The sequence below is a fragment of the Clostridioides sp. LIBA-7602 genome, from assembly GCF_056688945.1.
The window spans coordinates 1095755-1557127 of the sequence record NZ_CP196991.1 but is presented as its reverse complement, the minus strand read 5'-3'; the positions used below and the strand labels follow the sequence as shown (position 1 = coordinate 1557127).

Sequence of the window (461373 nt, the reverse complement as noted above, 5' to 3'; positions counted from 1 at the left end):
AACTCCAGTTGTTAAACAAACTGTAAGTACACTTCCCATCAAAAAGTAGTAATCCAATCCTATATGTACTCCCATAACTGAATTTATTAATACTAATGCAAAAGTCATTGCAAAACATATCATCATGGAGATAACTAAAATTCTTAGAATTTTTTTCAATTCAATCACCTCGTATAATCGCTAATATTGACACTACCCCTTATCCATTACTATACCAAATTAGTAAAAAAATAGCAATTACTATTGTCATTTATGTTAGGAAAATATTAAATATTTTTAATAAATAGCTTTTTTTGACATTAGGATTCCTTAATTTTTAATAAAGTAGTAACACTAATCTCTATTAATTAATAGAATAAAATAAATGATAATTTATTGAGGGGTGATTTACATGCCAAATTTGCCAAGTTTAGGATCAAAGGCTCCTGATTTTAAAGCCAATACAACAAACGGCCCTATTAGACTCTCTGATTATAAAGGTAATTGGATTGTTTTATTTTCACATCCTGGTGATTTTACACCAGTTTGTACTACAGAATTTTTGTGTTTTGCTAAATATTATGACGAATTTAAAAAAAGAAATACGGAATTAATTGGTCTAAGCGTTGATAGCAATAGTTCACATCTTGCTTGGATGTACAATATCTCTTTACTTACAGGTGTAGAAATACCATTTCCTATTATAGAAGATAGAGATATGAGAATTGCAAAATTATATGGTATGATATCAAAACCAATGAGTGATACATCAACTGTTCGTTCTGTATTTATTATAGATAATAATCAAATTTTAAGAACGATTCTTTATTATCCACTGACTACAGGAAGAAATATCCCAGAAATACTTAGAATAGTAGATGCTCTTCAAACTAGTGATAGAGACAACATCGTTACGCCTGCAAACTGGTTTCCTGGTATGCCAGTGATTCTACCATATCCTAAAAACTATAAAGAATTAAAAAATAGGGTTAACAGCTGTAATAAGAAATATTCCTGTATGGACTGGTACTTATGTTTTGTACCAGATAATTATAATGACGAAGAATTAAATAAGAAGATTGATAATAATTGTAGCTGGAATACAGAACATACTAAAAATATTGAAAATAAATCTGATTGCGAGAATAAAAATACTGACTATATGAATAAAACTCATGATTGTAAAGAAAATCACAACAATGATATTAAAAAAGATTGTAACTGTGAACAGAAGCACACTAAAAATACCAATAAAACTTCTAACTCTAAACAAAGCAAACTTAAAGATAAATCTTGTGATGCAATAAATTATAACTACGATAAAGAAGATAGTAGTTATGAAGATTTCTATAAACAAAATTATAAAAACTATGATTATACTAGTGAAAAAAATACTAAAAAAATAGCTATGAAGACTTTGAAAGATTCAAAAAAATTAGCTAGACCACAAATAACAGACCCATACAATCCAATAGTTGAAAATGCAAATTGTCCAGATATAAGTCCAATTGTGGCAGAATATGTTCTTGGTAATCCGACTAATGTAGATGCTCAACTATTGGATGCAGTTATCTTTGCCTTTGCAGAGATAGACCAGTCTGGCAATTTATTTATTCCTTATCCTAGATTTTTAAATCAATTACTTGCTCTTAAAGGTGAAAAACCTAGCTTAAAAGTAATTGTAGCTATCGGAGGTTGGGGAGCTGAGGGCTTCTCTGATGCAGCATTAACTCCTACATCTAGATATAATTTTGCAAGACAGGTTAATCAGATGATAAATGAATATGCTTTAGACGGAGTTGATATAGACTGGGAATATCCTGGAAGTAGTGCATCTGGAATAGTATCAAGACCTCAGGATAGAGAAAACTTTACACTTTTATTGACAGCCATAAGAGATGTTATAGGAGATGAAAAATGGCTTAGTGTGGCTGGAACAGGAGATAGAGGATATATAAATTCAAGTGCTGAAATAGATAAAATAGCACCAATAATAGATTATTTTAATCTTATGAGTTATGATTTTACAGCAGGTGAAACAGGTCCAAATGGTAGAAAACATCAAGCAAATCTTTTTGAATCTGATTTATCTTTACCAGGATATAGCGTTGATATAATGGTAAGAAATCTTGAAAATGCTGGAATGCCTTCTGAAAAAATACTTCTTGGCATACCATTTTACGGAAGATTAGGTGCTACTATAACAAGAACTTATGATGAACTTAGAAGAGATTATATAAATAAAAACGGGTATGAATATAGATTTGATAATGTTGCTCAAGTTCCATATTTAGTTAGGGATGGAGAGTTTGCAATGTCCTATGATGATTCCTTATCCATCTTCTTAAAAACTCAATATGTTCTCAGAAATTGTCTAGGTGGTGTATTTTCATGGACATCAACTTATGACCAAGCAAATATATTGGCTAGAACTATGTCAATTGGTATAAATGACCCTGAGGTATTAAAGGAAGAACTTGAAGGTATATATGGTCAATTCTAATAGAGCGTAAGAAATTTTATAGTTTTATTGTATGAAAGAAGCAGATTGTATTATATTAAATAAACTATATCTAATTAATAATACTATTGATTATTTATAAATTAGATGCTTATTTTACTATAATACAATTCTGCTCTTTTAATTATAACTTAAGAATTTAAATCTATACTTATGACAACTTACTATATATCAACAATTTTTTGTTATACACCAATAGCTTTTTTGGCTAATTTATCAGCTTCCTCATTATATTTATTTCCAGAGTGAGCTTTAACCTTTGTAAATTTCACATTTAATTTATTTTTAATACTGTCATAAAAATTTTTATATGCTATAGTTCCTTCTTTATTTGTTTTCCAAACTCCAGTACACCACTTTTCAATACCTTCATAGTCAAAATATAAAATCAGGTTTTGAATATTATTCTCAATACAGTATTGCATTGCAATTTTAGAAGCCTCTATTTCTCCAGCTACGTTTCTCATTCCTACAAGAGTTTCCTCTTTTCCTTTTTCACTATATGTTTTTATAACTTCATTATTTTTTAAAATCACAACACCAGAACCATACATCTTTATTGAATGTTCATAGCTTCCATCTACATATGCTTCTATAACTTCTTCATCTTCTTTAAAGCTCGATTTTTCTGACCCATAAATATACTCTTTTGCTTCTTGTAAAGTAGGAAAACTCTTGTATTCAGCTCCTGAAAATCCATTCACCTGTTTTTTGCACTCATCCCATGTATTATATACGCCTATACTTTTACCCTTTTTTACAGCATAAAACTTCTGTTTTGCCAAATATATCACTCCCACCCTTAGTTTTTATGTTCTTCTCTCATAAATATGTCTAAATTTATCAGATAGTTCTTATCAAAATACTTTACTTTCATATCTTTGTTTATAATATCTATATAATACACTTCTCCTTTTACAGCTCTTTGTCTTATATTTTCATTCATGTCTTTTCTTATGATATCCTTATCAACATCATTATTATCTATTCTATCATCGACATTTAACGCTTTTACAGTATCAAATATAACAGATTTTAGTATCAAGCTTCTAGATTTATTTAAATGTTGCTTTACATAAGTGTAAAATTCATTACTATTCATCTTTGAAATTTTACAACCATGCAAATCTTTCTCCAATCTCTTCAGTACACTTATATTAGTTCCTACATCAAAAATCACAAAACATCCATAGTCATATTTACTTCTTAAGATTCTTCCCATAGCTTGTTTTACTTTTATAGTCATTTGAGGGTAATTTATGGTGTAGTAATCTATATTATACTTCTTCATTATAGTAAAATACAAAGGGTCTTTGGGATTTAGATTTGGAAGCTTGTCTAAAGTTACACAAACCAAACCATCTCCTGGAATATCTACACCCTCAAAACATCCTTTTGAACCAAGTACTACACACTTTCGATTCAAATCATTAAGATGTCTAATACCCTTTTTATCAGCATAAATTTCTAAATTAAAACCATGTAAATATTTTTTCAATATTTCATAAGTCTTTTCTTGTCTGTCTTTACTATTAAAAAGAGCTAGTGTATGACCTTCTGTAATTTGTGATATATTAGATATAATTTTACTCATTTCATTTGGAAATTCAGTATTTCTATACTCACATATATCAGAGAAAGCAACCACAGATACCATATTTTTATAATCAAAAATTGGCTCTATAATCTTTTCTACATTCTTAACTCTATCTATTCCTAATGTATTTTTAAAATAAGACATATTTTCAGATAAACTCAAGGTTGCAGATAAAAATATTCCTTTTTCTAATTGAGATAAAATATTTTCTTCAAATAAATCTGCTATTTTTAATGGAACTACTCTAAATTCAAAATCATTATAACTTTTATCAATTTCAACTATCCTTGCATAATCATCCTTTTCATCATATTCTAAAAATATTTCAAATATAATTTTTATATCCTCTAAGTCTCTAGCCTTTGCTTTTCCAAATTTATATATGTCGGTTTCTTTATCTATATTATCATCATCAATATTTCTATAAATTGTTATTATTATTACAACTAAATTTTTTATTATTTTTTCACAACTTGATTTTATCTTTTCACTATACAATCTATAACTTATTTCAGTATCTATGCCATCTTTTTTTAGTTTTCCCACAATTTCATCTATTTGCAGATTTAATTCCCATCTTAAATTATAATTGCTTACACTATTATATTCATTACAGCTACCAAAGTCTAATATTGAATCTATCTCTTCAAGAATAAGATTTATACTTCTAGCAATTTTTTGTTTATCTTTTCTTTCAATTTTTAATATATGATAAAATTTATCAAAAGCCTTTATTTTTCTCATATTTTTACTATATTTTTTATATATGAAGCTACTATCTTGAATGAATTCATATGGATAAATTTCTTGCAATAAATATCTTAAAGACTTTGAATTTATAATGCTTGAAAAGAAATCATATCCCTTTTCAGTCAAATTATGTGCTTCATCTACTATTATATGTTCTAGAGGTTTTTCATCTTTATATGGCCATTTAGCTAATAAAGAATGGTTTACTACTGTTATATGTTCTTCTTTCAATTCTTCTGTCCTTTTCTTATATAGGCAATCTTTTTTACACTTTTTAGGTCTACACATGTTTGGGTCACAACTTATATTTCTTAAGTGTACATTTATTTCCTTAAAATTATCCAACACCCAATAATTTATTTCTTCTATATCTCCATGTTTACCACCTTCAACTAATCTCTCTAAAAATATTAAAGATAATATTTCTCCCTTAGTAGGTTCTTGAGACTCATAGTCTGCTATATATGCTTCCAGTCTATCTATGCAAATATAGTTATTTTTTCCTTTTATATATCCATAACTTACTTTTCCATTTAGACCTAAAGAATCTAACACATTTGGAATATCTTTATTTATTAATTGTATCTGTAATTCCTTTGTATCAGTAGAAATTAACAACCTTTTTTTATTAATTCTAGCTTCTAATATCGCAGGCAATAAATATCCTACACTTTTACCTATACCAGTTGGCGCTTCTATACATGCAATTTTTTCTTCATCTTCATTATTTCTAAACAACTCTCTTATTGTTTTGGTAAGCTCATACTGACCTGATCTATACTCATATGTAAATCCTTCTTTATTCTCCCATATGGTTTTGTATTTTAATAATTCTTCATAATTTTTTTCTTCCTCATTTAAAATTTTTAAGGTTTCTCTTTCTTTTTTCTTCTCTTCCTTTGAGTTAAATTCTTTATATTCTTTTTTAATATTTATATTATCTGATAAATCATAGTTTGCCTCTTCTAAAAATTTGCTCCATTCCCATGTTAAAAGATTAAACTTCTTAAGATAAGAATTTATTTTAAAACTCAATGGTTCTAGAGTAGTTTTTTCACAATTATTAAATCTTACCAGAAGACAATTTACAATATTTACGATATCAATTGCATCTGACAACGCTCTATTTTTTACTTTATAATCATAGTTGGTCAAATTATTTTTTAAATACTCCAAGCTATACTCTTTATGATATGGTTCTAAAATAACTGCTAATTCAATTAAATCAATAAATTTATTTTTTAACTTTGGCATATGATACTCAAAACACTTTCTTTTCAAGCTTAAATCATGACATATAATCACGCTATCTTCTACAAAATTTATAAGTCTATCTTCGACTTTTTCTATCTCATAAGCTGTTTCTAAATCACTTTTATTTAAATTACTACATAGTGAAAATACTTCTATAGGTACATCATACTTATTTTTTATTAATGATTGATATGTATCTATCTTCCAATCTTTAACCTTAACAGCTCCAACTTCTAAAATTTCTGAATTTAGATAATCTAATCCACTAATTTCTATATCTAAAAAAACAACATTATTCAATACACTTATTATATTATCCATTTTTATATCCCTTCAAGTTAAACAAGTCTAACTTATATACAATGATTGCTCTTTATATTTTATCATTTATATGTACTTTATTTAATATAATTAATATTAATTTTATATATCTTACAACAAATTTCTTTAATTTATTATCTGTATATATGAATATTTTTAACTATAAATATTCAAACTATATTGTAAGAAAGATACTTGAAATTTTAAATAAGAGGTGAAATTGTGAAAAAAGATAGCCTAAAAAAATACATTTTAATTGGAACATTTGCTCTAATACTTTTGGGAATTGCTAGTATAAACTTTAAATCATTAGACAAAACAAAAACTCAAATCTCTAGCCCAACACTTGATACCCATGAATACGATTGGTATTTTAATCCTAGAGAGGATGGTAAACAGCCATCTCCTATAAAAGAAGCAAATTTTTTTAAAAAATATGATTCTTATTATGTAGGAAATCCTAATGAAAAAGTTATATATCTATCATTTGATGCTGGATATGAAAGTGGAAATACTCCAAAATTATTAGATACACTGAAAAAACACAATGCTAAAGCACAGTTTTTCGTAGTTGAAAGTTATATAAAAAGCAATCCAGATTTGATAAAACGTATGGAAAAAGAAGGTCATTTAGTTTGTAATCACTCAAAAAGTCATCCATCAATGGCAGGTATTACAGATTTTGAAAAATTCAAAGAAGAAATTACAAGTGTAGAAAAGGCATACAAAGATGTTACTGGAAAAGAAATGCCTAAGTACTTTAGACCACCTATGGGAAAATTTAGTGAACAGTCTTTGAAATACACAAAAGATTTAGGATATAAATCTATATTTTGGAGTTTTGCTTATGTAGATTGGTATGAAAAGAAACAGCCTACTCATGAATTTGCTAAAAACAAAATTTATTCAAGAACACATCCTGGTGCAATAGTTCTATTACATCCAAATTCATCAACAAACACTGAAATATTGGATGAAGTACTTACACATTGGGAAAAAGAAGGTTATAAACTTAAAACGCTTGATTATCTAAGTAATAAAAAATAATATTTTAATTTCAAAAAAACTCCATCATGAATTATAGTAAAAATAAAACTATTTATAAATACTTTAATTCTTAATGGAGTTTTTTATTTTTTATTACATAAAATAAGGCTCTTGAATATCCTCTAAAATGGTGTTATTTCTCCTTATATCGCATTTGAAAGTCGTTTTACACCCTTTGTGCATAACCTATTAAATTCTATATGTATAACAATATTGTGTAATAATTTACAGTGTCAAAAAATACAATTACTAGCCTTTCTTGTTAAAAACTGTATAATATGCTAACCTATAAACGAGGAGTTGACCGCTATGACTACGATTTGTGTAATGATTGACCATATATTTTTAGATACAGAATATAAGCAACCAACTATTCATCAACACTTTGCAAAACATATTATTATATCACAATCTGGAAACTTGTCTGTGATGTTTGATAATGGCGAGGAATTACAATGTAAGGGGATTATTATAGATTCCAATGTCGCACATACAGTGTCAAGTAAAGATAACAAAATGTTGGTTTTCTTGATAGATGACACAAGCATGCTATCTCAAAATCTTAATCAACATCAATTACTAGGCTATCCTTTTTTCGTTATAGACAATCTCATAGTTGAACAAATACAAAAAATTTATATCACTTGTCAGGCAAAGGGATTTCCCCAAAGCTATATTGACTTTTCAAATCAAGTTTTCCATCTATTGAATTTAAATTATCATAGTTCATCTCTTACAGACAGTAGAATACAATGGGCATTGAATCATATTCTAAAGTCCACACACATTGATAATCAAAGCTTTTTTGAGATATGTGCTGAAATAAAATTGTCCAAAAGCCGGTTTTCTCATCTTTTCAAAGAACAAATGGGAATATCACTAAACAGTTATTTGGCTTTATCAAAGCTTCGCAAGGCTTATGAGTTATTATTAAAAAGTGGTGATATTACCTCTAATAAAGGCTTATATTCCCTTAATACAAACGCCAATTTTAATTTTCAGTTAAACAGGGTTATTATGTGGGGCGGAGGTCGCTTGGAAGATATACAAAAAGTCGCTTCTAAAATTGTCGATAGTGAAAGTTGGAAAATAGAACTTATATGTCTGGCTCAAGAAGCCGAACAAGATGAACGCATAGAAAATGCCATTGCTTACTATCGTATGAGTGAATTTTTTATGTACGATGGCGACCCTGATAAAATAGAATCCTACAAAAAAGCGACTACTCTATTTTACGAATACTACTCTGAATATTTCTCAAATGGAACTATACAGATTTTTCATGTGCCATATGAAAATATCACCCTACCTGTGATGTATGCAAAAGCACAGGGAGAGAAAAAGGACATTATATTGCTTCATGGTGGAAATGATTCTTACTTTGAAGAATTCTTTTTTCCGATGCTTTATCTTGCATCACAGGGATTTGATGTTTATCTTTTTGAGGGACCTGGTCAAGGTGGCGTGATGCGTTTACAGGAAAAACACTTTACTTATCAATGGGAACGTCCTGTAAAAGCAATTTTAGACTATTTTCATTTAGATAATGTAACCATCGTAGGTGCTTCCTTGGGAGGTTTTCTTGCTCCACGAGTAGCAGCCTTTGAAAAACGAATTGAGCGAGTGGTAGCTTGGTCTGTATTCCCCAATTTCTTAGACGTAATAATTGGATCGCAACCAATAAAAATGCAAAAACTACTTCGCTTACTGCTAAAATTTAAAACAAAATGGCTAATCAATTTCATAATAAAACAAAAAATGAATCGTGGTGATAGTCTGGTAGTATGGGGGTTAAATCATGGAATGTATGCATATGAAGCATCTACACCTTATGAGTATTTTCAAAGAATCAACGATTATCAAATAGAGCCTATTGCGAAAAAGATAACACAAGACATTTTGATTTTGGGTGCAACGCAAGATCATTTCATTGATTATAGAACTGTTAGTAAAGAGATTGATTTACTTACCAATGTTCGCTCACTTACATTCCGTCTTATGACAGAAACAGAACAAGCTAGTAACCACTGTAACTGTGGAAATAGCAAACTGGTTTTAGATACAATTTCAAATTGGATTATGATGATGAAAAAATCTGATAGAGTTTAAAAATTTATTTTCGAGCCATACAAAATTCCATCTTATACCATGTCTGTACATAACCATACATATGATAATTAGGCCCAGTTACTCAATGTAGCTGGACCTTTCCTATGTCACAAATTTTATAGGGACTTGTGGAATAGGAACATCATTTAATCAATTTTCAAAGAAAAATCCGCTTAAATGAATAGTCCATAAATACCAACAACCCCATCAATCAAGCGTCTTTCAAATGTTTAAGCTGTTGTATAAGATACATTATGAATGACACGAAAATTCACTATTTTTTATAGTTATTTAAAAAGGATTGTCCATTCATTTATCTCTTTGTATCCTATATTTTTATATATTTTACCTGCTATGTCATCATTGTAAAAAAGACATGGTACCTTTCCTTCCAACAATAAGTCTTTACTTAAATTGTAAACTATATAACTTGCAAATCCTTTTCCCCTATATTTTTTATCGGTGCTTACAGATACTACCATTGCCAAAAAACTAGTTTCCATACCAGTTGATGCAGTGCTAATCATAATGTCATTATTTTTAATAAAATATGCTCTTACATTTCCTTCTTTTAAATGCTCTTTTCTTTCTTCTATGTAATTTTTACTTACTTTATAATCTGAGTTATTTAAAAGTTTACCTATTTCATCAACATCTTTTTCCTGAGCCTTTTCTATTTTATACTCACTCATATTGGAGAAATCAATTTCTTTTACTTCCTTTAATATGCAAAATTTATTATCTAGTTTTTCATAGAAATCTTTATATCCACTTATTAATCTATCCATTACACACTTTTTTCCACTTATACTTTCTACATCCAAATCTTTTATATGATACTTCATCTCTTCTATATCAAAATCATTTTTTAGACTATAAATTATAAGTGTTGACTTACTCTTTAATATTATAGAAGTTATATTTCCTCCTTTCATTTGAGACCATATATCTTGAGAGTAGGAGCTAAATCCATAGTTTTCAACATATCCAATTATGAATAAGTTTAAACTTTCTTCATGTGATACATATTGCCAAAATTCTTTTTCTAAAGTGTTATCTATTTTTACAATCAAGTATATATCCTCCTTTTGCATTAATAATGATATACCTTATAATTTATAGTATCATTTAAATTCATTATATTCCACCAAATATTCTTAATTTTTCAAAAATAATTTAGAATTGTAAGCTAATTTATTTCTTGTAAAAATATACAATTAAAGATTATATGTCATTTTATATTTTAAATAAGCTACATTTTTTCAATATCTATGCAATATGTTCATATTTATTTTTATATTCTGTTAGTGCTTCATTCCAAGCTTCTTCTACTGACATACCTTTCTTGATTGCTATTCTTTGTGCCAATTCTATTATTTTCATAGCTTTTCTTGATATATTCATATATTTTCCTCCTCTAAATTATCATAAATTATTTTAAAGTTAAATTTCTATAGTTATTTTATATGTTTATTTACTTATATCTTACTAATTATTTGTGTATTAAATGTGAACTACGCTAGAAGAATTTTAGAACTTAATAAACCATAAACTTTACATACAATTCATATATATTTGTCATATCACAATACAAGTGATATAATTTATTATCATTTTATGGGGGTGATATATTATGAAAATAAGAGATGAATACACATGTCCTCTTGAAATTGTACATGACATAATCAAAGGAAAATGGAAAACTATCCTTGTATTTGAATTAAGACAGTCTAATAAGACATTTTCTGACTTAGAACATAGCATTTTGGGAATAAATCAAAAAATGTTAATTCAACAATTAAAAGAACTACATGAATTTGGTATTATTGATAAGATAAGTTCACCTGGTTATCCATTACATGTTGAATATTTTCTTACTGACCGTGGTAAAAAAATGTTAAAAGCTGTGGAAATAATGCAAGAAATAGGTATAGAATATATGCTTGAAAATGGTCAACAAGGGGTTCTAGACAGCAAAGGAATTTGTTATAATAAATAGTTTTATACATACCAAAAAGTAAGTAATTTACATTTTTTATATGAATATTATAATAAGGATAGATAGGAGGTATAAACATGTCTATAGCTTTAATACTAATTGATATTCAGAATGATTATTTTAAAAACGGAAAATGTGAATTATTTGAACCAGAAAAAGCTGCTGAAAATGCAAAGAAAATATTGCTGTTCTTTAGAAAAAATGACTTACCAGTTATTCATGTACAACATATATCAACAGATAAAACAGCTTCTTTTTTTCTTCCTCACACTTATGGTTCAGAAATAAATGAAGCTGTTTTTCCACTGACAAATGAAGAAATTATAATTAAACATTCACCAGACAGTTTTTTTCAAACCAGCCTACAAACTGTACTTGAGAAAAAAAATATAACTAAGTTGGTGATTTGTGGAATGATGAGTCATATGTGCATTGATACAAGTGTAAGAACAGCAAAAAAACTGGGATACGACATAACTCTTATAGATGATGCCTGTACAACAAAAAATTTATCTTGGGGTGATGTAGAAATTCATGCAAACACTGTTCATCAAGTATTCATGGCATCATTGCAGAAGAGTTTTGCAGATATAAAAAATACAGATATTTTTTTATCTAGTTGTTATAAATAAAAATATTTACCATATTAAAAAGAGCAAACTTAACTTATTTAAGTATGCTCTTTAATCATTTAAAATTAGATACGTTCTATCATTTTTATATATATAAAATACTCTTATCTATTTTATATTCATATATAACTATCATATAAATTTTAAACTTTACTATATCCACATAAAAAATGTAGTATTATAGTATATATATTATTATATAGAAAGGGGTGCTAGACAAATGAATAATCATATACTAATTCAATTTGAGTATATAGCAAGAATCATCCTTGCTGGTTTCTGTGGAGCTTTAATTGGATATGAAAGGAAAAATAGACTAAAAGAAGCTGGAATACGAACTCATTTTATAGTGGCATTAGGTTCAGCGCTTATAATCATTGTTTCTAAGTATGGGTTTAATGATATAGTAGGTACTCCAGGTATTGGTCTAGACCCAGCCCGTGTTGCAGCTCAAGTTGTCAGTGGAATAGGTTTCTTAGGAGCTGGATTAATATTTATTAGAAATCAATCAGTAAGTGGACTTACTACAGCTGCTGGTATATGGGCAACAGCAGGTACAGGGCTTGCTATTGGCTCTGGGCTATATTTATTAGGTATTGTTTCAAGTATTATCATTGTTATTGTGCAGATATTACTCCATAGAGATAGGAAATGGATGAAACTCCCTACAGCAGAACAAGTTTCGCTCAAGATTTCTAATAGAAGCGATTCGATAGAATATATTGAGGAGAAATTTAAGAAATCTAATATTGAAATTATAAACATGAATATTAAACGCCTTGATGGAGATTGGTTAGAAATAGTTATATATACTAAGTTACCTAAAGGATACAAAAAAACAAATTTATTAAAATTATTTAGTGATAATCCTCTTATAGAAACTTTAGAAATATGAAAAACAAATATAAAGATACAAATTACCACCGATTTTAAAATATGGTGGCGAATGGGTGGCAAAACAATTGCCACTCCATTTTTCTTTATTCAACAATACTATATGTTATTTATTAATCATTTTCTTCTGAATGCTTAAAATTTTCTTCTAACTTCTTTAATTTCATTTTTACTCATTAAGGAATCTTTTTTCCATAAATAAGCTGTCAATATTAATTAATATCACACTTTATTACTCTCTATTTTTAACTACAGCTATAGGTTGTTGTTGAGTTACACAATGAATCATTCCACCATCTTTATATAACTCTCTTATATCTATTCCTATTACTTTTCTATCAGGATATAAATCTTGTATAATCTTATTCGCAACTTTATCATTTGGGTCATTATAATTTGGAACTAATACAACTTTATTACCTATATAAAAATTCATATATGAACCTTGATATGCTAATTTTTTTCCATTTTTTAATTTAACATTGTTTTGCGTAAGTGGTAGATATACATAATTATATTTTTTCCCTTTTACATTTGTTGAATTCAACAATATATTAATATCTTTTTGCTTTAATCCCCAGTCTATCAATCCTTTTTTATTTAATGTAATTATTGTTGATTCATCATAAAATTTTGCAAATCCATCAATATGAAAATCTGTTATATCTATTCCAACTACACCATCTAACCATATAAATTTTTCTACTCCATAATATTTTCTTATATATTTTTCTATATCACCTTGGCTTAAGTTTTTATTTCTATTTTTATTTATTATAGAACTTTTAGTCGCTAAAAATGTTCCACTACCATCAAGCTCTATTGCTCCGCCCTCTAAGACTACTTCACTTAAATTTATACTTTTAATTCCTAAGTCTTCACTTATCTTTTTAGGAATCTGATTTGATTTACTATATGGTTCTTTTCTTCCCCAACCATTAAATCCCCAATCTAATATTACAATTTCATCACTCTCATCATATACAAATATAGGACCATTATCTCTTATCCAAACATCATCAGTTTTATGAATATAAAAATCTACATAACTCATGTCAATGTTTTCTTTTTTCAATAAATTCTCTATTCTATCTTTTTCACTATTATTATAAGCTACTATATGAACATTCTCACCTTCCACTAAAGACTTTGTCATCTTTACCCATACATCTTCTATTCTCTTTTGATATTCTTTTCCATAAGTATAACTATGAGGCCATTGCAACCAAGTGCCTTCATGTTCTTCATCTTCTAGTGTCATATAATACTTTTTTTGATTATTTTGATTTATATTTTCACTTTCATAACCTTTTGTAAATCCTCTCATCATCAATAATAATGGTAATACCAGCATTGAAATTATTTTATTCATAATAACCTCCTCTATTTTTATAATTCAAGTATAAAGGTTATCATAGTGTCAAGGTCAACTAATCTTTTGAAACTTTTATAGATACTTCTGTTATAAATTCATAGCTAAAGGGAGTTAATAATGAATCTACAAGATATTTTTCAATAAAATTTCCTTTAACTTTAAAATCGTTATTTTTAACCCACTTATACAAAGCATTATAAGCATCAATTAAATTTTCATAATCTCCATAACATATTGTACTAATATATGTACCACTTTCAATTACCTTATTATTGAATCCATTTATTTCTTTATTATCTATAATAGGTTGATAATATTCTATTTCATATGTATTTTCATCTATATTTTCATTATCGTAGAACATTACATAATAGCATCCAACTTTATTAGATTTGCTTTTTGAAATCGTATTATAGCAAGATTCTATAAATTCTCCTATCTCTTTATAAGTAATAATGGCTTTTTTGCACAAGGTATTAACTGATTGTCTTTCACAAATATTAACATCATAATTATTTATAATTGTATCTTTAAATTTTACCTTTTCTTCTATTTCTGAAATTAAATATCCATATTTATTTATTTTTTTTGTTAGTTCTTCAATCTTATTGATATATATATCTATATTTTCATATTTATTATTATCAAATATATCTTTTATTTCTTCATAAGAAAACTCATATCTTCTTAAGTTTTTTATTTTTGATATTATACTAATGTCTCCTTCTGTATAGTACCTATATCCATTATTTTCTATGTGACTAGGTTTCAATATATTTTCTTTATCATAATATCTAAGCATTCTAGATGATATTTTAGTTATTTTTGAAGCTTCACCTATTTTATACATACAAACACCTTCTTCATTTTTTTGATTTCGAAGTTTATTACTTTATTATTATTTATATATACTATAGATTAAACTTAAACAAAATGTAAGTGAATTTGTGATATTATCTGATTGTTTGAAGATTTGTTTGATATATCATTGAAATCTAGCTATTTAGTTACAAGTACTTGAATTTCGGTTATAAATTGTAGTATTTTCTTTGTCTTTATTTATATTTATTTTGAAACCATTAAAATATCAGACATTAAATCAATGTTTTTATTTTATCTTATATTTTTATTTATAGTTAATTTTATATAATAAGTTGGGCGGCAAATAGGTGGCAAAAAATTGCTACTCCATTTTTTTATTAAATAATACTATATTTTTTATTAATCATCTTTTTCCAAACTCTTAAAATATTCTTCTAACTCATTTAATTTTTTTCATCTACTTTCTCATCATTTTTATGTAATGCTGAAATCAAACTTCTAATTGAATTTTTATGTATATTTTTTATGAATTCTCTTGTTTCAAATCTCTGATATTGTTTTTCTTTTACTAGTACATTATAGTGAGTACGTTTATCTATTTTCCCTGTTTCTAAAAACTCTCTTCTTTGCAATCTTTTTAATACTGTAAATGTAGTCGTGTCTTTCCATTTATATTTTTGTTCCATGGCTTCAACAATTTCTCTTGATGTCAATATTCTATATGATTCCCAAATATATCTCATAACTTTTAATTCCGCTTCTGGTAATTTACTAATTTTCACGTTATATATACCCTCTTGTCGATTCATATATAAATAAAATTCTATCTTAATAAAGTTTTCCAAACAAGAGAATTAAGGTAAATAATACCACCCAATTTTCACCATATCATTCTTTTAAGTTACTGTAATACTCTTCTAGTGAATCTAACTTATCTTTGCTTATAGATTTATGTGTGGTAGTAAGAAAACGCATTATTTTTCTACTTTTACTAGATTTTAGTACCTTTTTCTTAAAAGCGTAATATTCTTCGTTATCTATTGTTATTTTATAATGAGATTGAAATTTTATAATATCTCTAGCCAAATAACCTTTATCAACCAATCTTTTTAATAGTGTTTTTATTGTACTTTTATGCCATCCATACCTCTGTTTTATATATTTTACAATTTCTTTTTTAGATATTATAGAATCTTTTTTCCATAAATACTCCATTAATATTAGTTCTGCTCTTAATAATTTTTCTATTAACATTTCTTCTTCCATCTTGTGTCGCTCCCTCATTCAGTCTAACTTAAACTAATGATAGGAGCTTTTTAACACAAAAACTACAGGTAAAATTTTCCATATATTCTACTTATTTAGTTTGTTTTTATATATAAAAAATATTATTCATATCTATAAACTTATTCAATTTTCAAACACATATATTGAATAATAACTAATTGCATTGTATTATTAAATTGTAGAATAAAACTAAATCGGCAAAACTATAGAAATTTAGTGACGCAAAGCTATAGGGACTAAGACTTATAAAATTCTTATAAATTATGTCATCCAGTTACCAAAAATATATAGTTCTTTTTGTTTTTATGAAAGTTTTTTAGCGAGATAATAATTTATATGTTTAGAGATAAAATGGATAAGTGTACACATATGTTGACTGCTTATATCAGTAGTTCATACGATTATTATAATTTTGTAAATACAAAGTTATATAGATTTTGTTTTCTAGAGAATCTCTTTTAACTTTATCTCCATTCGCACCAATCTATAGTAATACAAAGCTCTTAAATATATTTTTAATATTAAAAACAAGCAGAAATGTTAACTTAAAAATATAATTAAGTAGACATTTCTATTAATCTATGATACAATAGTATTTGTGGTAATACACAATTAAATCAAGTATATCTTGATATAGGTTAATAGGAGTATTTTTAATGAATAATGGAATAGTGAAATGGTTTAATAATGAAAAAGGATTTGGTTTTATATCAATAGAAGGTGGAGATGATGTATTTGCTCATTTCTCAGCTATACAAACTTCAGGATTTAAATCATTAGAAGAAGGTCAACAAGTAAGCTTTGATATAGTTAAAGGCGCTAGAGGTCCTCAAGCAGAAAATATAACTATATTATAATATATAGATTTTTCGGGAAAGACTCTTTTAGGGTCTTTTTTTATTGCTAGTATATATAAGATAATTATTAATGAAGTAAATAATGTTATCTCAATGTCCCTATCTTCTTCTCTTCCTGCTGTTTGAGTATTACTAAAACTAGATATTGTAACTAACCCATTGTAACCAAAACCAGTTACTATTAAGCGTAATGGTTCGGCTTGGTCTACCATTTTTCAAGCATTGCAACTATTTCAGTAGAGTTTTTTAACTCACTATATCTACAATAAGAAGCATCATATAAGTTGGGTAAGAAGGTCTTGAATGATATTTTTCTTATCTTCTCGCCTTCTTTTTTAATGTCAAATTCAACTAAATTCACTATATGAACAGTTTCAAATCTTTTTTCTTTTTTAATAGATAAAAAATCTTGTGGATTAACTGGGAAATGGAAATCTATTTTTTCTTTTTCATTTTTTATGTATATATCTATTACCAAGTTATCATTTCCTTTCTAATGTGTTTTTGAATATTACACAGCAGTTTTCTTACCATATATTCACTTCCTTATTTAATATTAAAATAAAAAATGCCTATTAAATTTAATAAGCATTGTTTCTTTATTTACATATTTTTTCTAATTTATGCTATAGTGAAAGCAAAGAGATAAAATTTACTTTGTAAAAGGTGAATTTCTCTAATTGATTAGAATTTAAAAGTTATTTTTTTAATCACCCTTAGCTTTTCAATTTTATTTTCCTTGCTCAAAATATTATAACATATAATTCTTACATATTTTACCTATTCTATATTTATTTTATATTATAATCACATCCTTTCAATTAAAAAAACACTTACCATAAGCAAGTGTTTTTGGATTATTTTTAATTTTGAATCCACATAGTTAACATAAAACATTATGATGCAGTTTCTATAACCTATACTGTTGCAAACTTTACATACCACTTAGTTAATATAAAACGATAAATCTTTCATAGATACTCCTAATGCTCCACCCACTTTACATACCACTTAGTTAATATAAAACTATAGAACTAGACTCATCTTGTCCTCGTATGATTATCTTTACATACCACTTAGTTAATATAAAACCTTATGATAGTCAATTAAAAAGTTTTGACTATTATAACTTTACATACCACTTAGTTAATATAAAACTAGCTCAAATAGTCTTAGAATCGGGAGGTTCTAACCCCTTTACATACCACTTAGTTAATATAAAACTAAGATTTTTAGAGTGCAACATGAAAAAAGGTTTATACTTTACATACCACTTAGTTAATATAAAACGACTTACAAATTGAGTAATCGAGGTGGTGATTAAATTCTTTACATACCACTTAGTTAATATAAAACTGAAACTCCTGCTCCTGTTCTACCTAGCATAGATTAGCTTTACATACCACTTAGTTAATATAAAACTATGACATACATTTTAAAAATAATAATTGTATATTCTTTACATACCACTTAGTTAATATAAAACCCTGCTTTAGATGCAGAAACTAATCCAGCTCCTATTCCTTTACATACCACTTAGTTAATATAAAACAAATATTTAAGTTTTTTGAATATATATCTTTTGTATTCTTTACATACCACTTAGTTAATATAAAACAATGCTACTAAAATTAAAGATGATAAGTATAAGACTACTTTACATACCACTTAGTTAATATAAAACTTTCAATGTTTTTTTGCAAAAAAAAAGTTCTCAGACTTTACATACCACTTAGTTAATATAAAACACATTGAACTTCTTAGCAAAGTCATTTACTAAATGTTTCTTTACATACCACTTAGTTAATATAAAACTTTAGCATTTAATTCCTCTATATTGCGTCTTATACTTCTTTACATACCACTTAGTTAATATAAAACTTAAAAGTTTAAAAGACTTATAAAAATAAAAAATAAAACTTTACATACCACTTAGTTAATATAAAACATGACTGTCCTTATTCTGAAAGTTTTAGCATTAAGATCTTTACATACCACTTAGTTAATATAAAACGAAACAGTAGTTTCCCGCTTACATCCCTAAAAGGTAGCTTTACATACCACTTAGTTAATATAAAACAAAAAGAGCAACAATGACAGAAATTGAAATTGATATAACTTTACATACCACTTAGTTAATATAAAACCTGTATTAGTTGGTAATACTAATAGTACACAGTCTAGCTTTACATACCACTTAGTTAATATAAAACTTTCTATTTGACTTTGTATTTCAAACATGTAAACCTAACTTTACATACCACTTAGTTAATATAAAACCTATAATAACAGAATTGCATTATATAGATATTGAATACTTTACATACCACTTAGTTAATATAAAACGTTTTTATCTAGGTTCAACTTTTATGGGGGTTTAATACTTTACATACCACTTAGTTAATATAAAACGGATAATACCAAGACCTACAATGTTAGTTGATAGTGGTCTTTACATACCACTTAGTTAATATAAAACAATGTTAGACCAAGTATATGTTTTAAAGAAAAAACCTTTACATACCACTTAGTTAATATAAAACCCCAAAATAAACTTAGCATTTCCAATGCTTACACACATACAACTCTCTCAAATTTGCAGTGAACCATGAGTAGTGCAGTTGATAACACTTATCACACAGCCTCAAAGCCTTACATTGCAACTGTTAAATCATACTTTATCACGAATATCGCTCACTGCAAAATTTCTATATTTTTATTATATCATAAAATTCAAACTATAAAATTAAAATGAAATAAGTTATCAATTTAAGAACACCTATATATTTGTAAGTACTTACTATATCATCTATTCTAATAATTCCTTTTTCTTTTTATTATATTCTTCCTGTGTAATTGCTCCTGAATCTAACAACTCTTTTAGTTTCTTTATTTGTTCTAATGGGTCTACATAACTCTGATAATTTTTCTTTTTAACTTCATCTATACCATTTTGAATCTCTTCATCAGTCATAATATTATCTTCACTAATATGTAAATCTAATACAGATTTTTCACCAGTTTGTACTTCTCTATAGTATTTAATATAAATACTATTATACTTACCCCCATCATCCTTAGTATAAAATTCAAAAGTGCAACAATCTATCTTAAAATCCTTTAATTCTTCTGTAATATATTTTATAAATAGTTGACATTCTTTAGTATTTTCAAATTTTTCATTTTGTACTGTTAAATAAAATTGAGTAAGTCCAGACTCAACTACATCAACTTTATAGTGACTACCTTTATATTTTTGAGGTACTAATTCTTCTAATTTTGCTTTTAGCTCCTCTGCTGAGATTTTTTTTCCATATTTTTTCTCCCTTTTTTCCTTATCTATTTCTTCTTGTTTTCTGATTCTTTCTGATTCTTCTTTCTTTTGTTGTTCCTCTAAAATAGCCATCTTTTCTTCTGTATATGGGCTTATATCTTCCCAAACTGCATATAAATATATTGTAAAAATAAGAAACATATAAGATATAATACACATAACTCTTTGTTTTTTTCTAACAAAATAAATAATTATTAATGATGCCAAAAGTACCAAACTTCCTGGCATAAATCCTATAAAAATAACTATTCCTAATAACATTAATATTATTGCTACTATTATCATTGGCATATCAAAATTCCCCCACAAATTACTCATCTCAAACAACATTATAGCATAATTTGGTAAAATAAAAGCACCTACAATAAAGTAAGTGTTTTTTAGTATTTTTAATTTAAATCCACATCGTTAATATAAAACTTTGACAACATTTTTACCTATCTCTAGAACTTTTTTCTTCGCATACCACATAGTTAATATAAAACTTTAGTAAGATTTAAAAACATACTATGTTACTCTTAAACCTTAATTATCTTTTAAACTTATGCTGATAGTTTTCAATTTCGATCGATTTAGTTAGCTTCTTATCTGATGCTATTTAGAATAATATATTTATAAATTTTATTAATTTTAATTACTTTACCTTAGTATATTTTTGAAATTTATGAGGTATCAAATCATACAGCATTATAAAAAAAATATGTATAAGAAAAAGTATTAATATTCTAGTTGAATAACTTAAATAAATCCCTTTATATCTTATAAAAACTGGTGAAAGAAGTATAATTGAAAAATATATAATTAAATAGTAGATATAACGATAAATACTACTTTTGAGTTTATATATGGCATTACATTTTTTACACTTAAGTTTTCCAGTAAACATACTTTTAAGCCTATTTGTAATAGAAAAAGTGTAATTGCACTCTAAACAATTTTTCATAATAACCACCTTCTTATTCATAATTATAGTTTGCAAATCGTTCCTTAACTATTGTAAATACACTTTATACTAAATTAATCCATCTAATAAAACTTTCTTGTCCGTTTCATCAATAGTATTTAATAGCTTATTTATTCTAGCTTCAACTAAATGCTCTAAACTTAAATCACTATCCATTAATCCTAATTCTTTTTTGATTTCCTCTATATCTATATGTTTCTTAATAATATAAATAGTTAATTGCTTTTTGTGTTTACACACTACATAGTCATTATAAAACTATGTATAGTTAATCTAATCCTAGAACTAGCTTCTAGCTTCAAATTCTATACTATCAATTAAATTTACATCATTTTTTATATTGTTCCAATCTTCTAACCATACTACATAAGTAAGAGTACCATCATCAACAAAGTTTATTCTTACTGAATAGATATCATTCATATCTTTTATGTTGTTGACTAATTCTTTAGTAAAGTTTCTGCATTCACTTTCATTATTAAATTTAGAATCTTCTATTTGAATGCTAACTATATACCCATCTCCTTTAGTTGGAGTAAGCATATCAACATAATAACTTGTATTATTTTTAAAATTATCAGGTATAATAGATTCTACTTTTTCTTTTACTTCTTCCTTAGATAAACTTTTTTCTACTTCATTTTTCTGTTCTTCTTCTTGTGCTTTTTTATCTGCTTCTTGTTTTTTCTTTTCTTCTAACTCTTTTTTCTTTTGTGCTTCTAATTTATCTTTTAATTCTTTTTCTTGTTTTTCTTTAGCTTCCTTAACTTTTATCTCTTGTTCTTCTTTTTCTTTTCTTTCAATTTCTTGCTGATTCTTTAAATTATGCTCTGTTGTTACTTTGAATGTAGCACTCCACCATGCCCAATTAAACATCAAAAGTATAAATATTAAAAACAAACTTATAACAACTCTTAATATTTTCACCAACTTATTACCCTTTTGCATTATACTTTTTACTAAAAATAGAATAGAAAAAAATAGCAACGTTAATGGTAATAATAAAATTCCTATTATAACAATTAATACCTTTTGCCAACTTTTTAATGCCTTAAATTTTTCAAACATAATATGATTTTGTAACATAATTATACTATATAAATAAAATTTTTACATTATCATCACATCCTTTCAATAAAAAAAACACCTACCTGAGTAAGTGTTTTTAGTATTTTTAATTTTAAGTCCACATAGTTAATATAAAAACCAATACGTGTTTATATTACAATCAATTGCATTTGCATTTACATACCACATAGTTAATATAAAACATGTTAGAAAAAGAGGTAAAAAATGGTATTACTATTTTGATGCAGGTATAGTAGATGGTAAGAGAAAAAAAGTAGAAAAAGTTGGTGGAGAAACTAAAAAAGAAGCTGAAAAAGCTTTAAGAGATGCAATAGATGAATTTGAAAACTCTGGCACTGTATTTGATGAAACCAGTATTAGTTTATCTGATTATTTAAACTTCTGGTACAAGGAATACGTACTTCTAAATTGCAAGTTTTACACCCAAGGTAATTATAAAAGGTCTATAGAAAATCATATTAAACCAAGTCTTGGGAAATATAAATTGAAATCTATAAATCCTACTGTTATTCAAGAATTTTTAAATATAAAACCAAAAGAAAAATATACAGAAGATGGCAAAGAAAAAATTACTCAAAAGGAACTTTAAAATTGATTTATGGTGTTTTAAACACTTCTTTAAAATTAGCTGTATACCCATATAAACTTATTAGAGAGAACCCTGTTCAATATGTTAGTATTCCTAAAAACTTAGTAAAAACTAATACTAGTAATAAAGTTAAAACTATTACCTTAAATGATTTTGATACAATATTACATAAGTTTCCAGTTGGGACAAATGCCTATATTCCTTTGATGATTGGGTTTTATACAGGTATGAGAAAAGGTGAAGTATTAGGCTTATTTTGGGAAGATATAGATTTAGAAAATAATATAATTAAACTTAGAAGAAACTTAGTAAGGAAAAAAGATTCCAATTTTGAATTAGCTCCCCCTAAAACAAATTCTTCAATAAGAGATATTAAAATTGGTGATACTCTATCTAAAATATTAAAAGATGAAAAACTAAATCAAAAAAAGTAGAAAGTTAAAATAGGAAAATGGTATAAAAAAACAGAATATAATTTGGTATGCAGAAAAAAAGATAGTTCATTTGTAACTCATGGTGGTATTGACATGGCAATAGCAATAATAAATAAAAATTTAAATATTGATTTCAATTTTCATTGTTTAAGACATACACATGCTACTTTACTTTTAGAAAATGGTGCTAATATTAAAGATATACAAAAGCGTCTAGGTCACAGTAAAATAACTACAACAATGGATACTTACTCTCATGTCACACATAAAATGGAAAGTGAAACAGTAAATATTTTAGAAGGTCTCAGAATATAATTTGCCACCGATTTTATAATACGGTGGCAAATCGGTGGCAAATTAGCATTTTTTCACTCTATTTATCATCTAATTCGTTGAAATCTAGCGATTTAGTTACAAGTACTTGAATTTCGGTTACAAACTCATCTACAATTCCAGTCTCATGTATATCTATCTTGTATATTTCTATAGGTTCAGCAATTATTTTATAATTATTTTCTTTTATAAATTTAAATACCTTTTCCATATATATTTTATTATTAGAATTACTTCCAGTGTAGTTTAAAGTTACATAATATCCCTCATCAAAAACTATATTGTATATTTCCTCGCTATTCTCTAAAAAACAGAATACAGATTTAAACTCATTGAATATACCTTTGTTGATTGCTTCAGTAGAAAAAGCAGAACCAATATTATTATTTCCAAGTATATTAAATCTATTTTCATACTCTTTTTGAAGTTTTTGAATTAAAAAATCAAAATCCTCATCTCTTCTTATATCAGCATTTAATTCTAAAGCTTTTCTCTTTTCTATATATACAACCTCTATCTCATCTATTTTTGTATTTTGAATTACACTTTCAATTGAACTTAATCTTTTTATAATATTTTCCTTATGACTTATAAATTCAAATATTTTTTTATCAATTAATTCAAGCTCTTCATTTAAAATATTTTTTGTAGACTCTATACTTCTATCATCTAAGTACTCTTTTATTTTTTTCATTGGAAAATTCAAACTTCTAAATTCTTTTATTAAATTGAGTTTCCATATATCTGATATGTTGTACATTCTATATCCATTTATGTCTCTAACTGGCTTTAGAATACCTATTTCTTCATAATACATTAATGAGTCTCTTCCTATTCCATATATTTTAGATATCTCTCCTATTTTATAGTAATCTTTCATTTATATGACAAAATCCTTCCTAATCCTATTTTTATTTTATAATCAAAATTATTTCTCTCTATAATCATATTTTTAGAATATACTAAAAACACCTCTAAAACAAGGACATGAAAATAAAGCTTCTACAATCAGTTATTAAAATCTAGTTGTTTTTCTATTATAATATTTCTAATTTTAACTTTTTTAAGTAATATCTTAGATTTCTATCCTTCATGTTTATAACTATTATATACATATTTATATAATATCTTTTTGAAATAGATTTCTATGAATTATCCTTTAATACATTTAGTAAATTAACATTTATTCTAGTATATATCAGAAAATATAAAATTAAACTTAATTCAAATAACTGAAATTAAGTATATAAAATTATTAATGTAATATTAAATTATAAGTAAAAATTAATTATAAATAAATTAATTATTTATTTATAAAAACATTAAATTTGAAATTACTTATAATGTATTCTATCTTACTAACTACATGGCTTACAGTCTATCTATTTATAAAGAAATATGATATAATTGCATTCAAAAAAGAAATATTTCAATACACTCAAACTTAGACATTAACTAATTTTATATAAGATTATTACTAATTTAAAAATTTTTATTTTTAATCTTATAATAAGTAAGTTAATGAATATAAAGTTGAAATACTTATTTAAAATTAATTGTTCAAATTATTTATAAATTAACATTTAAATATTTTAAGCATAAATACAGTTGTCATCAAAATTTAAAGTATCTTATGGAGGAATACCATGCAAAATTATGATTATATAAAAATGTTAAATAAAAAGATAGAGCTATTAGCTAATGAATTAGACAATAGAAAATATAAATTTAAAATTTCAAATGAAATAGACTTTTTTTCTAAAATACCAAACAGAGAGTTTGTATACCAATATATTAATGACTGTATTTTGAAAGACATACATATCGGAATAATGTTATTAAATATTGATAACTTTAAATTATTTAATGATATCTATGGATACTTAGTTGGAGAAAATCTATTAATCAATATCACTCAAAAACTACTGTCCTTTGTTCCAGAATCTAATGGAATAGTTGCTTATTTAAAAGGAGAAGGATTTTTAATTGTAATTCCAAATGTATCAAATGATGAACTAAACAATATAGGTACAGCTATTATAAAGAGTGCTAGAGAATTAAAAATACAACTTCCTAACGAAAAAGAAATATACTCCAATGTTACATTTAGTATTGGTAGTACTATTTGGAATGGCGAGCCAAATAGTACTACTTTAGTGCTTTTCAATCAAGTGTATAGTGCTTTAAAAAAGGCTAAAGTAGAAGGTAAAAATAGATACATTTCATTTGACTTTAAGGATAATAATTTTTATAATCAATTGGAAAATGATAAGGAATTTTTATATGAAATATCACAGGCCTTACAAACTAAACAAATTGAAGCATTTTATCAACCACTCTATAATATAAAAAACAATACTATAGTTGGATGTGAGGCTCTTGCAAGATGGAGACATCCTCTTAAAGGAATTCTTACTCCAGATAAATTTATACCTTTATTCGAACAGTTTGGTTTGATAACCGAGCTAGATTTATACTTATTTGAAGAGAACTGCAAAAACATAAGAAGATGGATTGATAACAATGATGTTTTTGTTCCAATTTGTTGTAACTTTTCTCGTCTTCATTTTTTTAATTCTAATTTTCCAAGTATGCTAAAAAGTATTACTGAAAAGTACAGTGTTTCTACATCAAATTTCAGTATTGAAATCACAGAAAATATATTATTAGAAAATACAAATAATATTATTCAACAATTAACTGAACTTCGTTCTTATGGTTTTTCTGTATCAATGGACGATTTTGGTTCTGGATATTCATCTTTTGGTATGTTACAAAATCTGCCTTTTGATATAATCAAAATTGATAGAATATTTTTGTCTCATAATTTAAATGATTTTAAAAATACAACAATTTTATATTCTATAGTAAATATTGCAAGAGCTCTTGGAATGCTTACAGTATGTGAAGGTGTTGAAACAGAACAACATGTAGAATTTATTAAAAGTATAAATTGCGATATTGCTCAAGGTTATTATTATGCAAAACCTATGGAGTGCACACAATTTGAAAAATTACTATCTGAAAAAAATAACCCAGGAGAAATGTTTATAAAATATTCTGATATAGGGAAATCTTTGGTAGAAAAGATATTTGACGAATTTTTTATTATGCAAGACATGCAAAAACTAAAATCAAATGTCACTGAAGACATTCAATGGTTTGATTTTTACAGTAAAACAGAAATTACATCTTTTTCTAAAATAATAGAACATTTTGAAAAACATATTAAAGGTAAAAAATTTTCTATTCTTTATAAAAGTATAACTCCACATAATACTGACTCAGATTTATTATTAATTAGTGGAGAAGCTGTTTTATCAGATGAATCTGCTGAATGTCAAAAATATAGTAATTTCTATTTTAGTGCAAATTGTATAATTTCAGAAAACAGATTACTTTTAGCAAAACTACATATAGATTTAATAAAAACTGCTGGTTATATAAATGAATTTGAATCGTATTCCATACCTAAAATGACAAATACTCATCTTGATGAAAGTAATGTTTTATCACAATTTTATTCAATGTTACCTGTTGGTATAATTCGCTATGATTTATTTGGTGATATGATTATTACTTATATGAATGAAGAAATGTTTGATATTATAGGTTATACAAGAGAACAATTTTTTGGTGAGATGGGTGGTAACTTAAGAGCAATTGTTCATCCAGATGATTTAGACTTTATTTATAAAAAGAGTTTAGAGATGATTGATACAAATAAAATTGAGCCTTTTTTATATAGACTTATAAAGCGTGATGGTCAAATCGTTACAGTTATGTATACACAATGTAATCTATCTGCAATTGATGGTAGGTCTATTGCACAAGGCATGTATATAGATATAAATAAAATAGAAAATTTAATAAAAATCTAGTCTATAATACATTAGCTTGAAGAAATTAAGATGTTTAAAGAAATTTTTTAAATATAAATATAATTCATTCAACTATGATATTGATACAGTAAAATAAACTTTAAATCTATAACGATAGAATTAGATAAAAAATATGTAATTATTTTTCTTTTTCTGAACTTATATTTTATATTATTATGTATTTATATAGTACGTTAGTCCTAAGCGCTGAAACAGATTTTGTTGCAGTGCTTTTTAACTAAAATCAACTTATTTAATAAAAATATCACAGTTTAACAACATTTTTAATTTAAGTATATTAATGTATAATATAATTAGGATATATAATAACAAAGGAGAGGGGGAATATCATGAGCATACTCCTAAAAAAATCACCTAAATTTGCAAAACATATTATAACAAACTTTTATGTAAATCGAGATATTGATGAAATATTAAAACACCTTTCTAAAGATGTCACATGGATTGGACCAGGAGAACAGGAATTTCTCACTTCTTTTAATGAAATAAAAGATTATTTTTATGCAGGTCAAAACGAAGTGCCTTCTTGTGACATAAGTAATGACACATTTGAAATTGTAAGTGAAGATAAAAATAGCTGTATGGTATTAGGAAAATATACTGTCAGTACTAAAGAGAATGCACAAATGGTATTAGAAGTAAATCAGCGTTGTACATTTGAGATAATTGAAGATAGAGAGAAATTATTAGTAAAACATATGCATATATCAAATCCTTATGGTGAAATGCAGATTGATGAATACTTCCCTACCAAAATTGGAACACAAAGTTATGATTATTTACAAAGAATGCTAAAAGAAAAAACAGAAGTTATTGAGATGATTACAAATAACATTAATGGTGGATTAAAAGGTAGCAATGATGATGATACATACTCTTTTTTCTATGTTAACGAAGGATTGCCTAAGATATTAGGATATACATATGATGAGTTTATTGAAATGAGTGGTGGTTCAGCAGTAGGAGCTGTATATCCGCCAGATTTACCTAAAGCACTAGAAGATTGCAAACGATGTTTTGCAAAGGGAGCTACATATTCATCTGAATATAGAATACGCAAAAAAAATGGAACACTAATGTGGGTATTAGATACTGGAATGAAATCATTAAATAGTGATGGTGTAGTAAAAATTAATAGCATTATTACTGACATTACTCCATTAAAAAATATAGAATCTGAATTAAAATTAGAAAGAGAGCGATATCGCATCGCTTTGCAAAATATTACAGACATTATGTTTGAATATGACATTGGAAATGATAATTTTATAAAATATCAACGTGTAGAAATAGATAAAAAAATTGAATTAGAAAACTTTGAAACAAAAAATTATTCTAAGTTGTTAGAGTCTGGAGCAATTGTTCATCTTGATGATATTGGCAAATTACTAGAAGTTCTTCGTGGAAATCTTAGAGAAATAATTGAAATAAGACAATTAAACTCATTGACTAAAGATGAATGGAGATGGATTCGTGTCCAATGTTCAGTTATCTATGATAGTGACCATAAACCTATCAAGACAATTGGTGTTTTAAAAGACATAACTGAGGATAAATCTAAATTAGAAATTTTAATTAATCAAGCTCAACGTGACCCATTAACACAACTATACAATCAAAGGGTATCAGAAGACTTTATTCAAGATTACTTTTGTAATTCTGAGACAAAACCTAGTGATGCTTTATTAGTTATTGATATTGATGATTTTAAAACTGTAAATGATACTTTTGGACATTTAGAGGGAAATGAAGTTTTAGTTGCTGTATCAAAAATATTACTACAAAACACATGTAATAAAAATATAGTTGCTCGAATCGGTGGAGATGAATTTATGATATTTATGAAATCATTAACAAAGGATTTAGTAATAGAAAGTACTAGTAATATTTTAAATGATACAAGTAAAATAAAGGTGAAAAATAATCATAAAATAACATTAAGCATTGGAATTGCTTTTGTTGATGATTCAATTAAATCCTATAAAGATTTATTTTCCAAAGCTGATAAAGCTCTGTATATATCAAAAGCAGATGGAAAAAATCGTTATAGTATATGCGAATAATAAAATTGTCATATTATACCTTTGCCTAAAAATAAATTATAATTCAGCTATTGTTATTTATAATGATATTAATCATAAAGTATATTATTATTTAAAGACAATCATATACTTTATGATTATTATATAAATATTTAATATTTTTTAGTAAGCTTCTCCTCTAATTTTCATAATTTGTTCTTAAACCCCTCTACTACTTCTATATAAATTCTTAAAATAAATTTAGATAAAATACTTCTTAATATTGGTTACTTTACTAAAGAACAAATTTATGGAAAAATTAAACTTTAAATATCTAGAAATATAAGATTATAAATATTTTATTACAAATACCTAATATTAATATAGTCTATCTTAAAATAACAATTTATTCGTATAAAAAAGTGAACGCTTAAAAGAGTTCACTTTTTATTTTAAATACAAAGTTATCTATAAGCACAAATTCTTTCTTATAAACTTTGACATTCATAATTTTTAAATATTAAACTCAAATTCATAGCTGCTGCACATATACTATACTTCATTTCTACTGGTATACAATCTACTCCATTTATAAAATCTATTATGTATTTTTCCTCAACATTTGAAGCCTTAGCTATAAATTCAGTATTAAGATTATACATATTAGTCAAAAGACTTAAAATACCTCTAAGCCTAGAATCTAAGTCAACATCCATGATATATTCAAGTTGTAAAATTACATTTATCCTTTTTGACCATACATCTAAATCTTCTATAAATTCATTTTCATATTTCTTATACTCTCTTATTTTTTCTATGTCTACTCCAAACAAATTTGATAAGATATTTTCACCTATATGGTATTCATCAATCAATTTATTAAGCAAATGCTCTATGCAATCATTATCAATTTTTTTTACTTCCATTCAAATTAATCCTCTCTAAACTTAAATAAGGCTTTTTATACTGTACACATTTATAACAAAATAATTCATTTTTCCTTAAAATACATCTAGTCCCTATTATTCTGCCATAGCTGGAAATTCATAAACTATCTTCAACAACATTTCAGTGAAAATTAATGTCTTCTTAGCATCTTCCTCACTTACAATACAAATTTCATGAGTAGCTTCATTCCCTATTTTTCTTATTTGATTTACCCATTTTTTAGAATTAGGCAATATATAATTCTTTTTATCAAGCCATTCAACATAAAATATAAATGTCTTATTCTCTTCAGCACCTAAATGTACTGCTACATTCATTAGTAACTTTCTGCAACATAAAGCTACTGATGTAAATGCATTTACACTAAATGAATTTCGAGCTTCTTCATATAAATTTTCAACATCTTTATTATTAATATGTAATACATCATTCCCAGCTTTAGACATTGGATACTGCCTATTGTCCTCATCAAAATACGTTGGATTCCCACAACTAGGACATAAATATATGCTTATTTCAACCTCTTTTTCTGGACTAGTACGACAAATACCTTCATAACCTTTTTCGCTTCCTACGTAGCAACCACAATATCCACAAGTGTAGTTTTTACCTGACAACTCATTGTCTATTCCTTCCCAAAAATTCACTGTCTTTACCCCCAAAACCTTAAATTTTTCTTATCTCAGTGTCAGAATACATATCACCTTCACTGCCTTTAATTTCTACTATTTTTAAATTTGACATCTCCATTATCCTCCAAAGTATAAACCAATCTTTTGCATGCATTTCATCTTCAAACATAGAATCTGCAACAGCTTCAATTAAAGGTCTCCATTTATCACTAATATTTCTTAATATATATTTATCAAAATAAGTTTCTTCAACACTTTTAATTTCTTCCTCTACCAATGCTCTAAAAATAGCATTTTCTTTAACTAATACATTCCATTTATTTTTAATTTCTAGCTTTTCATTAAAGCCAATTTCTGATGCTTTATTTAAAAAGAAATGAGAATCTTCTGGAGCCATTTCACTGGTAAACGAATATTTAATTAGACAATCTTCTTCCTTTTTTTCATCTATTAATACAATTTTTATATTTTTATCTTGAAACTTACTAACTACATAGTATACACCACATAAATCTTTTTGGTTATTTGCACACCATATTATTATATCTCTATGTTTTACTAATTTTCTATCTTCTAGTAAATTTGGCTTGAATAGTAACTTAGGATTATTTTCAAGGTCAGTTCTAATTCTAAAAATATTTTCTCTTAATTCATAATTATTTACATCTGAAATATCACCTATTGATAAATCATCTTCAAATACTACGATTTTATTATGTGGTATTAACTTTAACTTCATTGCTTCTTTCAATATGTAACAACAAACATCATCAAAACATATGTGTGCCATATAATTCACCTATTTGTAAAACTAATAATTTATTTTATTATAATATATAAACTGCACTTGTTAAACAATTCTAAAGTATTATAGTATTGTTTTTAGAGTTAATTTACATATTTCTATTCATGTTTTTCATAATATAGGTACAAAATAAACTCTATAATAATATATATCATGCTTAGAATTGCTGTTGTAATAAAAATAAATATATACACTATATTTTCTGTTAAATAATAAGATAAAAAGCCACATATGCTAATAATTGTTGTAATCCAAAATATAATATTTCCACACTTAGCTTCACTTTTTAACTTTATAAGACGATTTCTTTCATCCATAGATTCAATCCTATCTTCTTGTGTAGCTTTTTTAGAAAATGCACGAATAAGAGCTATAATCCCAAACAATAAAATTATTATAGAAAATACAACATGCTTAATTTGCAGTGTTAGCCAATCCTCAGGATATATAATATCTTTTGTCAAACTACATATTCCTAATATTGTAGCCAAAACACCAAAAGTAAAACCTTTTTTATTATAAATTTTCATATTGTTTATCCTCCAGCACCTTATTTTCTTTCAGATAGCATAAATCTTCTACTGTTGTATCAAATATCTCTGAAATACGATAAGCAAGCATGAGCGAAGGAGTATACAGTTCTTTTTCTATAGAAATGATTGTCCTCTCAGTTACATAAACTAAATCAGCAAGTTGTTGCTGTGTCATTCCAATGGAAGTTCTTAATATTTTAATTTTAGTCTTCATTGAATACTCCTTTTTATACAATATAAAATTTATTTTATTTAAACAGATACTAGCATAAAAGCTATTTCAGAAAGATTGGGCTATTAAGATATAAAAATAACTATGAATAGATATTCTCACTTATTAGATAAAATGGACAAAGAAGTATCTGAAAATATAAGCAAAATACTATTCAAATAATGGTCAGTTTTATGTCAGTTAAAGTACTTTTTTCCCTATTTGTCAGTTTTATGTCAGTAATATATATAATAGGATATACTTATAAAACGCTTAAAATCACTATGATTTAATAAAATCTATAATTATTTACTATTTGCTGTTGACATTGGTACTATACCATAGTTTATCATTTATACTAGAAATAAAATTATTAATTAATAGTTTAATATTTTTATAATAGATTTACAAGGAGTGGTAATAAATGGATACTAAAATATCTATAAACGAAAACATGAGTCTAGGTAAGAGGTTTTTTAAATACCTAGCACCATCTGTAGTTGCAATGTGGGTTTTCTCATTATATACAATGGTTGATGGAATATTTGTAAGTAAAGGAGTTGGTGAATTAGCTTTAGCTGCTGTTAATATATCAATGCCTTTTATTAATTTTATATTTGCAGTTTCTCTGTTATTTTCAACTGGTGCATCTACTATAATTGCAATTTATCTTGGCAAGAAAGATATTAAATCTGCAAATGAAGTCTTTTCATTCAACTTAGTATCAATAATTATATTATCTATAATTATTTTAGCTATAACTTTTTTTAACTTAGACAGACTAGCATTATTTTTAGGAGCTACAGAGTCCACAATTGGTATGGTTAAAGATTATCTAGGAATAATAATATTTTTTAATGGCTTCTTTATAGTATCTTACTCTCTAGAAGTTATAATAAAAACTGATGGATTCCCAATATTAGCTACTGTTGGCGTAATAATATCTGCTCTTACAAACATCGTACTTGATTACTTATTTGTCATTGAATTTGGATGGGGTGTAAAAGGTGCTGGTATCGCCACAGGTTTATCTCAAGTCTTTTCTACTATTTTTTTCTTGATACATTTTTTAAGAAAAAACTCAACCTTGAATTTTTCAAAATTTAAAGTTGATTTCAAAACACTTAGAAAAATTGTATTTATAGGCTTCCCAGATTCGACTACTGAATTAAGTTGTGGTATAGTTGTCTTACTTTTTAACTTGAGTCTTACTAAATATATTGGTGAAAGTGCTCTTATCTATTACAGTGTTATAAATTATATAAATACATTGGTACTTATGACTATGATGGGTATAACTCAAGGTATGCAACCACTTACTAGTTTTTATTATGGTGCAGGGAATATGGATAATGTAAAAAAATTATTAAAGATGGGAATAAAAGCCACAATAATAGCATCAATTTCTGTATTTGCAATTTGTATGGCTTTTTCAGGACCAATAGTTTCTTTATTTATACACCCAGAAGAAACAATACTATTCAATGAAGGAATTCGTGTATTTAAAATATTCTCTATATCTTTCCTACTTGTAGGAATTAATGTAATAATTTCTGGATTCTTTGTTTCAGTAGAAAAACCATCAATTTCTACTGTTATATCTCTTGGTAGAGGACTTGTAGTAGTTGTTCTAAGCCTAATTTCAATGATACTAATATTTGGCGGTCAAGGAATATGGATGACTACTATTGTTTCAGAATTTATATGCCTTATTTTATCAATAGTTTTCCTAAAAAAGAATTATTCTACATTAGACTCTAATCTAAATAAGGTTGCTTAAAGAATATTATGTAAAATATATAAAATAAAAAATACCTATTATACAATCTTGCAAATATTAGACCTTTGCAAAAACTAGGATTATATAATAGGTATTTTATTTATGTAATTATTTTATTTCTAAATATCCATAACCATCTTTTGTTGAAGTTCCTTTTACTTCATATGCTACAGGTTTTTCAAATATTGGACCATCTACTACAAAAGTATGATATTCTCCATGTTCTCCACATGGGTCAGCACCTGCATCTTTTATCTTTTTAACAAGTTCTCTAGTCAATTTTTCTCCTAAGAATTCCTCTCCTAGATACTTTAAATTTACTTTTGTTACAATACTACAAAACCCACTGTCTATAAATTCATATACTAAATTTTCTCGACTCTCTTGCCACAATGGTAAACTTACTTTCATACCAACTGCATCACATCTATCAGAATCCCATTTTCTATGACTTTCTATGTCTATATCTCCATATGCACATATTGTTGCTCCCATATTTTTAGCTTTTATTAAAGCTCTCTTAAAACTCTCTTCGTATCCTTCTACGCCACACTCAGCAACTAATAAAGGTAATCCTATATTGCTACTTACTTGTTTAAGCATATTATATTCTAAATTATGCGTCCATGATTTTCCATGTTCCTCACTTATAGTTGTCAAGAGTGCCACAGGCTTATATCCTTTTTTCAACATTCGATTTAATGCTAATATACTATCCTTACCACCACTAAATGACATTACAAATTTTTCATCAGCCAATTCTAACACCTCTTTCATCTAACTTTGTTTTGTTACCATAATTATACCAAATATCTAAGTTGTATAGCAAATTATATAATACTTTAAATTACTAATTTACTATAAAAAATGTCCCTAATATTAAAAGTATAACACCTATGTACTTGTATAAATGCATTGTTTCTTGTCCTAAAATCACGCTATCAATAAAAAATCCAACTAGAACTTGAGATACAAGTGTTAATATAATTGTATTTGATACACCTAAATTTGGAATTGCTTTTACTGTGAAATATATTATTAGTCCACCAAATATCCCACCTAGTAATAACTTATAGTTAAAACCATTTATAGACACTAGACACTTTAAATCTCCTGTAACTATTATACTTACCAAAAAAAATATCGACCCTACAGTTAAGCTTATAAATGTTGCAACTAATGCTGTTGTACTTTTCCCTAGTTCTCCATTTATAAAGGCTTCAAGTGCAGTAGACCCACCTGCTAATAATGCAAATATTATTGCCCATAATTTTGTCATGGACAAACCTCCTCCTATATAATTCTATTAATAAAAGTTTATGATACAACCTATCAATTAATTACTAAGTATAGTTTAATTTTTATACTTGATGACTTTATTTGAATATAAATTTCTGTTATAATTGTTCTATTGATTTTGGAGGTGATTTTATGTACACAAATTTTAATATTGATTTTAATAACTTTAATAAAAAAGAAAATGCTACTAAGTTTATGTTAATGGGAGTATTACTCATCGTTTTAGGATTATTATGCCTTACATTTAAGACATTAGGGATAAAATTAATTTCTTGGACTTTTGGTATTGCTCTTTTATTCTTTGCATATTTAAATCTAAAAAATATCAATGAATTAAAAAGATACGCTACTAAAGAAGAACTTAAGTCATCTACTAATGTTCAATGGATTTTAGTAATTGCATGTATACTACTTTTTATATTTCCTCAAAAAATACAAAGTATATTTTCATTATTTTTAGGATTTTATTTAATATTTAATCAACTAGTAGCACTTGTAAATAGCAAGAATAATCCATATTCTAAATTTACAACTTGGAATATAATTAAGACTCTATTTGGTGTATGCCTTATATTGTCTCCTCTTTTTTTATCTAGATTTATAGTATCGATAATGTCCTTTTTCATAATATTATTTGGACTAGTTCTACTTTTCTCTGGAAATAATGCAAGAAAATATTAATTATTTTCTTGCATTATTTTTTATATTACTTAAAATAGAATTTGTTTAAGTCATATATTTATGGTAATATGTTTTTTGTACAAATTGAGTGTACAATTTTATTAGAAATAGGTGATTACTTTGGATAAATTTAAATATGCTTTTGATAATAAGAGGTATCATACTTGGAATTATTATCTTAGAAATACTTTTGGAGAAAAAGTTTTTAAGGTATCAATAAATGCAGGGTTTACTTGCCCAAATATTGATGGAAGTATTGGCTATGGCGGATGTACCTATTGTAGCAAGGAAGGTTCTGGTGACTTCGCTGGCAACCCTAAAGATAATCTTATTAGTCAATTTTATAATATAAGAGAAATGATGTTAAAAAAATGGCCTCATGCAAAATATATTGGTTACTTTCAAGCATATACAAATACGTATGCTTCCCTTGAGGTTTTAAAAGAAAAGTATGAGACTATATTAGAACTTGATGATGTCATAGGTCTTTCAATATCAACAAGACCTGACTGTTTGCCAGATGATGTTGTAGAATACTTATCTGAACTAAATAAAAGAACTAACTTATGGGTTGAACTTGGACTTCAAACAATTCATGATTCTACATCTAAAATTATAAATAGAGGACATGATTATAAATCATTTGTTGAAGGTGTTGAAAAATTAAAAGCTAAAAACATAAAGGTTGTTGTACACATTATAAATGGTCTTCCTGGCGAAGATTATAATATGATGATGGAAACTGCAAAGGCTGTTGGTAAAATGGGTGTAGATGGCATAAAAATTCATCTATTACATGTTATAAAAGACACTCCTATGGAAAAGATGCTACAAAATGGCATGCTAACTCTTATGGAACAAGATGAATATATAAATCTAGTATGTGACCAATTAGAAATACTTCCTGAAACTATGATAATCCATAGACTTACTGGTGATGGCAAAAGAGATGAACTAGTTGGTCCTTTATGGAGTCTAAAGAAATGGGAAATTTTAAATCAAATTGATGATACCTTGAAGGCTCGAAATTCTTATCAAGGTTGCAAGTTTTTTTAATTATGTATACTTATTACACATAAAACAATATCAAAAAAATAATAACTATAGAAAGTGTTATGTAAATATAATTCTCTCTATAGTTATTTAGTATTTATAAAACAATATATTAATTTATATAGTATATAGTAAAAAATTTAATTTATATTTCTAAATTAACTACAATTACCTATAATTTTATGTAACATTATTAATTTCAGTATTTTTAAATCTCAATATTTTTAAATCTCTAATTCTAAATACTTTCTGTTTTTTCAATCTGCTTTAACTTGTTGGATTTACAAAACAGTCTTATTCCATCATAAGAAAGATTAAGTGCTACTACTGCTGATATTAGCATCAGCATTACCCCAAATAGCTTCCATAAAGAAAAATTTTCTCCTAATATAGTACAACCAATTATTACAGAACCAACTAGCTCTACTGATGCCACAACACCTGCAACAGATAACTCTACTCCCTTAGATATACCTGCTGCATAAAAAATATATGCAAGTGCTGCTGGTACAATACCTAACATTAGCATACAAGATAGAATATTTAAATCTTTGGCATAATACAATATCTCCCAAGGTCTAGCAGATGGAATCATAAAGATAGCTCCAAATAAGAAACTGTACACTAATATTGTAGAACTTGAAAATTCTTTCAAAGCATTTTTACTAATAGTTGGCATAAGTGCATATGCTATTGCTGATAATATCCCAAGTAAAAGTCCAAAAGCACTTAAATTTTGAAAATCTAAACTTCCACCAGTCACCGCCATAACTGCACCCATAAAACAAAAAATAAGTGAAATTACTTTACTTCTAGTAATACTCTCTTTATAACAGATTTTTGAAAATACTGCTAAGAATAATGGTGAAGTATATAATAAAACTGCTGCTACTGACACACCCACAGTTTCAATTGCTTTAAAATAACATAAGTTAAACATAGCTTGACATATAATACCTATTATTATTGAATATATGATTCCCTTCTTACTTATTTTTAAAATATGTGGTGTCCTTATAGAAGAATATACTCCTAAAACTATAAATCCAAAAAACAATCTTGTAAATGCTACCTGTTCTGATGTTAATCCATTTCCCATTAAAAACTTTCCAAATAATCCAAGTGTAGCCCATAATATTCCTGCTGTTGCTATAAATACATACCCTTTACTTTTTTCTCCCATTTCAAAGTCCCCTCTAATTTTATTTAAGTCAATGCACATAGTTTTTGTTAAGCAAAAATTATGCCACTTTAATCCAATATATATCGACACCAAAAACCTAGTATTTTCAACAACACTGATAAAATTTCAATTTTTTAATATTTGTTTCATATACATTTTAAGTTGATTTAGACTTGTTTTAATTGTAAAATGAGTTATATATAACTTATTTAAAGTTAAAATAGACTGAAACTTATATATTATATAAATATTAAATTTTAATTATATTTAGTAAATTAAACCTATTTTAATATATCATTAAGAATTTAGGAGGATAACAAAAAAATGGATTTGAATTTAGAATTAGATTTGGAGTTTTACCAAAAGATATTAGAAGCCTCTCATGACGAAATATGTGTATCTGATAATAAAGGAATAATCATATATTGCAATAAAGCATTTGAAGAAAATTATGGTCTAAAAAAAGAAGATATTTTAGGAAAAAATGTTTCTTTTTTAGAGGAATCTGGATATTCAACAAAAAGCCCCATACCAGTTGTATTAAAGACAAAGTCTAAATTTTCACTAGAACAAGATACTCAAACAGGAAAAAAGCTCATTATAACTGCTACCCCTATATTTGATGAAAATGGAGACTTAGAATTTACTGTTGAGAATTGTAGAGATATAACTGAACTTAATAATATAAAGAATAAACTTGAAGATACAAAAAAACAAGTAAAAAAATATAAATCTGAAGTGGAAACATTATATAGAACTGCTCTTAGAATTGAAGATACTGTAATTATGGATGGACTGGTTATGAAACCAATCATAAATACAGTAAATCACGTTTCTAAAACAGATGTAAGTGTTCTTCTTTTAGGAGAATCTGGGACAGGGAAAAGTTCACTTGCTAGATATATACATCACAACAGTAATAGAACTAATGGACCATTTATAACTATAAATTGTGCGACTATATCTCCACAACTCCTTGAATCTGAACTTTTTGGATATACTTCAGGTGCTTTTACAGGTGCAAGTACCAAAGGTAAAGTTGGACTTGTAGAATTGGCTGATGGAGGAACTCTTTTCTTAGATGAAATAGGAGATATACCACAAAATTTACAGGCAAAATTTTTGCAATTAATACAAGATAAAACTTTTACTCCAGTTGGAAGTTTAAAAAATAAAAAAGTCGATATAAGAATTATATCTGCTACAAATGCTGATTTAATTTCAAAAGTAAAAGAAAAGAAATTTAGAGAAGATTTGTATTATAGATTAAATGTTATAGAAATAAAATTGCCTCCTCTTAGAGAAAGAAGAGATAATCTAGTAGAGATTATAAAATATTATTTTAATAGGTATTCAAGTGACTTTAATCTAAATAAAACTATTTCCAAAGATGCCATAGATATTATTGCAAATTATAGATTCCCAGGTAATATAAGAGAATTACAAAATATAATTCAAAAAATCTTACTTACCTGCACAGATAATCATATAACAATAGATGATTTACCACATATCCTTACAAGAAATGTAAATATTGACATTAATGAAAATAAAATGAATATATCTGACATTAATAAAATTATAAAGTCTAATTCAATATCCATTGATTATAAGAATAAAAATTTTGATACCTTAATTATGGAGTATGAAAAAAATATAATTTTGGATAGTTATGAAAAATTTGGAAGTTCTTATAAAGTAGCTAAACACCTTGAAATTTCACAGTCTAAAGCTAGTAGGTTAATTAGAAAGTATACTAATACTTAATTTTAAATTTGATAAATAAAAACTTAACACTATTTACATATTGTAAATTTGGCCATTTACTGGTATTATGAATATGGTTGAAATTATTTAAATAAATATGATTGACTTAGTTTCATATATTTACCATTAAACTTTTATCATAAATATCATATCATAATAATATATTTAATAAGTCTAACAAACTATACGAGGTGTAAATATGTTAATGAATACTCATTTTATTATGGCAAAATCAATACTTGATAATATAGATGAAAATAAAACATTCTTTATAAGTGAAAAAAACTTTATATACGGTAATATAAAACCAGATGCTTTTTCTAAATATAAATTAAAAAAACATTATTTAGATGAATCATTTAATATGATTCTTTCTAAGATAAACTATTTGTGCAGTCTTAATATAGATAGTCTTTCTAAATATTTTTCAGTAAGCAGACTTAGCCAAGAGTTAGGAGTTATATGTCACTTTCTGTGCGATTTTTTCTGTGTAGCTCATAGTGAACGCTGGGAATTTAAGCATAGTTTAAATAAACATGTCACTTATGAAAGAGAACTTGGATCATTCGCAAAAGATGTTGATTTGTCTAAAATTAAAGGTACTACTATAAATAACGGTTTTGAGAAATTTTTTACTAAACTTTATAATGAATATAAAAAGAAAACTGATTATATGAATGATTTAAAGTTTTCAGCTTATACATGTAATAGCGTTATAAATTATATATTAGATGCTATTTTATCTAATACAATAAAATCATATCACATAGCAAATTGTGGTTAATTTAAGAACTTTTAAACTTATAATTAAGTATAATCAAAATGACTGTTCTATAGAATATAAAAGATAATTTTATAATTCTTTAGAACAGTCATTTTTTATATTAAATAAACAAATCTCTAAAATTGATTACTTAATAGATTTGTAGAAAAATATAACTCATTAATTTTTTATTAACTATATAAATCTTGTATTTAACTATTTATCTCCATTATAACATCAATAGCACTTTTCACACTATCCACTATATAATTTGCACTTTGTTTTACTTCTTCCCTCGCTTTGGACATTGCAAAACTGTATTTAAATCCTTCCAACATGCAAATATCATTTGGAGAATCTCCAATAGTAGCAACCTCATCTGGGCTTACATTTAAAGTTTTTATTACATGTTCTATACTTCCTCTTTTTGATACACTTTTAGGCACTATATTTAAAGTATATGTTCCAGAAAAATATATTTCTAATACTTCACTGAACTCACTTTTTAGATACAATTCTATTCTAGATAACTCTTCTAAATTTTCAGAGCATACCCCTATATTTCCTATAAGATTATCAAAACTACTTCTTTTCTCAAAATCAGGGTCAACTATAAAATCACTAGAATAGTGTCTAAAGGCAGTCGTATCACTACCTACGATTACATCACCCTTATACTTAAAGTACAATTGTGCATCACTTGACTCAAATCTATCAATAACTTTTCTCACTAGATTATCGTCTATAGTTCTTTTAAAAATTACATTATAATCTTTATCATGTATAAATGAACCATTTTCACATATATAGTATCCATTCATATCTAAATTGCCTTTGATAATATTACGAGCCTGTTTAAATATTCTACCTGTAGCAACATTAAACTGCACTCCCTTTTTTTCTACTTCTTCAATTGCTGATATATCTTCTTTTGTTATAGTTCCATTTTCGTATAGAGTTCCATCTAAATCACAAAATATATGTTTTATCATAAATTAAAAGCCTCCAAAAATGATTTTATATTATACTAATGCTTTAAATATATCCAGTATCATAATAATTTAAAGCTTTTCCAATTGTATTCTCAATTCATTAAGTAAATCTCTAGTAGCTCTTAATCTTATCTTTCTTCTATCCCCATTAAATATATTTTTTTTCACTACTGTTTTCCCATTTATATATATTGCAGTATAAACCAATCCCACAGGCTTTTCCTCAGTTCCTCCGCCAGGTCCAGCTACTCCAGTTGTAGATATACCTATATTAGCTTCAAGCCCTTTAGCAACGCCCTCAGCCATTTCTATTGCTGTTTGCTCACTTACTGCTCCAAATTCTTCTAAAGTTTCTCTTTTTACTCCTAATCTTTTCATTTTAGCCTCATTAGAATATGTTACACAACCTTCAAGAAACACAGAAGATATTCCTGAATAGTTTATAAGAGATGAAGAAACTAAACCTCCAGTACAAGATTCAGCTACTGCTATTGTTAAGTTTTTTTCTACAAGAAGTTTAGCAACAGCATCTTCTAACACAGTTTCTCCTTCAGACACTGAAATATCACCTTCAGTATATACATATTTACCAACTCTATTTTTTATTTCTTCTTCCACTGGTTTTATTAATTCAAAAGCATCTTTTTCATTTTTAGCTTTTGCAGTTATTCTTATTGTAACTTCTAACTCCTTTGCATATAAAGCAACTGTTGGATTGGTTTGTTCATTGATTATATCGAGAATTTCTAATTCCAGATTTGACTCCCCTATTCCATATAGTCTTAAAGTCTTAGATACTAACATTTCATTTGTAAATTGTTGTAAGTAAGGTTTGACACTCTCATTAAACATAGCTTTCATTTCTCTTGGTGGTCCAGGTAACACTATTATACTTTTATCATTTTTCTTTAAAATTGCTCCTGGAGCTGTACCATTATTATTTTTCAGTACTATAGCATCTTTTGGAAAGTATACTTGTTTCATATTGTTTTCAGCCATTTTTTTTCCTGTTTTAACGAAAAAAGATTCCAAAACTTCTAATGATGGTTTATGTAATTCTAGTTCCTGACCAAAGTATTCTGCTGCAGTTTCTTTTGTCATATCATCACCAGTTGGTCCAAGACCACCTGTAGTAATTACTAAATCACTTCTCTTTAAACTTTCATCAAAACATTCTAAGAGTCTTTGTTTGTTGTCCCCAACCGTACTCTGATGGTATACTTCTATTCCCAATGATGCAAGTTCCTTAGCCAAAAATTGAGAATTTGTATTTACTATATCACCTAATAATATTTCTGTCCCTACACTTATTATTTCAGCTTTCAAAATTTATCACTCCTTGATTTATAGCCATTAAGACTAGTCTTAAGTTCATAACAATAATTTTAGCAAAAATAATAACATAAATAAAGTTAAAAAATCATTTAAATTTATCTTTAAATTAGATTATTACTCCAAAACCACACATGATACAAACTTCATATATAGTGGTACTTTCATCATCAACTCTTAATTCATATAATTAAGTAAGTAAATAAAAAATTTAATTTAAAATAATAAAAATCAAAATAGGAGTGTATAATATGAAAATAGCAGTTATAATGGGTGGAATATCATCAGAGAGAGAAGTTTCTTTAAACTCAGGAAAAGAGATATATAATAATCTTGATAAAAATAAATACGATGTTGTAAAAGTAATAATAGATGATAAAAAAGATATATTTACAAAGATACCAGAAGATGTAGATTTTGCAATACTTGCCCTGCATGGGAAGTTTGGTGAAGATGGATGTATTCAATCAATACTTGAAACTATGGATATACCATATTCTGGATGTGGACCTCTTTGCAGTGGAATGTGTATGGATAAAAATATAACTAAAAAAATGCTTAGAGATTCAAACCTTCCTACTGCTCCATGGGCTTTAGTAAAATCAGTTGATGCGATAGATTATGATGAAATAGATAAGATAGGTTATCCAGTATTTATAAAACCAAATTCAGGAGGTTCAAGTGTAGCAACATTCTTTATTCATTCTAAAGATGAAGTTGAAGAAGCAGTTCGCAAAGGACTAGAAGTGGATGAATTTGTAATGATTGAAAAATATATACCAGGTGTAGAATATACTTCATTTATACTAAATGGAGAAGTATTCCCTACAATATCTATAAAATCTGATTCAGGCTTCTTTGATTATGAAGCTAAATACTCAGTTGAAAAAGGAGCAAAAGAAGAAGTTGTTTATTTAGAAGAAGAACTTCAAAAAAGAGTAAATGAAATTTCTGAGACTTGTTGGGAAATTTTTAATTGCAAAGCATATGTAAGAGTTGATATGATTATAAGTGAAGGTATTCCATATGTTCTTGAACTAAATACTCTTCCTGGCATGACTCAAACTAGTTTAATTCCTAGAAGTGCAGCTGCTAGAGGTATTAAGTATAGCGAGCTATTAGATAAACTTATAGAATACTCTTTAAATTAGATAAAATAATTTGAGGTGGTAATTTGATATTTTCAAATCTAAAATTAAATGATAACGAACCAATTTATATACAAATTAAAAATTATATAAGTGATATGATATCAAAAGGATTAATTCCAGACAATAGTAAGCTCCCTTCTACAAGGGAGCTTAGTCAGCTTTTACAAGTTAGTAGAAATTCTGTAGTCTTAACCTACGAAGAATTAAAATCAGAAGGTCTAATCTACTCTATTTCAGGGAAAGGTACATTTGTTAAATCAAAGAATAAATCGTCAAATACTACATGGTCTTTGAACTGGGACTGTTTAGAGAATACATACTCCAAAAAAGCTAATGAATTGGATATTATAAAAAGTGAGATTCCTTGGAGCTCTGATTTAATCTCATTTAAAAGTATCTCTCCAGATGGAGATTTATTTGATATGGAAGAATTCAAAAAATCTTTTCTAAATAGAATATCTTTAGAAGGTCACAAATTGCTCAATTATGGATATGCACAAGGTTACAAACCCCTTATTGATTATTTGCTAAAATATATGACAAACAAGGGAGTTGATATTAATAATAAAGATATACTAGTCACAAATGGGTTTACAGAAGCCTTTGACATCATTATGTCATCTTTTACTCAAGAAAAAGATTACATAATATGTGAAAACCCAACCCATAATACTGCTATAAAAATTATGAAATCACATAACCTCAACATCTTAGGTGTAGACATACATGAAGATGGTTTAGATTTTAATATGTTAGAAAATCGTCTAATCGAGTATAAAAATAAAATAAAGTTTGCATATATTACACCTTCTTATCACAATCCTACAGGGATTGTAATGACTCCTGAAAATAGGTACAAATTCTATAATCTTATGAAAAAATATAACATAGCAATTGTAGAAGATGGCTTTAACGAGGAATTGCTCTACAATAGTTCTCATATATTTCCTATATGTTCTCTTGATAATATGAATAATGGTGTTGTATATATTGGTAGTTTTTCAAAAATTTTATTTCCTGGAATGAGAATTGGATGGATATTTGCAGATAAAAAAGTAATAGATAAATTAGAAAGTGTGAAAAGATGCAGAAATATACATGTATCCTTTTTGGATCAAGGAATTTTATTTGATTATTTGAGCAATGGAGGTTTTGAGAAATACATTAAGAAAATACGTAAGTTCTATGGAGATAAATTTAACTTTGCATATGAATGTATAAAAAAATATATAAACACAGAATACATCTTAGGTGATGGTGGTTTGCATATATTTATAAAACTAAAAAACATAGATACTAGAAAACTCTTGGAAAAATGTTATGAAAAAAATGTTATATTCATGCCTGGAGATTTATTCTTTACAGACAATTCTGGTTCTGACACTTTAAGGCTTGGATTTTCTAGGTTATCTTTTAAAGATATTGAAATTGGAATAAAAATAATTGGAGAAACTGTAAATGAAATGTCCTAGGTTAACTAAATATTGTTAGCCTAGTTTATTTTTATGATGTATAATATATATAGTTTATATGAATCTAACACTGGGGGATAATATGAGTAAAAAGTCAAAACGAAAAAAGATTAATAAATTAAAACTAACAATTGTAATAACTGTATTATTTCTTGCCTTATTATCTATATATGAGATACTTTTCTCTAGCCCCAATAAAAAAGATAATGTAAATAGTCAAGAAACTATGCAGAATAAAAACAATACAACAGATGGTTCTAAAAATAATCAAAGCTCTAATAAAAAGCAGGAAGATAACAATATTAAACCTACTTTTTCATATTCTTCAATACCAGATAATATAAAAAGTAAAATGATTGGTAAATCTATGCCTTCTGATGAACCTATAAGCTTTGATAGCATATCTTATTTAAAACTTACATACTATGGATTCGATGAAAAAACTCATCAAGGAGAAATGATAGTAAGTAGTGAACTAGCTCCAGAAGTTGTGGATATTTTTAAGGAATTATATGAAAAAAAATATCCAATTGAAAAAATTAAACTAATAGATGATTATGACGCTATAGATGAAAAATCTATGTCTGATAATAATACCTCGTCATTTTGTTATAGAACTGTAGCTGGTACAGATGTCGTTTCAAACCATGGTAAAGGACGTGCTATAGATATAAATCCATTGCAGAACCCTCAAGTTTCTGGAGATAATGTTAGTCCTAAAGTAAGCACAGTCTATGCTGATAGGTCTACTTCGAAACTTGGAATGATAAAAAAAGGTGATGATTGTTATAATGCTTTTGTAAGCAGAGGTTGGAGTTGGGGTGGATATTGGAAAAACCCAGACTATCAACATTTTGAAAAATAATAGATTAGAAATAAAGGTGAATTATATGAATTTAATGACATTGGAAAACATAAGTAAAAGTTATTCCGAAAAAAAATTACTTGAAAATATATCTCTTGGAATCAATGATGGTGAAAAAATAGGACTTATTGGTGTAAACGGAACTGGTAAATCTACTTTGCTTAAGATTATTGCAGGAGTTGAAGAAAGTGAAACTGGTAATATAACAAAAACTAATGGTATTAGAATAGAATATCTACCTCAAAACCCAACTTATAATGAAAGTTCAACTGTACTTGAACAAGTATTTAATGGGACTTCAGAGGAATTAAAACTACTTGGTGAATATCAAGAAATCTTAGAAAGACTTAATTCAAACTTTACAGATGAATTGAATAAAAAATTATTATCAATACACGAAAAAATAGATGCTTTAAATCTTTGGGATTTGGAAAGTGAAGCCAAGTCAGTACTTACGAAACTTGGTATAAATGACTTTAATCAAAAAATAGAAGAACTTTCTGGAGGCCAAAGAAAGAGAGTTTCTTTAGCATCAGCCCTTATTACTCCTTGTGAGCTTTTAATACTAGATGAGCCTACTAACCATCTAGATAATGATACGATAGATTGGCTTGAAGAATATCTCAATTCAAGAAAAGGTTCACTACTTATGATAACTCATGATAGATACTTTTTGGACCGTGTTACAAATAGAATAATTGAGCTAGATAAGGGTAGATTATTTAGTTATGATGGTAATTATTCAATATTTCTAGAAAAGAAAATGGAAAGACTTGCACTAGAAGCAAGTATTGAAGATAAAAGACAAAATTTAATTAGAACAGAACTTGCTTGGGTTAGACGAGGAGCTCAAGCTCGTAGTACCAAACAAAAAGCTCGTTTACAAAGATTCGATGAACTCACAAACAGAGAAGCTTTCAAACCTGATGAAAATCTCGATATATCTGTTGCATCAAGTAGACTTGGGAATAAAATAATAGAAATACACAATATATCCAAAGCTTTTGAAGGTAATACAGTTATAGATAACTTAGAATATACTTTAGCTCGTACTGATAGAATTGGTATAATAGGAAAAAATGGTATGGGTAAATCGACCCTTATAAACATAATCAATGGAGATATAGAACCTGATAATGGATATATTTCAATTGGAGAAACGGTTAAAATAGGTTGTTTTTCTCAAGATGACTCTCATATGAATATTGATATGAGAGCTATAGACTATGTAAAAGAAGCTAGTGACTATATAGAGACTTCAGATGGTACTAGAATTACAGCTTCTCAGATGTGTGAAAGATTCCTTTTTAATGGTACTATGCAGTATACTTTGATAGGTAAATTATCTGGTGGTGAAAGAAGAAGACTGCACCTTCTTAGAATCCTTATGACAGCTCCTAATGTACTTCTGTTAGATGAGCCTACAAATGATTTAGATATTGAGACACTTAAAATCTTAGAAGAATATCTTGATGAATTTAGAGGTGTAGTAGTTACAGTATCACATGATAGATACTTCTTAGATAGAATTTGTAATAAAATATTTGCATATGAAGGAAATGGAAAAATCCATGTATATACAGGTAATTATAGCGACTATCTTATTTATAGAGAGATTCAAGGAATTGAGTTTGAAGAATCTAAAAAAGAATCAATTAAAAAAGATGACTCTACTACTTCAAAAAAAGAAAAACCTAAAAATGATAAAAAACTTAAATTCTCATATAATGAGCAAAGGGAATTTGAAAATATTGAATCAGACATAGAAAAACTTGAATCTAAAATTGCAACACTTGATGAAAGTACTTCAAAATTTTCAACTGATTTTACCAAACTTCAAGAAATTTTAGATGAAAAATCAAGACTAGAAAAGGAACTTGAACATAAATATGAAAGATGGGAATATCTAAATAATCTAGCTGATGAAATAGCTAATAATAAATAATACTATTCTAATATTAAGTTTAATAAGTTCTAATTTAAATTTGTAGGTTTTAATATATATTTTCATCATTTCAACAGTAAAAAAGAGGCTTATCTCTATTTTGAGATAGCCTCTTTTATAATTATCTTCTAACTTTTACATTCCGATATATCCTATAATAATTTTACTTATATTTATATATCCAGTCTTTCAACATAATGACAATTAACTTCAATATGATTTAAAAAAACTAACAATCTTTCGTAAAGTGGATGAGATTCTTCTCCATATTTAGCTTCTAGGTTTTCACCTATTGCTCTAACAGTTCTCTGACCATCAATTTGTAAAAACACGAAACTAGAATATTCATCCAGTTCTATTTTTTTATATTTAGGTATTCTAGCTTTTAACTTTCTAAAAAACCTTTGGATTTTATGGTCTTGTTTTTCAAGTATCGTTACAATACTATTTTCATCTACTTCATATTCAAGTCCATTAGTAATTTTAAATACAATATCTAAAACATCATTACTCTTGCTCATTGTTTTTTACTTTAGATAAAACAATAGGTAACGCTGTAAGTACAACTAAAACTACCAATAAAGCAATTGCCATTGAATTTGTTGCAGCAAATCCACTTGGTACTTTTGGAGTTATAACTCCAGTTACTTGTAATATTATACCTATTAAACCAATGATAGAACCACCAGCAACAAGACCAGAAGATAAACTTATACCATTAGAAACTTTAACTTCTTTTTCTTTGTCAGTTTTAGATACTAACTCAACAAATAAACGGATTAATGCTCCAACTAATATTATAGAAGTAGTTGCTATTGGTAAATAGAATCCTATAGCTATAGTCATTATTGGTAAGTTTAATGCATATAAAACAATTGCCATAAATACTCCAACAATAATCATAACCCAAGGTAAACTACCTGACATAATACCAGAAGTTAATGTTGACATTAAGTTAGCTTGTGGTAATGCAAATTGTACATTATCACCAGTTGCTCTAAGTTGGTCAGAAAGTAATAAAATTACTCCAACAACAACTATAACACCAACTATACTTGCAATTGTAAAGTAACGTTGCATTTCATTTTTGCTACCACCAATGATATAAGTTACTTTTTGAGATTGAGTATAACCTCCAGCTATAGCAATAGCAACAACTATAAATGAACCAAATAAAAGTAATGATTTATTAGCTTCTAAATCAGTCCAGCCCATTATAACAAATACTAATGTTACAATAACTAGAGAAGCAATAGTCATACCAGAAACTGGAAGATTTGATGTTCCTATTGTTCCTGTTAAACGTCCTGCTACTATAACAAATAATAAAGATAATAAAAGAGATATGATAGCTCCAATAATTGCCATAGCAATATTACCAGAAATTAAGAACGCTGCTAAGAATCCAACAACTACTCCACCTAATAAAAGTATCATTTGTATAGATGAACCTTCTTCTCCTTCTCCAGTACTTGATTTAGCTTTAAGTGTTTCTTTTATAGAAGCGATTATAGTTGGTATAAGTTTTATTGCACCAATAATACCACCACAAAGCATCATACCAGCACCTATATATTTTACATAACTACTAGATATAGCTCCTACATCCATTTGGTTAAGAGGCATCGCAGGATTATTCCATACCATAGCTCCATCTCTAGCCATATCTGTAAAATATCCTATTAAAGGTGCGATACCAAAGTTTGATAATATACTTCCTGCAAACATTGTTAAAGAAACTTCAAGACCTACTATAAATCCAATTCCTAAAAGTAGAGGATTTACTTCGATATCAAATTTCCATTTGTAGAACTTACTTCCTACAAGACTCATTACATTGTTTGCTACATTTAAGAATGAACCAGTTAATACAGTAATAAATCCACTTATTACAAATCCTATTCCCATGTACTTAATTGAATCTCCACCAGCTTCTGAAGCAACAAGTGTCTCAGATATAGCCATTGATTCTGGGTACATAAGTTTACCATGCTCTTCAACTATTAGATAGTTGTGAACTATAGCAGCAACTCCTATACCAAATAAAACTCCACCAACTCCAACAGCTAAGCCTTCGAAAAATGTAATTTGGCTTCCAATTAAGATAACTGCTGGTAATACGAAAATGAATCCACTTGCAACAGATTCTCCACCACTTGACATACCTTGGATTAAATTCTTACCAAGAATACCCTTCTGACGAGCAAATGCTCCGACAAAAGCAGAACCTATTATAGCTCCTGGAATACCCGCTGCAACAGTAAGACCAGCTTTCATTCCAGAATAAGTTGTAGATGCGGCAAAAATGGCAGCTAAAATGATACCGATAATCAGTACAGCTACATTTCCACCGGTTCTGGACTTATCTGTGATGTATGGAACGTAATCTTTTCCACTAACTTCACCATAAGCACCCTTAGGTAATTTTTTGTTCATAAAATTTTCACCCCTTTTCAGTTTGTATATATTATAACATATATACATATAAAACTTAACTTTTTATTATTTTACAAATAGCGAGTTAAAATTACTAAAATTTAACCCCATATTATTATTTTCTACTTTTAGATATTTTTATGCTAATATTCTTTTTATTTTTCAATTATACTAAAAAGTATTAAGATAAAAAGTAAAAAAATTTTTTAATGTAAAATTAAATTTGTTAGAAAAACACTTTAAAACACGTAAAAGTATAAAAAATACAATAATCATTCTTATAAACAAATTTTCATCACAGTAAAAATGTACAGAAAATTCTTTCTTTTGTGTCAATTGATTATTTCTAAAAAACAGGTGTCATAAAGAAATTTCTGAAATCACTTTACAACACCTGACATAATAAAAAATCACTCTGGTAGTGCTTTTTTATTTACTTTTCCGATTGGTGTAACTGGTATTTTATCTATCCTCATTATTATTGTTGGAATCATATATGGTGGTAGATGCTCATTTAAATATTCTCTAACTGCTCTTTCATTTACCTTATCACTATCTTTATCATCAATCACATAATAAGCACATATATACATATCTCCATCATCATTTGTTCTTGATATACAAACAACACTTTTAATTTCTGCAATATTGTTTATTATATTTTCAATCTCATATAGCTCTATCCTAAACTCATCAATTTTTACTTGATTATCCATCCTTCCAATATAATCTAGATTTCCATCATCTAACCATCTTACTAAGTCTCCAGTCCTATACATTAATTTATTATATTCACAAGTTTTATAAGGATTTTCCACAAATACTTGCTCTGTAAGCCCTTTTTTATTTAAATAACCTCTTGATATTTGAATTCCTGATAGACATAGCTCTCCTGGAACTCCAATTGGACATAGTTTATTCTTTTTATCTAATACATATGCATAAGTGTTAAATATAGGTTTACCTATTGGTATTTTTCCATATTCCTTATCCACATGAAAAGAAGTCGATACGACAGTAAATTCTGTTGGTCCATACTCATTATATAATTCATAGTTACGTTTTCTATATCCCTTTAATCTTTCTCCTCCAGTCTGTACAACTCTAAGTGAGCTATTGGTACAATTTTGTATAAATAATTTTGCAAACGCTGTTGGTAATGCTAAGATAGTTATATCATTTTCCTCACAATATTCATTTACTGTATATTCATCAAATTTAGCTTCCTCAGGCATAATGTTTATTGATGCACCTATAAGCAAATATGGAAATAGCTGTTTCATTACAGCATCAAAGCTAAAACTTAAGTATATACCACATATATCATCTTCTACAGCCTTTATTACTTTTACACTATAATAGCACATGTTTACTAGACTCTTGTGCTCTATAGCTATAGTTTTTGGTCTACCAGTTGAACCTGATGTAGATATTGTATATGCACAGTTTGATGGTGTTATTTTTTCAGTCAATTCATATCCAACTTTGAATATATCTTCATTATTTATATCAAGTACGATTGTATTTTCATTTACAACCTTGCAGCTAAGTTCATCTGTAGTTATTACTACTTTTGCATTACTATCTTCAAGAAGATAATTTAATCTTTCTTCTGGATTATTTGTATCTATTGGGAAAAAAGCTCCACCTGATTTCATAATCCCTATAGCTGTAATAATTATATTAATATCTCTTGGTAACATTACAGCTACTATATCTTCACTTTTTACTCCTATATGATTTAAATAACCTGCAAGTTTATCAGTTAACTCATCTAGTTCTCTATATGTTAAATTTCTATTTTCATCTCTAGCTGCTATATTATCAGGTGTTGTTTTAGCTTGTTCTCTAAATAAATCAATATAACTTTTATCATATGGCACTTTATATTGATTATCATTAAAGTCTTCCAATAATACTTTTTCTTCTTTTTTACATACAAATTCTAAATCTTCTATTAAAATATCGTTATCTTTTATTATTTGTTCTATTATATAGTCAAATTGATTTAGTATTCTTCTAATAGTTTCTCTTTTGTATATAGATGGTTTATACTTTATTTTTATTTTAAGTGCTCTCTTTGTATATACTATTACAGATAAATCATATCCTTTTTTTTCTATGTCATAGTCATATGATAAATCAAAACTTTTGGCTACAAATATGGTATTTATAAGTTTAGTATTTAGATGATTTTTATTCTCTATATCCGATAACAAATAATACCCATATTCTAAAGACCTACTCCATTGTCTTTTTAACTTTCTTACAACATCTATAAATTTCTCACTTTGTCTAACCTTTACTCTTATTGGAATTATATTTATTGTTTTTCCAAAAACTACATCATCTTCATATATATACTTTTGAAGTATAAGACCATATATAGTTTCTATAATAGAACTTATGCTAATATTATTATGTTTAGAATACTGAATTAATCTTTCATGTTTTTCGATATTCATCTTAAAAACTTCGTCTAATACTTCATCAGAGCAGTCTTTATAAAAAAAATCATTTGGAATTTTTGCTATATTTGTATAATCATCTAACAAATCCATCCAATAATTCATAGCTCGTTCTAAATTAACTTCATACATATCAAAATTCCCCCTTACTACTAAATCTATAGAAAAAATTCTTTTGGAATTTTATTTTTGCAATATAGAAATATATTAATAATACATATGCAAGCTCTAAACACATGAGCTTGCATAAAATTATATCTATTCTTATAACTACTAAATTCTTAATATTTACAATGTTTAAAATATATTATAACACAGATATGATTTTATTTTTCTACATTTATATAATATATAAATTATAAATAGTTATTTAATTAATATATAACAATACCTTTTGGAATATGATATATTATATTAATTAAAATTTTACAAGATTTATTGGAGGGAGCTATATAAATGAATATTTATGCTCATAGGGGTTTTAGTGGAAAATATCCAGAAAACACTATTCTAGCTTTTAAAAAATGTTTAGATATGAATATATATGGAATAGAACTTGATGTTCACAGGACTAAAGATGGAAAAATTGTAGTTATTCATGATGAAAAAGTTGATAGAACTTTTAATGGGCATGGATTTGTAAAAGACTTAACCTTAAGAAAACTAAAGACTCTAAATTCATCATTTGATGGATATCAAAACAGCAAAGAATGTAAAATTCCAACTTTAGAAGAGGTATTAATTTTAATTTCACCTACAAACCTCGTTTTAAATATAGAACTAAAAACTGATAAGGTAAATTATCCTAATATAGAAAAAGATGTTTTAGAACTTATTTTAAAGTACAATATGGAAAACCAAGTTCTTATATCTAGTTTTAATAGCAATAGCTTAAAAAATTTTCATAAATTAGACCCTAGTATAAAAACAGCACTATTGTGTTATTTACCTATAAATAATGTTGTCAATTTTGCTAAATTTCTAGGTAATAGTTATCTCCATGCACCTTTAATTTTAGTAACTGAATCTCTAGTTGAACTTTGCCACACAAATTTACTTGGTATCAATGTATACACTGTAAATGAAGAAGATGATATGCTACATTGTCTAAAACTCAATGTAGATGGTATTTTTACTAACTATCCAGATATAGCTTCAAACCTTTTAAATTCAAAATAACATAGCTAACCATACAATGTTTGTACTCCTTGACTTTTATATAATTAATATGTACAATTTTATTAAATTTATCTCGGAGGTATAACTATGGATAACTTATTAAATGAACTTGAAGCTTTAAAAAGTAATTTAGATAATCTACCAATAGAAAAAATAGAAAATTATGATTTGAGTAAAACTGCTTTATTTATAATTGATGTTAATAATGGTTTTGCAAAACAAGGTGCCTTATACTCTCCTAGAGTAGAGTCTTTAATAAAACCAATTGAAGTATTTACAAAAAAAATATCGAATAAATTAAATAGAATAGTAGCATTTACTGATTCTCATACTCCTAAGTCTATAGAACTTTTGAGTTACCCTGTTCACTGTTTAGAAAATGATGTAGAAAGTGAATTGGTTGATGAGCTTAAATCAATAGAGAATCTACAAATTCTTCCTAAGAATTCTACTAATGGATTTTTTGCATTAGAAAGTTTAGATTTTGAATATATAGATAATATAATTATAGTTGGTGATTGTACAGATATATGTATATATCAATTTGCAATAACTCTAAAAGCCTATTTTAATCAGTATAATATTGAAAAAAATATAGTTGTACCTATGAATTTGGTAGATACTTATGATATCCCAAATGTTCATCCTGCAGAACTTTTAAACTTAGTATTCTTTAATAGTATGATTCAAAATGGCGTTAAAGTATTAAAAGAACTATATTAATAATTCAATATTTCGTACAGTATATTATATAATTACTAAACAACTCATTTTTAATAAAACTTTAATAGAATAATACAATTTTAAAAGGATATTATTACTTATAAATGTTATTTACTATGACCAATCTCTATAATATAAAAAATCGCAATTTACATATTCCTTACTCGTTTTTTGTAAGAAAAATAAATTGCGATTTTTGTTTTTAAGTTATATAACTAAGTGATATTGATTTAATAGTTAAATTTACTTTTTAATAGTCATACTTGTTTGTAGTCTCACACATAACTACTTTTATCTTTTTGTTGAACATATTCTTATATTCTAATAAAAACTCATTTAATTCTGAGTCCATAAGATTTATTTTTTTATCACTACAAAGCATTATTTTTTCTTGGTCTATTATTACATTAATATCATTCAAATCATTTTTTATGAATGTTGTTATGCAACTTTTAGGTTGAATTTTTTCACCATATTTCTCATAAAATCCTGCACTCTTCTTAAATGATTCTAAATCTTCTGTAGATACTTTGCTGGAAGTATTATTACTCATAAAACCTGCTGTAGAAGGGTCGATTCCAAAGTTTCTAAGTTGTTTTTCTACTTCTTCAGTGTCCATACCATATCTCTCCATAAATTGTTTTTGTATTTTCATAAACTTTTCTTGAGATATGTTGTTATCTCTCATATAATCAAATATTTTTCTTGAAAACTCAGCCATCGACATCTTTCCATCCATAACAGAAAAATATAAGTTATATATATATTGCTCAAATTTATCTACATCAGAATCTTTAACTTTGTTCTTTAGTTCGTTAAAGTCTATTATTCTATCATCAGACATTCTTCATCCTCCTAGCTAAATTTTTACTTGTATAAGATTATACCATATTTCCATTATATTTATATACACACTATTTTTTTAATTTAATCATTTTTTCTGTAGCATTTAATTCACACATTCTACCTAAAGGAATAGTTACCATTGGGACACAATGTCCAGACTGAAGATTATATATAGCTGGCTTATTAACCTTCCTTGCAAATTCTTTTAATAATTCTATCAAATCTTTTTCCTCAATACAATCTTTGAAATCTCCAAAAATTATACCATTACACTCATCAAGTTTGCCTGAAGAATATAGTTGGGTTAACATTCTATCTAGTTTATATTGAGATTCCCCAATTTCCTCAATAAATAAAATTTTATCCTTTGCATCTATTTCATATTTAGTTCCCATTGTAGCAATTATTAAGGATAAGTTTCCTCCCATTATTATTCCCTCTGCACTACCTTCACATACAGTATAAATCTCTTCTTCTTTTGGGTTTTCTAAGTAGAGTTCATCTTTAAATTCTAAAGCATTTATTAGAGATTTATAGGTAAATTCATCCCATTTGGCTACATTTGCTGCCATTATCCCATGATATGGTAAAAGACCACAATTTTTATAGAAAGCTAAGTTTAAACCTGTTATATCAGAAAAACCTATAAATGGTTTTGGATTTTGCTTTATTATATCATAATTTATCTTGTCTAATATCCTTGTTGTCCCATAACCTCCTCTTAAACACATAATCATATCTACATCTTTATCTAAAAACATATCTTCTATATCTTTTGCTCTAATATCATCATTACCAGCTAAATACCCTTTATAATTTAAGCTACAGCTCTTAGAAAATTTGACTTCATAACCATAAATTTCTAAATTAGACTTTATTTCTTCCAAACTTGTATTTCTTAATGGCCCAGATGGCGCAATTACTCCTAACATTTAAACACCTCTTATTCTAAAATGATATACTTTTCTTCATGTTAAATATCTCTACTATAATTATAAGATATTTTATTTATACTTGATACAGAATAATGATTTATATTGAATAATATAATTAATGAAGAAAAATAAATTTTTAATATAGTTAGGATGTGTTTTATGCTTAATATAAAAGCTCTTTGTAATGAAATAAATGATTGGGTTATAAGTATCCGGAGAGATTTACATAAAACTCCAGAACTTGGATTAGAAGAATTTCAAACTAAGAAAAAAATAATTAAGTATTTAAATGAAATAGGTATAAGCTATATTGAATATAAAAATCACACTGGAGTAACTGCTTATATAAATGTAAATCCAAACTTTGAAACAGTTGCAATAAGAGCTGATATAGATGCCTTACCTATAACAGAAGAACTCAATTCTTCTTATAAGTCAATTAATCTTGGTAAAATGCATGCATGTGGTCATGATGCACACACTGCTATTTTACTTGGCACTTGTAATATACTATTTAAATTAAAGGATTATCTAAATGTAAATGTAAAACTCTTTTTTCAACCTGCAGAAGAAACCATTGGTGGTGCTCAACTCATGATAGAGGATGGATGTCTGAAAAATCCAGATGTAAAATACATATTTGGTCTTCATGTAAATCCTAACATTGATAAAAACCTAATTGAATTAAAATACAACACTTTAAATGCTTCCACTGATACACTTCGATTAACTGTACATGGTGCAAAATGTCATGGAGCTTATCCACATCAAGGTATTGATGCTATAGTTATATCTGCTCATATCATAACAGCTCTACAAACAATAGTCAGCCGAAATACAAACCCTACCGATTCTGTGGTTATTTCTCTAGGAAAAATTGAAGGTGGAATTAAAGAAAATATAGTTTGTGATAAAGTTGTTCTAAAAGGAACTTTGAGAACTTTAACTCCAGAAACTAGAAACTTTTCAAAAAAACGAATCAAAGAAATTTGCGATTTTACTTGTAAAACATTTGGAGGAAGTATTTCTGTTGAAATTGAGGAAGGTTATCCAGCCCTTATAAATTCAAATATTCTTGTAGATTATGTTAAACAAAATGCTATAGATTTGTTTGGAAAAGAAAATATTATCATTAAAGATGCCCCCACTCTTGGGGCTGAAGACTTTTCATATTTTTTAAGGAACTGTGAAGGAGCTTTTTACCATATTGGTTGTGCAAATAGGGAAAAGGATATAACTTCTCCTCTGCATACATCTACCTTTGACATCGATGAAGATTGCCTTATTACTGGTGTCATGCTTCATGTAAAAAATGTATTAGCTTTTTAATTATTAATATTTAATAATTTTTTATATTGACCCTAACATGGTGTTAGGTACTATTCTAAAATTACAAATGACAAACCAAATAATTGGAGGTAATATTATGAAACAAATATTAGTAAATCCTATCGGAAAAATATGTGTTCAAGGTGAAGAAATCTTTATTGAATTGGATAAAAAATACATACCCGCGCTAAAAGGGCTTGATGACTTTGCTCACCTAAATGTACTTTGGTGGGCTGATGGATTCGATAATACTGAATTAAGAAATATTTTGGAAACTCCAAAACCATATAAAAATGCACCAGATATTCTGGGAATATTTGCGACAAGGTCACCTATTAGACCTAATCCAATAGCATTAACTACTGTACAAATCATTAATATAGACCATGAAAATGGCATAATAAAAATCCCATATATTGATGCTAATGACAATAGCCCTGTTATTGACTTAAAACCATATACTCCAAGTGTTGATAGAATCGAAAATCCATCAGTTCCTAAATGGTGTAATCATTGGCCTAAAAGCGTAGAAAAGTCAGGAGAATTTGATTGGGAAAATGAATTTGAATTTTAATTTATTTACAGTAGACCTTTAGTTAGAATACTCTAATTAAGGGTCTTATCTTTTATTCTTCAACTGTATCTTAAACATATGCTAATCACCTATATTTAAATTTTGAAATTATATAATTCCTTTTATCCACTTTAATATTAATAAATTATCTTGTATACTTAAATATAAATAAATATAAAGGAGAAAATACATGACAATATTTAGTCTACAAGCAGCAAATTTATTTGGATGGATAGCTATGGTTCTTGGTGTTATCATGTCAATTAATGATAGTAAAAAACAACTTCCAAAATTCAAGAATTTAAACTACTTTTTCTTTGCTTTCATAGGCTTATTTTACGCATTTACTTTATTTGCACTTGCTCAAAATTTTATATCACATATATTTAGAATATTAAATTGTATCATTTATATAATAATCCTAATAGCATGTAATAAAATTTCTACAAAGAAAAATCTTAATAGTAGTTTTTGGACATTATTTGGATTTTCAATAAATCCTATTTTATCAATAATTATTGTATTCTTTATTAAGAATAAAAAATACAATTAAAATAATACATTTCTTTTTGAGAGTTATTTATCAACTATTAAGTACACTTTCGTACATTAATTATCAGTTTATTTCTTATAGCTCTCTACTTTTTTCTTTTCTATTAGTTAATATAAATCCTTATAATAATTTCTGTAAACAATTTAATTTAAAAATGATACATAACTATGTTAAACTAGTAAATGTAACTACTTATATGTTACAATCTTATATAAATATTACATAAAAAAAATTATACAAATAGATGATACCTAGTGTTATATTTTTAATGCTAGTTTAGTAATTTTTCAGTTACAGATTTAATAATAATTAATAGTAAGACATAATATTTTTATGCCCCTTATTGATTATATTTTTCTGTTATCTGTTATTATCATTAATTATAAATATAAGGGGGGCTATATTATGAAATTATATTTAAGTGCTGATATAGAAGGTACTTGTGGTATTGTAAATTGGGATGAGACAAAACTTGAATGTGAATTTTCACAGCACTACAGAACACAAATGAGTAAAGAAATAGCAGCTGCATGTGATGGAGCTACTCAATCTGGTATACATGAAATACTTGTCAAAGATGCACATGACAGTGGTAGAAATATTAATCCAGATATTTTACCTGAAAATGTCAAAATACTTAGAGGATGGACTAAAGACCCACTAGTTATGATGGCTGGAATTGATGAAAGCTTTGACGCATGTATATTTACTGGTTATCATTCTGGAGCTACTTGTAATGGTAATCCACTTTCTCATACCATGGATATTGATTATGACTATTTTAAAATAAATGATGAAATAGCATCTGAGTTTACTATAAATGCTTATATTGCTGCATACTATAATGTTCCTGTAGCATTTTTAAGTGGAGATGAAATGCTTTGTGAGAGTGCAAAAAAACTAAACCCAAATATAATTACTGTACCTGTGTCAAGAGGAATTGGAAATGGTTCAATTTCAATACATCCAAATTTGGCACTAAAAAAAATAGAAAAAGGTGTTAAAGAAGCTTTATCTGGAGATTTATCTAGACACTTAATAAAATTGCCTGATAAATTCAAAATAGAAATAAAATTTAGAGAGCATTACAAAGCTTTTAAAGCTTCTTTTTATCCAAATATGAAAAAAATAGATTCTCAAACAATACTATTTGAAACAGAAGACTATTATGAATTTTTAAGAATGTTATTATTTATATAGATTAAGGAGTTGATTAAGATAAGTAATAAAAGAAGAATTCCTTTAGGCGAATTTATTTCTGTATTTTTATTTTTTGCTGTTTTTTTTGGTATAACTTTTTGTATTTTCACGGTTATAGGAATTGGCTTCTTATCATTCTTAGGTTTTGAATATAAATCTCTTGGGTCCGTACTAATTTTCTTTTTAATATATTTTTGTATAACTACTCCAATTGATTTTTTATGCACTACTATTTTAGATATATTCAGATATGTAAACAAATTACCTTACTCAATATATAAGCTTTGCGAATTTATAATTGATTTTATACTAACTTTTCTAGCTATGAACATAATTGATACATTTATGGATTCAATAACGATTCCTTTAAGTACAGAAATCTTATTCGCTTTACTTTCTTATCTTTTATCCGAATGTATGGATTTTTTTGATAGAGATAAGAAAAAATCTTAATAAAAAAAGATAGATTTTTTAATAGAACACATCCATTAGTATATCTATTATCTAATCTATCTTTACTTTATTTAACAAATTTTCTTAATTAAAATATAGTTTCTTCTATCTCTCTAGTCATTTGTTTAGCATTATCAAAAAAATCTTCTATATACACTACTTCATCACTCACTCTTGAATATTCAGCTGCAAATGCCATTACATGACTTTGTATAGCCTCTTTTGCTGCTACGCTACTCTTTTCTAATTCTTTATTTGAAACTAACTTAACAAACTCAGAAATAAGATTTCTGTCATATTCCTCTACCATATTCTGTTTATTTGATGGCTTTATAACTATTTCTTCATTTTTTCCAAATTCTTTAATTCTTATCTCATTTTTATTTAGGTCGCCACCAACTTCACCATGACTAAACATTAGCTTTATAGTTCTTCCGCTTTCTTTAGTAAATGCACATAAATTAAAAGTAGCTGTAACTCCATTTTCAAACTGTAATATATTTACCATATTATCTACAACATTATTATCACATCTATAGACACATCTTCCATATGGACTAGTCTCAAGTATCTTTAAAATATTTTCTTCTGTTGGATTTATATGAACCGCTCTATTTATACTTCTATCTTTTTCTAGATAAATTTTCTTTGCTGAATATGGACATTTTTTTTCAACTAAACATTGAAGACAGTTCTGTGCCATTTCTCCACTAGCATTTTGGTTATTAAGATGCTTCAAACTTCCAAATGCAGATATTTTTTTACATTTACTTCCTACTAAATATAATAAAATATCCATATCGTGACAACTCTTAGCTAAAATTAAAGGACTTGTTTCATTACTATTTCTCCAATTTCCTCTAGTAAAACTGTGTGCAAAATGCCAGTATCCTATATTTTCATTATACTGTATACTAACTAGCTCTCCTAGTTTTTTACTTTCTGCAATTTCTTTTAGTTTATTATAAAACGGAGAATATCTAAGTACATGACAAATCATAAAAATCTTATCTTTATACTTATTACACAAGTCATCTATATGAACCAAACCATCTAAACTGTTAGACATTGGTTTTTCTAATAATACATGATATCCTTTTTCAAGAGCTAGTTTTGCTACATCATAATGTCTATCATCATTTGTAGCTATTATAACTGCATCTGCCATTTTATCTTGTTTAAAAAAATCTTCTAAAGTTTCAAATACATTTTTACTATCTAAATTATATTTTTGTGTAAATAATTCTCGTCTTCCTTTTTTAGGTTCCGCTACGGCAACTATTTCACACACATCAGAATTCTCATAAATATATGGAGCATATGCATATGTTCCTCTATTACCTGCTCCAATCACAGCAATTTTTACTTTTTCCATACTTTAATTTATCCCCTTTATATTATTTATACTACTCTATTATAGTCTATTTTTACATACATTTGGATATTTTTAATAAAAGAAACAGCAGTTATAATTTTTCAATCTTAACTGCTGTTTTAGACCCATATTTTAAGTATTTTCAATCTATATATTATTTAATTTTAATATAAAACTTTAAGTATTAAATACAAACTCTAAACACAATTTTTTATCTATCTTATTACTCTATTGCTTTCTATTTTCTTTATCTAATTTATCTAACTTCTTATTATATAAAAACATATAAAATGCAGCTGAAAATACTATTAAATATCCAACAACACTTAACATATCAGGATAGACATTGAATAAGAATATACTTAAAATTGCTGAAAAAATTATATTACTGTAGTCAAAGATAGAAATTTCCTTAGCAGGTGCATACTTATATGCTAGAGTTATTCCAAATTGCCCTAAACTTGCAAATACGCCACCTAGTAATAAATATATAAGTTGCATAGGAGTCATTGGTTCATATACTGCAAAGGCAATTGGTCCTACAGTAACCAATGAAAAAACTGAAAAGAAAAATACAATTGTATAATAATCTTCTCTATCTCCAAGAACTCTCAAACAAGTATATGCCATTGCTGCAAATATAGCTCCTGCAATTCCTCCTAAATATGGAATCACTTCTACACTAAATGTTGGTTTTATTATGAATAAAGCCCCTACAAATGCAATTATAATAGCTCCTATCTGTTTTACATTTATTTTCTCTTTTAGAGCAATTGCACAAAATATAACTACAAGGAAGGGACTCATTTTATTTAACATGTTAGCATCTGAAAGCATCAATCTATCAATTGCATAGTAGTTGAATATAACTCCTAAAGTTCCAAATATTGACCTATATAAAAGCACTTTTAAATTTTCCTTTTTACCAGTTATACTACCTCTATGTTTTATAATAAGCCAAAATGCTATTATAGCTGATACCAGGTTTCTAAAGAACACTTTTTGAAAACTTGGTAAATCTCCTGCTAGTTTTACAAACGCAGACATCATTGCAAAACCAAGAGCTGATGATATTATGAACATTATGCCCTTTATTCGATTTGATTTGATTGTACTACTCATACTTACCTCTTTTCTATATAAATATATAAAGTCATATTAATTAAAAACTTCTACTTATAGATTAAATAATAATTATCTAAATATTCCAATTTATACTATAATTAAAAGTATAAATTATGTCAAGTAACTAATAAATCTTTTCAATTAATAACAATAATAATTATAATTAAAAAGTTGTATGTTTTTATAGATTATTATCACAATATATAATATAATTTTATATAGTATAGACTTTTTTTAATTTATTATTTAGATTTTTAATGGATTTTTTAATTATGGAGGTATTTAAAATATGGAAATAAAAAGATATGAAGGAACTGGAAGAATGAGTAGAGCTGTAGTTCATAACAACACAGTTTATTTATGTGGACAAACTCATGCTGAAGGTGGAATAATTGAACAGACTACTGAAGTTTTAGCTAAAATAGAAGATTTATTAAACAAATACGACTCAGATAAACAACATTTATTATCTGTTACTATTTATTTAAGAGATATGAAAGACTTTGAAGCTATGAACTCTGTTTGGGATGCTTGGGTTGAAAAAGGATTTGAACCTGCTAGAGCTTGTGTTGAAGCTAGACTTGCTAGAGAGCATTTATTAGTTGAAATGAGTGTTGTAGCAGCTACAAAATAATTAACTTAACTAACAAGAGGCTGTCTCAAAATAGAGATAAGCCTCTTTTTCATTGTTGAAATAATAAAAATGTATTTGATTTAATACAAAAAAGAATGCCTCATGAACTAAAAAGTTCATTTTGAGACACTCCCTTGTTAGTTTTTATCTATATCAATTCAATTATTTTCTACAGGCAATATCAATCTGGATGGATATTTACCTCCATGATAAATAATATTCTTTGCCTCTATATACTCAATACTATTATAACCTTCTATTGTGTTGCTATTTTGGAAAATAAAATTTTTAGCACTAGATGTTATATCTAGTCTAATTTTATGACCAATTTTAAATGTGTTTGATATTTTTGAAGTTATAATTGAGAACTTGTAAATTTCTCCTTCTTCCATAAACTCTGACTTATAAAAACCATTTCTAAATCTAGCACTAAGTATACCATCAGCTAATTTAATTGAATTTCCATCTAAATCTACATCCATAATTTTTATGACCCAGTCAGTATCTTTGGCAGAACTTGATGCAAAGAATTCTAATTTTATATCACCTGTTATAGTAATTTCTTCACTAAAAGCATCTGATGTATAACATAACATGTCTCTTCTTTTTTCTAAATCCTTGTAGTTGTTCGGAACACCAACTTCATTTTCTGACATATCAATTAGCTGTATTGATGGGTCTTTAGGATTATATATATAACTGTCATACTTTTCTTCTAGCACCCTATCAAACACTAATCTCCCATCTCCCAAAGATGTGTTAGCATTTCCATCACTTATTAGATATAGACTTTTATCTATTTTGTTTTTTATTGGCCAATTTTCTTCTGCCTTCCACTTATTAGAACCTACAGAATAATACTCTACTGAAGCAGTCTTATCTATATTGTTTTCTATACCTTTTAAGTATTTGTCAAACCATAGCAAATAATTATAATCCAAATCATATCTCAATGAATTATTTCCTAACGAAATACCATTTATATCTCTTAAAGTATTTGAGTTATGCATCCATGGACCTAAGATAGCCTTTCTCTTTCCTTTTTCATAACCCTTTATTACATCTAAAGCTTCTGTAGTCCCCATACCATTATCATCATACCATCCAGATACAACCAATGCAGGTACATTTATTTTATCTTTTTGTAAATGCCAATCCATCATATCCCAATACTCGTCTTTTTCTACTCTTTTTAGCCATTCCTCTAGGAATTCAATTCTATATCCAAGAGCTTCAACAGGTATATTCTGTATTGGTCGTATGTTTAAAACATCATCCCAGTCATCTCTTACCATTTGACTTCTATCAACTTTATTTCTTGATACCATAAATGCCCATGCAAGCATGCCAGATACAAAAGCTCCTCCTTTTCTTGGTATATCAATAAAAGGACTTCCTGATGTTACTATGCTAACTAAAGCTTTCAGATGTTTATTACTTGAAGAAGCAGCTGCCCATTGAACATAACCAAGATAAGATGCCCCTAACATACCAACCATGCCGTTTGACCACTTCTGTGATACTATCCAGTTTATAGTACTATCTCCATCTTCTCTTTCATGAATCATAGGCTCCCAATCACCTTCTGATTCATTTCTTCCTCTAACATCCTGTATGACAACAGCATATCCTCTTTGTACATATTTATAATATATTTCTTTATCATTTTCTTTTCCATATGGAGTTCTCATAAGAATTGTTGGTGCTTTTTTAGTAGAATCTGTAAAGTTAGGAAGATACACATCTGTAGAAAGTTTTATTCCATCTTTCATATCAACCATATAATTTCCACCAAATTTTATAGAATATATGTCCTCATCTTTATGAGTTTTATTCCATTCTTTTAATACAGTATAATCTTCATATCCATCCATAACTAATATAGTACAAGTTTCTCTAGATAAACATATAAAACCAACTATTTTATTATCCACAATAATTATATCTAATGGAAATTTTTTATTTCTTTGAACCCATATGTATTCATTAAGCCTAGAATATGTCTCTCCTAGCTTATTTACAATGACGCTTTTATCTGCATTTACCAAACTAGTAGTGTATACATCAAAGTTGTAAAATAAGGAGTTTAAATCTATTTTTGTGAGATTTAAATAGTATGCATTTTCTTCTTTACTTATTGCTTTTAAACTTTCGATTTTATTTGTAAAAGGATTCAATTTTTCAATCAATAACTCATTATCAAAAACTACATTTCCACTATATAATCCAGATATATATAGCCTAAATTCTAGCAATTAAATCACCTCCTATAATCCCAAAGACATCTTTATAGCATATGCCACTGATATACCTGCATAATTTCCTAATACTCCACCAATTACTCCCATGACGACTGCCACACTTACAAGTGAATTCCATTTTGCAGATGCAGCTACTAAAGCTGAAGTTGGTCCATCAGCAATTGCTCCCACTATAGAGAGTATTACATATTGATATTTTATTTTTAAAAGTCTAGTTATACATAAATGGAAAACAAATGATGCAAAAATTATGCTAAAACAGTAAAGTGTTATGGTAAAAGTTGAACCTAAAAACTCTTTTATATCTACTGAAAAACCTATAGTGCATAAAAAGAATAATGCAACAAATAATCCTAAATCTAAATTACCTTTTAGTTTCTTTACTGGCTTTAACTGAGCAATTATAATTGAAATGGTTGTAACTAAAAGAATTCTTGCTGCACTACTAAAGCTTGAATTGAAATATCCAGAAAGTATTGTTGCAATCTCTGTAACAACAAAACCTATAGCTAGCATCCAAGCAATGTCTTTAATACTCCACTCTTTTGACTCCATAAATTCTTCATTCTGACCATCCTCTAATTCTGATTCTTCTACATGATATGGCCAAAGTTTTTTAAACTTCTTTGAGTTTTTTAGTATAGCTGGTAGAGCAAACATAAATATTAATGTTGGTACTCCAATTACATAATCTGCTGCATTTGCCGCTGCAAGAGTCTGTCTACTTACATTAAGACCTGTCCCAATAGCTGTAAGATTAGCACTTCCTCCAGTATATGTACCCACAAACATTCCTGCAACCTTCCAACCTTCTGATATTTTTTCTGCAAATACAAGTCCAAATAAAAATGCCATGATACTTACAGTTAATACTGCTACAAAAATTGCAATTAAAGGCTCTCTTGATAACTTTGTCATTTCTTTTAAATCAACACTCATCAACATTATAGTCATAGAGACTGGAATGGCATATGTAGAAATAGTTCCATATAACTCAGTACTTACTGGAACTACTTTTAAGTTTGAGAGTATTATTCCCATTATAATTATTGTAAGTGCTGGTCCTAAACTCTTAATAGCTTTATATCTTTGTAAGTAAAAACCCAATGCAATCATTGATGTCATTATAGCAAGTATACTGCCTGTACTTGAAAAAAGTGTATTCATATTTAACCTCCAATTTTATCATAAGTTTACTTCTATTCCTAATCCTGGTTTATTGACAAGATTCATAATATCTCCATCCATCACAAATCCTCCAGATATACCATTTAATTCTTCACAAAACATAAAACTATCAAGGTCAGCTTCTGTTATATTTTTTTTAGATGCAATTAAACTTGCTGCTGCTGTTATACCAATTCTCGTTTCAAGCATACATCCTAACATACAATTTACCCCGCTTGACTCAGCTATGTTATTAATTTTTATAGCGGGATATATTCCTCCTGATTTCATCAGCTTAATATTAAATGCATCAACTGCATTCTTTTTTATCGCTTTAATAGCATCTATTGGCGAATGTAGTGACTCATCTATCATAATCTTTGTACTACTCTTATCTCTTATGTAAGCAGTTCCATCTAAATCCCAATGTGGAAGTGCTTGTTCAATTGTATCAACACCAAATCTTTCTAATTTTTTGATAGTATTTATACTACTATTTACATTCCATCCTTGATTTGCATCAATTCTAATTCTTATACCTTCTCCAACAGCTTCTCTAATTAATTTTACAGCTTCAATATCATCTTCAGGGTTTATACCTGCTTTAAGCTTCAATATTCTAAATCCTTCATTAACTCTTTCTAAAGCCTCTCTTGCCATTTTTTCTGGCTTATCTATGCTTATAGTAATATCGGTTTGAACTTTATTATCAAAACCTCCAAGAACTTTATAAAGAGGTACATTCATAATTTTCCCTTTAATGTCGTATAAAGCTATATCAATAGCTGCTTTTGCGGAAGTGTTACCTATAATAATTCCATCCATGATTGTATGTATCAATTCAATATCCAATGGGTCTTTCCCTATTAGCTCTTTTTTAAACATCAGTAATATTGAAAGTACATTATCCAAAACTTCACCTGTAACTGCTGCAAGAGGAGCTGCTTCACCAAACCCACAATAACCTTCATCAGTTTCAATTTTTAAGATTATACTTTCACCATATTCAATTACTCCAAATGAAACTACCACAGGTTTTTTTAATTTAATTCTTAGTTTTTCAAATTTTATATCTGTTATCTTCATATTGCCCTCCTTTTTTGAAGCTATAATTTAATTTTTTAATTTTTATACTTAAAATTATATTATTACTTCAATACATATGTCAAGATAATTTACTGAAAATTTATTATTTTCTAAAATATTTTTCAATAATCTTCTTTTAACTAATACTCCTATGATAAATTTTTACCTAGTATATTTTCTATTGTATTAATTCGGCAATAATTGATTTTCATATACTTTTATTTGCATTTAATTGATTTTTAATTGTCATAATCTTCTATTTATTCTTGTTGCCACTAATTCTATGTTATGCTATAATTACTTTGTTTTAATCTAATATTTATATTAATTTTATTATTTGGAGGTTCTTATGCTAGGTGAAAAGATGAGAAATATAAGAAAAAGCAAGAAAAAAACATTAAGTGATGTTTCCAAATTGACAGATTTATCTATAAGTTATATCTCTCAAATAGAAAGAGATGCTATTGAACCGTCCTTGTCTTCATTGAGAAAAATTGCTGAAGTTTTAGATACTCCTTTATATATGTTTATGGATGATAATAATACTGATGATTTAGTCATTAGAAAAGAAGATAGAGTTATGATGAAATTTCCAAGGAGTGAAATGTTTTATGAGATAGTATCCCCAATGCCAACATCTGAATTTACTCCTTCAAGTTTACTTGTAGAGTTTGAACTTAAACCAGAAAGTGAAGATGCTAAGGATTGTATATATCATGCATCAGAGGAAATCATGGTAGTAACGAGTGGTATGGTTGATATTTGTATAGGCGAAAAAGTAGTAAGATTAAATACAGGTGATTCAACATTTATAAAGGCCAACATACCTCATAAAATCATCAATCCAAGTAAAGATACAACAGCTCGTGGATATGGTGTTATTTCTCCTCCAATTTGGCCTGTAAAATCTAAATAAACACTGTATAGTATACATACTTTTTCTAGACACTTCAAAATATTTAAATATAATTTTTGTTCTCAAATTGAAGTATTTATTTAAATTTATACTATCTACTTAAACTAAAAAATAGCTATTTGACTAACTAAACCATCTTAATTATGGTAAATAGTAAATAGCTATTTGTGAATTACGTTTTAAAATTTGATAAGAATTATGTTCATCAAGATTAAATTAAACTGCTATATCATTTAATACTTTTGCTTTGACAACTCTTATATTTTTCATACTCTTATAAATATCTTGAATCTTATCTTCTTGTTCTCTAAGCAATCTATGTGCTTCATATATATCTACAAATTCAAATTTTACTACATCATTTGGTTTTGCTTGTGCCAACTTATATAAATCTACACTTATTACATTCCCTATCTTAGTATAACCACCACTAGTTTGTCTATCTGATAGCATTATAATAGGTTTTCCATGTCCAGGTACTTGTATAGCTCCATAAGAAATACCATCAGATATAATATCTGCCCCATTAAGGTGCTTTATACTCTCTCCATCTAGTCTACAGCCCATTCTATCAATTTCATTTGTAACTTTGTATTCATTTGATAAGAACTTTTCTACTTCATCTTTAGAAAAAGCATCAAATTGAGGACCTTTTACAATTCTTAATACTATTTCTGAGTTATAATTTGGAATATATTTTGAATTCAATTTTTTATTTATTGTAAAATCTTTTTCCTGAATAAAAGTATTTATATAATCACCTTTTTTAAGTGCTCTACCTTCAAAACCACCAATCTTAGCTCTTGTATAGGTTGATTTACTACCCATTGCAAGTGGGACATCTATTCCACCAGCTATTGATACATATGCTCTAGCTCCTGATTTCACACCTCTAAATGATAATATGTCACCAGGATTTATTTGATATGACCTCCAGTTTTGAATCTCTTTTCCATTTATTCTGGCACCCAAATCTCCCCCAGTTACTGCTATTTGCGTATATTCATCAAATGTAATTGTAGGGCCCAACATTAAAACTTCTAAAGAAGCTTCATCTTCAGAATTTCCAACTAATATATTTCCCACTCTATGTGCATACTCATCCATTGCCCCACATCCAGATACACCATATTGTCCATATCCAACTCTACCTCTGTCTTGTATTAATGTTTGGAAACCTCCTAATTCAACTTTTAATCCCATATATACCACTCCCTGTACTATAACGATATTTAAATACTTAAATTACTTTTTTCAATTTCTATAAATTCATCTAATGTTATTGGAACAAATTTTATAAAATCTCCAGCTCTAAGTAAAATTTGTTCTTCTCTATTTTCATCATATAATTTTAAAGGTGTTCTACCAATTATTTGCCATCCACCAGGACTATCTATAGGATATACTCCTGTCTGAGAGCCTGCTATACCAACACTCCCACCATAAATTTTAGTTCTTGGAACCTCTAGTCTAGGTGTAGCTATTCTTTCATCCATCCCCCCTAGATATGGAAACCCAGGAGTAAATCCTAACATGTATATCAAATACTCTCTACTTGTGTGTATTTTTATAACCTCATCTACAGTAAGATTATTATGACTTGCAACATTTTCAATATCTATTCCAAAAACCTTATCATAACATACTGGAATCTCATGTATTTTAGGTTTTGGCAACTCTATACTTTCTAAATTATTTTCTATTTTTTTCAAATTCTCAATTAAGCTATCAAAGTCTATTTTTAGTGGATTATAACTTATCATAAGTGACCTATATGTTGGCACCATTTCTGTGACAATCCCTTTAAGATTCGATAGTTCTATTGCTCTCATAAATGAAATTACTTTTTTATTTATATCTTCTGATATCTCATTTCCAAATTCAGCAACTACTGCTTTATCTCCTGATAGCAAGTATCTAGTTTTCATAAATGTCACCTCTTCTAAATTAAGCAAATAAAGTACCTAGACTACTAAGAGAAGTTATTCCTGTATAGGCAGATATTAAAACTACTATTATTCCAAATATTAAAAGCCATGTAGGATGTTTGTAATCTCCAACAATATCTTTTCTTTTAGATGCTATAAGCATTATTCCTAATGTGATTGGAAGTATTAATCCATTTAAAGAACCTGCTAAAATTAATAAAGTTGCTGGTTTTCCTATAAATGCCATTATAAGTGTTGATATTGCTATAAATCCTATTATGAAATATTTTTCATACTTATCTATAAAAGGATTCAGTGTTTTTAAGAAAGAAACTGATGTATAAGCAGCTCCTATAACTGATGTAATCGCAGCAGACCATAATACAAGCCCAAAGAATTTATATCCTATTGCCCCTGCACTAAATTTAAAAGCTGAAGCAGCTGGATTTTCTGGGTCAAGTTGAAGACCTTTTGAAACTACTGCTAATATTGCTAAAAATAGAAGAACTCTCATCATTGTTGCAACTAATATTCCTAAAAGAGAAGATTTAGTTATTTCTTTTATATTTTCTTCTCCTGTTATTCCACCATCTATCAATCTATGTCCTCCAGCAAAAGTTATATAACCTCCAACACTTCCTCCAAGTAAAGTTATTATTGGGAATATAAGCCCTTTTGGATTCTCTGGTTTTACCATTTTAAAAACTGCTTCTCCAACAGGAGGATGATTTGATATTGCTACATATCCAACTATAATTATCATACCTAATGCTAAAAATTTAGTTATCTTATCTACTAGAGAATTTGAATTTTTTGACATAAATACAAATATTGCTATCAATCCACTTAATACAGTTCCAAGTGTCATATTCATATTAAACATTACATTCATACCAAGTGCAGCTCCACCAACATTTCCTATGTTAAAAGCTAATCCTCCAAGAGCTACTAAAAAAGCTACTAGATAACCTAGTCCAGGCACTATCTTATTTGCTATATCTTGCCCTCTAAGACCTGATACACCAATTACTCTCCATACATTTACTTGAGCTCCTATAAAAAGAATTGTTGTAATTAAGATTACAAATGAAAAACTTGGCCCAAAATCTTGAGTAAATTGCGCTGTCTGAGTTAAAAACCCAGGTCCAATTGCTGATGTTGCCATTATAAACGCAGCCCCTATAAGTGCGCCAACATCTTTTTTATTTTTTGTTTTATCAGTAATATTTTTTGTACTCATATTTTATCTCCCCCTCATATTATCAGTCTTATACTATGTTCTCTGATGAACAAGCTTCCATATCTTCTAATGGACAAACTTCTATATTTTCTAATTCAAAGCGTTTTCTTATCTCTTTAACAAACTCTATAGCCTTTGGATTATCCCCATGTACACATATAGAATCTGCTTTGATATGTATAACTTCACCTGTTAAAGTCTCTACAGTTCCTTCTTTTACCATCTTAACAACTCTATCTATTGCACATTTTGTATCATGTATAACTGCTCCTTCTACACTTCTTGGAACTAAAAATCCATTATTATCATAAGCTCTATCTGCAAATATTTCATTTGCATACTTAAGTCCAATCTCTTTAGCAGAATTTATCATTTCACTATTATATAACCCTAAAAGTATGATATCTTTGTTTACTTCATATATAGCCTCACAAATACCCATAGCTAAATCTTTATCTTTAGCTGCCATATTGTATAAAGCTCCATGTGGTTTTACGTGTTGTATGTTACATCCATTTGAGCTTGCAAAAGCCATTAAAGCTCCTAATTGGTATTTTGTATAATCTTTAGCTTCTTGCTTTGTTATTTTCATCTCACGTCTTCCAAATCCCATTAAATCTAGAAAACCTGGGTGTGCTCCTATTTTTACTCCATTTTCTTTAGCTAACTTTACTGTTTTATTCATATGATTAGGGTCACCTGCATGAAACCCACAAGCTATATTAGCTGATGAAATATATTTTAAAACTTCTTCATCTAAACCAACCTTATATGCTCCAAAACTTTCCCCTAAATCACTATTTAAATCTACTTTATACAATTTATGACCCCCCTCACTAACATTTTGATAGAATAAGTAGTTTTAATTTTTAAATTTTGTTTATTTTATATATTGCATGAAATATTTTATTACTTTTATTCAATTTTATTTTTGCAACTATTTCGTTGAATTTCATAATATAATTTTACCATTTGAGGGATATTTTTGCAATTATTTTAATATCACATTCATTTGTATTTCTTTTTCAAAAAATGTTTTTACCATTTTTTAGTTAATAATTAATCATTTTTACTTAAAACAAGGACTTTAGCTTTCATTTTTAAAGTATTTCTCAATTTTAATCACTTTATATGCAAGACAGAAGTATTTTTCTTCATTCATTTGTTTATTTCATTTATATAATTATCATTTTTTGTAAATAAAATATCTTTATATTTTTATAAGTAAGTCTTTACATAGTTTTAAGTATAATAAAATCATGTATACTAAATGCATGTTAAAATATTATTTTAAAACATGGACAATATTTGTACATATTGTAGACATACAAACCTATAAATTATACAATAGTATTGTTAAGATTATATATTTTTTAACATAAATTTTGTATTGGGGGAAAAACAATGGATAAAAATTATACGATGCCAATATACCAAAAAATAGCGTTGGATATTGCAAATAAAATATATACAGGTGAAATACAAGAGGATTCAGTATTATTTGGACGTTCTGTTTTGGCTGGTAAATACAATGTATCTCCAGAAACTATAAGAAGAGCTGTTAAAATTTTAGAGGACATTGGTGTTGTTAAAAGTATAAAAGGTAAGGGTGTTATTGTACTATCTCCAGACAAAGCTTCTTCTTTTATAAAAAAATACAGGGATATTACAAACATATCATCATATAAATCAACACTTTATAATTTAATAGATACTAAATCTAATTTAGAGAATGAAATTTTAGATACTATAAATAAAATTTTAGATTATTCTAATAGACTTGAAATAATAAATCCTTTAGTGCCCGTTCAGTTCACAATAAATTCTAAATGTAAATATGTTGGACAAACAGCTGCACAAACTAAATTTTGGCAAAATACAGGTGCTACAATAGTTGCAATTAAAAGAGGTGAGGAACTTATAATATCTCCTGGCCCGTATATCGAGTTTTTAGATGGAGATATTCTCTTAGTCGTTGGAGACAAACATATTTACAACTCTATACCAATGTTCTTATATGAAAGTGAAAAATAAATTATATAATTTAGTATAATTGTATAAAACTGCAAGTAAACAATAAAAAAAGAGCTTCATATTTTTACATAAAGCTCTTTTTAAGTTCAAATAAATTTAGTTTCTGGCTAATTTTTAAATATCTACTTCATCTTCTTTTTCCCAGCTTAAAGCTCTTGATACAGCCTTTTTCCAACCTTTATATAATCTATTTCTCTTATCTTCATTCATATTTGGATTAAACTCTTTTTCTACTGACCATTTTGATGGGATTTCATTACTTCCAATATAGAATCCAACAGATAATCCTGCCAAATATGCTGCTCCTAAAGCTGTTGTTTCTACTATTTTTGGTCTATCTATATCTACATTTAATATGTCTGACTGAAATTGCATTAAAAAATTATTATTACTTGCTCCACCATCAACTTTTAATGACTTTAATTTCAATTTTGAATCATTTTGCATTGCTTCTAAGACATCTTTTGTTTGATAAGCAATTGATTCCAATGTCGCTCTTATTATATGTTCTTTTTTTGCACCTCTTGTGAGACCCAAGATTGACCCTCTAGCATACATATCCCAATATGGAGCTCCAAGACCTGTAAATGCTGGCACTACATATACACCATTAGTATCATCTACCCTATTTGCATACATTTCACTATCTTTCGCAGATTCAATTATCTTCAATTCATCTCTAAGCCATTGAATAGATGCTCCTCCAATAAATATACTTCCTTCTAGTGCATATGTCACTTTTCCATCAACGCCCCAAGCAATTGTTGTAAGCAGTCCATGTTTAGATTTAACTATGTTGCTACCTGTATTCATAAGTAGGAAGCAACCTGTTCCATAAGTATTTTTTGCAGTACCTTCTTCAACACAATTTTGACCAAATAATGCTGCTTGTTGGTCTCCTGCACATCCAGCAATAGGTATTTTAGCTCCTGATAGCATACGTTCATCTGTATGACCATAGACATAACTAGACGGTTTTACTGATGGTAACATGCTTATTGGTATATCCAGTTCTCGTAATATATCTTTATCCCATTCCAAACTATTTATATTGTACATCATCGTTCTAGATGCATTTGAGTAATCTGTTACATGCACTTTTCCACGTGTTAAATTCCATATTAACCATGTGTCTATAGTCCCAAATAACAATTCTCCTTGTTCTGCTTTTTCTCTAGCACCTTCTACATTATCTAATATCCATTTTACTTTTGTTGCTGAAAAGTATGCATCTATTAAAAGACCAGTTTTTTCTTTTATTAGTTCTTCTAATCCTTTATGTTTAAGTTCATCACATATTTCTGATGTTCTCCTACACTGCCATACTATTGCATTATAAATCGGTTTCCCAGTATACCTACTCCAAACAACTGTAGTCTCTCTTTGATTAGTTATTCCTATTGAAGCAATTTCTTCTGGCCTTATGCCTGCTGTTTCTATAACCTCTCTCATTACTCCACTTTGTGAACCCCATATTTCCATAGGGTCATGCTCTACCCATCCAGCTTTTGGATAAATTTGTTTGAATTCTTTTTGTGCGATTTTTACTATTTCACCTTTTTTATTAAATAGTATAGCTCTTGAACTAGTTGTTCCTTGGTCTAATGCCATTACATACTTCTTTTCCATCACAGTATTCTCCTTATCACATAATAATATTTAATTTATTAAAAAGAAAAATCTAATATTACATATTTAAGTAAATAACCATACTTAAGTACAAATTTAATAGATTAGATACTTCTAATAAGACACTTATTTTATATCATATCTATATAATAATATTATACATTATAGCTTGCATATTGATTAATAAATTTTAAAGGTTTATAATAAACAGTGTTCATAATAATTTTAATAAACGAGGTGGTAATATGCCAAAGATTTTAGAAAATGTAAAAGAAGATATACTAAAAGTAGCTCGAGACATGATTCTAGAAGAAGACTACTCAAATATTAGCATAAGGAAAATAGCTCAAAGATGTGGTATAAGTGCAGGCACAGTATATAATTACTTTGATTCAAAACAAGAAATAATAGAATACATAACAAAATCGGAATGGGATTTACTACTAAGGCGAATTGAATACTCTAATAAAAATACTGAAGATTACATTAAAAAGCTAGACATTATTTTTACAGAAATAAGAAATTTTATAAACAAGGTTCATAATATTCAATACAATGATTTTCTAAACACTTTTGAGACTAAAAGGTTTTTTGAAATGAAAAAGCATAAAGATGATTTTCATGAGCAGCTTTCAAATAAAGTATATGAGGCTTTAGAAAAAGAAAAGTTTTTTAATAATGATAAGTTAGTATGCAATATCATTATTAAAATGTTTTTTTCATACTCAACATACACTCATATAGAATTTAAAGATTTAAAACCCTATATTGAAAAATTAATACATTAAGGTGGTGTTTGCCTTGAATTCTAATACTAGTATTCAGAACAAGGATAGTAATCCAAAAATATTTTTAGTACTTACACTTTATCTTTTAGGTATATTTATGGGAGCTATTGATACAGGAATAGTGTCCCCTGCAAGAACTATTATACAGAATAGTCTTGGAGTAAATGAAAAGACAGGAATTTGGATGATTACCATATATACATTAACATATGCATCTGTAATTCCTATTTCTGGAAAGTTAGCAGATAAAATAGGAAGAAAATATGTGTATTTGGTTAGCATATTTCTATTTGGTAGTGGTTCATTAATATGTGGATTATCATCACTATTTTCCAATTTCAATATTTTACTAATTGGTCGTGTTATTCAGGCAATTGGTGGTGGTGGAATTATGCCTATTGCTACAGCAGAGTTTGGAACTACCTTCCCAGAGAATAAAAGAGGTATGGCTTTAGGTTTAGTTGGAGCAACGTATGGTATTGCCAATATTTTAGGTTCAAGTATTGGTAGCACAATTCTAAGTATATTTGGAACTCAAAATTGGAAGTGGCTATTTTTTGTAAACCTTCCGATTTGTTTAATCATACTTATTGGTGGAATTATGTGCATTAAAAATAATAAGTCTGCATCTACAGAAAAAATAGATAAACTAGGTACATTAATGTTGATATGTATAATTGTATCGTTATTGTATGGTCTTATGAATATAGACTTTTTTAACTTTACAAACTCTATACAAGATATATCAGTTTACCCTTACTTATTGGCATTTATTATACTTATACCTATTTTTATATTTATTGAAAATAAAGCTAAAGACCCTATTTTAAACTTTGAATATTTTTTAAACCCACGAATACTAATAGTTCTTATATTATCTTTGACTGTTGGTATTGGAATGATGGGTATGGTATTTGTTCCACAATATGCTGAAAATGCATTAAAAATAAATGCTGGTTCTGGTGGATATTTTGTCGCTATATTAGGATTATTTGCAGGTGTTGCTGCTCCTTTAAGTGGGAGACTTATTGATAAGTTTGGTGCAAAGAAAATACTGTTATTAGGATTTTCTGTATCTATGATAGGGTCTCTTTATCTAGTATTGATTGCACTAAAAACAAATACAGTCTTTAGTGTATGTATAAGCCTAATGTTTATGGGATTAGGAATGGGATTTACTATGGGAACTCCTCTAAACTATATGATGTTATCAAATACAAGATTAGAAGAATCTAATTCAGCACTTGCAACATTATCTTTGATACGCTCAATTGGAACTTCAATTTCTCCAGCTATAATGATTGGATTTATAGCACATGCAGGACTATCTGTACAAGATAATATTATGGACTTAGTTGGGAAGCCATCAACACCTAAAATAGTTCAACTTGAAGAACTTGAGAATATGATAGATGATTTAAAGTCAGACCCTGAAATGGCAAAGAATTTAAAAGATGTCTCTATCCCAAATATGAATGATACATCAAATATCAACATGGATATGACAGGTGGCAAACTCCCAAAATACTTATTGGATAAGGTTCAGACAGCAGATACAACTAACATTACCAATATCACAAAGGAAATATCAACAACAATGTTTGATGAAAAAGTTCCATCTGTAATTACTAAAATACAGTCAAATGTTCAAAAAGGAATAGATGGAACACAAAGTGGAATAAGTGGTATTGAGGAAGGTGAAAATAAGCTAAATAGTGGTATTAAAGGAATTCAAACTGGTATTGACAATATGACAAAGGCTAGAGCTGGTATTAATCAAGGAATAGATGGTATAAAAAAAGGTATTGATGGTGTCAACAAAGGTATAAAAGGAATGGAACAAGGTCTTGTAAAGCAAGATAAAGCTATAAATGAATTGACAATCGCGTATAATAAAATACCTACTATACCACAAGGAAACACTCCTACTAATAATGAAAATAACTCAAATGACCAAGAACAAGATAATACTAGTGATTCTAATTCTGACAATAATAAAAATGATTCTACAGAAAATAAAAATAATGATTCTGGTGAGAATAAACCAAATTTAAATGAAAAAAAGGAAAGTTTAAATGCACAAATACAGAAATTAAAAAAAGCAAGAACTGAATTAAATACAAAGCTACAAAAAAGTAAAACTCAAAAGAAACAATTGAATAAAAAACTTAAAACAATGGAAACTCAAAAAAAGGAACTTCAAAGTAAACTAAATGATTCTATAAATAAAAAGAAAGACATGCAAAAAGGCCTTGATACGATGGAGCAGCAAAAAAAATCACTTCAGTCAGTTTTAGAAAAGACACAGGAAGTAAAAACTGAAATACCAAAGGCTTTTGATAAATCAAAATTAGATTATATAAATTCTATAGAAAGTAATAGAACAAAAATAGAGAATACACTACAGTCTACTCTAAATTCAGGATTTAAACAGATGTATATAACAGTATTCTGTATAAATTTACTTGCATTTATAATATTGTTGTTCTATAAGGAAAATAAAACTAAATAAAAAAGTGTTATAGTATTATATTGTAAATTTATCTTATATCTTAAATGTTTTGTCTTAAACGTTAAATTCCTAATTTTTTTATAATTGATTAATATAAACTACAATATAATACTATTTCTATTTTAATATTTTTCATTTTTATAATCAGTTAAAAAACGAACTTAGTTTATCAAAATATATTTATAAATTCTATTCACAACTCTTTCATCTTTCATACCTAACTACACCTATAGAAATATATATACAAATCAAAATAAAGCATATATTTTCAACTATAATATGTTAAAATCATAGTATGAGCACATTAATTTAAGTAAAATGTCAATTAGACTTTATTTTGTTAATTTTTCATATATAAACTTTAATATCTTTATTTTAAATGTCATTTTGACCTTAATTGTAAAAAGAAAGGAGTGTATTTTGTGGATACTTTAGGAAAAAGAATTGCTTATTTAAGAAATTCAAAAAAACTTACCCAGCGCAAACTTATGAATATTTTAAAGTTTGAAAATTTAGGTAAGTATGAAACTGGAGATAGAAAACCTAATTGCGACATATTAATGTCAATAGCTGATTATTTTGATGTTACAACTGACTGGCTTCTATATGGTAAAGAAAAAGTAAACTCCAATAATAGCGTAAAAGAAAATAAGGAAGATTACCTACATGTTACTGATGATGAGATGAAGATATTAAATCTATACAGACAACTAAATGAGCGTGATAAAATAAAAATAGAAGGAATACTTGAACTTAAGATATCTGAATATAAAGACTTAAAAAAGCATTCCTCTAATACTAATAAAGATAAAACGGTTTAAACATACATAATTTGATACGATTTTACACCATCTATTAACCTTCTTTTTTTGTAGCAAACTACTAAAATATGGATTTAAGCTATTTGAAAACAAGTATATTCTAAATTCAAACACATCTATAGTATTTATATTGCCTTATCCATATTTTAGTTTATGTATTTTGAAAAATATTGTACATTCCTATGTATTATTTATGTTACCAAGAAATGTACTATTCATGTTTTTAATTCTTCCAACATCTTTTTATATACAATTGTACATCCTCTGTAATTACCCTCTTTAAGAAGACTTGAACATGTACTAGAGTATTTAATTAATATATTCAATCTTTCCATATTTAAACTTTGTACACTATTGAGAGCTGTAATAAATTCATCAATTGCTCTACAGCACTCCATCACTACATCTGAATCTAATTTACACATAAGAATATTCACCTACTTCATATACCATTTATTAATCATCTTCTGAATATTCTATATTAAGCAATTGATAAATTGATGATTTGTATTTTTTACCCGTTCTTCTTCCGTTTAAAATAGCTGACAAATAGTTTTCATTGACACCTATTTTCTTCGCTAATTCCCTTTGAGTCATATTTAATTCAATAAGCCTTTGTTTGACTTGTACTCCCAAAAAAGGTATCCATTTTTTTTGAGCCTCCATTTATCAACTTTCCTTTCTAAGTTATTTATACTTCCTTTTATTTTTAGTTTACACACCTCCCTCTTTTTAGTATATTTTTTTAATATGTACAAATATTAAGTACATAAATTTATTTGATACTAAATAAGATTTTTTGATTACTTTATGCTAAAATTAGGATGTAATTTCGTATCATTAAATTAATTATAAGGTCATTTTGACCTTAAGTCAATATTTTTTATGTCATTTTGACCTTTAATTTGCAACTATTTACATTTTAGAAAGTCTTTTTGACATTAATTGAATGGAGAGTGTTTATGGATACTTTAGGAGAAAGAATTGTTTATTTAAGGAAAACAAAAAACCTTAAGCAATATGAATTAGAAGAAATGTTAAGCTGTGATAACTTGAGTAAATTTGAGAGAAATATTAGAAAACCAAATTATGAAATATTAAAATCTATAGCTGAGATATTTAATGTTTCAGTAGACTGGCTATTAAATGGAGATAATCCATCACAAGAGCCAGATTTAATTTGCGATTCATCCTCAAACTATCCACTTAATAGCATAAACTCTAATGAAATAAATCTTTTAAATAACTTTAGAAAGTTAAGTGACTATGATAAAGCCAAAATAGAAGGCATGATTGAATTAAAACTTCATGAATATGAAAAAGAGAAAGATTTGAGAGAAACTGAATATAATAAAAATAAGGATGAGAAAATAGATAAATAATTTTTATGTTGCTTTTGATACGATTTTACATCATTTCTTAGTTCTAATATTTTTATTTCATTTATTTTCTTTTTTATAGTTTTATGATAAAATAATTAGTATATTTTGCTTTACTTGAATGTAATTATTTATACAAAAGTCAAACATAATATAAATGTGGTAAATTTTTAGTTTCAAGTAATATCTCGTTATTATAACTAAATATTTATTAAAATTAGGAGGATAAAATGGGCTTAAGAGACAAATTCGCGCAATCATTTGCTAGATCAAAAACTATGAGTGGCCCTGAGAAAAAGGCTAATGAAATAATGGGTAAATTGCTTCTTAAGAAAGCTATATTACCTATCGTTTTAATGTTCGTGATAATAATCGCTGGAGCTATGCTTAAAATTAATTCTTGGGTTACACTTGGCATAAATTTAGTTATTGCTGTTGGTGCTTTCTTCTACATAAGAAATTCTAGTAAAAAGTATCAGAACTTCAAACCTTATGTTGGCAATTTGATTAGTTTAGAGAAAAAAGGTAAAAAAGAGTATGTTGCTATTATAAAACAAGGTAAGTTACCAGTTAAGTTACAAATAGCTTATGGTGGTGAAGACCTTGAACATATTAAGAAAAATCAAATGGTTCAAATAAGTTATAATCCAGATGCTAAAATAGCTATTTTAGTTAATAGACAATAATTTAATAAAAAAAGAGGTAGCGTAATGCTACCTCTTTATGTTTTGTTTATTTTTTTACTTTTATTATTATATTATTTCAAATACTTTATTTAATTTTGATTTGTTTAATTCTAATTTGTACAGTTTCATTTAGTTTTTTATTGATTTGATTGATTATATATTAGTTGCTATTTTATTTTTATAGTCTTTTATATCAATTAATGTACTATTATTTATATTGGTAACATATCTTTTATATCATTAATCAAACTGACTCTAGCCGTATTTACACTAGTACATAACTCATCTATAGCTCCTTGAACATTTGTGGCAGCAAGTTTACTTATTGTATTATCATAACTTGTCTTCTCTGCTGTTGTTTCTATGCTGTCAAGACCTTCCTTTACCTCGTTGACTGCATTTACAAGACTTGTTTTATTTGTTGTATTAAGTAGAGTTGTATCTCCTATTTTACTAGTAAGTTCTGTCTTAGTATCATCAATTTTAGTATTTAACTCTGTTTTAGCTGTTTCTATATCACTTGCTAAACTTACTTTAGCCGTTTCTATTTTTTTATCTAATTCTTGTATATCTTTTAAAGTTGCTAAAATAACAGTTGGATCAACTTTCAAATTTACACTTGAAGTATTAGAAACTACCAAGATAATTCTTATAATTAAATCTTTTACACTTCCAGAATCAGCAGTTGGTTTATACGTTTCTGGATACTTAGATATAGCTATAAGCTTATCTTCTGAATCAAATATACCAACTTCTCTTATCATAAACCCACCAATACTACCTGGTATTACAGTTTCTATAACTATCCAGTTAGAGTTTTCATCATCTATTTTTACATTGCTTATATTTCCTTCCCAAACAACTTTTTTAAGAGATGTTTGTTCCTCTGTTGGATTATACTCACTTCCTCCGCCATCTCCAAGCTGTAATTTCACTAAATCTACCTTTTTACCGAGAGCAGTTGCATTTGCAATAGATGCTTTACCTGCTTTGGTCAAAAGTGTATAGTATTTTTGTTCTGCCAATTTATATCGCCTCCTGTTTAGGATATAAGATTACTTTTTCCATACTTCTATCATTGCCTGTAGTTATAGTTATCTCTCCAAATATTTCTATATTTGATGGTGTCCATGGATATACAGTAACAGTTTCTCCTGTATTTATAGCAGTGCCACAAAATAATTCATTCTTATTCAACAAAATCATTTTAAACTTATGTTCTAGATGGCATGGCTTTACATTTTCCAATACTTTATCCAACTCTACAATGGAATTATAGCTACAATTATTAACTATAAATTCTAGTATGAATATAAATTCATTGCTGAGTACTTTTACTTCAACATTAGTCTTTGTATAAGCTTCACAAATATTTTTTATAACCTTTAATTTAGTGGTTCCTAAACTTCTCATTTTAGCTTTTATATTACTTCTTCTAGTCTCATAATTTAAATCTTCATTATTTTGAATACATAGTATATTCTCCCACATATCAAGACCCCATGTGGATGTATCAACAAACATTTGATTTATAGTATCATCTATATTTTCTTTTAATGAAGATAATTCATTATCATAAGAATCTTGTATTGCTTCAACTGTATAATTTTTATAAAACGATGGCAGTTTATCAATTAATTTCATTAAACCTCCACCTCACTAAAATTTAAAGTAGTAACACTAGGTATTTTGTCGTCTTCAATAACTATATTATCTGTTGAATTATTTACAAGTAAATTACTTAAATCATGCACTCCAGAAGTACTTATTAGAATACCCATAATCTTTGTATATACAATTTCTCTTGTTATGTTTCTAAAATATTGATTTATGCTTTCTATAAAACTATTTTTTACCATATCCAAAGTGTATCCACTTTCTAACTCCATAGATGCACTTATACTTATATCTAGTGGTACTGGAGTAGTTACTGTTAGTGTAGCTCCTATTGGCATTTCTTCCTCAATATGTTCTCTACATTTAGTTATTATTTCGTCTTCAACAGCTTGATTATTTTGACCAAATAATAAAACCTTAACTGTACCTGCACCATCCCACCTTGGATATACTTTTGCATTATATACACCATCAACTTCTAAAGCCCATTCTTCATAGTGTGCTTTATTCCCACTCGTAGCTTGATTCTTTTGTACTCTAAAAAATCTTGCTCTCAGCTCTTCATCAGTTTCAATTTCTGTACCACCTGAAAATTTATTTATATTTGTTATCTTTTCAATTCCAAATATGGTCTCATTCAACTTAAATTCACAATCAGATGGTAAATTATATCTAGTTCCAATTTCTAGCGCTTGAACTGGACTTATATTTCCCTCTTCGCCACCAATTACAACATCCTTTATTACAACAAATAATAAATCTTTATAGGATATAATTGTTCCATTTGATATTTCTACACCATTCTCACCTGTAAACTCTACTTCTCCAATAGCTTCAGTTCCTAATTTTCTATATACACCAAATTCATTAACTCTTTTATCTAATAATTGGTCATAAGTATCTTCAATAAAAGCCATTTTGTGTATATTAGAAAGTTCAACATACATTTTGGAAAGTTCAAATGTATTTCCAGAAATCATATCATTTAGAAAAGAGCCTTCTCCTTTATACACATCTAAATTTATATTTTTAAGGGTCCTATCTTTTATTGCATTGTAAGTTTGGTCACTATACATTTATTTCCACCTCCCCATAGATAGTGGATATTTTTATATATGCACTCAATATATCTTTTTTAAAATTAGTATTTACTACGTCTACCTGTAAAATATATGGATTCATCAATAAAGCCTCTTTTATATACCTAGATGCTTCACTTTCTGTAAGGCCTTTACTATACTTTTGGCCTATTAAATCAGTCAATTCTGTTCCATAATCACTTGAGTAAATTTCATGTTCATTTTTATTTGTTTTTATACACTTATATACCCAAACTTTTATAGCTTCATTTTCTTCAATAATCTTAAAATCTCCATTTTCTACTATTGGTTCATCTTTTTCAAAATCCCATGCTACTTCACGAAATAATCCTAATTCCTCTTTTTTAGGAATTTCATAGTCTTCTGGAACACCTATAAAAGGAAATATTGTGCTAGACATTATAAACTCACCAACTTACTTAGTATTGCAAATTTTTCTCCTACTTTAAACATGATAACTGTATCGCCCTTATCTAGTTTATTAGTAATAGGTTCCTTCAATTCATGAGTATGGTTATCATATTGTGTTGTTGTAAAACTTTTTGTAGCTCTATCAAACAACCAATTATCTATAAGTAAATTATCTTTATCTAGAGTTATATTGTTCATCGATACCTTTAAATCAGGTAATTTATTTATTATTATACCAATAAAAAAAGAAGGTTCATTGTGAAATTTCCCTTCTTCTCTCATTATTCCAATAAATTCATTGATTGGATTTGCCACTATATCACTCCTTCCTACAAAACACGTTTTGCATTATGAAAATCTTTTCTCTTACTTAGTTTACTTATCTTTACTACATCTCCAGTATTTGGTGCATGTATAAATTCTCCATTTCCAATATACATACCAACATGATGCACTTCTTCACCAAAAAATACCAAATCTGATGGTTGTAAACTATTTTTACTTACATCTTTTCCATATCTAGATTGTTCTCTAGAAGTTCTTGGTAATTTAACTCCTACTTTATTAAAACAATATACCATAAGTCCAGAACAATCAAATCTATTTGGTCCTGTAGCTCCCCATTTATAAGCTTTTCCTTTATGCTTCATGGCCTCATCTATAACTGCTTTAGCTTTTCCTGACGAATTAATGGAATAAGTTCCATCTCCTATAACCGCTTTCCCATTTTTTTTACCCCAAGTATTACATTCTTTACTACTAGCCATCAATATATCAAAATGATACACTCCATCTTTTATATTTATAGCTCCCCCTCTATCTGTAACAGTATATACTTTTCCATCCCTGGATGTACCTGTTCCTTTTACTTGTATCTTTGTTCCAAATTTTATGTTCTTTGGTGCTGCACAAGTATTTTTTTTAGGATCGAGTCTATTTCCTTGTGCATCATAAAGTCCACCTTCCATAGAATTATTTGCAGGATAATATGCAGTAAATAAAGCTTTAACCTCATTACCATTCATAAGACCATCTCCACTGTCATCAATAGTCTCTTTTTGTTCATCTTGTCCTACAGATTTTTCGTCCATTATATTTTGAAAATTAAGCTCTAGTTCAATCTGATAATCTCCATTTTGCCATGTATGTTTATCTGTATCTATATAAAATAATCCTACTAATTTTGTGTAAGAATCTTTTACCTTTACACCTCTACCAGTTATACAACTTGTATCTCCATATCCCTTTAGAGAACAAGTTCTTTCAATCTCTTTAAACTCACTTTCTATATCTGTTGTAATATTTTCTTGTTGTTGTATGACTTTTTGCATTATCACATTTACTTCTTTAAATAGCGAATCATTAACTTTCTCACTAACTTTATTACCATATTGATCAACTACCAATACTTTATTCTTTACGTTTTCCATACTTTCAGAAAAAGTTGTATTGATGAGATTGAATCCTTCTTCAAAAGTAACATTTAATGTAACAGCACCTTTCTCAATAACATTAAATTTATCAAGATTAGCCTCTATCATATACTTTTTCTTTGTAGTCTTACTTGCCTCTGTGTAAGCACTCATTATAGTATCATATCCATTTACTGATATAAACATTTTAGTATATTTTACATTAGTCTTTGGTATATTTCCAATTGCAAGTTTATTGTCTGTAAATACTTGCTTTGCAATATGTTCTACTAACTTATCTTTAAAATTGTATGACACTTCACTTTGTAAGAGTAAAAAACCCATATCTTTAGCAGTAAAATTAATATTGACACTACTTGAATCTTTGGACCTATTAATTATCATACCTCTAAAAAGTTCTTTTTCATCCACATAAAAGCAAACTGTACTAGCTATCGGAATATCAATTTGTTGAAAGTTAATATCAGAGGCTGATTGGACTATAGAAAATTCTAATGTTCTTGATGGAGATTTATAATCTCCAGACCAAGAGACAGCATCTACTATATTACTTATATCATATATATTACCATTTTTTATGTGTACCCAAATTTTTATAATAAAAAATCACCTACCTCTTTATTTGATTATTTAGTAATTTTTTATAACAATCATATTATTTTTTTGGATTTGCTCTAGGTATTTGTAACCTTTTATACTCTTTTAAATCTAATGAAAAGTATACATCTCTTGTTCCATCTTTTTCTTCATAACTAAAGCCCTCTATTATTACTTCCATATTTATATTTGTCTCTGTAACTGTAAACCTCAATATTAAACCTTCATTCATCCATCTTTGAATTTTGTTTACACAATCATAAGGAGAAGGAAATCCTTTGTAATTACAAAAAGAATATTCTTTATTTGGAAAAAAGCTAGCTATATTGATACTTCTAAGAGCTACGCCTCCAAAAGTTGCTATTTCTCCAACTTTAAGTATATTTGATGAATTTATAGTTGCTTTTCCATTTATGCTTATTGATGATGGTATAACTGGAAATCTAAATCTATCTTCAGCTTGTCTAAGCCACATTTCCATTATAAAACACCCCCTAGTTGTGCCATTTGTATACTTGCAACTAATTTTGATGTTACTTTTTCAATATCAGCTTCTTCTCTAATTACTATTGTATCAGCTAATTTAGCTATATTTATATTTCCACCATTTTGTCCACTTCTGTATTGATTTGCTTCTTGTTTAGTTAGAACCATTTCCCCTTCATGTAACCTTGCTGAGTATTCATTATATGGCACATAATTTAATCCAAATGCAACTCCTGCTGCATCTCCTGCTTTTGTACCTTGTGTTGGATTCTTTTTATATCTTTCTCTACCCTCATCAAGTATTGTTGATATTTTTTCTGCTATTGGATTATTTTTTATCGCTTCAACTAATTTTTTCCACCAATCACATACTCCTTTTACCTTATTACAAATATTATCTAAAAAGTTTAAAAATGAGCCTAAAAGAGGTTCCATAAATTTCCACGCTGTTTCTAGTAAAGGTCCTAATGTCTCCCATACTGTTTGCCATATAACTCCTAGAGTCTCTATAAAATTATTTATTTGAGGAGCATAGTCTCCTAAAAAAGTGAAAATTCTTGTAATAATAGGACTGACGGCTTCAACTACAGGTCCAATCAACTGAAATGCAGTTGTTACCACAGTTCCAAATATACTTATTATACCTTGTGCAACTGGAGATTTATTGTTTATACTATCTAGCAATCCATTAACTAGATTTACTATAGGAAGTAATGAATTTGTTAAAGCTGTAAAATCAATGTTTTGAGTAAGCATTTGACCTACATTGCCTATTGCCCCTGGCACATGCCCCAGTGCTGTAGCAGTCTGAGTTTCAAGCGGATTTTGTTTATTTTCAACAATTCTTTTTCCATTCATTACATCTGCAACTTTTTGAGAAAAACCACCTAAACTCTGTGGTACTTTTTTTAAAAATGAATTTACTTTTTTTAATCCGCCCTCTAATATGCTATCAAATGGCTCTATCATATTATTTAATCCCATATCAATATAAGTAGATGCACTAGATAATAATCCTGGAATTGTATTGGACATTTCATTAGCTAATCCATTTTGTTTCTTCTTTATACCATTAAGTGCTTCATCGAATGTTTTATAATTTTCTCCGACCAAAGCATTAAGAGCATCCATATTGCCTTTTGATGCACTTACAAAAGCTGCTGATACATCTTGGTCACTACTAGTTTCCATATTTAGTGCTCTGACATCTACCATAGCTTGAGTTATTTTCTTTGATTTCTCACTATCTCCTTTACCAATCATCATTGCTTTAGTACTCATTGAAATAACCTCACTTGGGTCAAATGGGGTATTCAGTGCAATTTTTTCTACTACATCATTATAATAATCATTAGAATCTGATTTAGCTTTAGCCTTATCTTTAATTCCTGTAGTTCTTTGAACGACGTTGGTTAAAACAGCTTTTTGATTTTGGGCTTTCCCTACTAAATCTACACCCTTTTTTATACCTTCACCTATTGTAAACCCATTAGTAATGTCAGATATTTTATCTTTTATTCCGCTTAATATACTACTTGCTTTATCTTTTATCGAAATAGCTCCACTCCACATTCTTCCAGCAAATTGCTTTAACTTTGATAAAGTACCCATTAAAACATTCTTAGCTAAATCTTTAACTGAAATAGCACTAATCCATTTGCTATTTTTAATCTTATTTAGCATATTTAGTGAATTTTGAACAAGAGTGCTTCCTTTAACATCCATTACAAGACTACTATTGAATACTTTATTTTTTAATCCAGCCAAGTTATCTTTTGCTATATCTTTAGAAGCATTTTTTGTGTCCATTTTAACTTTTCTGACTACCTCTTGCACTGTTTCTAGTTTTTTAAATTTATTATCTTCAGTTCCATTATTTCCAGAGTTCCTAGACAAAGCATTTCTATGTATGTCTCTTCCTTTTTTATTATTTGCACTCTGTGATATTCTAGCTATTTTACTACTAGTTTTTTCTGCTATTCTTCCAATAGATTCTAAATCTTCACTAAAACTTTTACTTGATGAACTTGAAGCACTCATATTTCCATTCATTTTTTCTATACAAGTATTTACGCTTGTCATACTATCAGTCATTTTCCTTGCAGAAGAACTTACAGCACTTATACTATTGCTTGCGCTTGTCATAGAACTTTTGATACTGTTAGCCATTACATTTATTGAAGGAGAAACAGATACAGTAATTCTTTTAAAAGTCTCAGTAAATGCTATAATTTGTTTCATTTTTGGTGTGTAATTGTCTGTAAGATACATATTTATACCTTCTTCTCTTACATTCCCCACTATATATCACCTCCTGTCAAAGGACAAACTCCATATCCATGTTTCATTTTTTCAACTTCTTCCTCAATTTCCAAGGCGAAAAAAGCTTCAATAAGCTTTAATTCGCCTTTATCCATTGTATAAAAAAGGGACGGTCTAATACCTCTCTTCTTCCAATAATAATACATTATTGTAGTTTTGGTATCCGTCCCTATTAGTTTTTTACCTCTTCTATTACTGCGTTTTTACCATAACCCATAACATCTTGAAGTATTCTGTATAAGTTAGTAATTTCACCTGGTAGCAGTAATTTTCTTGCCAATTCTTTTGGAGTTGGAGCCTTAAACTTCTCCATTAACTCCTTATTTTTAAATAGAAGTTTTCCATCCAAATCACAAATGCCTTCTATTACTGTAAGCATTTGCATCTCTGGTAAATCTATGTCTGTTTTCATATTTTCATCAATTTTAAGACAAGTGTTTTGTATTTCCTCATCCTTACTTATTGTTAAAGCCCTACACATTACCTTAAACTCTTGACCAAAAACATTAGATAATCTCTTAAGTTCAACTATTGTACTTGGTCTTTCTAAATTTTCTGTATCTGCATTTAAAAGTAAGTCTACTATATTTACATTCTTTGGTAATCCATTTTCACCCATTATTATTTACTCCTTTATCAATCAATTTTTATTAACTAATTACATGTACTCATTAATTATATATTTACTATCTATCTTTATTTATCAATTATCTATTTAAAACTAAATCACATCAAGAAAATCATATTCAGTAAATGTAAAAGGAGCTTCTATCTCTCCTTTTACTCCAACTTCCCAATCAGCTAAAGTTAAATCATCAAAGGCTATATTCTTTACCGCTATTCTTTCTGCCCCATAAGAATCTGGGTCATTTAATTTAGATATAGCAACAAATCTAGGTTCAAAACCTCTCTTTATATTTTCTCCAATTAATTTGTGCATTCTTGAGCTGACATGGTATAAAGTTATTGAACCTTTTCCTTTGTATCCCATATACTTTGTATCAGTACCCATTTGACCTGCTATTATAATGTCTTCCTTTGTAAATTCCATCTTTGCTTGAAACTTCTTTACTTCTGCTACTTTATCTCCATCAAGCCAAAGTTCTCCCCAAGTACCACTCATTACATTTCTAGCTTCCATATTTGCCATATTAATAATCCTCCTATATCTCTATTGATAAATCTATATCTTCCATAGCATCTAACATCTTTATTTTTGCTGTTAAGAATACTTTTGAACCTGTATTTGCTTCTCTTATTTCTTGTTCTTTCATATTAGATATATCTATATTTTTAGATTTCAAATACTGTTTTTGTGATTCTATGTCTATATCTACAAGTGAACCAACTTCTATTAATTCTTCCTTTTCCAATTCTTCTAGGTATTCTTTTATTGCCACTATTAGTATGCATTTATTATCATAACTATTAGGAATTCTGCCTATATAATCATCTATTATTACTTTCTTAATATCATTATTTATAATATCTAAAGTATCAACTATTTTTATCTTCTGGAACATTTCTCCTTTTTCTTCTGTTAACTCAGTTAAAGAATTTACTCCTCTAGCAATTCTTACAGCCCCTGCTTCCTTAATAAGTATAAGCTCTCCTTTATTAACCTTTGATTCCGCATCAACTTTAGTCATCTTAGGTATATCAACTACATCACTAAGCTTAGTATAAGTTATTGATTGACTTAAAGGTGTTCCTGCTATAAGACCTGCCACTCTACTTGTAAACTCATCAACACTGTATTTCTTTTCTCCAACTAGTACGTCTTCTGTAGTAAAATTAATTATACCTTCATGGTTTCCTACAACTTTTCCTAATACAGCCTTAACTTTCACTTTATCTGTGTCTCTAAGTTTAATTATCCAATTTTTTATAGCAGTCTTATCAGCTTCTACTGCTTTCGGCATACATAGATAATTAAATTCCTTAGTCTCTAGGAAGTCTAATGCAGTTTGAATATCTGCCTCTCCCTCTATTACATAAGCTAATAACTTATTTGGAGTATTAACATTTCCCATCAAAGCCAAATTTATATATTCTTTATTTTCATCAGATAAATCAGCTGGTATATCCTCTTTTTCATGTATCTCATTAAGACCTAGTGCCTTAGTATCTTTAAGCACCATTGCGATTATTCCTCTAGCTGAACGTTCTTTAACAGTTGTAGCTAACTCCTTAAATGATATATTGATACTTGGTAATCCTATAGCCATACTATCACTCTCCTAAATTCAAATTGATTTCTTCCATATTTTCATATACTACTTCTTCTTCATATACACTATCAAGATAGTTTAATGTGATTGAAAAGTTCAATGTATAAATTGACTCCTCTTTTTTGATACTCTGTTCTAGTTTTGTTATATTTAATTTTCTATCTGTTACCTTTATATTTCTGTTGAATAGCTTATTTAATTCGTCTGAGACTTCATACATTCTAATACTGTTTGATTGTGACTTTGGTAAATATTTTATAGAGATAATAATATCTTTGTTATTTGTATTTAACATTATAGGTGTACAAATAACTGACGATATACTTACAAAAAAACAAGACCCTTCAGAGCCTTGCACACTTTCATCATCAGTAAAAACATTTTCAGTAAAGTTTTTTTTGAGAGTCTCAATAATTGTTTCTATTATTTCTTTGTATTTAAGCAAACAATCACCACTCTATCACTAAATATTTTTGCTTAATCTGATAATCTTACTATAAATGATATAAGTCATTTTTAAATATACATCTCATTTATTCCTATCAAGTATCTTCTATATTTTTAGGTAATATTATTCTTTTCAATTCATCACCTCCTTCAATATGGATTTCTTTCACAATAACATTATCTCACATATTTTATAGCCTATTGTTGTAATAGTGTATATAAAGTGTTTAAAATTTGTCCTGTTTTTTATAATATCTCATTTAATTTAAATATCATCTTTTTCTTTAAATTGTAACAAGAGGTTCTATCTAAATGTAACTTCATAGAAATATAAGTCATATTGTTTTTTGTCTTACTATTGTAGAAAAGATTAAAAAACTCCGTTTCCATATCATTTAGGCATGTTAGAGCATTTTCTATCTTTTCTTTTTCTATTTCTATATCTTCTTTTTCCATCTTTAATTTTCTTAATCGCTCTTCTTTTTTTATAACTTCATTCTCAACAGAAGAACTTATATTATATGTAGCACTAGTCTTTTCTGTATACACCATTGCTCCACACCCAGCGTATTCATTTTCACATCTTTTTATATCCAAATTAATGTTCTTTATCTTTATATCCAAATACTTATAATTATGTAATCTTTCATCTGTTTCTTTAAATAATATATCTTTTTTGTTTTCCATCGTATTTCTCCTTTTTTATATGCTTATATTAGCTTTAAATTCATAATAATCTCTTTAATGTACAGTTTTTACTAATCTCATAACTTTCAAGAACATATTGTTCTATAATTACATAAAAAAAACTTCATCTATATTTTGTTCTAAAATATTAGAAATTTTTTTAGCCATAAGAAGTCCAGGATTTTTTATACCTCTTTCTATTTGAGATATATAGTCATTTGTAATACCTGCTTTTCTAGCAAGTTGAATTTGTGTCATACCTTTACATTTTCTATAATATTTCAAATTATTTTTAAACATAATTTTCATACCTCCACCACTTTTAAGAATATTTTGTTCTTCTATATCCACATTATATAGAATTATTTGTTCTTTATCAATAGATTTTAGAAAAAAATATTCTTTTTATACTTTCATAGTTTTATTCTTTAGAACAATTTGTTATAATCTATACATAAGGTGGTGTTATAATGTTTGCCAAAAGATTAAGAGAACTTAGAAAGGAATTTGGATTGACTCAAAGAGAACTTGGTGAAAAAGTAGGAGTTTCCCAAAGAGTCTTAGGATACTATGAAACAGAAAACAGATTTCCTGATGAACACATTTTAAATAAGTTGGCTGATGTGTTTAATGTATCAGTTGATTACCTTCTTGGAAGAACCTTAGTTAAAGAAAATATTGATACAGTAGCTGCACATAGAAAAAATCCACATGAAGAATTGCCTGAAGAGGCACAAGAACAACTTAATGATTATATAGAATTTTTACTAAATAAATATAAAAAAAAATAAACCATATGATGAGCAGTCTATTTTCTGCTCCTTTAATATAATTTTAAAGCAAACATACATTCTATTTTAGGGGGATTTTTATGAATAATTTGGATAAACTCTTTGAATTAGCATCTCAGGAAGAGATAATAATTCATTATACTACTTATATTGCAGGTGATTTAGAAGGACTCTATATAAATAAACATGGTATGAAAATCATATCATTACTCAGTAATTTAAAACAAAATACAAAAAAACTTACATCTATCTTGGCCGAGGAGCTTGGGCATCATTTCACCAGTCTTGGATACTATGTGTCTTCTTATAACGATTATTATACAAAAATCATTATAGACAAATGTGAAAATAAGGCTTTAAAATGGGCTTGTGAATTCTTAATTACTGAAGAAGATATAATAAATATAATTAATTCTGGTATCATTTGCGTTTACGAAATGGCAGATATACTTAATGTTGATATTAATTTTTTTCAAAAAAGACTAGAATTCTTATCATTAAAAAAACAATCTTTATCACTTGGAAGTAATAAATATCTAATATTAACCAACTTGCCATATTTCTACATATTTGATCCAATTTCATAATAAAAATGGTAGTATTTTCAATTGACCTAACAGTAAAATCTATATATTTATTTTAACAAATTTTGGTTTCTATAAATTCAATATTAATATATAATAATGGTATCACATTATTTAAAATTCTAAAAATAAATACATGCTTTTGTTAAGAAAGGTTGTTTGATGAATGTATAAAGAAAAGTTGTTTGATAATTATTTTAAGTTCTTAGCATTATTTTTTTGGCCAATTATGTGGTATAAGTGGATAGTAATTTCAAATGGAACTATTGAAAATATATTATTTACTGTATACGCGATTGTAGCAATTATTTTCATCATTTTATATTCAGTGTTTATGATAAAATATAAGGACGTTACACAAATAGATTTCTTTTACAGAATAAGTACTCTACTTGCTTTTATATTTACTCTTTTCAGCTTTTTAATATATCCTAAAAGTTTATCTTTCCTATATCTAAAGATAATTTTTACTGGGGTATATTTTTATTATTCGATGGTAAAAACACTTAAATTTAAACATGAAGAAGGTGTAGTAGGTATTATGAGCTCACTTTTATTGATTGTAATAACTTTGTTCTACTAAATTTAATTCTATTTGACTTAATATGGGTTTAAATGTTAGACATCTACATTGTTTTCTGATATTATTTAAGATGGTAGTTTTTATATTAATAATGAAATACACTATAAAGGAGTTAACTATTATGGAAAAAAAAGTTTTAGCAACAGTTGGAGAAAAAGAGATAACTAATATTGATATTGAAAATGCATTAAAGTCATTAGACCCTTATCAAGCTATGCAATTTAAAACTGAAGAAGGTAAAAAACATTTATTAAATGATTTAGTAAACCAAGAATTATTCTTATTAGATGCTAAAGAAGAAAAATTAAATGAAGAAGAAATATTCAAGTCAGAAATGAAAAAGATAGAAGAAAATGTATTAAAGCAATTTGCTATAAATAAGGTTTTATCTAGTGTTGATGTAACAGAAGATGAAAAAGTAGAATTCTTTGAAGCTAATAAGAGCTCTTTCTCTAAACCAGAAAGTGCAACTGCTAAACATATATTAGTAGATAGTGATGAAAAAGCTAAAGAAATACTTGCTCAAATAAAATCAGAAGAAATATCTTTTGAAGATGCTGCTGTTAAACATTCTTCTTGCCCATCTAAAGACATGGGTGGTGATTTAGGAACATTCGGTAGAGGACAAATGGTTCCTGAATTTGAAGAAGCTGTATTCTCTATGGCTAAAGGTGAAGTAAGTGAGCCAGTTAAGACTCAATTTGGATATCACATAATAAAATTAGAAGACCTTCAAGAAAGCACAGAATCTTCATTTGATGAAGCTAAAGCTGAAGTTGAAAAAAGTTTATTATATCAAAAACAAAATGAGGTTTATGGAAATAAAATAAATGCTCTTAATGCTAAATACGGAAACCTTGTAAAGTACAACGATTAATCATAAAATGATGTATAAAAAAAGCTGTCTTTTCGCAATTTTTATTGTAAAAGACAGCTTCTTATATTAAAGTTTAAATTTTTAATTTCAGATTTTTATTCTTTTATTATAAAGAACACAGCTTAAAAAGTTTCAATAAAATTTTTAATTATCATTAGCTAGATTTTTGTATCCTCGTATTATCTCATAACAATAACCTATAACATCTCTTCTTTTTATTATCCCAATAAATGTGTCTTGGTCATCTATAACAGGAATAAAATTTTGATTTAAAGATTTTATAACTAAATCTTCTATATCTGCATTGATGGAAACAGGAGAATTATCCATTTTTCTATTAATATCTGTCACAGGAACATCTTCCAATCCTTTTAAGTCCAGATTTAAGTCGTTTTTTAATGTCCATAAAAAATCACCTTCTGTTATAGTTCCAATATATTTACCATCCTTACTTATTATTGGAATTGCAGAGTATTTGTGATATTCCATTTTTTCTAGGGCTTGCCTTATAGTGTAGTCTTCATATATATATGCTACTTCACTTTTTGGTGTTAGAAAGAATAATATGTTCATTACACTACCACCGTTACCGAAAAATTATAAATATTATTGAATATTTATAATGTTACTTTTTGCAGTAACTTTCTCCTTTCTTATTTTCTAAGTATTATTACATACTATACGCTGTAACAAGCGTTTTTCTTTTGGTCATTTTAATCTTGTTTATGCTTTATTAATATTTTTATATGGTCTATCAGTATCACTTATTCTCTTTTTAGCAAAATTAACTAAAAATTAATTGACTTAAACTTAGCCATAATAAATTTACTCTACAATATTAATTTTAACATATTTATCTTATTATTAATGCTTTTATTTTAATTTATTTATTAATTTATTTTGTTTACAAAAAATGAAAAAACCGCTAAACGATTAGCGGCTTATCTCTCATATTACTAGAACACTAATATATATGAATTTTTAATTATAATCTAACTACGTTAGCAGCTTGAGGACCTTTAGCTCCATCTACTACTTCAAATTCTACACTTTGTCCTTCTTCTAATGTTTTGTATCCGTCTCCAGTTATAGCTGAGAAATGTACGAAAACATCTCCTTCACCTTCTACAGATATAAATCCAAATCCTTTTTCGTTGTTAAACCATTTAACTACACCAGTTTTCATTAATAAATCCTCCTAAAAAAACACAATTATTTAGCTACTCTTTTCTGTAACCTTAGTACTACTCTATCATATATAGCTATGTTTGTCAATTATTATTATTTTTATACATTAATAATCATTTTTTTTACTTTATAATATTAAGCCATTATTCTCTTTTACACTTTATTTTTCTTTATAAATTTTTAATAATTTATCTTTATTATATGGAACCTTATAGATTTATCACTCCAGCCTAAATCCCATGGAACCAACATTCTATCAGTATTGTGACAAGTTACCAGAGGGTATCCTCTTGAATCTAGTCCTGTTACTGTTGAAACATGTGTTATTCTGCCTTTTTTCTCATATCCGACAAAATCCCCTGGACGTAGATTATAAGCTTCTTTGTATACTTCTTCATAGGAACCTTTCGCTATTAATGAACCTCTTCCACTATACAATGAATAATTTTTAAAAGCTTGTGCATTTACCCATGCTTTTGTACCTGCTCTTTCACTATAATTCCAAATTGAGTTCTTCTTGAATCTCCCACTTTCAAACATTATCTGTGATGCAAAATTCGCACAATCTCCACCTTCTGGATTATAATCTCTATAGTTTGGATTAAATTTCATACCATGTTCCTCATTAGCTGCTGCTCCACAGTATTTATGTGCATAATCTATAGCCTTCTTTTGTTCATCTGTAAGCTGTAACTCTACACCATTTTGTTGACCAATATAGTTTCTTATATCATCAGATTTTATGTTTTCTAAATTTAAAGAATCTGCAAAAGGGTCTGTATACCACTCTTTAGTTATGACATATTGATTATCCATAATTTTTACATTTAGATAATGATATGTACCTATTCTAAAGACATTTTCTTTGTCCTTTTGATTTTCATATGAATATTTATACTCAGTCGATACAGAACAGATTATACCATATAGGTCTTTTTCTTTTTCTTTTATTTTTTTAATTTTAACTCTTGTTTTTATGTCCTTAAATTTTACTCCTTGTTTACTAGACCAATTCTCTAAATATTTCATCTTTTTTACTTCATTTTCATAAGCCCAAAGACCAAATTTTTTATCTGTCTCATAAAGACCTTTTAAAATATTTTCATTTTTCTCTAATATTGCCTTATTTCTGTAGTCAAATAAGTTTTCAAGCAATAGCTTATATTGGTCTTTTACATCATCACCTTCAACATTTGCAGATTCTATGACTTTTTCCTCCATATTTTTCATGCTTAAATCATTGACTAAAAATACACCTGCTGTAGTAGCTAAAGACAAAAATACAAATGCCATTATACCTTTGATGTACTTATTCTTGTTTTTCAGCATTTTCAAAGCTACACCTCCCAAATAGTACACCTTACAAATGAAATTACAAAGAATATTCTGTCACATATAATAATTTTCATATTTGATAATTCTTTATTTTATTATGTCCAATATTAAAAATTAATTGTATTGATACACTGTTTTTTTTACAATTTTTTATTTTATAATCTACTTTTTTCTTTTTTTTATAGTAATATATATGTATATAAATATTTTGGCATCATTATAATTAATACATACTAATGGAGGGTTTTTTATGCAAAAAAAAGTCGCAGCAATTAATGACTTATCTGGAATAGGAAAATGTTCATTATCAGTTGCTATACCTATACTTTCAGCATTAAAGGTTCAATGTTGTCCATTTCCAACAGCTATACTTTCAAGTCAAACTGGTTATCCTGAATTTACTTTTTTAGATTGTACTGATGAAATGGTAAAATATTCAAATGTTTGGAAAAATTTAAAAGTCAACTTTGATAGTATATATAGTGGTTTTTTAGGTTCAAAACATCAAATTGAAATAGTGGCTAATTTTATAAATGATTATCCCAATGCTTTTATCGTAGTTGACCCTGTTATGGGTGATAATGGAGTCATGTATCCAATCTTTACAGAAGAAATGAGACAAGAAATCAAAGAACTAGTTAGACATTCAGATTTAACTACTCCTAATTTAACAGAAGCTTGTTTTTTGACTGGGAAGGATTATACCAAAAGTGATTACAATAGAGATGAACTTATATCTATTGCAAAAGCTGTATCTGATTTAGGACCTAGCAAGGTTGTTATTACTGGTATATTAGAAGAGGACAATATATTAAATTTGGCTTATGATAGAGATACTGACCATGTATTTTTTACATCAGTTAAATACAATAATTGCTCTTATAGTGGAACAGGAGATATATTCACATCTATCCTTTGTGGTATGTTAGTGAATAAACATGATTTAGGAGTGGCAGTTAATACAGCAACAGATTTTATATATAAAACTATAAATTACACATCTCAATTTGATACTGATAGAAATGATGGAGTTATGTTTGAAAACTTTTTATCAGATTTGACTAGTATATAAAATTTCAAAAAATTATCCATTTTATAAATACCTATAAACTACAAAATTTAGGTATTTACAAAATGGATATTATTTATTAAACCATTGGTATTTCAATTGTTACCATAGCACCACCAGTTTTTATAGAGTTTTCAATATGTAAAATTCCATTATGTTTTTGTACAATATTATTTACAATATATAGACCCATTCCATAATGAGATTTAGAATTTCTACTCAAATCACCTGTATAAAATTGTTCTGTAGCTTTTGACAAATCTGCTTTAGAAAAGCCACTTCCACAATCTGTAATTACAAATTTTAAATATCTATTGCTTGTTGATACACTTATGTATAGTTTACTCTGGCTTGGTGAGTAGTCTATAGCATTTGAAATTACATTCATAATAGCTCTAAATAATAATTCTTTATCTACAGTTATATTCTTAGGCAAATCATCTTGTTTAGAAAACTCAACATTTAAGTTTTGTGTACTAGCTAATGCTTCTATTTGAATCAAGATATCTTCTATAAATTCACTTACATTAATTACTTCTTTATTTAATATATAACCAGCCTCTTTTTTTGATATGTCTATTAGTGTATTAATATATTTTTCTATTTGGGTAACACCTTTTGCTATATATTCCATGTACTCTGATAACTCTGGATTTTCATTTATTTCAATTAATAAATCAGTATTTCCATGTATAATAGTCAATGGTGTTTTTATATCATGTGCTAATGCAGATATCTGTTCCTTACGATTCTCTTCTAACATCCACTGTTTTTCTAAAGAATCTTTTAAAGCTGACTTCATTTTATCCATAGAAAAAAGAACATTATTGATTTCACAAATTTTACTAGATTCTACAACAAAATCTAAATCCTGCTGTTCTATTTTTTCTGTAGTATTTTTTAAAAGTTCCATTTCAGCATTTAATTTTTTGCCAAATAATTTTGATAGTATAATAATTTCAATAAGAAATATTATACTAAAAATAATCATTCCTAATAGTTCTGGCTTTGGTAAATATGTCCTTAAAGTTGGAGAAACAAATTCTACTACTATACTATAACGTATTATACAAACTTCATTATCTCTGGACAATTTGATATAGTTTTTTGATGACTTGATAGTCCTTCTTTCAAAACCTCGCATTAAATCCCATACTTCTTTTGACTCATCTTTATTAAAAGTTCCTGAAATTACTTTGCCATTTAAAGTATACACTCCATACTCACATGAATCTGGAATTAAATCTTTAGTTACTTGTTTACTTGAAATAATCTTATCTTTATTTTCATAGATTTGTTTTTCCGTATAATTAGCAGGTAATATTATATTTAATGATAATAATATAGGAAATGATAATATCAATATAGATACTAAGACAACGGTTATAGCAAAGAATAAAGATAAATATCTTACAAAAACGGTTCTAAGTGTTACAACCTTTTTATTATTAGACTTTTTACCTACAAGTATCCTCACCACCTCCTCCAAACTTTAATTAGTTTATAGTTAATTACAAACTAGCTTTTGATTTGATTATTTTTATCACTAGACTATATTCTAACATAATAATATGAGTAAATAGTAACTTTTTTATTTTTATTCTTCAGACTTTTTACCCTCCCATTTAGAAAACCATATACATAAAATTATAAATGCTAAAATGGTTACAAATCCACATACTAATCCTATTGATTGATATTCTTTAAATGATTCAACTCTAATATATTCAATTGTCTTAGAACTTGAAAAAGATGACCAAATACTTATAAATCTAACACCCCATACACAAGGAATATAAGGCCAAATTCTAGCACCTAATCCAGTTAACAACACTGCTGAAAGTAAAGTTTCTACTATACCCACTCCAATTGAGGCTCCTTTTCCGAATCTTAAACTTAAGAATAAATGTAATATATATACAAATAAATTACTCCCAACTAAAATTAAAATTGAAATCACATAAAAATCTAATGTAAAATAAACCTCATTAGAAATACTAGATACACCAAATTTAAAACCTAATACAGATACTAGTGTTGCTCCAAAACCAAGGCATATCAATATTATATACTTACTTATAAGTGTAAGATATTTTGGATTAGATGATGTTAACATATGTTTATAACTTCCTGAATAATATTCTTGTTCAATACATAATGAACACATAATACTTGATAATAAAGGAAACGCTATTGCTATAACTTGTAAATATGCAGCTATCTTTGATATATCATCAGCACTTGAATACTTATAATATCCTAAACACAATCCCATACCTATCAAAGCAATGCAAAAGTGCATTAGTATTATAAAAGTTCGCTTTAATTTTATTAAATCAGAAAAAAAAATTCTTACTAGTTGTTCCATATTACTTCACCTCTCTATTATTAAACCAAGTATTTGTAGCTAAAGAAAGCACTATAAATAAAACAATAGATATTAACACTCCTGGCAAAATTACATTACTATTTAAAAACTCACTTCCTTCTGGTACAGGAAGTCCATTTGGTAGAATATGTAATACAGGAGCCATCAATCTTGGAGTAATTGAATAGGGGAATATATACCATATTTCTGTAGTCGAAAAAACTGCAACTCCAATCATAGTAAAAAACATGTTTATTATAATTGTAACAAACAAACCAAATTTTGAAGCTAAAAACATACAAAGAGGAATCTGCCACATAAATAATAAAACTAATAATATGGTTCCAATAATATTTTGACTTATTGAAATAACTTCCTTATATACTATCCCAACAAGAACTATACCTATCATAAAAATAATTGATGTTATAAAACAGCATATAATGCAATAAAGTATTTTTCCAGTCCAAACATCTTTTTTTTCAATTGGTAATGATAAAATACCACGATACTTCTTTTTTTCATCTTTTTGTACTATTAGGGAAGAAATCAATGTTAATGCCCCTGGAAGAAACATAGTATACCACCAATTGTAAACACCATTTTGTCCTCCACCAAATAAAAATACAATAATTATAGAAAATACTGGGGCTATCCATATCAATCTAATTCCAAAAGTTCTTTTCATTTTTTGAAATTCTGCTCTAACGAATTTTTCCATATTAATTTCCTCTCTTTCTATTTTCAGCTACTACTTTCATAAAGAGCTCTTCTAAGTTTTGCTCTTTTGATATCTTTCCTTGATAACCTATTACTCCATTAGAAATTATTCCTATTTCATCTACAACCTGTTCAACTTCAGATAAAATATGGCTTGATAAAATAACTGTAATTCCTTCCTTTGGAAAAGAACGAATCAATTCTCTAAGCTCTTCAATACCAATAGGGTCAAGACCATTTGTAGGCTCATCTAAGATTAAAAGTTTTGGGTGATTTAATAATGCAATAGCAATGCCAAGACGTTGCTTCATACCTAGAGAAAATTGACCTGAACGCTTTTTAAAAGTATCTCTTAAATCAACAATTTTTAATACTTCTTCAATACGAGAATCTGGTAGACCTAATAAAGTAGTATGAACTTTTAAATTTTCTCTTGCTGTTAAATTTTCATATATAGCAGGAGACTCAATAAGAGAACCAATATATGCTAAATCTTTTCTAGTCCATCTATGTCCCTCTAACATTATTTTTCCTGAAGTTGGATTTAAAATTCCAGTTATCATTTTTAATAAAGTAGACTTGCCAGCTCCATTTGGTCCTAATAACCCATAAATAGAATTAGGTCTAATTTTTATTGAAATATTATCAACTGCAACCTCATTCTTAAACTTTTTAGTAACTCCCCTTAACTCTAAAATATAATTACTCATGATTTTCATCCTTTCTTTTATTGAACTTGTTTACAAGAATCATTCTAAAACATAAATATAAGGATTTTATAAGGATTAAAAATTAATAAAAAAAATGATGTGTTTTTAAACACATCATTTTTTATATTAACTCTATTAATTTTCCATTATAGTATATTTCTACTTCTTCAATCCAGATACTATCATCTTCCTCTTGGATGACATTTTTTATAATATTGTTTATAGTGTATTTTATATTTTGTTCATTTAAATAATCGTCTTTCCAAGATACCCTACTTTTTTCATCTGGTTCTACTAAACTTATTTTAACGAGATTGTCTTTTTCCTTGACTTCCACTTCCATATCTAAGCCATTAAAATACTCATTTGATAATGTATCTAAGATTAATTGTAGTTTATCTTTAAGTGTACTTTCTTCATCAATCTGTAAGTATTTTACTATTTTCTCATCTTTTGAAATTATCTCTATAGGTATTTTAGTAGTAGTCTTAGGATTAATCATTTTACTAGTTGCTTCTTCTTTTACAACCTCATCCTTCTTCACAACTGCTGACTCTTTAGAGTCAACCAATTCAACTGTGCTGATGTTATAATCCATACATGCTGTACTCGATAAAGTAGTAGCAATTATTAAAAAACTTACTGCTATTTTATTCATAAGTATCCCTCTCCTAATTCTCTTTCGATACTTATTATACCATAGTATAGATTATATTTTTATACTTTTAAATCAATTTATCAATTATTATAGTAAATTATTTACAGTTCTAATCGATTTGAATTTATTTTTATAGTATATTCTTGTTCTAAATTCGACATATTTTTATTCAAAAGCCCTTTTATTTCTCTAATGTCTTTGTATTTGTTACTATGTCCTTCACCATGTTCATAATCAGACGAATCGTTACTATATTCTTCATCACTACTATACTCTTCATCATTATTGAATTCTTCGATTACTTCTTTTGACTTTATATCACAATTAAATTTATACTTATCCACTGGTAAATTAAGACTTACCTTAGAATTTGGAACTTGTATATTTAAATGCTTAGCAATTGGCAAATTAGAATATAAATTAAATTCATTATTATAATGTGAATTTCTACTTATTTTTTCATTTATATTTACATTTTCAGGTATATACTCTTCTATATTATTGATAAATACATCTTCATCTTCTGAAGATATGTCTAATGATTCTGATTCTATATTTACATTTTTGACACCTAAAATTGACTTTGTTGATAAGTCAATATTACTATTAGATATTAAATTCAAAGTTTCCAGTTTATTTACATTATTTTCTGTTATAGCTCTGCTAAAACCTCCATAAGAAGTTTTATATGTTATATTATTTGAAGCTACATTATCATATACGAATAAATATGAACTTATACTTGATGCATTTATATCTACATTATTTGGTACATATATTACAAGCTCTCTATAATCATGTGAAAACATATTATTTATAGATGTATTTAGTAATTGGTCGAAATTTTTAATCCTTTTAAGTTGATTTTCATATTTTCTTTCACCTTTTACAACTAAAGTTTTGTCTTTTAAAGTAACATTATACTTGTAAAATTCATTATTTCCTTTTGTTGTAACACGCACATCTTCACTCGCATGTTTCTTTATCGTAACATTTATATTGTCAACAGCTATATCCAACTTGTCAATATTTACTTTTTCTTGATAAAGTTTATTTTCTTTTTTAAATTCAGCTTCCTTTTCTAGCCCAAAGTTTATTAAGCTTGGCATAACTAAAATCCCTGACCAGGTTGTTCCAATTATACCTATTACCAATAAAACTGCAGCAAATATGGCAAGTTTCTTATTCATGTTTATCTTCTCCTTTCTTATCATCTATATCTTCAAGGTCCTTATACATCGCCTCAAAGTTTATATTATCATCATAGTCGTCAGTTTTTTTGATACTTTCTTCTTTTATATTATAATAGTCATCACTATATGAATCTTCATCAATATCTTTATCCAAGTCTTCTTCTCTTAAAATTTCTTTATTTCTTTTTTCCATCTTTTCATTTGCATTTATATAAATATTTTTTCTCTTTATCCAATTTATATAGCTACCTAGCAATTGTTTACCTAATTTTATAACAAACAGTAAAATTTGCCATGCAAGTATTTCAAGTCCTACAAATCCTATAGTCGCAAATATACAAAACATCGTAACATCTGGAACCATTGTTATAAACTTAATCACAAATGGAATTGATATAACAAAAGCAATCAATGTACATACCAATCCAATGGCAACAGATATAACTGCACATATAAATGCAAAAGCTGGAATAATCAAGAATAAAGATAATACTACTAATAACGCCTTTATAACTTGTCTAGATAAGCCTCCAACACTTTCCTCTATACTTGGTGTGAGTTTATCATTTATATTTTCCTTTGATTTATTGTACTTTTCTTTGGCTTCATCTTTTAAGATAGAATAACCTTTTTTCATATCTGATTTAAATTTACTAAATTTATCATTTAAAACATCAGTATTTATTATTTTTTCTTCCTCAGTATCTTTTTCTTTAGTCTGTAATATAAGTTCTCTTGCTATAGATTTTGGTGAACCAAGTGATGCTATTATCTCCATGTCACTCTTTCCCTCTATAATACCATCTACAAAATACTCTTCATAATCTCTCAATATATCATTAACTTCGCTCTCAGAAAAATCTTTTTTTAGATAATCCTTTAAAATTTCAAGAAACTCAGTTTTATTCAAGTTCATTACCTCCCTCATCTTCACTTATTAAAATCTCAACAGCCTTTACAAATTCTCTCCACTCTTCCATAAGATTGGATAAGTTTTCTTTTCCTAGTGAAGTTATTCTATAGTATTTTCTAGCAGGACCTTCATTAGATTCTAGTATATATGTTTCGAAATACAAATCTTTTGTAAGTCTTCTTAGAATAGGATATATTGTTCCTTCATTTACATCTATCACTTTAGAGATATTATGTACTATTTCATATCCGTACATATCTTTTTTAGATATTAGTGCAAGTACACAAATTTCTAAAACACCCTTTCTAAATTGTGTGTTCATATACTCCATCCTTTCTTTAAATACACAGTATTGTGTTTTACAAGGTACTATGTTAAAACTTCTTATATTTTCATAATAACACAGTACTATGTTTTACACAATAGTTATTTTTAAATATTCTTGTTGATTAAATTCTTCTATAAATGTATAATACTCTAATCAGATATATTTTATGAAAGTGGTGATAAATTGGCTAAAACAAAAGAAGATAAAACGATATTAATCTTAACTGCTCAATTTGGTGCTGGCCATATAAGTGCCGCAAAAGCAGTCAAAGAATGTATTATTGAAAAATATAGTAACTACAATGTTGTTATACAAAATTTTATAAATGCAAGTATCCCTATGATGAATAAGCCTATGGTAAAACTTTATGAAAACAATACAAAATATACTCCAGGATTATATAATTACTATTATTATTTTAAGAAATCGTTTGATTCAAGACATGATTTCTCTCATAAATTATATACACCTAAACTTTCTGAGTATATTTCTGATATAAATCCAGATTTAATTATCTCTACATTTCCACTAGCAGCAGCTTGTGTAAATAATTTTAAGATAAAAAATCCTGATATAAATATACCAACACTTACAGTTATAACAGATGTTGTAGATAGTATGGAGTGGGTTTTTGAAAACACAGATTTATATTTTGTTCCATCTCCTGAAATAAAAAACCGATTTTTTCAGAAGGGAATAAATCCAGACTCAATAAAGGTTACAGGTGTTCCTGTAGATAAGAGATTTCAAATTGAAAGTAAAGAGCTCTGTCATGATAAATATAGATTACTACTTCTTGGTGGAGGAAGAGGTCTATTCGATATAGATGAGGATTTTATGCATTGGATAGACGAATTTATTGAAGAACATATTGATTCTATAGAAATTACAATAGTTACAGGTAAAAACAAAAAATTATATGACACATTAACTTATAAAAAACCTTTAAAAAATATAAAAGTACTTGGATTTGTAAATGACATGTATAATCTGATAAAAGAATGTGACCTAATGTTAACTAAACCTGGAGGAGCAACCATATTTGAAGCTATTCAATCACAAACTCCAGTCCTTGTAAAAATGCCAAAGGTTGGACAAGAGATTGAAAATGCTAAATTTATAATAGATAAAGGTCTTGGAATGATTTATAGTGATGACTTAGACCTCAAGAATATATTTTATAAATTAGTCTCAAATGAATTTGATTCTATAATAAACTTTATGCAGAAAAATTTAGAAGAATTTAAAACAGTCATTCATCCAGATGAAATTGCTGATTATATCTCGGAATTGATAGATACTCATTACAATTAGTGTTCTATTACAAAACTTAAAATTATAAAACCAAAGGCAATCAAGTATGCTTTCGTATTTGAGATTTTACTCCAAATGACCTAATCATACTCGATTGCCTTTATAATATTAAAATCAAATTATTAATTTATCTTAGTAGATATTTTTCTTGTATTGCATATATAATTGTTGTATTTCTTCCATACTTCTCTTTAACTCTATTTGTAAATCAGAAGCAGTCTGATAATCTTTATTTTCTACAGCTTCTCTTACTCTAGTAAATAGAGACTCTCTAGTTAAAGTATCCTTCATAATGTTGAACTTCAAATCTGAAATTGAATTCCAAACCACTTCATCAAGTGCATCCATATTTTCTTTTGTGTGTATTTTTACAATGCTTCTTATCTTTTGTATTCCTGCTTCTATTATTCTAGTTTTTAATTTTTTTTGCCACTTATCTATTGCCCCAACCTTAAATGATTCTATTATACTATCAGTAAATACATCACCTTGTTTTAAAGATTTTAATTTTGAAGCATATATTTCTAAATTTTTCATATTCTCATAAACTGTAGCTGGTGGAATTCCAAATCTTGCATTTCTTTCTTCTAAGCTATAATGCTCAAATACATCATTTTCATCTCTATATGCTCTATCCTTTTCTAAATAGAAGCCTTCTTCACCTACATTTTTAGACAATTCTTTTTCAAGTTCTTTTGTGCTAAGACCACTCTTAGCTGCTGCTTTTATACCATCTAACATTGTTTGATAACATCCTGCTATTACTAAATACGTGTTAGATAGAGGACTTGGTGATCTTAATTCAAATCTTACAGTCTTTGGATTTTTCATATCTCTTATTAATCCAACAAGTACTGACCTATTTCTTGATGGAATCTCATAACTATGACCTAAAGATGTAACTATACATACAGGTGCCTCAAATCCAGGAACTAATCTATTAAATCCATCATTAGAAGCTGTTACAATTGGATTTAACACTTCATAATTATAAAGAAGTCCCATAAGAGCTCCATATCCTAATTCACTTAGATAGTCTTCTCTTAAATCTTTTGGAGCAAATAGGTTTTTGATACTTCCATCTTTTAGCCTTGCACTTACTCCTACATGTGTATGCCCACCACTTCCTGCAACTCCATGAATTGGTTTTGCTTTAAATGTAACTTCTAGTCCATGTGATGTAAATACATCTTCTATAACGTCTCTTACTAATAACTCATTATCTGCTGCTTGTAATGGTGTAGAAAACTTCCAAGAAACTTCTAGTTGCTCCATAGCATGGTTTGTTCTTCCATCTATACTAATAGAACTTTGTATCCCTCCAACCTCTTTATGAGCCATTTCAGGGCTTACACCTAGTTTTTGAAGTATTATTAAACTTTGCTCTAGGCAAGTTCTTATAATACCATGAGTTCTTTTCCAGTATTGCTCTTTTAGGCTTTGTGATACATATAATTTCTCTAGGTCTGCTTTATCCTCAGGAGTATTAACCCAAAACTCAAGCTCTGTAGCTGCTGTCAACATTATTTCTTCTATATCATCTATTGAATCTATTCCTATGTTATTTAGCACATGTGGGTATTCTTTAAATATCTCAAACATAGATTTTTTGAAATACTTATCTGCTTTTTGAAGTACTCCTCTTGAACATACTTTTTTATTATCATGTATTAAAAATGCAGGTATCTTTAATGTTCCAACAGGTAAACCAACTTCTTCGTCTATATATTCCATATTGTAATCTACATACCAATGACAACTTTTATCTGGCATTAAATCAACTTTTGCATTATTTAATGTCGCTATATTATAAAGTTCAACACTCGAACCATCAGTCTGTATAGCTGATTCTAAAAATTTATCTATATCTTCTAAAAATATTTCTACAGGAATCTTTTCGTCTGTTGCATTTCCTCCTAAGTCAACCCCCATTAATGAAACAAATCTTATATTTTTATTGTTTTTTAGGATTTCTCTTATTTCTTCATTAGTATGTTTATCTTTCTCTATTACATATAATAGACTATCCATTTTTTCACTCTCCCATAATTTTTATGTAAATTTTATTTTGTTAAATACAAGATAAAATTCATTTTTGCTTACATTTATGAATTTTTCTTGCAAAATATTCGTGTTTTATTCGTGTTTTTATTTATATTATTATATATCAAGTACAAAAAGTTCGCAATATTTTTTATTGGAAAAAATATTTTCCATACAATAGTTTAACATTTTTATAAATATGGGGTATACTAAAATAAAAGTATTTTTGTTTAAAAATTTAATTTGTCTTATAATATAATCTATAATAGCAATAATAATAAAATTTAGGAGATAAACTTTATGGAATACATAATTTTCGATTTGGAATTTAATCAAGGATTTGATAGAAAGCTTAACAAGACTATATCCAATGAAAAGTGTCCTTTTGAAATCATACAAATAGGAGCAATTAAATTGGATTCTAAATTTAATATAATAGATACATTTAATAGTTATGTGAAACCTACAATATACAAAGAAATACATCCTTTTATTAGTCGTATGACTAATATTAAAGATTCTGACTTTAATTGTTCACCTACTTTTCCTGAAGTTTACAACAATTTCACAGAATTTATATCATCGCAAGACCCTATATTATGCGTATGGGGCTCTGGAGATTTAAAGGAATTGTACAGGAATATTAATTACCATAAGTTAGCATCAAATACCTTACCTAAGTCTTATATTAATATTCAACAACATGCATCTAAATATTTCGATAATCCAGCAGGAAAAAGTATTGGATTACAAAATGCTATTTCCTTATTACAACTCGATGAAAAAATGTCTTATCACAATGCTTTAAATGATGCATATTATACTGCTAAGGTCTTTATTAAGATATACAATTCAAGTATAGTACCAGATATATATATGTATACAAACATCAGACCTAAAACTATAAAATATTCCAGTAAAAAGAAAATTGATTATGATAAGTTATTTGATGAATTTAAGAAAATTTTAAATCGTGAATTGACTAAGGACGAGAAAAAAATCATTAACTTAGCTTATAACATGGGAAAAACAAATCAATTTGCATTAGAAAATGCCACTCAAAGAAAAAACAAATAAAGCTTACTTAGGTTAAAAATAGGCATGTAGATTAAAATATAATTATTTTTAAATGTATATCTACAGCCCAATTTTTATCCTGATTAATCTTTATTTTATCTTTAATTCAACTGGACAATGGTCTGAACCTAATACTTCGGTGTGAATATCTGCACTTATCAATTTATCTTCTAATTTCTTAGATGCACAAAAATAATCGATTCTCCATCCTGCATTATTTTTTCTTGCATTAAATCTATATGACCACCAACTGTAGACACCTTCTTTATCAGGATTAAAGTATCTATATGTGTCTATAAATCCACTATCCAATAGTTTAGAGAATTTTTCTCTTTCTTCTTTCGTAAAACCTGCATTTTTCGTATTATTTTTAGGATTTTTTAAATCTATTTCAGTATGCGCAACATTCATATCTCCACATACAATTACAGGCTTATGATTGTCTAATTTAACTAAATAGTCTATGAAGTCATCTTCCCATCTAGTTCTATATTCTAATCTTTTCAACTCAGATTGAGAATTTGGTGTATATACAGTGATAAAATAAAAATCTTCAAACTCCAGAGTTATGACTCTACCTTCTTTGTCATGTTCTTCTATATTTATTCCATACATTACTTTTAAAGGCTCTTTTTTTGTAAATATAGCAGTACCTGAATACCCTTTTCTCTCAGCATAATTCCAGTATTGAAAATACCCTGGTAAATCTAACTCTATTTGTCCTTCTTGTAATTTAGTTTCTTGTAAGCAAAATATATCTGCATCAACTTCTTTGAAAAAGTCTAAAAATCCTTTCCCAACACAAGCTCTTATTCCATTGACATTCCATGATATAAATTTCATATTATACTCCTCATCTAAACAGTAAATTTCTTTTAATTTTTCATTTGTTTTTGTTTTAACAATTTAACACTATAACTTTATCTAAAAATTACTATTTACTTAATACCTTAAAAATATATATTTTAATCAATTTTTAATTTTTTTGCTAACTCTTCAGGGATTATTGAAGAAACATACATGTTTGTTCCAAGTTCAAATCCTCCAAAATTATATTTTCTTGGGATTATATGCATATGAACATTAAAATATGATTTTGTTTCAATATTTGTTGGATGAGTATGAACACATAAGTTAAATGGCATATATCCATTGATATTATATAGTTTTTTAAATAACTTTTCAAATATCATAGAGAGTTCTTTTACATTATTATCATTTAACTCATCAAATTTTATTTTATCTTTAAATATTACTCTTACTTCTCCGCTATATTTAGTTGCATATGGAATAAGTACTATAAAAGCTTCTCCATTATAAACAACTCTTGTATTTAAATTTATTTCATTTTCGATTAAATCATCATACAAAGAGCTATTATTACTATCATAATACTCTTTTGAAACTAGTAACTCATTTGTAATCTCAGGAGGAATAAAAGACATAGACAATATCTGAGCATGTGGATGCATTAAAGATGCACCAGCTTTTCTCAAGAAATTTTTAAAGATACTAACATACTCTACTCTGTCATCTTTCGACATTTCTCTAAACCTATCTCTATACATAAAAAAAACATCTTCAAATTCTTTTTGATTCATGTTATAAAAATTACTATTATGTTTATCACTCTCTATCATTACTTCATGAACACCATATACATCTCTTGCCACATCATCAATTATAGGAAATTTATTATAAATAGACTTCACAAGCCATCCTTCTTCACCCTCTATTTCAAATAATGTATCAGTTGCATAAGACTCATTTCCCTTACAAAATGGGCATCCTTCTTCATATCCATAGCTTTCTTCATCGTCATTTGGTATATCTGCTGTATCCAAAGGTCTTTTTAATCTATCAGTAGCAAATATAACAACATCATTAGTAATTGGATCTATTCTTAATTCTTTCATAATTAACACCTCTTAGTTAATAGCCTTTAATATAATTATATGATATTTATCGTATCTGTTAAATAAATTTATAATATTTTTTATAAATTTACATATTTATCATTATATATTTTTGTCTATAAGTAAAAGATTATAACAAAAATATTACTGCCAATATATCAAAGCATTATCTTACAATAAATCAATTTACTAATACATAATTTATTGGCATGGACATAGGTATTTCACTGTAATTTGTTAAAAGTTTATTTTAGAGCTATATTAATTTTTTTTGATGATTTTTACCTATAAGTATGTTATTATTATCTTGTAAAGATGTCTTGTATTCAAACATACAATTTACATAATACAATATACGTATTTAAATTAAATAGGGGGTATTAAAATGAATTATTCAAACAGAGTTAGTGCAATGCAGGCCTCTCCAATCAGAAAACTTGTTCCATTTGCACAAGCAGCAAAAGATAGAGGAATCAAAGTATATCACTTAAACATAGGACAACCAGACATAAAAACTCCTAAAGGGTTTTTTGATGCTGTTAAAAACTTTGATAGTGAAGTCTTAGAATATGCTACATCAGAAGGTATTCCAGAATTATTAGAAGCACTTCAAAATTACTATAAAACTTATGATATGAATTATGAAAAAGATGAATTGCTAGTAACTAATGGTGGTAGTGAGGCTTTACTTTTCACTATGATGGCAGTTTGTGACCCAGGGGATAATCTATTAGTTCCAGAGCCATTCTATACTAACTACAATGGATTTGGTCAATGTGTAAATGTAGAAGTTAATGCTGTTACAACAAAAGCAGAAAACGGTTTCCACCTTCCATCTAAAGAAGAAATAATGTCTAAAGTAGATGATAAAACTAAAGCTATAATTCTTTCTAATCCAGGAAATCCAACTGGTGCAATCTATACAAAAGAAGAACTTAATATCCTAGCTGAAATAGCTAAAGAAAAAGATTTATGGATAATAGCAGATGAAGTTTACAGAGAATTTGTTTATGATGGACTTGAGTACACTAGTTGTGGTAATTTAGAAGGTGTACAAGATAGAGTTATAATAATAGACAGTGTTTCTAAGAGATACAGTGCTTGTGGTGCTAGAATAGGTTCTATAGCTTGTAAAAATAAAGGTCTTATAGCTCAAATACTTAAATTATGTCAAGGAAGACTTTGTGTTCCTACATTAGAGCAAATAGGAGCTGTTGAATTATACAAAACTCCAGTTTCTTATTTCAAAGAAGTTAATGAAGAATACAAAAAAAGAAGAGATGTATTATACAATGAATTAATGAAAGTTGATGGTGTTATATGTAAAAAACCAACTGGTGCTTTCTATATAGTTGCTAAATTACCAGTTGAAAATGCAGAAGATTTCACAATCTGGATGTTAAAAGAATTCAACAAAAACAATGAAACAGTTATGGTTTGCCCTGCTGAAGGATTCTATGCTACTCCAGGTTTAGGACGTGACGAAATAAGATTGGCTTACATCCTAAATGAAACTGACCTTCATAGAGCTGCTACATTATTAAAAGAAGGTTTAGAGCAATATGTAGCTTTACACAAATAAATTCTTAAAATATTAATTTATATAAATTTAATGATATAAAATATCCCCTTTTCATATATTATTTGAAAAGGGGATATTTTTTCTATTTAAATTCTTCTTTATTTAATATATATTGAAGAGTATTTATTGCCTCTAAATACTTTTTTCTATCTTCTTCAGTCAATTTAGAAAGCTTTTCTCCTAGACCATCACTCAATTTATCCATAAAATCAGAAGCTATCTTGCCTCCTTCTTCAGTAATATCAATTAGATACTTTCTTCTATCAACTAAGTCTCTTTCTCTTGTTACATATTTCTTATCAGTTAAATCATCAACCATACTAGTTAAACTGCCTTTTTCTATATTTAACTTAGAGCATAAATCAGTCATGCTTATTACTCCATAGTTTTTTATAAATACTAATGCTCTTAATTGTGTTTTATTTACATTATAGTCTGGTGCAAATTTTTTTAGGTCTTCTAAGTATAGGCTCGAATAAATCTTAGGAAATGTTTTTACTAGAAAGCTTATGGTATCTTTTACTACGTAGTTCATACAATCACCTCGGTTGTTTTAAAATTTATTAAATTATCTAAATAACTTTATTTCAGTTTACATTAAAAATATTGCAAGTACAATAGTTTTTGCTGAATGTTTAAATTTAATTAGTAATCTTATTATTTTGTTTATTTTTATTTATATTATTCTTATTAAACACTATTTATATAGCTATTTTCTTTAATTCATGGTATAGTAAATAAGGAAGAACTCTTCATAGCGATGGAGAGCAGACGCTAGCCCATTAAAATGGCTATCTTATTTATAAATAAGATAGCCATTTTTAATTATATTTTATCTGTATACTTCTATACTCTCAAATCTACATCTATTTTTCCTAAATCTTCTTTATAATCTTTTATAGCTGGTTCTATAACTTCGTTTGCAAACTCTACAACCTGCTCTGGTGCTCTACCTATAAAGTTTTTTGGGTCCATTATAGACAATATTTCTTCTTTGCTCATTTTAAATGAATCATCATTAATTATAAGCTCAATTAGATTATTATCCTTACCTTCATGTTTAACCCTATATGCAGCTTTCATAGAATATTCTCTTATTATCTCATGTAATTCCTGTCTATCTCCACCTCTTTTTACAGCTTCCATAAGTATTGTTTCTGTAGCCATAAAGGGAAGTTCCTCATTTACGCGTTTATTTATCATATTCTCGTATACTACTAAACCATCAGTTACATTTATACCTATCTCAAGTATTGCATCTGCTGCCATAAAGGCTTGAGGTATAGCTAATCTCTTATTAGCTGAATCATCTAATGTTCTCTCTAGCCATTGAGTAGCTTGTACCATTGCAGGGCTTAAAGACTCAGAAATTATATATTTAGATAAAGATGCTATTCTCTCACTTCTCATTGGATTTCTCTTATAAGCCATTGCTGATGAACCTATTTGATTTTTTTCAAATGGCTCTTCTAATTCTTTTAAACTTTGTAAAAGTCTTATATCATTAGTCATCTTATGCATACTTTGAGCTATTCCTGACAATATACTTATCACTTGATAGTCTAATTTTCTAGTATATGTTTGCCCACTTACTGCATAAGAAGAATTATATCCCATCTTTTTACAGATTTTCTTATCTAACTCTTTTACTTTTTCATGGTCTCCTTCAAATAAGCTTAAAAAACTTGCTTGAGTACCAGTAGTTCCTTTAACTCCTCTTAATTTCATATTATCAATTCTATAGTTCAAATCTTCCAAATCAAGTATTAAGTCTTGAGCCCATAAACAAGCTCTTTTACCTACTGTTGTAAGCTGTGCTGCTTGAAAATGTGTAAATCCAAGAGCTGGCATGTCCTTATACTTAAGTGCAAATTCTTTTAAATTGTTTATTAAGTTGACAAGTTTTACTCTTAGAAGTTTTAACGCTTCATTCATTTGTATAACATCTGTATTGTCTCCAACATATGCAGATGTCGCTCCTAAATGTATTATTCCTTTTGCCTTTTCACATTGTAAACCATACGCTTTTACATGAGACATTACATCATGTCTTACTTCTTTTTCTATTTTTCTAGCTTCATCAAAATTTATATTATCTATATTAGCTCTTAGCTCATCTAATTGTTCTTCAGTTATATTTATTCCTAACTCATGCTCACCTTCTGCAAGAGCAACCCATAATCTTCTCCATGTAGAAAATTTAAACTGTGGAGAAAATATATAACTCATATCCTTGCTACAATATCTGTCTGTAAGTGGATTTGAATACGTAGTGTATTTATTATCTATCATTATATTAGCACCTTCCTTAAATCTTTTGTCATGTAATTAGTGTGTACATATTAGTACATAAATAATTATATATAATTTTACGAACTATAACAAGACTTTTTTATTTTTCGTTCATATTTACATATAATATTTTTTATTTATTACTATTTTTTATTTATGTCTAAATTATCTTTTTCAATTAAGTAATCCACTATCTCACTATCAACAAAGTTTAATACATATTTATATCTAATTGCATAGTATTTGTCACTCCAACCAAGTTGATTTTTTACATCACTCTCATCCGCCCCAAGTCTTAAACTTATTGCTGCAAATGAATGTCTAAAGTCTCTTGCTGAATATTGAGAAAGCCCTGCTAAATCTAAAGCTTTTTTGACTATAAGTCTGACATTTCTATCCGTTATAGAATTACTCTTTTGAGTTGTAAAAATAAAGTCATCACTAGGTATTATTACCTCTGGAAGTCCAGAATAATTCCTATAGTCTTCTAAAAGTTTAAAGAAGTATGGATGTAACTTAACTACTCTCTCTTTTCTTCCTTTACCTAGTCTCACGTACGAGTTATCGTTTTCATCTACCATAAGGTCTTTCCACTTCAAGCTAACTAATTCATTTAATAAACACCCAGTAGTAACTAGACAGACTATTATTACCCTATCTCTTATATTTAATTTTGGTAAAATACCTATAAGCTTATTTATTTCTTGTATGCTTAGGACATCATCTTTTGTTTTTATTCTTGTTACTGTTGGTTTCTCTACATATCTAAATTGATTTATATCTATGTATCCCTCTTTCTTTAAGAAGTTATAAAAACTATGTAAATAACTATATATCTTTTCACAAGTTGATTTTGCATATTTTGTCTGTATATAGTCTACAAAATTTTTACAATCTTCTTTTGTAACATAAATCAATTCTTTCCCTTTTAAGAACTCTTTAAACAGTATAACCTTTGATAAATAATCGTGTTTTGTGTTTGGGTTTAATTTTGTAGAAAAAACATTAAAGGTTTCGTACTCATAATCATCTAGTATTTTTGTGCTATACATAATAACTCCTTTCCTTCTCATAAAATAAAATGGTTATACTTTTACTATACCATATATTTCCCCTTCAAATATACCCCTTATTCAATAGATAGGTTTTAACTTCACTTTGTTAAATTATGAAGGTTTTATGAAAATATCAATCTTCCATTGTGCACTACACAGTACTATGGTATTATAAGTTAGTAAAAGGTGGCATTTTTTTGTTAAAATCTGAATAAAATATGCTACTATAAATTTGTATTGGAGGTATTTTGGTTTGGAAACATTTAGTTTGCTTGAAGTTTTTAAGGCAGTCATTTTAGGAATAGTTCAAGGAATCACAGAATGGCTACCAGTAAGTAGTACAGGGCATATGATATTAGTTGATGAGTTTATAAAATTGAATTTTTCAGATACATTTATAAGTACATTTTTGGTTGTAATTCAATTTGGTTCAATATTAGCGGTACTTGTTATATTTTTTAAAAAGTTAAACCCTTTTGATAGCTCAAAGAATATTAAACAGAAAAAAGAAACAGTTCGCTTATGGCTTAAGGTTATAATTGCAGTTATACCATCTGGAGTTATTGGAATACTGTTTGAAGACGATATAGATAGATTATTCTTCAATTCAACAGTAGTTGCTATTGCTCTTATTGTGTATGGTATAATAATGATAGGGCTTGAAAAGAGAAATAAAAGACCTAAGTATAAAGATTTTTCGCAAGTTACATATAAGTTAGCTCTTTGTATAGGATTATTCCAATGTCTAGCTCTTATACCAGGTACATCTAGATCTGGTTCAACTATAATAGGTGCAGTGTTGCTTGGTGCTTCTAGATATGTAGCAGCAGAATTTTCATTCTTCTTAGCTATCCCTACAATGCTTGGAGCTAGTGCATTGAAGCTTCTAAAAGCTGGATTTGGATTTAGTGGATTTGAATGGCTTATTTTAGGTGTTGGTTCTGTAGTAGCATTTATTGTTTCAATTGTAGTTATTAAATTTTTTATGGACTATATCAAAAAACATGACTTCAAAGTATTTGGTTATTATAGAATAGTCTTGGGTATAATTGTTCTTGCTTATTTCTTTCTATTCTAATTTATTTTAATTTAAAGACAAATGATAAGGAGAAAAGTTATGAGTGTTAAAAAAGAAATATTTGATTGGGCTAAGTCAATAGCTATGGCTATTGTACTTGCATTTGTAATTCTACAATTTATAAGACCTTCTATCGTCAGTGGAGAATCAATGTATCCCACTTTAGACGATAAAGACTATCTAATCTTAAATAGAATATCTTACAAGGTTGGTAAACCTGAGAAAGGTGATATTGTTGTTTTTAAAACCAATTTAGTTGATGGAGATACAGGAAAGAAAAAAGACTTAATAAAAAGAGTTATAGCTACTGAAGGTGACAGTATAAAAATATCAAACTCCAAGGTATATGTAAATGGAAAATTATTAAATGAACCATATATACACAATAATTATACTTCTGGAGATATAGATACAGTTGTTCCAAAAGGTAAGCTATTTGCAATGGGAGATAATAGAGAAAACAGTAATGACAGTAGATTTCCTGATGTAGGTATGGTTGATGAGGATGAAATTCTTGGTAAGGTTATGGTAAGACTATTACCTTTTGATAATATTGGAAAAGTAGATTAGAAAAATAAGAGACTGGATTGGTAAAATTCATTTTACACATCTCAGTCTCTTTTAATTTACTTATATAAAAAATACATTCTTTTACTAGCTCTCTTTTGATTCTGTGATAATTCTTATTATATCACTTGCATCTTCATTAAAAGTCGTTACTATGCTTAAATAATCAGTTGCTCTACTCATAGCTAAATAAACCTTATTCAAATCTCCTACAAAGTCATTTACTTGGTAATCTTGCTCTGTATCATTTATAGTTTGATTATATAACATTTCTAACTCACATATTATCACTGCTTTATATTCTAAATTCTTTATAGAATATATATTTGCTATTGTAGTTCCTACCTTCTTACTTATATTTGTTAGGTTATCTTCTGCACATATATAAGGAATTTTTGCTTCTTCCAATGCTTTTTTTAGCATGTATTGGAAGTAAATAGTTTTTCCACTTTTTAATTTTTTCTTATTGTAAGGATATACAATAGCAACTTCAGAATAATCAAGACCTTTTTTACTTATTAAGTACTCAATTTCCCATATTACAGAACTTATTTGGTCATCAAGGTCACTTACCTTTATTATATCAACAGACTTATTACCACTTCTAAGTGCTTCAGTATTAAAAAAAGTATTAAACTTTGTACTTGGCCTTAATTCATTAATATATGAGTTAGAATTATTTGAAAATTTATTCGTAAAATCGACAATCTCTTTGGCTTGTCTATAATTTTTACTTAGAATAATCTTATCATCAAACTCTATACTGCTATATAAGGTTTTAAATATATTTAATCTATTAGAGATATTCAAAGAATTACAAGAACATACATTAAATATAAATTTTGTTTTATATAAAAACTCTCTTATAAAATCTATCTCATAATCTAAAAAGCTTTCTGCTTCATCAACAAAAATAGCTTTGAACATATTTTTATTTTTTATAATGTTCTGTGCTTGTTTTACTAGATTATTAAAAGTTTTTTCATAATCATTTTTTAACATGTTATAGTCTACAATTAGGTTGTATTTTTTAGCGAGTTTAAATATAAAAGAACTAAATGTATGGACTTCTAAATTATTATTATCTTTATACAATAGCTCTATTCTTTCTCGAAGCTCATTGCATAATTGCTTTGTATGTGTAAATATGATTAATTTATGATGTGGATATACTTTCGCTAGTTTTATAGCTCTTGAAAGCATAATTGCTGTCTTTCCTATACCGGAACCACCTTCAATAAGTGTATTCCCGTATTTAATAGAAATAGCATCTTTAATTTGAACCTCTTCCATCATAGTTGCTGTATACTTATAGTCATCATTATAGAAAGAAATCTTTTTAAATTTTTCATTTAGATGTAGTTTATCATTTATTATATAGTACTCTGAACATATATCTAATAAAAATAAATTTAAATTTATTTCATCATTTTTTTCACTAAGATATTCCTCTAGTGAACCTTTATTCATTATATCCTGAAGCTTATTTTTATCTATTATATTATTATTAACAAATTCTCCAAACTCATATGCTTCTTCTACTTCAACATATGGCATAATGTAAACGTAATTATAGCTTATATTTCTATTCTTTTGTCCCATTTTTAGTTTCAAAAGCTCATATTCCTCATTCATAACTTCAAGTAACTCTTCTTCCAAAATAAAAAATATATCTTCTGTTGTATCCATAAATTTTATAAATAAAATTTTTCCATCTTTAACATACAACAAATCAGTATTTATTCCTTTAAAAGGAGTAACTTTTGGCACTACTTTAACGTCCTCATTGATATCTTCGTAAAATAGTTTCTCGAATTCCTTCAATTTTAGGGCGTCTAACTGAGAGTTTATATTTATGTATTGGCTCACTTACATTACCTCCTTCTGTTATACTTAATTATACCATTTTGAACTATATTTTTATATATACTTTTTATAGGCAAATTTAGTAAATAAATTCAAAATAAATACAAATAAATACAAAACTATTAAAGAAAATCTACAATAAATATAAATATTTATTGTTATAAAATATTTTTTGTAAATAACAAATTGATAAATTTCATAATTAATTTTTAAAATAATAGGTAAAATCTTTAAAATAGCTAATTTTATCGTCTATGAACACAGAAGTTTAGCATAAAAAATTTAAGAACCTGCTAAAAAACAATCTATTTTATTAGCAGGTTTTATTTATAGTAGTTACATATGGCTACTATTATATTAAATTTTATATTTTACTGTGATATTCAATTTTTATCTTCTGATATAAGATTAAGACTTGATATATCTGTATAAATCGCATAAAAAACAGGATAACGATTTTGATATAACTCGTTCACAAACTTACCTTGCATTCTTACAGGAAAAATATGACCATCTGTATGGCAAAAACGGAAAACTACTTCAAAAGTTTCTCTTTTAGAAATTGCTTCTTCCAATGTATCGATTACTATTTGCAAATCATCTTGTAATACTGGTGAAAGAACATTAAAGTCTTTAGATGAAACAGATTGTGCAGAATATCCAGTGAATTCAAGCATCTTTTGATTAAAATAAAGTAATTTTAAATTTTCCATGCATGCAAATTTGACAACACCATCAGTAGCCATTTCTAATAATACCTTTACATCTCTAGGGTCTATGTGAAATGACATACTATCAATAGAATCATCTGAGAATACATGATAAGAATTTTTCCCATGACTTTTTGCATAATAAAGTGCTTGGTCTGCTTTTTCATATAACTCAGAATATACATAACCATGTTCAGGATACATTGCTACACCAATACTACATGTAATAGAAAAATCCATGTGCCCAGCAAATCTTTTTTGATTAATTTTAGAGCAAAAACGCTCTAATTTCTCTATAAGTACATAGTTATTAGTGCTAAAGTTTTTTATCAATACTACAAACTCATCTCCACCAATACGACCTACAATATCATCCTCACGAAATTGAGATTTCAATTCCAATGCAAACTCACTTATAACAAAATCTCCAAATGCATGGCCATACTTATCATTTACATTTTTAAAATCATCAATATCAAATATTAGAAAAACATGTTCTGAATCTTGATTATTTTTGTTTTCTAAAAATGAGCTAATAAATTCTTCTATTACACCCTTATTGTAAAGTCCAGTAAGAGAATCGCGTTGTGAACGTTCAAGGAGCAACAATTCTCTATTTTTCTCTTCGTCTATATTTTTACGATAAGATATCATACGAACAGATTCATCTGATGTCCAAAAGAAAATTCGTGCATTAATTCTAATCCAGTGATAATTTTTCTCATCGGTCTTAATTAAAAAATCATAGCTCATATTATTAATTCCGCTATTATAACACTTAATAACATTTTCTGGTAAGAATGTATCTAAGTAATCCTGTGCATACTCTTCTTTGATTTGTTCTTTAGCAATTGTATGTAGTGCTTCATCATATGGTGTATCAAGCCCTAAACCAAACTCATGAAAATATCTATTTGAATCTTCACAGCCAGCTCTATTATTAGTAACATCAATCTCAAAAATATTTTCATAAAGTTCGTCAGTAGATTGACTTAGCATCTTTTGATATTCTAATTTCTGTGAAACACTAAGCTTCATAATTTGACTTTTATACTTCTTAAGGACACGTGTAATTGTAAAAAGCACAAATATTATAATCAAAATTATAACTGCAATTCCTTTTAGAAATTGTGTTTGAAGTTGCTTACTCATTATAGTCAAATCATTTTCTAAAACAAGGTGCCATTTTAAACTGGGTATATATTGATATACAATGTAAGTTTTTGATTTTGCAGATGAATGCCAAAAACTCCTTTGCTCTTTTTTATTGTTTAATATTAAGTTTTTTGAATCAGATAAATCACTACTAGAATTTTCAAAGAAATTTATATGCTCATAACCAGTTTTGTCTGATGTTAATTGTACAACGCCTTTATCATCAATTAAACATGCTACAACATCAAATTTGTCATCATATTCTTTAAGCAAGCTTTGTAATGAATTAACCTTTAATCCAACGCCTATAATTCCCATAGTTGACCCATCATCATCTTTTATCTTACAGTTTACAAATACTGTAATACTGTTATTACTTGCTTCATCATTATCAACATTTAATGAATATTCATCATTATTCTTTAAGAAATTATAATACCATTGATTTTCTGAATTCTTAACACTAAGATTTCTATCAAGCCCATTAAAATGATAATAATTATTCGTTTTGGTTGATACTAGAAAAACAGAATCATATGAGTATTTATTTCTGTATGCATTTAAGTAATCTTGTAACTTATAAATAAATTCCTCATCATTTATATGTTCTTTCTCTCCATCTAAAAAGTTTTTCAGTAAGCTATCATTTGCCATGGTAAGAGATACATTTATAGGTTCTGAAAGGAGTTTATCTATCTGATAATAAATACCTTCAGCGGCCAATGTAGATACATGCTCAATATCATTTTTAAAAATATTGGTATTAGATTGGTAGCCAATTACAGAAGTAGCTACAAAACCAAGAGTAATAATAATACAAACAATAGCATTTGTATGTAAAAGTGTATTTTTTTTCATAATATCTTCCCTCTTTAACCCTCATTTTGGCTTCATTGTATTTTCACCTTCTTTAAATATAATTATTTCAAGTAGTAAACTCTTTAAAACTTTAAATTTTTTATATTAATCTATTACTTTTTCTAAAACAACAGTAATATACAGATACATCATCTAAAAATATATGTTAAAACACTCAAATCATTCTACTAATATAAATGAATTATATGAGTTTTATTATCAATATATATTAATATAATAGATAAAGCACATCTAAAGCACATCATTAAAATTAAAATTCTAAAAAGATTTATATTTTTTCACAATAAATTATTTATCTTTCACAATAACACTGATTAAAAGTTTTTTGATATAACATTCCTGTAGTCAGTTCTGCCCAACTATAATTTGTCATATACTCTCCAGCATATGTATTAACTGCCATCATATCCCATCTCAACATATTGTAATAATCGCATTCAAATTCTGTAATATCTACTGCTATACTATTCCATTTTTTAATTATTATATGTTCAATCTTTGCATCTTTCATAGTTTTCATCATATTTGATATTACTGTTTGTGTTTGATTTTGTAACGAGCGGTTATATTCCTTATCTTCCCAAAGTACTGCTGCTATTTCAGCTATAGTTGCACTTGCTCCTTTTCTATCTACTAAATAAGCAAGTAATTCTTTTGATTTTGCTCTAGTAAATATTAAGGGTTTTTTATCTACAAATACCTCAAAATTGCCAAATGTATGAATAAAAACACTATTTTTTGATTTCAAAGTAATGGGTGTACGTAAATTTTCTATTTCTTTCTTTATTCTTTCTACTGTTACAGGCTTAAGAAGATAGCCACTAGCATGTATTGAAAAAGCATCTACTGCATATTCTGAGTAACCAGTTACAAATATAATATTTATATTTGGCAAAATATCTTTAGCTAGTAGTGCAAACTCTAACCCATTCATGCCATACATCTCAATATCAAGAAATGCAATATCTACATGATGTTCTTTTAAGTAATCTAATGCAGATTGAGGTTCATCAAAAAGAGTAATTCCTTCAATCCCAGAAATATTTTCCAACTTTTCATTCATATTCTTAAGAGCAATTGGCTCATCATCTACAACAATTATATTCATAAATTGACTCCTTTCCAATAGGTATGATTATTGTCACTATTGTCCCTTTTCCTATACAACTTTCTATAGTTAAACTTCCATTACACTGTGTCTTTAATCGCCTTTTTACATTTTTAATCCCAACATGACTTTTTCCATCATTCATTTTTTCGAGTGCTTTAAATCCTACCCCATCATCTTTTATAATAATATAAATATTTTCTTTGTCTTTTAAAGTTGATACTACGATTGTTCCTCCTTCTTTCTTCTTTGTAATGCCATGTCGTATTGCATTTTCAACAATTGGTTGTATGGTGAGAACAGGAATAGAAAAATCTGTAGCAAGGAGTTCATACTTAATTTTTATACGCTCTCCAAAACGTAATAACTCTATACATAAATAATTTTTTAAATGAGATAATTCCTTATCAAATGGAATTAATTTTTTTTGTGTAAGAGAATCCATATTTCCACGGAGATAAGAAGAAAATTTCTCTATTGCTTCACATGCCCTATTAGAATCATGTTTACACAAATACTGAATAGTATTAAGTGCATTATACAAAAAATGTGGTTGTATTTGACTAAGCATTATAGAAATCCGATTTTCCATCAATTCATTCTCCAATTTCTTTTGAAGTTTCTCTTTTCTTTTTATAGAAAACATAATATGTCCAATTTGAAATACAATAGTAGTTAAAAAACCTACACAAAAAAAAGGTAAATCTTGAATATATATAGTATAATAGTTTACTATTTCCATAATACCACCAATAACTACTGGTAAGTATTCAAACAGTGCTATTTTGGCATCAATATCTCTATGTAATACAATTTCTATAACTAGACATCCTATACCAAGTAGTACAATTAAAATACAAATCATATTTTGCACTATAAGGAATTCATGTAAATCATATATTCGTAATACTTGGAGAATAACACAAAGTAATATGCTAGTCATTAGCCCATATGCACCTATATTTATAACTTTCAATCTCCATCCAGTTAAGTAAGTAGCTAGATAGAGAATGTAGAAAGTAGGAAGAAAAAATTGTGTCAGTAACTCCAAAATACTAACCAGAGTTGGAGATTGAATGATAAAGGTTAGCACATTAAAATCTGCTAGACACCAAATTCCTCCAGCTATAGCAAACCATGATAATAAAAAAATCTGACGTGTTAGGTCACTTTTCAAAAAAAATAAAATAATACTTGCAATTAAACCAAATAGTCCAAAAGATATTGTTAACATAGTGAACATAAGACCAAGCTTGTTTTCATGAAGCACGCTAACAATTAAGTCTCCTTTAGAACCAATCTGCATTTCCTGAACCTCCCATGACTAAAGTCACAGGGTTCCTGCTTCATAGAATTTTGCATACTAAAATATGTCTTACTAATTCTCCACAGGCTATCCCCGTAGTTCCTACGGTTCTTACATACGTTATCTATTTTAAACTGTTATTAGTCTTAATCCTTCTTTTAATATATTTATACTTGCATTTATATCTCTATCATGAGTTTCATTACAACAAGGACAAATCCATTCTCTTATACTTAAATTCTTCATTTCCTCGTTTTTATACCCACATTTATTGCATATTTGTGAACTTGCAAAGAATTTACCTACCTTTACAATTTGTCTACCATACCAATTAGCCTTATATTCTAATTGACGAATAAATTCTGACCATGACACATCAGAAATTAAGCGAGATAATTTACGATTTCTAGTCATATTCTTTACTTGTAAATCTTCTATGCAAATAATATCATTCTCTCGTATTAATTTAGTAGATAGTTTTTGTAGAAAATCCTTCCTTTGATTAGCTATATGTTCTTGAAGTCTTGCAACTTTTAACCTTGCTTTATTTCTATTTAAACTACCAATTGTTTTTCTCGATAGTTCTCTTTGTAATTTTGCAAGTTTGTTTAATGACTTCTTAAGATACTTAGGATTTTCTATAAATTGTCCACAACTTGAGATACAAAATTCTTTAATTCCTAAATCTAAACCTATCTGATTATTAGTATTTTCAAATGCTTCAATGTCTATATCAGTACAACATAATGATACATAATATTTACCACTTGGTTCTTTGGATATAGTAGCATTAAGTATTCTCCCTTGAGGTACTTGTTTATCCCTTACTTTAACCATACCAAGTTTAGGTAATTTTATATATTGACCAAGGTGCATAATATTTCCATTTGTAAAGTTAGTTCTATATGAAAATCTATTAGTTTTCTTTGATTTAAATTTAGGAAATCCTGTATTTTCTTTAAAGAATTTTTTATATGCGTTTTCTAAATCTTTTAAGGTGTTTTGTAGTGAAAATTTGTCAGGTTCTTTAAGCCACTTTAATTCTTTTTTTAAGTTGGTCAAATCAGAACTACACTGTTTATAAGTAAAAGTTTCTTTATTGTTTTCATAAACTTCTATTTTTTTAGCAAGATACTTATTATATACAAATCTACAACATCCAAAAGTTTTGTTAATTAACTCTTGCTGTTTTTTATTTGGATACATTCTAAACTTATAAGCTTTTTCCACTACTATCACCTCACTTTAATTGTTTTTTATGATTATTAATATACATATCCGAGTAACTTCTATTTTTCATCACCCATTATAATATTAACAAACGTAATTATTTAAAACAATTATTTGGAAGGTTTTTATATTTATTTTTAAATAACATATTTAAGAACCGTAAGTCCTAACTTTTATCATTTTTGAGGTTGTCGTTCACATAAGTTCGCTACTACCTATGCAGTTCTCTTATGAACTTCTTACACTTTCATGCAAGCACAGACTATATCTTATCCTTCGGCATTATCCGTTAAGGTCTACCCACTTCCACTACCGATAGCTTGTAGTGTACTTCCCTCAAGAGGAATAGTCGTTGAAGTTTCTCCTATTCGGAGTTTACCTGCTGATTGCCCATTTTAAAGTACTTAGGGTTTAACCTTATACCATCTAACCAATTTTTTCTACTTTCGTAACTTTCACACTTAGGTTTATTTCATCCTTATGTTTTAGTTTGGTTAGCTTTAGGGGTTTCCAGCAATTCAAGTAGTATTGGATAGGTTCTCTCCTATCTCTACATATAAGTTTCCCTATACGCTGACTACTTTAGCTACTAACTCATGACTAAAGTCACAAGTGTGTGTAGCTATTTTTTAATCAAAAAAACATACTAATTGTAATGCTCTACCACTAGAGTACACTCGTTGTATGGTTATTTCTACTAACTCATTGGTTGATATGCCACTTGATTTGAATCCTGTCCACAGATGCCCTGTAGACCTAGTCAGTGTATTACTTGAATTTATTCTATCAGTAGAAAATACTTCCTTATCGGATACACGAATATTAACGTTCAAGTGACTGATATGTAATAAAAGAGTTTGCCCTACTGGAATATCTCTACTAAAATGACCACGTAAATAAATAGACTCTTTTCTTATATTCTTAAGTGAGTCTACATCAATAAAAGGTTTAAATTCCATTGATTTAGGTATTTGATACTCTCCAATAAATGAAACAGGAGTAAGATTACTTTTAAAATTTGAATTATTATCTGCTCTTGAAGCACAAATAAGTAGTAATATCACTGACAAAGTTAATATTATTGGTAAATAAAATGTATTACACCTAAATGTTTTCTTTCCCACAATAGCTTCCTCCATAAAATACATACTAATTTTATTATATATTTAAATATATGATAAAATTATATAATTTAAAAACATTTATTTAAATATAATATATTATTTTATCCCTTCATTATATCAAACAAACTCAAATAATTATATAAACAATACATATATAAAAATTTATTTTATCAATGCTTTATAATCAATATTTTTTTTCATTATATTAATTCCATATAATGGTAAATTAGTTTTTTCAATTAAAAAGCCACAAGATATATTATCATATCTTGTGGCAAATCTAAATTTTTAAAAATATTTTTATTATTATTTAGATATTATTTCTTTTACTTTGCATACTCTATAGCTCTTGTTTCTCTTATTATACTTACTTTTATTTGTCCAGGATACTCAAGTTCATCCTCTATTTTCTTAGTCATATCTCTAGCTAATAAGTGTATTTCTTCATCATTTATAGCCTCTGGTTTTACCATTATTCTGATTTCTCTACCAGCTTGTATAGCAAATGATTTTTCTACACCTTCATATGAATTAGCTATTTCCTCTAGCTTTTCAAGTCTCTTGATATAAGCTTCTAAAGTTTCTCTTCTAGCACCAGGTCTAGCAGCTGATATTGCATCTGCTGCTGTAACTAATACAGCTTCTACAGTCTGAGGCTCGTAATCTCCATGATGAGTACTCATTGCATGTATAACTTCTTTAGACTCTTTATAACGTCTAAGTAAATCCATACCTATTTCAACATGCGTACCTTCCATTTCATGGTCTACAGCCTTACCTATATCATGTAATAAGCCTGCTCTTTTTGCTAATCTAATATCTGCTCCTATTTCAGCAGCCATTATGCCAGCTATATGAGCAACTTCTATAGAGTGTTTAAGAACATTTTGTCCATAACTAGTTCTATAGTTAAGTCTACCTAATAATCTTATTAGTTCTGGATGAATTCCATGTACACTAGTTTCAAATGCAGCTTGTTCACCATATTCTTTTATAATATTGTCAACTTCTTTTCTTGCCTTTTCAACCATTTCTTCAATTCTAGCTGGATGTATTCTTCCATCTGCTATTAGTTTTTCTAGAGCAATCCTTGCAATCTCTCTTCTTATTGGATCAAAGCCTGATAAAATTACAGCTTCTGGAGTGTCATCTATTATAAGGTCTATACCTGTTAAAGTTTCTAAAGTCCTTATATTTCTACCTTCTCTACCAATTATTCTACCTTTCATTTCATCATTAGGTAAGTTTACTACTGTTACAGTAGTTTCAGCTACGTGATCTGCTGCACATTTTTGAATTGCATATCCTATAATTTCTCTTGATTTCTTATCAGCTTCTTCTTTAGCTTGACTTTCTATCTCTTTTATCATTATAGACATTTCACGTCTTACATCTCTCTCTGCATTTGTTAAAATTATTTCTTTAGCCTTATCAGAAGTAATTCCTGATATACTTTCTAATTTTTCCAATTGCTGAGATTTTATTACTTCAACTTCTTCTTCTTTCTTTTCAACTACCTTTAATTTTTCACTTAGGTTTAATTCTTTAGATTCTAAATTTTGTAATTTTCTATCTAAGACTTCTTCTTTTTGTACTACTCTTTTTTCATACTTTTGTACTTCTGTTCTTCTTTCTCTGTTTTCTCTTTCAGCTTCTGTTCTCCACTTATGGATCTCTTCTTTAGCTTCTAATAATTTTTCTTTTTGTACTGTTTCTGAGTCGTGGTGTGCTTTATCTATTATTTCTTTGGCCAAGTTTTCAGCTTGTCCAAGTTTTGCTTCAGATATATTCTTTCTAACAAAATATCCAGCTATAATACCAACAGCTGCACCTATTACAATAATTACTACACTATCTATGACATCCACCTCCTTCGTTAATAATCCCAAAATGTCATCACTATGATTAAAAAATATTCCTAATAATTAAAATTAAATTTAGATATTTTATCCTCACTTAATTTTATAATTTTTTCAACATTGTGTCAAGCTAATAGGGAGCGTGGCATGTCTTTAATTACTAGTTATTTTTTTGTATTTTTACTTCTTCTTCTACAATTTCTTTTGATACTGAGTTACTTGATTCTTCACTTTCTCCAGTTAAGTTGTAAAATGTTCTAACTTTCTCGTCTATTTCATTAGTTAAATCTAAATTATCTTCCAAGAATTTTTTAACATTTTCTCTTCCTTGTCCAAGTTTAGTATCATTGTAACTATACCATGAACCTGATTTTTTAACTATATCTACATCAGCAGCTATATCCAGAAGGTCTCCAATTTTTGAAATACCCTCTCCATACATTATATCAAATTCAGCTTGTTTAAATGGTGGTGCTACTTTGTTTTTAACAACTTTGACTCTCGTTCTACTTCCTATGACTTTGTCACCTTGTTTTATTGTATCTATTTTTCTAACATCCAGTCTAACTGATGAGTAAAACTTTAGTGCACGTCCTCCAGTAGTAGTTTCTGGATTTCCAAACATTATTCCTACTTTCTCTCTTAACTGGTTTATAAATATAGCAACACAATTTGATTTTTTGATTGAACCAGTTAACTTTCTAAGTGCTTGAGACATAAGTCTAGCTTGTAAACCTACATGAGAATCACCCATATCTCCATCTATTTCAGCTTTTGGAACTAATGCTGCTACTGAGTCTATTACTATTATATCTATCGCTCCACTTCTTATTAATGCCTCTGCTATTTCTAAAGCTTGTTCACCTGTATCTGGTTGAGATATTATTAGGTTATCAACATCCACACCCAATGCTTTTGCATATACTGGGTCAAGTGCATGTTCTGCATCTATAAATGCGGCTATTCCGCCCTCTTTTTGAGCTGATGCTACACAACTAAGTGCGACAGTAGTTTTACCAGAAGATTCTGGTCCATATACTTCAACTATTCTCCCTCTAGGTAGACCTCCTATACCAATAGCTATATCTAAACCAATTGCTCCTGTTGATATAACATCTATAGACATAGACGTTGCTTCTCCCAATTTCATTACTGAACCTTTACCAAAATCTTTTTCAATTTTACCTAAAGCTTCATTCAACGCTTTTAATTTTTCTTGATCTACACTCATCTCTATACCATCCCTTCATTTATCTACAAACATTTGTTCTCTTGTTATATATTAATTATATAACATAAATCAAACCTAGTCAATTTAAAAACGCTACTAATGATTATATTTTTATTCATTACATTTTATTTATAAACCATTATTAATAATTATATACACAAAAGAAAATATTCTTAAAATGAAAAGAGGTATACTATAATAGTATACCCTTTTTTACATTTTTAAAATTTTAAGTTTTTATTTTTTATTAATTAAATAATTAATTTTTATTTATATTATTTTTATTTAGAGGACATAAAAAGCTCTTTATTTTTATATAGGTATTCCCATCCAGAATATAAGGTAAGTAGAGTTGCTATAAGTATGAGAATTCCACCTATATTTAATATTAATCCACTCTCAAACTGAGCCCCTAATAATAAAAATACTATTGACACCATCTGAGTTATCGTTTTAAGTTTTCCACTGTTGCCAGCTGCTATTACTTTTCCATCAGCTGCTGCTATAGCCCTTAATATGCTGACGGTAAGCTCCCTAGCTACTATTATAATTACCATCCAACTACTTACAAGATGGTCTTCTATCATACATGTAAGTGCTGAAATAACTAATAGCTTATCTGCTAATGGGTCCATAAACTTTCCAAAGTCAGTAACTAAGTTGTATTTTCTAGCTATTTTTCCATCTAACGCATCAGTAATTGAAGCTATTATAAAAATAATACAAGCTATTAAAAACTTATTTGGTACATTGAGTAACATAATTAAAACAAATACTGGTATTAAAAAGATTCTAAACAAAGTTAATTTGTTAGGCAAGTTCATATAAAACATCTCCCATTAAATCGTATTCCATTGCATCATTTATTTGAACACTTACGAATTCTCCTATTTCAAGATTATCTACACTTTTTACATACACTATGCTGTCAATTTCTTCCGCATCACCTTGTGTTCTTCCTGTATATACATTATCTTCTATCTGTTCTTCTATCAATACATCATATGTCTTTCCTATTTTTTGCTCATTGAGTTCTTCAGATATTTTTTGTTGAATCATCATTAAAGTATCTCTTCTTTGTATCTTTACTTCTTCATCTATATGATTAGGTAATCTATCTGCTGGTGTATCTTCTTCCCTTGAATATGCAAATGCGCCAAGTCTATCAAACTTAACTTCTTTTACGAAGTCCACAAGTTGTTTAAAATCGTCTTCTGTTTCACCAGGGAATCCTACTATTATCGTTGTTCTAAGTATTGCATCTGGTATATTGCTTCTTATAAGATTAATTTTATTTAATATATCTTCTTTACTAGTTTTTCTATTCATTAATTTTAAAATATTATTACTTGCATGTTGAATTGGCATGTCAAAGTAACTACATATATTATCATGCTTTTTTATAACTTGTACTAATTCTTCTGTTATAGATTCTGGATATGAATACATAACTCTTATCCACTTAAATCCATCTATTTTTGCAAGTTCTTCTAAAAGTTCTGGCAATTTTTCTTTTCCATATAAATCAAAACCATATTTTGTTGTATCTTGCGCTATAACTACAAGTTCTTTTACTCCAGATTCAGCTAGTTTATTAGCTTCTTTAATTATATCTTCAAATTTTCTACTTCTATATTTACCTCTTAATTTTGGTATTATACAATAAGTACAATTATTAGAACATCCTTCTCCAATTTTTAAATATGCCATATAACTAGGTGTAGATAGGTATCTTGGTAAATCTTCATTAAACACAAACTCTATATCATCAAGACTTACAATTTGATGTTTTTCACTTAATTCTTTAAGTATCTCATCTATGTTCTGATAGCTTCCTGTACCTACTATAGCATCTATTTCTGGAATTTCAGCTTTTAATTCTTCAGAATATCTTTGTGCCAAACACCCTGTTACTATCAGTAACTTTAAGTTTCCAGTTTGTTTTAATTCAGCAAATTCTATTATTGTATCTATTGATTCTTGTTTAGCTGATTCTATAAACCCACATGTGTTTACTATGATTACATCAGCTTCTTCAAAATCTCCAATTAATTTATAGCCTTTTTTATTTAAAATTCCCATCATTATTTCTGCATCCACTAAATTTTTTGAGCATCCTAATGATTCTAATGCTATTTTTAACATTCCTTATCTCCTTCCAATATGCTCTCATATAAGTCTATAACATCTTCTAAAGCTTTTTGTGTATCATTAAAACTTATAACTTTATTGTACTTATATTTCTCTACTGAATGCATATAAAGTGGGTCGTAGTATTCTAAAAGGTATCTTTTTACAAGCTCTTTATATTTACCTGATTCTAATAATTCAATATAATCATCTACTACTTTATGACCCAATCTTTTTCTAAATTTATTTATACATTCTTTTAAGACCTCTATATTATCCTTATCATAAATATAGTCTCTACAAAGTCTATTAACTCTATTTTCAATATTACATTCTAATAGTATATGATGCCCTTCTCGTATCATTGCATCAAAAATCTCATTTGGAACTGTGACACTTCCAACTCGTTTACTTTCACTTTCAACAAATATATAATTCTTCTTTGAGAAAAATATACTTTCAAACAACTTAGTTTCAAAATTCTTTTGAGATGGTGGCTTTTTATCAAATGTTATAAAACCAAAAGTAGAACCACTATTTTTAGCTATACCTTCCAAATCCAGTACATCTATTCCTTTTTCCTCTAATAGATGTAATAAATCAGTCTTTCCTACCCCAGTCAATCCATGAACAGATACAAAGTTTTTTGTATCCATTACATTCCTTAAATATTCTAAAACAAAGTTTCTATATGCCTTATATCCACCTTCAAGTTGATATACATTTACACCTAATGAGGATAATACATTTACTATACTTCCACTTCTCATACCACCTCTTGCACAATATATAACGATATTATCATAATTTGTTGCAAGATTTGCTGCTTGTAGATACATATCTTTTAACTTATACGAGACATAGTCAAAACCCTTTTGTATTGCTTCATGTTTTCCTTGCATTTTGTAGATTGTTCCAACTTCATTATGCTCATTATTTTTAAAAATAGGCATATTAATCGCATTTAATATATGGTCTTCTTCATATTCACCTTCTGTTCTTACATCTACAAATATTACTTTATCTAGCTTAAGTGCTTCTTCTATTTTTATAACTGACAATTCTATTCACCTTCTAAATTCTGCAAATCTTGTTTGCTTATTAATACCTTTCTTGGTTTACTTCCCTCGCTTGCTCCAATTATTCCTCTTTCTTCCATAGAATCTATAAGTCTAGCTGCTCTATTAAATCCTATTTTAAACCTTCTTTGTAACATAGAAGCAGATGCTTGACCACTCTCCACGACAAATTCTATGGCTTCACTCAAGAATTCATCCTCATCGCTACTCTTTGAAGTATTAACCTTAGATATAGTTTCAATTATATCTTCTTCGTATTTTATTCCATCTTTAACCTGACTTTTTACGAAATCAATTACTTTTTCTGACTCACTCTCTGATATGAATGCACCTTGAAGTCTAACTGGCTTTGCTGCTCCAAGTGGGTAAAACAACATATCTCCTTTACCTAGAAGTTTCTCTGCACCACCCATATCAAGTATTGTTCTTGAATCAGTTTGAGATGATACTGCAAATGCTATTCTAGATGGTATATTAGCTTTTATAACTCCTGTTATAACGTCAACAGATGGTCTTTGAGTTGCTACAATCAAGTGCATTCCAGCAGCTCTTGCCATTTGAGCTAGTCTACAAATATAGTCTTCTACATCATTTGCACTTGCCATCATTAAGTCTGCCAACTCGTCTATTATTATTACTATTTTAGGTAATTTTTCTTCTGATTTTTCATTATAGCTTGTTACATCCTTTACTTGAGCATCTGCAAATAGTTTATATCTTCTATTCATCTCAGTAACTGCCCAGTTTAAAGCATTAGCTGCCTTTTTAGGGTCAGTAACTACTGGTATTAGTAGATGTGGTATTCCATTATAATTTGCAAGTTCAACTACTTTTGGGTCTATTAATAGTAATTTTACTTCATCAGGATTTGCTTTATATAATATACTACTTATTAATGTGTTTACGCATACACTCTTCCCTGAACCTGTAGAACCAGCTATTAGTAAGTGTGGCATCTTACCTATATCTCCAATTATAATTTTACCTGCTACATCTTTTCCAAGTCCCATTGCAAGAGGAGAATTAAAACTATTGAATTCTTCACTTTCTAGAACTTCTCTTACTCCAACCATTTGAGCCTCTTCATTTGGAACTTCTATTCCAATTGCACTTTTCCCAGGAATCGGTGCTTCAATTCTTATGCTTTTAGCTGCTAGGCTTAAAGCTATATCATCAGTTAAATTTACAATTTTACTTACTTTAACACCAGGGCTTGGCTGTATCTCATATCTCGTTATAGTAGGTCCAACTGTAACTTGATTAATTTTCGCTTCTACTCCAAAATCCGATAGTGTCTTTTCTAAAAGAGAAGCATTTTTTAATACTTTCTTTTTACCATTTTCATCAGATTTCTTGTTTACTTTATTTAAAAGCTCAATACTAGGCTTTTTGTAGTTTGAATAATCCTCATTAACTGACTCTGCTATAATGCTCATAGGTTGAGTTTTTTCTATATTCAAGTTCGGTTTGTTTATATCAACTTTTTTTTCTGGTTTAGTATCTACAACTGGACTTTCATTTGTAGCTTTTTGTAATTCTTTTAAAACATCTAACTCTGGCATACTTTGAGTACCTTCTAATATTTCTAAATACTCGTCTTCTGCTTTATTAAATCCAACTATTTTGATAGTCTTATCATCTACACCATCAGTATTCTCTTCTTCAAAATATTCCTCTTCTTCATCCTCATTATTGCGACCTTTTGACATTAACCCTTTAAAGAATCCTGGCTTCTTATTTATAGTAGTATCATCTACTTCGTCAGTCATCATATCTATTGCAGATTTCTTCATATTTGCAATTTTATCTTTAAATGTTAAATTGCTATCTTTTGATGCTTTAGATTTTGATTTTGCATTGGATACCAAGTCTTTTATAGAAATATTAAATATAAACATGATAGAAAGTATAAGGGCAAATATGCTTATTAACCATCCACCTGCTATACCAAATATTTTACTCATATAATAAGCAATCGTAGTTGCTATCAAGCCACTACCTTGTCCACTTACACCCATTTTCATAATATCATCAAACATGTTACCTTTTAGTGGGCTATCCACAGGAAGAGTTCCTGCATTTAATAATCCATAAAATACAAATATAAATAAAATAATTATGTAGTATAATTTAGTCTTTCTTAGCCTATATATATATTCATTTCCATCAAAAAATCCTAAAAGTCCTGTTATGATTACTATAAATGGTATTGCTATAGAAAGCCCTCCAAATAGTCCTTTAAAAAGATTCTGCATTAACACAGGTATCCATCCCATAGAGTTAGAATTTAAACTATATAATAAAAATACACCTACAAATATTGTTATTAAATTATGATATTCTGCGTTAAAACTTAAGGTATTTACCTTCTTTTTTTTCTTCTTTTTCGTGGCCATTAATATCACTCCTTATTTTTAGCAAGTTTTACCCCTTCACAGCAAAAAGTGCTAATGCCTTAACACTAACACTCCTACTTTATTACATCATTATATCATAAATTTTATTATTTAAACAAACTTTAATCATTATTTTTTTCTTCATCAGATTCTTTTATAAGCTCTTTTAATTTTTTAAGAGCTTCCTTCAATCCTCCAACTTCATCTATAAGCCCATAATCTACTGCTTCTTTTCCTATTAATACACTACCGACATCACTTATAAGCTCATCTTTTTCATGCATAAGTTTCTCAAGTACATCTTTTTTAATATTTGAGGTTCTTATTATAAATTGAATTATTCTATCTTGCATCTTTTTAAAATACTCAAAAGTTTCATTTATACCAATCACAAGACCAGTAGTTCTCACAGGATGTATAATCATGGTTGCTGTTGGTGCTATAAATGAGTAATCTCCTGCTGTAGCAAGAGGAACACCTATACTATGGCTTCCACCTAAAACAAGAGTAACTACTTTTTTAGATGTACTGTTTAAAAGTTCTGCAATAGCTAGACCTGCCTCAATATCTCCTCCAACAGTGTTTAAAACTACTAGTACTCCTTTAATATCATTACTTTCCTCAATTGAGTATAACATTGGAATTATATGTTCATATTTTGTAGCTTTTTTTTGAGGATTTCCTATAAAATGTCCTTCAATTTCTCCAATTATGGTTATACACTGAGTATCCTTAGAGGGTTGAAGTGGCATTTCATTAGTCCCAAATTGCTTTATACATTCTCTTTCTTCACAACTAGATTCTCTTCTACAACTATCTTTATCAAATGTTTCATTATCTTCTCTATAATCTTTCATAAAAAAACTCCTATCAAAATCATATTTAACTTAGTTTTACCAAATAAATCAAATATATTAAGATATACATAAAATTATTAAAATTTGAGTAAAAATAATTGTATTATAGTATTTATTTTACATAAAATTGTTGATGTATTGCATGTACTGCTGTGTGCATATCTTCTTCACTAACTAAACAAGATATAGTCATATTTGAGTCTGATGTTTGTAAAAGAGATACTCCTGCCTTTGATAAGCCTCTAACTACCTTTGACATGATACCAGACATTTCATCTGCGATCCTTGAACATATCAATGTAACTTTAGCACAATCTCTATTTACTTCATAATCTAATTCAAATTTATCTAGTATCTCTTTTAATGCTTTTATATCAGCATCTTCAATAACAAATGCTTTTTCTGATATAAAGAAGTTTATCATATCTATATTTATAAGTTTATTTTCTATCTCATTTAATACTTCTGTAAACACTTCTTCTGCTGATTTAATCTTAACTTGCGCTACACTATCTTTATTTGCAACAGCAACGTTAAAGTCTTTTTCTTGTTCATATTCTATATTTTCTTCTAAGTGTCTACATAAAGAACCTATTTTTGTCCCTTCAAAAGTTGGGTTCATTGTATTTTTTATAGCTAAAGTTATATTTCCACTTTTAGCTAATTGTACTGCTCTTGGGTGTATTACCTTTGCACCTTTGTCAGCCATTTGGAATACTTCTTCATAATCTATAAAACTTAATACTTTAGCATTTGGTTCTACTCTAGGGTCTGCTGTCATTATACCATCTACATCAGTATAAATTTCAACTGTTTCACATTCCAAAGCTTTACCAATAGCAACTGCTGACGTATCACTTCCTCCTCTTCCAAGAGTAGTTATTTCTCCATCATCTGTTACACCTTGGAATCCAGCTATAACTACAACTTTCCCATTATCTAAAGCTCTTTTTACTTTCTTAGGATTTATATATTTTATTTTTGCATTAGAATATTCATCACTTGTAATTATACCTGCTTGTTGACCAGTAAAGAAAACAGATTCTATACCTTGTGCATTCAATAAATTAGCAAGAATTGTTCCTGATATTATTTCACCACAAGACATTATTAAATCAAGCTCCCTTTTATTTGGTTCATCGTTTACTGCACTACACAAGTTTATAAGTGTGTCTGTTGCATATGGAGCTCCTTTTCTACCCATTGCTGAAACTACTAGTACTAATTGTAATTCTTCATCATTCTCTTTGTATGCTTTTACTATTTTACATACTTCATTCATTTTTTCATATGATTCTACTGATGTCCCACCAAACTTTTGCACTAAAATACTCATTTTTTCCTCCTAAATATATCCCTCATATTCTATAATTATCATGTCATTACCTATTTTTTTTACATTTCTCCATGGTACTTCTAAAAATGACTTATCTTTTCTTCTGGCAAAAAAACCTTTTTCTTTTGGAATTAAAAGCGCTAATATACCGCCTGTAGTTTCATCTAGTATAAGGTCACATTCTCCAATGACCCCCAATCTTTCTCCTGTGACCAAGTTAACTATTTCCTTACCTGCTATTTCAGATAAATTCATATTTTATTACCTCCAGAGATTTACTTTTTAAGATATCAATCCAAATGTAGAATATTTTCTACATCTCTTCCAACTATACATGTACCAATATTTTCAATATTGAATACCTTATCAACAACTTTCTTTACTAAATTGATATCAACATTATTTATACACTCAAGTATTTCATCTGTAGTTTTTACTTTTTTACTAAGTAACATAGATTTACCAGTAGACATCATTCTACTGCTAGTACTTTCTAAATCCAATATATAATTGCCTTTTAATTGTTCCTTACTTTCATATATTTCTTTTTCTGTAAGATAGTTTTTCCTTATGTTTTCAATTTCCTCTTTTATTAAATTATAAACATCTTGCAGATTTTCTGTACTCATACTTGCAAATATGCCTAATTCTCCACATTTTCTGTATAATGTCTGTGATGAGTATATGGAATATACTAAACCTTTTTCCTCCCTTATTTTCTGAAAAAGTCTTGAGCTTATACTTCCACCAAAAATATTATTTACTACTGCCATTGAATATACTTCGTCATCATTTTCAAATGGAATACCTTTTAAGCACATAGCTAAGTTTACCTGTTCAGTATCTTTATTTTTTGATATAAAACAAGGATTGAATTTAGTCTCGTTTATTTCTATATTCAATTTTTTCTTTTCCCAGTGTCCAAATTTCGATTTGATTTTATCTACTATATCATCAAAATTAAAGTTTCCAGCTATAGAAATAACAGCGTTATTTGGAATATAATACTTGTTTAAGTATTCTAACATTGATTCCCTAGTTATATTGTATAGAGAATCTTTTGTCCCAATTATATTCATTCCTAAACCATCATTAGCATATATATTTTCTACTAATAAATCATAAGATAAGTCATCTGGAGAATCTTCGTACATCTTAAGTTCTTCCAATATTATAAGTCTTTCCTTATCTATATCATTTTTATCAAATTTAGAATTTAGTATCATATCACTTAATACATCAATTCCTGTATCTATATGCTCATCTATTAATTTTACATAATAACATGTACATTCTTTACTTGTAAATGCATTTATTTGCCCACCCAAATTGTCTATTGAACTAGCAATCTCCTTTGATGTTCTGTTTTTGGTTCCTTTAAACATCATATGCTCTATAAAATGAGAAGTTCCACTCACCTGTGCTTCTTCTATCCTAGAGCCTGCATTTATCCAAATACCTAATGTTATTGACTTTAGATATGGTATTTCTTCACCAATTATTGTAAGCCCATTTTCCAGTATTTTTGTCTTATACATTACATTCTCCTAAAAATTTATTCTTTGTTTTATATTGGATTATTGAAAACACTATATTTTAATTATATTTATTTTTATATGTATTACATTATAAGTCAGTCTTTTAATTAATTCAACTACAACTTATACAATCTTAATCAAATATTTACACTTTGTCTATTTAAAAACATCACTGAGTTTACCTGGTTTTAATCCTTTCTCCCTTACAATTGCTATAATATCATCTATACATTTTGTCGTTGCATCGGTTGGGTGCATTAAGATTATACTATTATCTTTAATATCTTTTTTCTTCATTCTATCAATTATTACTTCTGGTTGGTCTTTATACTTCCAGTCTATAGTGTCAGCATCCCATTTTATTGAGGTATATCCTAATGCTTTAGCTGCTTTTACTGTCTCTGGACCGAAAGAACCTGCTGGTGCTTGAAAAAATTTAGTTTTTTCACCTATGATTTCTTCAATTATTTTTTTAGATGTCTCTATTTGTTCATAATTATCTTCATATGATAATGTCGAATAATCTAAATGTTTGTATCCATGATTGCCTATTTCATGTCCCTGTTTTTTTATCTTTAATAATTCATCCTTATTCTTTTCTGCCCACTTACCTGTTACATTAAAAGTAATTTTTACATCTTCCTTTTTAAGAGTCTCTAAAATAGATTCCACATACTCTGTTTCCCATCCAAGGTCTATATTACAAGTTAATGCAACATATCCACTTTTATCTTTTGTGCCTCTTTCATATGGTAAATCTACCCCATTAAAGAAGTTGAATACTGGTTTATTATTAAACATTTTTAATACCATTACTCCTCCTGATAGCCCTAATAATAAAACTAAAATTAGTATTATTATTTTCTTGAGTTTACTCTTGTTAAGTACCATCATTATCATTAAAACTCCCCCTAATTATGTACAAATTGTTTCTTATTTAATACTATTAAAAGAAAGCTTTATTTATGCACTAAATATGATGTAAATACTTTTTTACATGTCAATATAATATATATCATTTAAGAAGATATATATTTACATTAAAAAAAGCAAAATCATAAGATTTTGCCTTTAATTATTTATTATATTATTTATTTTTATGTTCTGGTTTTGGTAAAAGAACTTTTCTTGATAAATTAACTCTTCCTTTTTCATCTATTTCTGTAACTTTAACTTCAACTTCATCTCCTATATTTAATACATCTTCAACTTTAGCAACTCTTTCATGAGCTATATGAGATATATGAAGTAATCCTTCTTTTCCTGGAAGTATTTCAATAAATGCACCAAAGTTCATTATTCTGCTTACTTTACCTTTATAAGTTTTTCCTACTTCTGGTTCGATTACTATATTATTTATAAGTTCTTGAGCTTTCTTAATCATATCAATCTCAATACCTGATATAAATACTTCTCCAGTTTGTTCGATATCTATCTTAACTCCAGTTTCATCTATTATCTTAGTTATTATCTTTCCACCAGGTCCTATTACATCCTTTATTTTATCAGGATTTATTTGCATTTTAACAATCTTAGGTGCATATGGTGAAAGTTCTGGTTTTGGTTGAGATATAGTTTTTCTCATTTCTCCTAGTATATGGATTCTACCTTCTTTAGCTTGTTTTAAAGCTCTTTGTAGAATTTCCTTATCTATACCATCTATTTTTATGTCCATTTGTATTGCTGTTATACCATATTCTGTACCAGCTACTTTAAAGTCCATATCTCCTAAATGGTCTTCCATACCTTGTATATCTGAAAGTACTGCAACCTTACCATCATGTTTTATAAGTCCCATAGCTATACCTGCAACCATATCTTTTATGGGTACACCTGCATCAAGTAAAGATAATGTTGAACCACATACACTTGCTTGAGATGTAGAACCATTTGAGCTTAATACTTCAGAAACTAATCTAATAGCATAAGGGAAGTCTTCTTGAGATGGTATCACTGGTAATAAAGCTCTTTCTGCTAAAGCACCATGTCCTATTTCTCTTCTTCCTGGTCCTCTTGATGGTCTAGCTTCCCCAACACTATATGCAGGGAAATTATAATGATGCATATATCTCTTATTTTCTTCTTCATCTAATCCATCTAACTTTTGAACATCTCCTAAAGCACCTAAAGTAGCTACATTAAGTACTTGAGTTTGACCTCTAGTAAATATAGCCGAACCATGAGCTCTAGGTATCATACCAGTTTCACACCATATAGGTCTTATTTCTTCTAATTTTCTATTATCTGGTCTTACATTTTCATGTACTATAAGCTTTCTTACTTCTTCTTTTATTATATCTTGTAATACTTCTTCTATATCTCCAATATAATCTTCAAAATCTTCAAGAGTTTCTTCAAAGTGAGCTAAAGTTTCTTCTTTAACTCTATCCATATTTTCCATTCTCTCTAATTTTTCAAAAGTTTGAACTGCTTCTTTCATCTTATCAGTTGCAAATTCACGAACTAATTGAGTTATTTCTTCTCCTGCATGGTACAATTCAACTTCTAATTTTTCTTTTCCAACTTCTGCAACTATACCATCTATAAACTCAACTACTTTTTTGATTTCTTGATGTGCAAATAAAATAGCCTCTAACATCACATCATCAGGAACTTCATCTGCTCCTGCTTCAACCATCATTATTGCTTCTTTTGTACCTGAAACAACTAAGTGCATTGAACTTTTTTCTCTTTGTTCTGCATTTGGATTTACAACAAAGGCACCATCTACAAGACCAACACATACTGAACCAGTTGGTCCATTAAATGGTATGTCTGATATAGAAAGGGCTATAGAAGAACCTATCATTGCGACTATATCTGGTGTGCAATCTTGGTCTACTGATAAAACAGTTGCAACTACCTGAACATCATTTCTAAATCCTTTTGGGAATAATGGTCTTATTGGTCTATCTATCAATCTTGATGTAAGTATCGCTTTTTCTGAAGGCTTACCTTCTCTTTTTAAAAAGCCTCCTGGTATCTTACCTACAGAGTATAATTTTTCTTCATAATCTACACTTAAAGGAAAGAAGTCTATTCCGTCTCTAGGTTTAGCCGATTTAGTTGTATTCACCATTACCATACTATCACTGTATCTAACTATACAGCTACCACTAGTCATTTCACAAATTTTTCCTATTTCTACAGAAAGTTCTCTTCCTGCAAAATCCATTTTAAATATTTTATGTTCAAACATTAATGCTTGTCCTCCTCTTATTAAAAACACGTATATCACTCTATTTACTATATTATCAAAAATACTATAAATTAACAATATAAAATTATCTTTACACATATATGCAAAAAGCTTATATTACTACTAATTAGAGCAACTTATAGCTAATATATCTGGCCCTGTATGAGAGCAAATAGAAACGCCTCCTCGAGTAAATAACACTCTTCTTGCTTTTATTCTTTTGTTTACTTCTTCTTTTAATATTTCACAATCATGAAAATTATCTCCACAACCTATCGTAACAATTTTTCCTTCTAAAGACCCTTCATTCATCTCTAATATTATATCAACCAATTTACTTGCTATATTCTTTACTCCTCTAACCTTATTTACTAACTTAGCTTCCCCATTATCAAAGAAAAATATAGGCTTTATATTCAACATATTTCCTATCAAAGCAGTTGCCACTGGAACCCTTCCGCTTTGTTTTAAAAAATCAAGTGTATATGGTGCGAAAAGTAATCTCACACTACTACGAGTATTTTCTAATTCTTCTATAATTTCTTCAAATGCCAATCCTTCTTCAAGAAGTTCACATGCTTTTATAACATATTGTCCACTACCAAGAGATAAGTTTCGAGTATCAAATATATGTATTTTTTCATTTTCATCTACATCATTTTTAGCTATCATAGCACTTTGAAAAGTCCCTGATGCATTTGCTGCTCCTGTCATGCAGATTATATGGTATCCATCTTCTACAAACCTATCAAATACTTCCTTAAACTCCATATATGTAGCCTGTGATGTTTTAGGTATTTGCTTAATTTCTTTTACTTTTTTATAAAACTCTTCTTTATTTATATCTACTCCTTCTATATATTCTCTATCATTAAAAATAACTGTAAGTGGAACTATTTCTATATAATCTTTTTCTGATATTTCATCTGGAATATCACATAAACTATCACATACTAACTTTATTTTCAAAATAATATCCTCCTTATTCCAACTAATTATACTGTTATAAAGTTTCTATATTTATATTGTCTTTCCTTTTAAATTAATTATGTATTTATATATTTCTCTAATATTCTTACCCAATATTATTCATTTTATAATTTTTTATAATATATAAACTACTTTTATTATTAACTATTTTACTTTATAATGAATTAACTATAAAAAAGCAGGTATACACTATACCTGCTTTTTTATAAAGAATGAAATTACTTTCTTAATCCTAACTTAGCTATTAATGCTCTATATCCTTCAAGATCTTTTTCTTTTAAGTAAGCTAATAAGTTTCTTCTTCTACCAACCATTTTTAATAGTCCTCTTCTTGAATGGTGGTCTTTCTTATGAGTTTTTAAATGTCCATTTAACTCGTTTATTCTAGCTGTTAATAAAGCTATTTGTACTTCTGGAGAACCAGTATCTCCTTCAACTCTTCCAAATTCTTTGATTATTTCTGACTTGTTTATCATTTAGATTACCTCCGTATTTTTTTAGAAACGCCTATTACTAAGCATTGATTGGAGTATTCAAATGCCGAGTAATGGTTATTTTCCTTAATCATTTTATCATACATTACTTGTTTTTGCAAACATAGTTTTCGTATACATAATTTGTGTCATTAAACAATTGATTTTTTAAGTCATCTATTGAATTAAATTTTCTCTCATCCCTTATTCTTTCCAAAAACTCAACAATTATATTTTTACCATAAATATCTCTGTCAAACTCTAAAATATTGGTTTCAATAGATAAAGATTTTCCATTGACTGTTGGGTTATAGCCTACATTTGTAGCACCAAAATAAGCCTCATCTCCAATATGTACAATAGAAGCATAAATACCTCTCTTTGGAACGAGCATATTGTTCTTAAGGTCAATATTTGCTGTTGGAAATCCCATAGTTCTTCCAAGGTGTTTAGAATGTATAACACACCCTTCTAACTTGTAATTACGACCTAAATACTCTTTAACATTAGCCATGTCGCCTTGGGATACTAAACTTCTAATATAAGTACTACTCACTCTTACATCATTTATTTTGATTGGTTTTATTACTTCTACCTCAAAACCAAATTCATGTTCTAAGCTTTTTAATAGATTAACATTACCTTCTTTTGCTCTTGCAAATGTAAAGTCATGGCCAATTACTATTTTTTTAGCTTTTAATTTTTTTACTAGTATCTCGTCTACGAAATCCTTTGCAGGTATTTTAGTCATATACTCATCAAATGGTATGATTACAACTATATCTATTCCCAAGTCTTCTAATAATTTTATCTTGTCATTCTTGCTTATAATATTTTTTGTTGAGTTTGGTCTAAAGTAATTTACAGGATGATTTGCAAAGGTAAATACAATACTTTGTATATTTTGTTTTTTTGCATATTCAACTGTTTTTTTTATAAGAACTTGATGTCCTTTGTGTACACCATCAAAGTTTCCTATGGTAATGACGCTTTCTTTTATGTTTGCTATTTCTGCTATAGATTTTATAATCACCATAATAAATGTTCCCCGCTAAAATTATAATTTACTCTTAACTTATTCACAAACTATTATAGCATAAGTAAAAGAGATAGACTATAGAAGTTATTATAGTACTATCTCTTTTGGAATTCTTTTAAATACATTAATTATATGAACATCTTATCACTTTTAACACTTATTGTATTATTATGTTTTGATAATTTTCCTAATCCTAAGAAGTTATCTGTGCTATACACCCTTACAAATTCATCATTCTTATTGAGATTATCTTTCAAAAATCTTTTATCATCTATTGAACCACCATTGCTATAATATTTTATAGCATTAGGATTTAATACAATATAATTAAATGAATCAAGTACATAATCTATATCATATAAGTGTTTGTCTAAAGTTTTATTTTCATAAAATGATTCTAGTTCTTCTAATGTTATTGAATTATCTAAATCAAATTTACCAGAAGATGTTCTATTCAAAAATGACATATGTGCTCCACAACCTAGGTATTCTCCTATATCATGACAAATACTTCTTACATAAGTCCCTTTAGAACACTCAACATAAAACATTACTTTGTTACCTTTTATACTGAGTATTTTTATGTCTTTTATATTCACTCTTCTAGTTTTTAAAGTAATTTCAGATTGTCTACCACTTCTTACTAAATCACACATTCTCTTTCCATTTACTTTTAAAGCTGAATAGATTGGAGGAAGCTGACTTATTTCTCCTCTTTGTGTATCAAAAGCTTTTTCTATATCTTCATTACTCAACTTAAAATCATCAACTTTTTTTAAAATTTCACCTGAGGCATCATAAGTATCTGTACTTATACCTAAAGTAAGCTCACATATATATGATTTATCTTTGTTTAAAATAACTTCACATACTTTTGTAGCTTTTCCTATACAGATTGGTAAAACACCTGAAGCATCTGGGTCAAGAGTACCTGTATGACCGACTTTTTTTATATTTAAAATCTTTCTCACTCTACTTACAACATCATGAGATGTCATACCTGTAGGTTTCAATATACTTATAATCTTATTCATTTTACTGTCACCTTAAATTGATTTTAACACTGCCTCTAATACCATTTTTTTTGCATTCTCAACATTATCTCTAATAGTACATCCAGCAGCTCTTACATGACCACCACCGCCAAATAACTTGGCTATTTCACTTACATCAACATAATTTTTTGACCTAAAACTTACTTTAATTTCATCTTGTTTTTTCTCTTTAAATAGAATTCCAACTTCAATTCCTTTTATATCTCTTGTATATGTTGTTATTCCATCAACATCGTTGAAACTTGTATTATTTCTATTCATCATGTCTTGAGTTAAAACTATACTAGATACTTTTGAATCAAATATTTCCAAAGATTTTAAAGCTTCTCCTAATAATTTATAGTAATCAGAAGAATTACTTTGATATATATTTTGTATTATAGTATTTTTTTCTGCACCTAAAACAAGTAAATTTTTTGCCATTTCAAAACTACTTGCATGCACATTTGAATATGAAAAGTTTCCAGTATCAGTTACAAGACCTGTATATAAACATGTTGCTATATCTTTATTTATAATCTCAATATCTTTTATTTGCTGGAATCTAATCAATAAATTATAAACTAGCTCACATGTAGAGGATGCATCCATATCTACATAATTTAAATCCCCATATGAATCATTACTAGCATGATGGTCAATACAGATTACTTTTGATGCATTACTTTTGATTTCATCACTTACGCATATTCTCATTTCATCTCCACAATCAAGTGCTATTAGAGAATACTGATTCATATCAAGTTCATTAGACTTATAAATTTTTACGTCTTCAACCAAAAACTTTAAATTTAATGGTGCTTCATCATCAAGTACATAATATACTTTTTTCCCTAAGTTTTTTAATGTATAATACATCGAAAGTGTAGAACCAATATTATCTCCATCTGGGCTAATATGAGAGGTAACTATAAAATAGTCACCCTCATAAATATAGTTTATAATACTATCAATATTATTCATCATAATTTTCATCCTCATTTTTTTGAGTATTTTTTTCATTAACTCTTTTTATAAGGCTATCCATATACATTCCTTTTTCTATTGAATCATCAAGCTTAAACATTATTTCAGGAATATATCTAAGTTTTATATTTTTTCCTACTTCTCTTCTTATATACCCTCCAGCACTTTTAAGTCCTGTTAGTGTAGATTCTTCATCTCCACCTAAAATACTTACATATACATAAGCGTATCTTAGGTCATTTGTAACTTCTACATCAGTTACACTTACCATAGATGTTATTCTAGGGTCTTTTACTCCATTTATAAGCATAGTACTTACTACTTTTCTTATTTCTTCTGCTATTCTTCTTGTTCTATTATATGATGCCATACCATCGACCTTCTTTACTAACTGATTTTCTTTGATACGAATTTATAATTTTCTTTCTACTTCTTTAGTTATATAAGCCTCTACTACATCGCCTTCTTTTATATCGTTATAATTTACAAAACTCATACCACATTCGTATCCAGAATTAACTTCTTTTACATCATCTTTAAATCTCTTAAGTGCTGCAAGTTCACCTTCATGTATTATTATACTATCTCTAACTAATCTAACTTTACAGTTTCTAAATATCTTACCATTAGTTACATAACATCCAGCTACTGTTCCAACACCAGATATTTTATATATTTCTCTTATTTCAGCTTTTCCTGTTTCTTCATCAACATATTCAGGGTCTAACATACCAGTCATAGCAGCTTGTATATCTTCTATGGCTTTGTATATTATAGTATATGTTCTTATATCAACATTTTCTTTTTCTCCTAGAGATTCTGCACCTGGAACTGGTCTTACATTGAATCCTATTATTATTGCATTAGAAGCTGCTGCAAGTAATATATCTGATTCTGTTACAGCTCCAACACCTCCATGTATTACTTTAACTTGAACTTCTTCATTTGATAGTTTTTCTAAAGATTGTTTAACTGCCTGTACTGAACCTTGTACGTCTGCTTTTATAACTATATTAAGGTCTTTTATAGAACCTTCACTCATTTGACTAAATAAAACATCTAGTGATAATCTTTGAGTTGATTTTAACATTTCATCTCTGACTATTTGCTGTCTTCTTGCTGCTACACTTCTAGCAATTTTGTCAGTTGGAACCTCAACAAATTGGTCTCCACCTTGTGGAACTTCTGATAAACCTAATATCTCAACTGCTGTAGATGGTCCTGCTGTTTTTACTCTTTTCCCTTTTGCATTTATCATTGCTCTAACTTTACCACATGCAGCACCTGCAACGATTGGGTCACCTACTGTTAAAGTACCACCTTGAACAAGTACTGTTGCAACTGGACCTCTTCCTTTATCAAGCTCAGCTTCTATAACAGTTCCTACTGCTCTTTTATTTGGATTTGCTCTTAATTCTTCCATTTCAGCAACCAATAATACCATTTCTAAAAGTGTATCTATTCCTTCTTTTTTCTTAGCTGATACTGGAACTGCTATTACTTCTCCACCCCAGTCTTCAACTAATAATCCTTGGTCTGCTAATTCTTGTTTTACTTTATCTGGATTTGCACCTGGTTTATCTATTTTATTGATAGCAACTATTAAAGGTACTCCTGCTGCTTTAGCATGGTTTATAGCTTCTACTGTTTGAGGCATTATACCATCATCTGCTGCAACCACTAATATTGCTATATCTGTAACTTGTGCTCCTCTTGCTCTCATTGATGTGAAAGCCTCATGTCCTGGAGTATCTAAAAATACTATTTTTTGTCCATTAATTTTAACTTCTGAAGCACCTATATGCTGAGTTATTCCTCCTGCTTCACCTGAAATTACATCAGTTTTTCTTATTGCATCTAGTAGAGATGTTTTACCATGGTCAACATGTCCCATAACTGTAACAACTGGTGGTCTAGATTTTAAATCCTCTTCTTTATCTTCTTCAATTTCCATTAAAGCTTCTATTTCTAAAGCTTCTGTATCATCACTTTCAGCTACTGTTAGTTCAAATCCATAGTCTTTGGCAACTAAAGCACCAATTTCAAAACTTATCTCTTGATTTATTGTTGCCATAGTTCCCATTTTCATGAGCTTCATAATTACTTCTGATGGAGATTTATCTAACTCTGTTGCTAATGCTTGAACTGTTAGCTTTCCATCTATCTCTATAACATTTTCATTTTCTTTAGATGAAGCTTCATTTAAGAATTCTAATACTAATTCTAATTCTTCTCCTTCTAATACTGAATCTTTATCAGCTACATTTATATCTAATTCAGTTAACTTATTCATAAGCTCTTCATTTGATATATTTAATTCTTCTGCTATTTGGTATACTCTTGTTTTTGACACAAGATCACCCCCTATTTTATTTTAAACTTCTATTAGTTCAATTATCTTTTTAGAAAAATTTTCATCTTTTACTCCTACAACTGCTCTTGGAGATTTTCCTATTGCAAATCCTATTTCCTCTTTTGTTGAAAAAAATAGATATGGAATATTTCTAAAAGTTGATTTATCCTTAAAAAGTTTTTTAGTATTATTTGATGCATCTTCTGCTATTAAAACCAACTTTACTTTTCCTTTTTTCAAGTCAAGCAAAGTTGAGTCATCACCAGACACTATTTTCCCTGCACGAGTTGCGAGCCCTAAGAATGAATGTATTTTTTCTTTATTATTTTTCATATTCTTCTAACTCCATAAGTAGATTATCATAGACTTCATCAGGAACATCTATCTTAAAAGCTTTATTTAATGCTTTGCTTTTGATAGCCTTTTTGAGACATTCAGAGCTTTTACATACATATGCTCCTCTTCCATTAGCTCTTCCTGTTTGGTCTAAAAATATTTTTCCTTCTTTATTTTTAACTATTCTTATAAGCTCTTTTTTAGAGTCTCTATCTTGACATGCTATGCATTTTCTTTGAGGCACTTTTTTTACTTTTTTCAAAATCATCCCTCCTTACTCTTCTTCACTAAAAGTATCATCTGAAGTATCTAACTCTTCTTGGTTGATAGATTCAGCTTTAACATCCTCATCTTCTATTTCTCTGGAATTTTCAAGATTTAACATTTCTTGTTCTGCTTGAGATTCGCTCTTAATATCTATCTTCCAGTTAGTCAATTTTGCTGCAAGTCTTGCATTTTGACCTTCTTTACCTATAGCAAGCGATAACTGATAATCTGGAACAATTACTAAGGCAGATTTTTCATCTTCATTTATATCTACTCTAACAACTTTTGATGGGCTAAGTGCTGCTGATATAAACTCTGCTGGGTCTTCACTATATTTTATTATATCTATTTTTTCATCACCAAGTTCATCCACTATATTTTTTACTCTAAGTCCTTTTGGTCCAACACAAGCTCCAATTGGGTCTATTTTTTCATCTATAGACCTTACTGCCATTTTAGTTCTTGACCCTGCTTCTCTTGCTACAGATTTTATTTGAACTATTCCTTCATATATTTCAGGAACTTCTTCTTCAAACAATCTCTTTACTAGACCTGGATGACTTCTTGATACAACTATTTGAGGTCCTTTATTAGTCTTTTTAACTTCAAGTATATAGAATTTTATTTTTTGACCTGCTTTATAATTCTCAAATGGTATTTGCTCACTTTGAGTCATTATACCTTCTATTCTTCCAAGGTTTACATAAACAATGTTTTTATTTGCTCTAGCAACCTCTCCTGTAACTATTTCATTTTCTTTTTCTATAAATTCATTATACACTATTTCTCTCTCAGCTTCTCTTATTCTTTGAACAACTACTTGTTTTGCTGTCTGAGCTGCAATTCTTCCAAAGTTTTTAGGAGTAACTTCATGCTCTATAATATCGCCTAATTCATAATTAGGGTTTATCTCTCTAGCATCTGCTAACTCTATTTCTAAGAAAGTATCATATAAATCTGATTCATCAACAACAACTCTTTGAGAAAATACTTTTATATCTCCCTTGTCTCTATCAAATTCAACTCTAACGTTTTGTGCTGAACCAAAGTTTTTCTTATATGCAGTTAAAAGAGCTTGTTCTATAGTATCTATAAGTATCTCTTTATCTATACCTCTATCAACCACTAATTCGTTTAGTGCTTCCATAAATTCATGATTCATTTTTTTATTTCCTCCCTATTTAATATACCACTAAAACTTTATTGCTAATCTGACAATAGCAACATCTTTTCTATTAAATTCCATTTCTTCACTATTTACAATGATTTTTATATTATTATCTTCTGTTAGTCCTACAAGTTCACCTTCAAATTGTTTACATCCATTTAATGCTTTATATAGTTTTAAATCTACATCTCTACCTTGGTATCTTACAAAATCTCTATCTTTTTTTAATGCTCTATCAAGTCCTGGAGAAGATACTTCTAAAAAATAATTCTCCTTTATAGGGTCTTTTTCATCTAATATTGGGCTTAATTCTCTACTAACTAATTCACATTCATTTAAAGATATTCCTTCTTCTTTATCTATGTATACTCTTAAGTAGTATTCTCCCGCTTCTTTTACATATTCAACATCAACCATTTCAAATCCATGTTCATCTGTTATTTTAGTTACAATCTCTTCAATTGTAGCTTCTAAATTTTTTTTCATTAAATTTCCTCCTATTCAATTGTAAATGACCAGTCACTATAATTTTAAATAAAACATATTTAATAAAATTAAACTGGTTTTAATAATATATTTAAAATAAAAGAGTGAGAACAGCTGTCTCACTCTTAGTTTCTGCAAAGTATACTATTTTCTATACTATGATATCATAAAATTCTTTTATTTGCAACTTTTTGAACTAACTTAAAACAGTGACAATTGATTTCTCTCACTCATATTCTCAAGTGAACCATGATTAGTAAGAGTTTCTATTACCGTTTTTGATATTTTCGTTCTCTTTCTCAAATCTTCTTTTGATATAAATTCACCATTTTTTCTTTCATTTTGAATATTTATAGCAGCATTGCCTCCAAGGCCTTGTATTGCTGCCATTGGTGGAAGTAATGTCTTTTCTCCCACTACTATAAAATCAGTCGCATCTGATTTGTATATATCAACTGGCAATAGCTTTATTCCTCTAGCATACATTTCAAGAGCAACTTCTAATACTGTTAACATACCTTTTTCTTTCGTAGTTGCATCGTTCCCTAATGCTTCAATTTCATTTATTTTTGATTTTATAGAATCTAGACCTTTAACAATTAAATCTGCATCAAAATCTTCAACTTTTGTAGTAAAATAAGTTGCATAAAATGCTTCTGGATAGTGAACTTTACAATATGCAATTCTGAATGATGTCATAACATAAGCAACAGCATGTGCTTTTGGGAACATGTATTTAATCTTTTTACATGAACCTATATACCACTCTGGAACATCATTTTTCTTCATTTCTTCAATATGTTCTGGCTTTAGACCTTTACCTTTTCTTACACTCTCCATTATTGTAAAACTCATTTTTGGAGGTAATCCTTTAAATATTAAATAGTTCATTATATCGTCTCGTGTTGATATAACATCTTTTAACCCAACTATGTCTTCTCTAACTAAATCTTGTGCATTGTTTACCCAAACATCTGTACCATGGGAAAGACCAGATATACGTACAAGCTCAGCAAATGTAGTAGGCTTTGTGTCAAGTAGCATCTGACGTACAAATTTAGTTCCAAACTCAGGTACAGCAAGACAACCTATTGGACAATTTATCTCTTCTGGAGTAACTCCCAATGCCTCTGTAGATGTAAATAAAGACATAGTCTCTTCATCATCTAATGGTATTTCTGTTATATTTATTCCAGTAATATCTTCAAGCATTCTTATTATGGTAGGACCGTCGTGTCCAAGTATATCCAATTTCAGTATTCTACCACTTATTGAATGATAATCAAAGTGAGTAGTTATTACACCACAAGAAGTATCATTTGCTGGATATTGAATAGGTGTAAAATCATACACATCTTTATAATCTGGTATAACCATAACTCCTCCTGGATGCTGTCCTGAAGTTCTTTTTACTCCTGTACAACCATTTGAAAGTCTGAGTACTTCTGCATTTGGTACGCTTATATTATTTTCCTCTACATATTTTCTTGCATATCCAAACGCTGTTTTCTCTGCTACAGTACCTATGGTACCTGCTCTATATACATACCCCTCCCCAAATAATTCTTCTGTGTATTTATGAATTATCGGCTGATAATTTCCAGAGAAATTTAGGTCTATATCTGGCTCTTTATCACCTTCAAAACCTAAAAATACTTCAAATGGTATATCATGACCATTCTTTGCAAGCTTTCTTCCACATTTTGGGCAATCTTTATCTGGTAAATCAACTCCTGAACCCCATTCACCTATTTCATAAAAGAATGAATATTTACAATCTTCATTTTCACAAATATAGTGTGCTGGAAGAGGATTAACTTCTGTTATATCACTCATTGTCGCTGCAAAAGACGACCCAACTGAACCTCTTGAACCAACTAGATAACCATCTGAAAGAGATTTTGCAACTAGTTTCTGAGCTATAATATACATGACTGCATATCCATTACTTATTATCGAATTTAATTCCCTATCTAGTCTTTTTTGAACTATTTCTGGTATTGGTTCCCCATAGATTCGTCTAGCCTTTTCATAACACATTTCTCTTAATTCTACATCTGAACCTTCTATAATTGGTGGATAGGTATCGTCTGGTATAGGTTTTATATCTTCAACCATATCAGCAATTAAATTACTGTTTTCTACTACAACTTCATATGCCAATTCTTCACCAAGATAACCAAATTCTTCTAACATTTCATCTGTTGTTCTAAAATGTAAATAAGTTTCTTCTTCATCTACCTTAAAACCTTGAGAATACTTAAGAACTTTTCTTAACACTGCTTCATGTTTATCTAAAAAATGAACATCTCCAGTGGCTACTGGAATTTTATTAAATTTTTTAGCTGTATCAATTAGCTTTCTATTAAGTTCTCTTAACTCTTCTTCGTCTTTGACTTCTCCTTTATCAATCATAAATCTATTATTATCTATAGGCATTACTTCAATATAGTCATATAAATCTATTATTTTTTTCATTTCGTCATCAGGTACATTTTTCTTTACAGCTTGAAAAACTACTCCTGCTTCACATGCTGAACCAATTATCAAGCCCTCTTTATATTCATTCAATACACTTCTAAGTATTCTTGGAGCTCTGAAAAAATGATTTACATGTGCATCTGAAATTATTTTATATAAGTTTTTTATACCTACAGAATTTTTTGCTATTAAGGTTATATGATTTGTGCTAAGCTTTGTATAATCAATTTTCCCAAGTACATTGTTTACATCACTTAAAGTTTTTGCACCTTTTTCTGTAAGTATCTGTAAAAATTTATTAAATATAAGTGCTGTAGCCTCAGCATCATCGACTGCTCTATGGTGATTCAAAAGAGGTATACCAAGCTCTTTAGCAACAAGATTCAATCTATGTCTTTTTAATTTTGGCAACATGACTCTTGCCAGCATAAGGGTATCCACTTTTTTGTTGTTGTATAATAAACCTTGTTCTCTACACTTTTGTGATATAAATCCTGTATCAAACTCTGCATTATGTGCTACTAATACACTATCTCCAACAAATTCCATAAACTTAGGGAGAACCTCTTCAATGGTTGGCTTATCTTTTATTAGCTCATTAGTTATTCCTGTTAATTCTTGTATTTTATAAGAAATATCTTTTTCTGGATTTATTAATTCACTAAATCTATCTACAATCTTAAAATTTTCTATTTTTACAGCACCAATTTCAGTTATTTTATCATTTGTATTGGAAAATCCAGTTGTCTCTATATCAAATACAACAAATGTTTGTGAAAGTTCTTTGTCATTTGCATCCTCTATAATAAGAGAATCATCTTCAACCAAGTATCCCTCTACTCCATAAAGTATTTTTATGTTATTTGCCTTACCTGCATTCATAGCATCAGGAAATCCTTGTACGACACCATGGTCTGTTATAGCAATAGCAGGATGTCCCCATTTAGCTGCACGTTCTACAAGCTTTTTGACAGAACAAATAGCATCCATAGAAGACATTTGTGTATGTGCATGTAATTCTACTCTTTTTTCTTCTGATTTGTCTTCTCTCTCTGGCCTAGATTCTTTTCTTATCCCACTAATCATCATACTAATTTCTCTTTGATATGTATCATAAACTATGTCACCTTTGATTTTTAAATATGCTCCTTTTTTAACATTTTCAAGTACTCCATCTTTATTTGTGTCTGTTAAAAATAGTTTACAACTTATTGAACTCGTATAGTCTGTAATTGATGCTATCATAAGTATTTTTCCGTTTTTAAGTTCCTTAGTTTCAACATCAAATATATCCCCAACAACTGCAACTGTTCCAGAAGATGAGTTTAATTCAGCTATATTCTCAATCATGGCATTTGCATTATCTCCATAGACTAAGTTTTCATCTACTTCAGACTTAATGATATAACTTTCTTCTTCATGTTCTTCACAATTATTAATCTTTCCAATTTCTAAAGCTCTAATTTTTTCTTCCATCTCTCTATCATTAATTCTTATAAGTCTCTCTTTATTTATCTTTTCATCAACAGCTTTTTCAATTGTTATATTTAAATCTAATCCTAGCTCTTCACTAAGCACAGTTCTAAGCACATAAATTACATTTTTTTTCATTAATCGCTCATAAAATATACCTTTGGGAAGTTTTATTTTTAGTTCTTCATCTAAACAAAGAAATTCTACTTGTTTATACCATCCTGCTATAGATGGACAAAGATACTTCAATATATACAATATATTATTCCAATATTTTTTTATGACATCTTTATTAGATTTTCTTTCAAAACCAGTGAACCTTATCTTCATTCTCATATCTTTAAAGTAATCGAGTTTATACATCAATTCCTCTTTAAATTTATCTAAAAGCTCATGAGAAACAATATCTTTAGAAGTTAGGTAAAAGTAAACTATCTTGTCTTCTTTAAAATAAACTACTCTATTTATGTAAACTTCTTTAAGTTGCTTTCCAAGACCACTATTGTTAATTTCCAACTTATCTAAATATTCCTTAATACTTTCCATGTATATCCTCCTTTCTCAAAATTATCTTTTATATATTATTACCACTTTTTATCTATTTCTATCTATTATTCACTTATCTTTACTTAGAATTAATATTATAACATAAAAATTTTGCTAATATTAACTTTATACCTTGTAAATTATATACAAAAAGACTATAGATAATTTAAATAAAATGAAAACTACCCATAGTCTGTATTTTTTACTTATGTATTACTTGTATTGAGGAACCTCAAAAACTAAACTGCTTCCTCCTCCATAAAGACCAATTAGATTTTCCATAATCCCAGAAATTCCATTCGCCCAATTTACATCAGTTGCATATTGATGCCATGTATAATCATAATTCCACTTCATCTTGTAAATAGTATTTTGATTATATTTAGAACTGTTTATATAATTTTGAGATATCCACTTTGCAGAACCATCTATAGTAGCTTCTACACTAGTCCATCCATTAGAGTATGCTGCTTCTGCCCCTGAAACATTAGCACTTTTATCTATTGCTCCTATTCCAAAAAAATTGTATACTTTAACTGGTTTACTAAGAGGCTGTCCCTTATAAGATGTTAGCGTCTGACCTTGTGCAAGTGTAGATTTGCCATAGGCAGTTTCCCACATAGCATGTGATACCAGATATACAACATCTATATTGTACTTCTTAGCAGCATTTATAAATGCTGCTCCTTGATTTTTAAAGATACTAGAAGATAGACCATTAAGATATGAGTTTAAACTCGATTCTGAAATACCTCCTCTATAACTATTAATCTTCAAAAACTGCATCATACCTTTAGTAGTATTTGTAAAGTTTTTAGGATTTAAATAATACTCTATATCACTTGAACTTGCATTTACAAATGAACTTGTTCTCTGGGCTGAAAAAGTACTATATTCAGGACTTGGAGTGCTTTTTCTATTTCCTGGTGCTACTACATTTCCTCCTGCTGCTGCTTTCTCAACTTGTTTACTTATGTGAGATGCTAAAGTATAACTCAAAGATTTATAATCAATTTTAGCTCCACTTATACCAGACATTCCATTTACTTGACCTGATGATGATGAATTATTTCCACTATTATTAGAATTACTATTTGAGTTATCATTATTCGAGTTATCATTATTCGAATTGTCATTATTCGAATTGTCATTGCCTGTTGAATTGGATAAATAATTACCTACTACAAAGGCTTCTTTATTATTAAAATTAATTTTAGCCCATCCACTACTTTCTGATAGTACTTCTACTTTACTTCCTTTATAAACCTTTCCTAACTTACTATATGTAGAACCAGGTCCACTCCTTACATTTAAAGAAGCTGTATTTACAACTTTATCAGTATTTTTTTTATCATTATTTTGATTAGAATTATCTGAATTACTTTGGCTTACATCTGATAAGTACATACTAGATACATATGCATCTTTTCCATTATACTTTATTTTAGACCATCCATTACTCTCTGAAAGTACTTCCACTTTACTTCCTTTTGGTAACTTACCTAATAAACCATAACTTGTATTCGGCCCACTTCTTACATTTAGTGAAGTTGTATTTACTTGTTTAGTTTTTGAGTTATTAGTTGAGTTTGAAACATCTCCTAAATAAGAACTAGATACATATCCTAATCTTCCATCATATTTGATTTTAGACCATCCATTACTCTCTGATATTACTTCTACCTTTTGTCCTTTTTTTAATACAGTTATTATTCTATAACTTGTACCTGCTCCATTTCTCATATTTAAACTATTTGAAGTAACTTGTTTTTCTTTATTTGTAGATGTTCTTAAAGAATCACCATTTGATTTTGCTATATATTTTGACGAAGCCCAACCTTCTTGTCCAGATTCAGCTTTTATTTTATACCATCCATCAGAAGAGTCTTTAATCAAAACCTTGTCATCTTTCTTAGCAACAAAGGCTATACTACTTTCGGCAGTTGGCTCATTTCTTACATTTAAATAATTTATAGTCACTATACCTACATCACCATCAGCATGTGCATTTATCATACTTAAGGGTAATACAGCTAATGTTGCTAACGCTGCTTTTTTCTTCACGTACTTCCCCGCCCTTCTTATACACTAAAACAATTTTAATATAATTATACGACAACTTGTGATTTTAGTAAATATTGTCTATTTACATTTTGTATACATTCTTTTTATAAATTCTTTATTCTTCTTATTAAGCTATAGGTTTTTTAAATATGAAAATAGATTTTTTTTATAATCCTTATGATGTTACATGTGATTACCACATAAATTTATTTTGAGAATACCAAACTTATTTTAAAAACACTGAGTTCTAATAAAATAACATAAACATCCTAATATGTAGTACAATTTATATATAATAATTTGGAGGTGTAACTATGGATGCAAATAACTTAAAAGAATTGATAGCTAATCATAACAATATAGTATTTTTTGGTGGAGCAGGTGTGTCAACTGAGTCTAATATCCCAGACTTTAGAAGTTCTACTGGACTGTTTAGTCAGAAACTCAATAAACAATTTACTGCTGAACAATTAGTTTCACATACTTTTTTTGTTAGATACCCAGAAGATTTTTTTGAATTTTATAAAGATAAATTAATATATCCCAATGCAAAGCCAAACAATGCTCACATAGCTTTAGCAAAACTAGAAGAGATGGGTAAGCTTAAAGCTGTCATAACTCAAAATATTGATGGTCTTCATCAAATGGCTGGAAGTAAAAATGTTTTAGAATTACATGGCTCTGTACACAGAAATTATTGCACTAAATGTGGTAAGTTTTTTAATTTAGAATCTATGTTAAACTTAGGTGGTAATATTCCTTACTGTGACAACTGTGGTTCTATAGTAAAACCTGATGTAGTGCTTTATGAAGAAGCTCTCGACAATGATGTTATTACTAAAACAATCTCTGCTATAAGTAATGCTGATTTACTAATCATAGGGGGTACATCATTAGCTGTATATCCAGCTGCAAGTTTTATAGATTATTATAAAGGTAACTATATAGCTCTTATTAATAAAGCAAATACAGTTTATGATAAATCAGCTTCTCTTGTAATAAATAAGCCTATTGGAGAAGTTTTATATGATGCTGTATTAAGACAAATGTAGATTTATTTCACTATTTTTATTATATATATGAGTTTTTATGTTGAATTTAAAGTTTATTTTTAGTATTATCTTTGTTATGATGTTTTAGTAAAAATATGAATAACTTGAAAGGAGCTTTTTATGAAACTAAAAACTATATCCTTACCAGAACTTAATAATTTAGACCCAACACTAGAATCTACATTTATCAAAATGGGTGAAGAGCAAGGTGAATTAGCTGAATGTATAGGTAAATTCAGAAATCTAAGTGGAGAAAATAATGACTTAGATGAAGTTGATATTATAAAGAAAACTGCTAAGGAGCTAATGGATGTAGCTCAGACATGTGTTACTATGATGTTTAAGCTAGAAGAGCAATATGGTATTAATCTTGATGAAATACGCAAAGAACATATAAGTAAGTTAGAAAAAAGAGGCTACATAAAAAATATAGATAAGTAAGATTTATTGTTTGTACATTTTTATTGCTTGTACATTATTGAAGTAAATATTTAAAGATGGTATCACAAAATGATTTTTTACTTACATTTGAAATACCATCTTTTTTATTTATATCATTTTTAATATTTTTATAAAAATTTAAAATTCTTTAAGTAAATTTACTTTTACCATCAAGTTTTTATTACCCTATTCCTTTCGCCTTTCTTCATAAAGTTTACTGTATTCTTCCACAGCTTCATCCCATGCTTCTATATCATCTATCCCCTTTTCAACAGCTAATAAATGAACCATCTCAGCCAATTTTGATGCTGACTCTATTATTCCCATTTGTTACACCCTCTCTATTGTCAAATACTTACAAAAACTGTTAATTAGTTCTAATATTTGTTATTATTATTTCCAAAAACTCTAGTAAATAAAAATTTTTTTATTTTTTGACATGATTAGAATATATCTACAAAACAATAGAATGTTTTTAATTATCAAAATTTCTATAAAAAATCTAACTATTATTAAATTTTTTATATATTAAATTGAGAGATAATGAATATATTTATATAGATACATATTAAATTTATTATAGGAGAGAATATTATATGTTTAAAATTTTTCTTTTTTCTAGTGAACAATTTGTAAGCCTCTTTATATTTGGATTGTTTTTATACTATTGTCCAAAACTAACAAAAAATATTTTACCTTATAGCTACACCGTTGAGAAGATAATTTGTACATTAATGGTAATAGTTATGGCTTTAGAGCAATTTTTAATTATTTCTTCTGGTAATTATAGTACTCTAAACTCTTTACCAATTGGAATTAATTATATCTGCATATACCTGTGTATAGCTATACTTGTTTTTAAACAGTATCATCTTTTTAACATCTTTTTTTCTTGGAGTTTAGTTTGTTCAGTTGGAGAACTCATTTTTTCTAAAAACTTGGGTTATGAATTTCCTAGCTTAATATATTTTATATTTGTCTTTTCTAAGTGTCTGATAATTTATGCAAACATCTATATGGTCGATGTTAGAAAATTTAAAGTTAACAGATACGCACTTAGAGATAATTTAGCTATTTGTTTAATTTATTTTTCATTCATATTTTTACTAAACACATTTACAAATTCACAATACTACTATGGATTTTTAAGCCATAGCACAACTGCTATTTTTACATTTATTTTTGTTACTAGTATTATGTACATACCCGCTCTTTTATCTAATAGAGATACTTTTATACTTGAAAAAAAGAAAAAGAGTAAATAGTTTATTTAAACTCAAAAATAAAGCCACATAGATAATCTTATATATAAAAATTATCTATGTGGCTTTATAAGTTATATTTTATGATTGTTCCTTTACATTTCTGCTAAATAGTACAAAGTTCTAACAGGTTCTCCTGTTGCTCCCTTTGATTTGTATCCAATTGATTTTGATGATGTACTTGTTCCGGCAATATCCATATGTATCCATGGAGTATCACCAACAAATTCACCAATAAAAGCTCCGGCTGTTATACACCCAGCATTTTTACCTCCTATGTTTTTAAGGTCTGCTTCTTCTCCTTTTATCATATCTATAAATTCATCATAAATTGGCATCTTCCATACTCTTTCTCCAGACAAAGTAGATGCTTTTTCTAATTCACAATAGAATTCATCATTATTTGTAACTACAGGAGTTGCAACATTACCCAATAATGTTAAAGCAGCACCAGTTAATGTAGCTACATCAACTACCTTTGTTGCTTTTTCATTATTTATAATGTAATATATTGCATCAGCTAATGTAAGTCTACCTTCTGCATCTGTATTTAAAACTTCAATAGTTTTCTTTGCCATAGAATTAATTATATCCCCAGGTTTATATGAGCCTCCCGATAAAGAATTCTCACATGCAGCTATTACTGATATAACATTTTTCTTTAGTTTATTTTGAGATATAGCACACATAGCGCCTATGACACTTGCAGCACCAGCCATGTCTGTTTTCATGTCTAACATAGAAGCATTTGATTTTAAAGAATATCCACCTGTATCATAAGTCAATCCTTTACCTACTAATCCTAGTATATCTTTACTTTCTTTATTCCCAAAATATCGCATTACTATAAATCTTGGTTTATTAACAGAACCTCTTGAAACAGCAAAAAAAGCTTCCATTCCCAATGCTTTTATTTTTTCTTCTTCATAAACTTCAACATTAAATCCGAACTCTGCACCAAGTCTAATTGCTTCTATTGCTAATGTTTTTGGATAAATTATATTTGATGGTTCATTGACTAGGTTTCTAGCTATTATATTTGAATTAGCTAACACCATTGATTTTTCAATTTGACATTCAGCTTCCTTATCAGTAAATATAATTATATTATCAATTTCTCTTTTTTTAGAATCCTTGTCTTTTGTCTTATATTTATCGAACTTATAATTTCCAAGTAATACACCTTCTGTAAAAGCACCAATTTCATCGCTATTTAAATCAAGATTCAATATATTAATGTCATTACTCTTGTATTCTTTATTTTTCAATATATTTTTTAACTTCTTACATAAGTTTCCACCTATGATTCTAATTTTTTCTCTATTTAATAGCTCCCTCTTACCAAAACCAACAAAACAAATACTTACTAAATTACCATTTTCAAGTAATGTTACAGTATCTATATTATTTTCTTTAGCTTTAAAGTTTTTACTTACAGTATTTAATTCTTCAAATGTTGTAGAAACATCTTCACCATCAAACATTGCTACTACTGTTATAGCATTCTCTAGATTTTTTAATATTTCTTTAGAGCATTTTATCTTCATACTAAATTCTCCTTTTTAAAATAATTGTTCTATTATGTTTTTGGATTCTTCTAAAGAAGAAAATAATTTATCTTTATTATCTATATCTAAGCAATCCATTTTATCACTTATTATAGAAACAAACTTTAATATTTCATCATCTAATATCTTTTCTCCATTTTTAGTTATGCCATAAAATGTATTTCGTCTATCTCTACTATCTTCTTCCCTATACACATAATCTTGCTCAACCAATTTATTAAGTAGTATACATAAACTAGAAGTAGATACATGCAAATCTCTACTTAAATTTTTAAGTTCTATTTTATCATGTTTTCTTATTTTTACTAAAGCAAAAAATTGTCTTTCTGTAAGCATCTTGCTTTTTTTATATCTTTCATTATTAATAATTTTTATTAAATTATGAAAGTTATTCATACTTTCTAACAACAAAATAGATAACTCTTTATCGTTCATAACACTCACCTCAAAACTAATGATTTATAACTCCCTCTTATATCCTCAAATACGTTTATATATCTATAACATAATACTTTCTTTTCTTTTTATAATTATACTATATATCAACTTTATTATCTATTTAAATTGTTTTAAACTAAAATCTTACTAAAGATAAACGTTTAAATTACACAGCAAAATAGTGGGATTTATACTAATCCCACTACTTTATTTGTAAGCACATCTATATTTGTAAATATTTTATCTTATTTTTGCATATTGTTTTTATCTTGATTTTTATTGCTTTGAGATATATTTTGAATTTTCTCCAATACTCTAGGAGTTATAGATAATATATTATCTACAAGATTAATGTTACTATCTAAACTCATTATTCTAGTCTCTCCACTTTCAACAACTACAAATGCTACTGGTTGCACAGATATAGCACCTGCGCTACCTCCAGCAAAATTTGTATCTGCTTTTTCATTTTTTGATTCAATTTCTTTATCTTTCTCATCATATCCTTTTGAGTATTCTCCTCCTCCTATACCAAATCCAATCGTAACCTTTGATATAGGTACAACTACTGTAGTATCTGTTTTTATAGGGTCTCCTATAATAGTATTTGCATCTATAGAACCTTTAATTGTTTCAAGAGTTGTTTCCATAAGACTTTGTATCGAACCTGTTGCTCTCATTACTATCACCTTCCTTATAATTTCCTTTATTCTTATTCATAATTTTATTAATCATTATTATAGTGCGAAATAAATCTTTTATTCTTGACCTTATATGTATCCTTATATTTCCCAAAACATAATCTTTTGTAAAATCCGGATTTACATTTAAATACATTTTTTCTGCATCAATTATATTAAATAAATTTCCATATAGCGTATTTATTAATACATACACAGAAGATGTTAAGCCGATATTTTCAGTTCCAAAATTAATATTTGAATAAAGTTCATGTATTTTTATTTTTTTTAATAGTCTATAAACGCTTAAAAGGTCATCAGCTAATAATATACTTGAATCTATATTATTCTTCATCCCTTCTTTTTTATCATTATTTTTACTATTTTCAGCTGGATAAAGTTGTCTATTTATATTTATTAAATTAAACATGTATTTTATATTAATTGTTAGAAGAATATCGTTGTTATTTATATCAGCTATTAATAAGATGTTTATATGTGACATTAAAATCAATATAAGTATACTTATTATAAAAATTATAGCTATTATTAAATACTTAAAATTAAATAATTCATTAAACTCCATGTTTATATTATCATCAAAAAATTACTATTTATACTTAATTATCCATATTTATTTCGATATAATTCTAATTTTGTATTTACATAAAAAAACACAATAACTTAGAGCCTTTTAAATCCTTAAAAATTTAAAATTGCAAACTAAATCATTGTGTTTTTTAATTTTAATACTATCACTATACATATATAACATTTTATTCATTTGTCGCTACTTCTTGATAATTTTCTATAGGAGGTAACTCTTCAAGAGTTTCTATATTCAATAATTTTAAAAATTCATCCGTTGTTTTATAAATTATCGGTTTGCCTATCTTGTTAAGCCTCCCAGCCTCTCTTATAAGCTCATTTTCAAATAAAGTTTGTAGTACCTTATCACATTTTACTCCTCTTATATCTTCTATCTCCACTTTTGTTATTGGTTGTTTATAAGCAATTATAGTAAGAGTTTCTAATGTAGCTTGACTCAAACTTTTCTTTTTCTTTGGTTCAATAATCTTCTTTATATATTCTGCATAATCTTTATTTGTACACATTTGGTATTTGTTTTCTAACTTAATTATCTGGATACCTCTATTTTTTTCTCTATATTCCTCAATAAGTGAATTTAACATAATCTCTATCTCTTTTGATGAAAGTTCTTCATTTATTATATAGTTTAATTCTTTTATACTTATTGGTTCTCCATATGCAAACATAACAGATTCTATAATATACTTTATATCTTCTCTTTTCATTTTAACACTCCGAACTTTTTCTTATTAGAATATCGTCAAAAAATATATCCTGCACTACTACTATTTCTTTTTCTTTTATTAGCTCTAATATAGATAAAAATGTAGCAATTATTTCATCATTTTCATATGATTTTATGATATTTGTAAAAGTAACTTCAATCTTCTCTTTTATAATATCTCTTATATATAATATTTTTTCTTCTACAGATATTATCTTCTTCCTTACTATTTTATCTAGTTTCTCATCATTAGAATTTTCAATTTGTGATGTTTTAACTTTAAATATGTATGGAAGTATATTTTTTATTGCTTCTATTGATATATCTTCTAAATCTACATTATCATCAATAATTATTTCTTCTTTATTTCTATAAAATCTCTCATTGACACAAGCTACATTTTCTTTTATATCTTGTGATGCTATCTTGAACTTTCTATATTCTTCTAATTTTTCCATAAGTTCTATCCTTGGGTCTTCTTCTTCATCCTTTTGTTTATAAAGTAGATATTTGGATTTTATCTCTAGGAGTTTTGATGCCATAGTTATAAATTCACTAGTTATTTCTAAGTCCATTTTATCTAATAATTTCAGATAATTTAAATACTGCTTAGTTATATCTATTATAGATATATCCTTTATGTCTATCTTATGTTTTGTTATTAAATCATACAGTAAATCTAATGGCCCCTCATAGACTTGCAATTGTATATTATACTTCATATCAATCCCTCTTTAATCTATTTATTTGTATTAAACAAATAAATATACTATTTTTAGTAACACAGCATATATTGGTGTTAATATTATTCTATATATACCAGTAAATAAAGCAATTAATAAAATTATATAACTCATACTTTCAAATTTATACACATATTCATTCCATTTATATGGTACAAATGTAGATATTACTCCCCATCCATCAAGTGGTGGTATTGGAAGTAAATTAAAAGCGGCAAATCCAATACTATATAAAAACACGTATTCAGCTATTGTGTTTATCGCATACATATGCACATACTTATTTATAATTACACAAAGTATGGCGGTCAAAAGATTACAAAAAACACCTGCAAGTGAAACTATCAGATTTCCTATCTTGTAGTTTTTAAAGTTATTTGGGTTTACTGGTACTGGTTTTGCCCATCCTATTCTAAGAATAAACATAGCCAAAAGACCAATTGGGTCAACATGTCTTACAGGATTTAATGTCATTCTACCATAAGATTTAGCTGTATCATCTCCCAATAAGTGAGCTGAATAAGCATGGCCAAACTCATGTATTGATATTGCCATAGCTATACCAACTAAACTTGCTACTATTTCTCCTATATTCATACTTAACATTAATGTACATCTCCTAAATTAAATTTTTAATATTATTATAACAATTAAATAACTTATAAGCAAAATTATTTTATATTATAATGATTTTAGCATATAGACATAAAATTAAAATTCACTTTTTATTTTATAACTTTTATTATTATATCATATTCACTGTAAAAATATAATAATTACACCTATTGTAAATACAATATTATGTTGACATGAATTGACATTATTGTTATTTTATTTATGTATAACTAATGAAAGGAGCACTAAAATGAACAATCTTGTGGAAAAAAATGAACTTAAATTTAGATATGCAGTTGAATCAGATACACATCTTATTCTAAATTTCATAAAGGAACTTGCTTCTTATGAGAATCTGCTAGATGAAGTTGTTGCTACAGAAGAAATACTCAATGAATGGCTATTTGTAAAGAAAAAAGCTGAGGTTCTGATTGGTGAATATGATAATAAAGCTATAGGCTTCGCTCTATTTTTTCATAATTTTTCGACGTTTCTTGGTCGTGCAGGAATTTATTTAGAAGACTTATATGTTAAGCCAGAGTTTCGTGGCAAAGGACATGGTAAAGCATTTTTAAAAAAATTAGCAAGCATCGCCATAGAACGTGGATGTGGTCGTTTGGAGTGGTGGTGCCTAGATTGGAACAAACCAAGTATAGATTTTTACATATCAATGGGTGCAGAGCCAATGAAAGATTGGACAGTATATAGAATTGCTGGAGATACACTTAATAATTTAGCAAAATAAATTACATATAAATAAAAATAGCAACTAAAATAGATAAAGTTGCTATTTTTTTATTCATATTTAGATTTTAGTCAATATCATACAAGAACTACAAAAAAATATGTGTTACACTTTGTATAATGTGAAGGGAGGTTACTTAAGTGAAACAAGAAGAACGCACAGTATGTTTTGATAAAGAATTGAAAGTCGAAGCATATAGATTTAAAGGTATAATGCAAAAATTCCCAAACCATTTTCATGAACATTATGTAATTGGTTTTATAGAAAAAGGTCAAAGATATTTATCTTGTAAAAATAAAGAGTATACTACCAGTACTGGGGATTTACTACTTTTTAACCCTTTTGATAGTCATACTTGTGAACAAATAGATAACAAAGTACTCGATTACAGATGTATAAATATTAAGCCAGAAATAATGAAAAAAACTGTATTTGAAATTACGGGTGAAAATTATTTACCTAAGTTTAATCAATCTGTAATATTTCGTAGTGAGCTAGTACCTCTACTACAAGAATTACATCATATAATCATGGAAGAAGAACTAGATTTTAAAAAAGAGGAACTTTTTTTCTTTCTAATTGAACAATTAATTGAAGAATATACAGAACCAAATCTGCAATTTAACTTAGAGAAAACAAGTATAGAAATCCAAGCAGTCTGTGACTATTTAGAAAACAATTATGCTGAACATATATTGCTTGATGAATTAAGTACTATAGCAGGAATGAATAAATACTCATTACTTCGCAACTTTACAAAATTAAAAGGTATTACACCATATAGATACTTAGAAAATATACGAGTAAATAAGGCTAAGAGACTTTTGGAAAAAGGGGTAGAACCTATAGATGCTGCCATACAGACAGGATTTGTAGACCAAAGTCACTTTACAAATTTCTTTAAGAACTTTATTGGTCTTACACCAAAGCAGTATCAAAACATATTTATAAACAATGACAAAAACAACTTTAAATAAAACGAAAAGGGGAATTAAAAATGGAAACTAAAAATTCAAAATGTGTTATGGTAATAGATGAAAATTTACCAATGGGAATTATATCAAATACAGCAGCTATAATGGGAATCACACTAGGAAAATATGCACCAGAAACTGTTGGTTCAGATGTGATTGATAAAACAGGAAATAGTCACTTAGGAATAGTCGAACTTCCTGTACCTATTTTAAAAGGAAACAAAGAACTTATAAAAGATTTACGTAAAAAACTATATAGTACTGACTTTGAAGAACTAACTGTTGTAGATTTTTCAGATATTGCACAAAGCTGTAATGTTTATGATGAGTTTATTCAAAGAATTGCTAATGTACCAGAAGATGAACTACAGTATTTTGGTATAGCAATCTATGGAAACAAAAAGAAAGTAAATAAACTTACTGGTAGCATGCCTTTACTTAGATAAATATTAAATAATATTTTAAGTTTTATATATTTTTCTAACTCTCTATAAAAAACATAAAATTATAAAATCCTTCTATAAACAATAAATAAAAATACCCCTATAGTAAATAATTCTATACGGGTATTTTTTATGTGGATTATGGTTGTATATCATTTGGTAATTATTTATATCATATTATCAATTATTCTTTGAAGCATTTGTAGATAGCTTGCCTTATTTATATCTTTAGTATTTATTAATTCCACTTCGCCTATTACTTTTTTATCCTTACATATCTTTATCTTTCCTAAAACAGTTCCTTTTTTAATTGGCATTTTAGGATTTTTTACTATTTCAATTTTCTTCTCAAATTCTTTAGAACTTCCTTTTTTGATAAGAGCATTTAAATCTTCCTTAGCAACTAATTTAACTTTGTTTTCATCAGCCTTATCCAATGTAAGTGTTGCTATATTATCTCCTTTACTGCATAGCTTAACGCTTTCATAATTAGCAAACCCATAGTTCAAAAGACTAGACGCATCGTTAAATCTTTCTGGAGAAGTCTCTGCTCCCAAAGTTGCTGCAACCAGATGAGTATTACCTCTCTTTGCAGCTGCTGATAAACAGTATTTTGCTTCTTGAGTAAATCCAGTTTTAACACCAGTTGCTCCTTGATAATGCTTTATAAGTTTATTAGTATTTGCAAGACCTACTGTAACTTGTTTTTTTCCTACTACAACTTTATCCATCCATGTAGTTAAGTATTTACTTATCATTTCATGCTTTAACAGTTCTCTAGACATTAAAGCTATATCATGAGCAGATGTATAGTGATTTGCAACTGGAAGTCCATTTGTATTTGCAAAATGAGTATCATTCATATTTAACTCTTTTGCTTTAGCATTCATTCTATCAACAAATCCTTCAACACTTCCAGCTAAATGTTCAGCCATAGCAACACAGGCATCATTTGCTGAAGCAACAGCTATACCTTTTAATAATGTATCAACCTTTTGAGTTTCTCCTGGCTCTAAGAATATTTGACTACCACCCATACTAGATGCAGTTTCACTTACTTGAACTTCATCATCAAGCTTAACCTTACCTGAATCCAAAGCTTCTACGATAAGTAGCATTGTCATTACCTTTGTTACACTTGCAGGAGGAAGCTTTTTATGAGCATCCTTTTCATATAAAATTTGTCCACTGCCAACATCCATCAAAATTGCTGATTTTGAAGATATATTTAGTTGGTTGGCATCAGCATTTTCCTTATTATTTGCAAAAGAAAAGCTTAAAGGAGTAAACGCAAGTAATATAGCCAAAGCAGTACTAGCTAATTTTTTCATCGATGTCACCTCTTAAAGTTTATTTAAACTTATTTTCTCACATTTAACTTTTTTTATTCTAAATGCCTAGATATACCTTGACCTAAATTTTTTTTCTTCTCAAGCTTTTTAAAATAACCTTCTAAAACACCTTTATTAGATGCATTTTCTATTATTTCAAAAGCATCTTCATAATTCATTCCATATTCTCCTGCTATTTCCATTTTAGTTTGTTTCAAAGCTTTTATAGCATTTTGTCTTGAAATATTATCCATAAGAATCCTCCTATTAGTAAAATTTATATATAATTAGTTTTTACTAATAAAAGATTGTTATAATTGGTATTTTATGTAATATGTATATATTTTCAACATGATAAATTAAAAAGACCCCTTATAATTCTTAAGATAGTATCAATTGGATTTTTGATATTATTTTAAAAATTATAAGAGGTCTAATTTTCAATTTTATAGTTTTTTATATATTACACTTCCATTATTATAGGAAGTATCATTGGATTTCGTTTAGTTTTTTGATATAAATATTCTTTTAAGTTTTCTTTGATATTATTCTTTAAATAAGCCCACTCTTTAATATTTTTCTCTTCACATTCATTTAGGACATTCTTGATTATATCTTTTGCTCCATCCATTAAATCTTCTGACTCTCTTACATATACAAAGCCTCTAGAAATTATGTCTGGACCTGCCAAAACTTTACCTTCATCCTTAGAAATAGTCACTACAACTATCATAAGACCATCTTCTGATAAATGCTTTCTATCTCTTAAGACTATATTACCTACATCGCCCACACCTAATCCATCGACTAGTATGTTTCCTGTTTGTATACGATTTGCTACTTTAGCAGAATTCTTATCTAATTCCAAAACATCTCCTGTTTGCATGACAAAAATATTTTCTTTGTCCATACCAAGTTGTTCAGCTATTTCAGCATGTCTTTTTAACATTCTATATTCACCATGAGCTGGCATAAAAAACTTAGGTCTAACTAATGCATGTATCAATTTTAATTCTTCCTGACAGGCATGTCCAGAAACGTGTATATCAGCTATATCGCTATAAACTACTTCTGCTCCCTTTTCAAATAAGAAATTGATTACTCTTGATATTAATTTTTCATTTCCTGGTATTGGATGAGCAGATATTATAACTAAATCGCCACTCTTTATCTCTACTTTTTTGTGCTCTGAAAAAGCCATTCTAGCAAGAGCTGACATAGGTTCACCTTGTGAACCAGTTGTTATTATCACTAATTCACTATCTTCATATTTGCATATATCATTTAAATCTATAAGCATATCATCAGAAATATCTAGATATCCTAATTCTTTTGCAACTCCAACTACATTGACCATTGAGCGACCTGATATAGCAACTTTTCTATTAAACTTTTCAGCTGTATTTATTATTTGTTGTAATCTGTGTATGTTGGATGCAAACGTAGCAACTATAATCCTTCTGCCATTTCCTTTTGCAAATAATTCATCAAGACCTACTCCAACAGTCTTTTCAGACATAGTAAATCCTGGTTTTTCTGCATTAGTACTATCAGCTAGCATTAAAAGAACTCCTTTTTTGCTTAACTCACAGAGTCTATGCATATCCATAACATCACCATCAATAGGAGTCAAATCAATCTTAAAGTCTCCTGTATGGTATATTATACCTTGGTCTGTGTGTACTGCAATAGAGTAAGCATCTGGTATACTATGATTATTTTTCAAAAACTCTACTTCCATGTTATCAAGTTTTATAACTTGTCTTGGAGTTATGACATTTAACTTAACATTATTCATCTTATGTTCTTTAAGTTTCACTTGTATAAGACCTATACTAAGTCTTGCTCCATACACAGGCACATTTATTTTCTTTAATATATATGGAAGAGCCCCTATATGGTCTTCATGTCCATGTGTAATAAATATACCCTTTATTTTATCCCTATTTTTGACTAAATAAGTTATATCTGGTATAACTATATCTACCCCTAACATTTCATCTTCTGGAAAACTAAGTCCAGCATCTATAACAATTATTTCATCTTTATACTCAACAACAGTCATATTTTTTCCAACTTCGTTAAGTCCACCTAAGGCCATTACCTTTATCTTGTTGGTGTTCTTTTTGAACAATTGCATCATCTCCTTCTGTCTATTTAATTTTTTAACACGTTCTACAATCCTAAATAATATCAAATCACGCACTCGCTACCAGTTATTCTTATTGTACCATAATTCGTATCATATTTTAAGCTATATTTAAAATACATTTAACGTATTATTTTGACAAACCTATTTTATTTTGATATCCTCTAAATATTATATAATTTAATATCGGATATTTTAGGAGGATTTATGCGTGGTAAAACTCATTGTGCAATAGGAATCTTAACAGCTATCCAAACGTCTTTGATATTTAAAATTCCTATATCTTTAGTTGACATTTTAGTTTCAGCTACTTTCGCTGTACTGCCCGATTTGGATAAATCTAATTCTATGCTCTCAAATTTTATTCTAAAAAACAATATATCCAAATACATATATAGAATTTTTATATATGCTGTTAATATTATTATTTTCTTTATTTCAATAAATATAAATGATAATTTTTATTTAAGTGCAATAATTACATTTATTGCAATTATAATTATTGAAGCAAAACTAACCCACACGTTTCTTAGAAAAGTTTTTCTATCATTAATATTTATACTATTAGCTATATGCTTATACATCATAGAAGTTGAAATATATTTTACAATTTTTTGTCTAATGTTGTCAATTTTCCCCTGGTTGAAGCACAGAAGTTTTTCTCATAGCATATTTGCAACTATAATAATATATTTTTTACTAAAACAGATAGAATTAATCACTAGTATTAATAATTTATCTTTTTATGGGACACTTGGTTATGCAAGTCATATGTTTTTAGGAGATTTATTTACAAAACAAGGAATACCAATTTTTTATCCGTTAAGCGAGAAAAAAATTTCTTTAGGTTTTTTAACAGTTGGAGGTCCCTTTAGTAATTTTATAGAAAAATCATTCATTTTCATACTTATAGGATTAATTATATTTTCGATATTAAAACTATAAACACTTTGAAAATTATATATTTATATCTTATAACTGATTTATAATAAAAAATGGAAGAATAGCATAGAATATAAAAGTTCTATACTATTCTTCCATTGACATTAAGCAATAGAAGGTTATTCTTCTGAGTCGCTTATTCCATTACACTCATCACATAGTCCATAAAATTTAACATCATGATCAAGTATTTTAAATTTGTACAATGATTGTATCTCTTTTTCTATATTGTCTAAAAGGTCTTCTTTAGCTTCCATTATCTTTCCACAATTTTTACAAATAAGATGATGATGATTATGACAGTCTTCTTTATGTAGACTAATCTCATATCTTATACATCCATCGTCTAAGTTTAGTTTTGATATTAATCCTATTTCATCTAACAACTGCATTGTTCTATATACAGTAGCTAAACCTATCTCAGGACAGTCAACCCTAACTAAATCATAGATTTCTTCACTACTTAGATGTGAATGGTCATGTTTAAGCAATATTTCAACTATTGCTCTTCTTTGTGGCGTAATCTTAAAACCAGTTTCTTTTAACTTGTCTTTTAATAAATCCATTGTGTTTGCCATAACATCACCCTTACTATTTTCAATTGATAATCTTTATTAAATAATATTGTAATTGATAATTCATTTTTTGTCAAGACATTTGAAAAAATTTAATTTATTCTCACAATATAAATATATACCCATAAAAGATATATTATTCACCAAAATCTATAATTTTTTTAATATTTTTAATAAAAAATAAAAAAACAGATACATACTACAAATGCTTTTTATAATTAATAAATCTTAATTATAGCAAATATAATAAATATCTGAATTTTTATATCAAACTTAATTCTTTATCTAGTTAAGTCCATTTGAGTCATCTTCATCGTAATTTAAACCTTCTTCTTCCATTATAGCAGTATATACAGCTACAACAGTTTCGTACTCTTCATCACTTTCTAAAGGTATTAATATTTCACCTTCTTCGTCTTCATCAATTCTGAAGATTAAAGCTTCTTCAGCCTCTTCATCATCTAAAGGCATTAATATTGCATATTCTTTTCCTTCTGCTTCTAATGTTAATATTATTTCAAATTGGCTTTCAACGCCATTTTCGTCTATTAAATTTATTATATTTTCTTCCATAATGTCATTCACCTCAAATTTATTTTTATTTTTATTATTTATATTATATATCATAAGTATTCAATTTTATAGCTCTTTTATGAATTTATTTTAAAATCTAAATATCCTTGCAAAATTATTACTGCAGCTAACATATCTATAACCTTTTTTCTTTTTTGTCTACTTACATCTGCCTCTAATAGAGATCTTTCTGCTGCTACTGTAGAAAGTCTCTCATCCCAAAAATCTACATCAAGACCAGTTTCTTCTTTTACTAACTCACAAAACTTGATTACTTTTTCTCCTTGTGGACCTAGAGTTCCATTCATATTTTTTGGCAATCCTGATACAATTTTATTTACTTGCTTTTCTTTTATTATTGCTTTTATTTCTTCAATATCTTTTTTCTTACCAACTCTTCTTATTGTTTTTACACCTTGTGCAGTTAATCCCATTAAATCACTCACAGCAACTCCAATAGTTTTATCACCAACATCAAGCCCCATTATTCTTCCGTCTAACATATTGCCTCCTCTGTTTATTTATATTCTACAAGTTAAATACATATTATCAATCATAAAAATTGCAATATGATTTTTCGATGTAAACTGTTCAGTTTACATTAGTAATCATATTGCATTTTTTATTTAAATAGTATATAAACAGTAAAAAATTCTTTAGTTATTTTTTTCAAATATTATCATATTTATACTTATTATTATAAGTGGTATAAGTATATATATAGATGCTGTAGATGCCGCAACTATACCAGAATCGTTAACTAAAAGAGTAATTATACAACCAACCATAGATGCAATAAAACCTTTAAATAAGATTGGGAAGTTGTTCATTATCTTCCTAAAGTGTCTAGATGGCTTGAATATAAGTACTGCAATTACTCCAATTCCTACAAGTAAAATATTTACCCATACACTTGTCTGTGCTAATTGCATATTCATTTGAATTTTTCTTCCAAATGTCTGTAATATCTCTCCTGGCCCATTTAGGAAAATTCGCTGTACAAACATACCTAAATGAGATTCACTACCTGAAACTATATCTAAAGCTGCAAATGCACAAACGACAACCACAGCTGAAATAGCCAGTAATAGGACTTTCTTAAAGTCTAATTTAATATCATATATAAGCATTATAAACAACAAATATGCTACACATTCTGATATAGCTCCACCAACATTTGCCCCCATTGAAGGATATGCACTAGTTATAAGTATTATTAATGAAAAAATTACAACAAGTGCTTTAGAGACCTTCTTATAATGTAATAGTACTGCTAAACCAAATACTGCACTTGCTATAGTTACACCTTCATATTCATTTCCTACTCCATAGTATCTAGCTCCAATAACAGCATCATAACTCATTATGTTATTTTGCATTAAATATGTTCCAAATACAGAATCTATAACTATGACCAAAATAGTAAGTGTCGCAAAAAATCCCATGTGTTTTATATCATTGTCTTTAAATAATTTTCTACCCAGTAAGTATAATATTAATGTAGTAGCAAATATCCCTAGAGATATTGAAAGTGGAGTTTTAAAATTCATCAAAGGAGCTAACATAAATGATAGTGGCATTATTATACCCAATTTTATAAACTCTTTAAGTACTTTGAATACACGCTCTTTATGTGGCATGTGATTTCTAAAGAAAACTGCAAACATTGCAATTACCCAAGAGGCAGATATCACTCCTACAAATCCATTTATAATACTTGACCTTATTGAAGATATAGATACTATCCTTTCATAAAGTGATTTCAGATAACTGGCATTGTCTTCTTTGTTTACCAAAGTGTAACTTCTGCCTACCATCTCTTTATTTTTAAGACCAAATTCATTTAATATATCTACTCCAACATCTAGATTTGCAACAATCCCAGCCTTTCTTGTTGTGGCCGATTCCAATAGACCTTTCCCTTCTCCACTAAATTTTATTATTGGAGAAAGTCTTCTTTTATTTTTATAATCTAAATCGCTTGGGAATGCACTTGATATATAAACAGTGTCATTTTCTCCAACCATAGAAAATACTTGTTCAAGATATTTATTTATATTTTTTACAATGTTTTTCTTCATTGTAGCATAAGTATTATCATTTAGGTTCAATCTATACATATCTAATCTATATGTATCTCCAAGTTCCACAAATATAGCATCGCTATTATTATAAGATTTTTTAGTCTCATCTAGTAACTTATTATAGTCTGTAGACATTCCAAATGGCATTTTAGAATCTTTCTTGTTAATATCATCAATATTACCTGAATCAATTCTTCCATATTGGTCCATAGCAACTAAACATAGATTTCTATTTTTAATTACTTGATTATTTTCAATAATGTCAGAATTTCCAATCACAGATGTCTTTAAACCATTTTCAGATAAAGTTTTCCCTAATGAACCTAAGTTTGCTCCATACTCTCCATACTCAAGATTTTCGTTTATAGATTTATTAATACTTAAATCATTTATTTCTTTAGCCTTTTGACCTGTTGCAACTTCAAAAACTTTAGAAGTATCTTGGTCTACTTTTTGAAAATTGATATAGTCTTCAGTAGTTACACTAGCTCTTGTTCCTGCACCCATACTTGCATAAGACCTTCTATCGTCAGTACCTTGATCCCCTCTTATATTCATGAGAGCTATATAACCTCTCTTTTCTAACTCATTTTTTAAGATTGGAATATTCATCATACTTCCAAGATTAGTCCTATTCATATCAATAAATATAACCTTGCCTTTTTCTTCAGCAAAACTATAGCTGACAGTTGATACAAAAATCATAATGACTACCGCAAACAATGACATAATCTTTTTTCTCATTTATTTGACCTACTTTCTATTCAGATAGTGCGTGATTACTTCTTCAAGTATCTCATCTCTTTCAAATTTTTTAATTATAGCTCTTGCATTTTTATGACTAGTTATATAGCTAGAATCACCAGAAAGGAGATACCCTATAATTTGATTTATAGGGTTATATCCTTTTTCAACTAGTGCTTTATATACAAAATCAATAGTGTCTCCTACACTCATTCTATCCTCTGGTATCCCTTCAAATTTCATAGTGTAGTCTAAATCTTTTTCCAAATTAAAAACCTCCTTAAGTGAATGTTATTTAACTTGTGTCTTAATAACCTCACTTGCATAGCTTAAAGCTTGGTCAACCTTAGATACATCACTAGCTCCTGCTTGTGCCATATTAGGTCTTCCACCACCTTTTCCTCCAGCTATTTTTGCAACTTCTCTAACAATATTACCTGAATGTATTCCCTTGTCTAATACATCTTTAGTGGCAGTAACTACAAAGTTAACTTTATCATCTACTACATTTGCTAGTACCACTACACCAGAACCAAGCTTATCTCTTAGATTATCTGCTGTTTCTCTTAGTGTATCCATGTCCATACCTTCAAATTTATTAGTTATTAAATTAACTCCATTTACTTCAACTTTAGAATCAAAAATAGAATCAGCTGATTGTAAACTCATCTTAGCTTTCATATCATGTAATTCTTTAGATAAATTTTTATTCTCTTCTAATAAAGAGCTTATTCTTTGAATTAAATTATCTTCCTTAGATTTTAAGCTTACACAAACTTCAGAGATAATACCGTCTCTTTCTTTTAGATATTCATAAACAGCTTTTCCTGTTATTGCTTCTATTCTTCTTACACCTGCTGCTACTCCACCTTCAGATAATATCTTGAACATTCCTACTTGAGAAGTATTTGTCAAATGAGTTCCTCCACAAAGTTCTGTAGAATAATCTCCCATAGAAACTACTCTTACCTCATCACCATATTTTTCACCAAATAGTGCTGTAGCTCCTTTTTCTTTAGCTTCCTTTATATTCATAATATCACATTTTATGTCTAAAGACGCTAAAATAACATTATTTACTTTTTCTTCTATTACTTTTAATTCTTCATTTGATATAGCTTCAAAGTGAGTAATATCAAATCTAAGTCTTTCTGGAGTAACTAAAGAACCAGCTTGATTAACATGGTCTCCTAATACTTCTTTTAATGCCTTATGAAGTAAATGCGTAGCACTGTGATTTCTTGCAGCTGCCATTCTAATTTCTCCATCTACCAGTGTCTTCACTTTATCTCCATTGCTTATTTTTCCTGATTTTATTACACCTATATGTTTTATACTATTATTAGCTCCTTTTTTAGTATTTAGTACTTCTACAACTAGGTTTTCATTAGTTATTAATCCACAATCTCCAACTTGTCCTCCACCTTCAGGATAGAAAGTAGTATTGTCTAGTACTATAGATACCTTATCGCCTTCTTTTGCACTTTGAACTAACTCATCGTCTTTAACTATAGCTTCAATAATTCCTTCTCCATATATTTCAGTATATCCATTAAACATACTATCAACTGTAGATTCTAATTTTGATAGAGGGTCTTCCTTCCAACTTTCTCCATCCATATTTCCTCTCGCATTTCTAGCTCTTTCTTTTTGTTTTTCCATTTCTTCATTAAAAGCTTCTTCATCTACAGATAAATGTTCTTCTTCTAAGATTTCTTTAGTCAAGTCTATTGGGAAACCATAAGTATCATATAATTTAAAGGCTTCTTGACCACTTAAAACAGTTTTTCCTTCACTTTTTAATACTTCTATATAAGAATTTAATATTTCTGTTCCTTGGTCTATAGTTTCATTGAATTTTTCTTCTTCTATACCAACTACTTTTTTAATATAGCTTTCTTTTTCAACTAAAACTGGATATGCTTTATCATTTACTTTTATAACTTCATCTATTAGTTTCTGTAAAAATAATTCTTTTACACCTAATAATTTACCATGACGAGCAGCACGTCTAAGAAGTCTTCTAAGAACATATCCTCTTCCTTCATTTGATGGAAGTACTCCATCGCTAACTAAGAACGTTACAGCCCTTATATGGTCAGTTATTATTCTTAGTGATATATCATTTTTTGGATTCTCTCCATATTTTACTCCTGTTAATTTCTCAACTGCTTCTAATATAGACTTAATTGTATCTACTTCAAAGATAGTATCAACTCCTTGCATGATACATCCCATTCTTTCAAGACCCATACCTGTATCTATATTTTTACTTTCTAATAAGCTATAGTTTCCTTCTTCATCTCTATCAAATTGAGTAAATACATGGTTCCAAAATTCCAAATATCTATCACAATCACAGCCTGGTTTACAATCTGGATTATCACATCCATACTCTTCTCCTCTATCGAAATAAATTTCTGAACAAGGACCACAAGGACCTGTACCTATTTCCCAGAAATTATCATCTTTCCCAAGTCTAACCATTCTTTCTTCTGGGAAATTCATTTCTTTTGCCCATATATCATAAGAATCATCATCTTCTTCATATACAGTTACCCAAATCTTATCTTCTGGTATATTTAACCATTCTGTAACAAATTCCCATCCCCATTTAATTGATTCTCTTTTAAAGTAATCTCCAAATGAAAAGTTACCCATCATTTCAAAGAATGTAGCGTGTCTTGCAGTTATACCTACATTTTCTATATCTCCTGTTCTTATACATTTCTGAGATGTACACATTCTTACATTTGGAGGTACTTCTACACCTGAAAAATAGTTTTTCAAAGGTGCCATACCTGAATTTATAAGTAATAAACTCTTGTCATTGTTTGGTACTAAAGAATAACTATTTGCTACATAATGACCTTTTGACTCAAAAAACTCTAAAAACTTACTTCTTATTTCGTTTAATCCCATCTTTTCCATATTATGTTCCTCCTAATAAATTTTATTTTTTCGTTTAAATAAAAAACCTCGTCCCTATAAATAAATTTATAGGGGCGAGGACAATCGCGGTACCACCCTAATTATCATAAAAACTATGATATCTTCGGAAAACCTTAGCTATAACGTAACTACCGTCAATCTCTACTTATATATTCTTTACATAATATAAATTGTTCAAGATTGCTACTAAAAGGCTGCTTCAAATATTGTATTCTAAGGGCTTCCAGCATTTTCCCTCTCTCTGTAAGACATCAAATATTTTACTATTCCTTATCACTGTATTTGCTTTTTAATTAATATACTAATTATATTACTAAATTTTACAAAATTAATCAATACTATATTTCCATATACAATAAATTTATTTTATAAACTTTATTCCACTTTAATATACTTTATTGTTTATTTTTTTAATTTTTTAGATGTTTTTATAAACTTTTCTCGATTATTCCTCCACCTACTACAAGGTCTCCATCATACATTACTACAGATTGACCTTTAGTAATAGCCCTTTGAGCTTCATCAAAAACTATTTTAATAGTATCTTCTCCTATTTTGTGAATAGTCGCTGGTGATGGTTTTGCTGAATATCTTATTTTTGCTTGAACTCTTAGTGGTTCTTCTAATTTATTTATTGATATAAAGTTAACATCTTTTGCAATAAGTTCTTTTTTAAACAATTCTTCATTATCTCCAAGAATTATAGTATTATTTATTGGATTTATATCTATTACAAACATTGGTTTCCCAAAGGTAATTCCAAGACCTTTTCTTTGACCTATTGTATAGTATAGTATACCCTTGTGTTTTCCAAGTATATTTCCTTTAGTATCTACAAAAAAACCTTCTTCAATACGCTTTTTAGAATGTTTTTTTACATAATTTGCATAGTCATTATCTTTAACAAAACAAATTTCCTGACTATCAGGCTTATTGTGGACTGCCATTCCCATTTCTTTAGCAATTTCTCTTACTCTATCTTTTTCATAATCACCTATTGGCAATAAAGTATGTTCTAGTTGTTCTTGTGTAAGATTATAAAGTGCATAAGTTTGGTCTTTTTTATCCGTAACAGATTTTTTTAGCAAATATCTTCCTGTACTTTCATCCTTTTCTATCTTTGCATAGTGACCTGTAGCCACATAATCACAACCTATTTGTCTAGCTTTCTTATAAAAATCATTAAATTTTATATGCTTATTACAAGCTATACAAGGATTAGGAGTTTTTCCTTCTAAATATTCATCTATAAAATAATCTATTACTTTTTCTTTAAATACTTCTCTAAAATTTAGAACATAAAATGGTATACCTATTTTATTTGCTACTCTTCTAGCATCTTCAACTGCTGATAAAGAGCAACAACCACCTTCATTTTCAACATCGTCATCATCTTGCCACAATTTCATAGTAACACCAATGACATCATAACCTTGTTGTTTTAAAAGATATGCAGCTACAGAGCTATCCACTCCTCCACTCATACCTATCATTACTTTTTTATTCATAAACAAATTTCACCTCATCTTTTGCATTACTTATTATTATACCATATAGAGCAAGCATTGTATTTATTTAAAATATAGCTTGCTCTATTTTCTAAAAAAAATAATATTATTAAGTAATTTTAAAAGATTTAAGGTTAATTTTTTATTTACTAATTCTTAACTACATCTACTGATGCTGTTGTTTCTGTTATTATTTTATTAGAATTACTAACATCAACTAGCTGTATTTTTACTTTATAAGTACCTTCTGTATTTCCAACTAGATAAACTGGTGTTGTTGCATCTTGTAATGAAAATCCTTCCATTGGACCCCATCCTGTGTTTACTATGTTAAACCAATTTCCATTGCTATCTTTGGCAATTAATTGTATTCCACCTAGACCTGCTGAACCATCTTCCTCTTTTATTTTTACTCTTACATTCTGATAATCATTTTTACCTTTGTTTAACGTAATCTCTACTGGTGTTCTATTTTCAGTATTTTCAAATTTAGGTATACTACCATCTTGATTTTCATCTATTTTATTTTCTTGTGTTATATTAACAAGTTCATTCATAGTGATAGAAGCTTTGCCCCAAGTAGCAGTTTTTGAATCTTGTGATAGTTTACACTCTCCAAATCCATTAACAACAACTTTATCGTTATCATAATCATCTGTTTGTATTGGAGTATATTCACTTATATTACAATTATCTGTCAAAGTTAAGTTTGCATTAGTTTCACTTACAACTCCATCAGCTTTTACATATTCTACATTTACTCCATACCATCCATTTCCACTTGTTCTAAGATTTGAAGCTGTTACTGATGAGCCATTTACTATTAGACCTGCACCCTTATTGTTATTCAAAGTTACATTATTTAATTTAATATTTTTTGATAAATAAACATGCATTCCTGATTTATTTATCCTATCAGAATCTAAACCAGTTACTTTTAGATTGTTTATTTCTACATTATCTATTCTGTCTAACGTCACTATATTTTCATATCCTGGTATAGTATCAGTAAATTCTGCAGATTTTATTAACTCAGCATCATTAATGCCATTTATAATTATTTTTTTATTTATAACAATTGGCTTTTCGACATTTATTTGTCCATCTATTTCCCATATTTGACCATCTTCTTGTAAATCAAGTGCTTTTTCTAATGTAGCAGTATTATTAATTTTTATTGTCTCAACTTTAACAGGTTCAGCTACTTTTACTGTAATACTTGGTAGTGATAATCCTTCTGATAGTTTATATCCATTTGCTAAATTGGCCTTGAATACATATGTTCCTGATGTTGTAGGACTATACTCTGGTGTACTTTTCCAGGTTACCCCTACTTTAGTATTAGCTACTCCAGATACTGTTGCTGATAGCTCTTTTGGTAAGTTTAGTCTGCTTAACTCTGTTCCATTTTCTACATTTTGAATTTTTATTGAATCTTCAAGTGCTGTTATTGATGTTATCAATTTGTCTTTTACAGACGAACCACCACTTGAACTACCTCCACTTGATGAAGAACCCCCAGATGAACTTCCACCTGGTTTAGTACCATCTATACTTGGACTCTGAGAACCTTCTACTTTATCAGTTATTGTTCCTTCATTTTTTATATTTGTTCCTGTTGCATCATTTTTTATATTTGTTATTTTACCATTATTCTTAACTACAACATTACTAGAATTATTTTGTATCTCTACTTTTTCTATTTTTGCTCCACTTTCATTTATTATTGTTCCACCTTTACTGTCTTTAACTAATACTTTACTTATTGTCCCTTTATTAACTATATCTGCATTTGGAGCAGTTACTACTATAGTCCCTGTATATGTACCGTTTAAATTTACAGAAATTGAATTATTAGTACTTAATGATAAATCATTTGATATAGTTCCTGATGGCTTAACATTTATAACATCATTTGCATCAGCCTTAACTAAGGCTGTTTTTAATTCTTCTAAGTTTTTAACTTCATATACTGTTGTAGATTGTGATTTTTTTATTTCAGAAAAAGCATTTTCATTACCTGAGCCTCCAACCTGTGTGATTGTTTTTAAGCTTTTAGTATTCAATACTTTTTCTTGTTCTTTATTTAACTTGTTTCCAACTAAAACTACTGGAGAACTATTTTTTGCTGCTAGTGAACCTACTGCTAGTGAGTCTATAAGGTCACCTTGTTTATTCATACCATCTTTTGTTATATATGCATTTTTCAACTCTTTTGTCTCGTATAGACCTCTTATAACAGCAGCATTAGTTTCATTTCTATCATTTCCTGACAATCTTTTAGGACTAGGTAAAGTATTTTTTGTTGCTTCTGAGATTGACTTTACACCACCAATTACATAAGATGTTTTTATACCTTTATCTTTTATAAATTGACTCGATAATTTTATACCCTCATTTGGACTAGAAAGTATTATTGGCATTTTATTTTGAGCTGCTGCTGCTCCTACACTTACTGCGTCAGCTAGACCTTTTTCACCATTAACTACAACTATTTTTGAAATATTACTAGTAGTTTTTCTTCCAAGAGATTCATCTAATTTTTTAGCTAATTCTAAAGATGTTTGATACCTATCATTTCCAGATATTCTTTCTGTATCAATTTTTAGAGATTTTAATTGAGCTTCTACTTCTGAACCTAGAGTTTTTACTCCACCTATTAAGTATACTTTTTCGGCTTTTAATCTTATTATTTCAGCCTTCGTTCTATCATCTAATTTATTATTTTGTGTTAAAAGAATTGGTGCATTTTTAGAACTTGCAAAAGGAGTTGCAGTCAATGCATCCACTATAGTATTATCATTTACTAATATTACATTTTTAGATGTATCCCATCCTTTTTTACTTATTTGTATAGCAGTCTCCCATCTACCAGAACCTTTAAGTGTGTCACTGTTCGTTTGAGCATTTGATATGCCTACTGTTACACTGCTAACTACTAATGATATAGTAAGAATTGCTGCTATTTTCTTTGGTACTTTCATAATTTTTCCCCCTAATAGTGTTTTTAATTTGAAATGTGCCTTTTTCACGAAAATAGCATTTTTAGATAATTTCTTTGAAAATATATTTATATATGAAAACCTTCTAAACGATTGATTTGCTGGGATTTATTATATTCTTATTGTTTAGAGATTATAGAAGTGTATCTTTTTTATTATTAGATTAATTTATAAAACGGGTTAAAACAAGGAATCTGGGCAATAAAAAATAGCCATTTTCGTGAAAACGGCTATTTTTCTTTACTACATCATTATACACTTTTTTAAAATTGTTTTAAACCAATTTTTGGAAAATTATTCCTTATTTTTATTCTTCTTCCTCAACATCATGGTCATGAGCATCATCTATAACATATCCATCTAATTCTGGTATATGAATATTATTCTTTTGAGCATAATCTATAAGAGCTGCTTTTACAGCTTGTTCTGCTAAAACTGAACAATGCATCTTTACTGGTGGTAAACCATCTAAAGCTTCAGCAACAGCTTTATTTGTAAGTTCTAATGCATCTGCTATAGTTTTACCTTTTATCATTTCAGTTGCCATAGAAGAACTTGCTATAGCTGAACCACAGCCAAATGTCTTAAACTTAACATCCTTGATTATGTCTCCTTCTATGTCTAAAAATATCTTCATTATATCTCCACATGTAGGGTTTCCAACTTCACCTACACCACTTGCATTATCAATTTCTCCCATATTTCTTGGATTCATAAAATGTTCCATAACTTTATCACTATATTGCATTATTTTTTCCTCCTACTCAATTTATGTCTATTTTTTATGTTTTATCTCTCTGTCTACTTTACTAAGCCTTGTTTCTTCGCATCATCATAAAGTGGTGACATACTTCTAAGTCTTTCTATAACATTTGGTAAATTCTCTAATATATAATCTATATCATCATCTGTTGTAAAATCTCCAACTGTAAGTCTTAATGAACCATGTGCTATTTCATGTGGTAAACCTATTGCAAGAAGTACATGTGAAGGGTCTAATGAACCAGAAGTACAAGCAGAACCGCTTGAACCAGCAATTCCTAGCATATCTAATAATAAAAGTATTCCTTCACCTTCTATAAATTGAAATGCAAAGTTTGCATTTCCTGGAAGTCTATTTTCTAAACTACCATTTATTCTTGTATAAGGTATTCTTTCTAACACACCATCTATTAGCTTATTTCTAAGACGAGTTAAAGTCTCTACATGATTTTGCATATTTGCTTTAGCTAATTCTGCTGCTTTTCCATATCCAACTATTGCAGGTATATTCTCTGTACCAGCTCTTTTACTTTTTTCTTGTGCTCCACCATGAACAAAGTTATGAAGTCTTACACCTTTTCTTATGTATAAAGCTCCTACACCCTTTGGTCCATATATTTTATGTGAAGACATACTCATCAAGTCTATTCCTAGTTCTTTAACATCTACTGGAATATTACCTGTAGCTTGTACTGCATCAGTGTGGAATAATATCTTGTGTTTTTTAGCTATCTCAGATATTTCTTTAATAGGTTGTATAGTTCCTATTTCATTATTTGCAAACATTATACTTATAAGTATAGTAGTATCTTTTATGGAATCTTCTAATTCCTTTAAATCTACTTTTCCTTCACTATCAACATCCAAATAAGTTATTTCAAATCCGTGATGTTTTGCTAAGTATTCACATGTATGAAGTATCGCATGGTGCTCTATCTTTGAAGTTATTATATGATTGCCTTTATTTTTATTAGCATAAGCTACACCTTCTAATGTCCAGTTGTCACTTTCTGAACCACCAGCTGTAAAATACACTTCACTAGGTTCAGCGTTTATAAGGTCTGCTACTTGTTCTCTTGCTTTATCTAATGCATCTTTTGCTTCTCTTCCGAATGTGTGAAAACTAGATGCATTACCAAAATAATCTGTTAAGTATGGCATCATTGCATCTAATACTTCTTTTTTAACAGGTGTTGTTGCAGAATAATCCATATACAATCTTCTTTTTTCCATTACATTCATCTCCAAATCTATTTTTTAATATTTGTTATATCATTTTCTAATTTATTTTTGTTATAGTCATTTATCATATCTTTTAGAGTAATTGAATCTATAACATCTTCTATACCCTTTTTCATCTTTTCCCAAACTATTTTCGTTACACACATGTTTGAGTTTTCACATACATCTTCATCTAGTACACAGTCAGACAATGCAACTGGTCCTTCTAATACTACAAGTATATCACCTACTGTTATGTCTTCAGCATTCTTTGAAAGCAAATATCCTCCTTGAGCACCTCTTACACTTTTTACTAGACCTGATTTTTTTAAAGATGAAAATATTTGTTCTAAGTACTGATCTGATATTTTCTGTTTCTTAGCAATAAATTTTAATGATACTGGTCCATTATCTTGATTTAATGCTAATTCAAACATTGCTTTTAATCCATATCTACCTTTCGTAGACAACTTCATATATTATCACCTCTATATAGAAATCTAATTCATACTGATTTAGTAGGAATTACTTTCAACATAATTTTATTATACCCTACTAATTTTGTCAAGATTAATTTGAAATTTTTTATTTTGAATAAATACCCCATTTTCCAATGTTCTCAAATCCTAGCTTTTTATATATCTTTCCAGCTTCTTCATTATCATAAAACAAACAAGGTATTTTATTTTCTCTTAGGAGTTCTGAACATAGTTTAATAAGGCACTTTGTAGCAAGTCCTCTAGCTCTATACTTTGGATGTGTACCTACTCCAATTATCATTGCATGAGTTTTATTTTCTGAAGTACTCTTTGCCATGGATACTACTTGTTTGTTAATCTCTATACAATACCCTCTACCTGTCCTCAATCCATTTTTTAAATTATCTAAAGTCGTACTGTGAAATTCATCTATCAAATCATAAAGTCTTACTGTCTTTTTAAGATTTCCCAGCCTAATCTTTTTTATCTTTTCACTACAGTTATTATCCACCAAAAACTTTCTAGTTTGAAGTTTACAAAAATCAACTGTCTTTAAATTATTAAGTCCCAATCTATTAGCTAAAGCTCCTACAGCACATATTTTACCAGAAATTTCTTCATAATTAGTATTACAAAGTAGATTATAAAAACCTTCAACATCATATTCTCCATCAGAATAAAACATCATAAACTCAAAATATTTAAGTAATATTGCCCTTATCTCACCCTTTTCATCTATATCTCCCCAGATATTTAAAAAATTATGCCCATATCCATATCTTTCGATATCTCCTATTATAAACAAATTGTACTCAGGTTCTCTTTTTAAGTATTTCATAACTCTACTATGGTAAGTTGAATTAAGTCTTATAATCATAATATCTACCCCCGATACATAACGTTCAGTTTAAAAATCACTATCTAGATATTCTAAATATTTCTTTATATTTGTCTCAGTTTTATTTTCTTGTGGTATGTAGTAGATACTATCTTTTATACTATCTGGTAAATACTGTTGCTTTACATAATGATTTTTAAAGTTATGAGGATATTTGTACCCACAACCTCTACCTATATCTTTAGAACCAGAATAATGTGCATCTTTTATACTGTTTGGTATGTCCTTAACAAACTCTTTATCCAATTCATCCATAGCTTTCATTATTGCTATACATGCAGAATTAGATTTTGGAGATGTAGCTAAAAGAATAGTAGCTTCTGCCAGTGGTATTTTTGCTTCTGGAAATCCAAGTTGCATAGCTGAATCTACACATGCCTTTACAATCATAATAGCATTTGGGTAAGCTAAACCTATATCTTCACTTGCTATTACCAAAAGTCTTCTACATATACTTATCAAATCTCCACCTTTTATAAGTCTTGCTAGATAATGTATAGACGCTTGAGGGTCACTTCCTCTTATAGATTTTTGAAATGCACTTAAAATGTCATAATGACTATCACCATTTTTATCATAGTTTATAATCTTATTAAAGGTAGATGACTGTATTACATCTGAATCTATATGAGTTATATTATCTTTATTTGGTTTAGTTGAATAAACTACCATTTCCAAAATATTCAAAGCTCTTCTCATATCTCCATCAGAAAGAATAGCTATATCTTCAATTGCATCCTTATTACATTCAATATCCATATAACTTTCTTCATTTAATACTTCAATAGCTCTTTCCAAACCTTTTTCTATATCAAACTTCTCTAAAGGTTTAAATTCAAACACAGTAGACCTGCTTAAAAGAGCTTTATACACATAATGGTATGGATTTTCTGTGGTACTAGCAATTAAGGTTATACTTCCATTTTCCATAAATTCTAATATTGATTGTTGTTGTTTTTTATTAAAGCTTTGTATTTCATCTATATATAACAAAACTCCATTTATATTATTTATACTTCCAAGTTCTGATATTACCTTTTTTATATCTTCTAGAGATGAATTCGTAGCATTTATTTTATAGAAATTTTTATTGCTTTTTTCTGCTATTATTTCTGCTACTGTGGTTTTACCAACACCTGGAGGACCAAAAAATATCATATTTGGTAAAAAATTAGATTGTAATATCTTAGACAATATTTTGCCATTACCTATTATATGACTTTGACCTATTACATCATTCATTGTTTTTGGTCTTATTTTATCTGCTAAAGGCATCTCCTCACTCCTTTTTTGATTAAAATACTTACTCTATAATTATTTCAATAATTCGTCTAAAAAAGGTATCTATTCGAAATAGATACCTTTCCTAATCTCAATCTATAAAAAATATAGATTATTGATTGTTTTTTAATTTTTTCAATTCATCTGTAAGTTTATCATTAAGTATTCTTATATGAGTACCTTTCATACCTAATGATCTTGATTCTATCACACCTGCACTCTCAAATTTTCTAAGTGCATTTACTATTACTGATCTAGTTATACCAACTCTATCAGCTATCTTACTTGCAACAAGTAAACCTTCTTTACCATCTAATTCAGCAAAAATATGTTCAACTGCTTCAAGTTCGGAGTAGGACAGAGTGCCTATTGCCATTTGAACTACAGCTTTCTTTCTCATTTCTTCTTCCAACTCTTCACCTATTGCTCTTAATATCTCAAGACCAACAACAGTCGCACTGTATTCAGCTATTACTAAATCATCATCATTAAATGAAGCTGAATATCTTGAAAGTACTAATGTTCCAAGTCTTTGACCGCTACCTAAGATTGGTACTACTGTAGTATATTTTTGTAATCTTCCATGTTCTTCTGGAAAAATTTCCAATATCTTTTCACCATTTAAATTTTCTAATGTCTCATCAATCTTTAATACATTTTGAGTATATTCATCTGAAAATTTCTTTTGTTTAGTATACTCATCTTCTATAACTGAACTGTCTTGAGCATCATTTAAATGAAGACCTAATACTTTACCTTTTGCACTTACTACATAAACATTAGAATTTAAAACATCTCCTAATGCTCCGGCCAGTAAATCAAAAGAGACACTACTTCCACCACTTGTTTGTAATGTTTTATTTATTTTCCTTGTTTTTTGTAACACTTCACTTGCCATTTAATCATCTCCTCATGAAATTTAGGCCTTTTAATAACCTTTTATATTTTCTAATATTATTTTCATCTCTAATGAAAATTTATTTTTTATATTAGTTGTTTACACTTGAAAGATTATCATAGATTGGAACCTTTTTCAAGAGAATTATGTGATTTTTTTCAATTTTCACTCTTTTCCGTCATTATGCTCTTTTGACTCTTTATTACATTCTTTATTAGAACACACTGTTTTTGTTTCAGATTTAGTCACTTTTTCAACCATATATGAACCACACTTCTCACAAAACTCTCCTGTCGGCTTATTCCAAGCTACAAAGTCACAGTTTGGATAATTAGAACATCCATAAAAAGCTTTACCTTTTTTAGATTTTCTAAGTATAATATCTCCTTCTTCACATTTTGGACATTTAACACCAATTTTATTCATAATTGGTCTAGTTGTTTTACAATCTGGATAGTTTTTACAAGCCATAAATTTTCCAAATCTACCATATTTTATAACCATATTAGAGCCACAATTTTCACATATTTCATCAGTTTCTTCATCCATATTTACTTTTTCTATATTTTCAAGTGCTTCTTCAATAGCTTCTTTAAGTGGAGCATATGATTCAGATACAATCTCTTTCCAGTCTGTATTTCCGTCTTCTATAACATCAAGTTTACTTTCCATATCAGCGGTAAAATCTACATCTATAAATTTATTAAAATTATTTTCTAAAATGTCAGTAACTATTATACCAAGTTCTGTTGGACATAGACTCGTTCCTTGTTTTTCAACATATTCTCTATTTAATATAGTAGCTATAGTTGGAGCATACGTACTTGGTCTACCTATCCCTAATTCCTCTAATGTTTTTACCAAACTAGCTTCTGTATATCTTGCTGGTGGTTGTGTAAAGTGTTGGTCTGGTAATACATTTTCTATATTCAATATATCGCCTTTGTCTATACTTGGTAAAATTTTATCTTCTCTCTCTGAAAAATTGTATACCTTAGTGTAACCATCAAATTTCATTTTTGAACCAGTAGCTTTAAATACAAGGTCTCCTATTTTGCATTCTACATTTAATATATCGAATACTGAATCCTCCATTTGGCTAGCTACAAATCTTCTCCAAATTAAATTATATAACTTGTACTGGTCTTTGCTCAGTGAAGCTTTTATACTATCTGGAGTTCTGTCAACAGAAGTTGGTCTTATTGCCTCATGGGCATCTTGAACTTTTTTAGTATCTTTTTTTTCTTTTTTATCACTACTATTTTTATAGTAGTTTTCGCCTAGATTACTTACTATATAACCTTTGGCTTTTTCTCTTGCTTCATCAGAAATTCTCTTAGAGTCAGTTCTTATATATGATATAAGACCAACAGTACCTTCACCTTCTATATCTATACCTTCATATAATTCTTGGGCTATCATCATTGTCTTTTTAGTAGTGAAGAATAGCTTATTTGCTCCTTCTTGTTGAAGCATACTTGTCGTAAATGGTTTTGGAGCTGATTTACGTCTTGATTTAGATTCTATCTTCTCAACTTTTAAATCTTTGCCTTCCATTTCTTTTAGTATTTCGTTTACAGCTTCTTCATTTTCTAATTCGATTTTTTCATCATTCTTACCATAAAATTTTAAAGTTATATCCTTATCTTTTGCTGTCTTTGCTTCCACATCTATTGTCCAATATTCTTTTGGAATAAATGCTTTTATTTCTTTTTCTCTATCACAAATTAATTTTGTTGTAACAGATTGTACTCTACCTGCACTAAGACCTTTTCTAACCTTTTGCCACAATATAGGGCTTATCTGATAACCTAAAAGTCTGTCTAATACTCTTCTTGCTTGTTGTGCATCAACCAAATTTATATCAATATTTCTAGGATGCTTAATTGCTTTTTTAATTGCATCCTTAGTTATTTCATTAAACTCTATTCTACAATCTTCAGATTCATCTAAATTTAGTATATGAGCTAAATGCCATGATATAGCTTCACCCTCTCTATCAGGGTCGGTTGCTAGATACACTTGTTTAGACTTTTTAGCTTCTTTTTTTAATTCTTTTATTACATCGCCTTTACCTCTTATGTTTATATATTGAGGTTCAAAATTATTTTCTATATCTACACCTAATTTACTTTTAGGTAAATCTCTGACATGACCAACTGATGCTTTCACTGTGTAATGACTTTTTCCTAAAAATTTTTCTATGGTCTTAGCTTTTGCAGGCGATTCTACGATGACTAATGTTTTGGCCATAAAACCACACACCCCCACTACCTAATCTTAATTTATACATTTAAACTGTACGTTTTATTATTCATTTCTACTACTAACTCATTTAGTACTAATTCATTGATTATTGAATTTACATACTTTATTTCTATACCAGTATAATCACAAATACTATCTATATGCAAGTTTCCTTCTCTTTTTATAGCTTCTATTATTTGCTTAGACTTGGCATTTAGACTTATATTATCATATTTTTGATTTATTTTTTTATCAATAATATTAAATATGTTATATTCATTCAAAATATCATCTATATTTTCAATTAATTTTGCACCTTCTTTTATAATTTTATGACAACCTCTACTCATTTGGGAATTTATATTACCAGGTATTGCAAAGACATTTTTTCCATGTTCAAGAGCAAAATCCACTGTGATTAATGCACCACTTCTAATTGCTGCCTCTACAACCACTACTCCATCACTTAATCCGCTAATAATCCTATTTCTATTAGAAAAATGATATGGTGCTACTGTCGAGTTAATATTATACTCTGATAATAATAATCCCCCATTTTCTAATATTTTATTTGATAAATATAAATTTTGTTTTGGAAGAGGATTGTCTACTCCTGAGCCAAGCACTGCTATAGTTTTAGATTTTCCATTCATACAACCTATGTGTGAATATGCATCTATTCCTATAGCTAATCCACTTACTATATTAACCCCATACTGGGATAGTTGACAACTTATTGTTTTTGCACAATTAATTCCATAGGCTGTAGGTTTTCTTGAACCTACTATAGCTATATTAAAATTATTATTAACTAAACTTATATCACCTTTATAGAATAATAACTTTGGAGCATTGTATATATTTTTTAATTTCTCAGGATATTCTTTATCATATTGACAAATATATTTAATTGTTTTTTTATAAAGAAGTTCTTTTATATTTTCTAAATAAGCGTGACCTCTATATTTTACTATATTTTTTCTAATATTCAAGCTTATATTTTTTAAATTATATATTTCTTTTTCAGAAAAATCAAATATATCCTCAATATTTACTATTTCACTTTCTATTATTTCAATTGTTTTTGTTGTTATTCCACTAATTGATTTTAACCACAAATAGATATCTCTTTTTTCCATAAAATCCACCTCAAAAACTTATTTAAAATAACTATAATAAGCCTTTCTAAATGAAAAAGCTTCTATAATACACTGCGAATTTATTGTTTCTATTTCTTCCAAATCCGCTATTGTTCTTGCCATTTTTAAAAGTTTTGTATAACTTCTACTACTGAGATTATATTTATTAATTATTGTCTCAGCCGTTTTTGAAGCTTCTTTTTCCAATTTACAATATTTTAATAAATTAGAAGATTTAATTTCACTATTATTTTTTATATTATCTTTTCTAAATCTATTTATTTGTATTTTTCTAGCATTTTCTACTCTTCTCTTTATTTTTTGAGAACTTTCTTCTTGTTTTGAAGAATTAAAATCAACATATTTTATAGAATTAACTTCTACAAAAATATCAAACCTATCTAATAATGGACCTGATATTTTATTTATGTATTTATCAATTTCATTACTCCTACATCTACATTCTGTATCTGACATATAGTAACCACATGGACATGGATTCATAGCTGCAATTAACAATACTCTACAAGGATATTTTGTATTATATTTCACTCTGGATATATTTACATATCCATCTTCTATAGGTTGTCTTAAAGTCTCAAGTATTTTTCTATCAAATTCAGCTATTTCATCTAAGAATAATATACCTCTATGCGCTAAAGCAACTTCTCCAGGTCTTGCATCTACTCCGCCACCAATCAAAGATTGCTTTGTAGTTGTGTGATGAGGTGCCCTAAAAGGTCTATTGTCAATTATTCCTTTGGTTTCATCTATCATACCTAGTATGCTATAAACTTTACTTACTTCTATCATTTCTTCTATACTTATGTCTGGTAAAATTGTCCTTATCCTTTTTGCAATCATAGTTTTTCCTGAGCCTGGAGGTCCAATCATAAAGATATTATGATTACCAGCTGCTGCAATTTCTGCACTCCTCTTTACAAAATAATTGCCCCTTACATCTTTAAAATCTTCATCATATTTATTTTCTTTTATACTGTGAATCTTTATATGCTCACAGTCTTTATAAGTATCATACTTTTCTAATCTTCCATTATATATTTCTAGCTCCTCATTCAAAAAAGACATTATCCTTTCTTTATCGACTTTTATTTCTTCATTTAAAAAATCAATACATTCATTTAAACTTTTAACAGGGATTATATCAATTTCATCTATAAATAAACTTTCTCTTGTATTCTCAATTGGTATAAAAATACGTTTTATATTTTGGTTTTTTGCACCTATAATGATAGGCAATATACCTCTTACTTTTCTTATCTTTCCATCTAATGATAACTCTCCTATAAACATACTTTCTTTTATGTAATTTTCGTCTTTTTTTATTAATCCTCTTAAAAGACCTATACTTATAGATAAATCTAAAAAAGCGCCTTCTTTTTTTATATCTGCTGGTGATAAATTCACAACTATTCTCGTGCTTGGGAATTTATACCCACTATTAAGAATTGCTGATTTTACTCTCTCTCTTGCCTCTTTAATTTCTTTACTTGGAAGACCAACAATATTAAAACTAGGTATACCATTACTTATATCCACTTCAACCTTTACCAAAAAACTATCTATTCCTACTAAATTACTTGAATTAATAATACTTAACATTTTTAATCCTTTCAAAAAACTTTATATTTTTTAAAAAGCATTTATTATATGATTTACTCTCTTTTCCAATAAATAGACCTCTATAATATCAAATCTTATTGGAGTATTATATAAATTATTTTTTATAATATAGTATTTTGCTACATCAACTATCTTTTTTCTTTTTTTAAAACCTACAGATTCGCAAGGGTAACCATACTTTATATTGGACCTTGATTTCACCTCCACAAATACAATTTCATTACCTATATTTGCTATTATGTCTATCTCTCCTAACTTCAGTCTGTAGTTTTTTTCTAGTATCTTCGCACCTTTTGCTAGCAGATAATTAACTGCTATTTCTTCTCCAAAATCACCTTTTTCTTTATTATTCATTATCTACTCCAATACATTAAATTTGTACGTTTAAATTATCGTCAGTATACAATTTAACTATTCAATTTTTTGAGATTGATTTTATTTCCATTAATATTAATAAATACTTCTATTGACTTTATTCTTTTATGATATTATGCTAGTTTTCATAAGGAAAGTTTATTTTTATGGAGGAATGTCTTTAATGAACAGAAAAAAATTATTTATTTTTATACGATATTTATCTCTATTTATATTACTTGTAAGCTATTTGAATAATGCTGAAAATACATTGTATCCAGTTATAACAATAATTATATTATTTCTAATAATAAATAACCAAGTCAGATTTTTTTCTTTATCAAATGAGAATAAATTTATACTTATTTCTTATTTTTTAGAGCTTATTTTAATTTTTATATTGTACAATTATACAAAAACTTTTAATTCACTATACTTTGTTCCTTTAGTTTTGGATGCCTCATTTTTAATAAAGGAAAAGTATAAATACATATTATTCTTTTTAGTTATAATATCTTCTTTTATTATTGGTTTAGATAAAAGTGTATATTTAGCACTAGAATCAAGTTCTATATTACTAATTATTACTATACTTTCTATGTATCTAGAAAGTGAGAATTTATCTAAATTATACAATCAAAGTCTTTACGATAAACTCCGTGTTTCTAAAGATGAATTAAAAAAAGCTAATGCTGATTTAGAGATTTATGCAAGTTCTATAGAAGAATTAGCAATTTTGAAAGAAAGAAACCGTATATCGAGAGAAATACATGATAGTGTTGGACATTCTCTTTCTACAACAATAATTCAATTAAGTGCTATAGAAAAGCTCTTAAAAGACAAACCTCTCATTTCTGATTTAGTTCATGAACTTAGAGAATTTGTGACTGAAAGTTTCCAAGATGTAAGAAGAGCTATATCTGAACTAAAACCTGTTGAATATGAAAATTATCAAAATTTACTTAAAATCAAAGAACTGGTTAAAAGCTTTATTAAGCTTACAAATATCAACGTTAGATTAACTATATCAAAAAATACTTGGAACCTATCTAGAAATCAATCTATCGCTTTATATAGACTCGTTCAGGAATCGCTTTCCAACGCATCAAGACATGGAAAAGCAACTGAAATTAGAATTTTTATAACATTTAATCCTTCAAATCTTATAATTACTATCAGTGATAATGGTATAGGATGTAACAATATAAAAAAAGGAAATGGACTTAGCAGTATTAGCGAAAGAATATATGAATTAAATGGCAAAGTTGAATTTGATAATTCTAATACTGGATTCACAATTAGAGCGTCTTTTCCTAAATTTTCAGGAGGTGATTTTTTTGAATAAAATCAAAGTTCTTATAGTAGATGATGAAAAATTGATTAGAAAAGGTCTTAAGATTATTTTATCATCTTATGACGATTTAGAAATTGTAGGAGATGCTTCCAACGGATATGAAGCATTAGAATTCTGTAAAAAAAATGATGTAGACATAGTCCTTATGGACATTAGAATGAAAGTTTGTGATGGAGTTCTAGGTACAAGACTTATAAAAGAATACGATAGTTCCATAGCGTTATTAATTTTGACAACCTTTAATGATGATGAATACATAAAAGACGCTATGAAGTTTGGAGCTTCAGGATATCTTTTAAAAGATAGTTCGGACGAAGTATTACACGAGGGGATTCGTTCCTCGTTTTTTGGCAATATTGTACTTGATAAAAGTGTTGCTGAAAAAATCATGTCCCCTGAAAAAACTATAGGACAAGAACATATTTCTGATATGTATAATTTAACAGAAAAAGAAATATCCATAATTAAATTAATTGCAAATGGACTTAATAATAAAGAAATTAGCCAAGAATTATTCTTATCTGAAGGTACAATAAAGAATAATATCACTAATATCTTGGGAAAACTAGGACTTCGTGATAGAACTCAACTAGTTATATTTGCCTTCAAAAATAAAATTGTAATATAGATATATATGTAAGAAACCTATACTCTTAAAAAATTTCTTACTTACAAACTTATTTATAATAAATAAAAATATAAAGTGACTTAAGTCACTTTTTTTAGTGACTTATAGTAATAGAATTATGATTCATAATTCTTTATTATAGTATTATAGATTTTTAGCTTATACAAAATTACTTTTGGAGGGATTATTATGGATATAGTCAGAGTAAATAACATAACAAAAAGATTTAACGATAAATTGGCACTTGATAATATCAGTTTTTCTGTTAAAGAAGGGGAGATATTTGGACTTATTGGACCAAATGGGGCTGGTAAGTCTACACTTATAAATATAATTACAAATCTTATGTTACCAAATAGTGGTGACATTCAAATCAATGGTTTAGATTTGTCAAAAGATTATATAAAAGCAAAGTCTATAATAGGATTAGTTCCACAAGAATTAGCACTTATGGAAACCCTTACTCCTTTTGATAACTTAGAGTACTTCGGAGCTTACTATGGTTTAAAGGGAAAATTGCTTCAAGAGAGAATCACCGAAGCCTTAGAAGTCACAGGACTTACTGATGTTAAAAAGAAAAAAATAAAAAAATTATCTGGTGGTATGCAAAGGAGATTAAACATTGGAATAGCACTCTTAAATCATCCTAAAATATTAATATTAGATGAACCAACGGTAGGTGTTGACCCCCAATCAAGAAATCATATTTTCAATTTTATTAAAGATATATCTGAAAAACAAAAAACCACGGTAATATATACTTCTCATTATATGGAAGAAGTTGAACATCTTTGTTCTAAGATTTTTATTATGGATGAAGGCAAGGAGATTGCTTTTGGAGATAATAATTATCTAAAATCATTAGTATCTACACATACAAAATTAATCATGGAAATTAAAAATATAAATGCTCAACTTATATTCGATTTAAAAAATATCAAAGGTGTGATATCTGTTTTAGAAAATAATTCATTAGTAGAATTGGATATAGATAAAAAATTGCAACTTACAGATGTGCTATCTGTTGTTGAGAAAAATAATTCAAAAATAGTACGAATTTCTTATGAAGAACCTAGTCTAGAAGATGTGTTTTTAAATCTAACAGGTAAAAATCTAAGAGATTAATGGAGGTGATTTTATGAGATTATACATTAGTGTAAAAACTATGCTAAAAGGTTTAAAAAGCTCTTTTATACTTAATTTAATATATTTCTTAGCCTTACCTCTAGTCTTAGCTGGGTTTCTTGGAATGGTGACAGAAAGCATGTTTCAAAACCCTATAAAAACAGATTTGACATCAATTGTTATATATGACAAAGATGATACAAAGCTATCAAATAATCTGACAAGATACTTAAAGAATGACTTATCTTCTATATTAACAGTTCAAAAAGATAGTTCTAATGCAGATTTAAAACTCACTATACCTAAAGGATATGAGAGTAATTTATTAAATGAAGAATCAAATACTTTAAGTGTGGAAAAACTTGGAACTCGCGATGATATTGCAATATTACTTCAAGACATATTAGATACTTATCATGAAAAATTATATTTAAATAATTCGCAAAAACTAAGTTCAGAAGATTTCTCTAAATTATTTAACAAGAATTCTATTGATACTTCTATAATAAAAAATAATGTCAAACAAAACTCTTATGAGTACTTTGCTTTAGTTTCTCTGGGATTTCTTGTAATAATTTTTATAATGAATAATATTTTAGCAAATTACGTAAGTGAATCAAAAGGACTTTCAAAAAGACTTTACTCTATGCCTATTACTAGAGTACAATTCTTAATTTATGATTTTGTAGGATTGTGGATTTATTCATTTATCTTCTTGTTATTATATGTTTTATTCTTTAGAATACTTGGGATAACATTTAAAGGTAACTTTGCCATATTAATTTTACTTTGTGCTTTATCTTCTTATTTTATGACTTCAATATCTACTTTTGTAACCGCCTTTTTTAGTAAGAAATATGGTACAGTTATTGTTTACACATTACTCTTCTTACAGACAGTTTTTGGAGGTATTCTCAGCATGGTAAATGATATATTTACTAAGTTTACAAGTTTATCTCCTACTTATTTAATAGGAACATTATTCAGTAATTATGAGACATTTAAAACTATCGATTCAATAGGAAACTTAATTTTTATATGTCTAATTGCATCTACAATATTGATTGCACTTTCTATTGTAAAAGAAAAATATAAATGGAGGGAGATTTAATAATGATTAGATTAATTATTGCAAACATAAAAAGATATATAAAAAATCATGCTCTTTTAGTTAACATGGTTCTGTTTCCTGTTATATTATTAATGTTTTCTCTTAACTTTTTTACTGGTAACTCAGAAAATCAATCAATGTACTTTTCTCCAGTAGCAATTGTATCTAATTCTTCTGGAAAATATGAACATAAGTTAATAGATGGTTCTAAATTAAAAGAAAACTCATTTGGATTAGACGAACAAGATAAGGCTATGAATTTATTAAAAAATAATAAAGTTTCTGCTGTCTTCATTTTAGATGAAAATTTTTCAAACAATATAGATAACTTAAAACGACCTGTAGTTAAATGCTTTAAAACTGAAAGTGGCGGAGGTAGTCTTTGGGCAGAATCACAAATAGAATCTTTTATTACTAATTCATTAAAATTAAAAATAGATAGAAACATAGATGATAAATTTACAAGGACAAATATAATTGATAACAGTCCAAATAAGAATAAAAATTCATTTTTAATAGTCTTCTTAATATGTTATTTTATGTATATTAATGCAGCACATCTTGCTTCTGATTTATTCGCATTAAAAAAATCTAATACCTTAAAAAGACTTGTTTCTACAAGACATAAAGATATAAAAATCATTTTCAGCATATTTTTAGGGTTATTTTTTATTCAAGCAATTATATACACCTTAACTTTAGTATGCTTCTCATTTATAAGTGATTTTAAATTGACTTTAAACACATTAATGATTGTACTAGCAAATAGTTTTGTTGCTACTGGATTTGTATTTTGGATAGCTAGAGTAACTAAAAGTGAAAGTTCTATAAGTCTTATGTCTACATTTTATTCTTTAATAGGTTTAGCTATATCTATATCTAGTCTAATACCATCACTTGATAAATTATCCTTTATGGTTAATCTTTCAAAGCTTACACCATTTTATTGGACTATAGACGCTATTAATAATGATAACATATTAATAAATATAATTGTTTTAATTTTTATTGGAATGGTCTTTGTAACAGCTGGAAGTCTTAAGTTAAGAGATTTTGCTAAAAATTAATAATTACTAAGCATAGTTAATGTACAGTTTTATAAAATACTAACATAATATTTCAATACGTTAAATCGTTTTATCTTATATTTTTATAGTTATTTTATATTTATTTATCACAAACTTAATATTATATATTAATATTTTTGACTTGTCAAGTATTTTGTGATATAATATTGAGTATTAGATAATTAAAGCATTGTACCCAAATTGCAATATCTAAAATTCAGTTTGGAGGTATAACTATATGTATAATATTGGCGAAAGTGTGATGTATCCAAAAGAAGGTGCTTGCTATGTAAGTGATATTGTAACAAAAGAAATAAATCATAATATACAGAAATACTATGAATTAACTGTTATTTTCAATAGCAATCTTAAAATTTTGATTCCAGTTATAAGTGCTGGCAAGATTGGCATACGTCCAGTTATGAATGAAAATGAAGTTGATGATTTTATGCAATCTATTGATAAAACAGATGGTGTATGGATTTTTGATAGAAAGAAGCGACTTAAATTATACCAAGATAAATTTCATTCAGGAGATGTTTTTGAGATTGTAAAATTGATTAAGATGCTTATGATACAAGATTGTTCAAAGCAATTATGTAGTACAGATAAGGACTTTCTAAATAAGGCTCAAAGGTTTGCTTTATCAGAATTAGCTGCAGCTCAATCCAAGTCCTATACAATTGTATTAGATGAAATGAAAAAACATATACTAAATTTGAATAAAAATTAAGCACGTAAAGCACTCTCTTTTACTTTAAACTGCTCAATCTATTATTGATAAAATTATCTTAATTAGATTGAAATTTATACTCAAATAAAAAAACTAAGAGCAAATCATATTTTTGATTTACTCTTAGTTAATAAAATTTAATCTTCTGCAAGTTCTTTTTTTTCTTGTAATAACACACCTAGCTCATTTGCTTCTAAAACTTGTGCCTCTGCAATATCAAGTAACTCTTGTTGCCATTCCACACATTTATCTTTGTAATCAAAAGGTAGCGTTCTGTCAACTATGTACTTATCAATACAACCCTCCGCACTTTTAATTATTTCTTTTCTTTCATTAATAAATTTCTCCAATTCTACTAAGGCTTCTTCATAAGCTTTTTTACTCATATAAATTCCCCCTTTGTACAATTATTCTACATTAAAATTATTTTTCCTCTTTTTTGTATAAAATTTTATTTGTATATAACTTTTCCATCAATATCTTTTATAGTTTGACATCCAGTTAATATCATAGAACCACTTAGTTCTGATTGAAGCTTATTTACATAAGTTTCTACACCATCAGTTGCTCCACCAAATGAAGCAGTCACAAAAGGTCTTCCTATTAATACTGCATCTGCTCCTAGACCTATCATCTTTAATACATCTAATCCTGTTCTAACTCCACCATCTGCAAGTATTGTAACTTTGCCTTTAACAGCATCAGCAATCTTTGGTAAAACTTCACATGCTCCTGGTGTACAATCTAATACTCTTCCTCCATGATTTGATACAACTATGGCATCTACACCTGCTTCAACTGCCATTAATGCATCTTCAACAGTCATTATTCCTTTTAATATAAATGGTAGTTTAGTAGAGTTCACCAATTCTTTTATTTGTTCAACATTTTTAGGAAGTACTGGCTTTCCATGTAGCGATAAAGTCACTAGACCACAAGCATCTATATCAACTCCAACTGCAAATGCACCAGCTTCTTCAGCTAGTCTTATCTTTTTTATAATATTTTCATTATCCCAAGGCTTAATAAATACAATCCCATCACCATTATACTTTTTAACTACATCTAAATTTTCCATTAAAAAAGCATCTACTGCTGTATCTCCAACCATCGCATAAATCCCACTTTTAGCACATCCTGCAACTACTGGTTCTATGTAATCTCTTTCACTAATTTTTCCACCCATATTCAAGGTAGTTCCTGTTACTGGAGCTGCGAATATAGGTGCACTCATTTTTTTCCCAAATATCTCTATAGATGTATCAGGATTTGAGACATCATGTATTACTCTCATATTTACTTTTACTTTTTCTAAACTCTTACTATTTTCTATAAAAGAAGAACCACTTCCTTTACCTCCCATACCAGGAACTTCCCCTGCACAAACAACTCCATTACAAACCTTACAAACTTTACAACTTCCATTTAAATTTTCTCTAGCATTTTTTAATAATTCATTATACTCCATCTTTAATCCCCCCATTTATTATAGTAATTTATATCATATACATTATATCATATTGTATTTACAGTATATTTTTCAAAAAACTTTTCCTATGTATAGGAGTTATTCCATGTTTTTCAATGGCTTCATAATGTTCCTTAGTCCCATACCCTTTATGAGATTTAAAACCATATTCTGGATAGACCCTATCATATTGATACATTATACTATCTCTAGTAACCTTAGCCAATATACTTGCTGCTGCTATTGATATAGATTTTGAATCTCCTTTTACGATTGGATTTTGAGCTATGTCAATTCCTGGTATTGTCGCTGCATCAACCAATAGATAATCTGGTGCTTGTTTTAAACAATTTATAGCTTTTTTCATTGCCATATAGGTAGCATTCAATATATTAAATTCGTCTATTTCTTCATTATTTACTATACCTATTCCATAGTCTAATGCTTCTCTTTTTATTACTTCAAAAAGTTCATCTCTTTTTGCTTCACTTAGTTTTTTAGAATCATTTACGCCTTCTATTTTTGTGTCTTTTTTAAATACTACTACAGAAGCTACAACAGGTCCAGCAAGAGGTCCTCTTCCCGCTTCATCAATTCCTCCAATATATAAATAACCTTTATTGTAACCTTCATTTTCAAATATATTTATAGTTTCTAATCTTTCTTCTTCTCTTCTAATATTGTCTAATTTTTTAGCTAGTTTTACAGCTAAGCTTTGAACAGATTTTCTGTCATCGACTCTCAATAGTTCTATATATTGCATATATTTTTCTACTTCTAAAGTCTCAATTATTTCCTTAATCTCCCTCACGCTTTTATTCTGCATACAATTCCCTCATCTTTCATTTGTAAAAATATAAGTTTTTAAATCTATTAAAATTTTGCTAACACAAAGTTTAATTACATCCACTATATCCACATTTTAAGCATATACTACAACCACCTGTATGTGCAATTCCTTCACTTCCACACTCAGGACACACAAATTTCTCATCTTCTTCAAAATTTTTATTTATTATTTTTTTGGATTCTTCATCTTTATTATCTTTTTCTTTTTTATTATTTTTATAACATTCTTTTTTATTATCTTCTTTTTTATTATTTTCTTTATTGTTTTCTTCCTTTTTTTCATTTATTAAAATTCCACTCCTTTTGCATCCATCTCTAAATATTGTCACCCCTTTAAGACCAGCCTGCCATGCCTTAATATATATATTGAAAACATCTTCAACTGTAGTTTCAAAGGGAATATTTATTGTAGATGATATAGAAGCATCAATATATTTTTGCCATACTTTTTGCATGTTTATCCTTTCTTCGTATCCTATATTCATTGCAGTTACAAAGAACTCTGGTAAACATTCTTCATCTGTAATACCTTTTTTATCCATATATTCTTTAACGATTGGAGTATATACTTTGTAATATACATCTTCGTCATGTAAACTCTCAGTTTTTCTTATATATGAAAGATTAAATATAGGTTCTATTCCACCACTAATTCCTATCATTGTAGATATAGAACCTGTAGGAGGTATAGTTAATAGTTGTGAATTTCTAAGCCCATATTTTTTAACCATTTCCTTAGTATCATCATTTAAATTTTCTATAAAAAACTTAGACTTGGATATATTTTCATATTTATACTCACTAAAAGTTCCATATTCTTTGGCAATTAAGGCTGATTGCTTTACAGCTTCATTCAACATAGTTTTACCAATTAAATCACATAATTCCAAAGATTTATCAGAACCATATCTTATTCCCATCTTTATAAGCATATCAGCTATACCCATTACTCCTAAACCTATCTGTCTATATTTATGTACACTATCTCTTTGCTCTTGTAATGGATGTAAGTTTAATCCCTCATCTAACACATCATTTAAAGCTACCACAGCTTCTCTAACGCAAGATTTTAATTTATTAATATCAAAGGTAGCATGTTCACCAAATGGTTGTATTACAAACTCTGACAAGTTTATTGAACCAAGCAGACAACTTCCTCCACTTGGAAGTGGCTCTTCTGCACAAGGATTTACTCCTGAAAAGCAAAAATTCTTATCTTCGCTCATAAAATTATAAGTTCTTATTTTGTCCCAAAATAATATACCTGGTTCTGCATAATCCCAGTTATTTTTCACAAATTTATTAAACAAATCATATGCATTTACTATCTTGACTATTTTTTCTCCAGTAGTTTCAACTTCAAAAGTACAATTATACAGTTTCTTTTCCTTTACAGCTTGCATAAATTCATCTGTTACTCTTACAGAAATATTTGCTTTAGTAACTTTTTCTAAATCTGTTTTTATATCTATAAACTCTTCTATCTCTGGGTGGTTTACGTCCATAGAAATCATAAGAGCTCCTCTTCTTCCTCTTTGACCAATCAAACCAGTTGTCATGCTGTAAAGTTCCATAAAAGAAACTGCTCCAGTCGTGTGTTTTGCAGCATTATTAACTTTTGCTCCTTTTGGTCTTAACTTTGAAATATCAATTCCAACGCCTCCACCATAGCTAAATGTTCTAGCAAGTTTTTTTGCAGTATCGAAAATATCTTCTATACTATCTTTTGGTGGCTCTATTACATAACAATTAGAATATGTTACTTTTTTACCTTCTTTCTGCAATCCTCTATTTGCTAAAATCCTTCCAGCAAATAGAAATCTTTTCTGTCTTATTAATTTTGAGATTCTAGGACTATTATTTGAGATTCTCTTTATCCACTCATCAAAACTCTCACCATTATTTCTATACTTATTCTTCCATATTGATTTTTGCAGTTCATCAAACTCCCAAGCTTTAGTTCTTATTTCAGAACGTCTTTCTCTATATAATATGTAGTGTTTTGCTATATCTTTTCTATTTGATTCCATAAGTAATACTTCAACTATATCTTGGATTTCCTCTACGGATAAGCATTTTTCCATAGAATTATAATCTTTAGCTATTTTTCTTGATATATCATATGCTAAATCTCTATCCACTCCACCTTCACTATTTATACTAGCCTTATAGACAGCATCTTCAATCTTACTTTTACTAAAAAGTTCTTTTGTACCATCTCTTTTTATTATGTACTTCATTTTTAGACCTCCAATAAATTAGTATTAAATTAATACACCTATTAACTATAACTCTAAACAAACTTTTTTATATGTTTGTATTTTTTCAGATTAATTATCTAGCATAATATATATTATACTATTTTATATTCAATATAACACTCCTTATAGTTCTCTCAACTTTTAAAACAATTTCTTAAAAAAATCAAAAATAATATAAAAAAGTATATAAAAGTCCAATTCTACTTTTATATACTTTATATTTTTTATGTTTTTATTGTTTTAACTTTTATTAATTAATAAGTATCTAAATAATAAATTCTTTATTTTTTCTTTATATATATATAGCAATAATTTACATTTACATTAAATATTTTTAGTAAATATAATTTTATTTTACTTATAGTTTTAAATCATCCTTTTTATTTTACATGCTATTATAAATCATATTACTGCTAATGTTATAAAATTAAACAAATAACATATTTTCAATCTTAAGCAATTTAATAATACTTGCAAATATTACAAATATAAAAAGGAATTGCCTCTATAATTTAAAGGCAATTCCATAATTATCAATTATTCTTTATTATTATGCAGTTTTACTGCTTTTAGATGGAATAAAGTTTCCTATTATTCCTGCTATTACAACTGGAACTATCCAGTTAAATCCTAATGAAGCGAATGGTAAGCTATTAACTAGAGGAATATTTACACCAAAGCTTGTTGCAACTGTTAACACACTTACTAATAATGCCATATATGCAGCACATTTGTATACATTGTCATTTTTAATTTGGTTACTAAATAATGCTAGTATAACTAGAGTTATAGTTGCTGGATATACCATACTTAATATAGGAGAAGAGAATTTTATTATTGTACTTACTCCAAAGTTTGATATGATTGCACTAAACACACAAACTACTATAACTATATGCTCATACTTTAATTTCCCATCTGTAAGTGTTGAGAAATATTGACCTGCTGCTGAAGAAAGTCCTATAGCTGTTGTTAAACATGCTAATGCAACTATAATAGCTAATAAGATTTTACCTGTAGTTCCAAGTAAAGATGCTGTTATTGCAACTATTAAAGCTGTTTGTTGAACATCTTGTCCATATGCTTGAGATACAGTTGCTCCAAGATAACATAATCCACCATAAACTAGTGCCATACCTATTACTGCAATAACACCTGCGCTTACTGTAGCTTTCATCTTTTCTTTTTCACCTGTATACCCTTTAGCTATTACTGACATGATTATAATTGATGCAAATACACTAGCTGCTAATGCATCCATTGTTTGATAACCTTGAGTTATACCTTCTGCAAATACATTTTGTATTAAAGAACTGTCTCTTATTTCTCCTAATGGAGATATGATACCTTTAACGATTAATACTGCTAAAGCTATAAGTAAAGCTGGAGTTAATATTGACCCAACTATATCTACAACTTTTGATGGTCTTATTGTTAGAAGTAATACTATAGCAAAGAATACTATAGAAAATATTACTGGGCTTATTCCTGAACCTATTGTAGGTAATATACCCATCTCATAAGTTGTTGCTGCTGTTCTAGGTATTGCCAAAAGTGGACCTATACAGATTACCATTGCACATCCTAATGCAATACTTAATCCTTTACCTGCTCTTGAGAACATCTTTGATGTGTCTCCATTGAACTTAGTTGCTGCTATAACTGCTAATAATGCCAAACCACCATCTGCGAAAAGGAATCCTATGAAAGCTACTAGCCAACTACTTCCGGATAAAACTCCTAGATATGGAGGGAATATTAAGTTCCCAGCACCAAAAAACATTGCAAATAGTGCAAATCCAATTACAATTACATCTTTAAACTTGATTTGTTTCTCACCCATTTAAAGCACCCCCATTTGAATTTTACTACTTTTTTTACCTTCTACTACATTTTACTAAAAAATAAGTCCAATCTCTTCTTAAATGAAAACCTTTTGACGAGATTTTATTTAATTATACATTTTTGACTTAAACTTGTCAATTATGTTTCATAATTTATAAAATCTTCGCAATATTTAATACAACTTTCTTAATTAAATAAAATCAACCTGTATACTTTAAACATGACTGGTTTTTCATTTTTTTACTAAGTTTTCTTGACAAAATTAAAAATTCTAACTTTTTTGAATTTTCTAAATTTTACCATTTTTTGAATTATTCCTAATTTAAGTTGCTTTATGTAATACTGTATATCACCCTCCTTACTATTTTTATATAATCTTTTTAATTCAGTTTAAATTTTAAATATTTTGTGTTTATTATATAATTCTAAAAAAAAGCCGTCAATATGATTTTTAATTTTTTAAATTTTCAAAATTATGATATCTAAAAAATCGTTTTCCTTTTGTCACAACTCTTATTTACGTTAATTCTTGTAGGATTTTGTATTTATTTTGCTAAATTAACTCCTAATTTTATTGAATAACCGTTCTACACCTATAGATTTTTCACTTCTTTTTTATGCTTGAAATCGTTTTTTCTGAAAATTCCTTATTATGATTTACAATCTTACTTTTCTTCATCGTAATTATTTTCTAACTTCCAACTTACTTAAACTTTGCAGTTGCTAGTATCCACGTAAACATACTTATATTTCAAAATTAACTAAAAATTCTTAATATATACCTCTATAAAAACAATTTAGTGCTTTGCTCAATTCATTTATATATGTAAATGACTTAAATTTTATTTTATTATTTTATTATTGTTATAATTTTATTTATATAATATTTTTGTAAAAATCAGCTACTACATATAACTAAACTTATAAAATTCATCCAAAATTCTTTTTTTAATCTTTATTATTGTTAAAAAATAAACTATATATTTTTTCTAATATTTTCTTATATTTTTACATCCAAAAGCAAACAATTAGTATAGAAACTAAAAATAAAAGGAGTTATCTATATAAATAATTTAATTTATTATAGATAACTCTTTTATTTATAGGTAATTATATTTTAATTAAATAAAGTTTAATTTGTTCCAAGTGTATTAGATTGACTCTTTGATGGTATAAAATTACCAATTATTCCAGCTATTATAACTGGAACCACCCAGTTAAATCCTAATGAAGAAAGTGGTAAAGAATTTACTACAGGAACATTTACTCCGTAAGTAGATATAACTGTCAATATACTTACAAGTAGTGACATGTATACTGCTCCTTTGTAAACATTATCATTCTTAATTTTTTCATTGAAGAATGCTAAAATTATTAAAACAATTGATGGTGGATAAACTATACTCAATATAGGAGATGCTATCTTTATTATAGTTCCAACACCAAAAGATGCTACTACTGCACTGAATACAGATACAGCTAATACTATTTTTTCATAACTTAATTTACCTTTTGTAAGTCTAGAGAAATATTGTCCTGTAGCAGATGTAAGACCTATAGATGTAGTTAAACATGCTAATGATACTACTATTGCTAAAATCGCTTTCCCAACATTACCAAGTAATCCTTGTGTTATATTTACTATTACTTGTGATTGTACTGCATCTGTTCCATACATTGTTGATACAGTTGCTCCAAGGAAACATAATCCACCATAAACTATAGCTAGACCTCCACAAGCAAGTACACCAGCTTTACCAATCATTTTTAATTTCTCACTAATAGAAGTATATCCTTTTTCATTTAAAGACACTATCAACACTGATGCAAGTGCTATCGCTGCAAAGGCATCCATCGTCTGATATCCTTGACCTATACCTTCTGCAAATACATTAGGTATCATAGGCTTATCTATTATCTCTCCAAGAGGAGATACAACACCTTTTATAATTATAAATGCTAAAGCTATTAGAAGAGCTGGAGTTAAAAATTGTCCAACTATATCTACGACCTTAGAAGGTCTTATCGTTAATACATATGATATCGCAAAATAAACTATACAGAATAATAACACTGGAATCGAAGTTCCAAATAAAGGCATCATACCCATTTCATAAGTTGTTGCACCTGTTCTTGGTATAGCTAGGAATGGTCCTATGCATAAAATATCTGCACAACCTATAAGAATACCTAATTTCATACCACATCTTTTAAACATTTCAATTACGTTTCCATCGAATTTAGCTGTAGCCATTACTGCTAGAAGTGCTAAGCCAGCATCGGCAAATGTAAATCCTAAGAAGGCAATTAACCACTCTGGACCTGTAATTATTCCCAAGTATGGTGGAAATATTAAGTTACCTGCTCCAAAGAACATTGCGAATAATGCAAATCCAAATACTATAATATCCTTGGTCTTACCCATTATAAAATCCCCCTTTTTAACCTTATTAAATTAATAAAATTCCTCAATTGTTTACGCTTGCATAACTTACATATATAACTTAATTGAAACAATAAGAGCTTATTATTAAATTAATAAAACTAAATAAATTAAATTTTTAATATATTGTATTGATTTGTGCTTATTATATATTATACGAAACAAGCAAGTCAATATACCAAAATTTGAAATAATCATACTCATTTTAATTTTCAAAAAATTAGGCATATTTGTCTTAAATTAATGTTTTTAAAGGTTTTCTAATCTAATTTACACTTTCGCATGACAATATTTGTCTATATTTCAAAAAAGTAAAAAAAACCTTTAGGAAAAGGCTTTTTTTAGCTTATAATATTAATTTTTTTAACTAGCTTTAAAATCTATCTTTTAACATTCTCTGGTACTTCTAGAGTTATATTGCCTATTTTTCCATCTCTAAATTCATTTAAAACAGTTGTAGCTATGCGTGTATAATCAAGCTCTTTTTTACCTGTTATAAATCCTCTTTTATGACCAATCATATCCATAGTTTCAATTGGAGTTTCTCCTAGAGTATCCAATTTATATCTCGCTTTCAGATTCTCAGGAGCTATTTTCATAAGTTTTTCTATGAGTCTTAATGCTAAAGTTTCAGTATCTAAAATCTCATCCTTTATAGCTCTACTAAAGGCTAAGTTTAAAGCAACTTCTTGGTCTTCAAACTTAGGCCAAAGTATCCCAGGTGTATCTAGAAGTTCAAGGTTTCCCTTTAATCTAACCCATTGTTTACCTTTAGTTACTCCTGGCTTATCTCCTGTTTGTGTACTTTTTCTTCCTGTTAATTTGTTTATAAGAGATGATTTACCAACATTTGGAACCCCAACTATCATTATTCGTATAGCTCTTTCTTTTCTCCCTTTATCCTTTAAATTATTCATTTTTTCTCTAGTTACATTCTTACATTCTTCTATTATCTTATTTATGCCAACTCCTTTTATTGTGTCTACAGGTATAGCTTTTATATTGATTTTTTTATAGTACTCTACCCATTGATTTAATTTATCTCTGTCTGCCATATCACTTTTATTAAGTACAACTACTCTTGGTTTATCACCTACAAGCTTATCTATATCTGGATTTTTACTACTAAATGGTATTCTGGCATCTAACAGTTCAATAACTACATCAATCAATTTTAAGTTGTTTTTTACCAACTCCTTAGTTTTTTTCATATGACCTGGATACCAGTTTATATGTAGATTGTCATCCATAAGATACTCTTCATATTCATTTGACATGTATATCACTCCTTTAAAAGATTATATTATTATATCTTAATTATAATTAAAAAATAAATTTATTTAAATCATTGTATTGTCATGCTTTTAACATCCTACTTTACATAATATTCTCTTCTTATTTTAATATTATTTCGAAATATAATTCAATATTTATTGATTTTATTTTTCATTTTAAAAGGTATAAATTCATAAATAAATAATATATATTTTCAACAAATAGTTCTATTTATTTCTAATATAATTATTTGCTGTAATTTTCATTAAAATAGAAAGAGGACTGATAAATCAGCCCCCCATTTATAAGTAAAGTTTTTAATTATCTATTTCTAGCTTCTTTTATCTTAGCAGCTTTACCTACTCTACCTCTTAAGTAGTTTAGTTTAGCTCTTCTTACTTTACCTTTTCTAGTAACTTCTATTTTTTCTATTTTTGGAGAGTGAACTGGGAAAGTTCTTTCTACACCAACATTGAAAGACATTTTTCTAACTGTGAAAGTTTCTCTTGCTCCTCCACCTTGTCTCTTTAATACTACACCTTCAAATACTTGTATTCTTTCTCTTTTTCCTTCTATAATTCTAACGTGTACTTTAACTGTGTCCCCAGGTCCAAAATTAGGAACTTCATTTTTTAATTGTTCTTGCTCAATTGCTCTTAGCATTTCATTCATCTTTCTTCCTCCTAAATATCATAGACGTTCTTAACTACCCGACCAGTGTAAACAGAGGAACGCCCGTATTTTCAACATTTTATATTATACTATACTTCAATATTTATTACAAGCACTTTTATGTTTTTAATTCCATTTATAGGTACTTTACTGTATACATGTATATTAATTATTTATTCTCTTTTTATTTTTTTTGAGATTTTTTATATAAGTCTAATCGTCTTTCTTTAGTTATTCTTATAGATTCTTCTCTTCTCCACTCATCTATCTTTTTATGATTACCTGATAAAAGGACTTCTGGTACTTTTAATCCTTCAAAGTCTCTAGGTCTAGTATAATGAGGATATTCTAACAAGTTATCTTTAAATGATTCTTCTTCAAAAGATTCATCTTGATTTAATACACCTGGTATTAGTCTTGATATAGAATCTATCATTATAAGTGCTGGAAGTTCTCCTCCAGTTAGTACATAATCTCCAATTGAAATTTCATCAGTTACGATTAAATCAATGATTCTTTCATCTATTCCTTCATAATGACCACATAGCAGTATTATGTCCTCTTTGACAGACATCTGTTTTACTATGGATTGATTGTATACCTTCCCTTTTGGAGTTAAATAAATTACTCTTGGATTATTTATATTATAGGTTGTTATTATATGCTTATACGTGTCATATATTGGTTGAGGAGTCATTACCATCCCAGCTCCTCCTCCAAATGGATAATCGTCTACTTTTTTATGTTTATTATCAGAAAAATCTCTTATATTATATATATTAACTTCAATTATACCTTTTTCAACAGCTCTTTTCATTATACTTTCATTCATATATGAATGAAATATTTCTGGAAAAAGCGTCATTATATGAAATCTCATATTACCACCTAATCAATCATTCCCTTAATAGGGTCTATAATCATTTTTCTGTCATCAATGTCTATTGTAGGTACAAATTTTTTAATAGCTGGTATCATAAATTCTTTATCTTCATCACCTTTTATTACATAAACATCATTTGCAGAATATTGAAGAACATCTTCTAACACTCCCACATATTTTCCGTCTACAGTTAAAACTTCCATACCAATCATATCTGCTATAAAAAATTCGCCTTCTTCAAGCTCTCTACTATCTTCTCTAGACACGTACATAAATTTATTTTTTAGCTTTTCTGCTTTTTCTATACTATCTATATCTTTTATCTTCATTATAACCATAGAACCTTTGTATCTTACCTTCTCAACAATCCACTTATTATTTAAATCTTTTCCTAGATAGAAATCTTTTAACTCATCAAATCTATCTATATCATCAGTAAGTGGATAAACTCTTACCTCACCTTTTAGACCTTGTGTATTTACTATTTGACCTATCTTAAAATGAGTTACTTTTTCTTTCATGCTATCACCTTCTTAAAAAATTTAATCTTATATACTCATATCATCATAAATTCTTAAAACTACATATAATTATATAAAAAGGACTAGGTATTATACCTAATCCTCCTATTTACACTATCTCAAGAGAAACTTTTACATTTTCTCTATTTGCAACAGATCTTACGACAGTTCTTATAGCTTTAGCTATTCTTCCCTGCTTCCCAATAACCTTACCCATATCATCTTGAGCAACTGTAAGTTTTAAGACTATACCATCATTATCTTCAAATTCCTCAACGACAACTGAATCAGGATTATCAACTAGAGCCTTAGCTATATCTACAACTAGCTCTTTCATATATTTCATCTCCTAAAGTAACCTCAGCAATGAGTACTTACTTAAACTAATCGCCAAGAAAAAATTATTTTGCTTGTTTAGAAGCTTCGAATTTTTCTATTACTCCATTTTTTACAAGTAATTTTTTAACTACTTCTGTTGGTTGAGCACCAGTAGCTAACCATTTTATAGCTTTTTCATCATTTATTCTTACTTGTTTAGGTTCAGAAACTGGATTATAGTATCCTATTTCTTCTATAAATTTTCCATCTCTTGGAGCTCTTGAATCAGCTACTACTATTCTGTAGAAAGGTTTTTTATTAGCTCCCATTCTTTTTAATCTTATTTTAACTGCCATTACAGTCACCTCCGAATAATTTTTACTTTTTTATATTTTATTTAAAAAAAGGTAAACCGCCTAAGCCGCCCCTTTTCTTCATACTCTTTTGTGAACCAGCAAACATCTTCATCATTTTTTTCATTTCATTAAGTTGTTTTATAAGTCTATTTACATCTTGTACACTAGTTCCACTACCTCTAGCTATTCTTTTCTTTCTAGAAGCATTTAATACTCCTGGGTTTCTTCTCTCATATGTAGTCATTGATTGAATTATGGCTTTAGTTCTATTCATTTCTTTGCCATTCAAATCTACATCTCCAAGTTGGTCTTTTACATTTCCCATACCAGGTATCATGCCAATTATCTTGTCAAGAGGTCCCATATTTTGTATTTGTTCCATTTGTTGTAAGAAATCCTCAAAATCAAGTTCTTGCTTTTTGATTTTTTGTTCTAATTCCTTAGCTTTTTCCAAGTCTATGTTTTCTTGTGCTTTTTCTATTAAGCTTAAGACATCTCCCATACCTAGGATTCTTGATGCCATTCTGTCTGGGTGGAAAGGCTCTATATCATCTAGTTTTTCTCCCATACCCATAAACTTTATAGGTTTTTGTGTAACTGCTCTTATTGAAAGTGCAGCACCACCTCTAGTATCTCCATCTAATTTAGTTAATACTACTCCATCAACACCAAGTGCTTCATTGAAACTTTCTGCAACATTTACAGCATCTTGTCCTGTCATAGAGTCTACAACCAAAAGTATTTCATGTGGTTTAACTTCTGACTTAATAGATTTTAACTCATCCATAAGCACTTCATCTATATGAAGTCTACCAGCTGTATCTATAATAACTAAATCATTTGCATTTTTAATTGCATGGCTTAAACCTGCTTTTGCAATATTTACTGGATTTTCTTTATCACCCATATTAAATACAGGTATATCCAATTTTTCTCCAACAACTTGAAGTTGCTTTATAGCTGCTGGTCTATAAATATCACAAGCTACTAATAAAGGTTTCTTGCCTTGCTTTTTAAAATATCCTCCAAGTTTTCCTGCTGTAGTAGTTTTACCTGCTCCTTGCAATCCAACCATCATTAAAATTGTAGGAGGTTTTGAGGAAATCATTACTTTACTTTGTACATCCCCCATTAAGCTTGTAAGCTCTTCATTTACAATCTTGATTACATGCTGAGCTGGAGTTAAGCTTTGCATAACTTCTTGTCCAACACATCTTTCTTGAACTTTTTTTATAAAATCTTTAACTACTTTAAAGTTAACATCTGCTTCAAGAAGAGCAAGTTTAACTTCTCTCATAGCATTTTTTACATCTACTTCTGTAAGTTTTCCTTTTGATTTTAACTTACTAAATGCCCCTTGTAGTTTATCAGACAATCCTTCAAATATCATTTTATCATCTCCCTACATACATCTTCTATATTTTCTAGCTTAGGGATTAAATTAGCACAATCTCTATTGTGCAATAAATCTTCTTTAATGTCAATAATTTTATCTTTTATACTTTTAATATTTTTTTCCTGCTCTTGAATCTTAGATACTAAGTGTAACTTTTCTTCATAATCTCTTAGTATTTTCTCTGAACGTTTCAAAGTGTCATACACACCTTGTCTTGATACATTCAGATTTTCACTAATTTCACCTAAAGAATAATCTTCTTCATAGTATAGAGCTACTATTTCTTTCTGCTTGTCAGTTAATAATTCTTTATATTGTTCAAATAACAATCCAATTTCGACCATTTTTTCTATATTCATATCTTACACTTCCTAGCAGTATACTGTAAAGGTTATCTACTTTACACTATTGTATTTTATATCATATAAACACTCTTGTCAACCATTATTTTTAAAAGAATACTAGTTACCAAATAATGCATCTGAAAATGATTTTGCATTAAAATCTTGTAGGTCTTCTACTCTTTCTCCAACTCCAATAAGTTTTACAGGTACATCTACTTCTGATTTTACTGCAAGTACTACTCCACCTTTTGCAGTCCCATCAAGTTTTGTAAGCACTATACCTGTTATGTCTGCAACTTCTTTAAATGTCTTTGCTTGAACAACTGCATTTTGACCTGTTGTGGCATCTACTACAAGAAGTACTTCACGCTTTGCCTCTGGGAATTCTCTATCTACTATTTTAAATACTTTGCCAAGCTCATTCATAAGATTAGCTTTATTGTGTAATCTTCCTGCTGTATCACATATTAATACATCTGTTTTTCTAGCTTTTGCTGCCTTTATAGCATCAAATACTACTGCTCCTGGGTCTGCTCCTTCTTGGTGTTTTATTATATCTACATTAGTTCTATTTGCCCAAATTTCTAATTGCTCTGTAGCTGCTGCTCTAAATGTATCTGCTGCTGCCAATAAAACTTTTTTACCATCTTTTTTGTATCTATTTGCTAGTTTTCCTATTGTAGTAGTCTTACCAACTCCATTTACACCAACCATTAAGATTATACATGGTGCTGGTTCTATATCTAATGTAGAGTTTTCATTCGTAAGAATGTCTTCAACTATAGATTTAAGTTCTTCTCTTACCTCGATAGGCTCAGTAATACCTTTTTGCTTTATTTTATCTCTTAATTTTTCAATTATATCCATAGTTGTATTTACACCAACATCTGCTGTTATTAAAATTTCCTCTAAATCCTCAAGTAAATCTTCATCTACTTTTGTATATGATTTTAAAACCTCATCTATTCTATCTGTTATTCCTTGCTTTGCTTTTGTTAATCCTTGTTTTAGCCTTTCAAACAAGTTAACCTTTTTTTCTTCTTTATCTTCCATCTCTTCAGATTCAGTTTTATCATCATATATTTCTAATTCTTCTATTATATCTTCCTGAGAATCACTATTTAAGATACTTTTCACTTCTTGTTCATCACTATTTATCCGACTTTCTACTTCTTCAGTTTCTTCAGTACTGTCATTAGTAACATCTTCTTCAGCTTTTTCTTCGATATCTTCCACTTTATCTATCACTTCTTCTTCAAGCCCTGAAAAAATAGTTTCTTCTATATTTTCTAGATTATCAACACTACTTTCTATTTCTTCTTCTACCTCGTCATCTTTTTTTTCCAGTTCTTTTTCTTTGTCTTTTCCAAAACCAAATAATTTTTTTAACACTATTCTTCCTCCTATGTCAATCTAAGTTATATAATATCTGTTATTTCCTGAGCTTCCTTTAATTTTAAACTAATAACTTTTGAAATGGCTTTTTCTTGCATAGTAACTCCATAAATATAGTCAGCAGCTTCCATAGTTCCTCTCCTATGTGTTACTGATATAAATTGTGTTTCTTTAGATAAATCCTTCAAAAACTCTCCAAATCTAAATATATTTGCATCATCAAGTGGCGCTTCAATCTCATCTAATATACAAAATGGTGTTGGTTTTGTAATTAATATAGCAAATAATATACTTATTGCAGTTAAAGCTTTTTCTCCACCAGACAATAGGTTTAGGTTTTTCATTTTTTTACCTGGTGGTTGAGCTGTTATTAGTATATCACTTTCTAATAAATTTTCTTTATCTAAAATAGTTAATTCTCCACAACCTCCACCAAATAATCTCTTATACACATACTTAAAGTTTTTGCTTATTTCTTCAAATTTAATCTCAAATTCAGATTTCATATTTTCTTCTAATGTATGTATAAGTTTTTCTATCTCTTCCATAGATTCTTCTAAGTCTTGTTTTTGTTCACTATAAAAATCATATCTTTCTTTTATTTCTTCATATTCCTTTATAGAATCTATATTTATATTTCCAAGACTTCTTATTTCTCTCTTTAGACTTTCTAAGAATTTTCTATCTATATCTAAATTTTCATTTTTAATTTCCAATGCTTGTACTAGAGTCATCTCATATTGCTCAAATAACTTATTTATATATGTGTCTTGACTAGTTTTTAATCTTTCTAATCTTCCACCAACTTTAAATAAACTTTCTTTAAGTTCTATATGTTGTCTATCTATAGTTTTTAATTCTTTATTGATTTCATCAAAACTATTTTTTAAATCATCTTTAGCTATTTTTCTAGTTTCAAGATTTCTGTTACTATCTCCCAATTGTTTTGTTAGATTTTCTTTTTCTTTTTCTTCAATAGATATAGAGTCTTGTAATTTAACTATTTCTTGTTCTTCATAGTTTAATGATTCTTCTAGTTGTTTGTTTTTTTCTTCTAGCTCACAATTTTCACCAACTATTCTTTCTATATCTCTAACTATACTATTATAAACCTCTCTTTTCTTTACTAAGGTTAAGTTTAATTCATCAAATTGGGATTTTTCTTTATCATATAAATCATTATATTTTTTTATTTCATCATTTAATCTATCAATTTTTTCTTTATTTTGACTGTATATGTTATCTAATTCTTCCATATCTTTTTCAACAATATCACTTTTTTCAAGTGTGTAATTTAAATTGGAGTTCAAATCATTCTTCTCACTCTCTAATTTAGTAATACTACCTTTTAAAGATTCAATTTCAGATTCAATGTTCTTTATACTTGTACTTTTTATTATTATACTTTTTTCTAAATCCTTTATTTTACTTTCATGTAAATCAATTTCATTTTTTATATTTTTTATATCCTTATCTAGAGATTCTCTTTTTAATTCTAAGTCTGAAATCTCAACCTTGATACTATTTATCTTTTCTGTATATTCATTAATGTATCTTTTTCTTGATAATATATTCCCATTAGTTTTTAAGCTTCCTCCAGTCAAAGAACCTCCTGGGTTCAATATCTCACCATCTAAAGTTACTATTTTAAACCTGTGACCAGTTTCTTTTGCAAATTTTATACCTTCATCTATATTATTTATAAGTATTGTTCTTCCAAGTATATTTTCAATTATATTTCTATACTTTTCATCAAATGTAATTAAATCACTTGCTATTCCTATAAACTTAGTATTTGCTTTTAAGTTTCCCAAACTTATTTTATTTGATTTAATTATATTTAATGGAAGAAATGTTACTCTCCCTAAATTATTTTGCTTCAAATAATTTATTGCAGATTTAGCACTAAACTCATCATCAGTTATTATATTCTGCATATAGGCACCCAAAGCTGCTTCTATAGATTTCTCATATTTTTCAGGCACATTTATAATTTGCCCTAGTGCTCCATGAACACCTTTTAAACTTTTATTTTTTAAGACTTCCTTTACTCCTCTATTAAACCCCTCATAATGATTTTCCATGTCTATATAGACATTTAATTTTGAGTTATATCCATTTAGGTTATATTTACTTTTCTGTATTTCATCTTCTAGCTTATTGTGTTCATTAATTGAATCTTTTAAATCTGTTGCTAATTCATTATTTCTATTATTTATATTCTTTAAATTTTCATTTTGCATATTGAATTCTTTATTTATACTATCTAATTCAAAAGACTTTATTTCAATACTCTTATTTAATTCTGCTATTTCTGAGCTTATGTTTTCATCTCTTATATTCATATTTTCCTTATTTGCATTTAAGGTAGATAACTTATTACTAAATTCTTGCTTCTTATTTAATATATCTATTATACTTTCTTTCAATAATTCTATATCATTATTTAAAGATTCTAATTTCACTTTTTGTTTATCTTTATTAGATTCCAATATTTTTATATTTTCTTGCAAAATAGATAGTTCTTCACTACCTGATGACTTATTGCTTTCTAACTCTTTTATGTATTGCTTATTTTCATTTAGTTTTTCTTTTATATCATTTATTTCTGAATTTTTTCTATGAATTTCATTTGTAAAATTTCTTATTCTTTCTTTAATTAAATTTATCTGAGATTCTTTTTTTGATATAACCCCTTTAATTGAGTTTATATAGTCTACAGACTTTTCAATTACATCTTGTAATACATCTATCTCTTTATTGATATCCTCTTGCTTTTTCTCTACAATACTTTTTTGTTCTTCTTTTTCATTAAGTTCTTTTTCAATAACGTTTCTATGCTCATTAACCTCACTTAATTCTTTTTCCGTTCCTTCAATTTCTCTTATAAAGCTATTTACTTCTAGTATCTTCAACTTCTCACTTATTTCCAAATACTTTTTTGCTTTTGTCTGTTGATTAAAAAGAGGTTTTAATTGATTTTCAATTTCTATATATACATCATCTATTCTTTCTAAGTTCTCCTTTGTATTACTTAAATTTCTTTCTGCTTCCTGCTTTTTATATCTATACTTTGATATACCACAGGCTTCATCAAAAACTTTCCTTCTACTTAAAGGATTGTTACTTAATATTTCGTCTACTTTTCCTTGTTCTATGATTGAATAACCATCTTTTCCAATACCAGTATCTAAAAAGACTTCTTTTATATCTTTTAATCTACAACTCTTATTATTTAGAAAAAACTCACTTTCACCATTTCTGTAAGCTCTTCTTCTTATAGTTACTTCTGTAAAATCTAATTCCAATTGATTCTCAGAATTATCAATAGTAAGAGCCACTTCACAGTAATTCATAGGTTTTTTTGTATCTGTACCCGCAAATATTACATCTTCGAGTTTATCTCCTCTAAGACTCTTAATACTCTGTTCTCCTAATACCCATCTTACAGCATCAGATATATTACTTTTCCCACTTCCATTTGGCCCTACTATAGCTGTTATTCCTTCTTTAAAAATAATATCTGTTTTCACTGGAAAGGATTTAAATCCCTTTAACTCTAGTCTCTTTAAATACAAATCGTTTCTCTCCCTTCATCGTTAAAACTAAAGGTCATAAATGTCATACAATTTTCTATGAATGTCTATCATATTAGCAATAATTAAACTTTTTCCATCTAACACAATTTCTAATTGATTTATATCTAAATCTGATTCTTGTGTTTTTAAAATCACACCAAATTTTTCTTTCATATACTTCACATTTGTTTTTTTATTTCCTATTATTTTAGAAATATTCTTTTTATTAGATTTCACCAACATTTGTTTTACATCTTTATTTTGTAAAATAATAAATTTTAAATAATCTTTTATCATATCAGCTTCTACTAATTCCCTAAATGCAGGATGATATGGTCCTGATAAAACAGCTTTTCCAATTTGTATATCATCAGTAGCTTGAAGTCCAACTCTTATTACATTTATATTATTAACATAAAACAGTACAAGAACTTTTTTTACTATACTTATACTTTCATCAAGAGTAAATGGACTATACTCATTTTGCTCCATCAATTTTTCAAGCCCTGTATCTTTTACTACTAAAGTTGGATAAACTCTAACACAATCTGGTTTTAGCTCTACAAATTTTTTTGCCGTAAATATACATTTTTCTTCTGTATCAGCTGGGAGACCAATCATCATCTGCAATCCAAGTTTAATTCCACTATTTTTTATCATTTTTGAACTCTTGTATACAACTTCTGCTTGATGACCTCTTACACTCTCTAATAATACTTTTTCATCTAAAGATTGTACTCCAAGTTCAATTATGCTTGTCTTATAGTCTTTCAACATACTTAGTATCTCTTCATTAATGCAGTCTGGTCTTGTAGACATTCTAATATCTTTTACAATACCTTTTTCTACATATTCTTTGGCAACCGATAACAAACTTTTTTGTATATCAATATCTATAGCAGTAAAGCTACCACCAAAAAATGCTATTTCTACATCAGCATCTTTATCTATGGTCTCTAAACATTCTTCAATTATTTTTCTTGCATCTTCACTTGTAACATCGGTACTCACACCTGTTATTTTTTTTTGATTACAAAAAATACAATCATGAGGACACCCTTTGTGAGGAACAAATATAGGTATAATTCTCTTTTTCATCTACAACATCCTTCTAATATAAATATTTCTTTTTATATTTTTACATATTACATTTATTTTTCCCATAATTTTTTCTTTAAAGCCACTTTAGCGGCTAATTGTTCAGCTTCCTTTTTACTCTTACCTTCTCCTATACCCAATACATCTTCATTAATTCCAACTTCCATCACAAATCTTTTATTATGGTCTGGCCCTTTTTCTTCTATAAGTCTGTACCAGATATTATTTTCACCATTTCCTTGTAATACTTCTTGAAGATGTGTTTTATAGTCTCTAAATATATTTCCTTTTCTTGAGTCATAAATTATATTTTCCATATAATTTAGTATAAATTGTCTTGCACTTTCAAAACCTCCATCAAGATATATAGCAGCTATTACAGCTTCAAATGCATCTGCTAATATTGAAGTTCTGTGTCTGCCTCCAGTTGCTTCTTCTCCTCTACCTAATAACATGTGAACACCTAAATTTATATCATTAGCTACTTCACTTAATGAATCTTCACAAACTATATTTGCTCTAAGTTTAGTCAGTTCCCCTTCGGGCAGATTAGTTTCTTCATTGAATAAATAATCACTTATCACTATACCTAAAACCGAATCCCCTAAAAACTCTAATCTTTCGTTAAAATTATATTTTTTATTTTCATTAGAATATGAACTATGAGTAAGAGCTTCTAATATATATTCTTTATTTTTAAACTTATAATTTATAACATTTTCAAATCTTTGTATATTATCTAGTAATTTTTTACTTATTTTCATAACTACATCCCTCCAAAATCCTATTCTATAAATTCTAGTGTACTATTTTTGTCCAAGTATTGCAAAACCAAAATACATAATACCCTTCCTCATAAAAATAAAACTACCTATGAAACAAAATTATCTCATAGGCATCATAGGCAGTTTTATTTCTTATGAATTTTTACTCTCTATCATCACAACTTGAACAACCACCACATGTACAATCATCATCACAATCATCTTCTGATGATAATATTACAGCCTTACAATCAGGACAAACAACATCTACTTCATCATCATATAACAAATCTTCGTCTATTTCTACTAACTCTCCACAATTTGGGCATTCCATTTCTATATAGCTGAAGTCCTCATCGTCATCATCTTCATCTTCTTCATAAAGATCATCTTCCATGTCAGCGATTTCTTCTTCTAAATCTGCTAAATCTTCATCAATAGATTCAACAAAATCTTGAAGTTCTTCTTGCTCTTCATCCAATGTTACAATAGCATCTGCAAACACTTCTAATGCATCAACTATTTTATGTATCATTTTCCCTTCTTTGCTTTCAGCACTAATTTCTAGTCCTTCTGCTAGGCCTTTTAAGTATGCAACTTCTTCATATAAATGTTTCATGTAACACCCCTCGCTTTCTTTTTTATATATAAACTAAAAGCTCATATATCTTATATTATTAAGACATATAAGCTTTTATATACATAAATTTTTATACTCTTGATAAATATTCACCTGTTCTAGTATCTATCTTTACTTTATCTCCAGTATTTATAAATAATGGCACTTGAACAACTGCTCCAGTTTCAACTGTAGCTGCTTTAGTTACATTACTAGCTGTATCACCTTTTATACCTGGCTCTGTATCTGTAACTTCTAGCTCTGCAAAGTTTGGAGCTTCCACTTGGAATGGTTGCCCTTGATAAAATCTTATTGTAGCAACTTCATTTTCTTTTAAGAACTTAATTGCTTCTTCAACTTGCTCATAGTTTAATGGTATTTGTTCAAAATTTTCTTGGTCCATAAAATAATATAACTCACCATCATTGTATAGATATTGCATTTGTCTTGTATCTATAACAGCTTTAGGGAATTTTTCACTTGGATTGAAACTTTCTTCTCTTATAGCTCCTGTTTTTAAGTTTCTGTATTTAGTTCTAACGAAAGCAGCTCCTTTACCTGGCTTAACGTGTTGAAAATCAACTACTAAACATGGTTGTCCATCTTTTTCAAATGTAACACCTTTTCTAAAATCACCTGCTGATACCATTTCTTGTTCCTCCATATTAAAATAAATTTCTTATTTTTTAGTAAATTTTACATTACTATGCCTTTAAAATTATATCTCTTACTTGAATTCTGTCAAGTCAGGATTACAAATTTTTACTAATATCATAATATCATAAGTTATACAATATAAACAAGTATTTGGCAAATTACTTATTCTATATTTTTATTATTCTCCTCTACAATCTTAGTCTATACATTTTATATATTAATATTATTCAGTTATATAGTTCTCAATAATTATGTTTTATATGATTTGTTAATGTTGTTTATTTTTCTTAAGCCTATGTGTTTTATATGTTTTGACTAAAATTCCATACTTTTATTTTGAATTTAGTTTCATAGTTTTGGCTACGTTTTGATAACTTCAATTTTATATTAACATATTGTCCATTATTAGACATTGACACATACATTTCGTCTACATAATCTCCAATCTCATAACCACCAGCTTGACTACTTTCACCATTTAAAGAATTTACAAACAACTTATTTCGTCTTTCATTTAATATAATTTCTTTGTTACTTATATATTCTTCATTATTAGTTATACTTTCGTCTACATACCTACATTTTATAGATGTTGTCCTTTTAAAACCTTCTTCGTCATTAGATAGATTTATTATTCCCATAGAATTACTAATAATTCCTTCCATAGATTTTACAATTTCAAGGCTTTGTTGTTGCAACTCTATCTTATCTTCTATTTTAAGTTTCAAGTTTATTGTAAGTACAAATATAGAATGTAGAACCATTATCAATATTACAATTGAAGTTAATGATACTACACTTTCTAAAAGTAAGTATCCATCTTTATGTTTCATATTTTCCCTCTTTCAGAAGTACTCTTCCACTTACAGGTGTTATTGTTATAGTTTTTCTTAGTCTATTATTATATATCTCTATTGTAGATGCTTTTTGAGGCGAGCCATCAGATTTAAACTTTATTATATCAATACTTCTTGCTATTTTTACACTTTTAGGTAGTACTATAGATTTAATATTTTTACCATCTTTTCTCAATACATATCCTTCATGTTTATCTTGATTTACAATATATATATATGTATTGTAATTGCTAAACATATTAGTTCTCCTAACATATCTTATATCTGAACAAAGTTGACGTGCAAATAAATTTATTTTTTGATTTTCAAGATTATCTTTTGGAAAAGATAATGTAGCTATCAATAGTATTATACTAATAGATACTACTAATTCTATTACAGTCACATTCCTTCTTTTTTCAAAGTTATACACCTCTATACTTATATACATATACTAAATTTTTTTCATCAAAGCTCTTTTTTATATTTTCAATTATATTCTGTTTAATCTCTTCTTCTATAGATTCATCAAGTTCTTGATTACTTGTGCTTTCACTCTCAGCTTCAAATTCATTTAAAATTTCATTTTCTTCAAATGACTCATATTCATTAAATACCTCAATATTGGATTCATCCATATAATCTTCAATGTCAATCCCTACCCATGGATTTTTAATTTTCACCCTCACTTTTATAACTTTTAAAAAATCTTTTTCTCTAACTGAACTTGTTATATCCAATTCAAAAAAATCGCCTTTATCATATATAGTATTATTCTCTACTTTTAAAGAAACGTCTTCTAGGTTGCTATGGGAGGTGTCTTTTATTTTTTTTATACAATTAATCATATTATTTCCTAAGAAATATGTTCTAAATTCATCTTCACTATTTGATATATTAATGGCTTCCCCCACACAAGAAAATACATTACTTATTGATATTTCTATCCCACTTAAAGAAGTTTCTTTTAGCTGAATGTCCTTGTATTCTAACTCAAATATGTTATTATGTGTGTAAATTAGACCTATAGTCATAATACATACAGTACTTATAATAGAAAATATTATCAATGTCATTATTAATATAGAGCCTTTATTGTTTAGTAACATAACTATTAAACCTCAATTTTTTAAAATTACTTTTTATTTCTATATTTATTTCATAACATTGATAGTAATCTAAAATTTGTTTTGCTGTACTGACAACTTCATATCCATTTATGTAGTTTCTATTTGTTTCATTCTCAATCAAATCATATTTACTACTTTTTATTTTATACTTCTCCTCTTCCATATATTTTTTTGCAATGATTAACATTTCTCTATCAGATGAATTTCTACAGACAAAACTATAACAACTATATAAAGATGTTGACACTAAATAAACCGTCACATATAATATAGCAATGCTTATTATACATTCAATTGATATAAAACCCTTATTTCTTGTTTTCAATAATAAAAACCTCTCAGTAATATTTTATATAGAAATTTAACTGTAAATTTTCTTCATAAATATCTTTTATAAAGTTTTTCCATTTCCCTCTAAAGCTATCTAAGTCCATATACAAAAGCACTTATCCCTTGATTTATTAACATATCAATGTTTCTTTAATTGAACATAAACTGTCTGCCATAACTCTACAAGCACCTCCACAACCTAATATCATCACTTTCTTATTTGTTAAATCAAAACCATTTTCAATTACAGATTAACTCTATTCCATCATTACTATATCCCTTTAGTACACCACCTTAATTTTTAATAGTATTAACTACTCCTGCTAACCTCACTTTGTAATCTCATCTTCCTTTATATTTATTGACATCCAAATTTCAATTTATACTAAATAAATTAATAATTCCTTCGCCTTGTTTCATATATATATAACAAAATTTTAAATTTATGTTATCATTTTTCATGTTATATTACGGTCAAAAGTTTGTAAATATATGTTTTAAATTCTAAAAGTATGCACATTATTTTATTAGATAACAGTCAACTTGGATAAGTCTCCTTCATATAATTTAAAGTGACCGTTGAAAAGGGGGGTGACCTATTGGCAGCTCTTAAATCTTTTGAAAAACCCTTAACCCCTGAAGAAGAGATTGAGTATTTAACTAAATTTAAAATAGAAAACGATAAAAGTGCAAAAGATACATTGATTGAAAGAAACATGAGATTAGTAGCTTATATAGCAAAAAAATATAATAATTCGACGGAAGACCAAGATGATTTAATATCCATAGGTACAATAGGATTAATAAAAGCTATAGAAACTTATAATATAGATAAAGGAACTCGATTAGCAACATATGCATCTAGATGTATTGAAAATGAGATTTTAATGAATATTAGATCTAACAAAAAAAATAAAACTCAAGTATCTCTACAAGACCCTATCGGAACAGATAAAGAAGGTAATGAAATAAATACTACTTTTTATCTATATTTCTCTACTGTGTAAAATAACATCCTCCTATAAGAATACTTTTCTCAAGCCTCTCAAACTAAAGTACATATCAATAGCATCATTAGCCATAATTACATATTTTTAAATATATCTAAATATCTAGCTTTTTTAATCATGACTTTATTACTATACAATGCCAAAGCTATACTCTCAAATAAATTGTTATACATATAGCAAACAAATATTTTATATTAAACCTCAAATATTCTACTTTAATAGTTTTATTATTTTTGTCATTTTATAGATATTAATGTATATTTACTTATTGTAAAAAATAATAAAATTTTATAATTTATTCCATAATATACTTTTTTCTATAAACATTTTATATATAACCTTTATTTTTTTATTAAAATGCATTATAATAAAAAGTAAAGCTAAAATTGATATAGTTTTAACAAATATTATTTTCAGAAAAGTGACACTATTAAATATATTGAAAATAATCATAGATGGAGGTCAAAATATGAGTGTAATTGTATTATGTAGTTACTGTGGAAAAGAAATAGATGAATATAGAAATAAATATATAACTTACTATGAAAAAAATACTAACGAAGAGATTAAGGTTTGTATTAATTGTGCTTTGGATTTATTAGAAAAAACAAAAGAAAATCAAGAATTAGATATTCAAAAATCTCAAGATACAATACTTCTTTAATAATTTAGAAAAGCACCTATATAGGTGCTTTTTATGTGTAAGTAAATCCATATATCTTTAAGGCAAATATAAGTGTTGAATGTAATACTAGAAACAATAAAAAAGTAGATAGTATTGTTGCTAAAGTACAACTATTATTCAAGATTAATTATATCCTCATTAATGATATACACTTTACTTCCATCTATAAGTTTGTAATAATAATCAGTCCCAAAAATAATATCACAATAATTGTCACAATCAAAGCTAATACATTGATAATTTTTATTGTCTTGTTCTTAAATATTTTTGATAATAAAACAAAAATTGCTATTCCTATTATTCCCCCTAATGTATTTCCTAACAAATCAGTTATATCACTTGCACCTATTGCAAATATATATTGAAGTGTTTCAAAAATTAAACTTGCTAAAAAAATAGGTACAACCTTTTTCAGAAAGCTCCACTCTTCTTTTAGCATACACAAATATATTCCAAATGGCACAAATACAACTACGTTTAATATAATCTCTGATATATCAACTTTATTATTAACTACAAGTGAGCCAGCAAAAGGTACTAAGTTTATATTTCTAAGATTCATGGCTTCAAGTGATGCAATATCAAATTGCATCTTAAATAGTATTATCCATGTCAAAATGATTATATATACTATAAACAATACTTTTGTAATATTAGATTCCCTCGTTTTCATTCATTGCCTCCTTACTATACTATTGTATTACACTCTTAATACAATAGTATAGTAATACAATTTATCTGTCAACTATTTCTTATAAAATTACATAAATCTTTATTCACTATTTAATATATAAAATTTATTCTTTACTTTGTCAACATGCACTTTATTTATTATTTAAAATTCTATTTTTATAGTATAGACCTTAGTAGAGATTTCATAGTTAGCTACTCAAACTCCTCAAATCTATATTCTTGTGCTGTATTAAGATACTTTTCTTTATCTACTTTAGAGAGAAATATATCTATGGGTCTTGCAAATGCTCCTGTCCCATTGTATAAAGATTTGTAAATTACTAGCTTTTCACAGTCTATTTCTTTTTGATGATAGAAGTTTCCATCCGAGTCTTTATATATAACCACAATATCATTAGTTTCAGTATGAACTGCATTAAAACCATTTTCTACTACCAAATAATAACTATCAAATTCAAACAATGATTTATTAAGTTCAAAATAAGCAACAGGTTTACTAATTCCTATAGTTACATAAAATCCACCTTTGAAATGCTTATATATATATGGATATTTTAATTTTCTTTCCTTAGATTCTTTTATATCTAAATCTTTAACCATTATATCTATAGTATCATATATGTTAAAAGTCTTAATATCTTTATACAAACAACTATTATTATTTAAATTATAGTTGTTTGTATAAAATTCACAATCACCACAGTTTAGATTCTTTTCTTCTCTTGATTTTTTCGTAAAATTATTGCAATGTTTTTCCATCTTAGATAAAACTCTATGTAATTCTAATAATAACTCATTTTTAACCACTACTTAAATCCTCCTAATTTACACATTTCATATTTATATTATTTTTTAAATTAGTATCTTTATAATTTTAATTATTCCATCGACTCTTATATAAAACTCTTTTCCTATTTAAATAATATATTTACTTATTGACTATAATTTTATTTGTTACTATAAATGTAATAAATGCTATCAGTAAAATTTTTCTCACAGCTAGAGCATATATATCCAATATTTATGGTAAACAATATACAACCTCAATTCTTTGCATATTACAACTGTCATGATTCAACTTCTATAATACATCTTACATAAGCTTTTTACACTTCAAGTTTTCTTCAAGTTTTATTACGATTATTAAATCTTCTACATATTTCATAATTTGATATTAACTATAGCTCATAAATTCTTTTATAATTAGAAATTTAATGTTCTTTTTGTTTTTCTAAAATAAAAATTATTTTATGCCTCTTTATTTTTCACATTATATTAATGACGTAAAATAACTACCTAGTTGTTTAAAAACACTTGTCCAACTTTGTGGTAAAGAAGTGCTAAATATTAGCAACTTCTATACTTTTTTAACATTCTGCTGTTTCAGCTTTTTTCATTGATATATTAATAGCTACTTCTTTGGCTACAGCATCAAAGTCTTCCCATCTTCTTTTATTCTCTTCATTAGAAATGCGTGGATATATTATATAGACTTCTGTACTTTGATTAGCTATAATTTTTTCATCATACTCTATATCCTTTTCTGTATCATATTTAAATGGTTTAAATTGTTGTAGTACTTTCACAATATCACCCCTTGTTATAAAATATGAGTCCATATACTTGTCTTATACTCAATATAAACCTTGTTTTTAGAATTTTAATTTGTCATGTATTTACTATCTTAATTTAGATTTTAAAATTAGAAATATAGTACTATGAACAATCACTACAATCATAGATACATTGTATTTAATTTATGTTGTAACCTTATTTTGCAGGAGTTGGTGGATATGGAGAAAGAAAAATTGTTAAATTAAAACAGATAAATGTATTAAACAGAGCTTAATAATAACAAAATAATACATGAGTGATAAATATTATGGAAAAAATGAAAGTATACTTAATATTTATAGATATAGTCACTTTAATAGGTGAAGGAAAAGAACAAATTTCTAGGAAAACTAATGGTATAAAAACTATATTATATACTTTTACTATGGAATAAAATTATTATTTTTGAATATTTATATCAATTTGTGATATAATAAAAGCAAGAAGAACTGCAATCTATGTGGTGTAGAGTGAAGTTCGTGATTAAAAAACTAGAAATTATTTAAACTTATGGCATTTGATTTTAAAGTCAAATTCCCAACCACTCTTAGTTCCAGCTTTGAGTGGTTTTTTACGTTTTCTAAATAACTTACTTATCAAGTAAACTATATAGCTAGCCAGAATACTGGCTGCTAATATACTTAGTAAAAAATTATCCATACATAATCACCTCCCTTCTTAAAATGGGGAGGATAATCCTTTGTTTGTATGAACTCCACTCTTAGATTATAGGTTACAACTTCTTGCTAGAATTATTATAACATATTCTGGTAATTTATATAATTATAATACATTTATAATTTATCTAATAAAAAAGTACTCTCTGAAATCAGAAAGTACTTTCTTTATTATCCTTAAATCTCTATCATCTATTCAAGTATACTATAGTTATTTGCAGAATAATGAGGTGTCCACTCTATTTTTTCAAAGTCCTTATCTGTATCAAACTCAAGCCTAACTTTTTGTCCTTTTTCCCAAGTTCCATTTATCGATGTTGATGTTTGTGTATCAATTATTACACCATCTTTATCTATTAAATTTATATCTAGATAAAAGTCTTGAAGGTCTAAATCACTTGTATTTTCTACAGTAGCTTGATAAGTCTTCCAATCATACTCATCCTTTACCTTTTCAAATTTTATACCTTTAACCATAGCATCAATTTTTTCTTTTGATGCATTTTCTTCATTTACAATTTGTGCATTATCCTTTAATACCTTAAATTCTTTTTCATCTACTTTTAAACCAAACTTATCAACTAAAGTCAACAAAATCGTACTTCTTTCATTATAAGGCTTTTCCCAAAGTTCTAAAAACTTTAATTCATCTTTTGAATAATATTTTATAGATTCTTTTGAATCTTCAAGAGCTTTTATATAATCTTTTGCTAATTTTCCAAGTTCTGGACTATCAAACTCAGCATCTTTATACTTTGATACAGCATCCATTTCTACTTTAACAAACTTCTCATAAGCTTCATTCTCCTTTAGATTTAATGTCCCAGCTTCATCTTTAGATGCCAAAGCCCATCTTTCTTTTAGACCTTTTCCTAAATCCTCAATAAATTGCTTATCCTTACCTTTACTTTCATCTTTTGTTTCTCCCCCACTAGAACATGCCACCATAAAAACTGATAGTAACATTACCATAAGTAGACTTAATATTTTTTTAAAATTACACATATAATTCCCCCCTAGAAATTGTTTTCAATTGCATTATACTATATATTCCAATTGGATGCTGTCGATTCATGCGATATTTTAATACTATTTTTACAATCTTAACTAATTTTGCTTAACATGAAATATCTCCTTATATAACTAATATAATATATTCAAGGAGTGTGATTACTTATATGAATGTTGCTATCTACTTAAGAAAATCTCGTGCTGATGAAGAAGCAGAAAAACAAGGAGAATTCGAAACTCTAAGCAGACATAAATCAACTCTATTAAAAATAGCAAAAGACCAAAATCTAAATGTAATTGAAATAAAGGAAGAACTAGTATCTGGAGAAAGTATAATACATAGACCCAAAATGATTGAACTTCTAAAGGAAGTTGAAGAAAATAAATACGATTCAGTATTAGTAATGGATTTGGACAGACTCGGTCGTGGAGATATGAAAGACCAAGGTATAATTTTAGAAACTTTCAAGGAAAGTAAGACTAAAATTATAACACCTAGAAAAACATATGACTTAACAGATGAATTTGATGAAGAATATTCAGAATTTGAAGCATTTATGGCAAGAAAAGAATTAAAACTTATCTCAAGAAGAATGCAAAGAGGAAGAATAAAATCAGTTGAGGAAGGAAATTTCATAGGTACTTCTGCTCCATTTGGATATGATGCTGTAACTACAGGTAGAAAAGAAAGAATTCTTGTACCAAATAAGGATGCTGATGTGGTTAGAATTATTTTTGATTTATATATTAATGAGGATATGGGTTGCAGTAAAATATCTAAACATCTAAATAACCTAGGGATTAAAACCTCTACAGGTGCTAATTGGTATAACTCTGCAATAACAAATATAATAAAAAATAAAGTTTATTGTGGTTATATTCAGTGGCAAAAGAAAGACTATAAAAAATCTAAAAATCCAAATAAAATAAAAACTGTTAAATTAAGACCTAAAGATGAATGGATTGAAGCAAAGGGTAAGCATGAACCTCTAGTAAGTGAATCAGTTTGGAAAAAAGCTCAGAATATCCTTAACAAAAATGGCCATGTAAGTTATGGTAATCAAATAAAAAATCCACTTGCAGGAATAGTAATATGTAAAAACTGTGGTAGACCTCTAGTATATAGACCATATACGGACCACGATTATATAATTTGTTATCACCCTGGTTGTAATAAGAGCTCTCGCTTTGAATTTGTTGAATCTGCTATTTTAAAGTCATTAGAAGATGCAGTGAAAAAATACCAACTAAGAATGTCTGATATAGATTTAAAGGAAAATAATGCAGATAATAATATAGAATTTCAAAAACGAGTATTAAAAGGCTTAGAAACTGAATTAAAAGAATTAGGGAAGCAAAAAAATAAGTTGTATGATTTGTTGGAGCGTGGTATATATGATGAAGATACATTTATTAAAAGGTCTAATAATATAGACTCAAGAACTGAAGAAATTATAATCTCAATAGACACGCTAAAAAATAAATTAAATACAGTTAAAAAAGATACTGCAAAAATAATAAACGATATTAAAACAGTACTATCTCTTTATCATGACTCAGATTCTCTTGGAAAAAATAAACTTTTGAAATCTGTTATTGATAGAGCTATTTATTACAAATCTAAAGAGCAAAAACTAGATTCCTTTGAGTTAACAGTCCACTTGAAATTATATAAAAGTTAGTAATATCAATAACATATAAAGCGTAGTGTGTAATGAAATAAGTCTTTTAGATATACTTGGTACAGAAGCTAACCATGTTCTTGATGAAGTTGAGCTAAAAGTTCAAGTCGGAAAACTTTATGAGCAACTAAACAAAATTCTTACTCCTAGAGAAAGAGAAATTGTCCAGTTAAGATATGGGTTAACTCCTTATGGGTATAAAACTCAAAGAGAAATTGCACAAAAACTCGATATATCGAGGTCATATGTATCTAGAATCGAAAAAAAAGCTCTTAAAAAACTAGAAAAAGAGCTTGTTCAGGAAAGTTAATATTATAATTTTTAAAAGGATATATCGCAATAGTATTAGATATAGCCATTCATCTAAAATTTAAAATTACGATATATCCTTAAATTTTATAATATATAATTTTATTGTATGCTTTCACATATTTCTTTAAATATAGGTATTGCAGATTTACTTTCTTTTTGAGTTCCTTCTACTAGCACTGTTATTACATACTTAGGTCTTTCTTCAGGATAAAATCCAGTTATCCATCCATGGTCTATTGCTTTTTTATTCAAACTACTTTGAGCTGTACCAGTTTTAACTCCACATCCACCTTCTAAATCTTTTAAATCTTTAGCTGTACCAACCTTAGATACAGACTTCATAATTTCTTTAACTTGTGTACACACATAAGGAGAAATAAGTTCTTCTTTTTTTGAAGACTTGTAAGTTTTGATTGTATTCATATTATTGTCCACAAGACTTTTATATAAATATAATGGTTTGAATGTTCCATTATTAGCCATTATCTGAGTCATTTGATTTATTTGAAGTGGTGTAAATTCTATATTGTCTTGACCTATAGCTAAATTTCGTATTGATATATTTTTTGGAGCTTCTCTAATTTTTTCTTCATCAAGACCAATATCAACCTTTTCAAATAAATGCAACTTTTCAGCAGATTTAAGTATCTTTTCTTTGCCAAGTTTCATAGCTATATCTAAAAATGCAGGATTACATGAATTAGAAAAAGTTTGTCTTAAATTTTGGAAACCATGACCATTTCTTTTATTACATCGTAGTATTTCATTAGTATTTCCAACTTTAGTCTTTCCTGTGCAATTATAAGTATAGTTCTCATCTACAACACCATTTTCAAGTGCAGAAAATAAAACTACCATCTTAAATACAGACCCTGGTGGATATGTTGCCTTTATAACTCTATTTTCAAATTCTCCATTTTTTCCTTTCAAACTTTTTGATATATCATTCTGGTCAAAATTAGGTCTAGAACACATTGCAAGAATTTCACCTGTAGAAGCTTCCGAGATTACTACTGCTGTAGGGTTTTCTTCTTTGTTTAGTATCTGCTCTAATTTTTTTTGAATATTATAATCAATTGTAGTTTTTAGATGTCTATCCTTAGACTTATCATCAATAGTTTTTACACTTCCCTTTAGTATGTTTAGAGATTTTTCATTTCCTGCATCTCCAGCTTTAAAAGCACTTATATACTTTTCATTTGAATTTCTAAGCACACTATCCATACTTTTTTCAATTCCTGTTTGCCCTGACTTATCATCTTCTTTTATATATCCTATTGTATGTGATAATAAACCATCTTTTGAATATCGCATAGTTTTTTCTTCTACCATTATTCCGTTTTTCTCAAGCTCTTTTTTCATACTATTATCAATATTTTTAGTCTGAATCTGTATTATAGGATGTGTTAATTGTTCTTGTATAGCCTTATATATATCCAAATCTTTCAGATTAGTAGCTTTCTTAACGAGTTCTAAAATTTTATAGTTATTATTTAATTTTTCTTTTTCAACTACCAGTACTTGAGTCTTGCTTGTATCTGTAAGTTTCTTGTCGTTTCTATCATATATTATTCCTCTTCCACTATTTAACTCTACTTTCTCAACACTTTGTGATTCTACACTTTGTTTGTATTTATCACCTTTTAATACCTGTATATCAACTAGCCTATAAATTAAAGCACTATAAATTATTAAAATTATAGTAAATATATACCAGGTTCTCTTTCCCACTTTTTTCAAAAATGGAGTCTTCTTTTTTGACATGAAATCACCCCTTAGATAATTTCATTATTGACAATTTCTAAGGGGCTAATACTATCTTTATCAAATTTTTATTATTCTTCAACCTTTTCTTCTATAACTTTTCTAAGCATATAATCTTTACCAACTTTTACTGACAACTTTAATTTCACTATTTGTCTAGGATGAGGAGCTGACTCTATGGCTTCTCCTTCTTCATTATACATTTCTTCAATTCTAGTAAACATAGTTTCTTTATATGGTCCCATGACCTCTATTTCATCACCAACGCACATTTTATTTCTTTGCTCAACCACAATAAGACCATCTTCATCTTCTGTTTCTCTAACTATACCTATAAAATCATAGTTTCTAACATATGATGCTGACTGATAATTTTGGTCTTCTGTTGTTGGTTTATTCAAATAAAAACCTGATGTAAAATGTCTATGACTACCTTTCTTTAACTCTTCCATCCACATTGGATTGAACTTCCAGTTTTCTGGGTCTTTGTAAAATTCATCTATTGCCATTCTATATGCTCTTACAACAGTAGCTACATAGTATGAAGTTTTCATCCTACCTTCTATTTTTAAACTTGTTATACCAGATTTGATTAATTCTGGTATATACTCTATCATACATAAATCTTTTGAATTAAAGAAGAATGTACCTCTTTCATCTTCATATATTGGGAAATATTCACCAGGTCTTTTTTCTTCTACTAAATGATATTGCCATCTACAAGATTGAGCACAAGAACCTTTGTTTGCATCTCTTCCAGTCATATAATTACTTATTAGGCATCTACCAGAATAAGAGATACACATAGCTCCATGCATAAATGCTTCTATATCCATATCTAAAGGTGTTTTTGCTCTTATCTCAGATATTTCATCGAAAGACAATTCTCTTGCCACTACAACTCTTTTTACTCCATGCTCGTACCAAAATTTTGCACTTAGATAATTAGTTGTATTTGCTTGCGTACTTAAATGTATTTCCATATTTGGAATTACTTTTTTAATAACACTTAGAACTCCTGGGTCAGCTATTATAACTGCATCTATTCCTATTTCTTCTAATTCCAACAAATAATCCTCTAGTTGTAGAAAATCTTCATTGTGAGGTATTATATTTACTGTTACAAATACTTTTTTACCTCTTTCATGTGCAAAAGCTACTCCTTCTGCCATATCTTCCTTACTAAAATTCTTTGCAGCAGACCTCATTCCAAAAATCTCTCCACCTATATAAACAGCATCTGCTCCATATGTTATAGCTATTTTCAATCTCTCCAAATCACCTGCTGGAGCTAAAAGTTCAACTTTATTTAATTCCATCTACGTCACCTCTTTTACTTTCTTTATAACTTAGTGCTACACCATCACCTATTGGTATCAATGATGTACTTAAATAATCGCAATTACATATATAATCTAAATAATTTCTCATTCTTTTTACTATGGTTTTCTTTCTTCTTATGACAAAATCATCATGTGCAACCATACCTTTGTATAAAATATTATCAGATACTAAAAGTCCACCATCTTTTAATTTATCTATAACTAAATCAAAGAATAACTTATATTGACCTTTGGCTGCATCTATAAATATAAGGTCAAATTCACCTTGGACTTGACTAAGCTTTTCTTCTGCATCTCCTTCTAGTATAGTTATGTTATTGTCAAATCCAGCTAATTTTATATTTTCTTTTGCTTTTTCTATCATTTTTTCATTTCTCTCAACAGTTGTTATATCTGCATCGTTTCCTATAATAGTAGCAAAAAAAATAGAAGAATAACCAATTGCGCAACCTACTTCTAAAACTCTCTTTGGCTTTTGAATCTTTAATAAGACTTTTAACAAATCTGAAACTTCTTTATGTATTATAGGAACGCTATTTTCCTCTGCATAAATTTCTAACTCTTTTAAAAGTCCTTCTTTTTCTTTTAATGTCACTCTTATATAATCTTCAACCAAGTCATTAACTATATTACTCATAAAAACACTCCCTAAAATAATAAACATTCAAACATTGTCTTAATTTATTATTTTTTAAATTCATATTGTTATATATATTTACACTTTCTTTATTATAAATCTAAGAATAACAATTTTCAATAAAAAAGCCCAACATTATTCTTACCCTGTTAGACTTTTTATAATCATCGTTTATTTTTTTGTATTTTCTTTATTTGTTGTTTTTGTATCTTTGCCTTGCTTATCTCTTGCTTCTTTATATTCTTTGACATATTTTAAATGGTCTTGATAGTTTGTACTATAGTTATTTCCACCATCAATCTTAGCTACAAAATAGAGATAATCAGTTTTATCTGGATATAGTGCTGCTTCAATAGATTTTATGCCAGGATTTGATATTGGTGTAGGAGGCAATCCTTTATTTTTATAACTATTATATGGTGAATCAATTTTTAAATCATCATATGTTACAATTTTCTTTCTCTCTTCAAATATATATTGTATTGTTGCATCAGATTGAAGAGGCATACCTACCTTAAGTCTATTATAAAACACACTTGCTATTATTGGTCTGTCTTTATCAAGAACAGCTTCTTTCTCAATTATTGAAGCCATTTCCATTACTTCTTGAAGAGTCATCTTTGATTCTTTTTGCTTATTTTTAAGCTTGTCCGTATATTTACTATCAAATACCTTTAACATTTCGCTTAAAATATCTTTTTCTGATTGTTTCTTTGAATTAAAATAATAAGTTTCTGGATATAAGAATCCTTCCAAAGAAGTTATTCCCTCTTCCTTCAAGTATGGAAATTCATCATAAAATTCTTGAGGTTTTTTTATTAAATTTTCAAAAGTAGTTTTATCTCCTAGATTTTTGTTTACTAACATTGCTATAATTTCTTTTGATGTAGCACCTTCTGGAATAGTTACTTTTACACCATCATGATATATTTTACCTGAAGCCAGAAGACTTATTATATCATTATTTGAATACGATTGGTTAAGTAAATATGTTCCTGATTTTATAGATGGGGCTTTATTACTAACCTTTACCAAAAGTTTAAATAATAGTTCATTTTTTATTAATTTATTTTCATATAATATGTCAGATATTTTTCCAACAGATGCACCACTTGGGATATCAATAATTACATCATTCTTGTTATTTTTATTATAAGGACCTATTTGCATAGATACAAATATACCTGCTAAGATAATTAAAATAACAATTATTAATGCTGCTATTTTTAATCTATTTTCTTTAAATTTCATAATATAATCTACTCCTTATGTATATTTATCCATTTTCTATTATAAAGCTAGATACTCTAATTTTCAATCACCTTGTCGAATAAACTTATTTATATTTCAAAAAATATTTTAAAATATATTTTTTGATATTCGTTTATCACTTATCAAAAAAATAAAAAACCTAACACTATTTTTGACATGTTAGGCCTTTTATAATCACTTTTCTAAAATTTTCTAAAACTTTTTGATTTCATCTTTAGTTACAATACCATATATTAATTTATTTTTTTCTATTTTTTTATCTACAATGGAATATGAATTAATAAATCTGTCTTTTGCCAATAAAAACTTTTGTTCATCATCGTAATACAAGTATGCTAAAACTTCACCTTCATTTACATAATCTCCAACTTTCTTTTCTAAGATTATCCCTGCCGATAAATCTAAAATATCATCCTTAGTCTCTCTACCTGCTCCAAGAATCATAGCTGATAAACCAACTTCTTCAGCCTTAATTTTACTTATATAACCTGATTTAGTTGATTTAACTGGATGTTTATATTTTGGTTTTTTAAATAAAGAATAATCATCTACTACATTTTTATTTCCACCTTGGTTTTCTATGAATTCTTTAAGTTTCTGTACTGCACTACCAGATTTTATAGATTCTCTTATCTTTTCAATACCATCGTCAAAATCATGTGCAACCTTTGATAAAACTAACATATATGCTCCTAATACTTCACATAGTTCAACAAGGTCTTTAGGTCCATTTCCTTTTAAAGTTTCAATTGCTTCTATAACTTCTAAAGAATTTCCTATTGCAAAACCTAAAGGTTCATCCATATCTGTTACAATTCCTATTGTATCTTTGTTCATACCAGTACCTATATCAACCATAGATTTCGCTAATTCAAAAGATTCTTCTAAAGTCTTCATAAATGCTCCATCTCCAGTTTTTACATCTAGCACAATTGCATCCGCTCCTGAAGACAATTTTTTGGACATTACACTAGATGCTATTAATGATATATTATCAACAGTTGCTGTAACATCTCTAAGTGCATATATTTTCTTATCTGCAATTGCTACCTTGGCACTTTGACCACATACTGCTATTTTAGACTTATTTACAGAATCAATAAACTTATTTATATCCATTTCTGTTGAAAAACCTGGTATAGACTCCAACTTATCAATAGTGCCACCAGTATGACCAAGACCTCTACCAGACATTTTTGCAACTGGTGCTCCACATGAAGCAACCAAAGGTATAAGGGCTATAGTTGTCTTGTCTCCTACACCGCCAGTACTATGCTTATCTACCTTTATACCATCTATATCTGATAGCTTTATAATATCACCAGAGTTCATCATCGCTTCTGTAAGATAAACAGTTTCTTGTTTATTCATCTTATTTAGGTAAATAGACATTAATAGCGCAGAAGCTTGATAATCAGGTATATCTCCTTTTGAATAGTTTTCTATAAAATAATGTATTTCTTCTTTACTAAGTTCTAGTTTGTCTCTCTTCTTTTTTATAATATCATACATTCTCATACTTGAAATCTCCATTCTAACTTGTAATAATTTAAATAAATATTAAACTTTAAAACAATTTCAAATCTTATAGTATTATAAAAAAACTGTCTCTTATTAGAAATAATTTTCTATATTAAGACAGCTCTTTATTAATTCTTTTCAAATAATACATCAGCTATTTCATTATAAATCTACTCAAAATATTTATAAATTTTTAACTGTACTCTTAACTAAATTCATAAATTCTACTTTTACTTTTTGAGTAGTTTGTATTACTTCCTCATGGCTTAGTGGTTGATTTAAGATACCAGCAGCCATATTAGTTATACAAGATATCCCAATAACGCTAATATTAGAATGTGCTGCTACTATAACTTCTGGAACAGTAGACATTCCTACAGCATCAGCTCCTAATATTTGAGCCATTCTTACTTCTGCTGGTGTTTCATAGTTTGGACCACTAAAAAACATATACACGCCTTCTTTTACATCTATCTTGTATTCTTTTGCACAGTCTTTAACTATATCTACATATTTAGAAGAATATGCATCTGACATATCTGGAAATCTAGCTCCAATCCTATCATCGTTTTTGCCTACTAATGGATTGCTTCCACTAAAGTTTATATGGTCTCTTATAATCATCAAGTCCCCTGCTTCAAACTTTTTATTTACTCCTCCAGCAGCATTGGTTACTATAAGAATTTCAACTCCTAAAGCTTTCATAACTCTTACTGGAAAAGTAGCCTCTTTCTGAGAATATCCTTCATAGTAATGAAATCTCCCCTGCATAGCAATTACTTCTTTCCCTTCAAGCTTTCCAATAACAAGTTGTCCAGCATGTCCTTCTACTGTTGATACAGGGAAATTTGGAATTTCACTATATTTAATTATGACAGAATCTTCTATATCATTTGCCAAATCTCCAAGTCCAGAACCTAATATTAAACCAATTTTAGGTTTTATACTAATTTTAGAATTTATAAATTTGCTACTTTGTTCTATCTTTTCAAACATTCCAATCCCTCCATTCTATTAAGCTAAATTTTTTGACTTTTTATTTATATTTTAATTTAGAATAATTCTTTTTTAAAACTTGACCCATGTTTAGGCAATTTTACATCTAGTATATCTGCAACAGTTGCTCCAATATCAGCAAAAGTATCTCTTATTCCTAAATTAAATCCTTTTTTAACCTTATTACCATAAATCATAACTGGTATATATTCTCTTGTATGGTCTGTACCTTTATATGTTGGGTCATTCCCATGGTCTGCATTGATTATAAGCACATCATCTTCTCTCATATTCTCCATTATTTCAGGAAGTCTACTATCAAACTCCTCAAGAGCCTTCTTATATCCTTCTGGGTCTCTTCTATGTCCATATTTAGAATCAAAATCCACAAGATTTGAATATATTAGACCTTTGTTTTTTTGTTTCATATAATTTAAAGTTTCATCTACTCCATCCATATTACTTTTAGTATGGATAGCATCTGTAATTCCTTTTCCATTAAAAATATCTTCTATTTTTCCGACTGCTAAAACATCAAGCCCTGACTCTTTTATATTATCCAGAACAGTGGGTTCAAATGGGTCTAATGAATAGTCTCTTCTATTTGAAGTTCTAACAAATTCACCAGTTTTCTTCCCTATGAATGGTCTAGCAATTACTCTAGCAACTGCATTATCTCCCATCATTATTTCCCTAGCTATTTTACACATATTGTAAAGTTCTTCTAGTGGGATTACTTCTTCATTTGCAGCTATTTGAAATACACTATCAGCTGAAGTGTATACTATCACATCACCAGTTTTTATTTGGTGCTCTCCATATTCATCAATTATCACAGTCCCTGAAGCTGGTTTATTTCCTATTACTTTTCTTCCAGTTTTTTGCTCGAATTCTTCTATTATTTCTTTTGAGAATCCATGTTCAAATGTTTTAAAAGGCTTGTCAACTATTATACCAGTCATTTCCCAATGACCAGTAGTAGTATCTTTCCCTTGAGACATTTCCTTGCATTTTCCAAAACAACCTATTGGTTCTTTTATACTTTCAAAAAAATCTACACCCTCTATATTACCTATCCCTAATTTTCTCATATTAGGAATTTGTATATCTGGATATTTCTTAAATATATTTCCAAGAGTACTTACATCCTTACTGTCTCCAAAATTTTCAGCATCAGGCAATGCTCCTATCCCAACACTGTCAATTACAATCCAAATCACTCTGCTCATATAAATACGCTCCTTTTAAATTATAAAATTTGCTATACAGTCTATTTAGCCTCTGCTTTTTGTAATTCTATATCAATATCATTTCTTGGATGTTTTTCCTTTATTTCTCTTCTCACGTTTTTATCTATATGATTTAAATATACTTGAAGGCTAGATAGATTAACATTTCCTAAAATTTTACTTACAACAGCAATGTTAGCACCTTCATTTAATAAATGAATTGCAAATGAATGTCTAAGCATTGTAGGATTTATATTTTTATCTATATTAGCTAAATTAGAATATTTTTTTATGACTTTCCAAAGACCTTGTCGTGTAAACCTTTGACCCAATGAACTTACAAATAATGATTTTTCACCTTCCACAGCTATTTTAGGTCTTGCTTCTTTTAAATACTTATCTAAATAAAGTTTTGTAATATCACAAAGTGGTATTACTCTTTGATTTTTACAACATGAATTACAATATATATAGTCAATATCCAGGTCAACATCTTCTACGTTCATATCTACTAATTCAGATACTTTTATGCCAGTACCATATAATACCTCAAAAATAGCCTTGTCCCTAATCAACTTAGGTGTTGTTAACTTTGGAAACTTTAATAATCTTTCAATTTCTTCTTCTGTAAGTATATTTATATTTTCTTTTTTTATTTTAGGTTTTTTTATGTCCTTTGCAGGATTATTTGTGCATACATGATTTAAAAATAAATAATCATGAAAAGATTTTATAGAGGATATCATCCTCGCTATTGTAGCTATTGATACATTATCTTTTTCCAACTTTATTAAATAACTTATAATATCATTTTCAACTATATCTACTAGTTTAATACTTTTTTGATTTATATATTCCATATATTTTTTTATATCCATAAAGTATGATGCCACTGTATTTTCTGATAATTTTTTTTTATCTTTTATGTAATCTATATATCCCTCTATAATATCCATTATAAACTCCTTTATTTAACTAGGAACTTAATAATACCAATACTTGCAGTATTTAATATTAATTGCAACCCCAATGATAGTGCTATTATAATTATAATATTTAGTATATACCTCTTAATTAAAAATTGCATATTTTTTCTGTTATTCTTTTTAAATTCATAAACCATCTCTTTGAAATAGCTTAAACTAATTAATGTTAATATGATTGCACATGGAATAATAATCAAATTTTTAAATAATATTATTAAAATCATTTTTACGCTTTTAAACTTTAATGCCAATATAAAACTATTTATTGTATATCCTATTGACATACCTTTTAATACAAAAACTACTAACACTGCTGGAATTGTCACTACAAACAAACTTAATAGAGCTATTGAGCCCATAAAAATTCCATCTGACTTTAAATTTTGTATAACTGTCTCTTTTATGTTTAGATTTAGATTATAATACTCTACAGCAGGATTTATATTGTTTAATATATTGTCACTAGAACCTGGCAAGATTTTATTTATATAAGACCCAATAACAATAGACATCATAAACAACAATCCTATAATAATTATTTGTCTATTCAATTCTCTAAAATCATTTTTTCTATATGTTCTTCTCAATTTTATTCCCCCTTGTCCTTTATAAAATAATATGCTTTAGGACAAGGGGTTATTCATTTTTATAAATATTAATTTTTAAACATATCTTTTACTAATAATAATCCAATAGAAGTTTTTGCATCTTCAATATCATTCTTTAATACCATATTATATGCCTCTTCAAGCTCAACTTCATATACATCTAAAAACTCATCTGCATCTAAGTTATTCTCTCCTGGAGTAAGCCCAGTTGCTAAATATACGAACATTATCTCATTAGAAAAACCTGCTGAAGTGAAAAATTTATGTATTAATTTAATATTTTTTGCACTATACCCAGTTTCTTCTTTTAGTTCTCTTTCAGCACATTCTTTTGGACTTTCATTTTTTTCTAGTTTACCAGCTGGAATTTCGAAAATTGGCTTTTCTATAGGCTTTCTAAATTGCTTAACTAGTACAATTTTGTTATCATCTGTAATTGCAACTATTCCTACTGCTCCACCAACTTCTACTAACTCCCTTTTTTGATATCCTTGCCCTGGAATTTCAACAGTATCAACCTTTAAAGTAATTACTTTACCTGTATAAACCCTATCACTACTAATAGTTTTTTCTTCTAATACCATCTTAAACCTCCATTAAGTAATATGCTACTGTACTTGCAGCTTTAAAAAATGCCTCATCTTGTTCATAATTTCTTCCCATACTTTTTACTTTTAGATTAAAATAGTCTAAATCCTCTTTCGTTTTATTATTATCTATATAAATTATATTATGCTTTTTATCTAAACCATTTAAACTTACTTGTTCTTTTATAAAACTTAATTTTTCATCATCATATATGGTTATTGGTATATCTACATTTACATTTACAATTTCTTTAAATACAGTCATACTATGATGTGAAATACCTTGATGCCTTTCTCTTTTATCAGCAAAACTAATTCTTGGAATTGCTATTGCTCTTCCTCCAAGTTTTTTTACCGCATCAAGAATTGGACCTTGTTCAATTCCTGTAAATCCATATTTTGTTCCTGTACCAGCAATTCCTGGTCCCATACTTACAAATACTACATCTGCTTTTAATATTTCTTTTGCTGTAATTAGCGCAGTGTATATATTTATACATTCATAATCTCCACCAAATGCATTGCCTATTGTTATGGTACTGTCTATTAATTTTTTTGCTTTCAAAGTATCCACATTTTTACTTAAATAAATTGGAAGAGATGCTCCATCAGTCATTATATATACTAACTTTTTATTGGGATTACTTCTTTTAAATGAAGCTGCAAATGGCGTTAACATACTGTGAAGAGTTCCTACCACAACAGAAAGACCTTCTAATCCTTTAAAGTTTTCAAATGCATCATGATAAATACTTTCTTGTTCTTCAATAGAATCAACTTTTATTTGAAAAGGTGTATACCTAAGTTTCATTATATGTCCACCTTCAGTTAAAGTAGATTCTAAGTTATTTAAATTAGTTATTACAAAATGGTATCCACCTGTACCTAAACTCAATTCTACTGCCGTTGTATTTAAAACTACTTCATCTCCTATACTTACGCTTCCAGATAGTTTTGGATAATTATATGCCCTTTGCACTTCCCCATTTATATTCACTCTTATATCATCAAGAGTTTCAGTTTGGCTTACTATTGACTCAACAATCCCCACTCTTTTGCTTATCATAATGCTACCTTCCCAATTTATCTATAAAATTTAATAATTTATTTTTTTCTATTATCTTAGTTAATGAGTATTTCTCAGTGAATATATGCATAATAACTACGAATATTAACCACCCTAATCTAACATTAAATGAATATCCAAAAGCAATCATGATTCCAATAGATATTCCAAGAACATTTGAACCAGTATCTCCCATCATTGCTCTTGCTTTTAAATCATAATTAAAATATGCAAGTACATTTGGTACTATAAGTAATGGAAGCACTTGAACAAAACCTGTCAATGTTAAAAATATAATCACCATTATAAATAAGTATACTTTTATTGCCCTCCCTGGTCTTAAATCCAAGAGATTCATTAAATTAGTCGATAGAGCTATTATTAGTGTGTTTATTATTATGTCAATTATGTCTTTTGATATAGCAACAGAAACTATAAGTCCTACAAATCCACCAAATAATGCTTTAAAACCACCAGTTGTAAGACTTCCTTTAAATAGACTTTTAAAATGTCCCTTTAAACCACTTACATCTCTATTTCCAATAATATCGTCTAGTATCCCTGCAAAAAACATGGATATCATACCAAACATAAACATAAATATATATGCTAAATCCCTAAATTCTGTAGTAAAGAGAGCAAGTATTATTCCGTTAATTACAACCATCGGCAAAAACACAATACCCATACTTACTGGTATCATATCTTTTTTATAGTTTGGCCTAAGTACATTTCCATTTATCAATAGATTTTTAAATAGTGGTATTACAGCATAGGTTCCAAATAATCCTGTTAATAGTAAAATGGTATAAAGTATATAATCTTTCACTAAGATATTACCTCCATTCTTTCTTTTTTTGTCCTAAAACCTTTTTTATGTGATAATACTGTTTTCCTCTATGAATAAATCCTTTTAAATTTCTTCCTGTTTCATTGTGAGTCATATTCACTAATACTTCTTTAATTTTAAATCCATACTTTAATATATCAATAGTCATACCAACTTCTACTCCATATCCAAAAGGTATTTCATCAAATTTTTCTAAAACTTCTCTTTTAAATATTCTTTGGCCTGATAAAGTTGCGTCTAACTCAACACCTGTCATCTCAAAAACAGAATTTTTAGCTAAACCTTTTACAAATCCCAATCCTCCTTTTTTCTTTGCAGGAGGAAACTTAGCTATAGTAACATCAGCATCACCATTTAATATAGGCACTATTAATTTCTCAACTTCTTTAGCAGAACTTCCTAAATCTCCATCTAAAAATCCTATAATGTCTGCATTTTTCATCGCTAACTTAATACCATAATTTAAAGCATATCCTTTACCTCTATTTTTATCTAACTTAAAAAATTTAATCTTTTCATTTTCTAGTTCAGATACAACTTTAGCAGTATTATCAATTGAACCATCATCAACGACTATTATTTCGTTTATTTGTTTAATATCCACTATACTATCTAACGTATATTTTATTCTACTTTCCTCATTATAAGCTGGTATTATTATACTTATATAAGAATTCATTTCTTCTCTCCTTAAAATTATTTCTATTTAATAGATGGCAACAATGAAGTTGCAGTATCTAATCTACCAAAATTGCCAACTATATTTCCTTGTTGTAAAAGAATAGCTAGAGATATACTTCCTATTCCTTCATCAATATTATCTATAGTTGCAACCTTGTTTTTAGAATATAGTTCTACATAAGAAGTTTTAACTCCTGTATTTTGAACTTCTACTAAATATTTATTTTCTGATTTAAGTTTTGAAACTACAAACTTTTCTATCTTTTCAAACTGTTTTGTACTATCTTTTGCATCATTTCCACCAGCTATTACAACAGAATCATATTTTAGATATGTATTACCAAGAGAGTTAAATTTTATTACATCTAGTTCTTGAAGATATGTCAGAATATCACTTGCATCTTCCTTTTTAAGAGTATCCATTATATAATTAACAGCATCACTTGAATTTTTTATATCTGCACCCAATTTAGTTGATATTTCTTTTAACTTTTCTGGACTTGTTATATTTTCTTTTAATACTATATTGAATGCAATATTTCCATTAGATTTATTTATTATGTCTTCTATATTCTTTGTATAATCGTCATTTTCATTAGCTGATATTATTCCTATATTTTTACCATTTAATGAACCGGCTAAAATCTTATCTACATTTTTATTTATAAAATTAACCGCCTCTTCATAATCTTTATTTACATTTGCTAGGTCACCATCAAGTTTATCGTTTTTTTCTTTTAAAATATTAAACTTATCATCTAAATCATTTATTATATTTGCTTGTTGTTCACTTAATTGTTGATTATTATTTAAGTTAAATCCTACTAACATGCCTATACCCAAAGCTATAAATATAGCACCTATAGTGACTATATAATATTTCATATTAATATGCATATTTATCCTCCTAAAATTTACATCTGTAATAATACTCTAAACTTTAATTGCATTAGTTGTATAAATTGTTGAACTCCTGGTGACAACGATGCTACTACCAACACAGGAAATAAAGCTGTTGCTATTAATGCCCATATGTACTTTATTTTTAACTTACTTCTATATAACAGATTAACTCCTTTAGCATCTATAAGCTTTGAGCCTATTTTAAGCCTAACTAAAAAGGTACTTGCCATACCTTTTCTTCCCTTTTCAAGGAAATCAATCATATTTGAATGTGTACCAACTGCTACTATTAACTCTGCTTTATACTCATAAGCAATAAGCATAGCTATATCTTCACTAGTTCCTGGTGCAGGAAATACAATTGCATCTAAACCTAACTCCTGAACTCTCTTAAGACCTGGTGCCCTTCCATCTGTATAAGCATGTACTACTATTTCGCTAGCCTTCTTTAAAGCATCGTCACTTACACTATCCATATCTCCTACGATTACATCTGGAGTATATCCAAACTCAATTAAAGCATCTGCTCCTCCGTCAACACCAACCAAGACTGGCTTTACCTCTTCTATATAAGAAAGCATAGTACTTAAATCTTCTTTATAGTCCTGACCTCTTACAACTATCAATACATGTTTATTAGCATAATTAGTTTTCACTTTTGGGATTTCTACTTCTCCAAGTATAAATCCTTTTTCTTTTTTAGCATAATCTATAGTATTATCTATAAATCTGTCCAATTCTACAGCTAAATTTTCATAAGCAGCCTTTATTTGGTGTGAAACTTCATACTTGTCTAAAACTTCGCCTGCACCTAAAAATTTTCCTTCTCTATATATCTTTCCATCTACAACTTCTATAGTTTCCCCTTCTTTTAATTCTTCAAATAATTCTTCTCCAATATTATCAATTATTAGTATATTATTTTCAGTTAATATTCCTGGACCTTTATTGGGATACCTACCACTTATAGAAGGAGCCGCATTTATGACAAGTTTTATTTTAGCTTCTACTAAAGAGTTTGCAGCAACTTCATCTATATCGATATGATTTATAACTGCTATTTCCCCACTTTCAACTCTTTTAGCAAGTTTTTTGGTTTTTCGATCTACTTTTATAGGGGCCTCGACTCTCATTTTTAAACCTCCACTATCATTATTAAAATCACATTATATTATAGCATTACTTAACAATAAAATAAATGTTTTAAGTTTGTTTTGCATCTTTGGCATTTATAATACTATATTCTATTATTTTTTTATTTAACACATTCAACAATATTCTTTAAAATATAAAGTTTATTATATTTTATTCAACATTCATTTTTAAAAAATAAACTCCTTCCATTTTGCAACTTATAAAGACATATACTATAAGCATAGTATAAATAAATTTATTATATTAATATATTGAATGAATAATAAAGAAAAAATAAAGAAAAAATTTTATACTTATTAAAATAGCGAAACAGCATAACCCTACTGGTTATACCATTTCGCTACTTGTAATACATATTTATCGCCAATGCCTTAATTAAAAAGCCTTACTTTTTGTGTCTATTTATTTAACCATACTATGCTCTAGTCTTAATTTGTCAGCAATCATTGCTATAAATTCTGAGTTAGTTGGTTTTCCTTTAGTATTGTGTACTGTATATCCAAATAGTTGATTTATTGTGTCAACTTTTCCTCTACTCCATGCAACCTCTATCGCATGTCTGATTGCTCTTTCAACTCTACTTGGTGTTGTATTGAATTTTTTAGCTATACTTGGATATAACTCCTTTGTTACTGCACCTAAAAGCTCAACATTATCAATAACCATTTTAATCGCTTCTCTTAAATATAAATACCCTTTTATATGAGCTGGTACTCCTATTTCATGTATTATATTTGTGATTTCTGTTTCTATATTTCCTACATTCTTAACGAAATCACTTCTAGTCATTTGAGTTTCTTGAACTGGTCTAGGCTTTGGCTCAACTTGAGCAACTCTATTAGAAACCAATTCTCTAATTCTGTTTATAAACACAACAAAATCAAACGGCTTTACTATGTAGTAATCTGCTCCTAGATTTATTGCGCTTTGAGTTATCTTATCCTGACCTACTGCTGATAGTACTATTATTTTTGGCATTTTAGGTATATCCATAGTATTCAATTTTTCAATTACACCTAATCCATCTAGATGTGGCATTATTACGTCTAATATTAATAAGTCCGGTTGTGTCTTTTTTACTAAGTCTAATGCTTCAATTCCATCCTTAGCTATGCCTAATATATCGATATCATCCTCATTAGACAAATACTCTTTTAATACCTGACAAAAATCCTTATTGTCATCTGCTAAAACTATTTTGATTTTTTCCACTAAAAATCCCCCCATTAAAAAACATCTTCTTATTACAGAAAACTAAACTTTTTACACAATTGCTCTTAATTATCTACTCTAATGCATATTCGACACTTCAAAATTATATTCCTTCTAGATAATTGATAAAATAATAAAATTTTTTAATGCCTCACCTACAATTTTATCATTTCATCTATAAAAATACCATATCCTTTTTTCGGATTATCTCTAAAAACATGAGTTATTGCACCAATAATTTTATTATTTTGTATTATTGGGGCTCCACTCATCCCCTGTACAATACCTCCTGTGTATTCCAATAACTTATCATCTACTACTTTTATTACCATATCTCTATAATTTCCTTTATCATATACTATACTTTCTATTTTTATATCATAGCTTGTTATATTCTTATTTTTATCTTCAAAAAGAATTACTGCATCTCCTATTTTTACATCTTGTGGTCTTCCAACTTCTATCAATTGCATTTCTTTATTTGCCAAATCAAATTCTTTGTTCTGTTTATTTGTAATATTACCACTTATACCTAACTCTGAATTATTCGAGAAATTACCCATTAAATTGCTATCATTAAAGTCGCCTTTTATTTTACCGATTTTTTCATTACTAGCCTTTACTATTTTTAGCTTTTCTGGCTTATATATATATCCTTGTTTTATTTTTAATAGTTCATTAGTATCCGAATCTTTTATGGCATGACCAATTGCTTTGAACTTTTCCATACTAGGGTCATAGAAAGTCATAGTTCCAATTCCAGATATTTTATCTCTTACCCAAAGACCAAGCTTATATTTACCATTTTCTCTTTTAGTTTCTATTATTTCTGTCTTATACTTATTCTTTCTCTCAAAAGTCACTTCAACTTTACTTTTTTTAGCCTTGTTCAAAATTTCTGATACATCTTGACTGTTTTTTATCCTTTTATTATCTATTTTTACTATATTATCACCAATTTGTATGCCTCCAATATAATCTACATCTTCTTCCTCAAATCCTAAGACCAATACACCATCCGTATTGGCTTTTACTCCAATTATATTTCCAAGTGGATATACGAATTTTTTATCATGATTCTTAATTGTAAAAGCTTCTATTGGAGTTTCTTTATTTATATTATAATTCTTATTTTGAAAAATTATAACCATCATAAAAATCGATACAGCTCCTAATATTATCCAAATATTTTTGAAATTTTTATTTGCTTTGTTCATATATTCATCTACTCCTATGCTGTATTATTATGTATTTATAATTCCTTTTTCCAGAAAATTTATTCATTTAAAAACCTTGCTGAGTATCTTACTAAGTGATTTTTAATATATAATATGATAGTATTATATTGTAACAAAAAGTTTGAAGGGCGGTAATATCTTGAAATTAAATGTAAGAATTGCAGACATAAATAATTGGCATGATTTAGTTAATTTGTCTGTAGATAAAAGTCAATTAGATTATATAGAAAGCAATGCACTTTCTATTGCTGAATCTAAATTTATAACAGCTTGGATACCTGTGGGAATATATGATGAAAATTCATTGATAGGATTCGCTATGTATGGTCGCTTAGAAGATGATAGAGTTTGGCTTGATAGATTCATGATTGATTCAAAGTATCAAGGCAGAGGATACGGAAAAGCGTCCTTAGATTATCTTATAAATCTTCTTAAAAAAAAATATAACTGTGATGAATTATATCTTAGTATATTTGATAACAATAAAACGGCTATCAAGCTTTATAAAGATTTTGGATTTGAGTTTAATGGAGAACTTGACTATGGTGGTGAAAAAGTAATGGTATTAAAATCTAATTGATATTAACAAAAATATACATATATCAAGGAGGTGAAGTCGTTATATAAACATATTTATATAATGATGGATAAAATGGCTCAAAATATAACTTTAGAATTTGTTGAAGAAAAAGACTTGGAAAACCTTGAAAATGTAAAAATTTTATTTACTGAATATTCGAATTCTCTAAATATAGACTTATGTTTTCAAGACTTTAACAATGAATTAAAAACACTTCCAGGAAAATACAAAAAACCTTCTGGTTCATTGATATTAGCATTTGTTGATGGAAATTTATCAGGTTGTGTTGCTCTAAAAAAACTTGAAGGCAAAATATGTGAGTTAAAAAGATTATATGTAAGAAATCAATTTAGAGGACTAAAAATAGGAAAACTACTATTAGAAGAAATTATTAAAGAGGCAAAAGAAATTGGATATGCATATATGAGACTAGACACTCTTCCAAGTATGAAAAGTGCTCAAGGACTATATGAAAAACTTGGTTTCTATGATATAGAACCGTATACTTATAATCCGATTGAAGGTGCTAGATATATGGAATTAAAATTATAATTTTTATTTAATAGAGTATAAATAAAAATACTAAGATTTTATTTATACTCTATTTTATTGACTAACTTTATTTGTATATGTATTTATTTTTCTAAATCTTGTAGTCCCATAGTTACCTCTTCAGTTATATCCTTTATGTATTCTACTCCATTACTGTATGTAAGCTTGGCTTTAATATAAACTATATCATCAATATCCCTTTTAGGAAAAGCAGCTTCATAATTTACTTGACTTTCATTTGAATTATTGTTTTTATCATCATCTGAGATTTTAACAGATTTTGCTTTGCATACAGTATCTTTTTTCCCTTCATTTACAATGATATCTACTTTCTTCAATCTGATATTATTATAAACTTTATTTTTTGACTTTTCACTTTCATGATTTAAGAGATTACTATTTTCTATTATTTCAATAAAATATTCTTTATTATCCCTTATTCCAGAATTAAATACAGGTTGTTCAGGCATATAATCAGATGTAGTTAGCTTTTGTACATCTGAGCTTTCAGATATTGTCCCATTTGTAACTACTTTATAGTCATATTCATTGCCTGTCTTTATTTTCATCTCACAAGCATACGATAATTCTCCATGTTTTGTCATTTTAATTTCATTCCATTTATTATTATCTTCTTTATACATGAAAAATACCTTGCCATCTTTACCCAGCTTACTCAATTGAATATCTACCTCAATAATACATTCTTCTTTTTTAAGCTTTTTAACTTTTAAATCAATACTTTTAGTTATATAGCTTTTCGACATTTCTTCATTTATCGTATTACTAATATCTGACTTGGTGTTCATAATTTCTTGTGACAAGTACTCTAATTTATTATTATAGTTTTCTATGTTTTTGTTAATTTCATTCATTGTCAATATCATATACCATAATAAAATAAAAATTACAATTGTAAAAATTAAGTGCATAGTATTTTTTTTATTCAATTTATGCCCCCCTCACTAATACCTTATACATAATATTATACTTAAGCATCTAAAAATTTCAAAGTTACAAATTTATAAACCTTTAAATTTTGTGTTTTTAATGTCTACATTAAATAATATAAAATTATTTTGTCATAAAAAATAGATGTAAAGTATTCAGATAGAAAATTCTTTACATCTATATTAGAGCAATCTTTCTTAACTAGCATTTTTTAGCCATTTCAATGATTTCACTTGCATGTTCAATAGTTTTCTCTGTTATATTATTACCTGCTATAAGTCTAGCAATTTCATTTTTTCTTTGAGATTGATTTAGTTTACTAACATTAGTAAATGTCCTATTATTTGAAGTGTCTTTCTCTATACAATAATGAGTATCTGCATTTGCCGCAATTTGAGGTAAGTGAGTTATACATATTATTTGTTTTTTCTTTGCTATATCACTTAATTTCTCACCAACAATTTGTGCTGCTATGCCACTTATCCCTGTATCTATTTCATCAAACACTAATGTATCAATATCATCTATATCAGCTAATATTGTCTTAAATGCCAACATAAATCTTGACATCTCACCACCTGATGCAACTTTATATATTGGTTTAATATCTTCTCCTAAGTTAAAAGATATCATAAATTCAATATCATCTACTCCATTTAAAGTAAATTGACCTTCTTCAAAATTAACTTTGAACATTACATTTTTCATGTTTAGACTTTTTAATTCATCAAGAAGTATTTTCTCTAAAGTAGTTGCTACTTCTTTTCTTGCTTTGGTCAATTTATTAGCTTTTATTTTTAAATCTTCTTCTATATTCATAAGTTGACTTTTTAATTGTTCAACTCTTTCATCTCTATTTAGTATCTCATCTAATCTATCTTTTATCTTTTCATAATACTCAAATATATCGTCTATACTATCTCCATATTTTCTTCTTAAATTGTTAATCTCATCAATTCTAAGTTCAATCTGCTCTAGCTCATAAGGCTCAAAGTCTATATTATCTTTGTAATTTCTTATATCACCAGATATATCTTGTAATTCATACATAATTCTTTCTACAGTATCACTATATTCACTCAAAACACTGTCATATTTTGATATGTCATTAAGCTCTTTAGATGCAAGACCTATTAGGTCAATAACATTATACTCACCATTATGTAACTTGCTATAACTTAAATTTAAATTATTATATATCTTTTCACTATTCCTATAAACTTCTCTTTGTTTTAATAAATCTTCATATTCATTTTTGTTTAAATTTGCAACTTCTATTTCATTTATTTGAAATTTTAATAAATCTATTTCTCTTTGAATTTGCATCTCATCTTTATTTTCTGTCAAACAATTTAAAGCTTTTTTTACCTCACTATACTTGTTATACACTTTTTTATAGGCAACTTTAAATTTTTCTAATTCATTTTCTCCAAAAAGGTCTAGAAATTTCAAATGAGTATCTTTATTAAATAAAGCTTGATTTTGATGTTGACCATGTATATCTATAAGTGTTGATGCAATTTCTCTAAGAAGAGATACTTTAACAGTTCTTCCATTTACTCTAGCAGTACTCTTTCCATCTGAATATATCAATCTAGTTATGACTAACAAATTGTCATCTTCTATACTTATATCATTTTCGTCTAGTATTTTTTTTAAATATATATTATCTGACAAAAATACGGCCTCAATAAGTCCCTTGTCTGTTCCTTTTCTTAGAAAAGACCTATCGTATTTATCACCTAGACAAAGTCCAAGTGCATCTATTATTATAGATTTTCCTGAACCAGTTTCACCTGTAAGTATATTTAAATTTTTATCAATACTCAACCTTAGCTCTTCAACTAAAGCACAATTTTTCATATATAATTCGAGGATCAAGTCTAAGCCCCCTTTTAGTCTATTTATCTAAATTATGAGAAGCCTCAACGACTTCTATTATTTTGTTATTGTGTATGTCACTATTAAACTCATAACCTTCATTACCATTTCTCAAATGAATTAAATATTCTATATTTCCTTCAGGACCCTTAATTGGAGAAAAGTCTAATCCTAAAATTTCAAATCCATTTTTAACCGAAAAGTCTGAAATCATTTTTATGACTTCTATATGTGTAGATTTTTCTCTAACTACACCTTTTTTACCTACTTTTTCTCTTCCTGCCTCAAATTGAGGTTTAATTAAGGCAACAATTTCTCCATCATGGCGTACTAACTCCTTAGCTTTTGGAAGTACTAGTTTTAATGATATGAAAGACACATCAATTGATGCAAAATCAGCAAACTGCTTTGTATCTTCTATTGTTACATTTCTTATATTGGTTCTTTCCATACACACAACTCTATCGTCTTGTCTCAATTTCCAAGCAAGTTGACCATAACCAACATCTATAGAAAATACTTTTATTGCTCCGTTTTTGAGCATACAATCTGTAAAACCACCTGTAGATGCACCTATATCCATACATACCTTTCCATCAATAGTTAAATCAAAGTTTTTCATTGCTTTTTCAAGCTTTAAACCACCTCTACTGACATATGGTATTGGATTTCCTTTTACTTCTATATTACAGTCCTCTTTTACTTCTGTGCCAGCCTTATCACACCTTTGATTATCAACAAAAATTAGACCAGCCATTATTGCTTTTTTAGCTCTTTCTCTACTTTCAAAATGACCTTGTTCTACTAACAATAAATCTATTCTCTTTTTCATAAAATTACCTTTCTGTTAAAAGCTACTTTAATAATAACTAAAGTAGCTTTAAGTAACACACTTGATATTTATTCTAATTGATAAATTTTATATTTCATCTCAGTCTTAATTTATAATATTTTCATTAACTTTTTATTCAATAACTAACTTTCTTATTTTATCAGCAATACTCTCTGAGGATAATCCTACAAAATCATATAACTCATCTGCATTACCATGTTTTATAAATTCTTCTGGTATTGCTATATTAAGTATATTTATCTTATACTCATTATCTATAATAAACTTGTTTATTCTACTTCCAAACCCTCCAGTTACAACGTTGTCTTCTATTGTAACTACATTTTTGTGAGTCTTTAATAAAACATTCAACATATCTTCATCCATTGGCTTTAAGAATCTAGCATTAACTATTGTTGGATTTATTCCTTCTTTCAATAATATTTCTTTAGCACCCAAAGCATGTTTTACCATACTTCCAATAGAAAGTATAACTGTATCTTGTCCATCATCTAATACTTCATACTTTCCTAATACAAGTTCTTTATATTCTCCCTTGTCCAAGTAATAGCTATTTCCTCTTGGATATCTAATTGCTAATGGATAGTCTAATTTTAATGATAAATCCATCATAAGTTCCATCTCTCTTGTATCTTTTGGTGCCATTACTACAATATTTGGAATAGAATTCAAGTAACTTAAATCAAACATACCATGATGAGTTTCTCCATCATTTCCAACTAACCCAGCTCTATCTATAAGAAAAGTAACTGGCTTTTTAGTTATACATACATCATGAATAATTTGGTCATATGCTCTTTGCAAAAACGATGAATATACAGCAAAGTAAGGTTTCATGCCATTTTTTGCAAGTCCTGCTGCAAACCCTGTTGCATGTTGTTCAGCTATACCAACATCATAATATCTTTTTGGATATGCACTTTCAAATAAATTTAACCCAGTACCAGATGGCATCGCAGCTGTTATTGCTACTATATCTTCATTATCGCTAGCCATATCAACCAGTTTTTCTCCAACACTAGCTGACATAGACTTAACTTTTGAAGATGTAACACCTGTCTTTATATCAAATTTTGATACTCCATGATATTTATCAGGTTGCTCCTCCGCAAATCTGTACCCTTTTCCTTTTCTCGTAATTACGTGTAAAAGTACAGGCCCTTTTTTGTGTTTAGCCTTCCTCAATATATCTATTAATTCTTTAGTATTATGACCATCTATAGGACCATAATATTTTATACCTAATGAATCAAAAAATGAACAATCTTGAGGAGAAAAACTATACATCAACTTGTCTTTAAATCTATGTGCAGTTTTAGATAAAATTTCGCCTGTTGATGTAACGTTTAAAATTTTATCAACTTCATCTGTCATTTTTTCAACTGTTGAATTTCTTATAATACTTGACAGATATTTAGACATTCCACCAACATTTTTATCTATGGACATCTCATTATCATTAAGGATTACTATCATATTAGTATTGATATATCCCAATTGATTTAAAGCTTCAAGTGCCATACCTCCAGTTATAGAACCATCTCCAATCACAGATATAACACTGTAATTTTCTTTTTTTATATCTCTAGCACAGGCAATACCTGTAGCTACAGAAATAGATGTACTGCTATGTCCTGTGTCAAAAATATCATGAGGACTTTCACTCTCCTTTGGAAAACCACTTAGTCCATTAAATTGTCTCAAAGATATAAAACAATCTTTTCTTCCAGTAACTATTTTATGAACATAAGATTGATGTCCTACATCCCATACGATTTTATCTTTAGGACTGTCAAACACTTTATGAAGAGCTAATGTTAACTCAACTACTCCTAAATTAGAAGCTAAGTGTCCACCTGTCTTAGAAACAGATTTTACTAAAAATTTTCTTATATCTTTTGCAAGTAAATCCATTTCTTCTATGCTCATATTTTTTATATCCTTTGGAGAATTTACTTTATCTAAATATTTATACATATTATCCTCACCTTTGTTTTGTAAATTTTAAATTTACATCAATATTAAAGCTGTTACTATTCCGAGTAAAGCTCCAAACCAAACTTCTAGTGGTGTGTGACCTATTAATTCTTTTAATTTCTTCTGCTCTATATGCTTTCCATGCTGTATATCTGCTACTATTTGATTTAATATAATAGCTTGTTTACCTACAGCCCGTCTAACACCTGCTGCATCATACATTATAATCAAGGCAAGCACAGTAATTATAGCAAAATCAGTAGAATTAAACCCTTTTTCAATACCTACCACTGTAGCTAAACTTGTAACAAAAGAACTATGGGAACTAGGCATACCTCCTGAAATAAGTATTCTTGATAACTCAATTCTTTTTTCCTTACCAGTAAATATTTTTATAAATTGTGCCAAGAAACAAGCAATCAGACTTATTCCCAAAGCCCCATTGTTAAAAATCTCCGAAAAAAAGTCCATTTTTCCCTCCTCGATTTTAGCTGTATATTTTAGTATTCCCTATCTATTATATATTCAGCCAATCCCTTTAAAAAATCTACATCGTCAGATAATTTTTCTATACTTTTCTTTGCTTCATCAATCAAATTATATGCAATTTCTTTAGATTTATCTAAACCTAAAAGTGATGGGTACGTTGACTTGTGATTTTCTATATCACTTCCAACTTTTTTTCCTAACTTCGCTTCATCTCCCACTATATCTAGTATATCATCTACTATCTGGAATGATAATCCGATATTTTTTGCATATTTAGTTATTTCTTCCATCTGTTCTGAATTTGCTCCACCTATAATAGCTCCTGCTCTCATACAGCCCACCATCATTGCAGCAGTTTTATTCATATGTATATAATCTAATTTTTCTTTTTCAATTTGTTTATTTTCACTTTCTACATCTACTACCTGACCGCCTATCATTCCATATATACCAGCACCTTTAGCAATTTCATTTATAGCTTTTAAGTATTTTTCTGGATTTTCTTTATTGATTGAACCTGAAAGCATAACTTCAAAAGCATAATTTAGTAGAGCATCCCCTGCTAAAATACCCATAGCTTCTCCGTATACTTTATGATTTGTTGGTCTTCCTCTTCTTAAATCATCATTGTCAAGAGCTGGTAAATCATCATGTATTAGTGAATATGTATGTATCATTTCAATTGCCACAGCAAAAGGAATAGCTTCTTCTTCATTACCTCCAACTATTTTACAAGCTTCTAATGTAAGTATTGGTCTTAATCTCTTACCTCCAGCACTTAAACTGTAGTTCATAGCTTCAATAACAGTTTTTTGATATCCTTCTTCTTTAGGCATATATTCTTTAAGTACATTTTCTATAAAACTTGCTTTTTCTTTCAGACATTGTTTAAATTCCAATTTTACTCCTCCTCGATTTTAAAATCTTCTTCTATTCCTAATTGATTAAATTTACTTATTTTCAATTTAGCATCATCTAAAAGCTTATTACAATGTTTATAAAGGCTTATACCTTCTTCATACAAGCTCAAAGATTCATCTAAGCTAGCATTTTTAGATTCTAACTCGTTTAAAATACTCTCCAATCTTTTATAAGCTTCTTCATAGGTTAAATTCATACTATACCTCTTTATTTTCAATTTTATCTATCATACATTCTAAATTTCCATCTTTTAATACTATATCTATCATATCTTTTGTTTTTAATCCATTTATACTGTTTATTACTTTTCCATCTTTCTGGGCTATACTATAACCTCTATCCATAGTAGCTAGTGGACTTAAATTATGAAGTAAAGCTCCAATCTTTATTAGTTTCTCTTCTTCCAATTTCAAATTATTTTCTATTCCAAAAATTATTTTATCATATATTTTATCTAATTGTATAACTTTATCTTTTATTGTATAAGAATCTAAATAGTTATTTATCTTGTTAAACGCTGACTCTAGCTTGTATTGGTCTAGTTCAATTTGATTTGTAAGAGACTTACTCATTCTACTTTTTATATTTCCAAGCTTGTAATTTATATCATCTAATGATGGAGTAGCAATCTCTGCTGCTGCTGATGGTGTTGGTGCTCTCATATCAGCTACAAAATCACAAATAGTAAAATCAGTTTCATGCCCAACTGCTGATATTATTGGAATCTGAGAATTAAAAACCTCTCTTGCTACCATTTCATCATTAAAAGACCAAAGCTCTTCTATTGACCCACCACCTCTACCAATTATAAGTGTATCAACATTCTTCATATGATTAAAAAATCTAATTGCTTCACATATTTCTTCTGCTGATTTATCTCCTTGAACTGTTACTGGATAAAGCTTTATATTAATTTTAGGGTATCTTCTTTTTATAACATTTATTATATCTCTTATAACAGCACCTGTTGGAGATGTTATAACTCCAATTGATTTTGGCATTTTAGGTATAGGTATCTTGTATTTTGAGTCAAATAGCCCTTCTTTATTAAGTTTTTCTTTTAATCTATTGAATTCTATGTGTAAATTTCCTATTCCCTCTATTTCAATTTGGTTAATGTATAATTGATACGCACCATCTCTCTCATAGACTGATATATATCCACTAGCTATAACTTTCACACCATTGTCCAATTTTAGATTACGATTAAAATTGCTTTTAAAAATTACACAGTTTAACTTTGATGATTCATCTTTAAGTGATAAATACACATTCCCACTACTATGAACCTTAAAATTAGAAATTTCTCCCTTAACCTTAAGATTAGAAAGTATTGGGTCGTTTATTAAAATTCTTTTAATATATGAATTTGCTTCACTTATATCTAAAGCTCTTAGTTTCATACTCTTTCTCCTAAAAAGTTATTCAATCCTATTATAGCACACCCAACAGCATTATCAGTTGAATATTGTGGCTCTGTAAAATGAGCTTCTATATGTTTTTTTCTTAATTTTAGACTTAATTCTTTGAGAATATACTTACTTGCAGAAACTCCACCTGCAAAAACTACTTCATTTATATTATAAGTTTCACATAAATACACTAAAGATTTAAACATATTTCTAACTACTGAATCTAATACTAATTTAGATACATATTCTTTTTGATTGGTATTATCTCTATTATCCTCTATAATCTTATTTACCTGATTTTCTAATCCAGATAAATTCATATATCCATCTCTCACAGAAGTTTTTAGACCACTTTCTATTTTAAGATTATAATTTAAAGCATTTTCATCTAAATATTTTCCTGAAGGAAATTTATATCCTAACTTAACTCCTACTCTATCTATAAGTTGACCAAAACTAATATCTTTACTTCCTCCAATTATATCTATATTATATCCAAAATTATTGCATAACTTACTTTTATCATCTTTTTTATTACTTATTTTGGTAATTGCATCTAAGTTATTATCCCATATATTATAATTACTATCCAATTTGCTTATTAAAAGTATCTCTGTAGTGCCACCAGACATGTGAACAGAAATAAATCTATTATTATTTTTTAATTTACTATTTAATAAACTTGCTTCAATGTGATTTTCTTGATGAGTAGTCTCATAAAATCTACAACCATACATGCTTGATAATAACTTTCCAAAATTATATCCTACATTAAATACAGGCATATATGAGTTTTCAACTGGTCTAGGTCTTATAGATGAACAGACACCTTCTACATTAAACTTACCTTTAAATGATTTTATTCTATCACTGAGAAGTCCTAAATTATTTACATGCTGGAATACAGCTTCACTCTGTCTTAGACCTTTGGTATTTTCTTTTACTTCCAACATTATTTTTTCATTAAAGATAACTTTCTTATCTAAAGAGATAGCTGCTATAGAAGTAGTATAGCAGCTAGTATCAATTCCAATTATTATATTATTTCCCGATTTCATCAACAACACTTCCCAATATACCATTTATAAACTTAGGAGACTTATCATCACAATATATCTTTGCAAGTTCTACAGCTTCATTTATTGATACTTTATTAGGAGTATCCAAATAAGCTATTTCACATACAGATAATCTAAGTATAGACACATCTACCTTTGGCATTCTATCTACTGTCCAGTTTTTAGCATGCTTATTTATTAACTCATCTATCTTATCATGATTTTCTTTTAGTTCTTTGCATACTCTGTTTATATACTTTCTGTCTATAACATCTTCAAGCTTAATATCTTCTAATTTTAAATTTGCATTATTTGAATACTGAAGTGCAAGTTCTTCATATCTATTTATAATATGCTCCGAATTATCTTTTAAAAAAGTATCTACTTTATCTTCTAAAGCCTCAAAATCTTCTTTATTAATATTTATCTGGTATATAAGTTTCATTATATATTCTCTTGTTGTACTCTTTTGTGCCCTATCTTTTTTCATCAATCAAAATTCTCCTTTAAGTTTAATTATCTATATAAAAATCAAATGCCAACAAAAAACCCTCTGACTTTTCAGAGGGCTAATATTAATTTTTCTTAGTTGCTTTTGCTTCTTCTTTATCAACTTTATCTTTCTTAAAGCTGATTCCTTGAATGTGTATATTTACTTGAGAAACCTTCAGTCCTGTCATTGTCTCAACAGTATTTTTTACATTTTCTTGAACTTTAAAAGCCGTATCTGGTATTGACATTCCATATTTTATCATAACCATTACATCTAAATTAACATCCTCTTCTTCTATTTGTATTTTTACTCCATTATTTTTTAACAACTTATCTGTTAATGTTGCTGTAGTTTCTATGCCTTCAACTTCTAATGCTGCTAAACCAGCTATTGTAGCTATTACATCATTAGATATTTTTACTTGTCCAAACTTATTATCTTCCATATTAAAACTTACCTCCTGATTTTAAGGAACTATTTTTATAAGTATAATAATACCAAATACAAGTCTACTTTGCAAGAAAATAACCTCAGTTAATTCTGAGGTTTATTTTTTACTTTTTATTATTATTTGTAAGTTTAATATTTTCATACTTTACATTCGCTTGTTCTGCAACTAAGTCAAATATTTTTGCTGCATCTTTCTTATCTAATTTAGCTTCATTTACTACTACATTAACTTTGCTATCACTTATATAAACTAATGCTTCTTCATATCCTTTTGTACTCAAGAGATTTTCTATTTGAAGTTCTTTTTCTTGAATTTTAACTATATTTAATTTCATATTAGAAGCTTCTTTTCTAGATTCTTCTGTTGTAGATGGATTATTTATCATTTCATTTAAATCTTGAACTAATTCATTTCTTTGCTTTTCTCTATTCATTTTCATATCCAAAATATAAGATGCTTTTTTCATATTTTTCTCAGATGATAGTTGAGCTTTTATTTCTTTGCTTGTTTCAGTTGCCTTTTCTTTTATTTTACTAGTTTTACTATCGACTATGTCAATATCAGCACTTTCCTTTCCATCTTGTTTATTTACATTACTAGAATCCTCTGTTTTACTACTATCGCTATCATCAGTATTTTTCTGTAATTGCGCTTCTTCATATGCCTTAAACTCTTTTGATGTTTCTAATAAAGACTTCTTACTCAATTGATAATTCACTGTTCCTACTACAACTAACATTGCAGTTAAAGTTATTATTACAAATCCTCTTCCCTTATAATTAAACTTCATTCATTTATCCCCCCGGTTATATGTATTTATTTAGAATATATTTCTACTTGATGTCCAGCTACTTGTAATGATGTTTGTACTGCACTATAAAGTGTTTCTTTCACACTTGGGTCATTAGCTCCACTTGCTACTACTATCACTCCCTTTATCTTTGGCTCTGTAGTTTTTATAACTACAGGGTCACTTGAATTTGAAGTTATCATTGTTTTATTTTCACTAGAAGTCGTAACTGTTCTTTCTCCTCCTTGTGCATCTTTTTCCTCTGTTGTTTCTGTTGTATTATTTGAATTAAAAGCAGGTTGTATTTCTTCACTTGATTCAAATGTAACCATTACATCAACATCCCCTGCTCCATCAATTTTAGATAGTATTGTTGTTAGTTTTGATTCTAAATCATCTTTTTCCTGTTCTTTAGTAACTTGTTTTTCAGTACTTTTGTTAGCTTCTGTTTTTTCAGCTTCTTTATTGTTTTTGCTACTCGGAAAACAAGATAATAATACTAATGACACCACACATATTCCAGCTATAGTTATTAGTGAATATACCTTTCTCTTATCTTTGTCATTCAAGTTTTTCAACATTCTCCCAACTCCTATTTATCAATTTGTATATCTTCTATAGAAACATCAAGCACCTTTATTAAGTCATTTTTTAATTTTTTTTCATTTAGGTTCAGTCCATATTCTGTACCTTTTTTAAAGACTTGTTTAGAATTTTCTTTGTCATTAGAGTTTATGTTTTCTCCATTATTTTTAGTACTATTATTTTTATTTTCTTCATCAATACTGCCATCACTTTTTGTACTATCATTTTTTTCTTTTATTCTTATATTATTTATATTTGCTCCATTAAGCTCTATATCTTCTAAATCATAACCATATTCGTCAAGTTTTAATTTAAGCACTTCTTTTAAACCGTCCTCATATCCCTTAGATAAGCTATTGTTCCCAGTTTCTTTTGCTAAAGCATTTGTACTATCTACATATTGTTTGTTGTAGTTGCCCATAGACTTCAAGATTCTATCTTCTAAGCTCATATCTTTTGAAAAAAATCCTACTAATGGAGTTATTACAATAAATACAAACATAAAGTTTAAAACTAAGTTGACATAAGGTTTTATCTTAGAACTCGGTAAAATCATATCTACTATATTTACTATAAATGCTCCTATTAAAACACTAACAATCCATGCCTTTATGCCCTCTAACATAACACCCTCCTCTCTACAAACTTTCGATTCAATGTAATCATTTTTTATTGATATATTATCCTTGACTTACGACACTTATCGAGGTCAAGATAGCTACAGTTACAAAGAACATTACTGTTATGGCAATTACTGATGCTAGCATTATTATCATTAAATTTGCAACTTCATTTAAAAAATTAGATATTCCATCTTCTCCTACTGGTTCTACAATTATTGAGGCTAATTTGTATACTACTATAACGGATAAAATTTTTATAACTGGAAGTAAACAAATTCCAACAAGTAATATAAGCCCTATTCCTCCAAATATATTTTTTATAAGTTGAGATGAAGATAATAAAATATCCACAGAATCAGATACAAATCCACCAACAACAGGAATAAAATTACCTATAGCAAATTTAGCAGTCTTTACACTGAATTTATCAAAACTAGTTACATACAATCCTTGTATGGATACAAGCCCTAAATAAATAGTAAACATAGCTCCAATAGAAACATAATTTATTTGTTTTACAAAGGAGAAAAATCTCTTTAACCTTATATTTTTTGATAAATTGTTTATTATTAAAATTCCAAACGCAACAGTAATTGATACAAATAAAAAATTTTTAAAAAATACATTTATAAATGTTACTCCTCCTATAAAGATAGGATTCAAAGTAGTAGATGTTATTGGGAATCCAATTAAAAGTAAAAATGTTATCAATATTGGCATTATAACCTGCATGAGACCTACAGTATGGTCTATTGCATCATAGCAAATTTGTAATACATCTTTAAATCCAACAAGTGTGAGTGATACCATTGTGATAAATATTATATATGTTGCTATTTGACTTACAGCACCTGATGAAAAAGAGTTCTCTAGACTTTTTAAAATAGATGATAATAAAGCCAGTACCAAAATTATTGCTACTACCTTTAAACTCGCTTTAAATTCGTCAAACATCAATATCTTCAATCCATCTTTATTGAATAAATCTAAGATATTTTTTTTGCCACTAATTAAATCTTTTACAAACGATTTTAAATTAACATCATTAATAACTATTTCTTTATTTATATAATCTTGAATTTCATTTATATCTAGCTTGTCTAACTGACCATCTATATATTTATCTATACTATTTTTTGTTTCACCATATTCTTTATCTTCACTACTTGGTACTTCGTTAGCAAATATCATAATAGCAAAAATATTTATAAAAAAGAAAGTAAATACAAAACCTATAATCATTGGTAAAAATCTTTTTTTCATAAGCAACCATGCCTCTCTTCACTCTATAAACCTCAATACAACGAATCTCTCTAATATACCTATAGTTATCTTAAGATACATAACTATGGAATTATGTTAACTACCATTTCTACAATGGATAGAAGTATAGGGAAAGACATTGACATAACTATTATTTTTCCTCCAAATTCTAGCTTTGAAGCAATGTTTCCTTCCCCACAATCTTTACAAAGTTGTATTGCAAATTCCATTAAATATGCTATCCCAATTAATTTTATTATTAATGATATATACATGGTTGGGATATTAGCTTTATTAGCTAAATCTTGTATACTATCTACTATAAAGTTCAACTTAAACATAACTGATAATAGTATTATTACTCCAGTTATTATCGCTATGAAGTTTGCTATCTCTGGTCTATCTTTTTTAATTACTAAACAGAGTGTAGTTGAAATGATTGCAATTCCTATTAATTGCATTATTTCCAAATTACTCCCTCCTCTTTAGTAAAGTTGAAACATTGTTCTTACAGTATTAAATAAGTCACTTATTTCTGTTATTACCATACCCAATACGATTATTACACCTGCTAATGTAGTAAGACCTGCCCAGTCTTTTCTATCTGTTTTTTCCAATATCATATTCAATACTGATATTAGAATTCCAACACCTGCAACCTTTAATATCAATGATATCTCCATAATAAACCTCCCCATATTTAAATCAATATAATACATATACCTATGCCTATAAATGTGACTAATTTTTTATACAATACACCTTTTTTGTTTATATCTTCTTTTGTCTCATAGGTCTGTTTTTTCAAATTTTCTATAGATAAATCTATCATTCTTTGTTGTGACTCTATGTCACTTTTACCTAAAGTAAGTATTAAATTTTTTAACTCCTCGATTTCTTTATTACCTAGATAAGTTTCTTTGTTTAAAATATCAAGATTTTCTGATATTATCATTTCCAAAGTTTTGCCTTGTTCATTGTGAAGTTCTTCTGATATTTGAAGAAAAAACTTCCAAAAACAAAACTCTTTATTTTCACCTATCCTCTTAAAAATCTCTTCCAATGTATAAAGTCCAAAAGACAAGTCCATCCTTAATATTTCTAAAACTCTTATTAAATCATTCAATTGTTTATGTCTACGAGTATAAGTCTTGTAGATGTGTTCACCTATCAAATAACTACTTCCTATTAAAAGAGCTATAATAATTATCTTAATTTGCAAAATACCATCTCTTTTCTTCTAAATCATAAATTTTTTCAATTGTCCCTGCACCTCTTTTGGCAGAAAGAATTATAACTTTTTTAAATAATTCTTTATCTAGAAGCCTATTTAATTCTTTTCTATTTTGTATATCTTCTATTGAATCTCCATGTACAGTAGTTATTAATCCTATACCTCCATTTAATGCTGTATATAATGCCTTTATTTCTTTTTCGCTTCCAATCTCATCTGTCACAATAACATTTGGTGACATAGACCTTAAAAGCATTGTAATCCCCAAGTCTTTTGGGCAAGTTTCTATTATATCAGTCCTTATTCCAACATCCATTTGTGGAACACCTAGATAAGCACCTGCTATCTCATTACGCTCATCCACTAGAGCCACTTTTAAACCTTTAAATCCATAATCCTCATTTCCATTGCTTAAATTTCTTACTATATCTCTTATTAAAGTTGTTTTTCCACATTGAGGTGGCGATATTATCAAAGTATTATTAATCTGATTTTTTCCATTTATGATATGACTTAAAATCTTGTTTGAACATCCAACGATTTCTCTCGATACTCTTATATTTAAAGATGATATATGCTTTATATTTTTGACTTGTCCATCTTCTACTATTGCTTTCCCAACTAACCCTACTCTATGCCCTCCTCTCAAAGTTATAAATCCTTTTTTTATATCATCCATAAATGAATGTATCGAATATTTACATATTATTTGAAAAGTTTGCTCTACATCTTCTCTTGTCACTACATATGAGTTTTGTTGATTTAAATCGAGTGTCATAGTTTTTTGATTATAAAAATAATCTTTAGAGTTTGCATTTAGTATCAATGGTTTTTGTGAACGTAACCTAATTTCTTCTATATTTAGATTATTATTTGAGATTTTTTCTACCTTTTCTCTTATAGTTGTAGAAAGAGAGTTTATAATTTCATCAGAAAGTTTATTCATTTCTTGTCCTCCTCCTTTGTTTATATAATTCTATTTATAAAGGACAAGGAATATTACCAAAACATATATATTTTTTAAAATAATATTTATCAATAAAAAAAAGTAAACCCATTTATTTAGGATTCACTTATTAAGTAAGCTCTATTAAATTACTATTATTAACCTTTATGGTATATTACTCAATAAAAAAGACACTTCAATTATGAAGTGTCTCTATAATATCTACATTTCTTTTATTAGGCCTTTTTTATAAGCCATTAAAAGTAGTTTTAAATCTTCTATTTCTTCCTGTATTTTTACTCCTTCATCAGTATCTCTTACCATTTTTCTCTTTGCCTTATGCTCTACTACAACAGTTGTCGATAAAATATCGCTTTCATTTGCAATAGCTTCTTCAGCAGAATTAAATGGTTCATGTGATACTAATTGTAGAGTTCTAGAATTATATATCAAAGTATATCCAGCTATACCAGTAGTTTTTTGATACGCTCTAGAAAAACCACCATCTATAACAAGAATTTTACCATTAGCTTTTATTGGACTCTCTCCGTTTTTACTTTCCACAGGAACATGACCATTTATTATATGTGATTCATCAAGTTCTAAATCAAATTCTTCAAATATTCTTTTACAAGCCATCTCATTTTCTCTAAGCTTAAAATATGGGTTCTTATTTTCTTTATGAGTCTCTTTTTCTGCTATAAAGTATCTTTCAAATGTAGTCATATCATCTTTACCAAATAATGAGGAACATTTTCCAGTCCATAAATACCACATAATATCCATACCATATAACTTTTCTTCTGCCTTATCTTTAAAGAAAAAACCTTCTCTTGCTAGAGATTCCATTTTGTCCATAAGAGCCTTACCTTTATACTCTTTTCCCATTATATTCATAGACATAAAACTTCCATCCTCATTTAATGGTACACATCCATGAATCAGTAAGTTCAAATTCGCCTTTAAATATATACTTCCTTTAGAAAATAAAAATGAAACATGTTTTTGTAGTTTTTCACTACCTCTAAATGAGGATACTAATTTATCAATAACATTTTTTTCTTCTATTGTTAATTTATATGGGTCCTTTTTGTCTATTGTAGGCAAATAAGTATCTTTTAATTTATATGTCTTTCCATTTAAAGTAATTGTACCTTCATCATAGTTTATCATATTAAGCAAAAGTCTATGTTCCATCTCAAATTCAGGTCTTCTCCTTATAACTTCACCTTCAAGTTTAAACTGGATTATACTTATTGCCTTGTGCATCTTAGCCATCAAAGACTTTTCTGTTATTGTTACACTTTGGTCATTAATCTTTGGAATAAATTCTTTACAAGGGTCATCCTTATACATCTCTATAGCAAAAGTAGCTAAAGGTAATAGATTTATTCCATATATGTCTTCTACAATATCTAAATTAGCATATCTAGCTGATATCCTAAGAGCATTTGCTATACAAGTTTTTTCACCTGACGCTGCACCCATCCATAATATATCATGATTTCCCCATTGAATATCTACACAATGATGTTCAATAAGTTTATCGACAATTATATCTGGTCTTGGACCTCTATCATAAATATCTCCTATTACATGCAATCTATCGACAACTAATTTTTGTATAACTGTAGAAATAGCAATTATAAACTCTTTAGCTATACCTATGTTTACTATTGTTTCAACTATACTTTTATAGTACTCTTCTTTATGTTCACTTTTGACATGCTCATGTAAAACTTCTTCTATTATGTATTTAAAATTTTCTGGCAAAAGTTTTCTAACTTTGGACCTAGTATATTTGCTAGAAGCATACTTACAAAGTTCTATAAGTCTATAAATATTTATTCTATAAAAATCATCTATATTTTCCTCTTGCTTAATTATTAGGTCTAACTTTTGTTCAGGATAATATACAAGAGTTGCTAACATCTTTTTTTCGCTGTCCCTTATTGTGTTTGAAAATAATTCTTCTATTTTTCTCTTTATTACACCAGAACCATTTTTTAATACGTGTACGAATGGCTCATATTCCCCATGTACATCTGTTATAAAATGTTCTGTTCCCTTTGGAAGATTTAATATAGCCTCTAAATTTATTATTTCTGTACTTGCTTTTGATATACTTGGATATTGTTTTGATAATAACTTTAAATACTTCAGTTTGCTGTTTAAATAATCATCTGATATTTTACACAGATTTTTCATAATTCGTCCTCCAAAATTATATTAAGTTATATTCTTTTTTAATTATACCATACTTAATATACTTTTTTCGAGATAAAATGTACACTAATTATATTCCTAATAAAAGTGACATTCCTACTAAATCTGTATAAACACCATTATAGTAACATTCTTTCTTTAATATACTCTCTACTTCAAATCCAACCTTTTTGTATAGTCCTATAGCATTATGATTTTCTTCATTAGTTACAAGAGTTATTTTCTTAGTTATTCCATTTGATTTACACCATTCTATAAGGTCTAACATAAGTCTTTTTCCTAATCCAATTCCCCAATATTTTTCTTTTACAACAATCCCTAATACTCCAACATGCTTTCCTTTTGCTTTTTGATTAGAATCAATTGTCGCAATACCAACTATCTCATTATCTATAAATGCAATCAATTTCACTGAATTATCAGACGCTTTTGCTGCCTCTATAGCGTTTTCTTGTTCCTCTAAAGATACTTTATATTCGTCTTTTCCAAATGAGAGAAAATGAGTTTCTCCACCCACTTCATTATAGAAATCTATAATGTTTTGAGCATCTTCTTTTACTCCCTCTCTAATAAGTATGTCCACACCATTTTTTAAAGTTATTGTTGGCATAAATTTACCTCCTAACAAGTTTTTTATCTATAAACATAATACTATTGTTTTTAACCTATTACAATATTTTTCATGTATTAATAACAATATAAGGTTACACTAAAATAAAAAATCAATAATATTTTAATATAACCTTATATATACTTATTTATATTTAATTTTCTGCCAATATCCAACCTTATTTCAATTTGTTTTTATAATGCAATTAAACTATTTTCTTTAATTCTTCACCATAAACTTTTCTATTATAAGACTTCATTATAAAGTATAGTGGTACTCCAATTGCCAATGCTCCTAATCCCATAATTAACTGATGCATAGATGCTTGGAATAATAACCATGTCCCAACACATACCGCAATTAAAGGAATCACTGCTCCAAATGGAGTTTTAAAAGTACCTACTAATTCTGGTCTTTTCTTTCTAAATACTAATACTGATAAAGATGTTGGTATATACTGTATAAATCTAGCAACTGCACTTATTGCCGCTAATTCAGCAAAGCTTCCAGATAAGGCTATTGGTATAGTAATTATCATAGTAGCTATTATTGCTACATATGGTGTCCCTTTTTTGTCTTTTCTTGCAAATATTCTAGGTAACATTTTATCATCAGCCAAAGCTACACAACTTCTTGGATTTACGAAAGCACCACACATACAAATTCCACCCACAGAAACTAATGTCCCAAAAGTTACCAATCCTGCACCCATATTTCCAAAACATATTCTTGCAGCGTCTGCAACCGGTGTAGATGTACTAGATAATGAATCTCCTAGTATACCAACACATACAACTTGATTTAATATGTATATTATTGATGCAATTACTATTACACTTATAATTGCTATTGGTATATTCTTTTTAGGATTCTCCATATCTTCTGCTGCAACTGCTATAGATTCAAATCCTGTAAATGAATAAAACATTAAAAGTGCTGCTGCTCCAAACTCTGTTACTCCAGCTCCTGGAGGTACCATTGTTGAAGTAGTAAAATTAACTCCTTTTATAAAAAATATACCTATTCCTATAAATAATATTAATGGAATCAGTTTACCTACAGTTATAACATTTTGTACAATTTTTGATAAGGATACACCTAATAAGTTTATAATTGTAAGACCAACTATCATAGTTACAATTATAATTTTTTGTATATAAGGGTCACCTGCTGGAGCCCATACTGCTGACAATGATGTAGGGAAACCTACTATTAATGCCCCCCAAGAGATACATCCTATTACCCATTTCATAAGACCTACTTCAAAACCACAAAAATCTCCAAAAGCTTCTTTAGTATATACATAGGCAGCACCATTTTTGTTAAATTTACCTGCTACCTCAGCAAAACAAAATGCCATGGATAAAACCAACAACATATCAAACATATATACAAATATACTTGCTACACCAAATGATTTCATTGCATCTCCTGGTAATAGGAAAACTCCAGCTCCTACAACTGCGTTAATACCTAAAAGTATAATACTTATTAATCCCATTTTATTCTTTTCGTTCATGTTCAATCCCCCCCAAGGTATATTATAAATTTGAACAAATATTTATAAAATATTTAAATAGTTTTTCCATTTTATTACAGTGGTCTACCATCATTTCTGGATGCCACTGTACACCTACTACAAAATTTTCATCCTCTTTCTGAATAGCTTCTATTATACCATCTTTTGAATATGCTATAGCTTTTAATCTTTTTCCAAGCTGATTAACACTTTGATGGTGATAACTATTTGTAAGTAATTGTTTTCCTAAGATTCCTTCTAAAATACTACCTTCTTTAACATCTACTTTATGAGTAGCTACATGTCTTTTTGAAGATTGTGTATGTTTTATATAACTTCCTTCTACAAGATTATTATCTTGATATAAAGTTCCTCCTAAGCTTACATTTAAGATTTGTAAGCCCCTGCATATACCCAATATAGGTTTTTTAAGTTCTAATGCTATACTTATAGCAATTAAATCAAACTCATCAACTTCTGGGTATATAAATGTCGTTTCTTCTCTTGTTTCTTCACCATACAATTGAGGATTGACATCCCATCCCCCAGATATTAAAACTCCATCAACCATCTCAATCTGTTTTTTTATAACTTCTTTATCTGTATTTACTGGAATAATAACTGGACTACCTCCACCTTTTAGTACTGCATTTATATAGTCATTATTTACATATGACCTTTCAAGACCTGGAAACATTCCATTTTCCATTATTATTAAATTTCCTAAAATCCCTATTATTGGTTTCATAATCAAGCTCCTAACTAATCGATTGTTGTATGTATTTATTTTATATTTATATAATTTTCCAATGCTAGAGAAAGTTGGTCTGGACAAGATGTTGGCTTTGTCTTACATTCAATTCCTTTTAATTTTTTAATTACATCTTCTATATTCATACCTTCAACTAATACTTTTAATCCTTTTAAATTTCCATCACATCCACCAATAAAATTTACATTTGTAACTTTATTCTCTTTTACCTCGAATTCAATTTCTGTAGCACAAGTCCCTGTTGTTTTGTATTTCATAATTAAACCTCCTAATTATTTTGTCGTCTTATCCCTATAATTAGCAATATACATGCCAAGATTTATAATTATTTATATTTATTTTTTATCTAGCATTTTCAGTGCTTTTGTAGACTTCAGTTTTTATTGTTTATCTTATATACAATCTTTTTGAAAATAAAAATAGGTAATGGGTTATTTTATAATAACCCATTACCTATCTAAACCTATTTTTTTAACCTATTAATATTTAATTTAAAACATTTGAAATATATGCTATTCTCTCCACTATAATATAATCTGAATTTTATAAGTATAAAAGTTTACACTTATTTAAATATTTATGTTCAAAATATCTTATTTTAATATCAGTACACTTAAGTCATTTTATTGTAAAGATTTATACCTTCTGAAGTTATTTGACTTCCAAATCTACCAGATTTAGATGATATGTATCCACACTCACTTAAATAAGATAATACCTTTCTAACTTTGCTTTCAGAAATCTCAATCCCTTCATCTGTAAGTCTTTCAATTATAAATCCTCTTCCAACTCCAGAAGCTGATTCTCTTCTTTCATATAGAACTCTTAATATATCCTCAAATTCTTTTTTTGTATAACCAAATCCATCTTCATAATTAGCAACATATTCTGTCTTTATATATGGTGGTAAGTCCTCTTTAAAAACCATATTATCACACATTAGACTTACATAAGAAGCAACATTTTGTAACTCCCTTATATTTCCTGGCCAATTATATTTTTCTAAGATAGTTACAACTTCAGGTGAAAGCCTTATATTATGTTTTAAGAAGAAATTCATAAGTGTTATTATATCTTCTTTTCTATTTTTTAATGATGGTACATCTATTGGCAATACATTCAGTCTATAATATAAATCCTCTCTGAATTTTCCTTCTCTAATCATCTTTGGCAAATTTTTATTTGTTGCTGCTATAACTCTAACATCTATATTTACAACATTATGAGAACCTATAGGCATAACCTGCTTCTCTTGAAGTACTCTGAGTAACTTTGTTTGCAGCAATGGAGGCATATCTCCTATTTCATCTAGAAATATGGTTCCATTGTTTGCAAGTTCAAATAACCCTTTTTTTCCTTCTCTTAAAGCTCCTGTAAAAGAGCCTTTCTCATATCCAAACAACTGACTTTCTAATAGGCTATCTGGAACTGCTGCACAATTAACTGCTATAAATGGTTGATTGCTTCTATTAGAGTCATTATGAATTGATTGGGATAGCAATTCTTTCCCAGTACCACTTTCTCCTATTATTAACACAGAAAGGTCTGATTTAGATATTTTTTTAGCCAATTCTATGCACTTTATCATATTTTTATTTTTAGTTTTTATATCTTTAAATGTATACTTAGCTATTTGTCCTTGTTCTCTCAATTTATTAGTAAGATTTTGTTCTAACTTTTTTATATATGTTATTTCTTGTAAATTATAATATATACCAGCTTTATTCCCCATAGAAAATATATTTTTTTTATTTACATTTATATATTTTTTATTTGTAAATACAACTTCATCAACTATTTCTTTGTCTTCAAGTAAAATATTTAAATCTTTAGATATAACTTCCTCTATGTTTTTACTTTGTGGGTTTTCATTTATACCTAAAATCTTTAAAGCTTCTTTATTAAAAGTATTTATAACACCATCTGCTGAAGTAAATATTATTCCATCTTTTGATAAATTTAATATAACATCTTGTTCCTCCATTTTTAGAAACAATTGTCTATAATTATCTTTGACTCCGTTATCTAGACTTATTAAACGTTCAGAATATGCCATTAAGTTTTTACGTATTTCCTTAACATCAATTCTAAGTCCATTTATTATTTCTATAAAAGTAGATATATCAATATATCTATTCCCAAGGTCTATTACTTTACTTATATAACTTGGTACTTTTTCTTTTACTCCAGGTGTTATAGCTATATCTATATTTTTATAAATTTTTCCTTCAATATATGGAGTAAACTTTAAATTTTTTACTCCTATCTTGTAAAACAAACTTATTGTTTCTAAGGTAGTTTCTTTTGTATCATTTACAACTAATACTTCTGTTCCATTTGGGATTGAAAATAATCCATAGATTTCATTTTCTTTAAGAGTCCTTCTTACTACTATAATCTTACTATCTTGTACTAAATGCTTTCTCATGCTATTTAATCTATCATCAGTCATTACCAATACAAAGTCACCTTGTATTTTATCATCCTCTTTTAAATTGTCTAAATAGTAATGGTTTATATCAATGTAATCACCCAAAACCAAACGTATATTTTCTTCTAAAAAAGATGATAATTTGGTTATTTTATCAGTTACTATAGCTATTGATTGTTTCATACTTATACCTCTTATTTATATAACATATAATTACTTATATACTACTTTATTTCTACCAAGTTGTTTTGCTTTGTATAAATTTTTGTCAGCTTCTTCTAGTACATTCTTACTGTCAGAAATATGAGCTATACCTGCACTTATAGTCACAGTTACATCTTCACCCCATTTTTTATTTGCAATTGCAATTCTTATATTGTCAATTATATTTACTACTTCTTCACCAGATTTATTTCTTATTAGTACAGAAAACTCCTCGCCTCCATACCTAAATACTTTATCTTCTTGCTCCAACATGACACAAATAGTATTTGTTATCCCCTTTATGACAACATCACCAAATTTATGTCCATAATTATCATTTATAAGTTTAAAGTTGTCAATATCTATCATTACAAGTGCAAAATTATCATCTTTATCTCTATATTTTTCATACATAATATCGAAACTTTTTCGATTATAAACATTTGTAAGCCCATCATGTAAGTTTTGTGCTTTAAAATACTTCAGTCTATTATATAAAAAAGTAGACCCTAATATAGCAATTATAATTACTATAAATAATATTTTGTAATATTTGATTTCTTTCTTAGTTTTTTCAAATAATGCACTTTCATTTGATACTTTGTCAATTATATAAAAACTAGTCTCTGAGTCTCTTATCCTTTTGTTCTCTTTGTATTCACTTATCAGTATCTTTTGGTACTTATTTACAGCATTTACATTTCCTTGTTTTTCATATATATTTAATATTTTGTTTAAAATTCTTATTTTCTCCTGAATTAACTTTCTTTTATTAGATATCTCTAAGCTTTTTTTATAATTATCTATTGCAGAAGTATAATTTTCATTTTTATATTCTAAATTTCCCATTGCCATATAATAATACATATCTTTATCTAATATATAGACTGATTTGTCAGATTTTATAAGATAATCAGCTCTTTCTAAAAAAGTTCTTGCCTTTGGCATATCATTTTTTCCTACATATGCATTTGCCTGCATTATAGAAGCCATTATCTCAAAATCGTTGTAATTATCTATCTTTACAAATTTTTTATAGTCTTCTACTCTGCCACTCGTTTCAATAGCTTTATCATATTCTCCCAGCTCTACATATATTTCTGATAAATTTATAAGAGCATATAATCTAACCATTCCATTTTTTTCGCCTTCATCAATATCTATATTAAAAGAATCTCTTATTAATTTCTCTCCTGTTTCATAGCCACCTACCTTTAAAAGTATGCTCGCCAAATCAACATCTAGCCTTGCTTTTTCATAATTGTCCTCTAATTTTTCAGCCAATTTTATAGATTTTACAGTTAAATCTACGGCTTTAGAATAATTATTATCCATTATGTACACTGATGCTAATCTTTTTTCTATATTAAATCTACTCTCATCAGATAATTTTTCATCTGACATTCTCATCTTCTCCAATGAATCAATAACTATCTTCGTTCCTCCTGGAACAGATGAAATAGTTTTTAACATGTCCCATACTTCATTATATACTTTATTGTATTTTTTTTCTGGTATAGCTTCAAAAGACGTTTTAACCAATTTTTTTGCTTCATCATACTTCTTATCTGAAACAAGACTTTCAGACATATATTTCCCCTTATTTATAATTTCTCTTTCTTTCAGCCCATTTTGGTCGTACTTTATAAACAAAATAATACTAATAAGTATTACACCTATAAAAATTATACTTTTTAATAATCTTTTATTTGGTAGTCTAAAATTCAAAATTTTAGTCCTCCTTCTGTATATTGTAGAATGAAAACTCGCATATATATAAATAACCTCTTAATACTTAATAATACAATATATCAAAATGATTTACAACATATGCTAGAATTAAATCTTAATAAAAAATCCCCTAAAATAATTTAGGGGACTTTGAATTTAAGTCAATGTAAATTTAAAAGTTAAAACAAGTACTTGTTTTTTAATTTCAAATTTAATATTTATGATTTATTTATACATATTTTTTTAGTACAATTGTAGCATTGTGCCCACCAAATCCTAAAGAATTTGATAGTGCATATCTAACATTTTTTTCTTTACCTTTATTTGGGACATAATCTAAATCCAAATCTTCACCAACTTCTTGTACATTTATAGTTGGAGGTACAAAACTATCCTCTATACTCATAGCACAAACAACAGCTTCTATAGCACCTGATGCCCCTAATAAATGTCCAGTCATAGATTTTGTTGATGATACACATAAATCATATGCCTTTTCTCCAAATACAGTTTTTATAGCCATAGTTTCGTACAAGTCATTGTAATAAGTTGAAGTTCCATGAGCATTTATATAATCTACTTCTTCTAATGGAACATTTCCATCTTTCAAAGCCATATTCATAGACCTAGCTGCTCCTTCTCCATTCTCAGCTGGAGTTGTCATATGATATGCATCAGCAGTTAAACCATATCCAACTACTTCTGCATATATCTTAGCACCTCTTGCTAAAGCATGTTCCAAGTCTTCTAGGATAACAATACCTGCTCCTTCTCCCATTACAAATCCATCTCTGTCTTTATCAAATGGTCGTGATGCAGTTTTAGGGTCATCATTTCTAGTCGACATAGCTTTCATATTACAGAATCCAGCAAATGCAAGACCTGTTACAGCAGCTTCAGAACCTCCTGCCACCATAATATCTGCATCGCCTCTTTGTATAACCTTAAAAGCATCACCTATTGAATGAGTCCCTGATGCACAAGCTGTACATACATTAGTGTTAGGTCCTTTTGCTCCTAAAAATATTGAAACTTGACCAGCTGCCATATTACCTATCATCATAGGTACAAAAAGAGAGCTTACTCTTTTGTTTCCTTTTTCTAAAAGAATTTTATGTTGAGTTTCTATTGCTTCAACTCCACCTATTCCAGAACCTATTATAACACCAACACGTTCTCTATTAACTTTATCTAAATCAAGATTTGCATCTTCAACTGCTAATTTTGCAGATACTATTGCAAATTGAGCAAATTTGTCTAATCTTTTCAGTTCTTTTTTGCTTATATATTCTTCTGGGTGAAAATTCTTAACTTCTCCTGCTATCTGAGTTTGATATGTGCTAGCATCGAAATTAGTTATTTTATCTATACCAGATACTCCAGATTTTATATTGCTCCAGAACTCATCTTTTCCCGTTCCCAACGGCGTAACACATCCAAGTCCTGTTATTACTACTCTTTTATTCATCGGATACCTCCACTTTTTTAAAGCTCGACTATTTATTAGCTTCTATATACTTAACTATATCTCCTATAGATTTGAAGTTTTCTGCTTCTGTATCTGGTATTTCTATACCAAATTCATCTTCAAGTGCCATTATTATTTCTACTGCATCTAATGAGTCAGCTTCTAAATCTTTCATTAATGATGTTTCCATAGTTATTTCTTTATCTTCTACTCCTAATTGCTCTATTATTATTTCTACAACTTTATTAAACATTGTGTACCTCCTAAGATTTTTTATTTTAATAGATTTCTCTACTTTTTAAATTATTATTTTTTATTATTGCATTACCATTCCGCCATCTACATTTATCACTTGTCCTGTTATATAACTTGACATGTCACTAACTAAAAATGCTACAGCATTTGCTACATCTTCTGGTTTACCATAAGATTTTTTTGGTATATTTGCAAGTGTTGATTCTTTTACATCATCACTTAATACTTTAGTCATATCTGTTTCTATAAATCCAGGTGCTACTGCATTTATATTTATATTTCTTGATGCCAATTCTCTTGCAGAAGCTTTTGTAAATCCAATTACACCAGCTTTTGATGCACAATAATTAGTTTGTCCTGGGTTACCCATAATTCCAACTACTGAAGTCATATTAATTATTCTTCCATACTTCTTTTTCATCATAGGTTTAGTAACTGCTTTTGTACAATTAAAGACACCTTTTAAGTTTATATCTATGACTCTATCAAAATCTTCTTCTTTCATTCTCATAAGCAAAGCATCTTTAGTTATACCTGCATTATTAACCAATATATCAACTTTTCCAAATTCTTTTACAACAGAATCTATCATTTGATTTACTTCATCAGATTTAGACACATCACATTTTATAGAAGTACATTTTACACCCATTCCTTCTATTTCATTTTTAGTTTTTAGTGCTTCATCTTCTTTAGAAGTATAATTGATTACTACATCAGCCCCAAAAGATGCTAGTTTTTTTGCTATTTCTTTCCCTATACCTCTAGAGCCACCAGTAACAACTGCTACTTGTCCTGTAAGATTTATCATTATATCTCTCCATTTCTATAATTTTGTACAAATTCATTAAGAGAATCTATACCATCTATATTATAAATATTCACACTTGCTTTTTTGTTAGAAGCTATCTTCTTGATAAATGCTTTTAAAGTTTTTCCAGGCCCCATTTCTATAAAAGTATCATATCCATCGTTTAAAAGTCTTTCTATAGAATCTTCCCAAAGAACAGATGAACTTACTTGTCTTATAAGTAGTTCTTTCCCTTCATTTTTATAGTAATCTGCATTTACATTTGCTACTACATCAATTTTAGGTTTAGTGATGTTAACTTTCTCTAACTCACTGCCTAACTTTGCTCCTGCTTCTTTTAGCATTGATGAGTGAAAAGGTCCACTTACATTTAATTTAACAGCTCTTTTTGCTCCTGCTTCTTTGCATCTTACCATTGCCTCTTCTATCTTTTCATTTTCACCAGATATAACTATTTGACCAGGAGAATTATAATTTGCTACTTCTACAATACCTCCTTGTATATCTTTAACTACATTTTCTAATATACTTCTATCTAGGCCTAAAATTGCTGCCATAGCTCCAACACCTGTTGGAACTGTATCCTGCATAAATTTACCTCTTTTTTTGACTAAGCATACAGCATCTTTAAAATCAATTGCATCTGCTGCAACTAATGCACTATACTCTCCTAAAGATAAACCTAAACATGCACTATATTTTAAATCTATTTGAGCTTGTACTGCTTTTAATACCGCTACACTATGTGTAACCATAGCAGGTTGAGTATTTTCAGTTTTAGAAAGTTCTTCTTCATTGCCTTCAAACATAAGTTTTTTTAAGTCCATTTTTAAGGCTTCACAAGCCTCATCTATTACATTTTTAGCAACATCATTATTTTCGTATAAATCCTTGGCCATACCTACATATTGAGCTCCTTGACCAGGAAATACTAGTGCAACTTTTCCCATCTTGCTCCTCCTGATTTACAGTTCTATTGCTGGCATAATCTCTTTTGCTTGATTTACCATAGTTTCTATAATTTCTTTACAAGGTGTTATTTCTTTTACCATAGCAGCACTTTGACCTGCCATAAATGAGCCTTTTTCTATATCTCCATCTACTGTTGCAAATCTTAAAGCACCTGTACCTTTTTTATCTAATTCTTCAGGAGTAGCTCCATTTTGCTCCATCTTTAAAAATTCTTTCGATAATTTATTCTTTAATGTTCTTACTGGATGACCTGTACTTCTTCCTGTAACAATCGCATCTCTATCTTTTGCTTTTATTACTAAGTTTTTGTAGTTTGAGTGTACAGAACACTCTTCACTACAGATAAATCTAGTTCCTACTTGAACTGCACTAGCACCTAATGCAAAAGAAGCAGCAATACCTCTACCATCTACAATTCCTCCAGCAGCTATTACAGGTATGTTGACAACATCAGCAACTTGTGGAACCAAAACCATAGTAGTAAGCTCTCCTATATGGCCTCCACCTTCTGTACCTTCAGCTATTACTGCTGTAGCTCCTAGCTTTTCCATTCTTTGAGCTAAAGCTATTGTAGGTACTACAGGAATAACCTTTGTTCCAGCTTCTTTTAATCTATCCATATACTTTGCAGGATTTCCTGCCCCAGTAGTGATAACCTGAATTTTTTCTTCTATAATTAAATCAATTATGTCATCTACAAATGGTGACATAAGCATTACATTTACTCCAAAAGGTTTATCTGTTAATTTTTTGCACTCAACAATTTCTTTTTTTATAGCTTCTTTTGGTGCGTTTCCTGCTGCTATTATTCCAAGCCCTCCTGCATTAGATACAGCACTTGCTAATGATGCAGTAGCTACCCATGCCATTCCCCCTTGGATAACTGGGTATTTTATATTTAATATTTTGCAAATTTTATTCATACAATTCTCCTTCACTTGAAATCATAAAAGTAAACTTTTTATTATTAATCAACCTTACTCTTAATATAAAGTTAATTTTGTCAATTAAAGCATTTTGGATATTTTATACTATAAAGTCCACTTGACAACTGAAGCCCCCCAAGTTAGACCTCCACCAAAGCCAACTAAAACTACATTGTCGCCTTTTTTAATTTTACCTTCTCTATAAGCTTCATCTAACGCAACTGGTATAGATGCAGCAGACATATTTCCATACTTGTTTATATTTACATAAACTTTTTTCATATCAAGTTCTAATCTCTTAGAAGACGCTTGTATGATTCTTATATTAGCTTGATGTGGTATTAAATAGTCTATGTCAGTTGTATTTAAATTGGCTTTTTCAAGAGCTATTAAAGAAGTTTCTGCCATCTTTCTAACTGCAAATTTAAATACATCACTTCCTGCCATTTCTATTGTATGTAGATTAGCTTCTACAGTCTCTTTACTTGCTTTAAGTCTTGAACCTCCAGCAGGTACTTTTAAACAATCTTTTCCTTTACCATCAGAACCCATATGAGTAGATAGTATTCCACCTTCACTTACAGGTCCAATAACAGCTGCTCCAGCACCATCTCCAAATAATACTGCTGTTGTTCTATCATCGTAATTTAAAAACTTAGAACAAGTTTCTGCTCCTATTACAAGTACATTTTTGTAACAACCAGTTTCCACAAATTGCTTTGCAATAGTTACTCCATATACAAATCCAGAACAAGCTGCTGATATATCAAATGCAGTAGCATTCACTGCTCCTATTGCATCTTGTACTATACATGCAGTTGAAGGCAAAGACATATCAGGAGTAATTGTCGCTAATATAATCAACTCTATATCCTCTACATTTAACTTTGCACATTCTATAGCTTTTAAGGCAGCTTTAGATGCTAGGTCAGAAGTTGCTTCAGACTCTTTAGCAAATCTTCTTTCCTTAATACCAGTTCTAGTACTTATCCACTCATCTGATGTATTCATTATCTTCTCGAAGTGAAAATTATCATATGATTTCTCAGGTAGATAACTTCCTACTCCTAATATTCCAGCCTTTGTATTCATTATATATTAAACCTCCAAAACGAGTTTATTCATCTTCGTTATTTTTATTTTCTTCATTATATTTGCTTATAAATTGACTGATATCTTCAACAACGTTTCCTTTTGCAAATTTTATTCCTTGATTTATAGCATTCTTTATAGCTTTAGCATCAGAGCTTCCATGAGCTTTTATAACGCCTCCATTTAGACCTAAAAGTGGAGCTCCCCCATACTCAGAATAATCTATAAAACTCTTTAATTTTCTTAAATCATCCTTTATAAGTAATGCTCCTATTTTACTCTTTGTACTAGCCATAAAAGTTTCCTTTATAAGGCTCATAACTGAAAGAGCTACACCTTCAGCAGACTTAAGTAATATATTACCTGTAAATCCATCACAGATTATTATATCTGTATATGCATTTATAACTTCCCTAGCTTCTACATTCCCTATAAAATTTAAATCTAATTTTTTAATTTCTTCATATGACCTTTTAACTAAATCATTACCTTTGCCTTCCTCTAGTCCAACATTTGCTAATGCTACTTTAGGATTTTCAAGACCTAAAACTTTTCTTGCATAGATATTACTCATAGCTGAAAATTCAACTAGATTTTTAGGTTTACAATCTGCATTTGCGCCACAGTCTGCTATAAGTGTCATTCCTCGCTTTACATTCGGTATTGCTGAGCATAAGCAAGGTCTATCGATTCCTTTTATTCTACCAACAACAAATAATCCACCAGCAAGTAAAGCTCCTGTATTTCCAGCTGATATTATAGCATCTGCCTTTCCTTCTTTTACAAGGTTTAATGCTACTACCATAGAAGAATCTTTTTTACTTCTTATAGCCTTTACTGGTTTATCTTCATTTTCTATAATCTCAGTAGTATGAACTATCTCTAGCCTATTTCTATCAAATTCATAATTTGAAAATTCCTTTTCTAATAAATCTTTATCTCCTGTGATTATTAAATCAACGTTATATTCTTTTATAGCATTTACTGCGCCTTCTACATTAGATTTAGGTGCATTATCTCCACCCATTCCATCAATTACTATCTTCATGATTACCCTCCTAATCTAATTCTTCAAAGATAAACTTTCCTCTAAATATTTGTTCTTGAGCTTTATTATTGATAACAACTTTTACATAATGCTTTTTATCTATATTTCTATACACTTCTGCTTTTGCTATAAGCCTGTCTTGTTGTTCTATCAACTTAAAACTTTTTACATTTGCAACTCTCATAATAACTTTAGGTGCATCTATTATAGCCATTGCCAATGAATCTGCTAGAGAAAATATATACGTATCTTTTAAAGTATTAGTCTTAGAATAAATCATGTCTTGTGTAACTTCTAACATAGATATACCTAATCGCCCTACAGATAAATCAATGATTTCTCCTGTAATTTCCTTTACTCCTAAAGTCTTTACTTTTGAACTCTGAGTTTCTGCTATTGATTTGACTCTTTCTCTTAGCTCTGGTATGTTTAGACTCATTCTATCTAATCTTATAGTCTGTATACTTACATCAAACAGACTTGATAATTCTTCATCAGTATAAAAAGGATCCGTCTTTAGCATATCTATAAGCTCTTTTTGTCTTTGGGCTTTACTTTTCTTTTTCATGTTCCCTCCAAATTTTATAGCTGTAATTAGTACCAGCTACTAATAGTAGTATATAGTAACACACAAAAATTTTCAATACTTATATTATTATTTTTATATTTTTTAATATGCATAAAATCCACTTATTTCTCTAGTAAATCATCTTCCTTTTATATGTACAAAAAAAACATGTAGAGTATACTCTACATGTTTTTTTAGAAGCTATTACTTAGACACAACTTCTTTACCTTTATAATATCCACAGTCTGGACACACTCTATGTGGTAATTTTGGCTCATGACATTGTGGGCAACTTACAAATCCTGTTGCTTCCATCTTTGAGTTAGCTGCTCTTCTCATTTTTGTGTTTGATTTAGACGTTTTACGCTTTGGTACTGCCATTTACGCCACCTCCTTAGTCAAAATTTAATTAAATAAATCTTTTAATTTAGCAAAACGAGGATCTATGTATTCCTCATCGTTTGTAATTTCACTGCAAGAACATTCTACTTCATTTAAGTTTGCTCCGCATACTTGACAAAGACCTTTACAGTTTTCACTACAAAGAACCTTATGAGGTACATTAAAATCTAATGTCTGTTCTATTATATCAATAAGGTCGATTTCTTCGCCATCGAATATAAAAGGATCAAATTCCTCAAAATCATCTTCATCATAATCTTCTTCTTTTACTAAAAAGCCTTGTATAGAATACTCTAATGGTATTTCTACTTCTTTAAGACATCTTGAACAATTGTCAACAATTGTAAAATTGACATCTATATCTAGATATAAACCTTTATTAGTCTTTGACACTTTCCCTTTTAAATTTACAGGTGATACTAATTTGTAAATCTCATCACAATAACTAATAGTATCAATTTTTTCACAAAAATTCAAGTCTATTTTATCAGTTTCTTTTCTATTTATTTTTTCTATGCTAACTTTCATTAAGTTCACCTCAACATATCACCAAATTTATTATACAAATCTAGCATTTGTTTGTCAAGTATTTTTACTTGATAGGCATCAGTTTGCTTAAATTATTTTACTAATCTTAATGTATCTCTAGCTATCATTAATTCTTCATTAGTTGGTATTAAAAGTATTTTTACTTTAGAATCAGCAGTAGATATTATTGTTTCTTTTCCTCTAACATCATTAGCTTCTTTATCTAACTTCATTCCTAAGAATTCCATATTAGAAGCTATATCTGCTCTTATAGCCTTTCCATTTTCGCCAACACCAGCAGTAAATACTACGACATCCAATCCATTCATCTCAGCTGCATAAGCACCTATATATTTTTGTACTTTTTTAACATAAGCTTCTAGTGTTGCTTGAGCTCTTTCATCTCCATTTTTAGCTGCATCTTCTATATCTCTGAAGTCACTAGAAATACCAGTCATTCCATATACTCCAGATTCTTTATTCATTAATTTATCTAATCCATCAGCATCTAAACCTTCTTTTCTCATTAAGAAAGGTAATATAGCTGGGTCTATATCTCCACATCTAGTTCCCATTATTAATCCTTCTAATGGAGTGAATCCCATAGATGTATCTACACATTTTCCACCATCAACAGCAGCTATAGAAGCTCCATTTCCTAAGTGACAAGTTACTATTTTTAAATCTTTTATGTCTTTTCCTAATATCTCTGCTGCTTTTTGAGATACATAATTATGAGAAGTTCCGTGGAATCCATATCTTCTTACCCCATATTTAGTGTATAACTCATGAGGTAAACCATATAAATATGAAGATTTAGGCATTGTTTGATGGAAAGCAGTATCAAATACTCCTACCATTGGTACGTCTGGAAGTATAGCTTTACAAGCATCTATTCCCATTATGTTTGCTGGATTATGAAGTGGAGCTAAATCTATACATTCTTTTAAAGCTTCTTCTACTTCTGGAGTTATTACTACTGAAGTAGCAAATTTTTCTCCAGCATGTACAACTCTATGTCCTACTGCATCTATTTCTTTCATTTCTTTAACTGCACCAAATTCTGGGTGAGCAACAGCTTCTAAAACTAATGCTATTGCATCTTTGTGGTCCTTCATTGGTTGTTCAACAATGTATTTATCATCTCTACCTGCTTTTTCATGTTTTAGTATAGAACCTTCTATTCCTATTCTCTCAACTAATCCTATACATAAAACTTCTTCATTAGTCATATCTATTAGTTGATATTTTAATGAAGAACTCCCACAGTTTAATACTAATATTTTCATTATTATTTCCTCCTTAGATTTTTATAAATAATATGTAATAATTTTTGATTTGTAATAAATGTCTAAATAAAACTCTATCTTTTATTATTTTGTCATAGATATATTATTGTATACATTAAACGATTTTCATAAATAATATATCACCTTTTAATATAAAAGTATATACTTTTTTTTTATATTATATCATATTTATAGTATGGTAATTTGTGTATTTTCCTAATAATATATTAACAAATTAACTTAATGTAGATTATTCTTTCCCATTTGCTATAATAATATAATATAAAGCTCTAATAAAGTTATTTTAATAACATTTAACTAGTTTTTTATTATGTAGTATTTCTACATTTTTATAACTTTTTTTACGTTTTTTAGTTTTATAATTAAAAATTTAAATTTTATATACATTTTAATAAATTAAGATATATATAAAAATAACTAAAGATAGAAGGAGTATTTTATGAATGTACTTGGACTAATAGTTGAATATAATCCATTTCATAATGGACATATATATCACTTATCTAAATCTATAGAAAAAACAAATGCAACACATACTGTAGCAATAATGAGTGGAAACTTTCTACAACGAGGTGAACCAGCTTTATTTGATAAATATACTAGAGCAAAAATTGCTGTCGAAAATGGTGTAGACTTAGTTATAGAATTACCAACTCTATTTGCTTGCCAAAGTGCTGAAATTTTTTCTCATGGTGCCATAACAATTTTAAATTCACTAAACTGTATAAATTCTATATGTTTTGGTAGTGAAGAAGGAGATACAGAAATTCTTTACAACATTGCAGAAATTTTAGCAAATGAACCAGATGAATTTAAATTATTTTTAAAAAAATATTTAGATGATGGTATGTTATTTCCAACAGCTAGAACTAATGCACTTTTTGATTATATACATCAATACAAAAAAAATGACTTTATGCAGAGTTATTCAAAGGAACAATTATCAAAAACATTAAATTCATCAAACAATATACTTGGTATAGAATATATAAAAAATCTTATCCATTTAAATAGTAATATAAAACCATTCACTATCTCTAGAGTTCAAGCAGAATACAATTCTGAAGAAATCGATAGTAATATTTGTTCTGCTACTGCTATAAGAACTTCACTTAAAGAAAACAATACACTTTTTCACTTAAAAAATGTTATTCCAGAAAAGACTTATAACACTCTAAATGAAAAAATAGATAATGGCTTTTTGCCTATATTTGATGACTTTTTCTTTGATGCTTTAAAGACAATTATACTTAGAGATATAGACAATTTAAAAGATTATTTTGAGGTAAATGAAGGTATAGAAAATAAAATCTACAAAGATATTTTTACATCTAAAGCCTTATATGAACTACAATTATCAATTAAATCTAAACGATATACTTTAACCAAAATCAAACGTACTTTAAATAATATATTGTTAGGTATTAAAAAAAGTGATATGCAACTTATAAAAAATATAGATACAATACCTTATATAAGAATACTTGCTTTTAATGATAAAGGTAGAGAAATTCTAAAAGAAGTAAAAAATAAATCTGAAATAAAAATAATAAACAAATTTTCAAATATATCATTTTCATTGGATGATATGATTTTTAGAACGCTCATAAGTTATGATATAAAATCTACAAATATGTATAACTCAGTATATTACAAAAATAATGAAAACTTAATAAAAGGTCCTATGGATTTTTATACTCGTCCAATCTATATAAAATAGATTTTTAAAATAAAAATATTTCTAAAAACTATTTTATTAATATATTGTACAAAATATAATAATCTTACTTCAATCTATATGCACATACTTTTAGGATGGCAACATCAACTTAAAAATTATCTAACTTTCTAATTTTAAGTAAATATTGCCATCCTAAAACTTTTACAGTTTAGCTTCTTATTTAAAAATAAATTTTAAAGTATTACATTTAAATATCATTTTTATACTTTTTTTCTCACAAACATTGCTAAATTAATATGTCTAATATATTTTTCCTGGATTTAAAATATTTTTAGGGTCAAAAGCTAATTTTATATTTTTAATTAACATCATATAAGCATCTGAATTTGATTCATGCAAATACTCTTTTTTAGCATATCCTATACCATGTTCGCCAGAAACTTGGCCACTAAGTTCTCTAGACTTTCTATACATACAGTCAAAAGTTTCTTTTAATCTCGTCTTCCATGTATTATCATCCATACCATCTTTTAAAATATATATGTGTAGATTTCCATCTCCTGCATGCCCAAAACTTTTTATTCTTATTTTTAATTCATCTTGAAGCTCATGAGTGTATCTTATAAACTCTGCTATCTTATCTCTTGGAACAACGACATCACATTCATCCATTTGTGTTGTAGATGCCTTTATAGCCTCTAGAAAGGCACCTCTAGCTGACCATATAGAATCGTTTCTTTCCTGTGTATCTGATATAAATACATCTAATGCACCGTTTTCTAGACATAAATTAGCTACCTTTTCATATTCTTTTTCTATATCTTCAGTGCTATTTCCATCAAATGTAAGTAGAAGATAAGCATCTGATGTGTTATCTGGAAACTTCTTACCTAAAAATTCTTCTGCTGCTAGTATTACATCTCTTTCCATAAATTCTATAGCTGTTGGTATTGACTTTGACTTTATTATTTTAGGAACAGTCTCGATTGCCATTGATAAATTTGGAAATGGTATAAGTAAACTTATACTTTTCTTTGGTAGTGGAAGTAATTTTAATATGGCTTTAGTAACTATTCCTAAAGTTCCTTCCGAACCTACTAATAAGTCCTTTATACTATATCCAGAACTATTTTTAACAACTTTTCCACCTATGTTTATAACCTCTCCATTTGGCAATACAACTTCAAGACCTCTTACATAATCTCTTGTGACACCATACTTTACTGCTCTCATACCACCTGCATTGGTATTTATATTACCAGCAATTGTAGCACTTTTTTCACCTGGGTCAGGTGGATAAAATAAATCTCTATCTTGAACATATTGACCTATTGTCATCAACAAAACACCTGGTTCTACTGTCAATGTTAAATTTTCATAATCAACTTCAAGTATTTTATTCATTTTACACAGATTAATCATTATTCCACCATTTATGGCAACAGCAGCACCTACAAGACCAGTTCCTTGACCTCTTGGTGTAACTGGTATATTATTTTTATATGCGTATTTCATTATTTTAGATACTTGTTCAGTTTCAACTACGTTTACTAGGACTTCAGGATATTTTTCAATTCCTCCAAGTTCATCATGTGAGAAATCTTCATTTATATCACTTCCAACTATTACGTTTTCTTCTCCGCAAGTATCTATTAAAAAATCTATATCTTTTTTATCGATTATTTTGTACATTTCTATCCCCCTATTTGGCTGCTGATGCCATATATATTTGATTATCACCTTTTTTATTTTCTATCTTTTCAATCAATTTAGGAATAATATCATAAATATCACCTATTAAAGCTAGGTGTGCTACATCAAGTATAGGAGCCTTATCATCTTTATTTATGGCTACTATATAGTCAGCACCTTGCATCCCTGCAACAAATTGAACAGCTCCAGATACACCACAAGTTATTATAAGTTTAGGTTTTACAGTTCTACCACTAAGACCTATTTGTTTTTTTGCATCTATCCATCCTGCTTCTATTACAGGCCTTGTTCCTGCTACTTGAGCATTTAATTTATCAGCTAATTTATATATCATCTCCATATCTTCTTGTTTTTTTATTGCTCTACTTGCAACAACTATCACTTCGGCTTCTTCAAGCCCAATTTCTTTATTTTTTTCTTTTACACTCAATACTTTAATCTTAGAGCTTAGCTCTTTTTTTTCTATTTGACATAAAGTAATCTTTCCTGTAGCACTTTGTACTTTTTCTGGCACTGAAAATATTTTGTATCTTACAGTAGCAAATTGTGGTCTATTATTAGGTGTGTTTATATGAGCCATTATATTTCCACCAAATGCTGGTCTTATTTGGTCTAAATCAGTATTAGATTGAATATCAAGTATTGTACAGTCTGATGTAAGACCAGTTCTAAATCTAGCAGCAAGTCTTGGAGCTAATGACCTTCCTAGTGTAGTTCCACCCACTAGCATTATTGTTGGCTTTATTTTATTTATAAAGTTTTCTATCGCTTTTGCATATGGTTCTATCCTGAAATCTTTAAATTCATCCTCATCATATACAAATACTTCATCCACACCATAGGAAATCAAATTATTACACTTATCTTTTATGTCTTTTCCTACAAACACACAATACACAGGTTGTTTTATTTTTGATGCCATCTCACGAGCTTTACCTATAAGCTCATATGTTACAGGATGTATATTTCCATTGTGATGTTCTACATATACCGCAATCCCCCTCCATTCATCCTTATTTATTTGTACTTTGCTACTTTCTATAAATTCAAATGCACCTTTTGGTCCACTTTTGACACATAACTTACACATCTTACATGCAGCACTTATTTCTACTATACCTGATTTTTCTTCTATAGCACCAAAGGGACATATTTCTAATACTCCTTTTAAATCAGTTATTTTATCTTGATTTACAACTATCTTTGACATTTATTAATCCTCCCTAAACTAATTTTAATTCCTCTAATTTATTTATGAGTGCAGAACTTAAGTCATCTGCATTTCCTCTTACAATATTTTTATCTGTGTTTGGCTTTGGAGGAAATATTTTTACAACTTGAGTAGGAGAACCATTAAGTCCATAGTTGTTTTCATCTTTATCTTCAAAATCATCTAAGTTATATACAGGTATTTTTCTTTCTTTAGTGTCTAACTTTAATTTAAATGATGGTAGTCTTGGTTGAAAAATATCTTTTTCTACAGTTATTAAGCATGGATATTCAATCTCACATACTTGTAAATCATTTGGCATATCTATTTCAACAACTATACTTTTTTCTTTAACATCAATTAATTTTGTGACATTAGTAACATGAGGTATATCTAAAAACTCAGCTACTTCAGGTCCAACCTGTGCTGTATCACCATCAGTAGTTTGTTTCCCACATATTATTAAATCTACTTTTCCCATCTTCTTAATGCCTTGTGATATAGTATAGGAAGTAGCCAGTACATCTGCACCTCCAAATCTTCTATCACTTATTAAAGCTCCTTCATCAGCTCCCATCATAAAGCTCTCTTCTATTACTTTTTTTGCTTGAGGAGGACCCATACTAAGCACTTTTAGATTAGCTCTTTTTTCTTGTTTTATTCTAAGTGCTGTTTCTAAAGCATATAGGTCATAAGGATTCATTTTTGAATCTACTCCATCTCTTTTTAGTACCCCTGTAGTTTCATCAACCTCTACTGAAGTTGTACCAGGTACTTGTTTTATACATGTCAAAATTTCCATAAAGTACACCCCTTTTTTATTTAACTATAACTGATACTCCATCAGGTATAACTACTATCTTACTATCATTACCAACTATACTAGTTGCCATTTCCAAAGCTTCTTTAAAATTAAATGCGTGCTTCATATGCATTCTATTTATCATTTCAGGATTGCACTTATCTGTTACCATTATCACAGTATATTTAGATAGTATTCTTGCTAATATCTGAAATTCCCATTGGTCTGGGATTGTATCACATCTACCAACACTTCTAATTTTTTCTAATAATTGTTTTGGAGAATCTGCACTTGCTACATTTTCATAAAAAGATTGACCTCCATGACCATCATTACATGCTGCAATCATTATTATTACTCCACCTTCTCTACAGGTAGCCTCTGCTGCTGTCATACCTTTAACTGATTGATAAATATTTTGGTCTAATGGATATCCACCATTTGTGGTTACAACAATATCTGATTTTATGGAATTTACTTTTGATAACTCTGTTACAAATTCACAACCCTTAGTATGTGCTTTTTCGACATCCCCAGCAAAGGATGCAATTATTTTTTTATCTTTATCTATTACAACATTCAATATGAACGCTAACCTTGCAACTTTAGCTGCGTACACCATATCTTCATGAATAGGATTATTCTTTAATTTTCCAGTTCTTGAATTATCACTGTCTATAAAGTCACTACAATGGTTATACATTATAGTTTTTGCAGATGCTATTCCTGGAAGTACACTTTTTCTTCCACCTGAAAAACCTGCAAAAAAATGTGGTTCTATAAATCCTTCTGCTATTAAAAGTTCTGCCTCATATGCTAGTTTATTTATATATAAATCCCCACCTGAAGGTAGTACTCCCACTTTACACATAGATTCGTCATCAGTAGATATATGCATAACTATATCCTCATTATCTACTATTTCTTCTCCCATTTTATAAACTAACTCTTCCCTTGTGCTTGGCCTATGAAATCCAGTTGCCACTATAATTTTCACATCAATGTCTGGATTGACCTTCCTAATTCGTCTTAATATAATTGGCATAGTTATTTTACTTGGTACAGGTCTTGTATGGTCACTTGTAATTATAACCACATTCTTTTTACCCTTAGCTAGTTCTTCCAGTGAATTAGAGCCGATTGGATTATTCATAGATTCTTCAACTATTTCTTCTTGAGTTTTATTTTCTATATAATTATCCGATTTTGCTTCCAAAACACCAATAAAACGTTTTTCAGGTATTTCTAAAATCATTCCTTGCTTTGAATACGGTACTTTTAACTTTACCATTTTTAATCTCCCATTATATAAACTATAAAATTGGTATGTGGTCATACCAGTTTTACACTTATATGATAATACCATTATATTCCATTTGCAAGAATAATTTATTTTATAACAAACTTTTAATTTTCATTTTTTCTATAATTTTTACTTATAAACTTCATATGCTCTTTTGCTTTTTCAGATGCAAGTTCTAAATTATTTTCTACAACTGCATTATATATCGCCTCATGTTGCTCAAGTAATATATTTTCATTAAAAGGTTTTGCAATTATTTTTTCTCTTGCATCTTCTATAAATCCATCAAATAATTTTGATGCTGTCATAAAAAGACTTTGAATTAAATAATTTTTACTTATTGTGGCTAGTTTACTGTGAAATTTTTGGTCTAATAAAACTAAAGCTTGGTTATTATCTTTTCTCTTAGTTTCCATTCTCATTTCATCTATTATATTTTTAAGTTCTATAGATTCAGAAGAAGTTATTCTCTTTGAAGCAAGTTTTGCAATTTCAATCTCTAAAATTATTCTAAGCTCCAATATATCTTCAAGTGTTCCATTATTAAGTTTAAAAATCATAGATAATGGTTCTATTAAAGTTTTTTCTATATTTGTACATATAAAGTTTCCTTCACCTTGTCTACTTTCTATCACTCCCATAGTTTCTAAGACTCTAATAGCCTCTCTAATAGACGTTCTACTTACATTCATTTGCTCAGATAATTCTCTTTCTGACAGTAATTTATCTCCCTTTCTTAATTCTCCATTTAGTATTTTATATTGTATTTGTTCAATTACTTGTTCATAAACTTTCTTACTAGCTATACTATTAAACATTTTTTCCTCCAATATTATAATCGTTCTTGTAATATATATCTATTATATATCTTAAGCCATTACATTCATATATTTTTATTACTTTTAATATAATATCTTATAACTCAAATTTATAGGTGATATTATGAAAAAAAATAAAATTATTGCTTTTTTTGCTCCAGCTATTATAGTTGGAGTTCTAGTTTTAGGCATTATCCTATACCCAAATGAAGCTATAAAATCTGCAAGAGAGGGTTTCTCTATATGGTCTAATGTTCTAGTTCCATCACTACTACCATTCATAATTGGAGCAAACCTAATTGTCGATTTAAAAATAGTGGATATTATAGGATTTATTATTAATCCTATAACTAGACTTGTATTTAATGTCTCAGGCAAAAGTGCTTTGGCTTTTGCAATATCAGCAGTATCTGGTTATCCAGTAGGGGTAAGTTTGGCTTCTGAATTTAGAAATAATAGACAAATTTCTAAACATGAAGCACAAAGACTCGTCTCTTTTTGTTCTACATCAGGACCTTTATTCATAATAGGTTCGGTTGGTACGGGCATGTTTCAAAATTCAAATTTAGGCTATTTAATGATTCTATGCCATTATCTAGGGACTATATTGGTTGGTCTTTTTTTTAGAAATTATGGTAATGAAATTCTTCCAAAGACAAAATTAGATTTAAAAACAAACATAAAAAATATAATCAATCTTCGAAATGCAAGTGGAAATGGCTTTTTTGTTCTATTTGGAAATGCTGTATTTAATGGAGTAAATACCTTACTCACAGTTGGTGGATTTGTAATTGTTTTTTCAGTAGTATTTAAAATACTATCACTTTTTAATGTAATATCTTTAATAGCGTCAATTTTGTATTTACCTCTTTCATTTTTAGGTGTAAACAAAGAACTCTGTCAAGCATTTGTAAGTGGTTTATTTGAAATCACTATAGGTTGCAATAAGGTGTCCAGTATAACAAGTGCTCCAGAAATACTAAGAGCATCTTTAGCTAGTTTTTTAATAGGATTTAGTGGATTATCCATACTTGCTCAATGCTGTACATTTTTATCAAAAACAGACATAGATTTAAAATTATACATACTAAGTAAGTTTGCTCATGGAATCTTAGCTGCTCTATTTATATTTATACTTTATCCTATTGCAAACTCTACTGTATTGGTTTCTAGTTTTGCTGATACATATAATGTTATATATAATAACTTAATCTGGTTTTATTATCTTAGCTATTATGACACAATTCTTCAAATTGTAGTAATAGTTTACCTAATATCAGCTTTATTTATTGCTAAAAAGCATATGAAAAGTTTATCTACAAGTGGAAAATTAATCAGATATAAAAATACTTTCTCCATTAAGAAATATTTACGAAAAAAATAAAAATCACAAAAATTGACTAAATACTTCCATTTTTTTATTATATTTGTCATAATTTTAATAACCTTTTTAATTAGTTTAACAACACAGTTATTTCATCACAATTTTGTAATTTTATTAGTAAATATTTTTCAAAAAATTCTCCTTAATCACATATATCACAGTTGCATAAGTTTATTGGTAAATTTTTCCATTATATAATGTTTCATTTATATTATATAATAAATACCGACCTAAACTTACCAAATCAAATAAGAGGAGTGGTTGAAAATGGCAACAAGACCTATAGAAATAGACGAATATAAAAAGATAATGGAACTATTACATACTGGCTTTATTTATAGTGAAAATGGCGTTGAAAAAAGATTTAGAAAAAATCCTAAAGTTGCATTGGCACTAATGTTAGAAGCTAATTTAGGTCTAAGAATATCAGATATTTTAAGATTAAAAATAGGCAATTTTAAAGGTAACATGTTAGAAATAAATGAAAAAAAGACAGGCAAATTACAATATAGACCAGTTAATAAAAATATAATTGAATCTATAAACGAACATGCTAGAAAGTATAATCTTAAATCAAATGACTATTTAGTAAATATAAAGACAAAAGCTATTCAAAAACAGTTGAGGATAATTTGTAAATACTTGAATTTGTATAATATAAGTACACATAGCTTTAGAAAGCTATATGCTACTACTCAATTTGAAAAGAGTAATAATAACTTAGAGTTAGTCAAAGAGCTCTTAAATCATAGCTCTGTGGCCACTACACAGCGATATATAAGGGTAACTCAACAAGCTATTAATGAAGCTAGTGAAAACTTCTTTATTGGCTAATTATAACGTATTTATTTTTCTATTATCTTATTAATTCACCAGATATTAAAAAGGTGAAGTAAAACAAAATATTTATTTTGTTTTACTTCACCTTAAATTTTATAATTCCTATATAAATATATTAATCTATCTTCAATAATTTCTTAGCTGATTTACTATAATTATTTCTTTTTACATCTTCCAAAAGTCTATCAATTTTATGCTCTGAATTTGCATTTACAAAAATCGCTAGTTCTTCATCATCTATAATGTCATAGCTATCCACATATTTATCTAAACATTTTAAAATTCCATCTTTATCATATCCATCAAATCTAACTACAGCACTACATTCATCTTCTATAAGTCCACTTAAATCCAACTTTCCTTTTGAGAAAGATTTTATATTTGCATTTCTATTATCTATTATATCTATAATATCAGCATAGACAGCACTACCTGTTGCACCTCTTCCAGCTCCTTTACCCACAAAAGAAAGTTCACCTACTGAATCACCTACTAGAATCACTACATTAAACTCATTATCTATTTTTGAAAGCATATTATCATTATCAACCAATGCTGGTCTAACAAACCCACTTACTTCTCCTGATTCATACTTACTTCTAGCAACTAATTTTATCTTACAATTTAATTTTTTTGCGTATTCTATATCTTTTTCATCTATTGAAGTTATTCCTTCTAATAATAAATCTTTCCAATATACTATTTTTCCATAAGATAAAGTAGATAATATAGATAGTTTTCTAGCACTATCATATCCTAAAACATCTGCATCTGGGTTAACTTCTGCAAATCCCAATTCTTGTGCTTGTTTTAAAGCTACATCATACGGTAGATTTTCATCATACATCTTTGATAATATAAAATTACAAGTTCCATTCAAAATAGCATTTATACTCTTTATATTATTACCTTCTAATGATTCTATCAATGGCTTTAAAACTGGAATACCACCTGCTACAGATGCTTCAAATTTAATGCTAACATCATTTAAATTGGCTAATTCTATAAGGTCGCTACCTCTCTCTGCAAGCAAGTCTTTATTGGCTGTTACTACATGTATTTTTTTATTTAATGCTCTTGTTACATAATCAAAAGCTGGATTCAATCCTCCAATTACTTCAACTAGTATATCAATATCCTTATCAAATATATCTTCTATATCTGTTGTTATCTTATCAAAATACTTTTTAGACTTATGTTTCTCTTTATTTTTAACTAAAATTCCAACTATTTCTATATCTCTTTTTGAAGTATTATTTTCTATTAAATCAATTAATCCACTTCCTACTGTTCCATACCCTAATATTGCTATCTTCACTGTTACATACCCCCATCATTTTGATTATATTAAATTATTTATATGTATAAATATACTAATTAAAAAAGCTTGAGTATAAACTCAAGCCATATGACGGGTTTATACTCATCTTTCAGCATAACTGCTGCAGGATTTAGCACCAATGTATAATAAAATATACTGGTTGCCGGGCTTCATAGGGCCAGTCCCTCTGCCTCTCTTGATAAGATTGCTAATTTAAATTTATGTTTAATAGTATAATACAATTTTTGCCAATTGTCACTATTTTTTTAACTTATTTTACTAAAAGAATATATACTATTATCTAGCTGCTCTTTTAGTTGGTTTACCTTTTTTTGTAACATTATTATTTTTAACCTTGGCTTTTGCCTGTTCATGTCCTGGGAAAAGTATCTTAGGTTCCTCAACATTTCTCTTATAAATAGTAAATTTAAAACCAATAGCTTGCACAAATTCAGCTCTTAAAGCTTCACATACTGCATTAGCAGTTTCTTTAGCATCAAGACCTGCATTTTCTAGTATAGTAACTTTTACTAATTCTCTAACTCTTAACATATCATCTAATTGCTCTAAGAAACTTTCTGTGACACCTTCTTTACCAATTTGTGTAGTAGGTTTTAAAGTATTTGCCAAAGATCTTAAATACGCTCTTTGTTTTCCTTTTAACATATCCTCACCTCTATAATCCTATACTAAAATTAATTGTAAAATTCAAATTCCAATTCGTAAATTCTAACTACATCTCCATCCTCTATTCCCATTTCTCTAAGTCTATCAAACACACCTTGACTTTCCATAGCTTTTTGGAAATATTGAAGAGATTCCATATCATCAAAATTTACAGAATACATTATTCTTCTAAGTGCTTTACCTGTAACTACATACACACCATCTTCAATATCTATACTCAATTCTTCTTCAGTACCAATATCAAGTTCTGGTCTGTACATTTCTTCTTCTGAAACTAGTTCCACATCTTCTACTTCTTTTAAAAGTTTAGAGACATAGGCTATTACATCATCTATTCCTTGACGAGTTGCTGCAGATATTTTAAATACTGTATATCCTCTGCCTTCTAACTCATTCTTAAATGTATCAAACTTACTTTCATCTTCTAGTATATCAAACTTATTTGCAACAACAACTTGTGGTCTCTTTGAAAGCTTTTCATTGTACAATCTAAGTTCGTCATTTATCTTGTCAAAATCTTCAATAGGGTCTCTACCCTCTAGTCCAGATATATCTACAATATGTATCAATACCTTTGTTCTCTCTACATGTCTTAGGAATTCATGCCCTAATCCTATACCTTCAGAAGCACCCTCTATAATTCCAGGTATGTCTGCAAGTACAAAACTATCTCCAAACTTAGTTTGAACGACACCTAGATTTGGTGTTAGTGTTGTAAAATGATAGTTTGCAATTTTGGGTTTAGCCTTAGTTACCACTGATAGAAATGTTGATTTACCTACATTAGGAAATCCTAAAAGACCTACATCTGCTATCATTTTAAGTTCAAGAGTTACCCATCTTTCTTCTCCATCTGTACCAGATTTTGCAAAAGCTGGAGCTTGTCTTACTGCATTTGCAAAGTGTTGGTTACCTTTACCACCTATACCACCTTTTGCAACTACAGCTATATCTCCTTCTTTCTTTAAATCTGCCAATACAAGACCTGTAGCCTCATCTCTTATTACTGTACCTGCTGGTACTTTTAATACTAGGTTCTCTCCATTTTTACCAGCTCTTTTACCTTTGCTTCCGTCGCCACCATTTTGAGCTTGATATTTTTTTTGGTACTTAAAGTCCATTAGAGTTCTAAGACCCAAATCAACTTCAAATATGATGCTTGCTCCACGACCACCATCTCCGCCATCTGGTCCACCAGCTGGAACATATTTTTCTCTTCTAAATGCTACCGAACCATTTCCACCATTTCCAGCCTTAACAAATATTCTTGCCTTATCTATAAACAAATTCTTCACCTACTTAATTAAAAACTTTTAATTAGCATTACCAAAAACACTATTATAAATTCATCAGTACTATAAGAAAAAGGAGTGCCTCAACACTCCTTTTATGTATATTACTCAGCTATTGCTACTGGATATATACTAACTTTTTTTCTCTTCTTGTCTTTTCTTTCGAATTTAACAGTACCATCAACTAATGCAAATAAAGTATCATCGCTACCTTTTCCAACATTAGTTCCTGGATGTATTTTAGTTCCTCTTTGTCTAACTATTATACTTCCAGCAGTTACTAATTGCCCATCGAATCTCTTAACACCTAATCTTTTAGATATAGAATCTCTACCATTTTTAGAAGAACCTACCCCTTTTTTAGATGCTAATAATTGTAAATTCATGTTTAACATATGGAGTCACCCCCTACTTTTTTAAAATTTTTATATTTTTTGGGTATTCCCGTTTAATTTCTTCAACCGCTAATTGAAAGTGATTTAGTAATAATTGTGCATCTTTTATATGTATATCTTTAACTATACATTCTATATGACCTTCTTCTCCTACTACTTTTTCAAATTCAATCTTTTGTAATTTGTCTAAAGAATTTATAACTGCAATAGCATTAGATGTAACTGCAGCACACACTATATCATAGCCTATTTCAGCAAAATCAGCATGTCCCTTTAAACAAAAACCTTGTATCAAGAAATCATCATTATAATAATATTTTACTTTTATCATAACTTAACCAACAACTAAGCGTTTATTTTTTCTACAACTATCTTAGTGTATGATTGACGATGTCCTTGTTTTCTTCTGTAATCTTTTTTTGCTTTATACTTGAAAACTATAACTTTCTTAGCCTTACCTTGTTCAACAACTTTAGCTTGAACAGATGCTCCTTCTACTACTGGAGAACCTAATTTTAATTCTCCATCTTTAGAGCAAGCTAATACTTCGTTTAAAGTAACAACATCACCTGCGTTAGCTTCTAATTTTTCAACGAATAATACATCACCTTCAGAAACTTTATATTGCTTCCCACCAGTCTTTACTATAGCGTACATTAAATACACCTCCTCGGCCTCAAACTCGCCAGTACAAGGTACTTCATTTGAAGATTTAGACCTTTACTGTGCGGCATTACAATTATTAATTATAAAATATTTACATTTTATTGTCAACTATTTTATCGAAAATAACATTAGTTTTATTGTGTTTTAATGTAGCATTTGAGTTTAAAGAAATCTTTATATTATATTTTTCACCAATTTTATCAATTATATCCATATAATATTCTTTTATTTGTTCAAAAATAAAATCATTAAACTCTATTATTACATTTTTATAGACTGTATGCTCGCTTATTCTCATAATTTCTTTTTCAATACCATCTACCATATGATGTATAGATTTTATCGTTTGTGCACCATCACAACATGGACAAGACATTAGATAATATTTATCAATAGACTCTTTTTCTCTACGCCTTGCAACTTCTACTAAACCAAGCTTCGTCATACCTAACACTTCAGCTTTTCTTTTATCTTTATTAAATTCTTCCTCTAAGAGGTGTAAAACTTCATTTTGATGCTTCTTTTTATGCATGTCAATAAAATCAATTATTATTATTCCAGCTATGTCTCTAATTCTAAGTTGCCTTACAATTTCTTTTGCAGCTTCAATATTAGTTTTATAAACAGTCTCATCAAGTTTGCCAGTTCCAACAAACTTACCTGTATTTACATCTATGACTGTAAGAGCTTCTGTCTTTTCAATTATTAGATAACCTCCACTCTTTAACCATACCTTTTTATTTAGTAACTTATCTATTTGAGATTCTATCCTATATAAATCAAATACATCTCTATTTTCTTCAAGACATAGTTTATCAACATAAGTATTGTCTATTCCCTTCAAAATAGATTTGAGTTCGCAATATCTATCATAACTATTAGTAATTATAGATTCAATATCATCATTCACATTATCTTTTACATATTTAGTTGCAAAATCTAAGGATTTATATAATAATTTTGGTCCAATACCAAGTTTATATTCTTTTAAAATGTTTTCATACTTTAATTTCAACTCTTCTATATCTTTTTTTATTTCATCATGAGTGCAACCTTGAGCCTCAGTCCTTATTATTAAGCCTAAATTTTCTTTATTTACTGCCTTAGTAATTTTTTTTAATCTAAATCTTTCTTTTTCATCAGTAATTTTATTCGATATTGTAGTTCTATCATTGGAAGGTATATAGACAATATACCTTCCAGAAATACTAATTTCAGTGTTTAATTTTGCACCTTTAGTTCCTATTTCTTCTTTATTTACTTGCACTAGAATATCTTGACCAGATTTTATAGTACTTCCTTTTTTCAATTGTAAATAAGCAAGTTTTTTAAAGCCAATATCTACAAAACAAGCTTCTATTCCTGGTATAACTTTTTTTACAATTCCACGGTATATATTGGATACAGTCTTTTTATTTAAATTATCCTCAACAAAAAGTTCTACTAACCTTTCATCTTCAAGTACTGCTGTTTTCTGAGACCCTACTAAGGACTCGATAACTATCTTTTTCACAACTTCACCTCTCGAGCCTACATAGGAGTCACTAATTCACCATCTTCTAATACATATAAATCTCTTCTCAATATATCAACATCTAATGGGTCAACATTCAATTCAAACATCTCTAATATTTTTGGAATAAGTATATTAGTATTTAAATTAGTCTTTGAACCTGTAGCTATAGTAGCGGTAAGAGTAATATATTCATCTTCTAAATTTAAAACATCAAAAGTTCTTATCATAGGTCTTATATCAACTTCTACCATCTTCCCTTTTTTATTCTTTTTTGTTATAATTATTTCTTTATTATTCATAAAATCAATTACTTTTCTTTTTACAAACTCTTTAGTTAGAGGTCTTTTTAACTCTATATTAAACAGATATTCTCCATAATCTATCACAGAAGAAAGAGAAGGTGTTTGTCTATCAATTTCTTTTGCTTTGATAAATGCTATTCCATCTGGAAGTTGAACTGATACTTTACTTAAGAACTCCTCTACTGATAAATCATCTTCTTCTATCTCAATATCTACATACTCTCCCTGACTTTCTGTTCCTAAAGCCAAAGCATTACCATAACTCATTTTAGGATGAGGATTAAACCCTTGAGAATGTGATAAGTTTATTTCAGCTCTCCTAAATGCTCTTTGCAATAATCTCTGAAGGTCAAGATGTGATATATATATCATATCGCCTTCCTTTTTAAATTTTACTCTTATTATTTTACTCATATTAGCAAAGCCCCCTTCCTATATCATGTATATTTATTCCACAGCCATTACAATTATGTCTACAATCAGAAGTGATTTTTTCTTTTTTAGCATTCTCATCTTCTCTAATTAAGAATTTTTTATTAACACCTACATCTATATGGTCCCAAGGAAATACTTCTTCATAAGTTCTATTTCTATGTGCATAAAAATCTATAGAAAGATTATTTTTTTCCATAGCTTCCTTCCATATATCCAAATTAAAGTGTTCTGCCCATCCATCAAACTTTGCACCTAGTTTAAATGCATCATATATAACTTTTCCTATCCTTCTATCCCCTCTAGCTACTACAGCTTCCATCAAGCTAGTTTTTGAATCATGGTAATTGTATTTTATATTGTTGTTTCTCAATTTATTTACTAAGTGTCTTTGCTTCTCAACTACTTCTTCTGTAGTATCTTGTCCATGCCATTGGAAAGGTGTAAATGGCTTTGGTACAAATGTAGAAGTACTTACTGTAACGCTAAAACTTCTCTTTAATTTACCTCCATTTACTTTTCTGTAAATATCAATAACCTTATATGCTAATTTAGCTATTCCATCTAAATCATCATAAGTCTCAGTTGGTAAACCAATCATGAAATATAGTTTGACACTATTCCATCCCATCTCAAAAGCTCTTTCTGTTGCATTTTCCAAATCTTCTTCTGTGACACCTTTATTTATAACATCTCTAAGTCTTTGAGTTCCCGCCTCTGGAGCAAAAGTAAGTCCAGACTTTCTTACTTGTTGTATTTTATCAGCAATTTCCATTGAGAAGTTATCTAATCTAAGAGATGGAAGAGAAATCCCTATATTATTAGAAGCATACTCGTCTACCAAATAATCAGTAAGCTCAGATAATTTGCTATAGTCACTTGTACTAAGTGATGATAATGATATTTCATCATATCCAGTATTTTTAACTAATTTATCTAATATTTCTTTAAGTCTTTCAACACTTTTTTCTCTTATTGGTCTATATATCATACCTGCTTGACAGAATCTACATCCTCTTGTACATCCTCTGAATAATTCCAACACTATTCTATCATGAACAGTATCTATATAAGGTACTATTAGTTTCTCTGGATAGTCTACAGTTTCAACATCTTTTATTATTCTCTTAGTAGGATTCTTAGGAACTCCATCTCTATTAGGAGTTACACTTTGAACTGTACCATCTTCATTGTATTTAACATCATAAAAACTTGGTATGTATACTCCCTCTATACTTGATATTTTATATAAAAAATCTTCTCTAGTCGTTTTATTTTCCTTCCATCCTTTATACTCATTTACTACTTCTAAATTGACCTCTTCACCTTCACCTAATATTACTACATCCACAAAATCTGCTAAAGGTTCAGAATTATAGGCACAAGGGCCACCAACCATTACAAATGGGTCTTCCAGTTTTCTTTCCTTTTTTAATATTGGTATATTTGCTAAATCTAATATATTTAAGATATTAGTATATGAAAGTTCATATTGAAGTGTAAAAGTAACAAAATCAAAGTTTGTTATAGGCTCTCTTGACTCTAATGCAAATAATGGTATGTTTTTTTCTCTCATTATATTTTCCATGTCAACAGCAGGAGAATATACTCTCTCACAAAATACATCTTCATCTTTGTTTATTACATCGTATAATATATGACTTCCTAAGTGACTCATACCAACTTCATATAAATCTGGAAAGCAATGTGCGTATCTTATCAATTCACTATTACTAGTATCTTTATGAATTGAATTTATTTCATTTCCAAGATATCTAGCAGGCTTTTCTACTTTTTTTAAGATTTTTTTCAAGTCTACTTTATTCATTTATCCAAATTCCTCCAAACAAGCTCTTTATTTTTATTCTTATTTATAAGTAATATTATACACGATAAAATATTTTCTATCAAAAATATAACTAAAATATTGAATTTAAAACCTATATTATTCACAAAATAGAATGTCTAAAAAATATTTAATAATATTTTCCATTAAATTTTTATTAAAATGCAGATTTTTTATCAAATATGATATATTATAAACATAAACTATTGTTTTATATGACTTATAATGACATCTTTTGTTTCATTAACCCCAAAATGGGGTATGTTACTTGTATAATGATAAATTTTAGGAGGGTTAAAAATGAGTAAAGTTTTTGAAGTAAAAAAAGATATCTACTTTACTGGCGTAGTAGATGAAGGTTTAAAAGTATTCGACATAATAATGGAAACTGAGTTTGGGACAACTTACAACTCTTATTTAATCAAGGACGAAAAAACGGTTTTATTTGACACAGTAAAAGCAAATTTTAAAGATGAATTCTTAAGTAATCTATCAGAAGTTACTGATATAGCTAAGATTGACTATGTTGTAATTCATCATACAGAACCAGACCATGCTGGTAGTTTAAAGTACTTATTAGATTTAAATCCTAATATAGAAGTTTATTGTACTAAAGCTGCTAAACTATACTTAGATGGTCAAATAAATAGACCTTTTAATTGTCATGTAATAAAAGATGGTGAAGTTTTAAATATTGGTAAAAGAAACCTTAAATTTATAACTGCTCCATTCTTACATTGGGTTGATACAATGTTTACTTACATTGAAGAGGACAAGACTCTTTTAACTTGTGATGCATTTGGTTGTCACTTTGCAAGTGTTGATGCAGATGTAGTAAACAGTGAAGATTACCTAAAATCAGCTAAACACTATTATGACTGTATAGTTAAGCCATTTGCTAAGCACGTTTTAAGTGCTGTAGATAAGGTTGTAGGAATGAACATAGAATTTGATACTATATTAACTTCTCATGGACCAATGCTTACTAAAGACCCAATGGCTGCTGTTAAAAGATATGTTGAATGGTCTACAGAAGCTATTAATACAACAAATCAAAACCAAGTTTCTATATTCTACTTATCAGCTTATAGCAATACTTTAGAAATGGCTAAAAAGATAAAAGAAGGTCTTGATGCAGAAGGCGCAAAAGCTGAATTATATGATTTAGAAGATATGACATTAACAGAGATGCACGATACATTAGTAGTATCAAAGGTAATACTATTAGGTTCTCCAACTATAAACAAAACTATGGTTAAACCTATGTGGGATTTATTCTCTGTTATAGACCCAATGGCTAATCAAGGCAAGATAGCAGGAGTATTCGGTTCATTCGGTTGGAGTGGTGAAGGTATAACTATGGCTGAGACTTTACTTAAAGCTATGTCATTTAAAATGCCTGTAGAATCTCTTAAGAAAAAATTCTTCCCTAGTGAAGAAACATTAAAAGACTGTATGGCATTTGGTGCAGAATTTGCAAAATTAGTTAAATAATCATTAATCACAAACAAAATTATTTAATTTAAATAGTTTTATATCCAAAAATAAATTAAAAAGGAGTTGTCTCAAAATTGATTTTTTCTAATCTAATTTTAAGTTCAACTCCTTTTTTAAATTTTTAAAGAGGTCGAAAATCTCTTTTTTGTTTCACATAATAATGTTAAATACACCCTCAGCGAGAGGTTGCATTATTTATAATGATATGTTCTATTTGTATATTAGTATTAACGGACGTATCTAGCGTATGCTACTAGCCCTATTCCAGAATTAGATCCTTTTTCACCAATTTCTACTTTAATAATTATATTATTTTTTTTACAGTATTTTGACAATTCTGCCGCAGAACGGTTCTTACCACTAAAATCTAAAGAAAATGGCTTATCATATTCAAAAGGATATTCAACAGGTTTACTATTTGGTGCTAATGCAAACATACCATATGGTGTTTTCATAAATCCTATTACAGAAACCGTATGCTTTGATGGGTCTAAATTTGAATTACTACCTGTAAACTTAATTGTATTTATTGATGAGTCAATTGAACTACACAAAAGACCCTCATACATTTCATTTTTTGGCTTCATATTATTTCCATAAACTTCATTAAGTATTGCCCCTTGTTGATCTGCTAGCATAGTGTGCTTCCCAGCTTTTGCTGGCGGATTTTGAGTATTTACTGCTCCAACAGCTGGATATGCTGTCTTGTCAAATGGTAATGGGTGAGTAAGGCTCTTGTATATAATGTCCTTTCCTGCCGATTTGTTAGCATCAATGTCTACATGATACAAACGTCCATCCTCAAAACGGACAAGGTTCCACTGGTGGTCATTTGATGTACTATGTACATAATAACATTCAATTCCCATAGCATCACATAGGGCTTTAAAACTCCTACACATTCCAGAGCACGCACCTTTTTTAGTTACCAATGTATAGGCAGTATTGGCTCCCTCTGCTGCGTTCCAATTAACATATGTTGTGTTATTTTTAATGTGATTGTAGGCAACCATAATCTTAGCATCTGTGGTCATGTTCTTTGTAATTTTATTATTCATAAAGTCTGCTGTTGCCTGTGCTACTGAATTCAGTTGGGCTTGTGACAACTTTGGACCATATATACTGTTAGTTCCAGATACGTAGCTTTTTGGTGTCTTTGCAGTAACATCTTTAGCTGTCATACCATAAACTGTCACATACATACTTGAAGTTAAAACCATTGTTGTAATCAATAGTTTGGTAGCTAATTTCCTGATTTTTTTCATATTAGCATTCTCCTTTATAAAATATTTTTATTTCCTATTCCCTACCATTAATCAGACTATTTTGGATTTAAAAAGAAGGATTGTAAACATGTATCTCCATTTATACAGTTGAGAAATATCTGGATTTCATGGAAAATCTGGTTAATATTTTCTACATAATTGGTATACAATACAACTCACAAATTAGTATATTTGATGTCAACATGAGAAAACGATAATTATTAATATATTAGAAACTGTTATTCTGTATCTGGAGTAACTCTTTTTCAATCATTATTAACGGTGAGAGTGAGGAGAATTTTCAATAATATAATTAAAATCAAAATTGTATACAATTTATATATTCTCCCCTAAAAACATTATACAGATTATAATATATATATTCAATACATTTTTTGGAAAGTATAGTTACATCAGGATGTATAATCATGTATAGTTATGGCTCACTGTGAAGACTATAAAAGAAAAGAATGTAACAATATATCAGTTGATTGAGTAAGTAATTCAGATAAAAATGATTTATAATCTAAAACACAATGTATGTTATTGTACTTACACAAAAAACTATGTACAATTTTATTGTGAAGTCAGTGAATATTGTAGATAACATACAAATCAATAGGTTTAAAATAATATAAAAAAAGGAGATGATTCAAATTTTTATTTTGAAACATCTCCTTTTTTATATATAATTTACTTTTCTTAAACACGTTGACTTTTATTTTTTCTAACTTCTCTCCATGATAGTTCTCCCCTATCAAGAGCTTTTATAAATATTTCTGCAGAAGCTAGATTTGTAGCTATTGGAACATGATAAACATCACAAAGTCTTATTAAAGCTTGTATATCTGTTTCATGAGCCTGAGATGTCAATGGGTCCCTTAAAAAAATAACTAAGTCTATCTCTTGTGTTACTATTAAAGAACCTATTTGTTGGTCTCCACCTAAAGGACCAGATGCTAACCTATTGATATTTAAGTCAGTTTCATCCATTATTCTTTTTCCTGTAGTTCCAGTTGCATAAAGTCCATACTTTTTTAAAATTGATTCATAACCTATACAAAATCCGACCATAGTATTTTTCATTTGGTCATGCGCTACTAATGCTATATTCATATGCTCAATCTCCTCAATTTACGTTTCAAGTATTAAATCTAGAAATTTATTTTCTTTCTTCTCATACAAACATTTAGTACTAATCCTAAGTTTGCTAAGGATGTTAATAACGAACTACCTCCATAACTTACAAAAGGTAGTGTTACTCCTGTTACTGGTATTAATGCAACAGTCATACCTATATTTTGGATTATCTGATAACCAAACATCCCCATAACACCAACCACGATGAGGGTTCCATAAAAATCCTTGGCATCTCTTGCAATTACTAAAAGCCTTAATAAGAATATTGCAAATAAGATTATCAGCACTGCCATTCCTATTACACCAAGTTCTTCACCTACAACAGCAAATATAAAATCACTATCTTGCACAGGTAAAAAATCTTCTTGGTTTTGACTTCCATTGTATAGCCCCTTGCCAGTTACACCACCAGAACCTATCGCAATCAAAGATTGCATAACCTGATAGTTTCCTTTCAGTGTTACATCTTCTGGATTTAAAAAGGCTTCTATTCTTATCTTCTGATGGTCTGCCATCATCAAATACATCAGTGGCATTGATACCAACAGTATGATTATTCCTCTTTTTATCAATTTTGAACTAAGACCTGCTGTAAACATCATTGCAAATATCATACAACAAAAGACAATTCCCGTTCCCAAATCTGGTTGTGCAAGTAATAATCCAATAAATGGAATAGCATAAACCACAACAGGTATAACTTCCTTTAATGTATTTAATTTGTCTTTCTTAGTTTCAAGTATCTTTGCATAACTAAGTACAAATGTTAATTTGACTATCTCAGATGTTTGCAAATCAAGTGGACCTAAGTTAATCCACGACCTAGCACCACCTTTTTCTGTACCAATTACAGGTAATAAAACGATGGCTAACAAAACAAGACTTATTATATAAAGCGCTTTGTAATACCTACCTAAAAGATTATAATCAAAAAATAATATGACTATAATCATCCCTATGCCAAGTACAAAAGCTAGTCCTTGCTTAATTAATTGATTATATGAACCAGTCGAATTAGCATGCGTTGCACTACTAAGTATAACAAGTCCAAAAATAAAGATAGCTAATACTGTAACTATAAGTTTCCAGTCTAACTGTTTTATCAACTTAATTGTCGACTTATAATTAATATTGATTTTTTTCAAAGAATCACCGTCTTTCTATCTTTAAACACATAATTAAATAAAAGGGGCATATACCAATAAGGATACCCCCCTTTTAAGCACTAATTACATACATCTATCTTTTATATTCTTTAATGGTATATTAGCAACTAATGCAGATACAGGTTTGTCATCGTGCTCACCTCTGCATTTAGACATTTTTATTTCAAGGCCATCATCTTCTATCTCTGCATAATTGGCTATTACTTTTAAAATGTCTGTTTTTATCATTTCTAAAAGTTGTGGTGAACAATCTACTCTATCATGTACTAAAACTAATTTTAACCTCTCTTTAGCAACAGATTTACTAGTTTTAGCATCGTTAGAAAAAACTCTAAATAAATCTAACACAGATGTATCCTCCTTTGCTACTTAGCCATGCTAAACATTTTTTTAAGTCTACCAAAGAATCCATCTTCAACTTCAAGTTCAAGTAGAGGAACTTCTTCATTTAGTATCCTTTTTGCGATATTCTTGTATGCTTGACCAGCAAGTGACTTTGAATCAAGTATAGCTGGCTCACCTTTATTTGTCGATATAATTATACTTTCATCATCAGGAACAAGACCTAACAAATCTATTGCTAATATTTCTATTATATCTTGTTTATCCATCATGTCTCCACGTTTAACCATATCATTTCTAATCCTATTTATAACTAATCTTATTTCTTTTATTTCATTTGCTTCTAATAAACCTATTATTCTATCAGCATCTCTTACTGCCGATATTTCTGGATTTGTAACCACAATAGCTCTATCTGCTCCAGCTATTGCATTTTTAAATCCTTGCTCAATACCTGCTGGGCAGTCTATTATTATATACTCGAAAGATTCTTTTAGTTTTTCACACAGGTCAACCATTTGTTCAACTGAGACAGCATTTTTGTCTCTAGTTTGTGCTGCTGGTAATAAATATAGATTATCAAATCTTTTGTCTTTTATTAGAGCTTGCTTAAGCCTACAAGTTCCTTCAACTACATCTACTATGTCATAAACTATTCGATTTTCAAGACCCATTACTACATCTAGGTTTCTAAGTCCGATATCTGCATCTACTACTACTGTTTTTTTATTTTCTAGGCTTAGCGCAGTTCCTAAGTTTGCTGCGGTAGTAGTTTTTCCAACTCCACCTTTACCAGATGTTATAACTATAACTTCGCTCATAATACTACCCCCTATTTTTCTTTCTATTTGTCCAATTTTGACAAATAGCTTTCGATTACAATTCTTCCATTACTCACAAAGGCTATTTCTGGGCTAATTTCTGATTCAACTTCATAATTTTCTTCATCATCTGGAGCTTCTGCAATATTTTCTGCTATTTGTAATATTTTAGGATTAAGATTTCCAGCAACAACATATGCAAATTCATTACCTTCTGCACCTGCATGTACAAAGCCTTCTATTTTACCCATTACAAAAACATTACCTCCTGCTACAACTTTAGCACCAGCATTTATATCTCCCATAACAACTGTATTTGATTTTGAAAGCACCTTTGAACCAGGTTTCATATCATTTAATATGACTACATCACCTTCAAATTCAATATTTTCTCCAGATCTTAGGGTATTGACATATTTTGTTGGAAAATTACTATTTTCTTCAATTTTTTGATCTTCAACGAATTCCACATCAAATCTAGAAGTGATTCCTTCTTTTAATTCTAGAATCTCCATGTCAGTTAAATAATCACTATTAATTTTACTAATTTTAGCCCCATTAAAAAAGCCAACATACGCTTCCAATTTGTTTATTAATTTTTCCTGTATTTCCTCAAATGGAGCTTCTTTTTTTATATTTACTATTATCCCTCTTTTATTACCTTTGAACTCTACTAGTTCTTGACTACAAATTTCTCTTAAAGACATAACAACCTCCAGAGTGATATATCATTTATATTCTTCAAATACGCTTTAAATCCTTTTATTTTTTCTGTATAAAGCTAAAGTTTATATATGGATTAAGCTATCTGTTAATTTGTGACTCGAAATTTATATTTTCGTCAGAAGAATTGTTAACATCATTCGTATTGTTGTCTTTTTTACTATTAGTTGGCTCTAATCCCATATACGTTCCAATAACTTCTCGAGTTGGTAAAAGTGAGAATACACTTGAATCACCTTGAGGAATTACACATACAACAGCTATTTCTGGGTCATCTGCTGGAGCAAAAGCAACAGTCCATGTAAAAGAACCATAATCTTGTTTAAATTTATCTATTTCGTCATCTGTTATTTTTGGATTTAATTCTTTTATAGCTTTTCTTAAATATGAAGAATTCACTTTATCAGTATCTTCTAATCTAACTTTTATTCCATCCTCTAATTCTTCTTCTAATTTCTTTCTTTCTTTGTCTTTTAAATCTTTGTTTTCTAATTTCTTTTTTACTTCCTTTTCTTTAGTTAATGAAAGTTCTTTTTCTTTTTCTGCTTTCATCTTATCTGCTAGTTTAACTGCATCATCTAGATTTACATTATAAGATGATATATGACTTTTTAAATATTCATATTCATTATCTGTAGGTATTTTCCCACTTTTCTCAGCTGTACCAGTCTTTGCCGCTACATCTATTGGGAAATCAGCAAAAGCACTCTTTCCTGTACCTTGTTTTGCAACCAATTTCATACCTTTTGTTAATTCTTTTAAGTTGTCAGGATTTTTAAAAGGTATTTTTTCTACTTTCTTCTGGTCATTGATTTTCACTGATGAATAGTTACTTGAAACAGCTCTATCAACTACAGATAATTCTACTAAATTGCCTCCATTTGCTATGGCAGCCACATATCTTGATATCTGAGCTGGTGTATAGGCATTCTCACCTTGACCTATAGCCAAGTTGAATGTATCTGCAGTACTCCATTTTGCAAAGTTGAAATAACTAAATACTGCTAAATCTGCTACATCTTCTATTCTCTCTTCTTTAACATCCAATTTTTTTAGTCTATTCATTGTTTCTACTCTACCAGGAGTTTTCTTTTCTGCTGCCCAGCTTACAATCTCATTGATTCTTTTTTCATATTCTTTAGGATTTTTATCTCTAGTTATATCAACAAAGTCATTTGCCATTTCTCTTTCTAAATTCGACTTTAACAGAGCTTGTGTTGATTTCAATTTATCCTCTGTGCTAGGAACTTTACCTGCTCTTTCTTCTACTTCATCTTGAAGTCCAGTATTTTGGTCAAGTCCAAACAATTTTGCATACTCAAGGATTTTACTTGCATTCATATCTATACCAATGCTTTTTCCATCTGGCCATGTTTTACCTGTACCAATAGTTGCCATATATATATTACAAGATTCTTGTATTGCTTTATATAAGTTTGTCATGCCATGATTGCCTCTACCATGGTTCCATACATAGTCACCAAAAGATTTTTTACCTAACATGATAACCCCAGGGTCATTTATTGTAAAGTTTGGATTTAAACCATTTTCTAAAGCTGCCATTGAAGTTACCATCTTAAATGAAGAACCTGGCTGGAATTCCCCTTGTGTAACTAAGTTTAAAAGTGGACTCCCTGCTAGTAAGTCATTTGGATTCTTTGGCTGAAGTGCTTTATAATCTTCTGTAGAAATACCTTTTGCAAATTTATTTGGGTCATAATTAGGATAGCTTGAAGAAGCTAATACTTCTCCATTTTTTACATCAATAGCTATAAGGGCTGCTGATTGTGCTTTTCCTGCATATGCACTAATTGGTTTATCACCAAATTTACTTTTAAAAGTACCTCCTTTAGAAGCAACTTCTATTATTTGTTTTAATGCATTATCTGAAACTTCCTGTAAGTCTTTATCTAGTGTAAGATATACAGTATCTCCTGATTTAGGCTTTTTAGATTCAATCTCTTTACTGATTCTTCCCAATGCATCAACCTTAACCATTTTATAACCATCAGTTCCTCTTAGTCTACTTTCATTACTTTTCTCTACTCCTGCAAGACCTACCATGTCTCCATTTTCATACCCTTTCTGAAGGTATGATTCTATTTGAGTTGATGGCATTTTTCCTACATATCCTAGCATATGTGAACCTAAAGTTCCATTAGGATAATATCTTACTGGTTCGACTGCTATTGAAACACCAACAAGGTCCATAGCACGCTCTTCAATTTGTGCAATTGTAGTTTCTCCTACATCTTTTGCAATGGTTACTGGATTATACTGAGAATATCCTTTTGATTTTATCAAATCTCTCACAACCATTATTTTTCTTGCATCTTCATCACTTAAACTTTTATCAATGTTTAATGCTTCACTATTTCTTACTTTTTCAAACGCTTCTTTGGCATTTAGCTTAGTCTCTTTTATCTTATAACTAGCCAGCCAATCTCTCTTATCTCTTTCTGCTGTGAACATCCATTTACTAACTAAAATAGGTGGATAATATCCATTTTCATTCAGTTTTGCTTGTAACTTTGTTGCATCCAATCTTTTATCTTCTTGAGACAATATTCCAGCTGATATAAGTTTATCTACTAAGTAATAAAAACTTTCTTTAGCATTATAATCATTTGGGATACCATTTTCTGATTTATACTCTCTAATATCTCTGTCATATGTATAATAGTACTTTCCATTTTCTACATATATAGGAAACTCATCTACATATTCTTCACCATTTTTTTCAAGCAAATTTATAAGCTTTAATGATATTTCATTTGCTCTTGAACGCTTCTTTGCATCTTTTTTATTAATATCGTTACCTGAAACCTGAACAGTAAATAAGTTTTTATTTCCCGCTAACAATCTTCCATATCTATCTTTTATTTCTCCTCTTGGAGCTTCTATTGCCAATTTTTTATATGTTTTATTCTCAGCTAACTCATTGTAATATTCATATTTAAATGTAGTCATGTAGATTATTTTTACTAAAATAGCTAAAAATATCACACTTATGACTATTTTAATTATTTTTAGTCTATCAACTTGTTTATTTTCTTCCATGAACTCACCAACTAATCTTCTTTAAGTTTTAAAACTGCTCTTTTAGATAAGCGATATATTACTAAACCAATTAAACTATTCACTATTGGTGCTACTAGTAGACCTTTTACTAAAAGTGTTGATATGCTATAGCTTTGATAGATTATACTAGATGTACCTATATTGACAATTGAATCAATTAAACTTCCTATAAAAATCAAAACGAAAGTAATAATATAGCTACCTTTATATAGCTGGTCTCTCATGTGTCCGATTGCATACGCAATAACAAACAAAACTAACGCATTTACACCAAAAATTCCACCAACGGTTATGTCTTTAATAAGCCCTATTATAGCAGCTATAATACCACCCTCTAGTTCATCTAAATAAAGAGAGATTATAGTCACATATATAAGAACTAGATTAAAGCTTATGCCAAAAATATCTATATAATTTGTTATACTATTTTCTATAGTCATAAGCACAATTCCTAATAGACAAAGTAAAACTTTTTTCATTGTTTTTATCCCCTTTATCCTATATTTCTTGGTTCTATGACTACAACGTCATCTATATTCTTAAAATCAACATAAGGTTTTACAACTACATATTTTAGCGACTTATCTTTATCATCAACTACTTTTTCAACCTCACCAATTGGTATACCCTCTGGGAAGAATCCAAGACCTGATGTTGTTATTATATCTCCTTGAATTACATTGTATGATGAGTCAAACATATAACCTTGTAAATATCCTTTACTATTATAACTATCCTTATTATCCAAAGTAGTATTTTGAGTAATTGTTCCTTTTGCATTAGCATCCTTTGCTAGTTTAAAACTTACAGATGCCTTAGAATCCAATAGTGAAATTGCCTTGCTATAATTGTTTGAAACTTCATAAACTACACCAACTAATCCACTACCATTCATAACTATACTTTCTTTTTTTACACCCGAACTTTTCCCTGCACCTATAACAAAGCTCTCATACCAGTTTCCATCATTTTTACTGACAACACTTGTAGAAATACTTGTAGCTTTATATTTTTCCTCTACAAAATTAAGCGTCTTTTTTAACTCTTCTAGTGATTCTGTTTTATCTAGTTTAGTATTTAAAGTTATCATATCCTTTTTAAGTTTTTCATTTTCTGCTTCTAATTTCTTTACCTTTTTAGAATTCTCTTTAAAACTTGATATGTCTTTAAATCCATTTTTGATAAAAGAAAAGCCATTGTTTATTCCTTTTCCAACACTTGTAATAGCATCAGAGGCTACTCCTAAATTTACTGGACTACCACTAGAAAATTTACCGATTGATATACCCACAATTCCAATTAAAGTGATAGCAACTACGCCCGTTGCTATCACTTTAACATTAATCCTTTTTTTCTCATTTTTATTCTTGTCAAATCTCAAGGCCATCACCAACTTCTAATTTTTAGCATTCATCATTAATACTTTTTCAAAGATTTCTTGGTCTTCAACAGATTTTCCTGTTCCAAGTGCAACACAATCAAGAGGTGTTTCTGCTATTTGCACAGACATTCCAGTTTCTTGTGTAATAAGTTTATCAAGACCTCTAAGCAAAGCTCCTCCTCCTGTTAGCATTATTCCGTTTTCCATTATATCTGACGCTAATTCTGGTGGAGTTTTTTCTAGTGTAGATTTTATTGCATCTACTATTGAACTTACAGGTTCTTTTAATGCTTCTCTAACTTCTGTAGAACATATTTCTATTGTCTTAGGTAACCCTGAAATTAAATCTCTACCTCTTATTTGCATGTTTACTTCTTCATCATCTTTAAATGTAGAACCTATACTAATCTTAACATTTTCAGCAGTTCTTTCACCTATCATAAGATTGTACTCTTTTTTTACATAAGCAACTATAGACTCATCAAACTCGTCTCCACCAATTCTTATAGATTTAGCAGTAACGATTCCTCCTAAAGATATTACAGCTATCTCTGAAGTACCTCCACCAATATCAACTACCATATTACCTTCTGGTTCTTCAACTTTTAATCCTGCTCCTATAGCTGCTGCCATTGGCTCTTCTATAAGGAATGCATCTTTAGCTCCTGCTTGTCTTGCAGCTTCTTCTATAGCTCTCTTTTCTACTTCTGTAACTCCAAAAGGAACACATATAGCTATTCTTGGACTTACAACACCTTTTTTGTCAGCTGCTTTTTGTATGAAATAACTAATCATTGATTGAGTTATATCAAAATCAGCTATTACACCATCTTTCATAGGTCTTATAGCTACTATATTTCCTGGTGTTCTACCTATCATTTTTTTAGCTTCTTCACCTACTGCTAAAACTTCCTTACTGTCATCTCTTATTGCGACAACTGATGGTTCTCTAACAACAATACCTTGTCCTTTTATGTAAACTAATGTATTTGCAGTCCCTAAATCTATTCCCATATCCTTTGTCATCTTATTAAAACTAAAAAAACCTTTTTTCTCTTTCTTTTTTTCCTTAGCCATGATTTTACTCCTTCCTACTATTAAGAATCATGTTAAAAACATTCTCCTACTATTTTATCACATATAAAGTCAAATTATCATATTTTCTTTAAAGCTAAAGTATAATCCATCTCCAATAATTATATGGTCAATTATTTCTATTCCAATTATTTCTCCACATTTAACAAGTCTTGATGTGATATTCTTATCTTCACTTGATGGTTCCACACTTCCTGAAGGGTGATTATGCATCACTATTATTTTACTTGCACTTCTTCTTATAGCTTCTTTAAAAACCTCTCTAGGATGGACTAATGACGAGCTTAAAGTCCCCACGGATATATCTACATCAGATATTATCTCATTTTTTGTGTTCAAAAGAACTGCTTTAAAAACCTCTTTTTTTAAATACCTCAGGCTGTCCATATAATATTTATGTATATCCCAAGGATTTTTTATTTTATACTTCATAGGTTTAAAACTGGCTATTCTAGAGCCTAGTTCTAAAGCTGCTTTAATTTGGGTTGATTTTGATAACCCAATTCCATCTATATTACACAGCTCCTCTATTGTCATATCTTCTAAATGTCTAATACCCTGAATATCTCTATTTATTATATAGTTGGCTAACTCAATAGCATTTTTATTTTTGTTACCAGTCCTTAAAAGTATAGCCAACAATTCAGTATTTGATAAGCTTTTTACTCCTTCAGCAAGCATCTTTTCTCTGGGTCTTTCCTCTGGTGCCATTTCTTTTACCTTAATGGTTGAATTAAATGACTTTTTCAGATAAATCACACTCCATAAAAAAGATTTATATTAAAATGTTTTTTTAATAAGTCACCTAACTTTGAAATTGGAAGACCGACTATATTAAAATAATCTCCTTTAATTTCTTCAACTAGCAAAGCTCCATAGCCTTGTATACCATAAGCTCCTGCTTTGTCAAATGACTCTTTAGTTCTCAGATAATCCTCAATATCCTGTTCTGATAACGTTTTAAATTTCACATTGCTGATTACATAGTCAATTACTTTCTTATCTTCGCACAAGTTTATTAAGCTAATACCGGTTATGACTTGATGCTCTCTTCCAGATAGTCTTTTTAGCATATCTCTTGCACAAGACTCATCTTTAGGTTTTCCTAAAATAGCATTGTCTAAAACAACAACTGTATCAGCTCCAATAACAACATCTTCATTATGTTCAGATGCTACAGACATACTTTTTTCAAAAGCCAATCTCATAACTAAATGTTCTGGTGCTTCACTTTCTAATATAATCTCATCAATTTCACTTTTAATTATATCAAATCTTACATTTGTATTCTCTAGAATTTCTTTCCTTCTTGGAGAGGCTGATGCCAAGATTATATTCATTTATTCACCTCGTTTGTACGTAATTTGTACCTATTTAGTCTATCACTATATTGTAAAAAATTCAACAGAAATGTCGAACCTTTTTTGTTACACTATTGTTATATTTATTACCAATAAAATAAATATACATAAAATAGAGGTATGGAAATTATTCCATACCTCTGTTTTATGTACTCATTAGAGATATGGAAATTATTCCATATCCTTATTTTGTCCATATTACAAAATTTTAATAGCTTTCTTTGGACATTTTTCCATACATAAATGGCATCCTACACATTTATCAGCATCTACCTTATGTTTTTCTTTTAATTCTCCTTCTATTGCATCAAACTTACATTGTTTTTTGCATACTGTACATCCAACACAAAGTTCTTGGTCAATAGTAACTTTCTTTTTCTTAGTTATATCACCTGATATTACTTTTGTAGGGCATTTTGCTACACATTCCATACAACCTACACACTTGCTAGAGTCTATCTTAGCTATTTTATTTTCAAATATTATAGCATCAAATTTACAAGCTTTTACACACATTCCACAGCCAATACATCCAGCAGTACATTTTTCTTTAACAGCCTTACCAAACTCTTTACTGTTACACTCTACAACTACTTCTTGACTTTCTGGCTTTGTGATTATTATGCCCTTAGGACAAACTTCTTGACATTTTCCACAATTTACACATTTTTCTTCATCTATTACTGCTACTCCATCAACTATAGATATAGCATCAAATTTACAAGCAGCTTTACATGTTCCAAGACCTAAACATCCAAATTTACACATTTTAGCTCCTGAATTTAAAACATTTGCTGCTCTACAATCTGATATTCCGTCGTACTCATATTTATCTTTTGCACTTGAACAAGTTCCTTTACAAATAACTTTTGCTACTTGCTTTTCACCTGCTTCAGCGCTTACTCCCATTATTTCTCCTACTTTTGCACCAACATCTGCTCCACCTACAGGGCAACCATTAACTGGTGCTTTTCCTTCAACTATTGCACTTGCAAGACCTCCACAACCTGGAAATCCACAACCACCACAGTTAGCTCCTGGAAGTACTCCTAGTATAGCTTCCACTCTTTCGTCTACTTCTACAGCAAACTTTTTAGATGCAAAATCTAGTACTATCCCGAAGATTAAGCCCATAACTCCTAAAACTAATACAGCTGTAAGTATCACTATTTTCACCCCTCTTTTTTATAGCTTTATAAGTCCTGTAAATCCTAAGAAAGCTATTGACATTAAACTTGCTGATATAAGTGTTATAGGGAAACCTTTAAATGCTTCTGGTATATCAGCTAATTCTAGTCTTTCTCTTATACCTGCGAATATTACTATTGCTAAAGTAAATCCAGCTCCGGCACCAAATCCATTTATTATTGTTTCTACTAAGTTATAACTTTTTTGAACATTAACTAGAGCTATACCAAGAACTGCACAGTTTGTAGTTATAAGAGGTAAATAAACTCCTAATGCTTGATATAAAGATGGACTCATCTTTTGAATTACCATTTCAACGAACTGAACTATAGAAGCTATAACCAATATAAAAGCTATTGTTTGTAAAAATCCAGTTCCAGTTTTTACTAATAAAATTTGTATAAAATAAGTTATAATTGAAGCTAAAGTTAAAACGAATGTAACTGCAACTCCCATCCCTACTGCTGTATCAACTTTCTTAGAAACTCCTAAGAAAGGACATATACCTAAGAACTGAGATGTTATAACGTTATTAACAAGAACGATACTTAAAAATAAAAGTATTAAATTCATTTATTACACCTCCACTACGCTTTTTTACTTCTTAATTTATTAAATCCTGCAAATAAGAATCCTAATGTTAAGAATGCACCTGGTGGTAATATAAATATTAATACTGGTTGGAAAGATGCTCCAAATAGTGTCAATCCAAATAAACTACCATTTCCAAGTAATTCTCTTACTGCACCTATTATTGTAAGAGCAACAGTAAATCCAAGACCTTGACCTACACCATCAACAATTGAAGCTAGTGGACCAGTTTTAAAAGCAAAACTCTCTGCACGAGCTAATATTAAACAGTTAACAACTATTAATGGTATATATATACCAAGAGCCTTATCAAGAGCAGGAACATATGCTTTTAAAACCATTCCTACTATTGTAACAAATGTAGCTATAATTACTACAAATATAGGTATTCTTATCTTATCTGGTGTGATTTTTCTTAGTAATGATATAACTAAATTTGCACATATTAAAACTGCTGCTGTTGAAAGACCCATACCGATTCCATTTATTGCTGAAGTTGTAACGGCTAGTGTAGGACACATACCTATAACTTGCACAAATGTTGGGTTCTCATCTATTAGCCCATTTTTAAATACTTTAGCTAAATTCATAATTAACCCTCCTTATTTATTAAGAGCACTATTGAAAACATCTATTGCAGCATTTACTCCTGTAGTAACTGCTGTAGACGTAATAGTTGCACCTGATATTGCTAGTATTTGATTATCTGCTGTTGCACTACCTTTTGCTACTTCAAGAGGCTCAGCAGTTTTGCCTTTATATTGACCTTTAAATGCATCATCTTTAGCTTTTGCTCCAAGTCCTGCTGTCTCTGTCATATTACCAATATCAACACCTGTAACTTGACCTTCAGATGATATACCTACCATAACTTCAATTTCTCCACCATAACCACTTGGCTTAGCTTTTAAAGTATATCCCACTACTTCAGAACCATCAAGACCTTCATATACCTCAGCTATAAGTCCATCTCCAAGGTTTTTATAAGTACTTTCTTCCATTTCTTTGAACTCTTTTGCTTCTGGAAGTACTGCTTTTCTAAGTTCATTATTTGCTTGTATATTTCTTTGTTCTATTACTGGAGCTGTAACTTGATTTGTAGCCCCAAGTGCTAATGCGGCTATAGCACTTATAGCAAGTAAAGTCCCACCTAGTCTTACAATACTATTCATTATTTAGCCACCTCCCCAAACACTCTATTTCTAACAAACTTATCTATAAGTGGAGCAAGACAGTTTACTAGTAGTATTGAGTAAGATACACCTTCTGGATATCCACCATACATTCTTATAACTGTTGTTATAAGACCAGCTAATACAGCGTATATTATTTGACCTTTTTTAGTCATAGGCGAAGTTGTATAATCCGTAAGCATGAAGAATCCACCTAACATAAGACCTCCAGCAAACAGCTGATATATTGCGAAATTTATATTAAATCCACCTAAAAGGAATGTTAATATAAATACAGTTGCTATGTAAAATACTGGTATAATATAATTTATTATGCCTTTATACATTAGGTATACTCCACCTAATAATAATAATATTGCTGATGTTTCACCTATACATCCACCAATATTACCAATCATCATATCAGCGAGACTGATTCCATTACTAGAAAGGTCTGCTAATCCTGCTGCTCCATTTTTCAAAAAGCTCAATGGAGTTGCTGTACTAACTGCATCTAAGTTTTTACCTATCCAGTTAACACCTGGCTGAGTCCAAGCAGTCATCGCAACTGGGAATGATGCTAATAAAAATGCTCTTGCAGCAAGTGCTGGATTGACAAAGTTACATCCAATTCCACCAAATACCATTTTAACTACTAATATTGCAAATATTCCTCCTACTAGACACATCCACCAAGGAAGTGATGCAGGTACGTTAAATGCTAATAATAATCCTGTTACAACAGCTGAAAAATCTCCTATAGTACTTTTTTGCTTCATAAATTTTTGATATAAAAATTCAGTACCTACTGTACCAAGTATACAAAAAAACATAGCACTCAAAGCATTAAGTCTAAAGAAGTATACTCCTGCTACTGCTGCTGGAAGGAGTGCTATAATAACTTGTTTCATTATATATGAAGTATCTTCATTACTTCTCACATGAGGAGAAGATGATACTATCAACTTATTTTCCATCGTTTTTCCCCCTTAACTTTCTTTATTTCTGAGCAGCTTGCTTTCTTCTCTTTGCTCCTATTTCTCTCTTTGCTGATCTTATAGATTGAAGTAATGGTCTTCTTGCTGGACAAATAAATGAACAAGACCCACATTCGATACAATCCATTGCTCTATGATATTCAGCTGTGTCATAATCATCTCTTAAAGAATATGCACTTATGTAAAGTGGTTGTAAGAATGATGGACATACATCTGTACATCTTCCACATCTTAAACAGTTTTGAATATCTGGAGTACGTGATTCTTCCTCATCCAAACATAAAATCCCTGAAGAACCTTTATTAGTTGCTATCTCAGTAGTATATTGAGCCATACCCATCATAGGTCCACCCATTATAACTTTACCAACCTTCTTACCTTCTTTAAATCCACCACATTGTTCTATTATTTCTGAAACTAATGTTCCAACTTTTGTTATTAGGTTTTTAGGTTCTTTGATACAACTACCTGTTATTGTAGTGATTCTTTCTACCAAAGGCATACCTGTTTTAATAGATTTAGCTATTTGAGCTGCTGTGGCAACGTTGTCAACAACTGCACCTGCTGCTATTGGTAATCCACCAGATGGAACTTCTTTACCTGTACACGCATAAATAAGTTGTTTTTCTGCTCCTTGTGGATATTTCACTTGAAGACCAACAACTTCGATTTCACTATAATCTTTAGCTACATTTTGAATTGCTTCTATAGCATCTGGTTTATTTGTTTCAATTCCTATAAATCCTTTTTTAACATCTAATACCTTCATTAATGCTCTTAAACCAAATACAACATCTTCTGGATTTTCAATCATTAATCTGTGGTCTGCAGTTAAGTATGGCTCACACTCTGCTCCATTTAATATAACTACTTCTGCTTTACTATCTGGTGGAGGAGATACTTTTACATGGTTAGGGAATGTAGCTCCACCCATACCTACTATTCCTGCCTCTTTTATAATACCTACTATATCTTCTTTACTCAAATCCTCTAACTGACCTTTTGGTTGAACACTTTCATGTAATTCTTCCTTAAAGTCGTTTTCGATAACTACACATTGAGCCGAACCACCTGGTACTTCATGTTGTTCAATAGCAATAACTTTTCCTGATACTGAAGAATGAACGTTACATGACACAAAACCTTGTTGTTCACCTATTTTTTGCCCAAACTTTACTTCATCACCAACTTCAACAATAGGTTTAGCTGGTGCCCCTATATGTTGCTGAAGAGGAATGTAAACTATCTTTGGAGCTTGAGCTTTTTCAAGTGCCTTTGTGTTAGAGTACTCTTTTCTATATGGAGGATGTATCCCTCCCTTAAAAGTTAAGAGTTTCATTGTTTTACCCCCTTATCTATAAAAAAACATTTTTTCTGCCTTATATAAGTATACTATATATATTAAAAAATCTTAACAATTGTTAAAAAAATATCCCTATTTTTATAATTTATTTTATAAATCAATACCTTTATATTAAGTCAAAACGAGGAAAAGGATTGCTTAATTAAACAATCCTTTTCATATAGCTTTCTAAAGTCCAAATTTTCTGTATTTTATTTTATAGAATTTATAAACAAAGAGTACTCTTGCATAGATGATAAAAGTAGACTTTTACTCACACTATATTTTTCTTCATTTGCTGCTTTTGAAGCTGTATCAATTTTTTCATTTACATTCTTTACATAATCAATTAAATTATCTTTAAATAAACGCATTTCAGAATAGTCAATCTTTTCAGCTTCTTTTGATATATTTTGTGATATTGCCTTTCTATTTGTCAAAATAGTATTATATTTTTTCATATCCACATTATTTTCATCATTTGACCAAAAACTTGATTCTTCTTTAAAGTTTGTTATTAATTTATTTAATTCTTTAGATATACTCTCTATATAAGCGTAATTACTTGTATATTCTAAAGACAACATAGGTGCATCCAAGTGTGATAAAAATGCATCTGGAAATACCTTTCTTACACTGCTTATGTGTTTTCTAACTTCGTTTTCGTCAAACGAAGAATATGTCTGTATTTTTTTTACTCCATCCTTCTTCATAACTGAAAAAGGTATATCGCTACTAACTAATGATGTCTGTATTTTTTTCAAGTCATCATTATTATCTATTGCAGCAACTTGAATAGTATACATATCCCATCCTTCTATAGTAGCTAATTTCACTTCTTCTGCTTCTTTAGTATTATTTACTGCTTTTTCTGGATTAGTTTCTTCTTTATCTTCTGGACTGGTTTCTGATTTAGATTTTTTTCCGTTTTTTATTGAATTTAATTCATCAGATATATCTTTATAAGTTATATCTGATGAATGATTTAGAAATGGTATTTTAGCTGATACATATTCAAGTACCTTGCTATCTTTTATTTTTGTATAAGAATAATAGCCAATTAAACATAAACAGGCAATGGTTATAACATACTTACGTAAATCAATTTTATGTCTATTATTATTAAATCCTCTGTATATCGTTTTTCTTCTATTCATTAGTTTGTCCCTCCCAAAATTATATTATTAATAAAGTATATTTTTAAGAGTCACAATTTATGAATAGAAATGATTATTTATTCTAATTTTTTAATAAGAAATTGTATTTGTTAAGCAAGTCTTCTTGCTCCAAGTAATGCTTTAGACCAATATGAACTAGTTAAATTATCCACTTTAACCTTATTAGGATTGGTCTGAGTACCACTACAATGGATAAATTTACTATTACCTACATATATGCCTACATGATTAGTTGCTCCATCTCCATCAGTGTCAAAATAAACCAAATCTCCTGGTGCATAATTTCCCATAGAAACTGCGCTTCCAGATTTGGCTTGCTCTCTGGAAACTCTAGGAATAGAAACACCTACAGAGTTTTTGAAAACATACTGTGTGAATCCAGAGCAGTCAAATTTATTAGGGCCTGATGCACCCCACTGATATGGAATTCCAATAAGAGTATATGCAAAGTCTACAATTGTTGAGCCTTTTGCTGTAGATTTATCCGAATTTCCAGTAAATGATGAATTAGAATTACTGTTGGATTGAGAATTCTGATTAGATGATGAACTAGAATTGTCTTTTGTTCCTTCATTAGTCTCAGAAATATAACTAGCACTTACCCATCCAGTTGTACCATTTGATAACTTTACTTTATACCATCCACTACTCTTAGCCTTTAATTCAACAATATCTCCACCATTTAATTTTCCTATTATAGAATAACTTGTCCCAGGTCCACTTCTCACATTTAAACTTACAGTAGAGGTTACCTTACCGTTTTTTCCCTCAATAGACTCTTCACTAGATGGTTTTTTATCAGAATTATTAGTATTACTTGAATTGGAATTATTTGAATTAGAATTATTTGTCCCAACATCTTCTGACGTTTTTGAGATATATTGGCTACTAGCCCATCCAGTAACACCATTTGATAGTTTTATTTTGTACCATCCATTACTTTGTTCTAATAACTTTACTACATCTCCATTATTTGCCTTACCAACTAATGAATAGTTAGTACCTGCACCACTTCTTATATTCAGTCTTGAACTCACATTTACCTTACCATTTCCACTTATAGTTGTCCCACTTGAAGTCGAATTACTTTGGTTTGATGTACTTTCAGATGAACCACTAGTTGATATGTATTTTGCACTTCCCCATCCAACAACAGAACTTGATACCCTTACTTTATACCAACCATTAGATTTTTCTAAAATCTCTACAGTTTTTCCTTTGTATAATTTTGCTACTTTATCACAATCAGCGCTTGGCCCACTTCTTATATTCAAAGCACTTGCCGTTACTACTCCTTTTTCAAGAGCACTTGCATTTATGGAACTAACAGATACTGCTACCGCTCCAATTCCTAAAGCTGCTATAGCTTTCTTCACTACCATCACTCCCCCCAACAAATTTTTATAAACATAAAGTCATAACATTATTATCCATTTTTAGTACCTATAATTTAATGATAACTTATTATATTATTAATTGTAAAGAAATTATAAATATTTACTTAAAATTAATAATTTTTAGGAAGTATTTCAATCCAATAATTATCTGGGTCTGCTATGAAATAAATTCCCATATTTTCGTTTTCGAAACATATACAGTCCAAATCTTTATGAAGTTTTTTTGCCTCATCAAACTCATCAACTTCCAAAGCTAAGTGGAATTCATTATCTCCTAAATTATATGGTCCATCCCAATCTCTAAGCCAAGTTAATTCTAATGTATGACTAGTAATGCCATCCCCCAAATAAACTAATATAAAACTACCATCTTCTGCTTCTTTACGCTTTACTTCTTTCAGTCCCAAAGCTTTATTATAAAAATTCAAACTTTTTTCTAAGTCAGTAACATTGAAATTGTTATGGCAAAAATTAAACTTCATTTTGAAATCACCCTCCAATTTTTATTTTTTTTATATTATATCATTATTATAAATTTATTTAAATCACATTAAGTTAAAAATTTGAATAATACTGTGTAATTCCTAAATAGTAGTAAATTATTTAAGGTAATATGTCAAAAAAAGAATAAGTTCTATCAAATCCATAGAAGAATTATAATCAAGTTATACTTAATCATGTAAATTGATAGAACTTACTATTTAAAATTTTTAAATTGTATTGCTTCGTACAATTCTAACCAAACAAATTAAAATTTTAGTTCTTAATCTTCTCTTTAATAATATAATTTATTACTTTTTTTCTAATGTCTTCAGCATTATAATCATCTTCTACTTCTATATCCAAAAGTTTTGCTATAGACTTCATATCTTCCCTAGTTTTTGACCTATAACTTGCTATTAATTCATCTTTTATCTTTTCAGGTTCTAAAAGATATTCTTCATCCCCTCTTTTAAAAGCAACATACTTTTGAGCATATGAACTTCTATTATAGTATATATATCTTGATATTTTTCTTAAAATCTGATTATATGAAAGTCTCTTGTTAATATCAAGCTTTAAGTACTCTGAAAAAGCGAATAGCTCTTTTTTTGATTTAAATAATGTTTCTTTCTTTATAGTTCTTGATATTGAATTTACACTTTCTTGATATGCACACTTTTTTAACATTTTTAAATATACTCTATTAAGACCAATACTTTGATTAAATTTTTTTATGTTATTATTGATAATCTTATCCAAATTGCCTTCAAAGTATTTTTTTGCTCCTTTTTGTGATACATAACTCTCAAGTTCTTTGTGGGCCATATCAAGTATCATTTTTTTTAAATCCTCTTTATATCCCCTAGATTCCATGATACTCCCTCCCTTAACTATTTATAGTATATTCAAAACAATTAAGAAATGTGAGTAATTACAAAATTTTTTTACTTTTTATGTATATATTAATTTAAAGGGGGAGATAATAGTAATGTAAAATCAAACATACTCAATCTCCCCCATTTTTAGACCTCTATTACTCCCCCAATAGAGGTCTTTTTTTAGTTTGTTATCTTTCTATTCAATTCCCTTTAATTCAAATCCTAACTCTGCTACTACTTCTTTTAATTTTTCAATTGATACATCATCTTTCATATCTACAGATGCACACTTGTTTTCTAAATCTACATCTAAAACTTCAATGCCATCTATATCTTCTGTTAATGCAGTTTTAAGATGATTTACACAATGACCACAACTCATACCTTCTACTAATAGTTTCTTTTTCATTTAATTACCTCCTTATACCCTATAAGGGTATTTTATCATATAGTTTTGACTTTTTAAATACTAATTAACCATTTAATTTAATTTGATTCACTAGATTTTATATCTAGATTAGATATTCCTTCATATACATCAAAATCATTTGGAGTAATTTTACCTTTTAATCTACTATTACTTACAATATAGTTATTTCTGATAGCTAAACTTATAAATGTTGCATTATCTTTTACATATGTCTGTACATTTTTGTATGCTTTTTTTGTTTCAATTTCAGATGTGGAACTTGTAAGTGCAGACATATATCCATTTAACTTATCATCAGTATAGCCACTACTTGCTATAATGCTACTTACATCTGGTATACTTGATAGTTTCCATCCAACCAATGCTAAATCATAGTTTTTAGAATTAAGAGCATTTTCCATATCTTTATCTGATAACTGATTTATTGTATTATTTATTCCTATAGCCTTTAAGTTTTCACTTATTATGTTTGCAGTTTTTAGTCTTTCGCTATTATCTCTATTTACTATTATTTTTAAATTCATTTCAGAAAGTCTTTTCTTTACTTCTTCTTTTTCTCTATTTTGTTTTTCCTCAGCTTCTTTTTTAACTCTTTCTTCTTCCTCTTTTTTAGCTTTTGCTTCTTCTTCTGGAGTAAGCTTTTTTGTATTCTTTTTAGTTGATTTTTTTTGTTTCTTATCTGCTTTATTATCATTTTGATTTACTGAATTTATATTTGCATATTCTACTTTATTAAGATACTCTATCGCCTTATCTTTATTGAATTCCAAATCTTTCATTTCACTATTGTAGTACTTTGACTTTGAATTAAGCGGAAATTTAACTGGAGTAGCATCATCCATATAACCTTCACTGATAATTCTATCTTTATTTATAGAATGTGCAATTGCTTTTCTAAAATTGACATCCTTGAAAAAAGGATTATTATAATTAAACAATATACACTCATACTCTCTACCTTGATATTTTGTTATATTAAACTCTTTTTCTTGAAACTTACTCAAATCATTCAATGTAACATTAGTTATATCACTATCAAGTGCCATGACCATAGATGTTCTTGCATCTTCATTAGGAACCATACCCACTTTTATATTCTTCATAGTTTTTGGAACTTCTTCATAGTAATCTTTATTTACAGATAAAACCATTCCTTCTCTCTCTGTATATGATTCTATTTTATATTTCCCATTTCCTATCAAATTATTATTTTTGTCATTTGCATCCTTTGAATCTAAATGATTTTGAGATACTATTGGAAAGATTAAACTATCAATAGAAAAGGCATATCTAGCTTTAAATTTTATTGTGAAATCTTTATCTGATTTAATATTCACAGAAGCTATGTTTTTAGTAAATTCATTATATGGACTATCTGTACTTTTTTGAATTAAGCCAATAGTATAATTTACATCATTTGAAGTAACAGCTTTTCCATCATGCCACTTTGCATCTTTTAACTTTATATCTATACTCATTCCATCTTGAGCTATATTATACTCTTTAACTAGTTGAGGAGTTACATTATAGTTTTCATCTATAGTAAATAAACCATCATAAACTAAATTCATTATATAACCAACAGACTTATCAGTATTAGTTATAGGATTTATAGTTTTTGGAGTTACCATTGTTAAGTTTATATATTTAGCATCTATAGAACTTTGACTTTTTAAACTCGAATCGCTACTACTTTGTTTTGTTTTAGTATTACTACAACCAACTACCATAAGAGTTATAGCTAAAATAACTGTTAAGACTTTTATTCTCTTCATTAGTTTTTTCCTTTCTTGCCATATATCTTATTATAATGTTTATAATTATTTTTAACTTTTTCTACATATTTTGAAGTTTGCTCAAAAGGTATATCATGTAGATTTTCTCCATCTTTACTATATTCATTATTTTCTAACCACTTTCTCACGTTACCTGAACCACCATTATATGCAGCTATTACTAAGTCCAATTTACCAAATTCCTTATACAATTTATTCAAATACCAACAACCAAGTCTTATATTAGTCTCTGGGTCAAAAATATCAACATTTTTTAGCTTTAGTTCATCTGCTCCCCAGTCCCTAGTTATATCTAATAGTTGCATTAAACCCTTTGCCTCTTTTTTTGAAATGGCAGAACTATTAAACTTACTTTCGACTTTTATAACACTGTAAACTATATTTTCATCTAAATTAAATTCCTTAGAATACTTTTCTACATATTCTGAATATTTTTTAGGATACAAAAACTTATGTATTACTTTGCTTTCCATTAATAGTGCTCCAAATAAGATTATAAAAATAGATAGAATCAATACTTTCTTACTATTCACGCCAATTCTCCTTCATGTACTCAATAAATTTGTGTGCTTTACTTTCTAATTCAGTTATTGTTCCCGAATTATCTATTATATAATCACCATATTTGGATTTTTCTTCCTGACTCATTTGTGAATTTATTCTACTAATTGCTTCTTGCTCACTACAATTATCTCTATTCTTTATCCTATTAATTTGCACTTCTTGTTGACAAGTGACTATTAATAACTTATCAACCATATCTAAAAAACCACTTTCTACCAATATAGCTGCATCTAAAATCACTATACTTTCACCTTTTTTTCTTACTTCATCTATTTCACTTATTATTCTTTCTCTTATTCGTGGATGAGTCAAATTATTTAGCTCTCTAAGTTTTTCTTCATCATTAAAAACTATTTTTCCAAGAGCTTTTCTATTTAATGTTCCATCATCATTTTTTATATTTTGTCCAAAGTAATCAAATATTTTTTTTAATAATATTTTATCTTCAAATATTTTTCTAGATATAATATCTGCATCCACTATAGAAATATTAAGATTTCTGAATATATTTGATAGGCTGCTTTTTCCACAGCCTATTCCTCCTGTAAGTCCTAATATCAACATAAAATCACCTACTTTGTCTCATACCAAGAACTACCGACATTTAAATCTACATCTAAGTGAACATCCATACTTACAGCATTTTCCATTTCTTCTTTTACTATCTTTTTAACTATCTCTATTTCATCATCAATTGCTTCAACTATCAATTCATCGTGAACTTGTAGTATAAGTTTTGATTTTAAATTATTATCTTCCAACTTTTTATGAACATTTATCATAGCAATTTTTATTATATCTGCTGCACTTCCCTGTATTGGTGCATTCATAGCAAATCTCTTTCCTCTGTTTCTTTCCATAAAATTGCTTGATTTTATCTCTGGTATATATCTTCTTCTGTTTAAAATTGTTACAGCATATCCATCTTCACTAGCCTTTTCTATTGTCATATCCATAAACTCTTTTATTTTATGGTATTTAGCAAAATAACTTTCAATATACTCTTTTGCCTTTGGAACAGGTATATTTAAATCATCTGCCAATCCAAAATCACTTTTACCATATATAATACCAAAGTTTACTGCTTTAGCTGCACCTCTCAATTCACTAGTGACATCTTCCATAGAAACATTGAAAACTTGTGAAGCTGTTTTAGTATGAATATCTTCATTGTGTTTAAATGCTTCTATCATATTTTCATCTTGACTCATATGTGCAAGAACTCGAAGTTCTACCTGTGAGTAATCGGCATCAACCAGCTTACAATTATCATCTGCAATGAATACTTTTCTTATTTTTCTACCCATTTCCATTTTTATAGGTATATTTTGAAGATTTGGTTCTGTAGATGAAATTCTTCCTGTAGTTGTTATTGTTTGATTAAATGATGAATGAATTCTATTACTTTCTGGATTTATTATATTTAAAAGCCCTTCAACGTAAGTAGAATTCAACTTTACTATTTGTCTATACTCAGTTATCTTATCTATTATTGGATGTTTATCCCTTAATTTTTCTAGAACATCTGCATTAGTAGAGTATCCAGTCTTAGTTTTTTTGATTATTGGAAGCTCTAATTTTTCAAATAGTATAACACCTAATTGTTTTGGTGAATTTATATTGAATGGTTCTCCAGATAATTCATAAATTTCCTTTTCTAATGTAGCTATTATTTCTTTAAACTCAATACTTAACTCATCCAAGATACTTTTGTCTACTTTTATACCTTCATACTCCATATGTCCTAAAACTTCTACTAAAGGCATCTCTACATGATAAAAAAGACCATCCATACTCATATCTATTAGACTTCTTTCCATCATAGGAACTGTTTCTTTCACTGTGCATATTATTTGACCCATGTACTCAGCTAAATCCTCAAACTCTAAATCTTCATAGTTTTTGGATTTAACTCCTTTTCCTAATAATTCTTCTTTTGATTTAACCTTTTTTGATAAATACTTCATGGCTATTGCACTACAATCATATGAAGTAGATGAAGTTGAATCTATTAAATACTCAGCTATAGTTATATCAAAATACATATTTTCCAATTTAATATTATATGGCTTTAAAGATATATAATCATCCTTTAAATTATATCCATATTTTTTAATTTCGTTATTTGAAAGTATGCTATCTAATTTTGTTACTTCATCTGAATCTATATAATATATTTTTTCTCCATCTACACTTATAAAAATATATATTATATTTTTTTCAAGTATATTACCTTGTCCTCTAACAGTTTTTAAAATAACCTGTCCTTTTTTATTCACTTCATCTATAAATTTATCTATATCTTTTAGTTTTAATATTTCTATTTTTTCTTCTACTTGCTCTGTATCATTTGAATCAACTAAATCAACTAATCTTGATAAGAGACTTGTAAATCCAAAATATCTAAATTTATCTAAAAGCTCATCTTTATCATAATCACCAAAAATCATGCTCTCTAAATTTACTTCTATTGGTACATCTCTTATAATAGTTGCTAATCTTTTACTTTGAATAGCAATTTCTTTATTTTCTTCTATTTTCTTTTTTACACTACCTTTAAGTTTATCTGTATTCTCTATCAAGTTTTCTACACTAGAAAACTCTTTTATAAGCTTTATGCCTGTTTTTTCACCTATCCCAGGTACTCCAGGTATATTATCTGACTTATCTCCCATCAGACCTTTTAAATCTATAAACTGTGTTGGTGTCATCTCGTACTTTTCAATCACAGAATTAAAATTGTATTCTTCTACTTCACCAACTCCTTTTTTTGTTATAAGAGTAGTTGTGTTATCTGAAGCAAGTTGGATGGCATCTTTATCTCCAGTTACTATGTATACCTTATATCCATTCTCTTCTGCTTTTTTAGAAACAGTACCTATAATATCATCTGCTTCATAACCATCTATTTCTAATCTGTTTATTTTAAATTTATCTAAAAGGTCTTTTAATGGTTGTAATTGTTCTGCCAATTCATCTGGCATTCCCTTTCTTCCAGCCTTATATTCTTTATATTCTAAATGTCTAAATGTAGGTGCTTTTCTGTCAAAGGCTACACTTATATGTGTTGGTTTATATATATCAATCATTTTAAATAACATTGTCGTAAAACCATATATAGCATTGGTCTTTAGACCTTCTTTATTATTCATTTCTGGAAGAGCATAAAAAGCCCTATTTATTATTGAATTTCCATCTATTATAATTAATTTTTTTTCCAAATTATATCACTCCTAAAAATTATCTATTTTTGTAACATATATATTATATACCAATATACTGTTATTTAATATTCCCATAATAATAATAGTATATTAAAATTAAATATGTTGCAAACAATATATTTTTTTGCTATAATAATATACATAATATGCCCGAGTGGTGGAATTGATAAATACAATGGGTTCAAAATCAACTGTGTTGATTTATAAGTTTTTGTAATAAAAGTCTAGTATTTATGATATTTTACAGTTTGATGAGTATTTTGTATTCAATATTCCTCTTGCATATTCTTGGAAAATCTGGTAGGATATACAAGTAGCTTGGATTTAAAATATAAGCCGCTGTGGCGGAACTGGCATACGCATACGACTCAAAATCGTACGGGAAACCATATGGGTTCGAGTCCCATCAGCGGCACCAATAAAAAAAACTCTTTAGTATATACTAAAGAGTTTTTTTTTACTGTAATATTTTTTCATCTTTGTTTCTAGCCTTGTATAAGTATAAATACCATAGGCATGACTTCTTGAACTCCTAAAACATATCTAAACAAAGCAGGATTTTTTATGTATTTACTTAATAAATCCATACTTCTTATCATATTGATTTTTTCCCAATCTCTAAAACTTTTCCCTCTCTAAAAATATTTATAATCAATCATCATTATTCAGTATAACGATTCGATATTATTTTAAAGTATTTGTCATTTAAAACAAACTTGTAATAAAAGCATATCTGAAAGTATTCTAACTCCAATACTTAATAAAGAGTTCTTTTTACAATTATAGATATAAACAACATCTATCTTAATGGACTGTATAGAGCTACAACCAAAGGCAAACACATATAGTTAAGCAATGTGCCCGTGATTTTTCTTTATTATTTTATCATAATAGCTTTATTAATCCATTATAACATTACATCATTTTAAAAAAATTATATAAAAAGTCAAAATTTACATATATATTAATAAAACTTGTAAAAACACAGCTAAATTTGTACAATTAAGTACTTAAAACTTGAAAATACTTACTTTGCTATATATTTTAGATAAATATATAATTTATTTAGTTAAGAAAGGAAGTTGTAAATATAAAATATAATTTAAAAATAACACTAAAATACATAAAAAGTTATAAAGCTAGATCTTTAACAATTGCTCTGAGTATAATTCTTGATACATCAACTTATTGTTGCTATTGTACTCTCTCAAGAAGTGCTCAGTAAGCAGTGGTAGTTAAATAGTATGAGCCTAAAATCAGAAATGAATCAAGACCTTACTCTTAATATATATATTATTAATTTTAGTTGTTTTATTTATTATTCATTTATTAAATAATAAAAAGATAAGGAGTTTAATATGATATTCAGTAGTTTAATATTTTTATTTTTATTCTTTCCAGTCACACTCATTTGCTATTACTTAGCAAATTCTAAGTATAAAAATGTTGTGTTACTTCTAGCAAGTATTACCTTCTATGCATGGGGAGAACCAAAATATATTTTTTTGATGATGCTATCAATAATAGTAAACTATATATTTGGTATTAAAGTTTCTGACAGTAAAGATAAGAAAATATGGGTTGTGCTTTCTGTGATTTACAATATATCCATTCTTGGTATATTCAAGTATAGCAATTTCTTTGTAGATAATATTAATTTTTTATTAAATACAAATATAACTATATCTGAAATTAAATTACCTTTAGGTATCTCATTTTTCACATTTCAGATAATGAGCTATGTAATAGATGTATATAGAAATGATGCTAAAGTTCAAAGAAAATTAACTAACCTAGCATTATACATAAGTTTATTCCCTCAGCTTGTAGCAGGTCCTATTGTTAGATATCAGACTGTGGCAGATGCCATTGAACATAGAGAACATAATTGGTATAAATTTACTCAAGGCGTAAACAGATTCGTTATTGGTCTTGGAAAAAAGGTGATTTTAGCAAATCAATTAGGTATAATTGCAGATGATGTATTTAATAAGTCATCTGGAGATTTATCAAGACTTGATGTGTGGCTAGGTGTAGTTTGCTATACACTTCAAATATTCTATGACTTTAGTGGTTATAGTGATATGGCTATTGGTTTAGGTAAGATATTTGGATTTGATTTTTTAGAAAATTTCAACTATCCATATATCTCTCAAACAGTATCTGAGTTTTGGAGAAGGTGGCATATATCTTTAAGTACTTGGTTTAAAGACTATGTATATTTCCCATTAGGTGGAAATAGAGTCTCTAGATTAAAACTATATAGAAATCTATTTATAGTATGGTTTTTAACTGGCATGTGGCATGGAGCTAATTGGACTTTTATTATATGGGGTCTATATTTTGGAATATTAATATCAATAGAAAAAGCATTTTTAGAAAAGTTGTTATATAAAATGCCAAGAATCATAAGACATATGTATTTACTTTTTATAGTCATGATTGGATGGGTATTCTTTAGAGCAGAAGATTTACCAAAAGCTATTAAGTTTATAGGTATTATGTTTGGTTCTGGAAATTATCCACTTGTCAGTAATGCATTCAATGTATTTATAATTGAATATTGGTATATAATTGTTGGAGCAATCATTCTATCAACTCCTATTGTAGAAGTTATAAAGTCATTAGTAGTTAAGAAGAATAAAAATACACTAAATAGTACAATGTGTCAAGTTACTAATGCAGCTTTCATAGTTGCTTGCATGTTTATTGTAATGGTAATGTTAAGTAGCTCAACTTATAATCCATTCTTATACTTTAGATTCTAATTTTGGAGGTATTGACATGAATAAAAATAAACCAAGGATTGTTGCCATTTCATTTTTAATTATAGTATTTGGATTTTTTATACTAAACTTCTCACTTCCAAAGAAAAAATTAAGTATAACTGAAAATAGAAATCTTGCAAAATTCCCAACTATAGAAAATTTTAAAAAAGGTAACTACATAGATAAATTTGAAGAGTACTTTAATGACCATTTTGCATTTAGAGATGAAATGATATCAATAAATACAAAATCTCAAGCTAGTTTAAATAAAACTAAAGTAGGTAACTATTACTTAGGAAAAGATAACTGGATATTAGGTATGTTTCCAAAAGTTTTAAACCAAAACCAATTAAATAGATACGAAAAGTCTATTAATTACTTATCTGATCTAAGTAAAGATATGGGAAAAGATGTGTATTTTACAATGATACCACATAAATCTAATATGCTAAAACATTTATATCCTAAGTATGTTGATAATACAAGTAATATAGATATAAATTTAAAGAATTTTAAAAATAGATTAAATCAAGATTCAATTAAATACATAGATATGGATGAGTATTTTTTAAGCAACTATTCAAATAAAGAAAGAGAAAATTTATATTTTAAAACTGACCATCATTGGACTGGATATGGAGCATTTGAAGGCTTTAAAATGATGGCATCAAATATGGACTTGGGTCTTTCTAAGCAAGATTTAAGAAATCATTTTAATAGCTACAAAAAGTCTATAGTTACTGATAAAAAGTTTGTAGGAAGTTATAATCAAAATATAGATATGCTAATTAAAGAAAATGAATATGTAGTTTATATGACAAAAGATAACCAAGATTATAGCTTTGATATAAATGGAAAAGAAAAAGAAGAAAGACAGGTCTATGCAACTAAAAGAAGTGATAAAAAGTGGGATTATGGTGGGGCATACATTAGAGGAGCTCAAACTAATATATTAACTATAAAAAATCCTAAAGCATTATTAGATAAAAAAATACTAATATTTAGAGATTCATACCAGGCTCCTACAACACTTTTATTTGCTGATATGTTTAATGAAGTAGAGATAGTAGACCCTAGAAATATAAACTCAATAGATAAAACATACAAAGATATGATTGAGGAAAGCAATGCTGATGTTGTAATGTTTATGTATAATAGCTCTGGGTTTGATTCAATGATAGATGCGATGATAGATAAAGGAATAGTATAATATAAAAATATTAACTAAAATTAATTTTAAGGGATTATTTCAAAATAAAAATTTGAATCATCCCTTTTTTATACCAAAACTGGAAAAGAGACTATTTATCTAACAATGCATATACCTACCATATAAACTTATAAACAACCTCTCTACACTATGTTATCTTTCTAAAAATATCAATATATATCTTATATTAGCATAGCGTAAACAATTAAGAAATAATCCCATACGTCTTTTTTACAATAGAGATAAAATCACAAAGATTCTTAGACAACCACTTGTCCTTATGATAAATTAATTGTGAAAAAATATTATAGTCTGTAGTATAAGGAATCTTAACCAATTCATGTTTTTTTAATTCCTTTTCTACTGCAAGCTCTGGAAGAAGGCACAATCCAAGCCCACTAAGTACTGTTTGTTTAATTACCTGAATACTTCCAGTTTCAAGAACTGTTTTTGGTACTATAGATGATTCAGATAGCTCTTTCTCAAATAAACTTCTATAACAACAACTCTTTCCTGTCAAAATAAATGGAACATTTTGAAAGTCTTGAATATACACCTTTTCTTTTAAGGCTAAATCACTTTCTGGAACTGATAAGACACAGATTGGCTCCTCATTTTTTAATACAGAAATAGTAGATTTATCATTTATAGGTAAATCAAGTATAAATGCTATGTCAATCGTATTATCAGCAAGTAAAGGAACAAAATCAGAAGAATCTAGAGTTTTTATAAAAAGGTCAACATCTGGATATTTCTCTTTATATACTTTAATAATCTCAGGTAACTTAAAAATACAAATAGATTCTGATGCTCCAATAACAATACGCCCATAATTATCTTTCTCTTTATACATCTTTTTTATATCAGATGATAATAAAAGCATTTTTTCAGCATATGAAACCAACTTCTCACCTTCTCTAGTCAATTCTACACTTTTTCCTATACGTTCAAAGAGATGTACATCCAATTCCTTTTCTAATTGTTGTATATGAGCTGTAATATTTGATTGTGCATAGTTCAAATATTCAGCAGTTCTAGTAAAATTTTTAATTTTACTAAGTGTTAAAAATGTATTTAAATGCTTTAATTCCATATCTATGTACCTCATTTCATCTAAATATCAGATTGATATAATCAAATCAATCTATTTCACAAATAATTAGATTGATGTTAACATACAGATATACTAAAAGTCAAACAAAAATAAAATCTAAAGGAGATTCTAATGTTATCAAAAACTAATATAATTGAAGAAGTAAATAATATTGAACAACTGTACGTATACAGAAAATTAGGAAAAATAAACAATAATATACTAAGTGTTGTACAAGTAGCAAATAGAAGCTTAAATTTTCATGTTCATGAAAAATCAGATGAATTGTTTTATGTAATAGAGGGAGGATTTAATTTGGAAACTCCAGAAGGATTAACAGAAGTTAAAGAAGGAGAATTTATCATTGTACCTCAAAATACAATACATAGACCAGTAGTTAAAAAACTTACAAAATTTCTAATGATTGAATTAGAAGGAACTCTTAATAAAAAAAATAGTGGTAATTTATATGAAGACTAGCCTATTTTGTAATCTATAAAAATCATTCATAAGTAATGATAATACTATAGTACTTCTCTTCAAAACATATAGAATTCCATATAAAAAAGCCACAATATATAATACTTGTGGCTTTTAAGAATCTATACATATAATTTAATCTTATACTATCAATTTATAAACTAATTTGCTTTTATATAATTTTATATTCAGCGTTATAATTCATTACAATTTTTTATCTAATTTATTATATACAACAACACCACAAATAAATTGAAATAAAATAAGTAATCCAAGAACAATTAAAACCCATCTACTTGTTAACATTACAGAGAACACACTCAATATAGAAACAATAAGTATAAGAATTACGAAAACATAAGACATGATTTGATTAGTAATACGTCCAGATTTGTCACGTAACATAATTCTTCTTTCATCATTCATCTCTATCCTTTGATTCTCTACCTTTTCTTTATATTCTACAGCTCTTTCTGGATTACTCCAATATATATATTGAAAAATCATACATACCCCAGGACCCAAAGTGGCTCCAGATAATCCCCAAATCAAAGCCTCAAATGAAAACTCTGTAAATGTAGCCAATAAAACAAGTAAAATTCCACAAATAAAATATCCAATTCCAACATATAATCTGTTCTTTTTCATTTTTACTCCTCCTCATAAATAAATATTTCTTCAATATTCATATCAAAATATCTTGCTATCTTAAAAGCTAATATGATAGAAGGATTATATCTACCATTTTCTAATGAACCTATAGTTTGCCTTGATACTTGCAAAGCAGATGCAAGTTCTTCTTGTTTTATACCTCTCTTTTTTCTTATTTCTTCTAATCTATTTTTCACTTTGCTCTCCTTTAATATCTTATTTATGTAAAGTCTACTTTCCATAATTATACAACAATATTCATCTTATGTAAAGTTTACTTTCCATTTATCAAAAAAAATAACAGACCATTTCCAGTCTGTAATTTTAAAGGTTTATATTGTTCGTTAATTTTAGGATTGTTTCTTAATTGGAATCCAAACTTCTGTGGTATAATCAGGAGCATTAATATCACCATTAGGATAAAGTTCAATATCTGGTAAATTAGCATATACATATCCAGAGCTTGGTAACCATTCAGTAATAATTCTTTTTTGTAATTCTTGTATTGCCAAAGCATTTGGCATTGGGGAAATACATTCAAATACTGCCCATGTACCTGATGGTATAAAGTATTCATAAGTATTTTCTACTATAGGATTATCCGTTGAGACAGCAATGTAATAATCTAAGCCTTTACTATCTGTACATACACTAACTCCAAGCAACCCATGAGGTTCGTTATTTATTAACTCTGAAAGCTTATCAATTGTTCCATTTTTTATGGATTTATCCCACAATTTAGGAACTTTATCAAAACACTCTTCTACAATCATATTCATACTTTCTTTTATACCAACAATACGGAATCCTTTCTTTTCTACAATACGATACTGCATTTCTAAGTTCCCTTTTACATAAATAGTTAATGTCATCTTAGGATATGCTTTTAAAACAACTCCCTTTGCTCTAGCCGCAGAAGGAGAAATGCTATGTATATTTTGAAAAGCCCTATTAAAAGATGTTGGTGAATCATAACCATATTTCTCAGATAGTTCTAAGATTTTAATATTGCTATTCTGTAGTTCAAATGCGGCTTTAGTCATACGTCTTCGTCTAATGTATTCAGATACTGGTACTTCTGCAATATATGAAAACATCCGTTGAAAATGAAAGGTTGAACAGCATGCGATTTTTGCTGCTTCGGCATAATCTACCCCACTTTCAAGATTATCTTCAATATAAGTAATAGCTTGATTTAATTTATTTATCCATTCCATTTGATATTACCTCCAAACAAATTATACAATCTAATAAAATAATATACCTCTCTATTCATGCACAAAATTGTAAGCATTAAAATTCGTAAGTATTTTTTAATTCATAAACATGATAAATAAGAAAGCTGGATTATACAATAAAAAAGTTCAATAACATTATATTATGGAATGTTATTGAACTTTTTATAAAAATTAGTTTAAGTGTAGTTAAGTATTAAATTATCTTATATATTACAATATCCAACTATCTTATAATCTTCTGGTACTTTGTAATCTTTATCTGGAGTACCTAAATTCCATTTCAACTCAAACATAGTTGCACTTATTATTGTTGCAAAGTAAAGCATAACGATACCTACATCTATTTTTTCTTCATATAGACTAGTATGCCCATCTTTTCTAACGGCTAAAACTACAACTCCTCCATCAACTATAAATCTCCATGGTTGTCTATTTAGTGTAGATGGTGCTAATCTTGCATAGTGGAATGCCTCAAGAAGTGCTCTTTCTTCTAATACTTCTATACTTGCATCATTTCCCCATTCATCCATGTAAACTACATCTTCTACACCTAATCTAGAAGAACCATTGTCTAATACAACTTGCATATCAGATTTTGAATAATTTTCTCCAGTCTTTGTAGCATTTAATATTTTAGTATTGCTTGCATTTTCCCCATATCCAATTGCTATGATTCCTGTTACTTCTTTATCTGAATTAATTTCAAGTTTCTCTCTTACCTTTTTACCATCTTCAAAAGTAACCCAACAAGAACCTATTCCTAGTTCTGTTACTTTAAAGATTATACTTTCTCCTATGTATCCTGAATTTTCAATATAGTTATCTTTTACATCAGATAATATTATAATATAACTTGGAGCATCTATCATATTTCCTTTATATCCTGCTACTTTATCTAAATTGTCAAAAACTTCATTTCTATTCATAATTCTTATGTCAACATCTATTTCTGGAACTAGTTTCTTGCAAGATTCTGAGTATTTCTTAATTTCACTAAGATATTCCTCTTTAATATCTGTGTTCTTGTATTCTCTAACAGACTTTCTATTTAATATGATTGTTTTATAATTCATAATTTATCCTCCCCAAACTAGTATATTATTAATTATATACCCATTAGTATGATATTTTACTCATTTACTTAACAAATAATAATTACAATTTTGTAATTATTATTTGTTAATAATATTCCACTTTTACATTAATAATGACCAGTTGTGCAAAATCCATTGCCAACCTTCAAATAAACACATATTATAAAGGTAATATAAAATAAACAAACAAATCTTAACAAAAAATTAAACTTTTTTACACGAAAGAAGGCTTCCCGTTGCCTTCTTTATTTTTTTAAAAAAATAAGCTGTTTCTAAATGATTTCACATTTTGAAACAGCCAAGTTATTTTATAATGACAACTATAATTTGAGGATGTGAGGGAGAGTTGTCATTATAATTTTAGGGTAATTATATTATGTTTTAAGCTAGTTCTTTCTATATTTATATAATACATTTTATATATGAATTTTATATGAGATTTGTATAAATGGTATATGAAATTACCTATATTTATTATATTAAATCTTATTATTACATTTTCCACAACGATACTCATATGTTTCCACATTATTTGGAATATTTACAAATACAAATTCTTTACAGTTCTCACAATACTTCAATATAGATATAGTTCCACACGTGTAACATTCAAATGTCACACAATCCTCATTTTCCTCTACTATCTCAAACTTTTTACTGTGTTCACCACACTCTGGGCACTTGTGATTATTTACATTCATAAATACTCCTCCTTATTAGTATAGTTAAAAATGTGTCAAAAACTTAATTACTGTATTCTATATTACTTAGTATATATTCTATAATAAATCATATTCTAATATAATAAAACAAATTAAATAAAAAAAAACCATAAATTTTAAATTTATGGATTAATTCTTGTAATGATAACTCTATTTGAGGATGTGAGGGAGGGTTATCATTACAATAGGGTATTATATTATGGTTTTTTAAGCTAGTCTTTCTATACTCTATATAATACATATGCTATATGAATTTTATATGATTTTTACATAAATATTTTATGAAATTTAAATTTTTTAGTCACTTTGAAATTTGTAAAAAGTTCTCTAAAAAACCATAACATCGTAAACAACCAACATTTAAGTAAAATATCATAAAAAAATTTGTCCAATAATTTTAACAAGTTATATCACCTCATTATAATTATTGACACAAAATCAAATAAACAGTCTATAAAGCTCTTATAAAATATAATTTTAATACTTATTGATACACAATCTCTAGTTTATCAATCTTATCTTGCATCTCTAAGAAAATCTCTTCAACTGAATTGTTAAATATATTGCCTAAATAGATTCTTTTATCTTTTTGAAGTGAATAAGATTTTACGCTACCATCAGAAGAAATGTATAAATGACTCCATTCTGCACCATACTTTGAAAATCTTTCTTTTGTATCCTTAAATCTCATGTCTGCTATTTTTATTGCTTTCTCCCTATCTTCTCTTACTACTGTATGCCCTCTTTTTATCAAACTAGTTATTTTTATATCTTCTTTTAATTTAACATGTGCATTATCATTGTTTGAATATACTTTCCATATTACTTTATGACGATAATTATCTAATTCTTTTATAAGTCCTCTATCAATAGTAAAACTCTCCTTAGTTACCACAACTAAATCAAAATGGTCTAACATATATTGAAATATTTCTCTCATATTTTTATTTTTTAAAATATCCTCACCAATAACCTCTATGAATCTACAACCTTTTTCATTCATACACTTTAATAATCTTGTGATTTCAGAAAAATACTGACTTGTATTGTTGTTACCATCTATCTCTATTGTAAAATATAAAGGAGTAAGATATACTTTGTTTCCTGTTATCTCAAAAACACTTGATAGTGTCTGTACTTCGTCTTCAAAGGTTAAATATACATTCTCATAAAACATAAAAAATTCAATGACATTTTCTTTTATATCAAGCATATTCCTATATTTATTGGATAATATATTTATTACATCTTCAGTAGTATTTTTCCCATCACATTCTGCCAGTACAACAATTTGCTTCCAAGTTAAGCTATCCACATTTCCTATACTTTTTTCATATCCATTTGCTTCATCATAAATTGGGCCAAGTATAAGATTTTCCTTTGGCCACATATGAACTCTGGTTCCATCTTTTAGTTTTGGATATTTATTTCTTACAGATTCATAAAATCTACTTATATCACCCATGATTCTTCTAATCCCCCTATATTTTAAATATTCTATGCTAAAAATAACACTTTATTTTTATTAATTCAACACTTATTCAAAATTGGTCATTGTACATGTTTAACTGGATTTAACATCAACTTTATCTATATGTTATTGATGTTTATATACAAATTCTTATTCATTAGACTTCAATGTAATTTTAACTATTTCTGGTTTGCAATTAAGTCTAATTAAAACTTTTGAACCTCCCAAGCCTTTATTTAAAATCATAGTACTATTATCTTTTTCATATTTTCCCCAGTCATACTTAGGAAAGAACTCTCTATTTGGAGATAATACCCCTCCAATAAAAGGTATTCTTATTATACCACCATGAACATGTCCAGCTAAAATTAAGTCTGCTCCCCATTTTGCATATTTTTCAAAGAAAAAAGGTGTATGAGCTAAAAGCATATTATACTCATTTTCATTTATCTTACCTAGATTATCTTCTATAAAATTGTCACTTAATTCTAACTTTTTATTATTGCCAAAAAAATATGGATAGCATTCCAATGGTATAATTAAACCATATAAATTAAGATGACTATCTCCTCTATATATTCTTACATACTCGTTTTCCATATTTATTATTTTCTTTGAGTACAACTTCTTAAAATAGTCTTTATATAGATGCTTGTACTTTTTTATTAAAGATTTTTGTTCATGATTTCCAATTATATGATATACCTCATATTTTTCTACCAAATTATCGATTAAATCTAATGCAACTTGAAAATTTTTATTTTCCCCATCAACTAAATCTCCTGTTATAAATATAACATCTGGACTTAAGGAATCAATTTTATCCATTAATACCTTATTATTTTTTTTATCAAAGACCTTATTATGTAAATCACTTACTTGAACTATTTTAAAGTCATCAAATTCTTTTAGAATTTTTTCATTAAAAATAGTATATTCTGTTGTTTCTATATGCTGAGTTTCATACTTATACAGAATATACAATAGTACTAATACCAATACTGTTAATAAAACCTTTATAATCATATTCTCTTCCTCTTTATTCTATTTTATTAATATTATTATAATGCTTTTATGTTTTTTTTTAAACAATAATATTAGTACATATATATAATTTTTTTTGATATTATAAAAACAAGTCACCCTTTTCCAAAATTATAATTTATTTCAGAAAAGGATAACTATAAAATTATCTATAAACTTCTATATTGTGAAATATAGTTTTTCCTATATTTAAATTTTTATATATATGCTCTAAAGTTCCATCAAATCTAATAGAATGTCCAGACTCTAAAATATAAGTTTTCCCATCAACATTAAGTTCAAGTTTTCCTTCTATTACAAGTACGTACTCTTCTAAAACATGACTGTGCGTAGATGAAACATGAGTACAATTCTCTTCAAGCTCTATTATGAAAAGTTCAAACCTTCTTTGAGGACTGAAAGGATATATTGGATATAACTTCATATTACCTTTCTGTTCAATAATAGGTTCTACATCTTCCTTTTTTATAACTTCATAGGTATTTGTGTTTTCACTTAATAGTGTTGTAAAATTTATTTTAAATCCAGATGAAATTTTCCATAAGGTAGATACTGTTGGACTCGATTCCCCTCTCTCAATCTGACCAAGCATTGCTTTACTAACTCCTGTCATCTTTGAGGCCTTATCTAAACTCATGCCCATTTCTTGTCTCAATAACCTTAAGTTTTCTCCCACATTAGGAAATTTATTATCCATGTTAAAACCCTCCTGATAGCCTATTTATATTCTATGATTTTTACTCCTGTAAGTTCTACTATCTCTTTTAATTTTAACATATGATTATTACAAATTTCATCAAATTCATATATATAATCTTCAAGTCCTAATGCCTTATATTTATCAATTCCAAATTTATGATATGGAAGCAATTCCATCTTTCCTCCCGAAACATTTTGTTTTACAAATAATGCAGTATTTCTTATATTTTCTTCACTATCATTCACTCCATAAATAATTGGTACTCTTATAACCATAGATTTATTCAGATTTGAAAGCTTGCATATATTCTCTAATATAATTTTATTACTTACTCCTGTATATTCTTTGTGGATATTATCATCCATTGATTTTATATCTACAAAAATATGGTCTATTTTCTCGAATACATCATTTACTTTATTCCAATCAAAGTATCCACAAGTTTCAATTGCCATATTTATACCTTTATTATAAAAAACATCCACTAATTCTCTTAAAAAATCAATTTGAAGTGTTGGCTCTCCTCCAGAAAAAGTTACCCCTCCATTAGATTCAAAGAAGAATATAAAATCTTTTTCAACTTCCTTTATAATTTCTTCAACATTCATTTCTTCAGTCATTATACATATAGCATCTTTAAGGCATACTTTAACACATTCTCCACATAAATCACACTTGCTATTTATTTGAGCCCTATCAAATAGTGAACTTATCTTTTGAGGACAAACATCTATACATCTATTGCAAGATACACACTTATCCTTCATAACACCTAGCTTGACTATATTACTCCATGAATCTGGATTGGAACACCACTTACATTTTAATTTACATCCTTCCAAAAATATAGTAGTCCTTATTCCATCTCCATCATTTACTGAAAAATGTTGCACTTTTACAACTCTACCTTTTTTACTCATAATCTACCTCTTAATTAAAAATTACTATGTGAATTTCTAGCTATTATAGCATCTTGCATTTCTCTTGATAAATTAACAAATTGAGTACTATATCCAGCAACTCTCACTAGTAAATCTTTATATTCTTCTGGATTTTCTTGAGCCTTCAATAGAATATCATTTGATATTGTATTAAACTGTACATGGAATCCTCCTAGAGCAAAGTATGATTTAACCATAGATGTTAGATTTCTAAGTCCTCTTTCTGTTTCTACCAAATCTTGATTCAGTCTTAAGTTTAAAAGTGTTCCACCAGTATGAACATCGTGATTTATTTTTGATGCAGATTTCATAGCTGCTAGTGGACTTGTTGTATCAGTTCCAACGAATGGAGAAACGCCTTCTGTCAAAGGTTTTGTTGCTTTTCTTCCACATGGAGTTGCACCTACAATTTTTCCAGTTGGTACATAATTTGATATTCCCATAAATGCACTATTAAATTTTGAGCCAAATATATCCTTATATTTTCTAGTTTCAGTATAATAAAAATCAGAAACTTCAATTGCTAATGAATCTACATAATCATTGTCATTTCCATACTTAGGAACATCTAATGCAAGTTTTCTTAAATCTTCATAACCTTCCCAGTCATTGTTTAGTGCTTTTGTTAACTCTTCTAATGTCGTAACTTTATCTTCAAACACTAATTTTTTTATAGCTGCTAATGAATTTGAAACCACTCCTAGCCCTATACCAGTTAATACAGGCCCTATATTATATTTTGCTCCTCCTTTGCTTAAATCAACACCTTTATCTAAACATCCATCTACACAAGTAGATAAAAATGGTCTCGGTACCATTTCTTTATGAATTTGTTGGGCAACAGTAGTTCCTATAACAGAATTTTTGATAAGGTATGCTAATTGTTTTAAAAACTCATCTTTAACTTCTTCAAAAGAAGTAAATTCTGCGATATTCTTTATATCTAATCCCATTACTTCTCCAGTTAACCTACTTTTACCTTCATTCATAGCATATTCTAAAGCTGCTGCAAAATTTATATTTACTGCCGAAGTCCATTGCCCTGTTTTTCTGAAATGAGGAACTACACAGCCACAATTACTCCAGTCTCTTGCATCTTCTGCATCATATCCATCTTGTAATAACATTTGTGCCCCTGCACTATCACTGTGTATAGCAGGGAAACCAGTACCTTGTTTTACTAGTTTTGCAACTGCCATAACGAAATCATCTGGTGCTCCTTGACTTATTCTAACACTTAAACCTGGCTGATGAGTTTTTACACTTTCTGTAGCCTTTAAACACATATATGAAATGTCATTTGTTCCGTCAGTACCATTTCTCTTTTTACCACCAACAGTAAGATTTTGGAATTGATTATATCCTGCAAAGTAATTTGCTGTATTTGCTGATATAGTCCATACCCATTCTGACAACTTAATCCAAAGAGCTTCTATCAATTCTTGGGCTTCTGATGCAGTTATTTTGCCTTCTTTAGCATCATTTTCATAATAAGGGTACATATATTGGTCAAATCTACCTAAATTTAATGCTAGAGGATTTTCTGATAAAACACCTCCCAATTGTACAAACCATACAAATTGTATTGCTTCATAAAAACTAGTTGGAGGATTTGCTGGTACATTCATACATATTTCTGCTATTTTTATAAGTTCTGCTTTTCTCTTTTCATCTGTTTCAGATTCACTCATTTCTTTTGCAAGATTTGAATATCTATTTGCTAATATCATAATAGCCTCTGCAACTATAGAAACAGATTTGTAAAAATCTATTTTTTCAATATTTTCTGAAATTGATATATCTAGTTCTGCTATTTTTTTGTCTGCATCCTCTTTGATTCCTTTATATCCTTTTACAAATAGTATATCTTGATAGTCTGGTGTTACTTCACCAACTGCCTGTCTCCACTTAGAATCATTGTCTATTATTCCTGTATCTACCAATATCTTAGCTGTATCTTCTGGAATTCTTGCTAAAAAAACTTCTTCCAAAGATTTTCCCTTCCAATATGGAAATATCTCTCTTCTTATAAATTCTATTTGCTCTTTTGATATTACATATGGGTCTTGAGTTCTTTCATCAAAAGTATCCATTTCTTTATCTACCCATTGCCAAGAAAATTCTGGTGTCAATATACCTGTTCTTCTAAACTTACCTGCTGTTCCCACAATTAATTCATCTTCAAATATTTTTATAGGAAGTCCCTTACATGTTTCTAAAAAAGCCTTAGCTCTTCTTATACATATAGCCTCTCCCTCAGTTTTTTTATGTGATTCTGTAAAAATTCTAGCCCTTTCACAACATATCATAGGCTTAGAATTAATGTATTCTTGTCTAAATGCTTCTATTCTATTAGTTTGACTCATTTAAAATCCCCCTTTAGATAAATATCTATTAGCTTTTGTATGTTATAACATACTTTAATTATATTATACTGTCCTTTTACATAAAATGGAAGCATAAATAATTTATTTATGTAAGAAGAGGGATATTTTATTTATAATGTATTTCTATCTTGTTATAAGTTTTTATATTATACTAATATGCTAATGATTTGAAATATCAACTTTATATAATAGGCTAAGTTTTAAGACTTTAGTAGACTCTTTAACTTTGCTAACTTCAATATGCATATCCTTCATATAAGGAAGTTCTACAGTACCTGCTTCATCATTAAAGTTTTTTTCTACAATAGAAAAAAATTCTTTCTCTGTTAACTCTGTATTAGTCAATGACTTAAATAGATTGTATAGAAATTTAATATATTTATCACTCTCAGACAACTTATCTTCCTCTGGATATTCTTTAGCACAGAGAATATCTATTATTACCTTTCCTTCTTTGTCATCTTCAGACATAGAATAGAATAAACTTCGGATATTTTTTTCAGGTACTTTCTCTGTTCCATTTATAGATACCACAAAACTACCATCTGTTTTTGAATTAGTAATACTATAACCACTATTTGTTATAGCTTTCGAAAATCTTTGGGATAAATCTTTTTTTACTTCTTCTCTACCTTTTACATCATTCATCTTTTTTGAGTAATTATCAAATAATTCAATAGATTCATCTTTTTTATCTTCAATTTGTTTTTTTAATGAATCCTCACTAATTTGCTCTGAGCCATTTGAATTATTGTCAGACACAGTAGGCATACATCCTACCATCAGTCCTAAACTGATATTTAAAGCTACCACTATAGCCACTCTATACATTTTTATCTTCATTTATACTTACCTCCACTCTATTTACATATTTAAAGTATTACTTATTTAACTGCAATATTCTTTTAGCTTTCATTGTTCAATACATACCACCTTTCTATCCAATGCTTATAACTTATACTAGTAAAGTTATACATTCCTTAATACACAAATAAGGATGTTATCTTTTTCTATCACAAAGATAACATCCTTATTTTTTTGTATCAATATATATGGACCAACTAGTAATCTAATCGACCCAACTGTCAGTATCTTGATTCAATGGTATATATATATTTAGTATAAATTTATCCTTATTATTTTCAAATAATAATTCTCCATTATATTTTTGTAAAGAGGATTTCATGCTCTGAATCCCTATTCCATGAATAAATTTATCCACTTTGTCTGTCAATAATATACTTTTATTGGAATTAATAGAATTCACCTTACTATTTTCACACTTAAATACAAAAAATGACTTCGTTATAGTTCCTTTAATCCTAATATATTTATCAACATTCTCATCTATAATTTTATCACATGCTTCTATTGCATTCTCTAAAGCATTAGAAAATATACTTGACACATCTATAGGTTTCACAAAATTTACATTTGAAAAATTTATACAGCAAGTAAATTTAATTCCCTTTTTTTCACATATTTCACTCTTTTCATTGATTATAATATCTAATATCATATTTCCTGTATTATAAATATATTTAAATGATTTAATTTCATCTTTTAAATTATGCACATATTCATCCATTTCTTTACTATTATTTTTAAGATTATCTATACAATAAATATGATTATTTATATCATGGTAAAGCTTCTTAACTTTCATATGAGATTGTTGAATAGCTAAATAATGTGCATATTGCATATCTAACTTATTTTTTATTAATTCATTTTGAGATTTTAATCTATTTTCTTTTATTATTTCCTTGAATACCAGAATAATAAGTATGCTACTAGCTCCTACTAACTTCGGATTTACAAAATTGTAAAAATAGTATCCTTCTGAATATAATGACCCAAACCGTTCTAATTTCTTTAATATATAATTTACAAATACATTCATTGTATTAACTAATAAAGCAAATAATAAGTATATATAATTTCTCTTATCCTGACTAATCGATTTTATATGCTTCCTAAAAAAACTAAATATCATGTATATAAGTATAATTATTAAATTGCTATATATATTAATTTTTATATAATCTAGATGAGATGCCAATAGATATTCTTTAGATGATATAACATTCCCTGTAATTACAAAAAATAGTATTCTATATATGACATCGTTTAGACACTCATAATATACACTAAATACAAAAAATAAAATAGAATACTTAATATAATTCATCTTGTAAAAATAATTATAGTAACCTGCCCAAACGATAAATATTACAATAGGAAATAAGTAATTTATATTATTATAATACTTACCTTCATTAAATAATCTAGTTATTTGAACCAAAATATAAATAAGAAATAACAAGATACAAAATGCTATTTTTTCATTTTTTTTATTATCTTGTTTGTAAGTTAATACATCTTTCATTATAGCAAATTTTGTAAATACAGATAAAATTAATAACATCTCAGTCATAAAATTTAGCATATTGTATCACCAAGAAATTTCAAAAACTTCTCCTTAACCTCTTTATATCTATATCTACTAATAGGAACTTCCTCCCCACTTTCCAGTATTGCAATATTATGCTTTATATTTTCAACATAACTTAAATTGACTATAAAGCTTTTATGACATCTTATAAATTTATATAGATTTAATTCTTTTTCTATTTTACTTAAGCTATATCTTATATCAAAGTTCTTATTTATTGTGTGTATTAGCATATCCTTTTTTTGAACTTCTATATACTTAATTTCATTTAGATATATCTTGTATGTATTGGACTTATTTTTTATTGTAATATAACTATCCCTATTTATTTCAATATCCTTGATACAAGTCAGCACATGCTTTTTTAATTCTTCTAACTCTATTGGCTTTAACAAGTATCTATAAGCTCTTACCTCATACCCCTCTTGTACATAGTCTATCAGAGACGTTATAAATATTATTTCCATTTCATTATCTACTTCTCTAATCTTCCTTGCAGTGTCCATTCCATTTAGTTTTTCCATCTTTATATCAAGAAATAATATATCTATGTCTTTCAAGTTGCTTTTAAGTAACTCTTCGCCAGATAAATACTTTTGTATTTCATATTCTATACTTATATTTTTTAATATATTCTCAATATAATCTACTATTAAAAGTTGAGTTTCTTTTTCATCTTCACAAACTGCTATATTAATCATAAAACTCCTCCTTGCACGATTTCCAATTACTACAGTTAAAATATTTGAATTAATTCATTCAGGCATAATTTTTTATATCTGATACTTTAGAATAACATTTTTAAATTATTTCTATCAATACTCAATTTTATACAACTGTTATTTTGATATATCATTTTCACAATGAAAATTATCCTTATTAAAAGATAGTATTTATGTATAAAAGAGGGTACCTTAAAATATTTTTAAAATCATTTCAAGGTACCCTCTTCTATTTATTTAAACTTTTTGAGCCTTAAATAATACATTAGTCTCTTATATAACTGTACCATATATAAAACTAATAACATAATCTGTAGTACAATAGCAGTTATAGATACTCCATAACCACTAGATAGATTACTTACTTCAACAGATAATAAATATATAAAGATTACCACTAACAAAAAGAATATAAATATATTCATAAACAAAATTGATTTTACTTTATTTTGTTTATCAAAATCACCATATAGTTTAGGAGGCAAATCTTTATACTCTTTAGACCATACATACCATGAAGATGTCCCCATAAAACTGCCAATACTCCTAAATATAAGATTCCAACCTTTTGATTTATGTTCATCAAAATAATTATTCTCTGCATCATAGTAGTAATCAATAGCGTATTTTATTTTTCTTGGGCTTCCTTTGTGAAAATAAAATATTCCTCCAAATTTATTTATCTTATACAGATTATATCCATTCGCTTCCATATCTTCTAGCCATTTTTCTATCTTATCAGGTGAGCTATACCAGTCAAATTTAAACTTTATTTTCTTTTTCATAATACTCACTCTCCAAAATGATATTTTTAAATATCTTAAAAGTCTATTTAAATAATTATATCATTTTGATATTAATTTTAAGTTACAATCAGATATCTAAAGGCTTATTTAAATAACAATAAGCTAATAGCCATAACACCCATACCTGCAATCAACCCATAAATAGATAAATGATGCTCACCATACTCTCTAGCTGATGGCAATAGCTCATCAAGTGATATAAATACCATGATTCCTCCTACAATTGCAAATACAATTCCAAGAGTTATATCATTTAAGAAATTTCTAAGAAGCACATATCCAATAATTGCTCCTAATGGTTCAGACATTCCCGATAAAAAAGAATAATAAAAAGCTTTCTTCTTATCTCCTGTAGCATAATAAACTGGTACAGATACAGATATACCCTCAGGTATATTGTGTATAGCAATCGCAATAGCTATCGGTATAGCTATTGTAACATCATCAAGAGCCGATATAAATGTAGCTAAACCTTCTGGAAAATTATGAATTGCTATAGCCATTGCTGTAAATACTCCTGTTCTCAAAAGAGATTTATTTCTATTGATATTTTGTTCTTCTATATTTTCCATTTTCTTTATCTCATGTGGATTTTCTTCTTGAGGAATTAACTTATCAATAATTGCAATAATAGCCATCCCTACAAAAAAAGCTATTACAGTTGACCAGCTTCCCATTTTTTCACCCATAGACTTTGTCAAAGCATCTTGTGCTTTAGGAAAAATTTCTATCATAGACACATAAATCATAACACCAGCAGAAAATCCTAAACTTATAGAAAGAAACTTAGTATTAGTTTTTTTAGCAAAAAATGCTATGCAACTTCCTATACCTGTAGACAAACCTGCCAATAATGTTATCAAAAATGCAAACACTACATTATTCAAATAAATCACCCTCTTTTTAATTGATATTGATTATCATTTTCTTTTATGTTATCATATATCTTTTATATAGTCAATCTTATAAGAATTATATGCATTAAAAAAGCAGAGATATAAACTTAGTCTCTGCTTTTTCTTTATAGTATATTAAATTTATTTATTTAAGAAATCTACTGCATATTGAACATATAAAGCAGTCCCAATTTCTAAGGCATCCTCGTCTATATTAAAACATCCATGATGATGAGGGTAACAAGCACCTTTTGATTCGTTTCTAGCTCCTACAAACGCTAGTGCACCAGGTGCAATATTCATAAATTCAGCCAAATCTTCTGCTCCTGTTACTTTTTCAAACATTGTTATACATTCTTCTCCAAATAACTTAATTGCTGCATCTGTTGCTATCTTTGAGCATTCTTTGTCATTTATAACTGCTGGTGTTAAATATCCATATTCTAATTCAGCTTCTGCTCTATATGCTCCTGCTGTAGATTTTGCTATACGTTCTAAAATTGAAGGAATTTGTTCTCTAAGTTTTGGATTAAATAGTCTTATTGTACCTTCTAATATAGCTTCACTTGCTATTACATTAAATCTAGTTCCTGAATTTAAAACTCCAACACTTACAACTAATGGCTCTAAAGGACTTACTTCTCTACTAACCATAGATTGTAAATTCATAACTATTGCTGAACTTGCAAGCACTGTATCAACACCCTGATGAGGAAGTGAGCCATGCCCACCTTTGCCCTTTACAGTGATTTTAAAGAAATCGGCAGAAGCCATTCTTGGTCCCTCTTCTACTGATATAGTTCCAGATTCTACATCTGTCCAAAGATGTATTCCAAATACACTATCTACACCTTCCATAGCACCATCTTTAATCATAGCTCTTGCACCTTTACCAACTTCTTCTCCTGGCTGAAAAAATAATTTTACAGTTCCATTAATACTATCTTTAATATCATTTAGTACTTTTGCTGCTCCTAAAAGCATTGATGTATGACCATCATGACCACAAGCATGCATAAGTCCTTCATTTTTTGATTTGTATTCTACATCTGTACATTCAACAACTTGTAGTGCATCCATATCACCCCTAAGTGCTACAGTCTTTCCTGGATTAGTTCCTTTTATAGTTGCAATTACACCTGTACCTCCAGCTGATACATATGGTACTCCAATTTTATCAAGCTCTTCTTTAACTCTTTTTGATGTTCTAACTTCTTCCATACTCTTCTCAGGATTTTCATGAAATTCCCTTCTAAGTTTAATCACATAATCTTTATAATTCTTTGTTATTTCTTTAATATCCATTCCAGACCTCCAAGTAGTACATATTCTTCTTATTTAAAATATTTTTTATTGTTATCATTTAAATATTAGATTAGATTTACAAATATACCTGCTATTACTACAGAAGCTATTGTAACTGTAGTGAAACCTCCAACAAGCATCTTTGGAAGCATCTTATCCATTAAAAACTCTTTTTCTTCTGGTGTTTCAGCTAAAGCTTTTACTGCTTCTTCAGTTAATATATAGTTTGGTGGAAAACCATAAAGTGCTGTAAGAGAAACTGAAAAAGACATTTCTTTACTTTCACCTAAAAGCTTACCTACTATAATAGAGAATATTCCCATTCCTATTACACCAAATATTATGATTCCTACAAGAGGAACTGCCATTTCAGCAAGCATTGCTGGTGTAGCTTTTGCTAATCCTGCAAATATAAAAGCCATCAATGATGTCATTAACCATCCAAATGAACCAGATTTGTTAAGAGGTTTTCTATCAACTATTCCAAGTTCTGATGCTATTACACCAAATATCAAACATATAACATATCTAGATACAACTTCATGTGTAAGATTTGTAAATTGTACTGCTAACCATGCTACCAATCCTAATCTAAGTATTATCATATATGTTGTATCATACTTTTCAGGTAAATCTGGAATTATCTTAAATCTACTTTTTTGTTCAGGTAAATTCTCAGTTTTTTCTTCAACTTTACTTGTAGTTACTTTTCCACTTCTAAAATCTGATAAAAGTCTTTTTCCTTCTTTTTTAAGCATTAGTGCTGTAATAGGATAACCTGCAAATCCTTGTGCAACATACATCAAAATTGCAAGTACTGCCAAACTTGCAAGACCTTTTGCTGTAGCAGCATCTGCCATCATTATAGATGCAACTAGTCCCCCAGTAAGAGGAGGTGTAGCTATTACTGCTGTATCCCATCCAAATACTACTGTCCCTAATGCTAAAGCCCCTACACATATACCTACTATTCCTGCCAAAGCTATTACGATTGTTTTCCATTGCCCTGCCAATTCTTTAATACTCATCATAGTTCCCATATGTGTTATTAATAAAAGCATTCCCAATTGGGCTAATGGTGTTCCTAAAGCGGCTAAGTCTACAATATTTTCTGGGAAAAAAGTCCAAAATCCTACTATAAATATAATTGCTGATACAAAAACTGATGGAACAAAAGCTTTAGTTTTCGCTGAAACTACATCACCTATCGTCAGTGATACTAAAACTAGACAAAAAGCTGTTATTGCCTCCATACAAAATCCCCCCTCATAATAAATATATTTGTATACAATGTATGTATAGTTATCCATTATTTTACTACTTTTGAAAAACATTTCAAGACAAAATTCGAATTTTTTCATAAAATTCCATAAATTCTATAAATTAAAGTTAGCTTTCTAAATTATTCTTTTTAAAAAAACGTTATCCTAATTATTGGCTATTTATCACTATTCTTATAAATAGAATTAATTGTAATTTGCAAAAAATAAAACATAGAATACATTTTTTCATAAAACATCTCATTAATTAAAATGAATTTGATTTATGAATCTTAATATATTCTATGTTTATAAATTTAGTGTATATGTTAGTTATTGTATAAAATTTACATACTAGTTATTGTGTAATCTACTATATACTCCATTTTTGTTTACTAACTCTTCATGAGTACCTCTTTCTTCAATTCCTTTATCTGTCAATACTATGATTTCATCAGCATTTTTTATAGTAGTTAATCTATGTGCAACAACTAAATTTGTTCTATCTTTGCTTAGTTCTTCTAAGGATTCTTGAATTTCTCTCTCTGTTACATTGTCTAAGGCAGATGTAGCCTCATCCAATATTATTATTGGAGGATTCTTTAAAAAGATTCTTGAGATTGATATTCTTTGTTTTTGTCCACCTGATAATTTTACTCCTCTTTCACCTATATAAGTGTCATATCCGTCTGGTAAAGTCTCTACAAAATCATGTATCCTTGCCTTTTTGGCTGCTGATATCATTTCTTCATCTGTAGCATTAGGATTTCCACAAAGAATATTGTCTCTTATCGTTCCTGTAAATAAAAACACATCTTGTTGAACTATACCTATATTTTTTCTCAATGATTTTAAGCTGACATCTTTTATACTCTTTCCATCAATTTTTATATCACCCTTATCAAATTCATAAAACCTTGGCAATAGATTACATAGTGTAGTCTTTCCTCCTCCAGAAGGTCCAACTAATGCTATCGTCTTACCAGCTTTTATAGATAAACTTAAATTATTTAATACTTGAGTCTTATCTTCGTATGTAAAAGATATATTTTCTATCTCAATATTACCTTTTACATTTTCAAGCTCAACAGGATTTTTAGCTTCCTTTTGATGGTCTTGTTCCATTATTTCTATGAACCTTTTAAAACCTGTCATACCATTTTGATATTGCTCTGTAAAGTTTATCAATTTTTTCATAGGTTGTATAAACATTTTTACATATAATATATAGGCAGCAAAATCACCCAAAGTAATTTTTCCAAGATAAGTAAAGTAACCACCAGCTATAACAACTACCCACTCTAAAATATCCATGTATAAGTTCATGCCAGAATAGTATTCTGCCATTACTTTATAAGAATCTTGTCTTGCTCTTCTAAATAACTTATTACTTCTTACAAACTTATTTAATTCTTCTTTTTCAGTACAAAAAGACTTAGTTACTTTCATACCTGCTATACTATTTTCTAAGGTAGCATTCACATCACCTATAGTAACTCTACTCTTCATAAAAGCAACATTCATTTTATCTTTTTTAGTTATTGCAAACCAAATTATAAATGGTAATATGGCAAATATTATGAGAGTAAGAGGAATATTTATATCTATAAGTATAAAGAATGAACCCACCAACATTACTATAGAAATGAATAAATCTTCAGGCCCATGATGTGCAAGTTCTGTTATATCCATTAGGTCATTTACTATTCTAGACATAGTTACCCCAGATTTGTTATTATCAAAATACGTATTTGGAAGTCTCTGCAAATGTGTAAATACTTCATTTCTCATATCAGCTTGCATATCTACACCAATAACATGCCCCCAATACTGCATAAAATAGTTAAGACCTGCTTTTGCTATAAAGATAAGAATAAGTACTACTGCAAAAACTACTAACATTCTTAAATTTTTATTTGGAACAATGTCATCCATTATATTTCTAGTTATCATAGGATAAACTAAATCACATAAGGAAAATAAAAAAGCTGCTATAAGGTCTAGTGTAAAAATTTTCTTATACGGCTTATAATATTTTATAAATTGTTTTATCATAAGTATTAAACCCCTCCTTCATTGATACTTCTAAAAAATACCCATAAATTAGTATAACATAACAACAATTTTAAATCTTTTATAAACTTGCAATATAAATCAATATTTTTCATAAATTTGAATATTTATGTCATATATTATACATTTAAAACAATATAAAAGAGCCATATCTCTGTAAATAACTTATTACAAAGATATAACTCTATATTTAATGCTAAATATTTTTTATAGATACAAAACTACTTCAATGCATCCAATATTTTCTTATCTAAAGCAGCTGTATTTATACCTGTTATGTATGCTGTTGCTTTTATCGCAGGTATATCATAAGTTGTTGGCAATATAGTAGTAGACACTATTAAGTCAGCCCCCTCTTGTTTTGTTGCACATTCAGCAATTTTACATTGTATAACTTCTGCTTGTATGTTGTTTTCTTTAATTAATCTTTCTACCCTATCACAAACTACTGTTGATGTCGCAATTCCTGCCCCACATGCTACTAATATTTTTTTCATATTTTTTCCTCCTACGATTTCTTTGATATTTTATAATTCAAAATACGATTGATAAATTTCTCATATCTTTATTTATATAAATAATTATACCATTTTATATCAAAAGAGTATCTTAAAATTATTCTTTTAATATGTTTTTTATTTCAGTATCATTTATACTTAAAATCTCATTTTTTATACAATACTCTATGTAATTTGATATATTTTTATAGTCATTTAAATCAAATTGTTTAATATTCAAATCGTATTCTATATCACTAACAATACCTATTAAATCAGACTTATTTGATAAAATATCCTTATATTTATTCTTTCTAGTTATCTCCAACCTTTTGAACCTGTAATTTTTATATCCTTCTATAATAATTAAATCCATATCTCTATATAACTGAATCATTTCATATAATGGATTCTTCTCTTTTAGTTCTTCAATATACGCTACTCTCTTATCTGATATTATACATACCTTTTTAGCACCAGATTTTCTATGTTTATAAGTATCCTTACCTTCTTCATCCATGTCAAAATCATGACATGTATGTTTAATCACTCCAACATTATACCCTTCTTTATTTAGTTCTTTTATTATACCTTCAATCAATGTAGTTTTACCTACTCCAGAATAGGAGACAATTGACAATATATTATACATAAAATTGACTTCCTCTCATAAAACTATCTAATAACAACATCTACTAACTGATTTTCTTTTATAGTTTCTTTCTTTTTTATCCTTATCATACAATTACTTCTCAGTGTTGCTGACAATCTAGCTTTAGCATCTTTCTTATCATTTAACTTTACATATAATTTACCTTCACTTGTGTATAATTTTCCACTTACAAATCTATCTTTATTTGAAAGTTTATTAAATTCTCCCTTAAATATGGCTTTTATATAATGCTCTCCTTTTTTATATGTCAAAAACTCAATAACAGGAACTACCACATTATCAAATACCACAATTGCTGCATGCGGATTTCCAGAAAGCCCAAATAATAGTTTTTCTCCCAATGTAGCTACATAACAAGCCCCTCCAGGTTTAATGTTTATTTTCCAAAATAACTCCGTTGCACCTATCTTTCTAAATACATCTGGAATTAAATCTTTGTCTCCAACAGACACACCACCTGTTGTAATTAAAAAATCTACCTTTTGCAACATATTCTTTACTATTTTTTCTAACTCTAATATATCATCAGAGCAATTACATATTGTATCTGCTTGTATTCCAAGCTTTAGAAGTTTTGAATATAATGTATATCTATTACTATCATATATCTTACCATCCTCTAAAACCTCATTTATATCTTGTAGTTCTGTTCCTGTATTCAAAATCCCAACTTTTAAATCATCATACACAGTTACTGTAGATATTCCAAGACTTGCTAATACTCCTACTCCATCATATCCTATATCCTGATTTTTATTAATTATCAATTGTCCCTTTTTTATATCCTCACCCTTAAATATATAGTTATCGTATTCCTTTAACTTTACATTTAAAGTTATCATATCATCTATAACAGTTACATCTTCTTTTTTTATTACACAGTTTGCACCCCTTGGTATTTTACCACCAGTCATTATCTTCACTGCTTCATTTTTATTTAATACACTATCAAACACTTCTCCTGCATATAAAGTCCCTATAACCTTTAAACTTCTATTTTCAGAATTTGCATTATATGCATAACCATCGTACGGTGACCTATCAAATGGAGGGCTATCAATTGTTGAATATATATCTTCTGCAACCACCTTATTTACTGCGTCTATAAGATTTACTCTCTTCACCCTACTTATTGGTACAACATTTTCTTCAATAATTTTTATGGCATCTGCTAATTCTATCATTTTAAATACTCCCCAATATATTTTTTATTTAAAACATTTTAATGTAATATGCTATAGATTACAAAAATTAGAAATAACTTTATCTTATATTTAATTATAACTAATTGTCATCTATAAGTGCAGTTCAAATTTAATAAAGCTTATAAAATTATTACCAACTACAATGTGCTAAATTTTATAAATCTTATAAAAAAACTGTTTCCAGCTAGAAATTTACTTCTATCTTGAAACAGTCTTGTATGCTCTAGAATCCATTATTCTATTAAAGCTCCTTTTAATATTTTTACAATTTTATCACTTTCAGTAGTTTTTATAGATTTTATTTTGTTATCCTCAATACTTATTGTAAGCACTTCTTTTTTTAACAATTTATTATCTTCTTTTAATCTATAACTTTTCACTACTTTGCTACCTTCATGATCGTATGCTATTAAATCATAATTTACATCTCCCACAATTTCATTTATTCTAGCCTCTTCAACTCCAATATACTCCCCTAAGTCAATTTTTCTAAATTTTTCTATTGATACAGCCGATTTTTCATGGTCACTTTTTTCAATCATAATACTAGAATCAGCGTCAATAGTTATATTGCTCTGTGAAGAAAATGAATTTGTTTCAACATTGACTACTTTATTTTTATTAATATCAATGTATAAAGCACTTCCATCTAGCTCATTATTTCCAGTATACTTGGGGTAAACTAATGTCATATAACTTGATGTATTTATATCTTGCATTGTATCTGATTCTTTTAAATCTTTAGGTTTTATATAGTAAATTGTGTTATAAGGTATTCCCATATTCTTTATAACAAAATTATAGTCTTTACTCATAATTTCATTAACATCATTTTGAACTTTTGTCATAGTTTTTTGTTGTGTTGCTTTATTTGCTACTTGATTTTTCTCTTTAGTATTTTCTTTATGACATCCAACAAGTACAATACCTAAAATAGTTACACAAACTAATGACTTTTTTAACTTCATAAATCAATCCTCCTTTCTTAAATTTTATAATATTTATCTATATATCAATGTACGATTATCTCTTTTTTCAATAATTATATTTATTATATTATAAAATAATTATATAATATTTATTTGAATTTAATAAGATTAAGAAGCCATTTGTAATTTTTCTGTAATAAAACACATTTTAAAGTTGAATTTTGAAAATTCAATTTAAGATATTTTTAAGGTAAATATCCTTATAACATTATACCAAATTATTCCTAAACAATCAAAAACTCCATGAATATTTTAAGGTTTTCTATTTTAAAAATCACCTTTGACTATTAATTTATCAAATATGTTATAATAGTTTTAGATAATTTAAGGAGGATTAAATAATGGATTTTAAACAACTTGAAGTATTTGTTGCTGTTGCAAAACATCAAAGTTTTTCAAAAGCTGCAAGAGAACTTTTTTTAACTCAACCTACTGTAAGTGCACATATACAAAATTTAGAGAGAGAGTTAGAAACTGTACTTATAAATAGAAGCAACAAAGTGATTACACTTACAAAATCTGGTGAAATTCTTTATGAACATGCTATATATATATTAAACAACTGTAAACGTGCAATATATGATATAAAAGAATATTCAGGAAAAATAGAAGGTATCATAGATATTGCATGTAGCTCTATACCTGAAACCTATATTTTACCTGATTTTATGAAGAGTTTTTCCATGAGTTACCCAGACGTAAAATTTTCCATAAGCCATTATGATTCTCAATATGCTATATCAGAAATTTTAAATGAACGAATAAGCTTTGGATTAGTTGGTTCTAAGGTCAACAATCCTCAAATAGAATACCTAGACTTATTAGATGATGAGCTTGTTCTTATCACTCCTTCAGATTTTAAAATTGACAATAAAGATAATAAAATTGATATAGAAGAATTGGCTTACTTAAATTTTATTATGAGAAAAGAGGGCTCTGGTACTAGAAATTTAATATTAAATACACTTAGCAAAAATAACTTTCCTGTAAATAAATTAAATGTAATAGCTCATGTAGAATCAAATGAAGCTATTAAAGAAATGGTTAGATTGGGTCTTGGTGTGTCTTTTATATCTTATATCTCAGCTATTGATTATCTAAATGCAGGCAAGATTAAATGTTATAAAATAAAAAATGTTGACTTTACTAGAAAATTTTTCTTTATTTATTCCAAGAAGAAAACTTTTTCTCCACTAGAGGATAAATTCCTAAACAGATTGTGTGAGTACTTTGAAATCATAATATAATAATTATAATATAAGATACTTAATCCTAAATTATATAACTAATGAATAAACTAACTATAACTGTCACATACATAGTCATAAATTACTATGTAACAATTTTCTTTTTTAGTTAATTTAGTAAAAAAACCCTTGTTCAAATGAACTTGGGATTTTTTATATAAAAAGGGAGTTGCCTTATTTTTAGTGCAACATCCCCTTTGTAAATTTCATTTGTGGATAATATTAAAAAAAACATATCCTTAATCTTGATTATACTATTCCAATAGCAGCTAATACTATACAAATAATTATAACGGAAATTAATATCGTAGTTGTCTTGACCTTTTTTCCTAATAACCAATATATAATACCAAATATCATAGCTGGAAGCATACATGGCATTATTTGATCTAAGTAAGTTTGAATAGGCTCTGCCCACTCTCCACTACCTACATTAACACTAAGCTTTAACATTACATTAGAGGCAGTCATTCCTCCAATTACCATAAGCCCTAGCATTGACGCTGCTTCCATAACTTTTGAAACTATACTTGAACCACTTACATCTTTAAAAAATTGAGTTCCATACTTAAATCCTTTATCTAAACATATATAACGGATTATAAAATGAGGAATATTTATTATTAAAAGAAATAAAATTGGCCCCATTATATTTCCCTGAGAAGCTAAAGCTATACCAACTCCAGCTGCTATAAGTTTTAATGTACCCCAGAAAAATGAATCTCCTATCCCAGAAATGGGTCCCATTAAACTTGATTTAACAGCATTTATACTATTTGCATCAAATTCTTCATTCTTTGCATTTTCTTCTTCCATAGCTCCAGATATACCCGCCAAAAGAGTACTTATATGAGGAGTAACTGACATGAATTCAAGATGTCTTTTTAAAGCCTTAGATTTTTTTTCCTTATCATCTTTATATAATCTACGGATTATAGGTGCCATCATATATGCATATGCTATATTTTGCATACGCTCATAGTTCCAAGATGAATCTAGTGTTAAAGACCTTCTAAAACATTTCCAAAAGTCTTTCCTCGTTATTTTACTGTCTGGTGAAATTGTTTCCAATTTCTTAGAATTCGTTGTCATCTACTACTACCTCCTTCTCTCCTACAAAGTTAACATATATTAAAGCTATTGCTAATCCAAACAATGCAACACCTGTTACTGTTATATTTAGATAAGCGACCAATATAAATCCTAATAATAAAAATGCTACTGTCTTCTTATTAAGCATCATTCTAGCTAACATAGCAAAACCTATTGCTGGTATAACACCAGCTGCAACATCCATTCCATGAGTTACATATGATGGTATAAATGAAAGTATCTTTTCTATTACTGGAACACCTAATGAGAATCCTATACCTACTATTATTGCTAATATTAATTTATTTCCTATACCAAATAATAATTGCACACGCTCTACGCCTTCAATATTACCCTCTTCTGCATAACGGTCAGCAATATGAGCTCCCCATGTAAGTACTACTGTCATTAAGAAGTTGTCTATAAGCAATACTAATGTTGCTATAGGAACTGCAAGTACAACTGCCGCTGATACATCTTGCCCAGTTAATATTACAAATGCTGTAGCAATAATAGAACCAGAAACAAAATCAGGAGGATTACTTGCTCCAACTGGAAATGCACCCATAAATACTAGCTCTAATGTTGAACCTATTACTATACCTGTCTGTAGATTACCTAGTGCTAAACCAACAAGTGGTGCAACAACTATAGGTCTATTATGCATTGTAGAACCTACAAAACAATGCATATATGCAAAGAATGCAATTAGAGTTATTAGAATAACTTGTGTAAATTCCATTTTCATCCCCCTAAAATTATATTAATTTCATTACATTTGTAGCATCATCATCAGGAACCAATTGTACAAATACATTTACGCCTTCTGAATCTAATTCTTTAATCATATTTATGTCATCTTTTGATACATGTACTGCTTTAGATATATTTTCACGATTATCAGCTGATTTTGTTCCACCAAGGTTTATAGATTTAATAGATTTTACTTCTTTAGCTAGTCTATAAACATCTTCTACAGATTCACAAAGTATCAATAAATTATACTTATCAGTAACTCCTGAATTAAGTGCTTTTACAGAATCTTCTATACTTTTCATTACAAGTTTAACATTAGATGGTTTAGCCATTCTAAGTCCTGCCATTCTTAATTCATCCTTTAATAATTCGTCACTTGCTATCAATATACAATCTGTACTTAGAAATTTTGTCCATGTAAATGCTACTTGTCCATGTATAAGTCTGTGGTCTACTCTTACTAATTTAATCATTATAATTCCTCCCTAATTTTTTTTATTTCATCCATGAATGTTTTCACGTGTTCTACACTAACATCCCCAAAATCTTTATAATTATCTTTAAAGTAACTTCCTATTATTGCCATATCTCCTAATTCAAGTTGTTCTTTTGCATTTTCCAAAGTAACTCCAGCAGCTATAACTAATGGGAAATCCCCTAAGTTTTTACGAAATAACTCTATCTTTTCCATTGATGTTTCTTGTCCTGTAGCATTCTCTGTAACTGCTATGGCATCACATCTTGTCATACCTATTTTTAAATCTTCTTCAACTGTCTTTTCAGATAATACTGGTTGGTATTTAAATCTCACTCCTCCAATTAAATAAGCTGGGCACTTTGAGCGTTGTAATTTAAAAAATTCTTCTAATGTTGCCTCGTCTCTAGGTTTAACATGACCTACTACAGAATCAACTTGTATATAACTTGCCTTATATTTTGTTGCCAGTTCAAATCCCATAGTATCAACATTTAAGCAGTTTACTCCATATGGTATTGACAAATTAGCGTTTGATACATACTCAAGTATTCTTTCTAAATCATAGTAATTGCCATAGTAGTTTTCTAACATTATTCCATCTACACCATTTTCCTCCAAGATTGCGATTTCTTTTTTAGCTCTTTCAAAGATATCTTCTGGAGTATCTCCTTTTAAATGTATCATTGCTATAATTGGCTTCTTATTTTTAAATACTGATAATATTCCCTTTTTTTTCATAAACTAAAATACCTCTTCTTCTTCTTTAATTTGTAATGTCACACTTTGTATTCCCATTCTAGATTCTTTCACTAATTCTTCTACATCTTCAGCTGTCAATTTATCAGAAAATCTTGTAAGAAGTTCTAATACCAGATTCAAGTTCATTCCAGAGAATAAATTAACATTATGTAAGTTAGTTAATCTCAACATTGCAGTGCATACACTTGCACCATATAAATCAGATAAAATTATGTATTCACATTCTTTATCTTCTACTATTATTTTTTCTAATTCTAAAGCAAAGTCTGAAGCACTTTGTCCAGGATACAAACTATATGAACTAACACAATTTGCTAAATCTCCTACTATCATTTTTACTGAATCTAAAAGACCTTTTGAAAATTCTCCATGAGATGCTAATATTATTTTTCTCATATCTGTCCTCCTACTAAATATAGATTATATTTCTGCTGATACTGCATATTTATACTTATCACTTCTTATAAATTGTTCATTGTAATATAAAACATCATTATTCTCTGTATATACTGATTGTCTTACTTTCAATAATGGCATATTGCTTGCACATTTAAGATGGTCAGAATATTCTTTGTTTGAATGTTTTACTTCAAATATATTTTCTACACGCTTAGGTAATGTACTTATATTATTAGATATAACTTCCATTAAAGATTTATCTTCTAATTCTTCTTTTAATAAAAACATATAATCTATCCTAAAATAATCAACTTCAAAGATAACAGGTACTTCATCTATTAATCGAAGTCTTTTAATACAGATTACCTTCTCTTCTAACTCAATACTTAAAGCTTCAGCTACCTGCTTATCAGCTTTTTTTATTAAAACAGAGATTATTTTGGTGCTTGGTTTTGCATTAATACGATGACAAGAATTAGTAAAACTATTTCCCGCACATGTTGCTTCTATTCTCTCTGGTATTGTTACATAAGTTCCTTTACCACGTTTTTTACACAGTATATCTTCTTTTACAAGTTCATTAAGTGCATTTCTCACAGTTATACGACTTATATTAAATTCTTTACATAAATCACCTTCGGATGGAAGTTTATCTCCCGGCTTATATATACCAGATGCTATTTGTTTTTTAATGTTGTCATATAGTTGTTGATATAAAGGAACAAATGAATTTACTTCTAAATCCATCTCTTTTTTTTGTTTCTTTTCATCCATTTTGTTCACCTCCCTATGTAACTTTTTTATAACATTATATAACAAGTTCTTTATTACATATTATAACAAGATAAAACTGTTGTCAATTTTTTTTGCTATTTTACAAAAAAATAAGACTATTGTATAACAATTTAAAATTGTTTATACAATAGCCTTTATTCACTTATTACTCTTATATTTTAATTTATAAGTTGATATTAAAAAATGCCTTATATCCCTTGTACATCTCATATATATCTACCTTAGAGACAATCTCATGTGGTGCATGCATATTTAGAACTCCAACACCACAGTCTATAACCTCTGCACCTTGATTTGCTAATATATACGCTATAGTTCCGCCTCCTCCTTGGTCAACTTTTCCAAGTTCAGCAGTTTGCCATACTACATTTCCTTCATTAAAAATTCTTCTTACTTCTGACATAAATTCTGCATTTGCATCATTACATCCGCCCTTACCTCTCGAGCCAGTATACTTATTTAAAACTACTCCATTTCCCATATATGCGGAATTTCTCTTTTCATATGCTTCTCTAAAATTTGGGTCATATCCAGCAGAAACATCAGCTGATAAAACCTTACTATTTGCTAGGGCTCTTCTTACCTTAATATCACAGTAATCACCCTCCAAAGCAATTAATTCAGCTACAGTATTTTCAAAAAACTTTGAGTGCATACCTGTATTTCCTTGAGAACCAACTTCTTCTTTGTCTACACATAATGTAACTGAAGTGAATTCTGGTTGTTCAGTTTCTAATATGGCTTTCACAGCAGCATATGAGCATACCCTATCATCATGCCCATATCCCAATACCATTGACCTATCAAAACCTAAATCTCTAGCTTTTCCAGCTGGAACTACTTCAATTTCAGCACTTAATAAGTCTTCTTCAACTATACTATACTTCTCATTTAAAATCTTTAATATATTTGCTGTTATAGGTTCTTTTTCCTCATCGTTTAAAGGCATATTACCAATTAATATATTTAAAGCTTCACCACTAATTCCTTCAGATAGTTTCTTTTGCATTTGGTCTCCAGCTAAATGAACTAATAAATCCGTTACACAAAATACTGGGTCACTTTCTTCTTCTCCAATGGATATATCAACTTTTGTTCCATCATTTAATATAACTACACCATGTAAAGCAAGAGGGATAGCTGTCCACTGATATTTTTTTATTCCTCCATAATAATGAGTTTTAAAAAAACCTAAGTTTCCTTCTTGATATAGTGGATTTGGTTTTAAATCCAATCTTGGTGCATCTATATGACTTCCTATAATTTTCATACCTTTTTCTATATAATTTTTACCTATTACAAAAAGTGCTACTGCCTTTTCTTTATTTATAACATAAATTTTGTCACCACTACCTATACTTCCTTTTTCCATAGCTTCATCTATTGAAATATAATTATTTTCTTTAGCTAATTTTATAATTTCTTTTACTGAAATTCTTTCAGTTTTTGATTTACTTAAAAAATCCATATAATTGCGAGAATATTGCATAACTTGTTCAATAGCATTTTCTTTTCTTTCAACATCCCATGCATTCTTAAATTCATGCTTTAAGTTCATGTTTTCCTCCTATTAAGTTTTAATTTTTATTGTTTTTCATATACTGTTCATATTCCTCTGGTGAAACTACTTTAACACTGTCAAGTCTTGATTTAAAGTGTGCCCTAAAATTTTCTAAGTATTCTTTTCTTAAAATTTCTCTTTCTTTGATTTCATCATCAGAAAGAACTCCCTCTTTATTTTTCTTTGCCAATTCATTAATCCTATCTAACTTCTTTTTGTCAAACATGTTTTCCTCCTAAAGACTTCTATTTATTTAATAAAATAATTTATTGCTTTTTATATCTAACTTGTTTTTATATTCACAAAAAAACTCATCTATATTATCACTGATTATGGTTATTCCTTTTTCTAATTCTTCCATGCTTGGACGAGCTATGTTTATCCTAAAAAATCTATCATCCACTAAATTGTCAAAAAAATAAGTTCCTGGAAGCATAGATACCCCTTTGTTCAGCATAAAACTTGTAAATCCTTGGGATGTATATCCTCTTGGTAATTCTAAAAAAAAGTTTATTCCTCCACAAGATTTTCTAACTTTTAATTTACCACTCAATTTATTATTAATCAAGCTTTTTGCCAATTTGTACTTATCAGTATATATCTTCTCTATATGATTCAGATAATTTTTCCAATCAAAATTCTCCATATAGTAATACATTGATTTTTGAATAAGACCTGGTGTTGATATATCTGAAGAATATTTAGCCCATAAAACCTTCTTTAGCAGTTCATTTGGCATTTCTACAATTCCTATCCTAAGACCTGGCATAAGTATTTTTGAAAAACTCTTTATATATACCACTCTATTTTTATCATCATAACTTCTAACTGTCCTATTGTCTTTTGATTCAAATATAAAATCACTTATAAAATCATCTTCAATTATATAAAAATCATGTTCTTCTGCTAATTCTATTAACTTCTTTTTTTTATATGTTGAATAAGATATTCCTGTTGGATTTTGAAAGTTAGGCATAATATATATAAGTCTTGGTTTTATTTTTTCCAATTTTAATTTTAAAATACCTATATCAATTCCATCATCTAACATAGGTATAGATATTATTTTTGCACCTCTACTTTTAAATACTTCAATCGCTCCATTATAAGAAGGCTCTTCCATAAAGACAACATCTGAATAACTTATAAGCCCTTTACAAACTATATCTATACCTTGTTGAGCACCAGATATGATTTGAATATTTTCTTTAGTAGTTTTTATATTTCCGTCACTTAGATACTCTACCATCTTTTCTCTTAATTCTTCAGAACCAAGACCTTCATCGTAATCAAATATCGAACTGCCATCTTTAGATAATGCCATATTTACAGCATTTTTAAAGGAATCAATAGGAAACATATCATTAGATGGATTTCCATTATCAAAATGAATTAAATCTTCTCTTTGCACAGTATTCTTGTTTTTTCTGTTGTCTATACCACTTTTATAAGAATTTGAACTTGATACAAAAGTTCCACTACCTACAATCTTATATACATATCCTTCATTCTCTAAGAGTTCATATACTTTAACTATGGTAGTATTATTTACTTGTAAGAAATCTGATAGTTTTCTTATTGGTGGTAGTTTTTCATGTTCCACTAACTCTTTATTTATTATCAATTCTTTTATATGATTAAATATCTGTATATATTTAGTTAACTTTTTTTCACTTAAATCTATTCTGTATTTTTCCACCTTTATCACCGCTCATTGTATTTATATTTTATTGATGCTTTCACATATATTTGATATTATTTAGTATGTATATATAATACCAAAATTTTTATAAAAAGGGGAAATATTTATGTTTTACGACTATCACATGCACTCAAGTTTCTCTACTGATGGAAAATCTACAATGGAAGAAATGATAAAAAAATCAATTGAACTTGGTTTAAATGAAATTTGTTTCACAGACCATGTTGATTATGATGTCTATGCCGATGATTCTTTTTCGATTGTATATGAAGACTATTTTAAGAGTCTAGAAACTCTTCAAAATAAATATAAAGATAAAATCTCAATAAAAAAAGGAATTGAATTTGGAGTTCAGACTCAATTAATGGATACCTATAGAAAAGAAGCTCATCAATATCCATTGGACTTTATAATATGTTCTATTCATGCTATAGATACAATGGATTTATACCTTGGTAGTTATTTTAAAGATAAAACTCAACATGAAGTTTATGAAAATTACTACCTTTACTTATATAATATTGTTAAGAATTATAAGGATTACTCTATTTTAGGTCACTTAGATTTAATTAAAAGATATGCACCTTATGATACTATTTTAGATGATAGACTATTTTCAGATATAATTGAAGAAACTCTTAAACAAGCTATTTATGATGGTAAAGGTATTGAGATAAATACATCTTGCTACAGATATAACCTTCCAGATTTAACTCCATCTAGATATATCCTTCAGATGTATAAAGACTTGGGAGGAGAAATTATAACTACAGGTTCAGATTCACATCATGTAAGTCAAATTGCCTGTGAATTTGATTACATATATGCATTACTAAAAAACATGGGCTTTAAATATGTATCTAAATTTAATAAATTGAAACCAGAATTTATAAAATTATAAATTTTTACACCTCCTTGTGAATATATTTAAAAGATAAGGAGGTGATTTTTTTGAAAGTACCTTATTTAGTACTATCAACAGTTATTCTATTTATATCTAATTTTATTGTAAGGATATTTGGGTTTTTGTATAAAATATTCTTATCAAGGGCTTTGGGTGAAACGGGTCTAGGTATTTACCATATGATTTTTAACTTTTTAATGATTTGTTTAGCTGTTACAACAACAGGTATACCTACTGCACTTAGTTGTTTAGTCGCAAAGAGAAAAGCTTTAAATGATAGACACAATACTAATGCTTTATTTATATCAACTTTATATATATCATTTTTCGTAGCACTTGCTATATCTATAGTTGCATCCTTCAATAGCTCTTTTTTATCACTTAAGTTTTTAAAAGACGCTAAATTAAACCTATTTATACTAGCAGTTTGCCCTGCTATAGTTATAATAACTCTTTCAAATGTACTAAGAGGATATTATTATGGTATAAAGAATGTAAAAATCCCTGCTATTGGACAAATTATTGAACAGATTGGTAAAATTTTATTTGTTTTTTTACTTGTTATGTACATAAATAATAAATCTATGAATTGTTATATTGCCCTATTAGGTATATCGATTGGTGAATTGAGTAATATTGTATTCATGCTTATTTGCTTATGGAGAGATTCATCGTTTGACAATAGGTATATTATAAGTATAAAAGATTTTTATAATTCTTCAATGGAAACATTAAAAATGTCCATTCCAATAACTTGTAACAGAATGTCAAATATACTTTTGCAGTCTATTAGTTCTATGATGATACCATCGAGATTAGCATTATCAGGAATGACTTATCAGCAATCGCTAAGCATGTATGGTGTTGTCAGTGGAATGGTAATGCCATTTATATTTTTACCTTTTACTGTTGGTTCAGCACTTATTGTAAACTTGATACCTACTATATCACAAGAAATAGCTCTAAGAAAACGTAAGAGTGTCTTAAAAAAAATAAAATACTCTGTACTTCTAACTTTATTTGTAGGCATACTATCATCAATATTTTTTTATTTCTTTGGAAAAGATTTATGTGTGTTAGTATTTAAAAATAAACTTGCTGGAGAATATTTAAAAGCCATGTTTTTAGTTCCATTATTTATGTCATTAAATCAAACTCTATCTGGCATTTTACATTCAATAAGAAAAGAGTTAGCCTCAAGCATAAATACTATAATTGGTATGTTAATTCAACTAGTGGCTCTATACGTATTCCTACCTATTCCAGGGCTTAATATTTATGCATACATATACACAATGACAATCGTATCAATATTTACTTGTCTATTACATACTATAGTACTTTTTAAATCACTAAAATCTATACACTAGTTATAAAAACGTGAAGGCTACCAAAGTAAATAATTTACATTGGTAGCCTTCCTTAGATGATTTTTATTTATAATTTAAACTGTCTATATATCTACCTATCTATCTGTGGCAACTAGGCTTACCACTTCCGTTATTAGGTCCACATTGCGAAAAATCACATACTTTAGAGAAAGTATCAACAAGTCTTGGTTCGATTGGATTTGGTGATGCTAAAACTACTATTTGTTCACTTATTAATGTGCTAACTGTTTCTTGTAAGCAAAGTACTAAATCTATATCATTTGGTATTATTAATTCATAGAAAGGTTCACAACATTCGTTACATTCTAATTTTAATATAGATTTTCCTATACAATCTACAGTTAAGTTAGTTTGATATTCTTGTCTTAAAGTAACAGCTCTTCCGTCAGCTGGTAAGCATATTGGTGCTGAAAGTGTGTTAAAAGTAAATTCTACATAATCAACTCTTCTCTTACATCCACCTCCTGCTCTGACTGCTGGGAAAGCTAATGCAACGAATTCTGTACATCCACATCTACCTCTTAGCTCTAATACTAAATTACGAACTGCTACAGTTAATCCTCTTTGTTTATAAGCTACTGATTTGCCTTTTCCTTGTCTACAACATTCAGCGTTTCTTTCTCCACATACTGCAAATTCAAAAGTTGTTTCACAATTTCTTCCTACTATATCTCCTAATGGATCTAAATCGAAATCTTCTAAAGTTGTCATTCCTGTGTCTATAACTATTCCATCATTACTTAAGCATATTTTTTCTATAGTTACACTTGCTTGACCTGCACTTGGAACTGAACCAAATACTTCTACTACTTCTGTTTCAAAAGTTAATGGTTCTCCATTTGGTCCAGTTGCATCTGTAAATGTTTGGAATTGCATAGTATCAAATATTCTATTAGCCTCTATTGCAAATGGCACTGCATTTGATACAGAGAAGTTTCTTGGTGATATAGGATTGCAGCAATTTGGTCCACATTTGTTTTCAAAACATTCATCTGAATCCATTTGACATGGTTCACAATCACATTTACAATTGTCATGGCATCCACAATTGTCATCACATGGATTAGGTTTACATGGATCACATGGATTAGGTTTGCATGGGTTAGGTTTGCATGGATTGCATGGATTAGGTTTGCAATCATCATGACATTCACACTTATTATCATTATTACATCCATTATTATGATGATGTGATTTTTTAAATCCTCTCATATCTTCTGAATTCATTTCCTCTGTATACACTTCTTCTTCACTAATTGTAGGCATTGGCTGATTTATCATTCTTCTTTTATTTTTTTTATAATCTTGCATTTTTCATTGCCCTCCCTGTAAGCTATTCTAATTAAGTCTCGGCTTTTTGAAGCCTAATTAATACTATGCTCTTATAAACTTAATTGTTACTTCGCTTTTTAAATTTATCAATAATTAGATATATTTAGTAGAAAAATGCATTTTAATAAAAAAAGTACTACTATTTGAAATAGTAGCACTTTTTTTGTCCCGAAACACCGGTGGCTAAGTAAATTCACACCCTAGGCACTCCCAGGTGGGTGACTTGCCAGTAACCTTTAACGTCCAAACTAAACAGGCATGTTATAATTTACTAGACACGGTCTCCCGTATTTCATTTGTAGGTTGAATTTAAAAAAGCCTTATCGTATGTTTCAGGATTTCATACTATTATTATATAATAAATTTCGAATTTTTTAAAGTGGTTTTATATAGTAATTAAGATAAACTTATTCTAGTATTACTTTTTCTTCCTTTTCTCTTTATGTAGTTAGTTAAATTATCTCTTTCTCTTAGTTCTATTTTTAGTATTTTTTTCATTATAATTATTTTCAGATTTTTGCTCATTTACATTATATAATTCTTCATCATAAACTATATCTTCATCGTTTTCGACATTTTCATAGTATAGTTCCTCTTCTTCCATCGATTCTTCTTCATCATTATATATTTCATTTTCATCTGTTAACTCATCTTCATAATCTAATTCTTCATCTTCATTATCCAATTCTTCTTCCTCATAATCTAATTCTTCATTGTTATCTTCATCATCATCGTTACTACTATCATCACCTCTTAAAAGACTTCCCAATAATTTAAGATTATTCATACTACCAAGATTATTTATATTTGCCAAAGAACTTAGACTGAATCCACCTTCTCCAAAGTCATCTGGCAAAAACAATTCTGCAAATAAATCTATTTTCTTTTTCATTCCTATAGCTTTCTCAACCGAATTTTTTCTTTTTTCTGGGAATACATCTATAATTTCTTTTATCATCATATTCTTTTTATCGTCACTATCCATTTTTCTGAAAAAATCTGTTTCATCTTCCGAATCTACTACATCTATATTATTTAATTTTTTTATACCTCTAACCAAGTCTAAAACACTCTCTATTTTTATTAGTATTTTCCTTTCATCTCTTGACATGTATTTTTTAGTTCTTGTTATTATTTCCATTCCCATTTCTAAATCTTCTTCACTTAAATCCATAAGCCTTAAGCCTCTTTTTATATCATTTGCATCAAACCTTAAATTTCCATGTGTAGACTGTGAAAGTTTATCATTTGCATTTTTTTTGTTTTTTCTAACTCTATTATTTCCTTTTGATTTATTTTTATCATCAAATATAGAGATATTACCATTACTCAATGCAATCACTCCAATCAAAAATAGTAAATTATTCAAGACAATTCCCCCTTATATTATATAATTGCCCTATATTAAAGTATGTTTTTCATATTTTAATGTTCCATTTTTAAAGCTCAGTGCATATATATTATCTATAAGAATTTTTATTTATATTATATATCACTCACAATTCACCACTTCAATATTATTTCTATATATAAATAGTATGAATATAATTCAATATATATTTATAGAAAGGGGTTTTTTTATGAAAAAATTAGATACAGAGTCATTAGAAAAAATGGCTAAACAAAAAAATATTGATAAGGATAAGATAGAAAAGATTGCTGATAATTACAAAGGAAAATCAGAAAATGAACTTATGGAGGAACTTATAAAAATAGGTAAAAACTTAGATGGAAGAGATGAAGTAGTATCAAAATTCAAAGCATTTTTAGATGAAAATCAACGCAAAAAATTAGATAATATAATGGAAAAAATCTCAGATGCAGAAACTCAAAGAGATACTAAAGCAGTTAAAAGTAAGAAAACTAAACCTACTAAAGGTAAACCAAGTTCCCCTGCACCAAAAAATACACCAAATGGTCAACAAAAAAAATCTAAAGGTTTATTTAAAAAAACTAAGAAGTCCAATCCTCATGAATAAATAAAAATAAATTATTTAGATATTCATGACAATTATTTTTTCAACTGAACTATTTTTAAATTTGATATTATTGACATAAAAAATCAGGTAGTGCTTAAAGCACTACCTGATTGATTTTAATGGTTTTATTTTTTTCTTTCTATAACACTTTCTCTATCAACAATTCTATAAGGTAATTCTATTTTCTTATTTTCAATTATTTCTTTATTTATTAATTTTATAACCATTCTTATTGCTACTGCTCCCATATCATATAAAGGTTGATATACTGTAGTAAGTTTAGGTCTATACATTTTAGCTATCTTAACATCATTAAATCCTGCAACTGATATATCTTCTGGAACCTTATATCCAGCATCACAGATGGCGTTTATAGCACCTATAGCGGCCTCATCACCTGTTACAAAAGCTGCATGAGGTATTATTCCATCATCTAATAATTCTTTCATACTATTGTATCCACTTTCATAATCAGTTCCACCATATTTAATTAAGCTCTGGTCTAATTCTATGTTGTTATTTGAAAGTGCTTTCTCATAACCTGAAAGTCTCTCCATCTCTAAAACAGTATCATCTTTACTTGTCATTATAAAAGCTATCTTTTCATGACCTTTCTTTATAAGATGTTCTGTCATATCAAAAGTAGCCTCTTTATTACTAGTACTTACTGTATATATATCATAATTTCTAGCAGTTTTACTTATATATGTTGCTGGTATACCACAATTTTGTATATAGTTGATGTGTTCTTGTTCAACTACCCATGAAATCATAACTATACCTTCCACTTGTTTTGCTCTCAATAGATTTATACTCTTAAGTTCTTGTTCTTTATCAGAGTATGTATTAGCTAAAAGAATATCATAGTCATACATTTTAGCAACTTCCTCTATCCCATTTAATATCTCATTAACAAAAGAATCTGAAACTTCTGGAACTATTACCCCTATTAATTGACTCTTCTTAGTTACTAAACTTCTTGCAAGCGGATTTGGTATATATCCTGTTTCTTTTATAACTTCTAAAACTTTTTGTTTGACTTCATCAGTCACAGGTTTTGAATCATTTATAACTCTAGATACTGTAGATATTGACACGCCTGCTTGTTTAGCAACATCTTTTATCGTTATATTACCTTTCATCTTCATCCTCCTTATTTTACTAAATTTATCTAAAACTGAACCCAATTTGTGAAGGTTCCTATTTTAACTATATTTATATAAGTTTTTATTTTACCATAAAAGCAAGTACATTTAAATACATTATATTTTATATTATACCCTATATTCAACAAATTTAATAATATTCATTATTAATTTAAATCATATTAAAAAACAAAATAAAAAAATGCTGGTATAAAATACCAGCATTTTTACATTGCAACGGTTTAATCCTAGCAACCGCAGCCTCCATCACCTTCAAAGAATCCACCACATGAACAAGTTATTAATAATAGTATTAAGAATGGTATCCATGACATTATGTCTATATCTCTCCAACAATCTTCAAAAGCTAAGAATAGGAAGAATAGTACTATTATCCACCATCCTCCTCCACCAAAACATCCTTCTTCTCCAAAAAATCTATCTAACATAACAAAGCCCTCCTTTTTTTAGTAACTACTATCTTTACTCTAAGCATCCACCACAGCAGCAAAGTATTAATAAAACTATTAGGAATGGTATCCATGACATTATGTCAAATTCTGCCCAGCTATCTCCAAAAGCTAAAAATAGGAAGAATAGTACTATTATCCACCATCCTCCTCCACCAAAACATCCTTCTTCTCCAAAGAATCTATCTAACATTCCACGTTACCTCCTGTTGATATTTTGTTGAGCTTTTCGCTCCTAACATATACTATGCATTTGGTTTCCATTTTGCTAATGTATTTTTATTATTTTTTTAATTTTTTCTTATCCTAAAAAAATAAAGTTTGTACATTCATACAGACTATAGATATGGCAAACAAGCACTTTACAGAGTATTTTATTTATAATGAAGTATTAAATTTCTAATCTAAACTAAAAAAGGCAAAACCATAACTTGTATAAGTTACTGGCTTTGCCTATTTAATAATCAATATTTTTTAGCAACAACAACCATCATCGAAGTTAAATAACAACAATACTATTAGTATAACCCATATCCATATATTGTCATCGCATAATAAGTCTTCTAAAATGTCTGTACATAATAATAAGAATACTATAACTATTATTATCAACATTTTATTACCAAAAAATCCTTCGCATCCTCCAAAGAAACGTTCCATATTGTCTTCTAATTTTGTCATAACTAATCCTCCTTGAATCATTAAGAGACTAAGTTCTGTCTCTTTAATTAAATATATGTAGTAATAGACAGATAAGTTACTTCTAAAAAATTTTTATTGATTAGTTTATTTATTTCTTTTTCACCAAGTTTATTGTATCTATCAACTTCATCTAAATAATCTTTTTTCTCTTCTGATATAGTATAAATTAAACTCTCTATTGATTTTACTTTGTATTCTTTATATCTTTCTATCAAGAATGATGTTTTTGAGTTTTCTATCCCTTTCTTTACATGCATTAATCTTGATATGTAATCTTCTTTTTCATTAGATACATAACTATCTTTTTCAGCCACATCTTCAAGTATTAAATTGGTCTCCATTACATAATCCTCTATACGTTGCATATCTAAAGTTATTGAATTATAATAAAAATTTACTGCTACAAGTAAAAACATTCCTACTGATGCTAGTAATAGTCCTACATATTTCATAGCATTTCCTCCTAAGTTATATTTGTTATCAATAAAGTTTATTCACCAAATAAGACTTTATTACTACCTTTATAAAATTTTATTATTTTTTATGGATTCCATATTGAAAAAATCTCGATATTATATTAAACTAACATTAAAATTAATTAAAACTGCTTTAGGAGGCTTAAAATGTTTGAAAAAATAAAAGAAATAATAGCAGAACAATTAGGGGTAGACAATTTAGATGAGATAACTATGGAAGCATCTTTAATGGATGACTTAGAAGCTGATTCACTAGATGCTGTTGAAATTATAATGGCCCTTGAAGACGAATTTGGAATAGAAATACCAGACGAAGAAGCTGAGAATTTTAAATGTATTGGTGATATATGTAAATATATCGAAGAAAACAAATAGTATTGTTTTGTCTACAAATATAAATAGCCTGTGTATACTTCTACATAATAATTTATATCGAAGTTTACACAGACTACATTACGTTTATTTACAATTATAGAAAATATTCAATTTTTATATATGAGTATATGAATTACTCAAATTAAAGTTACTTTTCTTCATAAAATGTTACATTTTTTATTACTATATCGATAGTTCCATCTTGATTTTGTTTTACAGTATATTTCATTGGGTCTTCAAAATCAGTTAAATTTCCTTTTATATCAAATCCATTATCTGTTTTTATACTTCTTTTTTTAAGCTTTTTCTCAACCCATTTTTTATCTATACTAAAACATTCATCAAGACCTTTTTCCTCCATATGTTCTTTGAAGCTATCCTTTAACTCATCATCCTTAATTGAATTATCAACAAAGTCATTTATATCAACCTCATGTTTTTCCTTTAATGTATAATTTAATATACTTCTTACATCTTCTGCCTGTTTTATATCATTACTAAGAGCATTTGTTATCCAATTTTCAGCTGTATTTTTAAATACTTTTGTCTTATACTTATCATCATCGATTTTTTTAGCATTTAAAAATTCTGTCACAAATTTTGATTCTGAACCTTCTTTTTCTGCATCTTTATCTAAAAGTCTTAGATGAAACTCATCATTTATTCCACTTAAACTAATCAACGCACCTTGCTTTTGTCTTAGAGTCTCTGGAATACCAATTTCATTTGAAACCATTTGAATATTAAATTTATCATCCACAAATTCAATTGAATGAGTATATAACTTTTTATAATCTAATTTTAATATAGCTACACTCTTTTCATCCTTAATAGTATATAAACAGATTGCTAAATCACAAGATTCTAGCGCAGCATTAATTTTCATAACATCAAACAGGTAAGATGCAATCTCTTTAGAGTTTTTTAAAAAAGAACTTTCATCATATATTATTTGTTCACAACAGTTCTTAATTAGATTATCATTATAATCTTTAAAAATACCTTTTCTTAAATCTTCATCCTTTGCAATTCTTTTTATAGCTTTTTGAAAAAAGCCATCCACCTCTTGGTTAACTTTACCTTCAAAGTCATTTAATATTGGAACATCACTATTTTTGTCCAAAACATGTATTATAAATTTATGTATTATCATATATATCACCCCATTATCTTAATTTCGATATTAACTCTTTCATATCCTTTGGTATATCCGCTTTAAATTTCAATTTTTCTTTTGTCCTTGGTTGCTCAAACTCTAACTCATAAGCATGAAGTGCTTGCCTATCTATAAGTTTTTCATCTACACAACCATATAACTCATCACCTATTATTCCATGCCCTATATGAGCCATGTGCACCCTTATTTGATGTGTTCTACCAGTCTCTAAACTTACTTCTAGTACAGTTGCATTTTTTAATCTTTCTACCACTTTATAATGAGTAACAGATGCCTGTCCTCTTTTATCTATTACTCTCTTTATTGAATCTTCTGTCTGTCTATAGATTGGCTCATTTATAGTTCCTTCATCTTCTTCTATAATTCCATCAACTACTGTTATATACGTTTTTTTAACTTTATTTTCACTCATTGCTATAGACAAAGTATGATGTGCATAAGCATTTTTCGCTACTATAACGAGTCCTGAGGTATTCATATCTAACCTATTTACAAATCGTATTTTTACATTTTCTTTCTTACTATCTATATAGTAACTAATACCATTTGCTATTGTTTTATCATAGTGACTTTTGGTTGGATGAACTACCATAAATGGAGGTTTATTTACCATGATTATATCAAAATCATCATATATTATTTGCAAATTTAAATCTTGAGGCTCAAATCTAGCTTTTTCTTCTTCTATTTTTACCTCTATTAAATCACCACAATATACTTTTACACTTGGTTTTTTATATACTCCATTTACTAAAACACTCTTTTCTCTCTTCATTTTTGATAATGACCTAACCGAAAAATTTAGTTTGTCCAATAAAACTTCTTTTAAAGTCATTTCTTCCTCATTTGTATATGATATTATATTATATCTTTGATTTTCTTTTTTAAACAAGCCTTTACCTACTTTCTTTTATATCTTCAAAATCATGATATTATATATTTTACACTATTTTTGTTTAATAGATAATAATTATTTTTAACTATAAAAACCTGTAAGAATAACAAATAGTTACTCTTACAGGTTACATTCATAATTAAATATTTAATTTTTTAAAATTATCATCTAAAACTATCTTTTAACTATTAGAGTAGTTCCCATTCCACCACCTATACAAAGTGTAGCTAAACCAGTTTTAGCATCTCTTCTCTTCATTTCATATAGAAGTGTAGTAAGTATTCTTGCTCCTGAACAACCTATTGGATGCCCTATAGCTATTGCTCCACCATTAACATTAACTTTAGCCATATCTATATTTAAGTCTTTTACTACAGCTATAGATTGAGCAGCAAATGCCTCATTAGCTTCAACTAAATCTATATCTTCTATAGTCATATTAGCAGCTTCTAAAGCTTTTTTAGTTGCTGGAACTGGTCCATATCCCATTATCTTAGGGTCAACACCAGCTGTTCCATAAGAAACTATAGTAGCAAGAGGCTCTATTCCTAATTCTTCAGCTTTTTCCTTAGCCATTACTACTAGCATAGCAGCACCATCATTGATTCCTGATGCATTACCAGCAGTAACTGTTCCATCTTTCTTAAATGCTGGTCTTAATTTAGCAAGTTTTTCTATTGTAGTACCAGCTTTTATATATTCATCTTTATCTACTATAGTGTCACCTTTTCTACCTTTTATAACAACTGGAACTATTTCTTCGTCAAATTTTCCTTCAACTTGAGCTTTTTCAGCTTTATTTTGGCTTGCAAGAGCTAGTTCATCTTGTTCTTCTCTAGTGATATTCCATTGCTCTGCTATATTTTCAGCAGTAATACCCATGTGGTAGTTATTGAATATGTCTGATAATCCATCTTTTATCATTGAATCAACAAAAGCAGCATCACCCATTCTTGCACCGTATCTAGCACTTGGTACTAAATAAGGAGACATACTCATGTTTTCAGCTCCACCAACTAGCATTATATCAGCATCACCTAATGCTATAAGTTGAGATGCCATTGAAACAGATCTTAATCCAGAACCACAAACTATATTTATAGTCATAGCTGGTTTTTCTACTGGTATTCCTGCACCTAATGCTATTTGTCTTGCTACATTTTGTCCAAGACCTGCTGTAAGTACTCCTCCTAAAAGTGATTCATCTATCATATCTGGAGTTATATTAGCTCTTTTTATAGCTTCTTTAGCCGCTGTTATTCCTAAATCTACTGCTGAAACTGATTTAAATGCTCCTCCGAAACTTCCTACTGCTGTTCTAGCTGCACTGGCAATTACTACTTCTCTCATATTCATTACCCCCGTTAAATTAGATTTTTATCAGATTATCGAAATTGTTTTTTAAACAATACTATTTAAATTTCTAAATTCTTATTTATTGTAATCATAGAATCCTATCTTAGTTTTTCTTCCTAATTGATTAGCTCTAACCATTTTAGCTAAAAGTGGATGAGGTCTATATTTAGTATCTCCAAATTCAGTATATAGAACGTTCATTATAGCTAAAACAACGTCTAATCCTATTAAATCACCTAATGCTAATGGTCCCATTGGATGGTTTGCTCCTAATTTCATAGCTTCATCTATTTCTTCTTTACTTGCAACACCATCTGCATATATACCAACAGCTTCATTTATCATAGGTATAAGTATTCTGTTTACTACAAATCCAGGAGATTCAGATACATCTACTGGTACTTTATTGATACTCTTAGATAATTCAAATACTGTATCAAAAGTAACTTTTGATGTTAACTGTCCGCTTATAACCTCAACTAATTTCATCATAGGAACTGGATTAAAGAAATGCATTCCTATAACTTTATCTGGTCTAGTAGTAGAAGAAGCTATTTCTGTTATAGATAAAGATGAAGTATTTGTTGCTAAAATAGTGTCTTCTTTGCATAATTCATCTAATAATTTGAAAACATCTTTCTTTATGTTCATATCTTCTACAGATGCTTCGATTATTAAATCCATATCTTTTAGGTCTTCATAGTTAGTAGTTGAACTAACGTGACTTAATATTTCTGCTTTTGTAGCTTCATCCATTTTTCCTTTAGTAACTAACTTAGTTAAATTTTTATCTAATAAACCTAAACATTTATCTATGGCACCTTGAGTTCTACTCTTTAAACATACATCATGACCACAACTTGCAAAAGTTTGTACAATACCACTTCCCATAGTTCCACTACCTATTACAGCTAATTTCATAGTTATAACCTCCTGTTATTTTAGTATTTATATTCTGTTAACTAGATTAAAATATTGATTCAATCTAGTTAACAGCAAATATATTTTTAATTAGATTTTTTACCCTTTTATAAAGTTAGCTTCTCTTTTTTCAACAAAAGCTGACATTCCTTCTTTTTGGTCTTTAGTTGAAAAACAAAGACCAAATAAATTAGATTCTATATCTATTCCAGTATTTATATCAGTTTGAGCACCAAGTTGTATTGCTTCTTTAGAGTATCTAACTGCAAGCTGAGCATTTTTAGCTATTATCTTAGCTAATTTCTCAACCTCTTCCATTAAAACTTCTGGCTCAACAACTCTATTTACTAGCCCTATTTTTTCAGCTTCATCAGCTTTTATAACTTGACCTGTAAAGATTAATTCTTTTGCTTTTGCCATTCCAACCAGTCTTGTAAGTCTTTGAGTTCCACCATATCCTGGAGTTATTCCAAGAGTTACCTCTGGTTGCCCAAATTTAGCTTTAGCAGATGCAATTCTTATATCACATGACATTGCAAGCTCGCATCCTCCACCTAAAGCAAATCCATTTACAGCAGCTATTACTACTTTTTTACTATTTTCTATTTCTCCAAAAGCTTTGGCTCCTAAGCTACTAAAATCTTTAGCAGCTACAGCATCTAAATCTTTCATATATGCAATATCTGCTCCAGCTACAAATGCTTTTCCTTCCCCTGTCAATATTACAACATCAATAGTTTCATCATTATTAATATCTACAAATACTTCATAAAGTTCTTCTAAAGTTTTTGAATTTATTGCATTAAGGGCTTTAGGTCTATTCATTTTCACTGTACATATATTTCCATCTACTTCAACAGCTACATTCTCATAAACTTTAACATCACTTGTACTCATAATACCCTCCCCAAGAAATTAGTTAGCTAAAACTTCACCTTTTTCTTTTGCAACACTTAACTGACTGATAAGTTCTGGAAGTACTTTATGAACGTCTCCAACTATACCAACATCAGCATACTTAAATATTGGGGCTTCTGGATTTTTATTTATAGCAACTATAAACTCAGCATCTTCCATACCAGCTATATGCTGTATTGCTCCAGATATACCACAAGCTATATAAAGGTCTGGTCTTACAGTTTTACCAGTTTGACCAACTTGTCTTGCTTTGTCTAACCATCCTGCATCTATAGTGGCACGAGAACCAGAAACTTCTCCACCTATGATTTCAGCTAATTCATAAAGTATATCTAAGTTTTCTTTTCCACCCATTCCACGTCCAGCAGAAACTAATATCTTAGCATCTTCTATTTTAACTTGTTTTTTAGCTTCTTTGATTACTTCTACAACTTGAACTAATTTGTCAGCTTCAGTAAATTCTACTTTAAAACGATTAATTACAGCCTCTTTAGTTTCATCAATTTCATTTTTCTTCATAACACCTGGTCTAACTGTAGACATTTGAGGTCTAAAGTCTTTACAAACTATTGTTGCCATTATATTTCCACCAAAAGCAGGTCTTGTCATTAATAATAATTTTGTATCCTCAGCTACTGCAAGTCCTGTACAGTCAGCAGTAAGTCCTGTATGTATTCTAGCAGATACTCTAGGAGCTAAATCTCTACCTATTGAAGTTGCTCCAAATAATACAACTATTGGGTCAGCTGCTTTTATTGCTTCATAAGCTGCCTTTGTATATGGTTCAGTTGTATACAATGCTAAAGCTTCATCATCAACTACAATTACTTCATCTGCTCCATAATGTGCTAATGTATCTATTAAACCTTCTACTTTACTTCCTAAAAGTAATGCAGAAACTTTTGTATCATAATCTTTTGCTATTTCTGTAGCCTTTCCTAGCAATTCTAAAGAAACGGTTTGAATTACATTTTCTCTTTGTTCTATTACTACTAAAACGTTACCCATTCTTTATCCCCCCTTAAATTATATGATAAACTTCTCTTTTAATTTATCTATTACAATTCCAGCTGATGTTTTTGCATCTTCATTGTATATTGTACCAGCTGGTTTAACTGATTTTGTAAATGATTTAAATACACTAGTTGGAGAACCTTTAAGACCTAAATTAGTAGGGTCAACTTCTATATCTTTTACAGTCCAAGTTTCTACTACATCATTTTCAAATGCATCGTATATTCTTCCAACCTTCATGTATCTTGGTGTGTTCATATCTTTAAGAGTTGTTATAAGGCATGGCATTTTAACTTTTAAGTCATGACAACAATCTTCAAATTGTCTTTTTACTAATACATATTCACCTTCAGTTTTTATTTCTTCAGCATATGTTATTGATGGAAGTTTTAAATGTTCAGCTATTTGAGGACCAACTTGTGCAGTATCTCCATCTATAGCCTGTCTTCCAGCTATTATAATATCAAAATCTATATTTTTTAATGCTCCTGCTAATGCTGATGAAGTCGCCCAAGTATCAGCACCTGCAAATGCTCTATCTGTTAATAATATTCCTCTATCTGCACCCATTGCTAAAGCTTCTTTTAAAGCCATATCTGCTTGAGGAGGTCCCATTGTTATAACAGTTACATTAGCACCCATTTCTTCTTTTAATTTTATAGCTTCCTCTAGACCTGCTTTATCATCAGGGTTTATTATACTTGGTACTCCATCTCTAATTAAAGTACCTGTATTAGGATCTAGTTTAACTTCTGTTGTATCTGGAACTTGTTTTATACAAACGACTATATTCATAAATCCTTCCTCCATATCTATTTTAATATCGACCTATTGTGTATATTTTAATATTTATCTATTTTAATAATTTTCCTGAAATAACCATTCTTTGAACTTCACTAGTTCCTTCATATATTTCAGTTATCTTAGCATCTCTCATCATTCTTTCTACTGGATAGTCACGAGTGTATCCATATCCACCATGAAGTTGTACAGCTTTTGTAGTAACTTCCATAGCTGTTTCAGCTGCAAATAGTTTTGCCATTGCTGCTTCTACTCCATAAGGTTTTCCTTCATCTTTGTTTATAGCTGCTTGATATACAAGATGTCTAGCCGCTTGTATTTTAACTTCCATATCAGCTAATTGGAATTGTGTATTTTGGAATTTTGATAGTGGTCTACCAAATTGTACTCTTTCTTTTACATATTTAACTGTTTCATCAAGAGCTCCTTGTGCTAAACCTAAAGCTTGTGCTGCTATACCAATTCTACCACCATCAAGAGTAGACATTGCTATTTTAAATCCTTGTCCTTCTTTTCCAAGTAAATTTTCTTTAGGTATTCTACAATCTTCAAATATTAATTCACTAGTAGCTGAACCTCTTATACCCATTTTCTTTTCTTTAACCCCAAAGCTAAATCCAGGAGTTCCTTTTTCAACTATAAATGCTGATATTCCTCTATTACCTTTAGATTTATCAGTCATTGCCATTACTACATATATGTCACCAGCTATTGCATTTGTTATAAATATTTTTGAGCCATTAAGTATGTATTCATCTCCATCTAAAACAGCAGTTGTTTGTTGTCCAGATGCATCTGTACCAGCATTAGGTTCAGTAAGACCAAAAGCTCCTAATTTTTCTCCACTTGCTAATGGCTTTAAGAATTTTTGTTTTTGTTCTTCGTTTCCATATTGATATATAGGCCAAGAACCAAGAGATGTATGAGCTGATAAGATAACTCCTGTAGTACCACAAACTCTAGACAATTCTTCAACTGCCATTATATATCCTACAGTGTCTCCACCTTCTCCACCATACTCTTTTGGATATGGTATACCTAACATTCCTGCTTTTGCCATTTTTTCCACTGTTTCATAAGGAAATCTTTCTTCTTCATCAAGTTCTGTTGCTAAAGGTTTAACTTCATTTTCAGCGAAGCTTACATATAGCTCTTTAAGCATCTGATATTTTTTAGAATTTAAATCCATAATAGCCTCCTCAGTATTTTATAAATATTTTATTTTCATTTATTAATTAAAATCTCGGCAGCATCTATAATAAAGTATTTGAATATACGTCGAGAAATTTATAACCGTAATTAAAGTCCGCCCTATATTTATATGTAATTATGCTAACCAATTATGACATTAATTTAATTATAAATTGTTAATTTAAAATCAACTACACTTAAAAAAAATCTCGCTTTTTGGAATTTTGTGAAATTTCAAGCTAAAATAAGATTTCTTTCACAATGGTTATAGACAAAATAATTTGTTTACGATTTTTATCTTAGGGTATATTAGTTAGTAAACATTGTGTATATATCTACTTCTTAGCAGTATACAAAAAAAATTTTATCGTATCAAAATTATTTTAATAGAGCTAAATAATCATATTTTTCTGTGATTATTTTTTGTTTTTAAATATCTTACATCTATAATACTATCACTCAGAGGATAATTTTTCAATAATTTCTAATTATTTTTTTAACAATATTTACTACATTTTTTCTATTTTTTTGTCATTTTTTTTTAATTTTGAAGAAAAATCAGAATTTTTTAACTTTATTTTGGATTATTAGTTTAAATTAGATTTTCCTCCTAGATTTATAAATATTTCATCAAAAAAACTACCCCTGTATAAATTGTATACAGAGATAGTTTTTTACTAATTTCTACTATAGTTTACTATATTTTTTACCAATTCTTACAAACGTCTACCCATTTTTCACAATTAGAAAATTTATCCATTTCCTCACATGTAAGCTCTATTGCTGAATTACTACTTCCACATGCAGGGAATACTGTATCAAATCTTTTCATTGAATCGTCTAAGTACACTTTTAGAGAATTTTTTAATCCAAATGGACAAACACCACCAATAGCATGTCCAGTAAACTCTAAAACTTCTTCTGGTGTTAACATTTTTGCCTTACAGTTAAATTCAGCCTTATATTTTTTATTATCAATCTTAGCATCACCAGCTGTTACAATCAAAATTGCATCATCACCTATCTTAAATGAAAGTGTCTTAGCTATTCTTGCTGGAATAACTCCTGCTGCTTCAGCTGCAAGTTCTACAGTAGCACTAGATTGTTCAAACTCCAATATACTATCTTCTCTTCCAAAACCTTTAAAATACTCCCTTACATTACTTATTGACATCAAATACCCCTCCTACTCTGAATGTTTATAGATTTTTTATTATTCTTAATTATATCTATGATTGGTTAATTTTTCAATTTTTTAAAATCACTCCATAATAGTAGCTTTCCATACATCATTATTTTTTCCAACTACTAGATATAAACCTTTTGCCATTGGAATATCGACAATATATTCTCCCCTATATTCGACACTCATCCCAGACTGACTAAAGTACCTATAATCAAAATTTAATCCTTTTGGAATTATAAAATCAACATAACCCTGATTATTTGGTTTTATACCATACTTTAGAGTTTTTTCAGTTATAGAATTTTTCTCATTAGATAACTCTATATTTACATATGAAGAACATTTATCTATTCCTTTTTTATTTTCTACACAGCTTTCAAACTTCATTTTAGCACTGCTTAACCTATAGCTATATCTACTATTATTGCTTATTTTAAATCTTACAATAGTACCAATATCTCTACTTCTTCTGCTATCAAAATCAAAACCAATTTCCTCTAAATGATTTATTTCATAATCTTTGACACTTACCATATCTCTATATACTAATTTATTTATAGCTATGAATAGTGTAAAAATCCCCAAAATAAAAAATGAAACCTTTATAAACTTATTCATTTCTAGTCTCCTTATATTTTGTGCTATTGTGCTATAATATTAATTAAAATTTTAATAATTAAACTTATTCTTTTTTGAAATCCTAATAGAAAAATACATCGATATTATAAAAATTATTATTGTTAAAAAAGTCATACTATATAGGTTTATATATTTAGTATTAGCCATATCAGTTACATAATTTGAAAGATACACTCCTCCAATTTTACTATAATTAAAATGCTTTACCTGATATACAACCATGCTAATTGTCTTCAAAAGACCTCCATATACAAAATAGATTAATATACTTATCATTAGACCACAAACTTTCATTTTGCCATATCCAAATTTAAAAATTAAAGGAAGTAAAATTGCCAAGATTGCTAAAAATATATTTACAGAGAAAAATACATCATTTAAAACCATATTTCTGAAAAATACTAGTGATGTCAATTTACTTACTAAAGATACAAATGTTGTCACAGAAATTATCAAACCCACACCCAGTAAATATTTTGAATAGACGACATCTTCTATACTAACTGGCATACTTCTTATAAAAATCCTTGAATCATTTTCATAATCACACTCAAATGTATTTATAAACACCAAATAACTTACAACAATGCTTACTGTGTAATATGAAATTGAGTTAAGGAAAAAATAAAAAACAAAAAATAATACTATGTACTTTAAATTGCGAATACCATCTGAACTAATTCCTATTATTAAATCCTTCCTTATTAAATTGAACATTATTTCACCTCATTTACATAATAATACATTAGTTCTTCTATAGTAGGATTTTTGACCTTATGTTTATCAATTTCTACCAACAAACTTTTTATTTTTAAACTATCTCCAACTTTAACAAGTGCCTCATTGTAATATTTATACTCTTTCACACCAACTATATTTTCTTTAATTGCTTCTAATTCTGCCTTATTTGCTCTAATTATTTTATATTCTTGTTCTATTAACTCTTTCTTAACTGTAAAAATCTGATTTCCTTTATTTATAAAGACAAGATAATCAGCTACCTTAATTAAATTATCAGTGTTGTGAGTGGAAATTATTACACTGCTGTTTCCATTTTTTACAAAATCTTTTAAGTATTGCATTATTTCAGTTCTTACTATTGGGTCTATTCCAGCAGTTGGTTCATCCAAAATCAATAATTTAGCATTATGACTAAGTGCATTTGACAGCATAAGTTTCTCAGATTGACCTTTAGACAAATTCTTAATATGCATATGTTCTTCTATCTCAAACTTTTTAAGATATTCATCAAATCTTTCTCTATCAAAATCACTATAAAATAATGATACTATTCTTCTAAATTCTTTAACCTTTAAATGTGGATAAAATTGTAAAGAATCATATACAAAACCAATATTGTTTTTAAAACTTATTGGAGAATCGTCAATAGTTTCATTACAAAGTTTAATTTCACCTTCATCTGCATCAATAATCCCCATTATAATTTTTATTAAAGTCGTCTTTCCTGAACCATTTGGACCTATAATTCCAACAATATCCCCTTCTTTTAGCTCCAAGTTTATATTATTCAACTTGAATTTACCTAATTTTTTTGTGATATTCTTTACTTCAAACACATCTTCACCTCTTATGTATTTTTTATACCCGCCTATACATATTTTAACACATTCACAACAAGCTAGGTCATTTATAAATTTATAAATTAAGAATTATAAAACTATGTTATAATACAAAGTATGAAGAGGTGAATATATGAAAAGAATTATAACTATAAATACAAACCAATTAAATAAGTCCCTTGAGACTAAAGAACTCTTAACTAGAAAACTTATCAATGCTGGCTTTGAAGTGTATTCAGATATTTATCCAGATACAGAGCTCATTATATCAATTGGCGGTGATGGCTCTTTTTTAAGGACAGTTAGAGATTTCGATTTTCCTGAAATTCCTATAATGGGTATAAATACAGGACATCTAGGTTTTTTTCCTGATATTTTACCAGATAAAATCGATAACTTTATTGAAGCTTATCTAAAAAAAGATTATATTATTCAAGAAATGTCACTTCTTAATGCTGAAGTATATACAACTACTAGTGGTTCTAACATGCTTGCTGTAAATGAGGTTGTTATAAGAGGGGACAAGTCTAGAACTATACACCTAAATTTAAGCCTTGATAATAGACATATACAAAATTTTAGTGGAGATGGTATGATTATTTCTACTTCCACAGGTTCAACAGCCTATAACTATTCTGCTGGAGGTAGTATCGTTGATATAAATCTTGAACTTATGCAGATTACACCTTTACATCCCATAAACACCAACGCATATAGGTGTTTTACATCAAGTATAATATGTTCCAATGAATCTATTATAAAAATTGCACCAGAATACAGATTTGAAGATTCTGTATTAATTGTAGTTGATGGAGTTGAACACAGATTTAGACAAATCGAAAATATAAAAATTAGTATATCTGATGCAAAAATAAAATTACTTAGAATGTCAAATTACGAATTTTGGCATAGAGTATCTGAAAAATTTTTATAGACTGCACTTAGGAGGATTTTTAATATGAAAATAGGAATAATGAGTGATACTCATGGTAGCTTGCTTTACTTTGAAAAAGCATTAAATGTATTGTCTGATTGCGATATTCTCTTACATGGTGGAGATGTCCTATATCATGGACCTAGAAATGATATTCCAGAAGGATACAATCCTAAAAAATTTATCGAAGTATTAAACAAGTTAGAAAATATTGTGATTGTAAAAGGAAACTGTGATGCAGATGTTGACCAGATGGTAATAGAACATCCTATTCAAAGTCCTTATGTTATGAGCCAATTTGGTGAAATTAGAATTATATTAAATCATGGTTATACAGAATCAGAGGAAGAAATCGTTGATAAAGCAAAAAAAATGGGTGCTGACATATTAGTTTTAGGACATACTCATGTAAAGAAACTATATATGGATGATAATTTAATAGTTATAAATCCAGGAAGTACTTCTATCCCTAAAGATGGAAGCCATTCTGTAGCAATTATAGATATTATAAAAACTGATGATGAAGATGAACTTGAACTTGATATCAACTTAGTTGACATCAATACTGGAAATATAATAAATATTAATGAATAATAAACTTTGAATAAAAATAAATCAAACTTAATCTGTTAAATTAACAATAAAAAACAAGTAAACTACGCTATTTATATCTCAATTAGAAATTTAAAAGATAGTACCTTAAAATTCTAAATTAAATATAACTTAGTTTACTTGTTTTTTTATATATTCTTATGGATCTACTATATTATTGTAATGCTAATGCTTCTGTATATGGTTTACTATTCTTACCTCCACCAACTTGTACAAATTTATCAGCCTTTACTTTTTTTATAAAATTTTTCTGTGCACTACTTAAACTGCCACTTGCAAGTATTACAGGTGATTTACTCTTCGATGCTAATACTCCAGCAGCAAGTCCATCAACTAAATCAGCTTCTCTTCCACTTCCATCTTTTGCAAAATACATATTATTAACCTTACTTAATTTTCCATAAAACTTTTCTAATACTTTGGCATTTGTATCTTTTCTATCTGTACCAGCTAATCTTTCTGAATTTACTAATTGCCCTTCAAGTTTTTTACTTATACTATATTCTCCACCTACTATGTATGTCTCATTTGAGTTTTGTGTAATAAAACTCTTTGCTTCACTTCCTATACTATCTTTACTTGTGTATATTATAGCCACATTATCACTTGCTGCTGGACTTGATATTGAAGTCGCATCTGCTAGACCATTATATCCATTGACTACAGCTACTTTTGAAACACCTAAATCCCCTGTATCATCCAATTGCTTAGTAAGAAGTAAAGAAGTCTCTTCTCTATCTGCTCCACCAATACGACTTACTAACACTCCCATATCTTCAAGAGATTCTTTTACACTTGATGAAATAGCTCCTTCACTTCCAATTAAAATAACTTCTTCTGGATTGAGTCTTTTTATTTCATCTTCCACATTATATGGTATGCTGTTTTTATTGGTAAGTAATATTGGCGCATCCAATTTACTTGCTAAAGGAGTTGAAGCCAATGCATCTGGTAATGAATTTGAATTTACTAGAAACACTCTCTCTGAACCATTATTCCATCCACTTTGAGATATTTTTATGGCTGTATCAAATCTATCTTCACCAATCAACGTTTCTCCTTTTGGAGATTTTCTGTTTTGAAGATAATGATTTACACCTTTCTCTGTATTTTTACTACTAGTGTCTGCATATACACAACTAGGCATCATAATACCCACTACAAGTGCAAATGCTATTATTTTTTTAGATTTAATTTTCAATATAATTCCCCCTTTTTAAAAGTTAATACCTATTGATATCCATACCTCTTATTGATACCCACAATTAAGAATAATTATCTTTTATAAAAATAATTATAAAAATAGCTACATCATCTCAAATACAATACAAACTTATAATCAGTTTGACTTATAAAGAATGATATAGCTATTATAACTTTAAATGATTAGTTTTTAAATACTTTTTAACTAAACTCTTTCAGCATATTTTTCAGCTATTCTTATAATTAATTTAGTCGCTTTCTCCATAGAACTAACTGGTATACATTCATTTTTACCATGGAAGTTTAATCCTCCAGTAAATATATTTGGACAAGGTAATCCATTAAAAGATAATCTCGCTCCATCAGTCCCACCTCTTACAGGAACTAGACGTGGCTTTATACCTAATTCCTCCATAGCATCTTTAGCTATATCAACTATGAACATAACTGGTTCAATTTTTTCTTTCATATTATAATAAGAGTCTTTTAAGTCTAATTCTACTCTATTGTCATATTTCTTATTTATTTTTTCTATATTTTCTATCATAATAGACTTTCTCTGTTCAAACTTTTCTTTACAATGGTCTCTAATAATATAAGCCATACTTACATTTTCAACATTTCCACCTATAGAATTTAGATGCCAAAAACCTTCATATCCCTCTGTTGTTTCTGGTCTTTCATCTGCTGGAAACATTTCTGATATTTCAGCAGCTATATGTATAGCATTTACCATTTTATTTTTAGCTGACCCTGGATGAACATTTCTACCATGTATAGTGATAGTTGCATTTGCTGCATTGAAGTTTTCACACTCAAGTTCGCCAACTATTCCTCCATCCAAAGTGTATGCATATTTTGCTCCAAATTTTTCAACATCAAATAAATCAGCACCTCTACCAATTTCTTCATCAGGTGTGAATCCTATTTTTATGTCTCCATGTTTAATTTCTGGATGATTTATTAGATATTCTATTGCAGTTACTATCTCAGCTATACCAGCTTTATCATCAGAACCAAGTAAAGTTGTTCCATCAGTAACTATTAAATCATCTCCCTTAAATTCTTCTAATTCTGGAGAATCACTTATATACGTAACAACATTTAATTCTTCATTTAAAACTATATCTTTTCCGTCATAGTTTTCTATTATTCTTGGTTTGATGTCTTTTCCACTAACATCTTCAATTGTATCTAAATGTGATATGAATCCTATAGTATCCACACCATCAGTGTTTCCTTTTAAAGTAGCCATTATATAACTATTTTCATCTAAACTTACATCATCAATACCCATTGATTTTAGCTCTTCAACTATATACTTAGCTAAAACCCTTTGCCCTTCTGAAGATGGACAATTTTCACATTGAGAATTAGATGTTGTATCAAATGATACGTATTTTAAAAATCTTTCTACTACTTTTTGTTTCACGTATATACCCTCTTTCTTATACTATTAATGAAATTTTTTATTTATTAGTGAATAAAATTTTATTTTTTAAAATTTCTGACTTACTATAATTAAAAAATATCCACCTTCTTAAGTATATCATGCATACATACCAAACCCAAACAAAAAATTACGCCAATTATTCCTTTTACTTGGATTCCAATAAAAATTGCAGAAAGCGTCGCAAGTGGATTTAATCCAACATTTACTGATACTAGTTTAGGTTCTAGTATTTCTCTAATTAAAGATAAGATAAAAAATATTACAGTCATACTTATAGCTATAAAATAATTTTTTATAAGAAAATAGTAAACAATCACTGGAAGGTATATTGTTATAATACCTAGAAATGGAATTAAATCCATTAAAGCTCCCACAAACCCTACTATCAAACCATATTTCAATCCAAATAAAGCAAAACTCCCCCAGATTGCAAAAAATGTTATAGCCATGAGTATTGTATAAGCCCTTATATATCCAACAAGAGAAAGACCTGCTTCTTTTTTTACGTTTTTTACCTTCTTTCTAACATCAGTAGTAAACATATTGTAAAAATTATTTTCAATTTTATCTAAATCTTTTGCTATAAAATATGTAGCAATAAACAAAGTAATTATAAATATTATAATATATGGGATGGAAGTAGCTAATCCAAGAATACTTGTAAGAAGATTTTTTGTAATTTGCATCACTTCACCACTAAATTTATTTACTAATTGCTCTACATCAAAATTAGCTATTTCTTGAAATGTTTTCATAAAATCATTTATTTTATTTAAGAAATACATAATAGTATTGCTTATATCTTCAGGATTAGTAGATATGTTATTTAAAAATCCCATTAGTTCTTTTACTGAGTTTATTACTATTATTGTAGTAACTGTACTCACTATGGCAACTGCAAGAAAACTTAGAACTAGTGTAGATACACCTTTGTTTATGTGGAACTTATTTTCTAATTTTTGTGATATAGGATTAATCATAAGTGCTATTATACCACCTAAAAAAAATGGAGCTATGTATGGAAAAGCTTTATAAATAAAAATAAATAAAAATGTATATATACAAAAAAAGATAGTATTATTTTTTAATTTGTATAAGAAATTATTCTCTAGTATGCTCATCTTAAAAATCTCCTTTCTTCTAATTTATATTTTTATTTTGTCCATTTCATACTAGTTTTATTTGAATATAAAATAAAAATAAGTGCATGTAATATAAAATTTAACTTTTATATTACATGCACTTATAATATTTAAGAACATTATCACATTATGTATATATTCTTATTTTTTTAATTCTATTTTTTTCTATACTCTCTATACAAAATCTTATATTATCGACTTCAATTACTTCATTCTCTTCTGGCAATCTGCTCAAATGTCCAATTATAAATCCACCTATAGAATCAAATTCTTCAGATTCTAAGTTTACACCAATAAGTTCATTAACATCACCAATTTTAGTACTTCCATCTACAATATACTCATCTTCTTTTATAACCTGTATTTCATCTTCTTCTTCATCATATTCATCCTCTATATCGCCAACAATCACTTCTACTAAATCTTCTATAGTTAGAAGTCCAGATGTTCCACCATACTCATCTACAACTATGGCCATTTGGCTTTTTTCAAGCTTCATCTCTTCAAGAAGTTGTGTTATTTTTTTGAATTCATATGTGAAAAAAGGCTCTCTCATATAGTTTTTAATGTCAAATGATTCTATTTCTTCATCTGATAAAAATATAATGTCTTTTATATTAAGTATTCCTACAATATCATCTATAGTCTCTTCATACACAGGCATTCTACTCAATTTTTCAGTTTTAAATACCTGTATTATCTCATCATAACTATCTTCCATATCTATAGCTACCATATCTATTCTTTGTATCATTGCATTTTTAGCTTGCATATCTCCAAATTCAAATACATTATTTATGATTTCTCTTTCTTCCATTTCAAGGACGCCTTCTTCATGGCTTACATTTACCATGGTTTTTAATTCTTCTTCAGTTATGAATGATTTGGCTCCTTTATTTGTTATACCGAATAATTTAAATATAACACTTGTGATTATGTTAAATACCCATACTATTGGTCTTAATATAAATATAATTACTTTTATAGGTTTGGATACTAATAGAGAAACCTTTTCTGAATTACTTGCTGCTATTGTCTTTGGAGTGATTTCACCAAATATTAATACTAACACTGTCATAACAGCTGTAGCAAGTGCAACTCCTTTTTCTCCCATTAATCCTATAAATAAAGATGTTGATATGGATGTTGCTGCTATATTTACGACGTTATTTCCAACTAATATAGAACTTAAAAGTTTATTTGGATTTTCTATTAATGAACTTACTAACTTAGCTCCTTTAACTCCTTCATCTTGCATATATCTGATTCTGATTTTACTCAATGACATTAAAGCCGTTTCAGATGCTGAGAAAAATGCAGACCCCATAAGTAATACTATTAAAAATATAATCTGAATCAAATTATTGGGCGATTCCAACACTTACCACACTCCTAATTACATGTTTTTATATTAATATTAATTATAAATAACTTTAATATTAGTTTTAATTATATCACAATTATATATTTTTTGGAAATATTAGATAATATATTCAATTAACATATGTTTTTAACTATATTCAATTTTTACTTGAGAACCTACTCCAGCCTCACTAGATGAAACTATTAACTTAACAGGAACTCTATTTTTAAGTTCCTCGACATGACTTATTATACCCACACTTAGATTATTACTATGCAATCTTTCCAAGGATTCTATAACAATTTCTAAAAGTTCACTGTCTAGTGAGCCAAAACCTTCATCTAAAAAGAAGAATTCTAGAGGTGCACTTCCCTTTAATTGTATCTGAGATGAAAGAGCAAGTGCTAGTGATAGAGAAGTTAAGAATGTTTCTCCACCAGATAGGGTATCAATACTTCGTCTTTCTCCTCCATTAAAATTATCTCTCATTACAAAATTCAGTGTCGAATCAATTTCAAGTGCATATCTTCCTTTTGTTATTCTTTCCAATCTTTTTGATGCTTCCAAAGCGATATATTTTAATTGGTTTGTAGAAACATATTCTACAAACTTATTTCCTTGCACACATTTATCTAATTCCTCTAATAAATCTACCTGATGTTCAACCACTTTAAGTTCTTTATTAAAATCATTTATCTTATCTAAAGAGTCTTTTAATGTTATTAGCTTATTTTGATTAGCTCCAATATCTTTCGATATATTACCTATCTCAACTTTTAGATTATAAATCTCGTCTTTTAATTGCTCAAAGTATTCCTTCTTTACAGTCCTTCCATTTAACTTTTCTTTTGATGACTTTATTTTAAATGTCAATAATTTTTGTTCTTCTTCATACTCTAATATCTCTTCAATTAATTTTTTTATTTCATCGCCATCTAATAAAGCTCTCTTTACTGCATATATACTTTCAAATTTATTTTCTGCTAGTAATCCATTTAATATTAATTTTTGTTCTTTATATTGCTCTCTAGCTGTTTTAAGCCTACCATCTATATTGTGTTTTTCAGCAATATTTTTTTCATACTCTAATCTTTGCTCTTCTAATTTTTTTCTACTTGATTCTTCTTGTTCTAATATCTTACATATATTTTCTTCAACATTATGTAAAAGATTTTTAGGCAAATCACCCTTAGTTATGTTAATAACTTCTTTATACTTATTTTCTCTATGCACTTTTTTTTCTACATATAATTCTCTAGCTCTTATTAACTCTATCTCTATCTCATGTAGTTTACTTTCATTTTCTCTTATTTTAAGGTCTAATGAGTCTCTATTTTTTAACAACTTTGAGTATCCAGTGCTTAATAATTCTAATTTTTTTTCATTTTCTCTTATTTCTTCTACCTTTGATGATAAATTAGAAACTTTAGTAATCGTCTTTAACCCTATATACTCCTGTTTTAGTTTTCTACATTTATTTTCTAGACTTTCTATCTCTGTATTTAAGTCTCTCGTTAATTTCTTATAGTTATTCAAGCTTTCTTTTATTTTTAATTCTTCTTTTTCAACCTTATTCTTTTCTTCTTTAACCAAAGTTATCTTATTTTCGGTATCTTCTTTCTCTTTCTCCCATTCTTGAATGTTAGATTTAAGCAAAGCAAGTTTTCTTTGTTCGTCATCAAGCTTTTTTAATAATTGACTAGATGGAATATCACCTAGCTTTCCTTTTACATCTTCCAATTCTTTAGTTTTCATTTTTTCTACAGACAAATATCCACTTACTTTAGCATTTAATTCCTCTATATTGCGTCTTATACTTAATTTTTCTTTTTCCTGTTTCTCTAGTTTTTCTTTGACAAAAGCTATATTTTCATCATATTTGGTTATATTATGGTTTTCATGATGTTTTGACCCACAAACTGGGCATGGCATATTTTCTTTTAACTCACGTCTAAGTTCAGATGCTAAATTTAAATATTTTAGTTCTTCTAGCTCTTTTTCCAAGTCTTCTCTGTTTTTTCTATTATTTTCAAGTTTCTCATTTAGTAAATTTATTTCTCTTTCAGTATTAAACTTGCTTTCTAGTACTATCTTTAATTCATCTTGTATACTATTCTTCTTAATTTCATTTTCTTTAGTATTGTTTGCTTTATTTCTTAATTCAGTTACATATTCAGATTTTAAAAGTAAATCTGCACTCTTACCAGGACATTTTTTAAGAAGAACATCTAAGTGAAGAGATAAATTGTCTAAATTACGTTTTGTATCATTTTTATCTTTATCAATATATCTGATTTTTAAATTTATGTCTTCTGTCTCTTTTAGTATTTCTTCTAGTTTATTTATTTTTTGATTCTTCTCTTCTAAGACCTTATTATAATCTTTCTCATATTCATATGCTAAAAATATCTTTTGCTTTAATTCAGCACTTATATTTACTTTATCAATTTTTCCTTCAACTTCTTTTATGGACTTAATTACTGCATCTTTTCTAGATTCAGCCTCTTGTTTTACTTTTTCTAATTCTACTTTATTCTTATTTAAATTAATTCCATTTTCTTTTAACTCTTTTAACTCTTTATCCAGTAAAACTAACTCCTCTTCTAGTTTTATTGCCTGTTGTAACCTTATTTTTTCTTCACTTAACTTAGGGACTTCTTCATTTTTAATTCTACTTATTTTTTCATATCTATTTTTTATGACCTCAAGTTCTTGATTTAATATCACTAATTTCTTTTCTAAATTATTTACAGTAAAGCTATCTTCATTTATTTTTTTTTCTAGATTTTGAACAGAGCCTATGTATGGGTCTACTTTTCTTGCATTATTATCACTTTCTACAGTAGTAGTTTTTTCCTTTATCTCGTTACTTTTTAAATTAAGTTCATTTTTTCTACTCTCATTTTTCTCTAATTTTAATTGCTCTTCATATACTGCCTTACTCTCTTCATAGGATTTCTGAGCCAAATCTAAAGCTTTATTCTTCTCTTTTTCTATTTGTTTTAATTCTATTAATTCTTGGTTTATATTGTTGTATACTTCTTCTGTAATTCCATCATATTGACTTAATTTTGATTTTAAATCTTTTAAATTTTGTAAATGTAGATTTTTTCTCTTTTTTACTTTTTCTCCAAGACTTCTTCCATATTTCTCAAGATTGAAAATTCTCTCTAGCATATCTCTTCTATCCGCACGTGACAATCTTAGAAACTCATTAAATTTATCTTGTGGCAAAACTACTGACCTAGTAAAATCATTAGCTGTTAATCCTACAACTTGAGCTACTTTTTCATTCACTTCCACAACCTTATCAGCTAAAACATTTTTAGTATTGTCATTCAATATCTCTATTAATCTAGCATTAGAAGTCTTTGTCCCTGTTTTACTTCTAGCAATAGTCCTATCTACAATATACCTTCTTCTAGTATTTTTACTTCCTATCTCAAATTCATACGATATAATTGCCTTATCACATACGCTATTTATATATTCTTTTGTATTTCTGGATATATTTCCATACATAGCAATGGTTATTGCATCTAAAATTGTAGATTTTCCACTTCCAGTAGTTCCAAATATCCCAAACAAACCTCTTTCAATTAGCTTTTCAAAGTCTATAACTTGTTTATCAATGTAGCTATTAAGTCCTGTAACTTCTAACCTAATTGGTCTCATCTGCTGATTCACCCTCTTCACTTATTATATCTAGAAACAAATCCATAAGCTCCCCTTTTGGCTCTACACCCCTACTAAAAGAATAAAATTCTTTAAATAACTCTGCCATAGACTTTTCTTTTATATCTACACTTTCTTGTTCATAACAAGATGTTATTATTGGTTTTATTTCTATTATGTCTTTTAATAATTCCTTCATTTTTTTTATTTCATTCTGTGATATTATCTCATCGGTATTTATTTCAAAGTATGACCAAATATCTCTATCTTGATTTTGCTCACATATATCTAAAGCTTCTTCTATACCATTACATTTAAATACTTCTATAGGTTTATAATTATTAAAATATACTTCCTCGATTATTGGTTTTTCACCAGCTTTTATATCCACTATGTATGCACCTTTTGTATATGCTCTTTCATCTTTACTATATTGAAGTGGAGAACCTGAATAGTATGCATTTAAACGTTCAGAAGCTTTTTGTTGTTTATGCAAATGTCCTAATGCAGTATATTGAGCTTTTTCTGGTAAGTCTTTTCTTTCAACCAAAAAACTCCCCCCCAGTTGTATTGGTCTTTCTGATTCAGTACTCTCTCCACCTATTACAAATATATGTGATACTGCTATATTTATAGTATCACTTCTAAAATTTTCTTCTAAACTTTTAAATATATTGCCTACTTTTTCAGAATAAGTTTTTTGTTTTTCCAAATCATCTTCACTTGAAAAAACTTCATTTAACCTTTTTTCACTTGGATAAGGTAATGTAGCAATTACAACACTTTCTCCATTTATATCTAGTGTTGTGCATCCTTGTATTGAATCTGTTATTTCAAATCTTTCATACTTAGCTTTGGTTGTAGAACTTGATGGATATCCAAATATAAGTATTCCTTGTTCATGTGCTAGAGGTGTTATTGCAGAAAGTCTCTCTGGATTATCATGGTTTCCTGAAATTATTAATACACACCTTTGCCCATTATTAGCAAGTTTTGAAACAGTTTGATAAAACAGTTTTTCTGCTTGTGCTGGAGGATTCGAGGTATCATATATATCTCCCGCAATTACAACCATATCAATTTCATTTGATTCTACTATTTTTATAAATTCCTCACAAAACTTTGCTTGTTCCTCAATTCTAGAATGGCCCTCTAGGGATTTCCCTAGATGCCAATCTGATGTATGAATAAATCTCATCTTTTCCCCTTCCTCTATCTTTATGTTTAATTTATATAAAAAAACTAATAACAAACAGCTTCATCAACACCAAATAAATATATACATTTTTCTTTTACTGACTTCCCAGTTAGAGTTTCAATAACATCTGCATATAAATCTAGTTGTTTTTTATATTTTTCTATTATTTGGTTTATATTTTCTTCATTTACAAAGTCGGTTTTATAATCAACTAAAACTATTTGATTATCTTCCTCAAAATAAGCATCAACTATACCTCTTAACATGACACTTTCTTTATCATAAAGTTTTTTATCATCATTTTTTATCAATTCTTCATAAATATATATATCTTTCATATTCACTTGTGCATAAATTGATTTTTCTCTATTTATAAGTTCAGCATTCAGCATTCTTTTCCCTATGTCGGAAGCAAAAAACTTATATATTTTATATGGATTTACTATACTAGCTTGTTTTTCTGTTATTACGCCTTTTGAAATAAGGCTTTTTATTTGTAACTTTATATCATTTACAGTATTTACTTTTTTTAAGTCTAAAACTTCCATAACTAAATGGACTATTGTACCTCTTTCTGCTCCATTTATCTTTTCTCTTTCTTCATCATTTTGAATAAATAGAGGTTTTTTTAGTATTACTTTTTGTTCAAAGATAGTATTTATTAATTCTTCTTCATAGTTATTTTGTATTTTTTTTATTTCTGTAACAGATATACTAGCAGGTTTTCTTGTACTAAACTCATATGGATATACATAATTTAATTTTCCTTCTATTTCAGTATAATAATCACTGTCATGCTTATCTACATCTATTTTTTCAAGGATTTCTTCAATACTTTCATTTTCTTCATTAGTCTTTCTTTCTATTAAGACATCATTCTTGTTCCATAGTTTTCCACTCCATTTTGAATTATGGTCAACATTAAAGACTGCATCTAAGCCTACTTCTTCCAATAAATTAGACAAATCCTTATGTTTTAATACACAAGGCATTATCCAATCCAGAAAATTTTTACCTTTTAATATCTCGTATTGTGATATTGTATCCAGACCTTCAATTCCATTTGCCCATCTTTTTATACTATCTTGTATATTTCTAGTAGAACCTGTTATAATTAATTTTTCTTTAGCTCTTGTAAATGCAACATATAAAACTCTCATCTCTTCTGATAAATTTTCTATATTTATTTTACTTTTTAATGCTTCTTTGGCTATACTTGGAAAAGAGATTCGTCTTTCATAGTCCACAAACTGAGGTCCATACCCTAAATTATGATGATATAAAATACTCTTTTTAAAGTCTTGAGTATTGAAATTTTTACCCATTGCAGAACATATAACTACTGGAAATTCTAATCCTTTACTTTTATGGATACTCATTATCCTAACAACATTTGCATTTTCACCAAGTGTCTTTGCACTTCCCATATCAGAACTGGATTTTTTTAATTTTTCTATAAAATTTACAAAGTTGAATATTCCCTTAAAGCTAGTTTCTTCAAATTGTTTTGCTCTTTCAAACAGTACTTTTAAATTAGCTTGTCTTTGACTTCCACCTGGTAATGCTCCAACATAAGCATAGTATCCAGTCTTTGTGTACAAATACCAGATAAATTCGTCGGTACTCATGTACATTGATTTTTCTTTAAAGTCCTTTAATTTAACAAAAAAATCCTTGCTTTTACTTATACATTCTTTACTTGGTACAAACTCAGACTTATTTTCATTTTGATAATCCGTAAACTCGTCATACTCTGATGTACTTTCTAAAACCTCATAAAAAGTCTTATCTTTGTTCTGAATTCTAATATCAATCAAATCCTCTGGCGTAAATCCAAATATAGGAGATTTTAATACAGATATAAGTGGTATATCTTGTATTGGATTATCTATTATTTGAAGTAATGATAATATAGTTTTTATTTCAATTGTATCAAAATACCCTACTCCAACATCTGCATAGGTTGGTATATCCATATTCATCAATTCATCTGCAAACACTGGAGCCCATGCAGATGTAGCTCTTAAAAGAATCACTATATCTCTAAATTCAACAGGTCTATATCCATCAATTCCTTTATCGTATACTTTTTGAATTTTTCCATCTTCGTTAACTTTCATTAAATCTTTGATAATCTTTCCAACCATTCTAGCTTCAAGTTGTATATTATCTAACTTTTCTTCTTCTTCTAATTCATTTTCTTCATTATTGGCATTATCATCTTTATTATTTATAATATCATCATCAAGTTTATTATCTTTTTGTATAAGATGTATTTCTGTTGCTCCACCAACAATAGAGGTTTCATCTGTGTCTAACTTAAAATCAGCTCCCAAATTTAGTCTTTCTTTTTCCGTATATTCAATTTCTCCTATATTTTCATTCATTATATTTTCAAATATATAATTTACAGCATCTACAACTTCTGCTCTACTTCTAAAGTTTTTATAAAGCATTATTTTTCTATGAGAACTTCCCTTTTTATCATTGTAGTTATTGTATTTTTGTAAAAATAATTCTGGCTTTGCTTGTCTAAATCTATATATACTCTGCTTTACATCTCCAACCATAAACCTATTTGGTGTTTCTGTGTTAGCCACAGCTTTAAGTAATACTTCCTGTACTAAATTACTATCTTGATATTCATCTATAAATATCTCATAAAACCTCTTCCTATATCCCAATGCTATATCAGAAGGTATAATATTACCTTCTTCATCTACATTTGTTAGTATATTTAAGGCAAAATGCTCTATATCATTAAAATCTATTATTCCTTTTTCGCTTTTCTTATTACTATATTCCTCTTCAAATCTCAGTACAATATTAGATATAGGCTTGACTATATTATAAAGATATTTTATTTCTTCTTTAATTGAGTCATTATCTTTATTGAATGTAGCATTTACTATACTTTCTAAAGATTTTTTAGCTTTATCTCTCATAGCCTTTGCTTTTTCTTTTGATTCTTTTATATATGAAGGAGCATCTTTCGGGATTCTTTTTATTCCTTTTACATAGTTTTCAAAAGACATACCTGCCATCTTTTCATACGCTTCATTCCAGGATTTATTACATGCTTCTGAAATATCTACTATTTTTTTATACTCAATAGCTAACTTTTCTGCAAAAGTTTCTAATTCTTCTATTGATTCAACTTCTTTTAATGCCTTTTCCATATTTAAACAAAGACCATTAATTTCTATTTTTACAGTATCTAATATAGCTCTAGCCCAAATAGACTGTGAAAAATCAAAATCCTCATCGATATTAAATCTCTCTGCTGAATCAATTAACCATTTTTTAGGTTTAGGAGAAGCCATTGCAAATGAGTATATTCCTAAAATAATATCTTGTACTTCCTTGTCTCCTCCTCTTTCTGCATAACTTTCAACTAAATTTAAAAAACCCTCATTTCTTTCTTCATACAAGGTTTCAAATACATCTTCTATTGCTTCTTGTTTCAAAATAGCACATTCAGTTTGGTCTCCTATTCTAAAATTAGGGTCTAAGTTTATTCTATGAAAGTTTGATTTTATAACATCCAAACAAAATGAGTGTATTGTTGTAATGCTAGATTTATTCAATAGAACCAGTTGATTTTGTAAATGTTTATTTTCTGGATTTTCATCTAGTGATTTTCCTATAGCATCACCTATTCTCTCTCTCATCTCTGATGCAGCAGCATTAGTAAATGTAACAACTAATAACTTATCTATATCGATTGGATTTTCCCTACTTGTTATCATTTGAATTATACGCTCAACTAGTACTGCTGTTTTTCCTGACCCAGCAGCTGCTGCAACCAATAAATTGCAGTCTCTACTTTCTATGACTTCTAGTTGCTCTTTTGTCCATTTAGGAGAACTCACTAATCAACATCTCCTTTCATCATTTTTATTATCTCTTCATTGCTTTTATTGTTTAGAATTTTATATTTATTATCTTTCATAGTTGAATCAAATTGACATATGGCTGAATAATCACAAAAATCACATGATGTTCCATCTTTATGTTTATATGGAGCTATACATATTTCTCCACTCAACATGTCCTCACATAAATCTTTTATAGCATGTTTTACATATTTTCTAAGTAGTTTAAAATCCTCATAAGTTACTGCTGATGTACTTTTACCTACATTTCCATCTTTAGTAAGACCTACTGGTATTACTAAAGAGTTTTTTCGTTCTCCATCTATTAATGATTTATCCATTTCTTTTATTATATGTGAATCTTTTATTACAAGCCCTTTCATTCTAAGCTCTTTTAGTATTGCTTCTTGTATTTCTTCATCATCTTTGTCTTCATTAAATTTTGCTATTGGATTATTTATTCTACAATATAATATTGCAGCTGGATTTATATTTATATCTTCACCTTTTACACTTTCAAGGATTGCATCTAAATACACAAGTAATTGTAATTGTAGACCATAATATATTTCTGTCAAACTTATGGATTTATTACCTGACTTATAATCTACTATTCTTATATATTTATTTTCTCCTTCTTTAAATTCATCAACTCTGTCTATTTGCCCAATTAGATTTACTTCTTCTCCATTGTCTAATACTATTTTTATAGGAGGATATTTTCCGTCTCTTCCAAAATTAACTTCATAATCTATTGGTTCAAATGAACCTTGTTTTATTTGTTGACTAATTATATCTACAGCAGTTGTCAACATATTTTTTAATCTATATGCAAGATATTTGTACCTTTCTGAACTATTTAATATATACCCTGGTATCTTTGAAATTATTTCATCAACTATTATACCTATCTTTAATTCTATATACTTTTCATCAATGTCTCTCCAAGATAAATTATCTTGTGAAAGCTCCTTTGAAAATCTATCTAAAATATTGTGAATGAAAGTTCCCAAATCTGGTGGTGTAAATGAGTATTCTTTACGTTTTCGAGCTTTTAAACCGTACTGTATGAAATAAGCAAATGGGCACTCTGCATATTTTTCAAGCCTAGATATACTGAGAGAATTACTTTTATATAACGACCTTATCTTTTTCTCTTCAATCTTATGAACTTGATTAGTATAACTAAGACCTTTTATAACCTTTTTTGTTATGGAACTATACATTTCATCCTTTAGATAATATCTATATATATCTAGCCAAATACTATTAATATCTTCTTTATTATAACTATCACTATCATAATTTTTTATTACATTTATAAGTTCATTAAATGTAGGTGATTTAACAGTTATTTTTTTTAGTATATCTTCATCATTTTGCTTATCTTCTTCTACTAAATAACTTTTATTTTCTATATTTGGAAATATCTTTTTAAGTCTTGATATAATTATTGATGGTCTAAGAGTTTTACCCTCATGGTCAGATATCGGATATGTTATGATTAAATTCTCAGATGTAGAGGTAAGAGCCTTATATACTAGAAATTGTTCTTCAAAACTTCTAGTTTTACTATCAATGTCAACTTCAATTCCTTTACTTCCAAGGCTTTCTCTATCATTATCACTCAATATCCCACTATCCTTTGTAATCAGAGGAAATACACCATCAGTAGTTCCAATTAGATATAAATATTTAGTATTTGGATTTTTCATTCTATCAATACTACTTACAAGTACCTGGTCTATACTAGGAGGAACTAGTCCTAATTCATATTCATCAAAACCTAAAGTTATCAGTTTTATAAATTTTTCTAAAGAAATTATTTCATCACCCATAAGCTCGACCATTTGGTCTAGTACATCCACTACTATATCCCAAACTTGTGAGTATTGATTGGCAACATCAAGTTCCCCTTTATCTTTAAAATTTACTATTAAACTTTCTATAGTTTCTGGCATATTTATATCTAGTAAAAATTCATATATATATTTACATATTTCTTTTACTCTATTTTTTCCTTTTAATTTTTCTTGTAAAGTGATTATTGGCTCTAATACTCTATTTTTTATTTCATTTATTTTGTCTTTTAATTCTAGCTCAAATTCACTTTCTTCACTAGAAAGACTCTGTGTTATTCTATAGTCCCATTTTTCATCAAACCATTTCTTACCTTTAATTCCATTAGCCAGTACATAATTTTCTAGTAAATTTATATCATTATTATCAATTCCTATAAGTCCACTTTTTAAATATCTAAACATAGTCTCATATCCATATCGTCTATTTTTCATTTCTAAAGCTGAAATAATTAAAATAACTATTGGATTACTTTTTGCTTCTCTCTTCTTATCTATAAAATTTGGTATATTATATTGGTTAAATATAGAGTGTACTAAAAAATCATATCTATTTAAATCTCTTGTAGCAATAGTTATATCTCTATATCTAACATTCTTATCTCTAACTAAATGTACAATTTGTTTAGCTATTTCTTCTACCTCTGAATATAAATTATTAAATTCTTTGATTTTTATATTTTCAGTTGCTTTTAAATATGTTTTATATGGATAAGCATTATAAAATCTTTCTAAGTGTTGTAATTCTTTAATTTCCTCAAATCTTTTTATAACACCTGTATTTAAATTTACTTGTTGTAGTATTTTTATTCCTTCTTCATTGCACAATTGAGTTAATTTTGAATAAGTAAATTTAGTTCTAGAAAATACATCTGCTTTACTATATCCAATATAATTAATATCATCTACAGTCAAAGAAATACTGACATTTTTAGTTTTGTTTAATATGCTCTTTATTACATTGTACTGATTTGGTGTAAAACCTGTAAATTCATCTATATAAACACAAGCTCCTTCTAAATAACTACTTAATTCTATCCTATTTGCCAATGAAGTTAGCATATCTTGAGCATCTACGTAATTTTCATGTAATTTTCCTTCAAAAGAATTATATATCTTACTTATGTCTTTTAATTTTAGGCTTAAAGTCTCATTATCTAATTCTCCAGATATATTCTCTAACATCTCAGGACTTATATTATACTGTTTCATTTCTGATATCATATCTGTAATTGAACTTACAAAACCAGATTGTGACTTTGATTTTGAAAATACATTTAATTCTTCACTTACATCTTCAATTGCTCTATATACCATCATTGCTTTTCCACTAGAATTTATATTTACATCAGTTAATCCTCCTGCTTGAGAAAAAACTATATTACTTAGTGTTTTGAAACTAAGCACCCTAACTCTTAAATACTTATCTTTTTCTTTACCTAAAAATAGTTTACTTACTCTATTTTCAGCCTCAAATGTGTATTGTTCTGGAACTAAAAGTATAATTGATGTAGTTTCATTTTTTTGAGCTTCTCTTTTAATTTCATCTAGTATATAAGTAGATTTTCCACTTCCACCTCTACCTAATATAAACCTAAGTCCCATAAATTTCCGCCTCCAAAATACTATAATCTATTTCTTTACCATTACATAATTTATTGAATTCACAATACTTGCAATGATTCTTGTTTCTATAGCACATACGTTCTTCTTTATTATATACCTTTTCTATATCATTGTATAGATTGTCTTCGTATGTATGTTCTTCATAATTAGTATTCTTTATCATACTTATATAAGTTTGAATTTTATTTTTATTTGCTTCATGCTTTTCCTCGTCATATGAAATGATGATTGGTAGGTCATCAAATTCAGGTTGATAGTATCTCATATTTATATCTTTAACATTTATGTCCATTTTTAAAACTTTTGGGATTACTTCTTTTGCTAAAAACATATAAACAATTGTTTGTATTCTATTTTCTACATTTTTATAGTCAATCTTTTTAGACTCAGTTTTCCAGTCCCATATCTCTATACTGTCTTTTCCAATTACAACTAAATCATACTTTGCCTGTATTGTATCTCCTTTTAAAGTCATCCTTACTTCATATTCTGGTAGATACATTTTATCTTCTTTAATAGGAACGACTTTTTTTATATTTTCAATCCATTTTAAAAATTTTTTACTATTTTTATCACCTTCATTAGAATAGATTCCAAGGGGTATATTACTAAAATATCTTTCGCAAATTAAATGAAAATCTCTTCCTGTTTTTAAACTTTCATAATACTCTCTACTACCAATATCATCATTTTTCCAATTTATTCTATCAATATATTTATATTTAAACTTCAATGGACATGATTTATATGTGTTAATTGAATTTTGACTATAAGAAAAATATTTTAATTTATCATTCACTCATATCACTTTCCTCTTAATTTTATTTTTAATAACTATTTACTACTATATATTGTTTTAACTTTTTTCAATCAATATTTTAAACAATATATTGATGTAACTTATCATATATTAATTTGACCTCTTTTCAATAATATGTCGGTTCAGTCTGCTTAAATATATACTTGGTTTTTGCTCTTTTCTTTTATTGCCTATATCATTTTCATCTCTATAAGCACTTCCTGAAAGTACTAACATCTCCTTTGCTCTAGTAATTCCTACATATAAAAGTCTAATTTTTTCATTTATAGAATCAATCTTAGTCTTATGAGCATAATCAGTTGAGATACTTCCTTTTAATATAGCTTCGATTTCTGATTTAATAATTGCCATAGGATTTTTGTATTTTTCTTTTAAATACCATTTATCACTCTGAAATTTTTGATTGATATTGTCAGGGAAATTATATTCAACAAGACCTAATAAAAACACACAATCCCACTCCATTCCCTTTGACTTATGATAATTACATAATGTTATACTACCAGGCTCTGGCTCATATCCATTTATCTCATATACTACATCTATTATGTGATTGAATACTTTATTTTTTACATCGAATAATAAATTATATACATCCTCTAAATCCATATGTATATTTTCTGATACTAGATACTTTATATAAAAAGATATATAATCAAGTACAGCCTTATCTTCTTTTTCTAAATTAAGTTTTTTGCCAATAAATAAAACTAATAAGTCTAACCTTATTATTGGATATTCTAATATATGTTTTATAATATCTATTCCTTTTTTGAAATTCAAATATACCTCACTTTCTTCATTAATTTCTATTAAATCAGTGTCTAACTTACTAAATTCAAAATTGTAGATGATTTCTTCTGTCGAATAGTCTTTTAATACTTCTAAAAAATTCTTCTCATCTGCTTCATTATCAATATTTATAAAAACCTTATCAAGTACATTTATTAGCTTTTCTACATCATCACAATGTAGCATAAAATCAATAATAGATGCTATGTTGTTTATAATCTTCCTCTTACTCAAAGAATTTGGCCCTAATTCTTCAAAAGTTAGATTGTACTCCCTAAGTTCTTTAGCAACTTGTGTAACTTGTTCATTAAATGGGACTAATATACCTATACTTTTATCTGGGTATTTATTTTTTATCCCTTTAACATATTTAGCAGTTTGCTCTATTTCATTTTTCCAACTCTCATACCACTTTACATTTATATTATAATGTTCTGGGTTAGGATTTTCTTTATACCCCATTCCATTTGGTACAGTCTTTATTTGCATATCTTCAAGAGCATGTCTACATTCTTCCTGTCTAAATTCCTTTGTAACATAATCCACAAGAGTATTTGCTAAATCAAGTATATCTTTTGAACTTCTATTTGACATATTCATCCTGTGACAGAAATCTGCATTATTTATAAATTCTTTAAAAAATCTGGGGTCTGATGATGAAAAAGTTCCTGTTATACTCTGATTTATATCCCCAACCCTAACTAAATTTTTATTTTCGCTAGATATAATTTTTATTATATTACCTTGAATTTCATTTGAATCCTGACATTCATCTTCAAAAATATATTTGTATCTAGTCTGAAACTTCTTTCTAAGTGCTTCATCTAAACTCAAAGTTTTTTCTGCTAAAATTAATATATCATCATAATCTAATAATCCATTTTGCTTCAACTTCCTATCATATAACTTATATATTGGTAAAATAATTTTAAGCATTCCTTTATGCCCTCTTGACAATATTTCTTCAAGTTTATCTGGAGAAATACCTTTATACTTAAGTTCACTTATTGCATTTCCTGCAAATTCAAAAAAACCTCTTTCCCAAGCTTCAAGAGTTATTTCTTTCCAACGCTCATCTTTTTGCTCTTTTAGAAACCATCTAAAAGCTCTTTCTCCTCCTTCAAATCTAAATCTATTTATACATTCATTTAATATAATATTTTTTTGTAAATCGTCAGCTATATTAAAATCCTCACTTAACATTACAGCTTCTGGTTTTTCCTTTATTATCTTTACAGCTAAACTATGTATGGTCATTACTTCATATGAACTAGCATCATCTATTTTATTCTCTTCAAGAATTTTTTTTATTCTACCTTTAAAATTATTTACAGCACTGTTCATATAAGTAAGAACTAATATCTTTCCACCTTTATGCTTCTGCTCAAGTAATAGCTTTGCTACTAAGTTTGTTATTATAAATGTTTTTCCTGCACCTGGTACTGCTGGTACCGCCATAGTACCATTATCATAATTTATTATTGGTATCTGATCTTCTCTATAATTTATATTAATCATAATTTTTATCTCCTTTATGTGAGATTTTTAAAAGTATACTATATAACATACTTTCTTGAATATATCCATTAATCGTATACTCACTCTTGTATGCATAAATTTTATTTGCATTTAGTAACAAATTATATACAGTATTGTATAGATAATATTTCTTATAATATTCTTCCATTTCATTTGTATAAATCTTTTTTTCCTCAAAAGATTTTCTAAGTACAATTAAATTGCTTATATCTTTTTCTATTTTCATATTCCAAGCATTACTTCCTATATCTACCCATATTTGTATACTTCTATCTATATTTGATGATATATACGAATAAGGAGTAGTTATTACTATTTTATCTTTAGATTTTAACTCTTCCATATCAACAACAGAGTAATAATCATTTATTGTAGTCTTTAAAGCTTCTATGAATATCTTTTCTTCTCTCATATCAAGTAAACTTATACTTTCACTAAAAGATTCACTTTCAGCTATTATCTTTTTACATAACCCAACATTCTTCTTACCTTCTTTTAAACCTAGCATTTTATCTATATAGAACTGAATTAAAAATTCATGTATTTTTATATCACTTTTCTTCTTTTCTTCAATATACTGTAAAATGTCACAGTACTGACTATATCCATTTATATTATCAATACTTAAATTTCTTGTTTCATTGAGAATTTTAAATGCCTTTATCCTATTTATTTCTAAAAGAGTTTCTAAAAAACTTAAATATTCATCTTCTTTTATAAAATCTAAATGCCCATAAAATATACATGTAGCTACTACCAGTGCATTTCCATATGGATAATCTATAACTTTTTTATCCTTTTTAGTATTAAAAACATCTATATTTTTTTCTATCAAAGAGTCTCTAATCTGATACTCCAATATAGTATTATTTATAGGAGATATAATTGCTATATCTCTTGGAGATATACCATCTTCTATAAGAGATATAATTTTTTCACTTATTAAATCTAACATTTCATTGTACAGTTGGCTTGATTGATTTAATTCCACTTTTGCATTTAATAAGTATAAGTCTTCTATTCCTATGTTCTTCTTTTTAATCTTATCTTTTTCTTGTGATTCAATTTTTGATATTATCTTTTCATTTATATAGTCCATATCTGCATTATTAAATACAGAGTAATCTTTGCTATAATCAATATATATATAACTTTCCAATGCATTATCTAATGCTTTTACAATAAAATCAACTTCTACATTACTTGAATTTTCAAGGCTATCCACTATTATATATCTCACTTCTTTAAATAAGTTTTTTATATAAGAATCATCAGTAAGCAGATATTGATTATATAGATATACACTTAATGCATTATCTAAAATTGAGTTTGATAATAATGAGTCTATATAATATGATATAATTTCATCCATTTGAGTATATGAAAATCTATATATACTATCTCTGTTTTTCTTTGATGAATATATTTTTTCTCCAATAAAATCAAAATCAATTAAATTGAATGCAGATTTGTTTATATTGGTCATTATACTATTTGCTATTGATTTATTTGTTCCTGTAATATCTTCAAAATAACCTTCTTGTATCCTTTTTTCCTTAACTTTTTGTACTATTAAATATTCACTTAAACTGTTTGATATAAATGTTGGAGATACAGGTTTTTTACTTATTTTATTACATTTTTCTATTATGAGTGGCCAATATTTCAATAATTCTTTTTTTACAAAACCTATATATGTTGTTATTTTCAACTCTTCACTATAATCTAATTTTAAAGACCTTTCATATCTTATTTTTGTATTATTATTTGGTACCAATAGAATAATACTTCTTGAATTATTATAGTTTTTTTCTAATATTTCTCTATATTTATCTAAAGGTTCATCTCTATATTCTCTTAAACCACTTTTTTCAAATAAATATTCCACATAATCACCTTCCTCAATTAAATTAAGTGTATATTATCTAATTATATCATATTGTGTATTTTACAAAATACAATCAAATTATTGCATTTAACTACAAAAAAGACTATATATACATAGTCTTGCATTTATATATGCAACAATGTATATACAGTCTTTGATATTGATACACTTATATTTCATTTTATGACTTTAATGTCAATTTCCAATTATAGATTTACATTAAACTTTTAAATCTTTTTACTTATAATTACTTTAATGACTCTTCTATTCCTTTAGCTATTTGTGTACCCATTTCTTTTACTTTTGCTGGCGAGTTTATTAAACTCATATCACTTGCACTATCCAAAAAGGCACATTCTACAAGTACAGCTGGAATATTATTAGTTCTTAAAACATACAAATAGTCTTTTGTAGAGTCATCGTTTAAAGCTCTCGTTTTTATTCCTCTATTAGTAAGTTTAAACTTTTCTAAAATCCTATTTAATATATTTTTAGCTACCGTCTTAGTAGTTCCTCCATTTTTATCTTTAAGCTTATAAAACACTTCTACTCCATGACCTTTTCTATTATTATCACCATTATAGTGTATACTTGTAAATAAGTCTGGTTTAAGTGAGTTAGATAAAGCAGTTCTACTTCCAAGTGATACAGTTTTATCTGTATCTCTAGTCATAATTACATTTATACCTTTTGAACGTAAATATTCAGTAGTTGCAAGTGAAGTATTTAAATTGTAATCTTTTTCAATCATTCCTCCAAATGAATTTCCAGGTGCTGAACCACCATGCCCTGGGTCAATCATAACTGTCTTAGCACCATTATTACTTCCTGGGTCTGTTGGAGTTGTATTATGTTTAGATAGTGATGCTGCTATAGAATTCATTACATTAGAAGTCAATCCTCCGCCTATTTTATATACCTTATTAGCCGATTTAGCCTCTAAATTAGCTTTATGATATGCTGACACATATGTCTTTGGCGTTATAAGAATTGGTGACTTTAAACTAGCAGCTAATGGACCTGCTGCTAAAGCATCAACAAGTTCATCCGATTTAGCTACTAACATAGCTTCTAATTCGGCATCTGGATAGAATTTCTTTATTACATTTGCATTTGTTTCATGTCTATCTGCACCAGATACTCTATTATTAGTAACATTATCCTTAGTTATATCATTTACTTTATTTATAACATTTGTTGATATCATTTGAGGACCACCTATAAAATAAGCACTTTGTAAATCCTCACTCTCCAGCCATTGATATGTAATATTTGTAATACTATCTTTGTCAGCCACTATAATTGGTTGCTTATCTTGACCTGCTTTTGCTGCTATAGTAAGTGCATCTATTTCTCCACCATCCTTACCATTTGTTATATAAACTTTATCTACATCGTGATTTTTATCTATTTCTTTTGCTATCAATAGAGATGTCTCGTATCTATTAGAACCATTTAGACGAGTTTGATTAGAAGAATTTACAGCTGATTTTATCTGATTAACACTAGTTTTAGAAATAGAATTCTCATCTCCAACGATAATTATATCTTTAGGATTTAGACGTTTTAATTCTGCTTTTACACTATCAGGAACATTATTTTTTTCAACTAAAAGTATTGGTGCATTATATGTAGTTGCTAGTGGAGTTGATATAATCCCATCAATACTTACATCTCCATTTATTATAACTACCTTATCTGCACCATTTTTCCAACCTTCTTTACTTATTTTAACTGCTGTTTCATATCTATCACTTCCTGTAAGTTCTGTAATAGGTGCAGAAGTCTTTCTCAAGTATTTATTTACATCTTTTCTTGAAGTTATATCTTCAATTATACATTCCTGCGTTACATTATAGTCTTTTAAATTTAATCCCAGCTTCTCTAGGTCTTGTTTGTTTAAAGTTTTAGGATTATTTGCACTGTTTATTGTTATACCTTGTAGCTCCCAAACATTTTGATATTCTGGGTCTTTATTGTAATTGATAGTACCTTCGTATGCCCCAGTTGATTTGTTGTAATTTAGAGTTGTATCTAATGGCATGTCATAACATTTATATTTTAATGTAATACTATCTGCTTCTGGTTTTTCTTTAAATTTGACACTAACTTTTGATGTACTGCCTAAAACTATACTTTTTTTCTCTAAGCTTATATTTAAATCTGCATTATTTTCCATAGCATTAGATTCGGTAGCAAATGCCATTGTAGGTGCAACAATTGCCATTGAAAGAATTCCTGTTGTTAATAATTTTGTATTTCTTCTCATATCAATCTCCTTATTTAAAATAAATTTCTGACTTAGTCTTCTTAATTTTTTAATATGTCAAAGTGTATCTACCCAAAATTATAAATAATTTATAAATAAATTATAAAAATAAAAAAATAAATGTATTAAATACATTTATTTATCTTCACTATATCACTTATTGTGATAAAAATCCATAAAAATCCATAAAAAACAAATAATAACACATAATACCTTAATTTTCATCGTATTTTATAGACAAATATCACAACTTTTAATAGTTAATAATATTCTTTATATCTATGAATGTTTTTATATTATACTTAACTACAAAAGGCTATATATACACTTTTTTGCACTTATATGCAACAGTATATATATAGCCTTTCTTATTAATACAATTATATTTTATTTTGTAGATTTAGTCTAAGTTTAAGACCATAATTAATTTTATATTAAAACCTTTAATGATTCTCATTTAGACTATTTTAGCGACTCTTCTATACCTTTACCGATTTGTGTACCCATTTCTTTTACTTTACTTGATGTATTCAATAAACTCATATCTTTCTCATTGTCTAAAAATGCACATTCTACGAGTACTGCTGGCATATCATTTGTTCTTAAAACATATAAATAATCTTTTGTAGCATCAGTTGATAGTGCTCTCGTCTTAGCACCTCTGTTTTTTAGATTGAACTTTTCTAAAATTCTATTTAATATATTTGTAGCTAAAGTTTTAGTAGTTCCACCATTTTTATCTTCAAGTTTATAAAATACTTCCACACCATTTCCAGTTGTATCAGACGCATTATAGTGTATACTTGTAAATAAATCTGGTCTTAAAGAATTAGATAAAGCAGTTCTGTTTCCAAGTGATAGAGTTTTATCTGTGTCTCTAGTCATAATTACATTTATACCTTTTGAACGCAAATATTCAGTAGTCGCAAGTGAAGTATTTAAAGTATAATCTTTTTCTTTAATACCACCTAATGGTTTCCCTGTTGTACCACTATCTGAACCACCGTGTCCTGGGTCAATCATAACTGTCTTAGCACCATTATTATCTGGGTCTGCTGGAGTAGTATTGTGCTTAGATAATGATGCTGCTATAGAATTCATTACACTTGAAGTCAATCCTCCACCTATTTTATATACCTTATTAGCTGATTTAGCTTCTAAATTAGCTTTATGATATGCTGACACATATGTCTTTGGAGTTATAAGTATTGGAGATTTTAAATTAGCAGCTAATGGACCTGCTGCTAAAGCATCAACAAGTACATCTGATTTAGCTACCAAAACAGCTTCTAATTCATCCTCTGTATAGAATTTTTTTATTACATTTGCATTTGTTTCATGTCTATCTGCTCCATATACTCTATTATTAGTAACGCTATCCTTAGTTATATCATTTACTTTATTTATAACATTTGTTGATATCATTTGAGGACCACCTATAAAATAAGCACTTTGTAAATCCTCACCCTCCAACCATTTATATGTATTATTTGTAATACTATCTTTATCAGTCAATATAATTGGTTGCTTATCTTGACCTGCTTTTGCTGCTATAGTAAGTGCATCTACTTCTCCACCAGTAGCATTCGTTATATAAACTTTATCTACATCATGATTTTTATCTATTTCTTTTGCTATCAATAGAGATGTTTCGTATCTGTTAGAACCGCTTAGACGTGTTTGACTAGCATTTACAGTTGATTTTATCTGATTAGCACTAGTTTTAGAAATAGAATTCTCATCTCCAATTATGATTACATCTTTAGGATTTAGACGTTTTAATTCTGATTTTACACTATCAGGCACATTATTTTTTTCAACCAAAAGTATTGGTGCATTATATGTAGTAGCTAGTGGAGTTGATATAATCCCATCAATACTTACATCTCCACTTATTATAATTACCTTATCTGAACCATTTTTCCAGCCTTCTTTACTTATTTTAACTGCGGTCTCATATCTATCACTTCCTGTAAGTTCTGTAATAGGTGCAGAAGTCTTTCTCAAGTATTTATTTACATCTTTTCTTGAAGTTATATCTTCAATTATACATTCTTGTGTTACATTATAGTCTTTTAAATTTAATCCTAGCTTCTCTAGGTCTTGTTTGTTTAAAGTCTTAGGATTATTTGCACTGTTTATTGTTATACCTTGTAGCTCCCAAACATTTTGATATTCTGGGTCTTTATTATAATTGATAGTTCCTTCATATGCTCCAGTTGATTTGTTGTAATTTAGAGTTGTATCTAAGGGCATATCATAACATTTATATTTTAATGTAATACTATCTGCATCTGGCTTTTCTTTAAATTTAACACTAACTTTTGATGTACTGCCTAAAACTATACTTTTTTTCTCTAAGCTTATATTTAAATCTGCATTATTTTCCATAGCATTAGATTCAGTAGCAAATGCCATTGTCGGTGCAACAATTGCCATTGAAAGAATTCCTGTTGTTAATAATTTTGCATTTCTTCTCATATTAATCTCCTTACTTAATGTAAATTTCTATTTTGTTTTATAGATTTAGATTTTTAAAATATATCAAAGAGTATCTACCCAAAATTATAAATAATTATATAAAAAATAAACTTATAAAACACAAAAAATAAAAAAATTAAATATATCTAATATATTTAATTATATCCACTATATCATTTATTGCCAAAAAAATCTATAAAAGACAAATAAAAACATATAATAATTGTAGTTTTATTAAATTTTATACAACAAAAAAAGATTACGTGGCTACGTCCTACTCTCCCAGGCAGTTTCCCACCAAGTACCATCAGCGCTAGAGAGCTTAACTTCTGTGTTCGGAATGGGAACAGGTGTATCCTCTCTGCTATTGTAACCACATAATCTTTTGGAGCGGGTGAAGGGGATCGAACCCTCACAGCTGGCTTGGAAGGCCAGAACTCTACCATTGAGCTACACCCGCATTAAATTCTTATAAATTAGCAAAACTAATTTTCTAGAGTTAGCACTCTAAAAACTACACATATATTTTATTGAATGGACATCAAATAATTTGGTCAAGTCCTCGACCTATTAGTATCGATAAGCTAAATACATTGCTGCACTTACACCTTCGACCTATCAACCAGATAGTCTTTCTGGGGTCTTACCCTTGCGGTGGGAAATCTTATCTTGAAGTTGGCTTCGCGCTTAGATGCTTTCAGCGCTTATCCATTCCGTACATAGCTACCCAGCCATGCCCTTGGCAGAACAACTGGTACACCAGAGGTACGTCCATCCCGGTCCTCTCGTACTAAGGACAGGTCTTCTCAAATTTCCTACGCCTGCGACGGATAGGGACCGAACTGTCTCACGACGTTCTGAACCCAGCTCGCGTACCACTTTAATGGGCGAACAGCCCAACCCTTGGGACCTACTACAGCCCCAGGATGTGATGAGCCGACATCGAGGTGCCAAACCTCCCCGTCGATGTGGACTCTTGGGGGAGATAAGCCTGTTATCCCCAGGGTAGCTTTTATCCGTTGAGCGATGGCCCTTCCACGCAGAACCACCGGATCACTAAGTCCGATTTTCATCCTTGCTCGACCTGTATGTCTTGCAATCAAGCTCTCTTTTGCCTTTACACTCTACGTACGATTTCCGACCGTACTGAGAGAACCTTTGAGCGCCTCCGTTACCTTTTGGGAGGCGACCGCCCCAGTCAAACTGCCCACCTGACAGTGTCCCAAGACCAGATTCATGGCCTATGGTTAGAGTCCCAGTACTACAAGGGTGGTATCCCAAGGATGGCTCCGCCAAAACTGGCGTCCTGGTTTCAAAGCCTCCCACCTATCCTGTACATGTAGTACCAAGACCCAATGTCAAGCTACAGTAAAGCTCCATGGGGTCTTTCCGTCCTGTCGCAGGTATCCGGCATCTTCACCGGAATTACAATTTCACCGAGTCTGTTGTTGAGACAGTGCCCAAATCGTTACGCCTTTCGTGCGGGTCGGAACTTACCCGACAAGGAATTTCGCTACCTTAGGACCGTTATAGTTACGGCCGCCGTTTACTGGGGCTTAAGTTCACTGCTTCGATTGCTCTAACAGATCCCCTTAACCTTCCAGCACCGGGCAGGCGTCAGCTCCTATACATCGTCTTGCGACTTAGCAGAAACCTATGTTTTTGGTAAACAGTCGCTTGGGCCTATTCTCTGCGGCCACCGGATGGTGGCACCCCTTATCCCTAAGTTACGGGGTCATTTTGCCGAGTTCCTTAACAACAGTTCTCTCGCGGGCCTTAGGATACTCTCCTCACCCACCTGTGTCGGTTTGCGGTACGGGTACCTTTAACCTCGATAGAGACTTTTCTTGACAGTGTGAAATCAGCTACTTCGCTACTAAATTTCGCTCCCCACCACATCCCAGCATTATCAAAGCGGATTTACCTACTCTGACTGCCTCAATGCTTGGGCACACATAACCAACAGTGTGCTTAGCTTATCCTACTGTGTCATCCCATCTCTCAAACGGTTATCGGTAGTACAGGAATATCAACCTGTTGTCCATCACCTACGCCTTTCGGCCTCAGCTTAGGTCCCGACTAACCCAGGGCGGACGAACCTTCCCCTGGAAACCTTGGGTTTACGGCCTGTGGGATTCTCACCCACATCTCGCTACTCATGCCAACATTCTCACTCCCATACTGTCCACATGTCCTTACGGTCATGCTTCAACCCGTATGGGAAGCTCCCCTACCCATCATTACTGATGCCGTAGCTTCGGTAGTAAGTTTTAGCCCCGGAAATCTTCGGCGCAGGATCACTCGACCAGTGAGCTATTACGCACTCTTTGAATGAGTGGCTGCTTCTAAGCCAACATCCTGGTTGTCTGTGCAATCCCACATCCTTTACCACTTAACTTACATTTAGGGACCTTAGCTGACGATCTGGGCTGTTGCCCTTTCGACTATGAATCTTATCACCCACAGTCTGACTCCCAAGTATAAGATGACGGCATTCGGAGTTTGATAGTCTTCGGTAGGTGCAATACCCCCTAGGACATTCAGTGCTCTACCTCCGTATCTCTCACCTTGAGGCTAGCCCTAAAGCTATTTCGGGGAGAACCAGCTATCTCCGGGCTCGATTGGAATTTCACCGCTACCCACAAGTCATCCCCGAGCTTTTCAACGCTCGTGGGTTCGGACCTCCACGAAATTTTACTTTCGCTTCATCCTGCTCATGGGTAGGTCGCCCGGTTTCGGGTCTACGTCAAGTAACTGAACGCTCAGTTAAAACTCGCTTTCGCTACGGCTCCACACCTTAAGTGCTTAACCTTGCTACTTAACGTAACTCGTTGGCCCGTTCTACAAAAAGTACGCGGTCACACAAGAAATGTGCTTCCACAGCTTGTAAGTGCAGGGTTTCAGGTTCTATTTCACTCCCCTCCCGGGGTTCTTTTCACCTTTCCCTCACGGTACTATACGCTATCGGTCACTAGGTAGTATTTAGCCTTGGAGGGTGGTCCCTCCTGCTTCCCACAGGGTTTCACGTGTCCCGTGGTACTCTGGATCATACCTAAAGAATTATTATTTTGACTACAGGATTATTACCTTCTATGATGAGTCTTTCCAAACTTCTTCGTCTATAATGACCTCTTATATATGGTATGTCCACAACCCCAATAAAGAAAACTTTATTGGTTTGGGCTCATCCGCGTTCGCTCGCCGCTACTTACGGAATCGAATTTCTTTCTCTTCCTTCAGGTACTTAGATGTTTCAGTTCCCTGAGTTCCCCTCATTAAGCTATGTATTCACTTAATGATACTTAGACATTACTCTAAGTGAGTTTCCTCATTCGGAAATCTTCGGATCAAAGTTTACGTGCAACTCCCCGAAGCTTATCGCAGCTTATCACGTCCTTCATCGGCTCCTAGTGCCAAGGCATCCGCCCTGCACCCTTAATAACTTGACCAGTTAAAAAGGTTTGATAGATTAAAGTCTATCAACTTGATAATTTTTAAAAGTTATCAACTTTATATATTACAAATTAGATGTCATATCACTAAATATATATGCAGTTTTTAAGGTGCTAACGCACGTCGCCAACAAACAAACTTCGCATGTGCTCAGCTTATTCTGTTGCTTAAAGTGCAAATTTTGAGTATTCGTAAAAACGAACCCTCAAAATTAAACAGTAGGCAATTCTCCTTAGAAAGGAGGTGATCCAGCCGCACCTTCCGATACGGCTACCTTGTTACGACTTCACCCCAGTTATTGATTCCACCTTCGACGACTTCTTCCAAAAGGTTAGATAATCGGCTTCGGGCGTCTCCAACTCCCGTGGTGTGACGGGCGGTGTGTACAAGACCCGGGAACGCATTCACCGCAGCATTCTGATCTGCGATTACTAGTAACTCCAGCTTCATGTAGGCGAGTTTCAGCCTACAATCCGAACTGAGAGTAGCTTTAAGGGATTAGCTCCACCTTACGGCTTGGCAACCCTCTGTACTACCCATTGTAGCACGTGTGTAGCCCTAAGCATAAGGGGCATGATGATTTGACGTCATCCCCACCTTCCTCCAGGTTATCCCTGGCAGTCTCTCTAGAGTGCCCAACTTAATGATGGCAACTAAAGACAAGGGTTGCGCTCGTTGCGGGACTTAACCCAACATCTCACGACACGAGCTGACGACAACCATGCACCACCTGTCACCAATGTCCCCGAAAGGAACTCTCCGATTAAGGAGATGTCATTGGGATGTCAAGCTTAGGTAAGGTTCTTCGCGTTGCTTCGAATTAAACCACATGCTCCGCTACTTGTGCGGGTCCCCGTCAATTCCTTTGAGTTTCACTCTTGCGAGCGTACTTCCCAGGCGGAGTACTTAATGCGTTAGCTGCGGCACCGAGGGGGGTAACCCCCGACACCTAGTACTCATCGTTTACAGCGTGGACTACCAGGGTATCTAATCCTGTTTGCTCCCCACGCTTTCGTGCCTCAGCGTCAGTTACAGTCCAGAGAGCCGCCTTCGCAACTGGTGTTCCTCCTAATATCTACGCATTTCACCGCTACACTAGGAATTCCACTCTCCTCTCCTGCACTCAAGTCTCCCAGTTTCAAGAGCTTACTACGGTTGAGCCGTAGCCTTTCACTCCTGACTTGAAAGACCGCCTACGCACCCTTTACGCCCAGTAAATCCGGATAACGCTAGCCCCCTACGTATTACCGCGGCTGCTGGCACGTAGTTAGCCGGGGCTTCCTCCTCAAGTACCGTCATTATCTTCCTTGAGGACAGAGTTTTACGACCCGAAGGCCTTCATCACTCACGCGGCGTTGCTGCATCAGGCTTTCGCCCATTGTGCAATATTCCCCACTGCTGCCTCCCGTAGGAGTTTGGACCGTGTCTCAGTTCCAATGTGGCCGATCACCCTCTCAGGTCGGCTACTGATCGTCGCCTTGGTAAGCCGTTACCTTACCAACTAGCTAATCAGACGCGGGTCCATCCTGTACTGGCTCACCTTTGATATTTAAGAGATGCCTCTCAAATATGTTATCCCGTATTAGCATACCTTTCGGTATGTTATCCGTGTGTACAGGGTAGGTTACCCACGCGTTACTCACCCGTCCGCCGCTCTTTACCGAAGTAAATCGCTCAACTTGCATGTGTTAGGCACGCCGCCAGCGTTCATCCTGAGCCAGGATCAAACTCTCAAATAAAAGTTTATCAGGCTCAGATACTATTGTTATCAAAATATCTGGCTTTATGGTTTGTTTCTTGTTTTATAAATTAACCTACTGTTTAATTTTCAAAGTTCATTTTGTTCTCTTTCGAGTACAGTAATAATAATATCACCTTTTAAATAACAAGTCAATACATTTTTTTAGTTTTTTTTACAAATTTTCTATTCTTTTGTAGAAACTAATATTATCCTGTTATGACTTTGTATGAAGTTAATAATTACTTTGTTTCTACTTTATTATCTATAAGTTGCAAATTGTAACTTCTAATGACTTCTATTAATAGTTCTGCATATATGCGATTTCCTTTTTTATCTTCAGCTGTACTATATCCTGCATTTTCCAATGCTTGTGCTTGACTGATATAATCTTTTGCTTCAAATAAACCATGTTTTCTATATCTTTTATTATTAACTAAAAATAAACTATGGTCTTTAACAGAATCTTGTATTGAATTATATGACCTGAAATTTGCTACAATTTTATCATTATAGTTTTCTGAAGTTGAAATTTCTACCTTTTTTCCTTTCCATGCTTTATCTGCTTTTATTCCAAATAAATTGTTGCTCTGTTTTGTGAGTTTAGAATTTCCCCATCCAGATTCTAATATAGCTTGTCCTATTGTGATAGATGGCAGTATTCCATAGTCAATGTATTCTCTTATAGCTGAGTCTTCTAATTTTTTTATAAACTTAATTTTTTCATCACTATTATTTAATTCTTTATTTCCAAGATATGTGTATTCTAAATCCTTCATATATTTTTTTGCTCTACCTTTTTGAGAAGAGTCAAATTTCAGTTCACTTAATACTTTAGTGAATTTTTTTACCTTATACACTTTCTCTCCTTTATCGTTTTTATCCTCTACTATAAATCTTTCACCTATATTCAATGTGTCTTTCTTTTTTATATTACTTAAATCTTCATTATGTATTACCATATCTATAGCAAGCAACGCCTTCCAACTTAATTGAACTTTCCCATCACCAGCTTCATCAGCTACATCCATATAGTATTCAATTTTAGTACTTTTTATATCTCTTACTTTATATAATTCCTCAAAATATTTTGTTATGTTAAAAACAGCAATTATACTTGCTATTATGCATACAGTAATAAAAATTTTTTTAAATAGAAGCTTTATTCTCTTTACACTTTTATTTCTACCTAAGTTTTTTATGGTTTTTCTGCCCATATTACTCCCCCTTAAAAATGGTATTCCTTATGTTATCACAAATTTTATATAAATGGATAATAGTTTTAACCTTTTCCACTATAAATTCTATAAATTTTATATTAAATAACTAAAAACTAATTTAAATATTTGTAATTAAATTTTTTCATTATTATGTCCACTATATATTTACTTGCATTTCCATCCCCATATGGATTAGATGCTTTACTCATCTGAATATAGCTCCCTTTATTTACTAATAAATTACTTACTGAATTATATATTTTTTCTTCATTTGTACCTACTAATTTAAGTGTCTTAGCCTCAATCCCCTCAGTTCTTTCTGTTTTATCACGCAATACAAGAACTGGTTTACCTAATGATGGAGCTTCTTCTTGTATTCCTCCACTATCAGTCATTATCATATATGATTTATTTAAAAAATTATGAAAATCAACTACTTCTAAAGGCTCTATAATATGAATTCTGTTAGGTGATTTTCCAAATACTTCATCAGCTATATTACGTATTTCAGGATTTAAATGTATGGGATATACTATCTGTACATCTTCAAAGCTATCTACTATTCGTTTTACAGCTTTGAATATATTTTTCATAGGATTTCCTAAGTTTTCTCTTCTGTGAGAAGTTAATAAAATCATCCTATCATTACCAATCTTATCAATTATAGGATGATTGTAGTCTTCTTTTATTGTCATCTTTAACGCATCAATTGCAGTATTACCAGTTACAAATATATTATTTTTAGGCTTTCCTTCAGAAATTAAGTTTTTTCTAGCCAAACTAGTAGGAGCAAAGTGTATATCAGCAATAATACCTGTAAGTTGTCTATTTAATTCCTCTGGAAATGGAGAATATTTATCATAGGTTCTAAGTCCAGCTTCTATGTGACCAACAAAAATTTTACTATAAAATGCAGTCAAACTAGTAGCTAGAGTTGTGGTTGTATCTCCATGCACTAATATTATATTTGGATTTTCCTTATTTATAATTAATGGAAGTTCATTTAAAATTTTGCATGTTATATCGTTTAAACTTTGTCCTTTTTTCATTATATCCAAATCATAGTCTACATTTATGTTAAATGTCTCTATAACTTGGTCAAGCATTTCTCTATGTTGAGCTGTAACACACACAATACTTTTTATATGCTCTCTTTCTTCAAGTTCTTTTATCAAAGGTGCCACTTTGATAGCTTCAGGTCTAGTACCAAACACAGTCATAACCTTGATGTCATTCATTTGTATCTCTCCTAATCATCCATTTTAATTTATGCAAATACTAATATTTACATAATAAAACTATTCATACCAAGACTTAATAATCTTTATACTCTCCTTTGATGGGTAAAAATTTTTTTCTTCATCTATTTTACCTACACAAAACACAGAAAAGCCCTTTATCCAATCTTCATTTTCAAAAACCTTTTTATATGCCTCAAAGCACCTTGCTTGCTCTTCACCATTTATAACTTTTGAAGGAATATGATTCCAAGGTTGAGAACTCGCATTTTCTCTATTTGAAAAACCTAGTTCTCCAAAAAATATTGGTTTTCTATGAACCTTATAAAGATTATATATTTCTTCTTTTATATTTTGTCCTCTATTATTTACAGTAGATGAATATAGTGCAGAAACCAATTCATCCACTGTATTAACAGATTTATTACTTAATTCAAAATATGTTGCTATAGATATAAAATCTAATTTATCAAAAAAGTTATTATTTAGCTTTTCTTCATAAGACAATTTACTATTTAAATCATCTTTTTTTGTATACCACCAATTAGTCCTGTACGTTATAAGACCATCAAATTTTGATTGTACAAAATCTATTATCTCACTCCAATTTTTCTGATATTCCTCTAAATGTACAAAATTAGAACCTATATTCAAAACATTTACATCTAGAGGATTTGCCACATCTATTATAAGTTCATTTAATATAGTATTTTGCCATGTATAAAAAAATCTCTCTTTATTTCTAGGATTCCAGTCAGTCTCATATAACTTGCCATTTTCTATCCATGGATATGCTTCTAATATTGTTGAAACACCTTTTTTATTTAGTTTTTTTATCAACTTAATTGCTTTTTCTTTACTGGTATTATCTATTGACATAATATCAGAATTAATTTCATCTACATTTATAATTATAGGTACATTTACTGTATTCAATCCTAGTTTATCTATATCCTTCATAACTTGCTTTATTTCATAGTCTACAGATAAATTGGCCGATTTAATCTTACCATTATATTGATTCTTTATTAAACTTTTTTCTTTTAATTCTACACTTATAAAGTAAATTATAAATATAAACATTAAAACCATCACTGAGATTAAAACATTTCTTTTTAATTTAAATTTATTTATATGTTTATTCAAATTATATACCTCTTTTAAAATAATAGATTTATCATTTTATCTTCTTTTATACTTTTTTATATATAACATTGACAATACTGCTCCTACAATTATAGTAATAAAAGAAATCATTAAAAATACTTTAGTAGTCTTACTAATACTGATGTTACTGTTTGAATCTTTTACTTCCTTATTAATTTTTAAATTATAAGCTAAATCTTCTACCTCTCCATATTCATCAACTGTTAATGTATCTCCTTTTAAATCATTAACTTTACTTTTATTCAATAAATAATCCATACCTAAATATAAATTTTTTTCATTTATTGAACTAATTGCCATGATATCCTTTTGATTATTATAAGGTGATTTTATTAATTGAATTGCACAAATATTTTTTCCATAATTATCAATAAAACTTATCTTATCATTTGATAAAAAGTTGGAGTAACTTTTATTAAACTTTATGTTTAAATTATTGTTTAATATCTTTATAACAGAATTATTAAATGGTACTCCAAAAACTATAATATTGGTATCCTTATATTTCTCATTAAATTCTTTTCCTCTAATTACATTTATATTTCCTTTATATGAATTTATATTTGCACCTAAATTAACCCCTAATCTAGACATCCAAGTCATAGCTTGTGAACCTGAATAATCTGGCATTATCACAGTTAAATCATTAAACTCATCATCTTTAACAAATGGATATGGATAACTTTCAAAGGACAAAGCCTCATTTTCTTTTGTAGATAACTCCAAATAAGAACTATTTAATACATATGCCCAAGGATTATTACTTTCTCTTGTAATACAATTCGAATTTTTTATACTCAAATTAAAAGCTAACTTAACTTGATAGTAATTTTTATTATCTATATCTTTAGGTATTTTTAGTTCTAACTTATCATTATTAGAATGTGACCTATCCAATTTTTTACTTCCCACAACAACATCATTTATAGACACTGTAAGCAACGATTTTTCAAAGTCCAAATTATCAGAGTACCTTAAATTTAATACAATTTTTGAACCATTATCTAATACTTTGCCCTTTGGTATTTTAACATCAAACAAAGCTTGTTGACTAAATGCACCTTCTAACAAAAAATCTGAATATCCTAAATCTTTTAATGTCAAATGAGCTAAGTTTAGTTCTTGTTGTTCATTAATTTTTATATTAGTATCTTTGTTTACAAGTACTGATGACGATAGTACTTGACTAGAAATTTTATTTTCTACTAATAAATTTGATGCTTTTATTAAATAATCTTCATTACTACCAATTATCACTATCATCTTTTTATTCTTATTGTAAGGTGAATCTACTTGCTTAATTACGCAATTTGAAGATAAGAGGGTTTGTTCTTTTGTACTTAAAATATTCAAAATTTCTTCTGCTGTATTTTCAGGTTTACCTATATATATAATATTATCTTCTGACCAATTTTTCATTTCTGAAAATAGTTTAACATCAAGTCTTAAATCATCATTTTGTGTTATTTTTCCAAATTCTGAAGCTAGATTGAATACAGCTGTGGATTCTCCTCTAGTCATATTGTCTGGAACTACTATAGTTGTATCTAAGTTAAGCTTATCTTCAATTTCTGCATATGGATATGGATATTCATTTATCAAATTTCCCATATTTTTCTGCTTATATCTAATTGATGTATATGATTCTTTATGAATAACCATCCAATTTCCAGTATTAGAATCATCCTGACAAATTTCATCAGATATTGTTTTATATGCTTTTATTTTTATTTCATTATAACCTTCTATTATATAATCTTTTGGTACTAGTACTTCTAGTGTATTTTTATAATTTGTTTTAGTATTTAATTTAATAGATTTTATTGGTACATTATTTATTAAAACAGTTAAACTTGAAACATCTCCATTTAATATTTGACTTTTACTAAAACTAAGATGTAATAAAACTTCATCAATATCCCAATTTTTATTTACCTCAAAAAAAGTACTATTACTTCCTATAACACCATCAATAGTGATGTCTCTTTCAAACTTATAGTTTTTAACTTTCGTCTCATCAGCCTTTACTTCATCTACAATTGCTATATTTGAAAAAAACAATACTAGAGATATAATTGATATAATAAATTTTTTCATGCTAGTTCCTCCTGTACATGAATCAAAATCTTTCTGTTTTATACCATTTAACTTCTCTTTTAAAAATTATATCTTTTAAATACTCTATCATTCCTTTTATAGCTACAAATAGCCATAATTGGGAGTATGTAAAATACATGATTGCAACTATGAATATATTTTCAAATGTTGATTCACCTTTTTCTATACTCAGACTTATACTCACCTCTATGATAAATAAAAGATATGATAGTATCCATATTAGAAAAAAGTTAATTGGAATTGAAATCTCTATTAGTTTAGATATACTTAAAACAAATAAAATATCTGATATGATGACAGATGTTAAGAATAAAAAATATACAGAAAAAAAGTATGCTATATCAAATACAATTTTATTTTTTCCCTGTTTAAATATATTTTTTATATATTTCATTAAGACATATATATTACCCTTTGCCCATCTGGTACGTTGCTTTATCCATACCTTAACAGTTTCTGGTTCTTGTTCCCATGTTATAGACTGTGGTACAAGCTTTATCTTATACCCCAATTTATATATCCTAAAGCTAATTTCTGTATCTTCTGCAATTGCTTTACTATCCCATCCTCCAATTTCTTCTATGATACTTTTTCTCAATATAAAGTTAGTTCCTGGTATTGTACACAGATTAAATAATTGCCATCTACCAGCTTGTGACATCCATTGAAAGCTTAGCGTTTCTATGTTTATGAATTTTGTTAATAGATTTTTATTTTTATTTCGAGTTCTAAATTTTCCAATAACAGCACCTAATTCATCGTCCATTACTATTGTTTGTATTAAATATCTAAGTGCATTTCTGTCCGGTGTGTTATCTGCATCATAAACAGCTATAAACTCTCCTTTAGAAAGGGTATATCCAATATTCAATGCATTTGATTTTCCTTTTCCTCCAGTTAAATTATCTGTATTTATTATGGTAAAATTATAATTATTATACTTATTTTTTATGCTTTCTAAAATTTCTTTACTATTATCAGATGAGTTATCATTTATAACAATAAGTTCCATTTTATCCTTAGGATAATTAAGTAATAGTAAAGATTCCACAGTTTTACCTATTACTTTAGCTTCATTATGAGCAGGAACAAGTATTGATACCATAGGATATTCATCAATTTTTTTTACTTCTTTATCAATATTTTTAAAATAAAATATATAACCACCCATAGCTAAAATAATATTTATAAGCAATAAAGACCATATACTAAATAAACTAAATATAAATAAATACTCTGATATATTTAAATCTCTCATAAATTTCTCCTAAAAGTTTTTAAAACATTGATTCTAATATAAAATCACTTATTTTAAAAATTTCTTTTTATCTATTTTTTTAAAATATATAAATATAATCACAAATGTTAAAACACTTACAGATACTATTAATATCAAAATTTTGCTAATATTGGATATGGACTTAAATTTAATATCACTTTCAGTATTTTCTTCTAATTTTCTATCATAAGTTACTCTAATTTCATCTCCAACATTTCTTATTTGTATTTCGTCGACTTTTACCCAATTATCAAAATCTCTTAAATCCATAAAATCTATATCTTGTTTTTCTAGATATTCTATTGCGTATTTTAAATACTCTATATCTAAATATGAATGAAAAAAGAATCCTCCACTAAAACCTCTAACAATAGATATTTTATCTAAATTTTCTTTTATATTTTGAAAAGTAAAATTATCTTTTGGGTCTATATATCCTAAATTTTCAGGTATAAGTATATTAAACTCTTCTGTATCACGAATAACATAAGGATATGTATTTGTACTAAATTTTTTATCATTATTTTGATGTTGACCTACATAAGTAGAAAAATATTTTTTTAACTCTCTGTATCCTTCCGATTCTATTGCATAATGTGGTGCTTCAAACGCAAGAGGATAAATTCCATTTTCTATGCATATTCTAAGGCCACTCAACACCCTATTTTTTACAAATACTTTCATGTCTTCCTTTAAAGGTGCATCCCTTTCTCCATCCCAAAATTCGTACCCTTCTCCAGAAACTGCTTCTTTTTTATATTGATGAGTATATCCATGTAATATCACTGTACCCCCCTTATCTTGCATATATTTTATTGCTTTGACAATCTCATGGCTTTCTGATAAAGTAGTTATTTTATGATTCTTAGGATTTACATAAGCTGGTATCAGTGCAATTGTAAATGGTATATTCTTATCACTTAAATAATCAGCTATCTTTACAAGGTCTTCTGGGTCTCTGAAAGCATGTACATCTTCTATTCTTACAAATAGACTTCCCTTATCAAACTCTTTAATATTAAAAATATCGTTCAATGAATCACAGAATATATAAAATAAAACACCATCCAAATCCAATTTTGATACATAGAAAAGATTTTTATCATTTATTATATATGGATACTTGTTTAATGTATCATCAATCCTTCCTATCACTTTATTACTTGTATCTTTTGATTTTATAAGGTTAAATAAATAGTGTTCATCCAAATTGTATGATTTCCCCTTATAATTTACATTAACTATATTATTTGTTTTTCCCAAATACTCTAAATTATACTTTTTATATTCCAAAAGATTTTCTATACCATACCCTAACCAACATATATTGCCTTTATATGAATCCAATGAGCTAAGTAAATATTTAGTTTTTTTGTCATTACTATATGAATTTTCATTAATTCCTATAATAAACACATGACTATAATAATTTTTATTTATTTCATCATCATAGTTACTTAATTTTAATGATTCAATATCTGAACTAAATCTTCCCAATAGAGTCCTCATAATTTTTAAAATATCTCTATTGTAAGCTGTTTCTTTCTTAGAATCATATATGATTAAGACCTTATTTTTATTAGAAGTAATTTCTGATGCATATGAAGATAGGTTAAAATTTAATATTATTAATACTATTGATAATATCATTACTAGTCTTGATAAACTCTTATTAAATATTTTAAACATCGTATTGTAGTTCCTCTTCAACCATATTCTTAAAATTTATACTATCTCCAAAGCTGTCTTTATACTCTAAAAATGCAATTTTAATGTCTATATTTACATACTTTCCTTTATTGTTTAAATCTAAATTTAGTTCTCTTATCCTTTTATTTATTCTGTCTTTAACAACTTTTGAGCCTTCCAGAGATGTATTTGGCATTAATATTCCTATCATATCTTTTTGTAAACTATAGATTATATCCTCATTTCTTGTACAGTCTATAATACTAGAACTGATATGTTTTACTATTTTATTAGTTTTATTTTCTCCAAATATTGTCTGTAGATTTCCGTAGTATGGCAATTTTACTATCATAAGAGAAAAATTAGTATTATGTCTAATAGATTTACTTATCTCCATATTTACATCATTATAAAAAATCTTTAAATTTCTAAGTCCAGTTTCTCTATCAATAGTCACTAATTCTTTATATTGTTCAGATAACTTTATGTTCGTATCTTGTAATTCATTTATATTTTTATTTAAAGTACCTATTATAATTGAAGATATAGGTATTGCTATTATCCACATATATGATATAAATTCAACATCTATATTATGAGTAATATTGTTATATAAAATATAGGATGTATATATAAATATAGTTATCGAACTTGTTATCAATCCTACTACTGAGTTTGATAAATAAGTTAACATTATTATGAAAAAAATTACTGCAAGCATTATAAATACATTCAATTTATTTTCTGTTCTAATAGATAATATTACTATTCCAACAATTAAAAACATAAAAACTAGTAAACTCAATATTAATAAATCTATTTTTTTATTTATCCTATTCATTTTTATAAATTTACACCTCCAATTATTCTATTAAGTTGCCCATTTTTTCTAATTATTATTAAAGTCATTATACAAATAAGCTTTTCACTTACTTAAATCTTATTTAAATTGTATGTGAACATAGTTTAATAAAAAAACAAGCAAACACTTGACATTAAAGTCATATATTTGCTTGTTTTTATGAGTGTTATTACAAAACTAGTAATCAACTAAACTTATTGAATTTTAAATTATTATAAAAATAAATTCAAAAAAAGTATATAATATGAGCAAAAAATAAAACTGTTCAATAATTAGAAAATTAATTTCTAAAAAGAACAGTTTTATTAAGTAAATATAATTAATCACCAAAACTCTATTTTGACTTTAATTCTATCCAAGCCTTATCATATAACTTTATGTTTTCACCAATATCTTCAAAAGTCTCACATTTACTAAGTACTTCTTTAGACGGATATGCAACAGGATTATTAGTTATTTCTGGGTCTAATAATTTTAGTGCTCCTGTATTAGGTGTCGAATATCCAATATATTCAGCATTTATTTTTGCATTTTCTGGGTCTAATAAAAAGTTTATAAACAATTCAGCTTCTTTTTTATTTTGTGCAGTTGTAGGTACACACATAGCATCTACCCATTTATTAGTACCTTCTTTAGGTATAGCGTAATCAAGGTCAGGGTTTTGGTCCATCAATGTAACTGCATCTCCAGAATACAACATACCCATTGCTACTTCTCCACCAAGTAGTCTATCCTTACCTTCATCATTTACATAGGCTAATACCAAGTCTTTTTGTTTCATTAAAAGATTTTTCGCTTCATTTATTTCTTTTGGATTTACACTATTCATACTATATCCTAATTTTTTAAGAGTTATTCCTATAGTATCTCTAACAGAATCAAACATCATTATATTGCCCTTATACTTTGGATTCCAAAGTATATTCCAGCTATCTATAGGTTCTTTAACTTCTTTTTTATTGTACAATATTCCAAGAGTTCCCCACATATATGCAACACTATATTCATTAGTTTCATCGTATACAGGATTTAAAAAACTCTTATCTAAATACTTCATATTAGGTATATTTTTAAAATCTAGCTTTTCCAAAAGACCTTCATTTTTCATTTTTTCTACCATATAGTCTGAAGGAAAGACTAAATCGTAGTGTGTACTACCACTCTTTACTTTTTGATACATCATTTCATTAGTATCATAAGTCGAATATTGAACATCTATTCCCGTTTCTTCTTCAAACTTATCTATAAGAGATTCATCTATATAATCTCCAACATTATATACATTTAAAACTTTTGTAGAATCAGTTGCTTTATTACATCCTGTAAATAGAGTAACTATCATCACACCTACAGCTATAAGGGCTATTACTTTTTTAAACTTAATCATTATTTAGTCCCCCTTACTATAGATTCTTTTTTGTTAGCTAATAAAAGTAATCCTAAAACCACTGCAAACATTATTGTTGATAATGCATTTATTTCAGGTTTTATACCTCTTCTAGCCATTCCATAGATTTCTATAGAAAGATTACTTACACCATTTCCAGCATTAAAGAAACTTATTATAAAGTCATCTATTGACATAGTAAATGCAATTAAAAATCCAGAAACTATACCTGGCTTTATTTGTGGTAAAATTACCTTTCTAAGAGCATATATAGGTGTTGCTCCTAAGTCCATAGCTGCATCTTCTATATTATCAGGCAATTGCTTCATTTTTGGTAAAACTGAAAGTATAACGTATGGCAAACAAAACATTATATGTGCCAATAGCATTGTTGTAAATCCAAATTCCATTTTTACAAATACAAACAGACTCATAAGAGCTACTGCTGTAACTATCTCTGTATTTAAAATAGGAAGATAGTTTACATTTAGTATTAGTTTTTTGCTCTTACCTCTCATCTTATGTATTCCTATAGCACTTATAGTTCCTACTATTGTAGATATTACAGATGCTAATATAGCTATTACGATAGTATAATATAAAGCACTCATTATACTCTCATTTTGAAGTAATTGACCATACCACTTCCATGTAAATCCATTCCATCTTGCCATTGATTTTGAATCATTGAAAGAAAATAGTACTAAGGCAAATATGGGTGCATATAAAAACAAGAATACTAATGCTAAATATATATTAGAAGTTATTTTCTTTAATTTTAAAATAGTAACCCACCGCCTTCTTTGTCAGACTCATCTCCAAATTTTGACATTATAGACATCGATATCAATATTACTATCATCATAAATATCGATATTGCTGAGCCAAAGTTCCAATCTCCAACAACTGTAAATTGTTGTTCAATCAAATCTCCAACTAGCATTATTTTACCTCCACCTAACAGTCTTGATATTGCAAAAGTAGTAACTGCTGGCATAAATACCATAGTTATTCCAGACATTACACCTGGTAAACTCAAAGGAAATATAATTTTTCTAAATACTGTCATATTATTTGCACCTAAGTCATGAGCAGCATTTATCAAATCATTATCCATCTTTGATAGTGCAGTGTATATTGGAAGAACCATGAATGGTAAAAAGTTATATACCATACCTAAAAGTATAGCAAAATTAGTATACAAAATTGCTAATGGCTGTATTCCAAACCAACCTAAAAATGTATTTAAAAGTCCATTTTTTCCTAATATAGCAACCCATGCATAAGTTCTTAAAAGAAAATTCATCCACATAGGAAGAATAAATAATAATATTAATGAACCTCTTCTACTTACATGAGCTTTTGAAATTATATACGCCACTGGATAACCAACTACAAGGCATATCAATGTCGCTCCTCCTGCTAAAAGAATAGAACGAGCAAACACTTTAATATATATGGGGTCTATTACTTCTTTATAATTCTCAAGTGTAAATGCATAACCTCCACCTGATTCTTTTGTAAAACTGAAAAATACTACTAGTATTAAAGGAATTATTACAAATATCGCACTCCAAACTACATATGGATATGCTAAGAAAGATTTTCTCTTCATCTTAGTTATTCTCTTTTCTCATTATATGGATGTCTTCTGGATATATGTCCATACCTAGTTCTGTTCCAACCTCAGCATTTTTAGTATTATGAAGTATCCATAATCTGCCATTCTCATTTAATTCTATCTCGTAATGCACTCCTTTAAACACAGTAGATGTAACTTTCCCCTTTAACATTCCTTCTTCTGGCTTTACCATTTTTATATCTTCTGGTCTTATTACCACTTCTATATTTTCATTTTTTTCAAACCCTTTATCAACACATTCAAAATCCCTATTACAGAAATTTACTTTATAATCTTCTATCATAATTCCATCAAATATATTACTTTCACCTATAAACTTAGCTACAAATGAGTTTTTAGGTTCATTGTATATATCCTGTGGTGTTCCCATTTGTTGTATCTTACCCTTATACATTACGACAATAGTGTCTGACATAGTAAGAGCCTCTTCTTGGTCATGAGTTACAAACACAAATGTTATTCCTAATTTTTTTTGAATTCTTTTTAATTCTATTTGCATTTCTTGTCTTAACTTTAAATCAAGTGCTCCAAGTGGCTCATCTAGTAACAGTACTTTTGGTTCATTAACTAGAGCTCTTGCTATTGCAATTCTCTGTTGCTGTCCTCCACTTAGTGAGTCAACTTGTCGTCTTTCAAAGCCTTCTAGTGCAACAAGTTTTAAAACCTCTTTCACTTTAGCATCTATTACATCTTTTGGAGTCTTTTTAATTTTTAGTCCAAAAGCTACATTTTCATACACATCCATATGTGGAAATAAAGCATATTTTTGGAATACTGTATTTACTTGTCTTTCATATGGTGGTAAATTGTTTATCTCTTTACCTTCAAATAAAACTTTACCATCATCAGCATACTCAAATCCTGCTATTATTTTTAATGTAGTAGTTTTTCCACATCCACTTGGTCCAAGTAAAGTTAAAAATTCATTTTTCTTTATATCTAAATTGAAATTATCTAAAACGGTAAGTTCTTCATAATGTTTAGATATATCTCTTAATTCTATTATATTTTCTACCAATTATTAAACACCTCTATTCTAAAATGATGGTGGCGTACTTACCCAAATCACTTTTGCTGTCGTTTTACCTTCGTTTGATATATAGTGATTTGCTCTTGGTCTAAAGTAAAAGCTTTCTCCTTTTTTTACCTTATTTTTCTTTTCGCCTATATGAACATATATCGAACCTGCTAATACATATCCAAATTCTTCGCCTTCATGTGGCTTTTCTTCTTTATATTGTCCTCCTGGATACAATGTTATTATTATTGGCTCCATTTCATTTTTTTGTGAGTTCGGAATTAGCCACTTCAGTTTATATTTTAAGTCTTCATCTTCCGTTTCAAACATATCCTCTTTTGTAAAACTAATTCTTTCGTCATCTATTTCATTAAAAAATTCCCTTAAATTCGTACCTAGTATTTCAAGTATATCTATAAGGGTAGCTATGGATGGTGATGTTAAGTTATTTTCTAATTGAGAAATAAATCCCTTTGACAATTCACATCTATTAGCTAACTCTTCCTGGGTCAGTTGTTTTTCTGTTCTTAATCTTTTTATCTTTTCACCTATATCCATGTTGCACCTCCTAGTTTCTGTTTTATTTTACTAAACATTTTGTTTACTAAACATTGAGTTTAAAATTTGTAAACAACATAGGTAATTATATATAAAATTTGGATATAATACAAGAGTTTTTTTGACATTTTTTTATTTTTTTATTTAGAATAGATGCAAGTATTTTAAAGGCTTTGGAAAATACACAATCTAAGGGTGTTTATATTAATATCTATAAAGTTTAGTATCCCTAATTATAAATTAATCAATTCATTAAATACATAATAAAACTTCTAAAACATAAAAAAGTGTTAAACAAATAAAAAATTGCTAGAAATCTATATTTTATAGATTTCTAGCAATCTTCATAGTTTAATATTCTTTTAATATCCAACGCTATATATATAATTTTAAATTTACAATATTTAACCTTTTATTAAGTTTATTGTTAAGTTACTTAGCTATATTTTGAGCAGTAGTTTTTTTATCTCCACTCATATATATCTTAATAAATTTTATATCATCTACTATAAATCTATGTTTAATCTTGCTACAATCCAATTTAAATAAACTAAATATTATCTGTGTAAAATAACCTAATCCAAATGCACTTATTATAGTTCCTATACCAACTTTTCCTCCTAGGAAAAATCCTACTATTAATGCTCCAACTTCTATAGTTCCTCTTATTAAGTTAAGTGATTTTCCAGTTTTCTTTTGAAGTGCAACCATCAGACCATCTCTAGGTCCACTTCCTAAACCACTTCCCATATAAAATACCATTCCAATAGCCAAAAGAATTAATCCTAATATTAACATAATTATTCCTACAAATAAACTATCAGCCTCTGGAATTAATTTACTATACAAAAGTAAATCCATAAAGAATCCAATTAATAGCATGTTAAAAACAGTTCCCCATCCTACATTCTCACCAAGAACAACATCAGCTATAACTACTATAGAGCCTACAATTATAGAGGCAGTCCCTATAGTTATTCCTATATGATTTGAAAGACCTTGATGAAATACATCCCAAGGAGATAAACCAAGGTTACAATTTATCGTCAGTACTATACCAACTGAACATATAAATAAACCTGCTACTAGCTTTAAAAATTTCCATAATACTTTTTGTAACAAAATCTACCCCTCCTAAACATAATTTAACTACTCACTTTAAAAATCAAAAGCCAGCAGTTCTCTTTTAAAAAATCTTACTTTATTAATTTTATAATACACTTCTATGATACATCATTTTATGCTAAATAACTACCATTTTATTACAATTTAGTTACAATTTTTAATTATTTTTTTATTATGGATTATCTAGTTTTAGCATTTCTAAAATTGCTTTCTATATTTTAAAAGTCTTTATTACTTTATTGCCCATAAATAAAACAATAAAATAGAAACCACTTAAATATAATAGGAAATTTTATTTAAATGGTTTCTATTTTATTATGTAATACTATTAATATGCAGAATTTAGTTTTGCTTCTATTTTCTTTTGAACAAGTCCAAATACAAATAATATAAACCAATATACAAATCCTGCAACTAAGAATGCTTCTAGATATTTGTATTTACTACCACCATTATAATTTGCTGCTGCCATTATTTCTATTACCCCTATAGTAAAAGCTAATGAGGAACCTTTAATTAAATCTACAAAGTGATTAGATAATGCAGGAATAGCTACTCTTATAGCCTGTGGCATGACTATCCTTCTAAATATTTGTACATTTGTAAGTCCAATGGAAGCTCCTGCTTCATATTGTCCCTTATCTACAGAAGAAATTGCTCCTCTTATAGTCTCTGACATATATGCAGACATATTTACTGATAAAGCAATTATCATTGCAGTAAATGGAGACATATCTACAAGAGCTGGAATAGCTCTTGGTAATCCAAAATACAATGCATACAACTGAACTAACAGTGGTGTACCTCTAAAAATTGAGGTATAAACTTTAACAATTTCATTTAATATTTTAACTTTGTTATAGCTTATTAACGCCATTATAGTTGCTATTATTAAAGATAGTACTAGTGATATTAAAGCCATTATTATTGTTTCTTTAGATGCTATAAATATTTCTGGCAAAATGTTAAACATGAATGATACATCTAAGCTCATAAAATTCACCTATCTCTCAATTGTTATATCTTCTCCAAACCATTTTTTAGAGATTTCAGTAAGAGTTCCATCTTTTCTCATAGCCGTTATTGCATCATCAACCTTAGCTTTTAAAGCCTTTGATTCTTCATCTTTTCTAAATGGATACGCATTTATTTCTTCATAAATAGGTTCTCCAACAGATATGAAATTTGAACCCGCTTTTTTATTTCTAGCAGCTGTTGCAGAAACAGAAATTATCCTTGCGTCAGATCTCCCAAGTTCAAGACCTTCATATGAATCAGCTCCATCATTGAATACTAGTTCCATTGAATTATCTTTATTTTTTTCCTCCATTATTGCTCTTTCAGATGAATTTGCTCCAACTTCAACTTTTTTTCCTTTTAAATCTTCAAGAGTTTTTATCTTGTCTTTATCTTCTGGTCTAATAGTTATCATTAGAGGATTATAAGCATATGGTACTGTAAAATCATATACTTCTTCTCTTTCTGGTGTTATACTTATTTGTTGAGCTGCTGTATCTGCTTTACCACTGTCCACCATTCCAAGTAACCCACCTGTATCTCCATTATTTACTTCATACTTAATTTCAGAATCTAATCTTTTTCCAATTTCATTCCATATATCAATTTCAAAACCTTGCATTTTCCCGTCCTCTCTAAAATTAAACGGATAATACTTTGCTCCTGTGGCTACTGTAATAGTCTTTTTTTCTTCTTTTTTAGCCTCTTCTTTTGTTGAACAACCTATTGTTAATCCACAAATAACTAACCCTAATGTTAATAAGCTTAATGCTCTTTTCCAATACATTAAAATCCCTCCATACTTGATGATATTTTTATTTACATGAATTTAAACTTTATTTATATACCATGATTTAGTTTTATAATTTTTCAACTTACATGTAACCTTTTACTTTAATATAAGTTAAATTTAAAACATTCATTTTTATGGATATTTCTACAAAATATAAGTTTATTTTCCATTTACCCCAAAACAATCGTATTATACTTTTCATACTTTGTCTAATTGTTTTTTTCTATGCACTTTTTTAATAGAATTAAATTTTACTATATCTTCTTAAAATTATAAATGTACGAAATTACAACGATTATTAATCTAACACCCATAAGAAAATACTTTTTATTAAAAACAAAGATATTAAAATAAAAAAAATACTGTTAAGTAGATATTTACTTAACAGTATCAATATTATTTGTATCTTAATCTATTTTGACTTTATAAATCTTCTTCGGTTTATCTTTGATACACCTACTAGCATAACTGACATGATTATCATTGAAGCTCCACCTAAAATTAATTTAGAGTATGTTGTTGTTTTATTCATAGAGCCGCCTCCTTTATTACCAAAACCTCCAGCTTCCTTTGGATTTCCTTGACTTCTATCTATATTCATATCTCCATTTTTACCATTCATATCACTCTTATCCATATTTCCCATTCCTGGTGGTGTTTTACCATCCATACCTTCAGGTGGCTCTGGCATACCACCCATGTTCTCATCAGATTTTTCTGTGTCTTTACTTTCACTTGAACTATTATCATCAGAAGTTTCCTTAGTTGAAGAAGATTCTCCACTTAATTGAGCATTTATAGTTTTACTCATATTTTCTGCAACTTCTAAAACTCCTGGTATTGACTTTCCACCTTTGCCCATAGGTCCTCCTGACTTTTCATTAGTATCGTTTCCATCTTTATTGGTATTTGTATTATTCTCATTTTCACTATTATCTTTAGTATTATTTTGAGTATCATTATCCGTATTAGTTTTGACTTCGCTTAATGTTAATTCAGCATTAACTTCTTTTTCATTACTTTTGTTTTCAAAACTCTTATTTTCATTGTTAGAGTTATTATTGTTAGAATCATTGTTATTGGATTCATTGTTGTTAGAATCTTTATTATTAGAATCATTATTATTAAACTCTTTATCACCAAATCCCTTATTATCACTAGAATCTTCAATTGAAGATGTTATATTTTTCTCAAATTCTTCATAAGTATAAAATGCTGTTGGGTCTTCTTTTACATATGATGCTATCAAATCATGTAGTTTTGTTGTCATATTTTCTAGATAATCTGAATCCAAATACTTGGTTACTATTTCTTCTAGATATTCATGATACTTAGTTTTATATGTATCATTTTTTAATAATGCAGATATTAAAGGTCTATCTTCCAAATTACCCGTTGTAGGTTCATCAATAGCTATAGATTGACTACCTCCACCAAAACCACTAAATCCACCAAATGACATATTAAAATCCCATGGCAACATAGAAAACACTCCATCTTGTTCATATAAATAGTAATTATGAGCAAAACTACCTTGATAACTATCAAGATTTAATAAAGCTGTACTTATTGCTATATTTTTGAGGACAGAATCTACATCAAGATATTTTTCAATATCTTCACCTGTATCTAAAGATTTTAGTAGTTTTGTAACTTTAGACCAATCAGCTGTTTTTTTATCACTTTCAACGATTAGATTTGAGTAACTATCTGGGTCATCACCCTCATATTGTAATGAGGCTCCTTCATCTGATTTGTATAAGTCTCCAGTTACATCTCCAAAATTATTTTCAAGATACGATTCTTTTAATCCTTCTACTGCCAAATATAATCCATGATATTCACCATTTATAGAAACTTTAGCATATGCAAATTCTGGAGTAGCTAAGCCCATATCCTCACAGACACTATATGTTAAAAATTCTCTCATATAAGATGGGTCAGAATAACAGTTATTAAGGTTTAATTGAGTAAGACCTTCCATACTTTGACTAGTATTATATTTATCGAAATTAATCTTATAGCTATATCTATCACTATCACTATTTGCTACAGATGTAAGACTTGAATTTCCTTTAGTTCTTATACCAACGTTTCCATATGCGTCTCCATTTACAGTTACTTTTGCAACTTTAAATTCTTCTTTTATAGCATTTTCATTCATGTCTTCCAAGTCACTTTCATCTATTTCTATATTAACTTCCATAACCTTGTCTCTGTCAAAATATTTTTCAATATATACATTGCTATATAAATCAACACCTTTACTACCATATGTACTGTAAACTCCAACTACTGCACATAAAAATATAATCATAATTGAGATAAGAAGGGTAAATTTTTTATCTTTCATAAAAGATTACTCCTCTCTATGCTACATAGTCACCATTATAACTTACAAGAACTGCATTAGTAACTCCATCTACTTGGCTTAAGTCATTTATAAGACTTGTTTCTCCATCCTTCATTCTTACTTCAAATACCAATTCTATACCTTTTTCTGGTGTAACACTTTTTGATTTTATTTGATACTTAGAAAATACTTTTTTAATTTTGTCAGTTGCAATATCCTCTGAATTTTCATTATTACAATTTACCATCAATATATATGGTGTTTCAGATATTGTTTTGTTTGAAAAGAATATTAGAATCAATCCCATGATTATTGAACCCATAACAGCCAATGGAATTAAACCTGCTCCTAAAACTATACCTGAACCTAATGACCAAAATAGAAATACCAAATCCATTGGGTCTTTGATTGCTGTTCTAAATCTTACTATAGATAAAGCACCAACCATACCTAGAGATAAAACTACATTTGATGTAACTGCCAATATTACGAAAGTTGTAAGCATTGTAAGTGCTACAAGTGACACATTAAATGGTCGAGAATACATAATCCCCATATATGTCTTTTTGTAAATCATATATATGAACAAACCTACTAAAAATGCTGAACCTAGAGCTAAAGCACTATCTATAAATGAAAAACCTGATACATTTTCTATAAAACTTGATTTAAAAATATCGTTAAATGTCATAACTAAAATCATCCTTCCTGTTTCTTAATTTTTTTATTTTATTTAAACACTTTTTACATAAAACTTAGATTCCATTCCTATATATACAGTCTACTTGATGCATACTTTGAAACTGCTGTAGAAGTGGTTTTATTAATCTGAACCAAATCTTTTATAAAATCTGGTATAAACTCATCATATTTAACTTCTAATACAGTCATATTTTCATCAATAACTGATACTGTTGGCAGTTCTTTATTGAACAAATCTATTGAATTTACAGAAGTTTTAATGTCACTATCGATTGTGACTCTTACATTTCCAAGCGGATAAACAAAAGCTTCTCTATCATAATCAACTATACTTTTTGCCTCCAATCTTTCACATTTTATTTTTAAGTAAAACTCTCTTAATAAGCAGTTTGTCGATTCTTTTAAAAACTCAATGTCATTTTTTAATATCTTCTCTACTTCTTTTTTAGTTAAACTAGCTGATAGCTTTGATGTCATATTATAATGTTTTATTTTCTTCTCCAACTTTATATAAGAAGGGTTATTGTTATAAAATCTTATTCTAAACTTTTCTCTCATTGCAACTCCATTTAACTTATCTAAAAGCGCTTTATCTTCAGGTGTATCAAAATACAAACTTCTGATAAGATACTTTCCATCTTTTGATGCGTTTCTATCTTTCTTCATTATTGGATAAAGTCTTGATTTTAAAGCTAGGACATCAGCTTCAGTTATTTTGTGTTTCATCTCAAATCTATAGTTTAACTTCTTATCCATTATTATCACCTCTCAATTCATTTAACTATGTTTGATTTATTTTATATTTAGAGTATACTTCACTTTACTTTGTTAAATCTCCGTAAAATAAGTGCATCTTTATGGCATATATGTGGCAAATAAGATTAGATAAAAAAATAAATGTGAATTTATTTATCTAATTTTTAATAATATCTTATATCTTCATCTGTAAATTAAATTTTATATAGTATTAGATTCTGTATAACTAACAAATAGTAGCTTTAGGAAGCAAAAAAAGAAGATGTTACTTATAGATAAATTAAATCTTTCAAATAAAAAATAAAGTTTCTTATTCAAAATTATATAATCTATAGTTTCATCTTCTAAATTTATAACACTAAATAATTAAATTTATATACGCTCAGTTATGTTAAAATTAGTTTTACTGCACTCCAAATAAGTACTAGTGCCATAATGATATTAATTACTTTGTAATGTTTGTTTATATATTTTTGTAAAATACCTCCTGCTAGAGCCCATGTCAAAGTCCCAGATATGCCCACAATACTATTACAAACTGCTGCTGATAATAAATATTCAACTGACTGTGACACAGGTATTACATACCCTGTATATACAGTAATAGCAAATATTATAATTTTTACATTAACAAACTGCAAAATAAATCCAGTCCAAAAGGATTCTTTCTTCACATCACTATCCTTGTTTGGTTTGCTCTTAGCTACTTGTATTGCTAACCAAATAATATAAAGTGCTCCTATGTACTTCATAATACCAGTAATCATTGGTATAAACTTTGATAATTCAAGGCATCCAAGAGCACATATGAACATAATACACATAAATCCCATGCCAATTCCTATAACTACTGACTTCCCTTTTTTCCATCCATTATTACTAATCGTATTTAACGCAAGGATATTATTAGGTCCTGGTGTAAAACCTGTAACAAATGCGTATGGTAAAAAAGATAATAAAACTTCACTCAACACTTGCAATCACTCTCCTTTTATATTATAATACTATAAATTAAACCATAAAAAAAATCGAAATATTTAAATTTATACTTCAATTATATTGAATGAAATGAGGTTAAATATGTATCTTAAATACCTACAAACTTTTAAAACTATAATAGAAGAAGGCAGTTTTTCTAAAGCAGCAAATAAGCTCAATTACACACAATCAACAATAACATTTCAAGTACAACAGCTAGAACAAGAACTATCTACACATTTATTTGAAAAAATAGGAAGAAAAATGGTTCTAACTAAAGCTGGTAAAAATCTAATACCTTATGTGGATGATGTTCTATGTTCTGTTGATAAAATGAAGAATTTTGGTACTGACTTATCTGAGTTACGTGGTGATTTGCATATAGCAATGGGAGAAACTCTTATTTGTTATAAAATGCCTTCTATCTTAAAACAATTTCATGAAATGGCACCAAATGCACGACTATTTCTTCGCTCAATGAATTGCTATGATATTAGAAATTCTTTGCTTGCAGGAAGTATTGATTTAGGAATATTTTATAAAGATATTGGAGGCTTAGGAAATTCTATTTCTACCTATACTGTTGGAGAATCACCTTTAACACTAGTTGCATCACCAAAAGTAAAAAAACAATTCCCTGATTTTATTACTCCAAACCAAGAATTAAATATTCCTTTCATAATAGATGAACCAGCATGCATTTTTAGACAGATGTTTGAATCATATTTAAATGAAAAGAATATTATTCTAGACCATACGATTGAACTTTGGAGTATACCTACTATTAAAAATTTAGTCAAAAATGATATGGGAATATCATATCTCCCTACGTTTGCAGTAGAAGATGATTTGAAAACAGGAGAACTATGTGCAATAGATACAGAGTTAGATGATAAGAGTATTGTTTCAGTATGTGGTCATCATAAAAATAAGTGGATTAGTCCACTTATGCAATTATTTATTGATTTAGTTGTTGCAAATGAAAAATAGAGCTTGTGAATTCTATTTATATATATTGGTATTTAAATTGATAAATAGTAACTTATATTAATAAACAATTAAAGTAGATACAGTTTAGGAGGTAGAACATGAAAAAAAAGATTATTATTGGAATAACCATATTTATTTCAAGTCTTTTAATTTGTGCATATGTATACATTAAAAACGTTATTCCACCTGGAGAAGAATGGATTTCTTATCAAAATGATAAGATAATTAAATCTATCAATCAGCAATTGAGTAAATTAGATATAGATAGTATAATGGCAAATAAAGAAAAATATGTAGTTGAAAAAAATATTGATGAAATCCAAAAATCAGTAGAAAATGGACTAATAACTTATGAGGAAATTACAGCAATATATCTTTATAGAATTAAAATGATAGACCAAATTAAACATGGATATAATTCCGTGGTAGAAGTAAATCCAGGTGCAATTGCTGATGCCAGAACTATGGATTCAGAGAGATTAAAATTGTCTTCACAAGATAAAATAATACCTTCTCCACTTTTTGGTATTCCTATCATGTTAAAGGATAATATTAATACCTCTAATATGCCAACAAGTTCAGGTACTGTTGCCTTTGCAGATTTTATTCCTAATGAAGATGCTAATTTAGTAAAGGATTTGAAAAAACAAGGTGCTATTATATTGGGAAAAAATAATCTGTCTGAATTCGCAAATTATATTTCAGGAATAATGCCTAGCGGATATAGTGGTAAAAAAGGTCAGACAGTTAATCCTTTTGGCCCTTTAAAGATATCTCCATCTGGTTCTAGTAGTGGTAGCGCTGTCTCTGTTACCGCAAATATAGTTCCAATCTCCATAGGAACAGAAACAGATGGTTCCATTGTTGCTCCAGCCTCAGCAAATTCAGTGGTGGGATTTAAACCATCTAGAGACAAAATATCTAGTGATGGAATTATGCCACTAGTCAAAAAAATTGACACAGCTGGTCCAATAGGAAAAACAGTACAAGATGTAGCGATTGCTTATAATGCAATTTCAAATGAAAATATATCATTAGACTTTGATATTAACTCACTGAAGGGTATGAAGATTGGGTTATTAAGCTATGAGTATAATGATGAAAAAATGCTAAAAAATCTAAATCAAGAATTAGAAAACATGAATGTCACTGTTGTGCCTATTAGTCTCAACGAAGAAGGAATTGGCATAATAAATACTATCAATTTATCCTTTAAAAAAGACTTTGAAGACTTTGCTGATAAGTATAATATGCCGATAACAAAATTAAATGCCTTAATTGAATTTAATAATGCTGACTCCAAAAGAAGAATTAAATATGGCCAAGACTTATTGGAAGAAGCTAATCAAGTAGAAAAAAGTAATATGAATAAAATAGATGATTCAATCCAGAAAGCGAAATCAGTCCTTAATAAAACTTTTAAAGAAAAAAACTTGGACGCTATTGTTTTTTTAGATAGCTCTGGCTCTACAATGGCATCAGCATCAGGATATCCTGAATTAAATGTACCATTTGGATTGGACGAAAAGGGAGCTCCTATTGGAGTTACGTTTATGACACTGTATGGTGAAGATAAAAAAGTCTTAGATATTGGATATAGCTTTGAAAAAAATATTAGAGGAAGATTAACTCCATAAAAGAGTCTTTAATATAATTAATACATTATAAATGTGAATGTGAATGTAAATATTAGATTTAAATAAAACTGACTAAGCAATATTTTTTAATTAAGATTCAACATATATACTTAGAATCAAAATAGAGATAATAAAATTACTTTTAATTATTGGAGTAATTTTTATTATCTCTATTTTTCTTGTAATACAATTCTTAATATCCTAATTATATATAAAATCTTATATTATAATATTATTAATTATACAACTTCTTCATCATATTCACTTGAAAATTGACTATTATAAAGTTCTTCATAAAATCCTTTATTTTCAATAAGTTCCTTATGATTTCCTTGTTCGATAATATTACCTTCTTTCATTACTAATATTAAATCTGCATCACGAATAGTTGATAATCTATGTGCAATAACAAAGCTAGTTCTTCCCTTCATCAAGTTGTTCATTGCCTTTTGAATCTCAACCTCTGTTCTGGTATCAACACTAGAGGTTGCTTCATCAAGAATTAACACTGACGGGTCTGAAAGTATTGCCCTGGCAATTGTTAAAAGTTGTTTTTGACCTTGAGACAGATTAGAAGCATCTTCAGTCAATACAGTATCATACCCTTGAGGTAAAGTCCTTATAAAGTGGTCTACTCTTGCTGATTTTGCTGCCTTTACAATCTCATCCATTGTAGCATCTGACTTACTATAAGCAATATTTTCTTTTATACTACCATTAAACAGCCATGTATCTTGAAGAACCATTCCAAACATAGTTCTAAGCTCTCCACGCTTTAAGTCTTTTATATTAACTCCATCAATAGTAATTCTTCCACCTTGTATCTCATAAAACCTCATAAGTAAATTTACAAGAGTTGTCTTCCCAGCTCCTGTAGGTCCAACAATTGCAATTTTATCTCCTGCATTCAATTTAATATTAATGTCTTTCATAAGAATAGAATCATCACTATATCCAAATTTAACATGCTCAAATTCTACCTTTCCTTTAGGCATGTTGATAACTTTTGAATCTTCTTTGTCCTTCATTTCTTCCACTTCATCCATAACTGCAAAAACTCTCTCTGCAGATGCAATTGCTGCTTGAAGCATATTTACAATATAAGATATCTCTGTAGTAGGCTCTGATGCTTGATTTACATATTGGATAAATGCCTGTATACTACCAAGAGTCATTGCTCCAGTTGATGCAAATACACCACCCACAACTGCTATAATAACATACCCAATTTGATTTATAAATCTAATAATTGGAGATATAGCATATGATGAGAATTGAGCTTTTCTACTAGCATTATAAAGATTTTGATTTAATTCTTTAAAGTTTTTTATAGTATCTTTTTCTTTGCTAAATGCCTTAACTACTATTTGACCAGTAAACATCTCTTCTATATTGCTATTTAATTCTCCTAATGATTTTTGATTTTCTGAAAATCTAGTTTGTGATTTTCTTGCAATTATGACAGTAATACCTAAAGAAACAAGCAATGTTACAGCTGATACTATTGTAAGTGGTATACTTATGCTTATCATCATTACAATAGAACCAATCACTGTGACCACTGCTGTAATAAGTTGCATTAATCCTTCTTGTAAACTATCTGCTACCTTCTCTAAATCATTTGTAACTATACTAAGTGTTTCCCCTTTTTTGTGAGAATCATAGTATTTAAGCGGAAGTTTATTTAATTTATCACTTAAATCTTTTCTCATGTTAAGAACTAAACTTTGTGCAACACCTGACATAATATATTGTTGTATATATATAAATACTGCACTAATTAAATACAACCCTAGAAGTATTGATATTATACCTCCCATAGTACTAAAATTCACACTGAACTTTGTACCTGTTTGAACTGCAGTTTTAATCCCATTAAATAATTGGTCAATAGCTTTTCCCATAACCATTGGTGCTAAAACTGTAAGAGCTGAACTTATTAATACTGAAATAAAAATCATTAATAACTTAAATTTTTGTTTTTTCATATATTTCAATAATCTTTTAGTTGTCTTTTTTGCATTTCTAGCTTTTTCTGCTGACATACCATCTTCAAAGCTAAGTACTTCTACATCTTGTTTTTCTGTTATTTTTTCACTCATATTACACCTCCAAATACACAGATTGATTCTTCACTCTATGCAAGTTCTTCTTTACTAAGCTGTGAATCTGCGATTTGCTTATAAACTTCACAATTTTCAAGTAACTCTTTATGTTTTCCTATACCTACAATTTCTCCATCATTCAAAACTATAATCTGATTAGCATCCATAATTGTACTTATACGCTGTGCTATAATTATAGCTGATGAATCTTTAATTTCATTCTTTAATGCTTTTCTAAGCCTTTTATCTGTCTTGAAATCTAATGCAGAAAAACTATCATCAAAAACATATACTTCTGGTTTTCTAACTAATGCCCTTGCAATAGATATTCTCTGTTTCTGACCACCAGATAAGTTATTTCCACCTTGTGCTACAAATGAATCATACTTATATTCCATATCAGAAATAAACTCATCAGCTTGGGCTATACTTGCAGCATGCTTTACTTCTTCAATACTTGCATCTTCTTTTCCATATCTTATATTTTCTTCTATTGTCCCACTAAATAAAAAGGCTTTTTGTGGTACAAATCCAATCTTATCTCTAAGCTCTTTTTGAGGCATGTTCTTAATATCTTGACCATTTATAGATATTTCTCCAGATTGAATTTCAAAAAAACGTGGTATTATATTTGCAATAGTAGATTTACCAGAACCAGTGCTTCCTATAATTGCAGTTACTTCTCCAGATTTTGCTTCAAATGTTATATTATTTAAAACAGGTTCCTCCGACTGGGAATATGAAAAAGTTACGTTTTTAAATACTAAATGACCTCTTTCTGAAGTAATATCCTTATATCCATTTCCATCTACAATTTCAGGTTCTATATCTAAAATTTGATTTACTCTATCTGCGCAAGCTCCTGCTCTAGGTATGTACATAAATACCATTACTCCCATAATTAAATAAAATAATATTAGGATGCAATATTCAACTAGTGCCATTATATGACCTATCTCCATATTTCCATTGCTTACTCTCATACCACCAAACCAAATTATACTCACTATACCTAAGTTCATTATTAACATTACAACAGGCATAAGTACTGCAAATATTTTATTTATTGAAATTGCCGTTTCAGAATAATCTATTGCAGTTCTATCAAATCTCTTTTTTTCAAAACGACTTCTATCAAAAGCTCTTATAACTCTTACTCCAGTTACTACTTCACGTAATACTCTATTCATATTATCCATCTTTATTTGCATCATTTTAAACAATCGGATAACTTTTTTACCAACCAAAAATGCAGATAACATGAATAGAAACATTACTGTAACAATAATAATTGTCATTACTTTATCTATAGAATATGCTAAGAATAAACCAGAAACCGTTATGATTGGTGCTGGTAATACCAATTGAATAAACATAAACAAAGATTGACCTATTAAAGTAATATCACTAGTACTCCTAGTAATCATTGAAGCTGTACCTATCTTATTAAAATCATTTATTGATAAATCTTGTGATTTTATAAATACTGCTTCTCTAATATCTCTACAAAATCCAGATGAGAGATTTGATGATACTTTGCAAACTAAAACAGCTGATAAAGCTGTTATACCTGCTGCTATCAACATAATTAGACCTGTCTTTACAATATAATCTACGTCCCCCTTTACTACACCGTTATTTACTATACTTGCTGTAAGTGTTGGTATATATAAAGTTCCAAGAGTTTGTAAAAATGTAAACATCAGCACTGTAACAATTAAAACTCTATATGGTTTTAAAAAACGAATTAATTTTTTCATACAATCACACTCCTTTATAGAATATTATGATAAACTATACTGTAACAGGATAGTCAAGGAGGAATTTTAATTATGAGTCAAATTTCGAAAAATTATTTCACAACTGGAGAATTTGCAAAGATTTGTGGAGTCAATAAAAAGACGCTTTTTCATTATGATGATATAGGTCTTTTCTCTCCAGAGTTAAAGAAGGAAAACGGATATAGATACTACTCATACCATCAACTCAGTATTTTTGGTATAATTTCTTCACTTAAGGAAATTAAAATGCCTTTAAAAGAAATTAAAACTTATATAGATAAACGAACTCCTAATTTACTAGTTGAACTTTTAGAAAAGAAGACTATTGATATTAATAATGAAATTGAAAAACTGAATAATATTAAGGCTTTAATGGAGTCTACTATTTCATTTACTAAAAAGGCCTGTAATATAGATGCAAATACGATTATTTTAGAAGAACATGAGGAAGAATACTTAGTCAAAACGCCTCTTACTTCTAAAGAACCCTTTCTTGGAGACGATGATGAAAACTTTTTATATGAATGTATTAACTTTATGGATAACTATGATTTAGGTGATAATGGTATGATTGGTTCAATCATTAAAGGCGAAGATATAATGAATAGAGATTTTGAGTCATATTCATATTTATTTACAAAAGTTAATAAAGACTATAAGAAATATCCTACATCAATCAAACCAAAAGGGCTTTATGTAACTGCTTACCATAAAGGAGGTTATGAAACTATTAATAAAACTTATGAAAAACTCTTAGAATTTTTTAATCAGAATAATTTATATATGGGAGATTTTGTTTATGAAGAGTATCTCCTATATGACATAAGTGTACGAGATTCTAATGAATATCTAACTCAAATCTCAGCAGAAGTTAAAATGTAAAGGGAGATAAAAATAGGAGTTATTTTGTTGGGGTTATATGGGAGCTATGGCACATACCTTTATGGTTTACAGTTTATCATGTAGACGGTTTAGGTATATTACTTAGATTATTTTTTGTAATTAGTATTTCTATATTTTTAGGTTATGTTTATATGAAAACTAAAAATATATGGGCATGTATTGTAATTCATTTAATTAATAATACAGTTTTTTTAGATGCTGATTTGAATAATATCTTTTTAAATTTTAATTCTTCAAATCTTAATTCAAATATTATATTAGGTTGTTTAATTTTTTCTGTACTCCTTTCATTATTTATTTTTACTAAAGAGTACAAAAAGAATATAAAAAGGAGTAACAAAAATAGAAAATTAAATAAATTTTTTATAGAGTATTATCTTAAATATACAAAATTTATTTCAAAAGAGGCTGTCTCAAAAGAGGCTATCTCAAAAGAGAGATAAGCCTCTTTTTCATTGTTGAAATGATAAAAATATATTTGATTTCATACAAAGAAGAGTGCCTCATAAACTAAAAAGTTCATTTTGAGGCACCCCCCTTTATTTATATTTAAAACAATCTAAATTCTAGAGTTCTCTAATAGCCATTTTTCTGCATCTTTATAAAGTCTATCAACCTTTTCTGGTCTATCTATTCCAGGAAGTTCTTGATTTATTTTATATCCATCCTTACTAAGCATATAAGAAAGACTTGCATATGAAGGTCTATAATCCTGTATGTCTTTCTTAGAAATTTTGACATCTTCATCCTGATAAACAGGTAAAATTATATCTTTTTCATATATAGCATCCATAGATATTATATACCATATATCATCTATCTTCTGAGTCTTATACAAAAACTTGACATCTGACTGAAGTTCAACTAAATTTCCATCAATTTCATTTCTAATATGAATAGCCCCCATTGTGATTGATACTGCCTTATTATTATTTATCCAAACTAATGTATCACAAATTTTATGTGGTGCATAAGATTTCATCTTACTTGATTCTTCTACAAACCCTTTTCCACTACCTTGATACCAAGATATTGAAACAGTAG

Annotated in this window: 424 protein-coding genes, 2 tRNA genes, 3 rRNA genes, 1 other RNA gene, 1 pseudogene, 1 CRISPR repeat array, 2 riboswitches and 1 other annotated feature (2 of these 435 only partly in view); of the genes and pseudogenes, 84 read left to right on the top strand and 347 right to left on the bottom strand. The window is 28.3% G+C overall.

The genetic code is table 11. From position 1 onward, the window contains the following. On the bottom strand, positions 1–126 hold the 5' portion of the coding sequence (locus ACTG45_RS07470; protein ID WP_479920285.1) for a hypothetical protein. It extends 123 nt beyond the left edge of the window; only the first 126 of its 249 coding nucleotides appear in the window; its start codon is at positions 124–126; its stop codon lies off the left edge, out of view. Between the two features lie 265 nt (positions 127–391). Between ACTG45_RS07470 and ACTG45_RS07465 the strand changes: the two genes are divergently transcribed. Beyond that, positions 392–2482: a peroxiredoxin gene (locus tag ACTG45_RS07465; RefSeq protein ID WP_021384223.1), complete on the top strand. Its 2091-nt coding sequence runs from the start codon at positions 392–394 to the stop codon at positions 2480–2482. A 203-nt stretch (positions 2483–2685) separates the two neighbouring features. On the opposite strand, the gene ACTG45_RS07460 is transcribed toward ACTG45_RS07465, so the two are convergent. Next, complete coding sequence (locus tag ACTG45_RS07460; protein WP_479920092.1) at positions 2686–3285, bottom strand: ribonuclease H1 domain-containing protein; 600 nt, start codon at positions 3283–3285, stop codon at positions 2686–2688. Between the two features lie 17 nt (positions 3286–3302). Continuing rightward, entirely contained in the window at positions 3303–6422 is a 3120-nt protein-coding gene (locus ACTG45_RS07455; RefSeq protein ID WP_479920091.1) for a helicase C-terminal domain-containing protein, read from the bottom strand. Positions 6423–6644: 222 nt separating this feature from the next. Here ACTG45_RS07455 and pdaA point away from each other — a divergent pair, with 222 nt between their 5' ends. Beyond that, positions 6645–7469: a delta-lactam-biosynthetic de-N-acetylase gene (gene pdaA, locus ACTG45_RS07450; RefSeq protein WP_021384202.1), complete on the top strand. Its 825-nt coding sequence runs from the start codon at positions 6645–6647 to the stop codon at positions 7467–7469. Positions 7470–7778: 309 nt separating this feature from the next. Continuing rightward, positions 7779–9578, top strand: a complete 1800-nt coding sequence (locus ACTG45_RS07445; RefSeq protein ID WP_479920090.1) for an alpha/beta fold hydrolase — start codon at positions 7779–7781, stop codon at positions 9576–9578. 287 nt (positions 9579–9865) lie between these two features. Here the strand turns inward: ACTG45_RS07445 and ACTG45_RS07440 are convergent, their stop codons facing one another. Both ACTG45_RS07440 and ACTG45_RS07435 read right to left on the bottom strand, forming a co-directional pair. Next, positions 9866–10651, bottom strand: coding sequence for a GNAT family N-acetyltransferase (locus ACTG45_RS07440; RefSeq protein ID WP_479920089.1), 786 nt, complete (start codon positions 10649–10651; stop codon positions 9866–9868). A 196-nt stretch (positions 10652–10847) separates the two neighbouring features. Then, positions 10848–10982: a hypothetical protein gene (locus tag ACTG45_RS07435; RefSeq protein ID WP_479920088.1), complete on the bottom strand. Its 135-nt coding sequence runs from the start codon at positions 10980–10982 to the stop codon at positions 10848–10850. Positions 10983–11211: 229 nt separating this feature from the next. Between ACTG45_RS07435 and ACTG45_RS07430 the strand changes: the two genes are divergently transcribed. The 3 genes from ACTG45_RS07430 (at position 11212) to ACTG45_RS07420 (ending at position 13104) form a co-directional block, all read left to right on the top strand. Continuing rightward, positions 11212–11577 carry a winged helix-turn-helix transcriptional regulator gene (locus ACTG45_RS07430; RefSeq protein WP_479920087.1) on the top strand — a complete coding sequence of 122 codons (366 nt, stop codon included), beginning with the start codon at positions 11212–11214 and terminating at the stop codon, positions 11575–11577. A gap of 77 nt (positions 11578–11654) precedes the next feature. Then, positions 11655–12209, top strand: a complete 555-nt coding sequence (locus ACTG45_RS07425) for a cysteine hydrolase family protein (RefSeq protein ID WP_479920086.1) — start codon at positions 11655–11657, stop codon at positions 12207–12209. A gap of 220 nt (positions 12210–12429) precedes the next feature. Then, the gene (locus tag ACTG45_RS07420) at positions 12430–13104 is read left to right on the top strand and encodes an MgtC/SapB family protein (protein WP_021384200.1); all 675 of its coding nucleotides are present in this window, start codon (positions 12430–12432) and stop codon (positions 13102–13104) included. A 231-nt stretch (positions 13105–13335) separates the two neighbouring features. Here ACTG45_RS07420 and ACTG45_RS07415 read toward each other — a convergent pair whose 3' ends face one another. The 4 genes and pseudogenes from ACTG45_RS07415 to ACTG45_RS07400 all read right to left on the bottom strand — a co-directional run bounded on the left by ACTG45_RS07415 (position 13336) and on the right by ACTG45_RS07400 (position 16566). Continuing rightward, positions 13336–14475 (bottom strand): agmatine deiminase family protein, encoded by a 1140-nt coding sequence (locus ACTG45_RS07415; RefSeq protein WP_021384173.1) that lies wholly within the window; start codon positions 14473–14475, stop codon positions 13336–13338. Positions 14476–14533: 58 nt separating this feature from the next. Beyond that, positions 14534–15328: a MerR family transcriptional regulator gene (locus tag ACTG45_RS07410; RefSeq protein WP_479920085.1), complete on the bottom strand. Its 795-nt coding sequence runs from the start codon at positions 15326–15328 to the stop codon at positions 14534–14536. Positions 15329–15699: 371 nt separating this feature from the next. Further along, a pseudogene (locus ACTG45_RS07405) lies at positions 15700–16082 on the bottom strand (BlaI/MecI/CopY family transcriptional regulator). 106 nt (positions 16083–16188) lie between these two features. Then, positions 16189–16566 (bottom strand): BlaI/MecI/CopY family transcriptional regulator, encoded by a 378-nt coding sequence (locus ACTG45_RS07400; RefSeq protein WP_021384211.1) that lies wholly within the window; start codon positions 16564–16566, stop codon positions 16189–16191. Between the two features lie 207 nt (positions 16567–16773). Continuing rightward, a riboswitch (cyclic di-GMP riboswitch) is annotated at positions 16774–16869 on the top strand. A 374-nt stretch (positions 16870–17243) separates the two neighbouring features. Between ACTG45_RS07400 and ACTG45_RS07395 the strand changes: the two genes are divergently transcribed. Beyond that, positions 17244–17444, top strand: a complete 201-nt coding sequence (locus ACTG45_RS07395) for a cold-shock protein (RefSeq protein WP_021384215.1) — start codon at positions 17244–17246, stop codon at positions 17442–17444. 205 nt (positions 17445–17649) lie between these two features. Here the strand turns inward: ACTG45_RS07395 and ACTG45_RS07390 are convergent, their stop codons facing one another. The 4 genes from ACTG45_RS07390 to ACTG45_RS07375 all read right to left on the bottom strand — a co-directional run bounded on the left by ACTG45_RS07390 (position 17650) and on the right by ACTG45_RS07375 (position 22669). Further along, positions 17650–17922, bottom strand: a complete 273-nt coding sequence (locus ACTG45_RS07390) for a hypothetical protein (protein ID WP_479920084.1) — start codon at positions 17920–17922, stop codon at positions 17650–17652. A gap of 454 nt (positions 17923–18376) precedes the next feature. After that, positions 18377–19987: direct repeats of the CRISPR family, unit length 29 nt; unit sequence CTTTACATACCACTTAGTTAATATAAAAC. A gap of 266 nt (positions 19988–20253) precedes the next feature. Further along, a complete protein-coding gene (locus ACTG45_RS07385) occupies positions 20254–21069 on the bottom strand; it encodes an SHOCT domain-containing protein (protein ID WP_021384222.1) in 816 nt (271 codons plus the stop codon). Between the two features lie 721 nt (positions 21070–21790). Then, positions 21791–21982 carry a hypothetical protein gene (locus ACTG45_RS07380; protein ID WP_479920083.1) on the bottom strand — a complete coding sequence of 64 codons (192 nt, stop codon included), beginning with the start codon at positions 21980–21982 and terminating at the stop codon, positions 21791–21793. Positions 21983–22027: 45 nt separating this feature from the next. After that, the gene (locus ACTG45_RS07375) at positions 22028–22669 is read right to left on the bottom strand and encodes a hypothetical protein (RefSeq protein ID WP_479920082.1); all 642 of its coding nucleotides are present in this window, start codon (positions 22667–22669) and stop codon (positions 22028–22030) included. 286 nt (positions 22670–22955) lie between these two features. Here ACTG45_RS07375 and ACTG45_RS07370 point away from each other — a divergent pair, with 286 nt between their 5' ends. The 3 genes from ACTG45_RS07370 (at position 22956) to ACTG45_RS07360 (ending at position 24169) form a co-directional block, all read left to right on the top strand. After that, positions 22956–23420, top strand: coding sequence for an N-terminal phage integrase SAM-like domain-containing protein (locus ACTG45_RS07370; protein WP_479920081.1), 465 nt, complete (start codon positions 22956–22958; stop codon positions 23418–23420). A 2-nt stretch (positions 23421–23422) separates the two neighbouring features. Continuing rightward, positions 23423–23854, top strand: coding sequence for a site-specific integrase (locus ACTG45_RS07365; protein WP_479920080.1), 432 nt, complete (start codon positions 23423–23425; stop codon positions 23852–23854). A 93-nt stretch (positions 23855–23947) separates the two neighbouring features. Further along, positions 23948–24169 carry a tyrosine-type recombinase/integrase gene (locus ACTG45_RS07360; protein ID WP_479920079.1) on the top strand — a complete coding sequence of 74 codons (222 nt, stop codon included), beginning with the start codon at positions 23948–23950 and terminating at the stop codon, positions 24167–24169. 58 nt (positions 24170–24227) lie between these two features. Here the strand turns inward: ACTG45_RS07360 and ACTG45_RS07355 are convergent, their stop codons facing one another. Then, entirely contained in the window at positions 24228–25067 is an 840-nt protein-coding gene (locus ACTG45_RS07355; protein WP_479918481.1) for a MerR family transcriptional regulator, read from the bottom strand. A gap of 766 nt (positions 25068–25833) precedes the next feature. Here ACTG45_RS07355 and ACTG45_RS07350 point away from each other — a divergent pair. Next, positions 25834–28068, top strand: a complete 2235-nt coding sequence (locus tag ACTG45_RS07350) for an EAL domain-containing protein (protein ID WP_021384166.1) — start codon at positions 25834–25836, stop codon at positions 28066–28068. A gap of 350 nt (positions 28069–28418) precedes the next feature. After that, positions 28419–30152 (top strand): sensor domain-containing diguanylate cyclase, encoded by a 1734-nt coding sequence (locus ACTG45_RS07345; RefSeq protein WP_479920078.1) that lies wholly within the window; start codon positions 28419–28421, stop codon positions 30150–30152. A gap of 446 nt (positions 30153–30598) precedes the next feature. Here ACTG45_RS07345 and ACTG45_RS07340 read toward each other — a convergent pair whose 3' ends face one another. The 5 genes from ACTG45_RS07340 to ACTG45_RS07320 all read right to left on the bottom strand — a co-directional run bounded on the left by ACTG45_RS07340 (position 30599) and on the right by ACTG45_RS07320 (position 33242). After that, positions 30599–31036: an HTH domain-containing protein gene (locus ACTG45_RS07340; RefSeq protein ID WP_479920077.1), complete on the bottom strand. Its 438-nt coding sequence runs from the start codon at positions 31034–31036 to the stop codon at positions 30599–30601. A gap of 96 nt (positions 31037–31132) precedes the next feature. Further along, positions 31133–31705: a DUF4145 domain-containing protein gene (locus ACTG45_RS07335; RefSeq protein ID WP_479920076.1), complete on the bottom strand. Its 573-nt coding sequence runs from the start codon at positions 31703–31705 to the stop codon at positions 31133–31135. Between the two features lie 19 nt (positions 31706–31724). Further along, entirely contained in the window at positions 31725–32480 is a 756-nt protein-coding gene (locus tag ACTG45_RS07330) for a DUF1835 domain-containing protein (protein WP_479920075.1), read from the bottom strand. A 113-nt stretch (positions 32481–32593) separates the two neighbouring features. After that, positions 32594–33025 carry a hypothetical protein gene (locus tag ACTG45_RS07325; protein ID WP_479920074.1) on the bottom strand — a complete coding sequence of 144 codons (432 nt, stop codon included), beginning with the start codon at positions 33023–33025 and terminating at the stop codon, positions 32594–32596. After that, positions 33012–33242: a helix-turn-helix transcriptional regulator gene (locus tag ACTG45_RS07320; RefSeq protein ID WP_479920073.1), complete on the bottom strand. Its 231-nt coding sequence runs from the start codon at positions 33240–33242 to the stop codon at positions 33012–33014. Before ACTG45_RS07320 ends, ACTG45_RS07325 begins: the two co-directional genes overlap by 14 nt. 421 nt (positions 33243–33663) lie before the next feature. Here ACTG45_RS07320 and ACTG45_RS07315 point away from each other — a divergent pair, with 421 nt between their 5' ends. Next, positions 33664–35019, top strand: a complete 1356-nt coding sequence (locus ACTG45_RS07315; protein ID WP_021384141.1) for an MATE family efflux transporter — start codon at positions 33664–33666, stop codon at positions 35017–35019. A gap of 108 nt (positions 35020–35127) precedes the next feature. Here the strand turns inward: ACTG45_RS07315 and ACTG45_RS07310 are convergent, their stop codons facing one another. Both ACTG45_RS07310 and ACTG45_RS07305 read right to left on the bottom strand, forming a co-directional pair. Beyond that, positions 35128–35787 (bottom strand): Dph6-related ATP pyrophosphatase, encoded by a 660-nt coding sequence (locus ACTG45_RS07310; protein ID WP_479920072.1) that lies wholly within the window; start codon positions 35785–35787, stop codon positions 35128–35130. A gap of 82 nt (positions 35788–35869) precedes the next feature. Continuing rightward, positions 35870–36298, bottom strand: coding sequence for a DMT family transporter (locus tag ACTG45_RS07305; protein ID WP_479920071.1), 429 nt, complete (start codon positions 36296–36298; stop codon positions 35870–35872). Between the two features lie 152 nt (positions 36299–36450). Between ACTG45_RS07305 and ACTG45_RS07300 the strand changes: the two genes are divergently transcribed. Both ACTG45_RS07300 and mnmL read left to right on the top strand, forming a co-directional pair. Further along, positions 36451–36999, top strand: a complete 549-nt coding sequence (locus ACTG45_RS07300; RefSeq protein ID WP_479920070.1) for a DUF308 domain-containing protein — start codon at positions 36451–36453, stop codon at positions 36997–36999. 120 nt (positions 37000–37119) lie between these two features. Continuing rightward, a complete protein-coding gene (gene mnmL / locus ACTG45_RS07295; RefSeq protein WP_479920069.1) occupies positions 37120–38055 on the top strand; it encodes a tRNA modification radical SAM protein MnmL/YtqA in 936 nt (311 codons plus the stop codon). Between the two features lie 235 nt (positions 38056–38290). On the opposite strand, the gene ACTG45_RS07290 is transcribed toward mnmL, so the two are convergent. Further along, a complete protein-coding gene (locus ACTG45_RS07290) occupies positions 38291–39235 on the bottom strand; it encodes a DMT family transporter (RefSeq protein ID WP_021384148.1) in 945 nt (314 codons plus the stop codon). Between the two features lie 324 nt (positions 39236–39559). Here ACTG45_RS07290 and ACTG45_RS07285 point away from each other — a divergent pair, with 324 nt between their 5' ends. Continuing rightward, a complete protein-coding gene (locus tag ACTG45_RS07285) occupies positions 39560–41002 on the top strand; it encodes a sigma-54 interaction domain-containing protein (protein WP_021384122.1) in 1443 nt (480 codons plus the stop codon). A gap of 199 nt (positions 41003–41201) precedes the next feature. Beyond that, a complete protein-coding gene (locus ACTG45_RS07280; RefSeq protein WP_021384154.1) occupies positions 41202–41786 on the top strand; it encodes a zinc dependent phospholipase C family protein in 585 nt (194 codons plus the stop codon). Positions 41787–41977: 191 nt separating this feature from the next. Here ACTG45_RS07280 and ACTG45_RS07275 read toward each other — a convergent pair whose 3' ends face one another. Continuing rightward, positions 41978–42757, bottom strand: coding sequence for an HAD family hydrolase (locus ACTG45_RS07275; protein WP_021384153.1), 780 nt, complete (start codon positions 42755–42757; stop codon positions 41978–41980). 69 nt (positions 42758–42826) lie between these two features. Then, the gene (locus ACTG45_RS07270; protein WP_021384120.1) at positions 42827–44083 is read right to left on the bottom strand and encodes a competence/damage-inducible protein A; all 1257 of its coding nucleotides are present in this window, start codon (positions 44081–44083) and stop codon (positions 42827–42829) included. A gap of 257 nt (positions 44084–44340) precedes the next feature. On the opposite strand from ACTG45_RS07270, the gene ACTG45_RS07265 reads away from it, so the two are divergent. From ACTG45_RS07265 to ACTG45_RS07250, 4 genes are all read left to right on the top strand, one after another. Then, positions 44341–45240, top strand: a complete 900-nt coding sequence (locus ACTG45_RS07265) for a D-alanine--D-alanine ligase (RefSeq protein ID WP_021384129.1) — start codon at positions 44341–44343, stop codon at positions 45238–45240. A 23-nt stretch (positions 45241–45263) separates the two neighbouring features. Continuing rightward, positions 45264–46712: a MocR-like transcriptional regulator DdlR gene (gene ddlR, locus ACTG45_RS07260; protein WP_479918470.1), complete on the top strand. Its 1449-nt coding sequence runs from the start codon at positions 45264–45266 to the stop codon at positions 46710–46712. An 82-nt stretch (positions 46713–46794) separates the two neighbouring features. Further along, positions 46795–47577, top strand: coding sequence for a M15 family metallopeptidase (locus ACTG45_RS07255; protein WP_479918469.1), 783 nt, complete (start codon positions 46795–46797; stop codon positions 47575–47577). A gap of 25 nt (positions 47578–47602) precedes the next feature. Beyond that, the gene (locus ACTG45_RS07250; RefSeq protein ID WP_479920068.1) at positions 47603–49522 is read left to right on the top strand and encodes an ABC transporter ATP-binding protein; all 1920 of its coding nucleotides are present in this window, start codon (positions 47603–47605) and stop codon (positions 49520–49522) included. 173 nt (positions 49523–49695) lie between these two features. Here the strand turns inward: ACTG45_RS07250 and ACTG45_RS07245 are convergent, their stop codons facing one another. The 3 genes from ACTG45_RS07245 to ACTG45_RS07235 all read right to left on the bottom strand — a co-directional run bounded on the left by ACTG45_RS07245 (position 49696) and on the right by ACTG45_RS07235 (position 54558). Continuing rightward, complete coding sequence (locus ACTG45_RS07245) at positions 49696–50043, bottom strand: PqqD family protein (RefSeq protein WP_021384124.1); 348 nt, start codon at positions 50041–50043, stop codon at positions 49696–49698. After that, a complete protein-coding gene (locus ACTG45_RS07240) occupies positions 50030–51958 on the bottom strand; it encodes an OPT family oligopeptide transporter (protein ID WP_021384126.1) in 1929 nt (642 codons plus the stop codon). The genes ACTG45_RS07245 and ACTG45_RS07240 overlap by 14 nt, the downstream gene beginning before the upstream one ends. Positions 51959–52368: 410 nt before the next feature. After that, positions 52369–54558, bottom strand: a complete 2190-nt coding sequence (locus tag ACTG45_RS07235) for an amino acid adenylation domain-containing protein (protein WP_021384125.1) — start codon at positions 54556–54558, stop codon at positions 52369–52371. A gap of 324 nt (positions 54559–54882) precedes the next feature. On the opposite strand from ACTG45_RS07235, the gene ACTG45_RS07230 reads away from it, so the two are divergent. Both ACTG45_RS07230 and ACTG45_RS07225 read left to right on the top strand, forming a co-directional pair. Next, positions 54883–55605 carry a glycerophosphodiester phosphodiesterase gene (locus ACTG45_RS07230; RefSeq protein ID WP_479920067.1) on the top strand — a complete coding sequence of 241 codons (723 nt, stop codon included), beginning with the start codon at positions 54883–54885 and terminating at the stop codon, positions 55603–55605. A gap of 87 nt (positions 55606–55692) precedes the next feature. Next, on the top strand, positions 55693–56328 hold the full coding sequence (locus ACTG45_RS07225) for a cysteine hydrolase family protein (protein ID WP_479920066.1): 636 nt from the start codon (positions 55693–55695) through the stop codon (positions 56326–56328). A gap of 250 nt (positions 56329–56578) precedes the next feature. Here the strand turns inward: ACTG45_RS07225 and ACTG45_RS07220 are convergent, their stop codons facing one another. After that, the gene (locus ACTG45_RS07220; RefSeq protein WP_021384146.1) at positions 56579–57172 is read right to left on the bottom strand and encodes a DUF3867 domain-containing protein; all 594 of its coding nucleotides are present in this window, start codon (positions 57170–57172) and stop codon (positions 56579–56581) included. A gap of 70 nt (positions 57173–57242) precedes the next feature. Then, positions 57243–58106 carry a S66 peptidase family protein gene (locus ACTG45_RS07215; RefSeq protein WP_479920065.1) on the bottom strand — a complete coding sequence of 288 codons (864 nt, stop codon included), beginning with the start codon at positions 58104–58106 and terminating at the stop codon, positions 57243–57245. 162 nt (positions 58107–58268) lie between these two features. Between ACTG45_RS07215 and ACTG45_RS07210 the strand changes: the two genes are divergently transcribed. The 5 genes from ACTG45_RS07210 to ACTG45_RS07190 all read left to right on the top strand — a co-directional run bounded on the left by ACTG45_RS07210 (position 58269) and on the right by ACTG45_RS07190 (position 62218). After that, positions 58269–59438: a M20 metallopeptidase family protein gene (locus ACTG45_RS07210; protein WP_479920064.1), complete on the top strand. Its 1170-nt coding sequence runs from the start codon at positions 58269–58271 to the stop codon at positions 59436–59438. 97 nt (positions 59439–59535) lie between these two features. Continuing rightward, entirely contained in the window at positions 59536–60012 is a 477-nt protein-coding gene (locus ACTG45_RS07205; RefSeq protein WP_479920063.1) for an SAM-dependent methyltransferase, read from the top strand. A 190-nt stretch (positions 60013–60202) separates the two neighbouring features. Then, the gene (locus tag ACTG45_RS07200) at positions 60203–60565 is read left to right on the top strand and encodes a hypothetical protein (protein WP_021384140.1); all 363 of its coding nucleotides are present in this window, start codon (positions 60203–60205) and stop codon (positions 60563–60565) included. A gap of 405 nt (positions 60566–60970) precedes the next feature. Continuing rightward, the gene (locus ACTG45_RS07195) at positions 60971–61765 is read left to right on the top strand and encodes a M55 family metallopeptidase (protein ID WP_479918461.1); all 795 of its coding nucleotides are present in this window, start codon (positions 60971–60973) and stop codon (positions 61763–61765) included. A 9-nt stretch (positions 61766–61774) separates the two neighbouring features. Then, positions 61775–62218: a regulatory YrvL family protein gene (locus ACTG45_RS07190; protein ID WP_479918460.1), complete on the top strand. Its 444-nt coding sequence runs from the start codon at positions 61775–61777 to the stop codon at positions 62216–62218. An 88-nt stretch (positions 62219–62306) separates the two neighbouring features. Here ACTG45_RS07190 and ACTG45_RS07185 read toward each other — a convergent pair whose 3' ends face one another. Both ACTG45_RS07185 and ACTG45_RS07180 read right to left on the bottom strand, forming a co-directional pair. Beyond that, positions 62307–63593: a Gfo/Idh/MocA family protein gene (locus ACTG45_RS07185; protein WP_479918459.1), complete on the bottom strand. Its 1287-nt coding sequence runs from the start codon at positions 63591–63593 to the stop codon at positions 62307–62309. A gap of 228 nt (positions 63594–63821) precedes the next feature. Beyond that, positions 63822–64715: a DMT family transporter gene (locus tag ACTG45_RS07180; protein WP_479920062.1), complete on the bottom strand. Its 894-nt coding sequence runs from the start codon at positions 64713–64715 to the stop codon at positions 63822–63824. A gap of 292 nt (positions 64716–65007) precedes the next feature. Between ACTG45_RS07180 and ACTG45_RS07175 the strand changes: the two genes are divergently transcribed. Continuing rightward, a complete protein-coding gene (locus ACTG45_RS07175; RefSeq protein ID WP_021384144.1) occupies positions 65008–65352 on the top strand; it encodes a RidA family protein in 345 nt (114 codons plus the stop codon). 158 nt (positions 65353–65510) lie between these two features. On the opposite strand, the gene ACTG45_RS07170 is transcribed toward ACTG45_RS07175, so the two are convergent. The 3 genes from ACTG45_RS07170 to ACTG45_RS07160 are packed head-to-tail and all read right to left on the bottom strand — an operon-like array spanning position 65511 to position 69866. Further along, a complete protein-coding gene (locus tag ACTG45_RS07170) occupies positions 65511–67607 on the bottom strand; it encodes a CocE/NonD family hydrolase (protein WP_479918458.1) in 2097 nt (698 codons plus the stop codon). Between the two features lie 12 nt (positions 67608–67619). Continuing rightward, complete coding sequence (locus tag ACTG45_RS07165) at positions 67620–68780, bottom strand: DUF819 family protein (protein WP_479918457.1); 1161 nt, start codon at positions 68778–68780, stop codon at positions 67620–67622. Between the two features lie 18 nt (positions 68781–68798). Next, on the bottom strand, positions 68799–69866 hold the full coding sequence (locus tag ACTG45_RS07160) for a mandelate racemase/muconate lactonizing enzyme family protein (RefSeq protein WP_479920061.1): 1068 nt from the start codon (positions 69864–69866) through the stop codon (positions 68799–68801). A 349-nt stretch (positions 69867–70215) separates the two neighbouring features. On the opposite strand from ACTG45_RS07160, the gene ACTG45_RS07155 reads away from it, so the two are divergent. Next, positions 70216–70782 carry a helix-turn-helix domain-containing protein gene (locus ACTG45_RS07155; RefSeq protein ID WP_021384131.1) on the top strand — a complete coding sequence of 189 codons (567 nt, stop codon included), beginning with the start codon at positions 70216–70218 and terminating at the stop codon, positions 70780–70782. Positions 70783–70998: 216 nt separating this feature from the next. On the opposite strand, the gene ACTG45_RS07150 is transcribed toward ACTG45_RS07155, so the two are convergent. Genes ACTG45_RS07150 through ACTG45_RS07135 form a run of 4 tightly spaced genes read right to left on the bottom strand, consistent with a single transcriptional unit; the run spans position 70999 to position 74770 of the window. Next, positions 70999–71985 (bottom strand): 5-oxoprolinase subunit C family protein, encoded by a 987-nt coding sequence (locus ACTG45_RS07150; RefSeq protein WP_479918456.1) that lies wholly within the window; start codon positions 71983–71985, stop codon positions 70999–71001. A 29-nt stretch (positions 71986–72014) separates the two neighbouring features. Beyond that, positions 72015–72710: a 5-oxoprolinase subunit PxpB gene (gene pxpB, locus ACTG45_RS07145; protein ID WP_021384119.1), complete on the bottom strand. Its 696-nt coding sequence runs from the start codon at positions 72708–72710 to the stop codon at positions 72015–72017. A 19-nt stretch (positions 72711–72729) separates the two neighbouring features. Further along, the gene (locus tag ACTG45_RS07140) at positions 72730–73950 is read right to left on the bottom strand and encodes an NRAMP family divalent metal transporter (RefSeq protein ID WP_021384142.1); all 1221 of its coding nucleotides are present in this window, start codon (positions 73948–73950) and stop codon (positions 72730–72732) included. A gap of 28 nt (positions 73951–73978) precedes the next feature. After that, a complete protein-coding gene (locus ACTG45_RS07135) occupies positions 73979–74770 on the bottom strand; it encodes a LamB/YcsF family protein (RefSeq protein ID WP_479920060.1) in 792 nt (263 codons plus the stop codon). Between the two features lie 584 nt (positions 74771–75354). Here ACTG45_RS07135 and ACTG45_RS07130 point away from each other — a divergent pair. Further along, positions 75355–75984, top strand: a complete 630-nt coding sequence (locus ACTG45_RS07130; RefSeq protein WP_021384134.1) for a GntR family transcriptional regulator — start codon at positions 75355–75357, stop codon at positions 75982–75984. A gap of 114 nt (positions 75985–76098) precedes the next feature. On the opposite strand, the gene glpK is transcribed toward ACTG45_RS07130, so the two are convergent. After that, the gene (gene glpK / locus ACTG45_RS07125; RefSeq protein ID WP_479920059.1) at positions 76099–77613 is read right to left on the bottom strand and encodes a glycerol kinase GlpK; all 1515 of its coding nucleotides are present in this window, start codon (positions 77611–77613) and stop codon (positions 76099–76101) included. Positions 77614–77858: 245 nt separating this feature from the next. Between glpK and ACTG45_RS07120 the strand changes: the two genes are divergently transcribed. The 3 genes from ACTG45_RS07120 (at position 77859) to ACTG45_RS07110 (ending at position 81734) form a co-directional block, all read left to right on the top strand. Further along, positions 77859–78401, top strand: coding sequence for a TetR/AcrR family transcriptional regulator (locus tag ACTG45_RS07120; RefSeq protein WP_021384157.1), 543 nt, complete (start codon positions 77859–77861; stop codon positions 78399–78401). Positions 78402–78405: 4 nt separating this feature from the next. Then, on the top strand, positions 78406–80913 hold the full coding sequence (locus tag ACTG45_RS07115) for an MFS transporter (RefSeq protein WP_479920058.1): 2508 nt from the start codon (positions 78406–78408) through the stop codon (positions 80911–80913). 422 nt (positions 80914–81335) lie between these two features. Beyond that, entirely contained in the window at positions 81336–81734 is a 399-nt protein-coding gene (locus ACTG45_RS07110; protein ID WP_021384164.1) for a helix-turn-helix domain-containing protein, read from the top strand. 215 nt (positions 81735–81949) lie between these two features. Here the strand turns inward: ACTG45_RS07110 and ACTG45_RS07105 are convergent, their stop codons facing one another. Continuing rightward, complete coding sequence (locus ACTG45_RS07105; RefSeq protein ID WP_479918450.1) at positions 81950–82159, bottom strand: hypothetical protein; 210 nt, start codon at positions 82157–82159, stop codon at positions 81950–81952. Between the two features lie 31 nt (positions 82160–82190). Beyond that, positions 82191–82400 carry a helix-turn-helix transcriptional regulator gene (locus ACTG45_RS07100; RefSeq protein WP_021384075.1) on the bottom strand — a complete coding sequence of 70 codons (210 nt, stop codon included), beginning with the start codon at positions 82398–82400 and terminating at the stop codon, positions 82191–82193. Positions 82401–82696: 296 nt separating this feature from the next. Here ACTG45_RS07100 and ACTG45_RS07095 point away from each other — a divergent pair, with 296 nt between their 5' ends. Continuing rightward, positions 82697–83116, top strand: coding sequence for a helix-turn-helix domain-containing protein (locus ACTG45_RS07095; RefSeq protein WP_021384112.1), 420 nt, complete (start codon positions 82697–82699; stop codon positions 83114–83116). 227 nt (positions 83117–83343) lie between these two features. After that, positions 83344–83799, top strand: coding sequence for a hypothetical protein (locus ACTG45_RS07090; protein ID WP_021384080.1), 456 nt, complete (start codon positions 83344–83346; stop codon positions 83797–83799). A 212-nt stretch (positions 83800–84011) separates the two neighbouring features. On the opposite strand, the gene ACTG45_RS07085 is transcribed toward ACTG45_RS07090, so the two are convergent. The 14 genes from ACTG45_RS07085 to ACTG45_RS07020 all read right to left on the bottom strand — a co-directional run bounded on the left by ACTG45_RS07085 (position 84012) and on the right by ACTG45_RS07020 (position 95430). Then, positions 84012–84824, bottom strand: a complete 813-nt coding sequence (locus ACTG45_RS07085) for a phage tail protein (protein ID WP_479920057.1) — start codon at positions 84822–84824, stop codon at positions 84012–84014. Between the two features lies 1 nt (position 84825). Further along, positions 84826–85443, bottom strand: a complete 618-nt coding sequence (locus ACTG45_RS07080; protein WP_479920056.1) for a putative phage tail protein — start codon at positions 85441–85443, stop codon at positions 84826–84828. Further along, entirely contained in the window at positions 85443–86492 is a 1050-nt protein-coding gene (locus tag ACTG45_RS07075; RefSeq protein ID WP_021384077.1) for a baseplate J/gp47 family protein, read from the bottom strand. Before ACTG45_RS07075 ends, ACTG45_RS07080 begins: the two co-directional genes overlap by 1 nt. After that, the gene (locus tag ACTG45_RS07070; RefSeq protein WP_021384098.1) at positions 86485–86916 is read right to left on the bottom strand and encodes a DUF2634 domain-containing protein; all 432 of its coding nucleotides are present in this window, start codon (positions 86914–86916) and stop codon (positions 86485–86487) included. Before ACTG45_RS07070 ends, ACTG45_RS07075 begins: the two co-directional genes overlap by 8 nt. Next, a complete protein-coding gene (locus ACTG45_RS07065) occupies positions 86916–87242 on the bottom strand; it encodes a DUF2577 family protein (RefSeq protein WP_479920055.1) in 327 nt (108 codons plus the stop codon). The genes ACTG45_RS07070 and ACTG45_RS07065 overlap by 1 nt, the downstream gene beginning before the upstream one ends. A 14-nt stretch (positions 87243–87256) precedes the next feature. Continuing rightward, positions 87257–88906 carry a C40 family peptidase gene (locus tag ACTG45_RS07060; RefSeq protein ID WP_479920284.1) on the bottom strand — a complete coding sequence of 550 codons (1650 nt, stop codon included), beginning with the start codon at positions 88904–88906 and terminating at the stop codon, positions 87257–87259. Positions 88907–89015: 109 nt separating this feature from the next. Beyond that, positions 89016–89438 (bottom strand): hypothetical protein, encoded by a 423-nt coding sequence (locus ACTG45_RS07055; RefSeq protein WP_223152542.1) that lies wholly within the window; start codon positions 89436–89438, stop codon positions 89016–89018. After that, complete coding sequence (locus tag ACTG45_RS07050; RefSeq protein ID WP_479920054.1) at positions 89438–91744, bottom strand: phage tail family protein; 2307 nt, start codon at positions 91742–91744, stop codon at positions 89438–89440. The genes ACTG45_RS07055 and ACTG45_RS07050 overlap by 1 nt, the downstream gene beginning before the upstream one ends. 193 nt (positions 91745–91937) lie before the next feature. Further along, positions 91938–92384, bottom strand: coding sequence for a phage tail assembly chaperone (locus tag ACTG45_RS07045; protein WP_479920053.1), 447 nt, complete (start codon positions 92382–92384; stop codon positions 91938–91940). A 102-nt stretch (positions 92385–92486) separates the two neighbouring features. Continuing rightward, positions 92487–92915 (bottom strand): phage tail tube protein, encoded by a 429-nt coding sequence (locus ACTG45_RS07040; protein ID WP_021384088.1) that lies wholly within the window; start codon positions 92913–92915, stop codon positions 92487–92489. 13 nt (positions 92916–92928) lie between these two features. Continuing rightward, the gene (locus ACTG45_RS07035; protein ID WP_479920052.1) at positions 92929–93993 is read right to left on the bottom strand and encodes a phage tail sheath subtilisin-like domain-containing protein; all 1065 of its coding nucleotides are present in this window, start codon (positions 93991–93993) and stop codon (positions 92929–92931) included. A gap of 4 nt (positions 93994–93997) precedes the next feature. Further along, positions 93998–94441, bottom strand: coding sequence for a phage tail terminator family protein (locus ACTG45_RS07030; protein ID WP_021384100.1), 444 nt, complete (start codon positions 94439–94441; stop codon positions 93998–94000). A 248-nt stretch (positions 94442–94689) separates the two neighbouring features. Further along, positions 94690–95130: a hypothetical protein gene (locus ACTG45_RS07025; protein WP_021384114.1), complete on the bottom strand. Its 441-nt coding sequence runs from the start codon at positions 95128–95130 to the stop codon at positions 94690–94692. A gap of 108 nt (positions 95131–95238) precedes the next feature. Next, positions 95239–95430, bottom strand: a complete 192-nt coding sequence (locus tag ACTG45_RS07020) for a helix-turn-helix transcriptional regulator (RefSeq protein ID WP_021384106.1) — start codon at positions 95428–95430, stop codon at positions 95239–95241. 170 nt (positions 95431–95600) lie between these two features. Here ACTG45_RS07020 and ACTG45_RS07015 point away from each other — a divergent pair, with 170 nt between their 5' ends. The 3 genes from ACTG45_RS07015 to ACTG45_RS07005 all read left to right on the top strand — a co-directional run bounded on the left by ACTG45_RS07015 (position 95601) and on the right by ACTG45_RS07005 (position 97965). Continuing rightward, a complete protein-coding gene (locus tag ACTG45_RS07015; RefSeq protein ID WP_003428185.1) occupies positions 95601–95921 on the top strand; it encodes an XRE family transcriptional regulator in 321 nt (106 codons plus the stop codon). Positions 95922–96001: 80 nt separating this feature from the next. Beyond that, positions 96002–96508, top strand: coding sequence for an ImmA/IrrE family metallo-endopeptidase (locus ACTG45_RS07010; RefSeq protein ID WP_479920051.1), 507 nt, complete (start codon positions 96002–96004; stop codon positions 96506–96508). 701 nt (positions 96509–97209) lie between these two features. After that, positions 97210–97965 carry a peptidylprolyl isomerase gene (locus ACTG45_RS07005; RefSeq protein ID WP_479918433.1) on the top strand — a complete coding sequence of 252 codons (756 nt, stop codon included), beginning with the start codon at positions 97210–97212 and terminating at the stop codon, positions 97963–97965. A gap of 144 nt (positions 97966–98109) precedes the next feature. Here ACTG45_RS07005 and ACTG45_RS07000 read toward each other — a convergent pair whose 3' ends face one another. The 3 genes from ACTG45_RS07000 to ACTG45_RS06990 all read right to left on the bottom strand — a co-directional run bounded on the left by ACTG45_RS07000 (position 98110) and on the right by ACTG45_RS06990 (position 100482). Further along, a complete protein-coding gene (locus tag ACTG45_RS07000; RefSeq protein WP_021384091.1) occupies positions 98110–98538 on the bottom strand; it encodes a CBS domain-containing protein in 429 nt (142 codons plus the stop codon). Positions 98539–98950: 412 nt separating this feature from the next. Further along, on the bottom strand, positions 98951–99151 hold the full coding sequence (locus tag ACTG45_RS06995; RefSeq protein ID WP_003419624.1) for a cold-shock protein: 201 nt from the start codon (positions 99149–99151) through the stop codon (positions 98951–98953). 182 nt (positions 99152–99333) lie between these two features. Beyond that, positions 99334–100482: an amidase domain-containing protein gene (locus ACTG45_RS06990; RefSeq protein WP_044213125.1), complete on the bottom strand. Its 1149-nt coding sequence runs from the start codon at positions 100480–100482 to the stop codon at positions 99334–99336. A gap of 256 nt (positions 100483–100738) precedes the next feature. Here ACTG45_RS06990 and ACTG45_RS06985 point away from each other — a divergent pair, with 256 nt between their 5' ends. Further along, a complete protein-coding gene (locus ACTG45_RS06985; protein ID WP_479918432.1) occupies positions 100739–101560 on the top strand; it encodes a pyridoxamine kinase in 822 nt (273 codons plus the stop codon). Positions 101561–101636: 76 nt separating this feature from the next. On the opposite strand, the gene ACTG45_RS06980 is transcribed toward ACTG45_RS06985, so the two are convergent. The 8 genes from ACTG45_RS06980 to ACTG45_RS06945 form a co-directional block, all read right to left on the bottom strand. After that, positions 101637–103028, bottom strand: coding sequence for a sensor histidine kinase (locus ACTG45_RS06980; RefSeq protein WP_479920283.1), 1392 nt, complete (start codon positions 103026–103028; stop codon positions 101637–101639). Between the two features lie 126 nt (positions 103029–103154). Next, positions 103155–103925: a lantibiotic immunity ABC transporter MutG family permease subunit gene (locus ACTG45_RS06975; RefSeq protein WP_479920050.1), complete on the bottom strand. Its 771-nt coding sequence runs from the start codon at positions 103923–103925 to the stop codon at positions 103155–103157. Between the two features lies 1 nt (position 103926). Further along, the gene (locus tag ACTG45_RS06970; protein ID WP_479920049.1) at positions 103927–104646 is read right to left on the bottom strand and encodes a lantibiotic immunity ABC transporter MutE/EpiE family permease subunit; all 720 of its coding nucleotides are present in this window, start codon (positions 104644–104646) and stop codon (positions 103927–103929) included. Between the two features lies 1 nt (position 104647). Continuing rightward, positions 104648–105355: a lantibiotic protection ABC transporter ATP-binding protein gene (locus tag ACTG45_RS06965; RefSeq protein WP_021384081.1), complete on the bottom strand. Its 708-nt coding sequence runs from the start codon at positions 105353–105355 to the stop codon at positions 104648–104650. 121 nt (positions 105356–105476) lie between these two features. Continuing rightward, the gene (locus tag ACTG45_RS06960; RefSeq protein WP_021384093.1) at positions 105477–106013 is read right to left on the bottom strand and encodes a hypothetical protein; all 537 of its coding nucleotides are present in this window, start codon (positions 106011–106013) and stop codon (positions 105477–105479) included. 101 nt (positions 106014–106114) lie between these two features. After that, positions 106115–107203 (bottom strand): DUF4097 family beta strand repeat-containing protein, encoded by a 1089-nt coding sequence (locus ACTG45_RS06955; RefSeq protein ID WP_021384078.1) that lies wholly within the window; start codon positions 107201–107203, stop codon positions 106115–106117. After that, positions 107196–108122, bottom strand: coding sequence for an HAAS signaling domain-containing protein (locus ACTG45_RS06950; protein ID WP_044213103.1), 927 nt, complete (start codon positions 108120–108122; stop codon positions 107196–107198). Before ACTG45_RS06950 ends, ACTG45_RS06955 begins: the two co-directional genes overlap by 8 nt. Beyond that, the gene (locus tag ACTG45_RS06945) at positions 108109–108441 is read right to left on the bottom strand and encodes a PadR family transcriptional regulator (protein WP_009889116.1); all 333 of its coding nucleotides are present in this window, start codon (positions 108439–108441) and stop codon (positions 108109–108111) included. Before ACTG45_RS06945 ends, ACTG45_RS06950 begins: the two co-directional genes overlap by 14 nt. 189 nt (positions 108442–108630) lie before the next feature. On the opposite strand from ACTG45_RS06945, the gene ACTG45_RS06940 reads away from it, so the two are divergent. Further along, positions 108631–109761: an MGDG synthase family glycosyltransferase gene (locus tag ACTG45_RS06940; RefSeq protein WP_021384094.1), complete on the top strand. Its 1131-nt coding sequence runs from the start codon at positions 108631–108633 to the stop codon at positions 109759–109761. A 132-nt stretch (positions 109762–109893) separates the two neighbouring features. On the opposite strand, the gene ACTG45_RS06935 is transcribed toward ACTG45_RS06940, so the two are convergent. Continuing rightward, the gene (locus tag ACTG45_RS06935; protein ID WP_479918427.1) at positions 109894–111792 is read right to left on the bottom strand and encodes a type I glutamate--ammonia ligase; all 1899 of its coding nucleotides are present in this window, start codon (positions 111790–111792) and stop codon (positions 109894–109896) included. A 312-nt stretch (positions 111793–112104) separates the two neighbouring features. Between ACTG45_RS06935 and ACTG45_RS06930 the strand changes: the two genes are divergently transcribed. Next, a complete protein-coding gene (locus tag ACTG45_RS06930) occupies positions 112105–112881 on the top strand; it encodes a 3'-5' exonuclease (RefSeq protein WP_021384090.1) in 777 nt (258 codons plus the stop codon). 90 nt (positions 112882–112971) lie between these two features. On the opposite strand, the gene ACTG45_RS06925 is transcribed toward ACTG45_RS06930, so the two are convergent. After that, on the bottom strand, positions 112972–113724 hold the full coding sequence (locus tag ACTG45_RS06925) for an exodeoxyribonuclease III (protein WP_021384096.1): 753 nt from the start codon (positions 113722–113724) through the stop codon (positions 112972–112974). 122 nt (positions 113725–113846) lie between these two features. Continuing rightward, on the bottom strand, positions 113847–114797 hold the full coding sequence (galT, locus tag ACTG45_RS06920) for a galactose-1-phosphate uridylyltransferase (protein WP_479920048.1): 951 nt from the start codon (positions 114795–114797) through the stop codon (positions 113847–113849). Positions 114798–115182: 385 nt separating this feature from the next. Between galT and ACTG45_RS06915 the strand changes: the two genes are divergently transcribed. After that, positions 115183–116379, top strand: coding sequence for a pyridoxal phosphate-dependent aminotransferase (locus ACTG45_RS06915; protein WP_479920047.1), 1197 nt, complete (start codon positions 115183–115185; stop codon positions 116377–116379). An 82-nt stretch (positions 116380–116461) separates the two neighbouring features. Here ACTG45_RS06915 and ACTG45_RS06910 read toward each other — a convergent pair whose 3' ends face one another. From ACTG45_RS06910 to ACTG45_RS06900, 3 genes are all read right to left on the bottom strand, one after another. Beyond that, on the bottom strand, positions 116462–116914 hold the full coding sequence (locus tag ACTG45_RS06910) for a MarR family winged helix-turn-helix transcriptional regulator (protein ID WP_021384084.1): 453 nt from the start codon (positions 116912–116914) through the stop codon (positions 116462–116464). A gap of 311 nt (positions 116915–117225) precedes the next feature. Next, entirely contained in the window at positions 117226–118671 is a 1446-nt protein-coding gene (gene purB / locus ACTG45_RS06905; RefSeq protein ID WP_021384089.1) for an adenylosuccinate lyase, read from the bottom strand. A gap of 143 nt (positions 118672–118814) precedes the next feature. Continuing rightward, positions 118815–119723 carry a tyrosine-type recombinase/integrase gene (locus ACTG45_RS06900; protein ID WP_479918423.1) on the bottom strand — a complete coding sequence of 303 codons (909 nt, stop codon included), beginning with the start codon at positions 119721–119723 and terminating at the stop codon, positions 118815–118817. 256 nt (positions 119724–119979) lie between these two features. On the opposite strand from ACTG45_RS06900, the gene ACTG45_RS06895 reads away from it, so the two are divergent. Then, positions 119980–120804, top strand: a complete 825-nt coding sequence (locus ACTG45_RS06895; protein ID WP_044213099.1) for an undecaprenyl-diphosphate phosphatase — start codon at positions 119980–119982, stop codon at positions 120802–120804. Positions 120805–120843: 39 nt separating this feature from the next. Beyond that, complete coding sequence (gene lepB, locus ACTG45_RS06890; RefSeq protein WP_021384074.1) at positions 120844–121374, top strand: signal peptidase I; 531 nt, start codon at positions 120844–120846, stop codon at positions 121372–121374. 84 nt (positions 121375–121458) lie between these two features. On the opposite strand, the gene ACTG45_RS06885 is transcribed toward lepB, so the two are convergent. The 31 genes from ACTG45_RS06885 to ACTG45_RS06735 all read right to left on the bottom strand — a co-directional run bounded on the left by ACTG45_RS06885 (position 121459) and on the right by ACTG45_RS06735 (position 162071). After that, positions 121459–123240: a UvrD-helicase domain-containing protein gene (locus ACTG45_RS06885; protein ID WP_044213098.1), complete on the bottom strand. Its 1782-nt coding sequence runs from the start codon at positions 123238–123240 to the stop codon at positions 121459–121461. 380 nt (positions 123241–123620) lie between these two features. Next, a complete protein-coding gene (locus ACTG45_RS06880; RefSeq protein ID WP_021384073.1) occupies positions 123621–125960 on the bottom strand; it encodes a sensor domain-containing diguanylate cyclase in 2340 nt (779 codons plus the stop codon). 313 nt (positions 125961–126273) lie between these two features. Then, complete coding sequence (locus ACTG45_RS06875; protein WP_021384108.1) at positions 126274–127089, bottom strand: response regulator; 816 nt, start codon at positions 127087–127089, stop codon at positions 126274–126276. Continuing rightward, on the bottom strand, positions 127067–128395 hold the full coding sequence (locus ACTG45_RS06870; RefSeq protein WP_021384086.1) for a sensor histidine kinase: 1329 nt from the start codon (positions 128393–128395) through the stop codon (positions 127067–127069). The genes ACTG45_RS06875 and ACTG45_RS06870 overlap by 23 nt, the downstream gene beginning before the upstream one ends. A 129-nt stretch (positions 128396–128524) precedes the next feature. Further along, positions 128525–129634, bottom strand: a complete 1110-nt coding sequence (gene tnpB, locus ACTG45_RS06865; RefSeq protein ID WP_479920046.1) for an IS200/IS605 family element RNA-guided endonuclease TnpB — start codon at positions 129632–129634, stop codon at positions 128525–128527. A 620-nt stretch (positions 129635–130254) separates the two neighbouring features. After that, positions 130255–130749 carry a hypothetical protein gene (locus tag ACTG45_RS06860; RefSeq protein WP_021384068.1) on the bottom strand — a complete coding sequence of 165 codons (495 nt, stop codon included), beginning with the start codon at positions 130747–130749 and terminating at the stop codon, positions 130255–130257. 326 nt (positions 130750–131075) lie between these two features. Then, on the bottom strand, positions 131076–132617 hold the full coding sequence (gene rny / locus ACTG45_RS06855; protein WP_021384070.1) for a ribonuclease Y: 1542 nt from the start codon (positions 132615–132617) through the stop codon (positions 131076–131078). 151 nt (positions 132618–132768) lie between these two features. Continuing rightward, complete coding sequence (gene recA / locus ACTG45_RS06850; protein ID WP_021384069.1) at positions 132769–133839, bottom strand: recombinase RecA; 1071 nt, start codon at positions 133837–133839, stop codon at positions 132769–132771. Between the two features lie 281 nt (positions 133840–134120). Then, entirely contained in the window at positions 134121–134663 is a 543-nt protein-coding gene (gene pgsA, locus ACTG45_RS06845) for a CDP-diacylglycerol--glycerol-3-phosphate 3-phosphatidyltransferase (RefSeq protein ID WP_021384010.1), read from the bottom strand. After that, positions 134650–135984: a 30S ribosomal protein S12 methylthiotransferase RimO gene (rimO, locus tag ACTG45_RS06840; protein WP_021384015.1), complete on the bottom strand. Its 1335-nt coding sequence runs from the start codon at positions 135982–135984 to the stop codon at positions 134650–134652. The genes pgsA and rimO overlap by 14 nt, the downstream gene beginning before the upstream one ends. Beyond that, complete coding sequence (mnmH, locus tag ACTG45_RS06835) at positions 135978–137030, bottom strand: tRNA 2-selenouridine(34) synthase MnmH (protein ID WP_021384002.1); 1053 nt, start codon at positions 137028–137030, stop codon at positions 135978–135980. Before mnmH ends, rimO begins: the two co-directional genes overlap by 7 nt. A gap of 2 nt (positions 137031–137032) precedes the next feature. After that, a complete protein-coding gene (locus ACTG45_RS06830; RefSeq protein ID WP_479920045.1) occupies positions 137033–139444 on the bottom strand; it encodes an FtsK/SpoIIIE family DNA translocase in 2412 nt (803 codons plus the stop codon). Positions 139445–139566: 122 nt separating this feature from the next. Further along, a complete protein-coding gene (locus ACTG45_RS06825; protein ID WP_021384022.1) occupies positions 139567–140301 on the bottom strand; it encodes a ClpP family protease in 735 nt (244 codons plus the stop codon). A 112-nt stretch (positions 140302–140413) separates the two neighbouring features. Then, positions 140414–141637, bottom strand: a complete 1224-nt coding sequence (gene dapG / locus ACTG45_RS06820) for an aspartate kinase (protein WP_021384045.1) — start codon at positions 141635–141637, stop codon at positions 140414–140416. Between the two features lie 9 nt (positions 141638–141646). Further along, positions 141647–141892, bottom strand: a complete 246-nt coding sequence (locus ACTG45_RS06815) for a YlmC/YmxH family sporulation protein (RefSeq protein WP_003419503.1) — start codon at positions 141890–141892, stop codon at positions 141647–141649. A 35-nt stretch (positions 141893–141927) separates the two neighbouring features. After that, positions 141928–143175 carry a M16 family metallopeptidase gene (locus tag ACTG45_RS06810; protein ID WP_479920044.1) on the bottom strand — a complete coding sequence of 416 codons (1248 nt, stop codon included), beginning with the start codon at positions 143173–143175 and terminating at the stop codon, positions 141928–141930. A gap of 156 nt (positions 143176–143331) precedes the next feature. After that, complete coding sequence (locus tag ACTG45_RS06805) at positions 143332–144075, bottom strand: polysaccharide deacetylase family protein (protein ID WP_021384066.1); 744 nt, start codon at positions 144073–144075, stop codon at positions 143332–143334. Between the two features lie 187 nt (positions 144076–144262). Next, positions 144263–146374 (bottom strand): polyribonucleotide nucleotidyltransferase, encoded by a 2112-nt coding sequence (gene pnp, locus ACTG45_RS06800; protein WP_169465617.1) that lies wholly within the window; start codon positions 146372–146374, stop codon positions 144263–144265. 123 nt (positions 146375–146497) lie between these two features. Beyond that, positions 146498–147343, bottom strand: a complete 846-nt coding sequence (locus ACTG45_RS06795) for a DegV family protein (protein WP_479920043.1) — start codon at positions 147341–147343, stop codon at positions 146498–146500. 239 nt (positions 147344–147582) lie between these two features. Further along, a complete protein-coding gene (gene rpsO / locus ACTG45_RS06790) occupies positions 147583–147840 on the bottom strand; it encodes a 30S ribosomal protein S15 (RefSeq protein WP_021384061.1) in 258 nt (85 codons plus the stop codon). Positions 147841–147943: 103 nt separating this feature from the next. Next, positions 147944–148873, bottom strand: a complete 930-nt coding sequence (locus ACTG45_RS06785) for a bifunctional riboflavin kinase/FAD synthetase (RefSeq protein ID WP_479920042.1) — start codon at positions 148871–148873, stop codon at positions 147944–147946. Positions 148874–149004: 131 nt separating this feature from the next. Then, positions 149005–149910, bottom strand: coding sequence for a tRNA pseudouridine(55) synthase TruB (truB, locus tag ACTG45_RS06780; RefSeq protein WP_021384020.1), 906 nt, complete (start codon positions 149908–149910; stop codon positions 149005–149007). Positions 149911–149922: 12 nt separating this feature from the next. Next, positions 149923–150906, bottom strand: a complete 984-nt coding sequence (locus ACTG45_RS06775; RefSeq protein WP_479920041.1) for a DHH family phosphoesterase — start codon at positions 150904–150906, stop codon at positions 149923–149925. Then, positions 150887–151267 carry a 30S ribosome-binding factor RbfA gene (rbfA, locus tag ACTG45_RS06770; protein WP_021384033.1) on the bottom strand — a complete coding sequence of 127 codons (381 nt, stop codon included), beginning with the start codon at positions 151265–151267 and terminating at the stop codon, positions 150887–150889. The genes ACTG45_RS06775 and rbfA overlap by 20 nt, the downstream gene beginning before the upstream one ends. Positions 151268–151309: 42 nt before the next feature. Next, positions 151310–153250 (bottom strand): translation initiation factor IF-2, encoded by a 1941-nt coding sequence (infB, locus tag ACTG45_RS06765; RefSeq protein WP_021384052.1) that lies wholly within the window; start codon positions 153248–153250, stop codon positions 151310–151312. A 21-nt stretch (positions 153251–153271) separates the two neighbouring features. After that, positions 153272–153583 carry a L7Ae/L30e/S12e/Gadd45 family ribosomal protein gene (locus ACTG45_RS06760; protein ID WP_021384040.1) on the bottom strand — a complete coding sequence of 104 codons (312 nt, stop codon included), beginning with the start codon at positions 153581–153583 and terminating at the stop codon, positions 153272–153274. Next, positions 153573–153854, bottom strand: coding sequence for an RNase P modulator RnpM (gene rnpM, locus ACTG45_RS06755; protein ID WP_044213074.1), 282 nt, complete (start codon positions 153852–153854; stop codon positions 153573–153575). Before rnpM ends, ACTG45_RS06760 begins: the two co-directional genes overlap by 11 nt. 6 nt (positions 153855–153860) lie before the next feature. Continuing rightward, complete coding sequence (gene nusA, locus ACTG45_RS06750; protein ID WP_021384044.1) at positions 153861–155015, bottom strand: transcription termination factor NusA; 1155 nt, start codon at positions 155013–155015, stop codon at positions 153861–153863. Positions 155016–155045: 30 nt separating this feature from the next. Beyond that, complete coding sequence (locus ACTG45_RS06745) at positions 155046–155507, bottom strand: ribosome maturation factor RimP (RefSeq protein ID WP_021384019.1); 462 nt, start codon at positions 155505–155507, stop codon at positions 155046–155048. Positions 155508–155708: 201 nt separating this feature from the next. Then, on the bottom strand, positions 155709–160007 hold the full coding sequence (locus ACTG45_RS06740; protein WP_479920040.1) for a PolC-type DNA polymerase III: 4299 nt from the start codon (positions 160005–160007) through the stop codon (positions 155709–155711). Between the two features lie 213 nt (positions 160008–160220). Beyond that, positions 160221–162071 (bottom strand): SH3 domain-containing protein, encoded by a 1851-nt coding sequence (locus ACTG45_RS06735; protein ID WP_479920039.1) that lies wholly within the window; start codon positions 162069–162071, stop codon positions 160221–160223. Between the two features lie 314 nt (positions 162072–162385). Between ACTG45_RS06735 and ACTG45_RS06730 the strand changes: the two genes are divergently transcribed. Continuing rightward, positions 162386–163123, top strand: a complete 738-nt coding sequence (locus ACTG45_RS06730) for an NAD-dependent protein deacylase (protein ID WP_479920038.1) — start codon at positions 162386–162388, stop codon at positions 163121–163123. A 120-nt stretch (positions 163124–163243) separates the two neighbouring features. Next, positions 163244–163564: a MazG-like family protein gene (locus ACTG45_RS06725; protein ID WP_021384031.1), complete on the top strand. Its 321-nt coding sequence runs from the start codon at positions 163244–163246 to the stop codon at positions 163562–163564. Between the two features lie 186 nt (positions 163565–163750). On the opposite strand, the gene ACTG45_RS06720 is transcribed toward ACTG45_RS06725, so the two are convergent. Continuing rightward, a complete protein-coding gene (locus ACTG45_RS06720) occupies positions 163751–163891 on the bottom strand; it encodes a hypothetical protein (protein WP_021384055.1) in 141 nt (46 codons plus the stop codon). 269 nt (positions 163892–164160) lie between these two features. Between ACTG45_RS06720 and ACTG45_RS06715 the strand changes: the two genes are divergently transcribed. Then, the gene (locus tag ACTG45_RS06715; protein ID WP_479920037.1) at positions 164161–164829 is read left to right on the top strand and encodes a TMEM164 family acyltransferase; all 669 of its coding nucleotides are present in this window, start codon (positions 164161–164163) and stop codon (positions 164827–164829) included. 92 nt (positions 164830–164921) lie between these two features. Here ACTG45_RS06715 and ACTG45_RS06710 read toward each other — a convergent pair whose 3' ends face one another. From ACTG45_RS06710 to ACTG45_RS06680, 7 genes are all read right to left on the bottom strand, one after another. Beyond that, entirely contained in the window at positions 164922–166373 is a 1452-nt protein-coding gene (locus ACTG45_RS06710; protein ID WP_479920036.1) for a leucyl aminopeptidase, read from the bottom strand. A gap of 15 nt (positions 166374–166388) precedes the next feature. Further along, positions 166389–166829, bottom strand: a complete 441-nt coding sequence (locus tag ACTG45_RS06705) for a MarR family winged helix-turn-helix transcriptional regulator (RefSeq protein WP_479918411.1) — start codon at positions 166827–166829, stop codon at positions 166389–166391. Between the two features lie 248 nt (positions 166830–167077). Next, positions 167078–167512 carry a GerW family sporulation protein gene (gene ytfJ / locus ACTG45_RS06700; protein ID WP_479920035.1) on the bottom strand — a complete coding sequence of 145 codons (435 nt, stop codon included), beginning with the start codon at positions 167510–167512 and terminating at the stop codon, positions 167078–167080. Then, complete coding sequence (locus tag ACTG45_RS06695; protein ID WP_021384013.1) at positions 167466–168098, bottom strand: DUF2953 domain-containing protein; 633 nt, start codon at positions 168096–168098, stop codon at positions 167466–167468. The genes ytfJ and ACTG45_RS06695 overlap by 47 nt, the downstream gene beginning before the upstream one ends. 190 nt (positions 168099–168288) lie before the next feature. Then, positions 168289–168828, bottom strand: coding sequence for an SMC-Scp complex subunit ScpB (gene scpB / locus ACTG45_RS06690; protein WP_021384030.1), 540 nt, complete (start codon positions 168826–168828; stop codon positions 168289–168291). A gap of 1 nt (position 168829) precedes the next feature. Continuing rightward, the gene (locus ACTG45_RS06685; protein ID WP_479918409.1) at positions 168830–169549 is read right to left on the bottom strand and encodes a segregation and condensation protein A; all 720 of its coding nucleotides are present in this window, start codon (positions 169547–169549) and stop codon (positions 168830–168832) included. A 30-nt stretch (positions 169550–169579) separates the two neighbouring features. Beyond that, positions 169580–170176 carry a site-2 protease family protein gene (locus tag ACTG45_RS06680; protein ID WP_021384047.1) on the bottom strand — a complete coding sequence of 199 codons (597 nt, stop codon included), beginning with the start codon at positions 170174–170176 and terminating at the stop codon, positions 169580–169582. Positions 170177–170435: 259 nt separating this feature from the next. Between ACTG45_RS06680 and ACTG45_RS06675 the strand changes: the two genes are divergently transcribed. The 3 genes from ACTG45_RS06675 (at position 170436) to ACTG45_RS06665 (ending at position 172350) form a co-directional block, all read left to right on the top strand. Beyond that, positions 170436–170930, top strand: a complete 495-nt coding sequence (locus ACTG45_RS06675) for an N-acetyltransferase family protein (RefSeq protein ID WP_479920034.1) — start codon at positions 170436–170438, stop codon at positions 170928–170930. A gap of 140 nt (positions 170931–171070) precedes the next feature. Further along, on the top strand, positions 171071–171907 hold the full coding sequence (locus tag ACTG45_RS06670; RefSeq protein ID WP_021384016.1) for an AraC family ligand binding domain-containing protein: 837 nt from the start codon (positions 171071–171073) through the stop codon (positions 171905–171907). Between the two features lie 20 nt (positions 171908–171927). Continuing rightward, the gene (locus ACTG45_RS06665) at positions 171928–172350 is read left to right on the top strand and encodes a DUF2000 domain-containing protein (protein WP_479920033.1); all 423 of its coding nucleotides are present in this window, start codon (positions 171928–171930) and stop codon (positions 172348–172350) included. Positions 172351–172514: 164 nt separating this feature from the next. On the opposite strand, the gene ACTG45_RS06660 is transcribed toward ACTG45_RS06665, so the two are convergent. The 3 genes from ACTG45_RS06660 to ACTG45_RS06650 all read right to left on the bottom strand — a co-directional run bounded on the left by ACTG45_RS06660 (position 172515) and on the right by ACTG45_RS06650 (position 175818). Continuing rightward, positions 172515–173678: a D-alanyl-D-alanine carboxypeptidase family protein gene (locus ACTG45_RS06660; protein WP_021384057.1), complete on the bottom strand. Its 1164-nt coding sequence runs from the start codon at positions 173676–173678 to the stop codon at positions 172515–172517. A 53-nt stretch (positions 173679–173731) separates the two neighbouring features. Next, entirely contained in the window at positions 173732–173932 is a 201-nt protein-coding gene (locus tag ACTG45_RS06655) for a CD1290 family small acid-soluble spore protein (protein ID WP_021384062.1), read from the bottom strand. A gap of 209 nt (positions 173933–174141) precedes the next feature. After that, a complete protein-coding gene (locus ACTG45_RS06650; protein ID WP_079746946.1) occupies positions 174142–175818 on the bottom strand; it encodes a ribonuclease J in 1677 nt (558 codons plus the stop codon). Positions 175819–176034: 216 nt separating this feature from the next. Between ACTG45_RS06650 and ACTG45_RS06645 the strand changes: the two genes are divergently transcribed. Further along, positions 176035–176772 carry a metal-dependent hydrolase gene (locus tag ACTG45_RS06645; protein ID WP_479920032.1) on the top strand — a complete coding sequence of 246 codons (738 nt, stop codon included), beginning with the start codon at positions 176035–176037 and terminating at the stop codon, positions 176770–176772. Between the two features lie 116 nt (positions 176773–176888). Here the strand turns inward: ACTG45_RS06645 and ACTG45_RS06640 are convergent, their stop codons facing one another. From ACTG45_RS06640 to ACTG45_RS06555, 18 genes are all read right to left on the bottom strand, one after another. Then, entirely contained in the window at positions 176889–177347 is a 459-nt protein-coding gene (locus ACTG45_RS06640) for a Fur family transcriptional regulator (protein WP_021384065.1), read from the bottom strand. 282 nt (positions 177348–177629) lie between these two features. After that, positions 177630–177917, bottom strand: a complete 288-nt coding sequence (locus tag ACTG45_RS06635) for a DUF1292 domain-containing protein (protein WP_021384007.1) — start codon at positions 177915–177917, stop codon at positions 177630–177632. 77 nt (positions 177918–177994) lie between these two features. Further along, positions 177995–178420, bottom strand: coding sequence for a Holliday junction resolvase RuvX (gene ruvX, locus ACTG45_RS06630; RefSeq protein ID WP_021384054.1), 426 nt, complete (start codon positions 178418–178420; stop codon positions 177995–177997). A 153-nt stretch (positions 178421–178573) separates the two neighbouring features. Further along, positions 178574–180745, bottom strand: coding sequence for a hypothetical protein (locus ACTG45_RS06625; protein WP_479918405.1), 2172 nt, complete (start codon positions 180743–180745; stop codon positions 178574–178576). A 9-nt stretch (positions 180746–180754) separates the two neighbouring features. Continuing rightward, the gene (locus tag ACTG45_RS06620) at positions 180755–181012 is read right to left on the bottom strand and encodes an IreB family regulatory phosphoprotein (RefSeq protein ID WP_003419418.1); all 258 of its coding nucleotides are present in this window, start codon (positions 181010–181012) and stop codon (positions 180755–180757) included. 24 nt (positions 181013–181036) lie between these two features. Further along, complete coding sequence (gene alaS, locus ACTG45_RS06615; protein WP_479918404.1) at positions 181037–183676, bottom strand: alanine--tRNA ligase; 2640 nt, start codon at positions 183674–183676, stop codon at positions 181037–181039. Positions 183677–183743: 67 nt separating this feature from the next. Continuing rightward, positions 183744–183983 (bottom strand) — a binding site (T-box leader). A gap of 142 nt (positions 183984–184125) precedes the next feature. Continuing rightward, on the bottom strand, positions 184126–185205 hold the full coding sequence (gene mnmA, locus ACTG45_RS06610; RefSeq protein WP_021384032.1) for a tRNA 2-thiouridine(34) synthase MnmA: 1080 nt from the start codon (positions 185203–185205) through the stop codon (positions 184126–184128). Between the two features lie 149 nt (positions 185206–185354). Then, complete coding sequence (locus tag ACTG45_RS06605) at positions 185355–188189, bottom strand: cell wall-binding repeat-containing protein (protein ID WP_479920031.1); 2835 nt, start codon at positions 188187–188189, stop codon at positions 185355–185357. Positions 188190–188514: 325 nt separating this feature from the next. Beyond that, positions 188515–188955 (bottom strand): Fe-S cluster assembly scaffold protein NifU, encoded by a 441-nt coding sequence (nifU, locus tag ACTG45_RS06600; RefSeq protein ID WP_021384029.1) that lies wholly within the window; start codon positions 188953–188955, stop codon positions 188515–188517. Positions 188956–189008: 53 nt separating this feature from the next. After that, complete coding sequence (gene nifS, locus ACTG45_RS06595; protein WP_021384067.1) at positions 189009–190202, bottom strand: cysteine desulfurase NifS; 1194 nt, start codon at positions 190200–190202, stop codon at positions 189009–189011. A gap of 17 nt (positions 190203–190219) precedes the next feature. Beyond that, positions 190220–190666: an RrF2 family transcriptional regulator gene (locus ACTG45_RS06590; protein ID WP_003419409.1), complete on the bottom strand. Its 447-nt coding sequence runs from the start codon at positions 190664–190666 to the stop codon at positions 190220–190222. A gap of 109 nt (positions 190667–190775) precedes the next feature. Next, positions 190776–191546, bottom strand: a complete 771-nt coding sequence (locus ACTG45_RS06585) for a GNAT family N-acetyltransferase (protein ID WP_479918400.1) — start codon at positions 191544–191546, stop codon at positions 190776–190778. Between the two features lie 30 nt (positions 191547–191576). Further along, positions 191577–192842: a replication-associated recombination protein A gene (locus ACTG45_RS06580; RefSeq protein ID WP_021384051.1), complete on the bottom strand. Its 1266-nt coding sequence runs from the start codon at positions 192840–192842 to the stop codon at positions 191577–191579. 118 nt (positions 192843–192960) lie between these two features. After that, entirely contained in the window at positions 192961–193746 is a 786-nt protein-coding gene (gene codY / locus ACTG45_RS06575) for a GTP-sensing pleiotropic transcriptional regulator CodY (RefSeq protein WP_021384027.1), read from the bottom strand. A 165-nt stretch (positions 193747–193911) separates the two neighbouring features. Further along, positions 193912–195999, bottom strand: a complete 2088-nt coding sequence (gene topA / locus ACTG45_RS06570; protein WP_021384059.1) for a type I DNA topoisomerase — start codon at positions 195997–195999, stop codon at positions 193912–193914. A gap of 32 nt (positions 196000–196031) precedes the next feature. Further along, positions 196032–197132 (bottom strand): DNA-processing protein DprA, encoded by a 1101-nt coding sequence (gene dprA / locus ACTG45_RS06565; protein ID WP_021384018.1) that lies wholly within the window; start codon positions 197130–197132, stop codon positions 196032–196034. Positions 197133–197150: 18 nt separating this feature from the next. After that, entirely contained in the window at positions 197151–198755 is a 1605-nt protein-coding gene (locus tag ACTG45_RS06560) for a YifB family Mg chelatase-like AAA ATPase (RefSeq protein ID WP_479920030.1), read from the bottom strand. Between the two features lie 30 nt (positions 198756–198785). After that, positions 198786–199130 (bottom strand): YraN family protein, encoded by a 345-nt coding sequence (locus ACTG45_RS06555; RefSeq protein ID WP_021384060.1) that lies wholly within the window; start codon positions 199128–199130, stop codon positions 198786–198788. A 184-nt stretch (positions 199131–199314) separates the two neighbouring features. Here ACTG45_RS06555 and ACTG45_RS06550 point away from each other — a divergent pair, with 184 nt between their 5' ends. The 6 genes from ACTG45_RS06550 to ACTG45_RS06525 all read left to right on the top strand — a co-directional run bounded on the left by ACTG45_RS06550 (position 199315) and on the right by ACTG45_RS06525 (position 205148). Further along, positions 199315–200475: a sensor histidine kinase gene (locus tag ACTG45_RS06550; protein WP_021384006.1), complete on the top strand. Its 1161-nt coding sequence runs from the start codon at positions 199315–199317 to the stop codon at positions 200473–200475. Continuing rightward, the gene (locus tag ACTG45_RS06545) at positions 200468–201112 is read left to right on the top strand and encodes a response regulator transcription factor (protein WP_021384005.1); all 645 of its coding nucleotides are present in this window, start codon (positions 200468–200470) and stop codon (positions 201110–201112) included. Before ACTG45_RS06550 ends, ACTG45_RS06545 begins: the two co-directional genes overlap by 8 nt. A gap of 189 nt (positions 201113–201301) precedes the next feature. Continuing rightward, positions 201302–202237 carry an ABC transporter ATP-binding protein gene (locus ACTG45_RS06540; RefSeq protein WP_021384064.1) on the top strand — a complete coding sequence of 312 codons (936 nt, stop codon included), beginning with the start codon at positions 201302–201304 and terminating at the stop codon, positions 202235–202237. Positions 202238–202250: 13 nt separating this feature from the next. Next, a complete protein-coding gene (locus ACTG45_RS06535) occupies positions 202251–203348 on the top strand; it encodes an ABC transporter permease (RefSeq protein ID WP_479920029.1) in 1098 nt (365 codons plus the stop codon). Positions 203349–203350: 2 nt separating this feature from the next. Then, positions 203351–204415 (top strand): ABC transporter permease, encoded by a 1065-nt coding sequence (locus tag ACTG45_RS06530; protein WP_479920028.1) that lies wholly within the window; start codon positions 203351–203353, stop codon positions 204413–204415. Between the two features lie 238 nt (positions 204416–204653). Beyond that, entirely contained in the window at positions 204654–205148 is a 495-nt protein-coding gene (locus tag ACTG45_RS06525; RefSeq protein WP_021384042.1) for a CarD family transcriptional regulator, read from the top strand. Positions 205149–205285: 137 nt separating this feature from the next. On the opposite strand, the gene ACTG45_RS06520 is transcribed toward ACTG45_RS06525, so the two are convergent. From ACTG45_RS06520 to ACTG45_RS06405, 24 genes are all read right to left on the bottom strand, one after another. Beyond that, positions 205286–205534, bottom strand: coding sequence for a hypothetical protein (locus ACTG45_RS06520; RefSeq protein ID WP_021384021.1), 249 nt, complete (start codon positions 205532–205534; stop codon positions 205286–205288). 65 nt (positions 205535–205599) lie between these two features. Beyond that, positions 205600–206616, bottom strand: a complete 1017-nt coding sequence (locus ACTG45_RS06515) for an alpha-hydroxy-acid oxidizing protein (protein WP_021384023.1) — start codon at positions 206614–206616, stop codon at positions 205600–205602. Between the two features lie 58 nt (positions 206617–206674). Then, complete coding sequence (locus tag ACTG45_RS06510) at positions 206675–207442, bottom strand: ribonuclease HII (protein ID WP_021384056.1); 768 nt, start codon at positions 207440–207442, stop codon at positions 206675–206677. A gap of 70 nt (positions 207443–207512) precedes the next feature. Then, complete coding sequence (locus ACTG45_RS06505; RefSeq protein WP_021384063.1) at positions 207513–209705, bottom strand: adenosylcobalamin-dependent ribonucleoside-diphosphate reductase; 2193 nt, start codon at positions 209703–209705, stop codon at positions 207513–207515. A 571-nt stretch (positions 209706–210276) separates the two neighbouring features. Next, positions 210277–211569, bottom strand: a complete 1293-nt coding sequence (gene brnQ / locus ACTG45_RS06500; RefSeq protein WP_021384037.1) for a branched-chain amino acid transport system II carrier protein — start codon at positions 211567–211569, stop codon at positions 210277–210279. 1134 nt (positions 211570–212703) lie between these two features. Beyond that, positions 212704–213996, bottom strand: coding sequence for a branched-chain amino acid transport system II carrier protein (gene brnQ / locus ACTG45_RS06495; protein WP_021383960.1), 1293 nt, complete (start codon positions 213994–213996; stop codon positions 212704–212706). Positions 213997–214394: 398 nt separating this feature from the next. Further along, on the bottom strand, positions 214395–215291 hold the full coding sequence (gene ylqF, locus ACTG45_RS06490) for a ribosome biogenesis GTPase YlqF (RefSeq protein ID WP_021383977.1): 897 nt from the start codon (positions 215289–215291) through the stop codon (positions 214395–214397). Between the two features lie 319 nt (positions 215292–215610). Then, positions 215611–215961: a 50S ribosomal protein L19 gene (gene rplS / locus ACTG45_RS06485; protein WP_021383988.1), complete on the bottom strand. Its 351-nt coding sequence runs from the start codon at positions 215959–215961 to the stop codon at positions 215611–215613. 184 nt (positions 215962–216145) lie between these two features. Continuing rightward, positions 216146–216841 carry a tRNA (guanosine(37)-N1)-methyltransferase TrmD gene (gene trmD, locus ACTG45_RS06480; RefSeq protein WP_021383926.1) on the bottom strand — a complete coding sequence of 232 codons (696 nt, stop codon included), beginning with the start codon at positions 216839–216841 and terminating at the stop codon, positions 216146–216148. 8 nt (positions 216842–216849) lie between these two features. Beyond that, the gene (gene rimM, locus ACTG45_RS06475) at positions 216850–217365 is read right to left on the bottom strand and encodes a ribosome maturation factor RimM (RefSeq protein ID WP_021383932.1); all 516 of its coding nucleotides are present in this window, start codon (positions 217363–217365) and stop codon (positions 216850–216852) included. Between the two features lie 109 nt (positions 217366–217474). Beyond that, the gene (locus ACTG45_RS06470) at positions 217475–217702 is read right to left on the bottom strand and encodes a KH domain-containing protein (protein WP_021383925.1); all 228 of its coding nucleotides are present in this window, start codon (positions 217700–217702) and stop codon (positions 217475–217477) included. A 64-nt stretch (positions 217703–217766) separates the two neighbouring features. Continuing rightward, positions 217767–218039 carry a 30S ribosomal protein S16 gene (rpsP, locus tag ACTG45_RS06465; RefSeq protein ID WP_021383935.1) on the bottom strand — a complete coding sequence of 91 codons (273 nt, stop codon included), beginning with the start codon at positions 218037–218039 and terminating at the stop codon, positions 217767–217769. Between the two features lie 37 nt (positions 218040–218076). Next, positions 218077–219429 carry a signal recognition particle protein gene (gene ffh, locus ACTG45_RS06460; RefSeq protein WP_021383940.1) on the bottom strand — a complete coding sequence of 451 codons (1353 nt, stop codon included), beginning with the start codon at positions 219427–219429 and terminating at the stop codon, positions 218077–218079. Continuing rightward, on the bottom strand, positions 219426–219794 hold the full coding sequence (gene ylxM / locus ACTG45_RS06455) for a YlxM family DNA-binding protein (protein ID WP_021383968.1): 369 nt from the start codon (positions 219792–219794) through the stop codon (positions 219426–219428). The genes ffh and ylxM overlap by 4 nt, the downstream gene beginning before the upstream one ends. Positions 219795–219896: 102 nt before the next feature. Next, positions 219897–221171 carry a signal recognition particle-docking protein FtsY gene (gene ftsY / locus ACTG45_RS06450; RefSeq protein ID WP_021383973.1) on the bottom strand — a complete coding sequence of 425 codons (1275 nt, stop codon included), beginning with the start codon at positions 221169–221171 and terminating at the stop codon, positions 219897–219899. Between the two features lie 26 nt (positions 221172–221197). Beyond that, positions 221198–224752, bottom strand: coding sequence for a chromosome segregation protein SMC (gene smc / locus ACTG45_RS06445; protein ID WP_479920027.1), 3555 nt, complete (start codon positions 224750–224752; stop codon positions 221198–221200). A gap of 27 nt (positions 224753–224779) precedes the next feature. Further along, the gene (locus ACTG45_RS06440; RefSeq protein ID WP_021383936.1) at positions 224780–225850 is read right to left on the bottom strand and encodes an elongator complex protein 3; all 1071 of its coding nucleotides are present in this window, start codon (positions 225848–225850) and stop codon (positions 224780–224782) included. A gap of 53 nt (positions 225851–225903) precedes the next feature. Continuing rightward, positions 225904–226614, bottom strand: a complete 711-nt coding sequence (gene rnc / locus ACTG45_RS06435) for a ribonuclease III (RefSeq protein ID WP_021383953.1) — start codon at positions 226612–226614, stop codon at positions 225904–225906. A 163-nt stretch (positions 226615–226777) separates the two neighbouring features. Then, positions 226778–227233, bottom strand: coding sequence for a CD1247 N-terminal domain-containing protein (locus ACTG45_RS06430; protein ID WP_021383963.1), 456 nt, complete (start codon positions 227231–227233; stop codon positions 226778–226780). Positions 227234–227324: 91 nt separating this feature from the next. Then, positions 227325–227882, bottom strand: a complete 558-nt coding sequence (gene efp, locus ACTG45_RS06425) for an elongation factor P (protein WP_021383927.1) — start codon at positions 227880–227882, stop codon at positions 227325–227327. 310 nt (positions 227883–228192) lie between these two features. After that, positions 228193–228723, bottom strand: coding sequence for a hypothetical protein (locus ACTG45_RS06420; protein WP_021383928.1), 531 nt, complete (start codon positions 228721–228723; stop codon positions 228193–228195). Beyond that, on the bottom strand, positions 228713–229132 hold the full coding sequence (locus ACTG45_RS06415; protein ID WP_044213053.1) for a hypothetical protein: 420 nt from the start codon (positions 229130–229132) through the stop codon (positions 228713–228715). The genes ACTG45_RS06420 and ACTG45_RS06415 overlap by 11 nt, the downstream gene beginning before the upstream one ends. A gap of 19 nt (positions 229133–229151) precedes the next feature. After that, positions 229152–229835, bottom strand: coding sequence for a hypothetical protein (locus tag ACTG45_RS06410; protein ID WP_021383938.1), 684 nt, complete (start codon positions 229833–229835; stop codon positions 229152–229154). Further along, positions 229819–230181 (bottom strand): hypothetical protein, encoded by a 363-nt coding sequence (locus tag ACTG45_RS06405; protein ID WP_044213042.1) that lies wholly within the window; start codon positions 230179–230181, stop codon positions 229819–229821. The genes ACTG45_RS06410 and ACTG45_RS06405 overlap by 17 nt, the downstream gene beginning before the upstream one ends. A gap of 604 nt (positions 230182–230785) precedes the next feature. Between ACTG45_RS06405 and ACTG45_RS06400 the strand changes: the two genes are divergently transcribed. Together ACTG45_RS06400 and ACTG45_RS06395 are read left to right on the top strand one after the other, a co-directional pair. Further along, positions 230786–231193: a sigma-70 family RNA polymerase sigma factor gene (locus ACTG45_RS06400; protein WP_021383952.1), complete on the top strand. Its 408-nt coding sequence runs from the start codon at positions 230786–230788 to the stop codon at positions 231191–231193. A 472-nt stretch (positions 231194–231665) separates the two neighbouring features. Continuing rightward, entirely contained in the window at positions 231666–231860 is a 195-nt protein-coding gene (locus tag ACTG45_RS06395; protein WP_021383972.1) for a hypothetical protein, read from the top strand. Between the two features lie 184 nt (positions 231861–232044). Here the strand turns inward: ACTG45_RS06395 and ACTG45_RS06390 are convergent, their stop codons facing one another. From ACTG45_RS06390 to ACTG45_RS06380, 3 genes are all read right to left on the bottom strand, one after another. Next, positions 232045–232554, bottom strand: coding sequence for a VanZ family protein (locus ACTG45_RS06390; protein ID WP_021383978.1), 510 nt, complete (start codon positions 232552–232554; stop codon positions 232045–232047). 212 nt (positions 232555–232766) lie between these two features. Continuing rightward, positions 232767–233381: a DUF1653 domain-containing protein gene (locus tag ACTG45_RS06385; RefSeq protein WP_021383921.1), complete on the bottom strand. Its 615-nt coding sequence runs from the start codon at positions 233379–233381 to the stop codon at positions 232767–232769. Positions 233382–233941: 560 nt separating this feature from the next. Then, positions 233942–234160 carry a hypothetical protein gene (locus ACTG45_RS06380; RefSeq protein WP_021383949.1) on the bottom strand — a complete coding sequence of 73 codons (219 nt, stop codon included), beginning with the start codon at positions 234158–234160 and terminating at the stop codon, positions 233942–233944. Positions 234161–234456: 296 nt separating this feature from the next. Between ACTG45_RS06380 and ACTG45_RS06375 the strand changes: the two genes are divergently transcribed. Next, complete coding sequence (locus tag ACTG45_RS06375; RefSeq protein ID WP_479920026.1) at positions 234457–234582, top strand: hypothetical protein; 126 nt, start codon at positions 234457–234459, stop codon at positions 234580–234582. A gap of 104 nt (positions 234583–234686) precedes the next feature. Here ACTG45_RS06375 and ACTG45_RS06370 read toward each other — a convergent pair whose 3' ends face one another. Continuing rightward, the gene (locus tag ACTG45_RS06370) at positions 234687–234848 is read right to left on the bottom strand and encodes a type I toxin-antitoxin system toxin (RefSeq protein WP_021383923.1); all 162 of its coding nucleotides are present in this window, start codon (positions 234846–234848) and stop codon (positions 234687–234689) included. A 209-nt stretch (positions 234849–235057) separates the two neighbouring features. Then, entirely contained in the window at positions 235058–235870 is an 813-nt protein-coding gene (locus ACTG45_RS06365) for an FxLYD domain-containing protein (protein ID WP_021383998.1), read from the bottom strand. 173 nt (positions 235871–236043) lie between these two features. On the opposite strand from ACTG45_RS06365, the gene ACTG45_RS06360 reads away from it, so the two are divergent. Then, the gene (locus tag ACTG45_RS06360) at positions 236044–237558 is read left to right on the top strand and encodes a recombinase family protein (protein ID WP_479920025.1); all 1515 of its coding nucleotides are present in this window, start codon (positions 236044–236046) and stop codon (positions 237556–237558) included. Positions 237559–237583: 25 nt separating this feature from the next. Beyond that, the gene (locus ACTG45_RS06355) at positions 237584–237868 is read left to right on the top strand and encodes a sigma-70 family RNA polymerase sigma factor (protein WP_021383999.1); all 285 of its coding nucleotides are present in this window, start codon (positions 237584–237586) and stop codon (positions 237866–237868) included. A 101-nt stretch (positions 237869–237969) separates the two neighbouring features. On the opposite strand, the gene ACTG45_RS06350 is transcribed toward ACTG45_RS06355, so the two are convergent. From ACTG45_RS06350 to ACTG45_RS06270, 17 genes are all read right to left on the bottom strand, one after another. Further along, positions 237970–239634 (bottom strand): peptidoglycan D,D-transpeptidase FtsI family protein, encoded by a 1665-nt coding sequence (locus ACTG45_RS06350; protein WP_021383933.1) that lies wholly within the window; start codon positions 239632–239634, stop codon positions 237970–237972. A 71-nt stretch (positions 239635–239705) separates the two neighbouring features. Continuing rightward, on the bottom strand, positions 239706–240953 hold the full coding sequence (locus ACTG45_RS06345) for a peptidase U32 family protein (RefSeq protein ID WP_021383971.1): 1248 nt from the start codon (positions 240951–240953) through the stop codon (positions 239706–239708). Then, a complete protein-coding gene (locus ACTG45_RS06340) occupies positions 240940–241614 on the bottom strand; it encodes an O-methyltransferase (RefSeq protein ID WP_021383929.1) in 675 nt (224 codons plus the stop codon). The genes ACTG45_RS06345 and ACTG45_RS06340 overlap by 14 nt, the downstream gene beginning before the upstream one ends. Positions 241615–241785: 171 nt before the next feature. Next, on the bottom strand, positions 241786–242865 hold the full coding sequence (gene mltG / locus ACTG45_RS06335) for an endolytic transglycosylase MltG (RefSeq protein ID WP_479920024.1): 1080 nt from the start codon (positions 242863–242865) through the stop codon (positions 241786–241788). A 213-nt stretch (positions 242866–243078) separates the two neighbouring features. Further along, positions 243079–244404, bottom strand: a complete 1326-nt coding sequence (locus tag ACTG45_RS06330; protein WP_479920023.1) for a pyrimidine-nucleoside phosphorylase — start codon at positions 244402–244404, stop codon at positions 243079–243081. Between the two features lie 186 nt (positions 244405–244590). Further along, entirely contained in the window at positions 244591–245403 is an 813-nt protein-coding gene (locus tag ACTG45_RS06325; RefSeq protein ID WP_479920022.1) for a purine-nucleoside phosphorylase, read from the bottom strand. A 56-nt stretch (positions 245404–245459) separates the two neighbouring features. Next, on the bottom strand, positions 245460–246632 hold the full coding sequence (locus ACTG45_RS06320) for a phosphopentomutase (protein WP_479920021.1): 1173 nt from the start codon (positions 246630–246632) through the stop codon (positions 245460–245462). 41 nt (positions 246633–246673) lie between these two features. Beyond that, entirely contained in the window at positions 246674–247588 is a 915-nt protein-coding gene (locus ACTG45_RS06315; protein ID WP_021383986.1) for a tyrosine-type recombinase/integrase, read from the bottom strand. An 11-nt stretch (positions 247589–247599) separates the two neighbouring features. After that, complete coding sequence (locus ACTG45_RS06310; protein ID WP_021383964.1) at positions 247600–248205, bottom strand: stage II sporulation protein M; 606 nt, start codon at positions 248203–248205, stop codon at positions 247600–247602. Between the two features lie 68 nt (positions 248206–248273). Further along, positions 248274–248810: an NUDIX hydrolase gene (locus ACTG45_RS06305; protein WP_021383955.1), complete on the bottom strand. Its 537-nt coding sequence runs from the start codon at positions 248808–248810 to the stop codon at positions 248274–248276. A 1-nt stretch (position 248811) separates the two neighbouring features. Next, the gene (locus ACTG45_RS06300; RefSeq protein ID WP_479920020.1) at positions 248812–249879 is read right to left on the bottom strand and encodes a DUF3866 family protein; all 1068 of its coding nucleotides are present in this window, start codon (positions 249877–249879) and stop codon (positions 248812–248814) included. A 4-nt stretch (positions 249880–249883) separates the two neighbouring features. After that, on the bottom strand, positions 249884–250708 hold the full coding sequence (locus ACTG45_RS06295) for a glycosyl transferase 4 family protein (RefSeq protein WP_021383979.1): 825 nt from the start codon (positions 250706–250708) through the stop codon (positions 249884–249886). Positions 250709–250715: 7 nt separating this feature from the next. Beyond that, positions 250716–251408 carry a glycosyltransferase family 2 protein gene (locus tag ACTG45_RS06290; RefSeq protein ID WP_021383983.1) on the bottom strand — a complete coding sequence of 231 codons (693 nt, stop codon included), beginning with the start codon at positions 251406–251408 and terminating at the stop codon, positions 250716–250718. Between the two features lie 23 nt (positions 251409–251431). Continuing rightward, entirely contained in the window at positions 251432–252307 is an 876-nt protein-coding gene (locus ACTG45_RS06285) for a copper transporter (RefSeq protein ID WP_479918388.1), read from the bottom strand. Between the two features lie 17 nt (positions 252308–252324). After that, the gene (steA, locus tag ACTG45_RS06280) at positions 252325–253446 is read right to left on the bottom strand and encodes a putative cytokinetic ring protein SteA (protein WP_021383954.1); all 1122 of its coding nucleotides are present in this window, start codon (positions 253444–253446) and stop codon (positions 252325–252327) included. Between the two features lie 424 nt (positions 253447–253870). Next, positions 253871–254695: a sporulation transcription factor Spo0A gene (gene spo0A / locus ACTG45_RS06275; RefSeq protein WP_021383996.1), complete on the bottom strand. Its 825-nt coding sequence runs from the start codon at positions 254693–254695 to the stop codon at positions 253871–253873. Between the two features lie 140 nt (positions 254696–254835). Further along, positions 254836–255897, bottom strand: coding sequence for a SpoIVB peptidase S55 domain-containing protein (locus ACTG45_RS06270; RefSeq protein WP_021383939.1), 1062 nt, complete (start codon positions 255895–255897; stop codon positions 254836–254838). A 160-nt stretch (positions 255898–256057) separates the two neighbouring features. Here ACTG45_RS06270 and ACTG45_RS06265 point away from each other — a divergent pair, with 160 nt between their 5' ends. Next, positions 256058–256498, top strand: coding sequence for a GNAT family N-acetyltransferase (locus tag ACTG45_RS06265; protein ID WP_479920019.1), 441 nt, complete (start codon positions 256058–256060; stop codon positions 256496–256498). A 72-nt stretch (positions 256499–256570) separates the two neighbouring features. Continuing rightward, on the top strand, positions 256571–257050 hold the full coding sequence (locus ACTG45_RS06260; protein WP_079746942.1) for a GNAT family N-acetyltransferase: 480 nt from the start codon (positions 256571–256573) through the stop codon (positions 257048–257050). Between the two features lie 83 nt (positions 257051–257133). On the opposite strand, the gene ACTG45_RS06255 is transcribed toward ACTG45_RS06260, so the two are convergent. The 37 genes from ACTG45_RS06255 to ACTG45_RS06075 form a co-directional block, all read right to left on the bottom strand. Further along, positions 257134–258000: a hypothetical protein gene (locus ACTG45_RS06255; protein ID WP_479920018.1), complete on the bottom strand. Its 867-nt coding sequence runs from the start codon at positions 257998–258000 to the stop codon at positions 257134–257136. A 202-nt stretch (positions 258001–258202) separates the two neighbouring features. Beyond that, positions 258203–259882 (bottom strand): DNA repair protein RecN, encoded by a 1680-nt coding sequence (gene recN / locus ACTG45_RS06250; protein WP_479918386.1) that lies wholly within the window; start codon positions 259880–259882, stop codon positions 258203–258205. Between the two features lie 19 nt (positions 259883–259901). Next, positions 259902–260714, bottom strand: a complete 813-nt coding sequence (locus ACTG45_RS06245; protein ID WP_021383987.1) for a TlyA family RNA methyltransferase — start codon at positions 260712–260714, stop codon at positions 259902–259904. A gap of 132 nt (positions 260715–260846) precedes the next feature. Further along, positions 260847–262712 (bottom strand): 1-deoxy-D-xylulose-5-phosphate synthase, encoded by a 1866-nt coding sequence (dxs, locus tag ACTG45_RS06240; protein WP_021383934.1) that lies wholly within the window; start codon positions 262710–262712, stop codon positions 260847–260849. A 33-nt stretch (positions 262713–262745) separates the two neighbouring features. Further along, positions 262746–263183: a divergent PAP2 family protein gene (locus tag ACTG45_RS06235; protein ID WP_021383959.1), complete on the bottom strand. Its 438-nt coding sequence runs from the start codon at positions 263181–263183 to the stop codon at positions 262746–262748. Between the two features lie 29 nt (positions 263184–263212). Beyond that, positions 263213–264100: a polyprenyl synthetase family protein gene (locus tag ACTG45_RS06230; RefSeq protein WP_021383981.1), complete on the bottom strand. Its 888-nt coding sequence runs from the start codon at positions 264098–264100 to the stop codon at positions 263213–263215. 2 nt (positions 264101–264102) lie between these two features. Beyond that, entirely contained in the window at positions 264103–264318 is a 216-nt protein-coding gene (xseB, locus tag ACTG45_RS06225; protein WP_003419178.1) for an exodeoxyribonuclease VII small subunit, read from the bottom strand. A 1-nt stretch (position 264319) separates the two neighbouring features. Continuing rightward, positions 264320–265525, bottom strand: coding sequence for an exodeoxyribonuclease VII large subunit (gene xseA, locus ACTG45_RS06220; protein WP_021383937.1), 1206 nt, complete (start codon positions 265523–265525; stop codon positions 264320–264322). Next, positions 265522–266592, bottom strand: coding sequence for a Kae1-like domain-containing protein (locus ACTG45_RS06215; protein WP_479918385.1), 1071 nt, complete (start codon positions 266590–266592; stop codon positions 265522–265524). The genes xseA and ACTG45_RS06215 overlap by 4 nt, the downstream gene beginning before the upstream one ends. Then, positions 266576–267082 (bottom strand): transcription antitermination factor NusB, encoded by a 507-nt coding sequence (nusB, locus tag ACTG45_RS06210; protein WP_021383993.1) that lies wholly within the window; start codon positions 267080–267082, stop codon positions 266576–266578. The genes ACTG45_RS06215 and nusB overlap by 17 nt, the downstream gene beginning before the upstream one ends. Before the next feature lie 85 nt (positions 267083–267167). Further along, positions 267168–267530, bottom strand: a complete 363-nt coding sequence (locus ACTG45_RS06205) for an Asp23/Gls24 family envelope stress response protein (protein WP_021383951.1) — start codon at positions 267528–267530, stop codon at positions 267168–267170. 109 nt (positions 267531–267639) lie between these two features. After that, entirely contained in the window at positions 267640–268326 is a 687-nt protein-coding gene (locus tag ACTG45_RS06200; RefSeq protein WP_021383962.1) for a SpoIIIAH-like family protein, read from the bottom strand. A gap of 26 nt (positions 268327–268352) precedes the next feature. Then, complete coding sequence (locus ACTG45_RS06195; RefSeq protein WP_021383956.1) at positions 268353–268907, bottom strand: stage III sporulation protein AG; 555 nt, start codon at positions 268905–268907, stop codon at positions 268353–268355. Between the two features lie 11 nt (positions 268908–268918). Next, positions 268919–269536 (bottom strand): stage III sporulation protein AF, encoded by a 618-nt coding sequence (locus ACTG45_RS06190; RefSeq protein WP_021383945.1) that lies wholly within the window; start codon positions 269534–269536, stop codon positions 268919–268921. 55 nt (positions 269537–269591) lie between these two features. Then, complete coding sequence (spoIIIAE, locus tag ACTG45_RS06185) at positions 269592–270797, bottom strand: stage III sporulation protein AE (protein WP_479920017.1); 1206 nt, start codon at positions 270795–270797, stop codon at positions 269592–269594. A gap of 83 nt (positions 270798–270880) precedes the next feature. Further along, a complete protein-coding gene (gene spoIIIAD / locus ACTG45_RS06180; RefSeq protein ID WP_003428424.1) occupies positions 270881–271258 on the bottom strand; it encodes a stage III sporulation protein AD in 378 nt (125 codons plus the stop codon). A 24-nt stretch (positions 271259–271282) separates the two neighbouring features. Then, positions 271283–271480, bottom strand: coding sequence for a stage III sporulation protein AC (gene spoIIIAC, locus ACTG45_RS06175; RefSeq protein ID WP_009888937.1), 198 nt, complete (start codon positions 271478–271480; stop codon positions 271283–271285). Positions 271481–271497: 17 nt separating this feature from the next. Next, on the bottom strand, positions 271498–272019 hold the full coding sequence (locus tag ACTG45_RS06170) for a stage III sporulation protein AB (RefSeq protein ID WP_479918383.1): 522 nt from the start codon (positions 272017–272019) through the stop codon (positions 271498–271500). Beyond that, positions 272009–272977, bottom strand: coding sequence for a stage III sporulation protein AA (spoIIIAA, locus tag ACTG45_RS06165; protein ID WP_021383924.1), 969 nt, complete (start codon positions 272975–272977; stop codon positions 272009–272011). Before spoIIIAA ends, ACTG45_RS06170 begins: the two co-directional genes overlap by 11 nt. Before the next feature lie 222 nt (positions 272978–273199). Beyond that, positions 273200–275185 carry a fructose-1,6-bisphosphatase gene (locus ACTG45_RS06160; protein WP_021383980.1) on the bottom strand — a complete coding sequence of 662 codons (1986 nt, stop codon included), beginning with the start codon at positions 275183–275185 and terminating at the stop codon, positions 273200–273202. Positions 275186–275273: 88 nt separating this feature from the next. Further along, positions 275274–275813, bottom strand: a complete 540-nt coding sequence (locus ACTG45_RS06155) for a GNAT family N-acetyltransferase (RefSeq protein ID WP_021383997.1) — start codon at positions 275811–275813, stop codon at positions 275274–275276. A gap of 205 nt (positions 275814–276018) precedes the next feature. Continuing rightward, positions 276019–277332, bottom strand: coding sequence for an APC family permease (locus tag ACTG45_RS06150; protein WP_021383982.1), 1314 nt, complete (start codon positions 277330–277332; stop codon positions 276019–276021). A gap of 22 nt (positions 277333–277354) precedes the next feature. Further along, on the bottom strand, positions 277355–278080 hold the full coding sequence (locus ACTG45_RS06145; protein ID WP_479920016.1) for a gamma-glutamyl-gamma-aminobutyrate hydrolase family protein: 726 nt from the start codon (positions 278078–278080) through the stop codon (positions 277355–277357). A 35-nt stretch (positions 278081–278115) separates the two neighbouring features. Beyond that, on the bottom strand, positions 278116–278361 hold the full coding sequence (locus tag ACTG45_RS06140; RefSeq protein WP_021383974.1) for a TIGR03905 family TSCPD domain-containing protein: 246 nt from the start codon (positions 278359–278361) through the stop codon (positions 278116–278118). 356 nt (positions 278362–278717) lie between these two features. Beyond that, positions 278718–280718, bottom strand: a complete 2001-nt coding sequence (locus ACTG45_RS06135; RefSeq protein ID WP_479918379.1) for a sigma-54 interaction domain-containing protein — start codon at positions 280716–280718, stop codon at positions 278718–278720. Positions 280719–280748: 30 nt separating this feature from the next. Then, complete coding sequence (locus ACTG45_RS06130; protein WP_479920015.1) at positions 280749–282467, bottom strand: tetratricopeptide repeat-containing diguanylate cyclase; 1719 nt, start codon at positions 282465–282467, stop codon at positions 280749–280751. A gap of 232 nt (positions 282468–282699) precedes the next feature. After that, on the bottom strand, positions 282700–283938 hold the full coding sequence (fabF, locus tag ACTG45_RS06125; RefSeq protein ID WP_021383994.1) for a beta-ketoacyl-ACP synthase II: 1239 nt from the start codon (positions 283936–283938) through the stop codon (positions 282700–282702). Positions 283939–283966: 28 nt separating this feature from the next. After that, positions 283967–284191 carry an acyl carrier protein gene (gene acpP / locus ACTG45_RS06120; RefSeq protein ID WP_003419132.1) on the bottom strand — a complete coding sequence of 75 codons (225 nt, stop codon included), beginning with the start codon at positions 284189–284191 and terminating at the stop codon, positions 283967–283969. 63 nt (positions 284192–284254) lie between these two features. Then, positions 284255–285004, bottom strand: a complete 750-nt coding sequence (gene fabG, locus ACTG45_RS06115) for a 3-oxoacyl-[acyl-carrier-protein] reductase (protein ID WP_021383965.1) — start codon at positions 285002–285004, stop codon at positions 284255–284257. Further along, entirely contained in the window at positions 285004–285954 is a 951-nt protein-coding gene (fabD, locus tag ACTG45_RS06110) for an ACP S-malonyltransferase (protein ID WP_479920014.1), read from the bottom strand. Before fabD ends, fabG begins: the two co-directional genes overlap by 1 nt. Positions 285955–285969: 15 nt before the next feature. Further along, on the bottom strand, positions 285970–286899 hold the full coding sequence (gene fabK / locus ACTG45_RS06105) for an enoyl-[acyl-carrier-protein] reductase FabK (RefSeq protein ID WP_021383942.1): 930 nt from the start codon (positions 286897–286899) through the stop codon (positions 285970–285972). Between the two features lie 108 nt (positions 286900–287007). Beyond that, positions 287008–287994 carry a beta-ketoacyl-ACP synthase III gene (locus ACTG45_RS06100; RefSeq protein WP_021383966.1) on the bottom strand — a complete coding sequence of 329 codons (987 nt, stop codon included), beginning with the start codon at positions 287992–287994 and terminating at the stop codon, positions 287008–287010. A 25-nt stretch (positions 287995–288019) separates the two neighbouring features. Beyond that, positions 288020–289042, bottom strand: coding sequence for a phosphate acyltransferase PlsX (gene plsX, locus ACTG45_RS06095; protein WP_021383976.1), 1023 nt, complete (start codon positions 289040–289042; stop codon positions 288020–288022). A 10-nt stretch (positions 289043–289052) separates the two neighbouring features. After that, positions 289053–289610: a transcription factor FapR gene (gene fapR, locus ACTG45_RS06090; RefSeq protein ID WP_003419115.1), complete on the bottom strand. Its 558-nt coding sequence runs from the start codon at positions 289608–289610 to the stop codon at positions 289053–289055. Between the two features lie 204 nt (positions 289611–289814). Next, the gene (gene rpmF, locus ACTG45_RS06085) at positions 289815–289991 is read right to left on the bottom strand and encodes a 50S ribosomal protein L32 (RefSeq protein WP_003419113.1); all 177 of its coding nucleotides are present in this window, start codon (positions 289989–289991) and stop codon (positions 289815–289817) included. Positions 289992–290015: 24 nt separating this feature from the next. Continuing rightward, the gene (locus ACTG45_RS06080) at positions 290016–290540 is read right to left on the bottom strand and encodes a YceD family protein (RefSeq protein ID WP_021383950.1); all 525 of its coding nucleotides are present in this window, start codon (positions 290538–290540) and stop codon (positions 290016–290018) included. Positions 290541–290632: 92 nt separating this feature from the next. Further along, a complete protein-coding gene (locus ACTG45_RS06075) occupies positions 290633–291829 on the bottom strand; it encodes an acetate/propionate family kinase (RefSeq protein WP_021383958.1) in 1197 nt (398 codons plus the stop codon). Between the two features lie 460 nt (positions 291830–292289). Between ACTG45_RS06075 and ACTG45_RS06070 the strand changes: the two genes are divergently transcribed. Then, positions 292290–293570 (top strand): nucleotidyltransferase, encoded by a 1281-nt coding sequence (locus ACTG45_RS06070; protein ID WP_479920013.1) that lies wholly within the window; start codon positions 292290–292292, stop codon positions 293568–293570. Positions 293571–293831: 261 nt separating this feature from the next. Here ACTG45_RS06070 and ACTG45_RS06065 read toward each other — a convergent pair whose 3' ends face one another. From ACTG45_RS06065 to ACTG45_RS06045, 5 genes are all read right to left on the bottom strand, one after another. Then, complete coding sequence (locus ACTG45_RS06065) at positions 293832–295223, bottom strand: FAD-binding oxidoreductase (RefSeq protein WP_479918375.1); 1392 nt, start codon at positions 295221–295223, stop codon at positions 293832–293834. A 10-nt stretch (positions 295224–295233) separates the two neighbouring features. Continuing rightward, entirely contained in the window at positions 295234–296454 is a 1221-nt protein-coding gene (locus tag ACTG45_RS06060) for an electron transfer flavoprotein subunit alpha (RefSeq protein ID WP_479920012.1), read from the bottom strand. A gap of 13 nt (positions 296455–296467) precedes the next feature. Next, positions 296468–297256, bottom strand: coding sequence for an electron transfer flavoprotein subunit beta/FixA family protein (locus tag ACTG45_RS06055; RefSeq protein WP_021383855.1), 789 nt, complete (start codon positions 297254–297256; stop codon positions 296468–296470). 16 nt (positions 297257–297272) lie between these two features. Continuing rightward, complete coding sequence (gene larA / locus ACTG45_RS06050) at positions 297273–298547, bottom strand: nickel-dependent lactate racemase (RefSeq protein ID WP_021383837.1); 1275 nt, start codon at positions 298545–298547, stop codon at positions 297273–297275. Positions 298548–298663: 116 nt separating this feature from the next. Next, on the bottom strand, positions 298664–299377 hold the full coding sequence (locus ACTG45_RS06045) for a FadR/GntR family transcriptional regulator (RefSeq protein ID WP_021383918.1): 714 nt from the start codon (positions 299375–299377) through the stop codon (positions 298664–298666). Positions 299378–299501: 124 nt separating this feature from the next. Here ACTG45_RS06045 and ACTG45_RS06040 point away from each other — a divergent pair, with 124 nt between their 5' ends. Continuing rightward, positions 299502–300761 (top strand): nucleoside recognition family protein, encoded by a 1260-nt coding sequence (locus ACTG45_RS06040; RefSeq protein ID WP_021383863.1) that lies wholly within the window; start codon positions 299502–299504, stop codon positions 300759–300761. Between the two features lie 267 nt (positions 300762–301028). Further along, on the top strand, positions 301029–301595 hold the full coding sequence (locus ACTG45_RS06035; protein WP_021383821.1) for a tyrosine-type recombinase/integrase: 567 nt from the start codon (positions 301029–301031) through the stop codon (positions 301593–301595). Between the two features lie 121 nt (positions 301596–301716). Here the strand turns inward: ACTG45_RS06035 and ACTG45_RS06030 are convergent, their stop codons facing one another. The 9 genes from ACTG45_RS06030 to ACTG45_RS05990 all read right to left on the bottom strand — a co-directional run bounded on the left by ACTG45_RS06030 (position 301717) and on the right by ACTG45_RS05990 (position 310040). Continuing rightward, positions 301717–302919: a homoserine dehydrogenase gene (locus ACTG45_RS06030; protein WP_021383828.1), complete on the bottom strand. Its 1203-nt coding sequence runs from the start codon at positions 302917–302919 to the stop codon at positions 301717–301719. A gap of 102 nt (positions 302920–303021) precedes the next feature. After that, positions 303022–303128: riboswitch (SAM riboswitch) on the bottom strand. 91 nt (positions 303129–303219) lie between these two features. Beyond that, positions 303220–303588 carry a YhbY family RNA-binding protein gene (locus ACTG45_RS06025; RefSeq protein WP_021383816.1) on the bottom strand — a complete coding sequence of 123 codons (369 nt, stop codon included), beginning with the start codon at positions 303586–303588 and terminating at the stop codon, positions 303220–303222. A gap of 29 nt (positions 303589–303617) precedes the next feature. Further along, positions 303618–304895, bottom strand: a complete 1278-nt coding sequence (obgE, locus tag ACTG45_RS06020) for a GTPase ObgE (RefSeq protein WP_021383873.1) — start codon at positions 304893–304895, stop codon at positions 303618–303620. 110 nt (positions 304896–305005) lie between these two features. Continuing rightward, positions 305006–305296, bottom strand: a complete 291-nt coding sequence (gene rpmA / locus ACTG45_RS06015; RefSeq protein WP_003419086.1) for a 50S ribosomal protein L27 — start codon at positions 305294–305296, stop codon at positions 305006–305008. A 13-nt stretch (positions 305297–305309) separates the two neighbouring features. Continuing rightward, positions 305310–305627, bottom strand: a complete 318-nt coding sequence (locus ACTG45_RS06010) for a ribosomal-processing cysteine protease Prp (RefSeq protein WP_021383819.1) — start codon at positions 305625–305627, stop codon at positions 305310–305312. 14 nt (positions 305628–305641) lie between these two features. After that, positions 305642–305953: a 50S ribosomal protein L21 gene (gene rplU, locus ACTG45_RS06005; RefSeq protein ID WP_003419082.1), complete on the bottom strand. Its 312-nt coding sequence runs from the start codon at positions 305951–305953 to the stop codon at positions 305642–305644. A 100-nt stretch (positions 305954–306053) separates the two neighbouring features. Further along, positions 306054–307475 carry an Rne/Rng family ribonuclease gene (locus tag ACTG45_RS06000; RefSeq protein ID WP_479918374.1) on the bottom strand — a complete coding sequence of 474 codons (1422 nt, stop codon included), beginning with the start codon at positions 307473–307475 and terminating at the stop codon, positions 306054–306056. 17 nt (positions 307476–307492) lie between these two features. Further along, positions 307493–308194 carry a TIGR03936 family radical SAM-associated protein gene (locus ACTG45_RS05995; protein WP_021383885.1) on the bottom strand — a complete coding sequence of 234 codons (702 nt, stop codon included), beginning with the start codon at positions 308192–308194 and terminating at the stop codon, positions 307493–307495. A gap of 1 nt (position 308195) precedes the next feature. Continuing rightward, positions 308196–310040 carry a TIGR03960 family B12-binding radical SAM protein gene (locus ACTG45_RS05990; protein ID WP_479920011.1) on the bottom strand — a complete coding sequence of 615 codons (1845 nt, stop codon included), beginning with the start codon at positions 310038–310040 and terminating at the stop codon, positions 308196–308198. A gap of 318 nt (positions 310041–310358) precedes the next feature. Here ACTG45_RS05990 and ACTG45_RS05985 point away from each other — a divergent pair, with 318 nt between their 5' ends. Then, entirely contained in the window at positions 310359–311552 is a 1194-nt protein-coding gene (locus ACTG45_RS05985) for an FprA family A-type flavoprotein (RefSeq protein ID WP_021383872.1), read from the top strand. Between the two features lie 230 nt (positions 311553–311782). Here ACTG45_RS05985 and ACTG45_RS05980 read toward each other — a convergent pair whose 3' ends face one another. From ACTG45_RS05980 to polA, 27 genes are all read right to left on the bottom strand, one after another. Continuing rightward, entirely contained in the window at positions 311783–312820 is a 1038-nt protein-coding gene (locus ACTG45_RS05980; RefSeq protein WP_021383839.1) for a transglutaminase-like domain-containing protein, read from the bottom strand. Positions 312821–313522: 702 nt separating this feature from the next. Next, the gene (mgsA, locus tag ACTG45_RS05975; protein ID WP_021383835.1) at positions 313523–313936 is read right to left on the bottom strand and encodes a methylglyoxal synthase; all 414 of its coding nucleotides are present in this window, start codon (positions 313934–313936) and stop codon (positions 313523–313525) included. Between the two features lie 38 nt (positions 313937–313974). Then, a complete protein-coding gene (rodA, locus tag ACTG45_RS05970; protein WP_479918372.1) occupies positions 313975–315105 on the bottom strand; it encodes a rod shape-determining protein RodA in 1131 nt (376 codons plus the stop codon). 84 nt (positions 315106–315189) lie between these two features. Beyond that, on the bottom strand, positions 315190–315474 hold the full coding sequence (minE, locus tag ACTG45_RS05965) for a cell division topological specificity factor MinE (protein ID WP_021383822.1): 285 nt from the start codon (positions 315472–315474) through the stop codon (positions 315190–315192). Between the two features lie 17 nt (positions 315475–315491). Then, positions 315492–316289 (bottom strand): septum site-determining protein MinD, encoded by a 798-nt coding sequence (gene minD / locus ACTG45_RS05960; RefSeq protein WP_021383865.1) that lies wholly within the window; start codon positions 316287–316289, stop codon positions 315492–315494. Positions 316290–316312: 23 nt separating this feature from the next. After that, a complete protein-coding gene (locus tag ACTG45_RS05955; protein ID WP_021383876.1) occupies positions 316313–316996 on the bottom strand; it encodes a septum site-determining protein MinC in 684 nt (227 codons plus the stop codon). A gap of 97 nt (positions 316997–317093) precedes the next feature. After that, positions 317094–320072, bottom strand: a complete 2979-nt coding sequence (locus ACTG45_RS05950; protein WP_479918371.1) for a penicillin-binding transpeptidase domain-containing protein — start codon at positions 320070–320072, stop codon at positions 317094–317096. A gap of 11 nt (positions 320073–320083) precedes the next feature. Further along, positions 320084–320572: a rod shape-determining protein MreD gene (mreD, locus tag ACTG45_RS05945; RefSeq protein WP_021383803.1), complete on the bottom strand. Its 489-nt coding sequence runs from the start codon at positions 320570–320572 to the stop codon at positions 320084–320086. A gap of 14 nt (positions 320573–320586) precedes the next feature. After that, positions 320587–321480, bottom strand: a complete 894-nt coding sequence (gene mreC / locus ACTG45_RS05940; RefSeq protein WP_021383899.1) for a rod shape-determining protein MreC — start codon at positions 321478–321480, stop codon at positions 320587–320589. Between the two features lie 9 nt (positions 321481–321489). Beyond that, on the bottom strand, positions 321490–322551 hold the full coding sequence (locus tag ACTG45_RS05935) for a rod shape-determining protein (RefSeq protein ID WP_044212993.1): 1062 nt from the start codon (positions 322549–322551) through the stop codon (positions 321490–321492). A gap of 69 nt (positions 322552–322620) precedes the next feature. Continuing rightward, positions 322621–323280, bottom strand: coding sequence for a RadC family protein (radC, locus tag ACTG45_RS05930; protein WP_021383866.1), 660 nt, complete (start codon positions 323278–323280; stop codon positions 322621–322623). Positions 323281–323324: 44 nt separating this feature from the next. Further along, positions 323325–323909 carry a Maf family protein gene (locus tag ACTG45_RS05925; protein ID WP_021383880.1) on the bottom strand — a complete coding sequence of 195 codons (585 nt, stop codon included), beginning with the start codon at positions 323907–323909 and terminating at the stop codon, positions 323325–323327. 219 nt (positions 323910–324128) lie between these two features. After that, positions 324129–325100, bottom strand: a complete 972-nt coding sequence (locus tag ACTG45_RS05920) for an RnfABCDGE type electron transport complex subunit B (RefSeq protein ID WP_044213008.1) — start codon at positions 325098–325100, stop codon at positions 324129–324131. A gap of 15 nt (positions 325101–325115) precedes the next feature. Beyond that, on the bottom strand, positions 325116–325691 hold the full coding sequence (gene rsxA / locus ACTG45_RS05915) for an electron transport complex subunit RsxA (RefSeq protein WP_021383857.1): 576 nt from the start codon (positions 325689–325691) through the stop codon (positions 325116–325118). 14 nt (positions 325692–325705) lie between these two features. Beyond that, a complete protein-coding gene (gene rsxE / locus ACTG45_RS05910; protein WP_021383804.1) occupies positions 325706–326299 on the bottom strand; it encodes an electron transport complex subunit RsxE in 594 nt (197 codons plus the stop codon). A 12-nt stretch (positions 326300–326311) separates the two neighbouring features. Beyond that, on the bottom strand, positions 326312–326881 hold the full coding sequence (locus ACTG45_RS05905; protein ID WP_021383890.1) for an RnfABCDGE type electron transport complex subunit G: 570 nt from the start codon (positions 326879–326881) through the stop codon (positions 326312–326314). Continuing rightward, positions 326881–327858, bottom strand: coding sequence for an RnfABCDGE type electron transport complex subunit D (locus ACTG45_RS05900; protein WP_021383838.1), 978 nt, complete (start codon positions 327856–327858; stop codon positions 326881–326883). Before ACTG45_RS05900 ends, ACTG45_RS05905 begins: the two co-directional genes overlap by 1 nt. A gap of 22 nt (positions 327859–327880) precedes the next feature. Then, on the bottom strand, positions 327881–329218 hold the full coding sequence (rsxC, locus tag ACTG45_RS05895) for an electron transport complex subunit RsxC (protein WP_021383815.1): 1338 nt from the start codon (positions 329216–329218) through the stop codon (positions 327881–327883). A 215-nt stretch (positions 329219–329433) separates the two neighbouring features. Further along, entirely contained in the window at positions 329434–330378 is a 945-nt protein-coding gene (locus tag ACTG45_RS05890) for a hypothetical protein (protein ID WP_479920010.1), read from the bottom strand. Positions 330379–330488: 110 nt separating this feature from the next. Then, positions 330489–331784, bottom strand: a complete 1296-nt coding sequence (locus ACTG45_RS05885; RefSeq protein WP_479918369.1) for a Cwl0971 familypeptidoglycan hydrolase — start codon at positions 331782–331784, stop codon at positions 330489–330491. A gap of 122 nt (positions 331785–331906) precedes the next feature. After that, complete coding sequence (locus ACTG45_RS05880; RefSeq protein ID WP_021383811.1) at positions 331907–332278, bottom strand: VOC family protein; 372 nt, start codon at positions 332276–332278, stop codon at positions 331907–331909. Between the two features lie 274 nt (positions 332279–332552). Further along, on the bottom strand, positions 332553–333152 hold the full coding sequence (locus ACTG45_RS05875) for a hypothetical protein (protein ID WP_021383851.1): 600 nt from the start codon (positions 333150–333152) through the stop codon (positions 332553–332555). A gap of 201 nt (positions 333153–333353) precedes the next feature. Further along, complete coding sequence (locus ACTG45_RS05870) at positions 333354–333566, bottom strand: heavy-metal-associated domain-containing protein (RefSeq protein ID WP_021383836.1); 213 nt, start codon at positions 333564–333566, stop codon at positions 333354–333356. Positions 333567–333643: 77 nt separating this feature from the next. Beyond that, positions 333644–335362, bottom strand: coding sequence for an ABC transporter substrate-binding protein (locus tag ACTG45_RS05865; RefSeq protein WP_479920009.1), 1719 nt, complete (start codon positions 335360–335362; stop codon positions 333644–333646). Beyond that, positions 335362–335916 carry a lytic transglycosylase domain-containing protein gene (locus ACTG45_RS05860; RefSeq protein ID WP_021383889.1) on the bottom strand — a complete coding sequence of 185 codons (555 nt, stop codon included), beginning with the start codon at positions 335914–335916 and terminating at the stop codon, positions 335362–335364. Before ACTG45_RS05860 ends, ACTG45_RS05865 begins: the two co-directional genes overlap by 1 nt. After that, positions 335909–336511, bottom strand: coding sequence for a dephospho-CoA kinase (coaE, locus tag ACTG45_RS05855; RefSeq protein WP_479920008.1), 603 nt, complete (start codon positions 336509–336511; stop codon positions 335909–335911). The genes ACTG45_RS05860 and coaE overlap by 8 nt, the downstream gene beginning before the upstream one ends. An 8-nt stretch (positions 336512–336519) precedes the next feature. After that, complete coding sequence (polA, locus tag ACTG45_RS05850; protein ID WP_021383856.1) at positions 336520–339168, bottom strand: DNA polymerase I; 2649 nt, start codon at positions 339166–339168, stop codon at positions 336520–336522. A gap of 338 nt (positions 339169–339506) precedes the next feature. On the opposite strand from polA, the gene ACTG45_RS05845 reads away from it, so the two are divergent. The 3 genes from ACTG45_RS05845 to ACTG45_RS05835 all read left to right on the top strand — a co-directional run bounded on the left by ACTG45_RS05845 (position 339507) and on the right by ACTG45_RS05835 (position 343149). Further along, positions 339507–339589: transfer RNA gene (locus ACTG45_RS05845), tRNA-Leu, on the top strand. A 940-nt stretch (positions 339590–340529) separates the two neighbouring features. Beyond that, a complete protein-coding gene (locus tag ACTG45_RS05840) occupies positions 340530–341939 on the top strand; it encodes an MBOAT family O-acyltransferase (protein ID WP_479920007.1) in 1410 nt (469 codons plus the stop codon). A gap of 16 nt (positions 341940–341955) precedes the next feature. Beyond that, complete coding sequence (locus ACTG45_RS05835; protein ID WP_479920006.1) at positions 341956–343149, top strand: alginate O-acetyltransferase AlgX-related protein; 1194 nt, start codon at positions 341956–341958, stop codon at positions 343147–343149. A 205-nt stretch (positions 343150–343354) separates the two neighbouring features. Here ACTG45_RS05835 and ACTG45_RS05830 read toward each other — a convergent pair whose 3' ends face one another. Then, positions 343355–344242 carry a LysR family transcriptional regulator gene (locus ACTG45_RS05830; RefSeq protein ID WP_021383808.1) on the bottom strand — a complete coding sequence of 296 codons (888 nt, stop codon included), beginning with the start codon at positions 344240–344242 and terminating at the stop codon, positions 343355–343357. 132 nt (positions 344243–344374) lie between these two features. Between ACTG45_RS05830 and ACTG45_RS05825 the strand changes: the two genes are divergently transcribed. Further along, the gene (locus ACTG45_RS05825) at positions 344375–344722 is read left to right on the top strand and encodes a cupin domain-containing protein (RefSeq protein ID WP_479920005.1); all 348 of its coding nucleotides are present in this window, start codon (positions 344375–344377) and stop codon (positions 344720–344722) included. A 204-nt stretch (positions 344723–344926) separates the two neighbouring features. Here the strand turns inward: ACTG45_RS05825 and ACTG45_RS05820 are convergent, their stop codons facing one another. The 22 genes from ACTG45_RS05820 to ACTG45_RS05715 form a co-directional block, all read right to left on the bottom strand. Then, positions 344927–345370, bottom strand: a complete 444-nt coding sequence (locus ACTG45_RS05820; RefSeq protein WP_479918366.1) for a hypothetical protein — start codon at positions 345368–345370, stop codon at positions 344927–344929. A gap of 2 nt (positions 345371–345372) precedes the next feature. Next, a complete protein-coding gene (locus tag ACTG45_RS05815; protein WP_021383879.1) occupies positions 345373–345570 on the bottom strand; it encodes a helix-turn-helix transcriptional regulator in 198 nt (65 codons plus the stop codon). Positions 345571–345723: 153 nt separating this feature from the next. Continuing rightward, positions 345724–346590, bottom strand: a complete 867-nt coding sequence (locus ACTG45_RS05810) for an AraC family transcriptional regulator (protein WP_479918365.1) — start codon at positions 346588–346590, stop codon at positions 345724–345726. Positions 346591–346814: 224 nt separating this feature from the next. Beyond that, positions 346815–347684: a nitroreductase family protein gene (locus tag ACTG45_RS05805; RefSeq protein WP_021383860.1), complete on the bottom strand. Its 870-nt coding sequence runs from the start codon at positions 347682–347684 to the stop codon at positions 346815–346817. 500 nt (positions 347685–348184) lie between these two features. Next, positions 348185–348406 carry a hypothetical protein gene (locus ACTG45_RS05800; RefSeq protein WP_021383887.1) on the bottom strand — a complete coding sequence of 74 codons (222 nt, stop codon included), beginning with the start codon at positions 348404–348406 and terminating at the stop codon, positions 348185–348187. A gap of 505 nt (positions 348407–348911) precedes the next feature. Continuing rightward, complete coding sequence (locus tag ACTG45_RS05795; RefSeq protein ID WP_479920004.1) at positions 348912–349892, bottom strand: SPASM domain-containing protein; 981 nt, start codon at positions 349890–349892, stop codon at positions 348912–348914. Positions 349893–350048: 156 nt separating this feature from the next. Next, entirely contained in the window at positions 350049–350924 is an 876-nt protein-coding gene (locus tag ACTG45_RS05790; RefSeq protein WP_479920003.1) for a metallophosphoesterase, read from the bottom strand. A gap of 163 nt (positions 350925–351087) precedes the next feature. After that, the gene (locus ACTG45_RS05785) at positions 351088–351639 is read right to left on the bottom strand and encodes a helix-turn-helix domain-containing protein (RefSeq protein WP_021383825.1); all 552 of its coding nucleotides are present in this window, start codon (positions 351637–351639) and stop codon (positions 351088–351090) included. A gap of 20 nt (positions 351640–351659) precedes the next feature. Next, positions 351660–352562 (bottom strand): glycyl-radical enzyme activating protein, encoded by a 903-nt coding sequence (locus ACTG45_RS05780; protein WP_479920002.1) that lies wholly within the window; start codon positions 352560–352562, stop codon positions 351660–351662. Between the two features lie 14 nt (positions 352563–352576). After that, complete coding sequence (locus tag ACTG45_RS05775) at positions 352577–354949, bottom strand: glycyl radical protein (RefSeq protein WP_021383903.1); 2373 nt, start codon at positions 354947–354949, stop codon at positions 352577–352579. Positions 354950–355129: 180 nt separating this feature from the next. Continuing rightward, on the bottom strand, positions 355130–355813 hold the full coding sequence (locus tag ACTG45_RS05770) for a hypothetical protein (protein WP_479920001.1): 684 nt from the start codon (positions 355811–355813) through the stop codon (positions 355130–355132). Between the two features lie 226 nt (positions 355814–356039). Next, entirely contained in the window at positions 356040–357419 is a 1380-nt protein-coding gene (locus ACTG45_RS05765) for a GHKL domain-containing protein (protein ID WP_479920000.1), read from the bottom strand. Further along, the gene (locus tag ACTG45_RS05760; protein ID WP_021383919.1) at positions 357413–358126 is read right to left on the bottom strand and encodes a LytR/AlgR family response regulator transcription factor; all 714 of its coding nucleotides are present in this window, start codon (positions 358124–358126) and stop codon (positions 357413–357415) included. The genes ACTG45_RS05765 and ACTG45_RS05760 overlap by 7 nt, the downstream gene beginning before the upstream one ends. 254 nt (positions 358127–358380) lie before the next feature. Beyond that, positions 358381–358932, bottom strand: a complete 552-nt coding sequence (locus ACTG45_RS05755) for a DUF2812 domain-containing protein (protein WP_479919999.1) — start codon at positions 358930–358932, stop codon at positions 358381–358383. A 104-nt stretch (positions 358933–359036) separates the two neighbouring features. Then, positions 359037–359840, bottom strand: coding sequence for a zinc transporter ZupT (gene zupT / locus ACTG45_RS05750; RefSeq protein WP_021383901.1), 804 nt, complete (start codon positions 359838–359840; stop codon positions 359037–359039). A 150-nt stretch (positions 359841–359990) separates the two neighbouring features. After that, positions 359991–361154 carry a M20 family metallopeptidase gene (locus ACTG45_RS05745; protein ID WP_479918360.1) on the bottom strand — a complete coding sequence of 388 codons (1164 nt, stop codon included), beginning with the start codon at positions 361152–361154 and terminating at the stop codon, positions 359991–359993. 65 nt (positions 361155–361219) lie between these two features. Next, positions 361220–362407 carry a membrane protein gene (locus ACTG45_RS05740; RefSeq protein ID WP_021383912.1) on the bottom strand — a complete coding sequence of 396 codons (1188 nt, stop codon included), beginning with the start codon at positions 362405–362407 and terminating at the stop codon, positions 361220–361222. Positions 362408–362767: 360 nt separating this feature from the next. Further along, positions 362768–364468 (bottom strand): ABC transporter ATP-binding protein, encoded by a 1701-nt coding sequence (locus tag ACTG45_RS05735; RefSeq protein ID WP_021383886.1) that lies wholly within the window; start codon positions 364466–364468, stop codon positions 362768–362770. A 239-nt stretch (positions 364469–364707) separates the two neighbouring features. After that, positions 364708–364983 (bottom strand): PTS sugar transporter subunit IIB, encoded by a 276-nt coding sequence (locus ACTG45_RS05730; protein ID WP_021383888.1) that lies wholly within the window; start codon positions 364981–364983, stop codon positions 364708–364710. A 118-nt stretch (positions 364984–365101) separates the two neighbouring features. After that, positions 365102–365635, bottom strand: a complete 534-nt coding sequence (gene mobB, locus ACTG45_RS05725) for a molybdopterin-guanine dinucleotide biosynthesis protein B (protein WP_021383818.1) — start codon at positions 365633–365635, stop codon at positions 365102–365104. A gap of 23 nt (positions 365636–365658) precedes the next feature. Continuing rightward, positions 365659–366840, bottom strand: a complete 1182-nt coding sequence (locus ACTG45_RS05720; RefSeq protein ID WP_479919998.1) for a molybdopterin molybdotransferase MoeA — start codon at positions 366838–366840, stop codon at positions 365659–365661. Positions 366841–367094: 254 nt separating this feature from the next. Further along, complete coding sequence (locus ACTG45_RS05715) at positions 367095–367829, bottom strand: hypothetical protein (RefSeq protein ID WP_021383823.1); 735 nt, start codon at positions 367827–367829, stop codon at positions 367095–367097. A gap of 362 nt (positions 367830–368191) precedes the next feature. Here ACTG45_RS05715 and ACTG45_RS05710 point away from each other — a divergent pair, with 362 nt between their 5' ends. Further along, positions 368192–369097 (top strand): selenium metabolism-associated LysR family transcriptional regulator, encoded by a 906-nt coding sequence (locus tag ACTG45_RS05710; RefSeq protein ID WP_021383850.1) that lies wholly within the window; start codon positions 368192–368194, stop codon positions 369095–369097. A gap of 249 nt (positions 369098–369346) precedes the next feature. Here the strand turns inward: ACTG45_RS05710 and ACTG45_RS05705 are convergent, their stop codons facing one another. The 9 genes from ACTG45_RS05705 to pdxR all read right to left on the bottom strand — a co-directional run bounded on the left by ACTG45_RS05705 (position 369347) and on the right by pdxR (position 376636). After that, positions 369347–370189, bottom strand: a complete 843-nt coding sequence (locus ACTG45_RS05705) for a PTS system mannose/fructose/sorbose family transporter subunit IID (protein ID WP_021383812.1) — start codon at positions 370187–370189, stop codon at positions 369347–369349. Further along, complete coding sequence (locus ACTG45_RS05700; RefSeq protein WP_021383858.1) at positions 370173–370931, bottom strand: PTS mannose/fructose/sorbose/N-acetylgalactosamine transporter subunit IIC; 759 nt, start codon at positions 370929–370931, stop codon at positions 370173–370175. Before ACTG45_RS05700 ends, ACTG45_RS05705 begins: the two co-directional genes overlap by 17 nt. A gap of 16 nt (positions 370932–370947) precedes the next feature. Further along, positions 370948–371418, bottom strand: a complete 471-nt coding sequence (locus ACTG45_RS05695) for a PTS sugar transporter subunit IIB (RefSeq protein ID WP_479919997.1) — start codon at positions 371416–371418, stop codon at positions 370948–370950. Further along, on the bottom strand, positions 371418–372161 hold the full coding sequence (locus ACTG45_RS05690) for a BtpA/SgcQ family protein (RefSeq protein ID WP_021383907.1): 744 nt from the start codon (positions 372159–372161) through the stop codon (positions 371418–371420). Before ACTG45_RS05690 ends, ACTG45_RS05695 begins: the two co-directional genes overlap by 1 nt. 3 nt (positions 372162–372164) lie before the next feature. Beyond that, positions 372165–372578 carry a PTS sugar transporter subunit IIA gene (locus tag ACTG45_RS05685; protein WP_021383875.1) on the bottom strand — a complete coding sequence of 138 codons (414 nt, stop codon included), beginning with the start codon at positions 372576–372578 and terminating at the stop codon, positions 372165–372167. Positions 372579–372602: 24 nt separating this feature from the next. Continuing rightward, positions 372603–373355, bottom strand: coding sequence for a GntR family transcriptional regulator (locus tag ACTG45_RS05680; protein WP_021383805.1), 753 nt, complete (start codon positions 373353–373355; stop codon positions 372603–372605). 184 nt (positions 373356–373539) lie between these two features. Further along, a complete protein-coding gene (locus tag ACTG45_RS05675) occupies positions 373540–374934 on the bottom strand; it encodes an aminopeptidase (protein WP_021383909.1) in 1395 nt (464 codons plus the stop codon). Between the two features lie 19 nt (positions 374935–374953). Further along, the gene (locus ACTG45_RS05670; protein WP_021383914.1) at positions 374954–375163 is read right to left on the bottom strand and encodes a DUF896 domain-containing protein; all 210 of its coding nucleotides are present in this window, start codon (positions 375161–375163) and stop codon (positions 374954–374956) included. Between the two features lie 27 nt (positions 375164–375190). Next, positions 375191–376636 (bottom strand): MocR-like pyridoxine biosynthesis transcription factor PdxR, encoded by a 1446-nt coding sequence (gene pdxR, locus ACTG45_RS05665; RefSeq protein ID WP_021383868.1) that lies wholly within the window; start codon positions 376634–376636, stop codon positions 375191–375193. Positions 376637–376745: 109 nt separating this feature from the next. On the opposite strand from pdxR, the gene ACTG45_RS05660 reads away from it, so the two are divergent. Beyond that, positions 376746–377540: a histidinol-phosphatase HisJ family protein gene (locus ACTG45_RS05660; RefSeq protein ID WP_479919996.1), complete on the top strand. Its 795-nt coding sequence runs from the start codon at positions 376746–376748 to the stop codon at positions 377538–377540. A gap of 50 nt (positions 377541–377590) precedes the next feature. After that, positions 377591–378913 (top strand): polysaccharide biosynthesis protein, encoded by a 1323-nt coding sequence (locus ACTG45_RS05655; protein ID WP_021383867.1) that lies wholly within the window; start codon positions 377591–377593, stop codon positions 378911–378913. Between the two features lie 99 nt (positions 378914–379012). Here the strand turns inward: ACTG45_RS05655 and ACTG45_RS05650 are convergent, their stop codons facing one another. From ACTG45_RS05650 to ACTG45_RS05640, 3 genes are all read right to left on the bottom strand, one after another. Continuing rightward, positions 379013–380245 (bottom strand): exosporium morphogenetic protein CdeC, encoded by a 1233-nt coding sequence (locus ACTG45_RS05650; protein WP_479919995.1) that lies wholly within the window; start codon positions 380243–380245, stop codon positions 379013–379015. Positions 380246–380427: 182 nt separating this feature from the next. Then, positions 380428–380608: non-coding RNA, 6S RNA (gene ssrS / locus ACTG45_RS05645), on the bottom strand. Between the two features lie 115 nt (positions 380609–380723). Continuing rightward, complete coding sequence (locus tag ACTG45_RS05640; protein ID WP_479919994.1) at positions 380724–381635, bottom strand: hypothetical protein; 912 nt, start codon at positions 381633–381635, stop codon at positions 380724–380726. Positions 381636–381846: 211 nt separating this feature from the next. Here ACTG45_RS05640 and ACTG45_RS05635 point away from each other — a divergent pair, with 211 nt between their 5' ends. Then, positions 381847–382245 carry a hypothetical protein gene (locus ACTG45_RS05635; RefSeq protein ID WP_021383849.1) on the top strand — a complete coding sequence of 133 codons (399 nt, stop codon included), beginning with the start codon at positions 381847–381849 and terminating at the stop codon, positions 382243–382245. Between the two features lie 125 nt (positions 382246–382370). Here the strand turns inward: ACTG45_RS05635 and ccpA are convergent, their stop codons facing one another. The 5 genes from ccpA to ACTG45_RS05610 form a co-directional block, all read right to left on the bottom strand. After that, positions 382371–383393, bottom strand: coding sequence for a LacI family transcriptional regulator CcpA (ccpA, locus tag ACTG45_RS05630; RefSeq protein WP_479919993.1), 1023 nt, complete (start codon positions 383391–383393; stop codon positions 382371–382373). A 245-nt stretch (positions 383394–383638) separates the two neighbouring features. Continuing rightward, positions 383639–383839, bottom strand: a complete 201-nt coding sequence (locus ACTG45_RS05625; protein WP_021383905.1) for a hypothetical protein — start codon at positions 383837–383839, stop codon at positions 383639–383641. 34 nt (positions 383840–383873) lie between these two features. Then, entirely contained in the window at positions 383874–384053 is a 180-nt protein-coding gene (locus tag ACTG45_RS05620; protein WP_021383870.1) for a hypothetical protein, read from the bottom strand. Positions 384054–384334: 281 nt separating this feature from the next. Continuing rightward, the gene (locus ACTG45_RS05615) at positions 384335–384541 is read right to left on the bottom strand and encodes a hypothetical protein (RefSeq protein ID WP_009888870.1); all 207 of its coding nucleotides are present in this window, start codon (positions 384539–384541) and stop codon (positions 384335–384337) included. 47 nt (positions 384542–384588) lie between these two features. Then, a complete protein-coding gene (locus ACTG45_RS05610) occupies positions 384589–385014 on the bottom strand; it encodes a hypothetical protein (protein ID WP_021383900.1) in 426 nt (141 codons plus the stop codon). Between the two features lie 171 nt (positions 385015–385185). On the opposite strand from ACTG45_RS05610, the gene acpP (ACTG45_RS05605) reads away from it, so the two are divergent. Beyond that, positions 385186–385413, top strand: a complete 228-nt coding sequence (acpP, locus tag ACTG45_RS05605) for an acyl carrier protein (RefSeq protein ID WP_003418905.1) — start codon at positions 385186–385188, stop codon at positions 385411–385413. 148 nt (positions 385414–385561) lie between these two features. Here the strand turns inward: acpP (ACTG45_RS05605) and ACTG45_RS05600 are convergent, their stop codons facing one another. The 12 genes from ACTG45_RS05600 to ACTG45_RS05545 all read right to left on the bottom strand — a co-directional run bounded on the left by ACTG45_RS05600 (position 385562) and on the right by ACTG45_RS05545 (position 397088). Further along, positions 385562–386566 carry a nucleoid-associated protein gene (locus ACTG45_RS05600; RefSeq protein WP_479919992.1) on the bottom strand — a complete coding sequence of 335 codons (1005 nt, stop codon included), beginning with the start codon at positions 386564–386566 and terminating at the stop codon, positions 385562–385564. Positions 386567–386579: 13 nt separating this feature from the next. Next, positions 386580–387482, bottom strand: a complete 903-nt coding sequence (locus ACTG45_RS05595; protein WP_479919991.1) for an RluA family pseudouridine synthase — start codon at positions 387480–387482, stop codon at positions 386580–386582. A 177-nt stretch (positions 387483–387659) separates the two neighbouring features. Then, positions 387660–388835 (bottom strand): acetyl-CoA C-acetyltransferase, encoded by a 1176-nt coding sequence (locus tag ACTG45_RS05590; RefSeq protein ID WP_479919990.1) that lies wholly within the window; start codon positions 388833–388835, stop codon positions 387660–387662. 81 nt (positions 388836–388916) lie between these two features. Beyond that, a complete protein-coding gene (locus tag ACTG45_RS05585; protein WP_021383883.1) occupies positions 388917–389762 on the bottom strand; it encodes a 3-hydroxybutyryl-CoA dehydrogenase in 846 nt (281 codons plus the stop codon). Positions 389763–389861: 99 nt separating this feature from the next. Then, positions 389862–390659, bottom strand: a complete 798-nt coding sequence (locus ACTG45_RS05580) for an enoyl-CoA hydratase-related protein (protein ID WP_021383809.1) — start codon at positions 390657–390659, stop codon at positions 389862–389864. Positions 390660–390677: 18 nt separating this feature from the next. After that, the gene (locus ACTG45_RS05575) at positions 390678–391688 is read right to left on the bottom strand and encodes an electron transfer flavoprotein subunit alpha/FixB family protein (RefSeq protein ID WP_021383864.1); all 1011 of its coding nucleotides are present in this window, start codon (positions 391686–391688) and stop codon (positions 390678–390680) included. Positions 391689–391706: 18 nt separating this feature from the next. Beyond that, a complete protein-coding gene (locus ACTG45_RS05570) occupies positions 391707–392489 on the bottom strand; it encodes an electron transfer flavoprotein subunit beta/FixA family protein (RefSeq protein WP_021383832.1) in 783 nt (260 codons plus the stop codon). A gap of 58 nt (positions 392490–392547) precedes the next feature. Then, on the bottom strand, positions 392548–393684 hold the full coding sequence (locus tag ACTG45_RS05565) for an acyl-CoA dehydrogenase (protein ID WP_021383893.1): 1137 nt from the start codon (positions 393682–393684) through the stop codon (positions 392548–392550). 708 nt (positions 393685–394392) lie between these two features. After that, positions 394393–394860, bottom strand: a complete 468-nt coding sequence (locus ACTG45_RS05560; protein ID WP_021383817.1) for a YbaK/EbsC family protein — start codon at positions 394858–394860, stop codon at positions 394393–394395. Positions 394861–394947: 87 nt separating this feature from the next. Then, the gene (locus ACTG45_RS05555; RefSeq protein WP_021383911.1) at positions 394948–395490 is read right to left on the bottom strand and encodes a hypothetical protein; all 543 of its coding nucleotides are present in this window, start codon (positions 395488–395490) and stop codon (positions 394948–394950) included. Between the two features lie 51 nt (positions 395491–395541). After that, positions 395542–396228: an ABC-2 transporter permease gene (locus ACTG45_RS05550; RefSeq protein WP_021383894.1), complete on the bottom strand. Its 687-nt coding sequence runs from the start codon at positions 396226–396228 to the stop codon at positions 395542–395544. Further along, positions 396228–397088 (bottom strand): ABC transporter ATP-binding protein, encoded by an 861-nt coding sequence (locus ACTG45_RS05545; RefSeq protein ID WP_021383895.1) that lies wholly within the window; start codon positions 397086–397088, stop codon positions 396228–396230. The genes ACTG45_RS05550 and ACTG45_RS05545 overlap by 1 nt, the downstream gene beginning before the upstream one ends. Before the next feature lie 136 nt (positions 397089–397224). Between ACTG45_RS05545 and ACTG45_RS05540 the strand changes: the two genes are divergently transcribed. Together ACTG45_RS05540 and yfcE are read left to right on the top strand one after the other, a co-directional pair. Continuing rightward, positions 397225–398025, top strand: a complete 801-nt coding sequence (locus tag ACTG45_RS05540; protein ID WP_021383844.1) for an NAD(+)/NADH kinase — start codon at positions 397225–397227, stop codon at positions 398023–398025. A 24-nt stretch (positions 398026–398049) separates the two neighbouring features. Continuing rightward, entirely contained in the window at positions 398050–398619 is a 570-nt protein-coding gene (yfcE, locus tag ACTG45_RS05535) for a phosphodiesterase (protein ID WP_021383861.1), read from the top strand. A 172-nt stretch (positions 398620–398791) separates the two neighbouring features. Here the strand turns inward: yfcE and ACTG45_RS05530 are convergent, their stop codons facing one another. From ACTG45_RS05530 to ACTG45_RS05355, 36 genes are all read right to left on the bottom strand, one after another. Beyond that, on the bottom strand, positions 398792–399838 hold the full coding sequence (locus ACTG45_RS05530; RefSeq protein ID WP_021383877.1) for a cell wall-binding repeat-containing protein: 1047 nt from the start codon (positions 399836–399838) through the stop codon (positions 398792–398794). 207 nt (positions 399839–400045) lie between these two features. Beyond that, positions 400046–401272, bottom strand: a complete 1227-nt coding sequence (gene pepT / locus ACTG45_RS05525; protein ID WP_021383813.1) for a peptidase T — start codon at positions 401270–401272, stop codon at positions 400046–400048. A gap of 89 nt (positions 401273–401361) precedes the next feature. Beyond that, positions 401362–402414 (bottom strand): sporulation integral membrane protein YtvI, encoded by a 1053-nt coding sequence (ytvI, locus tag ACTG45_RS05520; RefSeq protein WP_479919989.1) that lies wholly within the window; start codon positions 402412–402414, stop codon positions 401362–401364. Between the two features lie 148 nt (positions 402415–402562). Continuing rightward, entirely contained in the window at positions 402563–403816 is a 1254-nt protein-coding gene (locus tag ACTG45_RS05515) for a hemolysin family protein (protein WP_052328874.1), read from the bottom strand. A 129-nt stretch (positions 403817–403945) separates the two neighbouring features. Further along, the gene (locus ACTG45_RS05510; RefSeq protein WP_479919988.1) at positions 403946–407473 is read right to left on the bottom strand and encodes an AAA family ATPase; all 3528 of its coding nucleotides are present in this window, start codon (positions 407471–407473) and stop codon (positions 403946–403948) included. Next, positions 407460–408671: an exonuclease SbcCD subunit D gene (locus tag ACTG45_RS05505; protein ID WP_479918352.1), complete on the bottom strand. Its 1212-nt coding sequence runs from the start codon at positions 408669–408671 to the stop codon at positions 407460–407462. The genes ACTG45_RS05510 and ACTG45_RS05505 overlap by 14 nt, the downstream gene beginning before the upstream one ends. Before the next feature lie 44 nt (positions 408672–408715). Then, complete coding sequence (addA, locus tag ACTG45_RS05500) at positions 408716–412543, bottom strand: helicase-exonuclease AddAB subunit AddA (protein WP_479919987.1); 3828 nt, start codon at positions 412541–412543, stop codon at positions 408716–408718. Further along, positions 412543–416010, bottom strand: a complete 3468-nt coding sequence (gene addB, locus ACTG45_RS05495; RefSeq protein WP_479919986.1) for a helicase-exonuclease AddAB subunit AddB — start codon at positions 416008–416010, stop codon at positions 412543–412545. Before addB ends, addA begins: the two co-directional genes overlap by 1 nt. After that, positions 416000–416830 (bottom strand): PD-(D/E)XK nuclease family protein, encoded by an 831-nt coding sequence (locus tag ACTG45_RS05490; RefSeq protein WP_479919985.1) that lies wholly within the window; start codon positions 416828–416830, stop codon positions 416000–416002. Before ACTG45_RS05490 ends, addB begins: the two co-directional genes overlap by 11 nt. 111 nt (positions 416831–416941) lie before the next feature. Beyond that, positions 416942–419161 (bottom strand): ATP-dependent helicase, encoded by a 2220-nt coding sequence (locus ACTG45_RS05485; RefSeq protein WP_021383845.1) that lies wholly within the window; start codon positions 419159–419161, stop codon positions 416942–416944. Further along, positions 419154–421070, bottom strand: coding sequence for a hypothetical protein (locus tag ACTG45_RS05480; protein ID WP_021383847.1), 1917 nt, complete (start codon positions 421068–421070; stop codon positions 419154–419156). Before ACTG45_RS05480 ends, ACTG45_RS05485 begins: the two co-directional genes overlap by 8 nt. Before the next feature lie 247 nt (positions 421071–421317). Further along, positions 421318–423339 carry an N-acetylmuramoyl-L-alanine amidase gene (locus ACTG45_RS05475; protein WP_479918347.1) on the bottom strand — a complete coding sequence of 674 codons (2022 nt, stop codon included), beginning with the start codon at positions 423337–423339 and terminating at the stop codon, positions 421318–421320. A gap of 462 nt (positions 423340–423801) precedes the next feature. Next, entirely contained in the window at positions 423802–425820 is a 2019-nt protein-coding gene (locus ACTG45_RS05470; protein ID WP_479919984.1) for an N-acetylmuramoyl-L-alanine amidase, read from the bottom strand. A 261-nt stretch (positions 425821–426081) separates the two neighbouring features. Continuing rightward, positions 426082–426198, bottom strand: a 5S ribosomal RNA gene (gene rrf / locus ACTG45_RS05465). Positions 426199–426206: 8 nt separating this feature from the next. Next, positions 426207–426280, bottom strand: a tRNA-Gly gene (locus ACTG45_RS05460). A gap of 90 nt (positions 426281–426370) precedes the next feature. Beyond that, a 23S ribosomal RNA gene (locus tag ACTG45_RS05455) occupies positions 426371–429269 on the bottom strand. A gap of 240 nt (positions 429270–429509) precedes the next feature. Then, positions 429510–431012: ribosomal RNA gene (locus tag ACTG45_RS05450) — 16S ribosomal RNA — on the bottom strand. Together the 16S, 23S and 5S rRNA genes with 1 tRNA gene alongside form the textbook arrangement of a ribosomal RNA operon. A 241-nt stretch (positions 431013–431253) precedes the next feature. Beyond that, positions 431254–432228, bottom strand: a complete 975-nt coding sequence (locus tag ACTG45_RS05445) for a glycoside hydrolase family 73 protein (RefSeq protein WP_021383792.1) — start codon at positions 432226–432228, stop codon at positions 431254–431256. Positions 432229–432344: 116 nt separating this feature from the next. Continuing rightward, positions 432345–433469 carry a non-hydrolyzing UDP-N-acetylglucosamine 2-epimerase gene (gene wecB, locus ACTG45_RS05440; protein ID WP_479919983.1) on the bottom strand — a complete coding sequence of 375 codons (1125 nt, stop codon included), beginning with the start codon at positions 433467–433469 and terminating at the stop codon, positions 432345–432347. A gap of 60 nt (positions 433470–433529) precedes the next feature. After that, positions 433530–434615, bottom strand: a complete 1086-nt coding sequence (locus ACTG45_RS05435; RefSeq protein ID WP_479919982.1) for a glycoside hydrolase family 113 — start codon at positions 434613–434615, stop codon at positions 433530–433532. A gap of 36 nt (positions 434616–434651) precedes the next feature. After that, positions 434652–436733, bottom strand: a complete 2082-nt coding sequence (locus ACTG45_RS05430; RefSeq protein ID WP_479919981.1) for a cellulose biosynthesis cyclic di-GMP-binding regulatory protein BcsB — start codon at positions 436731–436733, stop codon at positions 434652–434654. A gap of 22 nt (positions 436734–436755) precedes the next feature. Continuing rightward, a complete protein-coding gene (locus ACTG45_RS05425; RefSeq protein ID WP_479919980.1) occupies positions 436756–438012 on the bottom strand; it encodes a glycosyltransferase family 2 protein in 1257 nt (418 codons plus the stop codon). 48 nt (positions 438013–438060) lie between these two features. Next, complete coding sequence (locus ACTG45_RS05420) at positions 438061–439722, bottom strand: DUF2334 domain-containing protein (RefSeq protein WP_479919979.1); 1662 nt, start codon at positions 439720–439722, stop codon at positions 438061–438063. Continuing rightward, positions 439715–440563 (bottom strand): diguanylate cyclase domain-containing protein, encoded by an 849-nt coding sequence (locus tag ACTG45_RS05415; RefSeq protein WP_479919978.1) that lies wholly within the window; start codon positions 440561–440563, stop codon positions 439715–439717. The genes ACTG45_RS05420 and ACTG45_RS05415 overlap by 8 nt, the downstream gene beginning before the upstream one ends. A gap of 355 nt (positions 440564–440918) precedes the next feature. Beyond that, positions 440919–441971 carry an ABC transporter substrate-binding protein gene (locus ACTG45_RS05410; protein WP_479919977.1) on the bottom strand — a complete coding sequence of 351 codons (1053 nt, stop codon included), beginning with the start codon at positions 441969–441971 and terminating at the stop codon, positions 440919–440921. Next, positions 441971–442645, bottom strand: coding sequence for an ABC transporter permease (locus ACTG45_RS05405; RefSeq protein ID WP_003432155.1), 675 nt, complete (start codon positions 442643–442645; stop codon positions 441971–441973). The genes ACTG45_RS05410 and ACTG45_RS05405 overlap by 1 nt, the downstream gene beginning before the upstream one ends. A gap of 104 nt (positions 442646–442749) precedes the next feature. After that, positions 442750–443586 (bottom strand): ABC transporter permease, encoded by an 837-nt coding sequence (locus tag ACTG45_RS05400; RefSeq protein WP_021383784.1) that lies wholly within the window; start codon positions 443584–443586, stop codon positions 442750–442752. 1 nt (position 443587) lies between these two features. Continuing rightward, positions 443588–444631 carry a spermidine/putrescine ABC transporter ATP-binding protein gene (potA, locus tag ACTG45_RS05395; RefSeq protein ID WP_021383779.1) on the bottom strand — a complete coding sequence of 348 codons (1044 nt, stop codon included), beginning with the start codon at positions 444629–444631 and terminating at the stop codon, positions 443588–443590. An 18-nt stretch (positions 444632–444649) separates the two neighbouring features. Beyond that, entirely contained in the window at positions 444650–445189 is a 540-nt protein-coding gene (locus tag ACTG45_RS05390; protein ID WP_021383760.1) for a helix-turn-helix domain-containing protein, read from the bottom strand. A 432-nt stretch (positions 445190–445621) separates the two neighbouring features. Next, a complete protein-coding gene (locus tag ACTG45_RS05385; protein ID WP_021383736.1) occupies positions 445622–446311 on the bottom strand; it encodes a YczE/YyaS/YitT family protein in 690 nt (229 codons plus the stop codon). A gap of 331 nt (positions 446312–446642) precedes the next feature. Next, positions 446643–447308: an amino acid ABC transporter permease gene (locus ACTG45_RS05380; protein WP_021383742.1), complete on the bottom strand. Its 666-nt coding sequence runs from the start codon at positions 447306–447308 to the stop codon at positions 446643–446645. Between the two features lie 9 nt (positions 447309–447317). Continuing rightward, positions 447318–448118 carry a transporter substrate-binding domain-containing protein gene (locus tag ACTG45_RS05375; RefSeq protein ID WP_479918338.1) on the bottom strand — a complete coding sequence of 267 codons (801 nt, stop codon included), beginning with the start codon at positions 448116–448118 and terminating at the stop codon, positions 447318–447320. Positions 448119–448536: 418 nt separating this feature from the next. After that, positions 448537–450477 carry a CotH kinase family protein gene (locus ACTG45_RS05370; RefSeq protein WP_479919976.1) on the bottom strand — a complete coding sequence of 647 codons (1941 nt, stop codon included), beginning with the start codon at positions 450475–450477 and terminating at the stop codon, positions 448537–448539. Between the two features lie 16 nt (positions 450478–450493). Continuing rightward, positions 450494–451168 carry a DUF4956 domain-containing protein gene (locus tag ACTG45_RS05365; protein WP_021383793.1) on the bottom strand — a complete coding sequence of 225 codons (675 nt, stop codon included), beginning with the start codon at positions 451166–451168 and terminating at the stop codon, positions 450494–450496. Between the two features lie 77 nt (positions 451169–451245). Then, positions 451246–451935 carry a polyphosphate polymerase domain-containing protein gene (locus ACTG45_RS05360; protein WP_021383737.1) on the bottom strand — a complete coding sequence of 230 codons (690 nt, stop codon included), beginning with the start codon at positions 451933–451935 and terminating at the stop codon, positions 451246–451248. Positions 451936–452321: 386 nt separating this feature from the next. Then, a complete protein-coding gene (locus ACTG45_RS05355) occupies positions 452322–452909 on the bottom strand; it encodes a LysE family transporter (protein WP_021383796.1) in 588 nt (195 codons plus the stop codon). 106 nt (positions 452910–453015) lie between these two features. On the opposite strand from ACTG45_RS05355, the gene ACTG45_RS05350 reads away from it, so the two are divergent. Beyond that, complete coding sequence (locus tag ACTG45_RS05350; RefSeq protein ID WP_021383775.1) at positions 453016–453903, top strand: LysR family transcriptional regulator; 888 nt, start codon at positions 453016–453018, stop codon at positions 453901–453903. 98 nt (positions 453904–454001) lie between these two features. Beyond that, a complete protein-coding gene (locus tag ACTG45_RS05345; RefSeq protein WP_479919975.1) occupies positions 454002–455540 on the top strand; it encodes an amidase family protein in 1539 nt (512 codons plus the stop codon). Between the two features lie 239 nt (positions 455541–455779). On the opposite strand, the gene ACTG45_RS05340 is transcribed toward ACTG45_RS05345, so the two are convergent. Both ACTG45_RS05340 and ACTG45_RS05335 read right to left on the bottom strand, forming a co-directional pair. After that, entirely contained in the window at positions 455780–457642 is a 1863-nt protein-coding gene (locus tag ACTG45_RS05340) for an ABC transporter ATP-binding protein (RefSeq protein ID WP_021383798.1), read from the bottom strand. Between the two features lie 35 nt (positions 457643–457677). After that, the gene (locus ACTG45_RS05335; RefSeq protein WP_479919974.1) at positions 457678–459405 is read right to left on the bottom strand and encodes an ABC transporter ATP-binding protein; all 1728 of its coding nucleotides are present in this window, start codon (positions 459403–459405) and stop codon (positions 457678–457680) included. A 72-nt stretch (positions 459406–459477) separates the two neighbouring features. Between ACTG45_RS05335 and ACTG45_RS05330 the strand changes: the two genes are divergently transcribed. Next, positions 459478–460308, top strand: coding sequence for a MerR family transcriptional regulator (locus ACTG45_RS05330; protein WP_479919973.1), 831 nt, complete (start codon positions 459478–459480; stop codon positions 460306–460308). A 35-nt stretch (positions 460309–460343) separates the two neighbouring features. Beyond that, positions 460344–460772 (top strand): CPBP family intramembrane glutamic endopeptidase, encoded by a 429-nt coding sequence (locus ACTG45_RS05325; protein WP_479920282.1) that lies wholly within the window; start codon positions 460344–460346, stop codon positions 460770–460772. Between the two features lie 116 nt (positions 460773–460888). Here ACTG45_RS05325 and ACTG45_RS05320 read toward each other — a convergent pair whose 3' ends face one another. Next, positions 460889–461373, bottom strand: partial view of a hypothetical protein gene (locus ACTG45_RS05320; RefSeq protein ID WP_479919972.1) — the 3' portion only. The gene runs 139 nt beyond the window's last position; the window shows 485 of its 624 coding nt (coding positions 140–624); its start codon lies beyond the right edge, outside the window; it ends in the stop codon at positions 460889–460891.

Bases quoted from the DNA above. Each gene is read 5' to 3' on its own strand.
- ACTG45_RS07465 (WP_021384223.1), top strand. From the start codon at position 392: ATGCCAAATTTGCCAAGTTTAGGATCAAAGGCTCCTGATTTTAAAGCC.
- ACTG45_RS07455 (WP_479920091.1), bottom strand. From the start codon at position 6,422: ATGGATAATATAATAAGTGTATTGAATAATGTTGTTTTTTTAGATATA.
- ACTG45_RS07445 (WP_479920090.1), top strand. From the start codon at position 7,779: ATGACTACGATTTGTGTAATGATTGACCATATATTTTTAGATACAGAA.
- ACTG45_RS07435 (WP_479920088.1), bottom strand. From the start codon at position 10,982: ATGAATATATCAAGAAAAGCTATGAAAATAATAGAATTGGCACAAAGA.
- ACTG45_RS07430 (WP_479920087.1), top strand. From the start codon at position 11,212: ATGAAAATAAGAGATGAATACACATGTCCTCTTGAAATTGTACATGAC.
- ACTG45_RS07425 (WP_479920086.1), top strand. From the start codon at position 11,655: ATGTCTATAGCTTTAATACTAATTGATATTCAGAATGATTATTTTAAA.
- ACTG45_RS07420 (WP_021384200.1), top strand. From the start codon at position 12,430: ATGAATAATCATATACTAATTCAATTTGAGTATATAGCAAGAATCATC.
- ACTG45_RS07415 (WP_021384173.1), bottom strand. From the start codon at position 14,475: ATGAATAAAATAATTTCAATGCTGGTATTACCATTATTATTGATGATG.
- ACTG45_RS07410 (WP_479920085.1), bottom strand. From the start codon at position 15,328: ATGTATAAAATAGGTGAAGCTTCAAAAATAACTAAAATATCATCTAGA.
- ACTG45_RS07400 (WP_021384211.1), bottom strand. From the start codon at position 16,566: ATGGAAGAAGAAATGTTAATAGAAAAATTATTAAGAGCAGAACTAATA.
- ACTG45_RS07395 (WP_021384215.1), top strand. From the start codon at position 17,244: ATGAATAATGGAATAGTGAAATGGTTTAATAATGAAAAAGGATTTGGT.
- ACTG45_RS07385 (WP_021384222.1), bottom strand. From the start codon at position 21,069: ATGCCAATGATAATAGTAGCAATAATATTAATGTTATTAGGAATAGTT.
- ACTG45_RS07360 (WP_479920079.1), top strand. From the start codon at position 23,948: ATGGCAATAGCAATAATAAATAAAAATTTAAATATTGATTTCAATTTT.
- ACTG45_RS07355 (WP_479918481.1), bottom strand. From the start codon at position 25,067: ATGAAAGATTACTATAAAATAGGAGAGATATCTAAAATATATGGAATA.
- ACTG45_RS07350 (WP_021384166.1), top strand. From the start codon at position 25,834: ATGCAAAATTATGATTATATAAAAATGTTAAATAAAAAGATAGAGCTA.
- ACTG45_RS07345 (WP_479920078.1), top strand. From the start codon at position 28,419: ATGAGCATACTCCTAAAAAAATCACCTAAATTTGCAAAACATATTATA.
- ACTG45_RS07340 (WP_479920077.1), bottom strand. From the start codon at position 31,036: ATGGAAGTAAAAAAAATTGATAATGATTGCATAGAGCATTTGCTTAAT.
- ACTG45_RS07330 (WP_479920075.1), bottom strand. From the start codon at position 32,480: ATGGCACACATATGTTTTGATGATGTTTGTTGTTACATATTGAAAGAA.
- ACTG45_RS07325 (WP_479920074.1), bottom strand. From the start codon at position 33,025: ATGAAAATTTATAATAAAAAAGGTTTTACTTTTGGTGTTTTGGCTACA.
- ACTG45_RS07320 (WP_479920073.1), bottom strand. From the start codon at position 33,242: ATGAAGACTAAAATTAAAATATTAAGAACTTCCATTGGAATGACACAG.
- ACTG45_RS07315 (WP_021384141.1), top strand. From the start codon at position 33,664: ATGGATACTAAAATATCTATAAACGAAAACATGAGTCTAGGTAAGAGG.
- ACTG45_RS07305 (WP_479920071.1), bottom strand. From the start codon at position 36,298: ATGACAAAATTATGGGCAATAATATTTGCATTATTAGCAGGTGGGTCT.
- ACTG45_RS07300 (WP_479920070.1), top strand. From the start codon at position 36,451: ATGTACACAAATTTTAATATTGATTTTAATAACTTTAATAAAAAAGAA.
- ACTG45_RS07290 (WP_021384148.1), bottom strand. From the start codon at position 39,235: ATGGGAGAAAAAAGTAAAGGGTATGTATTTATAGCAACAGCAGGAATA.
- ACTG45_RS07285 (WP_021384122.1), top strand. From the start codon at position 39,560: ATGGATTTGAATTTAGAATTAGATTTGGAGTTTTACCAAAAGATATTA.
- ACTG45_RS07280 (WP_021384154.1), top strand. From the start codon at position 41,202: ATGTTAATGAATACTCATTTTATTATGGCAAAATCAATACTTGATAAT.
- ACTG45_RS07275 (WP_021384153.1), bottom strand. From the start codon at position 42,757: ATGATAAAACATATATTTTGTGATTTAGATGGAACTCTATACGAAAAT.
- ACTG45_RS07265 (WP_021384129.1), top strand. From the start codon at position 44,341: ATGAAAATAGCAGTTATAATGGGTGGAATATCATCAGAGAGAGAAGTT.
- ACTG45_RS07255 (WP_479918469.1), top strand. From the start codon at position 46,795: ATGAGTAAAAAGTCAAAACGAAAAAAGATTAATAAATTAAAACTAACA.
- ACTG45_RS07250 (WP_479920068.1), top strand. From the start codon at position 47,603: ATGAATTTAATGACATTGGAAAACATAAGTAAAAGTTATTCCGAAAAA.
- ACTG45_RS07245 (WP_021384124.1), bottom strand. From the start codon at position 50,043: ATGAGCAAGAGTAATGATGTTTTAGATATTGTATTTAAAATTACTAAT.
- ACTG45_RS07240 (WP_021384126.1), bottom strand. From the start codon at position 51,958: ATGAACAAAAAATTACCTAAGGGTGCTTATGGTGAAGTTAGTGGAAAA.
- ACTG45_RS07235 (WP_021384125.1), bottom strand. From the start codon at position 54,558: ATGTATGAAGTTAATTTAGAACGAGCTATGAATTATTGGATGGATTTG.
- ACTG45_RS07230 (WP_479920067.1), top strand. From the start codon at position 54,883: ATGAATATTTATGCTCATAGGGGTTTTAGTGGAAAATATCCAGAAAAC.
- ACTG45_RS07225 (WP_479920066.1), top strand. From the start codon at position 55,693: ATGGATAACTTATTAAATGAACTTGAAGCTTTAAAAAGTAATTTAGAT.
- ACTG45_RS07220 (WP_021384146.1), bottom strand. From the start codon at position 57,172: ATGTCTGATGATAGAATAATAGACTTTAACGAACTAAAGAACAAAGTT.
- ACTG45_RS07215 (WP_479920065.1), bottom strand. From the start codon at position 58,106: ATGTTAGGAGTAATTGCGCCATCTGGGCCATTAAGAAATACAAGTTTG.
- ACTG45_RS07210 (WP_479920064.1), top strand. From the start codon at position 58,269: ATGCTTAATATAAAAGCTCTTTGTAATGAAATAAATGATTGGGTTATA.
- ACTG45_RS07205 (WP_479920063.1), top strand. From the start codon at position 59,536: ATGAAACAAATATTAGTAAATCCTATCGGAAAAATATGTGTTCAAGGT.
- ACTG45_RS07200 (WP_021384140.1), top strand. From the start codon at position 60,203: ATGACAATATTTAGTCTACAAGCAGCAAATTTATTTGGATGGATAGCT.
- ACTG45_RS07195 (WP_479918461.1), top strand. From the start codon at position 60,971: ATGAAATTATATTTAAGTGCTGATATAGAAGGTACTTGTGGTATTGTA.
- ACTG45_RS07185 (WP_479918459.1), bottom strand. From the start codon at position 63,593: ATGGAAAAAGTAAAAATTGCTGTGATTGGAGCAGGTAATAGAGGAACA.
- ACTG45_RS07180 (WP_479920062.1), bottom strand. From the start codon at position 64,715: ATGAGTAGTACAATCAAATCAAATCGAATAAAGGGCATAATGTTCATA.
- ACTG45_RS07175 (WP_021384144.1), top strand. From the start codon at position 65,008: ATGGAAATAAAAAGATATGAAGGAACTGGAAGAATGAGTAGAGCTGTA.
- ACTG45_RS07165 (WP_479918457.1), bottom strand. From the start codon at position 68,780: ATGAATACACTTTTTTCAAGTACAGGCAGTATACTTGCTATAATGACA.
- ACTG45_RS07160 (WP_479920061.1), bottom strand. From the start codon at position 69,866: ATGAAGATAACAGATATAAAATTTGAAAAACTAAGAATTAAATTAAAA.
- ACTG45_RS07155 (WP_021384131.1), top strand. From the start codon at position 70,216: ATGCTAGGTGAAAAGATGAGAAATATAAGAAAAAGCAAGAAAAAAACA.
- ACTG45_RS07150 (WP_479918456.1), bottom strand. From the start codon at position 71,985: ATGGGATTAAAAGTTGAATTAGGAGGTTTCCAAACATTAATACAAGAC.
- pxpB (WP_021384119.1), bottom strand. From the start codon at position 72,710: ATGAAAACTAGATACTTGCTATCAGGAGATAAAGCAGTAGTTGCTGAA.
- ACTG45_RS07140 (WP_021384142.1), bottom strand. From the start codon at position 73,950: ATGAGTACAAAAAATATTACTGATAAAACAAAAAATAAAAAAGATGTT.
- ACTG45_RS07130 (WP_021384134.1), top strand. From the start codon at position 75,355: ATGGATAAAAATTATACGATGCCAATATACCAAAAAATAGCGTTGGAT.
- glpK (WP_479920059.1), bottom strand. From the start codon at position 77,613: ATGGAAAAGAAGTATGTAATGGCATTAGACCAAGGAACAACTAGTTCA.
- ACTG45_RS07120 (WP_021384157.1), top strand. From the start codon at position 77,859: ATGCCAAAGATTTTAGAAAATGTAAAAGAAGATATACTAAAAGTAGCT.
- ACTG45_RS07105 (WP_479918450.1), bottom strand. From the start codon at position 82,159: ATGTGTAAATTAGATTCAGATGTAGTGATGGAGTGCTGTAGAGCAATT.
- ACTG45_RS07100 (WP_021384075.1), bottom strand. From the start codon at position 82,400: ATGGAGGCTCAAAAAAAATGGATACCTTTTTTGGGAGTACAAGTCAAA.
- ACTG45_RS07095 (WP_021384112.1), top strand. From the start codon at position 82,697: ATGGATACTTTAGGAGAAAGAATTGTTTATTTAAGGAAAACAAAAAAC.
- ACTG45_RS07090 (WP_021384080.1), top strand. From the start codon at position 83,344: ATGGGCTTAAGAGACAAATTCGCGCAATCATTTGCTAGATCAAAAACT.
- ACTG45_RS07080 (WP_479920056.1), bottom strand. From the start codon at position 85,443: ATGAAATTAATTGATAAACTGCCATCGTTTTATAAAAATTATACAGTT.
- ACTG45_RS07075 (WP_021384077.1), bottom strand. From the start codon at position 86,492: ATGTATAGTGACCAAACTTACAATGCAATAAAAGATAGGACCCTTAAA.
- ACTG45_RS07070 (WP_021384098.1), bottom strand. From the start codon at position 86,916: ATGTCTAGCACAATATTTCCTTTTATAGGTGTTCCAGAAGACTATGAA.
- ACTG45_RS07055 (WP_223152542.1), bottom strand. From the start codon at position 89,438: ATGGAAATGTGGCTTAGACAAGCTGAAGATAGATTTAGATTTCCAGTT.
- ACTG45_RS07045 (WP_479920053.1), bottom strand. From the start codon at position 92,384: ATGGGTGAAAATGGATTACCAAAGAATGTAAATATAGTAGACTTACTT.
- ACTG45_RS07040 (WP_021384088.1), bottom strand. From the start codon at position 92,915: ATGGCAAATATGGAAGCTAGAAATGTAATGAGTGGTACTTGGGGAGAA.
- ACTG45_RS07035 (WP_479920052.1), bottom strand. From the start codon at position 93,993: ATGGCTATAGGATTACCAAGTATCAATATATCATTTAAGGAGTTAGCT.
- ACTG45_RS07025 (WP_021384114.1), bottom strand. From the start codon at position 95,130: ATGGAAAACAAAAAAGATATATTATTTAAAGAAACAGATGAAAGATTA.
- ACTG45_RS07020 (WP_021384106.1), bottom strand. From the start codon at position 95,430: ATGTTTAAAAATAATTTGAAATATTATAGAAAATGTAAAGGTATGACA.
- ACTG45_RS07015 (WP_003428185.1), top strand. From the start codon at position 95,601: ATGTTTGCCAAAAGATTAAGAGAACTTAGAAAGGAATTTGGATTGACT.
- ACTG45_RS07010 (WP_479920051.1), top strand. From the start codon at position 96,002: ATGAATAATTTGGATAAACTCTTTGAATTAGCATCTCAGGAAGAGATA.
- ACTG45_RS07005 (WP_479918433.1), top strand. From the start codon at position 97,210: ATGGAAAAAAAAGTTTTAGCAACAGTTGGAGAAAAAGAGATAACTAAT.
- ACTG45_RS07000 (WP_021384091.1), bottom strand. From the start codon at position 98,538: ATGAACATATTATTCTTTCTAACACCAAAAAGTGAAGTAGCATATATA.
- ACTG45_RS06995 (WP_003419624.1), bottom strand. From the start codon at position 99,151: ATGAAAACTGGTGTAGTTAAATGGTTTAACAACGAAAAAGGATTTGGA.
- ACTG45_RS06990 (WP_044213125.1), bottom strand. From the start codon at position 100,482: ATGCTGAAAAACAAGAATAAGTACATCAAAGGTATAATGGCATTTGTA.
- ACTG45_RS06985 (WP_479918432.1), top strand. From the start codon at position 100,739: ATGCAAAAAAAAGTCGCAGCAATTAATGACTTATCTGGAATAGGAAAA.
- ACTG45_RS06975 (WP_479920050.1), bottom strand. From the start codon at position 103,925: ATGGAACAACTAGTAAGAATTTTTTTTTCTGATTTAATAAAATTAAAG.
- ACTG45_RS06970 (WP_479920049.1), bottom strand. From the start codon at position 104,646: ATGGAAAAATTCGTTAGAGCAGAATTTCAAAAAATGAAAAGAACTTTT.
- ACTG45_RS06965 (WP_021384081.1), bottom strand. From the start codon at position 105,355: ATGAGTAATTATATTTTAGAGTTAAGGGGAGTTACTAAAAAGTTTAAG.
- ACTG45_RS06960 (WP_021384093.1), bottom strand. From the start codon at position 106,013: ATGAATAAAATAGCAGTAAGTTTTTTAATAATTGCTACTACTTTATCG.
- ACTG45_RS06955 (WP_021384078.1), bottom strand. From the start codon at position 107,203: ATGAATAAGAAACTTGCCATATTTGCTGCAGTTTTATTGGTAATAGGT.
- ACTG45_RS06950 (WP_044213103.1), bottom strand. From the start codon at position 108,122: ATGAACTTGAATAAAACTGAGTTTCTTGAAATTTTAAAGGATTATCTA.
- ACTG45_RS06945 (WP_009889116.1), bottom strand. From the start codon at position 108,441: ATGAACACACAATTTAGAAAGGGTGTTTTAGAAATTTGTGTACTTGCA.
- ACTG45_RS06935 (WP_479918427.1), bottom strand. From the start codon at position 111,792: ATGGATAGTCTATTATATGTAATAGAGAAAGATAAACATACTAATGAA.
- ACTG45_RS06930 (WP_021384090.1), top strand. From the start codon at position 112,105: ATGGAATACATAATTTTCGATTTGGAATTTAATCAAGGATTTGATAGA.
- ACTG45_RS06925 (WP_021384096.1), bottom strand. From the start codon at position 113,724: ATGAAATTTATATCATGGAATGTCAATGGAATAAGAGCTTGTGTTGGG.
- galT (WP_479920048.1), bottom strand. From the start codon at position 114,797: ATGAAAGAATTAAGAATAGATCCAATTACTAATGATGTTGTTATATTT.
- ACTG45_RS06915 (WP_479920047.1), top strand. From the start codon at position 115,183: ATGAATTATTCAAACAGAGTTAGTGCAATGCAGGCCTCTCCAATCAGA.
- ACTG45_RS06910 (WP_021384084.1), bottom strand. From the start codon at position 116,914: ATGAACTACGTAGTAAAAGATACCATAAGCTTTCTAGTAAAAACATTT.
- purB (WP_021384089.1), bottom strand. From the start codon at position 118,671: ATGATAGATAATAAATACACTACGTATTCAAATCCACTTACAGACAGA.
- ACTG45_RS06900 (WP_479918423.1), bottom strand. From the start codon at position 119,723: ATGTATAGCACAAAAATACTAGATGATTATGAGTACGAAACCTTTAAT.
- lepB (WP_021384074.1), top strand. From the start codon at position 120,844: ATGAGTGTTAAAAAAGAAATATTTGATTGGGCTAAGTCAATAGCTATG.
- ACTG45_RS06880 (WP_021384073.1), bottom strand. From the start codon at position 125,960: ATGAAAAAAAATACACTTTTACATACAAATGCTATTGTTTGTATTATT.
- ACTG45_RS06875 (WP_021384108.1), bottom strand. From the start codon at position 127,089: ATGAATATAATTGTTGTAGATGATGAGCCAATTGCTCTTAAGAATATG.
- ACTG45_RS06870 (WP_021384086.1), bottom strand. From the start codon at position 128,395: ATGCAGATTGGTTCTAAAGGAGACTTAATTGTTAGCGTGCTTCATGAA.
- recA (WP_021384069.1), bottom strand. From the start codon at position 133,839: ATGAGTGTAGATCAAGAAAAATTAAAAGCGTTGAATGAAGCTTTAGGT.
- pgsA (WP_021384010.1), bottom strand. From the start codon at position 134,663: ATGAACTTGCCTAACAAATTAACTTTGTTTAGAATCTTTTTAATACCA.
- rimO (WP_021384015.1), bottom strand. From the start codon at position 135,984: ATGTTAAAAATAGCATTAGAATCATTAGGATGCTCAAAAAATTTAGTG.
- ACTG45_RS06830 (WP_479920045.1), bottom strand. From the start codon at position 139,444: ATGGCCACGAAAAAGAAGAAAAAAAAGAAGGTAAATACCTTAAGTTTT.
- ACTG45_RS06825 (WP_021384022.1), bottom strand. From the start codon at position 140,301: ATGAAAGATTATAGAGAAGATAATGAAACATTTGATAAAGATAGTTGT.
- dapG (WP_021384045.1), bottom strand. From the start codon at position 141,637: ATGAGTATTTTAGTGCAAAAGTTTGGTGGGACATCAGTAGAATCATAT.
- ACTG45_RS06815 (WP_003419503.1), bottom strand. From the start codon at position 141,892: ATGAATTTATCTGAAATAGCAGGTAAGGAAATAGTTAACTTGGTCACA.
- ACTG45_RS06810 (WP_479920044.1), bottom strand. From the start codon at position 143,175: ATGTATAAGACAAAAATACTGGAAAATGGGCTTACAATAATTGGTGAA.
- ACTG45_RS06805 (WP_021384066.1), bottom strand. From the start codon at position 144,075: ATGATAATGATGGTACTTAACAAGAGTAAACTCAAGAAAATAATAATA.
- pnp (WP_169465617.1), bottom strand. From the start codon at position 146,374: ATGTTTGAACATAAAATATTTAAAATGGATTTTGCAGGAAGAGAACTT.
- rpsO (WP_021384061.1), bottom strand. From the start codon at position 147,840: ATGATAAACAAGTCAGAAATAATCAAAGAATTTGGAAGAGTTGAAGGA.
- ACTG45_RS06785 (WP_479920042.1), bottom strand. From the start codon at position 148,873: ATGGTGATTATAAAATCTATAGCAGAAATAGCAAACATAAAAGAAAGC.
- truB (WP_021384020.1), bottom strand. From the start codon at position 149,910: ATGAATAAGATTATAAGTATATTGAAACCTACAGGTATGACATCTCAT.
- ACTG45_RS06775 (WP_479920041.1), bottom strand. From the start codon at position 150,906: ATGAAAATTATGATGAATAATATTGATAGTATTATAAACTATATTTAT.
- rbfA (WP_021384033.1), bottom strand. From the start codon at position 151,267: ATGGCATCATATAATAGAACAAGAAGAATAGCAGAAGAAATAAGAAAA.
- ACTG45_RS06760 (WP_021384040.1), bottom strand. From the start codon at position 153,583: ATGAAAAATAATAAAGAAAAAATACATTCATTCTTAGGGCTCGCAACT.
- rnpM (WP_044213074.1), bottom strand. From the start codon at position 153,854: ATGATTTTGAAAAAAGTAAAAAAAGTGCCTCAAAGAAAATGCATAGCA.
- nusA (WP_021384044.1), bottom strand. From the start codon at position 155,015: ATGAATCATGAATTTATGGAAGCACTAAACGAATTAGTGGTTGATAGA.
- ACTG45_RS06745 (WP_021384019.1), bottom strand. From the start codon at position 155,507: ATGAAAAAAAATTTAGAAGCTACAATTGAAGAGATTGTAACTAAAATA.
- ACTG45_RS06740 (WP_479920040.1), bottom strand. From the start codon at position 160,007: ATGGAAAGTATTAAGGAATATTTAGATAAGTTGGAAATTAACAATAGT.
- ACTG45_RS06730 (WP_479920038.1), top strand. From the start codon at position 162,386: ATGGATGCAAATAACTTAAAAGAATTGATAGCTAATCATAACAATATA.
- ACTG45_RS06725 (WP_021384031.1), top strand. From the start codon at position 163,244: ATGAAACTAAAAACTATATCCTTACCAGAACTTAATAATTTAGACCCA.
- ACTG45_RS06720 (WP_021384055.1), bottom strand. From the start codon at position 163,891: ATGGGAATAATAGAGTCAGCATCAAAATTGGCTGAGATGGTTCATTTA.
- ACTG45_RS06715 (WP_479920037.1), top strand. From the start codon at position 164,161: ATGTTTAAAATTTTTCTTTTTTCTAGTGAACAATTTGTAAGCCTCTTT.
- ACTG45_RS06710 (WP_479920036.1), bottom strand. From the start codon at position 166,373: ATGAAGATAAAATGCTCTAAAGAAATATTAAAAAATCTAGAGAATGCT.
- ACTG45_RS06705 (WP_479918411.1), bottom strand. From the start codon at position 166,829: ATGAACGATAAAGAGTTATCTATTTTGTTGTTAGAAAGTATGAATAAC.
- ytfJ (WP_479920035.1), bottom strand. From the start codon at position 167,512: ATGAGAGCAACAGGTTCGATACAAAGTCTTATGGAAACAACTCTTGAA.
- ACTG45_RS06695 (WP_021384013.1), bottom strand. From the start codon at position 168,098: ATGGAGTTTAATGAATTATTTAATTTTAAGTATTTAATAATAGCTATA.
- scpB (WP_021384030.1), bottom strand. From the start codon at position 168,828: ATGAAAAGAGAAGATATAAAGTATATTATAGAATCTGTTATGTTTGCA.
- ACTG45_RS06685 (WP_479918409.1), bottom strand. From the start codon at position 169,549: ATGAAGTATAATATACAATTGCAAGTCTATGAGGGGCCATTAGATTTA.
- ACTG45_RS06680 (WP_021384047.1), bottom strand. From the start codon at position 170,176: ATGTTAAGTATGAATATAGGAGAAATAGTAGCAAGTTTAGTTGGTATA.
- ACTG45_RS06675 (WP_479920034.1), top strand. From the start codon at position 170,436: ATGAACAATCTTGTGGAAAAAAATGAACTTAAATTTAGATATGCAGTT.
- ACTG45_RS06665 (WP_479920033.1), top strand. From the start codon at position 171,928: ATGGAAACTAAAAATTCAAAATGTGTTATGGTAATAGATGAAAATTTA.
- ACTG45_RS06660 (WP_021384057.1), bottom strand. From the start codon at position 173,678: ATGAAAAAATTAGCTAGTACTGCTTTGGCTATATTACTTGCGTTTACT.
- ACTG45_RS06655 (WP_021384062.1), bottom strand. From the start codon at position 173,932: ATGGATAATATTTCAAGACAAAATGCTATAAAAGCTTTGAAACAAACT.
- ACTG45_RS06650 (WP_079746946.1), bottom strand. From the start codon at position 175,818: ATGCAATTGTTCAAAAAGAACACCAACAAGATAAAGGTAATGGCCTTA.
- ACTG45_RS06645 (WP_479920032.1), top strand. From the start codon at position 176,035: ATGCGTGGTAAAACTCATTGTGCAATAGGAATCTTAACAGCTATCCAA.
- ACTG45_RS06640 (WP_021384065.1), bottom strand. From the start codon at position 177,347: ATGGCAAACACAATGGATTTATTAAAAGACAAGTTAAAAGAAACTGGT.
- ACTG45_RS06635 (WP_021384007.1), bottom strand. From the start codon at position 177,917: ATGGAAGAAAATATAATAAATTTAATAGACGAAAATGGCGTTGAAAGC.
- ruvX (WP_021384054.1), bottom strand. From the start codon at position 178,420: ATGTTAGACGGAAGAATAATGGGGCTTGATGTTGGTGATAAAACTATT.
- ACTG45_RS06625 (WP_479918405.1), bottom strand. From the start codon at position 180,745: ATGAGAAAAAAGATTATGTCATTGTTTGCGGTAGTCATTATGATTTTT.
- alaS (WP_479918404.1), bottom strand. From the start codon at position 183,676: ATGGAAAAGATGGGATTAAACGAAATAAGAAGTAAGTTTTTAGAGTTT.
- mnmA (WP_021384032.1), bottom strand. From the start codon at position 185,205: ATGAATAAAAAAGTAATGATAGGTATGAGTGGAGGAGTGGATAGCTCT.
- ACTG45_RS06605 (WP_479920031.1), bottom strand. From the start codon at position 188,189: ATGAAAGTACCAAAGAAAATAGCAGCAATTCTTACTATATCATTAGTA.
- nifU (WP_021384029.1), bottom strand. From the start codon at position 188,955: ATGCAATATAGTGATAAAGTTATGGAACATTTTATGAATCCAAGAAAT.
- nifS (WP_021384067.1), bottom strand. From the start codon at position 190,202: ATGGAAAAAAGAAGATTGTATATGGATTATTCTGCAACAACACCTGTT.
- ACTG45_RS06590 (WP_003419409.1), bottom strand. From the start codon at position 190,666: ATGAAGTTGTCTACGAAAGGTAGATATGGATTAAAAGCAATGTTTGAA.
- ACTG45_RS06585 (WP_479918400.1), bottom strand. From the start codon at position 191,546: ATGATTATAAGACTTAATTCAACTTACCATAGTAGAGTTATGAAATAC.
- ACTG45_RS06580 (WP_021384051.1), bottom strand. From the start codon at position 192,842: ATGCCTTTAGCAGATAAAATAAGACCAAAAACAATGAATGATGTAATA.
- codY (WP_021384027.1), bottom strand. From the start codon at position 193,746: ATGGCAAGTGAAGTGTTACAAAAAACAAGGAAAATAAATAAAACATTA.
- topA (WP_021384059.1), bottom strand. From the start codon at position 195,999: ATGGCCAAAACATTAGTCATCGTAGAATCGCCTGCAAAAGCTAAGACC.
- dprA (WP_021384018.1), bottom strand. From the start codon at position 197,132: ATGGAAAAAAGAGATATCTATTTGTGGTTAAAATCAATTAGTGGAATA.
- ACTG45_RS06560 (WP_479920030.1), bottom strand. From the start codon at position 198,755: ATGTTAAGTATTATTAATTCAAGTAATTTAGTAGGAATAGATAGTTTT.
- ACTG45_RS06555 (WP_021384060.1), bottom strand. From the start codon at position 199,130: ATGAATAATAAAGAAAAAGGTGATTTTGGAGAAGAAATAGCAGTTAAT.
- ACTG45_RS06550 (WP_021384006.1), top strand. From the start codon at position 199,315: ATGAACAGAAAAAAATTATTTATTTTTATACGATATTTATCTCTATTT.
- ACTG45_RS06540 (WP_021384064.1), top strand. From the start codon at position 201,302: ATGGATATAGTCAGAGTAAATAACATAACAAAAAGATTTAACGATAAA.
- ACTG45_RS06535 (WP_479920029.1), top strand. From the start codon at position 202,251: ATGAGATTATACATTAGTGTAAAAACTATGCTAAAAGGTTTAAAAAGC.
- ACTG45_RS06530 (WP_479920028.1), top strand. From the start codon at position 203,351: ATGATTAGATTAATTATTGCAAACATAAAAAGATATATAAAAAATCAT.
- ACTG45_RS06525 (WP_021384042.1), top strand. From the start codon at position 204,654: ATGTATAATATTGGCGAAAGTGTGATGTATCCAAAAGAAGGTGCTTGC.
- ACTG45_RS06520 (WP_021384021.1), bottom strand. From the start codon at position 205,534: ATGAGTAAAAAAGCTTATGAAGAAGCCTTAGTAGAATTGGAGAAATTT.
- ACTG45_RS06515 (WP_021384023.1), bottom strand. From the start codon at position 206,616: ATGGAGTATAATGAATTATTAAAAAATGCTAGAGAAAATTTAAATGGA.
- ACTG45_RS06510 (WP_021384056.1), bottom strand. From the start codon at position 207,442: ATGCAGAATAAAAGCGTGAGGGAGATTAAGGAAATAATTGAGACTTTA.
- ACTG45_RS06505 (WP_021384063.1), bottom strand. From the start codon at position 209,705: ATGAAGTACATAATAAAAAGAGATGGTACAAAAGAACTTTTTAGTAAA.
- brnQ (WP_021384037.1), bottom strand. From the start codon at position 211,569: ATGGGTGAGAAACAAATCAAGTTTAAAGATGTAATTGTAATTGGATTT.
- brnQ (WP_021383960.1), bottom strand. From the start codon at position 213,996: ATGGGTAAGACCAAGGATATTATAGTATTTGGATTTGCATTATTCGCA.
- ylqF (WP_021383977.1), bottom strand. From the start codon at position 215,291: ATGTCAAATGAATATGAAGAGTATCTTATGGATGACAATCTACATATA.
- rplS (WP_021383988.1), bottom strand. From the start codon at position 215,961: ATGAATGAAATGCTAAGAGCAATTGAGCAAGAACAATTAAAAAATGAA.
- trmD (WP_021383926.1), bottom strand. From the start codon at position 216,841: ATGAGATTTCATATAATGACGCTTTTTCCAGAAATATTTCATTCATAT.
- rimM (WP_021383932.1), bottom strand. From the start codon at position 217,365: ATGAAAGAAAAAGTAACTCATTTTAAGATAGGTCAAATAGTAAATACA.
- ACTG45_RS06470 (WP_021383925.1), bottom strand. From the start codon at position 217,702: ATGAAAGAGCTAGTTGTAGATATAGCTAAGGCTCTAGTTGATAATCCT.
- rpsP (WP_021383935.1), bottom strand. From the start codon at position 218,039: ATGGCAGTTAAAATAAGATTAAAAAGAATGGGAGCTAATAAAAAACCT.
- ffh (WP_021383940.1), bottom strand. From the start codon at position 219,429: ATGATATTTGAAGGATTGTCTGATAAACTACAAGGGGCATTTAGTAAG.
- ylxM (WP_021383968.1), bottom strand. From the start codon at position 219,794: ATGAATATAGAAAAAATGGTCGAAATTGGATTGTTATTTGAACAATAT.
- ACTG45_RS06440 (WP_021383936.1), bottom strand. From the start codon at position 225,850: ATGAAAAAGAGAATTATACCTATATTTGTTCCTCACAAAGGGTGTCCT.
- rnc (WP_021383953.1), bottom strand. From the start codon at position 226,614: ATGAAAATAAGTAAAAAATTACTAGATAATATACAAAGATTTGAAAAT.
- ACTG45_RS06430 (WP_021383963.1), bottom strand. From the start codon at position 227,233: ATGAAACATTTATATGAAGAAGTTGCATACTTAAAAGGCCTAGCAGAA.
- efp (WP_021383927.1), bottom strand. From the start codon at position 227,882: ATGGTATCAGCAGGTGATTTTAGAAAAGGTGTTACATTTGAAAAAGAT.
- ACTG45_RS06420 (WP_021383928.1), bottom strand. From the start codon at position 228,723: ATGAAACATAAAGATGGATACTTACTTTTAGAAAGTGTAGTATCATTA.
- ACTG45_RS06410 (WP_021383938.1), bottom strand. From the start codon at position 229,835: ATGTTACTAAACAATAAAGGCTCTATATTAATAATGACATTGATAATA.
- ACTG45_RS06395 (WP_021383972.1), top strand. From the start codon at position 231,666: ATGAGTGTAATTGTATTATGTAGTTACTGTGGAAAAGAAATAGATGAA.
- ACTG45_RS06390 (WP_021383978.1), bottom strand. From the start codon at position 232,554: ATGAAAACGAGGGAATCTAATATTACAAAAGTATTGTTTATAGTATAT.
- ACTG45_RS06375 (WP_479920026.1), top strand. From the start codon at position 234,457: ATGGAAAAAATGAAAGTATACTTAATATTTATAGATATAGTCACTTTA.
- ACTG45_RS06370 (WP_021383923.1), bottom strand. From the start codon at position 234,848: ATGGATAATTTTTTACTAAGTATATTAGCAGCCAGTATTCTGGCTAGC.
- ACTG45_RS06365 (WP_021383998.1), bottom strand. From the start codon at position 235,870: ATGTGTAATTTTAAAAAAATATTAAGTCTACTTATGGTAATGTTACTA.
- ACTG45_RS06360 (WP_479920025.1), top strand. From the start codon at position 236,044: ATGAATGTTGCTATCTACTTAAGAAAATCTCGTGCTGATGAAGAAGCA.
- ACTG45_RS06350 (WP_021383933.1), bottom strand. From the start codon at position 239,634: ATGTCAAAAAAGAAGACTCCATTTTTGAAAAAAGTGGGAAAGAGAACC.
- ACTG45_RS06345 (WP_021383971.1), bottom strand. From the start codon at position 240,953: ATGGAATTAAATAAAGTTGAACTTTTAGCTCCAGCAGGTGATTTGGAG.
- ACTG45_RS06340 (WP_021383929.1), bottom strand. From the start codon at position 241,614: ATGAGTAATATAGTTAATGACTTGGTTGAAGATTATATAAGAGTGACA.
- mltG (WP_479920024.1), bottom strand. From the start codon at position 242,865: ATGAAATTTAAAGAAAATAGATTAAAAATAGCAGCATTAATAATTGTT.
- ACTG45_RS06330 (WP_479920023.1), bottom strand. From the start codon at position 244,404: ATGAGAATGTATGATATTATAAAAAAGAAGAGAGACAAACTAGAACTT.
- ACTG45_RS06325 (WP_479920022.1), bottom strand. From the start codon at position 245,403: ATGTTTGAAAAGATAGAACAAAGTAGCAAATTTATAAATTCTAAAATT.
- ACTG45_RS06320 (WP_479920021.1), bottom strand. From the start codon at position 246,632: ATGAGCAGAGTGATTTGGATTGTAATTGACAGTGTTGGGATAGGAGCA.
- ACTG45_RS06315 (WP_021383986.1), bottom strand. From the start codon at position 247,588: ATGGATATTATAGAGGGATATATAGATTACATAAAAGATAAAAAAAAA.
- ACTG45_RS06305 (WP_021383955.1), bottom strand. From the start codon at position 248,810: ATGGTATTAGAAGAAAAAACTATTAGTAGTGATAGGGTTTATACAGGT.
- ACTG45_RS06300 (WP_479920020.1), bottom strand. From the start codon at position 249,879: ATGATAAGCAAAAGAGTGGGGATTGTTGAGTCAATAGTAAGCCAAACT.
- ACTG45_RS06290 (WP_021383983.1), bottom strand. From the start codon at position 251,408: ATGAATTCTTATATAAGTATAATAATACCAGCTTATAATGAGGAAAGT.
- ACTG45_RS06285 (WP_479918388.1), bottom strand. From the start codon at position 252,307: ATGCATATTAATATGAAATATTATATAGTCACTATAGGTGCTATATTT.
- steA (WP_021383954.1), bottom strand. From the start codon at position 253,446: ATGAGAGTCGAGGCCCCTATAAAAGTAGATCGAAAAACCAAAAAACTT.
- spo0A (WP_021383996.1), bottom strand. From the start codon at position 254,695: ATGGGGGGATTTTTAGTGGAAAAAATCAAAATAGTTTTAGCAGATGAC.
- ACTG45_RS06270 (WP_021383939.1), bottom strand. From the start codon at position 255,897: ATGAACAAAGCAAATAAAAATTTCAAAAATATTTGGATAATATTAGGA.
- ACTG45_RS06260 (WP_079746942.1), top strand. From the start codon at position 256,571: ATGGCTCAAAATATAACTTTAGAATTTGTTGAAGAAAAAGACTTGGAA.
- ACTG45_RS06245 (WP_021383987.1), bottom strand. From the start codon at position 260,714: ATGAAAAAGAGAATAGATTTATTGTTAGTAGAACAAGGTCATTTTGAA.
- dxs (WP_021383934.1), bottom strand. From the start codon at position 262,712: ATGTATAAATATTTAGATAAAGTAAATTCTCCAAAGGATATAAAAAAT.
- ACTG45_RS06235 (WP_021383959.1), bottom strand. From the start codon at position 263,183: ATGGACTTTTTTTCGGAGATTTTTAACAATGGGGCTTTGGGAATAAGT.
- xseB (WP_003419178.1), bottom strand. From the start codon at position 264,318: ATGAATTTAACCTATGAAGAAGCTTATAAAAGATTGGAGAGTATTTTA.
- xseA (WP_021383937.1), bottom strand. From the start codon at position 265,525: ATGAAACTAAGAGCTTTAGATATAAGTGAAGCAAATTCATATATTAAA.
- ACTG45_RS06215 (WP_479918385.1), bottom strand. From the start codon at position 266,592: ATGAAATCGGGAAATAATATAATAATTGGAATTGATACTAGCTGCTAT.
- nusB (WP_021383993.1), bottom strand. From the start codon at position 267,082: ATGAAAAAAGATAGGGCACAAAAGAGTACAACAAGAGAATATATAATG.
- ACTG45_RS06205 (WP_021383951.1), bottom strand. From the start codon at position 267,530: ATGGAAGATAATAAGTTTGGACAAGTAAAAATATCTAATGATGTAATA.
- ACTG45_RS06200 (WP_021383962.1), bottom strand. From the start codon at position 268,326: ATGAAGTTTAATTATAAGGGAAGAGGATTTGTAATAATAACTTTAACT.
- ACTG45_RS06195 (WP_021383956.1), bottom strand. From the start codon at position 268,907: ATGTTGAAAAACTTGAATGACAAAGATAAGAGAAAGGTATATTCACTA.
- ACTG45_RS06190 (WP_021383945.1), bottom strand. From the start codon at position 269,536: ATGTTAGAGGGCATAAAGGCATGGATTGTTAGTGTTTTAATAGGAGCA.
- spoIIIAE (WP_479920017.1), bottom strand. From the start codon at position 270,797: ATGAAAAAAAGATTTTTACCAATGATTATAGGTTTTGTATTTACTTTC.
- spoIIIAD (WP_003428424.1), bottom strand. From the start codon at position 271,258: ATGCAATTAATAGGAATTGCAATCATTTCAACTACACTCTGTTTAGTA.
- spoIIIAC (WP_009888937.1), bottom strand. From the start codon at position 271,480: ATGGAGATATCATTGATATTAAAGGTTGCAGGTGTTGGAATTCTAATA.
- spoIIIAA (WP_021383924.1), bottom strand. From the start codon at position 272,977: ATGAATAAACTTTCTGATGAAATTATAAACTCTCTTTCTACAACTATA.
- ACTG45_RS06160 (WP_021383980.1), bottom strand. From the start codon at position 275,185: ATGAAAAATCTGTGTAAAATATCAGATGATTATTTAAACAGCAAACTG.
- ACTG45_RS06155 (WP_021383997.1), bottom strand. From the start codon at position 275,813: ATGCCAACAATAACTTTAAAAAATGGTGTGGACATACTTATTAGAGAG.
- ACTG45_RS06150 (WP_021383982.1), bottom strand. From the start codon at position 277,332: ATGAACGAAAAGAATAAAATGGGATTAATAAGTATTATACTTTTAGGT.
- ACTG45_RS06145 (WP_479920016.1), bottom strand. From the start codon at position 278,080: ATGAAACCAATAATAGGGATTTTAGGAAATTTAATAATAATGGAAAAT.
- ACTG45_RS06140 (WP_021383974.1), bottom strand. From the start codon at position 278,361: ATGAAATACAAAACAACAGGGACTTGTGCTACAGAAATTGAATTCGAG.
- ACTG45_RS06135 (WP_479918379.1), bottom strand. From the start codon at position 280,718: ATGAAACAATCAATAGCTATAGTAACTGATAAAATAACCAAATTATCA.
- fabF (WP_021383994.1), bottom strand. From the start codon at position 283,938: ATGAATAAAAGAGTAGTAATAACAGGACTTGGATGTGTTACGCCGTTG.
- acpP (WP_003419132.1), bottom strand. From the start codon at position 284,191: ATGTTTAATAAAGTTGTAGAAATAATAATAGAGCAATTAGGAGTAGAA.
- fabG (WP_021383965.1), bottom strand. From the start codon at position 285,004: ATGATAAATCTTACAGGACAAGTAGCAGTTGTTACTGGTGGCTCTAGA.
- fabD (WP_479920014.1), bottom strand. From the start codon at position 285,954: ATGGGAAAAGTTGCACTAGTATTTCCTGGTCAAGGAGCTCAATATGTA.
- fabK (WP_021383942.1), bottom strand. From the start codon at position 286,899: ATGAATAAAATTTGCAAAATATTAAATATAAAATACCCAGTTATCCAA.
- ACTG45_RS06100 (WP_021383966.1), bottom strand. From the start codon at position 287,994: ATGAATACAAAGGCTGGAATATTAGGAGTAGGAAGTTATCTACCTGAG.
- plsX (WP_021383976.1), bottom strand. From the start codon at position 289,042: ATGAAGATAGTAATTGATGGAATGGGTGGAGATAATGCACCTAAATCT.
- fapR (WP_003419115.1), bottom strand. From the start codon at position 289,610: ATGAAAAAGAAAAGTAAAGCCCAAAGACAAAAAGAGCTTATAGATATG.
- rpmF (WP_003419113.1), bottom strand. From the start codon at position 289,991: ATGGCAGTACCAAAGCGTAAAACGTCTAAATCAAACACAAAAATGAGA.
- ACTG45_RS06080 (WP_021383950.1), bottom strand. From the start codon at position 290,540: ATGAAAGTTAGCATAGAAAAAATAAATAGAAAAGAAACTGATAAAATA.
- ACTG45_RS06075 (WP_021383958.1), bottom strand. From the start codon at position 291,829: ATGAAAATATTAGTATTAAACTGTGGGAGTTCTTCATTAAAATATCAA.
- ACTG45_RS06070 (WP_479920013.1), top strand. From the start codon at position 292,290: ATGAATGTACTTGGACTAATAGTTGAATATAATCCATTTCATAATGGA.
- ACTG45_RS06065 (WP_479918375.1), bottom strand. From the start codon at position 295,223: ATGTACAAAATAATCGATAAAAAAGATATAGATTTTTTAATAGATACT.
- ACTG45_RS06060 (WP_479920012.1), bottom strand. From the start codon at position 296,454: ATGTCAAAGATAGTTGTAAATCAAGATAAAATAACTGATTTAAAAGGA.
- ACTG45_RS06055 (WP_021383855.1), bottom strand. From the start codon at position 297,256: ATGGAAATTTTGACATGTATAAAACAAGTACCTGGTACAACTTCAGTA.
- larA (WP_021383837.1), bottom strand. From the start codon at position 298,547: ATGGTAAAGTTAAAAGTACCGTATTCAAAGCAAGGAATGATTTTAGAA.
- ACTG45_RS06045 (WP_021383918.1), bottom strand. From the start codon at position 299,377: ATGTTTAATAGTATAGCTAGTAAGAAAGTTTATGAACAAGTAATTGAA.
- ACTG45_RS06040 (WP_021383863.1), top strand. From the start codon at position 299,502: ATGAAAAAAAATAAAATTATTGCTTTTTTTGCTCCAGCTATTATAGTT.
- ACTG45_RS06035 (WP_021383821.1), top strand. From the start codon at position 301,029: ATGGCAACAAGACCTATAGAAATAGACGAATATAAAAAGATAATGGAA.
- ACTG45_RS06025 (WP_021383816.1), bottom strand. From the start codon at position 303,588: ATGTTAAAAGGAAAACAAAGAGCGTATTTAAGATCTTTGGCAAATACT.
- rpmA (WP_003419086.1), bottom strand. From the start codon at position 305,296: ATGTTAAACATGAATTTACAATTATTAGCATCTAAAAAAGGGGTAGGT.
- ACTG45_RS06010 (WP_021383819.1), bottom strand. From the start codon at position 305,627: ATGATAAAAGTAAAATATTATTATAATGATGATTTCTTGATACAAGGT.
- rplU (WP_003419082.1), bottom strand. From the start codon at position 305,953: ATGTACGCTATAGTAAAGACTGGTGGGAAGCAATATAAAGTTTCTGAA.
- ACTG45_RS05995 (WP_021383885.1), bottom strand. From the start codon at position 308,194: ATGAGTAAAATAATAAGAGTAAAATTTAAAAAGGAAGGCGATATGATA.
- ACTG45_RS05990 (WP_479920011.1), bottom strand. From the start codon at position 310,040: ATGAATAAAGTAGACTTGAAAAAAATCTTAAAAAAAGTAGAAAAGCCT.
- ACTG45_RS05985 (WP_021383872.1), top strand. From the start codon at position 310,359: ATGAGTAAAGTTTTTGAAGTAAAAAAAGATATCTACTTTACTGGCGTA.
- ACTG45_RS05980 (WP_021383839.1), bottom strand. From the start codon at position 312,820: ATGAAAAAAATCAGGAAATTAGCTACCAAACTATTGATTACAACAATG.
- mgsA (WP_021383835.1), bottom strand. From the start codon at position 313,936: ATGAATATAGCATTAGTAGCGCATGACCAAATGAAAAATACTATGGTC.
- minD (WP_021383865.1), bottom strand. From the start codon at position 316,289: ATGAGCGAAGTTATAGTTATAACATCTGGTAAAGGTGGAGTTGGAAAA.
- ACTG45_RS05955 (WP_021383876.1), bottom strand. From the start codon at position 316,996: ATGTCTTTAAGAGAAATTTGTAGTCAAGAACTAGTAGAGTTCAAAGGT.
- ACTG45_RS05950 (WP_479918371.1), bottom strand. From the start codon at position 320,072: ATGGAAGAAAATAAACAAGTTGATAGACTAAAAATAATTAAAATAGTC.
- mreD (WP_021383803.1), bottom strand. From the start codon at position 320,572: ATGAAAAAAGTTTTACTTTGTCTATTAGGAATTGTGCTTATGACTATA.
- mreC (WP_021383899.1), bottom strand. From the start codon at position 321,480: ATGGCCTTGAGATTTGACAAGAATAAAAATGAGAAAAAAAGGATTAAT.
- ACTG45_RS05935 (WP_044212993.1), bottom strand. From the start codon at position 322,551: ATGGCTAAGGAAAAAAAGAAAGAGAAAAAAGGTTTTTTTAGTTTTAAT.
- radC (WP_021383866.1), bottom strand. From the start codon at position 323,280: ATGGCACCAGAGGAAAGACCCAGAGAAAAGATGCTTGCTGAAGGAGTA.
- ACTG45_RS05925 (WP_021383880.1), bottom strand. From the start codon at position 323,909: ATGAATATAATCTTGGCATCAGCCTCTCCAAGAAGGAAAGAAATTCTA.
- rsxA (WP_021383857.1), bottom strand. From the start codon at position 325,691: ATGAATTTAATACTTTTATTTTTAAGTATCGTTCTTGTTAATAACGTT.
- rsxE (WP_021383804.1), bottom strand. From the start codon at position 326,299: ATGAATTTAGCTAAAGTATTTAAAAATGGGCTAATAGATGAGAACCCA.
- ACTG45_RS05905 (WP_021383890.1), bottom strand. From the start codon at position 326,881: ATGAATAGTATTGTAAGACTAGGTGGGACTTTACTTGCTATAAGTGCT.
- ACTG45_RS05900 (WP_021383838.1), bottom strand. From the start codon at position 327,858: ATGGAAAATAAGTTGATAGTATCATCTTCTCCTCATGTGAGAAGTAAT.
- rsxC (WP_021383815.1), bottom strand. From the start codon at position 329,218: ATGAAACTCTTAACTTTTAAGGGAGGGATACATCCTCCATATAGAAAA.
- ACTG45_RS05890 (WP_479920010.1), bottom strand. From the start codon at position 330,378: ATGAATAGAAGAAAAACGATATACAGAGGATTTAATAATAATAGACAT.
- ACTG45_RS05880 (WP_021383811.1), bottom strand. From the start codon at position 332,278: ATGAAGTTTAATTTTTGCCATAACAATTTCAATGTTACTGACTTAGAA.
- ACTG45_RS05875 (WP_021383851.1), bottom strand. From the start codon at position 333,152: ATGGAATCTAGGGGATATAAAGAGGATTTAAAAAAAATGATACTTGAT.
- ACTG45_RS05870 (WP_021383836.1), bottom strand. From the start codon at position 333,566: ATGAAAAAGAAACTATTAGTAGAAGGTATGAGTTGTGGTCATTGTGTA.
- ACTG45_RS05865 (WP_479920009.1), bottom strand. From the start codon at position 335,362: ATGAAGAGAATAAAAGTCTTAACAGTTATTTTAGCTATAACTCTTATG.
- coaE (WP_479920008.1), bottom strand. From the start codon at position 336,511: ATGTTGATATTAGGACTTACAGGAGGAATAGGCTGTGGAAAAAGCAGC.
- ACTG45_RS05840 (WP_479920007.1), top strand. From the start codon at position 340,530: ATGATATTCAGTAGTTTAATATTTTTATTTTTATTCTTTCCAGTCACA.
- ACTG45_RS05835 (WP_479920006.1), top strand. From the start codon at position 341,956: ATGAATAAAAATAAACCAAGGATTGTTGCCATTTCATTTTTAATTATA.
- ACTG45_RS05830 (WP_021383808.1), bottom strand. From the start codon at position 344,242: ATGGAATTAAAGCATTTAAATACATTTTTAACACTTAGTAAAATTAAA.
- ACTG45_RS05825 (WP_479920005.1), top strand. From the start codon at position 344,375: ATGTTATCAAAAACTAATATAATTGAAGAAGTAAATAATATTGAACAA.
- ACTG45_RS05820 (WP_479918366.1), bottom strand. From the start codon at position 345,370: ATGAAAAAGAACAGATTATATGTTGGAATTGGATATTTTATTTGTGGA.
- ACTG45_RS05810 (WP_479918365.1), bottom strand. From the start codon at position 346,590: ATGGAATGGATAAATAAATTAAATCAAGCTATTACTTATATTGAAGAT.
- ACTG45_RS05805 (WP_021383860.1), bottom strand. From the start codon at position 347,684: ATGAATTATAAAACAATCATATTAAATAGAAAGTCTGTTAGAGAATAC.
- ACTG45_RS05800 (WP_021383887.1), bottom strand. From the start codon at position 348,406: ATGAATGTAAATAATCACAAGTGCCCAGAGTGTGGTGAACACAGTAAA.
- ACTG45_RS05795 (WP_479920004.1), bottom strand. From the start codon at position 349,892: ATGGGTGATATAAGTAGATTTTATGAATCTGTAAGAAATAAATATCCA.
- ACTG45_RS05790 (WP_479920003.1), bottom strand. From the start codon at position 350,924: ATGATTATAAAGGTTTTATTAACAGTATTGGTATTAGTACTATTGTAT.
- ACTG45_RS05785 (WP_021383825.1), bottom strand. From the start codon at position 351,639: ATGGATAATAAATTTCCTAATGTGGGAGAAAACTTAAGGTTATTGAGA.
- ACTG45_RS05780 (WP_479920002.1), bottom strand. From the start codon at position 352,562: ATGAGTAAAAAAGGTAGAGTTGTAAAAGTGCAACATTTTTCAGTAAAT.
- ACTG45_RS05775 (WP_021383903.1), bottom strand. From the start codon at position 354,949: ATGAGTCAAACTAATAGAATAGAAGCATTTAGACAAGAATACATTAAT.
- ACTG45_RS05770 (WP_479920001.1), bottom strand. From the start codon at position 355,813: ATGAAGATAAAAATGTATAGAGTGGCTATAGTGGTAGCTTTAAATATC.
- ACTG45_RS05765 (WP_479920000.1), bottom strand. From the start codon at position 357,419: ATGCTAAATTTTATGACTGAGATGTTATTAATTTTATCTGTATTTACA.
- ACTG45_RS05760 (WP_021383919.1), bottom strand. From the start codon at position 358,126: ATGATTAATATAGCAGTTTGTGAAGATGAAAAAGAAACTCAACTTTTA.
- ACTG45_RS05755 (WP_479919999.1), bottom strand. From the start codon at position 358,932: ATGAAAAAGAAAATAAAGTTTAAATTTGACTGGTATAGCTCACCTGAT.
- ACTG45_RS05745 (WP_479918360.1), bottom strand. From the start codon at position 361,154: ATGGATATTAAAGAAATAACAAAGAATTATAAAGATTATGTGATTAAA.
- ACTG45_RS05740 (WP_021383912.1), bottom strand. From the start codon at position 362,407: ATGGAGGCAATAACAGCTTTTTGTCTAGTTTTAGTATCACTGACGATA.
- ACTG45_RS05735 (WP_021383886.1), bottom strand. From the start codon at position 364,468: ATGATAAAACAATTTATAAAATATTATAAGCCGTATAAGAAAATTTTT.
- ACTG45_RS05730 (WP_021383888.1), bottom strand. From the start codon at position 364,983: ATGAAAAAAATATTAGTAGCATGTGGGGCAGGAATTGCGACATCAACA.
- mobB (WP_021383818.1), bottom strand. From the start codon at position 365,635: ATGTATAATATATTGTCAATTGTCTCCTATTCTGGAGTAGGTAAAACT.
- ACTG45_RS05720 (WP_479919998.1), bottom strand. From the start codon at position 366,840: ATGATAGAATTAGCAGATGCCATAAAAATTATTGAAGAAAATGTTGTA.
- ACTG45_RS05715 (WP_021383823.1), bottom strand. From the start codon at position 367,829: ATGAAGTTAAAAAAGTCATTAGTTTGTGTAACTATTTTAGGTATTGTA.
- ACTG45_RS05710 (WP_021383850.1), top strand. From the start codon at position 368,192: ATGGATTTTAAACAACTTGAAGTATTTGTTGCTGTTGCAAAACATCAA.
- ACTG45_RS05705 (WP_021383812.1), bottom strand. From the start codon at position 370,189: ATGACAACGAATTCTAAGAAATTGGAAACAATTTCACCAGACAGTAAA.
- ACTG45_RS05700 (WP_021383858.1), bottom strand. From the start codon at position 370,931: ATGGAATTTACACAAGTTATTCTAATAACTCTAATTGCATTCTTTGCA.
- ACTG45_RS05695 (WP_479919997.1), bottom strand. From the start codon at position 371,418: ATGATTAAATTAGTAAGAGTAGACCACAGACTTATACATGGACAAGTA.
- ACTG45_RS05690 (WP_021383907.1), bottom strand. From the start codon at position 372,161: ATGAAAAAAAAGGGAATATTATCAGTATTTAAAAATAAGAAGCCAATT.
- ACTG45_RS05685 (WP_021383875.1), bottom strand. From the start codon at position 372,578: ATGAGAAAAATAATATTAGCATCTCATGGAGAATTTTCAAAAGGTCTT.
- ACTG45_RS05680 (WP_021383805.1), bottom strand. From the start codon at position 373,355: ATGGATGAAAAGAAACAAAAAAAAGAGATGGATTTAGAAGTAAATTCA.
- ACTG45_RS05675 (WP_021383909.1), bottom strand. From the start codon at position 374,934: ATGAACTTAAAGCATGAATTTAAGAATGCATGGGATGTTGAAAGAAAA.
- ACTG45_RS05670 (WP_021383914.1), bottom strand. From the start codon at position 375,163: ATGTTTGACAAAAAGAAGTTAGATAGGATTAATGAATTGGCAAAGAAA.
- ACTG45_RS05660 (WP_479919996.1), top strand. From the start codon at position 376,746: ATGTTTTACGACTATCACATGCACTCAAGTTTCTCTACTGATGGAAAA.
- ACTG45_RS05650 (WP_479919995.1), bottom strand. From the start codon at position 380,245: ATGCAAGATTATAAAAAAAATAAAAGAAGAATGATAAATCAGCCAATG.
- ACTG45_RS05635 (WP_021383849.1), top strand. From the start codon at position 381,847: ATGAAAAAATTAGATACAGAGTCATTAGAAAAAATGGCTAAACAAAAA.
- ccpA (WP_479919993.1), bottom strand. From the start codon at position 383,393: ATGAAGATGAAAGGTAATATAACGATAAAAGATGTTGCTAAACAAGCA.
- ACTG45_RS05625 (WP_021383905.1), bottom strand. From the start codon at position 383,839: ATGTTAGATAGATTTTTTGGAGAAGAAGGATGTTTTGGTGGAGGAGGA.
- ACTG45_RS05620 (WP_021383870.1), bottom strand. From the start codon at position 384,053: ATGTTAGATAGATTCTTTGGAGAAGAAGGATGTTTTGGTGGAGGAGGA.
- ACTG45_RS05615 (WP_009888870.1), bottom strand. From the start codon at position 384,541: ATGACAAAATTAGAAGACAATATGGAACGTTTCTTTGGAGGATGCGAA.
- ACTG45_RS05610 (WP_021383900.1), bottom strand. From the start codon at position 385,014: ATGAAATATGTAGGACTATTACTAGCATCAGTAGGAATGTTTTTACTT.
- acpP (WP_003418905.1), top strand. From the start codon at position 385,186: ATGTTTGAAAAAATAAAAGAAATAATAGCAGAACAATTAGGGGTAGAC.
- ACTG45_RS05600 (WP_479919992.1), bottom strand. From the start codon at position 386,566: ATGATAATACATAAATTTATAATACATGTTTTGGACAAAAATAGTGAT.
- ACTG45_RS05590 (WP_479919990.1), bottom strand. From the start codon at position 388,835: ATGAGAGAAGTAGTAATTGCCAGTGCAGCTAGAACAGCAGTAGGAAGT.
- ACTG45_RS05585 (WP_021383883.1), bottom strand. From the start codon at position 389,762: ATGAAATTAGCTGTAATAGGTAGTGGAACTATGGGAAGTGGTATTGTA.
- ACTG45_RS05580 (WP_021383809.1), bottom strand. From the start codon at position 390,659: ATGAGTACAAGTGATGTTAAAGTTTATGAGAATGTAGCTGTTGAAGTA.
- ACTG45_RS05575 (WP_021383864.1), bottom strand. From the start codon at position 391,688: ATGGGTAACGTTTTAGTAGTAATAGAACAAAGAGAAAATGTAATTCAA.
- ACTG45_RS05570 (WP_021383832.1), bottom strand. From the start codon at position 392,489: ATGAATATAGTCGTTTGTATAAAACAAGTTCCAGATACAACAGAAGTT.
- ACTG45_RS05565 (WP_021383893.1), bottom strand. From the start codon at position 393,684: ATGGATTTAAATTCTAAAAAATATCAGATGCTTAAAGAGCTATATGTA.
- ACTG45_RS05560 (WP_021383817.1), bottom strand. From the start codon at position 394,860: ATGTCAATAAGTAATGTAAGGGAGTATTTTAAAGGTTTTGGAAGAGAA.
- ACTG45_RS05555 (WP_021383911.1), bottom strand. From the start codon at position 395,490: ATGAATAAGTTTATAAAGGTTTCATTTTTTATTTTGGGGATTTTTACA.
- ACTG45_RS05550 (WP_021383894.1), bottom strand. From the start codon at position 396,228: ATGTTCAATTTAATAAGGAAGGATTTAATAATAGGAATTAGTTCAGAT.
- ACTG45_RS05540 (WP_021383844.1), top strand. From the start codon at position 397,225: ATGAAAAGAATTATAACTATAAATACAAACCAATTAAATAAGTCCCTT.
- yfcE (WP_021383861.1), top strand. From the start codon at position 398,050: ATGAAAATAGGAATAATGAGTGATACTCATGGTAGCTTGCTTTACTTT.
- ytvI (WP_479919989.1), bottom strand. From the start codon at position 402,414: ATGAGCATACTAGAGAATAATTTCTTATACAAATTAAAAAATAATACT.
- ACTG45_RS05510 (WP_479919988.1), bottom strand. From the start codon at position 407,473: ATGAGACCAATTAGGTTAGAAGTTACAGGACTTAATAGCTACATTGAT.
- ACTG45_RS05505 (WP_479918352.1), bottom strand. From the start codon at position 408,671: ATGAGATTTATTCATACATCAGATTGGCATCTAGGGAAATCCCTAGAG.
- addB (WP_479919986.1), bottom strand. From the start codon at position 416,010: ATGGGACTTAGGTTTATATTAGGTAGAGGTGGAAGTGGAAAATCTACT.
- ACTG45_RS05485 (WP_021383845.1), bottom strand. From the start codon at position 419,161: ATGATTAATATAAATTATAGAGAAGATCAGATACCAATAATAAATTAT.
- ACTG45_RS05475 (WP_479918347.1), bottom strand. From the start codon at position 423,339: ATGAGAAGAAATACAAAATTATTAACAACAGGAATTCTTTCAATGGCA.
- ACTG45_RS05470 (WP_479919984.1), bottom strand. From the start codon at position 425,820: ATGAGAAGAAATGCAAAATTATTAACAACAGGAATTCTTTCAATGGCA.
- ACTG45_RS05445 (WP_021383792.1), bottom strand. From the start codon at position 432,228: ATGGGCAGAAAAACCATAAAAAACTTAGGTAGAAATAAAAGTGTAAAG.
- wecB (WP_479919983.1), bottom strand. From the start codon at position 433,469: ATGAATGACATCAAGGTTATGACTGTGTTTGGTACTAGACCTGAAGCT.
- ACTG45_RS05430 (WP_479919981.1), bottom strand. From the start codon at position 436,733: ATGAAAAAATTTATTATATCAATTATATCTCTAGTATTGTTTTTTTCA.
- ACTG45_RS05425 (WP_479919980.1), bottom strand. From the start codon at position 438,012: ATGAGAGATTTAAATATATCAGAGTATTTATTTATATTTAGTTTATTT.
- ACTG45_RS05420 (WP_479919979.1), bottom strand. From the start codon at position 439,722: ATGTTTAAAATATTTAATAAGAGTTTATCAAGACTAGTAATGATATTA.
- ACTG45_RS05415 (WP_479919978.1), bottom strand. From the start codon at position 440,563: ATGAATAGGATAAATAAAAAAATAGATTTATTAATATTGAGTTTACTA.
- ACTG45_RS05410 (WP_479919977.1), bottom strand. From the start codon at position 441,971: ATGATTAAGTTTAAAAAAGTAATAGCCCTTATAGCTGTAGGTGTGATG.
- ACTG45_RS05405 (WP_003432155.1), bottom strand. From the start codon at position 442,645: ATGGCAAGATGGAATGGATTTACATGGAAGTGGTATGGTCAATTACTT.
- ACTG45_RS05400 (WP_021383784.1), bottom strand. From the start codon at position 443,586: ATGAAGAGAAAATCTTTCTTAGCATATCCATATGTAGTTTGGAGTGCG.
- ACTG45_RS05390 (WP_021383760.1), bottom strand. From the start codon at position 445,189: ATGGATATAGGTGAAAAGATAAAAAGATTAAGAACAGAAAAACAACTG.
- ACTG45_RS05380 (WP_021383742.1), bottom strand. From the start codon at position 447,308: ATGAGCTTAGATGTATCATTCATGTTTAACATTTTGCCAGAAATATTT.
- ACTG45_RS05375 (WP_479918338.1), bottom strand. From the start codon at position 448,118: ATGTATTGGAAAAGAGCATTAAGCTTATTAACATTAGGGTTAGTTATT.
- ACTG45_RS05370 (WP_479919976.1), bottom strand. From the start codon at position 450,477: ATGAAAGATAAAAAATTTACCCTTCTTATCTCAATTATGATTATATTT.
- ACTG45_RS05365 (WP_021383793.1), bottom strand. From the start codon at position 451,168: ATGACATTTAACGATATTTTTAAATCAAGTTTTATAGAAAATGTATCA.
- ACTG45_RS05360 (WP_021383737.1), bottom strand. From the start codon at position 451,935: ATGGATAAGAAGTTAAACTATAGATTTGAGATGAAACACAAAATAACT.
- ACTG45_RS05350 (WP_021383775.1), top strand. From the start codon at position 453,016: ATGTATCTTAAATACCTACAAACTTTTAAAACTATAATAGAAGAAGGC.
- ACTG45_RS05345 (WP_479919975.1), top strand. From the start codon at position 454,002: ATGAAAAAAAAGATTATTATTGGAATAACCATATTTATTTCAAGTCTT.
- ACTG45_RS05340 (WP_021383798.1), bottom strand. From the start codon at position 457,642: ATGAGTGAAAAAATAACAGAAAAACAAGATGTAGAAGTACTTAGCTTT.
- ACTG45_RS05335 (WP_479919974.1), bottom strand. From the start codon at position 459,405: ATGAAAAAATTAATTCGTTTTTTAAAACCATATAGAGTTTTAATTGTT.
- ACTG45_RS05330 (WP_479919973.1), top strand. From the start codon at position 459,478: ATGAGTCAAATTTCGAAAAATTATTTCACAACTGGAGAATTTGCAAAG.